The organism is Pseudomonas extremorientalis (assembly GCF_001870465.1).
In the GTDB taxonomy this organism is placed as follows: Bacteria; Pseudomonadota; Gammaproteobacteria; order Pseudomonadales; family Pseudomonadaceae; genus Aquipseudomonas; species Aquipseudomonas extremorientalis.
In genome coordinates this window covers 2,501-388,638 of record NZ_MDGK01000037.1, presented here as the reverse complement: position 1 = coordinate 388,638, position 386,138 = coordinate 2,501, and the positions used below count along the sequence as shown (strand labels likewise).

357 protein-coding genes, 1 tRNA gene, 1 other RNA gene, 2 pseudogenes and 1 riboswitch (1 of these 362 cut by a window edge) are annotated in these 386,138 nt (G+C 61.3%); of the genes and pseudogenes, 190 read left to right on the top strand and 171 right to left on the bottom strand.

The genetic code is table 11. From position 1 onward, the window contains the following. Positions 1-188: 188 nt before the first annotated feature. On the bottom strand, positions 189-656 hold the full coding sequence (locus tag BFN10_RS15970; protein ID WP_071490479.1) for a TIGR02444 family protein: 468 nt from the start codon (positions 654-656) through the stop codon (positions 189-191). Between the two features lie 50 nt (positions 657-706). Here BFN10_RS15970 and BFN10_RS15965 point away from each other — a divergent pair, with 50 nt between their 5' ends. From BFN10_RS15965 to BFN10_RS15945, 5 genes are all read left to right on the top strand, one after another. Further along, on the top strand, positions 707-2,617 hold the full coding sequence (locus tag BFN10_RS15965) for an ATP-binding cassette domain-containing protein (protein ID WP_071490478.1): 1,911 nt from the start codon (positions 707-709) through the stop codon (positions 2,615-2,617). Next, positions 2,617-3,189: a mechanosensitive ion channel family protein gene (locus tag BFN10_RS15960; protein WP_028618427.1), complete on the top strand. Its 573-nt coding sequence runs from the start codon at positions 2,617-2,619 to the stop codon at positions 3,187-3,189. Before BFN10_RS15965 ends, BFN10_RS15960 begins: the two co-directional genes overlap by 1 nt. Before the next feature lie 88 nt (positions 3,190-3,277). Beyond that, on the top strand, positions 3,278-3,910 hold the full coding sequence (locus BFN10_RS15955) for a LysE family transporter (protein WP_028618426.1): 633 nt from the start codon (positions 3,278-3,280) through the stop codon (positions 3,908-3,910). A 183-nt stretch (positions 3,911-4,093) separates the two neighbouring features. Further along, entirely contained in the window at positions 4,094-5,989 is a 1,896-nt protein-coding gene (locus BFN10_RS15950; RefSeq protein ID WP_071490477.1) for an FTR1 family protein, read from the top strand. A gap of 2 nt (positions 5,990-5,991) precedes the next feature. Further along, the gene (locus tag BFN10_RS15945) at positions 5,992-6,447 is read left to right on the top strand and encodes a YaiI/YqxD family protein (protein ID WP_071490476.1); all 456 of its coding nucleotides are present in this window, start codon (positions 5,992-5,994) and stop codon (positions 6,445-6,447) included. 180 nt (positions 6,448-6,627) lie between these two features. On the opposite strand, the gene elbB is transcribed toward BFN10_RS15945, so the two are convergent. Next, a complete protein-coding gene (gene elbB / locus BFN10_RS15940; RefSeq protein ID WP_071490475.1) occupies positions 6,628-7,293 on the bottom strand; it encodes an isoprenoid biosynthesis glyoxalase ElbB in 666 nt (221 codons plus the stop codon). Between the two features lie 116 nt (positions 7,294-7,409). On the opposite strand from elbB, the gene BFN10_RS15935 reads away from it, so the two are divergent. Next, positions 7,410-8,645, top strand: a complete 1,236-nt coding sequence (locus BFN10_RS15935) for a sterol desaturase family protein (RefSeq protein ID WP_071490474.1) — start codon at positions 7,410-7,412, stop codon at positions 8,643-8,645. On the opposite strand, the gene BFN10_RS15930 is transcribed toward BFN10_RS15935, so the two are convergent. After that, positions 8,626-9,261, bottom strand: a complete 636-nt coding sequence (locus tag BFN10_RS15930) for a DedA family protein (RefSeq protein WP_071490485.1) — start codon at positions 9,259-9,261, stop codon at positions 8,626-8,628. The genes BFN10_RS15935 and BFN10_RS15930 overlap by 20 nt on opposite strands. A gap of 208 nt (positions 9,262-9,469) precedes the next feature. Between BFN10_RS15930 and hemB the strand changes: the two genes are divergently transcribed. Further along, positions 9,470-10,483, top strand: coding sequence for a porphobilinogen synthase (gene hemB / locus BFN10_RS15925; RefSeq protein ID WP_071490473.1), 1,014 nt, complete (start codon positions 9,470-9,472; stop codon positions 10,481-10,483). Between the two features lie 18 nt (positions 10,484-10,501). Then, positions 10,502-12,724: a polyphosphate kinase 1 gene (gene ppk1 / locus BFN10_RS15920; protein ID WP_071490472.1), complete on the top strand. Its 2,223-nt coding sequence runs from the start codon at positions 10,502-10,504 to the stop codon at positions 12,722-12,724. A gap of 134 nt (positions 12,725-12,858) precedes the next feature. Here the strand turns inward: ppk1 and ppx are convergent, their stop codons facing one another. Then, positions 12,859-14,361, bottom strand: a complete 1,503-nt coding sequence (gene ppx / locus BFN10_RS15915) for an exopolyphosphatase (protein ID WP_071490471.1) — start codon at positions 14,359-14,361, stop codon at positions 12,859-12,861. 444 nt (positions 14,362-14,805) lie between these two features. Between ppx and BFN10_RS15910 the strand changes: the two genes are divergently transcribed. The 4 genes from BFN10_RS15910 to BFN10_RS15895 all read left to right on the top strand — a co-directional run bounded on the left by BFN10_RS15910 (position 14,806) and on the right by BFN10_RS15895 (position 19,313). Further along, positions 14,806-15,465, top strand: a complete 660-nt coding sequence (locus tag BFN10_RS15910) for a DUF1120 domain-containing protein (protein WP_071490470.1) — start codon at positions 14,806-14,808, stop codon at positions 15,463-15,465. Positions 15,466-15,549: 84 nt separating this feature from the next. Next, positions 15,550-16,287, top strand: a complete 738-nt coding sequence (locus BFN10_RS15905; RefSeq protein WP_083351511.1) for a fimbria/pilus chaperone family protein — start codon at positions 15,550-15,552, stop codon at positions 16,285-16,287. Between the two features lie 7 nt (positions 16,288-16,294). Then, on the top strand, positions 16,295-18,796 hold the full coding sequence (locus BFN10_RS15900) for a fimbria/pilus outer membrane usher protein (RefSeq protein ID WP_083351510.1): 2,502 nt from the start codon (positions 16,295-16,297) through the stop codon (positions 18,794-18,796). Continuing rightward, positions 18,786-19,313 carry a DUF1120 domain-containing protein gene (locus tag BFN10_RS15895; protein WP_071490468.1) on the top strand — a complete coding sequence of 176 codons (528 nt, stop codon included), beginning with the start codon at positions 18,786-18,788 and terminating at the stop codon, positions 19,311-19,313. The genes BFN10_RS15900 and BFN10_RS15895 overlap by 11 nt, the downstream gene beginning before the upstream one ends. On the opposite strand, the gene BFN10_RS15890 is transcribed toward BFN10_RS15895, so the two are convergent. Genes BFN10_RS15890 through BFN10_RS15875 form a run of 4 tightly spaced genes read right to left on the bottom strand, consistent with a single transcriptional unit; the run spans position 19,285 to position 22,125 of the window. Then, complete coding sequence (locus BFN10_RS15890; RefSeq protein ID WP_071490467.1) at positions 19,285-20,022, bottom strand: amino acid ABC transporter ATP-binding protein; 738 nt, start codon at positions 20,020-20,022, stop codon at positions 19,285-19,287. The genes BFN10_RS15895 and BFN10_RS15890 overlap by 29 nt on opposite strands. After that, the gene (locus BFN10_RS15885; protein WP_071490466.1) at positions 20,009-20,659 is read right to left on the bottom strand and encodes an amino acid ABC transporter permease; all 651 of its coding nucleotides are present in this window, start codon (positions 20,657-20,659) and stop codon (positions 20,009-20,011) included. The genes BFN10_RS15890 and BFN10_RS15885 overlap by 14 nt, the downstream gene beginning before the upstream one ends. Then, positions 20,656-21,324, bottom strand: coding sequence for an amino acid ABC transporter permease (locus BFN10_RS15880; protein WP_017736949.1), 669 nt, complete (start codon positions 21,322-21,324; stop codon positions 20,656-20,658). The genes BFN10_RS15885 and BFN10_RS15880 overlap by 4 nt, the downstream gene beginning before the upstream one ends. A 15-nt stretch (positions 21,325-21,339) precedes the next feature. Then, positions 21,340-22,125, bottom strand: coding sequence for a transporter substrate-binding domain-containing protein (locus tag BFN10_RS15875; RefSeq protein ID WP_071490465.1), 786 nt, complete (start codon positions 22,123-22,125; stop codon positions 21,340-21,342). A 255-nt stretch (positions 22,126-22,380) separates the two neighbouring features. On the opposite strand from BFN10_RS15875, the gene BFN10_RS15870 reads away from it, so the two are divergent. The 5 genes from BFN10_RS15870 to BFN10_RS15850 all read left to right on the top strand — a co-directional run bounded on the left by BFN10_RS15870 (position 22,381) and on the right by BFN10_RS15850 (position 27,592). Further along, the gene (locus BFN10_RS15870; RefSeq protein WP_071490464.1) at positions 22,381-23,076 is read left to right on the top strand and encodes a FadR/GntR family transcriptional regulator; all 696 of its coding nucleotides are present in this window, start codon (positions 22,381-22,383) and stop codon (positions 23,074-23,076) included. Between the two features lie 121 nt (positions 23,077-23,197). Beyond that, on the top strand, positions 23,198-23,527 hold the full coding sequence (gene trxA / locus BFN10_RS15865) for a thioredoxin TrxA (protein ID WP_003213989.1): 330 nt from the start codon (positions 23,198-23,200) through the stop codon (positions 23,525-23,527). 235 nt (positions 23,528-23,762) lie between these two features. Continuing rightward, entirely contained in the window at positions 23,763-25,022 is a 1,260-nt protein-coding gene (gene rho, locus BFN10_RS15860) for a transcription termination factor Rho (RefSeq protein ID WP_016973082.1), read from the top strand. 135 nt (positions 25,023-25,157) lie between these two features. After that, the gene (gene ubiD / locus BFN10_RS15855) at positions 25,158-26,624 is read left to right on the top strand and encodes a 4-hydroxy-3-polyprenylbenzoate decarboxylase (RefSeq protein ID WP_071490463.1); all 1,467 of its coding nucleotides are present in this window, start codon (positions 25,158-25,160) and stop codon (positions 26,622-26,624) included. Then, positions 26,624-27,592 carry a CDP-6-deoxy-delta-3,4-glucoseen reductase gene (locus tag BFN10_RS15850; protein WP_071490462.1) on the top strand — a complete coding sequence of 323 codons (969 nt, stop codon included), beginning with the start codon at positions 26,624-26,626 and terminating at the stop codon, positions 27,590-27,592. The genes ubiD and BFN10_RS15850 overlap by 1 nt, the downstream gene beginning before the upstream one ends. Here the strand turns inward: BFN10_RS15850 and BFN10_RS15845 are convergent. Then, the gene (locus BFN10_RS15845) at positions 27,589-28,071 is read right to left on the bottom strand and encodes a sn-glycerol-3-phosphate transporter (RefSeq protein WP_071490461.1); all 483 of its coding nucleotides are present in this window, start codon (positions 28,069-28,071) and stop codon (positions 27,589-27,591) included. The genes BFN10_RS15850 and BFN10_RS15845 overlap by 4 nt on opposite strands. Positions 28,072-28,400: 329 nt before the next feature. On the opposite strand from BFN10_RS15845, the gene BFN10_RS15840 reads away from it, so the two are divergent. Then, positions 28,401-30,788 (top strand): TonB-dependent receptor plug domain-containing protein, encoded by a 2,388-nt coding sequence (locus BFN10_RS15840; protein WP_071490460.1) that lies wholly within the window; start codon positions 28,401-28,403, stop codon positions 30,786-30,788. A 26-nt stretch (positions 30,789-30,814) separates the two neighbouring features. Beyond that, a complete protein-coding gene (locus tag BFN10_RS15835) occupies positions 30,815-31,468 on the top strand; it encodes a gamma-glutamylcyclotransferase (protein WP_071490459.1) in 654 nt (217 codons plus the stop codon). Here BFN10_RS15835 and glpT read toward each other — a convergent pair. Then, positions 31,465-32,802: a glycerol-3-phosphate transporter gene (gene glpT, locus BFN10_RS15830; protein WP_025857408.1), complete on the bottom strand. Its 1,338-nt coding sequence runs from the start codon at positions 32,800-32,802 to the stop codon at positions 31,465-31,467. The genes BFN10_RS15835 and glpT overlap by 4 nt on opposite strands. Before the next feature lie 187 nt (positions 32,803-32,989). After that, positions 32,990-33,967 carry an NADPH:quinone oxidoreductase family protein gene (locus tag BFN10_RS15825; RefSeq protein ID WP_071490458.1) on the bottom strand — a complete coding sequence of 326 codons (978 nt, stop codon included), beginning with the start codon at positions 33,965-33,967 and terminating at the stop codon, positions 32,990-32,992. Positions 33,968-34,117: 150 nt separating this feature from the next. On the opposite strand from BFN10_RS15825, the gene BFN10_RS15820 reads away from it, so the two are divergent. Next, positions 34,118-34,525 (top strand): flagellar basal body-associated protein FliL, encoded by a 408-nt coding sequence (locus tag BFN10_RS15820; protein WP_032884296.1) that lies wholly within the window; start codon positions 34,118-34,120, stop codon positions 34,523-34,525. Between the two features lie 96 nt (positions 34,526-34,621). Here BFN10_RS15820 and BFN10_RS15815 read toward each other — a convergent pair whose 3' ends face one another. The 4 genes from BFN10_RS15815 to BFN10_RS15800 all read right to left on the bottom strand — a co-directional run bounded on the left by BFN10_RS15815 (position 34,622) and on the right by BFN10_RS15800 (position 39,938). Beyond that, positions 34,622-35,740 carry an ABC transporter permease gene (locus BFN10_RS15815; RefSeq protein ID WP_071490457.1) on the bottom strand — a complete coding sequence of 373 codons (1,119 nt, stop codon included), beginning with the start codon at positions 35,738-35,740 and terminating at the stop codon, positions 34,622-34,624. Beyond that, positions 35,740-38,457 carry a ribosome-associated ATPase/putative transporter RbbA gene (gene rbbA / locus BFN10_RS15810; protein WP_071490456.1) on the bottom strand — a complete coding sequence of 906 codons (2,718 nt, stop codon included), beginning with the start codon at positions 38,455-38,457 and terminating at the stop codon, positions 35,740-35,742. Before rbbA ends, BFN10_RS15815 begins: the two co-directional genes overlap by 1 nt. Continuing rightward, positions 38,454-39,419 carry an HlyD family secretion protein gene (locus tag BFN10_RS15805; RefSeq protein WP_071490455.1) on the bottom strand — a complete coding sequence of 322 codons (966 nt, stop codon included), beginning with the start codon at positions 39,417-39,419 and terminating at the stop codon, positions 38,454-38,456. The genes rbbA and BFN10_RS15805 overlap by 4 nt, the downstream gene beginning before the upstream one ends. A 69-nt stretch (positions 39,420-39,488) precedes the next feature. After that, positions 39,489-39,938, bottom strand: coding sequence for an EVE domain-containing protein (locus BFN10_RS15800; protein ID WP_071490454.1), 450 nt, complete (start codon positions 39,936-39,938; stop codon positions 39,489-39,491). Positions 39,939-40,133: 195 nt separating this feature from the next. Here BFN10_RS15800 and BFN10_RS29460 point away from each other — a divergent pair, with 195 nt between their 5' ends. Then, positions 40,134-40,283: a hypothetical protein gene (locus BFN10_RS29460; RefSeq protein WP_010207387.1), complete on the top strand. Its 150-nt coding sequence runs from the start codon at positions 40,134-40,136 to the stop codon at positions 40,281-40,283. Between the two features lie 7 nt (positions 40,284-40,290). On the opposite strand, the gene BFN10_RS15795 is transcribed toward BFN10_RS29460, so the two are convergent. From BFN10_RS15795 to BFN10_RS15780, 4 genes are all read right to left on the bottom strand, one after another. Next, positions 40,291-40,920 (bottom strand): 5-formyltetrahydrofolate cyclo-ligase, encoded by a 630-nt coding sequence (locus BFN10_RS15795; protein WP_071490453.1) that lies wholly within the window; start codon positions 40,918-40,920, stop codon positions 40,291-40,293. A gap of 56 nt (positions 40,921-40,976) precedes the next feature. Further along, positions 40,977-41,155, bottom strand: a non-coding RNA gene (ssrS, locus tag BFN10_RS15790) — 6S RNA. Positions 41,156-41,185: 30 nt separating this feature from the next. Then, a complete protein-coding gene (locus BFN10_RS15785) occupies positions 41,186-41,503 on the bottom strand; it encodes a cell division protein ZapA (RefSeq protein ID WP_058426457.1) in 318 nt (105 codons plus the stop codon). After that, entirely contained in the window at positions 41,500-41,709 is a 210-nt protein-coding gene (locus tag BFN10_RS15780; protein ID WP_007982902.1) for a TIGR02449 family protein, read from the bottom strand. The genes BFN10_RS15785 and BFN10_RS15780 overlap by 4 nt, the downstream gene beginning before the upstream one ends. 138 nt (positions 41,710-41,847) lie before the next feature. Here BFN10_RS15780 and BFN10_RS15775 point away from each other — a divergent pair, with 138 nt between their 5' ends. The 9 genes from BFN10_RS15775 (at position 41,848) to gcvH (ending at position 51,244) form a co-directional block, all read left to right on the top strand. Next, a complete protein-coding gene (locus tag BFN10_RS15775; protein ID WP_058426458.1) occupies positions 41,848-42,405 on the top strand; it encodes a YecA/YgfB family protein in 558 nt (185 codons plus the stop codon). A gap of 20 nt (positions 42,406-42,425) precedes the next feature. After that, positions 42,426-43,748: a Xaa-Pro aminopeptidase gene (pepP, locus tag BFN10_RS15770; protein WP_071490452.1), complete on the top strand. Its 1,323-nt coding sequence runs from the start codon at positions 42,426-42,428 to the stop codon at positions 43,746-43,748. Further along, positions 43,745-44,932, top strand: a complete 1,188-nt coding sequence (ubiH, locus tag BFN10_RS15765; RefSeq protein ID WP_071490451.1) for a 2-octaprenyl-6-methoxyphenyl hydroxylase — start codon at positions 43,745-43,747, stop codon at positions 44,930-44,932. Before pepP ends, ubiH begins: the two co-directional genes overlap by 4 nt. After that, positions 44,925-45,410: a DUF4442 domain-containing protein gene (locus BFN10_RS15760; protein ID WP_071490450.1), complete on the top strand. Its 486-nt coding sequence runs from the start codon at positions 44,925-44,927 to the stop codon at positions 45,408-45,410. Before ubiH ends, BFN10_RS15760 begins: the two co-directional genes overlap by 8 nt. A gap of 9 nt (positions 45,411-45,419) precedes the next feature. Beyond that, entirely contained in the window at positions 45,420-46,637 is a 1,218-nt protein-coding gene (locus BFN10_RS15755) for a 2-octaprenyl-3-methyl-6-methoxy-1,4-benzoquinol hydroxylase (RefSeq protein WP_165447917.1), read from the top strand. Positions 46,638-46,797: 160 nt separating this feature from the next. Continuing rightward, the gene (locus BFN10_RS15750) at positions 46,798-47,802 is read left to right on the top strand and encodes an extracellular solute-binding protein (protein WP_071490448.1); all 1,005 of its coding nucleotides are present in this window, start codon (positions 46,798-46,800) and stop codon (positions 47,800-47,802) included. A gap of 149 nt (positions 47,803-47,951) precedes the next feature. Beyond that, entirely contained in the window at positions 47,952-49,568 is a 1,617-nt protein-coding gene (locus BFN10_RS15745) for an ABC transporter permease (RefSeq protein WP_071490447.1), read from the top strand. A gap of 156 nt (positions 49,569-49,724) precedes the next feature. Continuing rightward, positions 49,725-50,807: a glycine cleavage system aminomethyltransferase GcvT gene (gcvT, locus tag BFN10_RS15740; protein ID WP_071490446.1), complete on the top strand. Its 1,083-nt coding sequence runs from the start codon at positions 49,725-49,727 to the stop codon at positions 50,805-50,807. Between the two features lie 53 nt (positions 50,808-50,860). After that, positions 50,861-51,244, top strand: coding sequence for a glycine cleavage system protein GcvH (gene gcvH, locus BFN10_RS15735; protein ID WP_071490445.1), 384 nt, complete (start codon positions 50,861-50,863; stop codon positions 51,242-51,244). 42 nt (positions 51,245-51,286) lie between these two features. Here gcvH and BFN10_RS15730 read toward each other — a convergent pair whose 3' ends face one another. The 6 genes from BFN10_RS15730 to BFN10_RS15705 all read right to left on the bottom strand — a co-directional run bounded on the left by BFN10_RS15730 (position 51,287) and on the right by BFN10_RS15705 (position 56,541). Then, positions 51,287-52,426, bottom strand: a complete 1,140-nt coding sequence (locus BFN10_RS15730) for a DegT/DnrJ/EryC1/StrS family aminotransferase (RefSeq protein WP_071490444.1) — start codon at positions 52,424-52,426, stop codon at positions 51,287-51,289. Positions 52,427-52,600: 174 nt separating this feature from the next. Further along, a complete protein-coding gene (locus tag BFN10_RS15725) occupies positions 52,601-52,915 on the bottom strand; it encodes a DUF2388 domain-containing protein (protein ID WP_003176799.1) in 315 nt (104 codons plus the stop codon). 69 nt (positions 52,916-52,984) lie between these two features. Next, complete coding sequence (locus BFN10_RS15720; RefSeq protein ID WP_071490443.1) at positions 52,985-53,431, bottom strand: NfeD family protein; 447 nt, start codon at positions 53,429-53,431, stop codon at positions 52,985-52,987. Between the two features lie 10 nt (positions 53,432-53,441). Next, positions 53,442-54,362 (bottom strand): SPFH domain-containing protein, encoded by a 921-nt coding sequence (locus BFN10_RS15715; RefSeq protein WP_010207363.1) that lies wholly within the window; start codon positions 54,360-54,362, stop codon positions 53,442-53,444. Between the two features lie 77 nt (positions 54,363-54,439). After that, positions 54,440-56,119, bottom strand: coding sequence for a GspE/PulE family protein (locus tag BFN10_RS15710; protein ID WP_071490442.1), 1,680 nt, complete (start codon positions 56,117-56,119; stop codon positions 54,440-54,442). Positions 56,120-56,202: 83 nt separating this feature from the next. After that, positions 56,203-56,541: a hypothetical protein gene (locus tag BFN10_RS15705; protein WP_071490441.1), complete on the bottom strand. Its 339-nt coding sequence runs from the start codon at positions 56,539-56,541 to the stop codon at positions 56,203-56,205. Between the two features lie 127 nt (positions 56,542-56,668). Here BFN10_RS15705 and BFN10_RS15700 point away from each other — a divergent pair, with 127 nt between their 5' ends. Beyond that, complete coding sequence (locus tag BFN10_RS15700; RefSeq protein ID WP_071490440.1) at positions 56,669-57,139, top strand: Lrp/AsnC family transcriptional regulator; 471 nt, start codon at positions 56,669-56,671, stop codon at positions 57,137-57,139. 19 nt (positions 57,140-57,158) lie between these two features. On the opposite strand, the gene BFN10_RS15695 is transcribed toward BFN10_RS15700, so the two are convergent. Continuing rightward, the gene (locus BFN10_RS15695; protein ID WP_071490439.1) at positions 57,159-58,526 is read right to left on the bottom strand and encodes a CYTH domain-containing protein; all 1,368 of its coding nucleotides are present in this window, start codon (positions 58,524-58,526) and stop codon (positions 57,159-57,161) included. Positions 58,527-58,684: 158 nt separating this feature from the next. On the opposite strand from BFN10_RS15695, the gene argE reads away from it, so the two are divergent. Both argE and argA read left to right on the top strand, forming a co-directional pair. Then, positions 58,685-59,833 carry an acetylornithine deacetylase gene (gene argE, locus BFN10_RS15690; protein WP_071490438.1) on the top strand — a complete coding sequence of 383 codons (1,149 nt, stop codon included), beginning with the start codon at positions 58,685-58,687 and terminating at the stop codon, positions 59,831-59,833. 135 nt (positions 59,834-59,968) lie between these two features. Beyond that, the gene (gene argA / locus BFN10_RS15685; RefSeq protein ID WP_071490437.1) at positions 59,969-61,270 is read left to right on the top strand and encodes an amino-acid N-acetyltransferase; all 1,302 of its coding nucleotides are present in this window, start codon (positions 59,969-59,971) and stop codon (positions 61,268-61,270) included. A gap of 32 nt (positions 61,271-61,302) precedes the next feature. Here argA and BFN10_RS15680 read toward each other — a convergent pair. Continuing rightward, positions 61,303-61,906 (bottom strand): annotated as a pseudogene (locus BFN10_RS15680) (ABC transporter substrate-binding protein). Positions 61,907-62,276: 370 nt separating this feature from the next. Here BFN10_RS15680 and BFN10_RS15675 point away from each other — a divergent pair. From BFN10_RS15675 to BFN10_RS15640, 8 genes are all read left to right on the top strand, one after another. Beyond that, on the top strand, positions 62,277-63,647 hold the full coding sequence (locus BFN10_RS15675; protein ID WP_071490436.1) for an OprD family porin: 1,371 nt from the start codon (positions 62,277-62,279) through the stop codon (positions 63,645-63,647). Positions 63,648-63,937: 290 nt separating this feature from the next. Further along, positions 63,938-64,576 carry a peroxiredoxin gene (locus BFN10_RS15670; RefSeq protein WP_071490435.1) on the top strand — a complete coding sequence of 213 codons (639 nt, stop codon included), beginning with the start codon at positions 63,938-63,940 and terminating at the stop codon, positions 64,574-64,576. A gap of 196 nt (positions 64,577-64,772) precedes the next feature. Further along, on the top strand, positions 64,773-65,366 hold the full coding sequence (gene ssuE / locus BFN10_RS15665) for an NADPH-dependent FMN reductase (protein WP_058426479.1): 594 nt from the start codon (positions 64,773-64,775) through the stop codon (positions 65,364-65,366). 95 nt (positions 65,367-65,461) lie between these two features. Continuing rightward, entirely contained in the window at positions 65,462-66,430 is a 969-nt protein-coding gene (locus tag BFN10_RS15660; protein ID WP_071490434.1) for a sulfonate ABC transporter substrate-binding protein, read from the top strand. 25 nt (positions 66,431-66,455) lie between these two features. Beyond that, positions 66,456-67,604 (top strand): FMNH2-dependent alkanesulfonate monooxygenase, encoded by a 1,149-nt coding sequence (ssuD, locus tag BFN10_RS15655; protein ID WP_071490433.1) that lies wholly within the window; start codon positions 66,456-66,458, stop codon positions 67,602-67,604. Between the two features lie 9 nt (positions 67,605-67,613). After that, positions 67,614-68,402: an aliphatic sulfonate ABC transporter permease SsuC gene (ssuC, locus tag BFN10_RS15650; RefSeq protein WP_071490432.1), complete on the top strand. Its 789-nt coding sequence runs from the start codon at positions 67,614-67,616 to the stop codon at positions 68,400-68,402. Next, positions 68,399-69,205, top strand: a complete 807-nt coding sequence (gene ssuB / locus BFN10_RS15645) for an aliphatic sulfonates ABC transporter ATP-binding protein (protein WP_071490431.1) — start codon at positions 68,399-68,401, stop codon at positions 69,203-69,205. Before ssuC ends, ssuB begins: the two co-directional genes overlap by 4 nt. A gap of 28 nt (positions 69,206-69,233) precedes the next feature. Beyond that, entirely contained in the window at positions 69,234-69,449 is a 216-nt protein-coding gene (locus BFN10_RS15640; protein WP_003213899.1) for a TOBE domain-containing protein, read from the top strand. 114 nt (positions 69,450-69,563) lie between these two features. Here the strand turns inward: BFN10_RS15640 and BFN10_RS15635 are convergent, their stop codons facing one another. Beyond that, the gene (locus BFN10_RS15635) at positions 69,564-70,193 is read right to left on the bottom strand and encodes a TetR/AcrR family transcriptional regulator (RefSeq protein ID WP_071490430.1); all 630 of its coding nucleotides are present in this window, start codon (positions 70,191-70,193) and stop codon (positions 69,564-69,566) included. 165 nt (positions 70,194-70,358) lie between these two features. Further along, the gene (locus BFN10_RS15630; RefSeq protein ID WP_003213894.1) at positions 70,359-71,735 is read right to left on the bottom strand and encodes a glutamine synthetase family protein; all 1,377 of its coding nucleotides are present in this window, start codon (positions 71,733-71,735) and stop codon (positions 70,359-70,361) included. A 598-nt stretch (positions 71,736-72,333) separates the two neighbouring features. Between BFN10_RS15630 and BFN10_RS15625 the strand changes: the two genes are divergently transcribed. The 7 genes from BFN10_RS15625 (at position 72,334) to BFN10_RS15595 (ending at position 80,657) form a co-directional block, all read left to right on the top strand. Then, complete coding sequence (locus BFN10_RS15625) at positions 72,334-73,692, top strand: glutamine synthetase family protein (RefSeq protein ID WP_003176780.1); 1,359 nt, start codon at positions 72,334-72,336, stop codon at positions 73,690-73,692. A 58-nt stretch (positions 73,693-73,750) separates the two neighbouring features. Then, positions 73,751-75,115, top strand: a complete 1,365-nt coding sequence (locus BFN10_RS15620; protein ID WP_071490429.1) for an aspartate aminotransferase family protein — start codon at positions 73,751-73,753, stop codon at positions 75,113-75,115. Positions 75,116-75,311: 196 nt separating this feature from the next. Further along, positions 75,312-76,406 carry a polyamine ABC transporter substrate-binding protein gene (locus BFN10_RS15615; protein ID WP_071490483.1) on the top strand — a complete coding sequence of 365 codons (1,095 nt, stop codon included), beginning with the start codon at positions 75,312-75,314 and terminating at the stop codon, positions 76,404-76,406. A gap of 151 nt (positions 76,407-76,557) precedes the next feature. Next, the gene (locus BFN10_RS15610; protein WP_071490428.1) at positions 76,558-77,652 is read left to right on the top strand and encodes a polyamine ABC transporter substrate-binding protein; all 1,095 of its coding nucleotides are present in this window, start codon (positions 76,558-76,560) and stop codon (positions 77,650-77,652) included. A 64-nt stretch (positions 77,653-77,716) separates the two neighbouring features. Then, positions 77,717-78,859 carry an ABC transporter ATP-binding protein gene (locus BFN10_RS15605; RefSeq protein ID WP_071490427.1) on the top strand — a complete coding sequence of 381 codons (1,143 nt, stop codon included), beginning with the start codon at positions 77,717-77,719 and terminating at the stop codon, positions 78,857-78,859. Then, positions 78,856-79,776, top strand: a complete 921-nt coding sequence (locus tag BFN10_RS15600) for an ABC transporter permease subunit (protein WP_058426489.1) — start codon at positions 78,856-78,858, stop codon at positions 79,774-79,776. The genes BFN10_RS15605 and BFN10_RS15600 overlap by 4 nt, the downstream gene beginning before the upstream one ends. Continuing rightward, positions 79,773-80,657, top strand: coding sequence for an ABC transporter permease subunit (locus tag BFN10_RS15595; RefSeq protein WP_058426490.1), 885 nt, complete (start codon positions 79,773-79,775; stop codon positions 80,655-80,657). The genes BFN10_RS15600 and BFN10_RS15595 overlap by 4 nt, the downstream gene beginning before the upstream one ends. Before the next feature lie 102 nt (positions 80,658-80,759). Here BFN10_RS15595 and BFN10_RS15590 read toward each other — a convergent pair whose 3' ends face one another. Beyond that, positions 80,760-81,398 carry an HD domain-containing protein gene (locus tag BFN10_RS15590; protein ID WP_071490426.1) on the bottom strand — a complete coding sequence of 213 codons (639 nt, stop codon included), beginning with the start codon at positions 81,396-81,398 and terminating at the stop codon, positions 80,760-80,762. A gap of 276 nt (positions 81,399-81,674) precedes the next feature. Between BFN10_RS15590 and BFN10_RS15585 the strand changes: the two genes are divergently transcribed. Further along, the gene (locus BFN10_RS15585) at positions 81,675-82,640 is read left to right on the top strand and encodes a GlxA family transcriptional regulator (RefSeq protein ID WP_071490425.1); all 966 of its coding nucleotides are present in this window, start codon (positions 81,675-81,677) and stop codon (positions 82,638-82,640) included. A 7-nt stretch (positions 82,641-82,647) separates the two neighbouring features. On the opposite strand, the gene BFN10_RS15580 is transcribed toward BFN10_RS15585, so the two are convergent. Further along, the gene (locus tag BFN10_RS15580) at positions 82,648-85,011 is read right to left on the bottom strand and encodes a penicillin acylase family protein (RefSeq protein WP_071490424.1); all 2,364 of its coding nucleotides are present in this window, start codon (positions 85,009-85,011) and stop codon (positions 82,648-82,650) included. 28 nt (positions 85,012-85,039) lie between these two features. Next, positions 85,040-85,615 (bottom strand): DUF6436 domain-containing protein, encoded by a 576-nt coding sequence (locus BFN10_RS15575; protein ID WP_071490423.1) that lies wholly within the window; start codon positions 85,613-85,615, stop codon positions 85,040-85,042. A 99-nt stretch (positions 85,616-85,714) separates the two neighbouring features. Here BFN10_RS15575 and bipL point away from each other — a divergent pair, with 99 nt between their 5' ends. After that, positions 85,715-86,638: a phospholipase BipL gene (gene bipL / locus BFN10_RS15570; RefSeq protein WP_071490482.1), complete on the top strand. Its 924-nt coding sequence runs from the start codon at positions 85,715-85,717 to the stop codon at positions 86,636-86,638. 42 nt (positions 86,639-86,680) lie between these two features. Here bipL and BFN10_RS15565 read toward each other — a convergent pair whose 3' ends face one another. Beyond that, positions 86,681-87,433 carry a DUF2059 domain-containing protein gene (locus BFN10_RS15565; protein ID WP_071490422.1) on the bottom strand — a complete coding sequence of 251 codons (753 nt, stop codon included), beginning with the start codon at positions 87,431-87,433 and terminating at the stop codon, positions 86,681-86,683. Between the two features lie 131 nt (positions 87,434-87,564). Here BFN10_RS15565 and BFN10_RS15560 point away from each other — a divergent pair, with 131 nt between their 5' ends. Beyond that, the gene (locus BFN10_RS15560) at positions 87,565-88,197 is read left to right on the top strand and encodes a 2OG-Fe(II) oxygenase (RefSeq protein ID WP_071490421.1); all 633 of its coding nucleotides are present in this window, start codon (positions 87,565-87,567) and stop codon (positions 88,195-88,197) included. A 2-nt stretch (positions 88,198-88,199) separates the two neighbouring features. Then, the gene (locus BFN10_RS15555) at positions 88,200-88,682 is read left to right on the top strand and encodes a 2-thiouracil desulfurase family protein (protein WP_071490420.1); all 483 of its coding nucleotides are present in this window, start codon (positions 88,200-88,202) and stop codon (positions 88,680-88,682) included. Here BFN10_RS15555 and BFN10_RS15550 read toward each other — a convergent pair. Continuing rightward, on the bottom strand, positions 88,633-89,160 hold the full coding sequence (locus tag BFN10_RS15550; RefSeq protein WP_071490419.1) for a transporter substrate-binding domain-containing protein: 528 nt from the start codon (positions 89,158-89,160) through the stop codon (positions 88,633-88,635). The two genes, BFN10_RS15555 and BFN10_RS15550, sit on opposite strands and share 50 nt — an antisense overlap. Before the next feature lie 134 nt (positions 89,161-89,294). On the opposite strand from BFN10_RS15550, the gene BFN10_RS15545 reads away from it, so the two are divergent. Continuing rightward, positions 89,295-89,735 (top strand): DUF4399 domain-containing protein, encoded by a 441-nt coding sequence (locus BFN10_RS15545; protein WP_058426501.1) that lies wholly within the window; start codon positions 89,295-89,297, stop codon positions 89,733-89,735. Positions 89,736-89,799: 64 nt separating this feature from the next. On the opposite strand, the gene serA is transcribed toward BFN10_RS15545, so the two are convergent. Beyond that, positions 89,800-91,029, bottom strand: a complete 1,230-nt coding sequence (serA, locus tag BFN10_RS15540; protein WP_071490418.1) for a phosphoglycerate dehydrogenase — start codon at positions 91,027-91,029, stop codon at positions 89,800-89,802. A gap of 205 nt (positions 91,030-91,234) precedes the next feature. Between serA and BFN10_RS15535 the strand changes: the two genes are divergently transcribed. The 4 genes from BFN10_RS15535 (at position 91,235) to BFN10_RS15520 (ending at position 95,501) form a co-directional block, all read left to right on the top strand. After that, positions 91,235-92,629 (top strand): FAD-binding oxidoreductase, encoded by a 1,395-nt coding sequence (locus BFN10_RS15535; protein WP_016979015.1) that lies wholly within the window; start codon positions 91,235-91,237, stop codon positions 92,627-92,629. Positions 92,630-92,650: 21 nt separating this feature from the next. Beyond that, positions 92,651-93,316 carry a fumarylacetoacetate hydrolase family protein gene (locus BFN10_RS15530; protein ID WP_071490417.1) on the top strand — a complete coding sequence of 222 codons (666 nt, stop codon included), beginning with the start codon at positions 92,651-92,653 and terminating at the stop codon, positions 93,314-93,316. A 227-nt stretch (positions 93,317-93,543) separates the two neighbouring features. After that, positions 93,544-94,470 (top strand): SdiA-regulated domain-containing protein, encoded by a 927-nt coding sequence (locus BFN10_RS15525; protein WP_071490416.1) that lies wholly within the window; start codon positions 93,544-93,546, stop codon positions 94,468-94,470. A 122-nt stretch (positions 94,471-94,592) separates the two neighbouring features. Next, positions 94,593-95,501 carry an SdiA-regulated domain-containing protein gene (locus BFN10_RS15520; RefSeq protein ID WP_071490415.1) on the top strand — a complete coding sequence of 303 codons (909 nt, stop codon included), beginning with the start codon at positions 94,593-94,595 and terminating at the stop codon, positions 95,499-95,501. Here BFN10_RS15520 and rpiA read toward each other — a convergent pair. Further along, positions 95,488-96,162, bottom strand: coding sequence for a ribose-5-phosphate isomerase RpiA (gene rpiA / locus BFN10_RS15515; RefSeq protein ID WP_016979019.1), 675 nt, complete (start codon positions 96,160-96,162; stop codon positions 95,488-95,490). The genes BFN10_RS15520 and rpiA overlap by 14 nt on opposite strands. Before the next feature lie 137 nt (positions 96,163-96,299). Between rpiA and ilvA the strand changes: the two genes are divergently transcribed. Together ilvA and BFN10_RS15505 are read left to right on the top strand one after the other, a co-directional pair. After that, the gene (ilvA, locus tag BFN10_RS15510; protein WP_071490414.1) at positions 96,300-97,814 is read left to right on the top strand and encodes a threonine ammonia-lyase, biosynthetic; all 1,515 of its coding nucleotides are present in this window, start codon (positions 96,300-96,302) and stop codon (positions 97,812-97,814) included. 40 nt (positions 97,815-97,854) lie between these two features. Then, entirely contained in the window at positions 97,855-98,268 is a 414-nt protein-coding gene (locus BFN10_RS15505; protein ID WP_071490413.1) for a DUF2269 family protein, read from the top strand. Positions 98,269-98,370: 102 nt separating this feature from the next. Here BFN10_RS15505 and BFN10_RS15500 read toward each other — a convergent pair whose 3' ends face one another. Next, complete coding sequence (locus BFN10_RS15500; protein ID WP_071490412.1) at positions 98,371-99,027, bottom strand: histidinol-phosphatase; 657 nt, start codon at positions 99,025-99,027, stop codon at positions 98,371-98,373. Positions 99,028-99,170: 143 nt separating this feature from the next. Between BFN10_RS15500 and BFN10_RS15495 the strand changes: the two genes are divergently transcribed. Continuing rightward, complete coding sequence (locus tag BFN10_RS15495; RefSeq protein WP_003176750.1) at positions 99,171-99,650, top strand: RNA pyrophosphohydrolase; 480 nt, start codon at positions 99,171-99,173, stop codon at positions 99,648-99,650. Positions 99,651-99,672: 22 nt separating this feature from the next. Beyond that, positions 99,673-101,952, top strand: coding sequence for a phosphoenolpyruvate--protein phosphotransferase (gene ptsP / locus BFN10_RS15490; protein WP_071490411.1), 2,280 nt, complete (start codon positions 99,673-99,675; stop codon positions 101,950-101,952). 18 nt (positions 101,953-101,970) lie between these two features. Here the strand turns inward: ptsP and BFN10_RS15485 are convergent, their stop codons facing one another. After that, on the bottom strand, positions 101,971-102,717 hold the full coding sequence (locus BFN10_RS15485; RefSeq protein ID WP_071490410.1) for an NRDE family protein: 747 nt from the start codon (positions 102,715-102,717) through the stop codon (positions 101,971-101,973). Positions 102,718-102,837: 120 nt separating this feature from the next. On the opposite strand from BFN10_RS15485, the gene BFN10_RS15480 reads away from it, so the two are divergent. From BFN10_RS15480 to BFN10_RS15470, 3 genes are all read left to right on the top strand, one after another. Further along, positions 102,838-103,620, top strand: coding sequence for a sulfite exporter TauE/SafE family protein (locus BFN10_RS15480; RefSeq protein ID WP_071490409.1), 783 nt, complete (start codon positions 102,838-102,840; stop codon positions 103,618-103,620). 78 nt (positions 103,621-103,698) lie between these two features. After that, complete coding sequence (gene lgt, locus BFN10_RS15475) at positions 103,699-104,511, top strand: prolipoprotein diacylglyceryl transferase (RefSeq protein WP_071490408.1); 813 nt, start codon at positions 103,699-103,701, stop codon at positions 104,509-104,511. Positions 104,512-104,565: 54 nt separating this feature from the next. Further along, the gene (locus BFN10_RS15470; RefSeq protein WP_071490407.1) at positions 104,566-105,399 is read left to right on the top strand and encodes a thymidylate synthase; all 834 of its coding nucleotides are present in this window, start codon (positions 104,566-104,568) and stop codon (positions 105,397-105,399) included. Here the strand turns inward: BFN10_RS15470 and cadR are convergent, their stop codons facing one another. After that, entirely contained in the window at positions 105,400-105,840 is a 441-nt protein-coding gene (cadR, locus tag BFN10_RS15465) for a Cd(II)/Pb(II)-responsive transcriptional regulator (protein WP_071490406.1), read from the bottom strand. It abuts the gene before it with no gap. An 85-nt stretch (positions 105,841-105,925) separates the two neighbouring features. Here cadR and BFN10_RS15460 point away from each other — a divergent pair, with 85 nt between their 5' ends. The 7 genes from BFN10_RS15460 (at position 105,926) to BFN10_RS15430 (ending at position 114,933) form a co-directional block, all read left to right on the top strand. Next, positions 105,926-108,178, top strand: coding sequence for a heavy metal translocating P-type ATPase (locus BFN10_RS15460; protein WP_071490405.1), 2,253 nt, complete (start codon positions 105,926-105,928; stop codon positions 108,176-108,178). Positions 108,179-108,194: 16 nt separating this feature from the next. Beyond that, the gene (locus BFN10_RS15455; RefSeq protein WP_071490404.1) at positions 108,195-109,058 is read left to right on the top strand and encodes a LysR family transcriptional regulator; all 864 of its coding nucleotides are present in this window, start codon (positions 108,195-108,197) and stop codon (positions 109,056-109,058) included. Between the two features lie 246 nt (positions 109,059-109,304). Beyond that, the gene (locus tag BFN10_RS15450) at positions 109,305-110,369 is read left to right on the top strand and encodes a putative 2-aminoethylphosphonate ABC transporter ATP-binding protein (RefSeq protein WP_071490403.1); all 1,065 of its coding nucleotides are present in this window, start codon (positions 109,305-109,307) and stop codon (positions 110,367-110,369) included. Between the two features lies 1 nt (position 110,370). Then, positions 110,371-112,077: a putative 2-aminoethylphosphonate ABC transporter permease subunit gene (locus BFN10_RS15445; protein WP_071490402.1), complete on the top strand. Its 1,707-nt coding sequence runs from the start codon at positions 110,371-110,373 to the stop codon at positions 112,075-112,077. An 18-nt stretch (positions 112,078-112,095) separates the two neighbouring features. Then, positions 112,096-113,121 carry a putative 2-aminoethylphosphonate ABC transporter substrate-binding protein gene (locus tag BFN10_RS15440; RefSeq protein WP_071490401.1) on the top strand — a complete coding sequence of 342 codons (1,026 nt, stop codon included), beginning with the start codon at positions 112,096-112,098 and terminating at the stop codon, positions 113,119-113,121. Between the two features lie 124 nt (positions 113,122-113,245). Then, on the top strand, positions 113,246-114,379 hold the full coding sequence (locus tag BFN10_RS15435; RefSeq protein WP_071490400.1) for a TIGR03364 family FAD-dependent oxidoreductase: 1,134 nt from the start codon (positions 113,246-113,248) through the stop codon (positions 114,377-114,379). After that, entirely contained in the window at positions 114,379-114,933 is a 555-nt protein-coding gene (locus BFN10_RS15430) for a phosphonate degradation HD-domain oxygenase (protein ID WP_071490481.1), read from the top strand. Before BFN10_RS15435 ends, BFN10_RS15430 begins: the two co-directional genes overlap by 1 nt. On the opposite strand, the gene BFN10_RS15425 is transcribed toward BFN10_RS15430, so the two are convergent. Then, a complete protein-coding gene (locus BFN10_RS15425; RefSeq protein WP_071490399.1) occupies positions 114,930-116,297 on the bottom strand; it encodes a DUF3482 domain-containing protein in 1,368 nt (455 codons plus the stop codon). The two genes, BFN10_RS15430 and BFN10_RS15425, sit on opposite strands and share 4 nt — an antisense overlap. After that, positions 116,290-117,660, bottom strand: coding sequence for a DUF2868 domain-containing protein (locus BFN10_RS15420; protein ID WP_071490398.1), 1,371 nt, complete (start codon positions 117,658-117,660; stop codon positions 116,290-116,292). The genes BFN10_RS15425 and BFN10_RS15420 overlap by 8 nt, the downstream gene beginning before the upstream one ends. Before the next feature lie 69 nt (positions 117,661-117,729). Here BFN10_RS15420 and BFN10_RS15415 point away from each other — a divergent pair, with 69 nt between their 5' ends. Continuing rightward, positions 117,730-118,242: a dihydrofolate reductase gene (locus BFN10_RS15415; protein ID WP_071490397.1), complete on the top strand. Its 513-nt coding sequence runs from the start codon at positions 117,730-117,732 to the stop codon at positions 118,240-118,242. Between the two features lie 75 nt (positions 118,243-118,317). Here the strand turns inward: BFN10_RS15415 and BFN10_RS15410 are convergent, their stop codons facing one another. Continuing rightward, positions 118,318-119,709, bottom strand: a complete 1,392-nt coding sequence (locus tag BFN10_RS15410) for an L-cystine transporter (RefSeq protein WP_071490396.1) — start codon at positions 119,707-119,709, stop codon at positions 118,318-118,320. A 240-nt stretch (positions 119,710-119,949) separates the two neighbouring features. Between BFN10_RS15410 and BFN10_RS15405 the strand changes: the two genes are divergently transcribed. After that, positions 119,950-121,008 carry a phosphorylcholine phosphatase gene (locus BFN10_RS15405; RefSeq protein WP_071490395.1) on the top strand — a complete coding sequence of 353 codons (1,059 nt, stop codon included), beginning with the start codon at positions 119,950-119,952 and terminating at the stop codon, positions 121,006-121,008. A 118-nt stretch (positions 121,009-121,126) separates the two neighbouring features. Here the strand turns inward: BFN10_RS15405 and ilvD are convergent, their stop codons facing one another. The 3 genes from ilvD to BFN10_RS15390 all read right to left on the bottom strand — a co-directional run bounded on the left by ilvD (position 121,127) and on the right by BFN10_RS15390 (position 125,820). Continuing rightward, positions 121,127-122,968 (bottom strand): dihydroxy-acid dehydratase, encoded by a 1,842-nt coding sequence (gene ilvD / locus BFN10_RS15400; protein WP_071490394.1) that lies wholly within the window; start codon positions 122,966-122,968, stop codon positions 121,127-121,129. 245 nt (positions 122,969-123,213) lie between these two features. Further along, positions 123,214-124,374 carry an MFS transporter gene (locus BFN10_RS15395; protein WP_071490393.1) on the bottom strand — a complete coding sequence of 387 codons (1,161 nt, stop codon included), beginning with the start codon at positions 124,372-124,374 and terminating at the stop codon, positions 123,214-123,216. 249 nt (positions 124,375-124,623) lie between these two features. After that, positions 124,624-125,820, bottom strand: a complete 1,197-nt coding sequence (locus BFN10_RS15390) for a class I SAM-dependent rRNA methyltransferase (protein ID WP_071490392.1) — start codon at positions 125,818-125,820, stop codon at positions 124,624-124,626. Positions 125,821-126,097: 277 nt separating this feature from the next. Here BFN10_RS15390 and BFN10_RS15385 point away from each other — a divergent pair, with 277 nt between their 5' ends. Continuing rightward, entirely contained in the window at positions 126,098-126,910 is an 813-nt protein-coding gene (locus tag BFN10_RS15385; RefSeq protein WP_173668613.1) for an HDOD domain-containing protein, read from the top strand. A 21-nt stretch (positions 126,911-126,931) separates the two neighbouring features. Further along, positions 126,932-127,744 (top strand): bifunctional DNA-formamidopyrimidine glycosylase/DNA-(apurinic or apyrimidinic site) lyase, encoded by an 813-nt coding sequence (mutM, locus tag BFN10_RS15380; protein ID WP_071490390.1) that lies wholly within the window; start codon positions 126,932-126,934, stop codon positions 127,742-127,744. Positions 127,745-127,866: 122 nt separating this feature from the next. Here mutM and BFN10_RS15375 read toward each other — a convergent pair whose 3' ends face one another. From BFN10_RS15375 to BFN10_RS15355, 5 genes are all read right to left on the bottom strand, one after another. After that, positions 127,867-128,118 carry a YfhL family 4Fe-4S dicluster ferredoxin gene (locus BFN10_RS15375; RefSeq protein ID WP_003176712.1) on the bottom strand — a complete coding sequence of 84 codons (252 nt, stop codon included), beginning with the start codon at positions 128,116-128,118 and terminating at the stop codon, positions 127,867-127,869. 100 nt (positions 128,119-128,218) lie between these two features. Next, a complete protein-coding gene (gene coaD, locus BFN10_RS15370; protein ID WP_003176711.1) occupies positions 128,219-128,698 on the bottom strand; it encodes a pantetheine-phosphate adenylyltransferase in 480 nt (159 codons plus the stop codon). A 114-nt stretch (positions 128,699-128,812) separates the two neighbouring features. Beyond that, a complete protein-coding gene (locus tag BFN10_RS15365) occupies positions 128,813-130,408 on the bottom strand; it encodes a GMC family oxidoreductase (RefSeq protein ID WP_071490389.1) in 1,596 nt (531 codons plus the stop codon). Between the two features lie 36 nt (positions 130,409-130,444). Then, a complete protein-coding gene (locus BFN10_RS15360; RefSeq protein ID WP_071490388.1) occupies positions 130,445-130,990 on the bottom strand; it encodes a twin-arginine translocation pathway signal protein in 546 nt (181 codons plus the stop codon). Positions 130,991-131,016: 26 nt separating this feature from the next. After that, positions 131,017-132,444, bottom strand: coding sequence for a coniferyl aldehyde dehydrogenase (locus BFN10_RS15355; RefSeq protein ID WP_071490387.1), 1,428 nt, complete (start codon positions 132,442-132,444; stop codon positions 131,017-131,019). Between the two features lie 146 nt (positions 132,445-132,590). On the opposite strand from BFN10_RS15355, the gene BFN10_RS15350 reads away from it, so the two are divergent. Together BFN10_RS15350 and BFN10_RS15345 are read left to right on the top strand one after the other, a co-directional pair. Then, positions 132,591-133,262 carry a TetR/AcrR family transcriptional regulator gene (locus BFN10_RS15350; RefSeq protein WP_071490386.1) on the top strand — a complete coding sequence of 224 codons (672 nt, stop codon included), beginning with the start codon at positions 132,591-132,593 and terminating at the stop codon, positions 133,260-133,262. 33 nt (positions 133,263-133,295) lie between these two features. Next, positions 133,296-134,150, top strand: coding sequence for a sulfurtransferase (locus BFN10_RS15345; RefSeq protein ID WP_071490385.1), 855 nt, complete (start codon positions 133,296-133,298; stop codon positions 134,148-134,150). Here the strand turns inward: BFN10_RS15345 and BFN10_RS15340 are convergent. From BFN10_RS15340 to BFN10_RS15325, 4 genes are all read right to left on the bottom strand, one after another. Next, on the bottom strand, positions 134,137-135,129 hold the full coding sequence (locus tag BFN10_RS15340) for a hydrolase (RefSeq protein ID WP_071490384.1): 993 nt from the start codon (positions 135,127-135,129) through the stop codon (positions 134,137-134,139). The two genes, BFN10_RS15345 and BFN10_RS15340, sit on opposite strands and share 14 nt — an antisense overlap. Positions 135,130-135,335: 206 nt before the next feature. Beyond that, positions 135,336-135,944 carry a 16S rRNA (guanine(966)-N(2))-methyltransferase RsmD gene (gene rsmD, locus BFN10_RS15335; protein ID WP_071490383.1) on the bottom strand — a complete coding sequence of 203 codons (609 nt, stop codon included), beginning with the start codon at positions 135,942-135,944 and terminating at the stop codon, positions 135,336-135,338. Next, entirely contained in the window at positions 135,944-137,434 is a 1,491-nt protein-coding gene (locus BFN10_RS15330; RefSeq protein ID WP_071490382.1) for a M16 family metallopeptidase, read from the bottom strand. The genes rsmD and BFN10_RS15330 overlap by 1 nt, the downstream gene beginning before the upstream one ends. Next, positions 137,427-138,782, bottom strand: coding sequence for a M16 family metallopeptidase (locus BFN10_RS15325; RefSeq protein WP_071490381.1), 1,356 nt, complete (start codon positions 138,780-138,782; stop codon positions 137,427-137,429). The genes BFN10_RS15330 and BFN10_RS15325 overlap by 8 nt, the downstream gene beginning before the upstream one ends. 231 nt (positions 138,783-139,013) lie before the next feature. Between BFN10_RS15325 and ftsY the strand changes: the two genes are divergently transcribed. The 4 genes from ftsY (at position 139,014) to rpoH (ending at position 143,028) form a co-directional block, all read left to right on the top strand. Continuing rightward, the gene (ftsY, locus tag BFN10_RS15320) at positions 139,014-140,354 is read left to right on the top strand and encodes a signal recognition particle-docking protein FtsY (protein WP_071490380.1); all 1,341 of its coding nucleotides are present in this window, start codon (positions 139,014-139,016) and stop codon (positions 140,352-140,354) included. Then, complete coding sequence (gene ftsE, locus BFN10_RS15315; RefSeq protein ID WP_003234627.1) at positions 140,351-141,022, top strand: cell division ATP-binding protein FtsE; 672 nt, start codon at positions 140,351-140,353, stop codon at positions 141,020-141,022. The genes ftsY and ftsE overlap by 4 nt, the downstream gene beginning before the upstream one ends. Further along, positions 141,019-142,044 (top strand): permease-like cell division protein FtsX, encoded by a 1,026-nt coding sequence (gene ftsX / locus BFN10_RS15310; protein WP_016976026.1) that lies wholly within the window; start codon positions 141,019-141,021, stop codon positions 142,042-142,044. Before ftsE ends, ftsX begins: the two co-directional genes overlap by 4 nt. Positions 142,045-142,173: 129 nt before the next feature. Continuing rightward, positions 142,174-143,028 (top strand): RNA polymerase sigma factor RpoH, encoded by an 855-nt coding sequence (gene rpoH / locus BFN10_RS15305; RefSeq protein ID WP_003176698.1) that lies wholly within the window; start codon positions 142,174-142,176, stop codon positions 143,026-143,028. Positions 143,029-143,135: 107 nt separating this feature from the next. Here rpoH and mtgA read toward each other — a convergent pair whose 3' ends face one another. Continuing rightward, positions 143,136-143,858, bottom strand: a complete 723-nt coding sequence (gene mtgA, locus BFN10_RS15300) for a monofunctional biosynthetic peptidoglycan transglycosylase (protein ID WP_071490379.1) — start codon at positions 143,856-143,858, stop codon at positions 143,136-143,138. 74 nt (positions 143,859-143,932) lie between these two features. On the opposite strand from mtgA, the gene BFN10_RS15295 reads away from it, so the two are divergent. The 4 genes from BFN10_RS15295 (at position 143,933) to trmB (ending at position 146,164) form a co-directional block, all read left to right on the top strand. Further along, entirely contained in the window at positions 143,933-144,310 is a 378-nt protein-coding gene (locus BFN10_RS15295; RefSeq protein ID WP_016976028.1) for a DUF423 domain-containing protein, read from the top strand. A 71-nt stretch (positions 144,311-144,381) separates the two neighbouring features. Then, positions 144,382-144,582 (top strand): sulfur carrier protein ThiS, encoded by a 201-nt coding sequence (thiS, locus tag BFN10_RS15290; protein ID WP_058426546.1) that lies wholly within the window; start codon positions 144,382-144,384, stop codon positions 144,580-144,582. A gap of 52 nt (positions 144,583-144,634) precedes the next feature. Beyond that, complete coding sequence (locus tag BFN10_RS15285) at positions 144,635-145,429, top strand: thiazole synthase (RefSeq protein ID WP_058426547.1); 795 nt, start codon at positions 144,635-144,637, stop codon at positions 145,427-145,429. 9 nt (positions 145,430-145,438) lie between these two features. Next, the gene (gene trmB / locus BFN10_RS15280) at positions 145,439-146,164 is read left to right on the top strand and encodes a tRNA (guanosine(46)-N7)-methyltransferase TrmB (RefSeq protein WP_071490378.1); all 726 of its coding nucleotides are present in this window, start codon (positions 145,439-145,441) and stop codon (positions 146,162-146,164) included. A 142-nt stretch (positions 146,165-146,306) separates the two neighbouring features. On the opposite strand, the gene BFN10_RS15275 is transcribed toward trmB, so the two are convergent. From BFN10_RS15275 to BFN10_RS15235, 9 genes are all read right to left on the bottom strand, one after another. Beyond that, positions 146,307-146,630 carry a DUF3392 domain-containing protein gene (locus tag BFN10_RS15275; RefSeq protein WP_058426549.1) on the bottom strand — a complete coding sequence of 108 codons (324 nt, stop codon included), beginning with the start codon at positions 146,628-146,630 and terminating at the stop codon, positions 146,307-146,309. An 18-nt stretch (positions 146,631-146,648) separates the two neighbouring features. After that, positions 146,649-147,851 carry a radical SAM family heme chaperone HemW gene (hemW, locus tag BFN10_RS15270; protein ID WP_071490377.1) on the bottom strand — a complete coding sequence of 401 codons (1,203 nt, stop codon included), beginning with the start codon at positions 147,849-147,851 and terminating at the stop codon, positions 146,649-146,651. Beyond that, positions 147,848-148,441 carry an RdgB/HAM1 family non-canonical purine NTP pyrophosphatase gene (rdgB, locus tag BFN10_RS15265; RefSeq protein WP_071490376.1) on the bottom strand — a complete coding sequence of 198 codons (594 nt, stop codon included), beginning with the start codon at positions 148,439-148,441 and terminating at the stop codon, positions 147,848-147,850. Before rdgB ends, hemW begins: the two co-directional genes overlap by 4 nt. Then, complete coding sequence (locus BFN10_RS15260; RefSeq protein WP_071490375.1) at positions 148,438-148,875, bottom strand: DUF4426 domain-containing protein; 438 nt, start codon at positions 148,873-148,875, stop codon at positions 148,438-148,440. The genes rdgB and BFN10_RS15260 overlap by 4 nt, the downstream gene beginning before the upstream one ends. A 21-nt stretch (positions 148,876-148,896) precedes the next feature. Beyond that, the gene (gene metW / locus BFN10_RS15255; RefSeq protein WP_034109956.1) at positions 148,897-149,517 is read right to left on the bottom strand and encodes a methionine biosynthesis protein MetW; all 621 of its coding nucleotides are present in this window, start codon (positions 149,515-149,517) and stop codon (positions 148,897-148,899) included. A gap of 7 nt (positions 149,518-149,524) precedes the next feature. Further along, the gene (gene metX, locus BFN10_RS15250; protein ID WP_071490374.1) at positions 149,525-150,664 is read right to left on the bottom strand and encodes a homoserine O-succinyltransferase MetX; all 1,140 of its coding nucleotides are present in this window, start codon (positions 150,662-150,664) and stop codon (positions 149,525-149,527) included. Between the two features lie 119 nt (positions 150,665-150,783). Further along, a complete protein-coding gene (locus BFN10_RS15245) occupies positions 150,784-151,374 on the bottom strand; it encodes a YggT family protein (protein WP_025859579.1) in 591 nt (196 codons plus the stop codon). A gap of 9 nt (positions 151,375-151,383) precedes the next feature. Next, positions 151,384-152,202 (bottom strand): pyrroline-5-carboxylate reductase, encoded by an 819-nt coding sequence (gene proC / locus BFN10_RS15240; RefSeq protein WP_071490373.1) that lies wholly within the window; start codon positions 152,200-152,202, stop codon positions 151,384-151,386. 33 nt (positions 152,203-152,235) lie between these two features. Beyond that, positions 152,236-152,922, bottom strand: a complete 687-nt coding sequence (locus tag BFN10_RS15235) for a YggS family pyridoxal phosphate-dependent enzyme (protein WP_071490372.1) — start codon at positions 152,920-152,922, stop codon at positions 152,236-152,238. A 57-nt stretch (positions 152,923-152,979) separates the two neighbouring features. On the opposite strand from BFN10_RS15235, the gene BFN10_RS15230 reads away from it, so the two are divergent. Then, complete coding sequence (locus BFN10_RS15230; protein ID WP_071490371.1) at positions 152,980-154,014, top strand: type IV pilus twitching motility protein PilT; 1,035 nt, start codon at positions 152,980-152,982, stop codon at positions 154,012-154,014. Positions 154,015-154,140: 126 nt separating this feature from the next. On the opposite strand, the gene BFN10_RS15225 is transcribed toward BFN10_RS15230, so the two are convergent. Further along, complete coding sequence (locus BFN10_RS15225; protein WP_071490370.1) at positions 154,141-154,776, bottom strand: C40 family peptidase; 636 nt, start codon at positions 154,774-154,776, stop codon at positions 154,141-154,143. A 268-nt stretch (positions 154,777-155,044) separates the two neighbouring features. On the opposite strand from BFN10_RS15225, the gene BFN10_RS15220 reads away from it, so the two are divergent. Next, positions 155,045-155,455 (top strand): NINE protein, encoded by a 411-nt coding sequence (locus BFN10_RS15220; RefSeq protein WP_162276412.1) that lies wholly within the window; start codon positions 155,045-155,047, stop codon positions 155,453-155,455. A 146-nt stretch (positions 155,456-155,601) separates the two neighbouring features. Here the strand turns inward: BFN10_RS15220 and BFN10_RS15215 are convergent, their stop codons facing one another. The 7 genes from BFN10_RS15215 to gshB all read right to left on the bottom strand — a co-directional run bounded on the left by BFN10_RS15215 (position 155,602) and on the right by gshB (position 161,489). Further along, the gene (locus BFN10_RS15215) at positions 155,602-156,873 is read right to left on the bottom strand and encodes a dihydroorotase (RefSeq protein WP_071490369.1); all 1,272 of its coding nucleotides are present in this window, start codon (positions 156,871-156,873) and stop codon (positions 155,602-155,604) included. Continuing rightward, positions 156,870-157,874 (bottom strand): aspartate carbamoyltransferase catalytic subunit, encoded by a 1,005-nt coding sequence (locus BFN10_RS15210; protein ID WP_058426561.1) that lies wholly within the window; start codon positions 157,872-157,874, stop codon positions 156,870-156,872. Before BFN10_RS15210 ends, BFN10_RS15215 begins: the two co-directional genes overlap by 4 nt. Before the next feature lie 24 nt (positions 157,875-157,898). Then, a complete protein-coding gene (pyrR, locus tag BFN10_RS15205) occupies positions 157,899-158,405 on the bottom strand; it encodes a bifunctional pyr operon transcriptional regulator/uracil phosphoribosyltransferase PyrR (protein ID WP_058426562.1) in 507 nt (168 codons plus the stop codon). 73 nt (positions 158,406-158,478) lie between these two features. After that, positions 158,479-158,916 carry a Holliday junction resolvase RuvX gene (gene ruvX / locus BFN10_RS15200; protein WP_003195067.1) on the bottom strand — a complete coding sequence of 146 codons (438 nt, stop codon included), beginning with the start codon at positions 158,914-158,916 and terminating at the stop codon, positions 158,479-158,481. Further along, positions 158,916-159,485: a YqgE/AlgH family protein gene (locus tag BFN10_RS15195; protein ID WP_071490368.1), complete on the bottom strand. Its 570-nt coding sequence runs from the start codon at positions 159,483-159,485 to the stop codon at positions 158,916-158,918. The genes ruvX and BFN10_RS15195 overlap by 1 nt, the downstream gene beginning before the upstream one ends. Positions 159,486-159,552: 67 nt before the next feature. Beyond that, positions 159,553-160,458, bottom strand: coding sequence for an energy transducer TonB (locus tag BFN10_RS15190; RefSeq protein ID WP_071490367.1), 906 nt, complete (start codon positions 160,456-160,458; stop codon positions 159,553-159,555). A gap of 77 nt (positions 160,459-160,535) precedes the next feature. Next, the gene (gene gshB / locus BFN10_RS15185; protein WP_071490366.1) at positions 160,536-161,489 is read right to left on the bottom strand and encodes a glutathione synthase; all 954 of its coding nucleotides are present in this window, start codon (positions 161,487-161,489) and stop codon (positions 160,536-160,538) included. Between the two features lie 239 nt (positions 161,490-161,728). Between gshB and pilG the strand changes: the two genes are divergently transcribed. From pilG to madM, 19 genes are all read left to right on the top strand, one after another. Then, a complete protein-coding gene (gene pilG, locus BFN10_RS15180) occupies positions 161,729-162,136 on the top strand; it encodes a twitching motility response regulator PilG (RefSeq protein WP_071490365.1) in 408 nt (135 codons plus the stop codon). A gap of 46 nt (positions 162,137-162,182) precedes the next feature. Further along, the gene (pilH, locus tag BFN10_RS15175; RefSeq protein ID WP_014720320.1) at positions 162,183-162,548 is read left to right on the top strand and encodes a twitching motility response regulator PilH; all 366 of its coding nucleotides are present in this window, start codon (positions 162,183-162,185) and stop codon (positions 162,546-162,548) included. A 12-nt stretch (positions 162,549-162,560) separates the two neighbouring features. After that, on the top strand, positions 162,561-163,085 hold the full coding sequence (locus BFN10_RS15170) for a chemotaxis protein CheW (protein WP_071490364.1): 525 nt from the start codon (positions 162,561-162,563) through the stop codon (positions 163,083-163,085). Then, a complete protein-coding gene (locus tag BFN10_RS15165; RefSeq protein ID WP_071490363.1) occupies positions 163,082-165,133 on the top strand; it encodes a methyl-accepting chemotaxis protein in 2,052 nt (683 codons plus the stop codon). Before BFN10_RS15170 ends, BFN10_RS15165 begins: the two co-directional genes overlap by 4 nt. Before the next feature lie 167 nt (positions 165,134-165,300). After that, on the top strand, positions 165,301-171,105 hold the full coding sequence (locus tag BFN10_RS15160) for an Hpt domain-containing protein (RefSeq protein ID WP_071490362.1): 5,805 nt from the start codon (positions 165,301-165,303) through the stop codon (positions 171,103-171,105). Continuing rightward, on the top strand, positions 171,098-171,553 hold the full coding sequence (locus BFN10_RS15155; RefSeq protein ID WP_058426570.1) for a chemotaxis protein CheW: 456 nt from the start codon (positions 171,098-171,100) through the stop codon (positions 171,551-171,553). The genes BFN10_RS15160 and BFN10_RS15155 overlap by 8 nt, the downstream gene beginning before the upstream one ends. Positions 171,554-171,837: 284 nt before the next feature. Continuing rightward, positions 171,838-172,221 carry a polymorphic toxin type 44 domain-containing protein gene (locus BFN10_RS28840; protein WP_081049329.1) on the top strand — a complete coding sequence of 128 codons (384 nt, stop codon included), beginning with the start codon at positions 171,838-171,840 and terminating at the stop codon, positions 172,219-172,221. Next, positions 172,199-172,618 (top strand): hypothetical protein, encoded by a 420-nt coding sequence (locus BFN10_RS15150; RefSeq protein WP_058426571.1) that lies wholly within the window; start codon positions 172,199-172,201, stop codon positions 172,616-172,618. The genes BFN10_RS28840 and BFN10_RS15150 overlap by 23 nt, the downstream gene beginning before the upstream one ends. A gap of 330 nt (positions 172,619-172,948) precedes the next feature. Beyond that, positions 172,949-173,188 (top strand): DUF6124 family protein, encoded by a 240-nt coding sequence (locus tag BFN10_RS15145; RefSeq protein ID WP_071490361.1) that lies wholly within the window; start codon positions 172,949-172,951, stop codon positions 173,186-173,188. Between the two features lie 196 nt (positions 173,189-173,384). After that, positions 173,385-174,107: a hypothetical protein gene (locus BFN10_RS15140; protein ID WP_071490360.1), complete on the top strand. Its 723-nt coding sequence runs from the start codon at positions 173,385-173,387 to the stop codon at positions 174,105-174,107. Positions 174,108-174,227: 120 nt separating this feature from the next. Further along, a complete protein-coding gene (gene mdcA, locus BFN10_RS15135; protein ID WP_071490359.1) occupies positions 174,228-175,898 on the top strand; it encodes a malonate decarboxylase subunit alpha in 1,671 nt (556 codons plus the stop codon). Next, on the top strand, positions 175,899-176,732 hold the full coding sequence (locus tag BFN10_RS15130) for a triphosphoribosyl-dephospho-CoA synthase (protein ID WP_071490358.1): 834 nt from the start codon (positions 175,899-175,901) through the stop codon (positions 176,730-176,732). It abuts the gene before it with no gap. Next, on the top strand, positions 176,732-177,031 hold the full coding sequence (locus BFN10_RS15125; RefSeq protein ID WP_071490357.1) for a malonate decarboxylase subunit delta: 300 nt from the start codon (positions 176,732-176,734) through the stop codon (positions 177,029-177,031). The genes BFN10_RS15130 and BFN10_RS15125 overlap by 1 nt, the downstream gene beginning before the upstream one ends. Continuing rightward, positions 177,024-177,866, top strand: a complete 843-nt coding sequence (locus BFN10_RS15120; protein WP_071490356.1) for a biotin-independent malonate decarboxylase subunit beta — start codon at positions 177,024-177,026, stop codon at positions 177,864-177,866. Before BFN10_RS15125 ends, BFN10_RS15120 begins: the two co-directional genes overlap by 8 nt. Then, complete coding sequence (gene mdcE / locus BFN10_RS15115; RefSeq protein WP_071490355.1) at positions 177,863-178,633, top strand: biotin-independent malonate decarboxylase subunit gamma; 771 nt, start codon at positions 177,863-177,865, stop codon at positions 178,631-178,633. Before BFN10_RS15120 ends, mdcE begins: the two co-directional genes overlap by 4 nt. Continuing rightward, entirely contained in the window at positions 178,627-179,214 is a 588-nt protein-coding gene (locus tag BFN10_RS15110) for a malonate decarboxylase holo-ACP synthase (RefSeq protein WP_071490354.1), read from the top strand. Before mdcE ends, BFN10_RS15110 begins: the two co-directional genes overlap by 7 nt. Continuing rightward, positions 179,211-180,110, top strand: coding sequence for a malonate decarboxylase subunit epsilon (gene mdcH / locus BFN10_RS15105; RefSeq protein WP_071490353.1), 900 nt, complete (start codon positions 179,211-179,213; stop codon positions 180,108-180,110). Before BFN10_RS15110 ends, mdcH begins: the two co-directional genes overlap by 4 nt. Before the next feature lie 67 nt (positions 180,111-180,177). Further along, a complete protein-coding gene (madL, locus tag BFN10_RS15100; RefSeq protein ID WP_015886323.1) occupies positions 180,178-180,582 on the top strand; it encodes a malonate transporter subunit MadL in 405 nt (134 codons plus the stop codon). Position 180,583: 1 nt separating this feature from the next. Next, positions 180,584-181,348 carry a malonate transporter subunit MadM gene (gene madM, locus BFN10_RS15095; protein ID WP_071490352.1) on the top strand — a complete coding sequence of 255 codons (765 nt, stop codon included), beginning with the start codon at positions 180,584-180,586 and terminating at the stop codon, positions 181,346-181,348. Positions 181,349-181,446: 98 nt separating this feature from the next. Here the strand turns inward: madM and BFN10_RS15090 are convergent, their stop codons facing one another. Continuing rightward, positions 181,447-182,367, bottom strand: coding sequence for a LysR family transcriptional regulator (locus BFN10_RS15090; RefSeq protein WP_071490351.1), 921 nt, complete (start codon positions 182,365-182,367; stop codon positions 181,447-181,449). Positions 182,368-182,510: 143 nt separating this feature from the next. Between BFN10_RS15090 and trhA the strand changes: the two genes are divergently transcribed. Further along, complete coding sequence (gene trhA, locus BFN10_RS15085; protein WP_058426584.1) at positions 182,511-183,128, top strand: PAQR family membrane homeostasis protein TrhA; 618 nt, start codon at positions 182,511-182,513, stop codon at positions 183,126-183,128. Here trhA and BFN10_RS15080 read toward each other — a convergent pair. Beyond that, on the bottom strand, positions 183,123-184,025 hold the full coding sequence (locus BFN10_RS15080; protein ID WP_071490350.1) for a LysR family transcriptional regulator: 903 nt from the start codon (positions 184,023-184,025) through the stop codon (positions 183,123-183,125). The genes trhA and BFN10_RS15080 overlap by 6 nt on opposite strands. Positions 184,026-184,109: 84 nt before the next feature. On the opposite strand from BFN10_RS15080, the gene BFN10_RS15075 reads away from it, so the two are divergent. Further along, positions 184,110-185,357: a D-amino acid dehydrogenase gene (locus tag BFN10_RS15075; RefSeq protein WP_269458749.1), complete on the top strand. Its 1,248-nt coding sequence runs from the start codon at positions 184,110-184,112 to the stop codon at positions 185,355-185,357. Positions 185,358-185,391: 34 nt separating this feature from the next. Continuing rightward, positions 185,392-186,294, top strand: a complete 903-nt coding sequence (locus BFN10_RS15070; protein ID WP_071490348.1) for a transporter substrate-binding domain-containing protein — start codon at positions 185,392-185,394, stop codon at positions 186,292-186,294. Positions 186,295-186,296: 2 nt separating this feature from the next. Here BFN10_RS15070 and BFN10_RS15065 read toward each other — a convergent pair whose 3' ends face one another. Beyond that, positions 186,297-187,016, bottom strand: a complete 720-nt coding sequence (locus BFN10_RS15065; protein ID WP_071490347.1) for a 16S rRNA (uracil(1498)-N(3))-methyltransferase — start codon at positions 187,014-187,016, stop codon at positions 186,297-186,299. Positions 187,017-187,046: 30 nt separating this feature from the next. Continuing rightward, a complete protein-coding gene (locus tag BFN10_RS15060) occupies positions 187,047-188,453 on the bottom strand; it encodes an adenosylmethionine--8-amino-7-oxononanoate transaminase (RefSeq protein ID WP_071490346.1) in 1,407 nt (468 codons plus the stop codon). Positions 188,454-188,726: 273 nt separating this feature from the next. Between BFN10_RS15060 and BFN10_RS15055 the strand changes: the two genes are divergently transcribed. Next, on the top strand, positions 188,727-189,278 hold the full coding sequence (locus BFN10_RS15055) for a cytochrome b (RefSeq protein WP_071490345.1): 552 nt from the start codon (positions 188,727-188,729) through the stop codon (positions 189,276-189,278). A 32-nt stretch (positions 189,279-189,310) separates the two neighbouring features. Further along, complete coding sequence (locus BFN10_RS15050; RefSeq protein ID WP_071490344.1) at positions 189,311-189,889, top strand: YceI family protein; 579 nt, start codon at positions 189,311-189,313, stop codon at positions 189,887-189,889. 64 nt (positions 189,890-189,953) lie between these two features. On the opposite strand, the gene rhlE2 is transcribed toward BFN10_RS15050, so the two are convergent. From rhlE2 to ahcY, 5 genes are all read right to left on the bottom strand, one after another. Continuing rightward, positions 189,954-191,837: an RNA helicase RhlE2 gene (gene rhlE2, locus BFN10_RS15045; RefSeq protein WP_071490343.1), complete on the bottom strand. Its 1,884-nt coding sequence runs from the start codon at positions 191,835-191,837 to the stop codon at positions 189,954-189,956. A 221-nt stretch (positions 191,838-192,058) separates the two neighbouring features. Next, entirely contained in the window at positions 192,059-192,850 is a 792-nt protein-coding gene (locus BFN10_RS15040) for a substrate-binding periplasmic protein (RefSeq protein ID WP_071490342.1), read from the bottom strand. A 63-nt stretch (positions 192,851-192,913) separates the two neighbouring features. Then, complete coding sequence (locus BFN10_RS15035) at positions 192,914-193,996, bottom strand: hypothetical protein (RefSeq protein WP_071490341.1); 1,083 nt, start codon at positions 193,994-193,996, stop codon at positions 192,914-192,916. An 82-nt stretch (positions 193,997-194,078) separates the two neighbouring features. Further along, positions 194,079-194,924 carry a methylenetetrahydrofolate reductase [NAD(P)H] gene (gene metF, locus BFN10_RS15030; protein ID WP_071490340.1) on the bottom strand — a complete coding sequence of 282 codons (846 nt, stop codon included), beginning with the start codon at positions 194,922-194,924 and terminating at the stop codon, positions 194,079-194,081. Between the two features lie 195 nt (positions 194,925-195,119). Beyond that, complete coding sequence (ahcY, locus tag BFN10_RS15025; protein ID WP_071490339.1) at positions 195,120-196,529, bottom strand: adenosylhomocysteinase; 1,410 nt, start codon at positions 196,527-196,529, stop codon at positions 195,120-195,122. Positions 196,530-196,550: 21 nt separating this feature from the next. Next, positions 196,551-196,657: riboswitch (S-adenosyl-L-homocysteine riboswitch) on the bottom strand. Positions 196,658-196,855: 198 nt separating this feature from the next. Between ahcY and BFN10_RS15020 the strand changes: the two genes are divergently transcribed. The 3 genes and pseudogenes from BFN10_RS15020 to BFN10_RS15010 all read left to right on the top strand — a co-directional run bounded on the left by BFN10_RS15020 (position 196,856) and on the right by BFN10_RS15010 (position 200,220). Beyond that, positions 196,856-197,260 carry an acyl-CoA thioesterase gene (locus BFN10_RS15020; RefSeq protein ID WP_071490338.1) on the top strand — a complete coding sequence of 135 codons (405 nt, stop codon included), beginning with the start codon at positions 196,856-196,858 and terminating at the stop codon, positions 197,258-197,260. Positions 197,261-197,363: 103 nt separating this feature from the next. Continuing rightward, positions 197,364-199,276: pseudogene (locus BFN10_RS15015) on the top strand (patatin-like phospholipase family protein). Positions 199,277-199,332: 56 nt separating this feature from the next. Further along, a complete protein-coding gene (locus tag BFN10_RS15010; protein ID WP_071490337.1) occupies positions 199,333-200,220 on the top strand; it encodes a formate/nitrite transporter family protein in 888 nt (295 codons plus the stop codon). Here the strand turns inward: BFN10_RS15010 and BFN10_RS15005 are convergent. Next, positions 200,214-201,473 carry a cation:proton antiporter gene (locus BFN10_RS15005; RefSeq protein WP_071490336.1) on the bottom strand — a complete coding sequence of 420 codons (1,260 nt, stop codon included), beginning with the start codon at positions 201,471-201,473 and terminating at the stop codon, positions 200,214-200,216. The genes BFN10_RS15010 and BFN10_RS15005 overlap by 7 nt on opposite strands. A gap of 201 nt (positions 201,474-201,674) precedes the next feature. Between BFN10_RS15005 and BFN10_RS15000 the strand changes: the two genes are divergently transcribed. Continuing rightward, positions 201,675-202,061: an MAPEG family protein gene (locus tag BFN10_RS15000; protein WP_010207167.1), complete on the top strand. Its 387-nt coding sequence runs from the start codon at positions 201,675-201,677 to the stop codon at positions 202,059-202,061. 86 nt (positions 202,062-202,147) lie between these two features. Here the strand turns inward: BFN10_RS15000 and mltA are convergent, their stop codons facing one another. Then, the gene (gene mltA, locus BFN10_RS14995; protein ID WP_071490335.1) at positions 202,148-203,332 is read right to left on the bottom strand and encodes a murein transglycosylase A; all 1,185 of its coding nucleotides are present in this window, start codon (positions 203,330-203,332) and stop codon (positions 202,148-202,150) included. Positions 203,333-203,461: 129 nt separating this feature from the next. Between mltA and BFN10_RS14990 the strand changes: the two genes are divergently transcribed. Continuing rightward, positions 203,462-203,911 carry a c-type cytochrome gene (locus tag BFN10_RS14990; RefSeq protein WP_071490334.1) on the top strand — a complete coding sequence of 150 codons (450 nt, stop codon included), beginning with the start codon at positions 203,462-203,464 and terminating at the stop codon, positions 203,909-203,911. Positions 203,912-203,917: 6 nt separating this feature from the next. On the opposite strand, the gene BFN10_RS14985 is transcribed toward BFN10_RS14990, so the two are convergent. From BFN10_RS14985 to BFN10_RS14965, 5 genes are all read right to left on the bottom strand, one after another. After that, on the bottom strand, positions 203,918-204,313 hold the full coding sequence (locus BFN10_RS14985) for a DUF1090 domain-containing protein (protein ID WP_071490333.1): 396 nt from the start codon (positions 204,311-204,313) through the stop codon (positions 203,918-203,920). 44 nt (positions 204,314-204,357) lie between these two features. Continuing rightward, positions 204,358-206,022 (bottom strand): NAD-dependent DNA ligase LigB, encoded by a 1,665-nt coding sequence (gene ligB / locus BFN10_RS14980; RefSeq protein WP_071490332.1) that lies wholly within the window; start codon positions 206,020-206,022, stop codon positions 204,358-204,360. A 95-nt stretch (positions 206,023-206,117) separates the two neighbouring features. Then, a complete protein-coding gene (locus tag BFN10_RS14975) occupies positions 206,118-206,468 on the bottom strand; it encodes a DUF1090 family protein (protein ID WP_071490331.1) in 351 nt (116 codons plus the stop codon). Between the two features lie 219 nt (positions 206,469-206,687). Continuing rightward, a complete protein-coding gene (metK, locus tag BFN10_RS14970; RefSeq protein ID WP_071490330.1) occupies positions 206,688-207,878 on the bottom strand; it encodes a methionine adenosyltransferase in 1,191 nt (396 codons plus the stop codon). A 19-nt stretch (positions 207,879-207,897) separates the two neighbouring features. After that, on the bottom strand, positions 207,898-208,893 hold the full coding sequence (locus tag BFN10_RS14965; RefSeq protein ID WP_071490329.1) for an ArsR/SmtB family transcription factor: 996 nt from the start codon (positions 208,891-208,893) through the stop codon (positions 207,898-207,900). Positions 208,894-209,154: 261 nt separating this feature from the next. Here BFN10_RS14965 and tkt point away from each other — a divergent pair, with 261 nt between their 5' ends. The 6 genes from tkt to fba all read left to right on the top strand — a co-directional run bounded on the left by tkt (position 209,155) and on the right by fba (position 215,371). After that, positions 209,155-211,152: a transketolase gene (gene tkt / locus BFN10_RS14960; protein ID WP_071490328.1), complete on the top strand. Its 1,998-nt coding sequence runs from the start codon at positions 209,155-209,157 to the stop codon at positions 211,150-211,152. A 138-nt stretch (positions 211,153-211,290) separates the two neighbouring features. Further along, a complete protein-coding gene (gene epd, locus BFN10_RS14955) occupies positions 211,291-212,349 on the top strand; it encodes an erythrose-4-phosphate dehydrogenase (protein WP_071490327.1) in 1,059 nt (352 codons plus the stop codon). 17 nt (positions 212,350-212,366) lie between these two features. Further along, on the top strand, positions 212,367-213,530 hold the full coding sequence (locus tag BFN10_RS14950; RefSeq protein WP_071490326.1) for a phosphoglycerate kinase: 1,164 nt from the start codon (positions 212,367-212,369) through the stop codon (positions 213,528-213,530). A gap of 29 nt (positions 213,531-213,559) precedes the next feature. Next, positions 213,560-213,787 (top strand): hypothetical protein, encoded by a 228-nt coding sequence (locus tag BFN10_RS14945; RefSeq protein WP_071490325.1) that lies wholly within the window; start codon positions 213,560-213,562, stop codon positions 213,785-213,787. A gap of 59 nt (positions 213,788-213,846) precedes the next feature. Beyond that, positions 213,847-214,182 carry an MliC family protein gene (locus tag BFN10_RS14940; protein ID WP_071490324.1) on the top strand — a complete coding sequence of 112 codons (336 nt, stop codon included), beginning with the start codon at positions 213,847-213,849 and terminating at the stop codon, positions 214,180-214,182. Positions 214,183-214,306: 124 nt separating this feature from the next. After that, positions 214,307-215,371, top strand: a complete 1,065-nt coding sequence (gene fba / locus BFN10_RS14935) for a class II fructose-bisphosphate aldolase (protein WP_003177554.1) — start codon at positions 214,307-214,309, stop codon at positions 215,369-215,371. A 753-nt stretch (positions 215,372-216,124) separates the two neighbouring features. Here the strand turns inward: fba and BFN10_RS14930 are convergent. Beyond that, on the bottom strand, positions 216,125-216,790 hold the full coding sequence (locus BFN10_RS14930; protein ID WP_071490323.1) for a polysaccharide lyase family 7 protein: 666 nt from the start codon (positions 216,788-216,790) through the stop codon (positions 216,125-216,127). A 310-nt stretch (positions 216,791-217,100) separates the two neighbouring features. Here BFN10_RS14930 and BFN10_RS14925 point away from each other — a divergent pair, with 310 nt between their 5' ends. Genes BFN10_RS14925 through BFN10_RS14915 form a run of 3 tightly spaced genes read left to right on the top strand, consistent with a single transcriptional unit; the run spans position 217,101 to position 220,064 of the window. After that, complete coding sequence (locus BFN10_RS14925; protein ID WP_071490322.1) at positions 217,101-219,206, top strand: putative bifunctional diguanylate cyclase/phosphodiesterase; 2,106 nt, start codon at positions 217,101-217,103, stop codon at positions 219,204-219,206. A gap of 41 nt (positions 219,207-219,247) precedes the next feature. Beyond that, complete coding sequence (locus BFN10_RS14920; protein ID WP_058426613.1) at positions 219,248-219,748, top strand: M48 metallopeptidase family protein; 501 nt, start codon at positions 219,248-219,250, stop codon at positions 219,746-219,748. 19 nt (positions 219,749-219,767) lie between these two features. Then, complete coding sequence (locus tag BFN10_RS14915) at positions 219,768-220,064, top strand: winged helix-turn-helix domain-containing protein (RefSeq protein ID WP_033898013.1); 297 nt, start codon at positions 219,768-219,770, stop codon at positions 220,062-220,064. On the opposite strand, the gene BFN10_RS14910 is transcribed toward BFN10_RS14915, so the two are convergent. Further along, positions 220,061-220,513, bottom strand: coding sequence for a GNAT family N-acetyltransferase (locus BFN10_RS14910; RefSeq protein ID WP_071490321.1), 453 nt, complete (start codon positions 220,511-220,513; stop codon positions 220,061-220,063). The two genes, BFN10_RS14915 and BFN10_RS14910, sit on opposite strands and share 4 nt — an antisense overlap. Positions 220,514-220,714: 201 nt before the next feature. Here BFN10_RS14910 and BFN10_RS14905 point away from each other — a divergent pair, with 201 nt between their 5' ends. Continuing rightward, entirely contained in the window at positions 220,715-221,452 is a 738-nt protein-coding gene (locus BFN10_RS14905) for a substrate-binding periplasmic protein (RefSeq protein WP_071490320.1), read from the top strand. A gap of 35 nt (positions 221,453-221,487) precedes the next feature. Here BFN10_RS14905 and yccS read toward each other — a convergent pair whose 3' ends face one another. The 10 genes from yccS to betI all read right to left on the bottom strand — a co-directional run bounded on the left by yccS (position 221,488) and on the right by betI (position 236,137). Then, on the bottom strand, positions 221,488-223,671 hold the full coding sequence (yccS, locus tag BFN10_RS14900; protein WP_071490319.1) for a YccS family putative transporter: 2,184 nt from the start codon (positions 223,669-223,671) through the stop codon (positions 221,488-221,490). A gap of 203 nt (positions 223,672-223,874) precedes the next feature. Then, positions 223,875-225,053: a BaiN/RdsA family NAD(P)/FAD-dependent oxidoreductase gene (locus tag BFN10_RS14895; RefSeq protein ID WP_071490318.1), complete on the bottom strand. Its 1,179-nt coding sequence runs from the start codon at positions 225,051-225,053 to the stop codon at positions 223,875-223,877. 159 nt (positions 225,054-225,212) lie between these two features. Further along, positions 225,213-226,550 (bottom strand): ATP-dependent RNA helicase DbpA, encoded by a 1,338-nt coding sequence (dbpA, locus tag BFN10_RS14890; protein ID WP_231501119.1) that lies wholly within the window; start codon positions 226,548-226,550, stop codon positions 225,213-225,215. 130 nt (positions 226,551-226,680) lie between these two features. After that, positions 226,681-228,108: a multidrug transporter subunit MdtD gene (gene mdtD, locus BFN10_RS14885; protein WP_071490317.1), complete on the bottom strand. Its 1,428-nt coding sequence runs from the start codon at positions 228,106-228,108 to the stop codon at positions 226,681-226,683. 36 nt (positions 228,109-228,144) lie between these two features. Beyond that, positions 228,145-228,993, bottom strand: a complete 849-nt coding sequence (locus BFN10_RS14880; RefSeq protein ID WP_071490316.1) for an alpha/beta fold hydrolase — start codon at positions 228,991-228,993, stop codon at positions 228,145-228,147. 199 nt (positions 228,994-229,192) lie between these two features. Further along, positions 229,193-230,509: a TldD/PmbA family protein gene (locus BFN10_RS14875; protein ID WP_071490315.1), complete on the bottom strand. Its 1,317-nt coding sequence runs from the start codon at positions 230,507-230,509 to the stop codon at positions 229,193-229,195. After that, entirely contained in the window at positions 230,509-231,951 is a 1,443-nt protein-coding gene (locus tag BFN10_RS14870; protein ID WP_071490314.1) for a TldD/PmbA family protein, read from the bottom strand. The genes BFN10_RS14875 and BFN10_RS14870 overlap by 1 nt, the downstream gene beginning before the upstream one ends. Positions 231,952-232,132: 181 nt before the next feature. Further along, positions 232,133-233,836, bottom strand: a complete 1,704-nt coding sequence (gene betA / locus BFN10_RS14865; RefSeq protein ID WP_071490313.1) for a choline dehydrogenase — start codon at positions 233,834-233,836, stop codon at positions 232,133-232,135. A gap of 143 nt (positions 233,837-233,979) precedes the next feature. Beyond that, positions 233,980-235,452: a betaine-aldehyde dehydrogenase gene (gene betB, locus BFN10_RS14860; protein ID WP_071490312.1), complete on the bottom strand. Its 1,473-nt coding sequence runs from the start codon at positions 235,450-235,452 to the stop codon at positions 233,980-233,982. Positions 235,453-235,543: 91 nt separating this feature from the next. Next, entirely contained in the window at positions 235,544-236,137 is a 594-nt protein-coding gene (gene betI / locus BFN10_RS14855) for a transcriptional regulator BetI (RefSeq protein WP_017735982.1), read from the bottom strand. 378 nt (positions 236,138-236,515) lie between these two features. On the opposite strand from betI, the gene BFN10_RS14850 reads away from it, so the two are divergent. Then, positions 236,516-238,450, top strand: coding sequence for a BCCT family transporter (locus BFN10_RS14850; RefSeq protein ID WP_231999537.1), 1,935 nt, complete (start codon positions 236,516-236,518; stop codon positions 238,448-238,450). A 61-nt stretch (positions 238,451-238,511) separates the two neighbouring features. On the opposite strand, the gene choV is transcribed toward BFN10_RS14850, so the two are convergent. From choV to BFN10_RS14835, 3 genes are all read right to left on the bottom strand, one after another. Next, entirely contained in the window at positions 238,512-239,690 is a 1,179-nt protein-coding gene (choV, locus tag BFN10_RS14845; protein ID WP_058426626.1) for a choline ABC transporter ATP-binding protein, read from the bottom strand. Continuing rightward, positions 239,687-240,532: a choline ABC transporter permease subunit gene (choW, locus tag BFN10_RS14840; RefSeq protein ID WP_016972877.1), complete on the bottom strand. Its 846-nt coding sequence runs from the start codon at positions 240,530-240,532 to the stop codon at positions 239,687-239,689. Before choW ends, choV begins: the two co-directional genes overlap by 4 nt. A 69-nt stretch (positions 240,533-240,601) precedes the next feature. Next, positions 240,602-241,549, bottom strand: a complete 948-nt coding sequence (locus BFN10_RS14835; protein ID WP_071490310.1) for a choline ABC transporter substrate-binding protein — start codon at positions 241,547-241,549, stop codon at positions 240,602-240,604. 415 nt (positions 241,550-241,964) lie between these two features. Between BFN10_RS14835 and BFN10_RS14830 the strand changes: the two genes are divergently transcribed. Further along, complete coding sequence (locus BFN10_RS14830; protein ID WP_071490309.1) at positions 241,965-243,341, top strand: L-serine ammonia-lyase; 1,377 nt, start codon at positions 241,965-241,967, stop codon at positions 243,339-243,341. A gap of 507 nt (positions 243,342-243,848) precedes the next feature. Next, entirely contained in the window at positions 243,849-244,952 is a 1,104-nt protein-coding gene (gene gbdR, locus BFN10_RS14825; protein ID WP_005792167.1) for a choline metabolism transcriptional regulator GbdR, read from the top strand. Between the two features lie 95 nt (positions 244,953-245,047). Here the strand turns inward: gbdR and BFN10_RS14820 are convergent, their stop codons facing one another. From BFN10_RS14820 to BFN10_RS14795, 6 genes are all read right to left on the bottom strand, one after another. Then, the gene (locus BFN10_RS14820; RefSeq protein ID WP_010207120.1) at positions 245,048-245,311 is read right to left on the bottom strand and encodes a hypothetical protein; all 264 of its coding nucleotides are present in this window, start codon (positions 245,309-245,311) and stop codon (positions 245,048-245,050) included. 285 nt (positions 245,312-245,596) lie between these two features. Next, positions 245,597-246,757, bottom strand: coding sequence for a gamma-butyrobetaine dioxygenase (locus BFN10_RS14815; protein ID WP_071490308.1), 1,161 nt, complete (start codon positions 246,755-246,757; stop codon positions 245,597-245,599). A 9-nt stretch (positions 246,758-246,766) separates the two neighbouring features. Continuing rightward, positions 246,767-247,246: a thioesterase family protein gene (locus tag BFN10_RS14810; RefSeq protein ID WP_071490307.1), complete on the bottom strand. Its 480-nt coding sequence runs from the start codon at positions 247,244-247,246 to the stop codon at positions 246,767-246,769. A gap of 13 nt (positions 247,247-247,259) precedes the next feature. Then, positions 247,260-248,225, bottom strand: coding sequence for an L-carnitine dehydrogenase (locus BFN10_RS14805; protein WP_071490306.1), 966 nt, complete (start codon positions 248,223-248,225; stop codon positions 247,260-247,262). 125 nt (positions 248,226-248,350) lie between these two features. Then, positions 248,351-249,238: a 3-dehydrocarnitine:acetyl-CoA trimethylamine transferase CdhC gene (cdhC, locus tag BFN10_RS14800; RefSeq protein WP_071490305.1), complete on the bottom strand. Its 888-nt coding sequence runs from the start codon at positions 249,236-249,238 to the stop codon at positions 248,351-248,353. Positions 249,239-249,316: 78 nt separating this feature from the next. Further along, positions 249,317-250,261 (bottom strand): choline ABC transporter substrate-binding protein, encoded by a 945-nt coding sequence (locus tag BFN10_RS14795; RefSeq protein WP_071490304.1) that lies wholly within the window; start codon positions 250,259-250,261, stop codon positions 249,317-249,319. Positions 250,262-250,454: 193 nt separating this feature from the next. Between BFN10_RS14795 and BFN10_RS14790 the strand changes: the two genes are divergently transcribed. Then, entirely contained in the window at positions 250,455-251,399 is a 945-nt protein-coding gene (locus BFN10_RS14790) for a GlxA family transcriptional regulator (RefSeq protein WP_071490303.1), read from the top strand. A 68-nt stretch (positions 251,400-251,467) separates the two neighbouring features. Beyond that, positions 251,468-252,634: an AAA family ATPase gene (locus BFN10_RS14785; RefSeq protein WP_071490302.1), complete on the top strand. Its 1,167-nt coding sequence runs from the start codon at positions 251,468-251,470 to the stop codon at positions 252,632-252,634. A gap of 109 nt (positions 252,635-252,743) precedes the next feature. Here the strand turns inward: BFN10_RS14785 and BFN10_RS14780 are convergent, their stop codons facing one another. Both BFN10_RS14780 and BFN10_RS14775 read right to left on the bottom strand, forming a co-directional pair. Continuing rightward, positions 252,744-253,160 carry a DUF3010 family protein gene (locus tag BFN10_RS14780; protein ID WP_058426637.1) on the bottom strand — a complete coding sequence of 139 codons (417 nt, stop codon included), beginning with the start codon at positions 253,158-253,160 and terminating at the stop codon, positions 252,744-252,746. 41 nt (positions 253,161-253,201) lie between these two features. After that, a complete protein-coding gene (locus BFN10_RS14775; protein ID WP_071490301.1) occupies positions 253,202-253,603 on the bottom strand; it encodes a lysozyme inhibitor LprI family protein in 402 nt (133 codons plus the stop codon). A gap of 219 nt (positions 253,604-253,822) precedes the next feature. On the opposite strand from BFN10_RS14775, the gene BFN10_RS14770 reads away from it, so the two are divergent. The 6 genes from BFN10_RS14770 (at position 253,823) to etfB (ending at position 261,598) form a co-directional block, all read left to right on the top strand. Continuing rightward, positions 253,823-254,800, top strand: coding sequence for a dipeptidase (locus BFN10_RS14770; RefSeq protein WP_010207105.1), 978 nt, complete (start codon positions 253,823-253,825; stop codon positions 254,798-254,800). 75 nt (positions 254,801-254,875) lie between these two features. Beyond that, on the top strand, positions 254,876-255,406 hold the full coding sequence (locus BFN10_RS14765; RefSeq protein WP_071490300.1) for a DUF5943 domain-containing protein: 531 nt from the start codon (positions 254,876-254,878) through the stop codon (positions 255,404-255,406). Between the two features lie 15 nt (positions 255,407-255,421). Further along, positions 255,422-257,482 carry a dimethylglycine demethylation protein DgcA gene (gene dgcA / locus BFN10_RS14760; protein ID WP_071490299.1) on the top strand — a complete coding sequence of 687 codons (2,061 nt, stop codon included), beginning with the start codon at positions 255,422-255,424 and terminating at the stop codon, positions 257,480-257,482. A gap of 171 nt (positions 257,483-257,653) precedes the next feature. Further along, positions 257,654-259,597, top strand: coding sequence for a dimethylglycine demethylation protein DgcB (dgcB, locus tag BFN10_RS14755; protein ID WP_071490298.1), 1,944 nt, complete (start codon positions 257,654-257,656; stop codon positions 259,595-259,597). Then, positions 259,597-260,817 carry an electron transfer flavoprotein subunit alpha gene (gene etfA, locus BFN10_RS14750; RefSeq protein WP_071490297.1) on the top strand — a complete coding sequence of 407 codons (1,221 nt, stop codon included), beginning with the start codon at positions 259,597-259,599 and terminating at the stop codon, positions 260,815-260,817. The genes dgcB and etfA overlap by 1 nt, the downstream gene beginning before the upstream one ends. Before the next feature lie 10 nt (positions 260,818-260,827). Continuing rightward, positions 260,828-261,598: an electron transfer flavoprotein subunit beta gene (gene etfB, locus BFN10_RS14745; RefSeq protein WP_071490296.1), complete on the top strand. Its 771-nt coding sequence runs from the start codon at positions 260,828-260,830 to the stop codon at positions 261,596-261,598. A gap of 660 nt (positions 261,599-262,258) precedes the next feature. On the opposite strand, the gene gbcA is transcribed toward etfB, so the two are convergent. After that, positions 262,259-263,554: a glycine-betaine demethylase subunit GbcA gene (gene gbcA, locus BFN10_RS14740; protein ID WP_071490295.1), complete on the bottom strand. Its 1,296-nt coding sequence runs from the start codon at positions 263,552-263,554 to the stop codon at positions 262,259-262,261. A 281-nt stretch (positions 263,555-263,835) separates the two neighbouring features. Here gbcA and gbcB point away from each other — a divergent pair, with 281 nt between their 5' ends. Next, positions 263,836-264,936 (top strand): glycine-betaine demethylase subunit GbcB, encoded by a 1,101-nt coding sequence (gbcB, locus tag BFN10_RS14735; RefSeq protein WP_071490294.1) that lies wholly within the window; start codon positions 263,836-263,838, stop codon positions 264,934-264,936. A gap of 55 nt (positions 264,937-264,991) precedes the next feature. Here gbcB and BFN10_RS14730 read toward each other — a convergent pair whose 3' ends face one another. Continuing rightward, complete coding sequence (locus tag BFN10_RS14730; RefSeq protein ID WP_071490293.1) at positions 264,992-265,189, bottom strand: hypothetical protein; 198 nt, start codon at positions 265,187-265,189, stop codon at positions 264,992-264,994. A 175-nt stretch (positions 265,190-265,364) separates the two neighbouring features. Next, positions 265,365-266,405 carry a threonine aldolase family protein gene (locus BFN10_RS14725; protein ID WP_058426659.1) on the bottom strand — a complete coding sequence of 347 codons (1,041 nt, stop codon included), beginning with the start codon at positions 266,403-266,405 and terminating at the stop codon, positions 265,365-265,367. A 90-nt stretch (positions 266,406-266,495) separates the two neighbouring features. Here BFN10_RS14725 and BFN10_RS14720 point away from each other — a divergent pair, with 90 nt between their 5' ends. Further along, positions 266,496-267,224 carry a TraX family protein gene (locus BFN10_RS14720; RefSeq protein WP_071490292.1) on the top strand — a complete coding sequence of 243 codons (729 nt, stop codon included), beginning with the start codon at positions 266,496-266,498 and terminating at the stop codon, positions 267,222-267,224. A gap of 20 nt (positions 267,225-267,244) precedes the next feature. Here the strand turns inward: BFN10_RS14720 and BFN10_RS14715 are convergent, their stop codons facing one another. Both BFN10_RS14715 and BFN10_RS14710 read right to left on the bottom strand, forming a co-directional pair. After that, entirely contained in the window at positions 267,245-268,273 is a 1,029-nt protein-coding gene (locus tag BFN10_RS14715; RefSeq protein ID WP_071490291.1) for an NAD(P)/FAD-dependent oxidoreductase, read from the bottom strand. Positions 268,274-268,294: 21 nt separating this feature from the next. Then, the gene (locus tag BFN10_RS14710) at positions 268,295-270,493 is read right to left on the bottom strand and encodes a hypothetical protein (protein ID WP_071490290.1); all 2,199 of its coding nucleotides are present in this window, start codon (positions 270,491-270,493) and stop codon (positions 268,295-268,297) included. A gap of 407 nt (positions 270,494-270,900) precedes the next feature. Here BFN10_RS14710 and glyA point away from each other — a divergent pair, with 407 nt between their 5' ends. The 7 genes from glyA (at position 270,901) to fdhA (ending at position 279,743) form a co-directional block, all read left to right on the top strand. Next, positions 270,901-272,154, top strand: coding sequence for a serine hydroxymethyltransferase (gene glyA, locus BFN10_RS14705; protein WP_071490289.1), 1,254 nt, complete (start codon positions 270,901-270,903; stop codon positions 272,152-272,154). Positions 272,155-272,176: 22 nt separating this feature from the next. Then, a complete protein-coding gene (locus BFN10_RS14700; protein ID WP_010207084.1) occupies positions 272,177-273,427 on the top strand; it encodes a sarcosine oxidase subunit beta in 1,251 nt (416 codons plus the stop codon). 15 nt (positions 273,428-273,442) lie between these two features. Beyond that, positions 273,443-273,745 carry a sarcosine oxidase subunit delta gene (locus BFN10_RS14695; protein ID WP_010207083.1) on the top strand — a complete coding sequence of 101 codons (303 nt, stop codon included), beginning with the start codon at positions 273,443-273,445 and terminating at the stop codon, positions 273,743-273,745. Continuing rightward, positions 273,742-276,759, top strand: a complete 3,018-nt coding sequence (locus BFN10_RS14690; RefSeq protein ID WP_071490288.1) for a sarcosine oxidase subunit alpha — start codon at positions 273,742-273,744, stop codon at positions 276,757-276,759. The genes BFN10_RS14695 and BFN10_RS14690 overlap by 4 nt, the downstream gene beginning before the upstream one ends. Before the next feature lie 103 nt (positions 276,760-276,862). Beyond that, positions 276,863-277,495: a sarcosine oxidase subunit gamma gene (locus BFN10_RS14685; RefSeq protein WP_071490287.1), complete on the top strand. Its 633-nt coding sequence runs from the start codon at positions 276,863-276,865 to the stop codon at positions 277,493-277,495. 10 nt (positions 277,496-277,505) lie between these two features. Then, entirely contained in the window at positions 277,506-278,363 is an 858-nt protein-coding gene (gene purU / locus BFN10_RS14680) for a formyltetrahydrofolate deformylase (RefSeq protein WP_005792124.1), read from the top strand. A gap of 180 nt (positions 278,364-278,543) precedes the next feature. After that, positions 278,544-279,743, top strand: coding sequence for a formaldehyde dehydrogenase, glutathione-independent (fdhA, locus tag BFN10_RS14675; protein WP_025858777.1), 1,200 nt, complete (start codon positions 278,544-278,546; stop codon positions 279,741-279,743). 50 nt (positions 279,744-279,793) lie between these two features. Here the strand turns inward: fdhA and BFN10_RS14670 are convergent, their stop codons facing one another. Both BFN10_RS14670 and BFN10_RS14665 read right to left on the bottom strand, forming a co-directional pair. Beyond that, positions 279,794-280,180 carry a hypothetical protein gene (locus BFN10_RS14670; protein WP_071490286.1) on the bottom strand — a complete coding sequence of 129 codons (387 nt, stop codon included), beginning with the start codon at positions 280,178-280,180 and terminating at the stop codon, positions 279,794-279,796. 136 nt (positions 280,181-280,316) lie between these two features. Beyond that, a complete protein-coding gene (locus tag BFN10_RS14665; RefSeq protein WP_071490285.1) occupies positions 280,317-280,775 on the bottom strand; it encodes an anti-sigma factor in 459 nt (152 codons plus the stop codon). A gap of 135 nt (positions 280,776-280,910) precedes the next feature. Here BFN10_RS14665 and BFN10_RS14660 point away from each other — a divergent pair, with 135 nt between their 5' ends. Continuing rightward, entirely contained in the window at positions 280,911-281,483 is a 573-nt protein-coding gene (locus BFN10_RS14660) for a DUF2780 domain-containing protein (RefSeq protein WP_071490284.1), read from the top strand. On the opposite strand, the gene BFN10_RS14655 is transcribed toward BFN10_RS14660, so the two are convergent. Then, a complete protein-coding gene (locus tag BFN10_RS14655) occupies positions 281,480-282,367 on the bottom strand; it encodes an acyltransferase (protein WP_071490283.1) in 888 nt (295 codons plus the stop codon). The two genes, BFN10_RS14660 and BFN10_RS14655, sit on opposite strands and share 4 nt — an antisense overlap. 173 nt (positions 282,368-282,540) lie before the next feature. On the opposite strand from BFN10_RS14655, the gene rloA2 reads away from it, so the two are divergent. The 4 genes from rloA2 to creD are packed head-to-tail and all read left to right on the top strand — an operon-like array spanning position 282,541 to position 286,584. Further along, positions 282,541-283,041: a retropepsin-like aspartic peptidase RloA2 gene (rloA2, locus tag BFN10_RS14650; protein ID WP_058426668.1), complete on the top strand. Its 501-nt coding sequence runs from the start codon at positions 282,541-282,543 to the stop codon at positions 283,039-283,041. 9 nt (positions 283,042-283,050) lie between these two features. Further along, positions 283,051-283,719 (top strand): two-component system response regulator CreB, encoded by a 669-nt coding sequence (creB, locus tag BFN10_RS14645; protein ID WP_071490282.1) that lies wholly within the window; start codon positions 283,051-283,053, stop codon positions 283,717-283,719. Continuing rightward, on the top strand, positions 283,719-285,158 hold the full coding sequence (creC, locus tag BFN10_RS14640; protein ID WP_071490281.1) for a two-component system sensor histidine kinase CreC: 1,440 nt from the start codon (positions 283,719-283,721) through the stop codon (positions 285,156-285,158). The genes creB and creC overlap by 1 nt, the downstream gene beginning before the upstream one ends. Positions 285,159-285,210: 52 nt before the next feature. Continuing rightward, positions 285,211-286,584, top strand: coding sequence for a cell envelope integrity protein CreD (gene creD, locus BFN10_RS14635; RefSeq protein WP_071490280.1), 1,374 nt, complete (start codon positions 285,211-285,213; stop codon positions 286,582-286,584). Between the two features lie 186 nt (positions 286,585-286,770). Here creD and BFN10_RS14630 read toward each other — a convergent pair whose 3' ends face one another. The 8 genes from BFN10_RS14630 to BFN10_RS14600 all read right to left on the bottom strand — a co-directional run bounded on the left by BFN10_RS14630 (position 286,771) and on the right by BFN10_RS14600 (position 295,538). Continuing rightward, the gene (locus tag BFN10_RS14630; protein ID WP_071490279.1) at positions 286,771-287,400 is read right to left on the bottom strand and encodes a glutathione S-transferase family protein; all 630 of its coding nucleotides are present in this window, start codon (positions 287,398-287,400) and stop codon (positions 286,771-286,773) included. A 34-nt stretch (positions 287,401-287,434) separates the two neighbouring features. Then, the gene (locus BFN10_RS29265) at positions 287,435-287,611 is read right to left on the bottom strand and encodes a hypothetical protein (protein WP_092242210.1); all 177 of its coding nucleotides are present in this window, start codon (positions 287,609-287,611) and stop codon (positions 287,435-287,437) included. Next, entirely contained in the window at positions 287,608-288,702 is a 1,095-nt protein-coding gene (locus BFN10_RS14625; RefSeq protein WP_071490278.1) for a PepSY-associated TM helix domain-containing protein, read from the bottom strand. The genes BFN10_RS29265 and BFN10_RS14625 overlap by 4 nt, the downstream gene beginning before the upstream one ends. A 65-nt stretch (positions 288,703-288,767) precedes the next feature. Continuing rightward, positions 288,768-291,197, bottom strand: coding sequence for a TonB-dependent siderophore receptor (locus BFN10_RS14620; RefSeq protein ID WP_071490277.1), 2,430 nt, complete (start codon positions 291,195-291,197; stop codon positions 288,768-288,770). A gap of 85 nt (positions 291,198-291,282) precedes the next feature. Next, a complete protein-coding gene (locus BFN10_RS14615) occupies positions 291,283-292,263 on the bottom strand; it encodes a FecR domain-containing protein (RefSeq protein ID WP_071490276.1) in 981 nt (326 codons plus the stop codon). Next, entirely contained in the window at positions 292,260-292,778 is a 519-nt protein-coding gene (locus tag BFN10_RS14610; protein ID WP_071490275.1) for an RNA polymerase sigma factor, read from the bottom strand. Before BFN10_RS14610 ends, BFN10_RS14615 begins: the two co-directional genes overlap by 4 nt. Before the next feature lie 133 nt (positions 292,779-292,911). Continuing rightward, positions 292,912-293,619: a 3'-5' exonuclease gene (locus BFN10_RS14605; protein ID WP_071490274.1), complete on the bottom strand. Its 708-nt coding sequence runs from the start codon at positions 293,617-293,619 to the stop codon at positions 292,912-292,914. Next, positions 293,616-295,538, bottom strand: a complete 1,923-nt coding sequence (locus tag BFN10_RS14600) for a putative nucleotidyltransferase substrate binding domain-containing protein (protein ID WP_170856044.1) — start codon at positions 295,536-295,538, stop codon at positions 293,616-293,618. Before BFN10_RS14600 ends, BFN10_RS14605 begins: the two co-directional genes overlap by 4 nt. Positions 295,539-295,784: 246 nt before the next feature. Here BFN10_RS14600 and BFN10_RS14595 point away from each other — a divergent pair, with 246 nt between their 5' ends. Next, a complete protein-coding gene (locus tag BFN10_RS14595) occupies positions 295,785-296,231 on the top strand; it encodes a response regulator (protein WP_058426679.1) in 447 nt (148 codons plus the stop codon). A gap of 149 nt (positions 296,232-296,380) precedes the next feature. On the opposite strand, the gene BFN10_RS14590 is transcribed toward BFN10_RS14595, so the two are convergent. Further along, a complete protein-coding gene (locus tag BFN10_RS14590; RefSeq protein ID WP_071490272.1) occupies positions 296,381-298,558 on the bottom strand; it encodes a malate synthase G in 2,178 nt (725 codons plus the stop codon). Positions 298,559-298,824: 266 nt separating this feature from the next. On the opposite strand from BFN10_RS14590, the gene BFN10_RS14585 reads away from it, so the two are divergent. Next, positions 298,825-299,337 (top strand): glycine cleavage system transcriptional repressor, encoded by a 513-nt coding sequence (locus tag BFN10_RS14585; protein ID WP_071490271.1) that lies wholly within the window; start codon positions 298,825-298,827, stop codon positions 299,335-299,337. Between the two features lie 223 nt (positions 299,338-299,560). Here BFN10_RS14585 and rarD read toward each other — a convergent pair whose 3' ends face one another. From rarD to BFN10_RS14560, 5 genes are all read right to left on the bottom strand, one after another. Beyond that, positions 299,561-300,445 carry an EamA family transporter RarD gene (gene rarD / locus BFN10_RS14580; RefSeq protein ID WP_071490270.1) on the bottom strand — a complete coding sequence of 295 codons (885 nt, stop codon included), beginning with the start codon at positions 300,443-300,445 and terminating at the stop codon, positions 299,561-299,563. A gap of 182 nt (positions 300,446-300,627) precedes the next feature. After that, positions 300,628-301,602 (bottom strand): serine/threonine protein kinase, encoded by a 975-nt coding sequence (locus BFN10_RS14575; RefSeq protein WP_071490269.1) that lies wholly within the window; start codon positions 301,600-301,602, stop codon positions 300,628-300,630. A gap of 198 nt (positions 301,603-301,800) precedes the next feature. Then, entirely contained in the window at positions 301,801-303,702 is a 1,902-nt protein-coding gene (locus BFN10_RS14570) for a PhoX family protein (RefSeq protein WP_071490268.1), read from the bottom strand. Between the two features lie 79 nt (positions 303,703-303,781). After that, on the bottom strand, positions 303,782-304,546 hold the full coding sequence (locus BFN10_RS14565; RefSeq protein WP_071490267.1) for a TOBE domain-containing protein: 765 nt from the start codon (positions 304,544-304,546) through the stop codon (positions 303,782-303,784). A 57-nt stretch (positions 304,547-304,603) separates the two neighbouring features. After that, positions 304,604-305,341, bottom strand: a complete 738-nt coding sequence (locus BFN10_RS14560) for a ComF family protein (protein ID WP_071490266.1) — start codon at positions 305,339-305,341, stop codon at positions 304,604-304,606. Between the two features lie 92 nt (positions 305,342-305,433). Between BFN10_RS14560 and bioB the strand changes: the two genes are divergently transcribed. From bioB to BFN10_RS14510, 10 genes are all read left to right on the top strand, one after another. After that, positions 305,434-306,489, top strand: a complete 1,056-nt coding sequence (bioB, locus tag BFN10_RS14555; protein WP_058426686.1) for a biotin synthase BioB — start codon at positions 305,434-305,436, stop codon at positions 306,487-306,489. 176 nt (positions 306,490-306,665) lie between these two features. Further along, complete coding sequence (bioF, locus tag BFN10_RS14550; RefSeq protein ID WP_071490265.1) at positions 306,666-307,847, top strand: 8-amino-7-oxononanoate synthase; 1,182 nt, start codon at positions 306,666-306,668, stop codon at positions 307,845-307,847. Beyond that, complete coding sequence (locus BFN10_RS14545) at positions 307,840-308,571, top strand: alpha/beta fold hydrolase (protein WP_071490264.1); 732 nt, start codon at positions 307,840-307,842, stop codon at positions 308,569-308,571. The genes bioF and BFN10_RS14545 overlap by 8 nt, the downstream gene beginning before the upstream one ends. Then, positions 308,564-309,376 (top strand): malonyl-ACP O-methyltransferase BioC, encoded by an 813-nt coding sequence (gene bioC / locus BFN10_RS14540; protein ID WP_071490263.1) that lies wholly within the window; start codon positions 308,564-308,566, stop codon positions 309,374-309,376. The genes BFN10_RS14545 and bioC overlap by 8 nt, the downstream gene beginning before the upstream one ends. Then, positions 309,373-310,053, top strand: coding sequence for a dethiobiotin synthase (gene bioD, locus BFN10_RS14535; RefSeq protein ID WP_071490262.1), 681 nt, complete (start codon positions 309,373-309,375; stop codon positions 310,051-310,053). Before bioC ends, bioD begins: the two co-directional genes overlap by 4 nt. A 106-nt stretch (positions 310,054-310,159) precedes the next feature. Further along, positions 310,160-310,441 carry a hypothetical protein gene (locus tag BFN10_RS14530; protein WP_058426691.1) on the top strand — a complete coding sequence of 94 codons (282 nt, stop codon included), beginning with the start codon at positions 310,160-310,162 and terminating at the stop codon, positions 310,439-310,441. Between the two features lie 327 nt (positions 310,442-310,768). Then, positions 310,769-312,574: a phenylacyl-CoA dehydrogenase gene (locus BFN10_RS14525; protein ID WP_071490261.1), complete on the top strand. Its 1,806-nt coding sequence runs from the start codon at positions 310,769-310,771 to the stop codon at positions 312,572-312,574. A 208-nt stretch (positions 312,575-312,782) separates the two neighbouring features. Beyond that, on the top strand, positions 312,783-314,072 hold the full coding sequence (locus BFN10_RS14520; protein ID WP_071490260.1) for a GGDEF domain-containing protein: 1,290 nt from the start codon (positions 312,783-312,785) through the stop codon (positions 314,070-314,072). Positions 314,073-314,162: 90 nt separating this feature from the next. Next, positions 314,163-315,932 (top strand): acyl-CoA dehydrogenase C-terminal domain-containing protein, encoded by a 1,770-nt coding sequence (locus BFN10_RS14515; protein WP_071490259.1) that lies wholly within the window; start codon positions 314,163-314,165, stop codon positions 315,930-315,932. Positions 315,933-316,055: 123 nt separating this feature from the next. Next, on the top strand, positions 316,056-317,834 hold the full coding sequence (locus BFN10_RS14510) for an acyl-CoA dehydrogenase C-terminal domain-containing protein (RefSeq protein WP_071490258.1): 1,779 nt from the start codon (positions 316,056-316,058) through the stop codon (positions 317,832-317,834). Between the two features lie 226 nt (positions 317,835-318,060). Here the strand turns inward: BFN10_RS14510 and BFN10_RS14505 are convergent, their stop codons facing one another. Further along, positions 318,061-318,960: a LysR family transcriptional regulator gene (locus BFN10_RS14505; RefSeq protein WP_071490257.1), complete on the bottom strand. Its 900-nt coding sequence runs from the start codon at positions 318,958-318,960 to the stop codon at positions 318,061-318,063. A gap of 209 nt (positions 318,961-319,169) precedes the next feature. Between BFN10_RS14505 and BFN10_RS14500 the strand changes: the two genes are divergently transcribed. After that, positions 319,170-320,432 (top strand): aspartate aminotransferase family protein, encoded by a 1,263-nt coding sequence (locus BFN10_RS14500; RefSeq protein WP_071490256.1) that lies wholly within the window; start codon positions 319,170-319,172, stop codon positions 320,430-320,432. Positions 320,433-320,605: 173 nt separating this feature from the next. Next, positions 320,606-320,764, top strand: a complete 159-nt coding sequence (locus tag BFN10_RS14495; RefSeq protein WP_003228885.1) for a YqaE/Pmp3 family membrane protein — start codon at positions 320,606-320,608, stop codon at positions 320,762-320,764. A gap of 5 nt (positions 320,765-320,769) precedes the next feature. Here the strand turns inward: BFN10_RS14495 and pqqE are convergent, their stop codons facing one another. The 10 genes from pqqE to BFN10_RS14450 all read right to left on the bottom strand — a co-directional run bounded on the left by pqqE (position 320,770) and on the right by BFN10_RS14450 (position 330,546). Next, positions 320,770-321,900, bottom strand: coding sequence for a pyrroloquinoline quinone biosynthesis protein PqqE (gene pqqE / locus BFN10_RS14490; RefSeq protein ID WP_071490255.1), 1,131 nt, complete (start codon positions 321,898-321,900; stop codon positions 320,770-320,772). Then, a complete protein-coding gene (gene pqqD / locus BFN10_RS14485) occupies positions 321,893-322,168 on the bottom strand; it encodes a pyrroloquinoline quinone biosynthesis peptide chaperone PqqD (protein ID WP_071490254.1) in 276 nt (91 codons plus the stop codon). The genes pqqE and pqqD overlap by 8 nt, the downstream gene beginning before the upstream one ends. Beyond that, positions 322,165-322,917 (bottom strand): pyrroloquinoline-quinone synthase PqqC, encoded by a 753-nt coding sequence (gene pqqC, locus BFN10_RS14480; protein WP_071490253.1) that lies wholly within the window; start codon positions 322,915-322,917, stop codon positions 322,165-322,167. The genes pqqD and pqqC overlap by 4 nt, the downstream gene beginning before the upstream one ends. A gap of 11 nt (positions 322,918-322,928) precedes the next feature. Continuing rightward, positions 322,929-323,840: a pyrroloquinoline quinone biosynthesis protein PqqB gene (pqqB, locus tag BFN10_RS14475; protein WP_058424746.1), complete on the bottom strand. Its 912-nt coding sequence runs from the start codon at positions 323,838-323,840 to the stop codon at positions 322,929-322,931. 66 nt (positions 323,841-323,906) lie between these two features. Beyond that, positions 323,907-323,981 (bottom strand): pyrroloquinoline quinone precursor peptide PqqA, encoded by a 75-nt coding sequence (gene pqqA, locus BFN10_RS28830; protein ID WP_003194766.1) that lies wholly within the window; start codon positions 323,979-323,981, stop codon positions 323,907-323,909. A 159-nt stretch (positions 323,982-324,140) separates the two neighbouring features. Then, on the bottom strand, positions 324,141-326,489 hold the full coding sequence (gene pqqF, locus BFN10_RS14470; RefSeq protein WP_071490252.1) for a pyrroloquinoline quinone biosynthesis protein PqqF: 2,349 nt from the start codon (positions 326,487-326,489) through the stop codon (positions 324,141-324,143). A gap of 48 nt (positions 326,490-326,537) precedes the next feature. Beyond that, positions 326,538-327,332, bottom strand: a complete 795-nt coding sequence (locus BFN10_RS14465) for a carbon-nitrogen hydrolase family protein (protein WP_071490251.1) — start codon at positions 327,330-327,332, stop codon at positions 326,538-326,540. Positions 327,333-327,342: 10 nt separating this feature from the next. Continuing rightward, positions 327,343-329,025, bottom strand: coding sequence for a flavin monoamine oxidase family protein (locus tag BFN10_RS14460; protein ID WP_071490480.1), 1,683 nt, complete (start codon positions 329,023-329,025; stop codon positions 327,343-327,345). 167 nt (positions 329,026-329,192) lie between these two features. Further along, positions 329,193-329,639 carry an Lrp/AsnC family transcriptional regulator gene (locus tag BFN10_RS14455; protein WP_010206997.1) on the bottom strand — a complete coding sequence of 149 codons (447 nt, stop codon included), beginning with the start codon at positions 329,637-329,639 and terminating at the stop codon, positions 329,193-329,195. Positions 329,640-329,676: 37 nt separating this feature from the next. Next, positions 329,677-330,546 (bottom strand): LysR family transcriptional regulator, encoded by an 870-nt coding sequence (locus tag BFN10_RS14450; RefSeq protein WP_071490249.1) that lies wholly within the window; start codon positions 330,544-330,546, stop codon positions 329,677-329,679. A gap of 112 nt (positions 330,547-330,658) precedes the next feature. Between BFN10_RS14450 and BFN10_RS14445 the strand changes: the two genes are divergently transcribed. Next, on the top strand, positions 330,659-331,084 hold the full coding sequence (locus tag BFN10_RS14445) for a VOC family protein (protein WP_071490248.1): 426 nt from the start codon (positions 330,659-330,661) through the stop codon (positions 331,082-331,084). A 45-nt stretch (positions 331,085-331,129) separates the two neighbouring features. Here BFN10_RS14445 and BFN10_RS14440 read toward each other — a convergent pair. The 5 genes from BFN10_RS14440 to rpsU form a co-directional block, all read right to left on the bottom strand. Then, a tRNA-Ile gene (locus BFN10_RS14440) sits at positions 331,130-331,206 on the bottom strand. 16 nt (positions 331,207-331,222) lie between these two features. Continuing rightward, positions 331,223-334,966: an EAL domain-containing protein gene (locus BFN10_RS14435; protein ID WP_071490247.1), complete on the bottom strand. Its 3,744-nt coding sequence runs from the start codon at positions 334,964-334,966 to the stop codon at positions 331,223-331,225. 121 nt (positions 334,967-335,087) lie between these two features. Next, positions 335,088-336,938, bottom strand: coding sequence for an RNA polymerase sigma factor RpoD (gene rpoD / locus BFN10_RS14430; RefSeq protein ID WP_071490246.1), 1,851 nt, complete (start codon positions 336,936-336,938; stop codon positions 335,088-335,090). 67 nt (positions 336,939-337,005) lie between these two features. After that, positions 337,006-338,979, bottom strand: coding sequence for a DNA primase (gene dnaG / locus BFN10_RS14425; protein ID WP_071490245.1), 1,974 nt, complete (start codon positions 338,977-338,979; stop codon positions 337,006-337,008). A gap of 445 nt (positions 338,980-339,424) precedes the next feature. Further along, the gene (gene rpsU, locus BFN10_RS28825; protein ID WP_002551877.1) at positions 339,425-339,640 is read right to left on the bottom strand and encodes a 30S ribosomal protein S21; all 216 of its coding nucleotides are present in this window, start codon (positions 339,638-339,640) and stop codon (positions 339,425-339,427) included. A gap of 202 nt (positions 339,641-339,842) precedes the next feature. Between rpsU and tsaD the strand changes: the two genes are divergently transcribed. Continuing rightward, the gene (gene tsaD, locus BFN10_RS14415) at positions 339,843-340,868 is read left to right on the top strand and encodes a tRNA (adenosine(37)-N6)-threonylcarbamoyltransferase complex transferase subunit TsaD (RefSeq protein WP_071490244.1); all 1,026 of its coding nucleotides are present in this window, start codon (positions 339,843-339,845) and stop codon (positions 340,866-340,868) included. 24 nt (positions 340,869-340,892) lie between these two features. On the opposite strand, the gene plsY is transcribed toward tsaD, so the two are convergent. Next, complete coding sequence (plsY, locus tag BFN10_RS14410) at positions 340,893-341,462, bottom strand: glycerol-3-phosphate 1-O-acyltransferase PlsY (protein ID WP_038843023.1); 570 nt, start codon at positions 341,460-341,462, stop codon at positions 340,893-340,895. Between the two features lie 74 nt (positions 341,463-341,536). Here plsY and folB point away from each other — a divergent pair, with 74 nt between their 5' ends. Both folB and folK read left to right on the top strand, forming a co-directional pair. Beyond that, on the top strand, positions 341,537-341,890 hold the full coding sequence (gene folB, locus BFN10_RS14405; protein ID WP_071490243.1) for a dihydroneopterin aldolase: 354 nt from the start codon (positions 341,537-341,539) through the stop codon (positions 341,888-341,890). After that, the gene (folK, locus tag BFN10_RS14400) at positions 341,881-342,399 is read left to right on the top strand and encodes a 2-amino-4-hydroxy-6-hydroxymethyldihydropteridine diphosphokinase (protein ID WP_071490242.1); all 519 of its coding nucleotides are present in this window, start codon (positions 341,881-341,883) and stop codon (positions 342,397-342,399) included. The genes folB and folK overlap by 10 nt, the downstream gene beginning before the upstream one ends. Before the next feature lie 72 nt (positions 342,400-342,471). Here folK and BFN10_RS14395 read toward each other — a convergent pair whose 3' ends face one another. The 11 genes from BFN10_RS14395 to BFN10_RS14345 all read right to left on the bottom strand — a co-directional run bounded on the left by BFN10_RS14395 (position 342,472) and on the right by BFN10_RS14345 (position 356,502). Next, entirely contained in the window at positions 342,472-343,704 is a 1,233-nt protein-coding gene (locus tag BFN10_RS14395) for a multifunctional CCA addition/repair protein (protein WP_071490241.1), read from the bottom strand. A 63-nt stretch (positions 343,705-343,767) separates the two neighbouring features. Continuing rightward, positions 343,768-345,333, bottom strand: a complete 1,566-nt coding sequence (locus BFN10_RS14390; protein WP_071490240.1) for a SpoVR family protein — start codon at positions 345,331-345,333, stop codon at positions 343,768-343,770. After that, positions 345,330-346,601: a YeaH/YhbH family protein gene (locus tag BFN10_RS14385; RefSeq protein ID WP_017138057.1), complete on the bottom strand. Its 1,272-nt coding sequence runs from the start codon at positions 346,599-346,601 to the stop codon at positions 345,330-345,332. The genes BFN10_RS14390 and BFN10_RS14385 overlap by 4 nt, the downstream gene beginning before the upstream one ends. Positions 346,602-346,714: 113 nt before the next feature. Next, on the bottom strand, positions 346,715-348,637 hold the full coding sequence (locus BFN10_RS14380; protein ID WP_071490239.1) for a PrkA family serine protein kinase: 1,923 nt from the start codon (positions 348,635-348,637) through the stop codon (positions 346,715-346,717). A gap of 285 nt (positions 348,638-348,922) precedes the next feature. Then, complete coding sequence (gene glpE / locus BFN10_RS14375; RefSeq protein ID WP_071490238.1) at positions 348,923-349,252, bottom strand: thiosulfate sulfurtransferase GlpE; 330 nt, start codon at positions 349,250-349,252, stop codon at positions 348,923-348,925. A 9-nt stretch (positions 349,253-349,261) separates the two neighbouring features. Next, a complete protein-coding gene (locus BFN10_RS14370; RefSeq protein WP_071490237.1) occupies positions 349,262-350,113 on the bottom strand; it encodes a symmetrical bis(5'-nucleosyl)-tetraphosphatase in 852 nt (283 codons plus the stop codon). Then, positions 350,113-350,493, bottom strand: a complete 381-nt coding sequence (gene apaG, locus BFN10_RS14365; RefSeq protein ID WP_010206973.1) for a Co2+/Mg2+ efflux protein ApaG — start codon at positions 350,491-350,493, stop codon at positions 350,113-350,115. Before apaG ends, BFN10_RS14370 begins: the two co-directional genes overlap by 1 nt. 100 nt (positions 350,494-350,593) lie before the next feature. Then, entirely contained in the window at positions 350,594-351,406 is an 813-nt protein-coding gene (rsmA, locus tag BFN10_RS14360) for a 16S rRNA (adenine(1518)-N(6)/adenine(1519)-N(6))-dimethyltransferase RsmA (RefSeq protein WP_071490236.1), read from the bottom strand. Next, on the bottom strand, positions 351,403-352,392 hold the full coding sequence (pdxA, locus tag BFN10_RS14355) for a 4-hydroxythreonine-4-phosphate dehydrogenase PdxA (RefSeq protein ID WP_071490235.1): 990 nt from the start codon (positions 352,390-352,392) through the stop codon (positions 351,403-351,405). Before pdxA ends, rsmA begins: the two co-directional genes overlap by 4 nt. After that, positions 352,389-353,717 (bottom strand): peptidylprolyl isomerase, encoded by a 1,329-nt coding sequence (locus BFN10_RS14350; protein ID WP_071490234.1) that lies wholly within the window; start codon positions 353,715-353,717, stop codon positions 352,389-352,391. Before BFN10_RS14350 ends, pdxA begins: the two co-directional genes overlap by 4 nt. Further along, complete coding sequence (locus BFN10_RS14345) at positions 353,692-356,502, bottom strand: LPS-assembly protein LptD (RefSeq protein ID WP_071490233.1); 2,811 nt, start codon at positions 356,500-356,502, stop codon at positions 353,692-353,694. The genes BFN10_RS14350 and BFN10_RS14345 overlap by 26 nt, the downstream gene beginning before the upstream one ends. Positions 356,503-356,632: 130 nt before the next feature. On the opposite strand from BFN10_RS14345, the gene BFN10_RS14340 reads away from it, so the two are divergent. The 3 genes from BFN10_RS14340 to BFN10_RS14330 are packed head-to-tail and all read left to right on the top strand — an operon-like array spanning position 356,633 to position 359,098. Next, the gene (locus BFN10_RS14340) at positions 356,633-357,658 is read left to right on the top strand and encodes an aminoglycoside phosphotransferase family protein (RefSeq protein WP_071490232.1); all 1,026 of its coding nucleotides are present in this window, start codon (positions 356,633-356,635) and stop codon (positions 357,656-357,658) included. Then, the gene (gene murU / locus BFN10_RS14335; RefSeq protein ID WP_071490231.1) at positions 357,655-358,329 is read left to right on the top strand and encodes an N-acetylmuramate alpha-1-phosphate uridylyltransferase MurU; all 675 of its coding nucleotides are present in this window, start codon (positions 357,655-357,657) and stop codon (positions 358,327-358,329) included. The genes BFN10_RS14340 and murU overlap by 4 nt, the downstream gene beginning before the upstream one ends. A gap of 1 nt (position 358,330) precedes the next feature. Further along, on the top strand, positions 358,331-359,098 hold the full coding sequence (locus BFN10_RS14330; protein ID WP_071490230.1) for a TerB family tellurite resistance protein: 768 nt from the start codon (positions 358,331-358,333) through the stop codon (positions 359,096-359,098). A 3-nt stretch (positions 359,099-359,101) separates the two neighbouring features. On the opposite strand, the gene BFN10_RS14325 is transcribed toward BFN10_RS14330, so the two are convergent. Further along, entirely contained in the window at positions 359,102-360,076 is a 975-nt protein-coding gene (locus BFN10_RS14325; RefSeq protein ID WP_071490229.1) for an alpha/beta hydrolase family protein, read from the bottom strand. A 77-nt stretch (positions 360,077-360,153) separates the two neighbouring features. Between BFN10_RS14325 and BFN10_RS14320 the strand changes: the two genes are divergently transcribed. The 14 genes from BFN10_RS14320 (at position 360,154) to BFN10_RS14255 (ending at position 374,995) form a co-directional block, all read left to right on the top strand. After that, on the top strand, positions 360,154-362,148 hold the full coding sequence (locus BFN10_RS14320; protein ID WP_071490228.1) for a PAS domain-containing sensor histidine kinase: 1,995 nt from the start codon (positions 360,154-360,156) through the stop codon (positions 362,146-362,148). An 18-nt stretch (positions 362,149-362,166) separates the two neighbouring features. Then, positions 362,167-362,796 carry a response regulator gene (locus BFN10_RS14315; protein ID WP_071490227.1) on the top strand — a complete coding sequence of 210 codons (630 nt, stop codon included), beginning with the start codon at positions 362,167-362,169 and terminating at the stop codon, positions 362,794-362,796. 225 nt (positions 362,797-363,021) lie between these two features. After that, a complete protein-coding gene (locus BFN10_RS14310; RefSeq protein WP_058424775.1) occupies positions 363,022-364,134 on the top strand; it encodes an ABC transporter ATP-binding protein in 1,113 nt (370 codons plus the stop codon). 43 nt (positions 364,135-364,177) lie between these two features. Further along, a complete protein-coding gene (locus tag BFN10_RS14305) occupies positions 364,178-365,218 on the top strand; it encodes an ABC transporter substrate-binding protein (protein WP_071490226.1) in 1,041 nt (346 codons plus the stop codon). A 69-nt stretch (positions 365,219-365,287) separates the two neighbouring features. Then, positions 365,288-366,535: an ABC transporter permease gene (locus tag BFN10_RS14300; protein WP_071490225.1), complete on the top strand. Its 1,248-nt coding sequence runs from the start codon at positions 365,288-365,290 to the stop codon at positions 366,533-366,535. A gap of 12 nt (positions 366,536-366,547) precedes the next feature. After that, positions 366,548-367,372 (top strand): ABC transporter permease, encoded by an 825-nt coding sequence (locus tag BFN10_RS14295; protein WP_015886162.1) that lies wholly within the window; start codon positions 366,548-366,550, stop codon positions 367,370-367,372. 155 nt (positions 367,373-367,527) lie between these two features. Further along, on the top strand, positions 367,528-368,676 hold the full coding sequence (locus tag BFN10_RS14290) for an iron-containing alcohol dehydrogenase (RefSeq protein ID WP_071490224.1): 1,149 nt from the start codon (positions 367,528-367,530) through the stop codon (positions 368,674-368,676). Positions 368,677-368,760: 84 nt separating this feature from the next. Then, a complete protein-coding gene (gene rpe, locus BFN10_RS14285) occupies positions 368,761-369,435 on the top strand; it encodes a ribulose-phosphate 3-epimerase (protein ID WP_071490223.1) in 675 nt (224 codons plus the stop codon). Further along, entirely contained in the window at positions 369,432-370,250 is an 819-nt protein-coding gene (locus BFN10_RS14280; protein WP_071490222.1) for a phosphoglycolate phosphatase, read from the top strand. Before rpe ends, BFN10_RS14280 begins: the two co-directional genes overlap by 4 nt. 70 nt (positions 370,251-370,320) lie before the next feature. Then, positions 370,321-371,802: an anthranilate synthase component I gene (gene trpE, locus BFN10_RS14275; protein WP_071490221.1), complete on the top strand. Its 1,482-nt coding sequence runs from the start codon at positions 370,321-370,323 to the stop codon at positions 371,800-371,802. Positions 371,803-371,811: 9 nt separating this feature from the next. Beyond that, the gene (locus BFN10_RS14270; RefSeq protein WP_071490220.1) at positions 371,812-372,405 is read left to right on the top strand and encodes an aminodeoxychorismate/anthranilate synthase component II; all 594 of its coding nucleotides are present in this window, start codon (positions 371,812-371,814) and stop codon (positions 372,403-372,405) included. Between the two features lie 9 nt (positions 372,406-372,414). Further along, entirely contained in the window at positions 372,415-373,464 is a 1,050-nt protein-coding gene (gene trpD / locus BFN10_RS14265) for an anthranilate phosphoribosyltransferase (RefSeq protein ID WP_071490219.1), read from the top strand. Beyond that, positions 373,461-374,297, top strand: a complete 837-nt coding sequence (gene trpC / locus BFN10_RS14260; protein ID WP_071490218.1) for an indole-3-glycerol phosphate synthase TrpC — start codon at positions 373,461-373,463, stop codon at positions 374,295-374,297. The genes trpD and trpC overlap by 4 nt, the downstream gene beginning before the upstream one ends. After that, positions 374,297-374,995 carry a lipoate--protein ligase family protein gene (locus BFN10_RS14255; RefSeq protein ID WP_173668596.1) on the top strand — a complete coding sequence of 233 codons (699 nt, stop codon included), beginning with the start codon at positions 374,297-374,299 and terminating at the stop codon, positions 374,993-374,995. Before trpC ends, BFN10_RS14255 begins: the two co-directional genes overlap by 1 nt. On the opposite strand, the gene crp is transcribed toward BFN10_RS14255, so the two are convergent. Next, positions 374,992-375,636 carry a cAMP-activated global transcriptional regulator CRP gene (gene crp, locus BFN10_RS14250; protein WP_071490216.1) on the bottom strand — a complete coding sequence of 215 codons (645 nt, stop codon included), beginning with the start codon at positions 375,634-375,636 and terminating at the stop codon, positions 374,992-374,994. The genes BFN10_RS14255 and crp overlap by 4 nt on opposite strands. Positions 375,637-375,881: 245 nt before the next feature. On the opposite strand from crp, the gene BFN10_RS14245 reads away from it, so the two are divergent. Next, positions 375,882-376,304: an OsmC family protein gene (locus BFN10_RS14245; RefSeq protein ID WP_071490215.1), complete on the top strand. Its 423-nt coding sequence runs from the start codon at positions 375,882-375,884 to the stop codon at positions 376,302-376,304. 54 nt (positions 376,305-376,358) lie between these two features. Here the strand turns inward: BFN10_RS14245 and coq7 are convergent, their stop codons facing one another. The 6 genes from coq7 to hemJ all read right to left on the bottom strand — a co-directional run bounded on the left by coq7 (position 376,359) and on the right by hemJ (position 380,807). Next, entirely contained in the window at positions 376,359-377,006 is a 648-nt protein-coding gene (gene coq7, locus BFN10_RS14240; RefSeq protein ID WP_015886151.1) for a 2-polyprenyl-3-methyl-6-methoxy-1,4-benzoquinone monooxygenase, read from the bottom strand. Between the two features lie 116 nt (positions 377,007-377,122). Further along, positions 377,123-377,461, bottom strand: coding sequence for a histidine triad nucleotide-binding protein (locus BFN10_RS14235; RefSeq protein ID WP_071490214.1), 339 nt, complete (start codon positions 377,459-377,461; stop codon positions 377,123-377,125). 46 nt (positions 377,462-377,507) lie between these two features. Continuing rightward, complete coding sequence (locus BFN10_RS14230) at positions 377,508-378,296, bottom strand: SDR family NAD(P)-dependent oxidoreductase (RefSeq protein ID WP_071490213.1); 789 nt, start codon at positions 378,294-378,296, stop codon at positions 377,508-377,510. Between the two features lie 63 nt (positions 378,297-378,359). Further along, on the bottom strand, positions 378,360-379,322 hold the full coding sequence (locus tag BFN10_RS14225) for a DUF805 domain-containing protein (protein ID WP_071490212.1): 963 nt from the start codon (positions 379,320-379,322) through the stop codon (positions 378,360-378,362). Positions 379,323-379,391: 69 nt separating this feature from the next. Next, positions 379,392-380,354 carry an NAD(P)H-dependent flavin oxidoreductase gene (locus BFN10_RS14220; protein WP_071490211.1) on the bottom strand — a complete coding sequence of 321 codons (963 nt, stop codon included), beginning with the start codon at positions 380,352-380,354 and terminating at the stop codon, positions 379,392-379,394. 24 nt (positions 380,355-380,378) lie between these two features. Continuing rightward, the gene (gene hemJ / locus BFN10_RS14215; RefSeq protein WP_071490210.1) at positions 380,379-380,807 is read right to left on the bottom strand and encodes a protoporphyrinogen oxidase HemJ; all 429 of its coding nucleotides are present in this window, start codon (positions 380,805-380,807) and stop codon (positions 380,379-380,381) included. A 136-nt stretch (positions 380,808-380,943) separates the two neighbouring features. Between hemJ and argC the strand changes: the two genes are divergently transcribed. Both argC and erpA read left to right on the top strand, forming a co-directional pair. Beyond that, entirely contained in the window at positions 380,944-381,978 is a 1,035-nt protein-coding gene (gene argC / locus BFN10_RS14210; protein WP_071490209.1) for an N-acetyl-gamma-glutamyl-phosphate reductase, read from the top strand. 165 nt (positions 381,979-382,143) lie between these two features. Further along, a complete protein-coding gene (gene erpA / locus BFN10_RS14205) occupies positions 382,144-382,494 on the top strand; it encodes an iron-sulfur cluster insertion protein ErpA (protein WP_003176443.1) in 351 nt (116 codons plus the stop codon). 67 nt (positions 382,495-382,561) lie between these two features. Here the strand turns inward: erpA and BFN10_RS14200 are convergent, their stop codons facing one another. Next, positions 382,562-383,653 (bottom strand): anhydro-N-acetylmuramic acid kinase, encoded by a 1,092-nt coding sequence (locus tag BFN10_RS14200; protein ID WP_071490208.1) that lies wholly within the window; start codon positions 383,651-383,653, stop codon positions 382,562-382,564. A gap of 2 nt (positions 383,654-383,655) precedes the next feature. Continuing rightward, complete coding sequence (locus tag BFN10_RS14195; RefSeq protein WP_071490207.1) at positions 383,656-385,074, bottom strand: peptidoglycan DD-metalloendopeptidase family protein; 1,419 nt, start codon at positions 385,072-385,074, stop codon at positions 383,656-383,658. Positions 385,075-385,283: 209 nt separating this feature from the next. Here BFN10_RS14195 and tyrS point away from each other — a divergent pair, with 209 nt between their 5' ends. Further along, a protein-coding gene (gene tyrS / locus BFN10_RS14190; RefSeq protein WP_071490206.1) for a tyrosine--tRNA ligase crosses the window boundary here: on the top strand, positions 385,284-386,138 show its 5' portion. 345 nt of this gene lie beyond the right edge of the window; 855 of the gene's 1,200 nt are visible here — the first part of the coding sequence; it begins with the start codon at positions 385,284-385,286; its stop codon lies beyond the right edge, outside the window.

Here is a 386,138-nt window from a genome sequence, read left to right as displayed (position 1 = left end):
GCGAAACCAGCCGCCAAGCCAGCTGCTAAAACCGCTGCTGCGAAACCAGCCGCCAAGCCAGCAGCCAAACCTGCTGCTGCCAAGCCAGCAACACCTGCTGCCGCCCCGGCTGCAGCCACCGCTCCAACTGCACCGGCCAGCAGCACGCCTGCCCCGGTAGCGCCAAGCACCACCCCAACCAGCGCTTCCTAAGTGCTGGTGGCCGCGACGCGCAGCTGCTGCAGCGCGTCGCGGTCAAGGTTGGCGGTATCCTCAGCCGCCAGTCCTTCCAACCATCGTTGCTGACCCTGCGCATCGCCTGTCGGCCATGTTTGTGCCAACGCTTCCAGGCGCTCCAGCAACTGCCGTTCGGCGTCCAGCTCCAGGGCCTTGACCCGTTCGCGTAAGCCCGCCAAATCCTGATCCTGCAGCGCCATGGCGCGCCATTGCATGCGCACCTGTCGTAACGGTTTGATTACGTGTGTCTGCCAAGACCCGGCGATCTGTTTCAGCGCCTGCATGCGCTCGGCGGTCGCTATCACCGCACGCTGCTCGAGCCACGCACCACACAGCAACAGGCACACGTCCGCACCTTGCTCCTGCAAACGCAGGCAAGCGGCCTCGCACCCTGAGCGGGCGTAAGTCGAGAGGGCAAAGCTCCACAGGTCAGCGCACATATTCACACCCAAGCCAGCGGCCAACGAAGCTGGTAGACTCCGCCGCCATTATGATCCGACTTCAAAGCCTAACATTACAGCGTGGTCCGCAACGTCTTCTCGAAGACGCCGAGTTGACCCTGCACGCCGGTCACAAAGCCGGCCTGATCGGTGCCAACGGCGCCGGCAAATCCACGTTGTTCGCTCTGTTGCTGGGTGAGCTGACCCCGGATTCCGGGGACTGCCTGCTGCCAGCCGACTGGCGCATCGCCCATATGCGCCAGGAGATCGACACCCTCGACCGTATTGCAATCGACTACGTGCTCGATGGCGATCTGCGCCTGCGTCAGGTGCAACACGACCTGGCCGAGGCCGAGGAAGCCCAGGACGGCGCCGCACAGGCGCGCCTGCACTCGGAACTCGACAGCGCCGACGGCTATACGGCTGACGCCCGTGCGCGCAAAATGCTCGCCGGCCTTGGCTTTACCAACGAACAGATGGACCGCCCCGTCGCCGACTTCTCCGGCGGCTGGCGCATGCGCCTGAACCTGGCGCAGGCGTTGATGTGCCCGTCTGACCTGCTGCTGCTCGACGAACCGACCAACCACTTGGACCTCGATGCGATCCTGTGGCTGGAAGACTTCCTCAAGAATTATCAGGGCACCTTGCTGTTGATCTCCCATGACCGGGATTTCCTCGACGCCGTGGTCGACAACATCGCCCACGTCGAGCAGAAAAAGATCACCCTCTATCGTGGCGGCTACACTGCGTTCGAACGCGCCCGCGCCGAACGCCTGGCCCAGCAGCAACAGGCTTACGAGAAGCAGCAGGCGCAACGTGCGCACATGGAAAGCTACATTGCCCGCTTCAAGGCCCAGGCCACCAAGGCGCGGCAGGCCCAGAGCCGGATCAAGGCCCTGGAGCGAATGGAAGAGCTGTCGGCGGCCCACGTCGACTCACCGTTCGACTTCGTGTTCCGTGAGTCGGTGAAGATCTCCAGCCCGTTGCTGGATCTTTCCGATGCGCGTCTGGGCTACGGCGACAAGACCATCCTGGAAAAAGTGAAGCTGCAGCTTACGCCGGGTGCGCGTATCGGTTTGCTCGGCCCCAACGGCGCGGGCAAGTCGACGCTGATCAAGAACCTGTCAGGCGAGCTGTCGCCATTGGCTGGGCGTCTGACCCGTGGCGAGAACACTGTGGTGGGTTACTTCGCCCAGCATCAGTTGGACTCGCTGGACGCCAAGGCCAGCCCGTTGCTGCACTTGCAGCGCCTGGCGCCGACCGAGCGCGAACAGACCCTGCGCGACTTCCTCGGTGGTTTCGACTTCCGTGGCGCGCGTATCGACGAGCCGGTGCTGAATTTCTCCGGCGGCGAAAAAGCCCGCCTGGCCCTGGCGTTGATCGCCTGGGACCGTCCGAACCTGCTGCTGCTCGACGAACCGACCAACCACCTTGACCTGGAAATGCGCCTGGCGCTGACCATGGCCTTGCAGGAGTTCAGCGGTGCGGTGCTGGTGGTGTCTCACGATCGCCACCTGCTCAAGAGCACCACCGACAACTTCCTACTGGTGGCGGACGGTAAAGTCGAAGAGTTCGACGGCGACCTGGATGACTATGCGCGCTGGCTGACGGATTACCGCCTGCGCAACGCGCCGGTCAGCAACACCCCAGTCAACCCGGACAAGACCGACAAGAAAGCCCAGCGCCAGGCCGCCGCCGCGCTGCGTCAACAGCTGGCGCCGCACAAGCGTGAAGCCGACAAGCTGGAAGCCGAGCTGGGCAAGGTGCATGAGCGCCTGGCCAGGATCGAAACCAGCCTGGGCGACAGTGCCGTCTACGAGGCGGCCCGCAAGGACGAACTGCGCGACCTGCTGGCTGAGCAGGCCAAGCTCAAAGTACGCGAAGGGCAATTGGAGGAAACCTGGATGGAGGCCCTCGAATTGCTGGAAACCCTGCAAGCGGAGCTGGAGGCGCTGTCCTGATGGAAGCGTTGCAACTGCCGATACCGACGCAGTGGGTCGAACCCGTATGGGTCGGCGTGCAAATCCTGCTGATCCTGCTGGCCGGCTACCTCGCACAGCGGTTTGTCGCCAAGGGCCTGACTCGCCTGGGTGAGCGCTATCCGTTCCCGCCGCAATTGCTGATGCCACTGCGCGGTGGCTTGCGCTGGCTGATCATGGGCAGTGCGCTGATCTTTGTGCTGGGTCGCCTGGGCGTGTCCGCCACGGTGTTGTGGACGGCACTCTCCGGGTTTGTCGCGGTTGCCGCCGTGGCGTTCTTCGCCATGTGGTCGGTGTTGTCCAACCTGCTGTGCGCCATTCTGATTTTCACCGTCGGGCCCTTTCGCCTGGGTGACATCGTCGAACTGGTGGATACCGTCGACAAACCGGGCGTGAAGGGTCGGGTCGTGGCGATCAACCTGCTCTATACCACGTTGGTCGAAGTGGCAGAGGCCGGTACCGACAGTGCGATGGTGCAGGTGCCCAACAGCCTGTTCTTCCAGCGCTCGGTGCGCCGTTGGCCAGGTACCCATGTCTTTCCGGGCGACCGCTAGTATTCACATCCTGTAAAAATCTATAGCCATCCTTTGGTCGGCGGAGTTAGCTTAAGGCACAACAGCAAACTCCCTCCTGAGGTGTGTAATGGCACTCGATACGTGGCTGGCCTTTTTCCTGGCCAGTTGGATCATCTCCCTTTCCCCTGGCGCTGGCGCCATCGCCTCGATGTCCAGCGGCCTGCAATACGGCTTCCTGCGTGGTTACTGGAATGCCATCGGCCTGCAACTGGGCCTGGCGATGCAGATTGCCGTGGTCGCGTGCGGCCTGGGTGCCATTCTGGCGACATCCTCCACCGCTTTCTATGCGATCAAATGGTTTGGCGTGGCGTACCTGGTGTACCTGGCCATCAAGCAATGGCGCGCCCTGCCCATGGACATGACCGATGACGCGGCCGTGCGCCCGATCGGTAAACCGATGGCGATGATGTTCCGTGGCTTCCTGGTCAACGCCAGCAACCCCAAGGCCCTGGTGTTCATGCTGGCGGTCCTGCCGCAATTCGTGAACCCACAGGCGCCGCTACTGATCCAGTACCTGATCCTGGGTGCGACGATGATCTGCGTCGATATGGTGGTGATGGCGGGGTATACGGGCTTGGCGTCGAAGGTGTTGCGCCTGTTGCGCACGCCTAAGCAGCAGAAACGGATGAATCGTACGTTTGCGGGGTTGTTTGTGGGGGCTGCGGGTTTCCTGGCCAGCTTGCATCGTGCCACGGCCTGACTGACGAAACGGGATTGAAAATGGGGGAGGGGCACGCCCCTCTTCCACATGGGTGTTGATACCCACCCTCCAACTGTTCTGAAAACTGCCTTGCCTCAACCCACGACAAATCACTTGTGCCTTGAGTCAAACGCTTTAACGTTTGACAATGTGTTACTTCGTATTTCCCTTTGAGATTCATTCATGACTGCCCCTTTTCGCTTTCTCGCCTGGCTGGTTTTGCCGGCGTTGATGTCGTGCAGCTTCAATCTGTTGGCCGCGACGGCCGAGGGTGCCCCACAAGCCCTGCATTTGCTGGATTACATTGGTGCTGACTACCCAGCGACGGTGGAGGCGGGCAAGGTAATCGATGAATCCGAATACCGTGAACAGCTGGAGTTTCTCGGGGTGTTGCAGGGCCTGGTGGCAGAGCTGCCGCAGCGCCCGGAACGCGCGGCGTTGGTCAAAGGCGTCGACGAACTGTCAGCGGCTGTAACCGGCCATCAGGACGGTACGACAGTCGCCCGCCAAGCCCGTCAGTTAGGTGCCCAACTAGCCGTGGCCTATGAAGTCAGCCAGGCCCCGGCGATCACCCCTGATCCAACACGAGGCGCGCCGCTCTATGCCCAGCATTGCTCGGTGTGCCACGGCACCGCAGGTGCGGGTGACGGCCCGGCCAGCGTGGGCATGACGCCACCACCGGCCAATCTGCGTGACGCCGTGCGCTTGGATCGCCTGAGCCTCTACGCGATCTACAACACCCTGGGCCTGGGTGTTGAAGGCACCGACATGCCGTCTTTCGCCGACCAACTGGACGACCGCCAGCGCTGGGACCTGGCTACCTACATCGCCGGCTTTACTGCCGACCCGGCGGCTGCAAAAAGCGAGCAACCGTTCAACCTCGCCGACTTGGCCCGCCAGACCCCCAATGAAGTACTGGCGGCCAACGGCCCAGCCGCCGCCGCTACGTTCCGCGCCCAGCGTGCGCAGCCGCCGCAGGTCAAGCGTGGCCCAGCGCAGTTGCTCGACTACACCGCGGCCACCCTGGACAAGAGTCTGGCGGCGTTCCAGAAGGGCGATCATGAGCAGGCCTACGACCTGTCTGTGGCTGCGTACCTGGAAGGTTTCGAACTGGTAGAAAGCTCGCTGGATAACGTCGACGCCAACGTGCGCAAGGACACCGAAAAGGCGTTGATGGCCTACCGGCAGTCGTTGCAGGACGGTCTGCCGGTTGAACAGGTGCAACAACGCCTGGACGTGGCCAAGGGCAAACTTACCGAATCCGCCGGCCTGCTTGGCGGTGATGGCTTGAGTTGGTCGCTGAGCTACATCTCCGGTTTGCTGATCCTGTTGCGTGAAGGCCTGGAAGCGATCCTGGTGCTGGCGGCGATCCTTGCGTTCCTGCGCAACACCGGCCAGCAATCGGCGGTGCGCAGCGTTAACGTCGGCTGGGGCCTGGCGCTGCTGGCGGGCCTGGCGACCTGGGCATTGGCCGCGTATGTGATCGATGTGAGCGGTGCCCAACGCGAATTGCTTGAAGGCTGCACGGCGCTGTTTGCCAGTGTGATGGTGCTATGGCTCGGCGTGTGGATGCACGACCGCCGCCACGCCGCCGCCTGGCAGGACTACATCAAGAGCAGCCTGGTAGGCGGCGGCGGGCGCTTCGGTTTTGCGGTGCTGGCGTTCTTCTCGGTGTACCGCGAGCTGTTCGAAGTGATCCTGTTCTACGAAACCCTGTGGCTGCAAGCCGGCCCGGCCGGGCATAACGCGGTGCTGGCGGGTGGCGCCACGGCGCTGGTGCTGTTGGTGGGCTTGGCGTGGGTGATCCTGCGGGGTTCGGCGAAGCTGCCGCTGGCGTTGTTCTTCGGCATCAACGCGGCGTTGCTGTGTGCGCTGTCGGTGGTGTTTGCCGGCCATGGGGTGAAGGCGCTGCAGGAGGCCGGCATCTTCGGCACCCGGCCGGTGGCGTTCTTTGATTTCGATTGGCTGGGCATCCACGCCGATGCGTACTCGTTGAGTGCACAGGCGGTGGCGATCCTGGCGATTGTGGTGCTGTACGGTCGCAGCCGTCTGGCCGAAAAGCGCCGGGTGGTTGCCTGAGCATGCGGGTGTGGATCGATGCCGACGCCTGCCCTCGGGCAGCCAAGGACCAGGTGGTGAAGTTCGCCCTCAAGCGCCAGTTCGAAGTGGTGTTGGTGGCCGGTCAGAGCCAGATCAAGCCGAGCTTCTCGTGTGTGAAGCTGATTGTGGTGCCCAGCGGCCCGGATGCGGCGGATGACTACCTGGTGGAGCACGCGGAGCCCGGCGAGCTGGTGATCTGCAGCGATGTGCCGCTGGCTGACCGCCTGGTAAAGAAGGGCGTTACGGCGCTTGATCCACGCGGCAAGGAGTTCAGCCCCGCCAACATGAGTGAACGGTTGGCGGTGCGCAATCTGTTCACTGATCTGCGTGAGCAAGGCCAGATGGGGGGCGGGCCACCGCCCCACGGGGAGAAGGAAAAGCAGGCGTTTGCCAATGCGCTGGACCGCATTCTTACACGCTTGATGCGCCAACCCTGATCCGTGGCGAGCGGGCTTGCCCCGCGTTGGGCGGCGAAGCCGCCCCAATTCAAGCGATGCGGTGAGTCCGTTAGACCATGGCTGCAGGTTTTAGGGCTGCTGCGCAGCCCAACGCGGGGCAAGCCCGCTCGCCACAACAAGCCGAGTCACCTACAAGCCTGCTCACCATAGGTGGGGCTATCAGTCGTTCTCGTGGGTCAGTTCCAGCACCCGATCCACCAGCTTGTTGATCCCTGAAGCGACCTCGCTGATGTTCTTGCCGAGCATATAGGCCGGGGTGCTCACCAGCTTGCGTGCCTTGTCTTCGACGATATCTTCCACCCCGCACTCCTGGTGGGTAGCGCCCATCTTGTCCAGTGCGGCGGCGGTGTCGGCGCAGTTGCCGATGGTGCAGGTCACGCCGGGACCGTAGATTTTCGCCGCCAGGGCCGGGGAGATGCAGATCAGGCCCACGGGCTTGCCCGCTTCGGCAAAGGCTTCGGCCAGTTCCAGCACCTGCGGGTTGACGCTGCAGCCGGCACCCTCCACGGCAAAGTTCGAGAGGTTTTTCGCCGCGCCAAACCCACCGGGCACGATCAGCGCGTCGAAATCGCCGGCGTTGGCTTCGCGGATATCTTTCACGTCACCCCGGGCGATCCGCGCCGACTCCACCAGCACATTGCGCGACTCGGGCATCTCTTCGCCGGTGAGGTGGTTGATCACATGCAGTTGCGCAATATCCGGGGCAAAGCATTGGACCTGAGCGCCACGCTGGTCCAGGCGCAGCAAGGTGATCACGCTTTCGTGGATCTCTGCGCCGTCGTACACGCCGCAGCCGGAAAGGATCACTGCAATCTTTTTGCTCATGGGCATTTCTCCTGGGGTCTTGGCGTTAAATGTCTACTAATTTGTCATCTGTTGCCAATGGGATCTCACGCCGCTGCACCTAATCTTGATGTAACAAAAATAGACCGGACCAGACCATGGACTTCGTGCCTTACGCGGTACCGTTTTTCATTGCCTTGATCGTCGTGGAGTTGCTTGCCGACCGTTGGCGCGGCGAGCGTAACTACCGGGTGGCGGATGCCATCAACAGCCTCAGCACCGGGGTGCTGTCCACCACCACGGGGCTGCTGACCAAGGGCGTGGGGATTCTGACCTACGCGTTCGCCCTCAAGCATCTTGCCGTTATCGATCTGCCAGCCCACAGCGTGTTGACCTGGGGGTTCGCCTTCGTGTTCTACGACTTCTGCTACTACTGGCTGCATCGCATGGGTCACGAACGCAACATCCTGTGGGCCGCACACTCGGTGCATCACCAGAGTGAGGACTACAACCTCAGCACCGCACTGCGCCAGACCAGTACCGGCTTCCTGCTGAGCTGGATTTTCTACCTGCCCTTGGCCGTACTCGGCGTGCCATTGGTGGTGTTTATCAGCGTGGCATCGCTGAATTTGCTCTATCAATTCTGGGTGCACACCCGGCACGTGCCGAAGCTCGGCTGGTACGAGTGGTTTTTCGTTACGCCATCCAATCATCGGGCTCACCATGCACAGAACGCTCTCTACATGGATCGTAACTACGGCGGTGTGTTCATTATTTGGGACCGGCTGTTCGGTACCTTCCAGGAGGAGGACGACAACGAACCGGTGATTTTCGGCGTAACCACGCCGTTGGCCAGTTGGAATCCGCTGTGGGCCAACCTGCAGTTCTATGCCCAGTTGTGGAGTGATGCGCGGCGCGCCGAGTGTTGGTGGGACAAGCTGCGCATCTGGTTCATGCGCACCGGCTGGCGCCCGGCGGACGTGAAGGCCAAGTACCCGATGGCCAGGCACGACCTGAGCCAGTTCCGTAAATTCGACGTGCCGCTGGACGTGCGTCAACAGGTGTACATCGCACTGCAATTTGCGGCCTATGTGGGCTTTGGCAGCTATCTGATGAATTTCGGCGAAGGTTTGCCCACGGCGGCACTGATCCTCGGTTGGAGCGCCATGGCGCTGGGGCTGTTTACCTTGGGGGTGGCGCTGGAGAACCGGCCGTGGGCGTTGAAGGCGGAGCTTTCGCGGCTGGTGCTGAACGTACCGCTGGTGTGGTTGGCACCGTTGGTCGGGTTATGGCCGGCCAGCAACCTGGGCTGGCTGGGCCTGCTGAGCTACAGCTTGCTCAGTGTGATTGGCCTCTACTGCTGCAGAAGCCGGTTTACTCGACTGGTGTCTTAGGCGGCTCGACCGGGTCCGGTTCTGCCGCGAGCCGGGCCTTGGCGTCGGCGCAGGCCTCGCGGGCGATGCGTGCATTCTTGATGCGACGGCGCAGCCACAGGCCGAAGCCCAGTATCAGCAAGGCACCCAATACCCAAAGCTCGTATTTCTTGATGCTGCCCAGCATGCCTTCCAGTACGGCGCCGAAGTGATAGGCCGCAGCGCCCAAGGCCAAAGCCCAGATCGCAGCGCCAATGCCGTTGAGGATCAGATAGCGCAACGGCGGATAGCCGGACAGGCCGATCGCCACTGGCATGACGGTGCGCAACCCGTACACGAAGCGAAAGCTCAGTACCCAGATATCCGGGTGCTTGCGGATATGCTCCAGTGCCTTGTCACCCATCAATTGCCAGCGTGGCTTGCGCGCCAACAGCTTGCGGCCGTGTCTGCGGCCCATGTAATACCAAAGCTGATCGCCGGCGTAGCTGCCGAAAAAGGCAACGACCACCACCAGGTTGATATCCATGTATCCACGGAACGCCAGGAAGCCTGCGAGAACCAGAATGGTCTCGCCTTCAAAGAAAGTGCCCAGGAAGAGCGCAAAGTAGCCGAAGTCATGCAGGAATTGTTGAAGCATGGTCTGGGGTGCTGGCGAAATGAACGCGCAGCCTACGCCTTCATGAAGATTCATGAAAGTATCGAGATGTGTCACGAAGTGAACAATTCCTACGGAAATGCCGAATGCGACTACAGGTCGCATCCTTAAGCACAACTGTCATACCTTCGTCATAATGGCCGCTTATAACTGCAACGCTCGCCCGTAAACCCGGGCTCAGGAGTCTGTCGTGAGCTTTACCCCTGCCAATCGCCTGTTCCCCACCACTCGTCTGCGTCGCAATCGTCGTGATGATTTTTCTCGCCGTCTGGTGCGTGAAAACGTGCTGACGACCGATGATCTGATCCTGCCGGTGTTTGTGCTGGACGGGGAAAATCGTCGGGAAGCGGTGGCTTCGATGCCGGGCGTGGAGCGCTTGACCATTGATCTTCTGCTTGAAGAAGCCGCTGGTTGGGTCGAGTTGGGGATTCCGGCCTTGGCACTGTTTCCGGTCACGCCGTCTGAACTCAAGTCGCTGGATGCTGCCGAAGCCTGGAACCCGGACGGGATCGCCCAGCGCGCCACCCGTGCCCTGCGCGAGCGTTTTCCGCAGCTTGGGGTGATCACCGACGTGGCGTTGGACCCGTTCACCACCCACGGACAGGATGGCATTCTTGACGAAGACGGCTATGTTCAAAACGACATCACCGTCGATGCGCTGGTCAAGCAAGCCTTGTCCCATGCGGCAGCCGGCGCCCAGGTGGTTGCCCCGTCGGACATGATGGACGGCCGCATCCAGGCGATTCGTGAAGCCCTGGAGCTGGCCGGCCACGTCAACGTGCGGATCATGGCCTACTCGGCCAAGTACGCCAGCGCCTATTACGGCCCGTTCCGCGATGCGGTGGGCTCGGCGCTGAACCTGGGCAAGGCCAACAAGGCCTCGTACCAGATGGACCCGGCCAACAGCCATGAAGCCCTGCACGAAGTGGCGGCCGACCTGGCCGAAGGTGCTGACATGGTGATGGTCAAGCCGGGTATGCCGTACCTGGACATCCTTTACCGGGTCAAAGACGAATTCAAAGTGCCGACCTTTGTCTATCAGGTCAGTGGCGAATACGCCATGCACATGGCTGCAATACAGAATGGATGGCTGAGCGAAGGGGTGATCCTTGAATCCCTGACAGCCTTTAAACGCGCCGGGGCTGATGGCATCCTGACCTACTTCGCCGCCCGCGCCGCACAATTGCTTAGAGAGCAACAATAGCCCTCACAGGAACACTCGATGAATACCGAAGGACTCACAGAAGTTGCCGTAAAAGACGCTCACCCGGTGGTTGAACAAGTCACCGAGACCCCGCCGGAGCATGAGCCCGCCGCAGCCGTCGTGGTAGCCGAACCGCCCGTGCCGGCCCCGGTAGCGGCGGTGACCAACCTGGATGACAGCAGCCTGTACATCCACCGCGAGCTGTCACAACTGCAATTCAACATCCGTGTGCTGGAACAGGCGCTGGATGAGTCCTACCCGCTGCTGGAGCGGCTCAAGTTCCTGCTGATCTTCTCCAGCAACCTGGATGAGTTCTTCGAAATCCGCGTGGCCGGCCTCAAGAAGCAGATCACCTTCGCCCGTGAACAGGCCGGCGCCGACGGCCTGCAGCCGCACCAGGCCCTGGCGCGCATCAGCGAGCTGGTGCACGGCCATGTGGACCGTCAGTACGCGATCCTCAACGACATCCTGCTGCCGGAGCTGGAAAAGCATCAGGTCCGTTTCATCCGTCGCCGTCACTGGACCACCAAGATCAAGACCTGGGTGCGTCGCTACTTCCGCGACGAGATCGCGCCGATCATCACCCCGATTGGCCTGGACCCGACTCACCCGTTCCCGTTGCTGGTGAACAAGAGCCTCAACTTCATCGTGGAGCTGGAAGGTATCGACGCCTTCGGTCGCGACTCGGGCCTTGCAATCATCCCGGCACCCCGTTTGCTGCCACGGATCATCAAGGTACCGGAAGAGGTGGGGGGCGCTGGCGATAACTATGTATTCCTGTCGTCGATGATCCATGCGCACGCCGATGACCTGTTCCAGGGCATGAAGGTAAAAGGCTGCTACCAGTTCCGCCTGACCCGTAACGCCGATCTGGCGCTGGACTCCGAAGACGTCGAAGACCTGGCCCGTGCCCTGCGCGGCGAGCTGTTCTCGCGGCGCTACGGCGATGCGGTGCGCCTGGAAGTGGCCGACACGTGCCCGAAACATCTGTCGGACTACCTGCTCAAGCAGTTCAACCTGGGCGAGACCGAGCTGTATCAAGTCAATGGCCCGGTGAACCTGACGCGCCTGTTCAGCATCACCGGCCTGGACAGCCATCCGGAGCTGCAATACACGCCGTTCACCCCGCAGATCCCGAAACTGCTGCAAAACAGCGAGAACATCTTCAGCGTGGTGAGCAAGCAGGACATCCTGCTGCTGCACCCGTTCGAGTCCTTCACCCCGGTGGTCGACCTGCTGCGCCAGGCCGCCAAGGACCCGCATGTGTTGGCCGTACGTCAGACCCTTTACCGTTCCGGCGCCAACTCGGAAATCGTCGATGCCCTGGTCGACGCCGCGCGTAACGGCAAGGAAGTCACCGCGGTGATCGAGTTGCGTGCGCGGTTCGACGAAGAGTCCAACCTGCAACTGGCCAGCCGTCTACAAGCAGCCGGTGCGGTGGTGATCTATGGCGTGGTCGGCTTCAAGACCCACGCCAAGATGATGCTGATCCTGCGCCGTGAAGCCGGCGAGATCGTGCGTTACGCCCACTTGGGCACCGGCAACTACCACGCCGGCAACGCCAAGCTTTACACCGACTACAGCTTGCTGACCTCCGACGACGCCTTGTGTGAAGACGTCGGCAAGCTGTTCAGCCAGTTGATCGGCATGGGCAAGACCTTGCGCATGAAGAAGCTGCTGCACGCGCCGTTCACCCTGAAGAAGGGCATGCTCGACATGATTGCCCGCGAGACTCAGTTCGCCCTCGACGGTAAGCCGGCGCACATCATCGCCAAGTTCAACTCGCTGACCGATCCGAAGATCATCCGCGCGCTGTACAAGGCCAGCCAGTCCGGCGTGCGCATTGACCTGGTGGTGCGCGGCATGTGCTGCCTGCGCCCTGGCATTGTCGGGGTTTCGCACAACATTCATGTGCGCTCGATCATCGGCCGCTTCCTGGAGCACACCCGGGTGTTCTACTTCCTCAACGGCGGCGAAGAGCAGATGTTTCTCTCCAGCGCCGACTGGATGGAGCGCAATCTCGATAAGCGCGTAGAAACGTGCTTCCCGGTGGAAGGCAAGAAGCTGATCATGCGGGTCAAGAAGGAACTGGAAAGCTACCTCACCGACAACACCCACAGCTGGAGCCTGCAGTCGGACGGTCGCTACGTGCGCAACACGCCGACCGGCAACCAGAACCCGCGCAGTGCGCAGGCGACGTTGCTGGAGAAGTTGGGTAGCCCGATTCTGACGGTGAACTAAAACCCTGCGGGGGTCTAAAAATGTGGGAGGGGGCTTGCCCCCGATGGCGGTGTGTCAGTCACCAAATACTTGGACTGATCCACAGCTATCGGGGGCAAGCCCCCTCCCACAATTGTTTTGCAGAGTTCTTCAGATCAGCGCAGGTTCAGGCTGAACCCCACCCGCTTCAGCCACTCCGCTTCCAGGGCAAAGTCCGCCTGGGTCAGCTGGTTCTCATCCAGCCAGCCTTTCGGGAATACCACATCCAGGCTGTCGCCGTCGGCGCGCAGGGTCACCTGGGGCATTGCCTGGGTGCCACGGATGTGGTGGAACAGGATCGCAAAGCGCAGCAGCACGCACAGGCGGATCAGCTTGATGCCTTCGTCGCCGAATTCAGCAAATTTGTCCTTGGGGATGTTACGGCGATGGCCGCGCACCAGCAGGGCCAGCATTTGCTGGTCTTCACGGGAGAAGCCGGCCAGGTCCGAGTGCTCGATCAGGTAGGCGCCGTGCTTGTGGTAATGGTAGTGGGCGATGTCCAGGCCCACTTCATGCACCTTGGCGGCCCAGCCCAGCAACTCGCGCCAGACGCCGTCTTCCAGGTCCCAGTCCTCGGCCACCTGGTCGAAGGCGTGCAGGGCTTTGCGCTCCACGCGGGCGGCTTGTTCCAGGTCGACGTGGTAACGCTCCATCAACGAGGTGAGCGTGCGCTCACGCACGTCTTCATGATGGTGGCGACCCAGCAGGTCATAAAGCACGCCTTCACGCAGGGCGCCGTCGCAGTGGTCCATGCGTTGCAGTTCAAGAGCATCGAAGATCGCTTCGAGAATCGCCAGGCCGGCCGGGAAGATCGCGCGACGATCAGGCTTGATACCGTCGAAGTCGATTTTCTCGGCATCCCCCAGCTTGAACAGCTTGCGCTTGAGCCACGCCAGGCCCTCGGCGTTGACCTCGCCGGTGCCATGGCCGCCCGCTTTCAGTGCCAGGCCGATGGCGCGGATGGTACCGGACGAGCCGATGGCTTCATCCCAGGTGAGGCGGTGCAGGGCGTGCTCGATGCTCATGATTTCCAGCCGCGCCGCGGTGTAGGCCTGGGCGTAGCGTGCCGGGGTGATCTTGCCGTCTTTGAAGTAACGCTGGGTGAAGCTGACGCAGCCCATCTGCAGGCTTTCGCGCAGCAACGGCTCGAAGCGCTGGCCAATGATGAATTCGGTACTGCCGCCGCCGATGTCGGCGACCAGGCGTTTGCCTGGTGTATCGGCCAGGGTGTGGGACACGCCCAGGTAGATAAGACGGGCTTCTTCACGGCCGGAGATGACTTCTACCGGGTGCCCGAGGATCTCCTCGGCGCGGCGGATGAATTCACCACGGTTACGCGCTTCACGCAACGCGTTGGTGCCGACGATTCGAACGGCGCCCAGGGGCATGCCGTTGATCAGTTGCGCAAACCGCTTCAGGCAATCGAGCCCGCGTTGCATGGATTCTTCGTTGAGCTGGCGCTCGTCGTCGATCCCGGCAGCCAGTTGCACTTTCTCTCCGAGCCGCTCAAGGATGCGGATTTCACCGTTCTGGGCCTTGGCCACGACCATGTGAAAGCTGTTGGAGCCCAGGTCGATGGCGGCGATCAGGGACAGATTCTTGGCTTGGGATTGCGGCATGGTTTGGGGTCTCGGTCGATAACCTGACCATCGTGCCACGATCGACCGCTGGAGCCAACGCGTAGTGCTTGGGGAATTTTCCTGAGGTCGTCTGTAGGTAATTCTTTTGGGACAGGTAGGTTGCTGTTTCGCGCTCTGTTAGAGAAGTTTCTGAGCGTTGTAGGAGTTTTTAACTTTGCCCTGTGGGACAGTTAATTGTGATTTTGCCTACAAATTAGTTTCGGTTTTCTTTTTGTGGCCTGATTCGGGACTACTTCTGAGGCGCGCGATACTGACAAATTATTTGTAGGGCTCCGACAGTAATTAAAGTGTTGTCTTATTCTTTAATTGGTTTCCGACGAGACACACTGTCACTTGGCAATTGTGCCGTGGCGTTATTTATTTATGGTTTGTTCTACAAGGCAGAAATAAATACGCCAGCTAACTTTTAGTGATAGGTCGAACATGAAGAAAATTGTTGGATTGGCTCTCGGTATCGCTTGCCTCGCCGCGGCTGTGGGTGCACAGGCAACGACGGTTGCCGAATTGAAGGTCACAGGCACGATCAAACCTGCCTCCTGTAACCTCAGCATGACCGGAGAGGGGATTGTCAGTTACGGTAATATTCTCTCGAGCTCCTTGTCCCAAGGGAGCCCGACGCCGCTTCGGGAGCTGACCACTCCAGTGAAGATCAATTGCGGCACAGGTTACACCCCGTTCGGGCTGACCTTTAACGACCTGCAGTCGACCAGCAGGGTGCCGGGCATCCTGAGTGCGCTCGGCCAAGGTCATAGCGAGATTCATAATTTTGGCTTGGGTACGGTAGCGGGTAAAAAAACCGGCGGTTATGCAATCACGCTCAGAGACCTGCAGTCACCAAGCGCAACGCTTTCTCTTATTACGCGCGGCAGCGATGTCGGTGCCTGGCTGAACAGTGATGGCAAGGTCGCAAGACTGCCAAGTCAGTATTCCTGGCGCAGCGGTACGACCCTCGTTCCGGCTTCGCTCTCCCAGATGAACGGGACTATCGCCGTCAGGGCCGTTATCAATAAAGCTCAAGACTTGACGCTGACCCGCGATGTCCTTCTTGAAGGGCGCGCCTCGCTGACATTGGTTTACCTCTAAGCGGTTTAACTGTAGCCGATCAAAAGGCAGGCGCTTTTTGATCGGCTGTTTTCATATGGGCGATTGGCTGCAATAGCTAACTTCATGCTCTACGGGGAATACTGGGTGCGTAGTCTTTCAGTAATAAATAAGTTGCGGTTGTTAGGTGCAAGTATCTGCCTGTGTTTTGCCCATGTTGCCGCGGCGGACGGCATGCTGCCGGAAACTTCGGTGGTTATTCTTTTTGAAGAACAGGGCGAGGCCACGATAAATATCAGGAATACCGATGCGGGGCCGGCACTTCTTCACTCGGTTGTGGAGAACGTTCCCGAAGATGAGGAGCCCTTATTGATCGTTACGCCCCCTATCACGCGTGTAGAAGCGGGTGAAATCCAATTAGTGCGTTTTATTGCCACTTTGAAAGAACCGTTGAAGACCCAGCGATTGAAACGCGTGTCCTTTGAGGGGATTCCACAGGCGCGCGCCAAAACGGGTGCGACCATTGGTATCACCGTTCGGCAGAACCTGCCGCTGATCCTGCACCCCAAAGACTTGCCTCGGCATGATTCGCCTTGGGAACTGTTGAAGTGGAGCCGTGCAGGGGAGCGTCTCACCGTTCACAACGAAAGCGCTTATGTGGTGCGCCTGCTGCCGGATGTACAGCTTCTTCCCCAAAGGGCCATGGCCACTTTGCCTCGCACCTACATTTTGCCGGGGGAAGTGCTGACGGCACAGGTTGAGGGCACCCTGGGCGGCTTGGCCGAAGTCGAGATCCAACCGGCCACGGTCTACGGCTTTTCGGTAGACCGCTACCGAGCGCCGATCAATGTCGATGGGAGTTGATCGGCTCATGGCTAACTTGTCGAATAGAAGCCTTGCAGCTTCTTGTTGGCCGCGTCGACCCACGTTGCTCATGGGGTTTGCGACGCTGTGGAGTTTGCCCGGCCTCGTCTCTGCGCTTGAGTTGGGAGAGGGTTTCGACGTCGCGGCACTGACTACCTACGGAATCGACCCCAAGGTCTCGGACTATTTTCGCAGTGCGGCGCGTTTTCGCGAAGGTACCCAGGTTGTGGGGCTACGGGTCAATGGCAACCCGCTCGGGCTGGTGGATGCGCGGTTCGACTCGCAAGGCCAATTGTGTTTTACCCCAGGGTTGCTGGAGAAAGCCGGCTTGGTGCAGCCGCGTGAAATCGTTCGTGAAGGCAACACTGCCGATGACGCTTGCCATGATTTCCTCGGTGCCTTCCCGACGACGATGGTGCGGCTGCGACCCGGCATCGATGAAGTGGCACTGGTGGTGCCGACCCAATCGTTTCGTGAGCCGCAATGGGAGGCCGGAAATTTCGCCCATGGCGGCACGGCGGCCCTGTTCAACTATGACGTGCTGGGTTTCGACAGCCGCTCGCGCAGTGGGGCCCGCCGGTTCGTATCGGCTTATACCGAGGCTGGCTTCAATTTGGGCGACTGGATTGTGCGCAGTCGTCAGTTCTATGTCGCTGACAATGGTAATACCCGTACTGAGCACCTTTATGCCTACGCCCAGCGAGACATCGCTGCATTGCGATCGACTTTCCAGGCGGGGCAGATCTCCACCAACAACCCATTGTTCGGTGGTATCCAGCTATCGGGCGTGCAATTTTCTCCTGACGGCCAGTCGCGGGGGCCGGCGGGTAGTAACAATGCCGTCGTAGAAGGCCTGGCCCAGAGCCAATCGCGGATTGAAGTGCGCCAGTCCGGCGTGTTGATTCACAGCACGCTCGTGCCTGAAGGCCCCTTCCGGCTGACGGGGCTGCCTTTGCTCAATGGCACCAGCGACCTGGAAGTCAGTGTCATCGATGTACGAGGTGCCAAGCGCAGTTTCGTGGTTCCGGCGGCTTCGTTTGCGGGCGCCGCACCGGCGGCTCCCGGCTATTACTTTTCCCTTGGCAAGGTGCGGGAAAACGCATCCGAAAGCGGGGCGTCGCCCGTGGTTGCCGTGGGCAGCGGCACATGGGGCCTGGGGCGTGACTCGTCTGCGGGCTTTGGCCTGTTGAGTACCGATGAATACTGGTCGTCTGGCGGCACGCTGAGCAGCGTGTTTTTCCAGCGCGTTTCCGTGGGCGCACGTCACAATCTGTCCCACGACAGCCGTAATGCACTCTCGGGGTCACGCAGCAGCGTGTCCGTGAGCAGCCCGGTTATTGCCGATATCGATGTCAGCCTGAGCGCAACTACCCAGACCCGTGGTTATCGTGAGGTGCTTGAAGCCGGGCGTTCATCCAGGGTCGAGGACGTGGGTTCTCGCTTCAAGAATCAATTTACGGCGGGCATGAACTGGGTAGACCCCACGCTTGGCGGCTTTTCGGTAGGTTACACCCGCAGCGCCCAATTCGACGGGCATATGGCCGAGCATGTGTTCGCGGCGTGGAACAAGTCATACCGCTATGCCGACGTCGCGCTGATCGGCGACTCGCAGGTGGGCAGCACTCGGGCCCGCCGTGATGCCCCGGGTGACCGTCCCCGCCGCGATTCTGCGCAGGAAGATGGGTTGTCCTTGCGGCTGGAGGTTCGTGTGCCATTGGGGGCTGATCGGCGTGTGAGCAGCTATATCAGTCGTCAAGGGGGCCAGTCCCGCGCAGGTAGCTCATTCAGTGAGCGGGTCAATGAGTACGTGAGTTATGACTTGGGCGTCGAACGCGATCTTAGTCGTCAGGAACAATCGATCCGGGCCAATGTGGACGTTCTGCCGCGATATGCCCGAGCCGGGTTGGGTATCAGTCGTGACCCGCAGGGCACCACCTATTCAGGACAAGTTCAGGGTGGTGTGGTGGCCCATCAGGGTGGGCTGACCTTCTCGCCTTATACCGTACAGGACACCTTCGGCATCGTCTCGGTGGGTGACATTGGCGCTGCAAAAATCGATACCCCGCAAGGTCCGGTGTGGACCGACTTCACCGGACAGGCGGTGCTCGCCGATTTACCCGCCTACACCAACAGTCGTATCGAGGTGCAAACCCAGTCCTTGCCAAAACGTGTCGATCTGAAGAACGGCACCCAAGTGCTGGCTGCAGGCCGAGGCTCCGTCAATAACGTTACTTTCGATGTCGTGACTGTTCGCCGCGTGCTGCTGAGTGCTAGCGATCAACAAGGGCGGCCGCTGCCCCAGGGCGCTTCTGTATTCGACAAAAACAATCGGTTCCTGACCACTGTGGTGGGTGACGGCATGATTTTCCTCAACGATGGCAATGACGCCCAAATACTGCGGGTTCTGTTGCCGGACTCTTCCTCTTGCCTGCTCAACCTTGCCCCCCAGTCGAAGGTCGACAATGACAAGTTCTACGAGACCGGTTCGGCGGTGTGCCATGGCCGTTAAGTTGAGAAGCATGGGCTTCGTGCTGATTTGTGTCGCGTTGTTAGCCGAAGGGGCACAGGCGCAAAACTGCCGGCTGTCCTTAAGTCAGCCGCGTGTCGACTACGGTGTTATTCGCAGGGAGGCGCTTGTCGACCCCCCTTCAATCGCGCTCGGCACGCGCATGGTGCAACTGAACGTACTGTGCGAGGAGCCAGCGGCCATCGCGTTGCGATTTACCGGTGCAGCCAATGGGCAAGGTTTTCGGTTTGGCCGTCAGGGGCGTTTCAGCCTGACCCTCAAGCACGCCCAGTTGGATGGGCGTACTGTCGAGTGGACGCAGGCGCCCGGTGAGACCGCCAGCGGGCAGTTATTGCCAGGACAGGCCCTGGTGGCACGAGGGACCGGCCGGCGATTGAGCGCCCAGGTGGCAATCGATACCCACCTGCCCGCTGACGCGTTACATGTTCGCAATCAAACGGTGCTGGAGGGGCAGGGCAGTTTCGAGCTGGTCAGCCCGGCTGCTCCACAGAACCGATGAAATTGGCCAACTCGGCGGTTTGCGGGTTGGCGAACAGCACCTTCGGGTCGCCCACTTCATGCACCTTGCCCTGGTGCATGAACACCAGCTTGTCGCCGACTTCACGGGCGAAGCGCATCTCGTGGGTCACCATGATCAGGGTCATGCCGTCCTTGGCCAATTGGCGCACCACGCTGAGCACTTCATTGACCAGTTCCGGGTCGAGGGCCGAGGTGATTTCGTCGCATAACAGCACCTTGGGCGACATGGCCAAGGCGCGCGCAATCGCCACGCGTTGTTGCTGGCCGCCGGACAAGCGATCAGGGAAAGCGTCGAATTTTTCGCCCAGCCCAACGCGCTCCAGCATTTGCCTGGCCAATTGCGCCGCTTTGGCCTTCGGTACTTTCTGCACCACTTGCGGCGCGAGCATGACGTTCTCGCCTACCGTCAGGTGCGGGAACAGGTTGAACTGCTGGAACACCATGCCGACTTTCTGCCGCAGGCTGCGCAGGTCGGCGCGGGCGGCGTCGAGGTACTCGCCATCGACCTCGATCACGCCGTCGTTGATGGACTCCAGGCCGTTGAGCGTGCGCAGCAACGTGGATTTGCCCGAGCCACTGCGGCCAATGATCGCCACCACCTGGCCTTCATCCACGGTCAGGTCGATGCCCTTGAGCACATGGTGATCGCCGTAATACTTATGCAGGGCGGAAATTCTAAGCAGAGGCATGCAGTCTCCTTTCCAGGTAGCGAGCACTGAGGGACAGGGGGTAGCAGAGTAAAAAGTAACCAAGGGCCACCAGGCCGTAGACCATGAAGGGTTCGAAGGTGGCGTTGGCGAGCATGCCACCGGTCTTGGTCAGTTCGGTGAAGCCGATGATCGAGGTCACGGCGGTGCCCTTGACCACCTGTACCGAGAAGCCCACCGTCGGCGCCACGGCAATGCGCAGTGCCTGGGGCAGGATCACATAGCGCAGTTGCTCCAGCGGATTGAGCGCCAGGCTGGCCGACGCTTCCCATTGCCCGTGGGCGATGGAGTCGACGCAGCCGCGCCAGATCTCGGCGAGGTAGGCGCTGGTGAACAACGTCAGGGCAATCGCCGCCGCTAGCCAGGGCGAGATATCCACACCCAGCAGGGCTATGCCGAAAAACACCAGGAACAGCTGCATCAACAGCGGCGTGCCCTGGAACAGCTCAATGTAGGTGCGGGCGACATTGCGCGGGAAGGCTTTGCGACTGATGCGCATCGTCATCACCAGCAAGCCGATCACGCCGCCCCCGACAAACGCCACCACCGACAGCAGCAGCGTCCATTGCAGGCCGGTGGCCAGGTTGCGCACGATGTCCCAGAACGAGAAATCACTCATCGACTGTTCCTCATCACAAAGCGGCGACCGATCCAGTTGAGCAACTGGCGAATCATCAGCGCCATGCACAGGTACACCAGGGTGGTCAGGGCATAGGTTTCGAACGCACGGAAGTTGCGCGACTGGATAAAGTTGGCGGCAAAGCTCAGTTCCTCAGTGGCGATCTGCGAGCACACCGCCGAGCCGAGCATTACGATGATGATCTGGCTGCTCAGGGCCGGCCACACCTTGCCCAGCGCCGGCAGCAGTACCACGTGGCGGAAGGCTTCGAAGCGCGTCATCGCCAGCGCCGCAGCGGCTTCCAGCTGCCCGCGAGGAATGGCCTGGATACCGGCGCGGATGATTTCCGTGGAGTAGGCCCCCAGGTTGATCACCATCGCCAGCACGGCGGCTTGCCACTCGGTGATCTTCAGCCCCAGGGACGGCAGGCCGAAGAAGATGAAGAACAACTGCACCAGGAACGGCGTGTTGCGGATCAACTCGACATAAACGCCGAAGAACCAGGCGAACGGCTGGATTTTCCACGCCCGCACCACAGCGCCGACGGTGCCCAAGGCCACGCCGAGGATGGCGCCGATGGCCGTGAGCTCGAGGGTGAACAGTGCGCCGCGCAGCAGCAGGTCGGTGTTGGCCAGCACCGGCACAAAGTCAAATTGATACGCCATGAGTCAGCTCCGCTTTCAGAGATCGGCGGGCAGTGGCTCTTTCAGCCATTGCATAGCGTTCTTTTCCAGGCTGCCATCGGCCTTGGCCGCGACCAGGATCTGGTTGACCTTATCCAGCAAGGCCGGCTCGTTCTTGTTCACGCCCACGTACACCGGCGAGTCTTTGAGCTTTACCTTCAGCGCGGGTACGCGTTTTGGGTTGCGTTCGCTGATCGCCACCATTACCACGTTGCCGCTGGCAATCAGGTCGACCTGGCCGGCCAGGTAGGCGGCGATGGTCGAGTTGTTGTCTTCGAAGCGCTTGATCGTGGCTTCCTTGGGGGCGACGGCGGTCAGTTCGATATCTTCGATGGCACCACGGGTCACGCTGATGGTTTTGCCCTTGAGGTCGTCGGTGCTACTGATGGCGGCTTCAGGCGGGCCGAACACGGCCAGGTAGAACGGCGCGTAGGCCTTGGAGAAGTCGATGACCTTTTCCCGCTCAGGGTTCTTGCCCAGGCTGGAGATCACCAGATCGACCTTGCCGGTGGTGAGGAACGGAATACGATTGGTGCTGTTGACCGGGGTCAGTTCCAGCTTGACCTTGAGCTGGTCGGCCAGCAGCTTGGCGGTGTCGATGTCCAGGCCACGTGGCTTCATGTCAGGGCCGACCGAGCCGAAGGGCGGGAAGTCCTGGGGTACGGCGACTTTGAGGGTGCCACGGGCGACGATGTCGTCCAGACCATTGGCCTGGGCGGGTGCCTGGCTCAGCATCAGGCTGGCAAACAGGGCAGTAAGCAGGGCGCTGTAGCGCTTGGTCATGGCAACTCTCCGAGAAGGGCGAAGGGATTTTCTGGGTTTGCCCAGTGCACAGCCCATGCCATCACCCTCAGAATCGTCTGCAGGGCCAGTATTTGTTGAGTTTTGGTGGTCGGACTGGTCTGAACAGTGCCGGGGCTTTGCGCACTGTTTTCGAGCGTCGGCAAAACCCCGCGAGCCCCTTTGGGGCGAGGCTTGCCGCCCGCCACGAATAGCTTTACAACTAGCCACTCAGTTGACTGGAACCTTGAGTTTTTTATGAATTCCATTGCCCAAGCCGTACCGGAAGCGGCCCTGCAGGCCATCCGCAAACTGATCAAGGAGCAAGGCTTCGGGCCGGGCGATGCACTGCCGTCCCAACGTGACCTGGCGGTGCAGTTGGGGGTGAGCCGGGCGTCGTTGCGCGAGGCGTTGTCATCCCTCAGCGCGTTGGGTGTGGTCAGTGTGCAGCCGGGCAAGGGCGTGTTCGTGCAGGCGGTCGAGGAGGCGCCGGGGTTCGCCTGGCCCTTTGCGGCGCAGGCTACGCCGCTGGATATCTTCCAGTTGCGCTATGCCCTGGAAGGTTTTGCGGCGGGACTGGCGGCGGTGACGCTGACCCTCGATGAGTTGGACAGCCTGGAAGACAATGTCGAGGCCATGCGCAAGGTGCTCAAGGCCGGCGACTTCGAAGCCGCCGCCAGGCTCGACTTCGAATTTCACCAGCGCATCCTGCTCGCCAGCGGCAACCAGGCGATGGTGAGCATTCTGAGCGCGAGTGCCGAAGTTTTTCTGGAGAGTCAGAAGCTACCGTTCATCCGACCGGAGCGGGCCATGGAAACCTGGCAGGAGCACCGCCGGATAGTGCGCGCGCTGGCCCGGCGCGCCAGCGCGGCGGCGCAAAAAACCATGCAGGAGCACGTACGCAATGCGGCGTTGCGCACCGGCATAGCCTTCGTGACTCCCATAACGCCCTGAGTTGGGCTATACCCAGACTCATGGGCCATCATAGGAAGACTCAATCAGAGGCGGCTTCCTGAACGGGGGAAGGGCGGCTATGATGGGCCACGTTTTTTTTGCTTACAATCCGGAGACATCCATGAGCAACGATCTTATCAAGCACGTCACCGACGCGACCTTTGAGGCCGAAGTACTCAAGGCTCAAGGCCCGGTGCTGGTTGACTACTGGGCTGAATGGTGCGGCCCTTGCAAAATGATCGCTCCAGTCCTGGACGACATTGCGACCACCTACGAAGGCAAGCTGACCATTGCCAAGTTGAACATCGACGACAACCAGGAAACCCCGGCCAAGCACGGCGTGCGTGGCATCCCGACCCTGATGCTGTTCAAGAACGGCAACGTCGAAGCGACCAAGGTAGGCGCGCTGTCGAAGTCTCAGCTCCAAGCTTTTCTCGACGCGAACATCTAAGCGTCCTCAAAAAAGCCCCGCAAAATAGCGGGGCTTTTTCGTGAAACAGGGCTAGACGCTCCGAAACTCAGGTGGTACATTCGGCCCCGCACTGGTTTCTCCACTGCCCCCTGCAAGCCGTCGCCGACGCATTCCTTTTCGATTAGTACGCGATCCTGTCGCCTTCTCTGCGGCGCGGCCTCATTAAGCCAAAAGCTTAATTTCCCCCCTCCATAAATGATTACGTCATTCCTATATGAATCTGACTGAACTCAAGCAAAAGCCGATTACCGACCTGCTCCAATTGGCCGAAGAAATGGGCATAGAAAATATGGCCCGTTCGCGCAAGCAGGACGTGATTTTCTCCCTGCTCAAGAAGCACGCGAAAAGCGGCGAGGAAATCTCCGGTGATGGCGTGCTGGAGATTCTCCAGGACGGCTTCGGCTTCCTCCGCTCTGCTGACGCGTCCTATCTCGCCGGCCCAGACGATATCTACGTCTCGCCAAGCCAGATCCGTCGCTTCAACTTGCGCACCGGTGACACCATCGTTGGCAAGATCCGCCCACCGAAGGAAGGCGAGCGTTATTTCGCCCTGCTCAAGGTCGACACGATCAACTTCGATCGTCCCGAGAACGCGAAAAACAAGATTCTCTTCGAGAACCTGACCCCGCTGTTCCCGACCGTGCGCATGAAGATGGAAGCCGGTAACGGTTCCACCGAAGACCTGACCGGTCGTGTGATCGACCTGTGCGCCCCGATCGGCAAAGGCCAGCGTGGCCTGATCGTCGCCCCGCCGAAAGCCGGTAAGACCATCATGCTGCAGAACATTGCCGCGAACATCGCGCGTAACAATCCTGAAGTTCACCTGATCGTGCTGCTGATCGATGAACGTCCGGAAGAAGTAACCGAAATGCAGCGCACCGTGCGCGGCGAAGTGGTTGCCTCCACGTTCGATGAGCCGCCAACCCGCCACGTGCAGGTTGCCGAAATGGTGATCGAGAAGGCCAAGCGCCTGGTCGAACACAAGAAGGACGTGGTGATCCTGCTCGACTCCATCACCCGTCTGGCCCGTGCCTACAACACCGTGATCCCGAGCTCCGGCAAGGTATTGACCGGTGGTGTCGATGCCCACGCCCTGGAGAAACCGAAACGTTTCTTCGGTGCCGCGCGGAACATCGAAGAAGGCGGCTCGCTGACCATTATCGCCACCGCACTGGTTGAAACCGGTTCGAAGATGGACGAAGTGATCTACGAAGAGTTCAAGGGTACCGGCAACATGGAACTGCCACTGGATCGTCGCATCGCGGAAAAACGCGTGTTCCCGGCGATCAACATCAACCGTTCCGGCACCCGCCGCGAAGAGTTGCTGACCGCTGACGACGAACTGCAGCGCATGTGGATCCTGCGCAAGCTGCTGCACCCGATGGACGAAGTAGCCGCCATCGAGTTCCTGGTCGACAAGCTGAAAACCACCAAGACCAACGACGAGTTCTTCCTGTCGATGAAGCGTAAGTAATACGACGTTTCAGGTCCTGAAGAATGGCGCCCCCAGGGGCGCCATTTTTTTGTGCCCGTTTTTTAAGCGCTCCTGGCAGGCAAACGCACCCGGGAGCAGGTAGGATGTACGCCTATTTTACGGGTGGCATGGTTAATGAAATTCAAGGATCTTCGGGATTTCGTGCAGCAACTTGAGCAGCGCGGAGAGTTGAAACGTATTCAGATGCCGATTTCCCCGGTGCTGGAAATGACTGAGATTTGCGACCGTACCCTGCGCAACAAGGGCCCGGCGCTGCTGTTCGAGAACCCGACCGGCTTTGATATCCCGGTGCTCGGCAACCTGTTCGGTACGCCGGAGCGCGTGGCCTTTGGCATGGGCGCAGAGTCGGTCAGCGAATTGCGCGAGATCGGCAAGCTGCTGGCCTTCCTCAAGGAGCCCGAGCCGCCCAAGGGCCTCAAGGATGCCTGGTCGAAGCTGCCGATCTTCCGCAAGATCATTGCCATGGCCCCCAAAGTGGTCAAGGACGCGGTGTGCCAAGAGGTGGTCATCGAAGGCGATGACGTCGATCTCGCCATGCTGCCGGTGCAGACCTGCTGGCCCGGCGACGTCGGCCCGCTGATCACCTGGGGCCTGACCGTCACCAAAGGCCCGAACAAGGACCGCCAGAACCTCGGCATCTACCGCCAGCAAGTGATCGGCCGCAACAAGGTCATCATGCGCTGGCTGAGCCACCGTGGCGGCGCGCTGGACTACCGTGAGTGGTGCGAGAAGCATCCCGGCAAACCCTTCCCGGTCTCCGTGGCCCTGGGTGCCGACCCCGCCACCATCCTCGGTGCCGTGACCCCAGTGCCCGACAGCCTGTCCGAATACGCCTTCGCCGGTCTGCTGCGCGGTAACCGCACCGAGCTGGTGAAATGCCGCGGCAACGACCTGCAAGTACCGGCCACTGCCGAAATCATCCTCGAAGGCGTGATCCACCCGGGTGAAATGGCCGATGAAGGCCCTTACGGCGACCACACCGGCTACTACAACGAAGTCGACAGCTTCCCGGTGTTCACCGTCGAGCGCATCACCCATCGGATCAAACCGATCTACCACAGCACCTACACCGGCCGGCCGCCGGACGAGCCGGCGATTCTCGGCGTGGCACTCAACGAAGTGTTCGTGCCGATCCTGCAGAAGCAATTCCCGGAGATCACTGACTTCTACCTGCCGCCGGAAGGCTGCTCGTACCGCATGGCCATCGTGACCATGAAAAAGTCGTACCCAGGTCATGCCAAGCGGGTAATGCTCGGTGTGTGGTCGTTTTTGCGACAGTTCATGTACACCAAGTTCGTTATTGTCACCGACGACGACATCAACGCCCGCGACTGGAACGACGTGATCTGGGCCATCACCACGCGCATGGACCCCAAGCGCGACACGGTGATGATCGACAACACGCCAATCGACTACCTCGACTTCGCTTCGCCGGTGTCGGGCCTGGGTTCGAAGATGGGCCTGGATGCCACCCACAAATGGCCGGGTGAAACCACCCGCGAGTGGGGCCGGGTGATCGTCAAGGATGAAGCCGTCACTGCCCGTGTCGATGCGATCTGGAAAGAATTGGGAATAGATTGATGCGTGTAACCCTGCAACCTTCCGGCGCCGTGCTGGAGCTGGTCCCTGGCGAGCGAATCCTCGAAGGCGCACGCCGCCTGGGCTACGAGTGCCCACAGGCCTGTCGCAACGGTGTGTGCCATGTGTGCGCCGCGCTGTTGGTGGAAGGCCGCGTGCAGCAGGCCGGTGAAGTGCGTGATCACGGTGAGTTCTACACCTGTATTGCCGAGCCGCTGGAAGATTGCATTGTGTTGTGGGATGGCGTGCTGGCGCCGGGAGAGTTGCCGTTGCGCAAGCTGTCGTGCCAATTGAGTGAATGCGTAGAGGTCGGTGGCGATGTGTGGCGGGTGCGCCTGCGTGCGCCGGCTGGCAAGGCGGTGCGTTACCACGCCGGGCAATACCTGATGATCGAGCGGGAGAATGGCGAGAAATCCGCGTTCTCCCTGGCGTCGGCGCCTCATGCCGGGCGTGAGCTGGAGTTACATGTACTGGCCCGCGAGGACAGCGCGCGCACTTTGCTTGCGCAACTGCAGCGCAACCAGATGGCCCGCGTCGAGCTGCCGTTTGGCGACACCCACCTGGCCGAGCTGCCCGATGGGCCGCTGGTGTTGATCGCCGCCGGCACCGGCATGGCGCAGATGCACAGTCTGATCGAACATTGCCGCGCCTCCGGCTTCAAGCACCCGGTGCACCTGTACTGGGGCGTGCGTCGCCCGGAAGATTTCTACGAGATCGAACACTGGGATCAGTGGCTGCAACTGCCCAACCTGTTCCTGCACAAAGTCGTCAGCGATCTGTGCGGTTGGGAAGGGCGCTGCGGGTTGTTGCATGAAGCGGTGTGCGAAGATATTGCCGACCTCAAGTCGGTGCACGTCTACGCCAGCGGCTCACCGGCCATGATCTATGGCACTTTGGATGCGTTGGTCGAAGCCGGCATGGATGCGCACCAGATGCGGGCTGATGTGTTTGCCTATGCGCCGCGTGCTTAAAATCGTACGCCGGTCGTCACCATCGCTGCATTGAACCCCAGCAACACCAATTCCGCCGCCACCGGCCCGTAATGGGCGCCCACCGACGGAATGATCACCGGCGCCACGCCGAAACGGTTCAACGGGATCTTGTCGCGGTACTTGCCGCGATAGCCCTGGATCGCCCCACCGGTCAGCTTCAGGTACACCGGAGAGTCCGCCAGGTCGTAGCGTTTACCCGCGTACGCGTAGAACGAGCGCTGGCTGAACGAGTTGCGAAACGTCGCCCCGCCATACACAAAACCTGAGGCTTCATTGCGCTCCAGGCCGATCAGGTCCTGGTTGTTGTTGTGGTCCGGGTCCGGCGCAAAGTGCCGGGTGTAGACGCTGGTCTGGGCGTACCAGAAACCTTTGTCGTCCTCGGTGGCTGGTGCTTCGCCCGCCAGAGCGGTGGTGGCCTGGGCCAGGAACAGCAGGCCAGGCAGTCGGAATTTTTTCATGGGTGCGACCTCGATAGTCGGTTTGACAGGCGGCTAGGTGGGTCGGGACGTGTGCGCTATTTTGACGGCTTGGCGCGTTCCCAGGCTGAACCGGGGCTGAAACTACCGGGATTGGCACGCGCAATCCTGACGAATGGGCGAGTTTGCATATGCAATCGCTTATGCTTTAAAGGTATTTAATTTGTTACATGAATATCCTTAAGCTATATCGCAACGGACTACCGACTCATTCACAACCACCAATCACTGACCGTCACCGCCCGCCAGCCGGACCGATCGTATGAATTCAGAACGCGACGTTCTGGTTTTTTGATTCAAAGGGGAGCGGTATGGGGAGCTACAAGCAACACGCGCTGTACACGGCGATTTTGTCAGCCAATTTGCTGACCGTCGTGGGGTTCAATCCTGTCTTCGCGGCCGAAACCTCGGCTACCGATGCACCCAGGCTCGACACCGTGATCGTCACCGGCACCCGAGCCCAGGAGCGTACGGCCAGTGCTTCGCTGTCACCCATTGATGTGATTTCCGGCGATACCCTGCGCAGCACCGGCTCCGATGAGCTGGGCGCAGTACTGGCGCGGCTGATTCCGTCGATCAACTTCCCGCGCCCGAGCCTGGTGGACGGTGCTGAGCTGGTGCGTCCTGCGCAGTTGCGTGGCCTGTCGCCAGATCAGGTGCTGGTGCTGGTCAATGGCAAGCGTCGCCATACCAGCGCGTTCGTCAACCTGGGCGGTGCGGTGGGTCGAGGCTCGGCGCCGGCGGACCTGAATGCGATCCCGCTGTCGGCGGTAGACCATATCGAGGTGCTGCGCGATGGCGCTTCCGCGCGCTACGGCTCGGACGCCATTGCCGGGGTGATCAACGTGATCCTCAAGCACGCCGACCATGGTGGCTCGATCTCTACCAAGTTCGGCGAATACAAGAAGGGCGACGGTATCCAGCGTAATGTCGGCGGCAATACTGGCCTGGCGTTGGGCGATAACGGCTTTATCGACCTCTCGGCCGAAGGTGCCGATAACGATTACACCAACCGTGCGGGAGATGATTACCGCCCAGGCAGTGTCGGCTCCACCACCTACGGCCAGCGCGTGTTTCGCCAGGGTGAACCGGCCACGAATGAGGGCAAGTTCCAGTTCAACTCGGAATATTCGTTCAACGATGCCGCCGAGTTCTACACCTTCGGCGGCTACAGCAAGCGGCGCGGTGAGACGGCGGCGTTCTACCGGGCGAGCAACGCGTCCAATAACATCCCGGCGCTCAACCCCAACGGTTATCTGCCGCTGATCAAGGGCAACCTGGAAGACACCTCGCTGGTGGTGGGCCTGCGTGGGCTGTTGGCCTACGACTGGCATTACGACCTGTCGGCCAACTACGGCAAGAACCAATACGAGCTGGGCACGGAAACCATCAACACCTCCCTGGGCCTGGCCACGCCGCGCAAGTTCGACAACGGCACCCTGAGCAACGACCAGAAGCAAGTCAGCCTCGACCTGTCCCGTGAGTTCGACGTGGGCTTGCTGCCATACCCGGTCTCCGTGGCCTTTGGCGGTGAATACCTGCGCCAGGGTTACGAGATTGAAGCGGGTGAACCGGCGTCCTACTACCAGACCGGCAGCTCGGGCCTCGGTGGCTTCCGTGATGCCGACGCCGGCAGCAGTTCGCGCGACAACTGGGCCCAGTACCTGGACCTGGAAACCAACTTCACCGAAAAACTCAGCGCATCGGCCGCCGTGCGGCATGAGGATTACAGTGACTTCGGTTCCAATGTCAGCGGCTCGCTGTCGGCCCGTTACGACTTCACCCCGCAGGTGGCCTTGCGCGGCAGTATCTCCAACGGTTTCCGCGCACCGTCCCTGGCGCAGCAGAACTTTGCGTTTACCTCGTCGCAGTTGATCGGCAGTGACATCCGCGAGGCCGGCACCTTCCCGGCGTCGAGCCAGGTGGCCCGCCTGCTGGGCGCGGAAGACCTCAAGGCCGAGAAGTCGCGCAACTACAGCCTTGGCCTGGTACTGGAACCTGCCGACGACCTGACGGTAACGGTGGACGTGTACCGCATCGATATCCGCGACCGTATCAGTCTGTCGTCCAACCTCAACCTGGACCCGGCCACCCAGGCCTATCTGCGCGCCAATGGTGTCGGCAATATCAACTACACCACTGCCCGCTACTTCACCAACGCCACCGACACCAGCACCGACGGCATCGACCTGGTGGCCAACTATCGCTATCAGTTCGATAACGGCATCCGTTGGAACAGCACCGTAGGCTACAACTACAACCACACCCGGGTGACGGACGTGAAGCCCAACCCGGCCATCCTCGATAGCCTGGGTGCCAACCTGGTGCGGGTGGACCGTCGCGAAAAGAGCGGTTTGTTGGGCGATACCACGCCTGAACACAAGCTGAGCCTGGGTAACGACTTCACATTCGGCAATTGGGCGCTGCACAGTAACCTGGTGCGCTATGGTGAATTCACCAGCTACCAGGCCGACAAGGTCAACGACCAGACCTTCAAGGCGGCCTGGGTCCTGGATTTGTCGGCGGACTACAAGTTGAAGAACTGGACCTTCACCCTGGGCGGCGACAACGTCACCGATAAATATCCGGAGAAGGTCAACGCGTTTGCCAGCAGCGGTGGGAATTTGGCCTATAGCACTTTTTCGCCGTACGGTTACAGCGGTGCGTTCTATTACGGTAAAGTTGCCTACAACTGGTAAAGCACAGGAGACCTAAGCGATTTGCCATGACCGTTATTGAATCCGATCTCTTGCAATTGGCTTACCCTCCGCGGCTCGATCTTGGGCCGCAACTCACTCACGAACAGTTGATGAGCTCGATGCAGGCCACTATGGCGCGGCATAAGGGTGGGCCGGTCTGGTTATTCGCTTATGGTTCGCTGATCTGGCGCCCTGAATGCTCCTCGACCGAGCGGATGCGGGCACGGGTCCACGGTTATCACCGGGGCCTGTACCTGTGGTCCCATGAGCATCGGGGGACACCGGAGTTGCCGGGATTGGTGTTTGGTCTGGATCGCGGCGGCTCCTGCAGCGGATTTGCCTACCGTTTGCCGGACGATCAGTTGGAGGCCTCGCTGTACGCCCTGTGGCAGCGCGAGATGCCTTACCCGTCCTACCGGCCACACTGGCTCAGCTGCCGTCTGGAAGATGGCAATACCGTACAGGCGCTGGGGTTTGTGTTGGAACGGCACTTGCCCAGTTACGCCGGTAACTTGCCCGATATCGTGCTGAACCATGTGCTGCAAAGCGCTTGCGGGCGTTACGGCACCACTCGCGATTATGTCGAGCAGACCGTCAACGCCCTGCGTAGCCACGCCATGCCAGATAAGAACCTGGAGGCGCGGCTCAAGCGCTGTGCAAAGGATTGCCCAGGCGGTTAACGCGCCGAGCTGACGCTGTTGGTGTGCCACAGCGTTGGGATCAGAAAGGCGATTGCCAGCAGGCACGCGCCGATCAGCAGCACGAAACCACCGTCCCAGCCGAAATGGTCCACGGTGTAACCCATGGCCGCACTGGCAGCCACCGAGCCGCCCAGGTAACCGAACAGGCCGGTGAAGCCCGCAGCGGTGCCGGCGGCTTTCTTCGGTGCCAGTTCCAGCGCCTGCAGGCCGATCAGCATCACTGGGCCGTAGATCAGGAAGCCGATGGAGAACAGCGCGATCATGTCGATCATCGGGTTGCCCGGCGGGTTGAGCCAGTACACCAGGGTCGCCACAGTCACCAACGCCATGAACACGATGCCGGTCAGGCCACGGTTGCCACGGAAGATCTTGTCCGACATCCAGCCGCACAACAGCGTGCCCGGGATACCGGCCCACTCATAGAAGAAGTACGCCCACGACGATTTATCCACCGTGAAGTGCTTGGCTTCTTTCAGGTAGGTCGGTGCCCAGTCCAGTACGCCATAGCGCAGCAGGTAGACAAACACGTTGGCGAAGGCGATGTACCACAGCATTTTGTTGCGCAGCACGTACTTGACGAAGATTTCCTTGGCGCTGAATTCGTCTTCGTGGCTGGCGTCGTAGCCTTCCGGGTAATCGTTCTTGTATTGCTCGATTGGCGGCAGGCCTACCGATTGCGGGGTGTCGCGCATGGTGATGAAGGCAAAGGCCGCGACCAGCAACGCGACGGTGGCCGGTACGTAGAACGCCGCGTGCCAGTCGTTGAACCAGGCCATGCCCAGCAGGAACAGCGGGCCGATCAGGCCGCCGCCGACGTTGTGCGCCACGTTCCACACCGACACCACGCCGCCGCGTTCTTTCTGCGACCACCAGTGCACCATGGTCCGTCCACTTGGCGGCCAGCCCATGCCCTGGGCCCAACCGTTGATGAACAGCAAAATGAACATCATGGTCACGCTGGACGTCGCCCAAGGTGCGAAACCGAAAATGAACATCACCCCGGCGGAAACCAGCAGGCCGAAGGGCAGGAAGTAGCGCGGGTTGGAGCGGTCGGACACCAGGCCCATGAGGAACTTGGACAGGCCGTAGGCAATCGCGATAGCCGACATCGCCAGGCCCAGTTCGCCGCGGGTATAGCCCTCGTCGATCAGGTAAGGCATGGCCAGGGAGAAGTTCTTGCGCAGCAGGTAGTACCCGGCGTAACCGAAGAAAATACCGGCGAAGATCTGCCAGCGCAGGCGTCGGTAGGTACTGTCTATTTTTTCTTCAGGCAGGGGCGCCTGATGTGCGGCAGGACGAAAGAAAGCAAACATTCAAGAGCTCCAGATTTCTTGTTTTGACTGCGGATGCGAATGTTACAGTTTCGTTACCGAAAATAGCATCGCCTCTTATCTGTAAACAACAAGAAATGAACCCTAATGAATGTTCCCTTACGAACACCGGAGATCAAAATGTGTGAGGGGAGCTTGCCCCTCCCACATTGACCCTATTTCAAATTTTTTATCGAGTCTGGACGACCACTTTACCAACCGCCTTGCGCTGCCCCAGGTCATTGATTGCCTGGGCGGCCTGTTCCAGCGGATACACCTGCGACACCAACGGCTTCAACTTGCCCTCGCCGTACCAGGTGAACAACTGCTGGAAGTTCGCCGCATTATCCTGCGGCTGGCGCTGAGCGAACGAACCCCAGAACACCCCTACCACCGCCGCGCCCTTGAGCAGCGCCAGGTTCACCGGCAACTCCGGAATGCGCCCGCTGGCAAACCCCACCACCAGCAAGCGGCCGTTCCAGGCGATGGCGCGAATGGCTTGGTCAAACAGGTCGCCCCCCACCGGGTCGTAGATCACATCGGCGCCATTGCCGTCCGTGAGGCGCTTGATCTCGTCTTTCAGGCTGGCTTCGCTGTAGTTGATCAACTCATCGGCGCCGGCGGCCTTGGCCACCGCGAGTTTGTCGGCGCTGCTGGCGGCGGCGATCACACGGGCGCCCATGGCTTTGCCGATTTCCACGGCGGCCAGGCCCACGCCACCGGAAGCGCCGAGTACCAGCAGGGTTTCGCCGGCTTGCAGGTTGGCCCGTTGCTTGAGCGCGTGCATCGACGTGCCGTAGGTCATGCTGAACGCGGCGGCGGTGTTGAAATCCATGCTCGGCGGGATCGGCAGTACGTTATAGCCCGGCACCGCGACCTGTTCGGCAAAGCTGCCCCAGCCGGTCAGCGCCATGACCCGGTCACCGACTTTCAGGTGGCCGACTTTTTCGCCCACTTCACTGACCACGCCTGCCGCCTCGCCACCCGGCGAGAACGGAAAGGGCGGCTTGAACTGGTACTTGCCCTCGATGATCAGCGTATCCGGGAAGTTGACCCCGGCCGCGTGCACGTCCAGCAGGATTTCGTTCTTCTTGATCGCAGGGCTTGCGACATCTTCCAGCACCAGGGTTTCGGCAGGGCCGAAGGCTTTGCACAGCACAGCTTTCATCGGACTATTCCTTTTGGCGTCGTGGCCGATAAGTGTAGGAGGGTACGCCCGTGGGTCAACGAGCATGCCCAGGCCTGATAAGCCGCCATAAGCTTGTGCTCTGCCTTGCTAGCGTTATGCTACCCGGCAACCGAATGTGAGGAATGAACTGTGAAAGCGTGGATCCTGTTGATGCTGGCCCTGACCTTGCCGATGGCGGCCCAGGCCGAAGAAGCCAAAGAAGGCGAGGCGCCGAAGGTCAGCTATATCAGCCTGAGCCCGCCGTTCGTGGGCAACTACGGCCTGGATGGCACGGCGAAACTCAAGGTGTTCAAGGCCGACATCGCCCTGCGCGTGACCGGCACCGAAGCGGCCGCCGCCGTCAAAGCCAACGATGCGTTGATCCGTAACCAGTTGGTGGCGCTGTTCACCCAGCAGACCAACGAGGCGATGAGCACCGTCGAGGGCAAGGAAAAACTGCGCCAGGAAGCCCTGAAGCAGACCCAGCAAGTGATGAACGACGAAACCGGCAAACCGGTGGTGGAAGACCTGTTGTTCAACAACCTGATCATCCAGTAACCGCAGCGCGCCCATCGGGGGCAAGCCCCCTCCCACAGTTGGAATGCGATCAAATGTGGGAGGGGGCTTGCCCCCGATGACGGCGGTACAGGCGCCTCAGGACGCCAGGCTTTTCCTGAACCGCGCCAACGCCACCACAAAAAACACCAACCCAATCCCCGCCAGCGCCAGCAAGTCCGGCCACACCACGCTCACCCCTGCATCACGAAACAGAATCGCCGCACTCAAACTCACAAAATGCGTCGACGGCGACCCCTGCATCACCCACTGCAACCACTCGGGCATGCTGTCCAGCGGCGTACTGCCGCCTGAGAGCAACAGCATCGGGATAATCACCGGAATCGCCAGCAGGCCGAATTGCGGCGTCGAACGGGCAAGCGTGGCGAGGAAAATCCCCAGCGCCGTGCTGGCAAACAGGTACAGCGCTGTCACGAACAGGAACAACCCCAGCGATCCGGCCAGTGGTACACCGAGCAAGCCTTTGACCACCACCTCCAGCGACAGCCAGGTGCACAGCACCACCACCAGCATGTTGCTCCAGATTTTTGCCAGCATGATTTCCAGCGCCGTCAGCGGCAGCACCAGCAGGTGGTCGAGGGTGCCGTGTTCACGCTCACGCAGCAGGGCAGTGCCGGTGAGGATAATGGCGAGGATGGTGATGTTGTTGACGATCTGGATCACCGCCAGGAACCAGCCGCCCTCCAGATTGGTGTTGAACAGCGCCCGGGTAGTGAGCTGCGCGGGTGCCCGGCTGGCGGCATCGGCTTGTCCGCTGTAGGTCAGCAGTTCTCGCTGGAAAATCCGCCCGATATAGCCCGCCCCCATGAACGCCTGGCTCATCGCCGTGGCATCCACATTCACCTGCACCCCCGGCTGGCGCCCCGCCAACAGGTCCGCCTGGAAGTTCGCCGGCACATTGATTACGAAGGTGTACTTGCCGCTGTCCATGACCCTGTCCAATTGGTCATAGACCAACGGTGCAGGCGCCTGGAATTCGGGCGGTTGCAGCGCTTCGGCCATCTGCCGTGAGAGGGCGCTGTGGTCTTCATCGACAAACGCTACGCTGGCATTGTGCACACCGATCACCGAACCGGCGGCGGGCATATAGATGGCGACGGTGAAGGCGTAGAACAGAAACAGCAGCAATACGCTGTCGTGGCGCAGGCTGGTCAGTTCCTTGATTCCCAGCCGCAGAATGTGCGCGAACTTATGCATCAGGCCTCCTGCTTCTTGAGCATGACCAGGCTCAGCCCGGTAAACCCGACGAAGAACCCGAACAGCGCCAGGCACTGGGGCCACAACTGGCGCAGGTCCAGGGCCTTGGTGAAGGTGCCCACGGCAATGTCCAGGAAGTGCCCCGCCGGAAACAGCATACCCATCAAGGCCGCCGCGCCCTCCAGGGACGAGCGCGGCACGATCAGCCCGGAGAACTGGATCGTCGGCAAGCTGGTGATGATCATGGTGCCGAGGATCGCCGCGATCTGCGTGCGGGTGAAGGCCGAAATCAGCAGGCCCATGCTGGTGGTCGCCAGCACGTAGAGCAGGCCGCCGAACGCCAGGGTGAGGGCGCTGCCCTTGAAGGGTACGCCGAACAGCCAGCGGTTCATCGCCACCAATACCGCCAGGTTGACCAGGCTCACGGCCAGGTACGGTGCCTGTTTGCCGAGCAGGAACTCCAGTCGGGTCAGCGGCGTGGCGTAGAAGTTGGTGATCGAGCCCAACTCCTTTTCGCGCACGATGCCGAGCGCGGTGAGCATGGCCGGGATAAATGCCAGGATCAGCGCCATCACGCCGGGGCCTATGGCATTCACGCTAACCACGTCCTGGTTATAGCGAAAGCGCGTTTCCAGCCTGGCGGCGGCCGGGGTGTTGCGCGGCAGGCTGCTCAGTTCGGCCAGTTGCTGCAGGTTCTCCTGATGCACGGCCTCGACATAGTTACGGCTGGTTTCCGCGCGAAACGGCATGCCGCCGTCCAGCCACGCGGCCACTGTAGGCTGGCGGCCGGCATAGAGATCGCGACCAAAACCAGGCGGGATCTCCAGGGCCAGTTTGATTTCTGAACGTTGCAGGCGCCGGTGCAGTTCAGTCGAGTCCTGGATCGGCGCTTGCTCGGCGAAATAGCGCGAACTGCGAAACGCCTCCAGGTAGGCGCGGCTTTGCGGCGTCTGGTCCTGGTCGTAGACGGCGAAGGCGAGGTTTTCCACATCCAGGGAAATGCCATAGCCGAAGATCACCATCATGAACATCGCCCCCAGCAGGGCGAAGGCCATGCGCACTCTGTCGCGCAGCAGTTCCTTGCCTTCCCGGCTGGCCACGGCCGCTAGCCGGGCCAGGCTGAACCCCCGTTTACTCATGGGCGGTGTGCTGGTTCCGCTGACAGTCTTGGCGGGCGCAGTAGGCTCGGCTTCGCCCTGGGCGCGCTCCAGGCAGGTGACGAACGCCGCTTCCAACGTATCGCCGTGGAATTGCTGTTGCAGCGCATCCGGCGTATCGCAGGCCAGCACCTTGCCCGCGTGCATCAAGGAGATGCGGTCGCAGCGCTGGGCTTCGTTCATGAAGTGTGTGGACAGGAAGATGGTCACGCCTTGCTCGCGGGACAGCTCGATCAGCAATCGCCAGAAGTCATCCCTGGCGGCCGGGTCGACGCCCGAGGTGGGCTCGTCGAGAATCAGCACTTCCGGACGATGCAGCACCGCCACCGCCAATGACAAGCGCTGGCGCAGGCCCAAGGGCAGCTCGCCGGACGGTTGCTCGGCGACGTCACCGAGGTCGAAACGCTGGATCAGCTCATCGATGCGCGGGCCGCTGTCCGCCTTGGGCAGGTCGAACAGTTGCGCATGCAGCACCAGGTTCTGGCGCACGCTGAGTTCGCCGTACAGCGAGAAGCTTTGCGACATGAAACCCACGCGCTTGCGGGTGGCTAGGTCCTTGGCGTTCACCGGGTTGCCCAGCAGCGTCGCGCTGCCCTCGGTGGCCGGCATCAGCCCGGTGAGGACTTTCATGGTGGTGGTCTTGCCGCAGCCGTTGGAGCCGAGGAAACCGAAGATCTCGCCGCGACCAATGGCGAAGCTGACCTTGTTCACTGCGGTGAAAACGCCAAAACGCAGGGTCAGGTCATGGGCCTCGATGGCGATATCGGTGTTGTCGCTTTGCCTCGGCGGGATCACCAGCGGCTGGTTGTCGTGAGCGCTGTCACCCTGGAAGTGGGTGAAGGCTTCGTCCAGCTTTCCGCTGGGTGTCGCGGCGGCCAAGTCGCTGCTCAGGCCATCGGCGATCAGCTTGCCGCGATCGAGCATCAGGCAGTGTTCGAACTGCTCGGCCTCTTCCATGTAGGCCGTGGCCACCAGCAGCGTCAGTTGAGGGCGTTCGCTGCGTACGCTGTCGACCAGTTCCCAGAAGCGCCGACGTGACAGCGGGTCGACGCCGGTGGTGGGTTCGTCGAGGATCAGCAGGTCCGGGTCGTGGATCAGCGCGCAGCACAAACCGAGCTTCTGCTTCATGCCGCCGGAGAGCTTGCCCGCCGGGCGTTCGGCGAAACGCGCGAGGTCGGTGGCCAGCAGCAGGTTGTGCATGCGCTGGTCGCAATCGGCTTGGGACAGGCCGAACAGCGTGGCAAAAAAGCGGATGTTTTCGCTGATGGACAGCTCGGGGTACAGGTTGCCGCCCAAACCCTGGGGCATAAAGGCAATGCGCGGGTACAGGCTGTTGCGGTGGCGGCGATCTTCGATGGCGCCGCCGAGCACCTGCAACTGGCCGTCCTGGAGCTTTTTAACCCCGGCGATCAAGCCCAGGAGGCTCGACTTGCCTGCGCCATCCGGGCCGATCAACCCGCAGCGCGTACCAGCCGGCAGGCTGAAAGTGATATCAACCAGGGCCTGTTGCTTGCCGTAGCGATGATTGATCCCCGTGGCCTGCAGCGCCAGGGCGGTCATTGCAGGTTGGCCGGCCAATCAATGTCAGCCGTGCGCACATAACCGGCGCCGGGCATGCCCGGTTTGGCCTGGGGCACGGCGCTGGGTTGGGTCAGGCGCAGTTTGACGCGGAATACCAGTTTCTGGCGTTCGTCGCGGGTTTCCACTTCCTTGGGGGTGAACTGGGATTTGGCGGCGACGAAGCTGATCCTGGCCGGCAGCGGCTGGTCGGGCAGGGCGTCGAGCAGGATGCGTGCGTCGCTGCCGACGGTGAGGCGACCGGTCACGGAAGCGGGCAGGTAGAGGTTCATGTACTGATCATTAGGGTCGATCAGTAGCAGCACGCGGCCACCCGCGCCGAGCACTTCGCCGGGCTCGGCCAGGCGCAGCTGGATGATTCCGTCGATGGGCGCGCGCAGGCTGCTGTCGTCGATCTCGCTGGTGAGCTGGGCGACCTGGGCCTGGGCGGCGCCAATCGCGGCTTTCACCGAATTGACCTGGGCCTGGGCGGCAATCACGGCGGCGTTGCCGGTGTTCTGCCGGGCTTGCTGCTGGTCGATCAACTGGCTGCTGGCGAAGCCGCGCTTGTACAGCTCCTGGGTGCGCTTGAGTTCCTGGTTGGCCAGCAGTTGTTCGCTCTGGCGCAGTTGTACATTGGCCTCGGCAGCGGCGAAGTTTTCCTTGGCGCGCAGCACTTCGGCTTCGGCCTGGGCGCGTTGGGCTTCGAGGGTGCGGGTGTCCATGCGCGCGAGCAGTTGGCCTTTGAGCACCTTATCGCCTTCGTCCACCCGCACTTCGGCCAGGCGCCCGGGGATCTTGGCAGCGATCTGCACTTCGGTGGATTCCAGGCGCCCATTGCCCATGCTCAGGCCTTCGGGCAGGCGGTCCTGGGTGGAGCGCCAATAACCGAAGCCGCCGGCACCCAGCAACAAGGCGATGAGGGCAACGGCGAATAGGCGGGAGGTGTGGTGGTTCGTCGACATGGCTGCTTCCTGCGGCGTTAGCGTCCTAGTGTGAGCGGTTTGCCCCGGTGCGGCGTTGATGCCGGTCAGTCAAATCAACTTGATGACGGCGGCCCATTGCTCGGGCGTGACGGGCATCACCGAAAGCCGGCTGCCTTTTTGCACCAGAGGCAATTCGGCAAGGGCCGTTTGCTGTTTGAGATAGCCCAGGCCGAGCACCTTGGGAAAGGTCTGGACATGGGCGACGTTGATCGCGCTCCACGGATTTTTTTCCGGGCTGGCCTTGGCGTCGAAGTAGTGGCTTTCGGGCTCCAGCGCGGTGGGGTCCGGATAGGCCGCCTTGATGATTTTGCCGATGCCGGCAATACCCGGCTCCGGGCAACTGGAGTGATAGAAGAAAAACTCGTCACCCACCGCCATGGCCCGCAGGAAGTTACGCGCCTGGTAATTGCGCACCCCGTCCCAGCGGGCTTGGCCGAGTTTTTCCAGGCCTTTGATGGAGAGCTCGTCGGGCTCGGATTTCATCAGCCAATAGGCCATTTTTGGGCTCCTGAAATAAGCAGTGGGCAAGTTGTCCTGCAATTTAATGACAAACCGACAGTCGGTTGGCGCCAAGGTTTGCGTGTTGGTTCACGTTACCGCAGAATGCCGGCTTTTAAAGCTTGACGCAGCTGCAACGGACTACTTTGGAACGTTGTTGTCATCGTGTACGAGATGCCTGAAGGGGGGCAATCGATGCAACGTAAACCGGATTTACTATGGATTTTGGTGATTTTGTTTGGTCTGGGCGTCGTGACCACCGGGTATGCCCAAAGCTTGTGGTCGAACAAGACCGATGCGCCCGTTGAACTGGCTCAGCAGCAGCCACAACCGTTCAAGCGCTGACCCTTCTTCAAGGCGCCGCTGACTCCAGTGGCGTCTTCGCACTATACCAATGCTTATCGGTGACGGTGCCCGCCAGCGGCACATCCCAGCTTGCCTGTGCCAACCGTTCGACCTTCTGACATTCATGGGCCAGACCCAGCAGCGTCGGCTTGCGCCAGCTCTGTCGCCGCGCCAGGTAGGCCAGGCTGCGGTCGTAGAACCCGCCGCCCATGCCCAAGCGCCCTCCCGCATCATCGAACCCCACCAACGGCAGCAACACCAGGTCCAGCGCCCAGACGTTGCGTTGGCGGCTGATATTCATCCGGGGCTCCAGGATGCGAAAGCGATTGGGCAGCAGCTTTTCCCCAGGCCTTACGCGCTGGAACACCATCTTGGTCCGAGGCCACGCGCTGAGCACCGGCAGGTAGGTGGCCTTGCCCCGGCGCTGGGCGGCGCGCAGCAGCAAGCGCGGATCGATTTCACCGTCCGTCGGTAGATACAAAGAGATATGTTTGGCCCGGCGAAACAGCGGATGCTGTGCCAGTTGCCGATACAGGCCCCGGGCGGCCTTGCGCTGCTCGCTCGGCGTGAGGGCGCGGCGGGCTTTGCGCAACATGCGTCGAAGTTGCGGACGGGAAAGCGGCGCAGGTTCGGTCATGGTTTCGGCTCATAAAACAATGCCAGTCCGGAGACTGGCATTGAGTTTGGGAATTCAGGCTCCCCGACAGAGCCGCTGTCGACTTAGCCCTTGAACCCGAAAGTTCAAGGTGGAAGATGCAGTAGGCTTTAAGGCTTTCCGTCTAGCGGACATGCACACCAGCCCAACGTGCAACTTCCAGGGTAGTGCGAATCGGCTCAGGGACATCGCCGACTGGCAAACACGCCAGGGAGTGGGGCGAGTATACCTTAAACCGTCGCGGCAATCAGCCCTTGGGTGCTTCCGGGTCGCTGGAAAGCACCAGATCGACACGTTCCAGCAAGTCACGCACCTGCTCACGTGTCGAGCCGCTGGCCTGCACGTCAGGGCGTTCCTGCTTATGCAGCAGATCGTGGGTAATGTTCAGGGCGGCCATCACGGCGATGCGGTCAGCGCCGATGACTTTGCCGCTGCTGCGGATTTCACGCATCTTGCCATCCAGGTAGCGGGCGGCGCTCACCAGGTTGTTGCGCTCTTCCTGGGGGCAGATGATCGAATATTCTTTGTCGAGGATCTGCACGGTGACGCTATTGCTTGAACTCATGAGTCTTGCTCCAGGGCCTTCAGGCGCGAAATCATCGATTCGACCTTACGCCGGGCGATTTCGTTTTTTTCAATGAGGTGAGCGCGTTCCTCGCGCCAGGTCTTTTCCTGAGCTAATAGGAGTCCGTTTTGACTCTTAAGTTGCTCGACCCGAGTAATTAGCAATTCGAGTCTGGCCATCAGCGCTTGCAGGTCGGTGTCTTCCATTGGGTTCCACTGGATTTGTCTGATGAATGGCAACTGCAGGATAAACGATCTGACGCCCTTGATAGTCTTGGTACGTCTGCCGGTGCTAGGATACAGCGCTCCATTCTAGACATTGCGCCGTCTGGCGCCTAGCTCACCATGCCTATTCAGAACTCCCCATACGATGCTTTCTCCAAACTGCTGAGCGCCAGCGGCCACCCCTGCTCGCCAGCCGAACTGCACGGCGTGTTGCTGGGCCGTAGCTGCACCGGCGTCGGCTTTGATGCCGACAACTGGCTGGCCGACGTGGCCGAGCTGCTGGAAACCGAACCGACCGACAACGTGCGCAACGCGCTGATCGGCCTCCAAGAGATGGTCAAGGGCGAGCTGACCGGTGATGACGTCACCGTGGTCCTGCTGCTGCCGACCGACGACGCGCCGCTTACCGAGCGTGCCGCCGCACTGGGCCAATGGTGCCAGGGCTTCCTCCACGGTTTCGGCGTGAACGCCGGCGGCCTGGAACTGAGCACCGACGCCAAGGAAGTGCTGCAGGACCTGGCAGCCATCTCCCAGGTGCAAGACGCCCTGGAAGAGTCCGAAGACGGTGAGGGCGACTACATGGAAGTGATGGAATACCTGCGCGTCGCGCCGCTGCTGCTGTTCACCGAGACCAAAAAATCGGCTGAGCCGGCTGCACCCAAGCCTTCGCTGCACTAAGAAAGGAAACCTATCTGCCCATGATCCATATCCCGAAAGCGGAATACACCCGGCGCCGCAAGGCGCTCATGGCGCAGATGGAACCCAACAGCATCGCGATCCTGCCGGCCGCCGCCGTGGCGATCCGCAACCGTGATGTCGAGCATGTCTACCGCCAGGACAGCGACTTCCAGTACCTGAGCGGCTTCCCCGAGCCGGAAGCGGTGATCGTGCTGATGCCCGGTCGCCAGCACGGCGAGTACGTGCTGTTCTGCCGCGAACGCAACGCCGAACGCGAACTATGGGACGGCCTGCGCGCCGGCACCGAAGGCGCAATCCGTGACTTTGGCGCCGACGATGCCTTCCCCATCACCGATATCGACGACATCCTGCCCGGCCTCATCGAAGGCCGCGACCGGGTGTACTCGGCCATGGGCAGCAATGCGGAGTTCGACCGGCACCTGATGGAATGGATCAACGTGATCCGCTCCAAAGCCCACCTGGGCGCCCAGCCACCGAACGAATTCGTTGCGCTGGATCATCTGTTGCACGACATGCGCCTGTATAAATCGGCGGCGGAAGTGAAGGTGATGCGCGAGGCGGCGCGAATCTCCTGCGCGGCCCACGTGAAGGCGATGCAGGCCAGCCGGGCCGGCCTGTATGAGTTCAGCCTGGAAGCCGAGCTGGATTATGAATTTCGCAAAGGCGGCGCGAAAATGCCGGCCTACGGTTCCATCGTCGCCGCCGGGCGCAACAGCTGCATCCTGCATTACCAGCAGAATGACGCGGTGCTCAAGGACGGCGACCTGGTGCTGATCGACGCCGGTTGCGAGATCGACTGCTATGCCAGCGACATCACCCGCACCTGGCCGGTCAATGGCAAGTTCTCGCCGGAACAAAAGGCGATCTACGAGATTGTGCTGGCCTCCCAGGAAGCGGCCTTCGCCGAGATCGCCCCGGACAAGCATTGGAACCAGGCCCATGAGGCGACCGTGCACGTCATCACCGCCGGGTTGGTCAAGCTGGGATTGTTGCAGGGTGACGTCGACGAACTGATCGCCAGCGAAGCCTATAAGGCGTTTTACATGCACCGCGCCGGCCATTGGCTGGGCATGGATGTGCATGATGTGGGCGAATACAAAGTGGGCGGTGAATGGCGTGTGCTGGAAGTCGGCATGGCGTTGACCGTGGAGCCGGGGATCTACATTTCGCCGGACAACCAGAACGTGGCAAAGAAATGGCGTGGCATTGGCGTACGCATCGAGGACGACGTGGTAGTGACCAAGCAAGGCTGTGAAATCCTGACCGGCGGCGTGCCCAAGACCGTCGCCGACATCGAAGCGCTGATGGCGGCTGCCCGATGAGCCGGGTCAACCTGGCGATCATCGGCGGCGGCCTGGTGGGTGCCAGCCTGGCACTGGCGTTGCAGGCCGGGGCCAGGGCCCGTGGCTGGAAGATCGTGCTGATCGAACCCTTCGCGCCGGGCGACAGCTACCAGCCGAGCTACGATGCACGTTCGTCGGCGCTGTCCTTCGGCGCCCGGCAAATCTATCAGCGCCTGGGCCTGTGGCAGGACATTTCCCGCCGCGCCGAGCCGATCAAGCAGATCCATGTGTCCGACCGTGGGCGTTTCTCCACTGCACGTCTGTCCGCGATGGAGGAGGGCGTGCCGGCCCTCGGCTACGTGGTGGAAAACGCCTGGCTGGGCCAATGCCTGTGGCAAGGCCTGGACAAAGACGTGGTCAGCTGGCGTTGCCCGGCCGAGGTCACACGCATGGAGCCGCTGCCCGATGGCTACCGCCTGACCCTCAATGATGAAACCGTGCTGGAGTGTGATCTTGCCGTACTGGCCGACGGCGGCCGCTCCGGCCTGCGCGAGCAATTGGGCATTGGCGTGAAAACCCGCCCGTACAATCAGAGCGCGCTGATCGCCAACATCACCCCTAGCGAAGCCCACAACGGCGAGGCGTTCGAGCGCTTCACCGATGAAGGCCCGATGGCCTTGCTGCCGCTGCCAGACAACCGCTGCGCGCTGGTCTGGACCCGCATCGGCATGGATGCGCAGCGCCTGGCCGGTCTCGATGAGCGCAGTTTCCTGAGTGAATTGCAGGGTGTGTTCGGCTATCGCCTGGGCACCCTCAAGCAGGTCGGTGCCCGCCACCTGTATCCGCTGACGCTGGTGGAAGCCGAGGAGCAGGTGCGTTCGCACCTGGCGATCCTTGGCAATGCCGCCCACAGCCTGCACCCGATTGCCGGGCAAGGCTTCAACCTGTCCCTGCGTGACGCGAATGCCCTGGCCGAGGCCTTGCTGGCCGGGCCGCAGGTGCCGGGTGATTTAGCCACCTTGCAGGGCTATCGCGAGCGCCAGCGACTGGACCAGAGCCTCACCGTGGGCTTCTCCGACCAGGTCACCCGCCTGTTTGGCAGCGCCCAACCGTTGGTCGCGGTGGGGCGCAACCTGGGTTTGCTGGGCCTGGACCTGTTGCCGCCGGCCAAGCGCTGGTTCGCCCGGCAGGCCATGGGCCTGGGCACGCGCCCCGATGCGTAAGTGGTTGATCGCGCGTCTGGGCAAGGCGCGGTTGTTGCGTTGGATCATGACCCTGTACCCGCCGTATCTGGGCGCGGGGGTCAGCGTGCAGCACATGAGCGCCGATTTTCGTCACGTCAAAGTGCGCATGGGCCTGGGCTGGTACAACCGCAACTATGTCGGCACGCAATTCGGCGGCAGCCTGTACTCGATGGTTGACCCGTTCTACATGTTGATGCTGATGGAGAACCTGGGCCGCGACTACATCGTGTGGGACAAGGCGGCGAGTATCGATTTCATTTCGCCCGGCAAAGGTCCGGTGTATACCGAATTCTCCATCGACGAGACCTTGTTGGACGAGATCCGTCGACACACCGAAGGTGGCGAGAAGTACCTGCCCCACCTCGAGGTGCAGATTCATGACGGCTCCGGCACCCTGGTGGCGCGGGTCGACAAAACCCTTTACGTGCGGCGCAAGCCGCCAGTGAGACAGGCTTAAAGCATGGATATGCGCGCAGATGTGCTGATTGTCGGGGCCGGAATGGTCGGAAGCGCCCTGGCGCTGGCGTTGCAGGGCAGCGGCCTGCAGGTGCTGCTGCTCGACGGCAGCCCGCTGAGCGTCAAGCCGTTCGACCGTGACGCGGCGTTTGAACCCCGCGTGAGCGCCTTGTCGGCTGCCAGCCAACGCATCCTCGAACGCCTGGGCGTGTGGGACGGCATCCTGTCGCGCCGCGCCAGCCCTTATGGCGAGATGCAGGTGTGGGACGGCAGCGGCACCGGGCAGATCCACTTCTCGGCGGCCAGCGTACATGCCGAGGTGCTCGGGCATATCGTCGAGAACCGCGTTGTGCAGGATGCCTTGCTCGACCGTCTGCACGACTGCGACCTGGGCCTGCTGGCCAATGCGCGCCTGGAACAGATGCGCCGCTCCGGCGATGACTGGCTGCTGACCCTGGCCGACGGGCGCAAATTGCGCGCGCCGCTGGTGGTGGCCGCCGATGGTGCCAACTCCGCCGTACGCCGCCTGACCGGCACCGCCACCCGCGAATGGGATTATCTGCATAACGCAATCGTTACCAGCGTGCGCAGCAGCCAGCCGCATCAGCGTACGGCGTGGCAACGCTTTACCGATTCCGGCCCGCTGGCGTTTTTGCCGCTGGTGCGGGATGGGCATGAGGATTGGTGTTCGATCGTCTGGTCGACCACGCCGGCCGAGTCCGAGCGCTTGATGGCGCTGGATGATGAACGTTTCTGCCGTGAACTGGAACGCGCCTTTGAAGGGCGCCTTGGTACGGTGCTGAGCGCCGACCCGCGCGTGTGCGTCCCGTTGCGTCAGCGCCACGCCAAACGCTACGTGGCCGAAGGCCTGGCATTGATCGGCGACGCGGCCCACGTCATCCACCCATTGGCGGGACAGGGCGTGAACCTGGGCTTCCTTGATGCGGCGACATTGGCTGAAGTCTTGTTGGCGGCGACCGAGCGCGGCGAGCGCCTGGCGGACGTGAAGGTGCTGAGCCGATACGAGCGTCGACGCATGCCGCATAACCTGGCGCTGATGGCGGCGATGGAGGGCTTTGAGCGGTTGTTCCAGGCCGATCAACTACCGCTGCGCTGGCTGCGCAACGCCGGGCTGAAGATGGTCGACCAGATGCCCGAGGCCAAGGCCGTGTTCGTACGCCAGGCTCTCGGCCTGACTGGCGATCTCCCGAACCTTGCCAAACCCTGATATTGAAATGCGACCCCTTGTGGGAGGGGGCTTGCCCCCGATGAGGCCATCAGCCTACAAGCAATATCCGTCATGCAACATCTGGTAACGCCTCCACCGAGCGCTACCAAATGTGAGTCCTTATCATTTGCCCTCTTTTTGCAAATGAGAGACCGCACCCATGTTGGCACCCAAGCGCCTCCTGACTGCCCTGGCACTCACCCTGATCGGCAGCACCACCGTGCAGGCCGCCGACGAAGTGGTGGTCTACTCCTCGCGTATCGATGAGCTGATCAAGCCGGTCTTCGACGCCTACACCCAAAAAACCGGCGTGCAGGTCAAGTTCATCACCGACAAGGAAGCGCCGCTGATGCAGCGCATCAAGGCCGAGGGCGCAAACGCAACCGCCGACCTGTTGCTCACCGTCGATGCCGGCAACCTCTGGCAGGCCGAGCAGATGGGTATCCTGCAACCGTTCACCTCTCCGGTGATCGACAAGAACATTCCCCTGCAATATCGCTCGTCAAAACACACCTGGACCGGCTTGAGCCTGCGCGCACGCACCATCGCCTATTCCACCGACCGGGTAAAACCGGGTGACCTCACCACCTACGAAGCCCTGGCCGACAAACAATGGGAAGGCCGCCTGTGCCTGCGTACGGCGAAAAAGGTCTACAACCAGTCGCTGACCGCCACCCTGATCGAAACCCACGGCGCGGCCAAGACCGAAGAGATCGTCAAGGGTTGGGTCAACAACCTGTCCACCGACGTGTTCTCCGATGACATCGCCGTGCTCGAAGCCATCAACGCCGGGCAGTGCGACGTGGGTATCGTCAACACCTACTACTATGGCCGCCTGCACAAGCAGAAGCCGGACCTGGCCGTGAAGCTGTTCTGGCCGAACCAGGGTGACCGTGGCGTGCACGTGAACCTGTCGGGTATCGGCCTGACCCAGCACGCGCCGCATCCGGAAGCCGCCAAGGCGCTGGTGGAGTGGATGACCACGCCTGAGGCGCAGAAGATCTTTGCCGACGTGAACCAGGAGTTCCCGGCCAACCCGGCGGTGCCGCCGTCAGCCGAAGTGGCGACGTGGGGCAAGTTCGTCGCGGATACCTTGCCGGTGGAAGTCGCGGGCAAGCGACAGGCTGAGGCTATTCGGTTGATGGATCGCGCCGGCTGGAACTGACACACTACGGGTCAAAATGTGGGAGGGGGCTTGTCCCCGATAGCGGGATATATCAGTTCACTCATCATGGACAGATCCACCGCCATCGGGGGCAAGCCCCCTCCCACATTGGATTGAGTTGAATTTAAGACATTCATTGAGAGCTGACTTTGGCCCACCCCGCCCAACGCCGCTGGTACCTGCCGGTCTTTACCGTCGCCGCCCTGGTGCTGTTGCCGCTGAGCGTGCTGTTGCTGTCCTGGCAAAGTATCGATGCACAGGTCTGGTCGCACCTGTGGGAAACCCAGATGCCGCGCCTGCTGGGCAACACGCTCACCCTGGTGCTGGGCGTCGGCATTGGCGTGACCCTATTGGGCGTCAGCCTGGCCTGGCTGACCAGCCTCTGCGAATTCCCCGGACGACGCTGGCTCGATTGGGCACTGATGTTGCCGTTCGCCATTCCTGCCTATGTGCTGGCCTTTGTATTTGTCGGCCTGCTGGACTTCTCCGGCCCCGTGCAAACCCTGTTGCGTGAATGGTTCGGCACCGGGCTGCGCCTGCCACGGGTGCGCTCCACCGGCGGTGTGATCATCGTTCTGGTCCTGGTGTTCTATCCCTATGTTTATCTATTGGCGCGCACCGCATTCCTGGCCCAGGGCAAAGGCCTGATGGAGGCCGCGCGGGTGCTCGGGCAATCGCCATGGCGAGCGTTCTGGCACGTGGCTCTGCCCATGGCGCGCCCGGCGATTGGGGCTGGAGTCGCCTTGGCGTTGATGGAAACGCTGGCGGATTTCGGCGCGGTCTCGGTGTTCAACTTCGATACGTTCACCACCGCCATCTACAAGACGTGGTACGGCTTCTTCAGTCTTTCCAGCGCCGCCCAACTGGCCAGCCTGTTGCTGCTGGTGGTGATGTTGGTGCTGTACGGCGAGCGGCGCGCCAGGGGCGCCAGCCGGCCAGGCAATGAGCGGCCACGGGGCAAGGCGTTGTACCACCTGCGCGGGGTCAAGGCGGCCGCAGCCAGCAGTTGGTGCGCGTTGGTGTTCGCCTGCGCGTTTGTCATCCCGATGCTGCAACTGGTGGCCTGGTTCTGGCAGCGCGGCCGCTTCGATCTGGATGAGCGCTATTCGGGCCTGATCCTCCATACGCTTTACCTGGGCGGCATCGCGGCCTTGATCACGGTCAGCGTGGCGCTGGTACTGGCGTTCGCCAACCGCCTGGCGCCGACACGGGCGATCCGTTCCGGTATCAGCCTGGCCAACGTTGGCTATGCCTTGCCGGGCTCGGTGCTGGCGGTATCGATCATGTTGGCGTTCAGCTATCTGGACCGTGAACTGGTGGTGCCGCTGTCCGGCTGGCTCGGCGGGGCGGGCAAGCCGTTGTTGCTGGGCAGCCTGTCGGCGCTGGTGCTGGCGTATCTGGTGCGTTTCCTGGCGGTGGCCTATGGGCCGTTGGAAAACAGCCTGGCGCGTATCCGTCCGTCCCTGCCGGAAGCTGCACGCAGTCTTGGCGTCAGTGGTCCACGACTGTTTTGCAAAGTGTATCTCCCGTTGCTGTTGCCGGGCACGTTGAGCGCAGCACTCCTGGTGTTTGTCGATGTGCTCAAGGAAATGCCTGCCACCTTGCTGATGCGCCCGTTCGGCTGGGACACGCTGGCGGTGCGGATCTTTGAAATGACCAGCGAAGGCGAGTGGGCACGGGCCTCTTTGCCGGCGTTGACCCTGGTGCTGGTGGGCCTGTTGCCGGTGATCGGGCTCATCCGACGCTCTGCACGGCAAATCGGTTAGGTGCCAGTCCTACGGCTTGCGGCTACAATGCGCGGCATTCGGTGCGCTTCGTCTTTTGGAGCGGGTCGCTGGACGTGGCTGCAGGCCTTGTGAATCAAGGTGTTCAGCGCGGACAGTAGCTCCGCGCACCTTCGCCAAGCCCGGAAGGAGAAACCCATGGGACAGCGTACGCCTCTGTATGACCTGCATCTCGCCCTCGGCGCGAAAATGGTCGATTTTGGCGGTTGGGATATGCCTCTGCACTACGGCTCGCAAGTTGAGGAGCACCATCAGGTGCGACGCGACTGCGGGGTGTTCGATGTATCTCATATGACCGTGATCGATGTCAGCGGCCCCCAGGCCAAGGAATGGCTGCAGCACCTGCTGGCCAATGATGTCGAACGCCTGCACGACTGCGGCCGTGCGTTGTACAGCGCCATGCTCAACGAGCAGGGCGGCGTGGTGGACGACATGATTGTCTACCGCACCGAGGCCGCCTATCGGCTGGTGGTCAACGCCGCCACCCGCGACCAGGATATGGCCTGGATGCACGCGCAACTGGGCGACTATCAGGTGCAACTGCATGAGCGCGCCGAGTTGGCGATGCTGGCCATCCAAGGCCCCCACGCCCGGCAGAAGATCGCTGAGCTGGTCACTCAATCGCGCAGCACCCTGATTCACCAGCTCAAGCCCTTCGAAGGCCGCGCCGATGGTGACTGGTTTATCGCACGTACCGGGTACACCGGCGAAGACGGCCTGGAAATTGTCCTGCCTGCCGATCAGGCACCGGGCTTTTTCAATGACCTGGTGGGCGCTGGTATTTCACCCATCGGCCTCGGCGCCCGCGATACCTTGCGCCTGGAAGCGGGCATGAACCTGTACGGCCAGGACATCCACCAGGAGGTTTCGCCCCTGGCGTCGAATATGGCCTGGAGCATCGCCTGGGAACCGGCCGAGCGTAATTTCATTGGCCGCACCGCACTGGAAGCGGAAAAAGCAGCTGGTGTGCAGTTCAAACTGGTCGGGCTGGTACTGGAAGAACGCGGGGTTTTGCGTGCTCACCAGGTGGTTCGTATCGCCAATATTGGCGAAGGGGAGATCACCAGTGGTAGTTTCTCTCCTACGCTGAGCAAATCCATTGCGCTGGCGCGTGTACCGACGGCAACCGCTGATCGGGCCGAAGTGGAAATCCGCGGCAAGTGGTACCCGGTTCGAGTGGTCAAACCGACCTTCGTGCGCCATGGCAAAACCTTGATCTAACCTATTTCCGGCAGGCCGAAGGCCGCTGACATTACTTCTTGAGGACACAGACTATGAGCGATATCCCTGCCGACCTGCGTTTTGCCGAAAGCCACGAATGGGCACGCCTGGAAGCTGACGGCACCGTGACCGTCGGTATTTCCGACCATGCCCAGGAAGCGTTGGGTGATGTGGTGTTTGTTGAGTTGGCCGAAGTGGGCGCCCAGTTTGACGCGACTGGCCAGGCGGGTGTGGTTGAGTCGGTCAAGGCCGCCTCGGATATCTACGCCCCGGTTGCAGGCGAAGTGATTGCCGTCAACGAAGAACTGAGTGGTAGCCCGGAGCTGCTGAACTCAGATCCCTACGGCGCTTGGATCTTCAAGCTCAAGCCAAGCAACCCGGCTGACCTGGACAAATTGCTGGATGCTGCCGGCTACAAAGCCGCCATCGGCGAGTGATCCTGTTGCGGGAGCCGGTCAAACGGCTCCCGCAATGTGTTTTCAGGGCTGTAGCACCGCCTTCACGGCTGCCACCGACCGCTCCACATCCGCCTCTGTCATCGCTGTAAACATCGGCAACGACACGATCAAACGCCCCACTCTCTCCGCCACCGGGAACATGCCTTCCTTGAACCCCTGTGCCCGATAAAGGCTCAGCAGATGGATCGGCGGGTAGTGATAGCCAATGCCGACGCCATGAGCCTGCATCTGCTCCATGAAGGCGGCGCGGGCTGGCAGACCGTCTTGACGTTCCGGCAGCACCAGTTGAAACAGGTGCCAGTTGCTGTTCTCGAAGTCTGCCGGCGGCAGTTGTGCGCCGTACTGCTCTTCAAAGTCACTGCCAAAGCATTTGAAGTAGTGCCGCGCCAGGTTCTGGCGGTGAGCAGTGATCTGCTCGATATGGGCAAATTGCCCCAGGCCAATGGCGGCGGCGATGTCGGTCATGTTGAACTTGCCGCCCAATACATCCACGTCGAGGCCGTCGAAGCCGGTGCGGGTAACGCCCTGCAGGCGGTATTTTTCCGCCAGCCGTGCCTCTTCGGCGTTGTTCAACACCAGGCAGCCGCCTTCGGAAGAGGTGATGTTCTTGTTGGCCTGGAAACTGAACGACACAAAATCCCCGGTGGCGCCAATACGCTCGCCATCCCAGCTGGAACCCAGCGCCTGCGCCGCATCTTCGATAATGCGCAGGTTGTACTTGTTCGCCAGTGCATACAGCATCGGCATATCCAGGGGCAGGCCGGCCAGGTAGACCGGGATGATCGCCTTGGTGCGCGGGGTAATCGCCGCTTCCACCTGGGACAGATCGATATTGCGGGTCACCGGGTCAATATCGGCAAACACCGGCGTAGCGCCCACTTCCAGGATCACGTTGGCCGTGGCCACCCAAGAGATTGGCGTGGTGATGACTTCATCGCCCGGACCGATGCCGGCAATGCGCAAGGCAATCTCCATGGTGCAGGTGCCCGAGTTGAAGGTGCGCACCGGCCGACCGCCAAGGTACTCCGACAACTGCGCCTCGAATGCCTGGACCTTCGGCCCGCTGGTGATCCAGCCCGAGCGCAGTACATCGCCGACCGCTGCAATGGTGGCTTCATCAATGGTGGGTTTGGAAAACGGCAGGAAGGGCAGTTGGCTCATGACGACGAAGGCATCCGTTTCAGGTTGGCGATGAGTAAGCGAGGTATCAGTACCGGCATGGTTGCACGGGTTGACTGAATATAGCCTGTCGCCCGTGAATGAATTGTCATGCGCGGGGAAAAACGTGGACAAAAAAATGCCGCTTCAACAGCGGCATTTTTCAGAGCGATGGAATCACTCGGTGACAGCATTTTTCGCAAGGATGGCGTTGGCCAACTCCATGTCCGTGGCCTGCAGACCAGGGTTATCAGCGCGAACTTTCTGCATTGCTGCTTCCAGGTATGGACCACGGATGCCGCCGTCGCTGGCAACGAAGCTGCCTGCGTCGTCTTGTGCAGCGACCACCAGCTTGTGGTCCTTGAAGGTCAGGTACGTCGAGCCGGTAGTGGCGCCGGACGAGATGACATTGCGCCAGAAACTGTCGGCCATGGCTGATCCGACAGGGAGGGAAAGCACAGCAAGGGTTGCGACAGCATATTTGAGACGCATGATGGGTGACTCCGGGTGGGTTATCTGTACTTTATGATTGTAGTTAGCCCAATCGAGTTCCATCACTGACTAAACAGTTTCAACCCTTAACACCACGCCTTCCTGGCCAACCACCCGTACTTGGGCGCCTACGGGGCTGTCCGGGCCGGTCACCATCCACACGCCATCACCGACTTTCACCTTGCCCCGGCCATCCACAATCGCCTGGTGCACCACGAAGGTGCGGCCGATCAGCTCGGAGCCGCGTTCGTTGAGCCCCGGCTGGTCGCTGGCCTTGGCGCTGCTGCGCTGACGTTTCCACCAGTACACCGCCGTCATTATCGACAACACGGCAAACAGCAGGAGTTGCCATTCCAGCCCCAGGGGTGGCACCAGGAACTTGATCACGCCCACGGCCGCCGCGGCGATACCCATCCACAACAGGTAACCGCCAGCGCCGAATACCTCAAGAATCAGCAGTACCGTACCCAGTGCCAGCCAATCCCAGAACGACAGATGCTGCAGGAAATCCCACATGGCGCTGGCCTCAGCCTTTCTTGTTGTCGAACGTTGCCTTGACGATCTCGCCGATACCGCCAACTGCGCCGATCACCTGGCTGGCTTCCAGCGGCATCAGGATGACCTTGCTGTTGTTGGCCGAAGCCAGCTTGCCCAGGGCGTCGATGTATTTCTGTGCGACGAAGTAATTGACCGCCTGCACGTTGCCCGACGCGATTGCTTCCGATACCACCTGTGTGGCGCGGGCTTCGGCTTCGGCCTGACGCTCACGGGCTTCGGATTCAAGGAACGCCGCCTGGCGGCTACCTTCGGCCTCGAGAATCTGTGCCTGCTTCTTGCCTTCGGCCGTCAGGATCGCCGAGGCGCGCAGGCCCTCGGCTTCGAGGATCTGCGCACGCTTGATCCGTTCGGCTTTCATCTGGCCCGACATCGCGGCCATCAGGTCGGCGGGCGGGCTGATGTCCTTGATTTCGATACGGGTGATCTTGATCCCCCACGGCGCGGTGGCTTCGTCCACGGTCTTCAACAGTTTTTCGTTGATGCCGTCACGCTGGCTGAGCATGGCATCCAGTTCCATGGAGCCGAGCACGGTACGGATGTTGGTTTGCAGCAGGTTGCGGATGGCGTGTTCGAGGTTGTTCACCTCGTAGGCGGCCTGGGCGGTGTTGACCACCTGGAAAAAGCACACGGCGTCGATCTGCACGGTGGCGTTGTCGGCGGTGATGACTTCCTGGGGCGGGATATCCAGTACGCTTTCCATCACGTTGATCTTGCGACCGATGCGGTCCATGACCGGGATGATGATGTTCAAGCCAGGCTTGAGGGTATTGGTGTAACGGCCGAAACGCTCGACCGTCCATTGGTAGCCCTGGGGGACCACCTTGAAGCCCATGAACAGGATGGCGATGGCCAGCCCCACGAAAAGAAGCAGTACGGTTCCGATCTGCATAGCGATTCCCTATCTGATGGTGTCAGTGAAACGACGTTGGGCCGATTGTAACGGTGTTGTCACCGATAAGAACGGTTTCACTGCTTAACAAACAAAGGATTTGTTACCGAATCCCCGGGAGTCACCCGCAAGACTTCCGCCATCGTGGTGAGCCCCGCCGCGACCTTCTGCATGGCGGCCATACGCAAGCTGCGCATGCCGTGAGTCACTGCTGCCTGGCGCAGGGCCTGCACATCGGCCCCAGGCGTGATCAAAGTCCTGAGCGCTTCGTTCAAAACCATGATTTCGTAAACGCCGGCCCGCCCCTGATAACCGCTGTGTCGACATTCAACGCAACCGACCGCTTCATGGGCGTCACCCAACGCACGCTTGCAGTGGGGGCACAGAACCCGCACCAAACGCTGCGCCATTACGCCGAGCAAGGTGGCTTTGATCAAATAATGCGCAATGCCCAGCTCCTGCAGGCGGCTGATGGCGCTGGGCGCATCGTTGGTATGCAGGGTCGACAGCACCAGGTGCCCGGTCAATGCAGCCTGGATCGCCATTTCGGCGGTCTCCTGGTCGCGGATCTCGCCGATCATGATGATGTCCGGGTCCTGGCGGAGCAGGGCGCGGATGCCGCTGGCGAAGGTCAGGTCGATATTGTGCTGCACCTGCATCTGGTTGAACGCCGGCTCGACCATTTCGATCGGGTCTTCCACCGTGCACAGGTTGACTTCCCGCGTGGCCAATTGCTTGAGCGTGGTGTAGAGGGTGCTGGTCTTGCCTGAACCGGTAGGGCCGGTGACCAGGATGATGCCGTTGGTCTGGCTCGTCATGGCTTGCCAGCGTTGCTGGTCCTCAACCGATAAACCAAGCTGGTCAAAGCCCTTGAGCAGCACCTGTGGGTCGAAGATCCGCATCACCAGCTTTTCGCCAAACGCCGTGGGCAAGGTGGACAGGCGCAACTCCACTTCCGCTCCGGTCGGGCTCTTGGTCTTGACCCTGCCGTCCTGGGGCCTGCGCTTTTCTGCCACGTTCATGCGGCCCAGGCTTTTGAGGCGGCTGACGACTGCCATCGTGACCTGGGGCGGGAACTGATAGACGTCGTGCAGCAACCCGTCGATGCGAAAGCGCACACGGCCCTGTTCACGGCACGGTTCAATGTGGATATCGCTGGCCCGCTGGCCGAAAGCGTACTGCAACAGCCAGTCGACGATGTTGACGATATGCGCGTCGTTGGCATCGGGCTCCTGGTCGCTGGCGCCGAGGTTGAGCAGTTCGTTGTTGCCCGGTGCCGCAACTTTTTGATCGGCGCCGCTGACGGACTTCGCCAGCCGGTAGAACTCGCCGATACAGCGCGTTATGTCATGGGGGTTGGCAACCACACGCTTGATCGAGCGCTTGAGCACCTGCGCCAGCCCGGCTTCCCAACTGGTGACGTGGGGCTGGGCGCTGGCGACGGTGACCGTCTGCGCGTCCACCGCCACTGCAAGGATGGCGTGGCGTTGGGCGAACGCATGGGACATCAGCGGCACGACCGTCGCCACATCGATCTTCAACGGGTCGATGCGCAGGTACGGTTGTCCGGCATGCTGGGCCAGCCATTCGGTCAGGGTTTCCAGACTGGGGCCAAGGGCTGCGATGCTTTCCAGGGGATGCAAGGTGTTGCTGGCCGGCAGCGCCGACAACTGCTGTGCAACTTCCGGGGTGATCACTCGCCCTTCGAGCAAAGCCGGCAGCAGCTGACGCAGTTCCAATCGTTGATCAACCGGCATGGAGATTTTCCTGAGGGCAGTGGGCGTAAATCCCAGGCTAGCCAGCCCCTGAATATCTTCCTCCCGGCGTGTATTGCAGGGTCTTACTGAGCAACCGTCATCACTGCCTGAGGCGCCACGGAATCAGCCGACCATACGTCCAGTGTGCACACGCTGATCAGGTTTCGAATCTTTTCACCGATCACCTGGGCGCGGTGCCAGCTCAGGCCGTCCATCACGATGCCGATGTTTAACAGGTCTTCTTCGCGGTTGACCGTAACCTGCTGTGGCGTGAGGAATTGCAGAGCGAAATAGTTGAGTACCCGGCACACCACGTCGGGCTCCGCCTCGGCGACGATCTGGTAATGGGCCTGGCAATGGTCGCTGTTGACGGCCCACGCATCGACGCGGGTGGCGGGGTGGTTGGTTTCGACGGCATGCATGGGAAAGCTCCGGATTCGACTGGAGAAATTTTTACATTCGCCACGGGAGATTTCTTATCTAAGATGGGCCTTATTTGTCGAAAATCGAATCAATCAATTCAGAATAAGTGCGATGGAGGGTATTTATATGCACAGCGAGTTGGACGCCTACGACCGCCGTATCCTGGCCCTGTTGCAAAAAGACGCTTCTCTCTCCAGCGCGCAGATCGCCGAACAGGTCGGCCTGTCCCAGTCGCCTTGCTGGCGACGTATCCAACGGCTCAAGGAAGAGGGTGTGATTCGTGGCCAGGTGACCTTGCTGGATCGCAAGAAGATCGGCCTCAACACGCAGATATTCGCCGAGGTGAAACTCAACGCCCACGGCCGCTCCAACTTCACCGAGTTCACCGATGCGATTCGCGGGTTCCCGGAAGTGCTGGAGTGTTATGTGCTGATGGGGGCGGTGGACTTTCTGCTGCGTATCGTCACCTCGGACATCGAGGCGTATGAGCGGTTTTTCTTCGAGAAACTGTCGATGGTGCCTGGGATTCAGGAGGTTAATTCGATTGTGGCTTTATCCGAGATCAAATCCACCACCAGCCTGCCAGTATTGCGCTGACAGGCTGGTGATAGCGGCCTTACAGACGCAGCAGAGTCTTCCACGCCCGGTTTTGATACACCGCAATCGCCTGATGCATCCGCGCATCCAGCGACTCATCGGTAATCGGCTGGTTGGCCAGTTGCACCAACTTGTTCAGCTCGCCGTACAGACGGTCCAGTTCCGGAATGTCGACCACCTGGCGCGCATGGTGCAGCCAGGCCTGGATGCGTTCGATACGCGGCAGTTGCTCGGCCAGGTCTTCCGGCTGTTGCTGGTAGCGCGGCAGTTGCAGGGCGACAGCGTCGTCGGCCAGCAGGCGCGGCAGCCAGTTGGTGATTTGCGCGGCGCCCTGGCGGTTGCCACGCACGGTGCGGTCGGTGGTCCAGGTGCGGGCGAGCAGCCAGCGTGAAGCGTTCAGTGAGAACAGGCCCCAGCGCACGTCGTCCAGTTCTTCGGCGAACTGTTCCGGTGCGGCTTTGCGGATGTCCTCGTCGTCATCACCGGCCTGTACCAGTGGACGCCAGTCTTCCAGCAGGGCATCGAGTGCGCTGCGCAGTTCGCTGGTGGACTGACGCGGTGCCGCCTGGCCAAGGCTGCCGACCAGGGCACGCAGTTCGCCGAGGTTGTCGACCCAGTCTTGCAGCAGGCGCCAGTGGCCATTGAAACGGTATTGCTCGGCCAGGCGTTGGCTGCTGCCCAGCAGGTGCCACATGATCGCAGCGAAGGCATCGTCCAGCGGCATTTCAGCGTGGATCTGCGGCGCCGGCAGGCTCAGGGAGTAGCTACTGGCGTCGTACAAGCGGTAGCCGCGCTCGGCCTTGCTGATATCGCACGGCATCAACGCCAGGGTCGCGGCCAGCTCGGCGGCCAACTCCAGCAGGGCGGCCGGTTCGCCTTCGCGCAGTTCCAGTTCCAGCTCGCAGATTTCTTCTTTCTGCTTGCCGACCACCACGTGGCCCAGATCCAGGGCGGCTTCGATCACCACCTTGGCCTTGCCGCGACCCCAGGCGATTTCGGCGCGCTCACGCACGAAGTCGGTGGTGAAGATCGGCTTGAGGGTCTTTTTGTCCAGCTCGGCCAGTTGCTCGGGCCAGCATTCGCCGTCGAGCTTCTTCACGTCGAGCTTGGCTTTAGGCAGTTCCCAGTTGTATTCGTTACGTTCCGACAAGCCGGCGACGCTCTGGCCGCGGGTCTTGAGGGTCTGGATGATGTCGTCACCGTCCTTGCGCAGGCGCAGGGCGACTTTGGCCTGGGCCAGGTCGCGCTCGGGGGTGTCGAAGTACTGGTTCATCAACTCACGGCGTTCCCAGCCACTTTTGTTGCGTTTTTTCAGGAGCGGGTGCTCACGCAGCGCGGCGAGGGTCTCGCGGCTGACGCGGAGCTTGATTTCAGTTTCTTTTTGCATGGCCGGAACATCCAGGATCGGGAGCGCAGCCGGGGAAATGAGTGGCTGCCAAGGTCGTGCAGTGTACAGGACTGAGCCCGGCAACGCGCCGCAACGGTTTATTGTGTCGTGCAGATGGCTCTATAGTGAGGCTCATCCGGGAAGTCGAGAGGCCGAGCATGCCGTTACCGTCCATGAAAGAGCAGTTTGCCGCGTTGATTGCCGCGCCATCCGTGAGCTGCACCCAGGCCTCTCTCGACCAGACCAACCGCCCGGTGATCGACTTGCTCGCCGCTTGGCTGGGGGATCTGGGTTTCGCCATCGACATCCAGCCAGTCAGCCCCGGCAAGTTCAACCTGTTGGCCAGTTACGGCAGTGGGCCAGGAGGCCTGGTGCTGGCGGGTCATAGCGATACCGTCCCTTATGACGCAGCGCTGTGGAAGACCGACCCGCTCAAGCTGACTGAAGTTGACGGCCGTTGGGTAGGATTGGGCAGCTGCGACATGAAGGGCTTTTTCGCGCTGGCCATCGAAGCGGTGTTGCCGCTGCTGGATCAGCCGTTCAAACAGCCTCTGCTGATTCTCGCCACCTGTGATGAAGAAAGCTCCATGTCCGGCGCTCGCGCACTGGCCGAAGCGGGCCGCCCGCTGGGTCGCGCAGCGGTGATCGGCGAGCCGACCGGCCTCAAGCCGATCCGCCTGCACAAAGGCGTGATGATGGAACGCATCGATATTCTTGGCCAAAGCGGCCACTCGTCGGACCCCAGCCTGGGCCACAGCGCGCTTGAAGCCATGCACGACGCCATCGGCGAACTGCGCGGCCTGCGCCTGGCCTGGCAGCGCGAGTACCGCAACCCTCAGTTCAGCGTGCCGCAACCGACCATGAACTTCGGTTGCATCCACGGCGGCGACAACCCCAACCGCATCTGCGGCCAGTGTTCCCTGGAGTTCGACCTGCGCCCACTGCCGGGCATGGACCCCCAGGTGCTGCGCGATGCGATTCGCCAGAAGCTCCAGCCGGTGGCCGAGCGCCATCAGGTCAAGATTGACTATGCGCCCCTGTTCCCCGAAGTACCGCCGTTCGAGCAACCGGAAGATGCCGAACTGGTACGGGTGGCGGAACGATTGACCGGCCATCGTGCCGAAGCAGTAGCGTTCGGCACCGAAGCGCCTTATCTTCAGCGCCTTGGTTGTGAAACCCTGGTGCTCGGCCCCGGCGACATCGCCTGCGCACACCAGCCGGGCGAATACCTCGAAATGTCACGCTTGACGCCTACAGTGCGTCTATTGCGGGAACTGATCGAACATTACTGCCTGAAACCTGCATAAATTAACCCCTGCCTGTTCGTACATAGAAGGAGAGTGAGCGTGTCGCCAAGCCTGTTCCGACGATAACCATCAGCCCGCCGTGCGCTTTCACGATTCATCCTTTTTCGGCTGCTTTTTATTACAGGCCCAGGTTCTATGCCCGACTACGTTAACTGGCTTCGCCATGCGTCCCCCTACATCAATGCCCACCGCGACTGTACCTTTGTGGTCATGCTGCCTGGCGATGGTGTGGAACATCCCAACTTCGGCAATATCGTCCACGACCTGGTGCTGCTGCACAGCCTGGGTGTGCGATTGGTACTGGTCCACGGTTCGCGCCCACAGATCGAAGCGCGCCTTGAAGCGCGGGGCCTGACCCCGGCTTACCACGAAGGCTTGCGCATCACCGATGCCGCAACCCTGGAGTGCGTGATCGACGCGGTCGGCCATCTGCGTATCGCCATCGAAGCGCGCCTGTCGATGGACATGGCCTCGTCACCGATGCAGGGCTCGCGCCTGCGCGTTGCCAGCGGCAACCTGGTGACGGCACGTCCGATCGGTGTACTCGAAGGGGTGGACTACCATCACACTGGCGAAGTGCGCCGCGTCGACCGCAAGGGTATCAATCGCTTGCTGGATGAGCGCTCCATCGTGTTGCTGTCGCCGCTGGGGTATTCGCCAACCGGTGAGATCTTCAACCTGGCCTGCGAAGACGTTGCGACCCGCGCCGCCATCGACCTGGGCGCCGACAAGCTGCTGCTGTTTGGCGCCGATATGGGCTTGATCGATGAAAACGGCCGCCTGGTACGCGAGCTGCGCCCGCAACAGGTGCCGGCTCACCTGCAGCGCCTGGGCAAAACCAACTACCAGGCCGAATTGCTCGATGCCGCCGCCGAAGCGTGCCGGGGTGGAGTAGGGCGCAGCCATATTGTCAGCTACGCCGAAGACGGCGCCTTGCTCACCGAGCTGTTTACCCGGGACGGCGGCGGTACGCTGGTGGCCCAAGAGCAATTCGAGCAGGTGCGCGAAGCGGCGATTGAGGATGTCGGCGGTTTGCTCGACCTGATCAGCCCGCTGGAAGAGCAGGGCATCCTGGTACGCCGTTCGCGGGAAGTGCTGGAACGTGAGATCGAGCAGTTCAGCGTGGTGGAGCGCGAAGGCATGATCATCGCCTGTGCAGCGCTGTATCAGATCGCCGATTCGGACGCGGGAGAGCTGGCTTGCCTGGCAGTGAACCCGGAATATCGCCATGGCGCTCGTGGCGATGTGTTGCTGGAGCGCATCCAGGCCCGTGCCCGGGCGCAGGGGTTGAAGACCTTGTTTGTCCTCACCACCCGCACCGCGCACTGGTTCCGTGAGCGGGGGTTTGTGCCGAGCAGTGTCGACCGCCTGCCGTCGGCGCGGGCGTCGCTGTACAACTATCAGCGTAATTCGAAGATCTTCGAGAAGGCCCTGTAATCCACACCCTGTAGGAGCCGGTTAACCGGCTCCTACAGGGTGCAGGGCTTGACGAATTTGTCGGTCACGAAGGCCGAGTCATCCGGCAGCACTACCTCAACCTTCCCCTGTTACTCCAAGAGCTTCGCCGTCTCCCCGATCGCCTTCACCGTGCCGTCTTTTGGCAGCGCATCGTTTTGTTGTGCCTGGGCATCCGGGAATGTCGTGCCGGCTAGCAGCTCATGAATGTCTGCGGCGTCGGCGCCTGTCATTTTCGCGATTTTCAGCACCGGTTTCGAATCTACTAATGAGAGGTTGAGACAAGCGGCGTGGCGATGGTTTTACCGATCAAATCCTTGGGTACGTCAATGTGGCTGTCCTTACGTACCACCGATGCTTCAGAAGTATTGATCTGGGCCGATACGATGAACGCGACGATGGATAGATTCCGTGATGCCGCTGCGGCAGCGGCGCTGGAACCGAGGTTGCCGATTTGCACGTCGCCCGAGGCCATGGCGGTTACGACTTCCGGCCCACTGTTGAATGGTGCCAGGCAATTTTCTAGCCGATGGGCAAATCGGCCGCTTTGACACCAAAAGAAACTATTAGTGACACAAAAACTGTAACAAATTGACGGGAGGATATGCGTTTGGCCATGATGGCGTCGCCTTTTTGATCGTGGGTGACGTATGCAACCTTACGGCCACACTAATCGATCTAAAAAAGTGCTAAAAAATACCCTTTAGGAATTAGCTTGTGGAGCGGTTCGTCTACGCTGACGGGTTCGCGTCATGCAAAGGCTTATTCCCGAATCGTATGAAAAAGAATGAAATAATTCTTTTTGGGTGTATGAAAAACTCATTACCCTGCAGGGACCAAATCAACTGCGATTAGACGAAGGTAGTAGACACACAAGGTTACGATTGACTTGGTGGTCACTATCTGGCGCTAATCGCGCATCTGTGGATCGAGGGCGTCAGACCCGAGACCAAAGAAATACAAAAATTAGAAATGAGAGGAGCGGTACATGAAGAAGTCAACATTGGCGTTGGCCGTAGCTTTGGCTGCGATTGCCCAGCAGGCAAACTCCGCCGGTTTCATCGAAGACAGTAAGGCAACTCTGGGGCTGCGTAACTTCTACATCAACACCGATAACCGTGACGGTCACCCTAACGCCACGTCCAACACGCGTAGCAAAAACGCTGAATGGGGCCAAGGCTTCGATCTACGTTTCATCTCGGGTTACACCCAAGGTACTGTGCAGTTCGGTGTTGACGCGATTGGTCTGTACGGCGTGCGTCTGGATTCGAGCCGTGCTGATCACGGTAACTACACCGGCACTGCTTCGGGCGGTACCGTCTTCCCAAGCGACGGCAACAAAGCCGTCCACGATTACGCCAGCCTGGGCGTGACCGGTAAGGTGAAGATCTCCCAGACCGAACTGAAGCTGGGCACCCTGCAGCCAAAACTGCCGGTTATCGTGACCAACGATGGTCGTCTGCTGCCGCAAACCTTCCAAGGCGGCCAGATCACCACCAACGACATCAAGGATTTGACCTTGGTGGCCGGTCAGGTGGAAAAGGCCAAGGGCCGTAACTCCAGCAACAACGAAAACCTGTCGATTGGCGGCGCTAACGGTAGTTCCAACTACAATGCCGGCAAGTTCAGCAACAAGTTCTACTACGCCGGTGGTGACTACAAGCTGACCAAAGACCTGACTGCCCAGTACTACTACGGCAATCTGGAGGACTTCTACAAGCAGCACTTCCTTGGTCTGACCCACAACTGGGCAATCGGTCCAGGCGTTCTGAAGTCTGACCTGCGTTATTTCAACAGCTCGGACGATGGCAAGAACGGCGACACCGCCGCTTACTACTCCAGCGGTAACTACAACAACTTCAACGCGGGTAAAGGCAAGGTCGACAACAACCTGTACAGCGGCCTGTTCCTGTACACCGTTGCCGGTCACACCTTCGGTGGTGGTTACCAGGTCAGCAATGGTAGCAGCGACTTCCCTTGGTTGAACCAGGGCGACGGCTCGTCGGCTTACATCACTACCGACATGCAGATCCAGAAGTTCGCCCGCGCTGGCGAGCGTACCTGGCAAGCTCGCTACGCTTATGACTTCGCAAAAGTCGGTGTACCTGGCCTGACCGCTGGTGTTGTTTACCTGAAAGGTAGCGACATCGACACCATCGCCAACAACAACGGTCGTGCCGAAACCACTGGTCAATCCGAGTGGGAGCGCGACATCACTGTTGCCTATGTGATTCCGGAAGGCCCGCTGAAAAACCTTGGTGTTGCCTGGAAAAACGCTATGTGGCGTACCGACCTGGCGAACACCCGTTCCCAGGACGAAAACCGCCTGATCGTCAGCTACTCGCTGCCACTGTTCTAGTAGCGTGACGCTGTTGTAAGCCTGTAAAGCCCTGCCCGGTGCAACACCGGGCAGGGTGTCTTGCTTTCAAGTCGGGCCAAACCCCCGCAGGCCCTTCCTGACCCCTCTTTGTACAGCGTCTCAAGGCCTTCTCTAACCTTGAAAGCGATGTTGCTCCTCGTCTGCCCCCGCGTCCAATGAACAGATTTTTAATATTCCTTTATCGTCTAGATAAATTGATATTTATTCTTTTTAAATAATCCACAATCCATGCACAGTGGGCTCCATAAGCACTCACCAGGAGCCACACCATGAGCCTAAGACTGGGCGATATCGCCCCCGACTTCGAACAGGATTCCAGCGCCGGCACGATTCGTTTCCACGAATGGCTGGGCGATAGCTGGGGTGTGCTGTTTTCCCACCCGGCGGATTTCACCCCGGTGTGCACCACCGAGCTGGGTTTCACCGCCAAGCTCAAGGACGAATTCGCCAAGCGCGGCGTCAAGGCCATCGCCCTGTCGGTCGACCCGGTGGATTCGCACCACAAGTGGATCGAAGACATCAACGAAACCCAGAACACTGTTGTCAACTTCCCGATCCTGGCCGACGCCGATCGCAAAGTGTCCGACCTCTACGACCTGATCCACCCCAACGCCAGTGACACCCTCACCGTGCGTTCCTTGTTCGTGATCGACCCGAACAAGAAGATCCGCCTGACCATTACCTACCCGGCCAGCACCGGGCGCAACTTCCACGAGATCCTGCGGGTCATCGACTCGTTGCAGCTCACCGACAGCCACAAGGTCGCCACGCCCGCCAACTGGCAGGACGGTGATGAGGTGGTGATCGTGCCTTCGCTCAAGGATGAGGAAGAGATCAAGAGACGCTTTCCGAAGGGCTATCGCGCGGTGAAGCCGTACCTGCGCCTGACACCACAACCGAATCGCTGATCACATAGCAGGGGTTTTGAGGCCGTTTCGACGGCCTTTTTTTTCGGCTGCGATTTCATATCTGATATATGCATTTTAAGAATAAACAAATGAAAAAATAAGATTTATAGATATATGAATCTGCTGATAAGGTCTGTTCCATCTTGGCGCCATCGCCACACAGCGAACCGCCGACACCTGCTCAAGGAATTCCTGCATGTTGGTCGTAACACTTGGAGGCAGCCCCAGCCAGCGCTCCCGCTCCGGGGTATTGCTGGATAAAACCCGTCAGTGGTTGCAAGACAAAGGCGTAGAAGTGGTGAGTTACCAGATACGGGACTTCCCGGCTGAGGACCTGCTGCATGCGCGCTTCGACAGCCCCAAGGTCATCGACCTGTTGCAACAAGTGGCTAACGCTGACGGCCTGGTGATCGCTACGCCGGTGTACAAGGCCTCGTTCTCCGGCGCGCTGAAGACCGTGCTGGACCTGCTGCCCGAACGCGCCCTGGCCCACAAGATCGTGTTGCCGATGGCCACCGGCGGCAGCATCGCCCACATGCTGGCGGTGGACTATGCCTTGAAGCCGGTGCTGTCGGCGCTGAAGGCCCAGGAATTGCTCCACGGCATCTTTGCCGAAGACAGCCAGATCGCGTATGGCGAAGGCAGTGCCCAGGCGCAGTTGGTGCCAGTACTCGAACAGCGTTTGCACGAAGCCCTGGAAACACTGTACGGCGCCATGGCCCGTCGCCCGAAACCGCTGGACCCCCACGTGTTGAACGAACGTTTGTTGAGTGCTCGCTGGAGCATCTGAACCTCACTGATATACCGAAACACTCACCTTACTCAGCCGCCAACGGCCAAGCAGGTGCAGCCAAAACCCCTAATCGCATTTTTGGAGAGAGCGCCATGCGCACTGTCATCTTGCGTCGTGGTCTGGTCGCACTGTTTGCTGCGGCTGTGTCCTTCGGCGCCATTGTTCAAGCTCAAGCGGCCGAGACCCTGCGGATCGGCTATCAGAAATACGGCACGTTGGTGCTGCTCAAGGCCAAGGGCACCCTGGAAAAACGCCTGGCGGCCCAGGGCGTTAATGTCCAGTGGACCGAGTTCCCTGGCGGCCCCCAGCTGCTTGAAGGCCTGAATGTCGGCTCCATCGACTTTGGCGTGACCGGCGAAACCCCGCCGGTGTTCGCCCAGGCTGCCGGTGCCGACCTGCTCTACGTGGCCTACGAACCACCGGCGCCGACCAGCGAAGCGATCCTGGTGCCGAAAGACTCACCGATCAAATCCGTGGCCGAGCTCAAGGGCAAGAAAATCGTGCTCAACAAAGGCTCCAACGTGCACTACCTGCTGGTGCGGGCCCTGGAAGATGCCGGCCTGAAATACACCGATGTGCAAACCGTATTCCTGCCGCCCGCCGATGCCCGTGCCGCTTTCGAGCGTGGCAGTGTGGACGCCTGGGTGATCTGGGACCCGTACCAGGCCGCCGCCGAGAAACAACTGCAGGCCCGCACCCTGCGTGACGGCACCGGCATCGCCGACAACCATCAGTTCTACCTGGCGACCAAACCGTATGCCGAACAACATCCGCAAGTGATCAAGGCGCTGGTGGAAGAAGTGCGCGCCGTGGGCGAATGGTCCAAGGCCAACCCCCAGGAAGTCACCGAACAAGTCGCACCGCTGCTCGGTCTGCCGGCTGACATCACCCTGACCTCGGTAAAACGCCAGGGCTACGGCGCGCTGTTCCTGACCCCGGAAGTGGTCGCCGCCCAGCAGAAAATCGCCGACAGCTTCTACCAACTCAAATTGATCCCCAAACCCTTGAGCATCAAGGACGTGATCTGGACGCCACCCGCCGCCGTTGCCAACGCGCCGTAATCCGACTTCTTCAGGAGACAACTCCATGAGCCTCAATATTTTCTGGTTCCTGCCTACCCACGGCGACGGCCATTACCTTGGCACCGCCGAAGGCGCTCGCGCCGTTGACCACGGTTATCTGCAGCAAGTTGCCCAGGCCGCCGATCGCCTGGGATTCGGTGGGGTGCTGATCCCGACCGGGCGCTCCTGCGAAGACTCGTGGCTGGTGGCCGCTTCGCTGATCCCGGTGACCCAGCGCTTGAAATTCCTTGTCGCGCTGCGCCCCGGGATCATTTCCCCGACGGTGGCTGCGCGTCAGGCCGCGACCCTGGATCGTCTGTCCGGTGGCCGTGCATTGTTCAACCTGGTGACCGGCGGCGATCCGGAAGAATTGGCCGGCGACGGCTTGTTCCTCAGCCATGAAGAGCGCTACCAGGCCTCGGTGGAATTCACCCGCATCTGGCGCCGTGTGCTGGAAGGCGAGACCGTGGATTACGACGGCGAACACATCAGCGTCAAAGGCGCCAAGCTGCTTTACCCGCCGATCCAGCAACCGCGTCCGCCACTGTACTTCGGCGGCTCCTCCGAAGCGGCCCAGGACCTGGCAGCCGAGCAGGTGGAAATGGTGTTGACCTGGGGTGAACCACCGGCCGCTGTCGCGGAAAAAATCGAACAGGTACGCGCCAAGGCCGCCAAGCTCGGGCGTACCGTGCGCTTTGGTATCCGCCTGCATGTGATCGTGCGTGAAACCAACGAAGAAGCATGGAAGGCCGCCGACAAACTGATCTCCCACCTGGATGACGACACCATCGCCCGTGCCCAGGCCTCTTTGGCACGCTTTGATTCTGTCGGCCAGCAACGCATGGCGGCGTTGCATGGCGGCAACCGCGACAACCTCGAAGTCAGTCCCAACCTGTGGGCCGGCGTCGGCCTGGTGCGTGGCGGTGCGGGGACGGCGCTGGTGGGCGATGGCCCGACCGTGGCGGCACGCGTCAAGGAGTACGCCGCGCTGGGTATCGACACGTTTATTTTCTCCGGTTATCCACACCTGGAAGAGTCGTATCGCGTTGCCGAATTGCTGTTCCCTCACTTGGATATCGAGCGACCCGAGCTGCCGAAAAGCGCCGGCTACGTCAGCCCGTTCGGCGAGATGGTCGCCAACGATATCCTTCCCAAAGCTGCGTCACAGAGCTGAGGCCGCCCCATGAGCTATGAAAAACTAAGCCACCGCGTGGCGCCCTGGGTACTGCCGGTGCTATTGCTCGCGGTGTGGCAGTTGTCGGTATCGGCGGGGTGGTTGTCGACCCGTATCCTGCCGGCGCCCAGTGCCGTGATTGCTGCCGGCGTGCATCTGGTCGCCAGCGGTGAGATCTGGACGCACCTGGCGATCAGTGGCTGGCGTGCCGGCCTGGGGTTTGTGATCGGCGGCAGCATCGGCCTGGTCCTGGGCTTTATCACTGGCTTGTCGAAGTGGGGCGAACGCCTGCTGGACAGTTCGGTGCAGATGATCCGCAACGTGCCGCACCTGGCGCTGATTCCGCTGGTGATCCTGTGGTTCGGCATTGATGAGACGGCGAAGATTTTCCTGGTTGCCCTCGGCACGCTGTTCCCGATCTACCTGAATACCTACCACGGCATCCGCAATGTCGACCCGGCGTTGGTGGAGATGTCGCGCAGCTACGGCTTGTCCGGGTTCAGCCTGTTCCGCCAGGTGATCCTGCCGGGTGCGCTGCCGTCGATTCTGGTCGGCGTGCGCTTTGCCCTGGGCTTCATGTGGCTGACGCTGATCGTGGCGGAAACCATCTCGGCCAGCTCCGGCATCGGCTACCTGGCGATGAACGCCCGTGAATTCCTGCAAACCGACGTGGTGGTGTTGGCCATCGTGATGTACGCCATCCTCGGCAAACTCGCCGATCTGGCTGCTCGTGGCCTGGAGCGTGTGTGGCTGCGCTGGCACCCGGCCTATCAAGTGAATAAAGGAGGTGCGGCATGACAGCTCAACAACCTCCGCGCCTGCTCAAGGGCATCCCCCTGGCGGTACGCAAGTTGCGCAAGGCCTTTGGCGCACGGGAAGTGCTCCAGGAGATCGACCTGCACATACCTGCCGGCCAATTCGTGGCGGTGGTCGGCCGCAGTGGCTGCGGCAAAAGTACCTTGCTGCGCCTGCTGGCCGGGCTGGATAAAGCCAGCGGCGGCGAGCTGCTGGCCGGTTCCGCACCGCTGAGCGAAGCGCTTGAAGACACGCGGTTGATGTTCCAGGAAGCGCGCCTGTTGCCATGGAAAAAGATCATCGACAACGTCGGCCTTGGCCTTAAAGGCGATTGGCGCCCCAAAGCGTTGGAAGCCCTGGAGGCGGTCGGCCTGGCTGAACGTGCCAACGAGTGGCCGGCGGCGCTGTCCGGTGGGCAGAAGCAACGCGTGGCCCTGGCGCGTGCGCTGATCCACCAACCGCGCCTGCTGTTGCTGGATGAGCCGCTGGGGGCGCTGGATGCCCTGACCCGCATCGAGATGCAGCAACTGATCGAAAACCTGTGGCAGAAGCATGGCTTCACCGTGTTGCTGGTAACCCACGATGTCAGCGAAGCCGTGGCAATTGCCGACCGCGTCATCCTGATCGAAGACGGCGAAATCGGCCTCGACCTGATCGTCGACCTGCCACGCCCGCGTGCACGGGGCTCACATCGCCTGGCCGCGTTGGAAGCTGAAGTGCTCAACCGTGTGCTGTCGTTGCCCGGCTCGCCACCGGAACCCGAACCTGTTTCACCGCTGCCTACGCAATTGCGTTGGGCTCAATAACTCACTCGTCCCCTGAAGGAAGAACACCATGACTATTAAAGCCATCAACGTGCGTAACCAGTTCAAAGGCACCATCAAGGAAATCGTCGAAGGCGACGTGCTGTCGGAAATCGACGTGCAGACCGCGTCCGGCATTGTCACTTCCGTGATCACCACCCGCTCGGTCAAAGAGCTGGAGCTGGTGATTGGCAGCGAAGTGATTGCCTTCGTGAAATCCACCGAGGTGTCGATCGCCAAGTTGTGATCGCGCTTGAGACCGCCATCGGGAGCAAGCCCCCTCCCACATTTTGAATGTATTCACAAATCAAAGTGTGGGAGGGGGCTTGCCCCCGATGAGGCCGGCCCAGCCTCCACAAAATTAACGCTTGGGCAGGTAGGGCGGCAGGTACAGCCCTACATACGCATCAAACACCCGCATCCCTTCCTCCGCCATGCGCGGTGTGATCAGCCCATGCTGATGCACCGAGCGTGCATACACGCGGTCGCTCAATTCCAGCGCCAGCGCGAACACATCCACGTCTTTCGGCAAGGTCGGCACTTCGAAGTGCCGGTTGAACACCGCGAGCATCAAATCTCCCAGCTCCAGATCATGCTGACGATCCGCCTGGGTCACTTCGGTCAGCCCATGCTGGGCCAGGATCAACTGGCGGGCGGCGGCGTCGTGCGCGTAGATGCTGAGCATGCGCTGTTCGACGATGCAGGACAGGTCGCGCCAATGCTTGAGTGAGTCGTGGTCGATGGGCGCCTGAATCGCCGCCCGGAAAGCGGCATGCACATCGGCGGTCAGAGCTTCCAACAGCGCCGGCACACTGGCGAAGAAGTGATACACCGACGACGGCGGAATCTGCGCCCGCTCGGCCACGCCGTAGATCGACAAACCCGCCACGCCTTCGGCAGCCAGCAAGGTGCGGGCGGCGTCGAGGATCGCGTCGATCCGGGCCTGACTGCGGGCGCGGGGTTTGCGAAGGGCGGCGGGGCGGGTGGTCATGGAAGTCTCCTACAAGGCAGCGGGCATTGTACGCAGAGCCTGAAGATGATCCATACCTGGGGCGAGGGCTTTTGTGGTGAGCGAGTTTGTTGTGGCGAGCAGGCTTGTTGTGGCGAGCGGGCGTGCCACAACAAGCCTGCTCACCACATTTACAGTCGCAACCGCTTACACGGTATGCAGGTACCAGTTGTACTCAAGGTCGGAGATGGAGTGTTCGAACTCTTCCAGCTCACTTTCCTTACAGGCGACGAAGATATCGATGTATTTAGGATCGATGTACTTGGCCATCACCTCGCTGTCGTCCAACTCGCGCAATGCATCGCGCAGGTTGTTCGGCAGGCTTTGCTCGTTTTGCTCGTAGCTGTTGCCTTCCACCGGTGCGCCAGGCTCGATCTTGTTGGTCAGGCCGTGGTGCACGCCTGCCAGGACCGAAGCCATCAGCAGGTAAGGGTTGGCGTCGGCGCCGGCCACGCGGTGTTCGATACGTACGGCATCGGACGAGCCGGTCGGTACGCGAATCGCCACGGTACGGTTGTCCAGGCCCCAGCACGGCGAGTTCGGCACGTAGAACTGTGCGCCGAAACGACGGTAGGAGTTGACGTTGGGGCACAGGAACGCCATCTGGGCGGGCAGGGTCTCGAGCACACCGCCGATCGCGTGACGCAATGCGGCGTTCTGCTCGGGATCCTCGCTGGCAAAAATGTTCTTGCCGTCTTTGTCCAGGATCGAGATGTGTACGTGCAAACCGTTGCCTGCCTGGCCCGGATACGGCTTGGCCATGAAGGTGGTGTCCATCTCATGGTCGTAGGCGATGTTCTTGATCAGGCGCTTGAGCAGTACCGCGTAGTCGCAAGCCTTGATCGGGTCGGCCACGTGGTGCAGGTTCACTTCGAACTGCGCCGGGGCACTTTCCTTGACGATGGCGTCGGCCGGGATGCCTTGTTCTTTCGCACCTTCCAGGATGTCCTGGAGGCAGTCGACATATTCGTCGAGGTCGTCGATCAGGTAGACCTGTGTCGAGTGCGGGCGTTTGCCGGAGATAGGCGAGCGGGGCGGTTGTGGGCGGCCGTTCACGTTCTCCTGGTCGATCAGGTAGAACTCAAGCTCGAAGGCGGCGCAGATGGTCAGACCGAGGTCGTCGAATTTGCTTACAACTTGGCGGAGCACTTCGCGCGGATCGGCGAAGAAAGGTTCACCTTCAAGTTCGTGCATGGTCATCAGCAGTTGCGCGGTGGGGCGCTTTTGCCAGGGTTCATTGCACAGGGTGTCGGGGATCGGATAACAGATTCGGTCAGCATCACCGATGTCCAGGCCCAGGCCGGTGCTTTCCACCGTAGAGCCGTTGATATCCAGGGCAAATAAAGAGGCAGGCAGGTTAATGCCCTTCTCGTAAACCTTGTGGAGGCTGGTGCGTTCGATGCGCTTGCCGCGCACCACACCATTCATATCCGCAATTAGAAGGTCTACGTACAGAACCTCAGGATGATCCTTAAGGAACGCGTTCGCTTCGTTAAGCTGAACGGCACGCGGGGGTACCGACATGATGCAACACCTTTGTTGTTAAAAATATCAATCATTGATCTTTTCTGGTTTCAGTCAACCCGAACGGCATGCCGAAGTCAAGCGAGGCCTTTTTTGCCCTAAAAAAGCGCCGTGAAGGCTTTTTTGGGGCTTTTTGGGGCGGTTTTTTGGGTTTGAGAGGCTTGGGACTCGCAGGCTTGAGCGGGCCGTGTTGTATTTTTTACGGGGGTGTTGTGTAAAAAAATGAACAAGGCTAAGCTCGATTCAAACCCATAACAGCAATAATACCGGGGTGCTTCATGTTTCACCTGCCGCCCAACGGCGTCTTGGTCTGCTTCAGCCAGGCTGTGTCATCCGTATTTTCCTCCCGCGTGATAGCGCGCCCCCCGGCCAATATTCTTGACGCCCGGTCTACCCTCTTTTTTGCTTCCTCATTTGTCAGAGAGCGGCGCGCGCCCTGCGTGCTGCTCAAGATTGCGCACAACTTTGGCGTGAGGAATGCAACGCAGCAGCAAATGGCAGGTAAGCTCCTACCCTGAACGAAAAAAACGACGCGGATGCTGCGTCAAACAACGCCTGGCCTTTAATGGATGCCAGGAAACCCAGCCCAGAGGCATTTATGAGTAACAACCTCGACCAGCTCACCGATTGGTTGAAAGACCACAAGATCACAGAAGTCGAATGCATGATTGGCGACCTCACTGGCATCACCCGGGGCAAGATCTCGCCGACCAACAAGTTCATTGCCGAAAAGGGCATGCGCCTGCCCGAAAGCGTTCTGCTGCAGACCGTGACCGGCGACTATGTCGAAGACGACATCTATTACGAATTGCTCGACCCGGCCGACATCGACATGATCTGCCGCCCCGACCAGAACGCCGTGTTCCTGGTGCCTTGGGCCATCGAGCCGACCGCCCAGGTGATCCACGACACCTACGACAAGCAAGGCAACCCGATCGAGCTGTCGCCGCGCAACGTGCTCAAGAAGGTCCTCAAGCTCTACGCCGACAAAGGCTGGCAGCCCATCGTGGCGCCGGAGATGGAGTTCTACCTGACCAAGCGCTGCGAAGACCCTGACTTCCCGCTGCAACCGCCGATTGGCCGTTCCGGCCGCCCGGAAACCGGTCGCCAGTCTTTCTCTATAGAAGCCGCCAACGAATTCGACCCGCTGTTCGAAGACGTCTACGACTGGTGTGAACTGCAGGAGCTGGACCTCGATACCCTGATCCACGAAGACGGCACGGCGCAGATGGAGATCAATTTCCGTCACGGCGATGCCCTGTCCCTGGCCGACCAGATCCTGGTGTTCAAGCGCACCATGCGCGAAGCCGCGCTCAAGCACGACGTGGCCGCCACCTTCATGGCCAAGCCGATGACCGGCGAGCCCGGTAGTGCGATGCACCTGCACCAGAGCATCATCGACATCGCCACCGGCAAGAACGTCTTCTCCAATGAAGACGGGACCATGAGCCAGCTGTTCCTCAACCATATTGGCGGCCTGCAGAAATTCATCCCTGAACTGCTGCCGCTGTTTGCCCCCAACGTGAACTCGTTCCGCCGCTTCCTGCCCGACACCTCGGCGCCGGTCAACGTCGAGTGGGGCGAAGAAAACCGCACCGTCGGCCTGCGCGTACCGGATGCCGGTCCGCAGAACCGCCGTGTGGAAAACCGCCTGCCGGGCGCCGACGCCAACCCGTACCTGGCGATTGCCGCCAGCCTGTTGTGCGGCTACATCGGCATGGTCGAAGGCCATAACCCGAGCGCGCCGGTGGTGGGCCGTGGTTACGAGCGGCGCAACCTGCGCCTGCCGTTGACCATCGAAGACGCCCTGGAGCGCATGGAAAACAGCAAGACCATCGAGAAATACCTGGGTCAGAAATTCATCACAGGCTACGTCGCGGTCAAGCGGGCCGAGCATGAAAACTTCAAGCGCGTGATCAGTTCGTGGGAGCGGGAATTCCTGCTCTTTGCCGTCTGATACGCCGGGCGCGCCCTTTGAACGGCGCGCCCTTTACTGAAAAGTCTAGGAGATTGGTATGTCCAGCAACAACCCGCAAACCCGTGAATGGCAAGCCTTGAGCAGCGATCACCACTTGGCGCCGTTCAGCGACTTCAAGCAATTGAAAGAGAAAGGCCCACGGATCATCACCAAAGCCCACGGCGTTTACCTGTGGGACAGCGAAGGCAACAAGATCCTCGACGGCATGGCCGGTCTGTGGTGCGTGGCGATCGGTTATGGCCGCGATGAACTGGCTGACGCCGCCGCCAGGCAAATGAAAGAACTGCCGTACTACAACCTGTTCTTCCAGACCGCTCACCCGCCAGTGCTGGAACTGGCCAAGGCCATTTCCGACATCGCACCGGCCGGCATGAACCACGTGTTCTTCACCGGTTCCGGCTCCGAAGGCAACGACACCATGTTGCGCATGGTCCGCCACTACTGGGCGATCAAGGGCCAGCCGAACAAGAAAACCATCATCAGCCGCAAGAACGGCTACCACGGTTCCACCGTGGCCGGCGCCAGCCTGGGCGGCATGACGTATATGCATGAGCAGGGCGACTTGCCGATCCCGGGCATCACCCACATCGCCCAGCCGTACTGGTTTGGCGAAGGCGGCGACATGAGCCCGGAACAATTCGGCGTGTGGGCCGCCAACCAGTTGGAAGAAAAGATCCTGGAACTGGGCGTGGACAACGTCGGTGCCTTTATTGCCGAGCCGATCCAGGGTGCCGGTGGCGTGATCGTGCCGCCGGACACCTACTGGCCGCGCATCAAGGAAATCCTCGCCAAATACGACATCCTGTTCATTGCCGACGAAGTCATCTGCGGTTTCGGTCGCACCGGTGAGTGGTTCGGTAGCGACTTCTACGACCTCAAGCCCCACATGATGACCATCGCCAAGGGCCTGACCTCGGGCTACATCCCCATGGGCGGCCTGATCGTGCGCGATGACGTGGTGGCGGTGCTCAACGAAGGTGGTGATTTCAACCACGGCTTCACCTACTCCGGTCACCCGGTGGCCGCTGCAGTGGCCCTGGAAAACATCCGCATCATGCGCGATGAAAAAATCGTTAACCGTGTGCATGATGAAACGGCACCGTATTTGCAGAAACGCCTGAGGGAGTTGGCGGATCATCCGCTGGTGGGCGAAGTGCGCGGCGTGGGTATGCTCGGTGCCATTGAACTGGTGCAGGACAAGGCCACCCGCAAGCGCTACGAAGGCAAGGGTGTCGGCATGATCTGCCGCACGTTCTGCTTCGAAAATGGCCTGATCATGCGCGCCGTGGGCGACACCATGATCATTTCGCCGCCGCTGGTGATCAGTAAGGCAGAAATCGACGAGCTGGTGACCAAGGCTCGGCAGTGCCTGGACCTGACTTTGGCGGCATTGCAGGGCTAAGTGCTAGGCTCAGAACGCAGTGGCTTTCGGGTGCTGCGTTCAGGGCAGTTATAAATGAGGCTTTGGTTGAAAGCCGGCCTCGGAACTTGCCAGACTGTCGCCCTGTTTTGTTGCCCTTTGGCTGGGCTACTCAACATTGAAAGCTTGTGGCCCAAAAAAGAAAAAATCGGAGCATCACCAAATGAAGGCATTAGGTTTGAAGAACGCTGGCAAGACCCTCCTCGCCTTGTCCCTGATGGGCGCAATGGCGGGCGCGGCCCAGGCAGACGATAAAGTGCTGCACGTCTACAACTGGTCCGACTACATTGCACCGGACACCATCGCCAACTTTGAAAAAGAGTCGGGCATCAAGGTGGTGTACGACGTTTTTGACAGCAACGAAACCCTGGAAGCCAAGTTGCTGGCAGGCAAGTCCGGTTACGACATCGTCGTGCCGTCGAACAACTTCCTCGCCAAGCAGATCAAGGCCGGTGTCTACCAGGAGCTGGACAAGTCCAAGCTGTCCAACTACGACAACCTGAACAAATCCCTGCTCAAGGCCGTATCGGTCAGCGACCCGGACAACAAGCACGCCTTCCCGTACATGTGGGGCTCGATCGGCATCGGCTACAACCCGGAGAAGGTCAAGGCCGCGCTGGGCGTGGACAAGATCGACTCGTGGGACGTGCTGCTCAAGCCTGAAAACATCGCCAAGCTCAAAAGCTGCGGCGTGAGCTTCCTCGATTCGCCAACCGAAATGCTGCCGATCGCGCTGCACTACCTGGGCCTGCCGACCGACAGCCAGAAGAAAGACGACCTCAAGCAAGCCGAAGCGCTGTTCCTGAAGATCCGTCCTTCGATCGGCTACTTCCACTCTTCCAAGTACATTTCCGACCTGGCCAACGGCAACATCTGCGTGGCCGTGGGTTACTCGGGTGACATCCAGCAGGCCAAGTCCCGCGCGGCCGAAGCCGGTGGCAAGGTCAAGGTTGCCTATGACATTCCGAAAGAAGGCGCTGGCAGCTTCTTCGACATGGTCGCCATCCCTAAAGATGCCGAGAACGTCGACGCGGCCTACAAGTTCATGAACTACCTGCTCAAGCCGGAAGTCATGGCATCGATCACCAACAGCGTGCGTTTCCCGAACGGTAACGAGAAGGCCACCGCGCTGGTCGACAAAGACATCACCAGCGACCCGGGCATCTACCCGCCAGCGGATGTGCAGGCCAAGCTCTACGCCATTGCCGACCTGCCGGCTGCGACCCAGCGTGAAATGACACGCAGCTGGACCAAGATCAAGTCCGGTAAGTAAGCGCTGAAACCGGTGGAGGGGCAGTTTGACTGCCCCTCTCACAAATTAAATAACAGAAAGTTTTGCCGGATCGGTTTATCGAGGGTAAGTTGCGCGCCGGTTTTGTTGCCGGGCAACAACTTTGGGCCCAACTATTTAAGAGGACCTCCACTTGCCAATTTCTTTATTTCGCAAAGCCATGCTGGTGGGTGCAGGTATCACGCTGACGTTGAGCGTACAGGCCGCACCGACCGTGCATATTTATAACTGGTCGGATTACATCGGCGACGACACCCTGGCCAACTTCGAAAAGGCCAGCGGCATCAAGCCCGTGTATGACGTGTTTGACTCCAACGAAACCCTGGAAGGCAAGCTGCTGGCCGGGCGTACCGGCTACGACGTGGTGGTGCCGTCCAACCACTTCCTGGGCAAGCAGATCAAGGCCGGGGCATTCCAGAAGCTCGACAAGTCGTTGCTGACAAATTACGCCAACCTTGACCCGGCGCTGCTCAAGCGCCTGGAAAAGAACGACCCGGGCAACCAGTACGCCGTACCGTACCTGTGGGGCACCAATGGCATCGGCTACAACGTCGATAAAGTGAAGGAAGTGCTGGGCGTCGACCATATCGATTCCTGGGCCGTGCTGTTCGAGCCGGAAAACATGAAGAAACTGGCGACGTGCGGCGTGTCGTTCATGGACTCGGCGGACGAAATGCTGCCGGCAGTGCTCAACTACATGGGCCTGAACCCCAACAGCGAGAACCCTGAAGACTACAAGAAGGCCGAAGCCAAGCTGCTCAAAGTGCGACCCTACGTGACCTACTTCCATTCTTCCAAATACATCTCGGACCTGGCCAACGGCAACATCTGCGTGGCGGCCGGGTTCTCCGGCGATGTGTTCCAGGCCAAGGCTCGCGCAAGCGAAGCGGGCAAGGGCGTGAACATCGCCTACGCGATTCCGAAGGAAGGCGGCAACCTGTGGTTCGACGTGCTGGCCATCCCCAAGGATGCCACCAACGTCAAAGAAGCCCACGCCTTCATCAACTATTTGCTGCAACCTGAGGTGATCGCCCAGGTCAGTGATTACGTCGGTTACGCCAACCCTAACCCAGGGGCGGACAAACTGATGAAGCAATCGATACGCACGGACGAAGCGGTTTACCCACCGCAGGCGGTACTCGACAGGACCTTCGTCAACTTCGAGCTACCCCCGAAAGTGCAACGTTTGATGACCCGTAGCTGGACCAAGGTCAAGACGGGCAAGTAAGGCTCAAACTATCCAAGGTTCGCCCGCCTCGGGCGCACAGAAATTTTTGTTGGGAGTTTCGTAAATGGCAGTTGCCTCCGGCGCCTATAAGAAAGCCCTCGAAGGGGACCAGACACCGAAGAAGGTGCTGGTCAAAATCGACCGGGTCACGAAGAAGTTCGACGAGACGATTGCCGTGGACGATGTGTCCCTGGAAATCAAGAAGGGCGAGATCTTCGCCCTGCTCGGCGGTTCGGGTTCGGGCAAGTCCACCTTGCTGCGCATGCTCGCAGGTTTCGAGCGCCCGACCGAGGGCCGCATCTACCTCGACGGCGAGGACATCACCGACATGCCGCCCTACGACCGGCCGATCAACATGATGTTCCAGTCCTACGCCCTGTTCCCGCACATGACCGTGGCGCAGAACATCGCCTTCGGCCTGCAACAGGACAAGATCCCCAAGGCCGAGATCGACGCCCGCGTGGCCGAGATGCTCAAACTGGTGCAGATGAGCCAGTACGCCAAGCGCAAGCCGCACCAGTTGTCCGGTGGCCAGCGCCAGCGTGTGGCCCTGGCCCGTTCCCTGGCCAAGCGTCCGAAACTGCTGTTGCTCGATGAGCCCATGGGCGCCCTCGACAAGAAGCTGCGTTCGCAGATGCAACTGGAGTTGGTGGAGATCATCGAGCGCGTGGGCGTGACCTGCGTGATGGTGACCCACGACCAGGAAGAGGCCATGACCATGGCCGAGCGCATCGCGATCATGCACCTGGGCTGGATCGCCCAGATCGGCAGCCCGATCGACATCTACGAAACGCCTACCAGCCGCCTGGTGTGCGAGTTCATCGGCAACGTCAACATCTTCGACACCCAAGTGGTCGATGACGCCGAAGGCCACGCGGTGCTCAAGTGCCCGGACCTGGACCGCGACATCTATGTGGGCTACGGCATCGCCACCTCGGTGGAAGACAAGTCGGTAACCTACGCCATCCGCCCGGAAAAACTGTTGGTCACCACCGAAATGCCGACCTGCGAGCACAACTGGTCCAGCGGCAAGGTGCACGACATCGCCTACCTGGGCGGCCACTCGGTGTTCTACGTGGAGCTGCCGAGCGGCAAGCTGGTGCAGTCCTTCGTGGCCAACGCCGAACGCCGTGGCCAGCGGCCGACCTGGGGTGACCAGGTCTACGTATGGTGGGAAGACGACAGCGGCGTGGTACTGCGCTCATGAACATGAAGAAGCTCAAGCGCCGCCTGCAACGAATAACGCCCAGTGGCCGTCATGCGGTCATTGGCATTCCCTTCCTGTGGCTGTTCCTGTTCTTCATGCTGCCGTTCTTCATCGTCCTGAAGATCAGTTTTGCCGAAGCCGACGTGGCGATCCCGCCGTATACCGAGATCTACACCTTCGTTGAGCAGAAACTGCAGTTGGTGCTCAACCTGGGCAACTACGCGATGCTCGGCGACGACGAGTTGTACATCGCTGCGTACCTGGGCTCGCTGAAAATGGCGTTCTTCAGCACGCTGCTGTGCCTGTTGATCGGCTACCCGATGGCCTATGCCATTGCCAGTGCGCGCAAAGAGATGCAGACCGTGCTGGTGCTGCTGATCATGATGCCGACCTGGACCGCGATCCTGATCCGCGTGTATGCGTGGATGGGCATCCTCAGCAACAACGGTTTGCTCAATGGCTTCCTGCTGTCCATCGGCTTGATCAACGAGCCGCTGCAGATCCTCAACACCAACATCGCGGTGTATATCGGCGTGGTCTATTCGTACCTGCCGTTCATGATCCTGCCGCTGTACGCCAACCTGGTGAAACACGACCAGAGCCTGCTGGAAGCCGCTTCGGACCTGGGTTCGAGCACCTTCAACAGCTTCTGGAAGATCACCGTGCCGCTGTCCAAGAACGGCATCATCGCCGGTTGCATGCTGGTGTTCATCCCCGTCGTGGGCGAGTTCGTGATCCCGGAACTGCTGGGCGGCCCGGAAACCCTGATGATCGGTAAAGTGTTGTGGCAAGAGTTCTTCAACAACCGTGACTGGCCGGTGGCCTCCGCCCTGGCGGTGGTGATGCTGGCGATCCTGATCGTGCCGATCATCCTGTTCAACCGCAGCCAAGCCAAAGAGATGGAGGGCAAGATATGAAGCGCTTCAGTTTCTCGAGTTTCATGCTGGTGGCGGGGCTGCTGTTCATCTACCTGCCGATGCTGATCCTGGTGATCTACTCGTTCAACGAATCCAAGCTGGTGACAGTGTGGGGCGGTTGGTCGATCAAGTGGTACGTGGGCCTTCTGGACAACACCCAGTTGATGGGCTCTGTGGCGCGTTCCCTGGAAATCGCCTGCTACACGGCAGTGGCCGCGGTAGCGCTGGGCACCCTGGCGGCCTTCGTGCTGACGCGCATCAGCCAGTTCAAGGGCCGCACGCTGTTTGGCGGCCTGGTGACCGCGCCGTTGGTGATGCCCGAGGTGATCACCGGTCTGTCGCTGTTGCTGCTGTTCGTGGCCATGGCGCAGATGATCGGCTGGCCCCAGGAGCGTGGCATCGTCACCATCTGGATCGCCCACACCACATTCTGCGCGGCGTATGTGGCGGTGGTGGTGTCGGCGCGCTTGCGTGAGCTGGACCTGTCGATCGAAGAAGCGGCGATGGACCTGGGGGCGCGGCCGTGGAAGGTGTTCTTCCTGATCACCATCCCGATGATTGCGCCGTCGCTGGCGGCGGGCGGCATGATGTCGTTCGCGTTGTCCCTGGATGACCTCGTGCTTGCCAGCTTCGTATCGGGCCCGGGCTCGACGACCTTGCCGATGGAGGTGTTCTCGGCGGTGCGCCTTGGGGTCAAACCCGAAATCAACGCCGTGGCCAGTCTGATCCTGCTGGCGGTGTCGCTGGTGACCTTCCTGGTGTGGTTCTTCAGCCGGCGTGCCGAAGAGATGCGCAAGAAGGCCATTCAGCAAGCGATTGAAGAAGCCGCTGCCGATGGCTGGCAGCAGCCGGACAAGCGCCGGGCAGCTGCACCGGTCTAAATGTGGGAGGGGGCTTGCCCCCGATGACAGTGTGTCAGCCAATGGATATGTGGCTGATGCTCCGCTATCGGGGGCAAGCCCCCTCCTACGTTTGATTGCATTTCAAGTCCAGGGCGACTTGCGGATCACCTCCACAAAATTCATCGGCTTGAACCCCGGCTCCTGATCCACCAGCACATCCGTCTTCACGTTGCCGAACGTGGTCTGCGGACGATGGCGCAAGCCGTCGGCAAACGCGCAGATGATGCACTCCTTGAACCCCTCGCCGCGTGGGTGCGCATGCACCACGGCTTCGCGCTGCAAGCTGGAAAACGCGGCGTAGTCCATGCCCAGCACGTCCATTTCAACGCCGGCCGTCACCAGTGCCACAGTCGGGCGCAAATGTTGCGGCACGCCTGGGGTGGTGTGCAGGGCGATGGACAGCCACACCTGTTCAATATCGTCATCGCTCAGCCCATATGGCTTGAGGAACGCGGCCGCGGCGTTGGCACCGTCGACTTCGAAGCGCTCGTTGTCACTGCGATGGCCCTCCACCAGGCCCAGGTCATGGAACATCGCGCCGACATAGAGCAGCTCCGGGTTGTAGGCCAGTTGCTTGCGTTCACCGCTCAAGGCGCCGAACAGGAATACCCGGCGCGAGTGGTGGTAGAGCAGGTCGGATTCGACGTCGCGGATGTATTCGGTGGTGGCCTTGGCCAGGGCGCTGTCCGGAATCGGGATGCCGGCGATGGTGGTGGTCATGGTGGTTCTCCTCAACAAAGCGCCGGGGGTGGCGCCGATGAGTCCAGTCTGTTCGCGTGGCCGCCAAGGGGCCATCGCGGCGGGGGAGCGATCCCGGCCAATGTGCTGGCATATCACGCCAAGGGTGTACTCGGTCAAATGTAGGCGCTGGCTTGTCGGATCGCCGCACCGCTGCGATATCATCACCGCGGTATACCTGATGGACCGAGTCGCTTGCATCGCAGGCAAGCCAGCTCCCGCAGGGTTTTGCGTTCGCCCGGACATAAAGGTCTACCCATGCAAAAAACCGTCGCCATCCTGATCTTCCCCGGCGTCCAGTCACTGGACGTGAGCGGTCCCATGGACGTGTTCTGCGAAGCCAACCGTTTTCTGCCGCTGCAGGATCATTACCGGTTGGACGTCATCGGCTTCGGTCACGGCAACATGGTTGCTTCCAACGGCCTGTCATTGCAGGCCCACCGGCACTACAGCGACGCGTTGCAAGCGTATGACCTGCTGCTGGTGGCGGGTGGTCCGCAGTTGCCCTTCGAAGACTTCGGCGCCGAGTTCGATGCTTGGTTGCGTGGCGCCACGGCGCGTGCGCAGCGCTTCGGCTCGATCTGCAACGGCGCTTTCCTGCTGGCCCGCGCCGGGCTGCTGGACGGGAAAACCGTGACCACCCACTGGAACGATGCGGCGGATCTGGCGCGCTTGTGCCCCACGGCTCAGGTCGAAGCCGACCGTCTCTACGTGCAGGACGGCAGTCTCTACACCTCGGCCGGGGTCACGGCGGGCATCGATCTGTCGTTGTATCTGTTGGCCCAGGATCATGGCCCGGAAGTCGCGCTGAGCGTGGCCAAGCGGCTGGTGGTGTTCACCCAGCGGTCGGGCGGGCAGTCGCAGTTCAGCCCGTTTCTGACGCCCCACGCCGAAACCACCTCGGCGGTAGCGCTGGTGCAGTTGTATGTGTTGGCGAACCTGACCGGGGACCTGACCATTGCCGATCTGGCCAAGGCCGCGAACATGAGCGCACGCAATTTCTCCCGGGTGTTTGCCCGTGAGGCGCGGATCACGCCGGCGGAGTTTGTCGAGCGGGCGCGGGTGGACGCGGCGCGGGTCATGCTGGAAAGCAGCCCCGCACCGCTCAAGACCGTGGCCTACCAATGCGGCTTTCGCGACGCCCAGCACATGCGCAGTGTGTTCAACCGCCGCCTGGGCGTGACGCCGCAACAGTTCCGGCTTAACTTTGCGGCGCCGGTATAGGCGCCGGTTACTGCGGCGCGCGCGCGGGCAACAGCTTCAGTGTCCCGCGCGTATTGGCCGTCACTTCCTCATCGGTGAAATGCGCCTGTTCGTAGCCACCTTCGATGTAGGTTTCGGCCTGGTCGCTGTAGTGTCGGTCAAACGGCACGCCACTTTGCCCGACCGGGTTGATGGTCAGTGCGTGAGCCGCATCGGCGAAGTCGATCAAGCGGCGGGTCGAGGAGCCGTAGGTGACCGGCCACGGCGCCGGGCCGATCATGGCCGACTGGTTGTTCGGCACTTCATGGGTGCCCGGCGCAGGGAACGGGCCGACGTTGAATACCTTGTCCAAAGGCTTCTGCATGCCCAATGGATGGCCGTGGGTCAGGGTATGCGCGGTGCCCCACTGCCATTGGCCCGGGTCATCGCCGAGGGTGGCCTTGAGGTGCGCGAGGCTGTTGTCCCAGGCGAGCTTGACGGTGTCGGCGCGCTTGCCATCCCACCACGGTGAGTCCGGCGTGGCGGCCAGGCGTGGCAGGGCGGCGTCGATCACGCGGGTGGTGAGCAGAGTCTTGAACATGCCGTCGCCGAGTTTCGGGTGGAAGGCCGCGTCGGTCAGGTTGAACAGGAACTGGTTGAACAGCGTGGCGCTGGTGGAGTCCAGCGGGTAGTCACCTTTCCAACGTGCAAGCTGCTCCACCAGTTTCAACTGTGCCGGGTCCTTGACCACCTCACGCAGTACCGGCAACAGCGGCGCCAGCAGGCGCGGGCCGAAAGCGGTGGTGGTGCCCAGTTGCAAGGCCTGGCTGTTGTTCACGTCCCATTTCACGCTCTTGTCGCTCAACTGCGCATTCAACTGCTGGCCACGGTCGGCCAGGTTGTAATAGCCGGGGATCTCCATACCGGTGGGCGACGCGGGCTGAGCATTGGCCGACACCACATAGCCGCGTGCCGGGTTTTCTTCCTGCGGGTTGGCGCTGAAGGGGTAGAAACCCGGTTTATCGGCCTGTTCGGTACTGCCATCGAGGATGAAACCGGGGTTGACCCCGGCCGGGCGAATCGGCAATTGCGCCGCCGCCCACCAGCCGATATCGCCCTTGGCGTTGGCCCACACGATATTCAGGCCCGGCGCGGACACCTTGGCTGCAGCGGCTCGGGCCTTGGCCAGGGTGTCGGCGCGGTTGAGCTGGTAGAAGCCTTCGAGGATCGGATTCTGGGTGTCGAGGAACGCCCACCACATGGCAATCGGGGTCTTGCCGGCGTTCTCGCCGAGCACGTCATTGATGATCGGGCCGTGGGGCGATTGGCGCAGGGTCAACGTCACCGGCGCCTGGCCCTTCACCGCGATCTGTTGCTCGGTGCGGGTCATGTCGACCCACTGGCCGTGGTACCAGACCTGGTTGGCATTGTCCGGGTTGACCTTCTCGGCGATCAGGTCGAGGTCGTCGTTCTGGAACATGGTCAGGCTCCAGCCGAAATCCAGGTTGTGTCCCAAGAATGCCATCGGCACCAGTGCGTTGTGATAGCCATACAGCTCGAAACCCGGCGCCGACAGCTGCGCTTCGTACCACACCGACGGCACCGAGAAACGAATATGCGGGTCACCCGCCAGCAACGGCTTGCCGCTCTTGGTACGGTTACCGCTGATGGCCCAGGCGTTACTGCCTTCGAACTGCGGCAGGCCGTTGTCGGCCAGGGCCTGTTCGCTCAGTGACGCGAGGGCGCCGAGGGTCTGCCAGTCGCTGGCGGCGAGGTTGAGGGCGCCCTTGGGCTGCCAGTCGAGGTCAAAGATTTTCAGGTAGTCGCTGCCCAACTGGTCGCGTACGTAAGTCAGCAAAGGCTCGGTGCGAAACGCGGCGGCAAAGCTGTAGGCCATATACCCGGCGACGCTGATGGTGTCTTCGGCGGTGAACGGCCGCTTGGGGATGCCCAGCACGTCGAACTCCATCGGACGGGCGTGGCTGTCCTGATACTGGTTGATCCCGTCCAGATAGGCTTGCAGGGCCTTCCAGTGCGCCGACTCATGATCCAGTTGCGCCACATAGGTCGCGGCGCGGTCGCGAATGCGCAGGCTGCGGAACAGTTTGTCGGTCTCCAGCACCTTCGGCCCGAGCACTTCGGCCAATTCGCCACGCGCCAGGCGCCGCATGATTTCCATCTGGAACAGACGGTCCTGGGCATGCACATAGCCCAGGGCGCGATACAGGTCGGTTTCGTTCTCGGCGCGGATATGCGGCACGCCACGGTCGTCGTAGCGCACCGTGACCGAGCCTTGCAGGTTGGCCAGCGTCACCGTGCCCTGGCGGGTGGGCTGCTTGCTATAGACGTATGCGCCTGCGCCAAGGGCAGCCAGCACGACCAGAACCGCGAACACCTGCAAGACGCGCTTCATGAACATTCCTTACCAAGAGAGAGGCGGGTTACGAGCCTTTTGGCCACGAACAATAGCAGCCCACCGCCAGGGTGTGAGTAGCATTTATCTCGCGCCCCACTTCAAGGGCCTTCAGGATCGGCTCAATAAAGCTGTTGCTGGAATTGCACGTGAGGCCCTCGCTGTAGGGCCCGAAATACGCGAGCTTGCCTGTGCGATCCCAGATCCCCACGGCCGGGCTGGCCGGCACCTGGTCGGCGCCGGGCAGGGCGGCGAGGGTTTTCATCGTGCGCAGGTTGTCGGGCAGTTGGCCGTGGCTGCCGGGCTTTTGCAGGGCGTAGAACTCGACGCCTTGGGGCGCGTACTGCTCGATCAACTCGCCCAGGTGCTGCTGGTTGCCGACGTTGCACGGGCAGGCTGGGTCCCAGAAGTGCACCAGGCGGATCGGGCCGGGGCCGGCGAGGTCGGCGGGCAGCTTCAATGGGTCACCGGAAAACACCGCCGTGTGTTCGCTGAAGGCGCGCAGGTAGCGGCCCTGGAACCAGTCATACGCCGCCCACAGCACGCCCGCGCAGATAACCAGGATCAGGCTGGCGAATAGAGCGGTGCGGTAGGGCTGTCGCATTCAGATGTATCCTCGAAGGTCGCGTAGCTTGCCATGCTTGTCCTGACAGATGAATATCGCAGCTCGATATTCATCTTCGCCGCCAGTCTGGAAGCCTTTATGCCCGTCACCTTTGACCCCGATCATCTGCGCGAAAGCTTGCAGCCCCTGGTGGATGCGCAACCGCTTTCAGCCGAGGCACGGGTCTACCAGCGTTTCTATGGGCTGGACCAGGCGGTGAGTCGCCTGGGGCGCTTCGAGGTGGATGGATTCGAGGTGGTCGCGCAAGTGTGGTGGCCGCCCACACCGGTGGCCACGATGTTCATGTTCCACGGCTTCTACGACCACATGGGGCTGTACCGTCATGTGGTGAAGTGGGCGCTGGACCAGGGCTTCGTGTTGATCGCCTGCGATCTGCCCGGGCATGGGCTGTCCAGCGGCGCGCGTGCCAGCATCGACGATTTTGCGGTGTACCAGCACGTGGTGCAGGCCCTGTTTAGCCAGGCCGAAGCCCTGCAATTACCACAACCCTGGCACCTGTTCGGGCAAAGCACCGGCGGCGCGGTGGTGGTGGACCACCTGCTCAACCACGGCGCCGACAGCCCCGCCCAGGGCAAGACCTTCCTGCTGTCCCCCCTGGTGCGGCCGCGTGCGTGGGGCTGGTCGCAGGTCAGCTATTACCTGCTGCGCCCCTTCGTCAAAGGCATTGCGCGGCGGTTCAGCGAAAACACCAACGACCCCGCGTTCAAACCGTTCCTTGAAGCCGACCCGCTGCAGCCGCGCCAGTTGCCGACCGCCTGGGTGGGCGCCTTGGCGCGCTGGATCAAACACATCGAAGCCGCACCGCGCAGCCCTCGGCGGCCGGTGATCGTGCAGGGTGAAGAAGACATGACGGTGGACTGGCAGCACAACCTGCAGGTGTTGCGGAGCAAGTTCGACCAGCCGGAGGTGTTGATGCTGCCGCGTGGCAGGCATCACTTGGCCAATGAGATTCCGGAGATTCGCGAGCAGTACTTCAGGTATCTCACCCAGCACCTGAACTAAGACGATCCAAATGTGGGAGGGTGCTTGCCCCTCCCACATTTTTTACTGCGCAAGGCTTGAGGTGCTTTGGCCGACCGCCAGGCCCGCGCGAATAGCGGCAAGGGCTGCCTGGTAATACGCCTTACCTTCCGGCGACTCCGCAAACGTCGCGAATTCTTCCAACTCCGGGTCGGACAGATCCCGATAGACGTACAGCAGCGTGTTGTTCAGATCCTTGTCGATCTGCTGCATCAACCGTTCACGTTGACCATTCAACATGCCTTGGGCCTGGCCGCCGCCCAGCAGGCCGGGGATCATCTGGCTCAGGCTGTCGGCCGCCACGCCGGCAATCGCCAGGCTGACTTCCGCGCCGGCTTCACGGGCCGGCAGGGCCTGGGCCAGGTGGCCGATGATCAGGCTGCGTGTGGCGCCGGCTTCGATTTTCGGCAAACCCTGGGCGTTTTTCGCCAGTTGGTCACGGCGGGTGGCGAGCAATTCGGCGGCGACAATCTTGCGGCCCAGGGGCGATTGGAAAAACGCCAAGGCAGGCGCAGGGTCCGCCAGGTGTTTGCGCAATTGCGCTTCGGCACGCTGGTCCATGGCCTGGGCGGCAAAGCGTTTATTGCTGTTGTCCACCAGCGCCTGGTACACCGCCGGCGGCAGGCTATTGCGATAGCGTTGCTGGGCGGCACTGAGGGCGTCATTGAAATGCGCACGTTGTTCGGCCCAGCCGGCGACCTTGTACAACTGGTCATGGCCGTCTGCCCAGGCGGGCAAAACGCAGAACATCAGCAAGGAAAAAAACAAACGACGCATAGGGACTCCTGTCAGTCGGCCACTATTGTCCGTGTCGGGCGTAGGATTTGTCGAGAAGTCCTATCAGTCACCTGACTAAAGTGTATTCAGACGCTCGGCGGCTCTGTCGGATTCACAGGCGTATGGATACTATGCGCGCCATGCAAATGCCCTTCGATCACCCCTTGCTGCAACGTATTGTCGACGACCTGGCCGAAAAGGGCTGGTCCCGACAGGACGGCTTCCTGCCCCAGGCTCTGACCCTGGAACTGGCGGCTGAGTGCCGTAAACGCAAGGCCGAAGGTGAGCTGGCCCCGGCAGCGGTAGGGCGCGGCCCGAGCCAGGAGATCCGTGAAGGCATTCGCGGTGACCACATCCAGTGGCTGGAAGAGGGCGATGCGGCGGTTTGCGACACCTATATGGCGGTGATGGACAGCCTGCGCCTGGCCATGAACCGTGGCCTGTTCCTGGGCCTGGAAGACTTCGAAAGCCATTTCGCGATGTACCCGCCGGGGGCGTTTTACCTCAAGCACCTGGATCGTTTCCGTGACGATGACCGGCGCATGGTCTCGGCGGTGATCTACTTGAACGATGCCTGGCTGCCCGAACATGGCGGCCAGTTGCGCATGTACCTCAAAAACGGCGTCGAATATGACGTGGTGCCCACCGGCGGTAGCCTGGTGGTGTTCCTGTCGGGCGAGGTGCCCCACGAAGTGATGCCCGCCACGCGCGAACGCCTGTCCCTCACCGGCTGGTTTCGCCGGCGGGGCAACGAGCCGTTCTGAGCATGCAAAAGATTCTGATCAGCCGCTGCCTGCTCGGGCACAAGGTGCGTTATGACGGTGGCGCCAGCGGGCCGTTCGACCAGTTAGCCGCGTGGCAGGCCGAGGGGCGTGTGGTTGCGATCTGCCCGGAAGTGTCGGGTGGTTTGCCAACGCCACGACCTGCTGCCGAGATCCCAGGCGGGCAGGGTGTGGATGTGTGGGAGGGGCGTGCCCAGGTGCTGACGGCCGAGGGCGAAGATTTCAGCGCAGCGTTCCTTGATGGTGCCCGCCAGGCACTGGCTCTGGTTCAACGCCACGCTATCCGCATCGCCGTGCTCAAGGCCAATAGCCCGTCCTGTGGCAACCTGCTCACCTATGACGGCACTTTTACCGGCGTGAAAGTGAGTGGCGAGGGCGTAACCGCGGCACTGCTCAAGCGCCACGGCGTGCAGGTGTTCAGTGAGCTGGAGCTGCCTGAGGCTGCGCGGGCACTGGCGCGGCTGTAGTCGGGGTTTCTCCTTCAAACCACTTCTGCGACAGCGCCTTTAACCGGCCATCCTCCTTCACCCGCTTCAGCGCGCCGTCCAGGCTCGTCTTGAACGCCGGGTTACCCTTCTGGAACGGGATCACCAAATCAGGCTTCTCGCGATAAACCTCGCTGAAATCGAACTGATCCTCAAGGTCGGCAGTCTTAGCGATATGGTTGATGGCCACGTCGTACTTGCCGGTTGCCACGCCGGGCAGCAAGTCGACGTCATCGGTGGTGATGAACGAGGAGCGCACATCCATTTCCTTTGCCAGCAGCTCACCCAGTTCCACTTCGAAACCGGTGAGTTTGTCGCCTTCCTTGAAGTTGAACGGAGGTGTATTGGCTTCAAGGGCGATGCGCAGTTCGCCACGATCGAACACATCATCGACCAGTTCGGCGTGAGCCAGGGGGCTCAGAAGGGGAAGCAGCAGTAACAGGCCAGGCGAAAAGCGCATGGTCACTCCTAGAGAATTTTTATGTGCGAGGCGCCGGTCAGCATCGCTTTGCTATGGTGTTGAGTGCCTTGGACAGCAATTTGTCGCGAAGTTGTCTTAACCCTACAGATTTCACAGAAAAACTGGAGAAGCGAATGAAAGCCCTTTTGTCCCGTGCCACCCTGGCCTCCCTGATGCTGGGTGCTTCGATGTTGGCAAACGCTGCTGATGTTCCCCGCACCCCCGCACCCAAGGGCGCCGAGGTGTTTATCGTCTCGCCCAAAGATGGCGCCACCGTCGACAAGACCTTCACCGTCAAGTTTGGCGTGAAGGGGTTGGACCTGGAACCGATCGACAAGCAGGTGCCCGGTGCCGGTCACCATCACCTGCTGGTCGACCAGGACGTGACGTCGCTCAAAGCAGACGAGGCGATCCCGGCCACCGCCACCTCTATCCATTTCGGCAAGGCGCAAACCGAAACCGAACTGACACTGGCCCCAGGCAAGCACACCTTGCAGCTGGTGGCGGGCGATAACGTGCACCGCCAGTTCGAGCCCACTGTAGCCTCGAAAGTGATCACGGTTAACGTCAAGTAAGATTTGTTCAGATGCAAAAAAGGGAGCCCCGAGGGGCTCCCTTTTTCGTGGTGCGGTCGAAACCTTAGAACAACACGCGGCTACGGATAGTGCCGTTGATGTGCTGCAGCTTCTCTTGCGCCAGGTCCGAGTACTCGGCGTCGACGTCGATCACCACGTAGCCGACCTTCTCGTTGGTCTGCAGGAACTGACCGGAGATGTTGATGCCGTTTTCCGCGAAGACCTTGTTGATCTCCATCATCACGCCAGGGATGTTCTGGTGGATGTGCAGCAGACGGTGTTTGCCAGGGTGAGCCGGCAGGGCCACTTCCGGGAAGTTCACGGACGATACCGAGGTACCGTTGTCGCTGTACTTGACCAGCTTCTCGGCCACTTCCAGGCCAATGTTGGCTTGGGCTTCAGCGGTGGAACCGCCGATGTGCGGGGTCAGGATCACGTTGTCCAGGCCACGCAGCGGGCTTTCGAAGATGTCGTCGTTGGAGCGAGGCTCAACCGGGAACACGTCGATGGCGGCGCCGATCAGGTGCTTGTCCTTGATCGCATCGGCCAGGGCGTCCAGCTCGACCACGGTGCCGCGTGCGGCGTTGATCAGGATGCCGCCCTTCTTGATGGCGCGGATTTCCTTCTCGCCGATCATCCACTGGGTCTCGGCGGTTTCCGGAACGTGCAGGGTCACGATGTCGGACATGCCCAGCAGCTCGGTCAGGCTGGCCACTTGGGTGGCGTTGCCCAATGGCAGCTTGGTCAGGGTGTCGTAGAAGAACACCTGCATACCGAGGCCTTCAGCCAGGACCGACAACTGAGTGCCGATCGAGCCGTAACCGACGATGCCCAGCTTCTTGCCGCGGATCTCGAAGGAGTTGGCCGCGCTCTTGATCCAGCCGCCACGGTGGCAGGAAGCGTTCTTCTCGGGAATGCCGCGCAACAACAGGATGGCCTCGGCCAGCACCAGCTCCGCCACGGAACGGGTGTTGGAGTACGGTGCGTTGAACACCGCGATGCCGCGCTCGCGCGCAGCAGAGAGGTCGACCTGGTTGGTGCCGATGCAGAAACAGCCGACCGCCACGAGTTTCTTGGCGTGATCGAAGATTTCTTCGGTCAGCTGAGTGCGGGAGCGAATGCCGATAAAGTGCGCGTCGGCGATCTTTTCCTTGAGCTGGGCTTCCGGCAGAGAACTGGTGATGTACTCAATGCTGGAGTACCCGGCGGCCTTCAGTACTTCGACGGCCGATGGGTGGACGCCTTCCAGAAGAAGGAACTTGATCTTGCTCTTATCGAGAGAAGTCTTGCTCATCTGCGTAAACCTGTATCCCGGAGAAAAATGGCAGGGAATCGGATCGCTTAAGCTGACCCGGACGGCAGGAAAGCCGTCACCGCAGAAACGCCCTTGGGCTCTGTCCTGCGGGGGCGGTATGCTAGCATACGCGCCCCGCTAAACACTCATTCCTGCGACGTGAAGCGTTCTCAGGATGACCATGAATTGTTCGAGAGTTCTGTCGATGACCCATCCTGCCCTGATTGATGAGCTAAAGACCCTGGTTGAGCCCGGCAAAGTGCTGACCGATGCAGACTCCCTGGAGGCTTACGGCAAGGATTGGACCAAGCACTTCGCACCCGCCCCGACCGCCATCGTCTTCCCCAAGACCACCGAGCAGGTCCAGGCCATCGTGCGTTGGGCCAATACCCACAAGGTGGCGCTGGTGCCATCCGGTGGGCGTACTGGCCTGTCGGCCGCTGCCGTGGCGGCCAATGGCGAAGTGGTGGTGTCGTTCGACTACATGAACCAGATCCTCGACGTGAACCTCACCGACCGCACCGCCGTGTGCCAGCCGGGCGTGGTCACCAAGCAATTGCAGAACGTTGCCGAAGAAAAAGGCCTGTACTACCCGGTGGACTTCGCGTCGTCGGGTTCCAGCCAGATTGGCGGCAACATCGGCACCAATGCCGGCGGAATCAAGGTCATTCGCTACGGCATGACCCGCAACTGGGTGGCCGGCATGAAGGTCGTCACCGGCAAGGGCGATGTACTGGAGCTGAACCGCGACCTGATCAAGAACGCTACCGGCTACGACATGCGCCAACTGTTCATCGGCGCCGAAGGCACCCTGGGCTTTGTGGTCGAAGCCACCATGCGCCTGGATCGTGCGCCGAAAAACCTCACCGCCATGGTGCTCGGCACTACTGACTTTGATTCGATCATGCCGGTATTGCACGCGTTCCAGAGCAAGCTGGACCTGACCGCCTTCGAGTTCTTCTCCGACAAGGCCCTGGCCAAGGTCATGGGCCGTGGCGACGTGCCGGCGCCGTTCGAAACCGAGTGCCCGTTCTATGCGCTGCTGGAATTCGAAGCCACCACCGAAGAAGTCGCCAACCACGCACTGGAAACCTTCGAGCACTGCGTGGAACAAGGCTGGGTGCTGGACGGTGTGATGAGCCAGAGTGAAACCCAGCTGCACAACCTGTGGAAACTGCGCGAGTACATCTCCGAGACCATTTCCCACTGGACCCCATACAAGAACGATATTTCGGTGACTGTCTCCAAAGTACCGGCGTTCTTGAAGGAAATTGACGCGATCGTCGGCGAGCACTATCCGGACTTCGAAATCGTCTGGTTCGGCCACATCGGCGACGGCAACCTGCACCTGAACATCCTCAAGCCGGAAAACCTGAGCAAGGACGAGTTCTTTGCCAAATGCGCCACTGTGAACAAGTGGGTGTTCGAAACCGTCGAGAAATACAACGGCTCGATCTCCGCTGAACACGGCGTTGGCATGACCAAGCGCGATTACCTGACCTACAGTCGCTCGCCGGTTGAAATCGAATACATGAAGGCTGTCAAAGCAGTGTTCGACCCGAACGGGATCATGAACCCTGGCAAGATCTTCGCTGTTTAATCGCCCTGAAGGAGTCGTTCCATGAGCTACCAGCACAAGTATGTCGACGGCACCAACATCCACTTTCCGGTGGGGAAAGTGGTGTGTATCGGGCGTAACTACGCCGAACATGCCAAGGAACTGGACAACCCGGTACCGACCGAACCGTTGCTGTTCATCAAGCCGGGCAGCTGTGTGGTGCCGTTGGGCGACAGTTTCACTATCCCCACCGAGCGCGGTTCGGTGCATTACGAAGCGGAGATCGCGGTGTTGATCGGCAAACCATTGTCGAACAAGCCCAGCCGTGAAGAAGTGCTGGATGCCATCTCCGGCTTCGCCCCGGCCCTGGACCTGACCCTGCGCGACAAGCAGGCCGAGTTGAAAGCCAAGGGCCTGCCGTGGGAAATCGCCAAATCCTTCGACGGCGCGGCGGTGATTGCGCCGTTCGTGGTGGGCAGTACCTTTGCGGACGTGACCGACATCGGCATCCGCCTGACCATCAATGGCGAGGTGCGCCAGGACGGCAACAGCGCGCAGATGCTCAACCCGATCATCCCGATGATCCAGCACATGGCCGGCTGCTTCTCGCTGCAGGCGGGCGACGTGATCCTCACCGGCACCCCGGCCGGTGTAGGCCCGCTGAATGTGGGGGATGAGTTGGTGCTGGAACTGGCGGGCCAGCATCGTTTTGAAAGCGTTGTTCGTTAAGCACAGACAAAACGCGGTCAAAATTGTGGGAGGTGGCTTGCCCCCGATGGCGGTTTATCAGTCAAACATCTGTTGCCTGACACTCAGCAATCGGGGGCAAGCCCCCTCCCACATCCCAGGCTTTTGCATTTTTTTCACACGCCATCCGGATAATCCTCAGCCTCGTTCGCGCAGGCCCGTTGTTCCTGTGCTATCACCTAACGCTGACTTTCCGGAAAAAGCGCCCAATGGCCGTGTCCCTGCCCTCCGCTTCACCCAAGCCGCGTTCTCGTTTTGCCATGCGCTGGTATTCCTGGCTGTTGCTGACAGGGGTGATCCTGTATGGCGTGGCCTGGGCCCTGCACTGGGATGATCGCGGTGTGTTGTGGGTGCTGGAGCGCTTTGAGACGCCGGCTGAACGCCAGCAGAGTGTATGGCTGCCGGACTACCATGCGGTCATTGATGGCAAGCTCTTGCCGGGGATGGAGAAGGACGAAGCGTCAGACGTTGCCTACAACCCACAGACCAAAACCCTGTTTTCCGTGATGGGCAAAAACCCGTTCCTGGCCGAGTTGAGCCTGCAAGGCGATGTATTGCGCAAGATGCCGCTCAACGGCTGGGACAACCCGGAAGGCGTGACCGTGATGGAGAATGGCCTGTTGGCAGTGGTCGACGAGCGCCAGCACACCCTGACCATCGTCAAGGTCGATGCGAGCACCACCCAACTGAACAAGGCCGACTTCACCAGCTATGACCTCGGCCCGTCCAAGGACCAGAACAAGGCCTTCGAAGCCATCACCTGGGACAAGCGTAACCAGCAGTTGATCCTTGGCGAAGAGCGCCCGCCCGCGCTGTTTACCTGGAAAAGCGACGGCGGCCCGACCCTGGCGGGCGATAAACACACGCTGGCGAGCAAAGAACTGGACATGCGCAACCTCTCGGCCCTGTCCGTCGACCCGCGTACCGGGCATTTGCTGGTGCTGTCGGCCGACTCCCATCTGTTGCTGGAGCTGGACGAGAAGGGCCAGCAAGTCAGCTTCATGACCCTGCTCGGCGGTTTCAACGGCCTCAAGCACACCATTCCCCGTGCCGAAGGGGTGACCATGGACGAGGAGGGCACGCTGTACATCGTCAGTGAGCCAAACCTGTTCTACCGATTCGAAAAGCAGAAATAGCACACCGATTACGTCAGATATGTCTCTGTGAGCGGCATCTGCCAGACATCCGGGCGTGTTTAAGTTTAAATTCAGACGGGCGTGATATTCATTCGCCACTTTTGAATTTGAGCCCCCCCCCGATGCAACGACTAGCCCGCCCCAAACCCCTGTTCATCATGCTTGCGCTGATCGCCCTGGTCAGCGCCGGGGCCGTTGCGCAGCATTTTCGCCTGTTCGAACGTGCCTGGTTCAATTGGCAGGTATGGCGCCAGCCAGCGGACGAACACTCCATCGGGCTGGCGGACTACCGCGTCACGCTGGAAGCCCAGGCCATTGAGGGGCTCGACGACGATGTCTCGGCCCTGACCTACGACCCGGTGCGCAAAAGCCTGTTCACCGTCACCAATAAAAACGCCGAGCTGATCGAGTTGTCCCTGGAAGGCAAGATCTTGCGGCGCATCCCCTTGATCGGGTTCGGCGATGCCGAAGCCGTGGAGTTCATCAGCGACAACATCTATGTCATCAGCGATGAGCGCCAGCAGCGGCTGATCAAGGTGCATGTGGACGATGACACCCAATTCCTCGACGCCGCTGACGCGGAGCAGATGACCCTGGGCCTGCACGTCGGTGGCAACAAGGGCTTTGAAGGCCTGGCCTACGACTCGGTGGGCAAGCGCCTGTTCGTGGCCAAGGAGCGCGACCCGATGCTGATCTATGAGGTGCATGGCTTCCCGCATTTCAAACCGGAAAAAACCTACTCGGTACACGTGATCAATAACCCCAAGCGCGATGCCGGGTTGTTTGTGCGTGACCTGTCGAGCCTGCAATACGATGAGCGCAGCGGCCATCTGCTGGCGCTGTCGGATGAGTCGTTTCTGGTGCTGGAACTGGATATCGACGGTCGCCCGTTGAGCAGTCTGTCACTGCTCAACGGACGTCATGGCCTGACGAAGCGAGTGCCGCAGGCCGAAGGCATCGCCATGGATGACGAGGGCGCGCTGTACCTCGTCAGCGAGCCGAACCTGTTCTACGTCTTCAAGAAGCCTTGAGGGTTTTGACGCCTTCGGCGGTGCCCAGCAGCAGCACATCGGCCGGACGCGCCGCGAACAGGCCGTTGGTGACCACGCCGACAATCGCGTTGATCTGCGTTTCAAGCTCCACCGGATTGGTGATCTGCATGTTGAACACGTCGAGGATAATGTTGCCGTTGTCGGTCAGCACGCCCTCACGGTACACCGGGTCGCCGCCCAGCTTCACCAGCTCGCGGGCCACGTGGCTGCGGGCCATCGGGATCACTTCCACTGGTAACGGGAAGGCACCGAGCACCGGCACCAGCTTGCTGGCGTCGGCGATGCAGATGAAGGTCTTGGCCACGGCCGCGACGATCTTCTCGCGGGTCAGGGCTGCGCCGCCGCCCTTGATCAGGTTCAGGTGTTCGTCGCTTTCATCGGCGCCGTCGATGTAGAACTCCAGGTCGCTCACGGTGTTGAGCTCGTACACCGGAATGCCGTGGCCCTTGAGGCGTGCGGCGGTGGCTTCGGAGCTGGCCACGGCGCCATCGAATGCGCCCTTGTGCTGGGCCAGTGCATCGATAAAGCAGTTGGCGGTGGAGCCGGTGCCGACACCGACGATGCTCTTGTCGTCGAGTTTAGGAAGGATTAAATCGACGGCGGCCTGGGCCACTGCCTGTTTGAGTTGATCCTGGGTCATGCGGGCTCCGGAACGGGCGGGGAGTTATCGAGGGGCGCGAGTATAACCCAACAAAACCTCTGGATTCGTGTGGTCGCCCGCCCAAACGCTGGGTTAGACTCCTTGGCCCTGCCCAACCCGCCCAGTGATATCCGCCGATGCTTGAACAGTACGTCAAAAAGATCCTCACCTCGCGCGTTTACGACGTTGCCGTAGAAACCCCGTTGCAGACCGCCCGTCAGCTCTCCGAGCGGCTGGGCAACCAGGTCTGGCTCAAGCGTGAAGACTTGCAACCGGTGTTCTCGTTCAAGATTCGCGGCGCCTATAACAAGCTGACCCAACTGAGCGCCGAAGAACGTGCGCGCGGCGTGGTCACCGCGTCGGCCGGCAACCATGCCCAGGGCCTGGCCCTGGCGGCGAAGGTGCTGGGGGTCAAGGCCACCATCGTGATGCCCAAGACCACGCCTGAAATCAAGGTCGAAGGCGTGCGCTCCCGTGGCGGCAAAGTGGTGCTGCATGGCGATTCGTTCCCGGAAGCCCTGGCCTACTCGCTCAAACTGGTCGACGAAAAAGGCTACGTGTATATCCACCCCTACGATGATCCGCACACCATTGCCGGGCAGGGCACCGTGGCGATGGAGATCCTGCGCCAGCATCCAGGGCCGCTGGACGCGATTTTCGTACCGGTGGGCGGCGGCGGGCTGATCGCCGGTATTGCGGCGTACGTGAAATACCTGCGCCCCGAGATCAAGATCATCGGCGTCGAGCCGGACGACTCCAACTGCCTGCAAGCCGCCATGGCTGCTGGCGAGCGCGTTGTGCTGCCGACCGTGGGCATCTTTGCCGATGGCGTGGCGGTGGCGCAGATCGGCCAGCACACCTTCGACATCTGCAAGGACTATGTGGATGAAGTGATCACCGTGAACACCGACGAGATCTGTGCGGCGATCAAGGACATCTACGACGATACCCGTTCCATCACCGAGCCGGCAGGGGCTTTGGGCGTGGCCGGGATCAAGAAGTACGTCGAGACCCGTGGCGTCACCGGACAGACTCTGGTCGCCATCGACTCCGGCGCCAACGTCAACTTCGACCGCCTGCGCCACGTGGCCGAACGCGCCGAGCTGGGTGAAGGCCGCGAAGCCATCATCGCCGTGACCATCCCTGAGAAGCCCGGCAGCTTCAAGGCGTTCTGCGAGGCCGTGGGTAAACGCCAGATCACCGAATTCAACTACCGCTACCACTCCGGCAGCGAGGCGCACATCTTTGTCGGCGTGCAGACCCATCCGGAAAATGATCCGCGCAGTGCCCTGATCGCCAGCCTGACCCACCAGGGGTTCCCGGTGCTGGACCTGACCGAGAACGAACTGGCCAAGTTGCACATTCGTCACATGGTGGGCGGGCACGCGGCCAAGGTCAGCGATGAAGTGGTGTTGCGCTTCGAGTTTCCGGAGCGTCCGGGGGCGTTGTTCAACTTTCTTAACAAATTGGGCGGGCGCTGGAACATCTCAATGTTCCACTATCGCAACCACGGCGCAGCAGACGGCCGTGTGGTCGCCGGCCTGCAAGTGCCGGCGGATGAACGTCACCTGGTACCGGCCGCCCTGGAAGCCATCGGCTACCCGTACTGGGATGAAAGCGATAACCCGGCCTACAAACTGTTCCTCGGTTGAGCGACTACGCTGAAGGGGCGGCCTTCAAGGAAAACGACACATGGAAACCCTGACCACCCTGAAAGTTATCCACATGGCAGCCACCGTGGTGTTGCTGCTCAGTGGCCTTGGCCTGGCGCTGCTGGCCTGGCGCAAACGCAGCGCCGGCCCGGCGGTGACCGTGCAGCGCCCGTGGGCGTTCGTCTGGTTGCTGATGGGCGTGTGCGTGGTCAGCATGCCGTTTACCGGCTGGTGGCTGGTGCACCTGGTTGGCTGGCCGCTGGGCCAGACCTGGATCCTGGGTTCCAGCATCCTCTATACCGTGGCGGCGCTGGCCTGGTTCTGGCTGGTGGCGCGGCTCAATCGCCTGCGCAAAGGTGAGGGCGGTAGCCTGAACTTCACGCTGGTGCTGGCGGTGGTCAGTCTGGTGGGGTTTGTGGCGATTGCCGGTCTGATGGGCGCCAAGCCGGTTTAAGGCTTTGGACCGAGTCGTCTGCATCGGGGGCAAGCCCCCTCCCACATTTTGGCCGTGTGAACCCGATCAAGTGTGGGAGGGGGCTTGCCCCCGATGGCTTCATCAGCTGCGCAGCGTGATCACCGGCCAGCCGCGCTTCTCGGCCTCGGCCCGCAGGTTCGGATCCGGATCCACCGCCACCGGGTGAGTCACTTTCTCCAGCAGCGGCAAGTCGTTCATCGAGTCGCTATAGAAATAGCTGTCTTCCAGGCTGTACCCGGTTTCTTCCAGCCAGCGGTTCAAGCGCGTCACCTTTCCTTCACGGAAGCACGGCACATCGGTGCTGCGCCCGGTGTAGCGGCCGTTTTCCATCTCGCACTCGGTGGCGATCAAGGTTTCAACGCCCAGGCGTGCGGCAATCGGCGCGGTGACGAAACGGTTGGTGGCGGTGATGATGACCAACTTGTCACCGGCGGCGCGGTGTTTGGCCAGCAGCTCAATGGCCAGCGGCAGCATGATCGGCTCGATGCAGTCGCGCATATAGTCGTTGTGCCATTCGTTCAACTGGGTGATCTCGGTGCGGCCGAGGATCTCCAGGCAGAAGTTCAGGTAGGCGGCGTTGTCCAGCTTGCCGGCCAGGTAATCCTGGTAGAACTCGTCGTTGCGGGCCTTGTAGGCCACCGGGTCGAGAATCCCGCGTTCACAGAGGTAATCGCCCCAGGCGTGATCGCTGTCACCGCCGAGAAGGGTGTTGTCCAAGTCGAATAAAGCCAGGCGCATTGCAGTTACTCGCTGAAAAGTCTGTAAAAAGGCGTCCAGAATACGGTCTTTTCACAAGAGTGCACATAAGGTACGAAGCCTCGTTGCCGCTTCATCAACCTTTGTGGAACAATGCGGCGACATGCGTTTGCGAGGTTGTTGCCGTGATCGACCCCGATGGTTTCCGTCCTAATGTCGGGATTATTCTTACGAATGATGCCGGACAGGTGCTATGGGCTCGCCGAATCAACCAAGATGCCTGGCAGTTTCCTCAAGGTGGAATCAACCCCGACGAGACCCCTGAAGACGCCTTGTACCGCGAGTTGAACGAAGAAGTCGGCCTTGAGCGCGAAGATGTGCAGATTCTGGCCTGTACCCGTGGCTGGTTGCGCTATCGTTTGCCGCAACGCCTGGTGCGTACCCACAGCCAACCGCTGTGTATCGGCCAGAAGCAGAAATGGTTTCTCCTGCGCCTGATCTCCAACGAGCAGCGGGTGCGGATGGATTTGACCGGTAAACCGGAGTTCGATGGCTGGCGCTGGGTCAGCTATTGGTATCCGTTGGGCCAGGTGGTGACATTCAAGCGCGAGGTTTATCGTCGCGCGCTCAAAGAGCTTGCCCCGCGCCTTTTAGCGCGCGACTGACGACGGAGTTCGACCCCGAGCCATGCTCAATACGCTGCGCAAGATCGTCCAGGAAGTTAACTCCGCCAAGGATCTCAAGGCGGCGTTGGGGATTATTGTGTTGCGCGTCAAGGAAGCCATGGGCAGCCAGGTCTGCTCGGTTTACCTGCTGGACCCCGAGACCAACCGTTTTGTGCTGATGGCCACGGAGGGCTTGAACAAGCGCTCCATCGGCAAGGTCAGCATGGCGCCCAATGAAGGTCTGGTGGGCCTGGTGGGGACGCGTGAAGAACCCCTGAACCTTGAAAACGCGGCCGATCACCCGCGTTATCGCTACTTTGCCGAAACCGGTGAAGAGCGTTACGCCTCGTTCCTTGGGGCACCGATCATTCACCACCGCCGCGTCGTCGGCGTGTTGGTCATCCAGCAGAAAGAGCGCCGTCAGTTCGACGAAGGTGAAGAAGCCTTCCTCGTGACCATGAGCGCGCAGCTCGCCGGGGTTATCGCTCACGCCGAGGCCACTGGCTCGATTCGCGGCCTGGGGCGCGAAGGCAAGGGTATCCAGGAAGCCAAGTTCGTTGGTGTACCCGGTTCGCCAGGCGCTGCGGTTGGTACGGCGGTGGTCATGCTGCCGCCGGCGGATCTGGACGTGGTGCCGGACAAGGTCGTCACCGACATCGACGCTGAAATCAAACTGTTCAAGACCGCCCTGGAAGGCGTTCGCGCCGACATGCGCAACCTGTCGACCAAGCTGGCCACCCAACTGCGCCCCGAAGAGCGCGCGCTGTTCGACGTGTACCAGATGATGCTTGACGACGCGTCGCTGGGTAATGAAGTCAAGACCGTGATCAAGACCGGCCAGTGGGCCCAGGGTGCGCTGCGCCAGGTGGTCACCGATCACGTCAACCGTTTCGAACTGATGGACGACGCCTACCTGCGCGAACGGGCCTCGGATGTGCGCGACCTCGGTCGCCGTCTGCTGGCGTACCTGCAGGAAGATCGCACCACCAACCTGGTCTACCCCGACAACACCATCCTGATCAGCGAAGAGCTGACCGCGACGATGCTTGGCGAAGTGCCGGAAGGCAAACTGGTCGGCCTGGTGTCGGTACTCGGCTCGGGTAACTCCCACGTCGCGATCCTGGCTCGGGCCATGGGCATCCCGACGGTGATGGGCCTGGTGGACCTGCCGTATTCCAAGGTGGATGGTATCGACATGATTGTCGATGGCCATCGCGGCGAAGTCTTCACCAACCCCAGCGAAGTGCTGCGCAAGCAATACGCCGAAGTGGTCGAGGAAGAGAAGCAACTGGCGCTGGGCCTCGATTCATTGCGCGAGTTGCCATGCGTGACCACCGATGGTCACCGTGTGCCGCTGCTGGTGAATACCGGCCTGCTCGCCGACGTGGCCCGTGCGCAACAGCGTGGCGCCGAAGGGGTGGGGCTTTACCGCACCGAAGTGCCGTTCATGATCAACCAGCGTTTCCCGAGTGAGAAGGAGCAACTGGCGATCTATCGCGAGCAACTGCAGGCCTTCCATCCGTTGCCGGTGACCATGCGCAGCCTGGACATCGGCGGCGACAAGTCACTGTCGTATTTCCCGATCAAAGAGGACAACCCGTTCCTCGGCTGGCGCGGCATTCGCGTCACCCTCGATCACCCGGAAATCTTCCTGGTTCAGACCCGCGCCATGCTCAAGGCCAGCGAAGGCCTGAACAACCTGCGCATCTTGCTGCCCATGATCTCCGGCACCCATGAGCTGGAAGAGGCGCTGCACCTGATCCACCGCGCCTGGGGCGAAGTACGCGACGAAGGCGCCGACGTACCGATGCCGCCGATTGGCGTGATGATCGAGATTCCGGCGGCGGTGTACCAGGCCAAGGAACTGGCGCGGCAGGTGGACTTCCTGTCAGTGGGGTCCAACGACCTGACTCAATACCTGCTGGCTGTGGACCGTAACAACCCACGGGTGGCCGACCTCTACGACTACCTGCACCCGGCGGTGCTGCAAGCCCTGCAACATGTGGTACGCGACGCCCATGCCGAAGGCAAGCCGGTGAGCATCTGCGGCGAAATGGCTGGTGACCCGGCGGCGGCGGTGCTGTTGATGGCGATGGGCTTTGACAGCCTGTCGATGAACGCCACCAACTTGCCGAAGGTGAAGTGGATGCTGCGCCAGGTGGAGCTGAGCATGGCCAAGGAGCTGCTGGCGAAGTTGATGACCATCGACAACCCGCAAGTTATCCACAGCTCGTTGCAGTTAGCCCTGAAAAACCTGGGACTGACGCGGATGATCAACCCGGCCTCTGCCAAAAACCTTTGAAAATGTGGGAGGGTGGGGTCATAGGTTGATTTCGACTTCGCCCAACCGCCCACCGTGCGGCCCGAAACTGCGTTCCACCATCCGCCGCGTCCCGTCGGCATTCACGATCAATGCCGTGCTCGCCCGCGTCCCGTAACTCGGGCTGGCAATAAACACGCTGGATAAAAGGCTTTCCGTCGCCAACCCCACCCCAGTGTCCGGCAAGTCCGCAAACGGCGCGGTCCGTGGGTCACTCAAAATATCCAGCAACGCCTCTGGTTGCGGATCATCCAGAACCGCGCTCAACGCCGCCCTGGCCTTGAGCAACTTGGGCCACGGCGTATCCAGCCCCGCGTTGGATAGCCCATACACCCCGGCCTTCAGGCGCGTGGGCTCGGTATGGTTGGCGTTGTAATGCCACAGCTCATCCCGCGTGCCCACCAGCAGATTGAATCCGGCATATTCAATCGAACGGCCGTTAACATCGGCTAAATATTCGTCAATCGGCAGCGAACCGTTGAGAAACCGCGCCACTAATTCCCCCCGTGACTTACGGGCCGGCGGTTGGTGCGGATCACGGATATTGGTCAGGGCAGCGAAGCGCCCGTCGGCATTCACGCCCAGCCAAGTGCCACCGGCTTCCTGGTCACGGCCGGCGTACACCTGTGGCGCATCCGGCCACTGGGCCAGCGGCAGGCTGGGGCGGGCGTAGAACTCATCGCGGTTGGCCGCGACGATCAGCGGCTGGGCGTGGCCCGGCCGCCAGGCAAAAACAATCAGGCACATCAGGCGATCCCTTTTGTGTTTTCAGCCACTCTACCCACTCAAGCAGAGGCGTTCCATCGTATCCAGTTGGGTCGCATGCCTTCCATCCGTTAACATGCCGGACTTGGTTCGGGGGCTCCCATGGAATTTCTGCTGTATTTGCTGCTCGGCGCCTGTGCGGGCGTGCTCGCCGGGCTGTTCGGCGTGGGCGGCGGGATCATCATCGTGCCGGTGCTGGTGTTCAGCTTCACCTTGCAGGGGTTTGACCCGCAGGTGCTGACCCACTTGGCGGTGGGTACTTCCCTGGCGACGATCATCTTTACCTCGGTGAATGCCGTGCGTGAACACCACCGGCGGGGCGCGGTGCGTTGGCCGATCTTTGTGTGGATGACCGTGGGCATCCTGATTGGCGCCGGCTTTGGCGCGCTGACTGCCGAGGCGATTTCCGGCCCGCACCTGCAAAAGATCATTGGCGTGTTTGCCTTGCTGGTGGCCGTGCAACTGGCCCTGGAGGTCAAGCCCAAGGCCAGCCGTACGGTGCCGGGCAAGGTTGGCCTGACCGTGGCGGGGACGTTTATCGGCTGGGCCTCGGCGATTTTCGGAATTGGCGGCGGTTCGCTGACCGTGCCGTTCCTGACCTGGCGCAGCGTGCCGATGCAGCAGGCGGTGGCCACTTCATCGGCCTGTGGCTTGCCGATTGCGGTGGCCAGTGCATTAAGTTTCATGATTCTGGGCTGGCATGACCCGCTGTTGCCCGCTCATAGTCTAGGGTTCGTGTATTTGCCAGCGCTGTTGGGCATTGCCCTGACCAGCATGGTGTTCGCCCGTTTCGGCGCACGCTTGGCGCATCGCTTGTCGCCGCGGTTGCTCAAGCGGTTGTTCGCCGGGTTGCTGTTCTGTGTCGGTTTGAACTTTTTGCTTTGAAAAAACTTGAGTAATGCAGGCTTAATCGCGGCCCGGCATGGTCCGCACGCCTAACGAATGATTTAACGAGGAGTCGCAATGCTGCCTTACCCGCAGATCGACCCGGTGGCCCTGGCCATCGGTCCGCTGAAAATCCACTGGTACGGGTTGATGTACCTGATCGGCATCGGCGGTGCCTGGTTTCTGGCCTCCCGACGCCTGAACCGGTTCGACCCGACCTGGACCAAGGAGAAACTCTCCGACATGGTCTTCTGGCTGTCGATGGGGGTGATTGTCGGCGGGCGACTCGGCTACGTGCTGTTCTATGATCTGTCCGCGTACATCGCCAACCCGACATTGATCTTCGAAGTATGGAAAGGCGGCATGGCGTTCCACGGCGGCTTTATCGGTGTGATGATCGCTGCCTGGTGGTTCGGTCGCCGCAACGGCAAGTCGTTCTTCCAACTGATGGACTTCGTCGCGCCGATGGTGCCGATCGGCCTGGGCGCCGGGCGTATCGGCAACTTCATCAACGCCGAGTTGTGGGGCAAGCCGACCGACGTGCCGTGGGCCATGGTGTTCCCGCCGTTCAGCGATCCGGCGCAACTGCCGCGCCACCCGTCGCAGCTCTACCAGTTTGCGTTGGAAGGCGTGGCGCTGTTCCTTATCCTGTACATCTTTTCGCGCAAACCGCGCCCGACCATGGCGGTTTCCGGCATGTTCGCGCTGTTCTATGGGATCTTCCGCTTTATCGTCGAGTTCGTGCGTGTGCCGGATGCGCAACTGGGCTACCTGGCGTTCGGTTGGGTGACCATGGGCCAGATCCTCAGCCTGCCGATGATCATCGGTGGCCTGGGCCTGCTGTGGTGGGCGTACAACCGCCCGCAACCTCTGAAGAACACCGCGCTTTAAATTCGAATGCCCAGGTCTTTATCTGGCCTGGGCTTCAACGATACGGGTACCAACATGAAGCAATATCTCGAGCTACTGAACGACGTCGTGACCAATGGACTGACCAAGGGCGATCGCACCGGTACCGGCACCAAAGCCGTGTTTGCCCGTCAGTATCGGCATAACCTGGCCGACGGCTTCCCGCTGCTGACCACCAAGAAGCTTCACTTCAAAAGCATTGCCAATGAACTGATCTGGATGTTGAGCGGCAACACCAACATCAAGTGGCTGAACGAAAACGGCGTGCGCATCTGGGACGAATGGGCCACCGAAGATGGCGATCTGGGCCCGGTGTACGGCGAACAGTGGACCGCCTGGCCAACCAAGGACGGCGGCAAGATCAACCAGATCGACTACATGGTCCACACCCTCAAGACCAACCCCAACAGCCGCCGCATCCTGTTCCACGGCTGGAACGTCGAGTACCTGCCGGACGAAACCAAGAGCCCCCAGGAAAACGCCCGCAACGGCAAACAAGCCCTGCCACCGTGCCACCTGCTGTACCAGGCGTTCGTGCATGACGGTCACCTGTCGATGCAGTTGTATATCCGCAGCTCCGACGTCTTCCTCGGCCTGCCGTACAACACCGCCGCGCTGGCCTTGCTCACCCATATGCTGGCCCAGCAGTGCGACCTGATCCCCCATGAGATCATCGTCACCACCGGCGACACCCACGCCTACAGCAACCACATGGACCAGATCCGCACCCAGCTGGCGCGCACGCCGAAGAAGCTGCCGGAACTGGTGATCAAGCGCAAACCTGCGTCGATCTACGACTATAAGTTCGAAGACTTCGAGATCGTGGGCTACGACGCCGACCCAAGCATCAAGGCCGACGTGGCTATCTGATCAATGCCCATGGCTGCGCCCTACATGTGAGGGCTCAGCCTCACTGGCCAGCACACTCCCGCTGACTTCCAGCCGCTGCAGAATCCCGCACTGATTCCCGCCGCCACAGCGCTGGCGCAGGTCCAGCAATTGCTCCTGCAACGCCAACAGCCCATCGATCCGCGCTTTCACGTGGTGGATATGCTCGTCGATCAGCGCATTCACGCTTTCGCACTGGTCCTGGGGGCTGTCCCGTAGCCCCAGCAGGCTGCGGATTTCTTCCAGAGTCATGTCCAGGCTGCGGCAATTGCGGATAAACACCAACCGCTCGGTGTGTGCCTGGGTGTATACGCGGTAGTTGGCGTCGGTGCGCGCCGGCGGAGGCAGCAGGCCTTCCTTCTCGTAGTAACGGATGGTTTCCACCGGGCAGTCGGTCAGTTTGGCCAGTTCGCCGATCTTCATCGCAACAATCTCCAAATGGGTGCTTGACCCTATAGTGGCTACAGGGTCTTTACTTGGCAACAGGCACCTTTACGGACGCGACAGAATGAGCGATTCCATCCACACCCCGCATAAACACGAGCATGATCACGATCATGGCCCGAAAAAACTCACGCCTGTGCATGACCATGGCCACGGCGGCGCCTGCTGTTCCGGCACCCCGGCCCCGGCGTTGGTGCAATTGAGCGAAGCGCCCACCGCCGGCTCGCGGCTGAGCACCTTTCGCATCGAAGCCATGGACTGCCCCACCGAGCAGACGCTGATCCAGAACAAACTGGGCAAGCTTGCGGGTGTGCAGCAACTGGAATTCAACCTGATCAACCGCATCCTCGGTGTCACCCACGATCTGCCGACGACCGCGCCGATCATCGACGCCATCAAGTCCCTGGGCATGCAGGCCGATCCCGTCGAAGAAGGCACACCCGCCGCCGAACCGCCCGCCAAGAAACACTGGTGGCCGCTGGCGTTGTCCGGCATCGGCGCACTGGGCGCCGAAGTGCTGCACTTCACCAGCGCCGCGCCGACCTGGGTGATTGCCATCGTGGCGCTGGTGTCGATCCTCAGTGGCGGGCTCACCACCTATAAGAAGGGCTGGATTGCCCTGAAAAACCTCAACCTGAACATCAATGCCCTGATGAGCATCGCGGTAACCGGTGCGATCCTGATCGGCCAGTGGCCGGAAGCGGCGATGGTGATGTTCCTGTTCACCGTGGCCGAGTTGATCGAAGCCAAATCCCTGGACCGTGCGCGCAATGCCATCAGCGGCTTGATGCAGATGACGCCCGAGCAGGCCACCGTGCAGCAGGCTGATGGGTCTTGGGCTGAACAAGAGGTCAAGAGTATCGATCTTGGCGCCATCGTGCGGGTAAAGCCTGGCGAGCGCATCGGCCTGGACGGCGAAGTCACCGCTGGCCAATCCACCATCGACCAGGCGCCGATCACCGGTGAAAGCCTGCCGATTGAAAAGACCGTGGGCGACAAAGTCTTCGCCGGCACTATCAACCAGGCTGGCTCCCTGGAATATAAAGTCACTGCCGCCGCCAACAACTCCACCCTGGCGCGCATCATTCACGCGGTGGAGCAGGCCCAGGGCGCACGGGCACCGACCCAGCGCTTCGTCGACAGCTTCTCGAAAATCTACACCCCGGCGGTGTTCCTGTTTGCCCTGGGCGTGGCGGTGATCCCGCCGTTGTTCATGGCCGGTGCCTGGTTCGACTGGATCTACCGCGCCCTGGTGCTGCTGGTGGTCGCCTGCCCGTGTGCACTGGTGATTTCCACCCCGGTGACTATCGTCAGCGGCCTCGCGGCGGCAGCGCGCAAAGGCATCCTGATCAAGGGCGGCGTGTACCTGGAGGGCGGTTACAAGCTCGACTACCTGGCCCTCGACAAGACCGGCACCATTACCCACGGCAAACCGGTGCAAACCGATTACCTGGCGCTGTTCCCCAACGTCGAAGACAGCGCACCGGCATTGGCCGCCAGCCTGGCTGGGCGTTCCGATCACCCGGTGTCGCTGGCGATCGCCAATGCGGCTGTGGATAAAAATCTGCCTACCCACATTGTGGATAACTTCGCCGCCCTGGCCGGTCGCGGCGTGCGCGGCGAGATCAACGGCGAAACCTACCATTTGGGCAACCACCGCCTGGTGGAAGACCTGGGCCTGTGCTCGCCGGCGCTGGAAGAAAAACTCTTCGCCCTGGAGAAGCAAGGTAAGTCCGTGGTGCTGCTGCTCGACAAGTCCGGCCCACTGGCGCTGTTCGCCGTGGCCGACACGGTCAAGGACAGCAGCCGCGAAGCCATCCAGCAGTTGCACGAACTGGGCATCAAGACTCTGATGCTTACCGGTGACAACACCCATACCGCCCAGGCGATTGCCGCCCAGGTTGGCATCGACCAGGCCCAGGGCGACCTGTTGCCGACCGACAAGCTGCAAGCCATCGAAACCCTCTACGGCCAAGGCCACCGCGTGGGCATGGTCGGCGACGGCATCAACGACGCCCCGGCCCTGGCCCGCGCCGAGATCGGCTTTGCCATGGCTGCAGCGGGTACCGACACGGCCATCGAGACCGCTGATGTGGCCTTGATGGACGATGACCTGCGCAAGATTCCGGCTTTCATTCGTCTGTCGCGGCAAACGTCGAGTATCCTCAAGCAGAACATCGCCCTGGCGCTGGTGATCAAGGCGATCTTCCTCGCGGTCACCTTCCTGGGCATGGCCACGATGTGGATGGCGGTGTTCGCCGACATGGGCGTGAGCTTGCTAGTGGTGTTCAATGGCCTGCGCCTATTGCGCAAATAGACGATGAGAGGGTGGTGTGCTGAGTGCCGAGTTGAAGGCGTTTTATATGGTCGCCCGCCTGGGCAGCATTACCCAGGCGGCGAAAAAACTCGGCCTGAGCCAACCCACGGTCACCACCCAGATCCGCAATCTGGAAAGCCAATACGGCATTGAATTGTTCTACCGTGGCGGGCGTCGCCTCACCGTCAGCGACGAGGGCGCGCGGCTGCTGCCGATGGTCAAGGCGCTGTTGCAGCAGGAAGCGGATATCGAGTTTTTCCTGCGCAACAACGGCCAGGTCCAAGGCGCACTGAGGATTGCCGCGACGGCGCCGTACTACATCCTCGACCTGGTCAAAGCCTTTCGCGAACGCCTGCCGCAGGTGGAAGTGTCGGTGGAAATCGGCAACTCCCAGCAGGTACTCGAAGCGCTGGACGATTACCGCGTCGACGTTGCCGCCTCCTCGCAACTGCTCGAAGACCCACGCCTGATTCGCCGCGTACTGGGCACCGACCCGTTGGTGCTGGCGGTGCACCGCAACCATCCGTTGGCCAAGCTCGACCATGTACCGCTCAACGCATTGGCCGGGCACACGCTGTTGATGCGTGAAGCGGGCTCTACCACGCGGCGTTTGACCGAAGAACTGTTGCAGAGTGCAGGTGTGAGCTTTGGACCGCTGCTGGAAATCGGCAGCCGCGAGTCGATTCGTGAAGCGGTGCTGCGCAACATCGGCATCAGCATCATTGCCCGTCAGGAAGTGCCCCATGACCCGCAATTGCGCGTGCTGACCATCGAGAATGCGCCGCAGATTCCGGAGTATCTGTACTGCCTCAAAGAACGGAAAAGTGCTCGCCTGCCGGCGGCTTTTCTGGGGTTGGCGCAGGAAATGTCGCCGCTCTGAAGCGTGGTGATCGCCTTGAGGGCCAATCGGGGGCAAGCCCCCTCCCACACTTGACCGAGTTCCAACATGAGAACGGGGTCTAATGTGGGAGGGGGCTTGCCCCCGATAGCGATAGACCAGGCACTCAGCACTGAGAGCCCTACCCAAATCCACCAATACCACTATCGCCGCGTTTTGCCTTTCTGCCACATCAGGGACGCATTGCCACCCTAGCATGGCCCTCATCCGTTCGATGAGGTGCCTTGCATGAACACAGCCCTGACCCAACCCGGCGCGCCCATGAAGGTGCGGGGTATCCAGAAACGCTTCGGCGCCTTTACCGCGCTGGACAACGTGTCCCTGGACGTCGCCGCTGGCGAGCTGGTGTGCCTGCTGGGCCCGTCCGGTTGCGGCAAGACCACCTTGCTGCGCTGTATCGCCGGCCTGGAACGCCAGGACAGCGGCGAGCTTTACCTGGGCGACCGCGATGTTTCCCTGCTGCCGCCCCAGGCGCGGGACTACGGCATCCTGTTCCAGTCCTACGCGTTGTTTCCCAACCTCACCGTTGAAGCGAACATCGGCTACGGCCTCACCGGCAGTGGTCGCGATGAAGTGCGCCAGCGTGTTGGCCAGATGCTCGAACTGGTCGGCCTGGTCGGTAGCGAAAAGAAATACCCCGGCCAGCTGTCCGGTGGCCAGCAGCAACGCGTCGCTTTGGCGCGTGCCTTGGCGCCCGCGCCTTCGTTGTTGTTGCTGGACGAACCGATGTCGGCCCTCGACGCCCGCGTGCGTGAGCATCTGTGTACCGAGCTGCGCCAACTGCAACGGTGCCTGGGCATCACTACGTTGATGGTCACCCACAACCAGGATGAAGCGATGCTGATGGCCGACCGTATCGCCGTGATGAACAACGGCAAGGTCGAGCAATACGCCACGCCCCAGGAGATCTACGACCGTCCGGCCACGCCGTTCGTGGCGGAGTTTGTCGGCCAGGGCAATTGGCTGCCGTTCAGCCGCAACAGTGCCAGTCACGCCCAGGTCGGCGGGATGAACATGCGCCTGGCCGACGATGCCGGCATGGCCAAGTCCGGGCGCCTGTTCTGTCGCCCGGAGGCGATCAGCGTCAACCCGCCGGTGCATGAAGAAAACCTGTTCCCGGCCAAGGTGCGCGAGATCACCTTCCTTGGCAACCGCTGCCGCATGAGCTTTGAGCTGGAGCAATTGCCCGGCCACCCGCTGCTCGCCGAACTGGCCCCGGAAGCCATGCCGCGCCTGGGGGCACAGCACATCTGGGTGGCCTTGCCGCCGCGCAGCCTGCAGGTGTTTGCCTGAGATGGCTGCTGTGATGACACTGCCACGCCAGGTTTCGCGCGCCGAAACCGGCGACAGAGTTTTCGTCGTCGGCGGCAAACTGCTGTGGCTGTTGCTGTTGGGTATCGCTGTATTGATGCCGTTGCTGGCGATCTTCTGGCGCGGTTTCAGCAGCGAGGCCGGGCAGGGCGGTGGCCTGGTGGCGGCGCGGGAGCTGGTGACCAGCGCCAACTTCCATTGGCTGCTGGGCAATAGCCTGAAAGTGTCCCTGAGCGTGGCGGCCATCGTCGTACCGCTGGCTTACCTGTTTGCCTACGCCCTGCAACGCACCTTGATTCCCGGCAAGGCGATCTGGCGCGGTATGTCACTGCTGCCGCTGATGGCGCCGTCGATGCTGCCGGGCATTGCGCTGGTCTATCTGTTTGGCAACCAGGGCATGCTGCGCGGGCTGCTTTCGGAGAACATCTACGGCTTCTGGGGCATTGTGCTGGGGGAGGTGATCTACACCTTCCCACATGCCTTGATGATTCTGCTGTCGGCGCTGTCCCTGGCGGATGCACGCTTGTTCGATGCCGCCTCCAGCATGGGCGCCAGCCCGGCCCGGGCGTTTCGCAGCATCACCTGGCCGGCCACGCGCCAGGCGGTGTTCGCCGCGTTTTGCCTGGTGTTCACCCTGACCATCACCGACTTCGGTGTGCCCGTGGTGGTGGGTGGCGATTATCAGGTGCTGGCCCTGGAGGCGTACAAGGCGGTGGTCGGCCAGCAGCAGTTCGGGCGCGGTGCGCTGATCGGCATGGTGTTGCTGTTGCCGGCGTTGTTCAGCTTTGGGGTGGATGCCTGGCTGCGCCGCCGTCACGGCGACTCGATGAGCGGCCGTGCGCAAGTGTTTCAACCGGTGCCATCGGCCTTGCGAGACGCCTGCTACCTGACCATCGTGCTGCTGATCTGCGCGGTATTGCTGTTGGTGTTCGGCATGGCGGTGTATTCCTCGCTGGTGAAATTCTGGCCGTACAACCTGTCGCTGTCCCTCAACCATTACCAGTTCGAGGACACAGCCGGCGGCGGTTGGCTGGCTTACCGCAACAGCCTGACCCTGGCCCTGTGCACCGCGTTGATCGGCAGCGTGCTGATCTTCACCGGCGCCTACCTGATGGAAAAAACCAAGGGCCAGAAGGGCCTCAACCTGGCCCTGCGCATGCTCAGCTTCGTGCCGATGGCCGTGCCGGGCCTCGTGCTGGGCCTGGGCTACGTGTTCTTTTTCAACCTCAACGGCAATCCGCTGCATGTGTTCTACGGAACCATGACCCTGCTGGTGGTGTGCACCATTGCGCATTATTTGACCACTGCACAGATGACCGCGACCACCGCACTGCGCCAGCTCGACGCCGAGTTCGAAGCCGCCGCGCTGTCCCTCAAGGCGCCGCTGTACCGGCATTACTTGAAGGTGACGGTGCCGATCTGCCTGCCGGCGCTGCTGGACATCGTGCGCTATCTGTTTGTGTCGGCGATGACCACCGTGTCCGCCGCGATCTTCCTCTACAGCCCCGACACCATCCTCGCCGCCGTCGCCGTGCTGAACATGGATGACGCCGGCAACGTGGGCGGTGCGGCGGCCATGTCGACCCTGATCCTGTTCACTTCGGCCGGCGTTTCGCTGCTGCTGGCGTGGGCTTCACGTGGCGCGTTGCGCCGCTCCCAAGCCTGGCGCCAGACCGCGCCCGGGCAATAATCCTGAAGGAGGTGTTCCATGTTCAAGCCCCTGGCGCTGGTCGCGGCGGTACTCACGGCATTCAGCGTGAATGCCTTTGCCGCAAAAACCGAGTTGACCGTGTACACGGCCCTCGAAGCCGAGCAATTGAAGACCTACAAAAAGGCCTTCGAACAGGCTAACCCCGACGTCGAGATCAAATGGGTGCGTGATTCCACCGGCATCATCACCGCCAAGCTGCTGGCCGAGAAAGACCGCCCGCAAGCCGACGCAGTGTGGGGCCTGGCCGCCTCCAGCCTGGCGATCCTCGACCAGCAAGGCATGCTGGACAATTACGCGCCCAAAGACCTGGACAAGATCGGCAAGAACTATCGCGATGCCGCCAACCCACCGGCGTGGGTCGGCATGGACGTGTGGGCGGCGACCATCTGCTTCAACACCGTTGAAGCCGAGAAACAGGGCCTGACCAAGCCGGTGAGCTGGCAGGACCTGACCAAGCCTGAGTACAAGGGCAAGATCGTCATGCCCAACCCGGCCTCGTCCGGCACCGGTTTCCTTGACGTCAGCGCCTGGCTGCAGACCTTCGGCGACAAGCAAGGCTGGCAGTACATGGACGACCTGCACCAGAACATCGGCCAGTACGTTCACTCCGGGTCCAAGCCGTGCAAGCTGGCGGCTTCCGGTGAATTCCCGATCGGCATTTCGTTTGAATACCCGGCGGTACAGCTGAAACGCCAGGGCGCGCCGTTGGACATCATCCTGCCGAAGGAAGGCCTGGGCTGGGACATCGAAGCCACCGCGGTGATCAAAGGCACCGCGCACAAGGACGCCGCGCAGAAACTCGCCGACTTCTCCGCCAGCCCGGCGGCCATGGAGCTGTACAAGGACAACTTTGCCGTGCTCGCCCAGCCGGGTATCGCCAAGCCGCAGACCGAATTGCCGGCCGACTACGAGCAGCGTTTGATCAAGAACGACTTTGCCTGGGCGTCGAAGAACCGCGACAGCATCTTGACCGAGTGGCGCAAGCGCTATGACGGCAAGTCGGAGAAAGTGGCAGGGCAGTAAGGTTTTTCGTTGGGGCTACTGGCCTCATCGGGGGCAAGCCCCCTCCCACACTGATGGCATTCACAAATCGAACTGTGGGAGGGGCTTTCCCCCGATGGAGGTCTGCAAAACAGGACATCACGATATGACACACCACAGCGACCTGCTGATCATCGGCGCCGGCATCCTCGGCCTGTCCCACGCCTACGCCGCCGCCAAACGCGGCCTCAAGGTCAAGGTGTTCGAACGCAGCGCCACGCCCTTGGGCGCTTCGGTGCGCAACTTCGGCCAGGCGCTGGTGACCGGCCAACCACCGGGGCCGATGCTCGACCTGGCACGCGAAAGCCGTGAGATCTGGGGCCATTGGGCGCAGGTCGCCGGGCTGCAACTCAAGCGCAACGGCGCCTACCTGTTCGCCCGCACCGAAGCCGAAGAGCATCTGCTGGAAGCGTTCTGCGCTGGCCGTGCGCAGGAACACGGCTACAACGTCGACCTGCTGCAAGGCGCAGCGATGAGAGACCTGTACGGCGGCCAGTTCCGCCATCACCGCGCTGCGCTGCATGGCAAGGACGATCAGCAACTGTATTCGCGCGAAGCGATCCCGGCGCTGATCAACTACCTGGCGCAAGAGCTGAAGGTGCAGTTCTACTTCTCTACGCTGGTGCGCGACGTCGAACCGGGCCAGTTGCACAGCACGGCAGGCAGCTTTCGCGCTGAACAGATCATCGTGTGCTCCGGCCACGACTACCAGACCCTGCTGGCCGAAGCGATGGCCGAACTCAACCCGAGCATCTGCCGCCTGCAAATGCTGCGCGCGCGGCCAGCGGTGAACCTGAACCTGCAACACGCGTTGCTCACCGGCTTGAGCTGCGTGCATTACGGCGCCTTTGCCGACCTGCCGGAAGCCGCGCCGGTGCAGGCGCAAATCCTGCGGGAGGCACCGCACCTGCATGAGCACGGTATCCATTTGCTGATCAGCCCGACGCCCCATGGCGAACTGATCATCGGTGACTCCCATGACTACGGCAGCGATGCATCGCCGTTCAATGCCGAGCAGGTCGATGACTGGATGATCGCGCTGGCCGAGCAGACCCTGGGCTGCAAGATCCAGGTCGTGGAGCGCTGGCAGGGCGTGTACGGCTCACGCGGGCCGGCGCCGTTTTCGTTCCTGCGGGCGGCGCCGGGTGTGAGCGCGGCGTTGATGCACACCGGTGTGGGCATGAGCGTGGGGCCGGCAATGGCTGAGCGAAATATCACAACCTTGTGGGGGGCGGCGTGATCAACCCGGAACAGACCATCGCCGAAGTCTTCGGCTTGTACGAACAGCACGGCACGGCGGATTACATCGGCGAGCCGGTGTCGCAGATCGAGCACATGTCCCAGGCCGCACAGTTGGCCATGGCCGAAGGCTTCGATGATGAAGTGGTGCTGGCGGCGTTTTTCCACGATATCGGGCACTTGTGCGGTGAGGGCGGCGAAAACATGGGCGGCTATGGCGTGGTCAGTCATGAGCGGCTCGGCGCCGATTACTTGCGTCGTGCAGGCTTCAGCGAGCGCATGGCCAAACTGGTGGAGTATCACGTGCAAGCCAAGCGCTACCTGACCTTCAGCCAGCCGGGCTATTACGCCCGCCTGAGCGAAGCCAGTCTTCGTACGCTCGGGTATCAAGGCGGTGTGATGACGCAAGAAGAAGCCCAGGCGTTTGAGCAAGACCCGCTCTGCGAGATCAGCCTGCGCATGCGCCATTGGGACGAACAGGCCAAGGCAATGCACGTGCCGGTGCTCGACCTTGAAGTGCTCAAGGCAAAGGCGCGGCAGGTGCTGGCGGCTTAGGTTTCGTCGAGGCGCCGGGCCAGTGCTTCGATCTGTTCCTGGCGCTCGGCCTGGCTGAGCCTGGGGTGAGGGTTGAGCGACGACCACTGCGGGTGGGCGCGGGCTTTGTGCAATGCATCCGGCAACTTGCCCTCGCGCCAGGTCTTGTCCTGGGGCGTGTCGACCTTGATGCTGTGCATCGCCGCATGGCCGCGCAGGTCCAGGGCCTTGAGCAACTGGCGTTGGCGCAGGGCGAGCAGGCGCAATACGCTGTCGTCCACGGTCAGCTCGCGCTGGCCTTTGATCTTGCCCAGCAGCCGGCTGCCATAGCTGCGTGCGGTTTGCAGCGCGCCACCGGCAATGGCGCCGGCCAGAGCGGCGGCGCCCAAGGTCAGGCCGCCGACCAACAGATCCACACCGGCACCCGCCGCTGCGCCTGCGGCGATCCCGCCACCGACGCGCACGCCGAGTTGCTTGAGAGTTTCCGGGTTGAACAGGTCGTCGCCCCAGCGCCCGTCCAGCAGCGGCAGGTCACTGGCGGCGGCATCCTGCGGGCGGAAGCCGAACAGCTTGAGCAGCGCTTCCACACACTTTTGTTCGCGTTGGCGCACGGCTTTGCGCAGGTCGCCGATGGCGTGTTGTTCATCTTCGGTGACCACGCTACGGCGGCAGGCGGCGCAGTCGATCAGCAGTTCGGCGATCAGCCGGGCGGCGCTTTGCTGGCGGGCCTGGCGCTGCGCCTCTTGATCCAGGATCAGCCGTTCCAATTGCGGCCGTGCGTTTTCCAGCAGCAGGGCGAGGCTTTCATACAGGCGCCGCTCGCCGTCTTCCGGCGGTGCCACGCTGTCGAAGCGCACCAGCGCGTGCAGGCCAAGCCGGGCCAGGGCTTCGCGCCAGTCCGGCTCGCGGTGGTCGCTGCTGCTGACAAAGTTGAGCACCGGCAGCAACGGCTTGCCGCAACTGGCCAGCACTTGCAGCTCGTCGCGGTACTTGGCCAGTACCGGCTCGCGGGCGTCGATCACATACAGGCCGGCGTCGGAGGCCAGCAGTTGGCGCAGCACCTTGGCTTCCTGTTCGAAACGCTGGCGCGCTTCGCTGCCTTCCAGGAACCGCGCCAGGCGGGCCGGGCCGTCGAGGCGTTCGCCGGGGCGATCCAGGCGCTCCAGGTAATCGAGCAGGGCGATGGCGTCTTCCAGGCCGGGGGTGTCGTACAGCTCCAGCAGGGCTTCGCCGTCGACCGACAAGCTTGCGCCTTCCACATGCCGTGTGGTACTGGGACGATGGGACACTTCGCCGAAGCCCACATCTCGCGTAAGGGTGCGCAGCAGCGACGTCTTGCCGACATTGGTGTGGCCAACCACGGCGAGTTTCAGGGGCTTAGTCATGACCGGTCTCCAGCCAGTTCAGCGGTGCGCAGTCGGCAAAGGGCAATTCAAGCTGTTGCAGCGCGGTGTGCCAGTCGCCCAGGCGCTCGGCGTCGAGGGCCTGGCCGGGCGGCGCTTGCAGCAGCCACACGCGGGTGGCGGTGGCGCTGCGGGCGAGTTCGGCGATCAGCGCCAGGCTGCCGCGATCCGGCGAGCGGCGCGGGTCGCAGGCGATGGCCAGGCGTGCGGGCGGGAAGCGCGTGAGTTGTTCCAGCAGTTTGTTGCGCGATTCGCGGCTGTCGAGGATCCCGGCGTTCTTCACGTTGTGCGGCAGTTTGGGCGGCCAGGGGCGCTGGTCGTCCAGCTCGATGGCCACCAGCAGCGCGCCGTCGCTTTGCAGTTCGCTGACGCCGCCGCTGACGTGATGCAGTTGTTCGGGGGCGGCATCGTTGACCCCGAGGCGCTCACTGCTCGGCATCAGGCGCTCGCGCAATTGGCTGTAGCCGGGCAGGTTGAGGTCCAGGCGCAGGGCGGCGCGTCCACGTTTCCAGCGCCACAGGCAAAGCAGGGCAAGGATCAACCGGGGCAGCAGGCCATAGACCAGCAGCACGCCCACCAGCCACGCGGCCCAGGCCTGGCGGGCGCTTTCGATATTCAGCGCGGAATCGCCGCTGGCGCGGATCATCTCGACGGTCGGCACATTGAAGCCCAGCAGGGCGGGCAGGGTGCCGAGGGCCTGGGTGACGGCGACGAAGGTGTCGGCGCCGAGAATGGTGGTTTCCCACACGAAGCCGTAGCGGCGGGTGGCGAGCAGTGTCAGCAGAATCACCAGGGCGCTGAGCAACGCCAGCAACCACAGGCTATTGACCAGCACACCTACGGCCCAGCGATTGAGTTTCTGCCGTTGCAGCAATAGCAGCAGTGCGGGCGCCAACTGCGCAGCCTTCGCGTCACGGGCGAGTTTTTCGCTGAGCCATAACCACAGTCGCCCCAGGCTGGCGCTGTGTTCACCGGCAAACAGCAGGCCCAAGGCCCAACTGATCAGCAGGATCAGGTTCAAGCCGAGCAAGCTGCCCAAGGCCCAGAACACATTCACCGGGACCAGGCCGTTGCCCAGCGCGGCAAAGGCCAGGCCCGCGCCGCTGATCACCGCGACGACCGCCAGCAGCACCAGCGCCAGACGTGCGCCTTGCAACCAGCGGGTGAGGGCGGTCGTGAGCCCATCGCGCTCGGCCAGGTGCAGGGCGCGGTGCTGGATGCGCGTCGGCAGGTCGCCACCGGCGGTCCGGGCCAGGCGGTTGGCTTCCAGGTCTTCCAGAGGGCCGGCGTGTTCTTCGCGCAGGCGCACGGTTTCTGTCAGCCAGAGTGTGTGCAAAGGAGTCACGCGTTGTCCTGTCGTGTTTGTGAGCCTGGAGCATAACCCCTGGCTCGGGGCTCTGGTATTCTCGTCGCCATGAAAAAAACTCTCCCTTTAAGCCTGATCGCAGCCCTCGGTGAAAACCGTGTGATCGGCGTCGACAACAGCATGCCCTGGCATTTGCCGGGGGATTTCAAATATTTCAAGGCCACCACGCTCGGCAAGCCGATCATCATGGGGCGCAAGACCTGGGACTCCCTGGGCCGACCGCTGCCGGGGCGCTTGAACATCGTGGTCAGCCGTCAGACCGATCTGGCGCTGGAAGGTGCGGAAGTTTTTCCGTCTCTGGAGGCCGCGGTGGAACGCGCTGAGGAATGGGCAAAGGCGCAAGGCGTTGACGAGCTGATGCTGATCGGCGGCGCGCAGTTGTATGCGCAGGGGCTGGAGCAGGCGGATCGCCTGTATTTGACGCGGGTGGCGTTGAGCCCGGAGGGGGATGCGTGGTTTCCGGAGTTTGATCGGGGCCAGTGGCAGTTGGTTTCCAATCTGGAGAATCCAGCTGAAGGTGATAAGCCTGCTTACAACTTTGAAGTCTGGGAAAAAGCCTAAAAGCATCGGGGGCAAGCCCCCTCCCACATCTTGACCGTCAAGTGTGGGAGGGGGCTTGCCCCCGATTGCTATCTATCAGGCTTGCGCTAATTCCGCATGCTCATCCGCATTCAACAACGCCTTGTCCGTCTGCCCCATGACCTGGCTGGTAATCGCCCCCGCCGTCATCGAGCCATTCACGTTCAACGCCGTACGGCCCATGTCGATCAGCGGCTCCACGGAAATCAGCAGCGCCACCAGTGACACCGGCAAGCCCATGGCCGGCAGCACGATCAGCGCGGCGAAGGTCGCACCGCCGCCCACGCCGGCCACACCGGCCGAACTCAAGGTCACAATCGCCACCAGGGTCGCGATCCACAGCGGGTCCAGCGGGTTGATGCCCACGGTCGGCGCGACCATCACCGCCAACATCGCCGGGTAGAGGCCGGCGCAACCGTTCTGGCCGATGGTCGCGCCGAACGAGGCGGCAAACCCAGCGATGGATTGCGGGATGCCCAGGCGACGGGTCTGCGCTTCAATGCTCAGCGGGATCGCCGCCGCGCTGGAGCGGCTGGTGAAGGCAAAGGTCAGCACCGGCCACACCTTGCGGAAGAAGCGCAGCGGGTTGATCCCGGCCAGGGACAGCAGCAGGCCGTGCACCACGAACATCAGGCCCAGGGCCAGGTACGACACCACCACGAAACTGCCGAGCTTGATGATGTCTTGCAGGTTGGAGCCGGCGACCACTTTGGTCATCAGCGCCAATACGCCATACGGCGTCAGCTTCATCACCAGGCGCACCAGGCGCATCACCCAGGCTTGCAGGGTGTCGATGGCGTTGAGGACTTTCTGGCCCTTTTCCACGTCATCCTTGAGCAGTTGCAGCGCGGCAACCCCCAGGAATGCGGCGAAAATCACCACGCTGATGATCGAGGTCGGCTTAGCCCGGGCCAGGTCGGCGAACGGGTTGGCCGGCACGAACGACAGCAGCAGTTGCGGGATATTCAGATCGGCGACCTTGCCCGCGTAATCGCTCTGGATCACTTGCAGGCGCGCCATTTCCTGGGTGCCGGCCACCAGGCCTTCGGCGGTGAGGCCGAACAGGTTGGTCAGGGCGATGCCGATCAGCGCCGCAATCGCGGTGGTGAACAGCAGCGTGCCGATGGTCAGGAAGCTGATCTTGCCCAGGGACGAGGCGTTGTGCAGGCGTGCCACGGCGCTGAGGATCGACGCGAATACCAGCGGGATCACGATCATTTGCAGCAGTTGCACATAACCGTTGCCGACCAGGTCGAACCAGCCGATGGAGGCCTTGAGTACCGGGTTGCCGTCACCGTAGACCGTGTGCAGCACGGTGCCGAACACCACGCCGAGTACAAGGGCAAACAGCACCTTCTTGGCGAGGCTCCAGTTTGTGCGACGGGTTTGTGCCAGGCCCAGCAACAGGGCCACGAACACCAGTAAGTTGAGAATCAGGGGCAGATTCATTGAAGCTCCGTTGAGAAGGCAGCCAATCGCGCGAGCCTGCGATTGCGAACCGGAAAGCCTAACAGCTTGAAATATATTGATTTAATACCGATATGGAATGGTGACTGTCGTTTTTGGAATAAGCCCTTGACGCTCAGGCACATGTCCTTGGCGCGTTCACGACGCAAGCGGTCGTGCTCGGGCGATAACTGTCACAGGGATTTGTTAGCGTCGATGTTTTTCACTCAGGGAGAAACGCATATGAAGCTCGCTTCGAGATTGTTTGCCGCCGCACTGTGCTTGGGCCTTGCCGGGCCAACCATGGCCGCTACCGAGTTGAAACACTGGCCGGCCCCGGCCGCCGAGCAACTGAACAAAATGATCGCCGCCAACGCCAACAAGGGCAATTTCGCGGTGTTCGACATGGACAACACCAGCTACCGCTACGACCTCGAAGAGTCCCTGCTGCCCTACATGGAAAACAAGGGCCTGATTACCCGCGACAGCCTTGATCCGTCGCTCAAGCTTATGCCGTTCAAAGACACCGCCGACCATAAGGAAAGTCTGTTCAGCTACTACTATCGCCTCTGCGAAGTGGACGACATGGTCTGCTACCCGTGGGTTGCCCAGGTGTTCTCGGGGTTCACCCTCAAGGAGCTCAAAGTGCAGGTCGATGAGCTGATGGCCTCCGGCAAGCCCGTGCCCGTCACTTATTTCGAAGGCGACGCCATTAAGAAGTCCGAGGTGCAACCGCCGAAAGTCTTCACCGGCCAGGCCGAGCTATACAACAAACTGATGGAAAACGGCATCGAGGTGTATGTGATGACCGCCGCTTCCGAAGAGCTGGTGCGCATGGTCGCCGCCGATCCGAAGTACGGCTACAACGTCAAGCCCGAGAACGTCATCGGCGTGACCACCTTGCTCAAGGACCGCAAGACCGGCGAGCTGACCACCGCGCGCAAACAGATCACCGCCGGCAAGTATGACGAAAAGGCCAACCTGGGCCTGGAACTCACGCCCTACCTGTGGACCCCGGCGACCTGGATGGCCGGCAAGCACGCGGCGATCCTCACCTACATCGACGAATGGAAAAAGCCGGTACTGGTGGGTGGCGACACCCCGACCAGCGATGGCTACATGCTGTTTCACGACGTGGACGTGGCCAAGGGTGGTATCCACCTGTGGATCAACCGCAAGGACAAATACATGACCCAGTTGAACGGCATGATCGCCAAGCACGCGGCGGCGCAGGCCAAGGAAGGGTTGCCGGTGACGGCGGACAAGAACTGGGTGATCGTCAAGCCTGACGAAATCCAGTAACACCGCGGCGCTTGTTATCGGGGGCAAGCCCCCTCCAACATTTTTATCTATTGTTATTGGGGTTTGGGCCAGGCAAAAAAATGCCCCGCACTTGGCGGGGCATTTTCATGGGCGAGGCTTACAGGCCGTCGAGCATCGCCTTGTTACGCACCGCGCCCTTGTCGGCACTGGTGGCCAGCAGGGCATAGGCTTTCAATGCGGTGGTGACTTTGCGCGGACGCTTCTCCACCGGTTTCCAGCCTTTCTTGTCCTGCTCGACCCGGCGTGCCGCCAGTTCTTCGTCGCTGATCAACAGGTTGATCGAGCGGTTCGGAATGTCGATCAGCACCTTGTCGCCGTCCTGCACCAGGCCAATTGCGCCACCGGCAGCGGCTTCCGGCGAAGCGTGGCCGATGGACAGGCCCGAAGTACCGCCGGAGAAGCGGCCGTCGGTCAGCAAGGCGCAGGCTTTACCCAGGCCCTTGGACTTCAGGTAGGACGTCGGGTACAGCATTTCCTGCATGCCCGGGCCGCCTTTCGGGCCTTCGTAGCGGATGATCACGATGTCGCCTTCCTTCACTTCGTCGGCGAGGATGCCCCGCACGGCGCTGTCCTGGCTTTCGAAGATCTTCGCGTTGCCTTCGAACACATGGATCGACTCATCCACACCGGCGGTTTTCACCACGCAGCCATCCAGGGCGATGTTGCCGTACAACACGGCCAGGCCGCCTTCTTTCGAGTAGGCGTGCTCGACACTGCGGATGCAGCCGTTTTCACGGTCGTCGTCGAGGGTGTCCCAACGGGTCGACTGGCTGAACGCGGTTTGCGTCGGGATACCGGCCGGGCCAGCCTTGAAGAAGGTGTGCACGGCTTCATCGTCAGTCAGGGTGATGTCCCACTTGGCGATGCCTTCGGCCAGGGATTTGCTGTGCACGGTCGGCAGGTCGGTGTGCAGCAGGCCGCCACGGGCCAGGGAGCCCAGGATCGAGAAGATCCCGCCGGCGCGGTGCACGTCTTCCATGTGGTACTTCTGGATGTTCGGCGCGACCTTGCACAGTTGCGGCACGTGACGGGACAGGCGGTCGATGTCGCGCAGGTCGAAATCGATCTCGGCTTCCTGGGCCGCGGCCAGCAAGTGCAGGATGGTATTGGTGGAACCGCCCATGGCGATGTCCAGGGTCATGGCGTTCTCGAACGCCTTGAAGTTGGCGATGTTGCGCGGCAACACCGACTCATCGTTCTCGCCGTAGTAACGCTTGCACAGCTCGACGATGGTGCGGCCGGCCTGCAGGAACAGTTGCTCGCGGTCGCTGTGGGTGGCCAGCGTCGAGCCGTTGCCCGGCAAGGCCAGGCCCAGGGCTTCCACCAGGCAGTTCATCGAGTTGGCGGTGAACATGCCGGAGCACGAGCCGCAGGTTGGGCAAGCGCTGCGCTCGTATTCCGCGACCTTCTCGTCAGAAGCGCTGGAATCGGCGGCGATGACCATGGCGTCGACCAGGTCGAGGCCGTGGGAGGCGAGCTTGGTCTTGCCGGCTTCCATCGGGCCGCCGGAGACGAAGATCACCGGGATGTTCAGGCGCAGGGCGGCCATCAGCATGCCAGGGGTGATCTTGTCGCAGTTCGAGATGCACACGATGGCGTCGGCGCAGTGAGCGTTGACCATGTATTCCACGGAGTCGGCGATGATCTCGCGGCTCGGCAGGGAATACAGCATGCCGTCATGGCCCATGGCGATGCCGTCATCCACGGCGATGGTGTTGAATTCCTTGGCGACGCCACCGGCGCGTTCGATCTCGCGGGCGACCAGTTGGCCCAGGTCCTTGAGATGGACGTGGCCGGGTACGAACTGGGTGAACGAGTTGGCAATCGCGATGATCGGCTTCTTGAAGTCGTCATCTTTCATCCCCGTGGCACGCCACAGTGCGCGCGCGCCGGCCATGTTGCGGCCGTGGGTGGATGTTTTCGAGCGGTAATCTGGCATGGAGCACTCCGGGCGGCTAATCGGTATCAAAAGGGAGTGAGCTTCTATTGACGTCTGGAACACCCGAAAAATGGCCGTGTGTCCGGAAGTTGCCACTCGCGTCGCGGGATCGCCGCTTGCTTGGGCCTCGAGCTCATAAACCCGCCGGGGGATGACTGGCGATGAATAGGCCGATTCTACACCGCTGGCGGCGGGAGGGAATGACCGAAACCGTGAAGATAGCGGCTACGGGACGTGCGGGCGGGTCAGCGTCCGGTTCTGGCATTGGTCAGCCAGCCCCACAGGCTGAAGACGATGAAGCTCAGGGCGATGCTCATCAATAGGTTGGATCCGGTCTGCGCCAGGGCGGCACTGCTGATGGCGGCGGTCAGGAACATGATGCTGTTCCCCGCCGAGGCAGCAGTGCCCGCGCTGCTTGAGAACAGCAGCATCGCCGCAGAAATCGCCGCCGGGCGAACCAGCGTCACGGCCAGGGCGCTGATTAACATTGGGATGAGCAACGTCACAGTGGTGATGGCGTCCAGGCTGACGATCAGCGTCAACAGCACGCCAGCGACGAGTAGCAGCCCCAGGCCGATATTGATTTGCCGGGACAGCGCAATGCGCTTTTGCAGGTACGAGGCTGCAACGCCGCCCAGCAGATAGGCCACGCCGTACACCATCAGCACCAGCGCGTACTGGTATTCGGAGAGCTTCAGCGCATCCATGAAAATCAGCGGTGTCACGCTGATCAAGGCGAAATAACACGCGAATACCAATGCGGCGATCCACCAGTAGCGCAGGAAGTCGCGATTGCGGGCGACGGCTTTCAGCGTGCCGATGATCGACACCGGCGTGCGGCGCGGGCTGGCGGACTTGGACGGCAGGATGCAGAGGGCATGGATCAACATGCCCAGTGCCATCACGGCGAACCCATAAAAGCTGCCTTGCCAGTCGAAGGTGGTTTGCAGCCAGGAGCCGATCAACGGCGACAGCGCGACGAATGAACCGCTCAGAGTCATGTAGTAAAGGCGCACTCGAGCGCGGTCCTGCTCCTCGAACAGGTCTTCCACCAGTGCGTGGCCTAATACAAAAAAGCCGCAGCCCAGGGCCTGGACAGAGCGAAACAGCAGGAAGGTCAGGTAGTCCGTTGCCATCGCGCAACCGATCGCACCCAGGATCGACAACGTGATGCAGCCCAGCAGGACTTCCTTGCGGCCCCATTTGTCCGACAGTGGGCCGGCGATCAGTTGGGAGATGGAAAAGACCAGGGTGAACAGGCTGATGGACAGCGCAACCTCTGCGCTTGGCGTGTCGAATCGGGCCGCCAGGGCAGGGAATGAGGGCAGGAGAATATTGATCGGAAAGAAGCTGATCAATGAAATGCAGGTAATGAGGATGAAGCGGGAGAGGTAGGGCCCAGACATTGTTTTTGTTTTCCGGAATAAAACCAGAAACGAATACTAGTCTGCGAAAAGTGGAATTCAATCAAAAGCGTTGAGAGAAACTTCCTGAATTGACGTGGCTTGCTTGGGTAGGAAAAGCGTTTACGGCAACCACAAAACAAATGTGGGAGGGGGCTTGCCCCCGATTGCGTAGTGTCAGCCCCATATTAGCTGGCTGACACACGGCTATCGGGGGCAAGCCCCCTCCCACATTTTTATCTGTGCTTGGCTTTAGCTATTCGGCAACAACCGGCACGTAATGCTCTTGATATACCGCGTCTCGGCAATCGCCGGATGCACCGGATGATCCGGACCCTGGCCACCACGCTCCAGCATCTGGATATTGCGGTCCAGGTGGCGGGCGCTGGTCAGCAGGATGTTTTGCAGGTCGTCTTCCGGCAGGTGCATGGAGCACGACGCGCTGACCAGGATGCCGTCCTTGCTGAGCAGGCGCATGGCTTGCTCGTTGAGGCGGCGGTAGGCGCCTTCGCCGTTCTTCATGTCTTTTTTGCGTTTGATGAAGGCCGGTGGGTCGGCGACGATCACATCGAAGCGTTCTTCGCTGGCTTTCAGCTCTTTGAGGGCTTCGAACACGTCGCCTTCGATGCAGGTCATCTTCTCGGCAACGCCGTTCAGCGCGGCGTTGCGCTCCACGCCGTCGAGGGCGAAGGCGGAGGCGTCGACGCAGAACACTTCACTGGCGCCGAAGGCCGCAGCCTGCACGCCCCAGCCACCGATGTAGCTGTACAGGTCGAGTACGCGCTTGCCCTTGGCATACGGGGCCAGGCGAGCGCGGTTCATGCGGTGGTCGTAGAACCAGCCGGTTTTCTGGCCCTGGATTACCGGGGCTTCGAATTTCACGCCGTTTTCTTCCAGCGCCACCCACTCCGGCACCAGGCCGAACACGGTTTCGACGTAGCGGTTAAGGCCTTCGGCATCGCGCGCGGCGGAGTCGTTCTTGAACAGGATGCCGCTTGGCTTGAGCACTTGGGTCAAGGCAGCGATCACGTCTTCTTTATGGGCTTCCATGGTCGCCGAGGCGATCTGCACCACCAGGATGTCGCCGAAACGGTCGACCACCAGGCCCGGCAACAGGTCGGAGTCGCCGTAGACCAGGCGGTAGAACGGCTTGTCGAACAGGCGGTCGCGCAGGGACAGGGCGACGTTGAGGCGATGCACCAGCAGCGACTTGTCCAGCGGCAACTTGATGTCGCGCGACAGCAGGCGGGCGCAGATCAGGTTGTTCGGGCTCATGGCCACGATGCCCAGGGTCTTGCCGCCGGCCGCTTCGAGGATGGCCTGGTCACCCGCCTGGAAGCCGTGGAGTGGGGTGGCGGCCACGTCGATTTCGTTGCTGTAGACCCACAGGTGGCCGTTGCGCAAACGACGATCGGCGTTGGCTTTGAGACGCAGGCTTGGCAGGGACATGACGTCGCTCCGGAAAAAAGAGCGGGAGTATACCTGTTGCGGCGCGGTTCATGTGGGCATGGGCTTGCCCGCGATGCAGGCGGCGCGGTGTATCTGACGTACGGCGGTGATGCCATCGGCAGCAAGCCCACTCCCACATTTAGTCCGGTTTCAATCGGGCATTTGGGTGTCGGTCAGGTTTGCTTAGAGGTTAGAATCCCCGTCTAGCCCAGAGTATGTACTTATGTCCCAAGAGCTTTCCGCCGAACAGATCCAACAGGCCCTGCAGGGCATCAGCGTGCCGCCCCAGCCGCAAATCATGGTGGATTTGCAGATGGAGCAATACATGCCCGATCCGGACCTGGAAGTGATCGCGCGGCTGATCTCCCAGGACCCGGGCCTGTCGGGCGCACTGCTGAAGATCGTCAACTCGTCTTATTACGGCCTGAGCAACAAGATCGCGTCGATCCAGCGCGCAGTGAACCTGTTGGGCAGCCGTTCGATCATCAATCTGATCAACGCGTTGTCGATCAAGGGCGAGATGAGCGACGACACCATCGTCACCCTCAACCGCTTCTGGGACACCGCCCAGGATGTGGCCATGACCTGCCTCACCCTGGCCAAGCGCACCGGCGCCCAGGCGGTGGACGAGGCCTATGCCCTGGGCCTGTTCCATGACTGTGGCGTGCCGCTGATGCTCAAGCGCTTCCCCAACTACATGGCGGTGCTGGAGCAGGCGTATGCCAATGCCGGCCCCGATTGCCGCGTGGTCGACACCGAGAACAACGCGTTCAACACCAACCATGCGGTGGTCGGCTACTACACCGCCAAATCCTGGCGCCTGCCGCAGCATGTGACCGACGCCATCGCCAACCACCACAACGCCTTGGCGATCTTCAGCGATGAGTCGTCGCGCACTCCGCAGCTCAAGAACCTGCTGGCGATCCTGAAAATGGCCGAGCATATCTGCTCGTCCTACCGTGTACTGGGCAGCCAGACGGTGGACCATGAATGGAATGCCATCGGCCACCTGGTGCTGGACTACGTGGGGCTGTCGGACTACGACTTCGAGAGTATGAAATTGTCGATCCGCGAACTGGGCGCCCACTGATCCTTCCTTAAAGAGGCACCTATGCCCGAGTTACCAGAAGTCGAAACCACCCGGCGCGGGATTGCGCCCCACCTGGAAGGCCAGCGGGTCAGCCGCGTGGTGGTGCGTGAACGGCGCCTGCGCTGGCCGATCCCGGAAGACCTCGATGTGCGCCTGTCCGGGCAGCGCATCGTGCTGGTGGAGCGGCGGGCCAAGTACCTGTTGATCAATGCCGAAGTGGGCACCTTGATCAGCCACCTCGGCATGTCGGGCAACCTGCGTCTGGTAGAGGCTGGCATGCCGGCGGCCAAGCATGAACATGTGGATATCGAGCTCGAATCCGGCCTGGCCCTGCGTTACACCGATCCTCGGCGTTTTGGCGCGATGCTCTGGAGCCAGGACCCGCACAACCATGAACTGCTGATCCGACTGGGGCCGGAGCCGCTGACCGACCTGTTTGACGGCGAGCGTCTGTTCCAGCTGTCCCGTGGGCGGTCGATGGCGGTGAAGCCGTTCATCATGGACAACGCGGTGGTGGTGGGTGTGGGCAATATCTACGCGACGGAAGCGCTGTTTGCGGCGGGGATCGATCCGCGTCGTGAGGCGGGTGGTATTTCGCGAGCGCGTTATTTGAAGCTGGCGATCGAGATCAAGCGCGTGCTGGCGGCGGCCATCGAGCGTGGCGGCACCACGTTGCGCGACTTTATCGGCGGCGACGGGCAGCCGGGGTATTTCCAGCAGGAACTGTTCGTCTATGGCCGGGGCGGCGAGGCGTGCAAGGTCTGCGGCAGCGAATTGCGCAATGTGGTGCTGGGACAGCGCGCGAGTGTGTTTTGCCCTAAGTGCCAGAGCTGATTGATGGGTGATTGCTGATATTGCCATCGGGGGCAAGCCCCCTCCCACAGTGAAAGTGTTCGCAATCCAAATGTGGGAGGGGGCTTGCCCCCGATGAGGTCATGACAGGCGCTAAAGGTGGGTCAGGCCTTACCGGTAATCTTGCGGTACTTCTCCATCAGTTGCTCTTGCGTCTCTGGATGGGCTTCATCCAGCGGGATGCAATCCACCGGGCACACTTGCTGGCACTGAGGCTCGTCGTAGTGGCCGACGCACTGGGTGCACAGGTTGGGGTCGATCACGTAGATCTCTTCGCCCTGGGAAATTGCGGCGTTCGGGCACTCGGGTTCGCAGACGTCGCAGTTGATGCAATCGTCGGTGATGATCAGGGACATGGAAACTCCTGCCAGGGCCGTCCGCCAAGGCATCTGAAAACTAATGCGCGCAATTGTGCCGCATTGGCGCCCGCAGTGCGAGCAGGCGCCGATTGGGGGCTTATTTCTTGAAGCGCAGGGTCAGTGCATCCGCCACGGCCGGGTGCACGAACTTGGTGATATCTCCGCCCAAAGCGGCAATTTCACGGACCAACGTCGAGGAAATGAACGAATAGCGTTCCGACGGTGTGAGGAACAGGCTTTCCACGTCCGGCGCCAGTTGGCGGTTCATGTTGGCCAACTGGAACTCGTACTCGAAGTCCGACACCGCACGCAGGCCGCGCAGGAACACATTGGCGTTCTGCTCTTTGGCGAAATGCGCCAACAGTGTGGAAAAGCCCACGACTTCCACATTGGGCAGGTGTTTGGTGACCTCACGCGCCAACTCCACGCGCTGTTCCAGGGGAAACAGCGGGTTTTTCTTGGGGCTGGCCGCGACCGCGATGATCACATGGTCGAACAAGCGTGAGGCACGTTCGACCAGATCGCCATGGCCTTTGGTAATCGGGTCGAAGGTACCTGGGTACAACACTCGGTTCATCGCGTCGTCCTGGCGGAGTCCGTTGGGGAACCGGATGGTATCGCAGCCGTCCCGGTCGGGAAAGTCAACTTATGCAGAAGAAAGCACTATAGACACGGCGAATACCGTGTTTTTTCACGCTGTTTTCAGACGTTCGGCCAAGGCTGTCGCCAGTTGGGCGGTCAAACCGTACACCGATAATTGTGGGTTGGCCCCAATGCTGGTGGGGAATAGAGAGCCATCGTGGATCGACAGGTTGCGCAACTGATGATGGCGACCCAGGCTGTCGGCCACTGCATTTTTCGGGTCTTCGCCCATGGCGCAACCGCCCATCACATGGGCGCTGCCCAGGCAGGTGCGATGCAGTTCCAGATTGAGGCCTTCAATCAGCGTGCGCGCTTCGCCCAGGGTTTTTACGTAGCGGGCATCGTGATGCAGCGGCTTGACCGACTTGGCGCCCGCCGCGAACTGGATCTCGGCCATGCTGTGGAAGGCACGACGCAAGCCATTCCAGGCGTAGTCCGACACCTGGTAGTCGAGCACCGGCGTGCCATCGCCACGTAGCTCCACGCTGCCGCCCGGGCTGTCGGGGTGGAAGCCGTCGCGCAGCAGCGCCAGCATCGCGTGGGTGTTGGGCAATTGGCTCATGTCCAGGGCGTTCTGGGTGCCGTAACCGCCGAGCAGGGTGCTGGCCAGCGCCGGGTGCAAGGGCGGCGCCTCCAGCTTGTACGACATTTTCCCCGTGGTGCCGTCCTGCCACTGGAAATGGTCGGAATAGATCGACTGCGGCGCGCCGTAGAACGGGTTGATCACCTCGTCGAACAGCCCGGCGGAGAAGTTCACCAAGTGCAGGAACGTGCGTTTGCCCAGCCGCGAGTGCGGGTCGGGCGCGTCCGAGCGCATCAGCAGCGCGGGGCTGTTGATGCCGCCGCCCGAGAGCACGTAATGTTTGGCCTTCACAGTGATCTTGCGTCCGGTAGGCGCCACGCAACGCTCGTCCATTGCCATACATTCCAGGCTACTGATGGTGTCGCCGCTGTATTTGAGGCGCTTGGCGCGGGCCAGGTACAACAGCTCGCCGCCTTTTTCCAGGGTGGACGGGATGGTGGTCACCAGCATCGATTGCTTGGCGTTGACCGGGCAGCCCATCCCGCAATAGCCCAGGTTGAAGCAGCCGCGCACATTGCGCGGGATCACATGCCAGCTGTAACCGAGCTTTTCGCAGCCTTTGCGGATCACATCGTTGTTGGGGTTGGGGGGCAGGGCCCAGGGCGCGATGCCCAGGCGTTGTTCCATTTTTTCGAACCAGGGCGCCATTTCGGCGCTGCTGTGGCCCTTTACGGCGTACTCGCTGGCCCAGTGAGCGAGGGTGGCGTCCGGGGTGCGGAAGCTGGACGTCCAGTTGATCAGCGTAGTGCCGCCCACGGCTCGGCCCTGCAGGATGGTGATAGCGCCGTCCTTGCTCATGCGACCGATGCCCTCCTGGTACAGGCTGGTGTAGGCCTCGTCCTCCAGTAGCTTGAAGTCGCTGCTGGTCTTGAGCGGGCCTTCTTCGATCAGCAGCACCTTGTAGCCGGCGGCACTGAGGATTTCGGCAGTGGTGCCGCCGCCGGCACCGCTGCCGATGATCACCACATCGGCTTCCAGGGTCAGGTCGTTATCGAGGGTGGCGCCATTGTGGGTTTTCCAGCCACGGGCCATGCCGTCGCGGAACAGGTCGGGTACGGGCATCAGGGTCGTCTCTTGTTTTTATGGGAGGGCGGCGAATCAAATCTTCGGCGGGCCGGGGTAACCGCAATGCGCCCAGGACGCCGGCTGGAAATACCAGGCCATGATCACCAGCTTGAGCAGCGAGCCCTGGCCCATGCGCAGCAGGTTCAGGTAGCTGTTTTCCCAACGGTGCAGGAAGTTGCGGATCTGCTCGCCGCTGGCGTTTTCCCAACTGCCCCAGATTCCGGTCAACGGTCCACGGGTGACGCCCATGCCCAATACGTCGAACAGTTGCTGGGTAAGCTTGAACATCTCCGGCGACAGGTGTTGCAGGCTGAAGTCGAGCTTCTTGAGGGTGTCTTCAATCCCGCTGGCAACTTCCTGGGCGCTGGCCACGCCTTCGAGCAGCACCGGGATGACCGCGCGCAGGAACGGCAAGTCACTGCTGCGCAGCATGGCAAAACCGCTGGCCGGCGTGCTGCTGGAGCAACCGCTGAGGCTGGCGCCCAACCCGGCGGTAGCCAGGAAGGCGCTGGCGCACAGGCCAATCTTCAAGACGCCGCGCCGCGACAGCGCGGGTGAATCAGTCAGGCTAGGGTTCATTGTTATTGTTATCCCGGGTGGCGGTTTCAGCGAACGAACAGCTTCTGGATCAACGTCTGGATGGCTTTGCCGTAGGGCGGGTAGATCAGCTTCGCCGCGTTAAGGCGCTGTTTCACCAGCACCCCCTTGGCTTTGCTGAACGTCAGGAAGCCTTCATGCCCGTGATAGTGGCCCATACCCGACGGGCCGATGCCGCCAAAGGGCATGTCGTCCTGGGCCACATGCAGCAGCGTGTCGTTCAGGCATACGCCGCCGGAATGGGTTTCGTGGAGCACGCGGTCCTGTTCGCGCTTGTTGTAACCGAAGTAGTACAGGGCAAGTGGGCGAGGACGTTGGTTGATGTAGGCAAAGGCCTGGTCGATACCGCGATACGGCACGATCGGCAGCACCGGGCCGAAGATCTCGTCCTGCATCACGGTCATGTCATCGCTGACATTCAGCAACAGGCTGTGGGCCATGCGCCGCGCCTGGCCCTGGTCATACAGCGGGATCAGGGTGGCGCCCTTGTCGGTGGCGTCCTTGACGTAGGCATTCAGCCGGGCCAGCTGTCGTTCGTTGATGATGGCGGTGTAGTCCGGGTTGTCGGCCAGGGTCGGATAAAATCCGCGAACGGCCTGGGTGTAGGCCTCGACGAAGCCGTCGACGCGGTCTTCCGGCACCAATACATAGTCGGGCGCGACACAGGTTTGGCCGGCGTTCAACGCCTTGCCGAAGGCGATGCGTTCGGCGGCGTCCTTGAGTGGTACATCCGCAGACACGATGGCCGGCGACTTGCCGCCCAACTCCAGGGTGACCGGTGTGAGGTGTTCGGCCGCCGCACGCATCACATGCTTGCCGATGCTGGTGGCGCCGGTGAACAGCAGGTGGTCGAAGGGCAGCTTGGAAAACGCCATGCCCACCTCGGCTTCGCCCAGCACTACGCACACTAGGTCTTCGGGGAAGATTTTCGTCAGCAGCACCTTGAGCAACTCGCCAGTGGCGGGGGTGGACTCACTGAGCTTGAGCATCACCCGGTTGCCCGCCGCCAACGCGCCGACCAGCGGACCAATGGCCAGGTACAGCGGGTAATTCCAGGGCACGATCACGCCAACTACGCCCAACGGTTGATAGATGACTTTGGCCGAGGCCGGTTGGAAGGCAATGCCTACAGCGCGCCGGGATGGTTTCATCCAACCCTTGAGGTGTTTGCTGGCATAGTGAATGCCATGCAGGCTGGGCATCAGTTCGGCGAACAGGGTTTCGTCGGCACTGCGGTGGCTGAAGTCCTGGCTGATCGCGTTGATCAGTGCCTGGCGCTCGTCGCTGAGCAGGTCGCGCAGGGCCTTGAGCCATTGCTGGCGCTGCGCGGCCGATGGCATCGGGTTGGCGGCGTAGGCACGACGCTGGGTGTCGAACAGGCGCTGGAGTGAGTCCAGTGCCTGGGAATCTTGCAGGTAGGCAACGTTGGCAGACATGGCGGCGTTCCCGATTGTTATAGGTCTGCCTGGATTTTTAGAGTCATTACTCTAAATTGTCAAATAACATTGCAGCAACATCCGGTTTTATCCGTGCAAGGATAGGCCGTAAGATGCCTTATCACGTGTACAGAAGCTGATCCCCTATGGCACCACGAGTAAAGACCAGCGAGCGCATTGTGCAAACCAGCCTGGAGCTTTTTAACCAGCAGGGCGAGCGCAGTGTGAGCACCAACCACATTGCCGCCCACATGGAAATTTCGCCGGGCAACCTGTACTACCACTTCCCCAACAAGCAGGCGATCATCGCCGTGCTGTTTCGTGAATACGAAGCCCTGGTGGACAGTTTCCTGCGCCCACCCCAAGGCCGCGCCGTCACCGTCGAAGACAAGCGCTTCTACCTGCAGGCCGTGCTGGCCGGTATGTGGCGCTACCGTTTCCTGCACCGCGACCTCGAACATCTGCTGGAAAGCGACCCGGAACTGGCCACCGGCTACCGGCGCTTTTCCCAGCGCTGCCTGACCCAGGGCGGCGCCATTTACCAAGGGTTTGTCGACGCTGGCATCCTCAATATGGACCCGGTGCAAACCGAAGCCCTGACCCTCAATGCCTGGATCATCCTCACCTCCTGGGTGCGCTTTCTGTGCACCACCAATGAAAACTCCGCCCACCTGAGCGCCGAGGCGATCAAGCGCGGGGTGTATCAGGTGCTGGTGCTGGAGGCGGGGTTTGTCACGCCCCAGGCGAAGGAGGCCGTGGATGGGTTGTTCAAAGAATTTTACGTGCCGTTGAATCAGGCATTGGAAGAAGTGAAGTAGGACCTTTCCCGAATCTGTTCATAGGAGTCCGTCATGCCGCTTGCCCAACTGATCAGCCCCCAGCAATTGGCCGAGCGCCAGAAGGCCGGCGGGTTGGTGATCCTCGATTGCCGTTTTGCCCTGGAAGACCCTGACTACGGGCTCTGCAGCTATGCCGAAGGGCATATCGAGGGCGCGCAGTACGCTGACCTGGAACGCCACCTCAGTGGGCCGGTGATCAAGGGCGTGACCGGTCGCCATCCGTTGCCGGCCGCAGATACCTTCGCCGAGCAATTGCGTGCCTGGGGGATCAACGCCGACACCGATATCGTGCTGTATGACGACGGCCCCGGTGCCTATGCCGCACGGGCCTGGTGGTTGTTGGCGTGGCTGGGCAAGCGCGATGGCGTGTTTATTCTGGATGGTGGCCTCAAGGCCTGGCATGCGGCGGGTTTCCCGCTGAGCCTGGACGCGCCGGTGGTTGAGCCGGGCGCCTTCGTTGGTACGCCAGATAATCGCCTAGTGCTGGATGCCGAACACCTGCAAAAACGCCTGGGCCAACCCGGCCTGACCTTGCTCGACGCCCGTGCACAGCCGCGCTTTCGCGGTGAAGTCGAGCCGATCGACCCGGTGGCCGGGCACATCCCTGGGGCGCAGTGCGCGGCGTTCAACGAAAACCTGGGTGCTGATGGCCGCTTCCTGCCGGCAGACCAACTCAAGCAACGCTTCGCCGCCCAACTGCAAGGTCGCTCGCCGGATGAACTGGTGGCGTACTGCGGTTCAGGGGTGACGGCGTGCCACAATCTGTTTGCCCTGAGCCTGGCCGGTTACCCGTTGGGCAAGTTGTATGCAGGGTCGTGGAGCGAGTGGATCACCGATCCGGCGCGGGCCATCGCTACCGGCGACTGAGCAACCAGGCCGGAATACGGCGCTCCAGGTAATAACCGGGGCGCTTCAGTGTTCCATCGACAAAACCGACATGCCCGCCCTTGGCCAGCAATTCGAATTCGGTGCAGTCCGACAGCTCACTGGCCTCGGGCAGGCTGTGGGCAAACACAAACGGGTCATCGGCGGCCTGGATGATCAGGGTCGGCGTGCGGATATCGCCCAGATAATAGCGACTGGAGGCGCGGCGGTAATAGTCCTCGGCGTTCAGGAAACCGTGCAGCGGCGCGGTGACCCGGCCGTCGAAGTCCCAGAACGTGCGCATCTTTTCCAATGAACCCAGGGCCTCAAGCGTCTTCAACCCCTCCGCACGACCATCCTCTAGAAAGCGCCGTTGCTTGACGCGGATATAGGCCAGCATTTCCCGCATGAAATGCTTCTGATAAACCCGCGAGAATCCCAGGCCGATGCGATCCGCGCACTGGTCCAGGCGAAACGGCACCGATACCGCCGCCGCGCCTTGCAGCCCTGATGCTTCGCCGGTTTCGCCCAAATGCTTGAGCAGCACATTGCCGCCCAGTGAATAACCCACCGCATACAGCGGCGCCAGCGGTCGCTTGGCGCGCAGATGGGCAATCGCCACGGCCAGGTCTTCGCTGGCGCCGGAGTGATAGCTGCGCGCCAACAGGTTTGGTTCGCCCGAGCAGCCACGCCAATTCAGCGCCGCGCTGGCCCAGCCTTGCGCAGCCAGGGCTTTTTGCAGACCGGCCACGTAGGGCGAATTGGAGGAACCGGTCAACCCATGCAGTACCAGCACCAACGGTGCTTGCGCGTCATGGGGGCCATGCCAATCGAGGTCGAGGAAGTCGCCGTCTTCCAGCCACAGGCGTTCGCGTTGGCGTTCGATGTGGGTGGTAGGGCGCCACAGCGGCCCCCACAGTGTTTGCAGGTGGGGGTTGCCGAGGCCGAAGGCGGGGGTGAACAGGTCGGAAGAAGGGGTCATGACACGCTCTGCTGCGGATGCATTTAACTGTGGCGAGCGGGCTTGCCCCGCGTTGGGCTGCGAAGCGGCCCCAAAACCAGTAATGATGTTCTAACTGAGCAATCGCGGTGTTCTTGGTGGGGCTGCTGCGCAGCCCAACGCGGGGCAAGCCCGCTCGCCACAACAAGCCCGCTCACTACAGAAAGCCCGCTCGCCACAAACAGAGGTCAGGCGGCGCTGCGTTGCCACAACGCGTAATACACCCGTCCGGACTTCTGTTCCCGGTGCAGGCGCCAGGTGGCCGGCAAGCCCAGGGTAGAAGGGGCGGTCTCGCTTTCAGTGTAGATCCACGAATCCGCTGCCAGCCATTGGCGATCTTCCAGCAATGCGCACACGGTTGGCAGCAAGTTCTGGTTGAACGGCGGGTCGAGGAACACCACGTCGAACTCGCTGGCCGGCTGGGTTTCCAGGTAGCGCAGGGCGTCGGCGGTTTGCACCTGGCCGGTGGTGCAGCGCAGGGTGCCCAGGTGTTCCTTGAGGCTGGACACCGCCACATTGCTGGCGTCCAGCGCCTGGCCCAGGGCGGCGCCACGGGACAGCGCCTCCAGGAACAGCGCGCCACTGCCAGCGAACGGGTCCAATACTTTGGCGCCTGCAATGTATGGAGCCAGCCAGTTGAACAGGGTTTCACGCACGCGGTCAGGCGTCGGGCGCAGGCCTACGACGTCGGGGAAGCTCAGCTTGCGGCTGCGCCATTCGCCGCCAATGATGCGCAGCTGGCCCACACCGTTATGCACGTTGTGGACAGGTTTTTTCGGGCGAGATGAACTGGCCATTAATGCTCCGGAACCCCGAGCGGCTGCTCGGCGGGTTTATCAGTGGGGGGCGGTAGTGGCTTTTGCGCAATCGTCGGGCCGGCGGTCACGATGACCATCTTGTCGGCGCTCAAGTGTTTATTCATTGCAGCCTTGACCTGCTCTACGGTCAGGGCCTGGGATTGTTTCATGAAATCTGCCAGATAGGTCAGCGGCAGGTTGTAGAAACCCATCGCGCCCAACTGCCCGACGATATCGGCGTTGCTGGCGGTCGACAGCGGGAAACTGCCGGCCAGCTCGCGCTTGGCGTCATCCAGTTCTTTTTGCGTCGGGCCGGTCTTGAGGTAGTCGGCCACCACGTCCTCGACCAGGCGCAGGGTGCCGCCGCTCATTTCGGCGCGGGTCTGCAGATTGATCATGAACGGGCCACGCACCTGCATCGGCGAGAAACCGGAGTACACGCCGTAGGTCAAACCACGTTTTTCACGCACTTCGCTCATCAAGCGAGTGCCGAAACCGCCACCGCCGAGGATCTGGTTACCCAGGGACAAGGCTGCGTAGTCCGGGTCGGCACGGTCGATGCCCAGTTGCGCGAACAGCAAGTGCGTCTGTTTGGACGGGAACTCGATACGAGTCAGGCCCGGTTTGGGTTCGGTCGGCTGAGCAATTTTTGGCAGCGCCGGGCCCTTGGGCAGCGATGCAGAAACCTTGGCCGTCATGGCTTCGGCTTCGGCGCGGGTCAGATCGCCCACTACCGCAATCACCGCGTTGCCTGCTGCGTAAGCCTTGGCGTGGAACGCCTGCAACTGCGCGATGGTGATCTTTGGCACGCTCTCGGGCGTGCCTTCGCTCGGGTGCGCGTAAGGGTGGTCGCCGTACAGGCGCTTGAACAGTTCAAGGCTGGCCAGCTTGCCGGGGTTCTGCTTCTGGTACTCGAAGCCGGCGAGGATCTGGTTCTTGATCCGGGCCAGGGAGTCGGCCGGGAAGGTCGGTTTGCCGATCACCTGGTCAAACAGGCTCAGAGCGGCGTCGCGTTTGCTACTGTCGCTGAGGCTGCGCAGGGACACCAGCGCCATGTCGCGGTATGCACCATTGCCAAAGTCCGCGCCCAGACCTTCGAAATCACGGGCGATCTGGCTCACATCCTTGCCCGGTACGCCTTCGTTGAGCATGGCGTTGGTCATCAGCGCCAGGCCGGGTACGTTGCCGTCCTGGCTGCTGCCGGCGGCGAACAGGATGCGCATGTCAAACATCGGCAGTTCATGGGCTTCGACGAACAGCACCTTGGTGCCTTCGGCGGTGGTCCAGGTCTGTACGTCGAGCTTGCGGTTGGTCGGCGCCTTGTCGTCCAGTTCCGCCAGGGATTGCAGCTTGCTGCTCGATTGGGCTTTTTCCAGTGCCTGGCTGGCGACGGACTCGCTCGGACGCAGGAAATACACGGCGCTCGCCGCAATCAGGGTGACGACGATCAGGCCGGGGAAGATCAGGCGGCTGCTTTTGCGATCACTCATGAGCGGTCTCCTCAGGCAAAACATGGGCGACGCTCAGACGTTCGCGAGTGAAGTAGGTGCGCGCGGCTTTCTGGATATCTTCCGGGGTCACGCTTTGCAGGTCGGCGAGCTCCGTGTCCATCAGTTTCCAGGACAGGCCGACAGTCTCCAGGGAGCCGATGGCTGTGGCCTGGCTGGTGATGGAGTCACGCTGGTAGACCAGGCCGGCAATGACCTGGGCGCGGATGCGTTCCAGTTCTTCGGCGGTCGGCGGCTTGGCCTTCAACTCTTCCAGCAGGCGCCACAGGCCGGCTTCTGCCTGGGCGACGGTTTTCTTCTTCTGCTGATTCGGCGTGGCGCTCAGCATGAACAGGGTATCGCCACGGGTGTAGGCGTCGTAGTTGGTGGACGCAGCGGAAACCAGCTCTTCACCACGCTCCAACTGTTCGGAGATGCGGGCGCTGTAGCCGCCGTCCAGCAAGGCCGAGATCAGGCGCAGGGCCTGCACCGAACGCTTGTCTTCGGCGGTGGCCAGGCCTGGCACGTTGAAGCCCAGCATTACGCTCGGTAGTTGGGTTTTCACATGCAGCGTCAGCAGGCGCTCGCCGGGCTCGGCCAGTTCCATCGGGATCTTGGCCGGTGGTACGTCGCGCTTGGGGATCGGGCCGAAGTAGCGCTGGGCCAGGTTTTTGACCTCGTCCGGGGTGACGTCGCCGACCACCACCAATGTGGCATTGTTCGGCACGTACCAGGATTGGTACCAGTGGCGCAGCTCTTCGACTTTCATGCGGTCCAGGTCGGCCATCCAGCCGATGGTCGGCGTGTGGTAGCCGCTGGCCGGGAATGCCATGGCCTTGAAGCGCTCGTAGGCCTTGGACATCGGGTTGTCGTCGGTGCGCAGGCGGCGCTCTTCCTTGATCACCTCGATCTCGCGGCTGAACTCGTCGGCCGGCAGGCGCAGGCTGGCCATGCGGTCGGCTTCCAGCTCGAAGGCGACGCCCAGGCGGTCGCGGGCCAGCACCTGGTAATAAGCGGTGTAGTCATCGCTGGTGAAGGCGTTCTCTTCGGCGCCCAGGTCGCGCAGGATCAGCGAGGCTTCGCCGGGGCCGACCTTGGCGCTGCCCTTGAACATCATGTGTTCCAGGGCGTGGGACAAACCGGTCTGGCCCGGGGTTTCGTAGCTCGAACCGACCTTGTACCAGACCTGGGAAACCACCACCGGGGCGCGATGATCTTCGCGCACGACCACCTTGAGGCCGTTGTCCAGGGTGAATTCATGGGTGGGTTGTGGGTCGGCAGCCAAGGCTGAAAGAGGCAGACAAACTGTGCTGAACAGCAGGCCTGCGGCGCGGCGGGCTAGAGCATTCATTCGTTTTTAAACCTGTTGGGCTGCCCGCTTGGTCTTAGCGTCGGCGGGCGAGGAGGTGCTAGGATACTGATCCGACTGAGGGACGGCCACTGCGGCCGTCTTGTTGAGGCCCTATTTTGGCCTTCAAAATGTTGCGCATGAACGAGCTGGCTAAAAAACAGTCTGTTACGCATCGAATTTTATTTACCGGCGCGCCCCTTGGCGCGTCGCTACCTTGAGATAGCCGTCTCCATGTTTGGTTCCAACGACGACAAGAAGACCCCAGCCGCGGCTGGCGAGAAGAAAGGCCTGTTCGGATGGCTGCGCAAAAAACCGCAGGAAACCGTCGACGAACACCCGCCGGTTCAACCTGAACCTATCCCTGAGCCAACAGTAGAAGCCGAACCGGTTGCCGAAACCCCGGCGCCGGTGGTATTGCCGATGGCCGAGCCGGTGTTGCAGCCGGTCGTCGAGGCTGTCCCGGAACCCGAGCCGGAACCCGAGCACAAACCGTGGCTGGAACTGCCGGTGGCTGAAGAGCCCGTGGCGCTGGTCGAAGATGTGCAGGCTGAGCACATCGCCCCGCCGATTCCGGCTGTGGCCGAGGTGGCAGTGCCTGCTGTTGTCGAGCCGGAGCCCGTCGTCGCACCTGTCGAAACCAGCAAGACCGGCTTCTTCGCCCGTCTCAAGCAAGGCCTGAGCAAGACCAGCGCCAGCATTGGCGAAGGCATGGCCAGCCTGTTCCTGGGCAAGAAGGTCATCGATGACGAACTGCTGGAAGACATCGAAACCCGCCTGCTCACCGCCGACGTGGGCGTCGAAGCCACTGCCGTGATCATCCAGAGCCTCACCCAGAAGGTCGCGCGCAAACAGCTGACCGACGCGGACGCGTTGTACAAATCCCTGCAGGCCGAGCTGGCCGCGATGCTCAAGCCGGTGGAAGCGCCGCTGGTGATCACCCCGAAAAAACCTTTCGTGATCCTGGTGGTGGGCGTCAACGGCGCCGGCAAGACCACCACTATCGGCAAGCTGGCCAAGAAGCTGCAGTCCGAAGGCAAGAAAGTCATGCTGGCAGCCGGCGATACCTTCCGTGCCGCCGCGGTTGAACAACTGCAGGTGTGGGGCGAGCGCAACAAGATCCCGGTCATCGCCCAGCACACCGGCGCCGATTCCGCCTCGGTGATCTTCGATGCCGTGCAAGCCGCCAAGGCCCGTAACATCGACGTGCTGATCGCCGATACCGCCGGTCGCCTGCACACCAAAGACAATTTGATGGAAGAGCTGAAAAAGGTTCGCCGTGTGATCGGCAAGCTCGACGCAGACGCGCCGCACGAGGTTCTGCTGGTACTGGACGCTGGCACCGGCCAGAACGCCATCAGCCAGGCCAAGCAATTCAACCAGACGGTACAACTGACCGGCCTGGCATTGACTAAGCTCGACGGCACGGCCAAGGGCGGCGTGATCTTCGCCCTGGCCAAACAGTTCGGGTTGCCGATTCGTTATATCGGCGTCGGTGAAGGCATCGACGACCTGCGCACCTTTGAAGCCGAACCCTTTGTACAGGCACTGTTTGCCGAGCGGGAGCGTTCATGATTCGATTCGAACAGGTCGGTAAACGCTATGCGAACGGGCATGTCGGCTTGCATGAGCTGAGCTTTCGAGTGCGGCGCGGCGAGTTTCTATTTGTAACCGGTCACTCCGGCGCAGGCAAAAGTACGTTGTTGCGCCTGCTGCTGGCCATGGAGCGTCCGACCACCGGTAAGTTGCTGTTGGCGGGCCAGGACCTGGCCACCATCAGTAATGCGCAGATTCCGTTCCTGCGCCGCCAGATCGGCGTGGTGTTCCAGAATCACCAGTTGCTGTTCGATCGCACCGTGTTCAACAACGTGGCGCTGCCGTTGCAGATCCTCGGGCTGTCCAAGGCCGAGATCGTCAAGCGCGTGGACTCGGCCCTGGAGCGCGTGGCGCTGTCGGACAAGACCGATCTCTACCCTGGCGACCTGTCCACCGGCCAGCAACAGCGCGTCGGTATCGCCCGCGCTATCGTCCACCGCCCGGCCTTGCTGCTGGCGGACGAACCCACCGGCAACCTCGACCCGCGCCTGGCGGCCGAGATCATGGGCGTATTCGAAGACATCAACCGCCTGGGCACCAGCGTGCTGATCGCCAGTCACGACCTGGCACTGATCGCGCGCATGCGTCATCGCATGCTCACTCTGCAACGTGGCCGCCTGATCGGTGACGGGGAGGCCGGCGTATGAGTGCAACACGCAGCCCTAAAGTCTCCGAACGCGTGGCGCCGAAACCGGCCGACCCGCAACCGCCGAAGAAAAAACACGACCACGATGACGATGGTCCGGACTTCAGCACCTTGCTGCGCGCCTGGATCGAAAGCCATCGCGCCAGCCTGGTCGACAGCCTGCGCCGCCTGGGCAAGCAGCCGATCGGCAGCTTTTTCACCTGCCTGGTGATGGCAGTGGCCCTGAGCCTGCCGATGGGCCTGTCGCTCCTGCTTAATAATGTGGAGCGCCTGGGCGGTTCCTGGCAGCGCGCAGCGCAGATTTCGCTGTACCTGAATATCGACGCCAGTGCCAAAGATGGCGAAGCGTTACGCGACGACATCAAGAACATCCCCGGCGTGGCGGATGCCGAGTACATCAGTCGCGATCAGGCACTGGAAGAGTTCCAGCAACAATCCGGCCTGGGCGAGGCGCTCAAGGAGCTGCCACAGAACCCGCTGCCGGGCGTGGTCCTGGTGACGCCGAACGAGGTGGACAAGCCGGCGCTGGAAGCCCTGCGACAAAAACTCGCAGAGATGCCCAAGGTGCAACAGGCGCAACTTGATCTAGTCTGGGTAGAGCGCCTGGCCGCGATCCTCAAGCTGGGCGACCGCTTTGTGTTCGGTCTGACAGTGCTGTTGGTGTCTGCATTACTTTTGGTGATAGGTAATACCATTCGTCTTCATATTGAAAACCGTCGCACCGAGATAGAAGTGATTAAACTGGTCGGCGGCACGGACAGCTATGTGCGTCGGCCTTTTCTGTACATGGGCGCGCTTTATGGCTTTGGTGCCGGGATTTTGTCCTGGGGCGTGCTGGCTTTTGGCCTGGACTGGCTGAACGACGCGGTTGTCGGGCTTGCCGGACTCTACGGCAGTGATTTCGCCCTGGCTGGCGTGCCGGTAGCCGATGGTCTGAGTCTCTTGCTTGGCGCGGTATTGTTGGGGTATATCGGTGCTTGGATTGCGGTCGCTCGTCATTTACGTGAGCTGGCACCGAAGTAGTTAATGTCAGATTAATGTGGTTTCGTTTGTATTGACCGTATTGGTGGTTTAGGGAACTTGTCCTACGGTTCCCGGTCAATTTTCGCAGTGCTTCACTGCACGAGTTATGTGAGTCGGAGGTTTTTTCGTATGACCACTTCTTTGCAACCTGCTTATGCCTTGGTCCCGGGTGCGAACCTGGAAGCCTATGTGCACACGGTCAACAGCATTCCGCTGCTGACGCCCGAGCAGGAGCGTGAACTGGCCGAGAGTCTCTACTATGAGCAGGATTTGGGGGCGGCTCGGCAGATGGTGCTCGCCCACCTGCGTTTTGTCGTACATATCGCCCGTAGCTATAGCGGCTACGGCCTGGCTCAGGCTGACCTGATCCAGGAAGGCAACGTCGGCCTGATGAAGGCTGTAAAGCGCTTCAACCCCGAGATGGGTGTGCGCCTGGTATCGTTTGCCGTGCACTGGATCAAGGCGGAAATCCACGAGTTCATCCTGCGCAACTGGCGCATCGTGAAAGTCGCGACCACCAAGGCCCAGCGCAAACTGTTCTTCAACCTGCGCAGCCAGAAAAAACGCCTGGCGTGGCTGAACAACGAGGAAGTCCACCGCGTGGCCGAAAGCCTTGGTGTGGAACCGCGTGAAGTGCGCGAGATGGAAAGCCGCCTGACCGGCCACGACATGGCCTTCGACCCCGCTGCTGAAGCGGACGACGACAGTGCCTTCCAATCGCCGGCCAACTACCTGGAAGACCACCGTTACGACCCGGCGCGTCAGTTGGAGGATGCGGATTGGAGCGACAACTCCAACCACAACCTGCACGAAGCGCTGGAAGTGCTGGACGACCGCAGCCGTGACATCCTCTACCAGCGCTGGCTGGCAGAAGAAAAAGCCACGCTGCACGACCTGGCGCAGAAGTACAACGTGTCGGCCGAGCGGATTCGTCAGCTTGAGAAAAGCGCGATGAACAAGCTGAAACTGTCCATCGCAGCCTAAAAATATGGGAGGGGGCTTGCCCCCGATAGCAGAGTGTCAGTCAACATCAAGGTGACTGGTCCATCGCTATCGGGGGCAAGCCCCCTCCCACATTTGTTTTTGTTGTGTCAGTCGGACCAGGGCGCCTTGCGGGAGTTGTTCAGTTCGACCAGGTAACCGTCTCCACCCAACTGACTCATCTGCTGACGAATCCAAGCCGCGCGCCTTGCCACATACGCCGTCGGATGGCTGGCACTCCACACCCGTGGATTGGGCAAAACAGCCGCCAGATAGCTGGCCTGCTGCCGCGATAACCCCTTGGCACTCACCCCAAAGTGATGCCGCGCCGCCGCTTCCGCGCCAAACACGCCTTCGTCCCACTCCACGCTATTGAGGTACACCTCAAGAATCCGCTGCTTGGGCCACAACACCTCGATCAACCCGGTAAACCAGGCTTCCAGGCCTTTGCGCAAATAGCTGCGGCCGGCCCACAGGAACAGGTTCTTCGACACCTGCTGGCTCAACGTACTGGCACCGCGAATCGAGCCGCCGCGCTCGTTGTGCAGGATCGCCGCCTGGATCGCACCGAAATCAAAGCCCCAATGCTGCGGGAAGCGCTGGTCTTCACCGGCCATCACCGCCACTTTGAGGTCATCGGAGATCTCGTCCCACGGTACCCAGGTGCGCTGCAGGTCAATGGGTTCGCCGTCGAACCAGGATTCGACCTTGCGCTCCACCATCAGCGCGGTGAAGGGCGGCGGGACGACACGAAACAGCAGCACCAGCAGCACACTGCCGATGGCAAACCATTTGACGACGTTGAGAAAGCGTTTGAAGAGGAGACGCAGCATAGAGATGGCTTGGCCGAACCCGTTGAGCGGGCCATTATACAGACCCGGCCCTTTGAGTCTGACTGGAGTTCCTCATGCTGCGTGGCTTTCTGATGTTGGCTGCCTTTTTCGGCTTCACCGGTGTCGCCCTTGGGGCCTTCGCCGCCCACGGCCTGAAAAACCGCCTGAGCGCCGAGTACCTCGCAATTTTCCACACCGGCGTGACCTACCAACTGGTGCACACCCTGGCGCTGTTCGGCGTGGCGCTGCTGGCGGCGCATATCCCTGGCCGGTTGGTCAGCTGGGCGGGCATCTCGTTTACCGTTGGCATCCTGCTGTTCTCCGGCAGCCTGTATGTGCTGACCCTGACCGGCATCAGCAAGCTTGGGATCATCACGCCGTTTGGCGGCCTGGCCTTCCTGCTTGGCTGGTTCTTCCTGGGCCTGGCGGCGTGGCGCTTGCAGGCAGCCTGACCAAGGGACTTGGGCCGGCAACCTCAATCGGGCTAGAATGCCGACCCCTAAAAACGATGGCGGCCCGTGGCATGCGCATTCAGTTGAACGGCGAATCCTTTGAACTGCCCGACGGTGAAACCGTTGCGGCCCTGCTGACCCGCCTGGACCTGACCGGGCGGCGCGTCGCAGTGGAACTCAACCTGGATATCGTCCCGCGTAGCCTGCACGCCGAGACCGCACTCGCCGAAGGCGACCAGGTCGAAGTGGTCCACGCCATCGGCGGCGGCTGATCGCGCAGTTTCCTGAATTCTGCAGAACCTCACCCCATTCCGAGGATTTCCCATGAGCATCGTTCGTAGCGACAAGCCTTTCGTCCTGGCCGGGCGTACCTACCAGTCCCGCCTGCTGGTCGGCACCGGCAAGTACCGCGACATGGAAGAAACCCGCCTGGCCATCGAAGCCTCGGGTGCCGAGATCGTCACCTTCGCCGTGCGCCGCACCAACCTCGGCCAGATCGAAGGCGAGCCGAACCTGCTTGAAGTGCTGTCGCCGGACCGCTACACCTTCCTGCCGAACACCGCCGGTTGCTACGATGCCATCGAGGCCGTGCGCACCTGCCGCCTGGCCCGTGAGCTGCTCGACGGCCACAACCTGGTGAAGCTGGAAGTGCTGGCCGACCAGAAAACCCTGTTCCCCAACGTGATCGAAACCCTCAAGGCCGCCGAAACCCTGGTCAAGGAAGGTTTCGACGTGATGGTCTACACCAGCGATGACCCGATCATTGCGCGCCAACTGGCGGAAATCGGCTGCATCGCGGTGATGCCACTGGCCGGCCTGATCGGTTCCGGCTTGGGGATCTGCAATCCGTACAACCTGCAGATCATCCTCGAAGAAGCCAAGATCCCGGTGTTGGTGGATGCAGGCGTGGGCACGGCCTCCGACGCAACCATCGCCATGGAACTGGGTTGTGACGCGGTGCTGATGAACTCGGCCATCGCTCACGCCCAGCAACCGATCCTGATGGCCGAAGCCATGAACCACGCCATCGTCGCGGGCCGCCTGGCCTACCTCGCCGGCCGCATGCCGAAAAAACTCTACGCCAGCGCCTCCTCGCCGCTGGATGGTCTGATCAAGTAAGAGCCATTGATGACTGAATCAAACGAAACGCCGAACACCCTGGAAGCAGGCGACGAGTCCAAGCACCGCCGCATCAAGAGTTTTGTGATGCGCGCCGGTCGCATGACCGAAGGCCAGCAAAAGGGCCTGGAGCAAGGCACGCCGCTGTTCGTGTTGCCATTGGCCGACGCGCCGGTGGACTACGACCCGGTGTTCGGCCGTTCGGCCCCGCGTTCCCTGGAAATCGGCTTCGGCATGGGCCACTCCCTGCTGGAAATGGCCGCCGCTGCGCCGGACCAGGACTTCATTGGCGTGGAAGTCCACCGCCCAGGTGTCGGCGCGCTGCTCAACGGCGTGTTGACCCAAGGCCTGACGAACCTGCGGGTCTATGACTGCGACGCGATCGAAGTGCTCAACCGCTGCATCGCCGACAACAGCCTCGATCGCCTGATGCTGTTCTTCCCGGACCCATGGCACAAAGCCCGTCACCACAAGCGCCGCATCGTCCAGGCCTCCTTTGCGGAGCTGGTGCGCAGCAAGCTGAAAGTGGGCGGCATCCTGCACATGGCCACCGACTGGGAACCCTACGCGGAATACATGCTGGAAGTGATGAACGTCGCCCCCGGCTACCGCAACCTGGCTGAAGACGGCAAATGCGTGCCACGCCCGGCCGAGCGGCCGATCACCAAGTTCGAGCGTCGTGGTGAGCGGCTGGGGCACGGGGTGTGGGATCTGAAGTTCGAGAAGTTGGCGTAACTCCCCATTAGCTTGAAATGCAATTCTATGTGGGAGGGGGCTTGCCCCCGATAGCAGAGTGTCAGTCACCCCATAGAGTGACTGGTCCACCGCCATCGGGGGCAAGCCCCCTCCCACATTTGTTTTTGCAGTGTGCTATGAATCAGCGGCGGTCTGCGACTACGCCGATCAGTACCAGTACCACGATCAACACCGGCGCCAGGCTGTAGTTATTGAACTGGCTCAACCCCCGCACAATCCACGGCGTGGCATAGATCAGCGCCGCGCCGCTGCCGATCATGCACACCAGCGCCATCAACGGCACGCGCAACGCACCCGCGATGCTGCCCAGGCGTGCTTCGATCCAGCCCTTGATATCGGCGCCGAACAGCACCAGCAGGCAGCCCACGAGGGCCAGGGAGATTTCCGACAGGTTGCTGCGGCTCCAGCGGGATACGGTGGCGAGCAGGTCGAGTACCAAATCCATTCGATTTCCTTAAGAGCGTCAGCTCAAAAACTTCTGCAACAGATCATTGAGAAAGAGTTGCCCGCGGTCGGTCGCCGCCAGGCGTGACGGTTCGACCTGCATTAAGCCACTTTGTTCTGCCTCGCGGCGGCCTTCATCGAGGCTCGCCAGATCCAGACCGGTACGCTCGGCGTAGAGCCTGGCATCGACCCCTTCGGTGAGGCGCAGGGCGTTCATCAGGAACTCGAATGGCAACTCTTCGTTGGTCAGCTCCTTCGCGCCGGCCTGGAAGCTTTTGGCCGGGTTTAGGTAGTCCTTCGGTGCACGGGTCTTCCAGGTGCGTACGATGCGCCCGTCCGGATGGCTGAGCTTGCCGTGTGCGCCGGCACCGATGCCGATGAAGTCACCGAAGCTCCAGTAATTGAGGTTATGCCGCGCCGGGCGACCTGGTTGGGCATAGGCCGATACTTCATATTGCGCGTAGCCGTGTTCGGCAAGCAACGCCTGGCCGGCTTCCTGGATGTCCCACAGGGTGTCGTCTTCCGGCAGTGCAGGCGGCTGGTTCCAGAACACAGTGTTGGGTTCCAGGGTCAGCTGGTACCAGGACAAGTGCGTCGGCTTCAGCGCGATGGCCTGGCGCAAGTCGCTCAAGGCATCGTCCAGGGACTGATCGGGCAGCCCGTGCATCAAGTCCAGATTGAAGTTATCGAACCCGGCCTGGCGCGCCATGCCAGCGGCACGTACGGCTTCGTCGCCATTGTGGATGCGGCCCAGGGCCTCAAGCTTTTCCTGCTGGAAGCTCTGGATACCGATGGACAGGCGATTGATCCCCAGCTTGCGATAGGCCACGAACTTTTCTTGCTCGAACGTCCCGGGGTTGGCTTCCAGGGTGATCTCGATATCGCCGGCAAACGGGATGCGGGCTTCCACGCCCTTGAGCAACCGCCCCAACGCTGCGGCGCTGAACAGGCTGGGCGTGCCGCCGCCGAAGAAGATCGAACTGAGTTCGCGGCCATGCACTGCGTGCAGGTCCTGATCGAGGTCGGCCAACAGGGCGTCCACATACTCCTCTTCCGGCAGCACTTTACTGGCGGTGTGGGAGTTGAAGTCGCAATAAGGGCATTTGCGCACGCACCACGGGATATGGATGTACAGCGCCAGGGGCGGCAGCACAGGCAAGGCCGCCCGAGGTGTTTGCGCGCCGCCGTGGATCAGCGGCTGCGCAGAGGTGTTCAGGGTCATTTCAGGCTCAGGCGTTGGCGCAGCAAATCCATTGCGCGGGCACGGTGGCTGATCTGGTTCTTGTCGGCCGGGCTCAGTTCGGCACTGGAAACGTTACGTTCCGGCACCCAGAACAAAGGGTCATAGCCAAACCCATGCTCGCCGCTGGCCGCATGCAGGATGCGCCCGTGCCACAGGCCTTCGCACAGGATCGGCAGCGGGTCATCGGCATGCCGTACCAGGGCCAGCACGCAGACGAACTGTGCGCCGCGCTCGGCGTCCGGTACGTCCTTGAGCGCGTCCAGCAGCTTGGCGTTGTTGGCGGCATCGCCCTTGCCGTCGGCGTAGCGCGCCGAATAAATGCCCGGTGCGCCGCCGAGGAAATCGACGGCCAGCCCCGAGTCATCCGCCAGCGCCGGCAGGCCGGAGATGCGTGCGGCGTTGCGTGCCTTGAGGATAGCGTTCTCGACGAACGACAGGCCGGTCTCTTCCGGTTCCACCTGGCTGAACTCGCCAATCGAGCGCAACTGCACGGAGTCGCCGAGCATGGCTTGCAGTTCTTTGAGTTTGCCGGCGTTATGGCTGGCCAGTACGAGTTGGGTGAGGTTCATTTTCCCGCCGGAAACAGTTCCTGGTTGAACTGGAAGCTATGGGCTTTGCCGCCGGTTTCAACGTTGATGGTAAACGTCTTGTATTCGCGCTGCGTCACGGAGTAGGGCGCCAGGTAATTGATGCCGCCTTTCTCGTTGATCTGCTTGAACGTCAGGACTTCGCTCTTGCCGCCCAAGTCCTTGATGGTGCCGGTCACTTGCGCGGCCACCGGGGTCACGCCCTTGATCACCGTCACGTTGATCAAGCCCTTTTCCTTGCTGCGCACCACGCCGATGGCCTGGGCGGTTTCCGGTTGCAGGAAGCTGGAGGTGAACGTGTTGTAGTGGACGGTGATATCGCCGAAGTCTTTCTTGCGATTGGCATCGATAGCGTCGGCGGCCAGGGCGCTGGCGCCCAGGCACGCGGTCAATAGAAATACAGCCAGGCGTTTCATGAGCGTCCCTCTTGAAAATGATTAGACGGCAATCTTGTGGTCCGTCAGGCCAGGACTGCTGACCCGGTAAATACCGATTTCGCCCAACAGATTGGGCCATAGTTTACTTGCCCAGCCGTGACGATGCTGTTGATCGACGGCAAGGCGGTTGATCACCTTGGCTTCACGCTCACTGCACAGGGCTTCGAAGTCTTCGAAGGTGCAGAAGTGGATGTTCGGCGTGTTGTACCAGGTGTACGGCAGGAAGTCCGACACCGGCATGCGGCCCTTGGTGGCCAGGTACCAGCGGCAGCGCCAGTGCCCGAAGTTGGGGAAGGTGATGATGCACTGGCGGCCTACGCGCAGCATTTCGTCGAGGATGCGGTCCGGGTAGTGCACCGCCTGGAGGGCTTGGGTCATCACCACGATGTCGAAGCTGTTGCTGGCAAAGTTGCCCAGGCCCTTGTCCAGGTCCTGCTCGATCACGTTGATGCCTTTGGCCACGCACTGGGCGATGTTGTCCGGGTCGTTTTCCAGGCCGTAGCCAGTGACTTGCTTGTTGTCGCGCAGCCAGCTCAGCAGTTCGCCATCGCCGCAGCCCAGGTCGAGCACGCGGCTGCCGGCGGGGATCCAGTCTTGGATGATTTCCAGGTCGGCTCTCATGGCGTTCTCACACAGTAATCCGGTTCATGTAATTGCCGAACGCCTGCAAGTAACGCGGGATCGGGATCAGGAAGGCGTCGTGGCCTTGCGGTGCATCGATCTCCAGGTAGCAGACGTCCTTGCGTGCAGCCATCAGCGCGTCCACCAGCTCGCGGGAGCGGGCCGGCGAGAAGCGCCAGTCGGTGGTGAAGGACATCACGCAGAACTTGGCCGTGGCGCCTTCGAAGGTTTTCGCCAGGTCGTCGTCGTGGTTGGCGGCCGGGTCGAAGTAGTCCAGCGCCTTGGTCATCAGCAGGTAGGTGTTGGCGTCGAAACGCCCCGAGAACTCCTCGCCCTGGTAGCGCAGGTAGCTTTCCACCTGGAACTCGACGCTGTGGAAGTCGTAGTTGAGCTTCTCGCTCTTGAGGCCACGGCCGAATTTCTCGCCCATGGAGTCATCGGACAGGTAGGTGATATGCCCGACCATCCGCGCCAGCATCAGGCCGCGCTTGGGAATCACGCCGGCTTCCTGGAACGAACCACCGTGGAACTCCGGGTCGGTAAGGATGGCCTGGCGTGCCACTTCGTTGAAGGCGATGTTCTGCGCCGACAGCTTGGGGGCCGAGGCGATTGCCAGGCAATGGCGCACGCGGTCCGGGTAGGTGATGGTCCATTGCAGCGCCTGCATGCCGCCCAGGCTGCCGCCGATTACTGCCGCCCACTGGTTGATACCCAGCAGGTCGGCGAGGCGCGCTTGGCTGTGCACCCAGTCTTCCACGGTGAGCACCGGGAAGTCGGCGCCGAACGGTTTGCCGGTTTCCGGATTGAGGCTGCTGGGACCGGTGGAACCGTTGCAGCCGCCCAGGTTGTTCAGGCTGACCACAAAGAACTTGTTGGTGTCGATGGGCTTGCCGGGGCCGATGCAACTGTCCCACCAGCCGGGCTTGCGATCCTCGGCAGAGTGGAAACCGGCCGCGTGATGATGGCCGGACAAGGCGTGGCAGATCAGCACGGCGTTGCTCGCCGTGGCGTTCAGTTGGCCATAGGTTTCATAGATCAGGTCGTAGGCGGGCAGCGAACGGCCGCAGGCCAGGGCCAGCGGTTCGCTGAAGTGCGCCACTTGGGGCACGACCAGTCCAACAGAATCGGGGGGAAAGGCAGCTGGCATCGACCCTGCTCTCGTTTAAATGAGGCGTAAGTCTAAAGACCGCTGCACCTAGCGGCAAGCAATGGCCTGAGCGGTTTGAAATGTGGGAGGGGGCTTGCCCCTCTCACATTTGCTTTGCGTCAGATCAGCAGACGCAAAATCTCCGGCATCCCGGTCATGGCCGCCAGGTTGTTGATCACCAGCATGTCCAGCAACTTGAGCACCATGAACGCCAGGATCGGCGAGATATCCAGGCCGCCGAGGTTCGGCAGCAAGCGGCGGAATGGCGCCAGGGCCGGCTCGCAGATCTGGTTCACCAGCTCGGCGCCAGGGTTGTGGCTACCGGGGGCGACCCAGGACAGGATCACGCTGATGATCAGGGCGAAGAAGAAGATCTTCAGGAACAGCGCGGTCACGCCGATGATGGCCCAGATCAGCAACTGTACGAAATTGCCGGTGGTGCCGTAGGTCAGCAGCAGGGTCAGCGCCATCAAGGCCAACTGCACCAGGATTGCCAGCACCAGCGACGACATGTCCAGGCCGAACAGGCTCGGGATGATCCGGCGCAATGGCTTGAGCAGCGGTTGGGTGGCCTTGACGATGAACTGGCAGAGCGGGTTGTAGAAATTCGCACGTACCAGTTGCAGCACGAAGCGCATCAGGACGATCAGCAGGTACAGGCTGCCGAGGGTTTGCAGCACGTAGACGGCTGCGGTGTTCAAACCAATCATGTTGGCTCCTTATTTGCCCAGTTGTTCGGCGAGTTCCGCCGAGCGGTGCGCAGCGGCACCCAGTGCTTTTTCCACCAGGGCTTCAAAGCCCCCGGCCTGGAACGACTCGATGGCCGCCTGTGTGGTGCCGCCCGGCGAGGTCACGCGGCGGCGCAGCTCGGCGGCGTCCACATCGCTGGACACCGCCATGCGCGCAGCCCCCAGGGCGGTCTGCGCGGCCAGTTGTTCGGCGACGTCCTTGGACAGGCCCAGCTTCACGCCGGCGGCGGTCATGGCTTCGATCAGCAGGAAGAAATACGCCGGGCCGCTGCCGGATACGGCGGTGACCGCGTCCAGTTGCTGCTCCTGTTCCAGCCACAGCGCGAGGCCCACGGCGGACAGCAGTTCTTGCGCCTGGTCGCGTTGTTCGGCGCTCACTTCGGTGGTGGCGTACAAGCCGCTCACGCCTTGGCTGACCAGGGCTGGCGTGTTGGGCATGCAGCGCACGATCGGCTGGGCGCCGAGCCAGGTGTTCATGCTGGCGCAGGTGATGCCGGCGGCGATGGACACCACCAGTTGGTTCGGCTGCAGGCTTGGGCGCAGGCTTTCGCACACCGCCTTCATGGCCTGCGGCTTCACTGCCAGCACGATCACGTCGACGCCCTGGATGGCCTCGGCGTTGTCGGCAAAGGTTTCAATACCGTGCTCGGCGCTGACGCGGGCACGGGTGTCTGCGCCCGGGTCGCTGGCGCGGATCTGCGCGGCATCCAGGCCCTTGGCCCGCAGGCCACCGATCAGGCTGGCCGCCATGTTACCGGCGCCGATAAAGGCTATACGCGTGTCTTTCATGACAGGTCCTTAGCTAAATGGAAGTCAGCCATTTCATGGCTGGCCGTAGTCGCGGGCGCCAAACAGGGCGGTACCGATCCGCACCCAGGTGGCGCCTTGGGCAATGGCCGACTCAAGGTCGTGGCTCATGCCCATGGAAAGTGTGTCCAGCGGCAGGTTCAAACTGGCTTGCAGCTCGCGCACGGTGGCGAAGGCTGCATCTTGCGCGGCGCGCTCTTCGGTCGGCTCGGGGATTGCCATCAGGCCACGCAGCTTCAGGCGCGGCAGGGCGCTGATAGCGTTGGCCAGGGCTGGCAGGTCGGCGGGTGTACAGCCGGACTTGCTGGCTTCGCCGCTGACGTTGACCTGGATGCAGATGTTCAGCGGTGGCAGGTCGGCCGGGCGTTGTTCGGACAAGCGTTGAGCGATTTTCAAGCGGTCCACGGAATGCACCCAAGCGAAGTTCTCGGCGATAGCGCGCGTCTTGTTCGATTGAATGGGGCCGATGAAGTGCCAACTCAAGGGCAGGTCGGTTAATTCGGCCTGTTTGCCCAGGGCTTCCTGCAGATAGTTCTCGCCAAAATCTTGCATCCCGGCGGCATAGGCTTCGCGCACGGCTTGCGCGGGTTTGGTCTTGCTCACGGCCAGCAGGTGGATGCTGCTTGCGTCACGTTGCACGGCGTCGGCTGCGGCGCGGATGCGCTGGCTAACCTGGCCGATGTTGTCTGCTATCGTCGACATTCAAGATGCGCCCGTGGATATGGAGTCCGCGGCATTCTACTGGAAATGGAAAGCCCTATGGATATCACTGAATTACTCACGGCCAGCGTGCGCCGTGGCGCCTCCGACCTGCATTTGTCCGCCGGACTGGCGCCGATGCTGCGGGTGGATGGTGAGGTCTGGCCGCTGGATGGGCCGGTGCTTTCACCCCCGCAAGTGGCCGACTTGTTGAGCCCATTGCTCAATCAGCACCAACAAAAGGATTTCGAAACATCTCTTGAAACGGATTTTGCCTTCGAACTGCCCGGTGTGGCGCGGTTCCGCGCCAATGTGTTCCGGCAGGAGCGGGGCGTGGGCGCGGTGTTTCGCGCTGTACCGTCCGAGGTCCAGAGCCTGGAGCGCCTCGGCCTGGGGGAAGTGTTCCAGCGTATCGCCCAGCTGCCGCGCGGCCTGGTGCTGGTGACCGGCCCTACCGGCTCGGGCAAGTCCACTACCCTGGCGGCGATGATCGACTTTCTCAATCAGCATCGGCGCCAGCACATCCTCACCCTTGAAGACCCCATCGAGTTTATCCACACGCCGAAAATGGCGTTGATCAATCAGCGCCAGGTGCACCGCGACACCCATAGTTTTTCGGTTGCCCTGCGCTCGGCGCTCAGGGAAGACCCGGACGTGATCCTGGTGGGTGAACTGCGCGACCTGGAAACCATGCGCCTGGCCCTGACGGCGGCTGAGACCGGGCACCTGGTATTCGGCACCTTGCATACCTCGTCGGCGGCAAAGACCGTGGATCGGCTGGTGGATGTGTTTCCGGCGGGGGAAAAGGCCATGGTCCGCTCGATGCTGTCGGAGTCGTTGCAGGCAGTGGTGTCCCAGGTGCTGGTGAAGAGGATCGGCGGGGGGCGGGTGGCGGCCCATGAAATCATGTTGGGTACGCCGGCTATTCGCAATCTGATCCGTGAGGACAAGGTGGCGCAGATGGTCTCGGCGATCCAGACGGGTGGGGCGCTGGGGATGAAGACGCTGGATATGAGCTTGAAGGCGTTGGTCGGGCAGGGGGTGATCAGTCGAGAAGAGGCGCAGCAGAAGGCGAGGGTGCCTGGGGAAATATGAAGGTCCAAATGTGGCAGGGGCTTGCCCCCGATAGCAGTGGATCAGTTAGCTTATTTGTAGCTGATCCACGGTAATCGGGGGCAAGCCCCCTCCCACATTGTTCATCCACCGCACTCCAGCCTGGAATCAGCGCTGGACCACCCGCAGGTTGTTCTGCTCTTTGGGCAATACCCGCTTGGCAATCACGTAGTTCTTGTCCCAGAACGGTTTCTTCAGCGTGTCGATGCTGACCGCTTTGCCACGGCGTGGTGCGTGGATGAAACGGTCGTTGCCCAGGTAGATGGCAACGTGGTTCACCTGGCGGCTCTTCAATTTGAAGAACAGCAGGTCACCCGGTTTCAAGTCCTTGCGATCAACCTTCTGCCCGTGGCCGGCGGCCATGGCGTTGGAGGTGCGTGGCAAATCCACGGCGGCTACGTCGTTAAACGCATATTTCACCAAGCCGCTGCAGTCGAACCCTTTACTTGGGCTGCTGCCGCCCCAACGATAAGGAGTACCGAGCACGTTGACGGCACGGCTGAGCACGGTGCTGCTCTGCCTGGTGTTGACGCCTACCAGGCCGGCCGTTGCCTTGCCGTGGGCCTTGCTCAGTTGAGTCGGGCGGTTGACGGTCAGCTTGACCGACTTGGCGGTGCTTGGCGTGCTGTGGACTTTAGGGGTGAACCCGTTAACGTTGGGAAGTCGTTGCTCACGATTGGTGGCGTGGGCGGCCAGTGGCATTAATAGGCAAATGGTTAGCCATGTCTTGAAAAATGGTCGCATTAGGCGTGGCTCTTATGGGTTTGCGCGCAACTTTATAACAGCTTTTTGTGTCGTTCTCAGGCCGTTTGTCGACTGAACCTTGACGTCAAAATCAGGAAAAACGCGACGATTCGCCGCAATTGTCCTACACAAGTCAGGTGGCATAAGGCTTTCAGGGCAGGGAAGATACCATTTGCCGTACGTCGGGCGCCCGTAAAAAAGTCACAAAGAAAATGAAAAAATTTATCTATCGAGGCAAAAGAGGTACGCGATGAACACCTATCAGCAGATTGGCGAGCAGCAAGACACCCACAGCAAGGTCATCGGTTACCTGCTGTGGATTTTCGGTTTTACCGGGGCGCATCGCTTCTACTACGGCAAGCCGGTGACAGGAACGATCTGGTTTTTCACCTTTGGCTTGCTGGGTATCGGCTGGCTGATCGACCTGTTCCTGATCCCAGCCATGGATCGTGAAGCGGACCTGAGGTTTACCGCCGGGCCCATCGAATACAACGTGGCCTGGATCCTGTTGGCGTTTCTCGGGGTATTTGGCGTGCACCGCATGTACCAGGGCAAATGGATCACCGGCCTGATCTACCTGCTGACCGGCGGTTTGTTCCTGGTTGGGGTGCTGTATGACTTCTGGACGTTGAATACGCAGATATCGATCCGCAATGCCGAGCGCAACAGCGGCCGCTGATCTTTAACTTCTGGTGGAGATCAACATGTGGGAGGGGGCTTGCCCCCGATAGCGGTGGATCAGTCAGCTTATCTGTAGCTGACCCACTGCAATCGGGGGCAAGCCCCCTCCCACATTGATCATGCCCACATTAGAGGTGGGATTTTTCAGGCCGGGTAGCTGATGCGGCCATCCACCAGGGTGTAACGCACCGTCGCCGGCAGGCTATGGCCGATGAACGGGCAGTTTTCACCTTTGGATAGCCATTGCTCCCCCGCAATCGTGGAACTGGCCGGATCAAAAAGCACCAGGTCCGCCGCCGAACCCACCGCCAACTTGCCCGCTGGCAGGCGCAAGGCCTCGGCCGGGCCGCTGCTCAGGCGTGCCAACAATGTCGGCAAGTCCAGCAACCCATCCTCTACCAACGTCATCGCCAGAGGCAGCAACAGTTCGACACTGCTGATGCCCGGCTCTGTCGCGCCAAACGGTGCCAGCTTGGCATCCCTCTCATGGGGCTGGTGATGGCTGGAAATCGCCGAGACCACACCGGACTTCACTGCTGCGCGCAAACCGTCGCGGTCAGCCAGGGTACGCAGTGGCGGTTGCACGTGGTACAGGCTGGAGAAGTCGATCAGCGCTTCGTCCGTCAGGATCAGCTGATAAAGCGCCACATCCGCTGTCACCGGCAAGCCACGGGCCTGGGCCTGGGCGATCAGGGCCACGCCCCGCGCACTGGTCAACTGGCTGAAGTGCGCACGCACGCCGCTTTGTTCCACCAGCAGCAGGTCACGGGCCAGGGCCACGGTCTCGGCGGTTTCCGGGATGCCCGGCAGGCCGAGGAAGCTGGCCACGGCGCCTTCATGGGCCAGGCCGCCTTCGGCCAGGTCACGGTCCTGGGAATGGAAGATCACGGTAAGGTCGAAAGTCGCCGCGTATTCCAGGGCACGTAACAGCGTGCGGGTACTGCGAAAGCTATCCAGGCCGTTGCCGAAGGCCACGCAACCGGCGTCGCGCAGTGCGATCAGTTCGGCGAGTTGTTCGCCTTCCAGGCCTTTGCTCAAGGCGCCGATGGGGAACACTTTGCAGTTGCCGGCTTCACGGGCGCGGTCGAGGATCAGCTCGGTCACGGCCGAGGTGTCCAGCACCGGCCTGGTGTGCGGTGGGCAGCACAGGCTGGTTACCCCACCGGCTGCGGCAGCGCGGGTTTCGCTGGTGATATTGCCCTTGCGGCTGTAGCCCGGCTCGCGCAGGGCGACGTTCAGGTCAACCAGGCCAGGCGCGGCCACGAGGCCTTTGGCGTCGATCGTCTCGCTGGCGCTGAAGCCTGCGGGCGCGGCGCCAATGGCGACGAACTTGCCGGCGTCCAGATGCAGATCGGTAACTTGATCCAGGCCACTGGCCGGATCGACGACGCGGGCGCCGAGGATGCTGAGCTTCACTGGGCGTTCTCCTGCTCGAATTGACGTTGCGCGGTTTGCCCGCTCATGGCCATGGACAGCACGGCCATGCGTACGGCGATGCCGTAGGTCACCTGGTTGAGGATCACCGACTGCGGACCGTCGGCCACCGCCGACTCAATCTCCACGCCACGGTTGATCGGGCCCGGGTGCATCACGATGGCATCCGGCTTGGCGCCGGCCAGGCGTGCGGTGGTCAGGCCGAACAAGCGGTAGAACTCGCCTTCGCTCGGTAGCAGGCCACCGGCCATGCGCTCGCGTTGCAGGCGCAGCATGATCACCACGTCCACGTCCTTGAGGCCTGCGGCCATGTCGGTGTAGACCTTCACGCCGTACTGTTCGATACCGATGGGCAACAGGGTTTTCGGCGCAATCACGCGGATATCCGGGCAACCCAGGGCTTTGAGGGCCAGCATGTTCGAGCGCGCGACCCGCGAATGCAGGATGTCGCCGACGATGGCCACCGAGAGATTCTCAAAGCTGCCTTTGTGCCGACGAATGGTGAGCATGTCGAGCATACCCTGGGTCGGGTGGGCGTGGCGGCCGTCACCGCCGTTGATGATCGCCACCTGCGGGCACACGTGTTCGGCGATGAAGTGCGCGGCGCCGGAGTCGCCGTGGCGTACCACGAACATGTCGGCGGCCATCGCTTCCAGGTTGCGCAGGGTGTCGAGCAGGGTCTCGCCCTTGCTTGCCGACGAGGTGGACACGTTCAGGGTGATCACATCGGCCGACAGCCGCTGGGCGGCCAGTTCAAAGGTGGTGCGGGTGCGGGTGGAGTTCTCGAAGAACACGTTGCAGATGGTTTTGCCACGCAACAGCGGGACCTTCTTCACCGCCCGGCCACCGACTTCGAGGAACGAGTCGGCGGTGTCGAGGATTTCGGTGAGCAGTTCGCGGGGCAAACCGTCGAGCGACAAGAAGTGTCGCAACTGGCCCTGAGCATTGAGCTGCAGCGGGCGCTTGGCATCTAGAGGCGTCATCGCGGGGACTCTTTACAAGGCGGTTTAAAGGGCGAGGTCTTGCAGTTCGAGTACGAGCGGCGTGGGACCGAGCAATTTTACCCGTTGATGGGCTTCTAGCGACAGGGTGGCGCCGACCACATCCGGGCTGATCGGCAATTCGCCGGCGTCCAGGTCCAGCAGGCACACCAGGGTCACGCTGGCCGGGCGGCCATAATCGAACAGTTCGTTCATGGCGGCACGGATGGTGCGACCGCTCATCAGCACGTCGTCGATCAGCACCAGGTGCTGGCCTTCGATCTCGAAAGGCAGGGCCGACGGACGCACTTGTGGGTGCAGGCCGTTCTGGCTGAAATCGTCGCGGTAAAAGGAGACGTCCAGGGTGCCCAGGGGCGAATCGCTGCCCAGTGCTTCCAACAACGCCTGGGCCACCCACACACCGCCGGTGCGAATACCGATGAAGCGCGGCTCGCTGATGTTGCGGTGTTGCAGATGGGCCGTGAGGCTGGTGGCCATCTGGCTGATCAGTTCGGCGGGGTTCGGCAGGCTCATGCAGGCTCCTTCAGGACCTTGGCGCAGGCAAGGTCCGGGCTCAAACGTAAAAAGACGCGGCAAGCCGCGTCTGTCAGGATTCAAATAAAGCGGTGTTTTCATCCAGCCAACCCTGCAACAGCAGGGCGGCGGCGATGGCGTCTACCGGGTTGTCGCGGTAGCTGCCTTTCTGCCCGCCACGGTCGCGTCGCTCGCCTTTGGCTTCAAAGGTGGTGAGGCGTTCGTCGTGGGTATAGAAGGGCAGGTTGTAGCGGCCATTGAGGCGGCGGGCGAATTTTTCGGCACGCAGGCACATGTCGCTGGGGGTGCCGTCCATGTTCAGGGGCAGGCCGACCACGACCGCGTCGGGCTTCCACTCTTTGATGAGGGCTTCAACCTGGTTCCAGTCCGGCACGCCGTTCTGGGCTTTCAAGGTGCACAGCTCACGGGCCTGGCCGGTGATCACCTGGCCTACGGCTACGCCGATCTGTTTGGTGCCGTAGTCAAACCCGAGGATCAGACGCAAAGCCATCAGGCGTGTCCCGCCTGGCTGGTCAGCAGGTTGAGGTTGATCCCCAGCGTCGCCGCAGCTGCGTCCAGGCGCAGTTCACTGGCGGTGTTGAACAGGATGTCGGCGTCGAACGGGCAGGTCAGCCAGGCATTGCTGGCCAGTTCGGCTTCCAATTGGCCGGCTTCCCACCCCGCGTAACCGAGGGTGATCACGCTTTGCTCAGGGCCCACGCCGTCGGCGATGGCGAACAACACGTCCTGGGAAGTGGACAGCGATACGCCGTCCAGATCGACCGTGGCCTGGAACTTCGGCCCGCTCGGGTGCAGCACAAACCCACGATCAGTCTGCACCGGCCCGCCGATGTAAATCGGCACGCCCTGGCACCGGGCCGGCGGGTCAAGCTCGGGGCGCAGTTGCTCAAGGATATCCGCCAGGTTCAGCTCTTGCGGGCGGTTGACCACCAACCCCATGGCACCATTGGCCGTGTGCTCGACGATGTAGGTCAAGGTCTGCGCAAAGTTCGGGTCGGCCATATGGGGCATGGCGATCAGGAATTGATGCTTGAGGTAGGTCGGGCTGACGTTTTTCATGTTCGATAGTGTGGCGGTGGAGGGGCGAACTGACAAGCTGGTGATGTGCCACAGCTGGTAATTGTCATCAATTGCTCGACAGCCGATCGCCCTTGGCAAACTTCCAGGTGCGGATGATTTCCAGGCGGTCGACGTCGTTCAAATCGCCGCTGAACGGCGCAAAGGGCGCGGCCAGGCGCACGATGCGCTGGGCGGCCTGGTCCAGCAACGGCTGGCCGGACGACTCGAGCACCTGCACTTCATAGAGCGTGCCGTCGCGGTTGATTGACACCAATAGTCGCAAATTTCCGTAAATCTGCTGGCGTCGGGCTTCCTCCGGGTAATTGAGGTTACCGATACGCTCGACCTTCTTGCGCCACTCGTCTTTGTACCAGGCGCCTTTGTCGCGCATGGTCGATGCGGCGTTCAGCCGATAGATGCGCGGGCGCTTGGCGTACAGCTGCTGTTCGTTGGCCAGTTCGGCTTCGAGGCTGGAAATTTCGTCGGACAGGGTCGAACTGTCGAAAGTCGGCGCCGGTTTTACAGGCTCGGGCGTGGGTTCGGTCTTGGTTTTTTCGCGCTGGGTCGGGGCTTTCTGCGGTTTGGGTGCGATGGTGGTCACGGCGGGCTTGGGCGCTGCCTGCTTGACCTCCGGCTTGGGCGCCGGTGGTGGGGTGACTTTGTTGACCTTGTTGTCCTGGAACGGCGCCACTTCGGTGGTCTTCGGCACGGCTTTCTTGTCGAGGGTGCCGCTGCCTTGCTGGTTGTCCTGGGCGAGAAAGTCAGCCTTCTCGGGCTTCTTTTCGCTCTTGAACGTGGCGAGGGTGATTTCCAGGGTCTGGGTGATTTGCTTGGGTTCGACCATGGTGAAACCCACGCCGAGGATCAGGGCCAAGTGAATCAACGCTGCCAGGAACAGGGTAAATCCGAGCCGATCAGCCGGGCGCACGCCGCTGTGGGAGAGTTCGGGGGGTAGCTCGGACGGGAGTGTCATGACAAAAAAACCAACATCGCGCGTTTCACAGGTGGGGCATGATAGCGCAATGTTGGTGCGTGTCCGGCTGTTCTATATCACTTGGTTTGCAGCTTGCGCTCAATGGCGGCCATCAACATTTCGCCGATGTTCGTGCCAAATGCGTTGTCGATCTCGCGAATGCAGGTGGGGCTGGTGACGTTGATTTCGGTGAGGTTCTCGCCGATGACGTCCAGTCCCACGAACAGCAGGCCTTTTTCGCGCAGGGTCGGGCCAACCTGGGAGGCAATCCAGCGGTCCTTGTCCGATAGAGGGCGGGCTTCGCCACGACCACCGGCCGCCAGGTTGCCACGGGTCTCGCCGGCGGCCGGGATGCGCGCCAGGCAGTAGTCCACCGGCTCGCCGTCAATCATCAGGATGCGCTTGTCGCCGTCCTTGATCGCCGGCAGGTAGGCCTGGCCCATGATCTGCTGGGTGCCCAGGGCGGTCAGGGTTTCCAGGATCACCGACAGGTTCGGGTCGCCGGCGCGGTGGCGGAAGATCGAGGTGCCACCCATGCCGTCCAGCGGCTTGAGGATCACATCGCCATGCTTGGCAGCGAACTCGCGCAGCACATCGGTGCGGCGGCTGACCACGGTCGGTGGTGTGCACTGTGGGAACAGGGTGGCGAACAGCTTTTCGTTGCAGTCGCGCAGGCTCTGCGGCTTGTTGACGATCAGCACGCCGGCGCGCTCGGCCTGCTCCAGCAGGTAGGTGGAGTAGACGAATTCCATGTCGAACGGCGGGTCCTTGCGCATCAGGATCACGTCCAGGTCGCTCAGCGGGCTGTCGATTTCGTCTTGCAGCTCGAACCACTTCTCAGGGTTGGCAAACACCTGCAGCGGGCGCATGCGTGCGCGGGCCTCGCCGTCACCCTGGTAAAGATCGCGCTGCTCCATATAGAACAAGGTCCAGCCGCGGGCCTGGGCGGCCAGGAGCATGGCCAGCGAGCTGTCCTTTTTATAGGAAATGCTGGCGATAGGGTCCATGACAATGCCGACGCGAACGCTCATGGGGGATTTCCTCTAGCAAATTAGGGCGCATAAAAGTGGCGTCAGAGTGGCGCTGCGGCTGTTGTGGGTCAAGGAAAAACCACCTGGCCGGTTGCTCGATAGATTGCGCCCGGAGACTGTGCTAAAAAGACTGCCACGGCGCAGCAGCCCTTGAATTCCAAGGCTTGCGGCGCTCATCCTGTGCAACATCAGGCAGTACACACCGAAAACCGATTCGCTGTGGCGATGGCAGAGCAGATATGGAACAGCATTCCAACGCCTTGAGAGTGATGGTGATCGACGATTCGAAGACGATCCGCCGCACCGCCGAGACCTTGTTGAAGAACACGGGGTGCGATGTCATCACGGCCATCGACGGTTTCGATGCCCTGGCCCGGATTGTGGATCATCACCCGCACATTATTTTTGTCGACATCATGATGCCGCGCCTGGATGGCTATCAGACCTGCGCGCTGGTGAAGAACAACCCGGCGTTCAAGTCGATCCCGGTGATCATGCTGTCGTCCAAGGACGGCTTGTTCGACAAGGCCAAGGGGCGCATCGTGGGTGTCGATCAGTTTTTGACCAAGCCTTTCAGCAAGGAAGAACTGCTGGGCGCGATCAAGGCCTACGTGCCAGGGTTCGCCGTAGTAGAACAAGCACACTGACGCCGCCTCACAAGGGCCGGCGTCCACCTATGTAGTGGGGAAAACCATGGCACGTGTTCTGATCGTCGACGATTCGCCGACCGAAATGTACAAACTGACCGGCATGCTGGAAAAGCACGGCCACCAGGTCCTCAAGGCTGAAAACGGTGCGGATGGCGTGGCCCTGGCCCGCCAGGAAAAACCCGACGCCGTCCTGATGGACATCGTGATGCCGGGCCTCAATGGCTTCCAGGCCACCCGCCAGCTGTCCAAGGAGCCGGAAACCAACGGCATCCCGATCATCATCATCACCACCAAGGACCAGGAAACCGACAAGATCTGGGGCGCACGCCAGGGCGCCAAGGACTATCTGACCAAGCCGGTGGATGAAGAAACCCTGATCGCCACCCTGAACAAGGTGCTGGCCGGCTGACGGTTCGCCATCATGACCGAGTCGCAAACCGCCTTTGAGCTGCTGCTGGACATCGACCGCCGCTGTCGCCTGTTGGCCGCCGACCTGCCGTCCCAGGAAACCCGCCTGCAACGCTGGAGCGGGATCGGCTTTCGCCTGGGGCAGCACTGGTACGTGGCGCCCATGGGCGAAGTTGCCGAAGTCCTGCATGAACCGCGCTGCACGCTGATGCCCGGGGTCAAGGCCTGGGTCAAGGGTGTGGCTAACCTGCGTGGGCGCTTGTTGCCGGTGATGGATCTGGGCGGGTTCCTCGGCCTTGAGCTGTCCAAGGCACGCAAACAGCGGCGCGTACTGGTGGTGGAATTCAACGATTTGTTTGTCGGGCTGCTGGTGGACGAGGTGGTGGGAATGCAGCATTTCGCACAAGACGCACTGCTGGCGAGTGCCGCCCCCGGCGCGCCGTTTATCCAGGGACGTTTCGAGGGCACCCCGCAGTGGCAGGTTTTCAGCCCCTTCGCCCTGGCCCAGGCCCCAGGCTTCATGGATGTTGCCGCATGACCACCGTTACCCCGCCAAAACCCCAGGCCGCGTCGCGCAGTCGTTCCCAGATCATTGTGCTGTTCATTGCACTGATCGTGTTCATCATGTTGCTGTTTGCCAACTTTGCGTACCTCAACACCCAGTCCACCTATGACAAGCAGTACATTGGCCACGCCGGTGAGTTGCGCGTGCTGTCCCAGCGCATTGCCAAGAACGCCACCGAAGCCGCCGCCGGCAAGGCTGCTGCGTTCAAGTTGCTGGGCGATGCGCGCAACGACTTCGCCCAGCGCTGGGGCTACCTGAAAAAAGGTGATCCGGAAACCGGCCTGCCGGCTGCGCCCAGTGCGGTACGCGCCGAAATGCGTGCGGTGCAGACCGACTGGGAAGCGCTGCTGAAAAACACCGACGCGATTCTCGCCAGTGAGCAGACCGTGCTGTCCTTGCACCAGGTCGCGGCGACCCTGGCGGAAACCGTTCCGCAGTTGCAGGTGGAGTCGGAAAAGGTCGTCGACATCCTCCTGCAACGCGGTGCCCCGGCCAGCCAGGTCGCCCTGGCCCAGCGCCAGTCGTTGCTGGCCGAGCGGATCCTGGGGGCGGTGAACACCGTACTGGCCGGCGACGAAACCGCCGTGCAGGCCGCCGACGCCTTTGGCCGCGATGCCAACCGTTTCGGCCAGGTGCTCAACGGCATGCTCCAGGGCAACCCCGGCCTGCGCATCACCCAGGTCGAAGACCGCGATGCCCGCGCGCGGCTAGCGGAAATCGCCGAGCTGTTCGAGTTTGTCTCCGGCTCGGTGGATGAAATTCTCGAAACCTCGCCGCAACTGTTCCAGGTGCGCGCTTCGGCGAGCAACATCTTCAACCTGTCACAAACCCTGCTAGATGAAGCCTCGCACCTGGCCACCGGTTTCGAAAACCTGGCCAGTGGCCGCAGTTTCGACACCATCGGCGGCTATGTACTGGGCCTGCTGGCGCTGACCTCGATCATCCTGATCGGCCTGGTGATGGTGCGCGAGACCAACCGCCAACTGCATGAAACCGCCGAGAAGAACGAGCGCAACCAGAACGCGATCATGCGCCTGCTGGATGAAATCGAAGACCTGGCCGACGGCGACCTCACCGTGACGGCCTCGGTGACCGAAGACTTCACCGGCACCATCGCCGACTCCATCAACTATTCCGTCGACCAGCTGCGCGACCTGGTTGCCACCATTAACCTCACCGCCGGGCAAGTCGCCGGTGCGGTGCAGGACACCCAGGCCACTGCCATGCACCTGGCCCAGGCCTCGGAGCACCAGGCCCAGCAGATCGCCGAAGCGTCCACGGCGATCAACCAGATGGCCCAGTCCATCGACCAGGTGTCAGCCAACGCCGCCGAATCGTCGGCGGTGGCGGAGCGCTCGGTGGAAATTGCCAACAAGGGCAACGAGGTGGTGCACAACACCATCCACGGCATGGACAACATTCGCGAACAGATCCAGGACACCGCCAAGCGCATCAAGCGCCTGGGCGAGTCGTCCCAGGAAATTGGCGATATCGTCAGCCTGATCGACGATATTGCCGAGCAGACCAACATCCTCGCCCTCAACGCGGCGATCCAGGCGAGCATGGCCGGGGACGCCGGGCGCGGCTTTGCAGTGGTGGCCGATGAAGTGCAACGCCTGGCCGAGCGTTCGTCGGCGGCGACGCGGCAGATTGAAACCCTGGTGCGGGCGATCCAGGCCGACACCAACGAAGCGGTCATTTCCATGGAGCAGACCACCACCGAAGTGGTGCGCGGCGCACGGTTGGCCCAGGATGCCGGGGTGGCGCTGGAAGAGATCGAAGGCGTGTCGAAAACCCTCGCAGCGTTGATCCAGAGCATCTCCAACGCGGCGCAGCAGCAGACGAGTTCGGCGGGGCAGATCTCCCTGACCATGAACGTGATCCAGCAGATCACCACCCAGACCTCTTCGGGCTCCACGGCCACCGCGGAAAGCATCGGCAACCTGGCGAAAATGGCCAGCCAGCTGCGCCGGTCGGTGTCGGGGTTCACCTTGCCAGCGGCTAAACAGGCTGATGATTGAAATGCAGTACACATGTGGGAGGGGGCTTGCCCCCGATAGCAGTGGGTCAGTCACCCAATCTTTGACTGATGCACCGCCATCGGAGGCAAGCCCCCTCCCACATGTGATCTCTATCTGTCTTGATATCTCGCACCACCAGCAACCCATGAATTCCAAGCGGAGCAGTTATGGTTGATCGGCACGACTACGTGGCCCTCGAATGGGTCAAGGGCGACATTGCCGAAACCCTGAAACAGGCCCGTTCGGCGCTCGATGCGTACGTCGAAACCTCAGACGGCGATGCCATCGGCGAGTGCCTGGCGTGTGTCCATCAAGTGCATGGCGCGCTGCAAATGGTCGAGTTCTATGGCGCAGCCCTGCTGGCCGAGGAAATCGAAGAGCTGGCGCAGGCCCTGCAAGCCGACCGCGTGAGCCCGCGCGACGAAAGCATCCGCCTGCTGCAACAGGCCCTCAACCAATTGCCGCTGTACCTGGACCGTGTGCACAGCGCCCGCCGCGACTTGCCGCTGGTGGTGTTGCCATTGCTCAATGACCTGCGCAGCGCGCGTGGTGAAAGCCTGCTGTCGGAGACCAGCCTGTTCAGTCCGCAACTGCTGAGCATCGCGCCGCTGCCTGATGAGGCCCTGGCCCAACGTGCCGTGCCCGACCTGAAAGAACAACTGCGCCAGTGGCACCAACTGCTGCAACAGGCCTTGGCCGGGTTGCTGCGCGAAGACCATGGCCCCAGCAACCTGGAAGACATGGCGCGGGTGTTCGCGCGCCTCGAAGCCTTGTGCCAGGGCGCGCCGTTGTTGCCATTGTGGCAAGTCACCTCGGCGCTGGTCGAAGGCATGCTCACCGGCGTGATCGCCAACAGTCCGGCGCTGCGCAGCCTGCTCAAGGCCAGCGACAGACAGCTCAAGCGCCTGCTGGCCCAGGGCATCGTCGGGATCAATCAGGCAGCGCCGGATGAACTGCTCAAAAGCCTGTTGTTTTACGTCGCCAAGGTCACTCGGCCGACGCCGCGCATGCAAAGCCTCAAGGAACGCTACGGCCTGGATGAGGCCTTGCCCGACAGCGCGGTGGTCGACGCCGAGCGCGCGCGCCTGGCCGGGCCGGACCGCAACGCCATGGGCTCGGTGCTGGGCGCGTTGTGCGAAGAGCTGGTGCGGGTCAAGGAGCGCCTCGACTTGTTCGTACGCAGCGACCGCCAGCACACCAGCGACCTGGATGCGCTGCTCGCACCACTGCGGCAGATCGCCGACACCCTGGCGGTGCTGGGTTTCGGCCAGCCGCGCAAGGTCATCATCGATCAACTCGCCGTGGTACTGAGCCTGGCCCAAGGCCAGCGCGAGCCTAACGACGCCGTGCTGATGGACGTCGCCGGCGCCTTGCTCTACGTCGAAGCCACACTGGCCGGCATGGTCGGCACCGTCGAGCCGGAAAGCCGCGAAGAAAGCCGCCTGCCCACCACCGATCTGACCCAGATCCACCAATTGGTGATCCGCGAATCCTGCCAGTGCCTCAAGCAAGCCAAGGAACTGGTGATCGACTGCATTGAAGCCGACTGGGACCGCCAGCGCCTGGAGTCCCTGCCCGAGCTGCTGAGCCAGGTGCGTGGCGCCCTGGCGATGATCCCTTTGCCCCGTGCGGCGAGCCTGATGCGCGGGTGCACGGATTACGTCGACGAACAGTTGATGGGCAGCGATGCGCCACCGTCCGAGATGCAATTGGCGCATTTCGCCGACGTGATCAGCAGCCTGGAGTATTACCTCGAGCGCATGCTCCAGGACCCCGATGCCGCAGGTGAGCGCGTGCTGGAGTTGGCCACTCAAGGCTTGGCGGCGCTGGGTTACCTGCCCGTCGAGAAACCCTGGCGCCAGGCGTTGGTTGCACCGGATGGCACACTGCCGGCCGAGCTTGCGCCGAGCCAATCGCAGTACGACGCCCTGGCCAGTCCGACGTCGCGCCTCAACCCGCCGGCCCTGCAACGCCCCGGCAGCCTGTTGCCGCCGCCCGCCGACGAGGAGCCCATCGACGACGAACTGCGCGAAGTCTTCCTCGAAGAGACCGACGAAGTCCTCGAGGTGCTGCACCGTCATCTGCCCAACAGCGCGGACAAAACCGCCCAGGGCGAAATGCGCCGCGCTTTCCACACCCTCAAGGGCAGCGGCCGCATGGTGCGCGCCCTGGTCATGGCCGAGCTGGCCTGGGCCGTGGAAAACCTGCTCAACCGTGTGCTGGAGCGCAGCGTGGTGCTCGGCCCCGAGGTGCAACAGGTGCTGGATGAAGTGGTGGACCTGTTGCCGGAATTGATTGCTGACTTTGCGATCGACGACCAGCGCCAACGTGATGAAGTCGACGCCCTGGCCGCCCGCGCGCACGCCTTGGCCAGCGGTACACAAGTAGCGACTGCCGAAGCCCATGACCCGATGTTGCTGGAGATCTTCCGCAACGAGGCCCAGAGCCACCTGGACAGCCTCAACCACTTCCTGCAACAGGCCGCCGAGCATGTGCCGCTGCAAGTCAGCGATGAGCTGCAACGCGCCCTGCACACCCTCAAGGGCAGCGCCTACATGGCCGGCGTGCTGCCTATCGCCGAACTGGCGCGCCCGCTGGACCACCTGACCCGCGAGTACAAGGCCCACCGCCTGCCGCTGGACCTGGATGAAGTGGAGTTGCTGCTGGAAGCCGAAGGCCTGTTCCAGCGTGGGCTGCGCGACCTGGACAGTGATCCCTTGGCGCCGATCAACGGTGCAGAGGGCCTGATCAAGCGCACCCAAAGCCTGTTGGATCAGCAGCTTGAAGCGCTGCTCGACGTGCGCATCAAGCGCGATCCGCAGCTGATCGCCAACTTTCTGGCCCAAGGCATGGACATCCTGCTTGACGCCGAAAGCCTGCTGCGCCGCTGGCAGCAGCACCCCGGCGAGCGCCAGGAGCTGACTGCGCTGCTGGATGAACTGACCACCCTGGGCGAGGGAGCGCATGTTGCGGATCTGCACGCCATCGACGAACTCTGTGAAGCCCTTCTCGACCTCTATGGCGCGGTGGAGGAGAGCAGCCTGGCGGTGAGCGAGCGGTTTTTCCACGAGGCCGAGCAGGCCCATGAAGCGCTGATCAGCATGCTCGACCAACTGGCCGCCGGCCAGGAAATCAGCCCGGCGCCGGCCCGTGTCGAGGCCTTGCGCGAGCTGCTCGATGAAGCCCTCGACCCGTCCGCCACCGGCTTGATCAAACGCGATGGCAGTCAAGTGCTGAGCATTGCCGAACTGGGCGCCGCTACCCAGCAGTTGGATCACGAAATCACGATGGACGACGAGATCGTCGAGATCTTTCTCGAAGAAGCCGTGGACATCCTCGACAGCGCCGGCCAGTCGCTCAAGCGCTGGTTGCTGGAACCTGACAACGCCGCGCCTTTGTCGTCGTTGCAGCGCGACCTGCACACCCTCAAGGGCGGTGCACGCATGGCCGAGATCGGCCCGATTGGCGACCTGGCCCATGAGTTGGAATGCCTGTACGAGGGGTTGGTGGACCGTCGCTACAGTTACTCCACCGAGCTTTCCCAGGTGCTGATGGCCAGCCATGAGCATCTGGCCTTGCAGCTTGAAGAGCTCCAGCATCACCAACCCTTGAGTGACAACGCCGAGTTGATCGCCAAGGTGCGGGCGTTGCGCCAAGGCAACGCGCCTGCCGCATCGGCCGCTGCGCCAGCAGCGTCGGGCGCCGACCCGGAATTGCTGGATATCTTCCTCGAAGAGGCGGCCGACATTCTTGACAGTTCCAGTGCGGCGCTGTCGCGCTGGCAGGCCGCGCCCGGCAACCGCCAGGAAGTGGAAACCCTGTTGCGCGACCTGCACACCCTCAAGGGCGGCGCGCGCATGGTCGAGATCACCCCCATTGGCGACCTGGCTCACGAACTGGAATTCCTCTACGAAGGCCTGTCTGCCGGCTTGCTCGCGCCGTCGCCTGAGCTGTTCGCGTTGCTGCAGGGCTGCCACGACCGCCTGGCGCAGATGATCGATGCCGTGGCGGACGGCTTGCCGGTCGGCTCGGTGGACAAGCTCATCGAGCGCATCAAAAGCCTGGTGCACCCAAACCAGGAGCCGGTGACGCCGGTGGCGTTGCCCGCAGGCAAGGCGGAGGCCGTGGTGGACCCGGCTGCCGACATGGTGAAGATCTCCGCCGAGCTGCTGGATGATCTGGTCAACCTGGCCGGTGAAACGTCGATTTTCCGCGGCCGTATCGAGCAGCAGGTCAACGACGCACGCATTGTCCTCACGGAAGTGGAAACCACTCTCTCACGCATGCGCGACCAACTGCGTCGTCTCGACACCGAAACCCAGGGCCGCATCCTCAGCCGCCAGCAGGCCGAGGCCGAGCGGCTGGGCTACGAAGAATTCGACCCGCTGGAGATGGACCGCCATTCGCAGTTGCAGCAACTGTCCCGTGCGCTGTCCGAATCGGCCTCCGACCTGCTCGACCTCAAGGACACCCTTGAACGCCGCAACGAGGACGCCCATGGCCTGTTGCAACAACAGGCACGCATCAATACCGAGTTGCAGGAAGGCCTGATGCGCACGCGCATGGTGCCGTTCGAACGCATGCTGCCACGCCTCAAGCGCATCGTTCGGCAGGTGGCGGGCGAGTTGGGCAAGGACGTGGAATTCATCGTCGGCAACGCCGAAGGCGAGATGGACCGCAATGTGCTGGAACGCATGGCGGCGCCCCTGGAACATATGTTGCGCAATGCCGTCGACCACGGCCTGGAGTCCCGCGATGCGCGACTGCTGGCCGGCAAGCCGGAGAAAGGCCGCATCACCCTGGACCTGACCCACGAAGGCGGCGATATCGTCTTCGACATGCGCGACGACGGCGCCGGCGTGCCGCTGGAAGCCGTGCGGCGCAAGGCGATCAAGCGTGGCCTGCTCGGGGCGCATCAAGAGATGAGCGACCGCGACGTGTTGCAGTTCATCCTGCAGCCGGGGTTCTCCACGGCCGAAAAGATCACGCAGATTTCCGGGCGCGGCGTGGGCATGGACGTGGTGCATGAAGAGGTTCGCCAGCTCGGCGGCTCGATGGTCATTGACTCGACCCCGGGCGAGGGTGTGCATTTCCGCATTCGTTTGCCGTTCACCGTGTCGGTCAACCGTGCACTCATGGTGCAGTGCGCGGACGATCAATACGCGATCCCGCTCAACACCATCGAGGGCCTGGTGCGGGTGCTGCCCCATGAACTGGCCGGGCATTACCAGCAAGACCCGCCGTATTATGAATACGCCGGCCAGCGTTACGAACTGTTCTACCTGGGCGATCTGCTGCACACCGTCAGCCGCCCCAAACTGCTGGGCCAGTATCAACCGGTGCCGGTACTGCTGGTGCAGTGCAATGAACGGCACGTGGCCATCCATGTGGACGCCATGGCCGGCACGCGGGAGATTGTGGTCAAGGGCCTGGGGCCGCAGTTTGCCGGTGTGCAGGGCTTGTCCGGGGCGACAATCCTGGGCGATGGTCGCGTGGTGCTGATCATTGACCTGCTGGCGCATATCCGTGCGCGGCAACCCGCGCTGCCGGCCCAGCCGGTCGACGCGCCACTGATCCTCAACGACCCGCTGAAAAAGCGCCCGTTGCTGGTGCTGGTGGTGGACGACTCGGTTACCGTGCGCAAAGTCACCAGCCGCCTGCTGGAGCGCAACGGCATGAACGTGCTCACCGCGAAAGACGGCATCGACGCGCTGGCAGTGCTGGAAGAACATACACCGGACCTGATGCTGCTCGACATCGAAATGCCGCGCATGGACGGCTTCGAAGTCGCCACCCAAGTGCGCAACGACCCCCGGCTGATGCGCCTGCCGATCATCATGATCACCTCGCGCACCGGCCAGAAACACCGCGACCGCGCCATGGCCATCGGCGTCAACGACTACCTGGGCAAGCCGTACCAGGAATCGGTGCTGCTCGAAAGCATCGCCTACTGGAGCAAGTCCCATGCTTGACCACCGCACCAGCCAACTCACTGGCCTGCTGCTGCCCCTGGCCGATCGCCACCTGGTGCTGCCCAACGTCGCCATCGCCGAGCTGATCGACTTCCAGCGCGGCGAACCGGCCAGCGACGCGCCGCCGTGGTACTTGCGACAAGTGACCTGGCGCGACCGGCAGATCCCGCTGATCAGCTTCGAAGCGGTGTGCGGTGAAGCCAGTGTGACCGGCGAACGCTCGCGGATTGTGGTGCTGAATGCGCTGGGTGGGCGGCCGACGTTGAAGTTTATTGCGCTGGTGATCCAGGGGATTCCACGGTCGTACAAGCTCGACAGTGAGTTGAGTTATGTGGACGTGCCGCTGTGCCCGCTGGAACTGGCGGCGGTGCAGGTGGGCGAACATGTGGCTAAGGTGCCGGATTTGCTTGGGCTGGAGGCACTGCTGGTAGAGTCCGGCCTGGCCTGAGCCCTCATTCTCAATCCCAGTGAATATCAAAATGTGGGAGGGGGCTTGCCCCCGATGGCTGACTGTCAGTTGATACTTCTATGCCTGACCCACCGCAATCGGGGGCAAGCTCTGTCTTACATTTGATCCTCTGTGTTTGACAGGCCGTCGCGACCCAAACCGCCCAAAAATGTCGGAACTGAATGTTATTTGTGTAAGTAATTTCTTTAACTGGATTGGGCCGGTTTTCTGGCCTGAGTGGGATGCTAGGTTCGGCGCTTCCCTTTGCCAGTAAGGACACGCAAATGGCTGTGCCGTTAATGCCTCCCGGTGTTTCAATGTTTGAAAATATGGCGATTGCCAAGTGCAAGCGCATCCATCTCAGGCCGGGTTCGGCGTTTGCCTATTCTTGGTTTTATTCGCAGGTCAGAGCTGCAGGGCCGTGGAACTACAAGAAGCAAGGGCGTCAATACGAGGCTTTTGGTAATTTCAATTACGGTGCCACGGGCACGGTGTTAGGCATTCCCGATCATGTGTTACTGCGGGCTGCAGGAGTTGCTCAAACCATCGCCAAAACCACCCTGCCGGATTTTGGCTCATGGTGGGGAGATGATCCTTTTGGTGATGACCCGCGAGATCAATATTGGATAAGGAGAGGTATCGAGTATGCGATTTCACAAGGCTACTGAAGGCCTCATACCGATCCTGCGTAACTGCCTGCTGGTGGGCTGCCTGATTTATATCGCAGGCAGTTGGTTACTATCACCCGGAACACCGGATTTGGACGAAGTGGTGTTGAAGCATTCCTTGGGCAACGGCTCCTCGATCTATGGCGCGCGGGATGGCCAAGGCGGTGCAACGGTGGGCTTTTCATACCGCTACTACGTGCATAGGAACTTGAGTAACGATCGGGAAATACTCACCACATTGGTGTCGGCGCATCCTTTTCTGAAAACCAAGGAACCCAATGTTCAAGTGAGTGAGCATGAGGGCGTGCTTACATTGGATATTCAGGGGCGAGTGTACGAGTACAACAGCTATGCCCTCGAAGGTCTTGGCCCGATCAAGGTGGTGATGGGGCTGTGATGGACTGGGCTTCGGATTTTTCCTGCAAGATGTTGGGCTGTGCATGAACTTGTCGGGCGCGGACAGCGCGCCTAGTCTTCGTCCCGTCATCGCAAAAAACGGTGACACGGACGTGCAAGTCCGGTTACATGTCGGCGCACAAACGCCCATAGCCATTCAACGGGCGTTTTTTATGCCTGCTGTACTCGTTATGGCGGCTGTGCGTGGGAGATCCCTCGGGGTCTGCCGGGGTCCGATATGCCCGGTCTTGCACACCTGCGCACAGCTGCCACCTTAATTCGCGTGCAAGCGGAAGAGGGCAGTCTCCATCACATATCGGAGTTGTAGATCATGATCAAACCCACCCCCAATCCGCCCCTCTTCACCGTAAACCCTCACCAAGACACCGAAACCCTGCTGGTCAACGCCAGCGAAACCCTGTCTTCCCTCAACGCACTCACTTGCAACCTCGCCTTCGACCTGGACACCTCCCAGCGCGCGATCATGCTCGGCATCCAGCAAATGGCGGAGTTGGGGCAATTGCTGGTAGATCGGGCCTTGGAGCAAGTCAGCCCGGCGCCGGCCTCTTGAAACGGTCCCAAATAGGGACTGATCGTTCCCTATTTGGGACCGCTACTTAAGGCACCTCTGAACACGTGTGGCGAGCGGGGCAAGCCCGCTCGCCACAGAGGCATACCTTGCCGCGCTGCAATTGCTCGCTCCATCGTAAAGATCCCCACCCCACTGCCGATAGCCAGGGGAGTTTTTCGACAGAAGTATCGACGCAATGTGGCTTTTGGATGGGTTTGCCTGGCTGTACGACCTCAACCGTTTTACCGGCACGCTTCTGATGTGGTTTGGCGTGCTGGTGCTCACGGCGGCGGTGACCATGAACGTGCAGTCCAATCGTGGGAAGCTGTGGGGGTTCATGATTACCACCGCAGGCGCGGTGTTTATCCTGGTGTACCTCGAAAGCCTAAAGCTGGTCGGTGCCGATAAGGCAATCAGGGGCGTCGTGAGTAATTTTGTGGTCATGACCCTGGGCGGTCTTGGCTCGGGTCTGCTGGCGGTGGCGATATCCAAGGGGCCGACCCCGGAAGAAGACAAACAGGCTCGAGGGTTTATCCGTGATCGTCTGCTGAACGCGCTTGAATACGCCTTTGTGTATGTGGCGATTTGCGCGTTCACCGTGTTCGCGGTGTGCTTGCCGCTCAACCTGCTGGGCTGGCCTCCCGTCGACGAGCACGACTTGCTGAGCCTGCTGATGGTGTGCCTGGGTGCCCTGCTGGGTTACGCGATAACCTCCCGTCCCAATCGCTTGAGAAACTGGGAGCAACTGGGCGGCTGCGCGCTGGTGGCGCTGCTCTTGCTGCTGTCGCCGGTTTACGCCCAGGCGCTGTCGAGCCTGTGGGAGTGGAGTTGGGCGGCTGTGTTGGGGCTGCACGGTTTTGCCGCGTTGGCATTGTTAAGAACCATATGGTTCCACCGCAGCGAATGGCACAGCACCTGAACGCCCGTGTTCATTGAGCCATCATTAATCCAGGCGTAACAGTCCAGCGCTCAGCTTGATTGATGGCCCCCTCAATCACTCCTAAGGTAAGCCCCACGACAGCAAACCCGTGGAGCGACCATGACAACAACAATCACCCCCGACTCACGCTGGACGCGGCGGCGCGACGAGAAGCAGCGGCGGCTCGGGCTGGTCAGGCAATACGCAGACGGTGCGGTGCTGCCCAGCGACAGGATCGTCGAGGCGCTTGAGGCGCTGATCCTCCCCGGCGACCGCGTGGTGCTGGAAGGCAACAACCAGAAACAGGCTGATTTCCTCTCGCGCTCCCTGGCCAAGGCCGACCCGGCCAAGCTCCACGATTTGCACATGATCATGCCCAGTGTCGGCCGCTCCGAGCACCTGGACCTGTTTGAAAAAGGCATCGCCCGCAAGCTGGACTTTTCCTTCGCCGGCACCCAATCCCTGCGCATCAGCCAGTTGCTCGAAGACGGCTTGCTGGAAATCGGCGCGATCCACACCTACATCGAACTCTATGCGCGGCTGGTGGTGGACCTGATCCCCAACGTGGTGCTTTCCGCCGGCTTCATGGCCGACCGCGCCGGCAATATCTACACCGGCGCCAGCACCGAAGACACTCCGGCGCTGATCGAGCCAGCCGCGTTCAGCGATGGCATCGTCATCGTGCAAGTCAACCAGTTGGTGGACGACGTCACCGACTTGCCCCGCGTCGACATCCCCGCGAGCTGGGTGGACTTTGTGGTGGTGGCCGACAAGCCGTTCTATATCGAGCCACTGTTTACCCGCGATCCCCGCCACATCAAGCCGGTGCATGTGTTGATGGCGATGATGGCGATCCGTGGCATCTACGAAAAACACAACGTGCAATCCCTCAACCACGGCATCGGTTTCAACACCGCCGCCATCGAGCTGATCCTGCCGACCTACGGCGAATCCCTCGGCCTCAAGGGCAAGATCTGCCGCAACTGGACACTCAACCCGCACCCCACGCTGATCCCCGCCATCGAAAGCGGCTGGGTGGAAAGCGTGCATTGCTTTGGCACCGAACTGGGCATGGAAAACTACATCGCCGCCCGCCCGGATGTGTTCTTCACCGGTCGCGACGGCTCGATGCGTTCCAACCGCATGTTCTGCCAGCTCGCCGGCCAATACGCGGTGGACCTGTTTATCGGCGCCACCCTGCAAGTCGACGGCGACGGCCATTCCTCCACCGTGACCCGTGGCCGACTCGCCGGTTTTGGTGGCGCGCCGAACATGGGCCATGACCCACGCGGTCGCCGCCATGGCACACCCGCATGGCTGGACATGCGCCACGACGATGCGCCCGAAGCCTTGCTGGAGCGCGGCAAAAAACTCGTGGTGCAAATGGTCGAGACCTTCCAGGAAGGCGGCAAACCCACCTTCGTCGACACCCTCGACGCCGTGGAAGTCGCACGCAAAAGCGGCATGCCCCTGGCGCCGATCATGATCTACGGCGATGACGTCACCCACCTGCTCACCGAAGAAGGCATCGCGTACCTGTACAAGGCGCGCTCCCTCGAAGAGCGCCAGGCGATGATCGCCGCTGTCGCGGGCGTCACGGCCATCGGCATGCGCCACAACCCAAAGGACAGCGCACGCATGCGCCGCGAAGGCCTGATCGCCTTGCCCGAAGACCTGGGGATTCGCCGCACCGACGCCACCCGCGAGTTGTTGGCCGCCAAGAGCGTAGCCGACCTGGTGGACTGGTCTGGCGGCCTGTACAACCCGCCCGCCAAATTCAGGAGCTGGTAAATGCGCGCCCTCAAACTGCGTGAACTCAGCCTTGCGGATCGCCTGGCTGACATGGCCGTCGATGCGCTGATCGATGAAGCCGACCTGTCGCCCAAACCCGCCCTGGTGGATAGGCGTGGCAACGGCGCCCATAGCGATTTGCACTTGGGCCTGATGCACGCTTCGGCGTTGTCGCTGTGGCCGATGTTCAAGGAAATGGCCGAGGCCGCGATTGAGATCGGTGAAGTCGGTTTGCCCCTGCGTGAAGCCCTCGGGCGTCTTGGCCGTGACGGTGAGCAGGCAATGCTGACCACCACCAACGGCGTGAACACCCATCGTGGCGCGATCTGGGCACTCGGGCTGCTCACCGCCGCCGCCGCGCTGCAACCACGCGCCGTGACGCTGACTGCCGCCAGACTGGCCCTGCTCCACGACCGCTTCGCCCCACAACCCATGAGCCATGGCGCCCAGGTTGCCCAACGCTACGGCGCACGCGGTGCCCGTGAAGAAGCGCAGCTCGGCTTCCCGTCCGTGGTGCAACGTGGCCTGCCGCAACTGCGTAAAAGCCGCCTGCACCATGCCGGCGAACAGAACGCTCGCCTGGACGCCTTGCTCGCGATCATGACCGAGCTGGCCGACACTTGCGTGCTCTACCGCGCCGGCACCGAAGGCCTTCAAGCCATGCAGCACGGTGCCCAAGCCGTGCTGGACGCTGGCGGCAGCGCAACCCTGGCCGGTCGGCGCCAACTGCATGAGCTGGACCAGCAACTCCTGGCCCTGAATGCCTCCCCCGGCGGCGCCGCCGACCTGTTGGCCGCCTGCCTGTTTATCGACCGCCTCGACGGAGCGTTGTGATGGAAACCTTATCCTTTGAATTCCCCGCCGGGCAGCCGCCAAAAGGCCGTGCGCTGGTGGGTTGCGTCGGCTCGGGCGACCTGGAAGTGCTGCTGGAACCGGGCACGCCGGGCACCCTGACCATCCAGGTGCAGACTTCGGTGAACGGCGCCGAACAACGCTGGCAACATCTGTTCGAGAGGATGTTCCAGGAGCAGACGCCACCGGCCTTGAACATCGATATTCACGACTTCGGTGCCACCCCTGGCGTGGTGCGCTTGCGCCTGGAGCAGGGTTTCGAGGAGGTCGGCCATGACTGACTTGCTCGCCAGACACAGCTTCGTCGAGCTGGGCGCTCGGCAGCGCGCCAAGGCTTTGCTGGACGTTGGCTCTTACCGCGAATTGATCGACCCGTTCCAGCGTGTCATGTCGCCGTGGCTCAGCCGCCAGGGTGTGGTGCCCCAGGCCGATGACGGTGTGGTGATCGCCAAGGGCAGCCTCGGCGGGAAACCGGTGGTGATTGCCGCCATCGAAGGCAACTTCCAGGGCGGCAGCCTCGGCGAAGTGGGCGGTGCGAAAATCGCCGGCGCATTGGAACTGGCGGCCGAAGACAATCGCAAGGGCATCCCGACCCGCGCTGTGTTGTTGCTGGAGACTGGTGGCGTGCGCTTGCAGGAGGCCAACCTGGGCCTGGCGGCGATTGCGGATATCCATGCGGCGATTGTCGACCTGCGTCAGTACCAGCCGGTGATCGGCGTGGTGGCGGGCAGTGTCGGTTGCTTTGGCGGCATGTCTATCGCGGCCGGGTTGTGCAGTTACCTGGTGGTCACTCGCGAAGCACGCCTTGGCTTGAATGGCCCGCAAGTGATCGAACAGGAAGCGGGGCTTGAAGAGTACGACTCCCGCGACCGGCCCTTCATCTGGAGCCTTACCGGCGGCGAGCAACGCCTCAACAGTGGCTTGGTCGACCGTTACGTGGCGGACGATGTGGCCGAGATTCAACAGACTGTGAGTGCGCTGCTGCAACAAGGCCTGCCCGCCCGACAACGCAGCCGCCAGTCCGAATATTACCTGGCGCGCCTGGCCGAACTGGACGCTACGCCGCAGATCGACCCGGCGACGGTGCGCGCGCTGTATCAAGGAGAACGCTCATGAGAGGTTTGCAGTGGTTCAACGCATTGAGCGCCGGCGCCACGCCTGTCGAGGGTTTGCCAAACTCCGTGAAAGTGGCCGACGGCCTGCTGGACGAACGAGCCGTACGCTTTATCGCCGTGGTCACCGACCCCCAAAACCGTTTCCCCCGCGCACGCAATGGCGAAGTCGGTTTGCTGGAAGGTTGGGGGTTGGCGAAGGCTGTCGATGAAGCCATCGCCCGTGGCGACAAGCGCCCCATCATCGCCATCGTCGACGTGCCCAGCCAAGCCTATGGCCGTCGCGAAGAAGCCCTCGGCATCCACCAGGCGCTGGCGGCCGCCGCCGACAGCTACGCTCGCGCACGGCTGGCCGGGCACCCGGTGATCGCGCTGCTGGTGGGCAAGGCCATGTCCGGCGCGTTCCTCGCCCACGGCTACCAGGCCAACCGCCTGATCGCCCTGCGCGACCCCGGCGTGATGGTGCACGCCATGGGCAAGGCTTCGGCGGCGCGGGTGACCCTGCGCAGCGTCGAAGAGCTGGAAGCCCTGGCCGCCAACGTGCCGCCGATGGCCTATGACATCGATAGCTATGCCAGCCTCGGTCTGCTCTGGGAGACGCTCTCGGTCAGCCAGATCGAACAGCCCACTGCGGACGACGTGGCGCGGGTCGGCGATTGCCTGGTGCATGCGATCAAGGATATCGGCAACACCGACTTGAGCAGCCGCCTCGGCGCTACCAACCGCGCCGCCTCCAGCCACGTGCGCCAACTGCTGCGGGAGCAATGGTGAACGCCCACGACCTGCTCTGGGGCATGACCCCGGCGCACCTGCCCGCTGGCGCGCCGGCGTGGGCGAAGGATGCGGTTGGCACGGTAGTCGTGCGTCGCGCCATCGTCGCGCCGGGCTTTGTCGCGGTGGGCGTGCGTGGGCGTTTGCGCGAGCAGCGGTTTGCCGCGTTGATGCCGATGGCAGCCGTACAGCGGCGGGTCGCGCCGGAAGCGTTGCGCGATGTGGTGTCGACAAGGGATCTACCGGCATTGCAGGCCCTCGATCAACTGCGGCCCGTGCTGGCGCCATTGAGTTGGGGCGTCACGGGCAGCGCAGGTTTTGAGTTGGCGACGGGCATTGAAGCCCTGCATGCCCAGAGCGACCTGGACCTGATTCTGCGCACGCCCGAGCCGCTGGATCGCAACGATGCACGCGACCTGCTGGCCACTTTGGATGAAGTTACGTGTGCCGTGGACCTGCAACTGCAGACACCTTTCGGCGCCGTCGCCTTGCGCGAATGGGCCGGTCCATCACGGCGGGTGCTGTTGAAAACCGCCAACGGTGCGCATTTGGTCATTGATCCCTGGCAGGCCGTGGCATGAGCAGCCTTCTGGTGTTCCCAGGGCAGGGCGCCCAGCGCCCGGGCATGCTCCAGGTGGTGCCGGCCGACGTGCTGGAGCAGGCCAGCGATGCCTTGGGTGAAGACGTTCGCACCTTGGATTCGGCCGAGGCCCTGGCCAATACCCGCGCTGTACAACTCTGCCTGCTGATCGCCGGCGTGGCCAACGCCCGCCTGCTGCAACACACGCCGGACTACGTCGCAGGCCTGTCCATTGGTGCCTATGCGGCGGCGGTGATTGCCGGCGCGATGGACTTCAACGAGGCAATCAAGCTGGTCAGCCTGCGCGGTGAGCTGATGCAAAACGCTTACCCACAGGGCTACGGCATGACCGCGATCATCGGCCCCGAGTTATCCACCGTCGAAAACCTGCTGGCCGAAATCCACAGCCCTGAAACCCCGGTGTATCTGGCCAATATCAATGCCGATAATCAGACCGTCATCGCCGGCAGCGACCAGGCCATGAAATGCGTCGCCGACCGCGTCAAGGGCAATGGCATCGCCAAGCGCCTGGCTGTCAGCGTGCCCTCCCATTGCGCATTGTTGGACCAACCGGCACAGGCCCTGGCCCAAGCCTTCGGTACGCTCAAGACGCCGCGCATCACCTACCTGAGCAGCACCCGCGCACGGCCCATTCACACCCCCGAGCAACTGCGCGACGACCTGGCCTTCAACATGTGCCGCGTCGTCGACTGGCGCGGCACCGTGCAAAGCGCCTACGAGCGCGGCGTGCGCCTGCAAATCGAACTGCCACCGGGCGCCGTGCTCACCGGCCTGTCACGCCGGGTGTTTGAACAAGGCACGGTGATCGCCTTTGAGGGCGCACGCCTGGACACCTTGCAGGCCCTGCTGCAAGAGGAGGAGCGCCGCCACCGATAGAGCACTACCCAAGGCTTTCGAAGCACAACAACAACAATTTCGATCGAGCACTTTGAGGACAACAACAATGATTATCTACGGTGTGGCATTACTGGCGATCTGCACGCTCGCGGGCGTGATCATGGGCGACATGCTCGGCGTGTTGCTGGGTGTCAAATCCAACGTCGGCGGGGTGGGGATCGCGATGATCCTGTTGATCTGCGCCCGCCTGTGGATGCAAAAGCGTGGCGGCATGACCAAGGACTGCGAAATGGGCGTGGGATTCTGGGGTGCCATGTACATCCCGGTGGTCGTGGCGATGGCTGCGCAACAGAACGTCGTCACCGCCTTGCACGGCGGCCCGGTAGCGGTGCTGGCGGCGATCGGTTCGGTGGTGGTGTGTGGTTGCACGATTGCCCTGATCAGCCGCACGCACAAGGGCGAGCCGTTGCCCGATGAAGAGCCGCTGATTGCTCCAGTGGGAGGTCGCTGATATGTGGGATCTCATCGAAAAAGGCCTGGAACACAACGGCCTGATCACCGCGTTTGCCTTCGTGGGTGTGGTCATGTGGCTCTCCGTGGTGCTGTCCAGGCGCCTGACCTTCGGGCGCATTCATGGCTCGGCGATTGCCATCGTTATCGGCCTGGTATTGGCCTGGGTCGGTGGCACGATTACCGGCGGTCAGAAAGGCCTGGCGGACCTGGCGCTGTTCTCCGGCATCGGCCTGATGGGCGGCGCGATGCTGCGCGACTTTGCCATCGTCGCCACGGCTTTCGAGGTGCAAGCCACCGAGGCGCGCAAGGCCGGGATGATTGGCGTGATCGCGCTGCTGCTGGGGACGATCCTGCCGTTCATCGTAGGCGCGAGCATGGCTTGGGCGTTTGGTTATCGCGATGCGATCAGCATGACCACCATTGGCGCAGGGGCTGTGACCTACATCGTCGGCCCGGTGACCGGCGCGGCGATTGGCGCGACCTCGGATGTGATGGCGCTGTCGATTGCCACCGGCTTGATCAAGGCGATCCTGGTCATGGTCGGTACGCCGGTCGCGGCGCGCTGGATGGGCTTGGACAACCCGCGTTCGGCGATGGTGTTTGGTGGGTTGGCCGGCACCGTCAGCGGTGTGACGGCGGGGCTGGCGGCGACGGATCGGCGGTTGGTGCCGTATGGCGCGTTGACGGCGACGTTCCACACCGGGCTGGGCTGCCTGCTTGGGCCTTCGTTGCTGTATTTCATTGTGCGCGGCCTGGTTGGGTAAGGGGTCTATCAGGGCCTCATCGGGGGCAAGCCCCCTCCCACATTTGAACTGCGAACACATTCAAGTGTGGGAGGGGGCTTGCCCCCGATAGCGGTGTGTCAGGCCGGCACCTGGCGGTTGGCATACATCCGACACTCTGCCAGCAACGCCAGCAGGTTCGGGTCCCTTTCCTTGGCCTTCAGGAACACCACCCCGATATGCTGCTGCAACCGATACCTGGGTTGCAGCGGTATCAGCTTCACGCGGTTCTCATACACCGCCGCAATCCGCCCCGGCAGCAGCGCATAACCCACGCCCGAGCTGACCATGCTCAGCAGCGTGAAGATATCATTGACCTGCATCGCCACCTTCGGCTCGAACCCCGCCTGCTTGAACACACGGTTGCCATCCTGGTGCGTGGCGAAGCCTTGGGTGAGGGTGATGAAGGTCGCGTCGCGCACGTCGGCGAGGTCGATTTCCCGCTCGCGGTCGAAGGGTGAGTCGGCCGGGGTGGCGAGGAAGATATCGTCGGAAAACAGCGCGATCTGTTCGCAGTCGGGGTCGTTGGCGTGCTCATCCAGGGAGATGAGGATCGCGTCTACTTCCATGTTCTTGAGCTTGTAGAGCAGGTCGAAGTTTGAACCCAGGATCAGGTCGATATTGAGCTCGCTGCGGCGGATCTTCAGGCCCATGATCAATTGCGGCACGGTCTTCACCGTCAGCGAATACAGCGAGCCCAATTTGAAGCGTTCGGCGGAGAACCCGGCGGCTTCGCGGGTCAGGCGTACGCTGTCGACCACGTCGGCCACCAGTTTCTGCGCACGTTCTTCGAGGACGTACGCGCTTTCCAACGGGGTGAGGTTGCGCCCTTCATGCTTGAACAGCGGGCAGCGCAGGGCGTTTTCCAGGGAGTGGATGGCGCGGTGTACGCTCACATTGCTGGTTTGCAGCTCGGCGGCGGCGCGGGTCAGGTTGCCGGTGCGCATGAACGCCAGGAAGATTTCCAGTTTCTTGAGGGTGAATTCTTCGTCGATCAGCATGGCCGTGGCTCTTGTTCGAATGCCGTCGATTGTGCCCGCAAAACCGTTCGGCGTCGCCGGAACGTCATAAGCCGCTTGCACTCTTATGCGCAAGGCTGGACGCTTGCCAGCCAGTCCTAACGGTTACAGGAGGCCAGTGACAGATGTACCACGGGGAACGATTCAACGCCTGGAGCCATTTGCTCGGTGCAGTCGCGGCGTGTATTGGCGCCGTGTGGATGTTGGTGGTGGCGAGCCTGGACGGCAGCCCCTGGAAGATCGTCAGCGTGGCGATCTATGGCTTTACCTTGATGGTGCTGTACAGCGCGTCCACCGTGTACCACAGCGTGCAGGGGCGGCGAAAAGAGATCATGCAGAAGGTCGATCACTTTTCGATCTATCTGTTGATCGCCGGCAGCTACACGCCATTTTGCCTGGTGACCCTGCGCGGGCCGTGGGGCTGGACGCTGTTCGGGATTGTGTGGGGGTTGGCGGTGATCGGGATTTTGCAGGAGATCAAGCCGCGCTCGGAGGCGCGCATCCTGTCGATCGTGATCTATGCGGTGATGGGCTGGATCGTGCTGGTGGCGGTCAAGCCGTTGCTGGCAGCATTGGGGACGGCCGGGTTTATCTGGCTGGCCTCGGGCGGGGTGTTGTACACCGTCGGCATTATCTTTTTTGCCTTGGAGGATCGCCTGCGGCATTCCCATGGCATCTGGCATTTGTTTGTGATCGGCGGCAGCCTCCTGCATTTTGTGGCGATCATGCATTACGTCTTATAGCCGCTCCAGAAGCTCCCTGGCACGGTGGCCAAAAATCTCCAGCAGATTGGCCAACATATGCGGCGGCGCCTCGTCGGCGCGGGTCAGGGCGTACAGGTTGATTGGCAGCGGCGGGGTCAGGGGGCGGATGCAGGTCGTGGTTGTCGACGCGCCCAGCGCGGTGAAGGGGTCGATCACCGTCAGACCCGCGCCGGATTCCACCATGGCGCGGGCCAGGGAATAGGTTTGCACCGAGATCGTCACCCTGGGCGGTGGGTCGACGTTTTCGAGGTAGCTGTCGAGCTTCGCCGCCAATGGGTCGGCGCTGGAGAGGCCGATCAGCGGTGCGCCTGCCAGGTCAGCCAACGGCAAGGGCTGGCTCAGTTCGGCTGGCGGCCAATAGCCTTTGGACGCCAATGCCACCAGCACACCGCCCGCCAGCACCTGCGTGGTCAACCCCGGATGGCCGGAAAAGTTGAGCGTCAGCGCCAGGTCAATCTCACGCATCAGCAGCTTCTGCACCAGCTCGCGGCTATGGTCGCTGGACAGCTCGCAGGTCATGTCCGGGTAATCGTTTTTCCACTGCAGAATCGCCGGCGGCAGCAGCGACAGCGCCAGCGCCGGGATCGCGCCGATGCGCACACTCTGGCCCGGTTCTCGGCGCAAGGCCTTGGCCAGGCGCCGCACACCTTGCAGGCTATCGGTGACTTTCTCCACTTCGCTTTCCAGCGCCAGGGCTTCCGGGGTGGGCAGCAACTTGCCGCGTACCCGCAGGAACAGGGGGAAACCCAACTGCAATTCGGCGTGTTGCAACACTTTGGTCACCGCCGGTTGCGAGACATGCAGCAACTGCGCGGCGGCGCTGACCGAACCGGTCTGGCGAATGGCCTGGAAGATTTCGATATGACGCAAGCGCATGGCAAGTCCATAACCTTTGTTTATAGGTGACCCATCTTTATTCATTGTCGGTGGCCTGTCACCTGCTCTTAGGCTTGAGGCCTCTTGACTCAACGGTGGGCGGCAAAGATGGTGTGCATCATTGGCGGTGGGGTGATTGGTCTGGCCAGCGCATACGCGTTGGTGCGTGCAGGTCATGAGGTGACGGTGATCGATGCACGCGAGACCCTGGGCAGTGAGACCAGCTTCGCCAACGGCGGGCAATTATCCTATCGCTACGTGGCGCCCCTGGCCGATGCTGGCGTGCCGCTGCAAGCCATTGGCTGGTTACTGCGCGGTGACTCGCCGCTGAAACTGCGCCCGCGCCTTGACCCCCGGCAATGGCGTTGGATGGCGGCGTTCCTCGGCGCCTGCCGTGGTTCGGTGAACAAGCGCAATGCCGCGCACCTGTTGCGCCTGGCCTGCCTGAGCCAGGACACCTTGCAGCAGTGGCGCGAGCACGACCACCTGGACGGTTTCGACTGGCGGCGCAACGGCAAGCTGGTGACCTTTCGCAACGCCAGCTCCTTTGAGCATGCCCGCGGCAAGGTCACCGATATCCTGCAACAGCAGGTGCTGTCGGCCGCTGATTGCGCTCGCCTGGAGCCGGCGCTGGCGGGCGGTGGATTTGTCGGCGGGATTTATACACCCAATGAAGAGGTCGCCGATTGTCATGCCTTCTGCCAGCGATTGGCGGCGCGGCTGGAGGCATCGGGGCGTTGCACCTTCTTGTTGGGGCGCAAGGTCACCGGGATCCGCCATGCCGAGGGCGCGGTGCAGGCCATCGAGATCGATGATGAAGTGATGCCGGTCGAACACCTGGTGCTGGCGGCGGGGTATCGCAGCGCCGAGTTGGGCGTGTCGCTGCCGCTGTACCCGCTCAAGGGCTACAGCCTCAGCGTGCCGATTGGCGCTCGGCACCAGGCGCCGAACGTGAGCATCACCGACTATGACCGCAAGATGGTCTACGCACGTATCGGCGAACAACTGCGGGTCGCCGCCATGGTCGATATCGTCGGTTTCGACGCCCGCCTCGAACCCAAGCGCCTGGCGCTGATGAAACGCCAGGCCGTGCAGACGTTTCCGCTGGCGGGGGATTACGCCCACGCAGTGGAATGGGCCGGCATGCGCCCGGCCACCCCGACCGGTGTGCCGCTGATTGGCGCGGGTGTCTACCGCAACCTGTGGCTGAACCTGGGTCACGGCGCACTCGGCTTCACCCTGGCCTGTGGCAGCGGCCAGTTACTGGCCGACTTGATCGGCCGGCGAACGCCTTCCATTGATATGCAGGGCCTTACGCCCCGCGCTGCGTAAAGACTCACAAACCGAAAACCAACGGAGAATAACAATGAAAAAGATCCTGTTGACCGGCTGCACCCTGGGGCTTTTGCTGGGCGCGCAGGCCCATGCCAATCAAACGCCGCTGGACGGTACGCTGGGCAAGATTGCCGACGCCAAGTCCATCACCTTGGGCTATCGCGATGCGTCGGTACCGTTTTCCTACGTGGGGGATAACAGTGGCAAACCCATGGGCTATTCGGTGGAGTTGGCGAACAAGATCGTCGAGCGCATCCAACAGAAAACCGGGGTGGCCAAGCTCACTGTGAAGTACAACCTGGTGACGTCTCAGACTCGTATTCCGCTGGTGCAGAACGGTACCGTCGACCTGGAGTGTGGCTCCACCGGGGTGACCGCCGAGCGCCAGAAGCAAGTAGCGTTCTCCTACGGGTTTATCTATGTGAAGGGGCAGTTGCTCACGGCAAAAGACAGTGGCATCCAAGGCTTTGCGGACCTTGCAGGCAAGAACGTGGTGACCACGGCCGGCACCACCAACGAGCGTTTCCTCAAAAGCTACAACGCCGAGCACAAGGCCAATATGTTCGTGATCAGCGCCAAGGACCATGGCGAAGCCTTCAAGATGCTTGAGACTGGCCGCGCGGCGGCGTTCTACATGGACGACGCGTTGCTCTACGGCGAACGCGCCAAGGCAAAGGACCCGCACAACTGGGTGGTGGTGGGCGAGGAGCAATCCCGGGAAATCTACAGCTGCATGGTGCGCAAGGACGACCCGCAGTTCCTGGCGGTGGTCAACGAGACGCTCGCAGACCTGTACCGCAGCGGCGAGATCAATGGGATTTACCAGCGCTGGTTCGAACAGCCGATTCCACCCAAGGGCCTGAACCTGGAATTCCCGATGACCAGCGAGTTGAAGGCGATCATTGCCCAGCCGATCAGCGATCCGGTGGAGTAACCCTAGAAGTCGCCCCACAACTGCTGGGCGACGGCCAGCGCCACTACCGGCGCCGTCTCGGTACGCAACACCCGCGGGCCGAGGCGGGCGGCGTGGTAGCCGGCGCCTTGGGCGGTTTCGACTTCATGGTCGGTCAAGCCGCCCTCGGGGCCGATCAGAAAGGCCAGGCTGGCAGGCTTGGCATGGCTGATCATCGGCTCGGCCACCGGGTGCAGCACCAGCTTCAACTGCGCCTCGGTCTGCTTCAACCAGTCTGCCAGCAGCAGCGGCGGGTGGATCGCCGGCACCGTCGAACGCCCGCATTGTTCACAGGCGCTGATCGCCACCTGGCGCCAGTGCAGCAGGCGTTTGTCGGCACGCTCGTCCTTGAGGCGCACTTCGCAGCGCTCGCTGAAAATCGGCGTAATCGCATTGACGCCCAGTTCGGTGGCTTTCTGGATCGCCCAGTCCATACGCTCGCCCCGGGACAAGCCCTGGCCGAGGTGGATATGCAGCGGTGATTCGGCCTGGCCTGCGAAGCACTCTGTCAGTTGCACAGTGACGCGTTTCTTGCCGACTTCCAGCAGCGTGCCCAGGAACTCCTGGCCGGAGCCGTCGAACAATTGCACGGCATCGCCTTCGCCCATGCGCAGCACGCGGCTGATGTAGTGCGCCTGGGCTTCGGGCAGTTCGTGGTCGCCGATGCTCAGCGGGGTGTCGGTGAAAAAGCGGGACAGTCTCATTTCTGTTCTCTGGAAAAGGAGTGCGGGCAATCAGCCCGGATCACGGAAGCCTGGGTGGAAGTCTTTTGGCACCGCCACACTGACTGTGCTGTTGGTGGCGATATCGATGCCTTCGCTGGCGACCTCGGCGAGGAAGTCGATCTGCTCCGGGGTAATCACATAGGGCGGCAGGAAGTACACCACACTGCCCAGCGGCCGCAACAGCGCACCGCGCTCCAGGGCATGCTCGAATACCTTCAAGCCACGGCGTTCCTGCCACGGGTAGGCGGTCTTGGTGGCTTTGTCCTGGACCATCTCGATGGCCAGCACCATGCCGGTCTGGCGTACTTCCGAGACGTGAGGGTGGTCCACCAGGTGCTCAGTGGCAGTGGCCATGCGCTGGGCCAGGGCCTTGTTGTTCTCGATGACGTTGTCTTCTTCAAAGATATCCAGGGTCGCCAGTGCTGCCGCACACGCCAGCGGGTTGCCGGTGTAGCTGTGAGAGTGCAGGAAGGCGCGCAGGGTGGGGTAGTCGTCGTAGAACGCGCTGTACACGTCTTCGGTGGTGACCACGGCTGCCAGCGGCAGGTAGCCGCCGGTGAGCGCCTTGGACAGGCACAGGAAGTCCGGGCGGATACCGGCTTGCTCGCAGGCGAACATACTGCCGGTACGGCCGAAGCCAACAGCGATTTCGTCGTGGATCAAGTGCACGCCGTAACGGTCGCAGGCTTCGCGCAATAGTTTGAGGTAAACCGGGTGGTACATGCGCATGCCGCCAGCGCCCTGGATCAACGGTTCGATAATCACAGCGGCCACGGTGTCGTGGTGCTCGGCGAGGGTCTGTTCCATCACCCGGGCCATCGTGCGCGAGTGGTCTTCCCAGCTCACGCCTTCGGGGCGCAGGTAACAGTCCGGGCTCGGCACCTTGATGGTGTCGAGCAACAGCGCCTTGTAGGTCTCGGTAAACAGCGGCACATCGCCCACCGACATCGCGGCGATGGTTTCGCCGTGGTAGCTGTTGGTCAGGGTGACGAAGCGCTTCTTGTTCGGCAGGCCGCGGTTGAGCCAATAGTGGAAGCTCATTTTCAGCGCGACTTCGATGCACGACGAGCCGTTGTCGGCATAGAAGCACCGGGTCAGGCCTTCGGGCGTCATCGCCACCAGACGCTCGGACAGCTCGATCACCGGCTGGTGGCTGAAACCGGCGAGGATCACGTGTTCCAGTTGATCGACCTGGTCCTTGATGCGCTGGTTGATGCGCGGGTTGGCGTGGCCGAACACGTTGACCCACCAGGAGCTGACGGCGTCGAGGTAACGCTTGCCTTCGAAGTCTTCCAGCCATACGCCTTCACCGCGCTTGATCGGGATCAGCGGCAGTTGCTGGTGGTCTTTCATCTGGGTGCAGGGATGCCACAGCACGGCAAGGTCGCGTTGCATCCACTGGTTGTTCAAGCCCATCGGTGATCTCCTCGAAGCGGTCCTGCGGCCGGCGCAGGTGAAACAATCGCGCAAGCCTATGCAATGGGCGGCTGTGTCACAAGCCATTACCGGTGAATTCGCAGTAAACGCGAGACGGTCTGTCACGTTTCTTAGGAATAGTCCTTAATCCATTGTTAACGTACTGTGCATAACCTCTTGATCGTATTTCTCGATATTTCAAAGCGAAATTTTCCGCTTTAATTCGATAGGTAAATCGCTAGTCTTGGGCACAGTTCTTACGGGATTAAGTACATGCAGCTACGCAATTCACCGGCCCGCTATGGTTGGGTCAGCATGGTTTTGCACTGGGGCGTGGCCCTGGTGGTGTTTGGCTTGTTCGCCCTGGGCCTGTGGATGGTCGGTCTCGACTACTACAGCTCCTGGCGCAAAGAAGCGCCGGACCTGCACAAGAGCATTGGCATCACGCTGTTCGCCATCATGCTGGTGCGTATCGTCTGGCGCCTGGTGAGCCCGCCGCCGCCACCGCTGGCCAGTTACAGCCGCATGACCCGTATCGGCGCGGCCTTTGGTCACGCCTTCCTTTATCTCGGGCTGTTTGCCGTGATGATCGCCGGTTACCTGATTTCCACCGCAGACGGTGTCGGTATCCCGGTGTTTGGTCTGTTTGAGATTCCTGCCGTGGTTTCCGGGCTACCGGACCAGGCAGATACCGCCGGCCTTGTGCACCTGTACCTGGCCTGGGTGTTGGTGGTCTTCGCTGGCTTGCACGGCGTGGCTGCATTGAAACACCACTTTATCGATCGTGATGCGACCCTCACGCGAATGCTGGGGCGCAAAGCCTGATGTTCAACCTCGACTCACAAGGAATAGAAAGCATGTTGAAAAAGACCCTCGCTGCTCTGGCAATCGGTACTGCCCTGCTGTCCGCAGGCCAGGTGATGGCTGCTGACTACAAGATCGACAAAGAAGGCCAGCACGCCTTCATCGACTGGAAAATCAGCCACCTGGGCTACAGCTACATTCACGGTACCTTCAAGGACTGGGACGGCACCTTCAGCTGGGATGCCGCCAAGCCAGAGGCCAGCAAAATCGCGGTCGATGTGAAGACCGCCAGCCTGTGGTCCAACCACGCAGAGCGTGACAAGCACATCGCCAGCAAAGACTTCCTGGACGTTGCCAAGTTTGCCGACGCCAAGTTTGTGTCCACCGCAGTCAAGCCCACTGGCGAAAAAACCGCTGACGTAACCGGCGACCTGACCTTCCACGGCGTGACCAAGCCTGTGACCTTCAAGGCCACTTTCAACGGTGAAGGCAAGGATCCATGGGGCGGCGAACGTGCCGGCTTCAATGCCAAGACCACCGTCAACCTGAACGACTTCGGTATCAAAGGCCCAGGCCCGTCCTCGCAGACAGTGGACCTGGACATCTCGCTGGAAGGTGTTAAGCAGAAGTAATTTCTGCCCGCACAAAAAAGCCCCGCATCGAAAGATGCGGGGCTTTTTTAGGGGGCTATAAAACTCAGCGATTGCGTGTCAGCAGCGCTGGCTTCTCACCACGAGGACGGCCTGGCAACTGATCCAGTTGCTCCGGTGTCGGGAAGCGATCTACTTTCGACTCCTTGTGGATGATCTTCGGCGCCGGGCCACCGCGCGGGTTCTGCACAGCCGGTTCGGACAAGCGAGGCTGGTCGTCACGGGCCGGGCGGCGGTTGTTGTTGCGCGAGTCTTCGCGACGGGCCTGGCCGTCACGGGGTGCGCCATTGCGCGGGCCATTGCGCTTGGCAGGCGGCGTACCGGTGGTACCGCCGCTGCTGTTGCGAGGGCCATTCTGACGGCCGCCCTGTGGCTGGCCGCCACGTGGAGCGCCTGCACCCGCGCCTTGCGCCGGAGCACCAGGGCGACGGCCACGGCCTTGGGCCGGTTTGGCCTGGGGCACGTAGTCAACGCGGTTACCGAAGTTATCCACATCGTCGTCGAGGAACTCGTCCGGAGCACGGTCGGCAGCAGCGCGTGGCGGCTGGCTCGGCTGGCGCTGTTCGCGGGCCGGGGTGCCTTCGCGGGGCTTCTGCTCACGGGCCGGGCGTTCGCCACGGCCGCTGGTGGCGGATTTTTCCTTGCCCTTGTCCTTGCCCTTGTCGCGACGACCACCGCCACCCCCGCCGCCGTTCGGGCCATCGCCCTTCGGACCGCGTGGGTTGCGTGGGTTGCGCACGTCCGGGCGCTCGCGCGCTTCTGGCTTTTCGGCCTCCACGGCGCTGGCATCGAAGCCCATCAGGTCGCCATCGGCGATTTTCTGCTTGGTCATGCGCTCGATGCTTTTCAGCAGTTTTTCTTCGTCCGGCGCGACCAGGGAGATGGCCTCGCCCGAACGACCGGCACGGCCGGTACGGCCGATACGGTGTACGTAGTCTTCATCGACGTTCGGCAGCTCGAAGTTGACCACGTGCGGCAGTTGGTCGATATCCAGGCCGCGAGCGGCGATATCGGTGGCCACCAGGATGCGCACCGAGCCGGCCTTGAAATCAGCCAGGGCCTTGGTGCGCGCGTTCTGGCTCTTGTTGCCGTGGATGGCGACGGCGGTGAGGCCGTGCTTGTCCAGGTACTCGGCCAGGCGGTTGGCGCCGTGCTTGGTGCGGGTGAACACCAGCACCTGTTCCCAGGCGCCTGCGGTGATCAGGTGCGCCAGCAGCGCACGCTTGTGGCTGGCGGCCAGGCGGAAGACGCGTTGCTCGATACGCTCGACCGTGGTGTTCGGCGGCGTGACTTCGATGCGCTCCGGGTTGTGCAACAGCTTGCCGGCCAGGGCGGTGATGTCCTGGGAGAACGTGGCCGAGAACAGCAGGTTCTGGCGTTTGGCCGGCAGGCGGGCGAGGACCTTTTTCACGTCATGGACAAAGCCCATGTCGAGCATGCGATCGGCTTCGTCCAGCACGAGGATTTCCACGTGGGACAAGTCGACGCTGCCTTGGCCGCACAGGTCGAGCAAACGACCGGGGCAGGCCACCAGCACGTCGACGCCACGGGACATGGCCTGAACCTGTGGGTTCATGCCGACGCCGCCGAAGATGCAGGCGCTGACGAACTTCAGGTCGCGGGCATACAGCTTGAAGCTGTCATGCACCTGGGCGGCGAGTTCGCGGGTTGGGGTCAGGACCAGTACACGCGGTTGGCGTGGGCCGTGACGCTGGGATTTGTCCGGATGACCGTTGGGGAACAACCGCTCCAGAATCGGGAGGGCGAAACCGCCGGTTTTACCCGTACCTGTCTGAGCCGCAACCATCAGGTCGCGGCCTTGCAACACGGCGGGAATGGCCCGCTGTTGCACCGGAGTAGGCTCGGTATAGCCCGCTGCCTCGATGGCGCGGACTAAAGCCTCGGAGAGACCGAGGGAAGCAAAGGACATGAGTAATCCTGTTTTAGTTAGGGCTTGGCCCAAAGGGATAATCTTGCCGGGCGTGAATGGCGCTTAGAGGAGCGCAACCCCGTCCGGTCCTGCTGCGTCTGGCGTGCACTCCACCGGCTCGCGCGGGCTGAAAGCTGCGCTGTAGCGGGGTTGGCTGCCTTTTTCAAGACCTCAGCGGCCGGGCGTGAGCCTGGCGGAAAGGCAGGAGTATAACAGAGCAATCACGGCGCGCTGCTTTCCTGCTGCTCAACGGTGTGTTCAGAGGCCGTAATGGCCTGGATTCCACCATATTTGGCACTCAAGGCGCTATAGGCCGGCTCCTGCTTGAAACGTTTGAGCTCGGCGGCAAAGCGCTGTACCAGGAGGTCCATGCCTGCACCACGGCGTACCGCGAGGAATTGCTGCTGGCGGCTGACCACGGCCGGTGCCTGGCTGACCTTGCCTTCCAGGCCCAGCGCCTTGATCACATGCTGGCCCACTCGACGGTCGGTGATCACCAGGTCGATGCGTCCCAGCATCAATTTGCCAAAGTTGGCCTCATGGCTCGGTGCCGGTTCGCGGTTGAACAGACTGGAGTCGCTGAACGCCGCGCCGTACAGGTAGCCCGGCGACGTGCCGACGGTCAGGCCGCTCAGGTCTTCGAGGCTTTGCACTGGGTGGGGTCGCTCATTGGCGTAGAACAGCGTGAACTCCACTTCGGACAACGGCTCACTGGGGTATAGCAGCAAGGCGTCGCGCTCATGGCTGTGGAAAATATCCAAAGCGCCATCGGCATGGCCTTGGTCCAGCATGGCCAGGCAGCGCTTCCAGGGCAGGAACTGCCATTCCACATCTACGCCCAGGCGCTGGAACACAATCACTGTGGTTTCATAATCCAGCCCCCGCATGCTGCCCTGGTCCTCATACACGTAGGGCGCCCAGGGCTCGGTGACAATGCGCAGTTTCTCGCCATAAGCGGCGAGGCTCAAGCAAGTGAAGAGGGCAGCAGTCAACAACTTCAGAATGACGGGCATGCCCTGAGGTTACGACGCTCCCGCACTAAAGAGAAGCTCTGGCACGCGCATCTGCGGGCAGTGCTATTTTCCCTCTGAGGTCATGAGGTGTTCGTAGATGGCTGCGCGCCGTTCGCCCAGAATCAGGCGCACCAGGGGGTTGGCGAACCAGTGTTCCAGTTGATGGGCGTCGACGGGGCATTTCTGGCGCTCTTCCTGGTTCTGCCGCGCCTTGTCCCACCAAACCTGGCCACAGGCCTGGTCGAATTCGTTTTCGTGCTCGTAGCAACCGTAGAGAATCTCGCGGATGAACTGCTGCTTGCGTTTGGGCAGCGCGAGGGTGATCAGCTTGTACATGAGGCGTTGCAGGCGCGGCGGGCGCGGTAGGTGCGCGGAAACCTTGCGGGTATCGGCCAGTGCCTGCGGGCTGATCGGGGCGGTAGCATGTTTGCTGATCCACGCCCTGACCTTGGCGCGAAACAGCTGCTTGCGGCTCCAATAGTGGTGGATCAGGTCGGGACACTGGCGCACGTTGACCTTGCGGTACGCGGCAACCGACAGGCAGAACTCTTCCAGGGTGTAGGCACCGTGAGCCATTGGGAACAGCTCGTCCATCAGTTCTATCGAATGATCCAGCAGGTGCGCATCCTGCCGTGCCAGGCCCATGACGCCGGAGTTGAGCAGGTACATATCGTTGTCGGCCAGGCCTTTTTGCTCCAAGTGCGGGGCCAGGGCTTCATACAGCACGCTCTCACGGTTATCGCCGTATTTGGCGTGGAAGGCATTGCACAGCAAGGTGCCGGGGGCAACGCGCTCGAACAGCGCCATGGGCGAGTCGTGGAAAAACGTGTCGGTGTCGATGAGCAGCGCCCGTTCTGCGGTTTCCAGCACTTGGCGCAACAGCACATGCTTGGTGCGGAAATGGTAGCCGTGGGGTTCGCTCCAGTGCTTGCGGGTGGCTTCGTCAAGTGTGTGGACCTGCACCGGCAGGTCAACGTAGGGCGTCGGGTTGTCGCTGAACACCTGGATGTCCAGGGGCATGTCCTGCGTGCCGCCCAGATGCGCGAGTGCGCTGGCGATACTGAATACGGCTTCCTGATGGTAGGTCTCGGCGCCGAAGACCAGGTAGACCAGTTGCGGGCGAGGTGTCGGGGACGCTGTATTCATGTACTGCTGGCTTCCATTCCGGGAATGTATGGACAAAAAAAGCCCTCGTGTAAACGAGGGCCTGGATGCTGCTTGAACGACCTCAGCGCGGCAGCTTGAGGTTGTTCCAGATGGCCAGGCTCGGCTCAGCCTGGTTAAGGGTATAGAAGTGCAGCCCGGGTGCGCCACCTTGCAACAATTCTTCACACATATTGCTGATTACCTGTTCGCCGAACGCCTGGATGCTCTTGACGTCGTCGCCATAGGCTTCCAGCTGTTTGCGCACCCAGCGTGGGATCTCGGCACCGCAAGCATCGGAGAAACGCGCCAGCTTGCTGTAGTTGGTGATCGGCATGATGCCCGGCACGATCGGGATGTTCACGCCCATGGCCCGTACACGCTCGACGAAGTAGAAGTAGCTGTCGGCGTTAAAGAAGTACTGGGTGATCGCACTGTCGGCGCCAGCGTTGGCCTTGCGCACGAAGTTCTGCAGGTCGTCTTCGAAATTGCGTGCTTGTGGATGCATCTCCGGGTAAGCCGCGACTTCGATATGAAAGTGGTCGCCGGTTTCTTCACGAATGAAACTCACCAGGTCATTGGCGTAGCGCAGCTCGCCGCTGGCCATGCCCATGCCGGACGGCAGGTCGCCACGCAGGGCGACGATGCGCTTGATACCAGCAGCTTTGTACTGGGTCAGCAGGCCGCGCAGGTCGGCCTTGCTGTCGCCCACGCATGACAAATGCGGAGCGGCGGGAACTTTGACTTGGCTTTCCAGCTGCAACACGGTGTTGATCGTGCGGTCACGGGTCGAGCCGCCAGCGCCGTAGGTGCAGGAGAAGAAGTCCGGGTTGTAGCTGGCCAACTGCGTGGCAGTCGCCATCAGTTTTTCATGCCCAGCATCGGTCTTGGTCGGGAAGAACTCGAAGCTGTAGCGACGGTCTTGGGACATGGTAATAACCCTTTGAAACTCAGATACCGGAAGTCATGCACCGATTTAATGTGGGAGGGGACTTGCCCCCGATGAGGGTGTGTCAGTCGACATATCTGTTAACTGGCATTTCGTTATCGGGGGCAAGTCGAATCGTCGCACCGCCCCTCCCACATTAAAGGCCCGCCCTCACAAGGAGAGCGGGTGGTAAGCAAATCAGTAGCGGTAAGCGTGCGGCTTGAACGGACCTTCAACGGTCACGCCGATGTAGTCGGCCTGGGTCTTGGTCAGTCGAGTTACCACGCCGCCGAAGCCGCGGACCATTTCCAGGGCCACTTCTTCGTCGAGTTTCTTCGGCAGTACTTCCACGGTCAGGCGCTCGGCTTTCTGGGCAGGCGACAGGTCGGCGTACTTCTGGCCGAACAGGAAGATCTGGGCCAGTACCTGGTTGGCGAACGAGCCATCCATGATGCGGCTTGGGTGGCCGGTAGCGTTGCCCAGGTTAACCAGGCGGCCTTCAGCCAGCAGGATCAGGTAGTCGTCGTTCTGTGGGTCGAAATCACCCGGGCCGGTACGGTGAACCTTGTGCACCTGAGGCTTCACTTCTTCCCATGCCCAGTTCTTGCGCATGAAAGCGGTGTCGATCTCATTGTCGAAGTGACCGATGTTGCAGACCACGGCACGCTTCTTCAGGGCTTTGAGCATGTTCGCGTCGCACACATTCACGTTGCCGGTGGTGGTCACGATCAGGTCGATCTTGCCCAGCAGGGCTTTGTCGATGCTCGCTTCGGTACCGTCGTTCTGACCGTTGATGAACGGCGAAACCACTTCGAAACCGTCCATGCAGGCTTGCATGGCGCAGATCGGGTCGACTTCGGAAACCTTGACGATCATGCCTTCCTGACGCAGGGACTGGGACGAACCCTTGCCCACGTCGCCGTAGCCGATCACCAGGGCTTGCTTGCCCGACAGCAGGTGGTCGGTGCCGCGCTTGATGGCATCGTTCAGGCTGTGACGGCAGCCGTACTTGTTATCGTTCTTGCTCTTGGTCACCGAATCGTTGACGTTGATGGCCGGGATTTTCAGCTCGCCCTTGGCCAGCATGTCCAGCAGGCGGTGTACGCCGGTGGTGGTTTCTTCGGTCACACCGTGGACGCGGTCGAGGACCTGCGGATACTTCTTGTGCAGCAGCTCGGTCAGGTCGCCGCCGTCGTCGAGGATCATGTTGGCATCCCAAGGCGCGCCATCTTTGAGGATGGTTTGCTCCAGGCACCACTCGTACTCTTCTTCGGTCTCGCCTTTCCAGGCGAACACCGGGATACCGGCGGCAGCAATTGCGGCAGCGGCCTGGTCTTGAGTCGAGAAGATGTTGCAGGACGACCAGCGCACTTCGGCACCCAGGGCAACCAGGGTTTCGATCAGCACGGCAGTCTGGATAGTCATGTGGATGCAGCCGAGGATCTTCGCGCCCTTGAGCGGCTGCTCAGCGGCGTACTTGCGACGCAGGCCCATCAGGGCAGGCATTTCGGATTCGGCGATAAAGGTTTCGCGACGGCCCCAGGCAGCGAGGGACATGTCGGCGACTTTGTAGTCGTTGAAATCTGCAGGCGTGTTGACAGCGCTCATGAAGAGCCTCCATTCGTAGTGTGCGAATGGGCGCCGTTGTGCGTTTAGTATCAGGCCAGGTAGACCAGGCCGGACAACGCCCCATCCGAGCCTGACAGGTTGAACCTGCTGCAGCGCCCCTCGGACAGGTGGCGGGAGAACGGTATCAACCGAAGATAACCGTTTTGAAGCGGGGGCGATTATAGCCGTGTGCGCCAGACTTCCCAAGCCTTTCTGTCGGCCATATGAAGATCGCTCATGGGGTTGATAGGCAATGGCGCGTAGAGCTTGGGGCGGGCGTCTGCCATGATGTTGCCCATCATTGGGCAACACGCTTTGGAGTGAACATGAACTTCCACACCCGCAAATGGGTAAAACCCGAAGACCTCAACCCCAACGGCACCCTGTTCGGCGGCAGCCTGCTGCGCTGGATCGACGAAGAAGCGGCCATCTACGCCATTGTTCAACTGGGCAACCAACGCGTCGTCACCAAGTACATCTCCGAAATCAACTTCGTCAGCGCCTCGCGCCAGGGCGACATCATCGAACTGGGCATCACCGCCACTGCGTTCGGTCGCACCTCCATCACCCTGACCTGTGAAGTGCGCAACAAGATCACCCGCAGTAGCATTCTCACCGTGGAAAAAATGGTCTTCGTCAACCTTGGTGAAGATGGCCTGCCAGCGCCTCATGGCCGCACTGAGATCAGGTATGTGAAGGACCAGTTCAAGGACGACATGCCTCCACAGTAATCGCGGACCGGGTCGATTTGCTTTACCAAATCATTCCGGATGGACCTGTCCAGGCTCTCGCGTCACTCAGGATGACATCCTGTAGAGAATGGCGCGTATGAATATGAAAGTGTCCAGCTCGCATTCCACTGCTCAGTCTCAGCCGCCGGAGAATGTAGAAAAGAATATAAAGGCATCGCTGGTCAAAGACGTGGGCGAGCGCAAAGTGAGCCTTGAGCGATTCAGCGATGGCCAGGTGGAAGTGGTTTTGTCACCGCCGCCGCTTACGCATCTTGTATTGAGTGGGGGTGGGGCCAAGGGCATTGCTTTCCCGGGCATGGCCCAGGCACTTGAAAACCACAAGGCACTGGTGGGCGTCAAAGTGATCTCCGCGTCCTCCGCGGGCGCGATTTCTGCTGCGTTGCTGGCCAGTGGCCTGGATGCCAAGACCTTTGAAAACCTGTCGAACAGACTCAACCTGGCTGAATTGCTGAACAGCAAGAATCCTTTTATTGCAAAGCTACAGAATGCCAGTACTGAAATTGGAAAATTGGCAGGGCGCTTGTCAGGTACGGCGGGAAATATCGCGCAGTTATTGTTCACCCTGATACCGCGCCTGCAAACCGAAGCGCAGCCCCTGAAAGACCTGATCGGCAATGAGGCGCGCAAGTCGCTGCTGGCGAAGATCGCCGGGACCCGGCGGGTAGACCGGCCCGCCGGCGTCATGAAGATTGCAGACCGGCTCAGTGCCGGGAAAGGACCGACTTTTCGCGACATTGAGGTGTTGAGTCGTCACATTCCTGCAGTCAAGCAGCTCAACATCACGGGAACCGGCCTGTTCGATGGCCGACCGCAGTTGGTGGTGTTCAATGCGAGCACCACACCGGACATGGACATTGCCCGGGCGGCTCTTATATCTGGCTCATTACCTGGGTTGTTCAAAAGCCCGATAGAGCAGGGCCATGCCTTTCAGGAGCACGCTGAGCAAACGGCATTTCTGGATGGTGGACTGCTGGTCAACACGCCGTCTTCTGCGGTGATTGATCCGCCTTTTCCAGAAAGCCCTCTGAGCAAGACCGAGTCACTGGTCGTCAGGTTCGAGTCCGAAAACCCGGAGCCTGCCAAGGCAGGCAGCGTTGTGAGCGGCTTGCTCGATAGGATCATTGGTGTCCCGCATGCGGCTGCCTGGAGGTATCAGGAAGACAAGCTCAAGGCACAAGCGGATCAGACTGTCGTGTTACCGCTGAAATCAGAAAAGGGCGACTTCCGTGGCGTGTTCGGTGGCACGGTCAATTTCACCATGACCGACGATCAGAAGAAGCATCTGCAAGCATCGGCGCGTACGGCGGTAAGCGCGCACCTGGAAAAGCGTGCCGCGTTGCGTGAGCGTTACCAATTCCAGTCATTGGACGACGCTGTGTTGGCCATGGACGACAAAATGCTGGCGAGCGTTGAGAGTTATCTGGAGAAGGATCCCGCCGCCAAGGATGTGCTGATGTTTCGCAAGAGCGCACAGCAAGCAATGCAGGAACTGGATGCCGCCATTACCGAAGCCAATCAGGCCAGTGACAAGCTGACGCTGACTCCCAGGTTGGCGGCGGCGTTGCGTAACCTGGATGCGCTCGCACGTCGTCCCGAGCGGGTCGAGTGGTTGGGACGGCGTCTCAACGCAGCCGGCAGGCCTAATTTTCAGCAGCTTCTGCAAGTGATGAACGGGCAGCCTTCTGGTAACGAAGTGGCGATGTCGAAGGTCATGACGAACGCGGTTGTGCAGATGAACAGGCGTGATGTGGCGGTAAAGGCCGAAAATTTCACGCGGGAAGTCATTTACCCGTCGCTCTATCGGCCTGGCCAGCCGCAGGCCAATATCGAACTGTTGCGGCGTGCCGCCCGTGACTTGGCGGATGCCACCAAGTGATCGACGATATCGTCAAGCACTACAAGTGCGCGCAATAACCCTGGAGTACTCCGATCCGCTCTACCACTGTGGAAGCTGCCAAAGCCTGGCGCATACCAGTTAAATCGTCAGGCCACTGAACAGCCATCGTCGGGGCATGTCGTAGCTACAGGCACCCCTCGGACTCTGGTAAATCATGGCCACCCAAACAGACGGCAAGACCCCCAATCTCTCGCAGGAAGAGCAGCAGGACGTGGACAAGAACCAGCCGCCCCGTGCGGCGGTGCTGCACGAAATCATCCGCACCCAGGGCGACCAGGAGCTCGAGCGCAGCGTCGCCGCCCTGTGGTGGTCGGCGCTGGCGGCCGGCCTGACCATGGGCCTGTCGCTGATGGCCATGGGGCTGCTCAACTCGCGTCTGCCGGAGGGCGAAGCCTTCAAGGTGATCGCCAGCTTCGGTTACTGCGCGGGCTTCCTGGCGGTGATCCTCGCTCGCCAGCAGTTGTTCACCGAAAACACGCTGACTGCCGTGTTGCCGGTGATGAGCAAGCCCACCCTGAGCAACGCCGGGCGCCTGCTGCGGTTATGGTCGGTGGTGCTGGTGGGTAACCTGTGCGGCACCTTGCTAGTGGCGTACGTGATGCTGCACCTGCCGATCTTCGATACCAAGACCGACATGGCCTTCCTTGAGATCGGGCGCAAGATCATGGAGAACGACCCCGGCCAGATGTTCGCCAAGGGCATCGTTTCCGGCTGGATGATCGCCACCATGGTATGGATGATCCCGTCCATGGAGAGTGCCAAGATGTGGATCATTATCTTGATCACCTACCTCATGGCATTGGGCGACTTCACTCATATCGTTGTCGGCTCGGCGGAGGTGTCGTACCTGGTGTTTGCCGGCGAGTTGCCGTGGAAGGACTTCTGGCTGGTGTTCGCCGGGCCGACCCTGGCGGGCAATATCATTGGCGGCAGCTTTATCTTTGCACTGATCAGTCATGCACAGATTCGCAGCGAAAGCAGCCTGCCGGGCAAAAAAGCTGCGGACCCGAGGCATCCGCAGCGGATCAACAAGGATCAGTGAGTGTCAGGCGCGGCCTGGGGCTCGTCCCGGGTTACGCGCTTGACCAGCTTGCCGATGCTCAACCCCTGCAACAGGATCGACGACAGCACCACGATGTAGGTGATGCTCAGCAGCAAATCGCGCTCCGGGCTCAGTGGCAAGGCCAATGCCAGCGCCACTGAAACCCCGCCGCGCAAACCACCCCAGGTCAGGATGCGGATGGTCCCGCGTGGCACCGTGCGCCAGCGGCGCAACAACAGAATGGCCGGAGCAACCGTCAGCAGGCGCGACAGCAGAATCGCCACGGCCAGGAGGCTGGCGGCGAACACGTGCAGCCAGTTGAACGGCAACAGCAACAGTTCCATGCCGATCAGTGCAAACAGCAGGGCGTTGAGCATGTCATCGAGCAGTTCCCAGAAGCCGTCCAGGTAGCGACGGGTCATATCGTTCATGGCCAGCTTGCGCCCCAGGTTGCCGATGATCAGGCCGGCGACCACCATCGCGATCGGTGCCGAGACGTGCAGTTCGGTGGCCATTGCCGAGCCGCCGATGACCAGAGCCAGAGTCAGCATCACTTCGATCTGGTGCTGCTCGATACTCTTGATCATCAGGTAAACGAGGTAGCCGATCAGGCCACCGAACACCACGCCGCCGATGGCCTCATGGGCAAACAGCATGGCGGTAGCGCCCACGGTGGGCGTCTCGCCCAGCTGTGCGATCCCCAGCAGTACGGTAAACACCACGACTGCCGTGCCGTCATTGAACAGCGACTCGCCGACGATGGTGGTTTTCAGGGGTTTGGAGGCATTGGCGGTACGCAGTACGCCCAGCACCGCAATCGGGTCGGTGGGGGAAATCAGTGCACCGAACAGCAGGCAGTAGAGGAAACTCACATGCCAGCCAAACAAGGCAAAGATGTAATACGCCAGGCTGCCAATCACCACGGTGGCGATCAGCACGCCGAAGGTCGCCAGCAGGCCGATGGGCCAGCGGTAGCTGCGCAGGTCGTTCAGGTTGACGTGCAAGGCGCCGGCGAACAGCAGGAACGAGAGCATCCAGTTCATCAACAAATCGCCGAAGTCGATCTGGCCGATCAGTTGCTGGATGCGTTCCTCAAGACCGGGGTAGCCGAGAAAACTCAAGCCTTGCAGGATCAGTGAAAACACCAGCGCCGTGACCATCACGCCGATGGTAGGTGGCAGGCCGATAAAGCGAAAGTTCACGTAGGTGAGCAGGGTGGTGAGGCAAATGAAGGCGGCGACAAGTTCAAGCATCCGGGGTCCTTGGAAGGTGGGGGAGAGCGTTGATGGGGGATGGACCGCAACAGCGGCACGATGTTGCAGGGGGGGGACAAATCACCGATAGAACCTTTCCGGACGTGGCGGTTCATAGCGGTGGGTGCGGTTTTACAGGTTTAGTGCTAAAACTCTAATTTCTGTTTAAAACTTAAAACAAAATTAAAAAAGGAATCAGTGATGACGGTGGCCTTCTGGTGTGTGTTGATCGCAATTTTCCTGCCTTATCTGTGTACAGGTGTGGCCAAGTTCAGTGGTGGCAAGTTCGGGCCACGGCAGAACCACGACCCCCGGGCGTTCCTGGACACCCTCGAAGGGTTTGCCAAGCGTGCGCATAGTGCGCAGCTCAATAGCTTTGAAGTCACGCCGGCGTTTGCGGCTGCAGTGATCATCGCGCACCTGGCCGGTACGGCCGAATTGGTGACCATCAATGTGCTGGCTGTGCTGTTTATCACCAGCCGCCTGCTGTACATCATCTGTTACCTGGCGGACTGGGCGATGCTGCGTTCGCTGGTGTGGTTTGTGGGGATGGCGTTGATTGCGAGTTTCTTCTTTGTCTCGATCTGACGGTTAAATATGGGCTTTTTGGTGAGCGCGCGTCTTGTGGTGAGCGCGCTTGTCCATCCCAATGAACCGATTTTGGCAAAGCGTTTTCAGGTCCCGCTAGGTGCATCCGGTACATGCGGCAGTGCTGCGCCCTTGGGCCACAGCATCCAGATCTGCCCCTGCTGTTTCATGTTGCCCGCCAATTCTCCCGCTGCGTCGCCGGTGCCCCAGAACAGGTCAGCGCGCACTTCGCCCGTGATCGCACCGCCGGTGTCCTGGGCGGCGACGGGCCTTGTGATGGGTGAACCGTCCGGTTTGGAAGTCGATAGCCACAGCAGGCTGCCCAGTGGAATCACCTTGCGATCCACCGCCACACTGTAGCCTGCGGTCAACGGCACGTTCAACGAACCGCGCGGGCCTTCGTTACTGTCGGGGCGGGCGCTGAAGAAGACGTAGCTGGGGTTGCTCGCCAGCAGTTCCGGGATGCGCTGCGGGTTGGCCTTGGCCCAGGCGCTGATGGCGCTCATGGTCACATCTTCTTTCTTCAACTGCCCTTGCTCCACCAACCAGCGGCCGATGGGGCGATAGGGGTAGCCATTCTGGTCACCATAACCGACGCGCAGTTGGCGCCCTCCGGCCAGTTGGATCCGGCCTGAGCCCTGGATTTGCAGGAATTGCAGGTCCATCGGGTCAGTCAGCCAGGCAATCGGTTTGGCCGTGGAACCTTGGCCATTGATGGCACTGGCGTCGTCGTAGGGCTTGAGTACGCGACCTTCCAGGCGACCGCGCAGGCGTTTGCCCTTGAGTTCGGGGTAGATGCTTTCCAGGTTAACGATGATCAGGTCGTCCGGTACGCCATACACCGGCACGTTGGCTTTGGCGGTTTTGGTCAGGCTGCCGGGGTAGACCGGTTCGTAGTAACCGGTGATCAAGCCGTTCGGGGTGTTGTCGGCCGAACGCAGGCCGAACACATCCAGGCGCTCCTTGAGAAACCCGCGCACGGCCACGGCATTGGCGGGCACCGTAGCGGCGGCTGCGCAGGTCGCGCCCCAGACCGGGTCGGCCTTGAGGCGTTGGCAGGCGCTGCGCCAGGATTCAAAACCGGCCAGCAAATCGTTGTCGGATACTGCGGGTAGCGCTTCCCACGGCGCGCTGACATAGGTCGCGACGGCGTGAGGCTTGGAAGTTTCATCTTTGGCTGCTTCTTTACCCGCATCGCAGCCGGCCAGCAGCACGATCATCGGCAGAGCCCACGCCAGGCGGTGGCTCCAGCGTTTCGACATGACATACATACAAACACTTCCTGAAGCGATTGCCCGCGCTGTAACACCTTCGGGCAACCCTTATTATTAATAGGGCTATTGGTCTTTGTGGGTGGGGCGAGGATACTGGCCGCCGTTTCCCGTGACCTCGAAGCCACCATGACTTTTAAACGACTGACTGTTGTACTGCTGGCCTGCCTGGCCCTGTCCGCCTGCGGCGGTGTTGATCCGAATTCGCCGCTGGGCCAGCGCAAGGCAATCTTCAAACAGATGCTCAAGACCGGCGAAGACCTGGGCGGCATGTTGCGCGGGCGCATCCCGTTTGACGGCGCCAAGTTTGCCGAGGGTGCGGTCAAGCTCGACGCCTTGTCCCATGAGCCTTGGAAACATTTCCCAAGCGTGCGCGAAGAAGATAACACCAGCGCCAAGGACGATGTCTGGCAGAAACAGGCGCAATTCCAGCAACTGGCCCGCAACCTTGAAGCGGCCACCGGCGAATTGGTGACCGCCAGCCAGGTGCAGCCCTACAAGGCCAGTAACCTGGGGCCGGCCGTGCAGAAAGTCGAAGATGCCTGCAGCGCCTGCCATAAACAGTTCCGGGACCACTGACCGGTTTTACTGGTCGAGTTCTTCCACCGCGTCCTGCAGTTCCTTGCGGGACTCGGCGAGCTTGTCCTTACGCTTGTTGATCTTGTCCGCGTCGCCTTTTTTCATGGCCTTGTCGAGGTCGGCCTGACGGCGGCTGACTTCGTGCTTGGCGTCGAGTACCTTGTTTTCACGCTCTTTCTTCAGGGATGCGTCGGTGCAGTTGGCGGTGACTTCACTCAGGGCTTTTTCCAGGCCGGCTTGTTGCGCGCTGTTGCCGTGGGCCTTGGCTTGTTCGATCTGGGTGCTGATGGCTTGGCGTTTGGCGGCGCAGCCGGTGAGGGGGGCGGCTTGTTCAGCGGCCAGCAACGGTGTGGTCATGAAGCTTGCGACGGTCAGCAAGGCAAAAGGGGCTAGAAATTTCATGTGGGGCTCCAAAGTCGCAATCTGATGGCGGGGGGCAGCGGGGTTCAAAACCCGTCTATCCCCGCCATGCGTAATGTTTTAGCCAAGGCCTGTACATGCGGGTCGCGAAAAAAAGCGCTCAGTTGCGCTGCGCGGCCCGGGCCGATGCCATCAATGTTCAGCCAGGCCTGGGTGTCTCTGGCGACCAGCGTCTGCCAGTCGCCCTCCAGGTTGTTACGTGCCGCAGGCGGTACACCCAGGGCCTTGAGCCATTGTGCAAAGGGCCGCTGCCGAGCGCTGTGAAGGCTTTCGAGTAGGCGTTCGCGGCTGCGATCACCGAAGCCATCAATGTTAGCAAGCTCTGCCGCGTCCAGGGTTAACCAATCGAGAAAGCCTGCGATTAGACCGGCCTGGATCAATACGTTCCAGGTTTCGCGACCTACGTGTGGCAACGCGAGGCCCTGGTTGCCGCTGAGCCAGGTAAGGCGTGCCAGTAATTGTTCCTCGCAATCGGGGTCCAGTTGCCAGCAGCTCAGCGCATGGAATTTGGCAGGGTTGGGCACTGGCAGGTCCACCCTGGTGGTATTGCGCAAAATGACCGCGTCCAACCGAGGAATAACCTGGCCCGCCAGGCTGACCGCGACCTGGTCGCCAGGTCGGATATCCAACGCTTGCCAGCGTACCAATGAGCCGACACTTACCCGGCTGATTTTCCGGTCGTCCAAGCGTACCGGCTCCAGTTCCAGCATGGGGGTGATGCGTCCGGTGCGTCCGACCTTGAACTCAACGTTGCGCACCAGTGCCAACGCCTTGGCCGCTGGGTACTTCCAGGCGACTGCCCAATACGGCGCATTAACCTGCCAGCGTTCGGCGGGTGCGTGCTGCGCCTGGTGCAGCACCACGCCATCGCTGGCGAACGGCAATGGATGGTTATACCAATAGGTGCGCCAATGCGAGGCTTCGGTGATGTTTCGAATGGGATGGCTGTAGCGTCGGCTATCGGTGAAGCCCCAGCGTGCCAGTGTGGCGAGGCGTTCGGTAAATGTCGCCGGCCCTTTCGGCCAAGCCCAGACGAACAAGCCAATGCCTGCGGCGTCGGTGTCGCTCAATTGCTTGCGGTTCATCAACCCGGCCACCTTGCTGCGGGCATTGAGCCCGCCATTTGCCGACTGCACATGGTCGCCGAGGCGCCAATAGAGTTCGCCTTGCAATACGAGATCAATGGGCTCGGGCAACTGCTGGACTATGCCGGGGATTTTGCGCGCCGAGGCAGACCAGTCGTGACCCCTTGCTCCATCGCCGCGGCTGATGACTTGGCTCAGGCGCCCCTTGCGATACACCAGGGTCACCGCCACACCGTCCACCTTCGGTTGAATCCAGACATCCTCGCGGTTGACCAGCCAGGCAGCGACTGCCTGTTCATCCAGCAGTTTCTCCAGGCCGGTATGGGCAACGGGATGCGGCCGGGTACCGCGTGCGCTCGCCAGTGGGTTGTCGGGCGTCAAAGGGGTGTCGGGGAAGCACTGGCGCCAGTGGGCCAGTCGCTGGCGGGCCTGGTCGTAGAGCTCATCGCTCACAGGGGATTGGCCAAGCCGGTGGTAGCTGTCATCCCACTGGCGGAGTTGTCCGGCCAGGGTGCTGACCTGTGCCCGAGCATCGTCGGGGCAATCTTCGGCCCACAGGCTGAACGGTAAAATACTGAGTAAAAGGGCTATCGGTAGACGCATCATGAGCATCCTTGCTCGAAAAGGGTGCCCAGCCTAATGGAACCCAGCGGCCACAAAAAAGCCCCGACAGCGCGGGGCTTTTTACCGGGTGTTTCTGTTTACTTGAACAGGCCGCCCAGGGCTTTCACCGCGTCAGGTTTATCAGCCTTGGCTTCCTGTGTTTGTTGCTTGGCATCGGCTTTGGCCTGCGCTTGGGAAAGTTTGTCACAGCCTTTGTTGATCTGGTCTTGAGCGGCTTTGAAAGCCTTCACTTTCAAGGTGTCCTTCTGGGCTTCGGCTGCATCGATCTTGGTTTGCAGGTCTGCGGCTTGCTTCTGGCAGTCGCCGGAATTGCCGCCACCGAGCTGCGAGCTCAGGGCACCGCTCAGTGCGCTCAGGTCGGCGGCGTGGGCCGGCAGGGCGAACAGGCTGAGCAGAAGGGCGGCAGGGGCGAGCGTGGAGATGCGCATGAAAAACCTCAATGTTCGATTGCCTGCGCGCTTGGGAATCCCGGGCTGGCGCAGGGCAATATCCAAATAAGGTGAGAGGCCCGAGAGGGCGCGGATTCTAGAGGGCCATCATTGGGCCTGCAAGCTTTGGATCCAAAAGTGTGAGGGGGCGCGCAAAGTGCGATGCAATAAAAAGCCCCGCCAGGCGAACCTGGCGGGGCTTTTGTGCACCTTGAGCGTTTACAGGCCGGCGGCGGTACGCAGGTCGTTGGCGCGGTCGGTTTTTTCCCAGGTGAAGGTGGTGAAGGTGTCGTCGCCGACAGTCTTCTGCGCAGGGGTACGGCCGAAGTGACCGTACGCTGCGGTTTCCTGGTACATCGGGTGCAGCAGGTCGAGCATGGTGGTGATCGCGTAAGGGCGCAGGTCGAAGACCTCACGCACCAGCTTGACGATCTTGTCGTCGCTGATCTTGCCGGTGCCGAAGGTATTCAGCGAGATCGACGTAGGCTGGGCCACGCCGATAGCGTAGGAAACCTGGATCTCGCAGCGCTCGGCCAGGCCGGCCGCGACGATATTCTTTGCCACGTAACGACCCGCGTAGGCTGCCGAGCGGTCAACCTTGGACGGGTCTTTACCCGAGAACGCGCCGCCGCCGTGACGGGCCATGCCGCCGTAGCTGTCGACGATGATCTTGCGACCGGTCAGGCCGCAGTCGCCTACCGGGCCACCGATGATGAACTGGCCTGTCGGGTTGATGTGGAACTGGGTGTCCTTGCTCAGCAGTTCGGCCGGCAGCACGTGCTTGACGATCAGCTCCATCACGCCTTCGCGCAGGTCGGCGTAGGACACGTCTGGGTTGTGCTGGGTCGACAGTACAACCGCGTCGATACCCACGACCTTGCCGCCTTCGTAACGGCAGGTCACCTGGGACTTGGCGTCAGGGCGCAGCCACGGCAGCAGACCGGATTTGCGGGCTTCTGCCTGACGCTGCACAAGCTGGTGCGAGAAGGTGATCGGTGCTGGCATCAACACGTCGGTTTCGTTGCTGGCGTAGCCGAACATCAGGCCCTGGTCGCCGGCGCCCTGGTCTTCCGGCTTGGCGCGGTCTACACCCTGGTTGATGTCCGGGGACTGCTTGCCGATGATGTTCATCACGCCGCAGGTCGCACCGTCGAAGCCGACGTCGGAACTGTTGTAGCCGATGTCGGTGATCACATCACGAACCAGCTGCTCCAGATCAACCCAGGCGGTGGTGGTCACTTCGCCAGCGATGATCGCTACACCGGTTTTCACCAGGGTCTCGCACGCCACACGGGCGAACTTGTCTTCAGCAATGATGGCGTCCAGCACCGCATCAGAAATCTGGTCGGCGATTTTGTCCGGATGCCCTTCAGACACGGACTCGGAGGTGAAAAGGGAGTATTCGCTCATCTCGATGTTTTCCTGATATTTACCGATGGTGAGTGTCGCCAGCCGGCCGCTGAAAATGGCGGACCTGGATCTGGAAACCATTGCGTAAACCTACATAGAGGCTATCCCCGGGAACGAGTCCCGCAGCGGTGGCCCAACGGGCCAGGTCATCCTGTTCAAAACCCAACCAGAGATCACCGCAGGCCTCCCTGGCCCAATTCTGGTTGTGGCTGCATAAATCCGTAACCAACAGGCTACCGCCGGGGTGCAGCAGCCCGGCCATTTGCTTGAGGGCCTCGGCGGGGGCGGCGAAATGGTGCAAGACCATATTCAGCACCACGCAGTCCGCCTTGATTGTCGTGCTGCTCAGTGCGTCGGCCAGTTGCAGGCGGACATTGCCCAGCGACTCGCGCTCGCAGAGCTGGCGTGCCAGGTCGAGCATCGCCGGGCTGTTGTCCAGTGCCGTGACCTGGTGAAAGCGCCGCGCCAGTTCCGGCAGGAAACCGCCGTCACCCGGGCCGACTTCCAGGGCCGTGGCCTCATCACTGAAGCTCAGCTTGTCCAGCAGCGCCAGTACGCTGTCGCGGTATTGAGCCAGACCTGCGATCAGGTCCTGCTGGGCGCGAAACTTCTCTGCTACCCGCGCGAAAAAGTCCTGGCTGGCGGCGGCGCGCTGCCCGTGGACCTGGCCGATGCGCGATTGCACGTCGACCGGCAGGTTCAGGCTGTCCACTTCTTCGAGCAGCGCGGCGTGCAGCTTGCCGCCCAGCAGCTCGGTGTGGGGCAGGGCGCGCCGATAGAAAATCGCATTGCCTTCACGGCGGGTCGCCACCAGCTCGGCCTGGGCCAATACCTTCAGGTGGTGGCTCATGCCGGACTGACCGATGGCGAAGATCTGCGCCAGCTCCAGCACGCCAAAGGAATCGTTGGCCAGTGCGCGCAACACGTTCAAACGCAACGGGTCGCCAGCGGCCTTGCACAAGGCTGCCAGTTCATCGCCGTCGTCGGGGCGCAGTGAGGGCATGGGTATATTCATAAGGCCAGCAGTCTAGTGACGGGTGGGCGTCCCCGCAAGGCCAATATCAAAAAGTTTTGATATTGGTCGATAAGTGGCGGTTATAAGCAGTCGCTATAACCTTTAGACGAACCGCTTAAAGGGTTCTGCAAGGTATTGACGCCCAAAGCACAGGAAAAACCTCCTCAAGTGACTATCTGTCATTGCCCGCAGGCGGTGGCTGAGGGAAAATGCCGGTCCTTTTTTCCGTTTCTTTTATATTCAAACCTCAGGAGATCAGCGATGCCCAGCCGTCGTGAGCGTGCCAACGCCATTCGTGCCCTCAGCATGGATGCCGTGCAAAAAGCCAACAGCGGCCATCCCGGTGCCCCGATGGGCATGGCGGATATCGCCGAAGTACTTTGGCGTGACTACCTGAAACACAACCCGAGCAACCCGTCGTTCGCCGACCGTGACCGCTTCGTGCTGTCCAACGGTCATGGCTCGATGCTGATCTACTCGCTGCTGCACCTGACCGGCTACGACGTCACCATCGACGACCTCAAGAGCTTCCGCCAGCTGCACAGTCGCACCCCGGGCCACCCGGAATTCGGCTACACCCCAGGCGTCGAGACCACCACCGGTCCCCTGGGCCAAGGCCTGGCCAACGCCGTAGGCTTCGCGCTGGCTGAAAAAGTCCTGGGCGCGCAGTTCAACCGTCCTGGCCACGACATCGTCGACCACCACACCTACGTATTCCTGGGTGATGGCTGCATGATGGAAGGCATTTCCCATGAAGTCGCGTCCCTGGCCGGCACCCTGGGCCTGGGCAAGTTGATTGCCTTCTACGACGACAACGGCATCTCCATCGACGGCGAAGTCGAAGGCTGGTTCACCGACGACACCCCGAAGCGTTTCGAAGCCTATAACTGGCAGGTGATCCGCAACGTCGACGGTCACGATCCGGAAGAGATCAAGACCGCCATCGACACCGCCCGCAAGAGCGCGCAGCCGACCCTGATCTGCTGCAAGACCACCATTGGCTTCGGTTCGCCGAACAAGCAGGGTAAAGAAGACTGCCACGGCGCCCCACTGGGTGACGCGGAAATCGCCCTGACCCGTGAGGCCCTGAAGTGGAACCACGGCCCGTTCGAAATCCCGGCTGACATCTACGCTGAGTGGAGCGCCAAGGAAAAAGGCCTGGCCACCGAAGCCGAGTGGGACCAGCGCTTCGCGGCCTACTCCGCCGAATTCCCTGAGCTGGCCAACGAGCTGGTGCGTCGCCTGGCCGGCGACCTGCCTGCCGACTTCTCGGAAAAAGCCTCGGCCTACATCGCCGAAGTCGCGGCCAAGGGCGAGACCATCGCCAGCCGTAAAGCCAGCCAGAACACCCTGAACGCCTTCGGTCCGTTGCTGCCAGAGATCCTCGGCGGTTCGGCTGACCTGGCCGGTTCCAACCTGACCCTGTGGAAAGGCTGCAAAGGTGTCTCGGCGGAAGACGCCAGCGGCAACTACATGTACTACGGCGTGCGTGAGTTCGGCATGAGCGCCATCATGAACGGCGTGTCACTGCACGGCGGCCTGGTGCCTTACGGCGCGACCTTCCTGATGTTCATGGAATACGCCCGCAACGCCGTACGCATGGCTGCGCTGATGAAGAAACGCGTGATCCACGTGTACACCCACGACTCCATCGGCCTGGGCGAAGACGGCCCGACGCACCAGCCGGTCGAGCAACTGACCAGCCTGCGCACCACGCCGAACCTGGATTGCTGGCGCCCAGCCGACGCGGTGGAATCCGCCGTGGCCTGGAAGCACGCCATCGAGCGCAAGGACGGCCCATCGGCGCTGATCTTCTCGCGTCAGAACCTGCAGCACCAGGTGCGTACCGACGCGCAGATCGCCGACATCAGCCGTGGCGGCTACGTGCTCAAGGATTGCATCGGCGAGCCGGAACTGATCCTGATCTCCACCGGTTCCGAAGTGGGCCTGACCGTGCAGGCGTACGACAAGCTGACCGCCCAGGGCCGCAACGTGCGCGTGGTGTCGATGCCGTGCACCAGCGTGTTCGAAGCCCAGGACGCCGGCTACAAGCAGTCGGTATTGCCGTTGCAGGTCAGCGCGCGTATCGCCATCGAAGCGGCTCACGCCGACTACTGGTACAAGTACGTGGGCCTGGAAGGCCGCGTGATCGGCATGACCACCTACGGTGAGTCGGCGCCGGCGCCAGCGTTGTTCGAAGAGTTCGGCTTCACCCTGGAAAACATCCTGGGCCAGGCTGAAGAGCTGCTGGAAGACTAAGTCAGTCTGCGTTGTCTGTACTGGCGCCATCGCGGGCAAGCCCGCTCCCACATTTGGATCGCGGTCTAATGTGGGAGCGGGCTTGCCCGCGATGGCGATGGTGCTTTCAACACCGAACTCACCTTGATCGAGAACCCCATGCCTCAACCGCGTCCCTACAAAGTTGCACTCAACGGCTACGGCCGCATTGGTCGTTGCGTCTTGCGTGCTCTGTTCGAGCGAGGGACGACGGCCGGGTTTGAAATTGTTGCAATCAACGACCTGGCTGACATGGCCAGCATCGAATACCTGACACGCTTTGACTCCACCCACGGCCGCTTCCCCGGCGAAGTGCGGGTCGAGGGCGATTGTCTGCATATTAATGGCACTTGCGTGCAGGTCTTGCGCAGTGCCACCCCCGAAGCCATCGACTGGAAAGCACTGGGCGTCGACCTGGTGCTGGAATGTTCCGGTGTCTACCACACCCGTGCCGATGGCCAGCGTTTCCTCGACGCCGGCGCACCGCGTGTGCTGTTTTCCCAGCCGATGGCCAGCGAGGCAGATGTCGACGCCACCATCGTCTACGGCATCAACCAGGATTGCCTGACCGGCGATGAGCGGCTGGTGTCCAACGCCTCCTGTACCACCAACTGCAGCGTGCCGCTGTTGCGCTTGCTGGATCAGGCGATCGGCCTGGACTATGTGTCGATCACCACGATTCACTCGGCGATGAACGATCAGCCGGTAATCGACGCCTATCACCACGAGGACCTACGCCGTACGCGCTCTGCGTTTCAGTCTGTGATTCCGGTGTCTACCGGCCTGGCCCGGGGTATCGAGCGACTGCTGCCGGAACTTGCCGGGCGAATCCAGGCCAAAGCCGTACGGGTGCCGACGGTGAACGTGTCCTGCCTGGACATCACCATGCAGACCGTCAGCGATACTGACGCGACGGAGGTCAACCGGATCCTGCGCGATGCCGCCACCAGCGGCCCGCTCAAAGGCTTGCTGGCCTACACCGAGTTGCCCCACGCCAGCTGTGATTTCAACCATGACCCGCATTCGGCGATTGTCGATGCCAGCCAGACCCGCGTTTCCGGCCCGAGGCTGGTGAACATCCTGGCCTGGTTCGACAACGAATGGGGGTTTGCCAACCGAATGCTGGATGTTGCGGAACATTATCTGCACATCGCCTCTAAACAACCTCATCAACAGTAATTCAGGAACTGCGACCCATGACCGTGTTGAAGATGACCGACCTCGATCTGCAAGGTAAGCGCGTACTGATCCGCGAAGACCTCAACGTCCCAGTCAAGGACGGTGTAGTCACCAGCGATGCGCGAATCCTGGCTTCGCTGCCGACCATCAAGCTGGCCCTGGAAAAAGGCGCGGCCGTGATGGTCTGCTCCCACCTGGGTCGCCCGACCGAAGGTGAGTTCTCCGCCGAAAACAGCCTCAAGCCTGTGGCCGACTACCTGAGCAAAGCCCTGGGCCGCGACGTGCCGCTGGTGGCTGACTACCTGGGTGGTGTGGACGTGAAGGCCGGCGACATCGTGCTGTTCGAAAACGTGCGCTTCAACAAGGGCGAGAAAAAGAACAGCGATGAACTGGCCCAGCAATATGCGGCACTGTGCGACGTGTTCGTGATGGACGCCTTCGGCACCGCCCACCGCGCCGAAGGTTCCACCCACGGCGTAGCCAAATACGCCAAGGTCGCTGCGGCTGGCCCACTGTTGGCCGCTGAGCTGGAGGCACTGGGCAAGGCCCTGGGCGCGCCGGCCCAACCGATGGCGGCCATCGTCGCTGGTTCCAAGGTGTCGACCAAGCTGGACGTGCTCAACAGCCTGAGCCAGATCTGCAACCAGCTGATCGTCGGCGGCGGCATTGCCAACACCTTCCTGGCGGCCGCCGGTCACCCGGTAGGCAAGTCCCTCTACGAGCCAGACCTGCTCGACACGGCCCGTGCCATCGCCGCCAAAGTCAGCGTACCGCTGCCGGTGGACGTGGTAGTGGCCAAGGAATTCGCCGAAAGCGCCGAAGCCACCGTCAAGCTGATCGCTGACGTGGCCGCCGATGACATGATCCTGGATATCGGCCCGCAAACAGCGGCCAACTTCGCTCAATTGCTGAAAGCTTCGCAGACCATCCTGTGGAACGGCCCGGTCGGTGTGTTTGAATTCGACCAGTTCGGCAACGGCACCAAAGTGCTGGCCAACGCCATTGCCGAAAGCTCGGCCTTCTCCATCGCTGGTGGCGGCGACACGTTGGCGGCGATCGATAAATATGGCGTTGCTGAGCAGATCTCCTACATTTCTACCGGTGGCGGTGCGTTCCTCGAATTCGTCGAGGGCAAGGTACTGCCGGCCGTTGAAGTGCTGGAAACCCGAGCCAAAGGCTGAGGCTCGTGATCCGGAAAAGGAGTATTCCCATGATCAAATCGTTGGCATTGGTGATCGCAGCGGGCCTGTTGGCCGGCTGCGGCAGCACGTCGAACGCGAAGTCTGCGGCAGATGAACCTGCCCCCGGGCAGAAAAAGAGCTGCTACCAGGCCGACTGGCAAGCCGAAACCATGCCGGTGATCAACAAGCGAATCGGCAACGAACGGCTGGAGAAATACGACTCCGTGCCCAACGGTCAGGAACAGGGTTGCCCTTGACGGGTCTGATCAACTAACCGACAGCAGCGGCGGCCATGGTCGCCCTGTGAGGATTGGCAATGAAAGGCGTTTTCGCCCTGGCAGCCCTGGCCTTGTTGGCCGGCTGCAGCAGCATGAACATGTTCAACGGCAAGGCCGAAACGGCTGACAAGTGGACCACCTGGACCTGCGACAGCAAGGCCGAGGTCAACTGGCGCTTTGCCAACCCGGCTAAATCCGAGGTGGATGTACGCCTCGGCGGTTCCGACCAGGTCTACCGCCTCAAACAGGACGTTGCTGCCTCGGGCGTACTGTATGCCAACGACCAATTGGCGTTTCACACAAAAGGTGAGGAAGGCCTGGTTTACTGGGTCGCCACCGATGATTTGATTGGGCGCGGCTGCAAAGCGCAGTAAGCGTGACAGCAATAACGATTCAGCAGGCCAGGCATGCAAACCCTGACCTGCAATAACTTGAATAGCAGCCGCCGCTACGGCAGGCTTGCACGATTAACGACCCTCGACCGGGAGAGACAACACAATGGCACTTATCAGCATGCGTCAAATGCTGGACCACGCAGCCGAGTTCGGCTACGGCGTCCCAGCCTTTAACGTCAACAACCTTGAGCAGATGCGCGCCATCATGGAAGCCGCTGACAAGACCGACTCCCCCGTGATCGTCCAGGCTTCGGCCGGTGCCCGCAAATACGCCGGCGCGCCGTTCCTGCGTCACCTGATCCTCGCCGCAATCGAAGAATTCCCGCATATCCCGGTGTGCATGCACCAGGACCACGGTACCAGCCCTGACGTGTGCCAGCGCTCCATCCAACTGGGCTTCAGCTCGGTGATGATGGACGGTTCCCTCGGCGAAGACGGCAAGACCCCGACCGACTACGAATACAACGTGCGCGTCACCCAGCAAACCGTAGCCATGGCCCACGCCTGCGGCGTGTCTGTTGAAGGCGAGCTGGGCTGCCTGGGTTCCCTGGAAACCGGCATGGCCGGCGAAGAAGACGGCATCGGTGCCGAAGGCGTGCTGGATCACAGCCAAATGCTGACCGATCCGGAAGAAGCCGCCGACTTCGTGAAAAAGACCCAAGTCGACGCCCTGGCCATCGCCATCGGCACCAGCCACGGCGCCTACAAGTTCACCAAGCCACCTACTGGCGACGTGCTTGCCATCGACCGAATCAAGGAAATCCACAAGCGCATCCCCAACACTCACCTGGTGATGCACGGTTCTTCCTCGGTGCCGCAAGAGTGGCTGGCGATCATCAACCAGTACGGCGGCGACATCAAAGAAACCTACGGCGTGCCGGTTGAAGAAATCGTCGAAGGCATCAAGTACGGCGTGCGCAAGGTCAACATCGATACCGACCTGCGTCTGGCGTCCACCGGTGCGATGCGTCGCCTGATGGCCACCAACCCGAGCGAGTTCGACCCACGTAAGTTCTTCGGTGCGACCGTGACCGCCATGCGTGATGTGTGTATCGCTCGCTACGAGGCCTTCGGTACTGCCGGCAATGCTTCGAAGATCAAGCCGATCTCGTTGGAAGCGATGTATCAGCGGTATTTGAAAGGTGAGTTGAACGCTAAGGTGAACTAAGCCAATAGCGCCAAAAAAACCCGCAGAAATGCGGGTTTCTTATAGGTATGAAGTATTTTTCTAAGGACAGTGAACAGTTTTTCATCGTGGGTAACGCAATAGTTTTTCAGGTGTTGGATAAGCCATCTTAGTAATTACTATAGTTATACAACTGTAAATCTCAGGTTCTGTCCTATCTCCGTATATGTTTGAGATGCATTTTCAAGCTCCCAGTAAACGTCATAGACTCCTGGGTTTGGAAGGTAGCAGGGTATTTCCTTCTCAAAATATTCGCGTTTATTGTTGATGTAAATTTGTAGCAGCGCGGCAGTAAGAGTTATTTGTTCCAGAAACATCGTAGGAAGACCTGCGGACGGCACAGGGTAGCAATAATAAGTCAGCACATCGCCTATCCTGGTGTTGTTGCTCAATAAGTGTGACAAGACGAGATACCTGAAAGGCCTGGTGACAACTGGCATGTTTTGGGGCGGCGTCGCAAAAGAACCAGGTGGGGTGGCATTGTATATTTTTGGTTGCGACCCGGCGCCAAACCCCGACGGCAGGTTGGTTAAAGGTGGCTATCGTTGGCATGTGTTTAACTCCTGAATGGGTACATGAGTCGGACGCACATGATTTTATAAGATGTGCCCTAGGGTGCGCACTGCAAGAAATACTATTTTTATGCTGTTTTGCTATAGGGGTAAGACGATCGTCGGAGTTCGTTATATCCAAGTAATCATTCCCCCGCCGTAGCGGGGGATGATTGAAATAATCTTACTCGTGATCAATATCCAACTTGGCGAACGTCACCCGCGCCCCTTCCTTGCTGTCGCCACTGTTGTCCTGCACATACGCTCCCGCCTTGAAGTACAACGGCTTGGCGCCCCACGCCGCGCCGATGCGTTCGTTCCACTCGCCGTCCGCGGCATACACACTGAGAAGCCCCGCCTTGTTGAGGTTGATCACATAGGTGAAGGTTTTTTCCAGCGGCACATTCGATGCCACGGTGATCACCCGGCCTTCATCCTCATCCGGGCGCATGCGCACCTTGGCGACGATGTTGCCGGTCTGGGTTTTCTCCTTGAATTGATACTCCAGCTTGATCAGTGGTTTCTGGCTGTCATAGGCGTGAATCTGCCCGATCACGATTTTGCCGGAGGACGGCACTTGATTGACGGCCAGAGTGGCACGCAGGAAGTTGTCCGCATCCGGATAGGTCCAGTTGCGCAGGCGGCCATCGGCGTAGGTCTCGCGCAATTCACTGCGCGGGTAAATGGCGTTTTCGGTACGGGTGCCGGTGACCGGGGTCCAGAATTGGACGTTGCTGCCTTCGGCCTGGAAATATTGGTCGTTGAAGCCGCTCATCAATCTGGGGGTTTCGATGGTCGCGGGTGGAGAGCCGACAGGGATGCTGAGGTTCCAGGTGGATAGGTCGATCATGGCGTAGGCCTTTTTACAGAGGGGTGTAGGCTATGGCCCTTGGGCCAGACAGGTTCTTTATAGGTGGTGTTAACCGTCTTGTTAAATCATTGCTGGCAACTTATTGGCGCCAACGGAATGCCAAAAAGCCATGTTTCCCGTGGTTCGTGGCTTGTAGCGGTTGACCGTTAGTCGGCTTCCTGAACTTTGGCGCAATGATGGCACTGAGGTTACTTCTGCTTTTTCTGAACCGGGGCTAGAGTGAGGCCTCAGTGTTTGTCCGGGTTTTCTGTCAGAAATGACCGGAGTAGTCCTAAGGAAGAGACGTAGCATGGAATGCGCTCCACACCACGGCGATGGTCATTCGGTTCTTCTTGTGGTCGATGACTACCCAGAGAACCTGCTTAGCATGCGAGCGCTGTTAAAGCGTGAAGACTGGCATGTGGTGACCGCTGCGTCCGGTGTGGAAGCCCTCGAGAAGTTGCTCAAGCACGAAGTCGACCTGGTGCTGCTGGATGTGAAGATGCCCGGCATGGACGGCTTCGAGGTGGCGCGCCTGATGCGTGGCAGCCAGCGCACGCGCATGACCCCGATCATTTTCCTCACCGCCAATGCCCAGTCGCCCGCCGCAGTACTCGAAGGCTATGCCAGTGGCGCCATCGATTACCTGTTCAAACCGTTCGACCCGCATATCCTCAAACCCAAGGTCCAGGCGTTGCTGGAGCATCAGCGCAATCGCCGGGCCTTGCAGCGTCTGACTCATGAGCTGGAGTCCGCACGGGCGTTCAATGCCTCGGTGTTGGACAACGCCGCCGAAGGCATTCTGGTGGTGGGCGAGGGCAGTGTGATCGAGTATGCCAACCCGGCCATTTCGCGACTGCTGAACGCTACCATGGCCGAGTTGCGAGGCGAGAGTTTCCTGAGCTTCCTGCAAAAACCCCATGTGCCGGCCTGGCTGGGGTTCGAGATGTACCTCGCTTATCGCCAGGGCCAGACCTGGCGCTTGCACGATGCGATCCTGCGTACCGGCCGCGGCCAGCAGGTGCCGGTGGCGTTGTCGTGTGCGCCGCTGCCGGCTGAACAGAAGGCCATGGTGGTGACCGTGCTGGACATGTCCGAAGTGCGTCACCTGCATCAACAATTGGAGTTCCAGGCAGTCACCGACCCGCTGACCGGGCTGTTGAACCGGCGCGGGTTTTACCAGGCGGCGGAGAACATTTTGCTGCGCAGCGAGCGCAACGAGCAGTCTCTGGTGCTGCTGTACCTGGACCTTGATGGCTTCAAGCGGGTCAATGATTCTCTCGGTCATGACGCCGGCGACCGGGTGCTGCGCTGGGTGTCGGAGCAGTTGCAGGGTTGCCTGCGTTCCTACGACATTCTCGGGCGCATGGGCGGCGATGAGTTCACCGCGCTGCTGGAGCTGGAGTTCCCCGAGCAGGCGGCGAAGATTGCGGAAAAACTGATCGAACGGGTGTCTATCTGCCAGCAGGTTGACGGTTTGGATGTGATGCTCGGTGTCAGTATCGGTATCGCCACGTTCCCGGATTGCGGCTCGGACGTTAACGGCCTGTTGCGCGCGGCGGACATCGCCATGTACGAAGCCAAGCGCGCAGGTCGTCAGCAATATCGCTATTACGACCAGGAAATGAACGGCCGCGCCCGTTCGCGCCTGATGCTGGAAGACGGCGTGCGCACGGCGATTCAAAACAAGGAGTTCACCCTGGTGTACCAGCCCCAGGTGGCGTTGGCGGACGGACGTGTGCGCGGCGTGGAAGCGCTACTGCGCTGGCAGCACCCCAGTGTCGGTGATGTACCACCCGGTCTGTTTTTGCCGTTGCTGGAAGAGGCCCGGCTGATCAGCCAACTCAGCACCTGGATTTACCAGCAGGTCGGCGGCCAGCTCCAGGCCTGGCACGCCGGCTTGGATGATGAACTGGTGTTGAGCGTGAGCCTGAGCAGCAGTCAGTTCAACATGCCCAACCTGGCGAGCCAACTGCAGCAGGTGCTTGAGCGACATGAGCTGCAGGGGCGCCAACTGGAGGTGGAAATCAGTGAAGACTGCCTGATGAGCAACCTTGAAGAGTCGATCAAGCAGCTCAAGTTGCTGCGCCAGATCGGCGTGCGCACCGCCCTGGATGACTTTGGCCTGGGCAACTGTTCCCTGGCGCATCTGCGCGACCTGGCCTTCGACACCCTCAAGCTCGACCCGCAATTGGTCGCTCGCCTGCCAGGCTCAGCGCGGGATGAGGTGATGGCGCGCAGCATTATCGAGCTGTGCGGGCATTTTGATGTAGTGGTGGTGGCTGAGGGGGTGGAAACCCAGGAGCAGGCCCAATGGCTGAAGGCTAATGGCTGCCCTTTCATTCAGGGGCCGATGGCGGCACAGCCGTTGGTGGCTGAGGAAGTGGCACACTGGTGCCACGCTCGCCTGCGCTGAATTCGTTACACTGGCGCCTATCCGAATCTGTTGCAGACCCCATGACCGCGCTGAAATACCTCCAGGCCTATCCCGCCGCCCTTCAGGAACAAGTGCGCCAACTGATCGCCAAGGACCAGTTGGGTGCCTACCTGGAGCAACGTTACCCCGAACGCCACGCGGTGCAGAGCGACAAGGCCCTGTACGCCTACGCCCTGGCCTTGAAGCAGGAACATCTGCGCAATGCGCCGGCCATTGACAAGGTGCTGTTCGATAATCGCCTGGACCTGACTCATCGCGCCCTCGGCCTGCACACCACCATCTCGCGGGTACAGGGCGGCAATCTGAAATCGAAGAAAGAGATCCGCATTGCTGCGCTGTTCAAGGAGGCCGCGCCGCAGTTCCTGCGCATGATCGTGGTGCACGAACTGGCACACTTCAAGGAGTCGGACCACAACAAGGCGTTCTATAAACTCTGCGAGTACATGATGCCGGGCTACCATCAGGTGGAATTCGACCTGCGGGTGTACCTCACGTACCGCGACCTGCTGGGCAAACCCTGACCGCACAAGGCAACCGACCATGGATGTGAGCAAGACCAAGAGCAGCTTCTACCGTCGCCTGTACGTGGCCTACCTGATCGACAGCGGCCAGGCCAGCAGCGTCCCGGCCCTGACCGACGCCACCGGCATGCCTCGGCGTACGGCGCAGGACACCATTGCGGCGTTGGCCGACCTGGATATTGTGTGTGAGTTCGAGCAGGAAGACGGTGCCCGCAACCATGCCGGGCACTATCGGATTCGCAGCTGGGGCGCGATTGATCGGCGCTGGATCGAGGCGAACCTCGGCCAGATCAAGCAGGTGCTGGGTTATCCCTAGTCCTTTCGCATGCCGATGTGTGGAATATCATCCTCAAGGTACTCCTCACCTGCCACGACAAAACCATACCGCCCGTAGTACCCCTGCAAATGCGCCTGGGCTGACAGGAATATCGGTGTCTCGGGCCACGTATCGGCAATCTGCTTGAGCGTCTCTTCCATCATCCGATGGCCCAGCCCGGTGCCGCGCGCCACTGGCGCTACGAGCACGCGGCCGATCACCACGTCGCCGCCCTGGGATTCCGGGTCCAGCAGGCGCAGGTACGCCACCAGTTGGTCGTCTTGCCACGCCATCAGGTGGTGGGTGTCGCCCGATAAATCCTGCCCATCGAGATCCTGGTACACACATTTCTGCTCGACAACAAACACCTCGTTGCGCAAGCGCAGGATCGCGTAAAGCTGCTCCTTGCCCAGGTCATCGTGGTGTTTGCACACCCATTCAACGGTCATGGCCAGTTCTCTTATCAATGTCTGATGCGGATAGTAAGCGCAGCGGGCAATGCTGTCTAAATCAACTATTTTTGTGAGTGAAATCAATTTGCCATCATTGAGTGCGTTCGGTGCCGGTTTCTTTGTGTAATCTGAGCTACTGTTAGAACCTCGGGCCGCGCCTGAGCCAAGGCCACCGCCTGCCTGCCAAGGACTTTGAGCATGCCGCGATTCTCTCGTGCCGTTGCTTTGATTGGAGTGTTGCTGCTGGCCCAGCCGGCATTCGCGCAGCGTCTGCGTCTGGTGGCAGATGCCTGGCCGCCTTTTACCGATTCCACCTTGATCAACGGCGGGCTGGCCACCGATATCGTCAGTACCGCCCTGGCCCGTGCGGGTTATGCCAGTGACTTCGAGCAAGTGCCCTGGGCCCGTGCGCTGATGGGGGTGGGCGACGGCCGTTATGACGTGCTGATCAACGCCTGGTACGACGATGCCCGTACGAAACTGGGCCAGTTCTCAGGTGAATACCTGCTCAACCGTGTGCGCTTTATCAAGCGCCGCGACGATCCCATCGAATTCCAGAACCTTGCGCAATTGCACGACTATCCCATCGCCGTGGTGCGTGGCTATGCCTATTCGGCGGCGTTCGATGGGGATGCGCAGTTGCAGAAAGTCCCGGTGCACAACTTCGCCATGGCGGTGCGCATGCTCGCGGCGCAGCGGGTGCGGCTGACGCTGGAGGATGAGTATGTGGCGCGCTATTACCTGTCGCGCGAGTCGGCGCGGGTGCGCAACGCAGTGGAGTTTTTGCCCCAGCCGCTGAGTGAAAACAGCCTGCATATCCTGGTCAGCCTGAAGAACCCGGAGCATGAGCAGATCGTGGCCGGGTTTGATCGGGAGATTGCCAAGATGAAGGCTGACGGTAGCTATGAGCGGTTGATGAAGCAGCACGGTATGTAGCGGGTGCCTTTTGTGGCAAGCCCGCTCGCCACAGGTCAGGCCGCGCTGGTGTCCTTGATCAAATGCGCCGCCAAGGTGCGCAACGGCCCCAGTTGCCGGCAAATCAACGCCAACTGCGTCTGTACCAACCGCTGCCCTTCATCGATCTCATCCGGCATCTGCTCCAGGTCCGCCGCCAGCGCTTCCTCGGCATCGCTCTGGATCGCGATCGGCTGCTTGTTGGCCAACCCCGTGGCGATCTCATCGATGCTCGCCGCCAGGGTCTTGCCGGCGCCATCGATCAGATGCTCACGCACCTCGGCCGGCAATTGGGTTTCACGGTGCGCGCCCAGCCCTGACAAATAACTGAGCAAAGTGTGCGACAACACCAGGAACCGAAAGCCCACGTCCGCTTCCTTACGGAAGTGCCCCGGTTCCATCAGCATGTTCGCCAGGGTGGTGGACAGCGCGGCATCGGCGTTGTGCGCGTTGCGTCGGGCCAGGCGGTAGGCCAGGTCGTCGCTCTTGCCGGCGGCGTACTGCTGCATGATCTGGCGCAGGTAGATGCTGTTGCAGGTCAGGGTATTGGCCAGCACTTTGTTCAAGCGGCGACCTTGCCAGTCCGGCAGGAACAGGAACACCGCGAGGCCGGCGATCAGGCTGCCGAGCAAGGTATCGAACAGGCGTGGCAGGAATAGTCCGTAGCCATCGCCGACCTGGTTGAAGCAGAACAACACCATCAAGGTGATGGCGGCGGTGGCCAGGGTGTAGCGGGTGGTGCGGTTGATAAAGAACACCAGGCCGGCGGCGATGGCAAACATCGATTGCACCAGGGGGCTCGGAAACAGGTCGAACAGTGCCCAGGCCACGGTCAGGCCGATGGCCGTGCCGATGATCCGCTGGCCGAGCTTGCGGCGCGTGGCGCCATAGTTCGGCTGGCACACAAACAGCGTGGTGAGGATGATCCAGTAGCCCTGGGACGCGTGGATCGCATGCAGCATGCCGTAGCCGACGGTCAGCGCCAACGACAGGCGCAACGCGTGACGGAACAGCAGTGACGTCGGCGTCATCTGCGTGCGCAGGCGCGTCCACATTTCCTTGAGGTTGCGCGGGGCGCGGTCCAGCAGGTTGCTGTCGGTGGCGTCCGCCAGGCTGTCGGGGTTGCTGGCGTCGCCGAGCAGGCGGTCCAGGGTCGACAGGTTGGCCGCCAGGGCGCGCAACGAACGCAGCAGGCCGCGCCAGGCTGGGTTGCTCTGGATGCGCAGGTGTTCCAGGGACGCGTTGAGGTCGCCCAGGGCTTCGGCGAAGCTGTCGTCATAGATGAACGGTTGGCGCATCTGGATCGATTCGGCCAGGGTCTGGCAGGCCTTGCCTTGCTGGCGTAGCAGGCGCTGGCAACGGAAGAGTACGTCGCTGTGGAAGAAGGCCTCGGCCAGGGCGTTGTACGGGTAGTGCGACGAGCTGGCGCGTTCGTGGATGTCCTGGGCCAGGAAGTACAGCTTCAGGTAACGGCTGACTTTCGAACCGGGTCGACCATTGCCCACGCGATGCAGGATGATTTCCTTCGCCGCATTCAACGCCGCCACCACGCGACCGTTCTGCTGGGCCAGTTCCAGGCGCCGCGCTTCCACGTCCAACTGGCGGATTGGCTCGAACAACGATGACTTGAGCTTGAGGTACCGTCCAAGCTCACGGAACAACCGCGCCAGGCTCTGTTGCACCGGCTGGTTGGAAAACAGCGCCTGCCACAGCACCGACAGCGCGCCATACCAGGCTGCACCGGCCACCAACAACAGCGGCTCATGCCAGAAATCGCTGACGGCGCCGCCGCGCTGGTCCACGCCGATCATGGTGTATACCGACAGAATCAACGTTGCCGAAGCAATCGCCCCATAGCGCTCGCCCAAGGCGCCGAGCATGGTCAGGCAGAAGGTGGCCAGGGCCAGTGAGACCGCGAAGATCAAGGGATAAGGGAACAGCAACTCTACCGACAGCGCGGCGATGCTGAAACACACCAGCGTCACCGCCAGGGCGTTGAGGCGGCCCTGCCAACTGTCATCGGTCTCGGCCAGTGCGCTGGCGATGATCCCCAGGAACAACGGGATCAGCAGTGCCATTTCATCCTGATACCAGCACAGCGCCATGCTGCCGGTGAGGGCAATGAATACCCGAATGCTGTAGCTGAATTTATCCAGTGCCCACAGGCGCCGCAGGGACTGCTTGAACGAGGTCGATGACATGAAGTCTGGAGTCTTCCGGGACGATGCCGCTAAATTGAGCTATCAAGGACGCCACGGCAAGCGTGGCGATCACATCCAACAGCAAAATTTATTCCATGTGGGAGGGGGCTTGCCCCCGATAGCGGTAGATCAGTCACAGTCGTACTGATTGACACACTGCCATCGGGGGCAAGCCCCCTCCCACATTTGACCGATTACACTCTTCAGGCGTACTGCGCCGCCGCGTAACCCGAAGCCCAGGCCCACTGGAAGTTGAAGCCGCCCAGGTGACCGGTCACATCCAGCACTTCACCGATAAAGTACAGGCCGGGGCTTTTCAGCGATTCCATGGTCTTGGACGACACTTCCCGTGTGTCCACGCCACCCAATGTGACTTCCGCCGTGCGATAACCCTCGGTGCCCGCCGGCACCCATTGCCAGTTGCCGAGTTTTTGCGCGATGTCGGCAATTTCGGCATGGGTGTACTGCTTCATCGGCTTGGACACGAACCATGTCTCGGCCAACAGGTTGGCCATCTTCTTGGTGAAGATCTCGCCCAGCAGGGTTTTCAACTCGCTGTTGGGGCGCTCGACTTGTTGCTGTTGCAGCCAGGTGTGAGCGTCGTGGTCGGGCAGCAGGTTGATTTCAACCGTGTCGCCGGATTCCCAGTAAGAAGAAATCTGCAGAATCGCCGGCCCGCTGAGGCCACGGTGGGTAAACAGGATGTTCTCGCGAAAGCTCTGGCCGTTGCAGCTGACCAGGCAATCCACCGACGTCCCCGACAACTCGCCACACAAATCCTTGAGCTGGTCGGTGATGGTGAACGGCACCAGCCCGGCGCGGGTCGGCAGCAATTCGTGGCCGAACTGTCTGGCCACCTGGTAACCAAAACCGGTCGCGCCCAGGGTCGGGATCGACAGGCCGCCGGTGGCGATCACCAGGGATTCACAGCGCAACTCGCCCAAGGTGGTCTGCAACTGGTAGCCGCTGTCCAGCTTGGCAATCTCCTGGACCGACGTGTCCAGGTGCAGGCTCACGCCGACCTGGATGCACTCATCGAGCAGCATGCCGAGGATGTCGCTGGATTTGTTATCGCAGAACAACTGGCCGAGTTTTTTCTCGTGGTACGGCACGCCGTGTTTGGCCACCAGCCCGATGAAGTCCCACTGGGTGTAGCGGGCCAGGGCGGACTTGCAGAAGTGTTCGTTGTGCGACAGGAAGTTGGCCGGCTCGGTGTACAGGTTGGTGAAGTTGCAGCGGCCACCACCGGACATCAGGATCTTCTTGCCGGCCTTGTTCGCATGGTCGATCAACATCACCTTGCGCCCACGCCCGGCGGCGGTCAGCGCGCACATCAAGCCTGCGGCGCCGGCGCCAATGATCACAACTTCGGTCGAGCGCAAAACGGTGTCCTCATACAGGTTCTGATTTGGAATACAGTCAAATGTGGGAGGGGGCTTGCCCCCGATAGCAGTGTGTCAGCCAGTGCATCGGTAACTGATAGATTGCTATCGGGGGCAAGCCCCCTCCCACATTGGATCTCCATTGAAGCGGAGATCGTGTTACAGGATACGCACGCGCAACGAACGGCCTTTGATCTTGCCGTCATTCAAGCGCTGCAAGGCCTGCTTGGCGATCCCGCGTTCCACGGCCACGAAGGCCTGGAAGTCAAAGATCGCGATCTTGCCGACCTGGGCACCCGGGATGCCAGCTTCACCGGTCAACGCGCCGAGGATGTCGCCTGGGCGAACCTTGTCTTTACGGCCTGCAGCGATGCACAAGGTGCTCATCTGCGGCAGCAACGGACCACCGCTTTGCGGCTTGAGGTTGTCCAGTTGGTCCCAGTTCAGCGGCGATTTCTGCAACTGCTCGATGGCCTGGGCGCGGTGCGCTTCGGACGGAGCGACCAGGCTGATGGCGATGCCGGTCTCACCGGCACGACCGGTACGGCCGACGCGGTGGATGTGGATTTCCGAATCGCGGGCCAGTTCGACGTTGATCACCATATCCAGCGAGTCAATGTCCAGGCCACGGGCTGCAACGTCAGTGGCAACCAGCACCGAGGTGCTGCGGTTGGCGAACATCGCCAGCACCTGGTCGCGGTCGCGCTGTTCCAGGTCGCCATGCAGGCCAACGGCGGAAATGCCCTTGGAGGTCAGGTGATCCACGGTTTCCTGTACTTGCTGCTTGGTGAAGCAGAAGGCCACGCAGGAGGCAGGGCGGAAATGCGCCAGCACCTTGGTCACGGCGTCCATGCGCTCTTCCGGCGAGATCTCGTAGAAACGCTGCTCGATCTGGTCATCGGAGTGGAACGCTTCGGCTTTGACTTGCTGCGGCGCGCGCATGAACTTTGAGGCCAGCTGCTTGATGCTCACCGGGTAGGTGGCGGAGAACAGCAGGGTCTGGCGGCGCGGCGGGGTCTTGCTGATGATGTCTTCGATGGCGTCGTAGAAGCCCATGTCGAGCATGCGGTCGGCTTCATCGAGGATCAGCGTGTTGAGGCCGTCCAGTACCAGCGAACCTTTGCGCAAGTGCTGCTGGATGCGACCCGGTGTGCCGACGATGACGTGGGCGCCGTGCTCCAGGGAAGCGATCTGCGGGCCGAGGGACACGCCGCCGCACAGGGTCAGCACCTTGATGTTGTCTTCGGCACGGGCCAGGCGGCGGATTTCCTTGGCGACCTGGTCGGCCAGCTCACGGGTCGGGCACATGACCAGGGCCTGGCAGCCGAAGTAGCGCGGGTTGATCGGGTTCAACAGGCCGATGCCGAAGGCGGCGGTCTTGCCGCTGCCGGTCTTGGCCTGGGCAATCAGGTCCAGCCCCTTGAGGATCACCGGCAAGCTTTGCGCCTGGATCTGCGTCATCTCGACATAACCCAGCGAGTCGAGGTTAGCCAGCATGGCGGCGGACAGGGGCAAAGTATTAAAAGCGGTGGCGATGGTAGTCACGGGACTGGCTCTGCAAAACAAAATGTCGCGCAGTGTACCAGTCCCGTGGGAATTTCCCTGCAAGTTCTAGACGAGAAGCCTGTTAATGCTCGATGTCGTGCTCGCGGCTGACTACTCGTTTGCCATCGGTTGGCGACAATTGCAGGAAGATCGCCGCCGCCAGCATCGCCATGATGCCCACTGTCAGAAAGGTCAGTTGGAACGCGCCGAGTACGCTTTCCACCCCATCATTACCGGTTTCGGCGGTGAACCCGCCGAGCAGCGCACCCGCGCAGGCCACGCCGAGGCTGAGGGACAACTGCGCCACCACTGACAGCAAACTGTTGCCGCTGCTGGCCTGGGCGTCGTCGAGGTCGATCAGGGTGACGGTGTTCATCGCGGTAAATTGCAGGGAATTGATCGCCCCGAGTACCGCCAGCATGCACAACAGCAGCGGGTAGGGCGTGTGCTCGCTGACCAGGCCCATGCTCGCCAGCATGATGCCCAGCGCCAGCGTGTTGCCGGTGAGCACGATGCGGTAGCCGAGGCGTTCGATCAGGGTGCGGGCGATGGATTTGGCAAACATCGCCGCCGCCGCCAGGGGCAGCATGCTCATACCGGCTTCGGACGGTGAGTAACCCAGCGCGACCTGCAACAGCAACGGCACCAGAAACGGCAACGCACCGCTGCCCAGCCGCGCAAACAGGTTGCCGAGGATGCCGATAGCAAAGGTGCGGGTCTTGAACAGCACCGGCGAAAACAGTGGGTTGTCGATATGCCCGGCGCGCAGCCAATACGCCGCCAGGCACGCCAGCCCGCCGAACAGCAGCAACATCACCCGCAGGTGCGGCAGGTGCAGTTCGCCCAGGCCTTCCATGGCGATGGTGATCAACACCATCGCCGCGCCAAACAAGAGAAACCCGACGCCATCAAAGCGCGTGCGTTCGCTGCCGCGCAGATCGGGGATGAGTTTCCACACGGCGTAACAGCCGACCATACCCACCGGCAGGTTGATCAGGAAGATCCAGTGCCAGGTCAGGTATTGCACCATCCAGCCACCCATGGTCGGGCCGAGTAGCGGGCCGAGCAGGCCGGGAATGGTAATGAAGCCCATGATGCGCACCAGTTCGGAGCGGGGGTAAGCGCGCAGCACCACCAAGCGGCCGACCGGCAACATCAGCGCGCCGCCCAGGCCCTGGATCACCCGGGCGCCCACCAGCATGGTCAGGCTGCTGGACAAGGCGCACAGCAGCGAACCGATGCTGAACAGCATGATCGCGCCAAAGAAGATTTTCTTGGTGCCGAAGCGGTCGGCGATCCAGCCCGAAGCCGGGATCAGCAAGGCAACGGTGAGCATGTAGGCGATCACCACCCCTTGCATGCGCAGCGGGTTTTCAGCGAGGTCCCGGGCCATGGCCGGCAACGCCGTGTTGAGGATCGTCCCGTCCAGCGACTGCATGAAGAAGGCAATCGCGACCACCCAGGGGAGCCAGCGGGCGGTCTTGGCATCGAGCGGGACGCGATTGGGCATAGAGAACCTTTTTGTTAGCTGGCTATGTGTCGGCGATTATGCGCCAACCGGGGTGCTTTTTCCCACCAGGAAATCCAGCAGTTCACGGTGTACCGCTGCGGCGGCTTCGTTGGATTCGAGGTCGAGCAAGTGGCCAGTGTGTTCGGCCACGGCAAAGCTGCTGCGCCCTACGTACTGCTTGAACAATTGCGCTTCGGCGGCGGGGGTGTATTCGTCGAGCGCGCCGTTGAGGAAGTGCACCGGTGTTTCAATCTGCTTGAGTGTCGGCAAGTAGTTGCCGTCGCCCAAGGCCAATACCTGATGGATGTGAAAACGCGCCTGGCGGTATTCGGTGGTGGCCATGCTCGACAAGTGCCGGTGGTTGTTGCGCTTGAGTCGGGGCGACAGGTACTTGCCCACGGTCTCGTTGAGCAAGTGGCCGACCGCGGACTTGTCATCGGCCTCGATCAGCACGCGCACGCGCTCCACATAATCGAGCATGGCCTGGTTGAGGCTGGGCGCCAGGGCCATCACCACCGAGCTTTCGATGGACGGCGGGTTATGGGCCAGGGTCAGCAACGTCGAGATGCCGCCCCAGGAGGCCGACACCAGGTGGTTGACCTGGAAGCGCTCGACCAGGGCGCGCAGCATCTGCACCTCGTCGTCCTTGGTGACCAGGTCCAGTTCGGCGTTGTGTTCCCGGGAATAGCCGGAGAACGGCAGGTCGAACAGCAGCACATTGAAATGCCCGGCCAGGCATTTGCTGGTGCGGGCGAAGGAACGCGTGGTGGACAGCGCGCCGTTGACCATCAGGACGGTCTTTTTTTCCGAATCGTTTCCTAGCTGCTCAACATGAACGTTGTAGTGCTTGAACAGCTTCTCTATGACAAAACTTCCATGGTTCATGTCAACGCTCCAGCTTGCCCTTCCCGGGCAAGGCCATGCTCTCGTGGGTGGGGTGGCGGGGTGCCACTAACCCTTATAACGAGGAATCTGGAGGTGAACAACAGGCCGAATGGCCAAAGTGTGGAGAAGGGAAGCTTCGCTACGGCGCAGGTAAATCCCCTGTAGGAGCCGGCAAGCCGGCGCCCACGAAGGATGGGGTTTACAGGGTGAGGGTCAGGCGTTTGACCAGGGCTCCCGGCAACAGGTTGGAAGCGGTGTTGCGCTGGCTGTAGGTGCTGGCCGAGAGCAGCAATTCCCGCTCAGCGGTCAGGGCTTCCAGCTGCGAGCCGAGCAGGTTGTACACGCTGTCATCAAAGCGCATGGTGCTGACCGGTGCCTTGATCTCGCCGTCTTCCACCCAGAACGTGGCGAAGCGTGTCATGCCGGTCAGGCGCGCCGCCGGCAGGTCCGAGTAGTTCAAATACCACAGGTTGCTGATGTACAGCCCGGTGCCCAATTGCTTGAGGATGTCGGCCTGGGCCAGGTTGCCGGCGGCCATCTGCAAGGCGCTGGGGGATTCGTCGCTGCTGGCGCCGTTGGTGCTCAGGCCGTATTCGGCGGCGCTGCGCGAGTTGATCAACTGGCCTTCGCCTTTGCCCGCGCTGATCAGTGTCACGTCACTGCGCGGATAGCCCTCGGTGGAAAACGCCTGGCTCAGGGAGCCGCTGATCTGTTCGTCCACGGTCACCAGCGGGCTCAGGGATTGTTCACCGGCATACAGCTTTTGCAGCGAACTGCCTTTGCTGGCAATGGCCTGGGCGGAAAAACCACCCCAGGTGATGAGGCTGATGATTTCTTCCAGCGCCGCCGGGGCGAGGTAGGCGCGGTACTGCCCGGGCGCCAGCGTGTGCAGCGGGCGGCCAAGGAATTCCAGTTGCTCGCGGGCTTGCTGGAAGCGCGCGGCGAACTCGGCGCTGTTCCAGGTGTGCCCGGCATAGCTGGCCTTGACCGCTTCACCATTGGCGTGGAACAGGCTGAAGTCGAAGTTGAAGCTGTTGGCGCGGTGCCAGCCGAACGCGCCGTCCGAGCTGGCAAAGCCACGGCTGATCGGGCCGGCAGCGTAGAAACCGACCAGATCAACACCTTCAGCAGCCTGGCTGATGTCTTCCAACACCCGGGCCAGGTCCGGCAGCGGTCGCGTTTGTTCGTTGCTGCTTTGCCAGGCATTGTGGTTGAGCAGCAGGTACGGGTCCTTGGGTAGCAACGGCAAGGTGTCGCGCAGTTGTTGCAGGCCGTCGGCCAGGCGTTGGCGGTCCAGCCCCGCTTCGCCGGACAAGGTGATGCCCAGGTCGGCATGGCGGCCATCGTTGATCAGTTTCAGGGTGAGGCTGGCTTGTTGCACCTGGCCGGCCTGGCGCACCTTCGCGTGGTTGAAGCGTACGAATTCGGAGGCTTCATCCGCATAGCCGAGGTGGAATTGTTCGTTGTCGGTGATGGCCTGCTTGAGCCACTCCACCAGTGCCTTGAAATTGTTCATCAGGCATCTCCCCCAAATACGTCGACATCACTGAATACGCAGGCCGGCGACGCATGGCCGACGCGAATCACCTGGTTGGGTTCGCCTTTGCCGCAGTTCGGTGTACCCAGCACCTTGAACGTACTGGCATCGCCGACGGCGCTGAGATTGCGCCAGAAGTTCGCGGAAATAGCCCGGTAGTTGGGGTTTTTCACCACGCCTTTCAACTCGCCATTTTCGATCAGTTGGCCCCATTCGCAGCCGAACTGGAATTTATTGCGCGCATCGTCGATGGACCACGAGCGGTTGGTCGACATCAGGATGCCGTTTTCGATGCCGCCGATCAGTTGCGCGAGGCTCTTGTCGCCTGCTTCGATATTCAAGTTGGCCATGCGATCGATGGGCGCGCGGTTCCAACTGCTGGCCCGGCTGTTGGCCACGCCTTGCATACCCGCGCGAAATTGCGACAGCGCTCCACCGAGGGGTTTGAGCAGCAGCCCCTCACGGATCAGGAATTGCTTGCTGGCTTTGGCGCCTTCGTCATCGTGGCCGTAGCTGGCCAGTTGCTCGGGAATGTCCGGGTCGAAGGTCACGTTCAGCAGCGGGGAGCCGTATTGCAGGTGGCCGAAGTCGCTGGCCTTCACAAAGCTGGTGCCGGCGTAATTGCGCTCGTCGCCGAGGATGCGGTCCAGTTCCAGGGGGTGGCCGATGGATTCGTGGATCTGCAGGATCATCTGGTCGGGCATCAACAGCAGGTCACGCGGACCGTTGGGCGTGTTCGGCGCGGCCAGCAGTTGCAGGGCCTCATCGGCGATGCGCGGCGCGGCGCCGACCAGGCCGAAGCGGCTGATCACGTCGAACCCGCCTTGCTGGCCGAAGTTGCTGCCGCCGAGGGTGCGGGTCTGGCTGTCATCACCGTCGTAGGCGGTGACATTGACGCCGGGGAATACAAAGCGCTGGGCCTGGCGCAACTGGGCACCGGCATTGTTCAGGTAGATCTGCTCGACGTGGGTCAGGCCCAGGCTGACTTCCCAGCTCACCAGGCGCTCGTCCTTGGGCACGGAGGCCGATTCGCTGCCGAGCAACTGGTAGCAATCGCTCAGGGACGGGAAGGGCTGTTGAAGCTCGGGCGACAGGTAATCGGCGACGTCACTGGAGACGTGTTGCTCGCGCAGGTCGAGCAAGGCGTGGGGGCTGATCAGGCGGGCTTGTTGTTCGGCACGCTCAAGGGCGGCTTGCAGGCCGGCGAGGGAAATGTCGTTGGTCGCGGCGTAGGCTTCCACACCGTTGAGACGCACGGTGAGCATGGCGCCCTCGTCGTGGCTCAGGTGGGGCGGTTCGGCGACGTTCTTGCGTACGGCCAGGTATTGGCCGGATTCGCGTACGTAGCGCAGCGAGAAGAATTCGGCGCGGGTGCGCAGGGCACTGAAATGCTGTTTGAGTGTGGCGTGGTGGTCGAACATGGGGCCTTCCTTGTGGGCGGCTCGTCGCGGGCAGGCAGACAGAGTAGCTGATCAAGGAGGGGTTTTGCAGTGACTGGTCGGGCCTCTTCGGGGGCAAGCCCCCTCCCACACTTGATCGGGTTCACACGGTCAAAAATGTGGGAGGGGGCTTGCCCCCGATGGGAACACCGCGGTGTATCCGTTACTGCGCGGTAGGGCCCACTTCACGCAGCGGCTTGCCACGTACCGGCGCGTCGCCTGCCACGTAGTAGTCGGCGGTGCTGCGTGGCAATGGCTTGCGGCCACGGATCTTGTCGGCGATTTTCTCGGCGATCATGATCGTTGGCGCGTTCAGGTTGCCGGTGGTGATGATCGGCATGATCGACGCATCGACTACACGCAGACCCTGCATGCCATGCACGCGGCCTTCGCCATCGACTACTGCCATTTCGTCGGTGCCCATCTTGCACGAGCAGGACGGGTGGAACGCCGTTTCGGCGTGCTCACGGATGAACTTGTCCAGTTGCTCATCGGTTTGCACATCGATACCCGGGCTGATTTCGCGGCCACGATAGGGGTCCAGCGCCGGCTGCTGCATGATTTCACGGGTCAGGCGGATGCCGTCGCGAAATTCCTGCCAGTCCTGCTCGGTGGCCATGTAGTTGAAGAGGATGCTCGGGTAGTCCCGTGGGTTCTTCGACTTCAACTGGATGCGGCCACGGCTCGGCGAGCGCATGGAGCCCATGTGCGCCTGGAAGCCGTGCTCTTTCACACCGTTGCTGCCGTTGTAGTTAATCGCCACCGGCAGGAAGTGGTACTGGATGTTCGGCCATTCGAATTCTTCACGGGTGCGGATGAACCCGCCCGCTTCGAACTGGTTGCTGGCGCCGATGCCGGTACCGTTGAACAGCCACTCGGCACCAATGGCCGGCTGGTTGTACCAGAGCAGCGACGGGTACAGCGACACGGGCTGGGTGCAGGCGTATTGCAGGTACAGCTCAAGGTGGTCCTGCAGGTTTTCACCGACGCCTGGCAGGTCGTGGACCACCGGGATGTCGAGGCTTTCCAGCAGTTTGGCCGGGCCGACACCGGAGCGTTGCAGCAATTGCGGCGAAGCGATGGCGCCGCTGCACACCAGCACTTCCTTACGGGCGCGGGCTTCGACGCGCTCTTCGGCGGCGCCGATCAGGTAACGCACGCCAACCGCACGTTTGCCTTCGAACAACACTTTGTCGGTGAGGGCGTGGGTGACGATGGTCAGGGTGGAACGCTTCTTGGCGGTGTCCAGGTAACCGCGTGCGGTGCTGGCGCGACGGCCTTTAGGCGTGACGGTACGGTCCATCGGGCCGAAGCCTTCCTGCTGGTAGCCGTTCAAGTCTTCGGTACGTGGGTAACCGGCCTGCACGCCGGCTTCGACCATCGCGTGGAACAGTGGGTTGTTGCCAGGCTTGGGCGTGGTCACGCTGACCGGGCCATCGCCGCCGTGCCAGTCGTTGGGGCCGATATCGCGGGTTTCGGCCTTGCGGAAGTACGGCAGGCAGTCGAGGTAGGTCCAGTCTTCCAGGCCCGGCAGCTTCGCCCAGTTGTCGTAGTCCATGGCGTTGCCACGGATGTAGCACATGCCGTTGATCAGCGAGGAACCACCCAGGCCCTTGCCGCGCCCGCATTCCATCCGGCGGCCGTCCATGTGCGGCTCTGGATCGGTTTCGTAGGCCCAGTTGTAGCGGCGGCCTTGCAGTGGGAACGCCAGGGCGGCTGGCATTTGCGTGCGGAAGTCGAAACGGTAGTCGGGGCCACCGGCTTCCAGCAGCAGGACGGTGACGCCTTCGTCTTCGGTCAGACGGGTCGCCAGGGTGTTACCGGCGGAGCCGGCACCCACAATGATGTAGTCGTATTCTTGGGACATTGGATGCACCCTCTTTGATGTGTGGTCAGGTCGGGCCTCATCGGGGGCAAGCCCCCTCCCACATTTTTGAATGTATTCGCAAATCAAAGTGTGGGAGGAGGCTTGCCTCCGATGGCGGCCTCAGGCAATACATGGCCCGGGTCTTAGAACACCGAGGCGTAGTCGCCCAGCTCAACCTGTACCGATTTGATGCGGGTGAAGTTGTTCAGCGAGCTGATGCCGTTCTCACGGCCCACACCCGATTGCTTGTAGCCACCGACCGGCATCTTCGCGTCGGATTCGCCCCAGGCGTTGATCCAGCAGATACCCGCTTCCAATTGGTGAATCGCGCGGTGAGCGCGGTTCAGGTCTTTGGTCACCAGGCCAGCGGCCAGGCCGAAGTCGGTGTCGTTGGCGCGGCGGATCACTTCTTCTTCGGTCTCGTAGGTGAGGATGCTCATCACTGGGCCGAAGATTTCTTCACGGACGATGGTCATTTCGTCGGTGCAGTCGGTGAACACGGTCGGGGCCACGTAGGCGCCTTTGGCGAAGTCGCCGTCGGTCAGGCGGTCGCCACCGCACAGTACGCGTGCGCCTTCTTCCTTGCCTTTGGCGATGTAGCCCAGCACGCTTTCCATGTGGGCGAAGCTGACCAGCGGGCCGAAGTTGGTGTTGTCGTCCTGCGGGTCGCCGACGCGGATGCGCGCAACACGCTCGACGATCTTGGCTTCGAATGCCGCTTGCAGGTGCTTGGGTACGAACACGCGAGTGCCGTTGGTGCAGACCTGGCCGGAGCTGTAGAAGTTGGCCATCATCGCGATGTCGGCGGCGCGATCCAGGTCGGCGTCTTCGAACACGATCAACGGCGACTTGCCGCCCAGTTCCATGGTCACTTCCTTGAGCGAGGAGCTCGACGCGCTCGCCATGACTTTCTTGCCGGTGTCGGTGCCGCCGGTGAACGAGACTTTCTCGATGCGAGGGTGCTCGGTCAGCCAGGTGCCGACTTCACGCCCGCTGCCGGTCAGCACGTTGAACACGCCCGCCGGAACGCCGGCTTCGGTGTAGATCTCGGCCAGTTTCAGCGTGGTCAGCGAGGTGACTTCGCTTGGCTTGAAGATCATCGCGTTGCCGGCGGCCAGGGCCGGTGCGGATTTCCACAGGGCGATCTGGATCGGGTAGTTCCACGCGCCGATACCGGCGACCACGCCCAGCGGCTCGCGGCGGGTGTAGACGAACGAGGTGTCGCGCAGCGGGATCTGCTCGCCTTCGATGGCCGGCACCAGGCCTGCGTAGTATTCCAGCACGTCGGCGCCGGTAACGATGTCGACGTATTTGGTTTCGGAGAAGGCTTTACCGGTGTCCAGGGTTTCCAGGGCGGCCAGCTCGTCGTTGCGCTCGCGCAGGATGTCGACGGCACGACGCAGGATGCGCGAGCGCTCCATGGCGGTCATCGCAGCCCAGATTTTCTGGCCTTTCTCGGCGCTGACCACGGCACGTTCAACGTCTTCTTTCGTCGCGCGTTGCACTTGGGCGAGAACTTCACCGTTAGCCGGGTTGATGGCTTCGAAGGTGGCATCGCTGCCAGCGTCGCTGTAGCCGCCGTCAATGTAGAGTTTTTGCAGTTCGAAACGGGCCATAAAGTCCTCGCAAGTGCATAAGTGGTTGGCGTTGACTGCCGTACCGTAAGCCGGTGCGGCAGCGTTCAGGGGTTGAGCGTTTATGTGTGCTCTAACTCACCTGCTTGGCCAATTGGAAATCCATGTATTCGTAAGCGATCCGTTGCGCCTGCGCCGTGTCGAAAGCGTCTCCCGACAGGGCGCCGCGCAACCACAAACCGTCGATCAGGGCCGCCAGGCCGCGGGCTGCTTTGCGTGCGTGCGGCAGCGGCAGCACTCGGCGGAACTGGCAGCACAGGTTGGAATACAGACGTTGATCGTTGATCCGCTGCAACCTGTGCAATGACGGGTGGTGCATGCTGGTGGCCCAGAAGGCCAGCCAGGTTTTCATTGCCGGTCCGTTGACCTGGCTGGCGTCGAAGTTGCCCTCGATGATCACCTGAAGGTGCGCCCGTGGGCTGTCGTCCGTCAGCGCCTGCCGGCGTTCATGGACGTTGTCGATCAGTGCGTTCATCAAGTAGCGCATCGTCGCTGCAATAAGGCCGTTCTTGTCCTTGAAGTAGTGACTGATGATGCCATTCGAGACACCGGCCAAACGGGCGATCAGCGCAATGCTGGCATCTCCCATTCCGACCTGATCGATGGCCGTCAACGTGGCTTCGATCAACTGCTGGCGGCGTATGGGTTGCATACCGACCTTGGGCATGTAGCACCTCTCCTTAGGCCTGCGGCGGGCGATAAACGTCCGTCGGCTTGATGGCCAGTCTATTTTGTTTTGATTGAACGTTCAATCAACAAAGAATAAGATCTGCGACAAATGGTCGCGTCCTACAGGTATTTCCCACCTGCAGGCGCGACATCCGGCACCTGGTTAAACCCCTGAAACGTCCCTGGGCACTGCGCCCGTGGGGGACAGGGATTTAAGGGGTGTCTTTATAACACCCGTCCGTCGACTGCCGAAAAATCGATGTCCCGGGATAACCGTTGCCTTGTGTTTCTCTCTCGCACTGCCCGGAGCATCTGCGCCATGAGTTCTGCCTCTCTTATAAAAACCCCACCGGAAAAGGTGCGGGTCAACGGTTGGGTGTTCTACACCTCCACCGCGCTGATTCTGTTGTTGACTGCCATTCTGATCATCGCCCCGCAGGAGGCCGGGCGCATGCTCGGTGTTGCCCAGGCGTGGCTTTCGAAAAGCTTCGGCTGGTACTACATGGTGGTCATCGCCGCCTACCTGGTGTTTGTGGTGGGCCTGGCGTTTTCGTCCTACGGCAAGTTGAAACTGGGCAGCAAGGACGACACCCCGGACTTCAGCTACGGCGCCTGGGCCGGCATGTTGTTCTCCTCGGGCATCGGCATCTCGCTGCTGTACTTTGGCGCCTCGGAGCCGCTGGACCATTACTTCAACCCGCCCGAAGGCGCAGCCGCCAGCAATGGCGCCGCACGCCAGGCGCTGCAACTGACCTTCCTGCATTGGGGTCTGCATGGCTGGGCGATCTATGCCCTGGTCGGCCTGGCCGTGGCGTACTTCGCGTATCGCCATAACCAGCCGCTGGCCCTGCGTTCGGCGCTGTACCCGCTGGTGGGCGAACGTTGGGTGAAAGGCGCGGCCGGCCACGCGGTGGACGGTTTCGGCATGTTCGTGACCCTGCTGGGCCTGGTGACGAACCTGGGGATTGGTTCGATGCAGGTGTCGTCCGGGTTGGAAAACCTGTTCGGCATGCAGCACAGCAACACCAACCTGTTGATCGTGATCATCGTGATGAGCACCGTGGCGACCATTGCTGCCGTGTCGGGCGTGGAGAACGGCATCCGCCGCCTGTCCAACCTCAACATCGTGCTGTTCAGCGGCCTGTTGATCTTTGTGCTGTTGTTCGGCCCGACCCTGCATTTGCTCAACGGCCTGGTGCAGAACACCGGGGACTACCTCAACGGCATCATCCTGAAAACCTTCGACCTCTACGTGTACGAAGGCGACGCCGACAAGACCGAACGCTGGATGGGCCTGTGGACCCTGTTCTATTGGGCGTGGTGGATTTCCTGGGCGCCCTTCGTGGGCATGTTCATCGCGCGGATTTCCCGTGGTCGCACGGTGCGTGAACTGGTGGCCGGCGTGCTGCTGATTCCGCTGGGCTTTACCCTGGCGTGGCTGTCGATCTTCGGTAACTCGGCCCTGGACCTGGTGCTGAACCATGGTGCGGTGGAGTTGGGCAAGACGGCGCTGGAGCAGCCTTCCATGGCCATCTACCAGTTGCTGGAGCATTACCCTGCGTCGAAAATTGTTATCGGCGTGTCGATCTTCGTAGGCTTCGTGCTGTTCCTGACCCCGGCGGATTCCGGCGCGGTGATGATGGCCAACCTGTCGTGCAAAGGTGGCAACGTGGATGAAGATGCGCCGCACTGGCTGCGGATCTTCTGGTCGGCGGTGATCACCCTGGTGACTATCGGCCTGCTGTTTGCCGGCAACTTCGAAGCCATGCAAACCATGGTGGTGCTGGCGGGGCTGCCGTTCTCGGTGGTGCTGATCTTCTTTATGTTCGGCTTGCACAAGGCGATGCGCCAGGACGTGGCCATCGAACAGGAGCAGGCGCAATTGGCCGAGCGTGGTCGCCGTGGTTTCAGCGAGCGTCTGACGGCGCTGGACCTGCAACCGAGCCAAGGCACCGTGCAGCGTTTCATGGACAAGCATGTGACGCCGGCGTTGGAAGAGGCGGCGACGGCGTTGCGTAATCAGGGCTTGGAAGTGCAGACCCTGCTCGGTAAGTCCAAGCGTTGCATCGGTGTGCGCATCGAGATGGAAGAGGGCAACCCGTTTGTCTATGAAGTGAGCCTGGATGCCTACTCGTCGGCGCCGAGCGACCTGCCCGAGGAAGAGCGCACTCGCTACTACCGTGCCGAGGTATACCTGCACAACGGACCTCAGGAATACGACCTGATGGGCTTCACCCAGGAACAGATCACCCGGGATGTGCTCGATCAGTTTGAAAGCCATCGGCAACTCCTTGGCCGGGTCTATAGCTGATAGTTGAAGACGGGTGGTGTCTTCACTGACACCACCTGTTTGCACAGTGAGATGTGCAGTGTTAGCCCAGGTTCTTGCCCAAGAGGGCGTGGTACAGCTCACTGTCTCCCAGAATCCCCACCACCTGGTTGTTGTCATGCAACACCAGCTTGTTGCCGGTGTGATAACGAATCTGCAACGCATCGCGCATGCCGATGTTCGAGTCCACCAGTGTCGGCAACCGACCCAAACCTTCCACCGCTTGCCCCGGCGCCCAGTTCTGCAGGTTCATCACCGCGCCGTTCTGGCGGGCGCCCTTGATGGTGTTGCCTTCGGCCAGGTCCAGCCACGAGTCGCCGCCCGGATCCAGGCATACCGAACCGTTCACGCGCTTGCAGTTGTCCAGGGTGCGCATCAGGCTGCGACCGCACAGCACGTTCAGCGGGTTGGTGTGGGCGACGAAGGTACGCACATAGTCGTCCGCCGGGTTCAGCACGATCTCTTCCGGCACGCTGTACTGGATGATCTTGCCGTCTTTCATGATTGCGATACGGCTGCCCAGCTTGAGCGCTTCGTCGAGGTCGTGGCTCACGAACACGATGGTTTTGCTCAGCTTGCGTTGCAGTTCCAGCAACTCGTCCTGCAGGCCTTGCCGGATCAGCGGGTCGAGGGCGGAGAAGGGTTCGTCCATCAGCAGGATATCGGCGTCCATCGCCAACGCTCGAGCCAGGCCGACGCGCTGCTGCATGCCGCCGGAGAGTTCGTCCGGCTTCTTGTTGCGCCACTGGGTCAGGCCCACCAGTTCAAGCTTTTCATCCACCAGCTTGCGCCGGTCTTTCTCTGGGCGGCCCTGCATCTCCAGGCCGAAGCTGATGTTTTCGCGCACCGTCAGCCAAGGCATCAGGGCGAACTTCTGGAACACCATGGCGATGCGCTTGGTGCGCATCATTTTCAGCTCGGCGGGCGTGCAGGACGCGATGTCGATCTGGCGACCTTCATGCTCCACGAACAGCTGGCCACGGCTCACGGTGTTGAGACCGTTGATGCAGCGCAGCAGGCTCGATTTGCCGGAGCCCGACAGGCCCATCAGCACGCAGATCTCACCTTTCTCGATATCCAGGCTGGCTTTTTCCACGCCGACAATCTGCCCGGTCTTTTTCAGGATCTCGTTACGGCTCATGCCCTGGTCCAGCAGCTTGAGCGCTTCGCGTGGGTCTTTGGAGAAGATCACGTCGACTTTGTCGAATCGGATAATGCTCATGCATCACCCCCTACTTTGGCGTCGGGTTGTTTGCAGATGCGGTCGAGCATGATGGCCAGCAGGACGATCGCCAGGCCCGCTTCAAAGCCCAGGGCGATGTCAGCGGTGTTGAGCGCGTTGACCACCGGCTTGCCGAGGCCGTCGGCGCCCACCAGGGCCGCGATCACTACCATCGACAACGACAGCATGATGCATTGGGTAATGCCGGCGGCAATGCTCGGCATGGCGTGGGGCAGTTCAATGCGCGAGAGCAACTGACGGCGCGAGCAGCCAAAGGCCTTGCCGGCGTCCATCAACTCTTGCGGTACATCACGGATACCCAGGTAGGTCAGGCGGATCGGCGCGGCAATCGCGAACACCACCGTGGAAATCAGCCCGGGCACCACACCCAGCCCGAAGAGGGTCAGGGTAGGGATGAGGTAGACGAAGGTCGGTACGGTCTGCATCAGATCGAGCACCGGCCGCATCATGGTGTAGAACAACGGTTTGTGCGCGGCAACAATGCCCAGCGGCACACCGATGACCACGCAGACCAGGGTGGCGAACAGCACCTGCGCCAGGGTCTCCATGGTTTCCTGCCAGTAACCCAGGTTGAGGATCAGCAGGAAGGAGGCGATGACAAAAACAGTCAGTCCCCATTTACGTTGGATAAAGTGAGCCAGCAGCGCAATCAGACCGATCAATGCCAGCGGATTGAACCAGGTCAGCGCAAACGTCACGCCGTGGATCATCGTTTCCAGTGTCGATGCGATCGCGTCGAAATAGTTGGCGCCGTGTTGGGTCAACCATTCGACGAAGGCAGCGATGTACTGGCCTAGTGGGATTTTCTGTTCAGTCAGCATGGTAGTGAATGTCCACATGCGAAGAGGGAAAACATCCCGGGGCAGCGCACCGCCCCGGGGTCAGCGGCATTACTTGGAGAGGTAAGCTTTCACGGCCTCCAGGCCAGGTTTGCCATCAACGGTGGTGACACCGGCGAGCCAGGTGTCGAGTACTTGAGGGTTCTTCTTCAGCCAGGCTTTCGCCGCGGCGTCGGGTTTCATCTTGTCGTCCAGGACATTACCCATCAGGGTGCTTTCCATGTTGAGGGTGAACACCAGGTTCTTCAGCAACTGACCCACGTTGCTGCATTCCTGGGTGTAGCCCTTGCGGGTGTTGGTGTAGATGGTGGCCTGGCCGTAGTTGGGGCCGAAGGAATCATCACCCCCCGTCAGGTACTTCATCTTGAAGCGGGTGTTCATCGGGTGCGGTTCCCAGCCGAGGAACACGATGGCCTGGTCGCGCTTGGTGGCGCGTTCGACCTGGGAGAGCATGCCGGCTTCGCTGGACTCGACGACTTTGAAACCGGCGGTTTTCAGGCCGAAGGCGTCTTTGTCGATCAGCGTCTGGATGGTGCGGTTGCCGTCGTTGCCCGGCTCGATGCCGTAGATCTTGCCGCCCAGCTCATCCTTGAATTTGGCGATATCGGCGAAGTCCTTCAGGCCTTTGTTGTACAGCGCTTCTGGGACCGCCAGGGTGTACTTGGCGTTCTCCAGGTTGGCGCGCACGGTTTCCACGGTGCCGGCATCGCGGTACTGCTTGATGTCGTTTTCCATGGTCGGCATCCAGTTGCCGAGGAAGATGTCCATGTTCTTGCCGTCGGCCAGGGACTTGTAGGTCACGGGTACCGAAATCATCGTGGTGCGTGGCTTGTAGCCCAAGCCCTTGAGGATTTCGCTGGTGGTGGCGGTGGTGACGGTGATATCGGTCCAGCCGACATCGGAGAAGTTGACGGTCTGGCATTGTGCCGGTTCTGCAGCGTGCGCCACGACTGGCAGACTCAGCATGGCGGCCAACAACAACGAGGGTGAAGCTTTCATGGGGCTAGACTCCTGTGTTTTTTCTGGCGGCGTTCGCCGCGCTTTATAAGTGTTGCGGTTGGAGCGTGCGACAACAGCTCTGGCACGGTGCCTTGCAAACGAGTCGAGACTGATCATGTACCAGTGAAAATCTGACGCCTACAGGGGGCGTCGTATCCAGTACAGGGAGGGTCGTATCCAGTGTCGGTGACGTCGCTTACAGGTTTTTCCCAAGGCAAAACTGCAGTTTTTGCCCATCTGCACCGCTAAAAACGGCCAAAACCGGTGATCGCACAGGCGCGACGCTGGTGAGCATGGGTGCGTCGGTGTGAGACGCCGTGACGGCAAGTAAAAGCTTGATGATGCCGCCATCTGGGCGATCTGAGCGTAGCAGCTCGTTGGTGTCCGGCCTGTTCACCTGCGGAGTTCCACGTTAATGGCTATCAGTGTTTTCGACCTGTTCAAGATCGGCATCGGGCCTTCGAGTTCTCATACCGTCGGCCCCATGCGCGCCGCGGCGTTGTTCGTTCAAGGGTTGCGTGAACGTGATCTGTTGGAACAAGTGCGGCGCGTCGAAGTTCAGCTGTATGGCTCGCTGTCGGCCACCGGCATCGGCCATGGCAGCGACACCGCGACCATCATGGGCCTGATGGGCGAATGGCCGGACGCCATCGACCCTTCGCAGATCGGCCAACGCATCCACACCCTGCGCGAGACCGACACCCTGCTGCTCGACGGGCGCTTGCCGGTGCCCTTTGTCTGGGCCCGGGACATGCGCCTGCTCGACGAAAACCTGCCGTTCCATCCCAACGCCATGACCCTGGTGGTGTCGGGTGACAATGGCGAGCTGCACCGCGACACCTACTATTCGGTGGGTGGCGGTTTTGTGGTGGATGAAGCCCAGGCGCAAAGCGGCGTGGCCGATATGGACCGCACCGAATTGCCTTACGACTTTTCCAGCGCGGTGGAGCTGTTGCAGCTGTGCAAGACCCACAACCTGCGCGTGGCCGAGTTGATGATGGCCAACGAGAAGGTCTGGCGCTCTGAAGATGAAATCCGCAGCGGCCTGATGAAACTCTGGCGCGCCATGCAGGATTGCGTGGAACAGGGTCTCAAGCACGAAGGCATCCTGCCCGGCGGCCTCAACGTGCGCCGGCGTGCCGCCAAGTTGCACCGCAGCCTGCAGGAGTTGAACAAGCCAAATGTGATTGGTTCGACCCTGAGTGCCATGGAATGGGTCAACCTGTTCGCCCTGGCGGTGAACGAAGAAAACGCCGCCGGTGGACGCATGGTCACGGCGCCCACCAACGGCGCTGCCGGGATCATCCCGGCGGTGCTGCATTACTTCATGAAATTCAGCGAAGAAGTCACCGAGGCCAATGTGGTCGACTACCTGCTCGGTGCGGCGGCGGTGGGCATTCTGTGCAAGAAGAACGCCTCGATCTCCGGCGCCGAAGTCGGCTGCCAGGGCGAAGTGGGCTCTGCCTGCGCCATGGCCGCCGCCGGGCTGGCCGAGATCCTCGGCGCCACGCCGGAGCAACTGTGCAATGCTGCCGAAATCGGCCTGGAACACAACCTGGGGCTGACCTGCGACCCGGTGGGCGGCTTGGTGCAGGTGCCGTGCATCGAGCGCAACGCAATCGCGGCGGTGAAGGCGATCAACGCGGCGCAAATGGCGCTGCGCGGCGACGGCCAGCACTTTATCTCTCTGGACCGGGTGATCCGCACCATGCGCGATACCGGGGCGGACATGCATGACAAGTACAAAGAGACATCGCGCGGTGGGTTGGCGGTCAGCGCGGTGGAGTGCTGAGACCGCGTTGCCTGCATCGGGGCAAGCCCCCTCCCACATTTGGATTGGTGAACACAGTCAAAGGTGGGAGGGGGCTCGCCCCCGATAGCAATCATCCAGGCGCCGCTGCGCAAAAAGTGAACACCCCAACCAAAAGCGCCACCTTTTAGCGCGTCGCAAATAGATAAGTAGCTTGCGAACGATTTTCGACCTGACCACTGACCTCCCGCGCTTTGGGTGACAGACTTCTCCCACACCCGCAAAGCGCCTTCCCACAAGTGCTACCGATCTGCTCACACACCTTGCCCGGGCGTGTTCCTACGGCCAATTCCAGCCATAACCGTACGTGCGGCGCGGGCTTATTTAGACGCGTCATGAGGTCGTTTTTAGGAGTTATTGGACGGCCATTCAAATTTAGGCATGGCATTTGCTCTATCAATTCAAAGCCTCTCTCCTCGCCGGATGAAGAGCGCAATAACAAGAGCCTCGCCTGAGGCCATCACCCGCTTTGTGTGAGGAGATACCGCGATGACGTCGTTCAACTCCGGGGCCCAACCCCAGAACCGTGCGCCTCAATCCATCGGCTTTTTGCTGCTGGACAATTTCACGCTGATTTCCCTGGCCTCCGCAGTCGAACCGCTGCGCATGGCCAACCAGCTCTCCGGCCGCGAGCTGTATCGCTGGACGACCTTGAGCGTCGATGGAAACCAGGTGTGGGCCAGCGACGGTCTGCAAATCACTCCCGATGCTTCCATGCACAAAGCGCCCGCCCTGGACACCGTGATCGTGTGCGGGGGGGTGGGTATCCAGCGTACCGTGACCCGTGAACATGTGTCGTGGCTGCAAAGCCAGGCACGCCAATCGCGCCGCTTGGGCGCGGTATGCACCGGCAGTTGGGCCTTGGCTTGCGCCGGTCTGCTCGATGGTTTTGATTGCAGTGTGCATTGGGAATGCCTGGCTTCGATGCAGGAAGCCTTCCCCCGCGTGGCCATGAGCACACGCCTGTTTACCCTCGACCGCAACCGCTTCACCAGCTCGGGCGGCACTGCGCCGCTGGACATGATGCTGCACCTGATCAGCCGAGATCACGGTCGCGAACTGTCGGCCGCCATCTCCGAGATGTTTGTGTACGAACGCATCCGCAACGAGCAAGACCACCAGCGCGTGCCGCTCAAGCACATGCTCGGCACCAACCAGCCGAAGCTTCAGGAAATCGTCGCGCTGATGGAAGCCAATCTGGAAGAACCGATCGACCTGGATGAACTGGCGGTATACGTCGCCGTCTCACGTCGCCAGTTGGAGCGGTTGTTCCAGAAGTACCTGCATTGCTCGCCGTCGCGTTACTACCTCAAGCTGCGCCTGATCCGTGCACGGCAGTTGCTCAAGCAAACGCCGATGTCGATCATCGAAGTGGCGTCGGTGTGCGGGTTTGTGTCCACGCCACACTTCTCCAAGTGCTACCGCGAATATTTCGGCATTCCGCCACGGGATGAGCGCGTCGGCTCCAACACCACCCAACAGGTGGCGATGATGCCAATTCCACAGGCGCTGGTGTTGTCGCCGTTGTCGGGGCCGATGTCGGCGTTGAGTCAGGCGCGCAATGAGTCGACGTTTGCCAGTGTAAGGCTCTAGACCGAGGTGTCTGCATCGGGGGCAAGCCCCCTCCCATATTTGGATGGGTGAACACAGTCAAAGGTGGAAGGGGGCTTGCCCCCGATAGCAATCTATCAGGCGCCAGAGTTCTGCTTGAACTGCACCAGTGCCGGCAACAACTGCTTGTCGATTGCCTGACGCACGGCCGGCAGAATCGTCGCACTGCCGGTGTACATCTGCTCCACCATGCCCTTGAGCGCCTTGGCCCGTGCCTCGCTCAAGCCGCGTACCGCGCACTCGCAGGCCTGCTCGGCAGTGGCGCCGCTGGACACTTCGAAACCCAGCGAGCGCAGTTGGCCCAGCAGGTCATCCTGGTCAATCAAATCCGCGTGCATCATGACGTTTATCCTGGTGAGGTGAACGGGGTCTGACTGGGATTCTGGTAGCCACCCAAGGGGGCGGCAAGCGCAGATTGCACGAATGCCTCAGATGGCTATGAGCATGTCGTTTTCGGGCCATTTAACGAAGGCGGTAATGGGCACACTGACTATCAGCAAACAGCTTGAAGGTTTGGTCACCCTCGAGATGTCACGCTCACACAAGGCCCTCTGCCTCGATCCAGTCACGGCTGGATCGGGGTTTTTTTGTGGGGGCGGGCTTGCTCGCGAAAGGCGCGCCACGGTCTACCGTTGCAACACCAAAATGCGCGAGAGCAACTCATCCCTATCGATATAACACCCTTGAAAATGCCGAGCCCCGGAAGCCGGGTCAAAAGCGTGACGCGCATGCAACGTGCGGCGGTTATCGAAGCACCACAGCTCACCGGGGTTCAGGCGCTGCACCACACGAAAGCGATCTTCCCGCGTCATCGCGATAAAGCGCCGATAGGCGCGATACAGCAACGGCATCTGGTCCTCACTGGTATCAAATGGCCCGCGTAGAAAGTTGGCCATGCGGATCTCCGCGATATCGCCCAAGGCATCCAGCGCAATGATCGGCGCCAACTGGCGGTAGTCGCTGTGACGGTCCTTGTTGCGAAACTCCACCGGGATTTCGCACAGCGCCAGGAACGCTTCGGGGTCTTCGGTACGCAGGGCGCAGGCGATGGCAAACCCATCGACAAAAATACTTTCGCCACCGTCGGCATCGTTCACCAGGCAATGCAAAAACTGCAGGCCCGGTTGCAGCTCCCGCGTGGGCAAATCACTGTGCAACGGCAGGTTGAAGGCGGTGTAGGCATTGCTGTCGGCATCGGCCTTGGATTGCACGTTGAACAGCACGCCGAAGTTGCTCTCGCGGATGAATGAAATGCGCTTGGCGACCAGCGCCAGGGCGCCGGGCTCGGTGGGCACGCCGCGGATTTGCGTGAGGCCGCAGTCACGTAGCGCCAGCAGCCACTGCAACAATGCGTGGGGGTCTTGCATGACCGCTGAATAGTCGAACACCGGCAGTTGGAAGCGGCTGTCCCACAGCTGGGGTTTGGGCTTCGCCGCCCAGCGTTCGGCGCGGGACTCATCGTCGTAGGCATGCGCCCGCAGCCAGCCGGGGTCGTACTGGCTGCGGTGGCCGCCGCTCCATTGCACGCTCAACAAGCCTTGATCGATGCGTGCGTCGACAGCGCTGAGGTGCTCGTCCACATCGACAATCTCCAGCACCTGCTCGCGGGTCACGCTGTACACGCATTCCGCGCAGGGGCAGTTGTCCCGCAGCCACTGATGATGAAACGGGCTGACCCGCCCATCGGCCCATTGCACACGAATCTGATCATTTAGCACCCGCACCTGCGCAAGGTCGCAGATCTTCGGGTAGGTACGGAAATCGGCAACAGCGGCAGCGGTTTGCATGGTGTCTCCTTATGGTTTTTTGGGTGGCAGTCCAATTACTCGGCCGAGCAGGGCGGGGCGAGGCAGGTCAGCCTGCTGGGCGCTGATGGCAGTGAGTCTTTCCAACGTGGCATCGGTGAACGGCGCGGCATGCGGGCCGGCTAGGTCAACGTGCAACAGCATCTGTTCGTTGCCCGCCAGTTCCTTCTCATCCCCCACCAAGTGTAGGCTGTGATAGAGGTGCAGGCGCTTGGCGTCATGGGCGATCAGTTGGGTATGCACCTCCACGTCGGCGCCGAGTTTCACTTCGTGCAGGTAGTTCAGGTGCAGCTCCAGGGTGAATAGCGAATGGCCGCTGGCTTCGCGGTTTTCACTGTCCAGCCCGAGGATGTCCATCAGCGCGTCGGTGGCGTAGCTGAAGATCAGCAGGTAGAACGCGTCGCGCAGATGGCCGTTGTAGTCCACCCAGTCGGGGTGGACCTGGGTGGTGTAAGTGGTGAGTGCGGGCATGTCAGGGGTTCCGTTATTCTGCGAAGGTCATGCCGTGCCTGGCCTTGGTGGTTTTCACCGCTTCCAGCACCGCCAGCAGGCAATCATCACGATAGCGCTCCAGCGCTGAAATGCTGTGCTTGCCCAACTGGTCGCTGGTGCCGTCGACCACGTCGTCGATCAGCTTGTCGGTCAGTTCCGGCGCCGGCAGGTAGGTCCACGGCAATTGCAGTGCCGGGCCGAACTGCGCCATGAAGTGCCGCATGCCGGCATCGCCGCCCGCCAGGGTGTAGGTGAGGAACGTGCCCATGAACGACCAGCGCAGGCCGGCGCCAAAACGGATTGCGTCATCGATCTCGCCGGTGGTCGCCACGCCATCATTGACCAGGTGCAGTGCTTCACGCCACAACGCTTCGAGCAGGCGATCGGCGATGAACCCCGGGACTTCCTTGCGCACATGCAGCGGGCGCATGCCGAGGGATTCATACACCTTGATCGCGGCCTGGATGGCTTCTGGCGCGGTGTTCTTGCCGCCAACGACTTCCACCAGCGGCAACAGGTAAACCGGGTTGAACGGGTGGCCGACCACACAGCGTTCCGGGTGGGTCGAACCTTCGTAGAACTCACTCGGCAACAGGCCCGAGGTGCTTGAACCGATCAACGCATTCGGCTTGGCTGCCGCACTGATCTTGCTGTGCAGGTCCAGCTTCAGCTCCAGGCGTTCCGGGGCGCTTTCCTGGATGAAGTCGGCGTCTTTCACGCACTCTTCGATGGTCGCGACGAAGCGCAGGCGCTCTTGCGACGCACCCGGCGCCAGCCCTTGTTTCTCCAGGGCGCCCCAGGCGTTGGCGACGCGCTTGCGCAGCGCAGCTTCGGCACCGGGTGCCGGGTCCCAGGCGACCACATCCAGGCCATGGGCCAGGGCGCGGGACACCCAGCCGCTGCCGATGACACCGCTGCCGAGGGCGGCGAAGGTTTTGATTTCGGTGATAAAGCTCATGGCAAATTCCTAAAGAGGTTGGTAATCCCCTGTGGGAGGGGGCTTGCCCCCGATAGCGGTGTGTCAGTCGATACAGCTGGTGCTGATCCTCCGCCATCGGGGGCAAGCCCCCTCCCACGTTTTGATCAGCGGCGTTTGGTGAGGCCCATCTTCACGCGGCCTTCGGCCGGGGTCATGACCCGTGCACCCAGGCGGCTGAGGATTTCGCTCGCCCGTTCCACCAACTGGCCGTTGGTCGCAAGCACACCCTTGTCCAGCCACAGGTTGTCTTCCAGACCGACCCGCACGTTGCCGCCCAGCAGCACCGCTTGCGCCGCCATCGGCATTTGCATGCGGCCAATCCCAAAGCCGGCCCACACGGCGTCGGCGGGCAGGTTGTCGACCATGGCTTTCATGGTGGTAGTGTCGGCCGGTGCGCCCCACGGGATGCCCAGGCACAGCTGGAACAGCGGGTTGTCGAGCAGGCCTTCCTTGATCATCTGTTTGGCGAACCACAGGTGACCGGTGTCGAAGATCTCCAGCTCGGCCTTTACGCCCAGCTCCTGGATGCGTTTGGCACCCGCCCGCAGTTGGGCCGGGGTGGACACGTAAATGGTGTCGCCATCGCCGAAGTTCAGGGTGCCGCAGTCCAGGGTGCAGATTTCCGGCAGCAGTTCTTCGACGTGGGCCAGGCGGGTCAGCGGGCCGACCAGGTCGGTGTTGGGGCCGAATTCCATCGGGTTCTCGCCGCCACCGATCTCCAGGTCGCCGCCCATGCCGGCAGTGAGGTTGACGATGATGTCGATGTCGGCCTCGCGGATGCGCTCCATCACTTCGCGATACAGCGCCACGTCACGGCTGAACTTGCCGGTGTGCGGGTCGCGCACGTGGCAGTGCACAACGGTCGCGCCCGCTTTGGCGGCTTCCACGGCGGCGGCGGCGATTTGTTTGGGGGTGACCGGCACGTGTGGGCTTTTGCTGGTCGTGTCGCCAGCACCGGTGAGTGCGCAGGTGATGATGACGTCGTGGTTCATGAGGCAGGTTCCTTACAAGCGGGCGTAGGGGGGCCGTGCGCAGCCGGGAGTGGCTGCGACACGGTGATTCGAATCAGGTTATTTGCTGGTCAATTGCAGGTTGGCCGCCGCCGGTTTGCCGTCGAAGGTGGTCACACCTTCCAGCCAGCGGGCCTGGTCTTGCGGGTGATCCTTGAGCCATTGCTTGGCGGACTCGATAGGGTCTTTGTGATCCAGCAGCGGCTGCATCATCCGGCTCTCGTCGGCGGCGGTGAAGGTCAGGTTGGTCAGCAGTTTGTGCACGTTGGGGCATTGTTCGGCGTAGTTCGGTGCGGTGACGCTCCACACGGTGGCCATGCCTTCGTTCGGCCCCAGGGCGTCGTCGCTGCCGGTGAGGTAGGTCATGGCGACGTTGACGTTCATCGGGTGCGGCGCCCAGCCGAAGAACACTACGGCTTCCTTGCGGCGCACGGCGCGGTCGACGGCGGCGAGCATGCCGGCTTCACTGGACTCGACCAGCTGGAATTTGCCCAGGCCGAACTGGTTCTTGGCGATCATCGCCTTGATCTGGGTGTTGGCGCCCGAGCCTGGCTCGATGCCGTAGATCTTGCCGCCCAGTTCTTTCTCGAACCTGGCGATGTCGGCAAAGGTTTTCAGGCCTTTGTCTGCCAGGTAGGTAGGCACGGCGAGGGTGGCACGGGCGTCTTCCAGGCTGGGCTTGTCGAGCACCTTGACTTGCTTGGCGTCGACGAACGGCGTGATGGTCTGGGTCATCAGTGGGTTCCAGTAGCCCAGGAACAGGTCCAGGCGCTGGTCGCGGATACCGGCGAAGATGATTTGCTGGGAGGCGCTGGTCTGTTTGGTCTTGTAGCCGAGGCCGTCGAGCAACACTTGGGTCATGGCGCTGGTGGCGATTACGTCGGTCCAGTTCACCACGCCCATGCGCACGTTCTGGCAGGATGCCGCGTCGGCAGCCAGTACGTTCGTGCTCAAGATGGCGCTGGCGCTGAGTGCGAGCACGCAGCGGCTGATCAGTCGGTTCATGGTGGATCCCTCGGCAGGTCGTTATTGTGGGGTCCGGCGTCTTTGTGCGCCGTGGGATCAAATTACGCAGCTTGAGGGCCGACAAAACGCACGGCGGCGACCAGCTCTTGCACTGCAGCGACCTGTGCTCTTGAATGGCTCGTTGAACTGGCGTATCACAGTGAGCACGCTGTCCGTCCTACGAGAGCGCACCATGTCCCAGGATTTCTACTTTCTGCTGATGCCGGGCTTCTCGGCCATCGGCTTTATCTCTGCGCTGGAACCGCTGCGGGTGGCCAACCGCTTTCGTGGCGAGCTGTACCGCTGGCATGTATTGAGTGCCGATGGCGGCGCGGTATTGGCGAGCAATGGCATGTCGGTCAACGCTGACGCCGCGCTGGAACCGTTGAAAAAGGGCGCGACGTTATTGGTGGTGGCGGGCTTCGAGCCGCTGCAGTTCGCCACGCCTGCGCTGGAGCACTGGCTACGGCGCCTTGACCACGATGGCGTGACCCTCGGCGCCATCGACACCGGCGCTTGCGTGCTCGCCGAAGCCGGGCTGCTCGACGGCCACCGCCTCACCCTGCACTGGGAAGCCATCGACGCGTTCAAGGAATCCTATCCGCACCTGACGGTCACCCAGGAACTGTTCGAAATCGACCGCCGCCGCATCACCTGCGCTGGCGGCACCGCTTCCATCGACCTGATGCTCGACTTGATTGCCCAGGCCCACGGCCCCGAACTGGCGATCCAGGTCTCCGAACAATTCGTGCTCGGCCGCATCCGCCCACGCAAAGACCACCAGCGCATGCAGATCGCCACGCGCTACGGCATCAACAACAAGAAACTGGTGCAGGTGATCGGCGAAATGGAGCAACACACCGAGCCGCCGCTGAGCACCTTGGCCCTGGCCGAGGCGATCAAAGTCACCCGGCGCCAGTTGGAGCGGCTGTTCCGCCTGCACCTGAACGACACCCCGAGCAATTTCTACTTAGGCCTGCGCCTGGAAAAAGCCCGACAGCTCTTACGCCAAAGCGGTATGAGCGTGTTGGAGGTAGGTATTGCGTGCGGGTTCGAGTCGCCGTCGTACTTCACCCGCAGTTATCGGGCGCGGTTTGCGAAGTGTCCGAGGGAGGATCGGCGACGGGAGGTGGTGTAATGGCCAATTATAGTCAATTATACTCGCGACTATAATTTATAGTCCTTTCCATAATTGAGTATAAAACCATGTCCAAGCACAGCGGCTTTGTATTCCGCCGCCCCACCCTGGCCAGCAGTATTGCTGACGGCCTAGTGGGCGCCGGCATTCAGGATTTCACCTCTGGCCTGTTTCTCGCGGCGCCGCGTCGTACGGGCAAAAGTACTTTTTTGCGTGAGGATCTGATCCCGGAGTGCCAGCTTCGGGGTTGGCTTACCGTGTATGTCGATCTGTGGGCCGACAAAGAGAAAGATCCCGCGGAGTTGATTGCCAGTGCTATTGCTGCCGCGCTGGTGCCCTATGAAAAGGGCATTCGCAAGCTGGCCAAGCACATTGGAATCGAGAAACTGAGCTTTCTGCGTACCCTGTCCTGGGACTTCAGCAAGCCTCAATTGCCGGTTGGCGCGACGTTGACCCAGGCCTTGGAGTTGCTCCACCGCGCAGCGGAAAAACCTGTCGTCCTGGTGATTGACGAGGCTCAGCACGCTTTGACCAGCGATTCAGGCATCAATGCGATGTTCGCGCTCAAGGCTGCCCGGGATCAGCTCAACCAAGGCCGTGACGAGGACGGCAGCGGTTTGCATCTGGTATTCACCGGCTCCAATCGCGACAAGCTGGCTCACTTGGTACTGGGTAAAAGCCAGCCGTTCTTCGGCTCCAGCATCACGCCGTTCCCGCTGCTGGGTAAAGAGTTCACCCAGGCCTACACCGCGCACCTCAACGCGCACCTGGCCAAGACCAACCAATTCAACGCCGCCGATATTGATGAAGCCTTTGAGCTGGTAGGCCGGCGCCCCGAGATGTTGCGCACGATCATCGGTGAAGTGGCGCTGGAGTTGGGCGAAGCCAGCAACCTCGGCCAGTTGCTGCACAGTCGTGCCGAACTGCTGCGTGCCGGTGTGTGGACCGAATTCGAAAGCGCCTGGAACAACCTCACCATCCCCCAGCGCGCCGTACTGCAAGTGATGGTGGAGCGCTCGCAAAACAACGAACCCTTCGCGCCGTTCACCGACAGCACCGTAACGGCGGTCAGCAAGGCGCTGGAGGACATGGGCAGCGACGTGGTGCCGGGCACCCAGACGATTCAGGCCTGTATCGATGCCCTGCGCGACAAGGAACTGGTGTGGAAGTCGAGCCGGGGAGGGTATGCCCTGGAGGACAAAACCTTCGGCGACTGGCTGCGCAACAAGCGCTGACATGTGGGAGGGGGCTTGCCCCCGATGACAGGCTGTCAGTTGATACAACTTCGGCTGACCCACCGCTATCGGGGGCAAGCCCCCTCCCACAGTAGATTAATGATGTAGCCTATTTCTTCAGCAGCGCCGAACACGCTGCTTTGTACGCTTCATGCTGGTATTTGTTCAGCGTCGCCGGCAGTTCGAAGTTGTGCTTCTTGTTCTGCGCATTAAGGGTCTGCGGCGACAGCAAGGTCACCTCAACCCCGTCCAGCAGCTGGAACACCCCTTCAATCTTGAACGTGGTCGGGCCACCGGCGAACTCGCCTTTCTTGCTGCGCTTCTTGATCGCGATACGCTCGATGGCGTTTTCCTGCACAAATGCCTTTACCTGTGCGGCGAAGGCTTTGACGTTGGCGGCCTCGTCATCGTCTTCCAGGGCAATTTTCTTGGTCGCCAGGGTGACGTGGGCAAGTGCCTGATTGTCCAGGGAGGCGACGGCGATGATGGCTTCGCTGCCTTTGATTTCGATGCCGCAAGTCTTCATGAATAGCCTTGGTTCAGAGTAAAAGTGGCGGAGATTTTCGCTTATTCCTGCCCAATCGACTCCAAAAACTCCGACCGCTCATCACTCATCCGCGCCAGGCAGTCGTTCTGTGCGATCGCGTAGGCCTTGGTGCCGGTCAACGCCGGAAAGGTGTCCACCGCGCAATCAGCGTCACGCAATTTTTCCCACTTTTGCTGGGCATCCTTCAGACGAGCGGTAATGTCCGCCAGCTTGGTTTTGTCGCTGCCGTAGGTCGACGCCATGCGTTCGAGCAGGCCCTGGTAGTTATCCTTGAGCAGCTGTTCAGCAGTGGTTTTGTTATAGGTGGCGCATTCCAGGGTTTGCTTGTCGTTTTCGATGCCGTCGCACGGCGTGCTGTCGGTGTCTTCAGCCGCGTGAACGCCGGTTGCGATGAGTGCCAAAGCCAGGAAAATCGATTTCATTGCGCCGTCTCATATCAGTTGATGCCCGAATTCTGGCTCAAGCGTAAGACAAAGAACAGCCGCGAGTCAGACCTCTCTTGGTAGCCTTTGTCGCGGATTGACGCTTTCGGCAATTCCCCTGTCGTTTTTGCACCCGGCTCTGTCGGCCCCTGGGCATATGCTGGCCCCAAAGCGCCGGCAGACGATTCGGCGCATGAATCGCCAATAAGGGGACGCCTGATGAGCCCAGCCGAATTGCACGCCGACAGCATCGTTATCGACGGGCTGATTATTGCCAAGTGGAACCGCGACCTGTTCGAGGACATGCGCAAAGGGGGGCTCACCGCCGCCAACTGCACGGTGTCGGTGTGGGAAGGGTTCCAGGCCACCATCAACAATATCGTGGCCAGCCAGACCCTGATCCGTGAGAACAGCGACCTAGTGATCCCGGTGAAAACCACTGCGGACATCCGCAAAGCCAAGGAACAGGGCAAGACCGGCATCATCTTCGGCTTCCAGAACGCCCATGCCTTCGAAGACCAACTCGGCTACGTCGAGATCTTCAAGCAGCTCGGCGTCGGTGTGGTGCAGATGTGCTACAACACCCAGAACCTGGTCGGCACCGGTTGCTACGAGCGCGACGGCGGCCTGTCGGGCTTCGGTCGCGAGATCGTCGCCGAGATGAACCGTGTCGGCATCATGTGCGACCTGTCCCACGTGGGCTCCAAGACGTCCGAAGAAGTCATCCTCGAATCGAAAAAGCCGGTGTGCTACTCCCACTGCCTGCCGTCGGGCCTTAAAGAACACCCGCGCAACAAGTCTGATGAAGAGCTGAAGTTCATCGCCGACCACGGGGGGTTTGTCGGTGTGACCATGTTCGCGCCGTTCCTGGCGAAGGGCATCGATTCGACCATCGACGACTACGCCGAAGCCATCGAATACACCATGAACATCGTCGGTGAAGACGCCATCGGCATTGGTACCGACTTCACCCAGGGCCATGGCCAGGATTTCTTCGAAATGCTGACCCATGACAAGGGCTACGCCCGCCGCCTGACCAGCTTCGGCAAGATCATCAACCCGCTGGGCATCCGCACCGTGGGCGAGTTCCCCAACCTCACCGAGACCCTGCTCAAGCGCGGCCACCCTGAGCGCGTGGTACGCAAGATCATGGGCGAGAACTGGGTCAACGTCCTCAAGGACGTCTGGGGCGAATAAGCCACCGCTAACGCATTCTCTCCCCGGCCATCCGCGCCGGGGCACTACACAAGAATTTTCTGGAGTTAAGTTTCCATGGCCAAGATCGCCCCGCAATTGCCTATCGAAGTCGACAGCGAAACCGGTGTCTGGACCTCCGACGCCCTGCCGATGCTGTACGTGCCACGCCATTTTTTCGTCAACAACCACATGGGCATCGAAGAAGTGCTGGGCGCCGAGGCCTATGCCGAGATCCTCTACAAGGCCGGCTACAAATCCGCCTGGCACTGGTGCGAGAAAGAAGCCGAATGCCACGGCCTGGAAGGCGTCGCGGTGTTCGAGCATTACATGAAGCGCCTGTCGCAACGCGGCTGGGGCCTGTTCAAGATCCAGGACATCGACCTCGACAAAGGCACCGCCAGCGTCAAGCTCGAACACTCGGCGTTTGTCTACGTGTACGGCAAGGTCGGGCGCAAGGTCGACTACATGTTCACCGGCTGGTTTGCCGGTGCCATGGACCAGATTCTTGAGGCCCGAGGCAGCAAGGTTCGCACTGTGGCCGAACAAGTCTACGGAGGCTCCGAAGAGGGCCACGATGACGGCCTGTTCACCGTCAAGCCGTTGTAAGCCGAGGACCGTGCCATGGCTTTCGAAGCAATGTTCCAGCCGATCCAGATCGGCAAGCTGACCATCCGCAACCGCGTGCTCAGTACCGCCCACGCCGAGGTGTATGCCACCGATGGCGGGATGACCACTGACCGCTATGTGAAGTATTACGAAGAAAAAGCCAAGGGCGGTATCGGCCTGGCAATCTGCGGCGGTTCCTCGGTGGTGGCCATCGACAGCCCGCAGGAATGGTGGAGCTCGGTGAACCTGTCCACCGACCGCATCATCCCGCACTTCCAGAACCTGGCCGACGCCATGCACAAGCATGGCGCCAAGATCATGATCCAGATTACCCACATGGGCCGCCGCTCGCGTTGGGACGGCTTCAACTGGCCGACGCTGATGTCGCCGTCTGGCGTGCGTGAGCCGGTGCACCGCGCCACCTGCAAGACTATCGAGCCGGAAGAAATCTGGCGCGTGATCGGCAACTACGCCCAGGCCGCGCGCCGGGCCAAGGCCGGTGGCCTGGACGGCGTGGAACTGTCCGCTGTGCACCAGCACATGATCGACCAGTTCTGGAGCCCGCGGGTCAACAAGCGGACCGACGAGTGGGGCGGCACGTTTGAAGGGCGCATGAAGTTCGGCCTGGAAGTGCTGAAGGCCGTGCGTGCCGAGGTGGGTGATGACTTCTGCGTGGGCATGCGCCTGTGCGGTGACGAGTTCCACCCGGATGGTTTGTCTCACGAGGACATGAAGCAAATCGCCAAGTATTACGACGACACCGGCATGCTCGATTTCATCGGCGTGGTGGGTTCGGGTTGCGATACCCACAACACCCTGGCCAACGTTATCCCCAATATGAGTTATCCACCGGAGCCGTTTTTGCACCTGGCCGCCGGTATCAAGGAAGTGGTCAAGGTCCCGGTGCTGCACGCGCAGAACATAAAGGACCCGAACCAGGCCACGCGCATCCTGGAAGGCGGTTATGTGGACATGGTCGGCATGACCCGCGCGCACATTGCCGACCCGCACCTGATCGCCAAGATCAAGATGGGCCAGATCGACCAGATCAAGCAGTGCGTCGGCGCCAACTATTGCATCGACCGCCAGTACCAGGGCCTGGATGTGTTGTGCATCCAGAACGCCGCGACGTCCCGTGAATACATGGGCGTGCCGCATATCATCGAGAAGTCCACCGGGCCGAAACGCAAAGTGGTGGTGGTGGGTGCCGGCCCGGCCGGGATGGAAGCTGCACGCGTGGCCGCCGAACGTGGCCATGATGTGACGCTGCTGGAGAAGAAAGAATTTATCGGTGGGCAGATCACCACCGCTTCGAAAGCTCCGCAGCGTGACCAGATTGCGGGTATCACCCGCTGGTTCCAACTGGAGCTGGCACGTTTGAAAGTCGACCTGCGCCTTGGCGTGGCGGCGGATGCCGACACCATCCTGGACCTGCGTCCGGACGTGGTGGTGCTGGCGGTGGGCGGGCATCCGAATGTGGAGCAGAACGAACACTGGGGCGCCGCCGAAGGTTTGGTGGTGAGCAGTTGGGATGTGCTCGACGGCAAGGTAGCACCGGGCAAGAACGTGCTGGTGTACGACACCATCTGCGAATTCACCGGCATGTCGGTGGCGGATTTCCTCGCGGACAAAGGCAGCCAGGTCGAGATCGTCACCGACGACATCAAGCCGGGCGTGGCCATCGGCGGTACGTCGTTCCCGACCTACTACCGCAGCATGTACCCCAAGGAAGTGATCATGACCGGCGACATGATGCTGGAAAAGGTCTACCGCGAGGGCGACAAGCTGGTGGCGGTGCTGGAGAACGAATACACCGGCGCCAAAGAGGAGCGGGTGGTCGACCAGGTAGTGGTAGAGAACGGCGTGCGGCCGGACGAAGCCATCTACTACGCGCTCAAGGAAGGCTCGCGCAACAAGGGCCAGATCGACGTCGAAGCCTTGTTCGCGATCAAGCCGCAGCCGTGCCTGAGCGAGACGGGTGATGGGTACTTGCTGTTCCGCATCGGTGACTGTGTAGCGCAGCGTAATACCCACGCTGCGATCTATGACGCTCTGCGCCTGTGCAAGGATTTCTGAGCCAGCCTTGAACCAATGTGTACTCGGTCCAAATGTGGGAGGGGGCTTGCCCCCGATGGCGGAGTGTCAGTTGATACAGCTGTAGCTGACCCACTGCTATCGGGGGCAAGCCCCCTCCCACATTCAGCGCCAGTTTCACAGTAGACCTGTGCGGTCTGTGGGAGCTTCACCATGTTGAACACCTTGCTGCCTATTCTCTTGTTTACCGCCCTGGGCCTCGCCGTCCTCGGCGCCCTGCGCCGGGTGAACATGTGGCGCCGTGGCCGCGCGTCCAAAGTCGACCTGCTGGGCGGCCTGCTGGCCATGCCCAAGCGCTACATGGTCGACCTGCACCACGTGGTCGCCCGCGATAAATACATCGCCAATACCCACGTCGCCACCGCGTTGGGCTTCGTGCTGTCGGCCTTGCTGGCGATCCTGGTCCACGGTTTCGGCCTGCAAAGCCGTATCCTCGGCTACGCCTTACTGTTGGCCTCGGTGCTGATGTTTGTCGGGGCCACCTTCGTCTATCTGCGTCGGCGCAACCCGCCGTCGCGCCTGTCGAAAGGCCCGTGGATGCGCCTGCCGAAAAGCCTGATGGCGTTCTCGGTGAGCTTCTTCCTGGTGACGCTGCCGGTGGCCGGGATCCTGCCGGCGGACTTCGGCGGCTGGCTGCTCGCCGCATTGCTCAGCGTCGGTGTGTTGTGGGGCGTGTCCGAGATGTTCTTCGGCATGACCTGGGGCGGCCCGATGAAACACGCCTTCGCCGGTGCCCTGCACCTGGCCTGGCACCGCCGCGCCGAGCGTTTTGGCGGTGGCCGTTCCACCGGTTTGAAACCGCTGGACCTCAGTGACAAGACTGCGCCCCTGGGTGTGGAGAAACCCAAGGATTTCACCTGGAACCAACTGCTCGGTTTCGACGCCTGCGTGCAGTGCGGCAAGTGTGAAGCCGCGTGCCCGGCGTTCGCCGCCGGCCAGCCGCTGAACCCGAAAAAGCTGATCCAGGACATGGTCGTCGGCCTGGCCGGCGGCACCGATGCCAAGTTCGCCGGCAGCCCGTATCCGGGCAAAGCGGTGGGCGAGCACAGCGGCAACCCGCACCAGCCGATCGTCAACGGCCTGGTCGACGCCGAGACCCTGTGGTCGTGCACCACCTGCCGTGCCTGCGTGGAAGAGTGCCCGATGATGATCGAGCACGTGGACGCCATCGTCGACATGCGTCGCCACCTCACGTTGGAAAAAGGCGCCACGCCGAACAAGGGTGCCGAAGTACTGGAAAACCTGATCGCCACCGACAACCCCGGTGGTTTCGCACCGGGCGGTCGCCTGAACTGGGCGGCGGACCTGAACCTGCCGCTGCTCAGCGAAAAAGGCAGTGCCGAGGTGCTGTTCTGGGTCGGCGACGGTGCCTTCGACATGCGTAACCAACGGACTTTGCGTGCCTTCGTCAAAGTGCTGAAAGCGGCCAAGGTCGACTTCGCCGTGCTCGGCCTGGAAGAACGCGACAGCGGTGATGTCGCCCGGCGCCTGGGTGATGAAGCGACCTTCCAGCTGCTGGCTTCGCGCAATATCCAGACCCTGGCCAAGTACAGCTTCAAGCGGATCGTCACCTGCGACCCCCACAGTTTCCATGTGCTGAAAAATGAATACGGCGCTTTCAACGGCAACTACCGGGTACAGCATCACAGCACCTTCATGGCCGAGTTGATCGGTGAGGGAGCGCTGAACCTGGGCCAGCACAAAGGCAACAGCGTGACCTATCACGACCCTTGTTATCTCGGCCGCTACAACGGCGAGTACGAGGCGCCGCGCCAAGTGCTGCGTGCATTGGGGATTGAGGTCAAGGAAATGCAACGCTCGGGGTTCCGTTCACGCTGCTGCGGTGGCGGCGGCGGTGCGCCAATCACTGACATCCCCGGTAAGCAACGTATCCCGGACATGCGCATGGAAGACATCCGCGAAACCGGTGCCGAGCTGGTGGCGGTGGGTTGTCCACAGTGCACGGCGATGCTTGAGGGCGTTGTAGAACCAAGACCCTTGATCAAGGACATCGCCGAGCTGGTGGCCGACGCGCTGCTCGAAGACGCCGCGCCTGCCAAAGCCCCATTGAAGCGTGAACCTGCGGAGGTGCACTGATGAGCGACATTATCCGCCGCGACCCACGGGCCGAGTGGATCGCCCGCAACCGCCTGCACCCGCTGCATGCGGCGATGCAACCGGTGCAGCACAGTTGGATGGGGCCCAATGGCGTCATCCGCAAGAACGTGCACGGCGTCGGTTTTATCGGCCCCAATGGCATCAAGCGTATTGACCGCAGCGGCGCGCAGCAGGGCGGCTCGGCCAAGCGTACGGCGGCGGTAGAAGTGCAATTGCCGCTGCATCAGATTGCCGCCCCCGCGTTCTACATCAACGTGGTACCGGACATGGTTGGCGGCCGCTTGAGCAGCCACGATCGCGACCTGCTTGGCCTGGCGCGACAACTGGCCGGCAGCGACGGCGCGGTGCTGGCGGTGGTGTTTGGTGATCACAAGGAAAGTGCGTTTGCCACGGCGGGTGTCGACCGTTTGCTGGTGCTGGAAGGCCACGCATTCGACGGTTATTCACCGGAGCAACGCGTCCAGGGCCTGCGGGCTGTGGATAACCAGTTCAACCCGCGACACTGGCTGCTGCCGGACAGCCGCAGCGGCGGTGGCGAGTTGGGTCGGCGCTTTGCCGCCAGCCTCAAGGAGCGCCCGGCCACGCGGGTGTGGCAGATCAAGGGCGACGAGTGCATCGGCCGCGCCGGTGCCGGCCAGGAAGACTTGGCCCGACCACTGCCGCGCCTGGTCCTGGCGGCTGCCGAATGTGCCGATCCGGTCAGCGAAACCCGTCACGAAGTGCTGCCAGTGGAGTTATCCACAGCCCTGGCGCGCAGCCTGCCACGCATCGAAGACCTCGGCGCGGTGGCGGTGGACCCGGCGGCGATTCCCATGGCCGAAGCGGAATTCATTTTCTCCGGCGGCAACGGCGTGAAGGATTGGGCGCTGTTCCACCAGACCGCCGCCGCCCTGGGCGCCACCGAAGGCGCCTCGCGGGTGGCGGTGGACGATGGCTTCATGGCGCGTGATCGCCAGGTCGGTGCCAGCGGCACCTGGGTCACGGCGCGGGTCTACGTGGCCGTGGGTATTTCCGGGGCGATCCAGCACCTGCAAGGTATCGGCGCCTGCGACAAAGTGGTGGCGATCAACCTCGACCCGGGCTGCGACATGATCAAGCGGGCCGACCTGTCGGTGATCGGCGAAAGCGCCGCAATACTGCAAGCCTTGATCGCGGCGGTCGAGGCCTACCGCAACGGCGCCAAGCGCGATGCAGCATGAGGATACGACCATGACGACGAATGTAATCAGCCTGGTGTCCATCGGCGCCCACCCGACTTCCGGGCGCCCGCGCCGTGCCGAGCAGGATGCCCGCGCTGTGGAACTGGGCCTGCAAATGGCTGGGGATAAGTTGCAGGTGCTGCACGCCGGCAACATCGCCGAACCGACCCTGCGCAGCTACCTGGGCATGGGCCTGCCGCAATTGCATGTGCTGGAGCAACCGGCGGGTAGCGATGCGTTGCCGGTGCTCAGTGAGTACCTGCGCGATGCGGGTGCCCAAGTGGTGCTCGCCGGCAGCCAGGCCGAAACCGGTGAAGGCTCGGGCATGCTGCCGTTCCTGCTGGCCGAGCAACTGGGTTGGCCGCTGATCGTGGGGCTGGCGCAGGTGGAGTCCATCGACGGCGGTGTGGCCCATGTGCTGCAAGCCTTGCCCCGTGGTCAGCGGCGGCGCTTGAAGGTGCGCCTGCCGTTCCTGGCGACGGTGGATAACGCTGCGCCCAAGCCACGGCAAAGCGCCTACGGCCCGGCGCAACGCGGTGAGTTGGCGGCCCATGAAGTCCGGATTGAAGAGGATGAGCTGTTCCATGCGGCGGTGTTGCAGCCGGCCAAGCCACGGCCCAAGCGTCTCAAGGTGATCAAGGCCAAGAGCGGCGCTGATCGGATGAAAGCCGCCACGGCCAAGGCCAGTGGTGGCGGTGGGCAAGTGCTCAAGGGTGTGAGCCCGGAAGAGGGCGCCCAGGCGATCCTCAAGCTATTGGTTGAGGAAGGTGTGGTTCGCTGAACATGAACAGGGACTGTGGTTTACCCACAATCCCTGTTGACCTGTCTGTGGATAACCTGTTCGCGGTTGTCCACACCCCTGATGAATCAAGCGCTAGAGTCCCATGTACGAAAAATAACCAAGCTAACTGAAGGTTTTTGATGGGGTTTTTCGCTGCATCGGTGTATTTCTCTGAACCGACTTGCCCCCATAGTCTGTTGGTGCTTCTGTGGATAACGTGTTTGCTCTCGGCTGAGGGCCTTATTAATAAAGGCCTGCATGGAGTTGATCAAAATCTGATCGATGTAAGCGGTTTCTCAGCTGAGACGCCTGAAAGCCTAGATTCATGAAGCTTTGAGGTGGTTTTCCACAGCGTGATCGGAGTTGCCCCCAAAGTCTGTTGGTGCATCTGTGGATAAGGTGTTCGTGTACTGCTACAAGCCACGTCAATCATGGCTTTCATTAGGTTGTTCAAAAAACGAACAAAGCCGGCCCAGACTCACTGGTTTGAATAAGTCACGGATTTTATTCACTTAATTTCAGGCTGGTGCGGCGCTTGTCCACAATTGCTGTGGGTGGCTCTGTGGATAAGTTGTTGGGCAAAGGCTGGAGGGCAGGGGAAACAAGGGGAAGCAGGGGGTTGAATGTTTTTTGTACAATTCAGCCCCCCGGACCAACGTGTCATTCGTGAGCGGCAACACCCTTGAGGTAGGGCGCCGGAGCGGCCCCAAGGTTGTGCAGCATGCGCTCGCTATACCAGTCCACGAAGTTCACCACGCCGAACTCATAGGTCTTGGAGTACGGGCCAGGCTGGTAAGCGGTGGAGTTGATCCCGCGCTGGTTCTCTTCGGCCAGGCGACGATCCTGGTCGTTGGTGGCGTCCCACACTTCGCGCATGCGTGCCACATCGTAGTCCACACCTTCCACGGCGTCCTTGTGCACCAGCCACTTGGTGGTGACCATGGTTTCCTGGGCGCTGATCGGCCACACAGTGAACACGATGATGTGGTCGCCCATGCAGTGGTTCCAGGAGTGGGGCAGGTGCAGGATGCGCATCGAGCCCAGGTCCGGGTTCTTGATGCGGCCCATGAGTTTGGCGCAGCCCTGTTTACCGTCCATGGTCATCGACACGGTGCCTTTGAGCAGCGGCATGCGCACGATACGGTTACGCAGGCCGAAGCTGGCGTGGGCGTAAGGGATCTTCTCGGCATCCCAGGCGGCGGCAGAGGCGGCTACATGGTCCTTGAACGCCTGGTCGGCGCGCGGATCGGTGACGTCGTCCCATTCCAGCAGGGTTTTCAGCAGTTCCGGGTGCGACGCGTTGCAGTGGTAGCACTCGCGGTTGTTTTCCAGCACCAGCTTCCAGTTGGCTTTTTCCATCAAGGTGGTTTGCACCGCCACCTTGGTGTTCTCCATGTCGTAGGGTTCCATGTAGTGGTTCAGCGTCGACAGGAAGTCGTCGATGGCCGGCGGGTTCTCCGCCAGGCTGATGAAGATGTAGCCGCCGGCGGTCTTCACGTTCACTGGCTTGAGGCCGTACTGCTTCATGTCAAAGTCGGCGCCCATCTCGGTGCCGGCGAACAGCAGGCGGCCGTCTAGCTCGTAGGTCCACTGGTGGTAGTGGCACACGAGTTTGGCGACCTTGCCCTTGTCGCTGGTGCACAAGCGCGAGCCACGGTGGCGGCACACGTTGTGGAACGCGTGCACCACGCCTTCGGCGCCACGGATCACGATGATCGGGTTCTTGCCCACTTGCAGGGTCAGGTAGTTGCCCTTGGTGGGGATCTCGCAGGTCATGCCGGCGATCAACCACTCTTTCTGGAAGATCTCCTGCATGTCGATATCAAACAGCCGCTCATCAGAGTAGAACGGCTGTGGCAGCGAGAAAGTGCGCTCGCGCTCTTGCAGCATCTGCGCGGTGGCCTTGCGTGCGGGTTCCAGCGGATCGCCCAAGCTTAAGGTTGCGGTGACGTCCATCGTGTGTGTCCTCATGGCCATTCTGTGTGGCCGGCGAATAGTGGCTACGGTTGTACTACGCAAGGCATAAAGAAAGCGTCGTTGTTGGGAGCGAGTGTGGGGCCGCGCAACGTCAGAACCTTATCCGTGGGCGACATGGCCCAATCTGTTCCCGACGCGCAACCCTAGGTCGTTGGGGGCTGGTCGCGATAAGTATGTGAATGTCGCAGATAGGTAAATGGGCGGTTCCGGCGTTACGCAGAATCGCCACCATAAGGCCGACGTCGGCGGTGGAGAACAACATGTCCAATAATTTCCTGAATCCGGTAACCACCCAGACCTGGGCCAATGGTCGGCACATTGTCCGGTGCGTCAAAGTCATCCAGGAAACCTGGGACGTACGCACCTTCTGCTTCATGGCTGATCAGCCGATCCTGTTCTTCTTCAAGCCAGGGCAATTCGTCACCCTGGAGCTGGAGATCGAAGGCCAGCCGATCATGCGTTCCTACACCATTTCCAGCTCGCCGTCGGTGCCTTACAGCTTCTCGGTGACCATCAAGCGTGTACCGGGCGGCAAGGTTTCCAACTGGCTGCACGACACCCTGCACGAAGGCCAGGAGCTGGCGGTGCACGGGCCGGTGGGCCTGTTCAATGCCATCGACTATCCGAGCCCGAAGGTGCTGTACCTCAGCGGCGGCGTCGGCATCACGCCGGTGATGTCCATGGCCCGTTGGTTCTACGATACCAACGCCAATGTCGACATGACCTTTATTCACAGCGCCCGCTCGCCCAAGGACATCATCTACCACCGCGAGCTGGAGCACATGGCGTCGCGAATCGACAACTTCAGCCTGCACCTGATTTGCGAGAAGCACGGGTTGGGCGAGCCATGGGCCGGTTATCGCGGTTACCTGAACCACAAGATGCTCGAACTGATGGTGCCGGACTTCCTCGAGCGCGAAGTGTTCTGTTGCGGGCCTACGCCTTACATGAACGCAGTGAAGCGCTTGCTGGAAGTGGCCGGTTTCGACATGACGCGGTATCACGAGGAGTCCTTCGGCGCCACGCCGCCGGAAGCCCGTGCCGATGCGGTGGAACAAGCCGAACAGGCCGCCGAAGCGCCGGAAATCGACTTGGCGGATCTGCATCAGGTGGAGTTCATTGCGTCGGGCAAAAGTATTCGCGTGGCCCCTGGCGAAACTGTCCACGCCGCTGCTGCGAAGCTTGGATTGCTGATCCCGAAAGCCTGCGGCATGGGCATCTGTGGTACGTGCAAGGTGATGAAGCTGGGTGGCGAGGTCGAGATGGACCACAACGGCGGGATTACCGAGGAAGATGAAGCCGAGGGTTACATCCTGTCGTGCTGCAGCGTGCCGAAGGGTGATGTGCGTATCGAGTTCTGACTAACGAAGCCGTTCTAAATGTGGGAGGGGGCAAGCCTCCTCCCACAGTCAGTGCTTAACGCACAAACAGGTTGATGATGTACGAGCCCGATGCTGTCATTTCGAACTCTTTTCCGGTGACGGTAAAGGTGCGGGATGGCTCGACGATGGTGTCGCCGACGTTCGCCAGCTTCCTCAGGTCATCCAGGCTGACGAGCGTGGCATTGACGTCGCCGCGCAGTTGAGAGTCAGTGGTGTAGCATTGAATTTCCATGATGTTGCCCTCGATAGGATTTCCATTTCCAGCCGATTATTCGGCAGGCAGTCAGCCCGAAAAAACGCGTCCGTTGTTTCGGGGTGACGGGATCTTATCCAGGGCAGGGGCTAGATAGATACTGTCGGAAACACGTACAAACAGTCTCTGAGAATGGGCTGAGAGGCCCGTCTTTTCAGGCTTCCATCACTTTCCGAATGTCCGCAGCCAATTCTCTTACACGCTCTTCCTCGGTATCCCACGCACACATAAAGCGCGCGCCGCCCTTGCCGATGAAGGTGTAGAAACGCCAGCCCTTGGCCGTCAACGCTGCGATGGCCGGCTCCGAGAGTTGCAGGAACACGCCGTTGGCCTGCACCGGGAACATCAACTCCACGCCGGGAATATCCGCCACCAGGCTGCTCAGCAGCTGCGCGCAGTGGTTGGCATGGCGTGCGTGTTTGAGCCAGGCGTCGTTTTCCAACAGACCTACCCACGGGGCCGAAAGAAAGCGCATTTTCGATGCCAGCTGCCCGGCCTGTTTGCAGCGGTAGTCGAAGTCTTCGGCCAGCTTGTGGTTGAAGAACAGGATCGCTTCACCCACGGCCATGCCGTTCTTCGTGCCGCCAAAGCACAGCACGTCCACACCGGCTTTCCAGGTCAGGTCGGCGGGCGAGCAGCCGAGGAACGCGCAGGCGTTGGAGAAGCGTGCGCCGTCCATGTGCAGGTTCAGGCCCAGCTCTTTGCAGGTGGCGCTGATGGCGCGGATTTCTTCCGGGGTGTACACGCTGCCGACTTCCGTGGCTTGGGTCAGGGTGACCACGCGTGGCTTGGGGTAGTGGATGTCCTGGCGCTTGAGGGCGATCTCGCGGATCGACTCCGGGGTCAGCTTGCCGTTTTCGGTGCGGGCGGTGAGCAGCTTGGAGCCGTTGGAGAAAAACTCCGGCGCGCCGCATTCGTCGGTTTCGACGTGGGCGGTTTCCGAGCAAATCACGCTATGGTAGCTCTGGCACAGCGAAGACAGCGCCAGTGAGTTGGCGGCGGTACCGTTGAAGGCGAAGAACACTTCGCAGTCGGTTTCGAACAAGTTGCGGAAACCGTCGGCGGCGCGGTGGGTCCATTCATCATCGCCGTAGGCGCGTTGATGGCCCTGGTTGGCTTGTTCCATGGCGGCCCAGGCTTCCGGGCAGATGCCGGAATAGTTGTCACTGGCGAATTGTTGGCTCTTGTCGGTCATGGCCCATTCCTGTGGTCGATGTTGGTGCGCACTGTAACCAAGATTGTCGCGGGTGCGCACGCACTGTAAATGCAAAGTCACTGGGGAATTATGCACGGTACTGGAACGATGCCTGTCGGACGTGTCCGCGATGGGGCTCTGGATCTGCTCAAGTGGCTGGCGCTGTTGAGTATGGTACTGGACCACCTGCGCTATGTCGGTTTAAGCCTGGATGGCCTGTATGTGCCGGGGCGCCTGGCGTTTCCGTGGTTTTGCCTGGCGATTGCGGCCAACCTGCATCGAGTCGCAGGCACGCCAGTGACGCGCCAATGGCATTACGTGGGGTGGCTGTTGCTGTTCAGTGTGATCAGCGAAGTGCCATACCGGATGTTTATCGAGGATGCCGATACGCTGAACGTATTGCCGACGTTGGCGCTGGGTTTGCTGGTTGCCAGAGGATGGCATCAGAAGGCGCTTCTTGATCGAGGATTGGCGCTGATTGCTGTCATGATCGCAGCCGTGTTTTCCACGCAACTGATGTTTGGCTTTTTTGGCGTATTACTGCCACTGGCGATGGTTCTGGTGTTTTGTCGTCCCTGGTATTTCAGCATATTACCGGGCGCGGTCTGCGTCGTAGCCAATCAATGGCAGGCCCTGCTCAACAGCGGTACGTTTTTGGCGCTGTCGGGACTGACGGTGTGCATGGTCGCGCCACTGCTCGGCTTGGTCCTGCTGCGACATGCCAAAAACGCCGCGCCACCCGCCATGCGGCGCTGGGCGTATAGCCTTTACCCCGCGCATTTTATGGTGTTGCTTGCCGTTCGACAGGTGATTGCTTGACCGCGCAAGGGCCGTATTGGCTATGGCTTTTCAAGCCAGGGAGGAGGGAACGGATGGGCACGATACAGTTCACGCATTCTTTTTACATCGCTCTCGAACCAGTCCCGTATCCATCGTCGGTACTGCAGGGAAATAACCTGTTGATTCGTTGGGTTGTCACATCCTTCGATGACAGCCTGGGCGGCCATCATTCCTGACATTAGTGCTTTAAGAACCCCATGAGAGGCGCCCGGATCTATCACCGTGCTGGCGTCTCCCGCGATGAAGTAGCCATTGCCTGCCGATTGCTCGCAGATTCTCCAAGTAACATCGGCACCCTGCATTTTCCCCACGTGGGTCAGGTGTTCGAAGGAGGATGGAACAGCAGATGCCTTGCAGATCTGAGCGTGCTCAAAATAGAGGCGTGTCCAGTGATACAGCTTTCGTCCTACCTGTGCGGTCCAATACCACCCCAGCCGATCGGCGAAAATACCCAGTGCACTTTCGTCGACCGTTCCGCTCGTATAACCATACAGGGCCGTAAGTGGCGGTGAGTAGCAACGTGATCCCAGCCCGAGCTGACGTGTGAGCCAGCCATGAGCGCCGCTGGCATCCACAAGCTGGCGGCAAGACAGAGCCCCGGTAAGGGTTTGCACGCCCATGACACGACCGTTTTCCAGGAGTACCTTTTTTGCATGGCAAGGCTGCAGGGCCTGGACCCCCAGCGCGATTGCCTTCGCCAATAAAAAACCATCCAATGTGGACCTGGGTATTTGAAACCCTGACCAAGCGCCATCGGCATCATTTCCGAAGGGAGTAAAGTTTCGTTCCTTATCCCACGTTACCCAGTTTCCAAAAGGCCTGATGAATTTGCCCGCCTGCACTTGGTTCATCACACCTAGCTGTTTAAGAAGAGGCTCTATGCCAGGATGCAGTGTTTCGCCAGGACGTTCGCGAGGAAATGAAAGGCGCTCAACAATGGCCACCCTCAAGCCATGTTGAGCGCAAGCAATAGCCGTCGCGCATCCTGCTGGGCCGGCGCCTATTATGACGACATCGTAGTCAGTCATCGTGTCGGACTTTAGTTGTGGTTAAACGGGTTGCCATGGACGCGTGCCTGATTGGTGAAAAATGACATGTGGCCAGACGAGATAATTTGAAGTTTCTATGACTTTGATTAAGGTTTTATTGAAGTGTGGAGAGGCGCTTGGTTCATAGCGATAGAGTTCGAATCGATAAGCGGCGGCATCAAGTTTGACGTTTGAATTTAGAGGGGCGTCGAGCTCTCTTAAATCGTCGGACGTTATAGTTTTGAACGAGCGTATAAACCATTTTTCATGCAGGGAGCCGAGTGCAAGTTTGACACGTCGGAATGCATCAATACGTCTTTGGTATTCCAAGGTATCAATCTTGCCGGTCAAGGCGAGTGAGAACTTACCTTCCAGAGCGCTTTCCGTATAATCACCATAGCGATAACTGTGATAAGCAATTTGTGTCACGTTGTTGGAAATAATACTGTGTGGTGCGGGGATGCCGTCCCAAGAAAAACCGGCGGTGATGCCTATTTCCTGATCGAGCATCGGTTTAATCGTCGGGCCCGCTCCGGCGTCGGGTTCAAAGGATTGAGCGGCGTCAGGAGCGACTGCCGGCCAAAATGAACTCAGCGCGGCACACAGTTTTGCGTCCTCTGGAAAAGGGCTGCCTAGCCTGTACGCTGCGAGGTGCGGCACGGCGCCCGAGCTACTCTCGTATTCGACAGCACCGACATCCCAGCCAGGAGCAAAGACTCCCGCTGCGGCATCTGGAAGGCATGAGGCACGTTTTGCCGACGCTGTATCAGGTTTGGCCGCAGTCGACTGTCCAACAGTTGACCCATGGTGACCCACAATCGCAGTTATGCTGACATCAGTGCTGGAAAAGAGGGTGGGAAAAGACTGGATATTGGCCGCATAGCGAGAATCGGACAGGCATTCAGGGGCTGTCCGAAACACGGTTTTTTGAATGTCCGGACTCAGGGTCTCCAGCCACTCGCTCAGATGCCGCTGATTACACAGAGGGTAGAAGTCGGGAGCGCACAGCAAAGAGTAGGCGGGTATGCGATTTGGAAAAGCGGTGTCCAGCGCTGGGCACTGAGCTTGAATCCAGCCGTCTGCGGTAAAGTCCAGGTAATGCAGGGCTTGGAAGTCGCCTTTTTCCAGCTCACTGAGGATGCCTGGCTGTTGGTTGAAGTTAACAAGGTTGCCGGCGTCGTCAACTTTATGGCGAATGTGCACATATTCCGGAGCGTTTTCGGGCCCGATCAGGGTGGATGCTAACAGCCTTGGCGATTTTGGTACGTTGAAGGTCAACGGCTTACCTTTGTATTGCGCCGCTTCAACCAGAAATCTGCGTGGCGAGGCTGCCATGAGCCCCGCGCCGAATTCCAGTTCGCAAAGCCAGTTGCCGAGCCCTTCGGTTATGACAAAAGGTGGTTGACTGATGTCTGGCTCTTCCCAGCCCGACCCGGCGCCCAACATCAAGTGTAGGCGGCGTATTTTCTCGTTTTTGTGCATCGCTGTCAGTTGGACGTCAAGGTTCAGACCCTCAATGCACTCGGTGCCGTGGAACAGTTTGTGCAGGGGTACCCAAAAATCGTGGGTTTCGTCCTTTTCGCGCACGCGCATAGGACCGAAAGTTGTGGCGTCTCCTTTGCGTTGGATGGCGATGTAGGCGGCGTATCGAGCAGGCAAGACACGAATGGCGTGGTTGTCATCTGCAACAAAAGGTAGGAACCCTCTACTTTGTGCATCGTACAAAGGTTCAGCGGTGCCAACGCGTGATATGCCGGTTCGTGAAAAACACATATCGGCCTGTTCTTTGTGAACTGTATCAGGTGCCGGTCGGTACTCATTAGCAAAGACGACCACTGCCATGGGCGCACCATTGGCGAGTTCTTTTAATTGCTGGAGGCTGGGTGGTTGGCTGCCGTAAACATAGTTCATGACTGTTTCCAGCTCGGCAGCCGTGGGGTAAATCTGAAGTGGATTACCTTTCGCATCCATTGTTACGTTAGCGTTGGCCAGTGCGTGAAACAGCAAACTGAGTGCGGGCTTGCCGGGTTCAATGCCGCGTACACCGCTTGACGCGAAGTCTTCAAAGCCGGCGAGTGTTCGATCCACCTTTAAGACGTTACGCAGTTCATCTTGCAAGGAAGGTGCAAGGATGTTGAGGCCGTGATGAAGCAGTAAGTTATGCCAGCCACCAGGGGCCAGTCGGGTGCAAATATCTTTGACTTGATCAATTAAAGCCATGTTTGTTCTCCTGCGGTTTAAAAGTCAGTTTCAAGATAGCGTTGCCGGATTGTTGCGCGAGTCGAGGTATTGCTCGGGGAGCAATTAAGTTCTGATGTAGGGTGAAATGCAAAAGACGTTTTGTAAGTGGTTATTTGGTTGGGTGTTTTCAAAGTTTATTTTAATGTTTGCCTATTAGTGGTTTTTGTAAGAAGCCTCTTTCAGTAGGGTTGTTTGTATATAAAACTTTCTGCCGGGCAGGTGCCTGCCTCTTCGTGTACGTTGAAAACGAGGTCGACCAGCAACCCATGTCGTAAACGCACCTTTGCATGGCGTGCGCAGGCATTTGACCTGTCTGCGCCAGCCCTACCATCGCATCAAAGGGCCCTGCACGGGCCTCAACAATACGAAAGGCTGGGAGAGACGCGATGTTCAGCAAACAAGACCAGATCCAGGGATATGACGACGCACTGCTGGCGGCCATGAATGCCGAGGAGCAGCGCCAGGAAGATCATATCGAGTTGATCGCGTCAGAGAACTACACCAGCAAACGCGTGATGCAAGCCCAAGGCAGCGGCCTCACCAACAAATACGCCGAAGGCTACCCAGGCAAGCGCTACTACGGTGGCTGCGAGCATGTGGACAAAGTTGAAGCCCTGGCCATCGAGCGCGCCAAGCAGCTGTTCGGCGCCGATTACGCCAATGTGCAGCCACACTCCGGCTCGTCCGCCAACAGCGCTGTGTACCTGGCCCTGCTGAACGCCGGCGACACCATCCTGGGCATGAGCCTGGCCCACGGCGGTCACCTGACCCACGGCGCCAAGGTGTCGTCCTCGGGCAAGCTGTACAACGCGGTGCAATACGGGATCAACACCGACACCGGCCTGATCGATTACGACGAAGTCGAGCGCCTGGCGGTGGAGCACAAGCCGAAAATGGTCGTGGCCGGTTTCTCCGCCTACTCCAAGACCCTGGATTTCCCACGCTTCCGTCAGATCGCGGACAAAGTGGGGGCGCTGCTGTTCGTCGACATGGCCCACGTCGCCGGCCTGGTTGCCGCCGGCCTGTACCCGAACCCGCTGCCCTACGCCGATGTGGTCACCACCACCACCCACAAGACCCTGCGCGGTCCTCGTGGCGGCCTGATCCTGGCCAGGTCCAATGAAGAGATCGAAAAGAAACTCAACGCCGCCGTATTCCCCGGCGCCCAGGGCGGCCCGCTGATGCACGTCATCGCCGGCAAGGCCGTGTGCTTCAAGGAAGCGCTGGAGCCAGGCTTCAAGGCTTACCAGCAGCAAGTGATCGACAACGCCCAGGCGATGGCCAGCGTATTTATCAAACGCGGCTACGATGTAGTGTCCGGCGGCACCGATAACCACCTGTTCCTGGTCAGCCTGATCCGTCAGGGCCTTACCGGCAAAGAGGCGGACGCCGCCCTCGGTCGCGCCCACATCACCGTCAACAAGAACGCCGTGCCGAATGACCCGCAGTCGCCGTTCGTGACCTCGGGCCTGCGCATCGGCACCCCGGCGGTGACCACGCGTGGTTTCAAAGTGCCGCAGTGCATCGAACTGGCCGGCTGGATCTGCGACATCCTCGACAACCTCGGCGATGCCGACGTCGAGGCCAACGTGGCCAAGCACGTGTCTGCCCTGTGCGCTGATTTCCCGGTTTATCGCTGAGCGCGGTTTTGGAGTAATGACTATGCAACGCTACTCGGGCTTCGGCCTCTTCAAGCACTCCCTCAGCCACCATGAAAACTGGCAGAAGATGTGGCGCACGCCGACCCCCAAGAAAGTCTACGACGTGGTCATCGTCGGCGGCGGCGGGCATGGTCTGGCGACCGCCTACTACCTGGCCAAAGAGCACGGCATCACCAACGTGGCCGTGGTCGAGAAAGGCTGGCTGGGCGGCGGTAACACCGCGCGCAACACCACCATCGTGCGTTCCAACTACCTGTGGGACGAGTCGGCGCACCTGTACGAACACGCGATGAAGCTGTGGGAAGGCCTGTCCCAGGACCTCAACTACAACGTGATGTTCTCCCAGCGTGGCGTGTACAACCTGTGCCACACCTTGCAGGACATCCGTGATTCCGAGCGCCGTGTGAGCGCCAACCGCCTCAATGGCGTGGACGGCGAATTGCTCAATGCCAAGCAAGTGGCCGACGAGATCCCATACCTCGACTGCTCGAAAAACACCCGCTACCCGGTGCTCGGCGCCACCGTGCAACGGCGCGGCGGCGTGGCCCGTCACGATGCCGTGGCCTGGGGCTTTGCCCGTGCCGCCGACGCCCTTGGCGTGGACCTGATCCAGCAGACCGAAGTGATCGGCTTTCGCAAGGAAAACGGCGTGTGCATCGGCGTGGAAACCAACAAGGGCTTCATCGGCGCCAAGCGCGTCGGTGTAGTCACTGCCGGTAATTCCGGGCACATGGCTTCGCTCGCCGGGTTCCGCCTGCCCATCGAATCCCACCCGCTGCAAGCGCTGGTGTCGGAGCCGATCAAGCCGATTATCGACAGCGTGATCATGTCCAACGCCGTACACGGCTACATCAGCCAGTCCGACAAGGGCGACCTGGTGATCGGCGCCGGTATCGACGGCTACAACGGCTACGGCCAGCGCGGCTCGTACCCGGTGATCGAACACACCATCCAGGCCATCGTCGAGATGTTCCCGGTGCTGTCCCGCGTGCGCATGAACCGTCAGTGGGGCGGCATCGTCGACACCACGCCGGATGCGTGCCCGATCATCTCCAAGACTCCGGTGCCGAACATGTTCTTCAACTGCGGTTGGGGCACCGGGGGCTTCAAGGCCACGCCGGGCTCAGGCAACGTGTTTGCCGCCAGCCTGGCCAAGGGTGAAATGCACCCATTGGCGGCACCTTTCTCCATCGACCGTTTCCACAACGGTGCGTTGATCGACGAACACGGCGCTGCGGCCGTCGCCCACTAACAGGAGAAATTCCCTATGTTGCATATCTTCTGTCCTCACTGTGGCGAACTGCGCTCCGAAGAGGAATTCCACGCATCCGGCCAAGCGCATATTCCGCGCCCGCTGGACCCGAATGCCTGCACCGATGAAGAGTGGGGCGACTATATGTTCTTCCGCGACAACCCGCGCGGCCTGCACCACGAACTGTGGATCCACGCTGCCGGTTGCCGCCAGTACTTCAACGCGACCCGCGACACCCTGACCTACGAAATTCTTGAAACCTACAAGATCGGTGAGAAGCCACAATTCACCGCCAAGGCCTCTGGAGAGAAGGTATGAGCCAGACCAATCGCCTGTCCAACGGTGGCCGGATCGACCGTAATAAAGTCCTGACGTTTACTTTCAACGGCCAGACCTACAAAGGCTTTGAAGGCGACACATTGGCCGCCGCCCTGCTGGCCAACGGCGTCGACATCATCGGCCGCAGCTTCAAGTACTCGCGCCCTCGCGGCATCTTTGCCGCCGGCGCCGAAGAGCCGAACGCGGTGCTGCAGATCGGCGCCACCGAAGCCACCCAGATTCCCAACGTGCGCGCCACGCAACAGGCGCTGTACCAAGGCCTGGTCGCCACCAGCACCAACGGCTGGCCGAACGTCAACAATGACGTGATGGGCATCCTCGGCAAGGTCGGCGGCAAGCTGATGCCGCCGGGGTTCTACTACAAAACCTTCATGTACCCGCAATCGTTCTGGATGACCTACGAGAAGTACATTCGTAAGGCCGCCGGCCTCGGCCGCTCGCCGACCGAGAACGATCCGGACACCTACGACAACTTCAACCGTCACTGTGACGTGCTGGTCGTCGGCGCCGGTCCTGCGGGCCTGGCTGCCGCACTGGCCGCCGCCCGCAGCGGTGCCCGCGTGATCCTCGCCGACGAGCAGGAAGAGTTCGGTGGTTCGCTGCTGGACTCGCGTGAAAGCCTCGACGGCAAGCCGGCTGTGGAATGGGTTGCCAGCGTCATCGCTGAACTCAAGGCCCTGCCGGACGTGGTGCTGTTGCCCCGCGCCACCGTCAACGGCTACCACGACCATAACTTCCTGACCATTCACGAGCGCCTCACCGATCACCTCGGTGACCGTGCGCCGATTGGCGTGGTGCGTCAGCGTATCCACCGTGTGCGTGCCAAGCGCGTGGTGCTGGCGACCGGCGCGTGCGAGCGTCCGCTGGTGTACGGCAACAACGACGTGCCGGGCAACATGCTGGCCGGTGCGGTCTCCACCTACGTGCGTCGCTACGGCGTGGCACCGGGCAAGAAGCTGGTGCTGTCGACCAACAACGACCACGCCTACCGCGTTGCCCTGGACTGGCTCGATGCCGGCCTGCACGTGGTGGCCGTGGCCGATGTACGCCACAACCCACGCGGCGCGCTGGTGGAAGAAGCCCGCGCCAAAGGCATTCGTATCCTCACCGGCAGCGCCGTGATCGAAGCCCGTGGCAGCAAGCACGTGACCGCCGCCCGCGTGGCTGCGATCGATGTGAAAGCGCATAAAGTCACCAGCCCAGGCGAATGGCTGGAGTGCGACCTGGTAGCCAGCTCCGGCGGCTATAGCCCGGTAGTTCACCTGGCTTCGCACCTGGGCGGCAAGCCGACCTGGCGTGAAGATATCCTCGGTTTTGTACCGGGCGAAGCGCCGCAGAAACGCGTGTGTGTCGGTGGGATCAACGGGGTCTACGGCCTTGGCGACTCCCTGGCGGATGGTTTTGAAGGCGGCGTGCGCGCGGCCAGCGAAGCCGGTTTCGCGCCGGTGGAAGGCACCTTGCCCAAAGCGCTGAGCCGCCTGGAAGAGCCGACTTTGGCGGTTTACCAAGTACCGCACGACAAGCCGACTGCACGGGCGCCGAAGCAATTCGTCGACCTGCAGAACGACGTGACCGCCGCCGCCATCGAACTCGCCACTCGCGAAGGTTTCGAGTCGGTCGAGCACGTCAAGCGCTACACCGCGCTGGGCTTCGGCACCGACCAGGGCAAACTGGGCAACGTCAACGGCCTGGCCATTGCCGCCCGCTCGCTGAACGTGACCATCCCGCAGATGGGCACCACCATGTTCCGTCCCAACTACACGCCGGTGACTTTCGGCGCCGTAGCGGGCCGTCACTGTGGGCACATCTTCGAACCGGTGCGCTACACCGCGTTGCACGCCTGGCACGTGAAGAACGGTGCCGAGTTTGAAGACGTCGGCCAGTGGAAGCGCCCTTGGTACTTCCCGCGCAACGGTGAAGACCTGCACGCCGCCGTCAAACGCGAATGCCTGGCCGTGCGTGACAGCGTCGGCCTGCTGGATGCGTCCACCCTCGGCAAGATCGACATCCAGGGCCCCGACGCGCGGGAGTTCCTCAACCGCATCTACACCAACGCTTGGACCAAGCTCGACGTGGGCAAGGCGCGCTATGGCCTGATGTGCAAGGAAGATGGCATGGTCTTCGACGACGGCGTGACTGCCTGCCTCGCCGACAACCACTTCCTGATGACCACCACCACCGGCGGCGCTGCCCGTGTGCTGCAATGGCTGGAAATCTACCAACAGACCGAATGGCCAGACCTCAAGGTGTATTTCACCTCGGTCACCGACCACTGGGCGACCATGACCCTGTCCGGCCCCAACAGCCGCAAGCTGCTGGCGGAAGTCACCGACATCGACCTGGACAAGGACGGGTTCCCGTTCATGACCTGGAAAGAAGGCCTGGTCGGCGGCGTACCGGCGCGGGTGTTCCGCATTTCGTTTACCGGTGAGCTGTCATACGAAGTCAACGTGCAGGCCGACTACGCCATGGGTGTGTTGGAAAAAATCGTCGACGCCGGCAAAAAGTACAACCTGACCCCGTACGGCACCGAGACCATGCACGTATTGCGGGCCGAGAAGGGCTTCATCATTGTCGGCCAGGACACTGACGGCTCGATGACCCCGGATGACCTCAACATGGGGTGGTGCGTGGGCCGTACCAAGCCGTTCTCGTGGATCGGCTGGCGTGGCATGAACCGTGAAGACTGTGTGCGTGAAGAACGCAAGCAACTGGTGGGCTTGAAGCCGGTCGATCCGAAGGTGTGGCTGCCGGAAGGCGCGCAACTGGTGTTTGATCCGAAGCAATCGATCCCGATGAAGATGGTCGGTCACGTCACCTCCAGCTACGCCCACAACTCCCTCGGCTATTCGTTTGCGCTGGGTGTGGTCAAGGGCGGCTTGAAGCGTATCGGCGAGCGGGTGTTCTCACCGCAGGCCGATGGCAGCGTGATCGAGGCGGAGATTGTTTCTTCGGTGTTCTTCGACCCCAAAGGCGATCGCCAGAACATCTGACAGGCCAAGCCCCTCCCTCAAGTTGAAATGCATTCCCCTGTGGGAGGGGGCTTGCCCCCGATGAGGTCAGCAGCCTCACAACAGAATTCAGAACAGGTGCTTTATGACAGCAGCCAATGTTTACCAACAACGCCCCACCTCCGGCGCCAAGGCCGAGTCGTCGCTGCATCACGCCGACCTCGCCAGCCAGGTCGGCAAGGGCCGCAAGAACGCCGGCGTGACCGTGCGTGAAAAGAAACTCCTGGGCCATCTGACGATTCGTGGCGACGGCCATGACGCAGCTTTCGCCGCCGGCGTGCACAAAGCCATCGGCATCGAGTTGCCCGGCGCGCTGCAAGTGATCGTCAAGGGTGAAACCAGCCTGCAATGGCTCGGCCCGGATGAGTGGTTGCTGATCGTGCCGAGCGGTGAAGAATTCGCCGCCGAGCAAAACCTGCGCGCCGCCCTGGGCGACCTGCATATCCAGGTCGTCAATGTCAGCGGCGGCCAGCAGATCCTCGAACTCAGCGGCCCGAACGTGCGCGATGTGCTGATGAAGTCCACCAGCTACGACGTGCACCCCAACAACTTCCCGGTGGGCAAGGCAGTGGGCACGGTGTTCGCCAAGTCGCAACTGGTGATCCGCCACACGGCTGAAGACACCTGGGAGCTGGTGATCCGTCGCAGCTTCTCGGATTACTGGTGGTTGTGGTTGCAGGATGCATCGGCCGAGTTCGGCCTGAGCGTCCAAGCCTGAGGAATGAGCCATGAGCCGCGCACCCGATACATGGATTTTGACCGCCGACTGCCCCAGCGTGCTCGGCACGGTGGACGCGGTCACCCGCTACCTGTTCGAACAGGGTTGCTACGTCACCGAGCACCACTCGTTCGATGACCGGCTTTCGGGCCGGTTCTTTATCCGCGTGGAATTCCGCCAGCCCGATGGTTTTGACGAACAGGCGTTCCGCGATGGCCTGGCCACCCGCGGTGAAGCCTTCGGCATGATCTTCGAGCTGACGGCGCCGAACTACCGGCCAAAAGTGGTGATCATGGTCTCCAAGGCCGATCACTGCCTCAACGACCTGCTGTATCGCCAGCGCATCGGCCAACTGTCGATGGACGTGGTCGCGGTGGTGTCCAACCACCCCGATCTGAAACCCTTGGCCGACTGGCACCAGATTCCCTACTACCATTTCCCCCTCGACCCCAACGACAAACCGTCCCAGGAGCGTCAGGTGTGGCAGGTGGTGGAAGACACCGGCGCCGAATTGGTGATCCTTGCGCGCTACATGCAAGTGCTGTCGCCGGAGCTGTGCCGCAAGCTCGATGGCAAGGCCATCAACATTCACCACTCGTTGCTGCCGGGGTTCAAGGGCGCCAAGCCGTATCACCAGGCGTACAACAAGGGCGTGAAGCTGGTAGGCGCCACGGCGCATTACATCAACAACGACCTGGACGAAGGCCCGATCATCGCCCAGGGCGTGGAGGTGGTGGATCATAGCCACTATCCCGAGGACTTGATTGCCAAGGGGCGTGATATCGAAGGGCTGACGTTGGCCCGGGCGGTGGGGTATCACATTGAGCGGCGGGTGTTTTTAAACGCCAATCGGACGGTGGTGCTCTGACTGACGCCATCGGGGGCAAGCCCCCTCCCACCTTTGGAATGCGGTCGAATGTGGGAGGGGGCTTGCCCCCGATGAGGCCCTCACTAACAACGCAAGAACAGCATCTGTACCCGAGCACTTAAACGCGCTGCCCATCCCAAGGGCAACGCAGTTCCATAAAAACAACAGCGAGGTGAAAGCATGTCTGGTAATCGTGGTGTCGTGTATCTCGGCAACGGCAAGGTCGAAGTACAGAAAATCGACTATCCCAAAATGCAGGACCCCCGTGGCAGGAAGATCGAGCACGGCGTCATCCTGCGCGTGGTCTCCACCAACATCTGCGGCTCCGACCAACACATGGTGCGTGGCCGCACCACTGCCCAGACCGGCCTGGTGCTCGGTCATGAAATTACCGGTGAAGTGATCGAGAAGGGCAGCGACGTCGAGAACCTGAAAATCGGCGACCTGGTTTCCGTGCCCTTCAACGTAGCCTGTGGCCGCTGCCGCTCGTGCAAAGAGCAACACACCGGTGTGTGCCTGACCGTCAACCCGGCCCGTGCCGGCGGCGCCTATGGCTATGTTGACATGGGCGACTGGACCGGCGGCCAGGCCGAATATGTGCTGGTGCCTTACGCCGACTTCAACCTGCTCAAATTGCCGGACCGCGACAAGGCCATGGAGAAGATCCGCGACCTGACATGTCTATCCGACATCCTGCCCACCGGCTACCACGGTGCAGTCACCGCCGGCGTTGGCCCAGGCAGTACCGTGTACATCGCCGGTGCCGGCCCTGTGGGCTTGGCGGCGGCGGCATCGGCGCGCCTGTTGGGTGCGGCAGTGGTGATCATCGGTGACGTCAACCCGATCCGCCTGGCCCACGCCAAGGCCCAGGGCTTCGAGATTGCCGACCTGTCCCAGGACACCCCGCTGCACGAACAGATCGCCGCACTGCTGGGCGAGCCGGAAGTGGACTGCGCCGTCGATGCCGTGGGCTTCGAAGCCCGTGGTCATGGTCATGAAGGCGTCAAGGCGGAAGCCCCGGCCACCGTGCTCAACTCCCTGATGGGCGTGGTGCGCGTGGCGGGCAAGATCGGTATCCCTGGCCTCTACGTCACCGAAGACCCGGGTGCTGTGGACGCTGCGGCAAAAATGGGCAGCCTGAGCATCCGCTTCGGCCTGGGCTGGGCCAAGTCCCACAGCTTCCACACCGGCCAGACGCCTGTGATGAAGTACAACCGCCAACTGATGCAGGCGATCATGTGGGACCGCATTAACATTGCCGAAATCGTGGGCGTGCAGGTGATCAGCCTGGATGACGCACCGCGCGGCTATGGTGAGTTCGATGCGGGCGTGCCGAAGAAGTTTGTGATTGATCCGCATAAGTTGTTCAGTGCGGCGTAAGGCAAACAGCTGAAAAAATGGCGACCCTGGAGGTCGCCATTTTTTATAGGTTATTTGAGGGTTGAGAGTCGCAGGTAGGGATCGGCGACCTCACCGTTCTTGATCAGCCGCTGGCCGCCGTAGTCGCAATGAAACTTGCCGTCTCGTTCATTGATCTCCTCGGCTTTGAGTTCATACTCCGGGCCCAGATAGTCGTCTTTGGTTGCGGCCGTTTGTCCTGTCCACGTCTTGCCTTTGGCCGTGGCGGTGTATTGATAGCCCTCGCCATAGGGTGGTGGGAGGTCGGGGTCTGTGTAGGGCTTTGATTGAATATCACCGACGGCGGGGCATTGGTCGATCCCGGTGGCCTCGGGCCGTGAAGCCTGGTCTTGCCCGCGTGCTTGCAAATGGTTGATTGCGCTGAAGGCAGCATAAAAATTGGGTATCAATCCGATCATGATCGTTACAGCTCCTTGTTCAATTGGGCTGTCTTCCCAGTGTGTATTACCGAGAGGACTGCCCTGAGTGGCTGTCACGGTGTTTGAGTTCCGGAAAATCCTATACTGCCGTTTGCGCTCATCGCGGTCATCAGCTTCAACGTGTTGCAAGGGCACCCTGATAGACAGTTGGCCCCGTCGGCTGCTTGCTCAGCGACCCACCCTTGGTCTCCGAACTCACCATCAACTCCACCGGCTTGCGGATGCTTTTCTGCTGGCGTGGGTTGAGTCCGATAATGCCTTTGCCATCTTCCGGCAACAGCCCCAGGGAAACCGGCGCGCTGCCTTCTGGAATGGCCCAGAGTTCCAGGCTGCGGTCCGGCTCCGGGGCCGCCGTGGCGATCGGTTCAACTTCGAGGTAATCCTTGTGCGCAATGATTTGAGCGGCCGGCTGCTGGGCCGTGGTCACCAGGGTGGCGGCGGACTTGACGTTATCCTGGGTGTAGAGCGCGCCGCCGAGGCCGGCGACGATGGCCATGCAGGCGCCGATAAACACACGTGGGCGGCTCCAGAATGGGGACGTTGGCTCAATCACTTGGGGGCGTGTGGCGCTCATAAGGCTAATCCTGGCTGTGTTGAAGTCATTTCATGGACTCTGGTATTCCCATTGGGTTCCTCGGCCCGGCCGGAACAATGCGTCGGATACCCAGTCAAACGCCTGCTTTCACCCCTACACCCAGAGGTTGTTTCGATGAAGATTTCACGCGGTTTCGCCCTTTCCTGCCTGATGACCCTGGCAGCCGGCCCGGTGCTTGCCGCAGGGTTCAGCCTTGGCGACGCGGCCAATGCCATTTCCGGCATGCAGGGTGGTAACAACAAGGCAGCGGCCGCAGCGCCGTCGTCCGAGACGGCCGGGTTGCTGAGCGCCCTGACCTCGCAACTGAACATCACCCCCGAACAAGCGGTGGGCGGCACGGGCGCCATGCTGGGCCTGGCCAAGAACAAATTGAGCGGCAACGACTATTCGCAACTGGGTAATAGCGTGCCTGGCCTCGACCAACTGTCGGGCAATAATGCGTTGGGCAGCCTCGGGGCCTTGAGCGGGATGCTCGGCCAGGCTGGCGGTAGCAAGACCAGCGGCCTGGATGGCCTGCTGGGTAATGTGAAGAACACCAACGACCTGAACACCGCGTTCAGCGCCTTGGGCATGGACAGTGGCATGGTCGGCCAGTTTGCCCCGGTGATCCTGCAATACCTGGGTGGCCAGGGTGCCAGCAGCTCGGTGCTGGGCAAGCTGGCCCAGGCCTGGGGCACCGGCAGTTAAAGGCGCTCCGCGCGCAGTTGTTCGATGCGTGCGTCCTTCTCCGTCCAGAGCTGGTTCACCCAGTCCTGGACGGTCTGGCGAAATGCCGGATCATTCTCGTAATCTCCTTGCCACAGCGCCGGGTCCAGCTCACGGGTGCGGATATCGATGATCACCTTCGGTACCGATCCGCAAATCAAATCCCAGAACCCTGGAATCCTGTCTTGCGGGTAGACCACCGTCACATCGAGCACAGCATCCAGTTGTTCACCCATCGCCGCCAGCACGAATGCCACACCGCCCGCCTTGGGCTTGAGCAAGCGGGTGAAAGGTGAGCCCTGCTGTTTGCGCTTGGCCTCGCTGAACCGCGTACCTTCCAGATAATTGACCACCGTCACCGGCTGGCGCTTGAACAGCTCGCAGGCCTCTTTGGTGATCTTCAAATCCTGCCCCGCCAGTTCGGGATGCTTGGCCAGGAACGCCTTGGTGTAGCGCTTCATGAACGGGTAATCCAGCGCCCACCAGGCCAGGCCCAGGAAGGGCACCCAGATCAGCTCTTTTTTCAGGAAGAATTTGAAGAACGGCGTACGCCGGTTGAGGGCCTGGATCAAGGCCGGGATATCAACCCAGGATTGGTGGTTGCTGATTACCAGGTAACTGGTGTCACCCCGCAGATCGTCGCCGCCGCGAATGTCCCACTGGGTCGGGATGCACAGCGAGAAAATCAGCTTGTCGATCTCGGCCCAGGTCTCGGCGATCCACATCACCGCCCATGACATGTAGTCACGCAAGCGCCCCGGGGCTACCAGCTTGAGCAGGGCAAACACCATCAACGGACCGAACAGCACGAGGGTGTTGAGCAAGAGCAGCAGGGTGACGAAACAGCCGGTGAGCAGGCGGCGCATAAGTAACTCTTGGAATCTTGTGGGCGGGCCATCATAAGCAAGGTGAGTCTAGAGGCCAAATCGCAAATCACCGTACGAATGTTTCACAATGTGCCGGGTATGGTGGGGTTAGCTAACTAACCGGCGCTTTTGCGGTCTAGAATCCGCCTACTTCTTTCCGAGGACATCACTTCGTGAAACTGCTTCTTGCCTCCCTCGCCCTGGTTGCCGTGCCGGTCATGGCCGCCGAACCGACCCTCTACGGTCGCTACGAATATATCCAGTTGCCGGAGATCGGCGAAACCTTCAAGGCCAAGATGGACACTGGCGCGCTGACCGCCTCGCTGTCGGCCCGCGACATCCAGACCTTCACCCGTGACGGTGACGATTGGGTGCGTTTCCGCCTCGGCGGCAAGGACGCGTCCGATAAGGTCTACGAGCACAAAGTCTCGCGCATCAGCAAGATCAAGAGCCGCGCCGACGAAGATGAGGACAAGGACGAAGCCACCGTGGCCAAGCGCCCGGTGATCGACCTGGAAATGTGCCTGGGCGACGTCAAGCGCACCGTTGAGGTCAACCTCACCGACCGCAGCAGCTTCAACTACCCGCTGCTGATCGGCGCCAAGGCTCTGCGCGAGTTCGGCGCTGCGGTCAACCCGGCGCGTCGCTACACTGCTGACAAACCGGACTGCTGACGGACCACCATGCCCCACATCCTGATTGTCGAAGACGAAGCGGCGATAGCCGACACGCTGATATTCGCCCTGCAAGGCGAGGGCTTCACCACCACCTGGCTGACACTCGGCCAGGCGGCGTTGGAGCATCAACGCCAGACGCCGGCCGACCTGATCATCCTCGACATCGGCCTGCCGGACATCACCGGGTTTGAAACCTGCAAGCAACTGCGCCGGTTCAGCGAAGTGCCGGTGATGTTCCTCAGCGCACGGGATGGCGAGATCGACCGGGTGGTGGGGCTGGAAATCGGCGCCGACGATTATGTGGTCAAGCCCTTCAGCCCTCGGGAAGTGACGGCGCGGGTCAGGGCGATCCTCAAGCGCATTGGCCCAGGAGCTGCGCCGGTGGTGTTCCAGGTAGACCTGGAGCGCATGCAGATCATGTATCGCGGCCAGCCGTTGAGCCTCACGCGTCACGAATTCCGCCTGCTGCAAAGCCTGCTGGAACAGCCTGAACGTGTATTCAGCCGCGAGCAGCTGTTGGACGCGGTCGGCGTGGCGGCGGATGCCGGTTACGAACGCAACATCGACAGCCATATCAAAAGCCTGCGCAGCAAGTTACGCAACGTGGCTGCCGACGCCGAGCCGATCCAGACCCATCGCGGCCTCGGCTACAGCTACAGCCCGGGCAACAGCTGATGCGCCTGGGGCTGCGGATCTTCCTGGTGTACGCGCTGTTTATCGGCCTGACCGGCTACTTCGTGCTCAGCACCGTGATGAAGGAAATCCGCCCTGGCGTGCGCCAGTCCACCGAAGAAACCCTGGTGGACACCGCCAACCTGCTGGCCGAAATCCTGCGCGACGACGTGAAGAACGGCACCCTCGGCCAAAGCCACTGGCCCGAACTGCTCAAGGCCTATGGCAATCGCCAGCCGGGCGCGACCATCTGGGGATTGCCGAAGAACCAGGTCAACCACCGCATCTACGTGACCGACGCCAAGGGCATTGTGTTGCTCGACTCCACGGGCGAAGCGGTGGGGCAGGACTATTCCAAATGGAACGACGTGTACCTGACCCTGCGCGGCGAGTACGGTGCGCGCTCCACCCGCAGCGAGCTGGATGACCCCACTTCCTCGGTGATGCACGTGGGCGCGCCGATCCGTGACAACGGCCAGATCATCGGCGTGGTCACCGTGGCCAAGCCGAACAGCTCGTTGCAGCCCTACGTCGACCGCACCGAGCGGCGCCTGCTGTGGTACGGCGCGGGCCTGGTGATTCTCGGCCTGTTGCTCGGCGCGCTGCTGTCGTGGTGGCTGAGCGTTGCGCTGCGTCGCTTGACGGCTTACGCCGAGGCGGTCAGCGAGGGCCGGCGCGCCGAGTTGCCGCACTACCGTGGCGGTGAACTCAAGCAGTTGTCCACCGCCGTCGAGCACATGCGCACGCAGTTGGAAGGCAAGGCCTACGTCGAACACTATGTGCACACCCTGACCCACGAGTTGAAGAGCCCGCTGGCCGCGATACGCGGCGCGGCAGAGCTGTTGCAGGGCGACATGACCCGTGAGCAACAGCAGCGTTTCGTCGGCAATATCGACAGTGAAAGCGCGCGCCTGCAGCAGTTGATCGAACGCCTGCTGAACCTGGCGCAGGTCGAGCAACGCCAGGGCCTGGAAGAGCAGGTGAGCATCCCGCTGGCAGCCATGGTCGATGATGTGCTCAAGGCGCAATGTGCGCGGATCGAAGGCGCCGGGTTGCACGTTGAACAGACGATTGCGGCGGATGTGAAGGTGTACGGCGAACCCTTTCTGCTGCGCCAGGCCCTGGGCAACCTGTTGGAGAATGCGCTGGATTTCACACCGCCTGGCGGCACCTTGAGATTCAGCGCGCAGACCCGGCACAACGACGTACAGGTGAGCCTGTTCAACCAGGCTGCGCCGATTCCCGACTACGCCCTGCCGCGCCTGAGCGAACGGTTCTACTCGCTGCCACGCCCGGCCAGTGGCCGCAAAAGCACCGGCCTGGGCCTCAACTTTGTCGAGGAAGTGATGAAGCTGCACGGCGGCGCGTTGCAGATCGGCAACGTGCAAGGCGGCGTGCAAGTGGTGCTGCATCTCCACACAGTCTCCACATTGCCCACATAAATCTCCCACACAGGCTGCCCAGACTCTCCTCCATCCAAACAGGGAGAGACCCATGAACCGCAGCCTGCTTTTCAAACTTGGCGCGATTGCGCTGCTGATCCTGCTGTTGCTGATTCCGTTGCTGATGATCAACGGGATCATCAGCGACCGCCAGCAACTGCGCGACGGCGTCCTGATGGACATCGCCCGCAGCTCCAGCTACGCCCAGCGCCTCACCGGCCCGGTGATGGTGGTGCCGTATCGCAAGACCGTCCGCGAGTGGAAGCTCAACGAAAAACTCAACAAGCGCTACGAAGTCACCCGTGAAGAGCGCGGCCGGCTGTATTTCCTGCCGGACCGTTTTGAACTCGACGGCAAGGTGCAGACCGAACTGCGCGCACGCGGCATCTACCAGGCGCGACTGTTCCATGCTGACAACCGCATCAGCGGGCGTTTCGAATTGCCCGCGCAGTTGGGTATCACCGAAGACTTCGCCGATTACCGCTTTGAACCGGCGTTTCTCGCGGTGGGTATCAGCGATATTCGCGGCATCGAAAATGCGTTGAAGTTGGAGCTGGGCAGCCAGCAGCTGGAGTTCGAACCGGGCTCCCAGGTGGACTGGCTGGGTGAAGGCGTGCACGTGACGCTGCCGGAGCAGGACAGCAAAAAGCCCAGTGTCGTGGACTTTGCCTTCGACCTGCGCCTGCAAGGCACCGAGCAATTGCAAGTGGTGCCGGTGGGCAAGACCAGCCAGGTCTCACTCGCCTCCAACTGGCCGCACCCCAGCTTTATCGGCAATTTCCTGCCGGCGCAACGTGAGGTCACCGATAAGGGGTTTGCCGCCAGCTGGCAGACCTCATTCTTCTCCACCAACCTCGAACAGGCTCTGCAAACCTGCCTGGACGGGCAGGGCTGCAATGACTTCAACAACCGCAGCTTCGGCGTGAACTTCATCGATCCGGTGGACCAGTACCTCAAGAGCGACCGTGCGATCAAATATGCGCTGCTGTTCATCGCCCTGACCTTTGCCGGTTTCTTCCTGTTCGAAGTGCTCAAGAGCCTGGCAGTGCACCCGGTGCAGTACGCGTTGGTGGGCTTTGCGCTGGCGTTCTTCTACCTGCTGTTGTTGTCGTTGTCCGAGCACATCGGATTTGCCCTGGCCTACCTGATCTCGGCCAGTGCCTGTGTGCTGTTGATCGGCTTCTATGTGTGCCATGTGCTGCGCAGCGTGGCGCACGGGCTGGGCTTCTCGGCGGGGGTGGCGGCGTTGTATGGCTTGCTGTACGGGTTATTGAGTGCCGAGGACTACGCGTTGCTGATGGGCTCGTTGCTGCTGTTCGGCCTGCTGGGCACGGTGATGGTGTTGACGCGCAAGTTGGACTGGTATGGCGTGGGCAAGCGCAAGGCGGCCGAGCCGTTGATGTTTGACCTGGAGGCGGTGCAATGATCGGGTTACGCGAGGATCAGCAAGTGGGGGCGCAATTAGCCGCAAGGATCGCTACATTCCTCAATACCACCGCCGTTCAATGTGGGAGTGGGCTTGCCCGCGATAGCGGTGGTTCAGAAACAGCTGTGCTGAATGACATACCGCGATCGCGGGCAAGCCCGCTCCCACATGGGGTCGGTGTGAACATCAGGTCGGTGGCTGGGTTTCCAGCATCGAAGGCCGCTGGCTGACCTCGGCGTACCAGGCGGCAAGCTGCGGGTTGTCCAGGCGCCATTGCATATCCGGGTGACGGAAATCGAGGTAACCCAGGGCACAAGCCACGCTGATGGCGGCGATATCGAAATGGCTGGCCAGTTCGGCAATCGCATCGGCTTCCAGCTCGGCGAGGGTGCGACGGATCTTGTTGCGCTGTTCGTCGAGCCACTGGTCCCAGTGTTTTTCCGCCGGGCGCAGGGCGGTTTCGTAGCGCACCAGCACGGCGGCATCCATGATGCCATCGGCCATTGAGGCCATGGTCAGGCGGCGCCAGCGGGCCGAGCCGTCGCGGGGGATCAGCGGGGTGCCGGCGTGCTGGTGGTCGACGTAATCGAGGATCACCCGGCTGTCGTGCAGTACTGAACCGTCGGCCAGGCGCAGGGCCGGGATCTTGCCCACGGGGTTGCCTTCTACCACCTGCGCATCCGGGTTGACCGGGGTCGGCATGCAGCCGTACAGGGCGACGCGATCCTGCTGGCCGGTTTCAGCCAGCAGCACGCGAACCTTACGAACGAACGGTGACGCGGGGTTGTGGAACAAGGTCATGCTGGGAGCGGACATGGGCATTCCTCTGAATGGGCTGCGCTAATCTATCTCACCGTTTGATCAAGGCCCAAGTACCAATTGCAGCGGGGATGCCCAGCCCGAGCCAACTGAGCGAATCCCACAGCCCATCCCCGAGCAGCGCCGCAAACAACCCGGCGGCGCTGAGCAGGCCGATCCCCAGAGGGATCCCGAAGACCTTCCAGAAACTCGACTGACGTGGCTTCATGTTCGGCGCCTTACGATCCACAGGTAGATCCCGCTCACCAGCACGATGATGGTCAGCCCATCCAACACCGCCCACAGGATCTTCATCGGCATGCCGCCGTAATCGCCAAAGTGCAGCGGCTGGGACATGCCCATGGCGTCCATGTACCACGGCCGTTCGGCGACGGCGGTGACAGCCAGGGTGCTGGCGTCGATCAGTACCGGCGTGAGCAAATGCGAGGTGAGGTGGGTGCTGCCTTTCATGAACACCGCGTAATGGTGTTCGCTGGAAAAGCGTGTGCCGGGGAAGGCGATGAAGTCCGGCTCCATGCCGGGGGCGGCCTTGGCGGCAATCGCCAGCAGTTCGGTGGCCGGGGCGCGTTGAGTCAGGGGCGGGGCGTTTTTGTAAGGCTCGATCATGGCGCTGAGGCTGTCCTGGCGCCAGGCGGCGATGATCAGGTCGGCGCAGGCGCTGATCACGCCGGTCACGCCCACCACCAGCGCCCAGGTCAGGGTGACCACGCCGATCAGGTTGTGCAGGTCGAGCCAGCGCAGGCGGGTGGATTTGTCCTGACGCACGGTGGCGAATTTCAGGCGGCGCATGAACGGCAGGTACAGCACCGTGCCGGAGATGATCGCCAGCACAAACAGAACCCCCATGAACGCCAGCAGCAACTTGCCCGGCAGGCCAGCGAACATATCCACATGCAAGCGCAGCAGGAACATCGTGAACCCGCCGTTGGCCGCCGGGGTTTCCATGGCTTGGCCGGTGCGCGCGTCGAGCAGGAAGGTGTGCGACGAGTTGGGCTCGGTGCCGGCGGTGGCGGCCATGATCGCGATCACGCCGTTCTTGTTGTCTTCGTCCCAGGCCAGGTACTGCATGGCGTCGCCGGGGCGATGGGCCTGCGCGGCGCTGACCAGTTGCTCCAGGTTGAGCTGCGGCGTGTCGACGGGCATCTGCGCCAGCTCGGGCTCGTTGCCCAGCAGGTGGTCGATCTCGTGGTGAAACACCAGCGGCAGGCCGGTGAGGGCGAGCAGCAGCAGGAATACCGTGCAGATCAGGCTGGTCCAGGTGTGGATGAAGGACCAGCGGCGGATGGTTTTGCTTTTCATGTTTTTTCAACCTTCAGACACACCAAAGCCGCCCATTGGGGCGGCCCGGTGGTTAACTCAGCCGATTACCACTGGTAGGTGGCACTGGCGACGACGCTGCGTTGGTCGCCGAAGTAGCAGTAGGAACCGTCACAGGTGGAGATGTAGTCCTTGTTGAACAGGTTGGTGGCATTGAGTTTGACCGAGGCGCCTTTGAGGCTGTTGTCCAGGCGACCCAAGTCGTAATGCACCGCACCGTCGAAAACGGTGTAGGCGTTGGCTTTGCCGAGCCAGGTGTTGCCCTGGTCGCCGTAGGTGTTGCCGGTGTAGCGCGCGCCGAAGCCGATACCGAAGCCGTCCAGTACACCGGTGTGCCAGGTGTAGTCGGTCCAGAGCGACGCTTGCTGATTTGGCATCAGTTGCAGGCGGTTACCTTTGAAGTCGCCTTTTTGGACTTCGGATTTGGCCAGTGTGTAGGCGGCGATCACCTTGAGGTTTTCGGTCACGTCAGACACGGCTTCCAACTCCAGGCCTTTGACTTTCACTTCGCCGGTCTGGTCGGTGACCGCCTGGCCGCCTGCACCTGTGCTGGTGACCAGTACGTTTTTCTGGGTCAGGTCATACACCGCCGCACTCAAGAGGGTGTTGGAACCGGGTGGCTGGTACTTGATCCCGAGTTCCCACTGCTTGCCTTCGGTTGGCTTGTACGATTTGAGTGGGTCTACGCTGGCGTTGCTCGCTGGCTGGAAAGATTCAGCGTAGGACAAGTACGGCACAAAGCCCGAGTCGAACACATAGCTCAACGCTGCGTTGCCACTGAAGTTCTTGCTGCGGTCGGTGTTGGTGACGTCGTTCTTATTGAAGTAGGTCGTGCCCTGATGGACCCAGTCTTCACGACCGCCCAGGGTCAGGCGCCAATTGTCCAAGGCCATCTGGTCTTGTACGTAGAGGCCGGTCTGGATGGTTTTTTGGTTGTAATCGTAAAACGCATCGGAGCGTGGAGGACGTACGACCGGCGTGGTGTTTACAGGATTGAAGATGTTGACGGTGCCTGCTCCGCCGTAGATCGACAGGTATGACGTATCGGTACGCTGGTGATCCAGGCCCAGCAGCAGGGTATGCGTGACATCGCCGGTGGCGAAGTCTGCCTGGAAGTTGTTGTCGACTGCGAACTGGCCGATGTTCTCGTCGACGTTGGTCGAGGTGCGGCCGATGTTACCGGCAGCGTCAACCGGGTAATAGGCATAAGCGCCCACGGTCAGTTGCTGGAACGACAGCTCCGACTTGGTGTAGCGCAGGTTCTGTTTGAACTGCCAGGTGTCGTTGAAGCGGTGCTCGAACGCATAGCCCAACGCGTAATAGGTGCGGTCGTAAAACTCGTAGTCCGGGTCGCCCAGGTTCTTGTGGTGGGACACATCGCCCAATGGCGATTTGATCTTGGTGCCCACGATAGGCAGGAACTGACTGGTGGCGCCCGTATCGTCGCGAGTGAACTGCGACAGGAAGGTCAGCTTGGTGTCCGGGTCGATGTTCCAGGTCAGGCTGGGCGCAATGTTGTAGCGCTTGTTATCGATGTGGTCGACCTGGGTGCCGGCATCCCGCACCACGCCGCTGAGGCCATAGAGGAACTGGCCTTCGTCATCGATCTTGCCGGTGCTGGCGAAGTTGATCTGGCGGTAGTTGTCGCTGCCGTATTGCACCTGTACGGCATTGCTCGATTCAGCACTGGGGCGGCGGCTGACCATGTCCAGCAAACCGCCCGGCGGGGTCTGGCCGTAGATCGACGAGGCCGGGCCGCGCAGCAGGGCGAGGCGGTCGAGGTTCCAGGTTTCGGCTTTCGGGTTGGCGTACACCCCGCGTGGCAGCGGCAGGCCGTCGAGGAACTGGGTTGGTTCGAAGCCGCGCACGCGCATCCAGTCGTAGCGGGTGTCGCTGCCGTAGCTGGCGGACACGATGCCGGGCATGTATTTGACCGCATCGTCCAGGTTCTGCACGTTGCGGTCCTGCATCTGCTGGCGCGTGGCAACCGAGATCGAGCGCGGCGCCTCGACCAACGCCGTGTCGGTCTTGGTGCCGGCGGCGGTGCGCTTGGCCAGGTAGCCGTCGACCGGGCCCCAGGCGCTTTCATAGCTGTCCTGGCCGGTGATATTGGTGGTCGGCAACGCTACGATGCCTTCCGGAATTGCCACCAGGGTGTAGGTTCCCGCACTGCTTTGTTCCAACTGCAGTCCCGTCCCTCGCAACGCCTCACGCAGCGCGCCGGGTGCGTCGAACTGGCCCTGGACCGGCGCCGAGGTCTTGCCCGATGCCAGTGCCGGGCTGAGAGTCAGTGCCAGGCCGCCCTGGCTGGCAATCTGGTTCAGGGTGCTGGCCAGTGGCGCCGCCGGCAGGTTGTAGGCGCGCACGCTGGACGCCTGTTCGGCGGCGATCAGCGACGTGCTGGCCAGCGGGGCGCCGAGGGCAATGGCCACGGCTAACAGGCTGGGGCGCAACAAGGTGTCTAGCGTGCGGGACATAGGGCGGCTCCTGAATGGAAGTAATTCGCAATTGCCTATGTGCCGAACGAGAATCAGAAAGTGATAGGGCGGGGGGAAATATTTTTTATTTGGCGGCAGGTGCCTTGCCAGTCACCGTCACCCACCACGGCGTGTGCTGCTCGATCTGCACCGGCAGGGTCGGCAGCAGCGCATTAAGCGCCAGCGTGGTGTCGCGCAATGGGAAGCTGCCAGTGATGCGCAGGTCGGCCACGTTTTTATCCACACCCAGGTAACCGGTGCGGTAGCGGCTCAATTCCTCGATCACATCGCCCAGGCGGGCGTTGTCCACCACCAGCATGCCGCGGGTCCAGGCGTCGGTGGCGGGGGTAACGGCCAGCAGTGGGCCGAGGCCGTCGCTGCGCATCAGCACTTGCTGGCCGGCCTTGAAGATTTGCTCCTGATGCAGCGCCTCGGGCTGGGCGGCCACCGCCGATTGCAGCACGCTCAAGCGCGTGGCGTCGTCTTCGCGCTTGACGATGAACCGCGTGCCCAACGCCCGCAGGCTGCCGTCGCGGGTTTGCACATAGAACGGGCGGGCATCGTTATGGCCGGTCTCGACCAGGATCTCGCCTTCCTGCAATACGATCAGGCGACGTTTTTCATCAAAACGCACGTCGATGGCGCTGTGGGTATTGAGGTTGATCAGCGTACCGTCCGCCAGCTTCAGCGTGCGCTGTTCACCCGTGGCGGTACGTTGGTCGGCCAGCCAATAGTGGATCGGCACATAGCGCTCGCCTGCAAACAACGCCAGGCCGATCACCAGTGCAATGCTCGCCAGCCCACTGCCCAGCTTGCGCACGCGTTGGCGGATGCCTTCGCGCGATTGCAACAACGCCACCCGCGCCGGGCCCGAGGCCATGCTGAAACGCTGGTCGAGCATGCCCAGTTGGCGCCAGGCGCGGGCGTGCTCTTCATCGCTGGCCAGCCATTTATCGAACTCTTCGCGCTCAATGGCGCTGCCGTCGCCTGAATCAAGGGACAGCTGCCAGGCAATCGCCGCATCCAGCACGCGGGCCGACACGGGTTTGGAGCTGATCACCGTCACAGCGGCTCGCCATACAGCGCGATGTAGCATTGGCGAATACCCTGGGCCAGGTACTGGCGCACCCGGGGTACGGATACGCCCAGGCGATGGGCGATTTCCGCGTGGCCCAGGCCGTCGAGGCGGTTATAGAGGAAGGCGGCGCGGGCCTTGCTCGACAGCTTGCCGAGCAGACGGTCGATGGCCTTGAGGTCTTCGAGGATCAGTTGCTGTTCTTCCGGCGAGGGATGTTCGCTTTCCGGGATCAGCATCAGTTCGGTGAGATACGCCTGCTCCAGGGCGGCGCGGCGGAAGTAGTCGAACAACAGGCCCTTGGCGATCGCCACCAGAAAGGCCCGTGGCTCGCGGGGTTCGCGCAGCTCATCACGGCCGAGCAGACGTGTGAAGGTGTCCTGGCTCAAATCCTCGGCACGGCTCGGGCAGGCGACGTTGCGTCGAAGCCAGGCCAACAGCCAGCCACGATGGTCGCGATACAACGCACCAACAAGCTCACTGCGTGGGTTCTGGATCGACGACAAGGCATCACCTGGTAAACGCGATGTTTAAACTAACGAGAATTATTCGCGATTGTGTCAGAGCCGTGGGGTGGGCGCAATTGGCGTCTGTCGGTTTGTACCGGGGCAAGCCTGCTCACCACAAGGATCGGCGGCCTTAGAAAGAGGGCGCGTGTTTACGCCGTTTCCATTGGCTCAAACGCTCTAGCAGCGCCTGTGGCGTGTCGATGTGCTGCGCCCGTGCGCGGCTGAACAGGATCAGCATCAGCTCTGCCGTGGCCAGGGCATCGGCGCTGGCGTGATGGCGCTCGCCCACGTGCAGGTTGAAATGGTTGATCCAGTCGTCCAGCCCGGCCTCGCGGATATGCGCGTCGGGGCACAGCAAAGGGGCGATGTCGGCCACGTCCAGGAACGGGTGGGCCAGGCGGTAACCCAGGCTGTCCTTGAGCGCCCGGCACAGCATGTGTTGATCGAATGGCGCATGGAAGGCCAGTAAAGGGCTGTCGCCGACGAACTCCATGAAATCCAGCAGTGCCTCGGCCGGGTCGCTGCCGGCGGCAATGGCACTGGGGCCGAGGCCGTGGATCAGTACGCTGGGGCTGAGTCTGGTCTCGGCGCGTTGCAGGGTGCGTTCGAACATCTGGGAGAAGTCCACCGCACCGTCCTCGATCACCACCGCGCCGATGGACAGCACCTGATCGCGATTGAGGTTCAGGCCACTGGTTTCCAGGTCCACCACCACCCAGCGCTGGCTGCGCAAAGGTTCGTTGCCTAGAGGCGAAGGCTTGCACAGTTGCTCCAGGCGCTGTTGTTGCGTGCTGTCGAGCCCCGGTTTTTTCGTACGCAGCCAGTTGAACAAGCTCACAGCTGATACCGCAACGTCAGGCTGCTTTGCAGGCGTTGGGCCTGGCGCAGGGATTCCCGCAGGATGCGCCGGTCCAGATGGTTGAGGCTGTCGGGGTCGACGCGGTTGGAATACGGCTGGTTCTCGCGGGTCTGCAACTGGTGCTGCTGCATGCGGGTTTGCTGGATAAAGTGGTAGGCCTCTTCGTAGGCGGCGCCGTCCAGGGGCTCGATCACTTCCTTGACCACCAGTTGGCGCAGGCGCTCCAAGGTGTTGTTGGCGTGGATGCCATTGGCCAGGGCCAGCAGGCGCGCGCCGTCCACAAATGGCGTAAGGCCCTGCACCTTGAGGTCGAGGGTGGCTTTCTCGCCCCCTTTACGGGTCAGCACAAACTCGCGGAAGCGTCCTACAGGTGGGCGCTGGCGCAACGCGTTCTCGGCCAGCATGCGTTGGAACAATCGGTTGTCCGCGACCTGATCCAGAATGCCCTGGCGCAGTTGCTCGCAGCCACGCTCGTCGCCCCACACCACCCGCAGATCGAAATAGATACTGGAACCCAGCAGATTCTCCGGCGTGGCCTCGCGGATAAACGCTGCGAAACGGCGCGCCCACTCAGCCCGCGACAGGCACAACTCCGGGTTGCCGGCCATGATATTGCCCTTGCACAAGCTGAACCCGCAGAGCGCCAGGCTCTGGTTGATCTGCTGCGCCAGCGGCAGCAGCCGGCCACGCATCTCGGCCGCTTCGGCGGCGTCCTTGGCATCGAACAGGATGCCATTGTCCTGGTCGGTATACAGCGTCTGCTCGCGGCGGCCTTCGCTGCCAAAGCACAGCCAGCTGAACGGCACGCCGGGGTCGCCTTTCTCGGCCAGGGTCAGTTCGATCACCCGGCACACGGTGTGGTCGTTGAGCAGCGTAATGATGTGGGTGATCTGGGTGGACGACGCACCATGTGCCAGCATGCGCTCCACCAATTGGCCGATTTCGCCGCGAATCGCTACCAGGTTGTCTACCCGCGGTGCGTTGCGGATGGTGCGCGCCAGGTGCACCAGGTCCACCCGTTGCAGGGAAAACAGGTCGCGTTCGGACACCACGCCGCACAGGCGCTGCTCCTTGACCAGGCACACATGGGCGATATGCCGCTCGGTCATGGCGATGGCCGCGTCGAAGGCGCTGTGGTCCGGGGTCAGGAAAAACGGTGCCTGGGTCATATGGCCTTCAATGGCCCGGCTGAAATCGCTGGTGCCATCGGCCACCACCTGGCGCAGGTCGCGCAGGGTGAAAATCCCCAGGGGCGCTTTGTGTTCATCGACGATCACGATACTGCCCACCTGCTGCTCATGCATCAGCGTAACGGCCTCGCGCAGCGGTGTGGTGGGGCTGCACGTTACCGGGTGGCGCATGGCCAATTCACCCAGGCGAGTGTTCAGGGAGTATTGAGTGCCGAGGGTTTCCACCGCCTTTTGCTGCACTTGCTGGTTGACCTGGTCCAACAGGCTGCTGACGCCGCGCAGGGCAAAGTCGCGAAACGGGCTGGACAGCGCGAACAGCTTGATAAACGCCGGTTTGTTCAGTTGCAGGCAGAAGGTGTCTTCGGCGGCCTTGTGCTCGGTGCGGGTGGCCCGTTCGCCGAGCAGGGCTGCCAGGGGGAAGCATTCGCCCGTGGTGATTTCAAAAGTGGTTTCGGCGCTGTCCGGCCGCTCGCCCACGACGCGACCCTGCTTGACGATATAAAAATGCTCTACCGGGCCGCCCGACGGTTTGAGGATGCTGTCGCCGGGGCTGTAGAAGCGTAACTGGCACTGTTCCACCAAAAACGCCAGGTGCGCGTTTTCCATCTGGTTGAACGGCGGGAAACGTTGCAGGAATTGCAGGGTGCCGTGGATATTTTGCAGTACAGCAGTTTTCCCCGCCTGGGCGTAGGCATCAGCTTTACTCATAACAGTGACCGCAGTTTTTTTGTCGTTATCGTCCCTCATGGTCGACTCCTGCGCAGCGGGTGCCCATTGGACGTAAGTCTAGGTCGCTGAAAACACCATAGAACTAGGGAAAAACCTTACATGACTATCGTCCAAACCCCGTAGAACACCCACTAGTCAAACTTTCCGACGAAGTGCACATTGATCGCCCTTCCGCAGATGTCTGACGAGTGTGCTGGGAGCTAGATGAGAATTGCTGAGAACCGTATGTCCGACCACGATATTTTGAGCGATGCCGAGCGTGAGGCGCTGAGCGCCGTGATGCTGGAGCCTGATTTACCGCCACAACGCGTGTTGATTGTTGACGATGACAAGGACGCGCGTGAACTGCTGGCGGAAATCCTGGGGCTGGACGGTATTCGCTGCATGACCGCCGACAGTGGTGAGGCAGCGTGGGATTTGTTGAAGTCCAGCAGCTCTATCGGTTTGTTGATCACCGACCTGCGCATGGCGCCCAGCAATGGCCTGGAACTGATCCGACAAGTGCGTGAATCCACCCGGGCGGCGTTGCCGATCATCATCATGTCGGGGGACGCCGAAGCGCCGGACGTGATCGATGCGATGCACTTGAGCGTAGTGGACTTTTTGCTCAAGCCGATTGATAGCGTGAAATTGGCAAAGATGGTGAAGCGGGAGTTGGGGATGGCGTCCTGATTCTGCGGTGGCTATAACGGCCTCATCGGGGGCAAGCCCCCTCCCACATGTTCTATTAGTTGTGGGAGGGGGCTTGCCCCCGATAGCGCCAGTTCAGCCACCACAACCCCAAAGAAAAAGCCCCGATCTCTCGATCAGGGCTTTTTCATTTACAGGCCGTTTTTAGCCTTGAACTCCCGACGCCGACGGTGCAACACCGGCTCGGTGTACCCGTTCGGCTGCTTGGTCCCTTCAATCACCAACTCCACCGCTGCCTGGAACGCGATGTTGCTGTCGAAATCCGGCGCCAGCGGACGATACAACTTGTCCCCGGCATTCTGACGGTCCACCACCGGCGCCATGCGCTTGAGGCTTTCCATCACCTGGGCTTCGTCGACGATGCCGTGGCGCAGCCAGTTGGCGATGTGCTGGCTGGAGATACGCAGGGTGGCGCGGTCTTCCATCAGGCCCACATCGTTGATGTCCGGCACTTTCGAGCAGCCGACGCCCTGGTCGATCCAGCGGACGACATAACCCAGGATGCCCTGGGCGTTGTTGTCCAGCTCGTTGCGGATCTCTTCGTCAGACCAATCGGTGTTGCTGGCCAGGGGAATGGTCAGGATGTCGTCCACCGACGCGCGCTCGCGCTTGGCCAACTCGGCCTGGCGGGCGAACACGTCGACCTTGTGGTAGTGCAACACGTGCAGCGCCGCCGCCGTAGGCGATGGCACCCACGCGGTATTGGCACCGGCCAGTGGGTGGGCGATTTTCTGTTCGAGCATCGCCGCCATCAGGTCGGGCATCGCCCACATGCCTTTACCGATCTGCGCACGGCCTTGCAGCCCGGTGCTCAAACCGATATCGACGTTCCAGTTTTCGTAGGCGCCGATCCATTTTTCCGCCTTCATCGCCGCCTTGCGCACCATCGCGCCGGCTTCCATGGAGGTGTGGATCTCGTCGCCCGTACGGTCGAGGAAGCCGGTGTTGATAAACACCACGCGCTCGCTGGCGGCCTTGATGCAGGCCTTGAGGTTGACCGTGGTGCGGCGTTCCTCGTCCATGATCCCGACTTTCAGCGTATTGCGTGGCAGCTTCAGCACGTCTTCGATACGGCCGAACAGCTCGTTGGTGAACGCGGCTTCTTCCGGGCCGTGCATCTTTGGTTTCACGATGTACACGGAACCGGTGCGGCTGTTCTTGCGGCTGCTGTTGCCGTTGAGGCTATGGATCGCGGCCAGGCTGGTGATCAGCCCGTCGAGAATGCCTTCCGGCACTTCGTTGCCGTCTTTGTCGAGGATCGCGTCGATAGTCATCAGATGACCCACGTTGCGTACGAACAGCAGCGAACGGCCATGCAGCGTCACGTCCTGGCCATTTACGCCGGTGTACACGCGGTCGGCGTTCATGGTCCGGGTGAAGGTCTTGCCGCCCTTGGACACTTCTTCGGCCAGGTCGCCCTTCATCAGGCCGAGCCAGTTGCGGTAGATCACCACTTTATCGTCGGCATCCACGGCGGCGACGGAGTCTTCGCAGTCCATGATGGTGGTCAGCGCGGCTTCCACCAGCACGTCTTTGACGCCGGCGGCGTCGGTCTGGCCGACCGGGGTGTTGGCGTCGATCTGGATTTCGAAGTGCAGGCCGTTGTGTTTCAACAGGATCGCAATCGGCTGGGCGCTGTCACCCTGGAAGCCGATCAGTTGTGAGTCGTCGCGCAGGCCGCTGTTGCTGCCGCCCTTGAGGCTGACGATCAGCGTGCCATCGACGATCTTGTAGCCGGTCGAATCCACATGGCTGCCGGCGCTGAGCGGTGCGGCTTCATCGAGGAAGGCGCGGGCGAAGGCGATCACCTTGTCGCCACGGACTTTGTTGTAGCCCTGGCCCTTCTCGGCGCCGTCGGCTTCGCTGATGGCGTCGGTGCCGTACAGGGCGTCATACAACGAGCCCCAACGCGCATTCGAGGCGTTGAGGGCAAAGCGCGCGTTCATCACGGGCACCACCAGCTGCGGGCCGGCCATGCGGGCGATCTCGTCATCGACGTTTTGGGTCGTGGCCTGGAAATCCGCGGCTTCTGGCAGCAGGTATCCAATGTCTTGCAGGAAGGCTTTGTAAGCCACGGGGTTGTGCGCTTTACCTGCGTGAGTCTGGTGCCAGGTATCGATCCGCGCTTGGAAATCGTCGCGTTTGGCGAGTAGGGCTTTGTTCTTCGGTGCCAGGTCGTGGATGACCTTGTCGGCACCGGCCCAGAACTGGTCGGCAGTGATGCCGGTACCGGGAATGGCTTCGTTGTTCACGAAGTCGAACAGGACTTTGGCGACCTGCAGGCCACCGACTTGAACGTGTTCAGTCATTGCTTGCCTCACTCTGCGGAGCTTATGCGCTTTTTCAGATTTTCATTATGTAGTGCACGGTTGGGCATACTACATGATGACTTGCGGTTGTGAAAATTAGACTAAATACGTCGTTTAGCGACCCACTTTGGTCGTACGGTCACAGCGGAGAACCGGATGTTCTCAAAAAACTATTGGATTGTTCCAGATAAATATAAAAATGGTACACGATTTGTTTTCGAGGGCTTCCGAGTCCACCTTGTAGATTGAATTCAGAGGGCTTCGCCATGGACCATCTTGTACTCACAATTATCGCCGCCGACAAACCCGGCCTGGTTGAACGCATCGCGCAGAATATTGCCACCCACGGTGGCAATTGGCTGGAAAGCCGCATGGCGCACATGGCCGGGCAATTTGCCGGGATCCTGCGGGTCAGCGTTCCAACAGAGAACCGTCAGGCGCTGGTCGGCGCGCTGGAGGACTTATCCACACACGGCATTCGCGTGCTGGTGGGCGAAGGCAGCAGCGGGCAGGCCTCGGCCTCCAAGTCGATCATGATGACGCTGGTGGGCAATGACCGTGCGGGCATTGTGCGCGAGATTACGGCGCTGCTGAGCAAGCAGGGCGTGAACCTGGAGAGCCTGAGCACGGACGTGCGCCCGGCGCCCATGAGCGGTGATCCGTTGTTTACTGCTGAAGCGCTGCTGCAGGTGCCGGCAGCGTTATCCCTGGATACCTTGCAGTTGTCCCTGGAAACCCTGGCGGACGACCTGATGGTGGAACTGCATCACGAGGAATAATCGGCCCACAGGGTTATGCATGGAAATCTTGCATGGGCCTGTGGATAACCTGTAGAGACCCGGCGCCAGGCCACGCCGTGCGGGGTTCTTCGCTACTTGAGCAAAAAACGAGCAGCTTCAAGGGCTTGTGCACAAATGGCGGGGATCAGGTTGTGGATAACCTTGGGGTGGATGTCTGCAAGCCACGTAGATTATGGCTTGCAGAGGTTTGTACGTTATTTGATCAGCGTTTGCGTGCGCTGAGCCAGATATCCACGCTGTACACCACCAGGCCCGCCCAGATGAACGCGAAGGCGGTCAAGGTGCTTGGTGCCAGATGCTCGCCGAACAGCAGCACGGCTTCCAGCAATACCAGGGTCGGCGCGACGTACTGCAAAAAGCCCAGGGCGGTATAGGGCAAATGCCGTGCGGCGGCGTTGAAACACACCAGCGGGATCAGTGTCACCGGGCCGGCGGCTACCAGCCACCAGGCTTCGGAGGTGCCCCAGAATTCCATCTGCGCACTGTGGGCGGTCGGGTTGAACAGCAGCCATGCAACCGCAATCGGCACCAGCATCCAGGTTTCCACCACCAGCCCCGGCAGGGCTTTCACCGGTGCCTGCTTGCGAATCAGCCCGTAGAAACCAAAGGTCAACGCCAGTACCAGCGATACCCACGGCAGGCTGCCCACTTGCCACACCTGCTGCGCCACACCCACCGCAGCCAGCCCAACGGCGACCCACTGCAAACGGCGCAGGCGTTCACCCAGGATCAACATGCCCAGTACCACATTCACCAACGGGTTGATGTAGTAACCCAGGCTCGCCTCCAGCATGCGCCCGGTGTTGACCGACCACACGTATGTCAGCCAGTTACCCGCGATCAACGAACCACTGAGTGCCAGGATCGCCAGGCGCTTGGGGTTGTCGCGCAGTTCGCGGAACCAGCCGGGATGTTTCCACACCATCAACAGCAAACCGCCGAACAGCGCCGACCACAGCACGCGGTGCACGATGATCTCTGCGGCGGGCACGCTGGCGATGGCTTTGAAGTAGAGCGGGAACAGGCCCCAGATGACATAGGCGCTCAGGCCCAGGATGTACCCCTTGCGGGGGTTGGCGGCGTGCATTGCAGAATCCTTGCTTAGGCAGCTAACAAAGGCGTGATTGTAAGTACATTTGGCGGGCAATGTGATCTGCTTTGCTTTGGGTGGGAGGGGGCTTGCCCCCGATTGCTGTGTGTCAGTCACAGATGCATCAACTGGCAGACTGCAATCGGGGGCAAGCCCCCTCCCACATTTAACTCGACAGGTCAGAAGAGTTTCAGGGGTTCTTCGTTGAGGGCCGCCAATTGCTCGCGCAGCGCCAGCACCTGATCGCCCCAATACCGCTCGCTGCCAAACCACGGAAAGCTATGGGGGAACGCCGGGTCATCCCAGCGGCGTGCCAGCCAGGCGCTGTAATGCATCAGGCGCAGGGCACGCAGGGGTTCGATCAGCGCCAGTTCACGCGGGTCGAAGTCGTGGAACTCCTGATAGCCGTCCATCAATTCCGACAGCTGCCCCAGACATTCCTGGCGATCGCCGGCGAGCATCATCCACAGGTCCTGCACCGCCGGGCCCATGCGGCAGTCATCCAGGTCGACGATGTGGAACATCTCGTCGCGGCACATCATGTTGCCGGGATGGCAATCGCCGTGCATGCGGATGTTCTTGTGCGGCGTGGCCCTGTACACCTCTTCCACACGCTTGAGCAGGTCGCGGGCCACGGACTCGTAGGCCGGCAACAGGCTCTTGGGGATGAAATTGCCTTCGAGCAGGGTGGTGAGGGAGTCGTGCCCGAAATTCTTCACGCCCAGGGCTTCACGGTGTTCGAACGGGCGGGTAGAGCCCACCGCATGCAAACGGCCGAGCAGTTGCCCGAGGCGATAGAGTTGGTCGAGGTTGCCTGGTTCCGGCGCGCGGCCGCCACGGCGCGGGAACAGGGTGAAGCGGAATCCGGCATGTTCGAACAGGCTTTCGCCGTTGTGGATCAGTGGCGCGACCACCGGCACTTCGCATTCGGCCAGTTCGAAGGTGAAGCGGTGTTCTTCGAGGATAGCCTCGTTGGTCCAGCGCTGCGGGCGGTAGAACTTGGCGATCAGTGGCTCGGCGTCTTCGATGCCGACTTGGTAGACGCGGTTTTCGTAGCTGTTGAGTGCCAGGACGCGAGCGTCGCTGAGGAAACCGATGCTTTCGACGGCGTCGAGGACCAGGTCGGGGGTGAGTGTTTCAAACGGGTGGGCCATGCGAACTCCTGCGCGCAGCAGGGCGCCGCGTCCGGCCGGGTATGGTAACGCACCGGGGCTGAGATAGGGGGTGGCTGTGCCATTGCTATCGGGGGCAAGTCGAATCGTCGCACCGCCCCTCCCACATTGACTGCATTCACATATTTTGACTGTGAACACAGTCAGTGTGGGAGGGGGCTTGCCCCCGATGAGGCTTTGTCAGGCGCCGACGATACCGCCGTCATCCCGCCGAATTGCCATCACTGACGAGCGCGGCTTGCCATTTGGCAGATGTTCCGGCCAGGTCGAACCGCCGGTTTCGCCTGGGTGCTGAATCCCCACAAACAACGTCTTCTGATCCGGCGAGAAGCTGATGCCCGTCACTTCACACGCTACCGGGCCGACCATGAAACGGCGGATTTCCCCGGTGGAGGGGTCGGCGCAGAGCATCTGGTTGTTGCCCATGCCCGCGAAGTCACCCGCGTTGCTGTAGTCGCCATCGGTGAGAATCCACAGGCGTCCAGCCTTGTCGAAACCCAGGCCGTCCGGGCTGTTGAACATGTTCTGCGGGTTGATATTCGACGAGCCACCCTTTGGCGTGCCAGCGTGCACGCCCGGGTTGCCGGCCACCACAAACAGGTCCCAGCTGAATTCGGTGGAACCGTGGTTATCCGCGTCGGCCTTCCAGCGCAGGATCTGGCCGTAGACGTTTTTTTCACGCGGGTTGGGGCCGCCCACCGGCTGGCCGTCTTCACCGCGCTTGGCGTTGTTGGTGAGGGTGCAATAGACCTGGCCATCGGTGGGGCTGACCACGATCCATTCCGGGCGGTCCATGCGCGTGGCCTTCACCACGCTGGCGGCCAGGCGCGCGTGGATCAGCACTTCGGCCTGGCTGGCGAAACCGGTGCTGGCGTCGATGCCGTTCTTGCCGTGGGTGAGTTCGACCCATTGGCCCTTGCCCTTGGGGTGATCGGCGTTGCCGTCGCCCGCGTCGAAGATCGCCACGTACAAGGTGCCGTGGTCGAGCAGGTCCTTGTTGGCCTTGGGGTTGTGGTGGTTGATCGGGTCGCGGCTGACGAACTTGTAGATGAACTCGCCGCGTTCGTCGTCGCCCATGTACACCACGGCGCGGCCGTCACGGGTTTCGGCCAGGGCGGCGTTTTCGTGCTTGAAGCGGCCCAGGGCCGTGCGCTTGACCGGCGTGGACTTGGGGTCGAACGGGTCGATTTCCACCACCCAACCGTGGCGGTTGAGTTCGTTGGGGTTCTTGGCGATGTCGAAGCGCGGGTCGTGCGGGTGCCAGTTGATGTCTTTGCTGGCGGCCACCACACCGTAGCGTTTCTGCCCGGCGTCGAAGGTTTGTTGCGGGTTGCTGCTGCCAAAGCAGTCGGTAAAGTTCTCTTCGCACGTCAGGTAAGTACCCCACGGCGTCTTGCCGTTGGCGCAGTTCTGGAAGGTGCCGAGGGCTTTCTTGCCGGTTTTGTCGGCGCTGGTTTTCAGCCAGGCGTGGCCAGCGGCGGGGCCGCTGAGGTTGATCGGCGAGTTGCCGTGGATGCGCCGGTTGTAGCGCGAGTCCTGCACGAACTGCCAGGTGTCGCCCTTGCGCCGCACTTCGATCACCGACACGCCTTCGCTGGCCTGGGCCTTGCGCACGTCTTCGGCCGATTGCGGCGCGCCGCCGTGGGCGAAGAGGTAGCGGTAATTGGTGTATTCGTTGTTGATCGCCATCAGCGCACGGTTGTCGTCGCCCGGGAAGGCGAACAGGCTCATGCCGTCGTTGTTGTCCCCGAACTGCTGCTCCTGGGCCTTGGCCGTGCCGTTGCCGGACGGGTCGAAGGCGGGTGCGTTCTTGCTCAGCGGTTGGCCCCAACTGATCAGCACCGAGGCGCTGTAGCCTGGCGGCAAGGTGATGGCGTCACTGGTGGCGGCGGCGATGCTGGTAAAGCCCAGCAGCGGGCTGCTGGCGCTGGCGGCGTTGACGGCCAGGGCGCTGCGGCTCAGCAGGTTGCCACCGAGGAACATTGCGGCACCGCACAGGGCGCCAGCGCCGATAAAGCGGCGGCGGGTGAGGCCGACCATCTGTTCAAGGTCGGTGGCTTGGTTTTCTTCTAATAGGCTCATCTCAGGCTCCCTGCGGTTTTTGCAGACACCATAAGGAGCGGGCGTGACGAAATGGTTGCAGTTTGAAGGCGGGCTGCGGCTACACCGGCGTACCGAGCAGCACATTGCTCGGCGCGAACTGCACGGTGATGGTTTTACCTACGACGGCGCCCACGTCCTTGAGTGCGTCGGGCCGCGCCAGGGCGCATAAAACCTGGCCATTGGGCAGGGCGATGCGCACTTCGCCGGGGCCGTCGTCGGCGTCGAGAATGGCGTCGACGGTGCCGCTCATGCAATTGTGTCCAGGTGTTGCAGATTGCTTGGATGGGAGCAATTCCAGCCATCCGGCCTTGATCAATGCGACCACTTCCACACCGGTTTCCAGCTCCAGGCGCTGCGTGCTGTCGTGGGTGATCTGCGCGTCCAGGCTCAGGCCGCCGGCCAGTTGCAGGCGGATCAGATCGTTACGGCCCTGCTGCTCGATGGCGATGACCTGGCCATGCAATTGGTTGCGCGCGCTGGTGCGCAGCATCAAGCGGCCGAGCAGGTTGAAGTCGCTGGCGGCTTCATCGGAGCCCAGCACCTCGGCTTGCAGCGCTTGCAGACGCTGGTACAGACGCAACACGCGCTCACCTTCGGTCGTCAACTTGGCGCCGCCGCCGCCCTTGCCGCCCACGCTGCGTTCTACCAACGGCTTTTGTGCGAGGTTGTTCAACTCGTCGATGGCATCCCACGCCGCCTTGTAACTCAAGCCTGCGCTTTTGGCCGCGCGGGTGATGGAACCCTGCTCGGCGATATGCGCCAGCAAGGCAATGCGCTGGGGGCGGCGAATGATGTGTTGGCTGAGGGAGGCTGGCAGAGACATGGGATACGCTTCGATGGGATTGGCCGAACGTTGCGGGCACGGTGGGCTGGAGTCAAGTCAACTGCCCGGTTTGGGCGTGCGGGCCAGGCAATACACATCGACCTGCTTCGCACCGGCGTTCATCAATAACCGCGCCAGGCTGTGGGCCGTGGCGCCGGTCGTCAGCACGTCGTCGACCAGGGCGAAATGCCGGCCCTGCACCTGGGCGTCGGGCGCCAGGGCGAAGGCGCCGAGCAGGTTGCGTTTACGGTTCTTGGCGTCAAGGGCCTGTTGGGCCACGGTTTCATGGGGGCGTAACAACAGCTGTTCATCGTGGGGGATGTTCAAGTCGCTGCCGAGCCAGCGCGCCAGCATCAACGCCTGGTTGTAGCCGCGTTCGCGCAGACGCTTGCGCGCCATGGGCACCGGTAGCAGGCACTCGGGGCGTACGAGTTCGGTATTGTCAAAGCGATGTTGCAGGTGTTGCGCCAGGAGCCACGCCAGCATCTGCCCGAGGGGCCAGCGTGCCTGATGCTTGAAGCGGCTGATCAGGCTGTCGATGGGAAAGCTGTAGGACCAGGGGGCGATGACCTGTTTAAACGCGGGGGGATTTTTTTGGCATTGCCCGCAGATCAAACCCTCCATCGGCAAGGGCAGGGCACACACATCGCAGTGCTCCATGAGCCAGGGCAGCTCGGTTTCGCAGACGTTGCACACACAATGGGCGGAAGATGTCGCTTCATCACAGATTAAACAGGTTTGTATGTTATTTAACCAGATGTAAACCTGGTGTTTGTATCTCGGTTGACAGTACATGAATCTTCCTTAAATATGCCGAGCATCCGTGTCGTGCCTGTGGGTATTGCCCTTCCCGCAGCGCTTGCCAAAGCATAATCAAGGAATCGCCCATGAGCGCCAGCACCACCGCCACCTTGCGTCACGATTGGTCCCTCGCCGAAGTCAAAGCGCTGTTCGTGCAGCCGTTCAATGACCTGCTGTTCCAGGCGCAGACCGTGCACCGCGCGCATTTCGACGCCAACCGTGTGCAAGTGTCGACGCTGCTCTCGATCAAGACCGGCGCCTGCCCGGAAGATTGCAAATATTGTCCGCAGTCGGGCCACTACAACACCGGGCTGGAAAAAGAGAAGCTGATGGAAGTGCAGAAGGTCCTCGAAGAGGCTGCCCGCGCCAAAGCCATCGGCTCGACGCGCTTCTGCATGGGTGCCGCCTGGAAACACCCGTCGGCCAAAGATATGCCCTATGTGTTGCAGATGGTCAAAGGCGTAAAGGCCATGGGCCTGGAAACCTGCATGACCCTCGGCCGCCTCGACCAGGACCAGACCGAAGCCCTGGCCCAGGCCGGCCTGGACTATTACAACCACAACCTCGACACCTCGCCGGAGTTCTACGGCAGCATCATCACCACCCGCACCTACAGCGAGCGTCTGCAAACCCTGGCCTATGTACGTGATTCGGGGATGAAGATCTGCTCCGGCGGCATCCTCGGCATGGGCGAGTCCCTCGACGACCGCGCCAATTTGCTGATCCAGCTGGCCAACCTGCCGGAGCATCCGGAGTCGGTGCCGATCAACATGCTGGTGAAGGTGGCGGGGACACCGCTGGAAAACGCCGAAGACATCGACCCATTCGACTTCATCCGCATGCTCGCCGTGGCGCGCATCCTGATGCCGAAGTCCCACGTGCGCCTGTCGGCCGGCCGTGAGGCGATGAACGAGCAGATGCAGGCGTTGGCGTTCTTTGCCGGTGCCAACTCCATCTTCTACGGCGACAAGTTGCTGACCACCGCCAACCCGCAGGCTGACAAGGACATGCAACTGTTCGCGCGCCTGGGCATCCTGCCGGAAGCCCGTGAAGAACATGCCGATGAAGTGCATCAGGCGGCAATCGAGCAGGCGTTGGTGGAGCAGAAGAGCAGCGAGCAGTTCTACAACGCTGTTGTTTGATTGAAATGCCAGCCAACTGTGGGAAAGGACTGGTGTGGGAGGGGGCTTGCCCCCGATTGCAATCTGTCAGTTGATGTAGGTGTCGACTGACCCATCGCCATCGGGGGCAAGCCCCCTCCCTCACTGGATCCCCTTCACATTCTTTAGCGCGTACATCCTGTTTAATCGAGGCCAGCATGTCTTTCGATCTCGCCGCGCGCCTCGCTGCCCGTCGTGCCGAACACCTTTACCGCCAACGCCCGCTACTCGACAGCCCCCAAGGCCCGGAAGTGGTGGTGGACGGCCAGCCGCTGCTGGCGTTCTGCAATAACGATTACCTGGGCCTGGCCAATCACCCGCAAGTGATCGAGGCCTGGCGCGCCGGTGCCTCCCGTTGGGGGGTGGGCGGCGGCGCTTCGCACCTGGTGGTCGGGCATGCCACGCCGCACCATGAACTGGAAGAGGCCCTGGCCGACCTCACCGGTCGCCCGCGTGCGCTGCTGTTTACCACCGGTTACATGGCCAACCTCGGCGCGGTCACGGCGTTGGTGGGGCAGGGCGATACGGTGCTGGAAGACCGTCTCAACCATGCGTCGCTGCTGGACGCGGGCTTGCTCTCGGGGGCGCGTTTCAAGCGTTACCTGCATAACGATGCGCAGAGCCTGGCCAAGCGCCTGGAGAAAGCTACCGGCAATACCCTGGTGGTCACCGATGGTGTGTTCAGCATGGACGGCGACCTGGCCGACCTGCCCGCGCTGGCCCGCGAAACCAAGGCCAAAGGCGCCTGGTTGATGGTGGATGACGCCCATGGTTTTGGCCCCCTGGGCGCCAACGGCGGCGGGATCGTCGAGCATTTCGGCCTGAGCCAGGAGGACGTGCCGGTGCTGGTCGGCACCCTCGGCAAGGCGTTCGGCACGGCCGGGGCGTTTGTGGCCGGCAGTGAAGAGCTGATCGAAAGCCTGATCCAGTTCGCCCGCCCGTACATCTACACCACCAGCCAACCGCCCGCCCTGGCCTGCGCCACCTTGAAAAGCCTGGAACTGTTGCGCACTGAGCATTGGCGGCGCGAGCACCTCAACCGCCTGATCAGCCAGTTCCGCCAGGGCGCCGAGCAGCTTGGGCTGGACCTGATGGACAGCTTCACGCCGATCCAACCCATCCTGATCGGCGACAGCGCCAAGGCCATGCGGCTGTCGCAGATGCTGCGCGAACGCGGCCTGATGGTCACAGCTATTCGCCCACCGACCGTGCCCGCCGGCAGTGCGCGTCTGCGCGTGACATTGACGGCGGCCCACAGCGCGGCGCAGGTGCAGCTATTGTTAAACGCACTGGAAGCGTGTTTCCGCTTGTTAGGCAGTTCGGAGCCCAACCATGCGTGATCGACTGATATTGCTGCCCGGCTGGGGCCTCGGTGTATCGCCGCTGGAGCCGTTGGCCGCCGCCTTGCAAGGTTTGGACGAGCACCTGCAGGTGCAGATCGAACCGTTGCCCGCACTGGATTCCAGCGACCTGAATGAGTGGCTCGACGAACTCGACGCCACGCTGCCGGACAACGCCTGGCTGGGCGGCTGGTCCCTGGGCGGCATGCTGGCTTCGGAGCTGGCGGCGCGGCGTGGCGAACGTTGCTGTGGCCTGCTGACCCTGGCGAGTAACCCGTGTTTCGTCGCCCGCGCTGGCTGGCCAAGCGCGATGCCCGCCGAGACCTTCGACGCGTTCCTCGCTGGCTGCCATGCCGACTCCCAGGTCACCCTCAAGCGCTTCGGCCTGTTGTGCGCCAAGGGCGCCGAAGACCCGCGCGGACTGTCGCGCCTGCTGGTCAGTGGTGCGCCGAACACGCCCTCCAGTGTGTTGATGCCCGGCCTTGAGCTACTCGCCCAGTTGGATACCCGTGAAGCCTTATTGGCCTATCGCGGCCCGCAGTTGCACCTGTTCGCCGGCTTGGACGGGTTGGTACCCGCCGAAGCCGCCAGCGACCTGCTGGCCCTGCTGCCGGATGTTGAAATCGGCCTGATTGAACAGGCCGGCCACGCTTTTCTTCTGGAAGACCCTCACGGTGTAGCGGGGGCCATCCAGGCTTTTTTGCATGAGTGCGTCGATGACTGATTTATCCCACGCCCCGCTGCCGGGCGCGTTGCCGGACAAGCGCCAGGTGGCGGCGTCCTTTTCCCGTGCCGCCGCCAGTTACGACAGTGTTGCCGAATTGCAGCGGGCGGTGGGCAGCCAATTGCTGGCGCGCCTGCCGGCCAATACCGCGCCGCAACGCTGGTTGGACATGGGCTGCGGCACCGGGTATTTCAGTCGCGTGCTGGGTGAACAGTGGCCCGCCAGCGAAGGCATCGCGCTGGATATCGCCGAAGGCATGCTCAACCACGCACGCCCCCTGGGTGGCGCCGAGCACTTCATCGCCGGCGACGCCGAACGCTTGCCGCTCAAAGCTGAGAGCGTGCAGCTGCTGTTTTCCTCCCTCGCGGTGCAGTGGTGTGCGAATTTCGAGGCGGTGCTCAGCGAAGCCTATCGGGTGTTGCAACCGGGCGGAGTGCTGGCCTTCGCCAGTCTCTGCGTGGGCACCCTGGAAGAACTGCGCGAAAGCTGGCGTGCGGCGGATGGCCTGGTGCACGTCAATCGCTTCCGCACCTTCGAGGCGTATCAACACTTGTGTGCGGCCAGCGGCCTGCGGGTGGTGAGCCTGGAGCGCCGTCCTCATGTGTTGCATTACCCGGATGTACGCAGCCTGACCCACGAATTGAAGGCCCTGGGCGCGCATAACCTCAACCCCGGTCGCCCCGGTGGGTTGACGGGGCGCGCGCGGATTGTTGCACTGGTGCACGCGTATGAGCGGTTCCGCCAGGCCCAAGGCCTGCCGGCGACTTACCAAGTGGTGTATGCCGTACTGGAGAAACCTCTATGAGCGCCGCCTACTTCATCACCGGTACCGACACCGATGTCGGCAAGACCACCATCGCCGCCGGCCTGTTGCACGCGGCGCGGCAAGCCGGTAGAAGCACCGCGGCTGGCAAGCCGGTGGCCTCCGGTTGCCAGGTCACGCCCAAGGGCTTGCGCAACGCCGATGCACTGGCGTTGCTGGCTGAATGCTCGTTGCCGTTGAGTTATGCCGAGGTCAACCCGGTGGCCTTCGAACCGGCCATCGCTCCCCACCTGGCGGCGCGGGAGGCAGGTTTCTCGCTCACCGTGCAATCGTTGTTGAAGCCCATGCAGCAGATTCTGGCACGGCAAGCGGATTTCACCCTGATCGAAGGCGCCGGCGGCTGGCGGGTGCCATTGGCCGATCAGGCGAACCTGTCGGACCTGGCCATGGCGCTGAAGTTGCCGGTGATCCTGGTGGTGGGCGTGCGCCTGGGTTGCATCAGCCATGCCTTGCTGACCGCCGAAGCCATCGCCCGGGACGGCCTGCAGTTGGCCGGGTGGGTGGCCAATATCATCGAGCCCAAGACCTCCCGTCTGGAAGAAAACCTCGCCACCCTGGCCGAGCGCCTGCCTGCGCCATGCCTGGGGCGTGTGCCGAAACTCAAGCACGCCGGGGCTGAAACGGTTGCCGAGTACTTACAGTTGGACCTGCTTGACTGATTTTGGCTATCGACAAGGCATTATGCCATTAGTGTTTTTGACGAGCCCTTTGACGGGATATCTGCTTCAATTCAACTTCACGATTCTCTAAAGGCAGGCTTACGCCATGGAAATCTCTGGAAGCAGCGCGTTTTATTCGGGCCTGAGCAGTATTCAGTCTGGACAGAACCGTGTCGATCAGGCCGCCGGCAGAATTGCCAGCGCCGCGACTACCCAGCCATCGGATGCGCAAAGCGACCGTCTGCAAGCCAACGACCGCGCCCAGCCGTCCAACTCCGCCAGCAATATGGTTGAAATGGCCCAGGGCAAATTCCAAGTGGAGCTCGGCGCCAAAGTCGCCAAGGCTTCGGATGAAATGCTCGGCACCTTGATCGACACCTACGCCTGATCTGCTGGCGCTAAAAATGTGGGAGGGGGCTTGCCCCCGATAGTGATGGATCAGCCAATGTGTGTATGGCTGACATGGCGCTATCGGGGGCAAGCCCCCTCCCACATTTTTACTGTGCCGTCCTTCTGAACTTCTACACTCCCGCAGTCATGTGGCGTCTTGCCGCAAGCGTTGCCGTGCGCGCCATTGATTCGCGTCATGACAAACGGCATCGGGACGACGCTTGACATCCCCAAGTGGTAAACGTATGTTTCAAACACCTGTTTGACCGCCCCAACACTTCCACGCGGTTGTTCATTCCAGATACATCAGCAGAGGTTTATCGCTATGCCTGACTACAAGGCCCCCTTGCGTGATATTCGCTTCGTTCGTGACGAACTGCTTGGCTATGAAGCGCACTATCAGAGCCTGCCGGCTTGCCAGGACGCTACCCCGGACATGGTTGACGCCATCCTTGAAGAAGGCGCCAAGTTCTGTGAGCAAGTGCTGGCACCGCTGAACCGCGTGGGCGACATCGAAGGCTGCACCTGGAGTGAGTCGGGCGTCAAAACCCCTACCGGTTTCAAAGAAGCCTACAAACAGTTCGTCGAAGGCGGCTGGCCAAGCCTGGCCCACGACGTGGCGCACGGCGGCCAAGGCCTGCCGGAATCCCTGGGCCTGGCCGTGAGCGAAATGGTCGGCACCGCCAACTGGTCGTGGGGCATGTACCCGGGCCTGTCCCACGGTGCGATGAACACCATCTCCGAGCACGGCACCCCCGAGCAGCAAGAGGCCTACCTGACCAAACTGGTGTCGGGCGAATGGACCGGCACCATGTGCCTGACCGAGCCACACTGCGGCACCGACCTGGGCATGCTGCGCACCAAGGCCGAGCCTCAGGCTGATGGTTCCTATAAGGTCTCCGGCACCAAGATCTTCATCTCGGCCGGTGAACACGACATGGCTGACAACATCGTCCATATCGTACTGGCCCGCCTGCCGGACGCACCGGCCGGCACCAAAGGCATCTCGCTGTTTATCGTGCCGAAGTTCCTGCCCAACGCCGATGGCTCGATTGGCGCGCGCAACGCCGTGAGCTGTGGTTCCCTGGAACACAAGATGGGCATCCACGGCAACGCCACCTGCGTGATGAACTTCGACGCGGCCACCGGTTTCCTGATCGGCCCGGCGAACAAAGGCCTGAACTGCATGTTCACCTTCATGAACACTGCTCGCCTGGGTACCGCGCTGCAAGGCCTGTCCCATGCCGAGATCGGTTTCCAGGGCGGCCTGAAATATGCCCGCGACCGTCTGCAAATGCGCTCCCTGACCGGCCCGAAAGCACCGGACAAAGCCGCCGACCCGATCATCGTGCACCCTGATGTGCGCCGCATGTTGCTGACCATGAAGGCCTTCGCCGAAGGCAACCGTGCGATGGTGTACTTCACTGCCAAGCAAGTGGACATCGTCAAATACGGCACCGACGACGAAGCCAAGAAACAGGCGGACGGCCTGCTGGCCTTCATGACCCCGATCGCCAAGGCCTTCATGACCGAAGTCGGCTTTGAATCGGCCAACCACGGTGTGCAGATCTACGGCGGCCACGGTTTCATCGCCGAGTGGGGCATGGAGCAGAACGTTCGCGACAGCCGCATTTCGATGCTGTACGAAGGCACCACCGGCATCCAGGCCCTCGACCTGCTGGGCCGTAAAGTGCTGATGACCCAAGGCGAAGCGCTCAAGGGCTTCACCAAGATCGTGCACAAGTTCTGCCAGGCCAACGAAGGCAACGAAGCGGTCAAAGAATTCGTTGCACCGCTGGCTGCGCTGAACAAAGAGTGGGGCGAGTTGACCATGAAGGTCGGGATGGCCGCGATGAAAGACCGTGAAGAAGTGGGTGCCGCCTCGGTGGACTACCTGATGTACTCCGGTTACGCCTGCCTGGCTTACTTCTGGGCCGATATGGCGCGCCTGGCGGCCGAGAAACTGGCTGCCGGCACCACCGAAGAAGCGTTCTACACCGCCAAGCTGCAGACCGCGCGCTTCTACTTCCAGCGCATCCTGCCGCGTACCCGTACGCACGTGGCCACCATGCTGTCGGGCGCCAACAACCTCATGGACATGAAAGAAGAAGACTTCGGCCTGGCTTACTAAGCCTTACCGGGGTTCACTTGCAGAGCCGCCGCTCCCTTGCGGGAGCGGCGGCTTTTTTGTACCCGATAAAAAACCACAGCGCAGCACTCAGGGATTACTGTCGGCTGCCGTTACAGTGATGGCAATGTGATACATGTTCGACGGGTTGTGTTTAACTGTCTGCATAAAGGCACAGTGCCATCATTTTTTGCGGGTCGGAGTTTTACCCTTGTCACGCGTGTCCGCTGTACGTTTCAGTCACTTTCTCCCTTCGTTGCTGCTCTTGCTGGCCGGGCTCTCGGCTGCGTACGTCAAGGACCTCAACGTCTTCTTCACCTCGCTGTTCAATGTATTGCCGACCCTGGTGCTGTTGCTCGGTGGTTCGTACTGCGCGGTGTACCGCCGCCAGCGTGAACTGTTCCTGATGATCACGGTGTACATCGTCTACTTCCTGCTCGATACCCAGACCGACTTCTACCGCGACAATGGCCGCGTGCGCGAAGACGCCGCAGTGGTGTTTCACCTGTGCTGCCTGCTGCTGCCGTTGTTGTTCAGCATCTACGCTCTGTGGCAGGAGAAGACCCACCTGTTTCGTGACTTCGTTGCCCGTGGCGCGGTGTTGCTGGCGGTCGGCAGCGTAGCGCTGGCGCTGGAGCAGAGTTATCCCCAGGCGGTGCTGAACTGGCTGGCGGAGATCCGCTGGCCGGCGCTACATGGTACTTGGATGAGCCTGATCCAGTTGTCTTACCCGATGTTCCTGATAGGCTTCCTGACCCTGGCAGCGCAATACTGGTACCAGCCGCGCCCGCTGCATGCGGCGCAACTGGTGGGGTTGCTCGGCCTGTTCTGGATGTTGCCGCAGACGTTCATCCTGCCCTTCACCCTGAATATCATGTGCAGCCAGGTGATGCTGATGATCGCCGCCGGTGTGGCCCACGAGGCTTATCAAATGGCCTTCCGCGATGAGCTGACCGGCCTGCCGGGGCGTCGTGCGCTGAACGAGCGCATGCAGCGGCTGGGGCGCAACTATGTGCTGGCGATGAGCGACGTCGACCACTTCAAGCGCTTCAACGATACCCATGGTCATGACGTGGGCGACCAGGTATTGCGGCTGGTGGCGAGCAAGCTGTCCAAGGTCAACGGCGGCGGGCGCGCGTACCGCTACGGCGGTGAAGAATTCGCCGTGGTGTTCGCCGGCAAGACCCTGGATGAATGCATGCCGCACCTGGAGGAGATCCGCGAGATCATCGCCGACTACGACATCAAGCTGCGTCATTCGGACCGCCCCCAGGACGATCAGCAGGGTCGCCAGCGCCGTTCAGGCAGCGGCGCCTCCAGTGTCTCAGTGACCATCAGCATCGGCGTGGCCGAACGCCAGGCCGAGCAGCGCACGCCCGAGGAAGTGCTCAAGTCCGCCGACCAGGCGCTGTACGCCGCCAAGGGCGCGGGGCGCAACTGCGTGGTGGCGTCCGGGCAGACCCGGCGTGGCGCGGTGCGCATGGAGAGCGCTGCCGGTTGAGTGATGGCGCTGTATTCAGCGGTTCTACAGTGATTGTTCCGGGCGTTGGCCGGCGGTAGGTTGAAACCATCTGCTGACGGAGACATTGCCATGCCTGAGTACAAAGCTCCCCTTCGCGACATGCGCTTTCTGATCGACAACGTGTTTGATTTCCACGGCCACTACGCCGCATTGGGCGCCACCGATGCCAGCCCGGACATGGTCGCTGCGATCCTCGAAGAAGGCGCAAAATTCTGCGAGAACGTGCTCGCGCCGCTCAACCGCAGTGGCGACGAAGAAGGCTGCCATTTCGACAATGGCGTGGTCACCACGCCCAAGGGCTTCAAGGAAGCCTTCGCCCAGTACGTTGAGGGCGGCTGGCACGGCGTGGCAGCGGACCCGGCCTACGGTGGCCAGGGCTTGCCGCAGTCGCTCGGCCTGGTGCTGAGCGAGATGATCGGCTCCAGCAACACCTCCTGGGGCATGTACCCGGGGCTGACCCACGGCGCGATGTCGGCGATCCACGCCCACGGCACCGCCGAGCAGAAAGACACGTTCCTGACCAAACTCACTGCGGGCGAATGGACTGGCACCATGTGCCTCACCGAAGCCCACTGCGGCACCGACCTGGGCCTGATCAAGACCCGTGCCGTGCCCCAGGCGGACGGCAGCTATGCGGTCACCGGCAGCAAGATCTTCATCTCGGCCGGCGAGCACGACATGAGCGCCAATATCATTCACCTGGTGCTGGCCAAGCTGCCGGATGCGCCGGCGGGCACCAAGGGCATCTCGCTGTTCATCGTGCCCAAGTTCCATGCCGACACAGGCGAGCGCAATGCGGTGCACTGCGGTTCCATCGAACACAAGATGGGCATCAAGGCGTCCGCTACCTGTGTGTTGAACTTCGATGGCGCCAAGGGTTTCCTGATCGGTGAGCCGAACAAGGGCCTCAACTGTATGTTCACCATGATGAACCATGCGCGCCTGGGCACCGGCATGCAGGGCCTGTGCAATGGCGAGGCGAGCTTCCAGGGCGCGATCACCTACGCCAACGACCGTCTGCAAATGCGCTCGCTGACTGGCGCCAAGGCCCCGGACAAAGCCGCCGACCCGATCATCGTGCACCCTGATGTGCGCCGCATGCTGCTGACCATGAAGGCCTTCAACGAAGGCAACCGTGCGCTGACCTACTTCACCGCACAATTGCTCGACACCGCGCACCTGAGCAAGGACGCGGCGCAGCGTCAGGAGGCCGAAGACCTGCTGGCGTTCCTCACGCCCATCTGCAAAGCCTTTATGACCGACACTGGCCTTGAGGTGACCAACCACGGCATGCAGATCTTCGGTGGCCACGGTTACATCCGCGAATGGGGCATGGAGCAACTGGCCCGCGATGCGCGGATTGCGCCGATCTATGAAGGCACCAACGGCATCCAGGCCCTCGACCTGCTGGGGCGCAAGGTGCTGGGCAGCCAGGGCAAGTTGCTGCGTGGGTTTACCAAAATCGTGCATAAGTTCTGTACCGCGAATGCCGAGCATCCGCAGCTCAAGGGCTATGTGGCGCAACTCAATCAGTTGAACGGGGAATGGGGTGAGCTGACCACGAAGGTCGGCATGGCCGCGATGAAGAACCCCGATGAAGTGGGCGCGGCGGCGGTGGATTACTTGATGTACAGCGGTTACGTGGTGCTCGCGTACCTGTGGCTGCGCATGGCGATCGCTGCCCTTGAACAGCCAGATGGCGATTTTGCCAAGGCCAAGTTGGCCACGTGCGAGTTCTACTTCAAGCGTCTACTGCCGCGTACGGCTACCCATCGCGCGGCCGTGGAAGCGGGCAGCGAATGCCTGATGAGTCTGCCTGCGGAGGCGTTTGCGTGGTGATGACTTAAAAATACCAATCAGTCACAAGTGGACCCTATGTGTCTGAAAAGTTGTTCGGGTACACTCTGAGCCTGTAAAACCGACTCTTACCGAATTACTTTTCACGTTCTCACGAGGTTTGCCATGGCTGATTACAAAGCGCCGCTGCGTGATATGCGCTTCGTCCTCAACGAAGTCTTTGAGGTCGCCACCACTTGGGCCCAGTTGCCGGCATTGGCAGACACCGTTGACGCCGAAACCGTAGAGGCCATCCTCGAAGAAGCCGGCAAGGTCACCGCCAAATCCATCGCCCCGCTCAGCCGTGGTGGCGATGAACAAGGTTGCCGTTGGGATAACACAGCGGTATTTACGCCGGACGGTTTCCCGCAAGCCTACAAAACCTACGCTGAAGGCGGTTGGGTGGGTGTAGGCGGCGACCCTGCGTTCGGCGGCATGGGCATGCCCAAGGCCGTGTCGGCCCAGGTCGAAGAGATGATCAACTCGTCGAGCCTGGCGTTCGGCCTGTACCCGATGCTGACCTCCGGCGCCTGCGTGTCGATCAACACCCACGCCAGCGAATCGCTCAAGGCCGCTTACCTGCCGAAGATGTATTCCGGTGAGTGGGCTGGTTCCATGTGCCTGACCGAGGCCCACGCCGGGACCGACCTGGGGATGATCCGCACCAAAGCTGAGCCGCAGGCGGACGGCTCCTACACAGTCAGCGGCACCAAGATCTTCATCACCGGCGGTGAACACGACCTCACCGATAACATCATCCACCTGGTACTGGCCAAGCTGCCGGACGCGCCGGCGGGGCCCAAGGGGATTTCGCTGTTCCTGGTGCCGAAGTTCATGGTGAACACCGACGGCAGCCTGGGCGCACGCAATGCCGTGAGCTGTGGTTCCATCGAGCACAAGATGGGGATCCAGGCGTCGGCGACCTGCGTGATGAACTTCGACGAGGCCGTGGGTTACCTGGTCGGCGAGCCGAACCGTGGTCTGGCGGCGATGTTCACCATGATGAACTACGAGCGCCTGGGTGTCGGTATCCAGGGCCTGGCGTCCGGCGAGCGTTCCTACCAGAACGCTATCGAGTACGCCCGCGACCGCCTGCAAAGCCGTGCACCGACCGGCGCCCAGGCCAAAGACAAAATGGCCGACCCGATCATCGTGCACCCGGACGTAAGGCGCATGCTGCTCACCATGAAGGCCGCCAACGAAGGTGGCCGTGCGTTCTCCACCTACGTGGCGACGCAACTGGACATCGCCAAGTTCAGCGACGACGCCGCTGCCCGCGAGCGTGCGGATAACCTGGTGGCACTGCTGACGCCGGTGGCCAAGGCGTTCCTGAGCGACCTGGGCCTGGAAACCACTGTGCTGGGCCAACAGGTATTTGGCGGCCACGGTTACATTCGTGAGTGGGGCCAGGAGCAACTGGTGCGCGATGTGCGCATCACCCAGATCTACGAAGGCACCAACGGCATCCAGGCCCTGGACCTGATGGGGCGCAAGATCGTCGGCAGTGGCGGGGCGTTCTACACCCTGTTTGCCGATGAGATCCGCGCGTTCATTGCCTCGGCGGGTGCCGAGCTGGCCGAATTCACCAAGCCGTTGGGCGCGGCGGTGGACAACCTGGATGAGCTGACCGCCTGGGTGCTGGACCGCGCCAAGGCCAACCCCAATGAAATCGGCGCGGCGTCGGTGGAGTACCTGCATGCCTTTGGCTACATGGCGTATGCCTATATGTGGGCTCGCATGGCCAAGGCCGCGTTGGGCAAGGAGTCGCAAGAAGACTTCTACGCCAGCAAACTGGGGACTGCGCGTTTCTACTTTGCGCGCCTGTTGCCACGCATCCACTCGCTGAGTGCGTCGGTAAAGGCCGGTAGCGAATCACTGTTTTTGCTGGATGAAGCCTTGTTCTAAGGGCTTGAAGGGCGTGTAAGCATTCTCTTACATGACGTGCTGCTATTCGTCCTCTATCGCCATATTGGATCCACGGATAATCTACTTCACATGGACGTCGCGCAGGAAGCGCAAAGCAACAACACGGACACGTAGGATTCTGCCAGGACGGCGGAGTGAAATGGATGTCAGGGAAACAGTCTGCAAAGCCCCGCTTCGGCGGGGTTTTCTTTTGCCCGCGAAAAAGTCAGGCAGGCGCCTGCGGGGCATTCATCACGTCTTCCAGCAAGGTGCGCAGCAACGCCACCGTCGCCTGCTGGCGCTGCACATCGCGGCACACCAGACCGACTTTCAGCGGCACCCTGGGTTCACTCAAGGGCTTCCAAAGCAGCGCCTGGCTGTTGTGTTCATCCTGGGAGCGCCCCGGCAGCACCGTCGCCAGTTTTGTGTGAGGCAGGCTGTCGAGGATCCCCACCATGGTGTTGAGTTCCGCCTGGACTTGCGGGCGTCGCCCGAGGTTGGACAGCTGGCCCTGCCAGATCTGCCGCACCTGAAACTCTTCCCCCAACAGCAACATCGGCAACTCCGCCGCCTGCTTCAGTGAGACTTTCTTGAATTCCCGCAAGGGATGGTCTTCGGGGATGACCACCTTCAACTCGTCTTCGTACAGCAACACGCCGTGCAACCCCGGCTGGCGTGGCGGCAGGTAACTGATGCCGATATCCAGCGAGCCGTTGAGTAGCCGCCGCTCAATTTCGAGCCCGGTCAATTCGTAGATCTGCACCACCAAATGCGGCTGGGCCTTGCGCACGCGCTCGAGCATCTGCGGGACCAGGCTGGTGTGCACGGTTTGCAGCACGCCGATGGCCAGCGTGCGCATCGCCTGGCCCTTGAAGTTGCGCAGGGCCTCAACTGCCTGTTGCATGCCATCAATCAGCGGCAAGGCGTGGTTGTACAGCGTATGCGCCGCCAGTGTCGGTAGCAGGCGCTTGCTGCTGCGTTCGAACAGGCTCACATCCAGGTTCTGCTCCAACTGGCGAATCTGCTGGGACAGCGCCGGCTGGGAGATCGACAGACGCTCCGCAGCACGGCCTACATGGCCCTCCTCATACACCGCGACGAAATAACGCAGTTGCTTGAAATCCATAAGGCTTACTTATCGAAAAAGCTGGAAAATCGAAATGGCCGCTGGCCCCCGAGATGCCTAGTCTAGCGCCTATTCGCAGGGCTTACAGGGCCGGATCGGGCAATGAACAGCGTTTATATTGATGGCGTTTACATAGGCAAGACAAAAAACCTCAAGGCAATGTTGGCACCTCGCACCGACCAAGGCCCAGTTGCTATTGGGGGCGAGCCATGAATCTATTCCGTCGCCCCGCGCCGAGCCTGGACGATTTAGTTCTGGAGACACCCAGCGATAATCCTCCCAACGAATCCCTGATGCCCTCCGTCGCACGGCCGCCGCAAGTATTCGTGCGCGGCCAGGGTTCCTGGCTCTGGGACAGTGACGACCGGGCCTACCTGGATTTCAGCCAGGGCAACGCAGCCAACAGCCTCGGCCACAGCCCACAGGTGTTGATCAAGGCGCTGGCCGACCAGACTCAGGCGCTGATCAACCCAGGCAACGGCTTGCATAACCGCGCTCAACTCAACCTTGCCGAGCGCCTGTGCCATCGCACCGGCAGTGACCAGGCCTACCTGCTCAACAGCGGCGCGGAAGCCGTTGAAGCCGCGATCAAGTTGGCGCGCAAATGGGGTCAACTGCATCGTGGTGGCGCTTACCGCATCATCAGCGCGAGCGGTGGTTGCCATGGTCGCAGTTTTGCGGCGATGTCGGCGTCGGCGGGCGAGAGTACCAATCGCTTCGAGCCGCAACTGCCGGGCTTCAGCCATGTGCCCTTCAACGACCTGCCGGCCCTGCATGCCGCGGTCGACGCGCAAACCGTCGCCATCCTGCTGGAGCCGATCCAGGGCGAGGCCGGAGTGATCCCCGCGACGGAGCACTATCTCAAAGGGGTCGAGCGGCTGTGCCGTGAACTGGGGATCCTGCTGATACTCGACGAGGTGCAAACCGGCATAGGCCGCTGCGGCACCTTGCTCGCCGAACAGCAATACGGCGTACGTGCGGACATCATCACCCTGGGCAAAGGCCTGGGCGGCGGTGTGCCCCTTGCGGCGCTGCTGGCGCGTGGTAAAGCCTGCTGTTTTGAAGTGGGCGAGCTGGAAGGCACCCATCACGGCAATGCGCTGATGGCATCGGCCGGGCGGGCGGTATTCGATACGGTGCTGGAGCACGGCTTTCTGGAACAGGTGCGTGAGTCCGGCCTTTACCTCGGCGAAGGCCTTGCCCGCCTGGCCTATCGCTACGACCACGGCCCGCTGCGCGGCCACGGCCTGATGTGGGGCCTGGCGCTGTCGGATGATTCTGCGGATGCGGTGGTAAAAGCGGCCCTGCACGAAGGCCTGATCCTCAACGCCCCACAGCCCGGCTGCCTGCGCTTCACCCCGGCACTCACGGTGAGCAAAAGCAACATCGACGAAATGCTCCTGCGCCTGGCCCGTGCCTTCTCCCGCGTGCGCACCGCACAACTGCAATGCCGCAAGGGCATTGCTGTTTAACCCCTATTCCTGAACCGTCTCGCGGTCTACGCGACGCCTCCGGCCTGATTCTTTTGGCTGGGGGCGTTTTTTTTGCCCGGATGGCCCAACGCCAGATCCCACTGAACCCTCACGAACGCCCAAGGTCGATTAGCTACACGGCTCACACGAGCCGATTTTCTGGAGCTGATCCCATGGATTTCATTCGTATCATCATCGCCATTCTGTTGCCGCCACTGGGTGTGTTCCTGCAAGTGGGTTTCGGCGGCGCGTTCTGGCTGAATATCCTGCTGACCCTGTGCGGCTACATCCCGGGCATCGTCCACGCGGTGTACATCATCGCCAAGCGCTGAGGCCGTCAGCCTTTTGCGATAAGCCGTGAGTTGCGCTCATTGCGAAAGGCCAACTGCTCGATGGTCTGGGTGGCGTGTTCGGCTTCTTCCCGCGCTTGCAGAATGATGCCGTGCTGCTCGGACTTGCTGCACACCGGGTCGGCATTGCTCGCGTCCCCGGTGAGCATGAAGGCCTGGCAACGGCAGCCGCCGAAGTCCTTTTCTTTTTCATCGCACGAACGGCACGGCTCGGGCATCCAGTCGTAGCCACGAAAGCGGTTGAAGCCGAACGAGTCGTACCAGATGTGCTGCATGCTGTGGTCGCGCACATTGGGAAATTGCACCGGCATTTGTCGGGCGCCGTGACACGGCAGGGCGGTGCCGTCTGGCGTCACAGTCAGAAAGATACTGCCCCAGCCGTTCATGCAGGCCTTCGGGCGTTCTTCGTAGTAGTCCGGTGTGACGAAGATCAGCTTGCACGGGTGACCTTCCGCTTCCAGCCGGGCGCGATATTCGTTGGTGACGCGTTCGGCGCGCACCAGCTGCTGCCGGGTCGGCAACAACCCCACCCGATTGAGCTGTGCCCAGCCGTAGAACTGGCAGGTGGCGAGCTCCACGAAGTCGGCCTCCAGCGCAATGCACAGTTCGATGATGCGGTCGATCTTGTCGATATTGTGCCGATGGGTCACGAAGTTCAGCACCATCGGGTAGCCGTGGGCCTTCACGGCCCTGGCCATTTCCAGTTTCTGTGCGAAGGCTTTTTTCGAGCCGGCCAGCAGGTTGTTCACCTGTTCGTCGCTGGCCTGGAAGCTGATCTGGATATGGTCCAGGCCGGCTTTCTTGAAGTCGCTGATCTTCTGCTCGGTAAGGCCGATGCCCGAGGTGATCAGGTTGGTGTAGAACCCCAGTTTGCGCGCTTCAGCGATCAGCTCGGCCAGGTCCTGGCGCACCAGCGGTTCACCGCCGGAAAACCCCAGCTGCGCGGCCCCCATCTCGCGGGCTTCGCGGAACACCTTGAACCACTGCTCGGTCGTCAGCTCCTTGCCCTGCTCGGCAAAGTCCAACGGGTTGGAGCAGTACGGGCACTGCAACGGGCAGCGGTAGGTCAGCTCGGCCAGCAACCACAGCGGCAGGCCGATGGCCGGCTTTTCAGGCAAGGGTGATCCAGTGCTCAGCACGGGCGACCTCCATGAACTGCTCGATGTCTTCACCGAGCTCAGGCACACCAGGAAATTGTTTCTCCAGCTCGGCGATGATGGCCGCCACGTTGCGCTCGCCGTCGATCAAGCCACCAATCAATGCGGCGCTGTCGTTGAGCTTGATCATGCCTTCGGGGTAGAGCAACACGTGGCCTTTTTGCGCCGGCTCGTACTGGTAACGGTAGCCTGGGCGCCAGGTCGGTTTCTTGCTGCGGTCAAAGCTCATAGGGTAACCCCTTTATGCCACACCCGCTGCTCGGTCACGCTGTGATATGGCGGGCGCTTGAGTTCATAGGCCATGCTCATGGCATCGAGCATGCTCCACAGGATGTCGAGTTTGAACTGGAGAATCTCCAGCATGCGCTCCTGGCCTTCACGAGTGGTGTAGTGCTGCAGGGTAATTGCCAACCCGTGTTCCACATCGCGGCGGGCCTGGCCCAGGCGGGTGCGGAAATATTCATAGCCGGCCGGGTCGATCCAGGGGTAATGCTGCGGCCAGCTATCGAGGCGCGACTGGTGGATCTGCGGCGCGAACAGCTCGGTCAGCGAGCTGCTCGCGGCTTCCTGCCAACTGGCGCGACGGGCGAAGTTGACGTAGGCGTCTACCGCGAATCGTACGCCAGGCAGTACCAACTCCTGCGAGCGTAGTTGGTCGGGGTCGAGGCCCACCGCCTGGCCCAGGCGCAGCCAGGCTTCGATGCCGCCGTCCTCACCGGGGGCGCCATCGTGGTCGAGCAGGCGCTGGATCCACTCGCGACGGATCTCACGGTCCGGGCAGTTGGCCAGGATCGCGGCGTCTTTGAGCGGGATATTCACCTGATAATAGAAACGGTTGGCGACCCAGCCCTGGATCTGCTCGCGGGTGGCGCGGCCTTCGTACATCGCCACGTGATACGGGTGATGGATATGGTAGAAGGCGCCCTTGGCCCGCAGGGCGGCTTCGAATTCGGCGGTGGTCAATGGCGTGTCAGTCATCTCGTCAGCTCCTACAATTCAATGCTCATGCCGTCGTAAGCCACTTCGACATTGCGCCGCACCAGCTCCGCTCGCTCGGGGGAGTCTTCATCGAGGATCGGGTTGGTGTTGTTGATGTGGATAAGCACCTTGCGCTGCTCGGGCAACTGTTCCAGCACTTCAAGCATGCCGCCGGGGCCGTTTTGCGCCAGGTGGCCCATCTCGCGGCCGGTGCGGGTGCCAACGCCACGGCGCTGCATTTCATCGTCATCCCACATGGTGCCGTCCACCAGAAGACAGTCGCTGCCGGCCATGATCTCCAGCAATGGCGCGTCGACCTTGCCCAGGCCCGGGGCGTAGAACAGCTTGCCGCCGGTGCGCAGGTCTTCGACGATCAGGCCGATGTTGTCGCCGGGGTGCGGGTCGAAGCGGTGTGGCGAGTAGGGTGGGGCTGCGCTGCGCAGGGGCAGCGGGGTGAAGCGCAGATTGGGGCAGGCCGGGATGGTGAAGCTGGCGTCCAGCTCGATGCGGTTCCAGGCCAGGCCGCCGTTCCAGTGGGTGAGCATGCTGAACAGCGGGAAACCGGTGCTGAGGTCTTCATGGACCATGTCGGTGCACCACACCTGGTGCGGGCAGCCTTCGCGCAGGCTCAGCAGGCCGGTGGTGTGGTCGATCTGGCTGTCCATCAGGATGATCGCGCTGATGCCGGTATCGCGCAGGGCGCGGCCGGGTTGCATCGGTGCAAAGCCCTGGAGTTGCGCGCGGATATCCGGCGAGGCATTGCACAGCACCCAATTCACGCCATCGTCGGAGATCGCGATGGACGACTGGGTACGCGCCTGGGCCCGCAGGCTGCCATCACGAAAACCCGCGCAGTTCACGCAGTTGCAGTTCCACTGCGGGAAACCACCGCCGGCGGCGGAACCTAGAATCTGGACAAACATGGTCGCTCCATCAAGCTCAAAACAAAAACGCCCCGGGCGAACCGAGGCGTTGTAGTACCCAGCGGATTAACGGCTGGCGAAGTACATGGTGACTTCGAAACCGATGCGCAGATCAGTGTAAGCAGGTTTGGACCAGGTCATATTCTTACTCCTACGAAGGGATGGGACGTTTACTACCAAGTAATACATATAGTCCACCTCCAGTCGGAGATGTTCAGATGTGTGCGTGGGAATATTACTCAATTCTTTTCAAGTTAGCGCTGTCTTGAGGGAGAAAGCCTTTTGCAGGGGCGGCAATGATCACCCTGCCGCTTGCCACGCAGTCGAGATGCGCGGGCCGTTGGCGATGCAGCGCCAGCCGCCTGCGGCGTCGTTTAATTGTTGCGCGGCATGCTGCAATGTTTCGCGGGTACAGGTTTGGATCCGGGCTTGAAGTTGAACCAGGTAGTCCGACGGATGGCCCGCCAGATGGGCATGCCACAGCAGTTCGGCGGCTTGGTCGTTGGGCAGCGTCCGTGCGCAGAACTGCTCGGCCAACGCCAGGTTGCCCAGGTCGTCGCTGCGGTCGATCAGCGCCGGCAGTTGCTTGAGGAAGGTGTTCAGGTGATCGGCGATGCCCGACAGGGACAGGCCAGGGGATTGCACACCGAACAGCAGGCCGGTCTGGCCGTTTATCTGTCGGATGCTGCTGAACACGGCGTAGCCGATTTGCAGCTCTACCCGCAGGCGTTGGTAGAACGGCGCCTGGAGCAGATGGCCGAGTAGTCGCCATGCGGCTTCGTCCGCCAAGGATTGGCTTGGCGTTGGACAAAACAGCAGCAACGCGGCTTCGTTTGAGTCGGTTTGCACCTCATGCCAGATACGTTGGCCGCTCAGGGATGGCGCGACGTGATTGAGGCTCGCGGGTTGCCCCGGCAGGCGGGCCGCAGCAGTTTTGATCAAGGCTTCATGGGAGGTAGAGAAACCCAGCCCCAGGCCGTGCCAACGTGCGGAGTCCCACGAGGCTGGTTCGGACGTGGTCGAGGTGCAGCAAGCGGGCAGCGTCTTGAGCAATTCGCGGATGGCGATCATGGGCGGCGCGGCGGCTTGTGCCTCTTGCGGATCGCCCAGGCGTTGCGCCAGCACTTCCAGAACTGCTGGGATCGGCTCCTGTAGCCCGACCATTTTCACCCGCCAGTGACTGCCCAGGTTTTCGAACGACACTTCGACACCCGCCTGGCGGGCATTGTCGCGCAACGACTGCAACGCGTTTTCCGGGTGTGGCGGAGCTGATTGCCATTGCAGATACAATGCTCCTTCGTTGCTGTCGTCCGCCAATGCCTGGCTGAAGGTCAACGCCGATGCATCACGACGCCCTCTGGAGCGATCCTGGGCAAACGTGCGCAAGCCTCGGTGGGCGCTGGTCTGGCCGCGGATCAGGCCGGCGCGTTCTTCCTTGACCGGCGGACGCAGGAAGGGGTTGTTCGGCGGCAACTGCCAAGTGAGTGTAGAGGGCGGCAGGTGCAGCGAATCCAGCATGGCCTTGAGGGCGGCGACATCCAGTTCCGACAGGCCTTGGTTGTCGTTTCGGGCCAAGGCCAGAGCGCCTTGGGTCTGTTGTTGGCGAACGGCCAGCAGTGCGAATTCTTCGCGCAACGCCGTCCAGTCGCTATGTGCGAAAAAGGCCAGCCAGTCGTACAGCAACGCCTCGACGTGTGTCGCCGATTCAGCGGGACCACTGAGTGTAAAGTCGATAGCCAGCACCGCTTGCCCAGCGAAGTGATACAGCACCGACGCCTGCAGTGCGCTCGCCAGTTGCTGCGCTTTCAGCTCCGCCAGCAAGCCACCGGGTGCCGAAGCGTTAAGCCAGGTGCAGAGGAATGCCAGTGCTTCCCGGGGTGCATTGCACGTGATGACCTGATGCAGGTGATCATTGGCGATGTGCCGATAGCGCTGGGCTTGCCCCTGCATCAAGGCCGGTGGCGCGGATTGCACACGCGGAAGTCCTGAGATCAGGTGCTCACTGAACCGCTGTGCCAAGCCTTCCAGTGCCTCCAGCGATTGTGGGCCGGCCAGGCTCAAGGTCATCTGCCCACTCTGATAGAACTGCGTATGAAATTCCCGCAGGGCTTGCTGAAATGTCTCACGCTCTACTGGCAGGCTGTCGCGGTTGCCCGCATGGAAACCCCGCAGCGGATGATCCGACGCCAGACCTTCCAGTAGTGCCACTTGCTCTTGTGCCGTTGCATCCTGGGACCAGGCGATAAACTCCGCGTGCAGCACCTCGCGCTCGCGCAGTTGGTCCTCCAGCGCCAGGCGCGGATGGGTCAGCATGTCGGCCAAGCGCTCCAGGCCCCCGGCAAACGTGGCAGCCGGCAGTTCAAAGAAAAAGTCCGTAGTGCGCTCACGGGTGCTGGCATTGACCTGGCCTCCATGGCGTTGCACGTAGGCCATCAACCCTTCGCTTGTGGGAAAACGCTCGGTCCCGAGGAACAGCAAATGCTCCAGGAAATGCGCCAGTCCCGGCCATGCCAGTGGCACGTCGTGGCTGCCGGCCGCCACCCTCAGCACGGCGGCGCAACGCTTTAACCGTGGGGCGTGACGCAAGGAAACCCGCAAGCCGTTGGCCAGGGTCAGGTGAAGGTAATGAGGGTGGGCCGGCGCAGGCATGGGCACTTCCGAAACAGAGAATGCGCCTATGCTAGCAAACCGGCTGGATCAGGGCTTGTGCAGCGCGCCGTACAACTCGGGGCGGCGATCTTGCAGGTAGTGATTGGCACTGCGGGCGTCGAGGAGCGATTGGCGCTCCAACTTCCCGACGATCAGCGCTTCGTCCAGGCCGGCCTGGGCAATACGCTGGCCATTCGGTGCAGCAATGCTGCTCTGCCCGCAGTACTGGATCTCGCCTTCATGCCCGCAGTAATTGGCGTAGGCCACATAACACTGGTTTTCAAAGGCCCGCGCCCGCACGGTGACATCGGCGACAAAATCGAACGGCACCATGTTGGCAGTGGGCACCAGGATCAGCTCAGCGCCAGCCAGGGCCAGGCGCCGGGTGTTTTCCGGGAACTCCAGGTCATAGCAGATCAGGAAACCGAGCTTCCAGCCGTTGAGTTCTACCAGTGGGAAATCATCCTCACCGGCGCTGAACATCGAATGGTCCAGATCACCAAACAGATGGGTCTTGCGGTAGTTGCACAGGCGCTGGCCGTGGGCGTCGATCAACTGCACGGCGTTGTAGATCTGGCCATCTGCGGCCCGCTCAGGGTAGCCGTACAAAATCGCCAGCCCGGCGCTTTTGGCCAGTTCGGCAATGGCCTGCGCCGACGGCCCGTCCTGCGTCTCGGCCAAGGCGCCAACGGCCTCGGCACCGATGTTGTAGCCGCTCAGGAACATCTCCGGCAGCACCAGTACATCGGCATCGGATGCCTCGTGCGCCAGTTGGTGCAGGCGCTTGAGGTTGCCGGCCACATCCAGCGGCAGCGGCGGGCATTGGTACAGGGCGACGCGCATGTTCAACTCCTTAATCCGCCAGGGCAATCGGCCCGATTTCATCGAACACATCACCCGGCCCCGGGTTCTCGGGGTGAGTGCTGCCGCCGAAGTGGGTCATGATGCCCCACACCGCGTTCAGTGAGGTTTGCACCGCGCCCTCCACCCAGGCCGGCGTCCAGGACACATCATCACCAGCGATAAAAATCCCACGTTGTTCGGCGGGCATGTCCTTCTGCATGAAGTGTGCATACATGCGCTGGTTATAGCGATAGTGACCCGGCAACGCGCCCTTGAAAGCCCCGAGGAAGTGCGGGTCGGCTTCCCAGGACACGGTGATTGGATCGCCGATAATGCGTGCCTTGATATCGACTTTCGGGTAGATCTTTTTCAGCGCGTCGAGGGCAAGTTTCACCCGCTTGTCGATGGGCTGCGGCAGCATTTTCAGGGCGTCGCTCATCCACGAGTACGACAGGCAGATCACCCCCGGCTTGTCGTCGCCGTTATCGAACAGGTAGGTGCCACGGGTCAGGCGGTCGGTGAGGGTCATGCTCATCAGGTCACGGCCGGTTTCCGGGTCTTTGTCCTTCCAGAACGGGCGGTCGACCATCACAAAGGTTTTCGATGATTGCATGTAGCGTGTGCGGTCCAGGGCCATCCACATTTTTTGCGAGAACAGGCTTTCGTCGCATTCGATCTGGGTGGTCAGCAGCCAGCTCTGGCAGGTGGTCAGCACGGCGGCGTATTCGCGGGTGTCGCCATAGTTGTCGGTGACGGCAAAACGGCCATCGGCGGCATGGGCGATACGTTTGACGCCCGCGCGTGGCGCGCCGCGATGCAGTGAACTCAGGCTGGTGCCGGCCGGCCAATGGGCGCAGCGCTCCGGTACATGGCGCCAGATGCCCATCGGCACCTGGGCTACGCCGCCGACCACCAGGTGTTGGTGGTCGTCGCAGTTGGTCATCACCACGCGGAAGATTTCCAGCATCGAATTGGGGAAGTCAGAGTCCCAGCCGCCGGTGCCGAAACCCACCTGGCCGAAGACTTCACGGTGCAGGAACGACAACTTGGCGAACGCCTTGGAGGTGGCGACGAAGTCGTAGAAGGTGCGGTCGTCCCACAGCGGCACCAGCTTGTTCCACAGCTCCTTGAGGCGCGGCACGTCGCGGTCGCGGATGGCCTGCTGGATATCACCGAACTGCGAACCGGCTTCCAGCGCATCGGCCCAGGCGTCCGCGACTTCCTGGAACAGTACCGGCAAGTCGGAGAGCTTTTGCGCGTAGTGGGTCTGGCCTTCAAGGTCGATGACCGTGCTGCCGGAGGCCGGGGTCAGCGGATTGGGGAAAGGTTTGGTTTCCAGGCCGAGCTTGTCCACATAGTGGTAGAACGCCGTCGACGACACCGGAAAGCGCATGCCGCCCAACTCGGCGATGATACCTTCGGCGCCTTCAAAGGCCTGAGAGCGCAGGCGGCCGCCCATTTTCGAGGCTTCGTACACCACCGGCTTGAGGCCCAGCTTCATCAGTTCGTAGGCGGCCACCAGACCCGCGATGCCGGCGCCGACGATCGCCACTTCGGCGCCGTGGTGGGCGGCGGGGATGCTGCCCAGGCCCGCGGGATGTTCGATCCAGTCATCGAAGGCGAACGGAAAGTCCGGGCCAAAGATGGTGATGGGTTTCTTGCCGTCGGCGGGGTGGCGATTGGTCTTGCTGATGGTGCTGGACGGAATGCTCATGGCTGACCCTTACTGGCGACCTGGCGGGCGTGACCCGCTGAGTATAGGAAAAGATGGCAGCCAGTTTAGGGAGCGTAGCGTGCGTTAATAAGACGCAATGTGTCGTCGGATTGATCTGTTTTTAGTCGAAATGACGAACCTGTTGATCAGATTGGTTGACCGCGATCCAATTTGTTACTCAGGATGATCGACGTAGTGGTTTTCTCCACCCCGTCCACACTGCCGATCTGGTCCAGCAATTGGTCCAACTGTTCGGGCGAATCCGTGCGCAGCCAAGCCACGTAATCGAACTCTCCACTCACCGCGCACAACTGCTGCACCTGGGCCATGGCACTCAACCGGCGCAACACTTCCTTGCCCGAGCGCGCTTGTACGGTGATCCCGACGTAAGCCTGCAAACCACCATCAACCACGCGTTGCCCAAGGCGCACGCCATAACCGGTGATCACCTGGGTTTTCTCCAGGCGTGCCAGGCGCGACGTCACCGTGGTGCGCGCGATGCCCAACTGCCGGGCTAGCATGGCCACGCTTTCGCGGGCGTTGATCTGCAGGGCGGCGATCAGTTGGCGGTCGATTTCATCTAGGGCGGGCAAGGCGAGGGCTCCGATAGGCGGGCAATGGGTTGGCATCTTACAGGTTGGCGTCGGCGAGCAGGCAGCGCGTGAACAGTTGCGGTACGGGCAGGTGGCGTTGACTGTAGCGGCTCAGCAGGATGATTTCGCGGTAAAAGGTCCGGCTGCCCAATGGGATGATTCGCACGTTGGGCGAGCGTTCCAGCCACAACCCGGCCTGAGGAATCAGCGATACGCCCAGGCCGCATTCGACCATCTTGACGATGGCTTCCAGCTCATCCAACTCCAATGCTACCTGCACATCGAGTTTGTGCGCCTTCAGGAACCGGCTGACCAGGCGCCCACCAAACGAAGCACGGTCATAGCGCACATGGGGCTGTGTCGCGAGCAACTGCAACGGGTCATCACCCGCCAACGTGTGAGGCACGATCAGCGCGAACGGCTCCTTGCGCAGCACCTGCACGTGCAGCTCCTTGGGCAGGTCGAAGGGCGGGCGGATGATGATCGCCGAGTCCAGCTCACCGGCGTCCACCTGGCTCAACAACTCCAGGGACACGCCCGGTATCAACTTGCACTCCACCGTCGGTGCCGCCTGACGCAAACGCACCAGTGCCTGGGGCAGCAGGCCCGTCTGCGCGGTGGTGATGGCGCCCACTTTCAACTCACCCCGGTACTCGTTGGCGTCCACCGGCACCGTCATGCGGTTGAAGGTCTCCAGGATCTCTCTCGCCAGTGGCAAGGCGCGCAATCCCGCCGCATTCAACGTAGCCTGGCGCCCGGTACGGTCGAACAGCGGCACACCGAGCGCCTGCTCCAACTGACGAATCTGCGCACTCACCGCCGACTGCGTCAGCCCGATATGCATACCGGCCGCCGCGAATGTGCCGTGACGGGTTACTGCGATAAAGGTCTTCAGTTCACGCAGCATGGGCGTCTCGATTGATCGAAATAATTTGAGCTCGGCGCAAAAACTATCGTCTTTTCATCGTTGGCAGCAAGGCTAAAATCGAGGCACTTAACGCCCATAGAGGTTTGACCTGATGACACTTGCACCTTTCCACCTGGCAATCCCGGTATACGACCTCGCCGCTGCGCGGAGCTTCTATGGTGACGTGTTTGGCCTCGAGGAAGGACGCTCAAGCGATCATTGGGTCGACTTCAACTTCTTCGGCCACCAACTGGTGATCCACGAACACCCCAAGACCGCCTCCCAGGAATCAGCCCACACCAACGCAGTCGACGGCCACAACGTACCCGTGCCGCATTTTGGCGTGGTACTGGGATGGGAAGACTGGCATGCCTTGGCGGAACGCTTGCAGGCGCGGCAAACCCGCTTCGTGCTGGAGCCACATATTCGGTTCAAGGGGCAGGTGGGGGAGCAGGCGACGTTGTTTCTGTTTGATCCGTGTGGGAACGCGCTGGAGTTCAAGGCGTTCAAGGATATTGGGCAGTTGTTTGCGAAGTGAGGCGGCCAGACACACGAAAGCCGCGCATCGCGCGGCTTTCTTGTTTGGTGGGCCCACACGGACTTGAACCGTGGACCAAAGGATTATGAGTCCTCTGCTCTGACCAACTGAGCTATAGGCCCTGTAACAGGTCGCGGATTATAACGATGGTTTCCCCGCTGTGCCATCCGAAAAATCCTCAATGCTTATACGAAGAAACGTAGCAGCAAAAAGCTCCGGCGGTAGCGGCAGGCTGACGATGTAGCCTTGCATCTGTTCGCAGCCTTCGGCAGCGAGGAAGGCCTGCTGTGCGGGGTTCTCCACGCCTTCGGCGATGATGGTGAATTGCATGCTGTGGCCCAGGGCGATGATGGCGCGTACGATGGCGGCGTCGTGGGGGTCGTCGGGCAGGCCGCGGACGAAGGATTGGTCGATCTTCAGGTAATCCAGGGGCAGGCGCTTGAGGTAGCTGAGGGAGGAGTAGCCGGTGCCGAAGTCATCGATTGCCAGTTGTACGCCGAGGTCTTTGAGTTGGTGCAGCACCTCCAGCGCTTCTTCGGCCTGGCTCATGATGAAGTTTTCGGTGATCTCCAGTTGCAGGCAGCCCGGGTCGAGTCGGTAGTCGCGCAATAGCTGTTCGATGCGCGCCAGCAAGCCGGGGTGACGCAGTTGGGCGCCAGCCAGGTTCACCGACAGTGGGCCGAACTCGTCGAAGGTGCCTTGCCAGGCGTGCAGTTGTCGGCAGGCCTGTTCCAGCACCCAATCACCGATCTGCAGGATCATGCCGTTCTCTTCGGCGAGGGCGATGAAGTGTTCGGGCGGTACGTCGCCAAACGTGGGGTGATGCCAGCGGATCAATGCTTCGGCACCGATCAGTTCCTGGGTGATCAGGCTCCGTTTCGGCTGGTAGTACAGGGTCAGTTCGTTGCGCTCGATGGCGCGGCGCAGTTCATGTTCCAGCGCCACGCGCTCGTTGGCCTGGGCGGTGAGGTCGCGGGTGTAGCTTTCGACCCGGTTGCGCCCCTTGGCCTTGGAGCGATACATCGCGGCGTCGGCATTCTTGACCAGGGTGGCGACGTCGGTGCCGTCCTGCGGGTACAGGCTGGTGCCGATGCTGGCGCTGATAAAGAACTCGTGCTCGCCGGCCTGGAACGGCGGTGTAAAGCAGGCCAACAGCTTATTCGCCAGGTATTCGGCGTCACTCGCGTGTTGCAGGCCTGGGAGCAGGATGATGAATTCGTCGCCGCCCAAGCGTGCCACGGTGTCGATGTCGCGCAGTTGTTCCTTGAGGCGGACGGCGATGTCTTTGAGCAGCAGGTCGCCGATCGGATGGCCGAGGCTGTCGTTGATGTGTTTGAAGCGGTCCAGGTCAAGAAACAGCACGGCGCCCTGTTTGCCGGTTTCCTGGTGACCGTTGAGGGCGGCCTGCAGTCGGCTTTCGAACAGCGTGCGGTTGGGCAGGCCGGTCAATGGGTCGTGATGCGCCTGGTAGTCGAGGCGGGCCTGGGCCAGTTTGAGGCTGGAGATGTCGGCGAACACCGCGACGAAGTGCGTGATCAACTGGTCGCGGTTGCGCACGGCACTGATGGTCAGCCAACTGGGGTACAACTCGCCGTTCTTGCGACGGTTGGAAATCTCGCCTTGCCAATGTCCGTGGGCGGTCAATTGATGCCACATCGCCGCATAAAACGCGCTGTCATGCAGCCCGGAAGCGAGTAGGCGCGGGGTATTGCCGAGGGCTTCGGCCTCGCTGTAGCCGGTGATTTCACTGAAGGCACGGTTGACGGCGCTGATGTTCTGCCGGGTGTCGGTGATCAACACACCTTCGGCTGTGCTCTCGAACACGGTGGCAGCTTGTTGCAGTTTTTCCTGCATCAGTTGGCGTTCGGTGATGTCTCGGGCGATGGTCAGCATGCAGTCGTCATCGCCAATCGGCAGTGGGCGGCTGGATAGCTCGCACAGGCGAATCTGACCATCGCTGCGGCGTATGTGGCAGATGAAGTCGCGCACAAAGCCATCGCGCTGCATCAGTTCGAGCATGTGTTTGCGTTCGTTGAGGTCGACCCAGATGCCCAGGTCCAAGGTGGACTGATCGACGGAGGCGGCGCTGTTGAAACCTGTGATCCGGCTGAAACCATCGTTCACTTCTATCAGCAGGCCATCGCGCTGGCGGCTCAACAGCAAGCCGTCGGGGGAGGCGTGGAAGGCCTTGGCGAATTTCTCCTCGGAGGTTTGCAGCTGTTGCTGGGTTTCCTTGAGTTGGGTGATGTCGCGCACCACCACCACGATGGCCTCTGTAGTGTCGAGTTGAAACGGTTCGGCGGAAATCAGACCGGTGAAGGCCTGGCCATTGCTGCGCAGGAAGGGCATTTCCAGGTTGCGGATGCTGGTGGTCTGCAACCGCTGCAGCAGATCGGGGCCTGCGCCCTGGATGCCCCAGATGTTCAGCTCGGTAGCGGTTTTACCCACGACATGTTCGGCTGTTAGCCCGACCTGGTCCTCGAACGCTTTGTTCACCTCCAGCAGGCAGCCGTCGGACAGCCGTGCAATCACCAGGATGTCCGGGCATTGCTGGAACACCGAGGCGAACTTCTGCTCAGACAGTTGCAGGGCCTCTTCGGTGCGCTTTGCCTCACTGATGTCGATCATCAAGCCGCGCAGCACGGGCTCATGGCCGTGCTCGATGAGGCTGACGATGTCACGCACCCACAAGCAACGGTTGTCAGCGGTGATGACCCGGTAATCAACGCTGTGGTCACGGTTGGCGCGGGTTTCGCGTTGGCAGTAGGATTCGGTGCGAATCAGGTCGGCGGGGTGAATGATGTTGCGCCAGAAGCCCGGAATCAGCCAGTGGGCCCGTGGGTAACCCAACAGTTCCTCAGCGTGGGGTGATACATAGCTGTAGGTGAAGTCGGTGACGCTGGCTTCCCAGGCAATCGCGGACAAGCTCTCCACCAGGCCGCGATAGTGGTACTCGCTGCTGCGCAGTTCCTGTTCGAGGGCTACGCGGCGGGAGATTTCCGAACTGAGCCGGCGATTGATCCGGATTACCACGGCCAGTACGGTGCTCAGCAGCAACACGGCGGGCAGGCCGTAAGTCAGCAAGTCGGTCCAGAAGGTGCGATGGTCGGTAAAGCTGCCGACCCAATGTTGCTGGATCGCGTCGGTTTCCTGCGGGCCAAGGTCGGCCAGTACCTTGTCGAGGATGCCCACCAGTATTTTGTTGTCGCGTGGTACGCCCATCGCCAACTGATAGCGGTAGGGCGTTTCGCCGCTGACGTACAAACCGTCGAGCTTGAGTTGGCGCAGGCTCCAGACGCTTGAGGCGAGGTCGCCGACAACCGCATCCACTTCGTCCGTGGCCAAGGCTTGCAGCGTCGAACTCACATTCGGCATGGCCACCAGGTTGAGGTCGGGATGGTGCGTGCGCAACAGTTCATGGGGCGCGTAGTTTTCCACCACGGCAATCTTCAGCCCATAGAGATCCTTCAGGTTGCGCGGTCTGGCCCCGCCTTCGTGGGCCAGGATGACGATGGGGAAGTCCAGGTACGGGCGAGTGAACGCCATGTAGCCTTGGCGTTCGGGTGTGGACATGATGCCGGGCAGCAGGTCGAGCTGGTTGTTGCGGGCCAGCTCCAGCACCGCGCTCCAGTTCACCGGTTCGATCAGCTTGACCCGTATGCCCAGGCGATCCTGGATCAGGCGCACGTAATCCGCCGCCAAACCTTGGTAGCGACCTTCTTCGTCACGGTACTCAAAGGGTGGCCATGACGCGTCCACCCCCAGGCGCAGCTCCTGATGGTCCGCCAACCAGCCACGCTCATCATCAGTGAGAGTCAACGCGCCAGCCGTTGCGGTCCAGGTCAGCAGCGACAGCAGTAACACAGTCGGCAATCTGGGCATAACGGTCTCGTTATGGCACGGGGAATGTTTCGAGTGTAGACGGGCATTGCGGGGGAGGGGCGTTGCGAGGGATTTTATCTATACAAAACAAAACCCCCGGCCTGGGCCGGGGGTTCTGGTGTCACTCGTCGAGGAAGGAGCGCAGATGCTCGCTTCGCGTCGGGTGGCGCAACTTGCGCAGCGCCTTGGCTTCGATCTGACGGATCCGCTCGCGGGTCACGTCAAACTGCTTACCGACTTCCTCAAGGGTGTGGTCGGTATTCATGTCGATGCCGAAACGCATGCGCAGTACCTTGGCTTCACGGGCAGTGAGGCCGGACAGTACGTCGCGAGTCGCTTCTTTAAGACTCTCAACGGTGGCGACATCGATTGGCGACTGCATGGTCGAGTCTTCGATGAAGTCACCCAAGTGGGAGTCTTCGTCATCACCGATCGGGGTTTCCATGGAGATCGGCTCTTTAGCGATCTTCAATACCTTACGGATTTTATCCTCAGGCATTTCCATGCGTTCGCCCAGCTCTTCCGGGGTCGGTTCGCGACCCATTTCCTGCAACATCTGCCGGGAAATACGGTTGAGCTTGTTGATCGTCTCGATCATGTGCACCGGAATACGGATGGTGCGGGCCTGGTCGGCGATCGAGCGAGTGATCGCCTGACGGATCCACCAGGTGGCATAAGTCGAGAACTTGTAGCCGCGACGGTATTCGAACTTGTCCACAGCCTTCATCAAGCCGATGTTGCCTTCCTGGATCAGGTCGAGGAATTGCAGGCCACGGTTGGTGTACTTCTTCGCGATGGAGATCACCAGACGCAGGTTGGCTTCAACCATCTCTTTCTTCGCGCGGCGGGCCTTGGCCTCGCCGATCGACATGCGACGGTTGATGTCCTTGATCTCGGCTATCGTCAGACCGGTTTCGGTCTCAAGCGCAGTCAGCTTCTGCTGGCAACGGATGATGTCCGGCTGCAGGCGACCGATGGCTTCAGCGTATTTCGCCTTGCCTTTGGCCAGTGCGTCGGTCCAGCTTTCGTCTACTTCGTTGCCCGGGAACTGGCGCAGGAAGTCGGCACGCGGCATGCGGGCATCACGCACGCACAGTTGCATGATTGCGCGCTCTTGGGCACGCAGACGCTCCAGGGCACTTCGAACACGCTCAACCAGGCCTTCGAATTGCTTCGGCACCAGCTTGATCGGCATGAACAGCTCTGCCAGGGCCACCAGCTCGGCAATTGCCTGCTTGTTGGCGCGACCGTGCTTTTTCAGGGCCTTGCGGGTGATTTCCATTTGATCGGAAACCGCACCGAAACGCTGGGCAGCGATGATCGGGTCCGGACCGCTTTCGACTTCGTCTTCATCGTCGCCGCTGGCTTCAGCGTCGTCGTCTTCGGAATCGTCGTCCGCTTTCGCAGCCTTGGCATCGACAGGCGGCGGTACTTCGGCGGCAGGCGGCGCAATGCCGTCATCCGGGTCGATATAACCGCTCAGGACGTCGGACAGGCGACCACCTTCGGTGGTGACGCGGGTGTACTCGGAGAGAATGTGGTCAACCGTGCCTGGGAAGTGCGCGATTGCGCCCATCACTTCACGGATACCCTCTTCGATACGCTTGGCGATTTCGATTTCGCCTTCGCGTGTCAGCAGCTCGACGGTACCCATTTCACGCATATACATGCGCACAGGGTCGGTGGTACGACCGATATCGGTCTCCACAGCAGCCAGCGCGGCAGCCGCTTCTTCTGCGGCAGCCTCGTCGGTATCGGCGTCCGCCAGCATAAGGGAATCCTTATCTGGCGCAGCTTCGAATACGTTGATCCCCATGTCGTTAATCATGCGGATGATGTCTTCCACCTGCTCTGGATCTGAAATATCCTCAGGCAGGTGGTCGTTGACCTCCGCGTAAGTCAGGTAACCCTGCTCACGACCGAGAACGATCAACTCTTTGATACGTGACTGCTGTTGCGCTTTTCCGGACATAACACCCTATCCACTGAAGGTCTTGGCGGGCAAAAAACAAGCCGAGGATTATACCCGAGCTATGACCTCACACGCCAGCTGAGGTCGGGTTTGATGCGGAAACATTCTGTTTTAAGAGGTCGCGCATCTGTTTTGCTATCTGAATTTGCTCTTCAGCCGACAATCCCGGCTGCCTTGCTCTCTTGATGAGTTCATCGAGGGTCTGCGTGTGCTGACCCGCAGATAACCTAGTAATGGTGTCTAAAAACTGTTGTTCAAGGTTGTCACCGTCAATTAGCCACTCCTTTTCCGCGAGCGCTTTGAGCAAGCGGCCTTGTTCGGTGCCATGCCAGCGAGCCATCAATTGAATTGAGTTTAGCTTAGGATTTTTCTGTACCGCCTCGATCAGGGCGATCAGTACCTGGGCGTAGGTGTTGCTCTCGTTGGCAAAGTGATCGGCGCTCTCGACCTTCTCCGCCAGATGCGGGTGGTGGATGAGCGTGCGCAGGGCAATCAACGTCGGCGCTTCCACGGCAACCGGGGTGCGCGGGGCGTAGGCCTCATCGCCGTCACCGCGCTTGCCGTTCTTGCTCCAGGGTTTCTTGTCCCATTTCTTGCCGCCGGCACCGGGTTTCTTCGGCGTCCACTCCTGTTGGGGCGCGTAGGCCTCCTGGGGTTGGTGGAAGTCGGAGTAGTCCGGCATGGCGTCGTAATCCATGCCTGGGTCGTAGGCCGGTGGCGCTGCGTCATGCGGTGCGTTATGCACCAGCTGGCTGACGGCTTCGCCACTGAGCCCAGTGATTTCCAGCAGGCGCATGCGCATCAGGGACTTCAGGTTGGCGCCTGGGACCTTATCAATCAACGGTGCCGCGAGGGTAGCCATGTGGGCCTTGCCTTCGAGTGAGCGTGGATCTGCTTCTTCGGTCAGTTGCTGGAAGAAGTAGTCGGCCAACGGCTGCGCATGTTGATTGATGCGCGCGCGAAATGCGTCGGTGCCTTCGGAGCGCACCAGGGTGTCCGGGTCTTCGCCTTCGGGCAGGAACAGGAAGCGCGCACGGCGTCCATCCTGCAGGCTCGACAGCGTGGCTTCGAGCGCGCGCCATGCGGCATTGCGGCCAGCCTGGTCGCCGTCGAAGCAGAACAGCACGCTGGGCACCACGCGAAACAGGCGTTTCATGTGTTCTTCGCTGGTGGCGGTGCCCAGGGTGGCGACCGCGTTGCGCAAGCCTTGTTGGGCGAGCGCAATCACGTCCATATAGCCTTCAACCACGATGATCTCGTCGAGGTTGCGGTTGTTCTTGCGCGCCTCGAACAGGCCGTAGAGTTCCTGGCCTTTGTGGAACACCGGGGTTTCCGGGGAGTTCAGGTACTTGGGCTTGTCGTCTCCCAGCACCCGGCCACCAAAGGCGATGATGCGGCCGCGGCTGTCGCGGATCGGGAACATCACGCGGTCGCGGAAGCGGTCATAGCGTTTGCCGGTCTCGGCGTTCTCCACCAGCAGGCCGGCGTCGATCATGGCTTTTTGCTGGAGGGTGTCACTGCTCAGGTGCTTGTACAGGTTGTCCCAGCCGGGCGGGGCGAACCCCAGGCCGAAGTCGCGGGCGATTTCGCCGGTGAGGCCGCGTCCCTTGAGGTAGTCGACGGCGGCCTTGCGCTGCGGATGGCTTTTAAGCGCCTGACGGTAGAAGTCGGCAGCGGCGGTCAGCAGCGGGTACAGCGGCGAATCGGTGGGTTGCCGCGGTTTGTGCGGGCGGCCGCTTTCTTCGCGAGGGATTTCCATGCCGGCGGCTTTTGCCAGTTCCTCGACGGCCTGGGGGAAGTCCAGGTTGTCGTGGTCCATGATGAAGCCGAGGGCATTGCCGCCCGCGCCGCAGCCAAAGCAGTAGTAGAACTGCTTGTCCGGGCTGACGCTGAACGACGGAGTCTTTTCCTTATGGAACGGGCAGCAAGCGGTGTAGTTCTTGCCGGCCTTCTTCATTTGCACGCGCGAGCTGACCACATCGACGATGTCGGTGCGGTTCAGAAGGTCGTCAATAAAGCTCTGGGGAATCAGCCCGGCCATGGCGTTCTCGTCATCACTGCGTGTAAATGAGGGCCCGTGAGGTGTTCAAGCGCACGTATCGAGTGCTCGAGCATCCAGCGACTGCATGGGGTGTACGGAAGTGTATCTGCCGAATATTCACTGACGTTAGTTTCTGATCAGTCTTCGGTGTGGAAATGTTGCCCCGGCGCCCGGTCTTGGCCGGTGACGGGCCTCGGAAACGCCTCGTTGGGCGCAGTCGACACGGTTGGTCGGCTGTTTACAGAATGAGTGTGCTCGTCAGTAGCCTTGATAGGCTCGTCAGAAGAGACGTGCACCGCTGGCAAAAGAGCCAGTCCTGACGTGTGAAGCAGTTGTCTCGGTCGCATGTGCGGCGTCAACGGTGAAGCATCAAGCGATATCCGCAAATGCCATTAGCCCGGCTGAGGGCCGGGCTTGGCAGAAGCTTGCTACGAACGTCTGTGTATTAGTACAGACGAACGGCGCGGCGCTGTTCGCGCTGAACTTTCTTGGCGTGACGCTTAACAGCGGCTGCTGCTTTACGCTTACGCTCAGAAGTTGGCTTCTCGTAAAATTCGCGGCTACGAACTTCAGCCAGTACACCGGCTTTTTCGCAGGAGCGCTTGAAACGACGCAGAGCTACGTCGAAGGGTTCGTTCTCTTTAACTTTGACGGCTGGCATCCAGAGCTACCTTCTTTCATTACCGGGATCAACGTTCTCGTCGCAAAAAATTCGCGGCTGAGGTCGTCGGTTTTTAAGGGTTGCGGATGTTAACCCCTCATTGCCCGGAATGCAAAGCCTCTGATCGAAAACCGCTAGTCGGGAGGGGGAGTGGCGACTATTATGCGCGCCTTCGAATTCAGCCTCTACAAGGCGCAAACCCATGCTAGTACTGGGACTTGAAACCTCCTGCGACGAAACCGGTGTCGCACTTTACGACAGTGAACGCGGGCTCCTGGCCGATGCGCTGTTCAGCCAGATCGACCTGCACCGTGCCTATGGCGGCGTGGTGCCGGAGCTGGCCAGCCGTGATCACGTCAAGCGCATGCTGCCCCTGATCCGCCAGGTGCTGGACGAGGCCGGCTGCGTGCCGACCGAGATCGACGCTATCGCCTACACGGCCGGCCCCGGATTGGTCGGGGCCCTGCTGGTTGGGGCCTCTTGCGCCCAGGCGCTGGCGTTTGCCTGGGGCATTCCGGCGCTCGGCGTGCACCATATGGAAGGCCATTTGTTGGCTCCGATGCTGGAGAAAACCCCGCCACAGTTCCCGTTCGTCGCTTTGTTGGTTTCGGGCGGCCATACGCAGTTGGTTCAGGTGGATGGCATTGGCCAATACACCCTTTTGGGTGAATCCCTGGATGACGCCGCCGGTGAGGCGTTCGACAAGACCGCGAAGATGATGGGCCTCAATTATCCGGGTGGCCCGGAAATCGCACGCCTCGCCGAAAAGGGTGTTGCAGGTCGCTACACCTTCCCGCGCCCGATGTGTGATCGCCCAGGCCTGATGTTCAGCTTCAGCGGCTTGAAAACCTCCGCGCTGAACACCTGGCAGCAGAGCGTCAGCGCCGGGGACGACAGTGAGCAAGCCCGTTGCGACATCGCGCTGGCGTTCCAGCAGGCCGTGGTGGAGACTTTGACCATCAAGTGCAAGCGCGCCCTGAAACAGGCGGGCATGAAGCGCCTGGTGATCGCCGGCGGCGTCAGTGCCAACAAGGCTTTGCGCACTTCGCTGGAAAAAATGCTCAGCGATATGAAGGGCGATGTGTTCTACGCACGTCCGGAGTTCTGCACCGACAACGGCGCGATGATCGCCTACGCCGGTTGCCAGCGCCTGCAGGCCGGGCAGCATGAAAACCTGGCGATCAGCGTGCAGGCGCGCTGGCCGATGGAGCAGTTGTCGCCGCTGTAACACCGCAACCTGAATTGACGGTATTTAAAAATGCCGTTCGCGCCCGGCAAACAGGTCGCGTAAATTGCCACGGTGGCGCCAGACGATCAGCAGTGTCAGCACGCTCATCGGCAGCAGCGCCGCCGGCTCTTGCCAGGCCAGTAGCGGCAGGGTGAGCGGGGTGGCGATCAGTGCGGCGAGCGAGCTGGTGCGGGTCAGGTAGAACGTCAACAGCCAGGCAAGTACAGCCAGTAATGCTGCCGGTGGGTAGATCCCCAGCAACATGCCGGCCGCCGTGGCGACGCCTTTGCCGCCACGAAAGCGGAAGTACAGGGGAAACAGATGGCCCAGGACCGCGCAGACGCCGATCCAGGCCTGTTGTTGCAGGGGCAGGCCGGCGAGGCTGGCGATCAGCACGGGCAACAAGCCCTTGCACAGGTCGCCCAGTAGCGTCAGTACGGCGAGTTTCTTGCCGGCCAGGCGCAACATATTGGTGGCGCCGGCATTGCCTGAGCCACTCATTCGCGGATCGGGATTTCCCGTCAGGCGGCTGAGCAAAATGGCGAAGGACAGCGAGCCGAGCAGGTAGGCGAAGATCGCCAGTGACCAAAACATGCTAACTATTCCGGGCGAGGACGCCCTGATTCTAACGGGGCATCGCGCCCTTGTCGTGCTGCGGAGAAGAGTGCTTGGACAGAGTGTTTATCGAAGGCCTGGAAGTCGACACCGTCATCGGGGCCTACGACTGGGAGCGCGGAATCCGCCAATGCCTGCGCCTGGACCTGAGCTTTGCCTGGGACAACCGCCCGGCTGCGGCCGGTGACGACCTGACCCTTGCGCTGGATTACGCCAGCGTGTCCGCGCGCATCCAGGCCTTTGCCGAGCAATCTCAGTACCAACTGGTGGAAACCTTTGCCGAACGCCTCGCGCAAGTGTTGATGAATGAATTCCAGATTCCCTGGCTGCACCTCAAGCTGACCAAGCCTGGTGCCGTGCCGGCTGCCAAAGGCGTGGGCGTGGAGATCGAGCGCGGATGTCGCTAACTCAGGTTTACCTTGGCCTAGGCAGCAATATCGAGCGCGAGTCTCACCTGTGCGCCGGCTTGGATGCGCTGGCGAGTTTCTTGACCGATATGCGTTGCTCGGCGGTGTTCGAAAGCCAGCCGGTGGGCATCAAGAGTGGGCCGTTCTTCAATCTGGTGGTGTCGGCGTATACCGATCTGCCGTTGATGGAACTGGATCGCCGGTTGAAATTCATCGAGGCCGACAACGGTCGTTATGCGCCGGACCGCAAAGGGCTGCCGTTGGATATCGACGTGTTGTTGTATGGCGATCTGGTGGGCAATTTCGATGGTTTGGTTTTGCCGCGTGCGGAAATCCTGAAAAACGCCTTTGTGTTGTGGCCGCTGTCGCTGATGGCGCCGGAACGCGTGCATCCTGAGGTGGGCAAGACGCTGGCCGATTTGTGGCGCGATACGCAGATCGACCAAGTGCTGGCGCCTGTCGCGTTTGAATGGCAGGGCCGACAACTGACGCCGGGCGCTCTCCTGTAGGAGCCGGGCTTGCTCGCGAAAAACCGGAGAGCGCTGCGTTATCGTTGACGTTCTTCGCGAGCAAGCTCGCTCCTAAATGAGTGCGTGTTGTTCCTTGTAGGTTTTTAGTGCCTTGAGCCGTTCGCGCTTGAGCGCCTCACCCAGCTCCGGGCCTTTGAAGCCTTTCTCCAGCAGGGGGGCCACCGCAACCTCGCGAGCTGCTTTTGCCGCTCCGCGCAAATAATCCGCCTGTGGATAACTTCTTTGCTCCAGGCCCTTGCGGCCTCGGGCGTCCATCTCGCAGGCGACCACGAACTCTTCAAAGCGCTGTGGCCGCCGGTACACGTCGAAGCTTTGCAGCAACTCCAGCAATGTCGAGGCCTTCAGCTCCAGAGCGCGATGGCCGTGGGTGTGATATTGGCCCACCAGCAGTGCTAATTCCTGGCAATCCCTCGGCACCTTGAAGCGTTCGTTGACCGCCTTGATCAGCTTCAAGCCCCGGTGTTCGTGGGCGATGTGCTGCGGCAACTTATCCACAGGCGTCGTACCCTTGCCCAAGTCGTGGAGCAGGCAGGCCCAGCGCACAGTCAGTGGCTGTTGATGCAAGGCGGCTTGTTCTAGCACGCTGAGGGTGTGCACGCCGGTGTCGATTTCCGGGTGATGGGCTTCGGGTTGTGGCACGCCGAACAGTGCATCGACTTCGGGCATCAAGGTTTTCAGGGCCTGGCAGTCACGCAGTACCTGAATAAACACCTGAGGTTGATCTTCCATCAGCGCCCGGCAGATTTCTTTCCAGCTGCGCTCCGGCGTCAGGGCTTCCAGTTCGCCGGATTCGCTGAGTTGGCGCATCAGCTCCAGTGTTTCCGGCGCGACGGTGAACCCCAGGGGCGCATAACGTGCAGCAAATCGTGCCACTCGCAGTACGCGCAGGGGATCTTCGGCGAACGCCGGGGAAACGTGGCGCAGAATGCGCGCTTGAAGATCGCGTTGGCCGTGATAAGGGTCGATCAAGTTACCGTCATCGTCTTGCGCCATGGCGTTGATGGTCAGGTCGCGACGGATCAGGTCTTCTTCCAGCGTCACTTCGGGGCTCGCGTGAAACACAAAGCCGCCGTAACCCCGGCCACTCTTGCGTTCGGTGCGGGCGAGGGCGTACTCGTCGCCGTTCGTTGGATCGAGGAACACTGGGAAGTCTGCGCCCACCGGCTTATAGCCCTTGGCGAGCATCTCTTCGGCAGTCGCGCCCACCACGACGCGGTCAATATCGGTGACCGGGATGCCCAAGAGGCGATCCCGTACCGCACCGCCGACTTTATAGGTTTTCATGAAAAAGCCTCCGTTAGCGGCACAGGATACCGCCTGTGCCTGACCAATGGAGGCTTTGCTGTTTCAGAGATGAACGACAGCCAGGTCCAGGCGCCCGTAGTCGTTGTCGTTGTGATCGCTGCGCGGTGGCACATGGTGGGTCTTCATCACCTGATCGCCTTGCAGGGTTTCCAGGTGAATATCGAAGCCCCACAGCCGATGCAGGTGCTTGAGTACTTCCTCGGTGGATTCTCCCAAAGGTTTGCGATCGTGCTGCTGGTGCCGCAGGGTCAGCGAGCGGTCGCCGCGCACGTCGATACTGTAGATCTGCACGTTGGGCTCGCGGTTGCCCAGGTTGTACTGCGCCGCCAGGGTTTCACGGATGGTGCGATAGCCAGGCTCGTCGTGGATGGCCGGCACCACCAGGTCATCCTTGAGGTCGTCGTCGAGGATGCTGAACAGCTTGAGGTCGCGGATCACCTGAGGTGACAGGTACTGCAGGATAAAACTCTCGTCCTTGAAGCTGCTCATGGCGAACTTGATGGTGGAGAGCCAGTCGCTGCCGGCGATTTCCGGGAACCAGCGGCGGTCTTCTTCGGTGGGGTGCTCGCACATGCGGCGGATATCGCGGTACATCGCAAAGCCCAGCGCATAAGGGTTGATGCCATTGTAGTAAGGGCTGTCGAAGCCGGGTTGGAAGACCACGCTGGTGTGGGAGGTGAGGAATTCCATCATGAAGCCGTCGGTGACCAGGCCTTCGTCGTACAGGTCATTCATCAGTGTGTAGTGCCAGAACGTGGCCCAGCCTTCGTTCATCACCTGGGTCTGGCGCTGTGGATAAAAATACTGCGCGATCTTGCGCACGATCCGCACGATTTCCCGCTGCCAGGGCTCCAGCAACGGTGCGTGTTTTTCCAGGAAATAGAGGATGTTTTCCTGAGGTTCGGCGGGGAAGCGTGCGTTGTCCTTGTCGCTGTTCTTGCCTGTTTTTTTAGGAATGGTGCGCCACAGGTCATTGATCTGCTTCTGCAGGTGTTCTTCGCGCTCCTTCTGGCGCAGGCGTTCTTCCTCGGCGGAAATCGGGTAGGGACGCTTGTAGCGGTCGACACCGTAGTTCATCAGCGCGTGGCAGGAGTCGAGCAGGTCCTCTACCGCATCGATGCCGTGGCGCTCCTCGCACTGCATGATGTACTGCTTGGCAAACACCAGATAATCGATGATCGAACTGGCGTCGGTCCAGGTGCGGAACAGGTAGTTGCCCTTGAAGAAGCTGTTATGCCCGTAGCAGGCGTGGGCCACCACCAGTGCCTGCATGCAGATGGTGTTTTCTTCCATCAGGTAGGCGATGCACGGGTCAGAGTTGATCACGATCTCGTAGGCCAGGCCCATCTGGCCGCGGGTGTAGGACTTTTCGGTGCTGAGGAAGTGCTTGCCGTAGGACCAGTGGTGATAGCCCAGCGGCATGCCCACCGAGGCGTAGGCATCCATCATCTGTTCGGCGGTAATCACTTCGATCTGGTTGGGGTAGGTGTCCAGGGCATACCCCGCGGCGATGCGGCTGATTTCCCGGTCATAAGCCTGGATCAGTTCAAAGGTCCACTCTGACCCCGTGGAGATGGGTTGGCGTTTTTGCTCTTTTTTGGCGGTCATGTCACTAACCTGCGCTGGAAGAGTTCACGGAAGACCGGGTAGATATCGCCGGCCGAGACCAGTTGCTGCTGGGCGAACGTGTCGGCGAAGGCTTCGCCGATGCGCTCGTATTCGAACCACAGCGCCTGGTGCTCACGGGGGGTAATTTCGACATACGTGTAGTACTGCACGAACGGCATGATCTGGTTGATCAGGATGTCGCGGCAGATGGGTGAGTCGTCGTTCCAGTTGTCACCGTCCGAGGCTTGCGCGGCGTAGATGTTCCACTCATTGGCCGGGTAGCGCTCGGCCATGATCTCCTGCATCAGCTTCAAGGCGCTGGAGACGATGGTGCCGCCGGTTTCCCGTGAATAAAAGAACTCCTCTTCGTCGACTTCCCGGGCGCTGGTGTGATGGCGGATAAATACCACGTCGATCTTGTCGTAGTTCCGCTTGAGGAACAGATACAGCAGGATGAAGAAGCGCTTGGCGATGTCCTTGGTGGCCTGGGTCATGGAGCCGGACACGTCCATCAGGCAGAACATCACGGCCTTGGAGCTGGGGTTGGGTTGCTTGACCAGCAGGTTGTATTTCAAGTCAAAGGTATCGAGGAACGGCACGCGGTGAATGCGCGCGCTGAGCTTCTCGATTTCTGCCTCTATTTGCTGGATATCGCCGAAGTTGTCCGGTTCTTCACGCTTCAAGCGCGCCAACTCTTCCTTGGCCTCCTTCAGTTTGGCGCGGCTGCTGCCCGACAGTGCGATACGCCGGGCATGGGCCGAGCGCAGGGTACGGATGATGTTGATGCGCGAGGGGTTGCCCTCGTTGCTGATACCCGCGCGTACGGTCTTGAAGGTGTCGGTGCCGGTCAGGTTGCGCTTGACCAGGTTGGGCAGTTCCAGGTCCTCGAACATGAATTCGAGGAATTCTTCCTGGGTGATCTGGAACACGAACTCGTCCATGCCTTCGCCGGAGTTGCCCGCCTTGCCCGGACCTTTGCCGCCGCCACCCCCTTGGGGACGCTGGATATGCTCGCCGGTGGTGAACTCCTTGTTGCCGGGGTGCACGACGGTCTGTTTACCGCCCCGGCCGTGGTGCAGTACCGGTTCGTCAATGTCCCGTCCGGGAATGCTGATTTGTTCGCCATGCTCCATGTCCGTGATGGAGCGGCGACTGACGGCCTCTTCTACGGCCTTTTTGATGTGGTCACGGTAACGCCGCAGGAAACGCTGGCGGTTTACCGTGCTCTTGTTCTTGCCATTGAGGCGTCGGTCGATCACATAGCTCATGGGGAGCCCTCCGGGCAGCTTCACGTTACAAGCTTCAAGCGGCGAGCTGGAAGCTTAGAGACAAGCGGTCGGCTGCCAGGCCAGAAGCCCGGCAGCGCACGCCTGTCGCTGCCTTACTGCGATTTGCGCACCCGCAGGTACCACTCGGACAGCAGCCGTACCTGTTTGTCGGTGTAGCCGCGCTCGACCATTCGTGTGACGAAGTCGTTGTGTTTTTGCTGATCCTCCTTGCTGGCCTTGGCGTTGAAGCTGATGACCGGCAGCAAGTCCTCGGTGTTGGAGAACATTTTCTTCTCGATGACCACCCGCAGCTTCTCGTAGCTGAGCCAGGTCGGGTTCTTGCCATTGTTGTTGGCGCGGGCGCGCAGCACGAAGTTGACGATTTCGTTGCGGAAATCCTTCGGATTGCTGATGCCGGCGGGTTTTTCGATCTTTTCCAGTTCCTCGTTGAGGGCGACGCGGTTGAGGATCTCGCCGGTTTCCGGGTCGCGGTATTCCTGGTCCTGGATCCAGAAGTCGGCGTACAGCACGTAGCGGTCGAAGATGTTCTGGCCGTACTCGCTGTAGGACTCCAGGTACGCAGTCTGGATTTCCTTACCGATGAACTCGATGTAGCGCGGCGCCAGGTATTCCTTGAGGAAGCGCAGGTAGCGTTCGCGGGTTTCCGCCTGGAATTGCTCCTGTTCGATCTGCTGTTCCAGCACATAGAGCAAGTGCACCGGGTTGGCGGCAATTTCGTGAGGGTCGAAGTTGAAGACCTTGGACAGGATCTTGAACGCAAAGCGCGTCGACAGGCCGTTCATGCCCTCATCCACACCGGCCGTGTCGCGATACTCCTGTATCGACTTGGCCTTGGGGTCGGTGTCCTTGAGGTTTTCGCCGTCGTACACGCGCATCTTCGAGTAAATATTCGAGTTTTCCGGCTCCTTGAGGCGTGACAGCACGGTGAACTGGGCAAGCATCTTCAAGGTGTCGGGTGCGCAATGCGCCTTGGACAGGGAACTGTTGAACAGCAGCTTGTCGTAGATCTTGATTTCATCGCTGACCCGCAGGCAGTAAGGCACCTTGACGATATAGATCCGGTCGATGAAGGCTTCGTTGTTCTTGTTGTTGCGGAAGGTGTGCCACTCCGATTCGTTGGAGTGGGCCAGCAGGATCCCGGTAAACGGAATCGCACCGAGGCCTTCGGTACTGTTGTAGTTGCCTTCCTGGGTGGCGGTAAGCAGTGGGTGCAGCACCTTGATCGGTGCCTTGAACATCTCCACGAACTCCATCAGGCCCTGGTTGGCCCGGCACAGTGCGCCGGAATAGCTGTAGGCGTCGGCGTCGTTCTGCGGGAATTCCTCGAGTTTGCGGATATCGACCTTACCCACGAGGGCCGAGATGTCCTGGTTGTTCTCATCGCCCGGTTCGGTCTTGGCCACGCCGATCTGATTGAGGATGGACGGGTAGAGCTTGACCACGCGGAACTGGCTGATGTCACCGCCGAACTCGGCCAGGCGCTTGGTGGCCCAGGGCGACATGATGGTGTTGAGGTAGCGGCGCGGGATGCCGAAGTCTTCTTCGAGGATCGCGCCATCTTCCGTGGCGTTGAACAGGCCCAGGGGCGACTCGAAGACCGGCGAGCCCTTGATGGCGTAGAAGGGCACCTTCTCGATCAGTTGTTTGAGCTTCTCGGCCAGGGACGACTTGCCGCCGCCGACGGGGCCGAGCAAGTAGAGGATCTGTTTCTTCTCTTCCAGGCCTTGGGCGGCATGGCGGAAGTAGGAGACGATCTGGTCGATGCATTCTTCCATCCCATGGAAGTCTTCAAAGGCCGGGTAGCGACGTATCACCTTGTTGGAGAATATTCGCGACAGCCGCGAATTGTTCGAGGTGTCTATCAGTTGCGGCTCGCCTATCGCCAGCAGCAAACGTTCGGCGGCAGACGCATAGGTGCTGCGATCCTGTTTGCACAGCTCGAGATACTCTTGCAGCGTGAGTTCTTCCTGCTGTGTGGATTCGAAGCGGTTTTTGAAGTGGCTAAAAATACTCATGACGTCGTCACCTCGCTCGATACGTGGAGCCGACGCCGGATCAATCAGTCGATGCTGGCAGACATTGGCAGACGCCAATGGCTGTTTTCCCCCCAGAACACCCTGAAACGCTACCGATGACCCGCACGCCGGTGTACCGGCTCTCCCCTGATTCGGATGGCCTGCGCTTAAGGATAGTTCGGAATCGGAGAGGTCAAGGCGCGATGCGCAATTAGTTTGGCTGCGCCGTTCGTCAGAAACGGCGCAAGCCCAAGCGTCACGCGGGGTAGCGGGGTGTGAAAAAAATTATTGCGAATCGCCCGAGGAAATTTCCGCAGGATAGGTCGTACGCCACAGCTCAAAGCCGCCGTCCAGGCTGTAGACGTCGGAGAAGCCCTGGCTGATCAGGTAGGCCGCCGCGCTCTGGCTGGAGTTGCCGTGGTAGCAGGCCACGATTACCGGTGCGTCAAGGTCTGCGGCGCGGATGAAGTCGGCGATGTTGACGTTGTCCAGATGCCTGGCACCGGTGATGTGCGCGGCGTTGTAGGTCGGCTGGTCGCGGATATCGACCACCACGGCACCTTTCTCGCGCAGGGCCTGGGCTTGTTCGGGAGGGATACGTTTGAATTCGCTCATGGATGGCTCCTAGGGCCTGGCGGTAGCCGGCAATGTAACGGGCGGGGGGGATTGGCACTGGCAGCTATAACGCTCGCCGGTGTCGACGTTCATCAGCGTCATGGCGCCGCCCCACACGCAACCGGTGTCGAGGGCGAATACGCCAGGCTCATCGCACTTGCCTTCAAGTGCAGCCCAGTGACCGAAAATGATCCTGGTGTCACGGGTCTTGCGTTCTTTGTGGGCGAACCAAGGCTTATAGCCGGGAAGCGCGGTGTCGGCGCCTTCCTTGCTCTTGAGGTCCAGCTTGCCCTCGGCGGTGCAGAAGCGCATGCGCGTGAAGTAGTTGGTGATAACTCGCAGGCGTGCGACGCCGGTCAGGTCGTTGTCCCACTTCACCGGCTCGTTGCCGTACATCCCGTCGAGGTAGGCGGTGTACAGATTGTCATCGGCCAGGGCGCTCTCGACTTCAGCGGCGCACTTGAGTGCTTTCTTCAATGACCATTGGGGCGGGATGCCTGCATGGACCAGGGCCACGTTACGGCCTTCGTCGTAATGCATGATTTTCTGGCGGCGCAACCAGTCGAGCAACGCGGCGCGATCGGGCGCTTCGAGGATTTCCCGCAAGGTATCGCCCTTTTTCAGGCGCTCGATGTTGTTGCCGGCCGCCAGCAGGTGCAGGTCGTGGTTGCCCAATACGCACACCAGGGAATCGCGCAGGCTATATAAGTAGCGCAGCGTCTCCAGGGACTGCGGGCCGCGATTGACCAGGTCACCGACCAACCACAGGCGGTCACTTGCCGGATCGAAGGCTACGCGCTCAAGCAGGCACTTGAGCGGCTCCAGGCAACCTTGCAGGTCGCCGACCGCATACGTCGTCATCAGTGCAGGGCTCCCGGCACGGCAAGACGGAACGGTGCGATGATGGCGTCGAACAGTTGGCCGTCGGTGGCCTTCATTTGATACGAGCCTTGCATGGTGCCGACCTTGGAGGTCATCACCGTGCCGCTGCTGTAGGTGTGGCTGGCGCCGCTGTCGATCAGTGGCTGCTGGCCGACCACGCCTGCGCCGCGCACTTCTTCGACCTGGCCGTCACCGTCGGTGATCACCCAGTGGCGTGAGAGCAACTTGGCCGGTACCAGCCCGTTGTTTTTCACCGTGATGGTGTAGGCAAAGGCGAAGCGGTTCTGTTCAGGTTGCGATTGGTCCGCCAGGAAGCGGGTGACGACGCTGACGTCGATCTGGTAGCGAGGATCGGACATGCAAGAGGCCTTAAAAGCAGAGGACAGCAGATGCGGGTCAGTCTAGGCCAAGAGGTGGGCACTAGGCCAGACATGCTGTCTGGCCTATCCTCGGGATGCTCTATTGCGCTGCGGGCGCAGGCTGGATGGCCAACTGGTCGGCCAGGCGTACGAACGCGGCCAGGTCCAGTTGCTCGGGACGCAGGCTGCCATCGACGCCGGCAGCTTCGATCTCGGCATTGCTCAGCAAGGCCTTGAGCGTGTTGCGCAGGGTCTTGCGGCGCTGGTTGAAGGCTTCGCGTACGACGCGTTCCAGCAGGCGATGGTCCTTGGCCGGGTGCGGCAGTACCGCGTGGGGCACCAGGCGCACAATCGCCGAATCGACCTTCGGCGGCGGGTTGAAGGCCCCCGGACCGACGTTGAACAGGTGTTCGACGCGGCAGTGGTACTGAACCATGATCGACAGGCGACCCCAATCACCACCGCCAGGGCCTGCCGCGAGTCGTTCGACCACTTCCTTTTGCAGCATGAAGTGCATGTCGCGGATGATCCCGGCGTTGTTCAGCAGGTGGAAAATCAGCGGCGTGGAGATGTTGTACGGCAGGTTACCCACCACGCGCAGGCTGTTGGGCGCGGCATTGAGGGTGTTGAAGTCGAACTTCAGCGCATCACCCTGATGCAGGTTGAAGTTGGGCTTGCCAGCGAACTGTTGGTTGAGAATCGGGATCAGGTCCTTGTCCAGCTCCACCACATCCAGTTGGCCGCCGCTGGCCAGCAGGCCTTGGGTCAGCGCGCCCTGGCCCGGGCCGATTTCCAGCAGACGGTCTTCGGGCTTGGCATGGATGGAGCGCAGGATGCGGTCGATCACGCCAGCGTCGTGCAGGAAGTTTTGCCCGAAGCGCTTGCGCGCCCGGTGTTGGTAATGCTCAGTCATATACGGGTCTCGGCCATCTGATAGGCGGTTTCCAGGGCCACGTGCAGGCTACCGGTATCGATCCTGCCGCTGCCCGCCAGGTCCAGGGCGGTGCCATGGTCGACGGAGGTGCGGATGATCGGCAAGCCCAATGTCACGTTGACGGCGGCGCCGAAGCCTTTGTATTTAAGCACCGGCAGTCCCTGGTCGTGGTACATCGCCAGCACTGCATCGCAGTGCTCCAGATATTTGGGGGTAAACAGAGTGTCGGCAGGCAGCGGGCCGTGCAGGTCCATGCCTTCTTGGCGCAGACGCTCCAGAGTGGGTTCGATGATGTCGATTTCTTCGTGGCCCAAGTGGCCGCCTTCACCGGCGTGGGGGTTAAGCCCACAGACCAGGATGCGCGGTTGGGCGATGCCGAACTTCTGTTGCAGGTCGGCGTGCAGGATGCGTGTCACGCGCTCCAGTCGCTCGACGGTGATGGCATCGGCAATGTCGCGCAGTGGCAGGTGCGTGGTCACCAGGGCGACCCGCAGGCCGCGCGTGGCCAGCATCATCACCACTTGCTCAGTGTGGGTCAGTTCGGCAAGGAATTCGGTGTGGCCGGAAAAGGCGATGCCGGATTCGTTGATCACGCCCTTGTGCACGGGGGCGGTGATCATGCCGGCGAAGTCGCCGTCGATGCAGCCTTGCCCGGCGCGGGTCAGGGTTTCGAGTACGAACACCGCGTTGGCCTTGTCCAGTTGCCCGGCGACGACTTTGGCCTGCAGTGGGGTGTCCCACACATACAGGCTGCCGGCGGGGGCGGGCAGGTCCGGCCAGTTGCCCGGTGCCACGTCAAGCAAAGTGACTGCCACACCCAGTTGCGCGGCCCGCTCAAGGAGCAGGTCACGGCTGGTAATGGCGATCAGGGGGTGTGGCTGGGGTTGCGAGGCGAGCAGCAGGCACAGGTCAGGACCAATGCCGGCCGGCTCGCCGGGTGTCACCGCGAAACGCTGGGGTTTCACTGCTCGGTGCCTGCCGGGGCGCCTGGTAGCTTGATTTCAACGTAGGCTTCGTCACGGATCTGACGCAGCCAGGTCTGCAGTTCTTCATCGTATTTGCGGTTACGCAGTACGTTCAGCGCTTGTTGCTCGCGGGCCTGGCTGGTGTTGTCGGTGGCGCGACGGCCAAGGACTTCCAGCACATGCCAGCCATATTGGGTCTTGAACGGCTTGGACAACACGCCCTGCGGCGTATCGGCCATCACCTGCTGGAACTCCGGCACCAGGGCTTTCGGGTCGATCCAGTTCAGGTCGCCGCCGTTGAGGGCTGAGCCCGGGTCTTCCGAGAAACTCTTGGCCAGGGTGGCGAAGTCTTCACCGCTTTCGATGCGGTCGTAGATCTTCTGGGCCAGTTCCTTGGTTTGCGCTTCGGTGCGGATTTCGCTTGGTTTGACCAGGATATGACGAACATGCACTTCGTCTTTAAGCGAGGTCTCGCCACCGCGACGCTCCAGCAACTTCAGGATGATGAAACCACCTGGGGTGCGGGCTGGATTGGTGATATCACCCACGGCCATGGCGCTCAGTTCACGGTCGAACGGAGGTGGCAACTGAGCGGCTTTACGCCAGCCCATGTCGCCGCCCTCGAGGGCGTTGTCGCTACCAGATTGGGCAATGGCCATCTGGGCGAAATCAGCACCGGCCTTGAGGCGATCATAGATAGCCTGGGTCTTGGCGGCGGCGGCATTGAGCTGCTCGGAGTTGGCGCTGTCCGGTGTCGGGATCAGGATATTGGCCAGGTGCAGTTCTTCGGAGAGTTGCATCTTGCCAAGGTCCGATGCCAGGAAGTTCTTCACTTCCTGCTCGGACACCTGGACCCGCTCGGCAACACGGCGCTGACGCACACGGCTGATGATCATTTCACGACGGATCTGGTCACGGGCGTCTTCATACGAAAGGCCATCGTGGGCCAGCGCCGCGCGGAATTGATCGATACTCATGTTGTTGCGCTGGGCAATGGTGCCAACGGCCTGGTTCAGTTCTTCGTCCGAAATACGGATGCCGGAACGATCGCCGATCTGCAGTTGCAGGTTCTCGACGATCAGGCGTTCCAGTACCTGCTGGTCCAGGACACTGGTCGGCGGCACACCACCGCCACGCTTGGCGATGGTTTGCTGGACTTCCTTGACGCGCTGGTCCAGTTGGCTCTGCATGATCACGTCGTTATCGACGATGGCCACGACCTTATCCAGTTCTTGAACCGCAGCGTGCACAGATGCGGCACCCAGGAACAGCGCGCCCAGCACTAGCGGGCGCAGACAATCAGAAAGCTTGGTCTTCACGTTCACGATAACCTTCAATGCCTTTGTCGAGGAAGCTCTCTACCTTGGCGCCGGTCAGGCCGCCGAGTCCTTTGAGGACGATCTGGAAGAAGAGCCCGTGGTCACCCTTTTCGTTAAGCGGGGCGATCTGGCTGTATTCGTCGTTGGAAACCCAGTAACGGTTGATGACGCGCAGTTTCCAGCAGCAGTTGTCGTACTCGAAACCACCGAAGGCTTCCAGGGTACGGTTGCGGGCATAGTCGTACTGCCAGCGAGTGATCAGGTTCCATTGTGGAATGATCGGCCACATCATCGAGAAGTCGTGTTGCTGGATCTTGTAGTAATCCTTCACGAAGTTCGGATCACCCTCTTGCCCGAAGTCGCCACCGAACTGCCATTTACCGGTCAACTGGTTGTAGACCACCTGGTCGTTACGATAGCGGTAGCCGAGGTTGACGACTTTGTTCGGATTGTCTTCTGGCTGGTAGTGGAACATAGCACTGCCAGAGCGTGGGGAATGATTCTCGGTATCCCAGTTGTAATCGGCAGTAGCACGCCAATCGCGGTTGAAGCGAAACTCATATTCCAAGGCGATGGGCGATACGTCGGATTGCGCGTCGGCACGGTCAGCTGCTAGGACGCCAGGCAGTTGAACCTCGCGGTCTTTGAAATACAAGGATTGACCAACGCTGACGCGTTGACGTTCAAAGCCATTTTCTTCGATCCAGCGGCTGGTGAGGCCCAGAGACAGTTTGTTTTCATCGCCGATCCTGTCAGAGCCAACAAAACGGTTATCACGGAAAAGCGAAGCGTAGCTGAAAGAGTATTCGCTAGTGTCGAACACTGGAATGTCGCTCTGGTCCTTATTGGGGACGTAGAGGTAGTAAGCGCGTGGTTCCAGCGTTTGCCGGTATTCTTTTCCGAACCAGTTCGTATTGCGGTCGAAGTACAGGCCGCTATCGATGCTGGCAATAGGGACTGCACGATCCTGTGAGCTTTTGAACGTGCCACCAGCATAAGGATTGCTTGCTGTTGCCGCATTTTGAGCCGCAACAATCTGGTCCCTACCAGTACTATCCAGATCCAGATCATATTTGGTGTAGACGTACTTGAGCTTTGGCGTAATAAAACCATAGGTCCAGTTCATTGGATAGTCGACCGCAGGTGCTGCGTTCAAGCGAGTACCGTTTGCACGGGTCAGGCCTGTAACGTTTGTATCCAAACGAGCCGATACAGTCCCATCCTCGTTTGTAAACGTACCTTTCTCAAGGCTACGTTCAAAGCGAACAGCTTCAGTCTCATAGGTGAAGTTCAAGCCCCCTGGATGATAAGGCAGGGTGCCATTAAACGTAATCTGAGGCAGTCGGTCATACGGCGTGATCTGGGAAATCGTTGCCAACTGGTATGCCTGGACATTCAAGCCAGCTTTGAAGGAGTCGCCCCGATAGCTCACGGACCCTTGCTGGTTCAAGAAGGTACGGCTCTCAACTCCTTCCTGGTAGGACTTGAGGTCCTGGAAATAATAAGGATCGCTGATTTTCGTGTAATCAACCTGAGTCGCTATACGTGAATCTAACCCGCCCTGATGCCGCCAATTCAGCATGTAGCGACTTTTTGAGTAGTCGGTCTGAAGTTTACGCTCGTCGCTGTCATCGTTCAGGTAGGCCCCGCCGAACTGGCCTTCACTGGACTTGGTGAGGTAGCGGAATTCGCCTTCCATCAACAGGCCACGCTTGGTCATGTACTGCGGGTACAACGTGGCGTCATAGTTCGGCGCCAGGTTGAAGTAGTACGGCGTAACTAGGGTAAAGCCAGTCTCGCTGCCAGTGCTGAAGCTTGGCGGCAGGAAGCCGGATTGACGACGATCGTCGATCGGGAAATAGATATAAGGGGTGTACAGGATCGGGATGTTCTTGATCCGCAACGTCGCGTTGGTGGCCGTACCGAAACCGGTGGCCGGGTTCAACGTGATGTTGTTGCCCTTGAGCTGCCAGGCGTTGCTGTCTGGCTCGCAGGTGGTGTACGTACCGTCCTTGAGACGGATGATCGCGTTCTCGGCACGCTTGGCGTACAGCGCGTTACCGCGGATACGCGATTTGTGCATCACATATTCGGCGTTGTCGATCTGGGCGGCGCCAGTGTCCAGCTGGACTTCGGCGTGATCGCCGACGATCAATGCGCCGTTGTCGCGTAAACGAACGTTGCCGTTCAGCTCGCCACGGTTCTCGGCCTGGTACAGACTGGCTTCCTCGGATTCCAGTTGCATGCTGCCCTGGCGCATGACGACGTCACCGGCCAGGGTTGCCACCTGTTGTTCCTGCTCGTAACGAGAGGCCTTGGCACCGATGAAGGTGGGCGCATCGCTCTTGTTCGTCTTGTCGTTCATGCCAGGACGCGTCGGCTCGATGTACGCACCGCCGCAGTAAGGGCCGGTTTCGGCCAACTGTGCTGCGGTCAGCTTGTCGCGGGGCACCCAGTCCAGGTGGCTGTAGTCGGCGCTGCGCGAACGCAGGCCACGGCCCTTGGCTTCGGTGACCAGAGCGGTCTTGGGCTCGGCCTCGGCGTTGCCGCCAGCATCGGCCTGCGCCGTGCTGTTGGCGGAGCTGACGGCTGCACCGTCATGCACCGGGCGTGGTGGTAGTGGGGTTGCGGCGGTTTTTGGCGCGCAATCCCAGGCACCCGAAGCAGAGACTGAGCAGTCATACTGTTCCGCGGCGACCACGAATGAAGTGGCGAAGGGTTGCAGGGCCAGCAGACTGCCGGTTACCAGCAACGGAAATTTTCTACGAAACGCGGGGGATTTCAATGCCATCTTATTAGTCCGGGCTTCCTGCGTGCCATCTGCCCGCGGTTTGGGCCGCACGCCTCTCGATGGTCTGAAAAAGATGCGTGATAATAAAGCATGCCCCGCTTGACGGCTAGCGCCGTCGGAGACCCTTGTAATGCCCGAGCAAGATCTACGTTTACAACAGCTGGAAGCCTGGCTGGAAGAGCAGTTGCCGATCCTTTTCAACACTCAAGGCTGGGGCGCCGTCCCCCCGGCCACATTGACCGCGGCCAGCAGCGACGCGAGTTTCAGGCGCTACTTCCGTTGGGAAGGGGGGGGCCGGACCTTTGTCGTAATGGACGCTCCACCCCCCCAGGAAAACTGCAAACCTTTCGTCGATATCGCTCATTTGCTGGCGAAGTCGGGCATAAATGTTCCAAAAATTTATGCAGAAGATTTGCCGCGAGGCTTTCTTTTGCTCAATGACCTGGGCAAAAAAACCTACCTGGACGTGATTGACGACAAAAATGCCGATCACTTGTTTGCCGATGCCATCGACGCCTTGCTGGCTTTCCAGCAGTTGCCGATGGACGCGCCGCTGCCCAGCTATGACGTCGCCTTGCTGCGCCGCGAGCTGGAATTGTTTCCCGAGTGGTACGTCCGCCGGCACCTGGGTATCGAGTTGGATACACAGCAACAAGCGCTTTGGCAGCGCGTCAGTGACCACCTGATCGACAGCGCCCTGGCGCAGCCGAACGTGCTGGTGCACCGCGACTATATGCCGCGCAACCTGATGATCAGCGAGCCGAACCCGGGCGTGCTGGATTTCCAGGATGCGGTCTACGGGCCGGTCACCTATGACATCACGTGCCTGTTCAAGGACGCGTTCCTCAGTTGGCCCAAGGCCCGCGTGCGGGACTGGCAGCGCGGCTATTGGGAGCGTGCCGCGAAACTGGGCATCCCGGTGCAGGCGGACTTCGAAGACTTCCTGCGTGCCAGCGACCTGATGGGCGTGCAGCGCCACCTCAAGGTCATCGGCATCTTCGCGCGGATCTGCCATCGCGATGGCAAGCCACGTTACCTAGCCGATGTGCCGCGCTTCTTTGCGTATATAGAAGCGGTGCTCGCCGACCGCCCGGAGCTGAGCGAACTGGGTGAATTGCTCGCCAGCCTGCGCCAGCCCGCCGAGGCAAGCGTATGAAGGCGATGATCCTGGCGGCCGGCAAAGGTGAGCGGATGCGGCCGCTCACCTTGCATACGCCCAAGCCGCTGGTGCAGGCCGGTGGCAAGCGCCTGATCGAGTATCACCTGGAGGCTCTGGCCAAGGCGGGCTTCACCGATATCGTGATCAATCACGCCTGGCTCGGCCAACAGATCGAGAGTTACCTGGGGGATGGTGCACAGTTTGGCGTGCGCATCCGTTACTCAGCCGAAGGCGAACCGCTGGAAACCGGCGGCGGGATTTTCCAGGCGCTGCCGTTGCTGGGCGACGAACCGTTCCTGGTGGTCAACGGCGACATCTGGACCGATTACGACTTCACCCGGCTCAAGCAACCGCTCAAGGGCCTGGCCCATCTGGTGATGGTCGATAACCCGGCGCATCACCCTTCGGGTGGCGATTTCTACCTGGATCAGGGTTTGCTTCATGATGCGGCGGCCGGTGCCGATAACCTGACCTTCAGTGGCATTTCCGTGCTCGACCCCAGGCTGTTCGCGGGGTGCAGCGCGGGTGCCTTCAAGCTGGCGCCGCTGTTGCGGGCAGCCATGGCCAAAGGTCTGGTAACGGGGGAACACATGGCGGGACGCTGGATTGATGTCGGCACGCTGGAGCGCCTGGCGCAGGTCGAAACCCTGCTGGCAGCGGGGCAGTAGCATGCTGTGGCCAGGGACGCTGATCGGCGCGGGGGCTGGCTTTGCCATTGCCAGTATTCCGGGGGCCATGTTGGGTGCACTGTTGGGGCAGGCGCTGGACCGCCGCCTGCAACTGCACAGTTGGGCCCAATTGCGCGAGCGCCTGGGCGGGCGCCCGGCGTTGCGCAATGACGAGTTGTTGTTTGTGTTGCTGGGGCGCCTGGCCAAGAGCAATGGGCGCGTGGTGGATGGGCATATCCAGCAGGCGCGCCAGGAGATGCGTTCGCTGGACATGACCGAGTCGGCCCAGCGCCGTGCGATAGCGGCGTTCAATCGCGGCAAGTCCGGCGCTGACCGGATGCGCAGCTACCTGCGTGTGCTCAAGGCCCAGCCCCACGCCGCCGAAGGTGTCTTGCGCGCATGCTGGCGTATGGCGTGGGCCGATGGCAAGGCGGATGACGCCGAACGCGACCTGATCGACCTGTGGGGCAAATGGCTGGGCTGGACGCCACAACAGCTCCAGGCATTGGCCGCTGACTTCAAGCCTGAGTACAGGCCATTGGTCAGTCGCGGCGTCACTTATCAGGAGGCGTTGCGCTTGCTGGGGGTGACGGCCACCACCGAGCCATCGGCAATCAAGCGTGCTTATCGCCGCCTGCTCAGTCGCCATCACCCGGACAAGATTGCCGGCACGGGTGCCAGCCCCGCGCAGGTGCGTGAGGCGACCGAGCGTACCCGTGAATTGCACAACGCCTATACGTTGATTCGCGAGCGCCGGGATTTCCGCTAGGTTTCAGTCGACACTGGCCTGCGGGCTCAACCAGCCGCGAACCCTGCGATACAACTGCTCCTGCCCGGCATCACTGTTGCCGGGCAGGGCTTTCAACGACACCTGTTTATAGCCATCATTCTTCAAACGCTTGGCCGCCTGGGCACGGGCCAGTGCGTTTTTGCGTGATTGAGCGCTGTCTTGATAGAACACATCGGCGGTCGGCAACTTCAGGCCCGGGGCCAGTTGTTGCACATCCGGGTGACGACCGGTGGGCGTCTGCGCTGCGATCATGACGAACTTCTGCACCTGGGACGGCTGCTTCTCGCTCAAATAACGTGCGGCCCACCAGGCGCCGGTGCCATGGCCGAGCAGCACCACGCTGCGTGCGCTCTGGGTCTGGGCGAAGGCCACGGCGGCGTCGATGCGCGCGAAAATGCGCGTAGCGTCGGTCTTGTCCTGTTCATCGGCGCCAGGCACCACGGCCGGGTCGGTGCCTTCGGCTTCGGCGCTGGCGGCTTGTTCGATAGGTTTGTCGGCGGTGCTCGCTTCCTTGCTGCTGGTGTCGACGGTAGCCTTGGGCGCTTCCATCACACGTGGTGGCAGCGTATCCACGCTCACATCCGGCAGCGACAGGCTGAGGGAGCCCCAATTGGCATCCGGCAATTTGTGCCGCAACGGGCTGATTGCTTGCGGCCAGTCAGCACTTTCGCCGGCGCCCGGTACGATAATCACCACACCTTCGGGCTCGGCGCTGTTGGCCGGTTTCCACAGGGCCAGGAATGAATCGCTGCCGGCCTGCAATTGTTGCTGTTCCTGTTGCGGGATTTTGCGCTCCAGTGCACTGGCTTCCTCCTGGCTACGCTCGGGTAAAGGCTGGCGCTCGACCGGTTTTTCGGCGGCAGGTGCGGGGGCGTCAGCGGCCTGCACGGAAAAGGCACTGGTAATAAGTAGCGACAGGCACAATGCTGGCAGTGCCGAACGGTGAACAAAGGGCATCGTAAATTCCCGGCCAGAAGTGATTCCGGCAGCCTAATGGGTTGGTCAGTATTTGTCAGTGATGTGAGACGTCAATCATGGTTTTTCGCTGTCTGCTGGTTATCGGCTGTTGCTGCCTTGCCTTGATCGCAAATGCCGCCCCTGCGCCCGCCACTCCCCAGGCGCAGCTCAATGTGCAGCAACGCGAGTGGCTGGCCCAGCACCCGGAACTGCGGGTGGGCCTGGTATTGCAGGCACCGTACGCGCAATACGACCGGCGTTTGCAGCGATTGTCCGGGGCGAATGTCGACTTGATGCAGTGGTTGGCCAAGGCGCTGAACATCGAGCTGACCTGGCGCAACTTCCCCAACCAGGAGCAACTGGAAGCCGCTGTGCGCGAGGGCGAGGTGGACATCGCCCCCGGCCTGCAACAAACCCCGGCCGGTTTACGCCTGTGGTTGTTCACCGACCCTTACATGCGTGTGCCGCAGCACATTGTCGGCATCCGCGAGGGCGGCGGCGCGGTGGAGTTGGAGAAACTCGATGAGCAATCCCGCGTTGCCGTGCGCATGCCCAGCGCCGTGGCGGATTACCTGCGCAGTACCTACCCCGGCCTCAACCTGCAAGGCGTGCCAATGGAGCGCCAGGCCCTGCAGCTACTGGTGAGCCAGCAGGCACGCTATGCGGTGGTGGACGAGGCGCAATTGAGTCGCTTGTCCGGCGAGGCGGAGTTCGCCGGGCTGGCGGTAGTGGGGGATATTGGCCTGCCACAGTTGTTGCGGGTGGCCACGCGCCGGGAGTGGCCGGAGCTGGCCGGCATCATGGAAAGCGCCTTGCGCGCCATCCCCGCCCGCGACCTGGACCAATTGCATAGCCACTGGCTGCAACCCAAGTATCCACGCCTGACGGAAACCCCAGGCCTGTGGCAAAACCTCAGCCTGTTGCTGGGCCTGTTTTTGCTCGCCAGCCTGGTTGTCGTGTTCTGGCAGCGCCGCCAGCAACGGGTGCTCGAGCAAGGGTTATTGGCCGCCCGCGAAGAAAGCGCCGCCCGCGCTGCGGGGGCCGAAGCCTTGCGGCTGACGCAGTTTTCCATTGATCAGAGCACCGTGGGCATCTTGTGGGTCAACTGGGACAGCCATGTGCGCTACGCCAACCGTGCCGCCGAAAGCATGCTCGGCTATAGCCCCGGTGCACTGATCGAGCGGCCATTGGCTGACCTGGATCCAAGCCTGGATATGGACCGCTGGCTCAACCTGTGGAAACGCGCGCGGGCCAGCGAAGACGGCCCGCAGAACTTTGCCACCGATTGCCGACGTGCCGATGGCAGCATCCTGCCGACCAACGTGTCCTTGAGTTTTCTGCGGTTTGCCGAGGCCGAGTACCTGGTGGTCTACCTCAACGACGTCACCGAGCTGCGCCGGACGTTGGCCGCGTTGCTGCAAAGTGAAGCGCAGTTGCGCGAACTCTCTGCCCACCTGGAAACCGTGCGCGAAGAAGAAAAGGCCCGCATCGCCCGTGAAGTACACGACGAACTTGGGCAGATGCTCACAGTGCTCAAGCTTGAAACCTCGATGTGCGAGCTGGCTTATGCGCAACTCGACCCCGGTTTGCACGAGCGCTTGAACAGTATGAAGCGCCTGATCGCCCAGTTATTCCAATTGGTACGCGATGTGGCGACCGCGCTGCGCCCGCCGATTCTGGATGCCGGCATTGCCTCGGCCATCGAATGGCAGGCGCGGCGTTTTGAGGCGCGCACGCACATCCCTTGCCTGGTCCAGGTGCCGGATAACCTGCCGACCTTGAGCGATGCCAAGGCCATCGGCCTGTTCCGCATCCTGCAGGAGGCGCTGACCAATGTGATGCGCCATGCCCAGGCGCATACTGTCGAACTGACCCTGGCAGTGGAAGGCACGCATCTGCGGCTGACCATCAGTGATGACGGCGTCGGTTTCGTCCAGGCCCAGGGCCGTCCGGTGTCGTTCGGTCTGGTAGGCATGCGCGAGCGAGTGCTGATCATGGGCGGGCAATTGAGTCTGGACAGCGAGTTGGGGGAGGGCACCACCCTGAGCGTCACGGTGCCGTTGGATGCATAACACCAAGAGGAAGCCCCTGTGATCCGTGTACTGGTAGCCGAAGACCACACCATTGTTCGTGAAGGCATCAAGCAGTTGATCGGCCTGGCCAAGGACCTGCTGGTGGTCGGTGAGGCCGGCAATGGCGAGCAGTTGCTGGAGACCTTGCGTCACGTGCCTTGCGAGGTGGTGTTGCTGGACATCTCGATGCCCGGCGTCAATGGCCTGGAAGCGATTGCGCGCATCCGTGCGCTGAACAATCCGCCGGCGATCCTGGTGTTGTCGATGCACGACGAAGCGCAAATGGCCGCCCGCGCCTTGAAGGTTGGCGCCGCCGGGTATGCCACCAAGGACAGTGACCCGGCGCTGTTGCTCACGGCGATCCGCAAGGTGGCGGCCGGTGGGCGCTACATCGACCCGGACCTGGCCGACCGCATGGTCTTCGAAGTCGGCCTCACCGATACCCGGCCGCTGCATTCGTTGCTTTCCGAGCGCGAATTCTCGGTGTTCGAACGCCTGGCCCAGGGTGCCAACGTCAACGACATCGCCCAGCAACTGGCGCTGAGCAGCAAGACCATCAGCACGCACAAGGCGCGGTTGATGCAAAAGCTCAACATCACCTCACTGGCTGAACTGGTGAAGTACGCCATGGAGCACAAGCTCCTCTAGCGACGTATCTAATAACGACACCCCCAAAACACCGTCAAACCCATTCTTGCCGCTTGCAGCTCGCCCCTTGCGGCTGTGCTGTCCCGTACGCGCCATCCCTGTAGGGCAATCCCTACCCCCAACCTTCCATCCGGCCGATGCAATTCTCTCCTGGCCCCCGATTTCCGGGGGCTGGCGCCTGGACTACGCTTGTTCCACAGCAGTCCAAAACAAAAAGGTGCGGGTATGAGCGAGGTGGATTCAAATGATGTGCTGGTCAGCTTTCGTGGCGTGCAGAAGAGCTACGACGGCGAGAACCTGATCGTCAAAGACCTCAACCTGGAGATTCGCAAGGGCGAGTTCCTCACCCTGCTCGGGCCTTCCGGTTCGGGCAAGACCACCAGCCTGATGATGCTCGCCGGCTTCGAGACGCCGACCGCCGGTGAAATCCAGCTGGCCGGGCGGTCCATCAACAACGTGCCACCGCACAAGCGCGATATCGGCATGGTGTTCCAGAACTACGCCTTGTTCCCGCACATGACCGTCGCCGAGAACCTGGCGTTCCCGCTGTCGGTGCGGGGCTTGAGCAAGACCGATATCAGCGAGCGGGTCAAACGCGTGTTGAGCATGGTCCAGCTCGATGCCTTCGCCCAGCGTTACCCGGCACAACTCTCCGGCGGCCAGCAGCAGCGCGTAGCGCTGGCCCGGGCGCTGGTGTTCGAACCGCAATTGGTGCTGATGGACGAACCCCTCGGCGCCCTCGACAAGCAACTGCGCGAACACATGCAGATGGAGATCAAGCACCTGCACCAACGCCTCGGCGTGACTGTGGTGTACGTGACCCATGACCAGGGCGAAGCGCTGACCATGTCTGACCGCGTGGCGGTATTCCACCAGGGCGAGATCCAGCAGATCGCCGCGCCGCGCACCTTGTACGAAGAACCGAAGAACACCTTTGTCGCCAACTTCATCGGTGAGAACAACCGCCTCAATGGTCGCCTGCACAGCCACACCGGCGAGCGCTGCGTGGTGGAGCTGGCACGGGGCGAGAAGGTCGAGGCACTGGCGGTGAATGTCGGCCAGGTCGGTGGCCCGGTGACCCTGTCGGTGCGCCCGGAGCGCGTCAGCCTCAACGGTTCCAGCGAGAGCTGCGTCAACCGTTTCTCGGGGCGGGTGGCGGAATTCATCTACCTGGGCGACCACGTGCGCGTGCGTCTGGAAGTCTGCGGCAAGACCGATTTTTTCGTGAAACAACCGATTGCCGAGCTGGACCCAGCCCTGGCGGTCGGCGACGTGGTACCGATTGGCTGGCAAGTCGAGCACGTTCGCGCACTCGACCCACTTCTAGAGGCGAATTGATCGCCCCCTGGCTTCACCAACCCTGCACGTGGAGAGAACAACAATGTTGAGATCCCTTAAGTATTCGGCGCTGGCCATTGGCTTGATCGGCGCAACCCAGGCCATGGCAGGCCCGGACCTGACGGTCGTGTCCTTCGGTGGCGCGAACAAGGCGGCCCAGGTCAAGGCGTTCTACGCACCTTGGGAAAGCGCGGGCAATGGCAAGATCGTCGCCGGTGAGTACAACGGTGAAATGGCCAAGGTGAAAGCCATGGTCGACACCAAGAGCGTGTCCTGGGACCTGGTGGAAGTGGAATCGCCGGAACTCTCCCGTGGCTGTGACGAAGACATGTTCGAGCCGCTGGACCCGAAACTGTTCGGCAACACCGCCGACTACGTGAAGGGCGCGATCCAGCCATGTGGCGTGGGCTTCTTCGTGTGGTCGACCGTGCTTGCCTACAACGCCGACAAACTCACCTCCGCCCCCACCAGTTGGGCAGATTTCTGGGACACCAAGAAATTCCCGGGCAAGCGCGGCCTGCGTAAAGGCGCCAAGTACACCCTGGAGTTCGCCTTGATGGCCGACGGTGTGGCGCCGAAAGACGTGTACAAAGTGCTGGCCGGCAAAGATGGCCAGGACCGTGCATTCAAGAAACTCGATGAACTCAAGCCGTCGATCCAGTGGTGGGAAGCCGGCGCACAGCCGCCGCAGTACCTCGCTTCCGGTGACGTTGTGATGAGCTCGGCCTACAACGGCCGCATCGCCGCCGTACAGAAAGAAAGCAACCTCAAAGTGGTGTGGAACGGCGGCATCTACGACTTCGACGCCTGGGCCATCCCTAAAGGCCTGGCCAAGGACCGTGCCGAAGCGGCGAAGAAATTCATCGCTTTCTCAGTACAGCCTCAGCAGCAGAAGACCTACTCGGAAAACATCGCCTACGGCCCGGCCAACACCCAAGCTGTGCCATTGCTGGCCAAGGACATCCTCAAGGACATGCCGACCACCCCGGAAAACATCGCCAACCAGGTGCAGATCGATGTGAGCTTCTGGGCGGATAACGGCGAGCAACTGGAGCAACGCTTCAATTCCTGGGCGGCCAAGTAACTCATGTGGGAGAGGGCTTGCCCCCTCCCACAGGGGGTCTGTATTTATCTTTAAGATTCGGAGTCAGCCATGGCCATCGCCGTTCCCTCGAACGAGGTCAACAGCCCCACCCTCAAGCAGCGCCTGGCGCGTGCCGAGCGGCTCAATCGCTGGAAGGCCCAGGCCTTGATTGCGCCGCTGGTGCTGTTCTTGCTGCTGGTGTTCCTGGTACCGATCGTTGCTTTGCTGTTCAAGAGCGTCGGCAATCCGGAAGTGGTGGGCGGCTTGCCGCGTACCGTGGTCGCGGTGACGGCCTGGGACGGCCGTGGCTTGCCGGGTGAACCGGTGTACCAGGCCCTCAGCGAGGACCTGGGCGAAGCGCGCAAAAACCAGACCCTGGGCGATCTGTCCAAACGCTTGAACATGGAACTGGCCGGCTACCGTAGCCTGCTGACCAAAACCGCGCGGGCGCTGCCGTTCAGTGAAGCGCCCGGCTCTTATAAAGAAGCGTTGGAAAACCTCGACGAACGCTGGGGCGACCCGGCGTACTGGCAGGCGATCCGGCGCAATACCAGCAGCCTGACACCGTTCTACCTCCTGGCGGCCGTCGATCATCGCATCGACGACCTCGGCGAAATCGCGCCGGCCACACCTGACCAGGCAATCTACCTGGACATCTTCGCCCGTACCTTCTGGATGGGCCTGGTAATCACTGCCATCTGCTTGCTGCTGGCCTATCCCCTGGCCTATCTGCTGGCCAACCTGCCGGCACGCAAGAGTAACTTGCTGATGATTCTGGTGTTGCTGCCGTTCTGGACCTCGATCCTGGTGCGGGTGGCGGCGTGGATCGTGTTGCTGCAGTCCGGCGGCCTGATCAACAGCGCCTTGATGGGCATGGGCTTGATCGATAAACCCTTGGAGCTGGTGTTCAACCGCACCGGGGTCTACATCTCGATGGTGCACATCCTGCTGCCATTCATGATCCTGCCGATCTACAGCGTGATGAAGGGCATTTCGCCCACCTACATGCGTGCGGCGATTTCCCTGGGTTGCCACCCGTTCACCAGCTTCTGGCGCGTGTACTTCCCGCAGACCTATGCCGGCGTCGGCGCCGGTTGCCTGCTGGTGTTCATCCTGGCGATTGGTTACTACATCACCCCGGCGCTGCTGGGCAGCCCGAACGACCAGATGGTCAGCTACTTCGTGGCGTTCTACACCAACACCAGTATCAACTGGGGCATGGCGACGGCACTGGGTGGCTTGCTGCTGCTGGCCACCGTGGTGCTGTACCTGATCTACAACCGGCTGGTGGGCGCCAGTCGCCTGCGCCTGAGCTGAGGAGACCTTGCGATGCTGAGCCCTTACATGTCGCCCGTTGAACGGGTCTGGTTCTACAGCTTGCGGATCCTCTGCGGCTTGATCCTGTTGTTCTTGATCCTGCCGGTGCTGGTGATCATTCCGCTGTCGTTCAACAGCGGCAGTTTCCTGGTGTACCCGCTGCAAGGCTTTTCGCTGCACTGGTACCAGGACTTCTTTGCCTCGGCCGAGTGGATGCGTGCACTCAAGAACAGCATCATCGTCGCCCCGGCGGCCACGGTGCTGGCGATGGTGTTCGGCACCCTGGCGGCCATCGGCCTGACCCGTGGCAACTTCCCCGGCAAGGCGCTGGTGATGGCACTGGTGATTTCACCGATGGTGGTGCCGGTGGTGATCATCGGTGTGGCCAGCTACCTGTTCTTTGCACCGCTGGGACTGGGTAACAGCTTCTTCTCGTTGATCGTGGTGCATGCGGTGCTGGGCGTGCCGTTTGTGATCATCACGGTGTCGGCCACGTTGCAGGGGTTCAACCACAACCTGGTGCGGGCGGCGGCGAGCCTCGGGGCTTCGCCTTTGACGGCGTTTCGCCGAGTGACCTTGCCGTTGATTGCGCCGGGGGTGATTTCCGGGGCGCTGTTTGCTTTCGCCACGTCGTTCGATGAAGTGGTGGTGACGCTGTTCCTCGCCGGCCCTGAGCAAGCGACGCTGCCGCGTCAGATGTTCAGCGGCATCCGCGAGAACCTCAGCCCGACGATTGCGGCGGCGGCAACCTTGTTGATTGCCTTCTCGGTATTGCTGTTGCTGACTCTGGAATGGCTGCGCGGGCGTAGCGAGAAACTGCGCACCGCGGCAGTCTAACGGCCTGCTGGAGATTCAAGTGTGGGAGGGGGCAAGCCCTCTCCCACATGGTTTTGTGTTGTGTTGGAAATCACCATTCAGCCTCTGAATGCTAGGCAACCCAGGTTTCCGAGCTACTCTTGTGCCAGCCCATCACTTAATAAGAGGCCGCGCACATGAGTACTTCCTCATTCAAGATCGCCCACAAACTGCTGACCGGCGCTGGCGCCATCGAACAACTGGCCTTTGAACTCACGCGCCTGGATGTGGACAACCCGCTGATCGTCACCGACGCCGCGCTGGTCAAGTCCGGCACCGTGGCGCTGGCCCTCGAACACTTGGGCGAGCGCACCTACGAGATTTTCGACCGCGTACTGCCCGACCCGGAAATCGCCATCGTCGAGGACTGCATGCGCGTTTACCGCGAGGGCGGGCATGACGGCCTGATCGGCCTGGGCGGCGGCAGCGCCATCGATATCGCCAAAAGCGTAGCCGCCTATGCCGGTTACCACGGTGCGCTGGCGGACCTCTTTGGCGTCGACCAGGTGCCGCGCAAGGGCCCGCCGTTGATCGCCATCCCGACCACGGCCGGCACCGGTTCGGAGGTGACCAATGTGGCGATCCTCTCCGACAAGGCCGCACAGCTGAAAAAAGGCATCGTCAGCGACTACCTGCTGCCGGATGTGGCCTTGATCAGCCCGCAAATGACCCTCACCTGCCCGCGCAGCGTTACCGCCGCCAGTGGTGTGGATGCGCTGGTGCATGCCATCGAGTCCTACTTGTCGCTGAATGCCTCGCCGATCACTGATGCGCTGGCCATCGGCGCGATCAAGTTGATTGCCAAGGCGCTGCCCAAGGCCTACGCCAACCCGGCCAACCTGCAGGCACGTGACGACATGGCCACCGCCAGCCTGATGGCCGGCATGGCGTTCGGTAACGCCGGGGTCGGCGCGGTGCATGCGTTGGCGTACCCGTTGGGTGGGCGTTTCAACATTGCCCATGGGGTGAGCAACGCGCTGTTGCTGCCCTATGTGATGCACTGGAACAAATTGGCCTGTGTGGAACGCATGCAGGAGATTGCACAGGCCATGGGCGTGAATGTCACCGGCTTGAGCGTCAACGATGCGGCCGATCAGGCAGTGGACGCGATGACGCGACTGTGTGCCGCCGTCGAGATTCCGGCAGGCCTGCGCAGTTTCGGCGTGCCCGAGGACGCGATCCCGGCGATGGCGGTTGAGGCGGCAGGCATTGAGCGGCTGATGCGTAACAATCCGCGCAAGCTCAGCGCCGCCGATATCGAGAAAATCTACCGGGCGGCTTACTAGCCGTTGAGCCAGGTCACGGTGCGCGCGGCAAAGCATGAGGTATACAATGCGCGCCATCGTGATTTAGCTCAAAAAAGGTGCGTCATGCAGCCCTTCGTTATTGCTCCATCGATTCTCTCCGCCGATTTCGCCCGCCTGGGTGAGGAAGTGGACAAGGTGTTGGCCGCCGGTGCCGATTTCGTGCACTTCGACGTCATGGACAACCACTACGTGCCCAACCTGACCATCGGCCCGATGGTGTGTGCGGCGCTGCGCAAGTACGGCATCACCGCGCCGATCGATGCGCACCTGATGGTCAGCCCGGTAGATCGCATCATCGGCGACTTCGTGGAAGCCGGCGCGACCTACATCACCTTCCACCCGGAAGCCTCGCTGCACGTCGACCGCACCCTGCAACTGATCCGTGAAGGCGGCTGCAAGGCGGGCCTGGTGTTCAACCCGGCCACGCCGTTGAGTGTGCTTGAGTACGTGATGGACAAGGTCGACATGGTCCTGCTGATGAGCGTCAACCCAGGCTTCGGCGGCCAGAAGTTCATCCCGGGCACCCTGAACAAGCTGCGTGAAGCTCGCGCGCTGATCGATGCTTCCGGTCGCGACATCCGCCTGGAGATCGACGGCGGGGTCAACGTCAACAACATCCGCGAAATCGCCGCAGCGGGCGCCGACACCTTCGTGGCCGGCTCGGCGATCTTCAACGCGCCGGACTATCAGGAAGTCATCGACAAGATGCGTGCCGAACTGGCGCTGGCACGTCCATGAGCGGCTTTGAGCAGCTGTTCCCCGGCAAACTGCCACGGCTGGTGATGTTCGATCTGGACGGTACCTTGATCGACTCGGTGCCCGACCTGGCGGCGGCGGTGGACGAGATGCTGCTCAAGCTGGGGCGCAAACCGGCCGGGATCGAGTCGGTGCGTGAGTGGGTCGGCAACGGTGCGCAGATGCTGGTGCGCCGCGCCCTGGCTAATAATATCGACGCCGAAGGCGTGGATGACGTCGAGGCTGAACACGCCCTGGAGCTGTTCAACGCTGCCTATGAAGACGGCCATGAACTGACCGTGGTCTACCCCGGCGTACGTGACACCCTCAAATGGCTGAGCAAGCAGGGCGTGGAAATGGCCCTGATCACCAACAAGCCGGAACGCTTCGTCGCGCCGCTGCTGGACCAGATGAAAATCGGTCGGTATTTCCGCTGGATCATCGGTGGCGACACCCTGCCGCAGAAAAAACCCGACCCGGCGGCGCTGTTTTTCGTGATGAAAATGGCCAATATCCCGGCCTCCCAGTCGTTGTTTGTCGGCGATTCACGCAGTGATGTGCAGGCGGCGAAGGCCGCGGGCGTGCAGTGCGTGGCCCTCAGCTACGGCTATAACCATGGTCGGCCGATCGCCGAAGAGTCGCCGTCGATGGTGATTGATGACCTGCGCCTGTTAATCCCCGGTTGCTTGGGAGCGGGCGCTGAGATAACGTTGCCCGACACCGATCCGTCCCCTTCTGGAAATTCCATCGTGGTGGTCACTCGCAAACTCTGGATGAAAGTCATCAAGGCCCTGGCCCGCTGGCGTTGGCGCGCCTGACTGTTCCTGGCCGCGCCCTGCGGCACGTTTGCATACCTGACTGTTAGACCCTCAAGCCACGAGGCATATCATGACCCGCGAAGAATTCCTGCGTTTGGCCGCTGCCGGCTACAACCGCATTCCCCTGGCCTGCGAAACCCTGGCCGACTTCGACACGCCGCTGTCGATCTACCTGAAACTGGCCGATGAGCCTAACTCCTACCTGCTCGAGTCCGTACAGGGCGGCGAGAAGTGGGGGCGTTACTCGATCATCGGCCTGCCGTGCCGCACGGTGCTGCGGGTACATGACCATCATGTGAGCATTACCCATGATGGCGTCGAGATCGAAAACCATGATGTCGAAGACCCGTTGGCGTTCGTCGAAGCCTTCAAGGCGCGCTACAACGTGCCGACCATTGCCGGCCTGCCGCGCTTCAACGGCGGCCTGGTGGGTTACTTCGGTTATGACTGCGTGCGTTATGTGGAAAAACGTTTGGGCCAATGCCCGAACCCGGACCCGTTGGGCGTGCCGGACATTCTGCTGATGGTCTCCGATGCGGTCGTGGTGTTCGACAACCTCGCCGGCAAGATGCACGCGATCGTGCTGGCCGACCCGTCCCAGGCCGATGCGTTCGAGCAAGGCCGGGCCAGCCTCGAAGCCCTGCTGGAAAAACTGCGCCAGCCGATCACCCCGCGTCGCGGCCTGGACCTCAGCCGTCCGCCGGCGGCCGACCCGATCTTTCGTTCAAGCTTTACCCAGGATGACTACGAGCGGGCCGTCGATACCATCAAGGAATACATCCTCGCCGGCGACTGCATGCAGGTGGTGCCGTCGCAGCGTATGTCCATCGACTTCAAGGCCGCGCCGATCGATCTGTACCGGGCGCTGCGTTGCTTCAACCCGACGCCGTACATGTACTTCTTCAACTTTGGTGACTTCCACGTGGTGGGCAGTTCGCCGGAAGTGCTGGTGCGCGTCGAAGACAACCTGATCACCGTGCGCCCGATCGCCGGCACGCGCCCACGGGGTGCAACCGAAGAAGCTGACCTGGCGCTGGAAGAAGACCTGCTGAGCGACGACAAGGAAATCGCCGAGCACTTGATGCTCATCGACCTGGGTCGTAATGACACCGGGCGTGTCTCGGAAATCGGTTCGGTGAAGCTCACCGAGAAGATGGTGATCGAGCGTTATTCCAACGTGATGCATATCGTGTCCAACGTTACCGGCGAGCTGAAGGCTGGCCTGACGGCGATGGATGCGTTGCGCGCGATTCTGCCGGCGGGCACCTTGTCGGGTGCGCCGAAGATCCGCGCGATGGAAATCATCGACGAGCTGGAGCCGGTCAAGCGTGGGGTCTACGGTGGTGCCGTGGGTTATTTCGCCTGGAACGGCAACATGGACACGGCCATTGCGATCCGCACCGCCGTGATCAAGGACGGGGAGCTGCACGTGCAGGCCGGTGGCGGGATTGTCGCCGACTCGGTGCCGGCCCTCGAATGGGAAGAAACCCTGAACAAGCGCCGCGCGATGTTCCGCGCCGTTGCGCTGGCTGAACAGACCCCCAATTCCTGAGGTTCCCCCATGTTGCTGATGATTGATAACTACGATTCCTTTACCTACAACGTTGTGCAGTACCTGGGCGAGTTGGGTGCCGAGGTCAAGGTAGTGCGCAATGACGAACTGACCGTCGCCGAGATCGCCGCCCTGAACCCGGAGCGCATCGTGGTTTCGCCAGGCCCGTGCACGCCGACCGAGGCGGGTATTTCCCTGGAGGCGATCCAGTATTTCGCCGGCAAGCTGCCGATCCTGGGCGTATGCCTGGGCCACCAGTCCATCGGCCAGGCCTTTGGCGGTGACGTGGTGCGTGCACGCCAGGTGATGCACGGCAAGACCAGTCCGGTATTCCATCATGATCAGGGCGTGTTCCATGGGCTTAACTTGCCGGTGACCGTGACCCGCTACCATTCGTTGGTGGTCAAGCGCGAAACCCTTCCGGATTGCCTGGAACTGACCGCCTGGACCCAACTGGAGGACGGCTCGGTCGACGAGATCATGGGCCTGCGCCACAAGACACTGAATATCGAAGGGGTGCAATTTCACCCCGAATCGATCCTGACCGAGCAGGGCTACGAGCTGTTCGCCAATTTTCTCAAGCAGAGCGGCGGCACGCGCTAAGGACTTTCCATGGATATCAAGACTGCCCTGAGCCGTATCGTCGGCCACCTGGACCTGAGCACTGCTGAAATGAGCGATGTGATGCGCGAGATCATGACCGGCCAATGCACCGACGCGCAGATCGGCGCGTTCATGATGGCCATGCGCATGAAGAGCGAGAGCATCGACGAAATCGTCGGCGCCGTGTCGGTCATGCGCGAGCTGGCGGACAAGGTCGAGCTCAAGACCCTCGATGGTGTGGTCGACGTGGTCGGCACCGGCGGTGACGGTGCGAACATCTTCAACGTGTCGACGGCTTCTTCGTTTGTGGTGGCGGCGGCGGGTTGCACCGTGGCCAAGCACGGTAACCGCGCGGTCTCCGGCAAGAGTGGCAGTGCCGACTTGCTGGAAGCGGCGGGGATCTACCTGAACCTGACCCCGATCCAAGTGGCGCGCTGTATCGACAATGTCGGTATTGGGTTCATGTTTGCTCAATCCCACCACGGTGCGATGAAGCATGCCGCCGGCCCGCGCAAGGATCTCGGCCTTCGTACCCTGTTCAACATGCTCGGCCCGCTTACGAATCCGGCCGGTGTGAAACACCAGGTCGTGGGTGTGTTCAGCCAGGCGCTGTGCCGGCCATTGGCCGAAGTACTGCAACGCCTGGGCAGCAAGCATGTGCTGGTGGTGCATTCCAAGGACGGCCTGGACGAATTCAGCCTGGCGGCACCGACCTTCGTGGCGGAGCTGAAAAATGACCAGGTCACTGAGTATTGGGTCGAGCCGGAAGACCTGGGCATGAAGAGCCAGAGCCTGCACGGCCTGGCGGTGGAAAGCCCGGCGGCCTCCCTGGAACTGATTCGTGATGCCTTGGGCCGTCGCAAGACCGAGAACGGTCAGAAAGCCGCCGAGATGATTGTTTTGAATGCTGGCGCGGCACTTTATGCAGCCGACCACGCCTATAGTCTTAAGGAGGGTGTTGCCTTGGCCCACGATGCGCTGCACACCGGTCTGGCTCGTGAGAAGCTCGAAGAGCTGGGAGCATTCACCGCAGTATTCAAGATGGAGAATGAAGGATGAGTGTGCCGACCGTTCTGGAAAAAATCCTGGCCCGCAAGGCTGAAGAAGTTGCCGAGCGGCGCGCCCGCGTGAGCCTGGCCGAGCTGGAAGCCCAGGCAAAGATCGCCGATGCACCGCGCGGTTTCGCCAATGCACTGATCGCCCAGGCCAAGCAGAAGCAACCGGCCGTGATCGCCGAGGTCAAGAAAGCCTCGCCGAGCAAAGGCGTGATCCGCGAACACTTTGTGCCATCGGAAATCGCCGTCAGCTATGAGAAGGGAGGGGCGACTTGCCTGTCCGTGCTGACCGATATCGACTACTTCCAGGGTTCCGACCTGTTCCTGCAGCAGGCCCGCGCCGCGTGCAAGTTGCCGGTGATCCGCAAGGACTTCATGGTCGACCCGTATCAGATCGTCGAAGCCCGTGCCCTGGGCGCCGACTGCGTGCTGCTGATCGTTTCCGCGCTGGATGACGTGAAGATGGCCGAGTTGGCTGCCGTCGCCAAAAGCGTCGGCCTCGACGTGCTGGTGGAAGTGCATGACGGCGATGAGCTGGAACGCGCCTTGAAAACCCTCGACACACCGCTGGTGGGGGTCAACAACCGTAACCTGCACACCTTCGAAGTCAGCCTGGAAAACACCCTCGACCTGTTGCCGCGGATTCCGCGTGACCGTCTGGTGATCACCGAGAGTGGCATCGTCAACCGTGCCGATGTGGAGTTGATGGAGATCAGTGGCGTGTACTCGTTCCTGGTGGGCGAGACCTTCATGCGTGCCGAGAACCCGGGGGCTGAATTGCAGCGCCTGTTCTTCCCGGAGCGGGGCATGGCGGTCAGCGGTTCGACGCTGGATTGATGATGACGCAGCCGGTGGCGATGACCGTCGAAGCAGGACTTGCCGCCGAGCAAGACCTGCTGGCGGCTGTTTGCGCAGGTGAGCGGGAGTATGGGTTGTTGTTCTGGCAACCCAGCGATCAGGCTTTGGTCATGCCGCGTCGGTTGAGCCGCTTGCCGGCCTTTGAAACCGCCAGCCAGGTTTCAGCCGATGCGGGTTGGCCGGTGCTGCTGCGTGAGACCGGCGGTGAGCCGGTGCCGCAGTCGAGTGCCACAGTCAACATCGCCCTGGTCTACGCCCCGCCGCGCAGTGAGGGCGACCAGAATCGTATCGAAACCGGTTACCTGCGTTTATGTCAGCCGATCTGCGACTTGCTGATCGAGTTGGGCGGCGATGCGTCTGTCGGCGAGGTCGACGGCGCATTTTGCGACGGTCGCTACAACGTCAATCTCAATGGCCGGAAAATGGTTGGCACTGCCCAGCGCTGGCGTCAAAGCGGGGGGCGCCCGGTGGGCCTGGTGCACGGTGCACTGTTGCTGGAAAACGATCGCGAAGACCTGATCGCGGCGGTCAACCGCTTCAATGAAGCCTGCGGTCTTGAACAGCGGGTGAGTGCCGACAGCCATATCGCCCTGCACGAAGCCTTCCCGGCGCCCGATGCGATCAGCCGGCTGGACACCTTGTACCGCCAGATGTTGGCCAGCTTCCTGCCGGTTTAACGGGTACCGAACACCACCATCGTCTTGCCTTTGACGTGCACCAGGTTGCGTTCTTCCAGGTCTTTGAGCACGCGTCCGACCATCTCCCGTGAACAGCCGACAATGCGCCCGATTTCCTGGCGCGTGACCTTGATCTGCATGCCATCGGGGTGGGTCATGGCGTCCGGTTGCTTGCACAGGTCAAGCAGGCAGCGCGCAACACGGCCGGTGACGTCGAAGAATGCCAGGTCGCCGACTTTGCGCGTGGTGTCCCGCAGGCGTTGCGCAATCTGGCCGCTGAGGACATAAAGGATGTCGGGATCTTGTTGGGCCAGTTCGCGGAATTTGGCGTAGCTGATCTCGGCCACTTCGCACTCGACCTTGGCACGCACCCAGGCGCTGCGTTCCTGTTCCTTGCCGGCTTGTTCGAACAACCCCAACTCCCCAAAAAAATCCCCGGTGTTCAGGTAGGCGATGATCATTTCGCGGCCGTCTTCATCCTCGATCAGGATGGTGACCGAGCCTTTGATAATGAAGAACAGGGTTTCGGAGCGTTCGCCGGCGCAGATGATGTTGTGCTTGGCCGGGTAGCGGCGGCGCTGGCAATGCATCAACAGTTTGTCGAGATTCTTGATTTTGGGTATGGGAGTAAGGGCAACCATGGTTGTATCCCGAAAAGACTGCGCTAAATAGTTGGAGTTGTTGTATTCATCGGGTATCGGCATTGATACGCGCTGTAAAGGGTGGCATTACGCCATCGATTTGGCGTCAGCTTAACAGACACATTCTGACTCGATTAGCCAATTTTCCGCGCAAAGCCTGCTTTTGATCGCTTTTGTTGCAAACGCTGACGCAGGTGGGCCCTGTGCTAAGCTGGCGACCCTTTTTTAGCAGTGGAGTCTGGGCGATGAAGGCACGCATCCAATGGGCGGGCGAAGCCATGTTCCTCGGTGAGTCGGGCAGTGGCCATGTGGTGGTCATGGATGGCCCGCCGGAAGCCGGTGGCCGTAACCTGGGCGTACGCCCGATGGAAATGCTCCTGCTGGGCGTAGGCGGTTGCAGCAATTTCGACGTGGTCAGCATCCTGAAGAAATCCCGCCAGGCCGTGGAAAGCTGCGAAGCTTTCCTGGAGGCCGAGCGTGCCACTGAAGACCCCAAGGTATTCACCAGGATCCACATGCATTTCGTGGTGAAGGGCCGGGCGCTGAAAGAGGCGCAGGTGAAGCGCGCTATCGAACTGTCGGCGGAGAAGTATTGCTCGGCGTCGATCATGCTGGGCGCGGCCGGGGTGACCATTACCCATGATTACGAGATAATTGAGTTGGGTTGATCGCTCAATCGGCGGGCAAAAAGAAAGGGCGCTGTGATAGCGCCCTTTTTTGGCTCAGATTCGGTACGTGCTTTTAGTCATGACCTTGGCCAATAGGCTCATGCCAAACCGCACTGGCGCCGGGAAGCGAAAACCACCGGCATCCAGCGCGCTTTCTGCGTGATGTTCTTCATCAATGCGCATCTGCTCAAGAATGGCACGGGACTTTTCGTCTTCGGCCGGCAGTTGTTCCAGATGTTCGTCCAGGTGTTTGCACACCTGATGTTCAGTCGCTGCGACAAAACCCAGGCTGACCTTGTCGCTGATCAGGCCGGCCGCGGCGCCGATCCCAAACGATAAACCGTAAAACAGCGGGTTCAACACGCTCGGGTGACTGCCCAACTGGCGGATGCGTTGCTCGCACCAGGCCAAGTGATCGATTTCTTCCTCGGCGGCATGCTCCATGGCTGCGCGCACCTGCGGCAGCTTGGCGGTCAGCGCCTGGCCCTGGTACAGCGCCTGGGCGCAGACTTCGCCGGTATGGTTGATGCGCATCAAGCCGGCGACGTGGCGGGTCTCGGTCTCGCTCATCTGCGCGTCGGGCTGCACGATGGCGGGCGAGGGGCGATACGGCTGGCCGCTGAAGGGCAGCAGCGTACGCATGGCCATGTCGGCTTGCAGCAACAGACGGTCAATCGGCGAGTAGTGACGTTGGGTAGTCATGCTGACCTCCGGGAAGAATCTCGGCGGCCAGTTTACCGCAAGAGAGGGGCAAGCGTTTGCGTTGCGTCAAGGGCATGGGGTCGCAGGCTGGGCTGCGACCTTTGCTGAAAGGCTGATCAGCCCGGCGGCCAGTTCATCTGGCGCTGACCCAGCACGTGCATATGGATGTGATAAACGGTCTGCCCGCCTTTCGGGTTGCAGTTCATCACCACCCGGAAACCTTCTTCACACCCTTGTTCTACAGCCAGGCGCTGGGCGGTGAACAGGATATGACCGGCCAGGGCTTTATCTTCTTCAGTCAGGTCATTGAGCGTGGGGATGTGTTTCTTGGGAATGACCAGGAAATGCACGGGCGCCGCCGGATAGATGTCCTTGAACGCCAGGACTTGATCATCTTCGTAGATGATATCCGCGGGTATTTCTCTGTTGATGATCTTGGTGAACAGAGTATCCACAGCTGTTTCTCCATTATGAAAGTGCAGGATGAGTGTACCCAGCCCGTCAGCGTGGGCAATAGGCCTTGTTGATGGCGCCGGCGATCTTGCGGGTCAGCCAGCGTGGGCTGAAACGCGGGCTGAAGGCGATCCAGCGGTTGCGACGGCCGGGGATGATGATGGCTTTGTTCTTTTCAAGTGCGCGTACGGTGTAGAGCGCCACTTCTTCGGGGCTCATCAGCTGTTGACTGCGGTCGAGCCTGGCGGTGTCCATCTGCGCGGTGCCGAAGAACGCGGTGCGTGTCGGGCCGGGGCAGAGCACCGAGACCTTGATGCCGCAGGTTTTCAGTTCTTCGCGCAAGCCTTCGGAGAAATGCAGCACATAGGCCTTGCTGGCGTAATAAGTGCTCATCCACGGGCCGGGCTGGAACGCCGCGATGGACGCCACATTGAGAATCTGCCCGCCGCCGTGCAGCGCCATGGCATTGCCGAGTGCGTGGCACATTCGGGTCAGGGCCAGGATGTTGACCTCCATCAGGTCCTGTTCGGTCATCCAGTCCTGGGCCAGGAACGGCCCGCTGGTGCCGATGCCGGCGCAGTTCACCAGCAGGTCGATCTGCCGCTCGCCTTCTTCAAGCTCCAGCAGGAACCCGGACAAGCGCAGTGGCTCGCCCAGGTCGCAGGCCCGGAACAGCACTTCGACGCCAAAGCGTTGGGTCAATTCGATTGCAATGCTTTCCAACTGATCACGCTGGCGAGCCACCAGAATCAAGCTGCGGCCGCGACGGGCGAGTGCTTCGGCCAGGGCCAGGCCGATGCCGCTGGAGGCGCCGGTGATCAGAGTGTAACGGGTCATGCCTTTCTCCATCGCAACGCCGCCGCGCCTGTGACAGAGGCATCACAGGCCGGGGGCGTTTCTTCACTGTTCTGGAGAGTCTACAGGTTCGCCCGCTTCGTCAGCACTCTGCGCTTCGTCTTCTTCGACGGTTGCCGCCTGGTCGGCGTCTTCGTCGGAGGTGATGGAGCTGCTTTCGTAGCTGCTTTCCACGTTGGCTTCGAGCTGATCCAGGTAACCGTTCATGCCCAAGGTCACCACGATGGCAAGCATGACTGGAATAAACGCCAACCACAGCGTGGCCAGGACTTTTACCGCGGTGGAGTTACGTGGCGGTGGCGCACCATACTGGTTGGCGCCTGCATTGCCCGGCAGTACCAGCAACAGGATCGGGAATACACTGTTCACCAATGGCACCAGGTTGAGTAGGTACAACCAGCCCGACCAACCCAGGTCATGCAGGCGCTGCACGCCGATTTGTACACTGACCCATACCAGCGCCACAAACAGCGCGATACCCAGCAGTACTCCGATGATGGTGCCCGCAATCGGCGAGGCGGTAGCCACGGCAAAGCTGACGGTGCTGATGATGCCACCCGCAACCAGCATCGCCAGGGTCAACACCAGGGTCCATGCCAGGTAGCGCAGGCGGCCGATCCGCCCATGGATAGTGAAGACTTTGAGGGTGGCGTACTCGGGCAAGTCATCACCCACCGCCGCGCGTGGAGGCGCATAAGGCGAGGCATCCGGACGCGCGAAACCAGAAGGGCCGGAATCCGTCTCGTGAGTTTCAGCCAGGCTGAAGGCCACAGGCTGTTCGGGCTCAATGCGCGCGTCGACACCGGCGTTTTTCAGCGCGGTGAGGTAGGTTTCCGCATCCGGGCGAGACAGGTCGCGCTTGAGCGCAACCGGGCGGCCGGTAAAGAGCTTTTCGATGGCTTCGACTTCACTTTTGAACAGCTCGGCCAGGTTCAGTTTGGCCGTGGTGCTTTCGACACCCGGGAGCAAGGCTCCATCAAACACAATCTTGAAACGGTTGTCGCTCATGCGGGCTTCCTTGTCACTTGTTCAGGGAGGTAGTGCAGGCCCGTCTAATCAGCAGGCCTGGCAGTTGGGTCAACGTGGCCAGCGCAGTTGTGCCGCCTGTTCGCGTGCCTTGCGGTATTCGGCATCCAGGCGCGCAACGAGTTCATCGACGCTGGGCAAATCATCAATCTCACCGACGCCTTGGCCAGCAGACCATACAGTCTTCCAGGCTTTGGCCTCGTCGCTCAACGGCTTGAGCTTGGAGCCGAAGTTGACCTCGCCTTTGCCTTGCAGGGCGGCGAGGTCGAAACCGGCGTTTTCCAGGCTCTGGCGCATAAAGCTGGCGGGCACGCCGGAGACAGCGGGAGTGTGCACGATGTCGGCGGCGCGCGATGTGAGCAGCATCTCTTTATACGCATCCGGTGCCTGGCTTTCGGTAGTGCCGATAAAGCGCGTGCCGAAATAGGCCAGGTCTGCACCGAGCAGTTGGGCAGCGAGAATCTCGTGCCCGTGATTGAGGCAGCCGGCTAGCAGCAGGGTTTTGTCGAAGAACTGGCGGATCTCGGCAATCAGCGAGAATGGGCTCCAGGTGCCGGCATGGCCACCGGCGCCGGCGGCTACGGCGATCAGGCCGTCCACACCGGCCTCTGCAGCCTTCTCGGCATGGCGGCGGGTGGTGACATCGTGAAACACCAGGCCACCGTAGCTGTGTACCGCGTCCACCAGCTCTTTGACGGCACCCAGGCTGGTAATGACGATGGGCACTTTATGCTCAACGCAAATCGCCAGGTCTGCCTCCAGGCGGGGATTGCTGTTGTGCACGATCAGGTTGACGGCATAGGGCGCGGGGTTGTCCAGCAGCGCCAGGCCCGCTTCGATTTCCTCCAGCCAGGCCTTGAACCCGCTGCTGTCGCGTTGGTTAAGCGCCGGGAAACTCCCGACCACCCCATTGCGGCAGCACGCCAGGACCAGTTGCGGGTTGGAAATCAGGAACATCGGCGCCGCCACGACGGGCAGGCGCAGACGTTGTTCAAGCAGAGCGGGCAGCGACATTGGAGGTACCCCAACTAATTGAAGTTAGAACGGTTTGACCACGACCAAAATTACGATAGCCAGCAATATCAGAACGGGCACTTCATTGAACCAGCGATAAAAGACATGGCTGCGGGTGTTTTCGCCACGGGCAAAGCGTTTTACCTGCGCGCCGCACATATGGTGGTAGCCAATGAGCAGTACGACGAGGGTCAGCTTGGCGTGAATCCACCCGCCCGAATGAAAGATGCCTGGGTTCAGATAGATCAGCCAGCCGCCGAAAATCAACGTGGCGATCATCGCCGGCCCCATGATGCCGCGATACAACTTGCGCTCCATGACGCTGAAACGCTCTTTGCTGACGGTGTCCTCGCTTTGGGCGTGGTAGACGAACAGGCGTGGCAGGTAGAACAGCCCGGCAAACCAGCAGACGACGCTGACGATGTGGAAGGCTTTGATCCATAGATAGAGCATTTCTAGTTATTCCCAGGTTCACGGTAACTGAGGATAGTAGTGGCTCATGCGCCCATACGTCACGTTGGCGGTTGTCGCAGGACGATACGACCCCTATTATCGACGGCTTTCCAGTGGGTTCGTTGAGGGCAGGTTTATGGTCAAGGTCGGTATCGTCGGCGGCACGGGTTACACCGGTGTCGAATTGCTGCGTCTGTTGGCTCAGCATCCGCAAGCTGAGGTGGTGGTCATCACTTCCCGATCCGAGGCCGGGCTGGCCGTGGCCGATATGTACCCGAACCTGCGCGGTCATTACGACGGCCTGGCGTTCAGTGTTCCGGACATCAAGACCCTGGGCGGCTGCGACGTGGTGTTCTTCGCCACCCCGCACGGTGTTGCCCACGCCCTGGCAGGCGAGTTGTTGGCCGCCGGCACCAAGGTGATCGACTTGTCGGCGGACTTCCGTCTGCAGGACGCTGATGAGTGGGCCAAGTGGTATGGCCAGCCGCACGGCGCGCCGCAGCTGTTGGAAGAGGCGGTGTACGGCCTGCCGGAAGTGAATCGTGAACAGATCAAGCAAGCGCGCCTGATTGCTGTACCGGGCTGCTATCCGACGGCTACACAGTTGGGCTTCCTGCCCTTGCTGGAAGCGGGGCTGGCGGACGCTTCGCGCTTGATCGCGGACTGCAAATCGGGCGTCAGCGGTGCCGGTCGTGGTGCGGCGGTTGGTTCGCTGTACTCCGAGACGTCGGAAAGCATGAAGGCCTATTCGGTGAAAGGTCACCGTCACTTGCCAGAAATTCGCCAGGGGCTGCGTCGCGCGGCTGGGAAGGACGTGGGCCTGACCTTCGTCCCACACTTGACCCCAATGATCCGCGGTATTCACTCCACGTTGTACGCCACCGTGGTCGATCGCTCGGTCGACCTGCAGGCGCTGTTCGAAAAGCGCTATGCCAACGAACCGTTCGTCGATGTGATGCCGGCCGGCAGCCACCCGGAAACCCGCAGCGTGCGCGGTGCCAATGTGTGCCGGATTGCTGTGCATCGCCCGCAGGACGGTGACCTGGTCGTGGTGTTGTCGGTGATCGATAACCTGGTCAAGGGCGCGTCCGGCCAGGCGGTGCAGAACATGAACATCCTGTTTGGCCTGGATGAGAAGTTGGGGCTGTCCCACGCGGGCATGCTGCCTTAAGGCGGTTGAGTCGCTAAGCAAAAGGCCCGTTGATCGGGCCTTTTGTGTTTTTAATGGCGACAGCGCAGATTGATATACCGTAACAATAGTTGACCGCTTTTCTAGGAGAAGCGGATAATGCCGACCATTACGCATATGGCGGCGCTACGCCGGGAGATTATCAGCATGAGCGTTGAATCCTTCACCCCCACGGCTTTGCAATTCACCCACGGTGCTGCGCACAAGGTGAAGAGCCTGGTCGATGAAGAGGGTAATGATCGCTTGAAGCTGCGCGTATTCGTTACGGGCGGCGGTTGTTCAGGGTTTCAGTACGGTTTTACCTTCGATGAAGATGTAGCCGATGATGACACCATCGTTGAACGCGAAGGCGTAAGCCTGGTTGTGGACCCGATGAGCTTCCAATACCTGGCCGGTGCCGAGGTGGATTACCAGGAAGGTCTGGAGGGTTCACGCTTTGTGATCAAGAACCCTAACGCTACCACCACCTGTGGTTGCGGGTCTTCGTTCTCGATCTGATCGGCAACGGATGCAAAAACGCCGCTTGGCTGTGATAGGCCAAGCGGCGTTTTGCTGTGCGGAGATTTTAGGTCGGGTAGATGGCGCCCAGTACCCGAAGTCCTCGTGCCCCGGTGACGCTTGGGCGGTTGGCGGCGATACCTTCGAGACAGCAATGGGCCAGCCATGCGAAGGCCATGGCCTCGACCCAGTCGGGGTCTACTCCGTAGGTGGCGGTGCTGCTGACTTGAGTCGATGGTAGCAGGGCGGCCAGGCGGTTCATCAGCGTGGTGTTGCGGGCGCCTCCGCCACACACCAGCAGTGTTTCGGTCTGGGGCTGGGCGGCTTGCAGGGATTCGATGATGGTCAGGGCGGTCAGCTCAAGTAGCGTGGCCTGAACATCCTGAGGCTCGAATGTTGGTAAGCGACCCAGGTGTTGGTGCAGCCATTCCAGATTGAACACTTCGCGGCCGGTGCTCTTGGGGCCCGTGGTCACGAAGAAAGGGTCGCTGAGCAGGGCGTTGAGTAGAGCTGGCTCGACCTTGCCGCTGGCCGCCCACTGGCCATCACGATCAAAGTGTTCACCGCGTTGCTGGTGAATCCACGCATCCAGCAGGACATTGCCTGGGCCGCAGTCGAAGCCGGCTACAGGTTTGCCGGTCTCAATCAGGCTGAGGTTGCTGAAACCTCCCACATTCAATACGGCACGGTTACCGCTGTGCTCGCCAAATAGCGCTTCATGGAACGCAGGGACCAGTGGGGCGCCCTGACCGCCGGCGGCGACGTCGCGGCTACGGAAATCGCTGACCACGGTGATGCCTGTAAGCTCGGTGAGCAAGGCCGGGTTGCCGATCTGTACGGTAAAGCCCCGTGCGGGTTCATGGCGGATGGTCTGGCCATGGCTGCCAATTGCGCGAATGTCCTGGGGCTTGAGGTTTTGTTGGTCGAGTAAAGCGTGAATACCTTGAGCGGCAAGCTTCACCCAGTTCTGCTGGGCGATGGCTGAGCGAGCGATCTCATCCGCCCCGCTGGCGCAAAGAGCAAGCAGCTCAGTGCGCAGGGTATCGGGCATGGGAATGTAGTGTGTAGCCATCAGCTTGATCGCCGGGGATTGCTCGATCAAGGCGATGTCCAGGCCATCAAGGCTGGTCCCGGACATCACACCAATATAGAGCGCCATACTTAACGCTTCGCCGATGCCAGCAGGGTGGAGCGTTCTTGGTCCATGCGCGCCATCAACGGCTGGCTCTGTTGCATGAAACGGGCACGCTCGGCCTTGGCGATCGGGTCGGCCATGGGCAGCTTTTGGCCCAGTGGGTCGACGTGAACGCCATTGACCTGGAACTCATAGTGCAAGTGTGGGCCGGTGGACAGGCCGGTAGTACCGATATAGCCGATCACCTGGCCTTGTTTCACGGTGCCGCCGGTTTGCACGCCCTTGGCAAAGCCTTGCATGTGGCCATACAGGGTGCGGTAGGTATTGCCGTGCTGGATGATCACGGTATTGCCATAGCCGCCACGACGTCCTGCCAGCAGGACTTTACCGTCGCCGGCTGCCTTGATCGGCGTGCCGCGCGGGGCGGCGTAGTCGACGCCTTTATGGGCGCGGATTTTGTTCAGAATTGGATGCTTGCGACCCATGGAGAAACGCGAGCTAATACGAGCGAAGTCCACTGGGGTGCGGATGAAGGCCTTGCGCATGCTATTGCCATCGGCAGTGTAGTAGCTGCTGTTGCCTTGTTTGTTGGTGTAGCGCACGGCGGTGTAGGTCTTGCCGCGGTTGGTGAAGCGTGCGGAGAGAATGTTGCCGGTGCCCACGACTTTGCCGTTGGCGACTTTCTGCTCGTAGATCACGTCGAATTCGTCGCCCTGGCGGATGTCCTGGGCGAAGTCGATGTCGTAGCCGAACACGCTGGCCATGTCCATGGTCATGCTGTGGGACAGGCCTGCCCGGGCCGCCGACTGTGACAGGGAGCTGTTGATCACCCCGTGTACATAGGCCGAGCGCATGACCGGCTTGGTAGTGATCCGATTGAAGGCAAAGCCTTTGGCGCCCTTTGTCAGGGTAATGCTTTCGAGGTCGCTGACATTGCTGTGCAGGTTGGTCAGTTGTCCATCGGGGGTGAACTCGAATTCGAGCTTCTGGCCGTGCTTGAGCTGGGTGAACTGCTTGGCTTGTTTGTCGCTCGCCAGCACTTCGTTAACGGTAGCGGCGGGGAGGCCGACCTTCTCGAATAGAGTCGACAGGGTGTCGCCCTTGGCCACGATCACTTCGCGGTGCTGAGGGTTTTTGGCCGTGTCGGCAGCAGGCGCAGCTGGGCCCTGGTCTGCTTGTTGGGTGTCTTCGGGGCTGTTTTCTATCTGGGCGAACGGCGATTCGGTGGCTGTTTTTGTGGCTTGTTGCGCGTCTGAAGCGTCTTGATCTTGTGTCAGTTGTTCAACTGGACTTTCCAGGTCAAGGCTCAGGGATGTTCGTTTGGCTTCTACGTCACTGGAAGGGAATACCAGGAGTGCCAGGCTGAGAAGGGCGGCGATACCACTTGCGGCGAGCAGGTGGGTCTTCGGGTAAAGCGGCGGCGCTTTAGACGGTTCAGTGGTCATAGGTAATTTTGACTTTGAAGATGAAATGGAAAAGATGAATGACATGATGAAGATGAAATAACTGTATAAAATATAACCAAATCATCTGTGGCGCAAGCTCGCGAACGCTGGGCTTGCTGAACGGTGTCCGTTCGCAGGGCAAAACTTGTAATTAGTCCCTGATCTTGTATGGTTGGTTCCCTTTTGAATCTGAGCCTTGCGGGTCTGTTATGAAGTCGGTTGAAGAGCAGCTAGCGCTGATAAAACGTGGTGCGGAAGAACTGTTGGTCGAAGCTGAGCTGATCGAAAAGCTCAAGCGTGGTCAGCCCCTGCGTATTAAGGCTGGCTTTGATCCGACTGCGCCGGATCTGCACCTGGGGCATACCGTGCTTATTAATAAGCTGCGCCAGTTCCAGGAGTTGGGGCACCAGGTCATCTTCCTTATAGGTGACTTCACCGGAATGATCGGTGATCCGAGCGGCAAGAGCGCCACGCGTCCGCCACTGACCCGTGAACAGGTGCTCGATAATGCCGAGACCTACAAGACTCAGGTATTCAAGATTCTCGATCCAGCCAAGACCGAAGTGGCGTTCAACTCTACTTGGATGGATCAGATGAAGCCGGCGGACTTCATTCGCTTGACCTCTCAGTACACTGTCGCGCGCATGCTTGAGCGTGATGATTTCGACAAGCGCTACTCCACCAATCAGCCGATCGCCATTCACGAGTTCCTCTACCCGTTGGTTCAGGGCTATGACTCGGTAGCGTTGCGTGCGGACGTTGAGCTGGGCGGCACTGATCAGAAGTTCAACCTGTTGATGGGGCGTGAGCTCCAGCGTGCGTATGGTCAGGAAGCCCAGTGCATCCTGACCATGCCGTTGTTGGAAGGGTTGGATGGCGTCAAGAAGATGTCCAAGTCCCTGGGGAACTATGTCGGTATCCAGGAGGCGCCGGGCGTTATGTACGGCAAGCTGGTGTCGATTCCTGATGCTTTGATGTGGCGTTACTTCGAGTTGCTGAGCTTCCGGTCAATGGACGAAATCAATGCGCTGCGTGCTGATGTAGAGGCAGGCGCTAATCCACGT

Excerpts from the sequence above, each read along its gene's own strand:
- BFN10_RS15970 (WP_071490479.1), bottom strand. The coding sequence starts at position 656 with ATGTGCGCTGACCTGTGGAGCTTTGCCCTCTCGACTTACGCCCGCTCA.
- BFN10_RS15965 (WP_071490478.1), top strand. The coding sequence starts at position 707 with ATGATCCGACTTCAAAGCCTAACATTACAGCGTGGTCCGCAACGTCTT.
- BFN10_RS15960 (WP_028618427.1), top strand. The coding sequence starts at position 2,617 with ATGGAAGCGTTGCAACTGCCGATACCGACGCAGTGGGTCGAACCCGTA.
- BFN10_RS15955 (WP_028618426.1), top strand. The coding sequence starts at position 3,278 with ATGGCACTCGATACGTGGCTGGCCTTTTTCCTGGCCAGTTGGATCATC.
- BFN10_RS15950 (WP_071490477.1), top strand. The coding sequence starts at position 4,094 with ATGACTGCCCCTTTTCGCTTTCTCGCCTGGCTGGTTTTGCCGGCGTTG.
- BFN10_RS15945 (WP_071490476.1), top strand. The coding sequence starts at position 5,992 with ATGCGGGTGTGGATCGATGCCGACGCCTGCCCTCGGGCAGCCAAGGAC.
- elbB (WP_071490475.1), bottom strand. The coding sequence starts at position 7,293 with ATGAGCAAAAAGATTGCAGTGATCCTTTCCGGCTGCGGCGTGTACGAC.
- BFN10_RS15935 (WP_071490474.1), top strand. The coding sequence starts at position 7,410 with ATGGACTTCGTGCCTTACGCGGTACCGTTTTTCATTGCCTTGATCGTC.
- BFN10_RS15930 (WP_071490485.1), bottom strand. The coding sequence starts at position 9,261 with ATGCTTCAACAATTCCTGCATGACTTCGGCTACTTTGCGCTCTTCCTG.
- ppk1 (WP_071490472.1), top strand. The coding sequence starts at position 10,502 with ATGAATACCGAAGGACTCACAGAAGTTGCCGTAAAAGACGCTCACCCG.
- ppx (WP_071490471.1), bottom strand. The coding sequence starts at position 14,361 with ATGCCGCAATCCCAAGCCAAGAATCTGTCCCTGATCGCCGCCATCGAC.
- BFN10_RS15910 (WP_071490470.1), top strand. The coding sequence starts at position 14,806 with ATGAAGAAAATTGTTGGATTGGCTCTCGGTATCGCTTGCCTCGCCGCG.
- BFN10_RS15905 (WP_083351511.1), top strand. The coding sequence starts at position 15,550 with ATGCTCTACGGGGAATACTGGGTGCGTAGTCTTTCAGTAATAAATAAG.
- BFN10_RS15900 (WP_083351510.1), top strand. The coding sequence starts at position 16,295 with ATGGCTAACTTGTCGAATAGAAGCCTTGCAGCTTCTTGTTGGCCGCGT.
- BFN10_RS15895 (WP_071490468.1), top strand. The coding sequence starts at position 18,786 with ATGGCCGTTAAGTTGAGAAGCATGGGCTTCGTGCTGATTTGTGTCGCG.
- BFN10_RS15890 (WP_071490467.1), bottom strand. The coding sequence starts at position 20,022 with ATGCCTCTGCTTAGAATTTCCGCCCTGCATAAGTATTACGGCGATCAC.
- BFN10_RS15885 (WP_071490466.1), bottom strand. The coding sequence starts at position 20,659 with ATGAGTGATTTCTCGTTCTGGGACATCGTGCGCAACCTGGCCACCGGC.
- BFN10_RS15880 (WP_017736949.1), bottom strand. The coding sequence starts at position 21,324 with ATGGCGTATCAATTTGACTTTGTGCCGGTGCTGGCCAACACCGACCTG.
- BFN10_RS15875 (WP_071490465.1), bottom strand. The coding sequence starts at position 22,125 with ATGACCAAGCGCTACAGCGCCCTGCTTACTGCCCTGTTTGCCAGCCTG.
- BFN10_RS15870 (WP_071490464.1), top strand. The coding sequence starts at position 22,381 with ATGAATTCCATTGCCCAAGCCGTACCGGAAGCGGCCCTGCAGGCCATC.
- trxA (WP_003213989.1), top strand. The coding sequence starts at position 23,198 with ATGAGCAACGATCTTATCAAGCACGTCACCGACGCGACCTTTGAGGCC.
- rho (WP_016973082.1), top strand. The coding sequence starts at position 23,763 with ATGAATCTGACTGAACTCAAGCAAAAGCCGATTACCGACCTGCTCCAA.
- ubiD (WP_071490463.1), top strand. The coding sequence starts at position 25,158 with ATGAAATTCAAGGATCTTCGGGATTTCGTGCAGCAACTTGAGCAGCGC.
- BFN10_RS15850 (WP_071490462.1), top strand. The coding sequence starts at position 26,624 with ATGCGTGTAACCCTGCAACCTTCCGGCGCCGTGCTGGAGCTGGTCCCT.
- BFN10_RS15845 (WP_071490461.1), bottom strand. The coding sequence starts at position 28,071 with ATGAAAAAATTCCGACTGCCTGGCCTGCTGTTCCTGGCCCAGGCCACC.
- BFN10_RS15840 (WP_071490460.1), top strand. The coding sequence starts at position 28,401 with ATGGGGAGCTACAAGCAACACGCGCTGTACACGGCGATTTTGTCAGCC.
- BFN10_RS15835 (WP_071490459.1), top strand. The coding sequence starts at position 30,815 with ATGACCGTTATTGAATCCGATCTCTTGCAATTGGCTTACCCTCCGCGG.
- glpT (WP_025857408.1), bottom strand. The coding sequence starts at position 32,802 with ATGTTTGCTTTCTTTCGTCCTGCCGCACATCAGGCGCCCCTGCCTGAA.
- BFN10_RS15825 (WP_071490458.1), bottom strand. The coding sequence starts at position 33,967 with ATGAAAGCTGTGCTGTGCAAAGCCTTCGGCCCTGCCGAAACCCTGGTG.
- BFN10_RS15815 (WP_071490457.1), bottom strand. The coding sequence starts at position 35,740 with ATGCATAAGTTCGCGCACATTCTGCGGCTGGGAATCAAGGAACTGACC.
- rbbA (WP_071490456.1), bottom strand. The coding sequence starts at position 38,457 with ATGACCGCCCTGGCGCTGCAGGCCACGGGGATCAATCATCGCTACGGC.
- BFN10_RS15805 (WP_071490455.1), bottom strand. The coding sequence starts at position 39,419 with ATGTCGACGAACCACCACACCTCCCGCCTATTCGCCGTTGCCCTCATC.
- BFN10_RS15800 (WP_071490454.1), bottom strand. The coding sequence starts at position 39,938 with ATGGCCTATTGGCTGATGAAATCCGAGCCCGACGAGCTCTCCATCAAA.
- BFN10_RS29460 (WP_010207387.1), top strand. The coding sequence starts at position 40,134 with ATGCAACGTAAACCGGATTTACTATGGATTTTGGTGATTTTGTTTGGT.
- BFN10_RS15795 (WP_071490453.1), bottom strand. The coding sequence starts at position 40,920 with ATGACCGAACCTGCGCCGCTTTCCCGTCCGCAACTTCGACGCATGTTG.
- BFN10_RS15785 (WP_058426457.1), bottom strand. The coding sequence starts at position 41,503 with ATGAGTTCAAGCAATAGCGTCACCGTGCAGATCCTCGACAAAGAATAT.
- BFN10_RS15780 (WP_007982902.1), bottom strand. The coding sequence starts at position 41,709 with ATGGAAGACACCGACCTGCAAGCGCTGATGGCCAGACTCGAATTGCTA.
- BFN10_RS15775 (WP_058426458.1), top strand. The coding sequence starts at position 41,848 with ATGCCTATTCAGAACTCCCCATACGATGCTTTCTCCAAACTGCTGAGC.
- pepP (WP_071490452.1), top strand. The coding sequence starts at position 42,426 with ATGATCCATATCCCGAAAGCGGAATACACCCGGCGCCGCAAGGCGCTC.
- ubiH (WP_071490451.1), top strand. The coding sequence starts at position 43,745 with ATGAGCCGGGTCAACCTGGCGATCATCGGCGGCGGCCTGGTGGGTGCC.
- BFN10_RS15760 (WP_071490450.1), top strand. The coding sequence starts at position 44,925 with ATGCGTAAGTGGTTGATCGCGCGTCTGGGCAAGGCGCGGTTGTTGCGT.
- BFN10_RS15755 (WP_165447917.1), top strand. The coding sequence starts at position 45,420 with ATGCGCGCAGATGTGCTGATTGTCGGGGCCGGAATGGTCGGAAGCGCC.
- BFN10_RS15750 (WP_071490448.1), top strand. The coding sequence starts at position 46,798 with ATGTTGGCACCCAAGCGCCTCCTGACTGCCCTGGCACTCACCCTGATC.
- gcvT (WP_071490446.1), top strand. The coding sequence starts at position 49,725 with ATGGGACAGCGTACGCCTCTGTATGACCTGCATCTCGCCCTCGGCGCG.
- gcvH (WP_071490445.1), top strand. The coding sequence starts at position 50,861 with ATGAGCGATATCCCTGCCGACCTGCGTTTTGCCGAAAGCCACGAATGG.
- BFN10_RS15730 (WP_071490444.1), bottom strand. The coding sequence starts at position 52,426 with ATGAGCCAACTGCCCTTCCTGCCGTTTTCCAAACCCACCATTGATGAA.
- BFN10_RS15725 (WP_003176799.1), bottom strand. The coding sequence starts at position 52,915 with ATGCGTCTCAAATATGCTGTCGCAACCCTTGCTGTGCTTTCCCTCCCT.
- BFN10_RS15720 (WP_071490443.1), bottom strand. The coding sequence starts at position 53,431 with ATGTGGGATTTCCTGCAGCATCTGTCGTTCTGGGATTGGCTGGCACTG.
- BFN10_RS15715 (WP_010207363.1), bottom strand. The coding sequence starts at position 54,362 with ATGCAGATCGGAACCGTACTGCTTCTTTTCGTGGGGCTGGCCATCGCC.
- BFN10_RS15710 (WP_071490442.1), bottom strand. The coding sequence starts at position 56,119 with ATGCCGGTTGATCAACGATTGGAACTGCGTCAGCTGCTGCCGGCTTTG.
- BFN10_RS15705 (WP_071490441.1), bottom strand. The coding sequence starts at position 56,541 with ATGCATGCCGTCGAAACCAACCACCCCGCCACCCGCGTCGATGCGTGG.
- BFN10_RS15700 (WP_071490440.1), top strand. The coding sequence starts at position 56,669 with ATGCACAGCGAGTTGGACGCCTACGACCGCCGTATCCTGGCCCTGTTG.
- BFN10_RS15695 (WP_071490439.1), bottom strand. The coding sequence starts at position 58,526 with ATGCAAAAAGAAACTGAAATCAAGCTCCGCGTCAGCCGCGAGACCCTC.
- argE (WP_071490438.1), top strand. The coding sequence starts at position 58,685 with ATGCCGTTACCGTCCATGAAAGAGCAGTTTGCCGCGTTGATTGCCGCG.
- argA (WP_071490437.1), top strand. The coding sequence starts at position 59,969 with ATGCCCGACTACGTTAACTGGCTTCGCCATGCGTCCCCCTACATCAAT.
- BFN10_RS15675 (WP_071490436.1), top strand. The coding sequence starts at position 62,277 with ATGAAGAAGTCAACATTGGCGTTGGCCGTAGCTTTGGCTGCGATTGCC.
- BFN10_RS15670 (WP_071490435.1), top strand. The coding sequence starts at position 63,938 with ATGAGCCTAAGACTGGGCGATATCGCCCCCGACTTCGAACAGGATTCC.
- ssuE (WP_058426479.1), top strand. The coding sequence starts at position 64,773 with ATGTTGGTCGTAACACTTGGAGGCAGCCCCAGCCAGCGCTCCCGCTCC.
- BFN10_RS15660 (WP_071490434.1), top strand. The coding sequence starts at position 65,462 with ATGCGCACTGTCATCTTGCGTCGTGGTCTGGTCGCACTGTTTGCTGCG.
- ssuD (WP_071490433.1), top strand. The coding sequence starts at position 66,456 with ATGAGCCTCAATATTTTCTGGTTCCTGCCTACCCACGGCGACGGCCAT.
- ssuC (WP_071490432.1), top strand. The coding sequence starts at position 67,614 with ATGAGCTATGAAAAACTAAGCCACCGCGTGGCGCCCTGGGTACTGCCG.
- ssuB (WP_071490431.1), top strand. The coding sequence starts at position 68,399 with ATGACAGCTCAACAACCTCCGCGCCTGCTCAAGGGCATCCCCCTGGCG.
- BFN10_RS15640 (WP_003213899.1), top strand. The coding sequence starts at position 69,234 with ATGACTATTAAAGCCATCAACGTGCGTAACCAGTTCAAAGGCACCATC.
- BFN10_RS15635 (WP_071490430.1), bottom strand. The coding sequence starts at position 70,193 with ATGACCACCCGCCCCGCCGCCCTTCGCAAACCCCGCGCCCGCAGTCAG.
- BFN10_RS15630 (WP_003213894.1), bottom strand. The coding sequence starts at position 71,735 with ATGTCGGTACCCCCGCGTGCCGTTCAGCTTAACGAAGCGAACGCGTTC.
- BFN10_RS15625 (WP_003176780.1), top strand. The coding sequence starts at position 72,334 with ATGAGTAACAACCTCGACCAGCTCACCGATTGGTTGAAAGACCACAAG.
- BFN10_RS15620 (WP_071490429.1), top strand. The coding sequence starts at position 73,751 with ATGTCCAGCAACAACCCGCAAACCCGTGAATGGCAAGCCTTGAGCAGC.
- BFN10_RS15605 (WP_071490427.1), top strand. The coding sequence starts at position 77,717 with ATGGCAGTTGCCTCCGGCGCCTATAAGAAAGCCCTCGAAGGGGACCAG.
- BFN10_RS15600 (WP_058426489.1), top strand. The coding sequence starts at position 78,856 with ATGAACATGAAGAAGCTCAAGCGCCGCCTGCAACGAATAACGCCCAGT.
- BFN10_RS15595 (WP_058426490.1), top strand. The coding sequence starts at position 79,773 with ATGAAGCGCTTCAGTTTCTCGAGTTTCATGCTGGTGGCGGGGCTGCTG.
- BFN10_RS15590 (WP_071490426.1), bottom strand. The coding sequence starts at position 81,398 with ATGACCACCACCATCGCCGGCATCCCGATTCCGGACAGCGCCCTGGCC.
- BFN10_RS15585 (WP_071490425.1), top strand. The coding sequence starts at position 81,675 with ATGCAAAAAACCGTCGCCATCCTGATCTTCCCCGGCGTCCAGTCACTG.
- BFN10_RS15580 (WP_071490424.1), bottom strand. The coding sequence starts at position 85,011 with ATGAAGCGCGTCTTGCAGGTGTTCGCGGTTCTGGTCGTGCTGGCTGCC.
- BFN10_RS15575 (WP_071490423.1), bottom strand. The coding sequence starts at position 85,615 with ATGCGACAGCCCTACCGCACCGCTCTATTCGCCAGCCTGATCCTGGTT.
- bipL (WP_071490482.1), top strand. The coding sequence starts at position 85,715 with ATGCCCGTCACCTTTGACCCCGATCATCTGCGCGAAAGCTTGCAGCCC.
- BFN10_RS15565 (WP_071490422.1), bottom strand. The coding sequence starts at position 87,433 with ATGCGTCGTTTGTTTTTTTCCTTGCTGATGTTCTGCGTTTTGCCCGCC.
- BFN10_RS15560 (WP_071490421.1), top strand. The coding sequence starts at position 87,565 with ATGCGCGCCATGCAAATGCCCTTCGATCACCCCTTGCTGCAACGTATT.
- BFN10_RS15555 (WP_071490420.1), top strand. The coding sequence starts at position 88,200 with ATGCAAAAGATTCTGATCAGCCGCTGCCTGCTCGGGCACAAGGTGCGT.
- BFN10_RS15550 (WP_071490419.1), bottom strand. The coding sequence starts at position 89,160 with ATGCGCTTTTCGCCTGGCCTGTTACTGCTGCTTCCCCTTCTGAGCCCC.
- BFN10_RS15545 (WP_058426501.1), top strand. The coding sequence starts at position 89,295 with ATGAAAGCCCTTTTGTCCCGTGCCACCCTGGCCTCCCTGATGCTGGGT.
- serA (WP_071490418.1), bottom strand. The coding sequence starts at position 91,029 with ATGAGCAAGACTTCTCTCGATAAGAGCAAGATCAAGTTCCTTCTTCTG.
- BFN10_RS15535 (WP_016979015.1), top strand. The coding sequence starts at position 91,235 with ATGACCCATCCTGCCCTGATTGATGAGCTAAAGACCCTGGTTGAGCCC.
- BFN10_RS15530 (WP_071490417.1), top strand. The coding sequence starts at position 92,651 with ATGAGCTACCAGCACAAGTATGTCGACGGCACCAACATCCACTTTCCG.
- BFN10_RS15525 (WP_071490416.1), top strand. The coding sequence starts at position 93,544 with ATGGCCGTGTCCCTGCCCTCCGCTTCACCCAAGCCGCGTTCTCGTTTT.
- BFN10_RS15520 (WP_071490415.1), top strand. The coding sequence starts at position 94,593 with ATGCAACGACTAGCCCGCCCCAAACCCCTGTTCATCATGCTTGCGCTG.
- rpiA (WP_016979019.1), bottom strand. The coding sequence starts at position 96,162 with ATGACCCAGGATCAACTCAAACAGGCAGTGGCCCAGGCCGCCGTCGAT.
- ilvA (WP_071490414.1), top strand. The coding sequence starts at position 96,300 with ATGCTTGAACAGTACGTCAAAAAGATCCTCACCTCGCGCGTTTACGAC.
- BFN10_RS15505 (WP_071490413.1), top strand. The coding sequence starts at position 97,855 with ATGGAAACCCTGACCACCCTGAAAGTTATCCACATGGCAGCCACCGTG.
- BFN10_RS15500 (WP_071490412.1), bottom strand. The coding sequence starts at position 99,027 with ATGCGCCTGGCTTTATTCGACTTGGACAACACCCTTCTCGGCGGTGAC.
- ptsP (WP_071490411.1), top strand. The coding sequence starts at position 99,673 with ATGCTCAATACGCTGCGCAAGATCGTCCAGGAAGTTAACTCCGCCAAG.
- BFN10_RS15485 (WP_071490410.1), bottom strand. The coding sequence starts at position 102,717 with ATGTGCCTGATTGTTTTTGCCTGGCGGCCGGGCCACGCCCAGCCGCTG.
- BFN10_RS15480 (WP_071490409.1), top strand. The coding sequence starts at position 102,838 with ATGGAATTTCTGCTGTATTTGCTGCTCGGCGCCTGTGCGGGCGTGCTC.
- lgt (WP_071490408.1), top strand. The coding sequence starts at position 103,699 with ATGCTGCCTTACCCGCAGATCGACCCGGTGGCCCTGGCCATCGGTCCG.
- BFN10_RS15470 (WP_071490407.1), top strand. The coding sequence starts at position 104,566 with ATGAAGCAATATCTCGAGCTACTGAACGACGTCGTGACCAATGGACTG.
- cadR (WP_071490406.1), bottom strand. The coding sequence starts at position 105,840 with ATGAAGATCGGCGAACTGGCCAAACTGACCGACTGCCCGGTGGAAACC.
- BFN10_RS15460 (WP_071490405.1), top strand. The coding sequence starts at position 105,926 with ATGAGCGATTCCATCCACACCCCGCATAAACACGAGCATGATCACGAT.
- BFN10_RS15450 (WP_071490403.1), top strand. The coding sequence starts at position 109,305 with ATGAACACAGCCCTGACCCAACCCGGCGCGCCCATGAAGGTGCGGGGT.
- BFN10_RS15445 (WP_071490402.1), top strand. The coding sequence starts at position 110,371 with ATGGCTGCTGTGATGACACTGCCACGCCAGGTTTCGCGCGCCGAAACC.
- BFN10_RS15440 (WP_071490401.1), top strand. The coding sequence starts at position 112,096 with ATGTTCAAGCCCCTGGCGCTGGTCGCGGCGGTACTCACGGCATTCAGC.
- BFN10_RS15435 (WP_071490400.1), top strand. The coding sequence starts at position 113,246 with ATGACACACCACAGCGACCTGCTGATCATCGGCGCCGGCATCCTCGGC.
- BFN10_RS15425 (WP_071490399.1), bottom strand. The coding sequence starts at position 116,297 with ATGACTAAGCCCCTGAAACTCGCCGTGGTTGGCCACACCAATGTCGGC.
- BFN10_RS15415 (WP_071490397.1), top strand. The coding sequence starts at position 117,730 with ATGAAAAAAACTCTCCCTTTAAGCCTGATCGCAGCCCTCGGTGAAAAC.
- BFN10_RS15410 (WP_071490396.1), bottom strand. The coding sequence starts at position 119,709 with ATGAATCTGCCCCTGATTCTCAACTTACTGGTGTTCGTGGCCCTGTTG.
- BFN10_RS15405 (WP_071490395.1), top strand. The coding sequence starts at position 119,950 with ATGAAGCTCGCTTCGAGATTGTTTGCCGCCGCACTGTGCTTGGGCCTT.
- ilvD (WP_071490394.1), bottom strand. The coding sequence starts at position 122,968 with ATGCCAGATTACCGCTCGAAAACATCCACCCACGGCCGCAACATGGCC.
- BFN10_RS15395 (WP_071490393.1), bottom strand. The coding sequence starts at position 124,374 with ATGTCTGGGCCCTACCTCTCCCGCTTCATCCTCATTACCTGCATTTCA.
- BFN10_RS15390 (WP_071490392.1), bottom strand. The coding sequence starts at position 125,820 with ATGTCCCTGCCAAGCCTGCGTCTCAAAGCCAACGCCGATCGTCGTTTG.
- mutM (WP_071490390.1), top strand. The coding sequence starts at position 126,932 with ATGCCCGAGTTACCAGAAGTCGAAACCACCCGGCGCGGGATTGCGCCC.
- BFN10_RS15375 (WP_003176712.1), bottom strand. The coding sequence starts at position 128,118 with ATGTCCCTGATCATCACCGACGATTGCATCAACTGCGACGTCTGCGAA.
- coaD (WP_003176711.1), bottom strand. The coding sequence starts at position 128,698 with ATGAACCGAGTGTTGTACCCAGGTACCTTCGACCCGATTACCAAAGGC.
- BFN10_RS15365 (WP_071490389.1), bottom strand. The coding sequence starts at position 130,408 with ATGCCCGTACCCGACCTGTTCCGCGACGGCATGGCCCGTGGCTGGAAA.
- BFN10_RS15360 (WP_071490388.1), bottom strand. The coding sequence starts at position 130,990 with ATGAACCCTAGCCTGACTGATTCACCCGCGCTGTCGCGGCGCGGCGTC.
- BFN10_RS15355 (WP_071490387.1), bottom strand. The coding sequence starts at position 132,444 with ATGTCTGCCAACGTTGCCTACCTGCAAGATTCCCAGGCACTGGACTCA.
- BFN10_RS15350 (WP_071490386.1), top strand. The coding sequence starts at position 132,591 with ATGGCACCACGAGTAAAGACCAGCGAGCGCATTGTGCAAACCAGCCTG.
- BFN10_RS15345 (WP_071490385.1), top strand. The coding sequence starts at position 133,296 with ATGCCGCTTGCCCAACTGATCAGCCCCCAGCAATTGGCCGAGCGCCAG.
- BFN10_RS15340 (WP_071490384.1), bottom strand. The coding sequence starts at position 135,129 with ATGACCCCTTCTTCCGACCTGTTCACCCCCGCCTTCGGCCTCGGCAAC.
- rsmD (WP_071490383.1), bottom strand. The coding sequence starts at position 135,944 with ATGGCCAGTTCATCTCGCCCGAAAAAACCTGTCCACAACGTGCATAAC.
- BFN10_RS15330 (WP_071490382.1), bottom strand. The coding sequence starts at position 137,434 with ATGAGTGATCGCAAAAGCAGCCGCCTGATCTTCCCCGGCCTGATCGTC.
- BFN10_RS15325 (WP_071490381.1), bottom strand. The coding sequence starts at position 138,782 with ATGAATGCTCTAGCCCGCCGCGCCGCAGGCCTGCTGTTCAGCACAGTT.
- ftsY (WP_071490380.1), top strand. The coding sequence starts at position 139,014 with ATGTTTGGTTCCAACGACGACAAGAAGACCCCAGCCGCGGCTGGCGAG.
- ftsE (WP_003234627.1), top strand. The coding sequence starts at position 140,351 with ATGATTCGATTCGAACAGGTCGGTAAACGCTATGCGAACGGGCATGTC.
- ftsX (WP_016976026.1), top strand. The coding sequence starts at position 141,019 with ATGAGTGCAACACGCAGCCCTAAAGTCTCCGAACGCGTGGCGCCGAAA.
- rpoH (WP_003176698.1), top strand. The coding sequence starts at position 142,174 with ATGACCACTTCTTTGCAACCTGCTTATGCCTTGGTCCCGGGTGCGAAC.
- mtgA (WP_071490379.1), bottom strand. The coding sequence starts at position 143,858 with ATGCTGCGTCTCCTCTTCAAACGCTTTCTCAACGTCGTCAAATGGTTT.
- BFN10_RS15295 (WP_016976028.1), top strand. The coding sequence starts at position 143,933 with ATGCTGCGTGGCTTTCTGATGTTGGCTGCCTTTTTCGGCTTCACCGGT.
- thiS (WP_058426546.1), top strand. The coding sequence starts at position 144,382 with ATGCGCATTCAGTTGAACGGCGAATCCTTTGAACTGCCCGACGGTGAA.
- BFN10_RS15285 (WP_058426547.1), top strand. The coding sequence starts at position 144,635 with ATGAGCATCGTTCGTAGCGACAAGCCTTTCGTCCTGGCCGGGCGTACC.
- trmB (WP_071490378.1), top strand. The coding sequence starts at position 145,439 with ATGACTGAATCAAACGAAACGCCGAACACCCTGGAAGCAGGCGACGAG.
- BFN10_RS15275 (WP_058426549.1), bottom strand. The coding sequence starts at position 146,630 with ATGGATTTGGTACTCGACCTGCTCGCCACCGTATCCCGCTGGAGCCGC.
- hemW (WP_071490377.1), bottom strand. The coding sequence starts at position 147,851 with ATGACCCTGAACACCTCTGCGCAGCCGCTGATCCACGGCGGCGCGCAA.
- rdgB (WP_071490376.1), bottom strand. The coding sequence starts at position 148,441 with ATGAACCTCACCCAACTCGTACTGGCCAGCCATAACGCCGGCAAACTC.
- BFN10_RS15260 (WP_071490375.1), bottom strand. The coding sequence starts at position 148,875 with ATGAAACGCCTGGCTGTATTTCTATTGACCGCGTGCCTGGGCGCCAGC.
- metW (WP_034109956.1), bottom strand. The coding sequence starts at position 149,517 with ATGAGAGCCGACCTGGAAATCATCCAAGACTGGATCCCCGCCGGCAGC.
- metX (WP_071490374.1), bottom strand. The coding sequence starts at position 150,664 with ATGCCAGCTGCCTTTCCCCCCGATTCTGTTGGACTGGTCGTGCCCCAA.
- BFN10_RS15245 (WP_025859579.1), bottom strand. The coding sequence starts at position 151,374 with ATGATTGGTTTGAACACCGCAGCCGTCTACGTGCTGCAAACCCTCGGC.
- proC (WP_071490373.1), bottom strand. The coding sequence starts at position 152,202 with ATGAAAGACACGCGTATAGCCTTTATCGGCGCCGGTAACATGGCGGCC.
- BFN10_RS15235 (WP_071490372.1), bottom strand. The coding sequence starts at position 152,922 with ATGTCGACGATAGCAGACAACATCGGCCAGGTTAGCCAGCGCATCCGC.
- BFN10_RS15230 (WP_071490371.1), top strand. The coding sequence starts at position 152,980 with ATGGATATCACTGAATTACTCACGGCCAGCGTGCGCCGTGGCGCCTCC.
- BFN10_RS15225 (WP_071490370.1), bottom strand. The coding sequence starts at position 154,776 with ATGCGACCATTTTTCAAGACATGGCTAACCATTTGCCTATTAATGCCA.
- BFN10_RS15210 (WP_058426561.1), bottom strand. The coding sequence starts at position 157,874 with ATGACGCCTCTAGATGCCAAGCGCCCGCTGCAGCTCAATGCTCAGGGC.
- pyrR (WP_058426562.1), bottom strand. The coding sequence starts at position 158,405 with ATGAGCCTGCCGAACCCCGCCGAACTGATCAGCCAGATGGCCACCAGC.
- ruvX (WP_003195067.1), bottom strand. The coding sequence starts at position 158,916 with ATGGCTTTGCGTCTGATCCTCGGGTTTGACTACGGCACCAAACAGATC.
- BFN10_RS15195 (WP_071490368.1), bottom strand. The coding sequence starts at position 159,485 with ATGAAAAACGTCAGCCCGACCTACCTCAAGCATCAATTCCTGATCGCC.
- BFN10_RS15190 (WP_071490367.1), bottom strand. The coding sequence starts at position 160,458 with ATGACACTCCCGTCCGAGCTACCCCCCGAACTCTCCCACAGCGGCGTG.
- gshB (WP_071490366.1), bottom strand. The coding sequence starts at position 161,489 with ATGAGCGTTCGCGTCGGCATTGTCATGGACCCTATCGCCAGCATTTCC.
- pilG (WP_071490365.1), top strand. The coding sequence starts at position 161,729 with ATGGAACAGCATTCCAACGCCTTGAGAGTGATGGTGATCGACGATTCG.
- pilH (WP_014720320.1), top strand. The coding sequence starts at position 162,183 with ATGGCACGTGTTCTGATCGTCGACGATTCGCCGACCGAAATGTACAAA.
- BFN10_RS15170 (WP_071490364.1), top strand. The coding sequence starts at position 162,561 with ATGACCGAGTCGCAAACCGCCTTTGAGCTGCTGCTGGACATCGACCGC.
- BFN10_RS15165 (WP_071490363.1), top strand. The coding sequence starts at position 163,082 with ATGACCACCGTTACCCCGCCAAAACCCCAGGCCGCGTCGCGCAGTCGT.
- BFN10_RS15160 (WP_071490362.1), top strand. The coding sequence starts at position 165,301 with ATGGTTGATCGGCACGACTACGTGGCCCTCGAATGGGTCAAGGGCGAC.
- BFN10_RS15155 (WP_058426570.1), top strand. The coding sequence starts at position 171,098 with ATGCTTGACCACCGCACCAGCCAACTCACTGGCCTGCTGCTGCCCCTG.
- BFN10_RS28840 (WP_081049329.1), top strand. The coding sequence starts at position 171,838 with ATGGCTGTGCCGTTAATGCCTCCCGGTGTTTCAATGTTTGAAAATATG.
- BFN10_RS15150 (WP_058426571.1), top strand. The coding sequence starts at position 172,199 with ATGCGATTTCACAAGGCTACTGAAGGCCTCATACCGATCCTGCGTAAC.
- BFN10_RS15145 (WP_071490361.1), top strand. The coding sequence starts at position 172,949 with ATGATCAAACCCACCCCCAATCCGCCCCTCTTCACCGTAAACCCTCAC.
- BFN10_RS15140 (WP_071490360.1), top strand. The coding sequence starts at position 173,385 with ATGTGGCTTTTGGATGGGTTTGCCTGGCTGTACGACCTCAACCGTTTT.
- mdcA (WP_071490359.1), top strand. The coding sequence starts at position 174,228 with ATGACAACAACAATCACCCCCGACTCACGCTGGACGCGGCGGCGCGAC.
- BFN10_RS15130 (WP_071490358.1), top strand. The coding sequence starts at position 175,899 with ATGCGCGCCCTCAAACTGCGTGAACTCAGCCTTGCGGATCGCCTGGCT.
- BFN10_RS15125 (WP_071490357.1), top strand. The coding sequence starts at position 176,732 with ATGGAAACCTTATCCTTTGAATTCCCCGCCGGGCAGCCGCCAAAAGGC.
- BFN10_RS15120 (WP_071490356.1), top strand. The coding sequence starts at position 177,024 with ATGACTGACTTGCTCGCCAGACACAGCTTCGTCGAGCTGGGCGCTCGG.
- mdcE (WP_071490355.1), top strand. The coding sequence starts at position 177,863 with ATGAGAGGTTTGCAGTGGTTCAACGCATTGAGCGCCGGCGCCACGCCT.
- BFN10_RS15110 (WP_071490354.1), top strand. The coding sequence starts at position 178,627 with ATGGTGAACGCCCACGACCTGCTCTGGGGCATGACCCCGGCGCACCTG.
- mdcH (WP_071490353.1), top strand. The coding sequence starts at position 179,211 with ATGAGCAGCCTTCTGGTGTTCCCAGGGCAGGGCGCCCAGCGCCCGGGC.
- madL (WP_015886323.1), top strand. The coding sequence starts at position 180,178 with ATGATTATCTACGGTGTGGCATTACTGGCGATCTGCACGCTCGCGGGC.
- madM (WP_071490352.1), top strand. The coding sequence starts at position 180,584 with ATGTGGGATCTCATCGAAAAAGGCCTGGAACACAACGGCCTGATCACC.
- BFN10_RS15090 (WP_071490351.1), bottom strand. The coding sequence starts at position 182,367 with ATGCTGATCGACGAAGAATTCACCCTCAAGAAACTGGAAATCTTCCTG.
- trhA (WP_058426584.1), top strand. The coding sequence starts at position 182,511 with ATGTACCACGGGGAACGATTCAACGCCTGGAGCCATTTGCTCGGTGCA.
- BFN10_RS15080 (WP_071490350.1), bottom strand. The coding sequence starts at position 184,025 with ATGCGCTTGCGTCATATCGAAATCTTCCAGGCCATTCGCCAGACCGGT.
- BFN10_RS15070 (WP_071490348.1), top strand. The coding sequence starts at position 185,392 with ATGAAAAAGATCCTGTTGACCGGCTGCACCCTGGGGCTTTTGCTGGGC.
- BFN10_RS15065 (WP_071490347.1), bottom strand. The coding sequence starts at position 187,016 with ATGAGACTGTCCCGCTTTTTCACCGACACCCCGCTGAGCATCGGCGAC.
- BFN10_RS15060 (WP_071490346.1), bottom strand. The coding sequence starts at position 188,453 with ATGGGCTTGAACAACCAGTGGATGCAACGCGACCTTGCCGTGCTGTGG.
- BFN10_RS15055 (WP_071490345.1), top strand. The coding sequence starts at position 188,727 with ATGCAGCTACGCAATTCACCGGCCCGCTATGGTTGGGTCAGCATGGTT.
- BFN10_RS15050 (WP_071490344.1), top strand. The coding sequence starts at position 189,311 with ATGTTGAAAAAGACCCTCGCTGCTCTGGCAATCGGTACTGCCCTGCTG.
- rhlE2 (WP_071490343.1), bottom strand. The coding sequence starts at position 191,837 with ATGTCCTTTGCTTCCCTCGGTCTCTCCGAGGCTTTAGTCCGCGCCATC.
- BFN10_RS15040 (WP_071490342.1), bottom strand. The coding sequence starts at position 192,850 with ATGCCCGTCATTCTGAAGTTGTTGACTGCTGCCCTCTTCACTTGCTTG.
- BFN10_RS15035 (WP_071490341.1), bottom strand. The coding sequence starts at position 193,996 with ATGAATACAGCGTCCCCGACACCTCGCCCGCAACTGGTCTACCTGGTC.
- metF (WP_071490340.1), bottom strand. The coding sequence starts at position 194,924 with ATGTCCCAAGACCGTCGCTACAGCTTCGAGTTCTTCCCGACCAAGACC.
- ahcY (WP_071490339.1), bottom strand. The coding sequence starts at position 196,529 with ATGAGCGCTGTCAACACGCCTGCAGATTTCAACGACTACAAAGTCGCC.
- BFN10_RS15020 (WP_071490338.1), top strand. The coding sequence starts at position 196,856 with ATGAACTTCCACACCCGCAAATGGGTAAAACCCGAAGACCTCAACCCC.
- BFN10_RS15010 (WP_071490337.1), top strand. The coding sequence starts at position 199,333 with ATGGCCACCCAAACAGACGGCAAGACCCCCAATCTCTCGCAGGAAGAG.
- BFN10_RS15005 (WP_071490336.1), bottom strand. The coding sequence starts at position 201,473 with ATGCTTGAACTTGTCGCCGCCTTCATTTGCCTCACCACCCTGCTCACC.
- BFN10_RS15000 (WP_010207167.1), top strand. The coding sequence starts at position 201,675 with ATGACGGTGGCCTTCTGGTGTGTGTTGATCGCAATTTTCCTGCCTTAT.
- mltA (WP_071490335.1), bottom strand. The coding sequence starts at position 203,332 with ATGTATGTCATGTCGAAACGCTGGAGCCACCGCCTGGCGTGGGCTCTG.
- BFN10_RS14990 (WP_071490334.1), top strand. The coding sequence starts at position 203,462 with ATGACTTTTAAACGACTGACTGTTGTACTGCTGGCCTGCCTGGCCCTG.
- BFN10_RS14985 (WP_071490333.1), bottom strand. The coding sequence starts at position 204,313 with ATGAAATTTCTAGCCCCTTTTGCCTTGCTGACCGTCGCAAGCTTCATG.
- ligB (WP_071490332.1), bottom strand. The coding sequence starts at position 206,022 with ATGATGCGTCTACCGATAGCCCTTTTACTCAGTATTTTACCGTTCAGC.
- BFN10_RS14975 (WP_071490331.1), bottom strand. The coding sequence starts at position 206,468 with ATGCGCATCTCCACGCTCGCCCCTGCCGCCCTTCTGCTCAGCCTGTTC.
- metK (WP_071490330.1), bottom strand. The coding sequence starts at position 207,878 with ATGAGCGAATACTCCCTTTTCACCTCCGAGTCCGTGTCTGAAGGGCAT.
- BFN10_RS14965 (WP_071490329.1), bottom strand. The coding sequence starts at position 208,893 with ATGAATATACCCATGCCCTCACTGCGCCCCGACGACGGCGATGAACTG.
- tkt (WP_071490328.1), top strand. The coding sequence starts at position 209,155 with ATGCCCAGCCGTCGTGAGCGTGCCAACGCCATTCGTGCCCTCAGCATG.
- epd (WP_071490327.1), top strand. The coding sequence starts at position 211,291 with ATGCCTCAACCGCGTCCCTACAAAGTTGCACTCAACGGCTACGGCCGC.
- BFN10_RS14950 (WP_071490326.1), top strand. The coding sequence starts at position 212,367 with ATGACCGTGTTGAAGATGACCGACCTCGATCTGCAAGGTAAGCGCGTA.
- BFN10_RS14945 (WP_071490325.1), top strand. The coding sequence starts at position 213,560 with ATGATCAAATCGTTGGCATTGGTGATCGCAGCGGGCCTGTTGGCCGGC.
- BFN10_RS14940 (WP_071490324.1), top strand. The coding sequence starts at position 213,847 with ATGAAAGGCGTTTTCGCCCTGGCAGCCCTGGCCTTGTTGGCCGGCTGC.
- fba (WP_003177554.1), top strand. The coding sequence starts at position 214,307 with ATGGCACTTATCAGCATGCGTCAAATGCTGGACCACGCAGCCGAGTTC.
- BFN10_RS14930 (WP_071490323.1), bottom strand. The coding sequence starts at position 216,790 with ATGATCGACCTATCCACCTGGAACCTCAGCATCCCTGTCGGCTCTCCA.
- BFN10_RS14925 (WP_071490322.1), top strand. The coding sequence starts at position 217,101 with ATGGAATGCGCTCCACACCACGGCGATGGTCATTCGGTTCTTCTTGTG.
- BFN10_RS14920 (WP_058426613.1), top strand. The coding sequence starts at position 219,248 with ATGACCGCGCTGAAATACCTCCAGGCCTATCCCGCCGCCCTTCAGGAA.
- BFN10_RS14915 (WP_033898013.1), top strand. The coding sequence starts at position 219,768 with ATGGATGTGAGCAAGACCAAGAGCAGCTTCTACCGTCGCCTGTACGTG.
- BFN10_RS14910 (WP_071490321.1), bottom strand. The coding sequence starts at position 220,513 with ATGACCGTTGAATGGGTGTGCAAACACCACGATGACCTGGGCAAGGAG.
- BFN10_RS14905 (WP_071490320.1), top strand. The coding sequence starts at position 220,715 with ATGCCGCGATTCTCTCGTGCCGTTGCTTTGATTGGAGTGTTGCTGCTG.
- yccS (WP_071490319.1), bottom strand. The coding sequence starts at position 223,671 with ATGTCATCGACCTCGTTCAAGCAGTCCCTGCGGCGCCTGTGGGCACTG.
- dbpA (WP_231501119.1), bottom strand. The coding sequence starts at position 226,550 with ATGCTGGCTAACCTCGACTCGCTGGGTTATGTCGAGATGACGCAGATC.
- mdtD (WP_071490317.1), bottom strand. The coding sequence starts at position 228,108 with ATGCCCAATCGCGTCCCGCTCGATGCCAAGACCGCCCGCTGGCTCCCC.
- BFN10_RS14880 (WP_071490316.1), bottom strand. The coding sequence starts at position 228,993 with ATGAACCATGGAAGTTTTGTCATAGAGAAGCTGTTCAAGCACTACAAC.
- BFN10_RS14875 (WP_071490315.1), bottom strand. The coding sequence starts at position 230,509 with ATGAACAATTTCAAGGCACTGGTGGAGTGGCTCAAGCAGGCCATCACC.
- BFN10_RS14870 (WP_071490314.1), bottom strand. The coding sequence starts at position 231,951 with ATGTTCGACCACCACGCCACACTCAAACAGCATTTCAGTGCCCTGCGC.
- betA (WP_071490313.1), bottom strand. The coding sequence starts at position 233,836 with ATGTCCCAAGAATACGACTACATCATTGTGGGTGCCGGCTCCGCCGGT.
- betB (WP_071490312.1), bottom strand. The coding sequence starts at position 235,452 with ATGGCCCGTTTCGAACTGCAAAAACTCTACATTGACGGCGGCTACAGC.
- betI (WP_017735982.1), bottom strand. The coding sequence starts at position 236,137 with ATGCCCAAGGTCGGTATGCAACCCATACGCCGCCAGCAGTTGATCGAA.
- choV (WP_058426626.1), bottom strand. The coding sequence starts at position 239,690 with ATGAGCATTATCCGATTCGACAAAGTCGACGTGATCTTCTCCAAAGAC.
- choW (WP_016972877.1), bottom strand. The coding sequence starts at position 240,532 with ATGCTGACTGAACAGAAAATCCCACTAGGCCAGTACATCGCTGCCTTC.
- BFN10_RS14835 (WP_071490310.1), bottom strand. The coding sequence starts at position 241,549 with ATGAAAGCTTCACCCTCGTTGTTGTTGGCCGCCATGCTGAGTCTGCCA.
- BFN10_RS14830 (WP_071490309.1), top strand. The coding sequence starts at position 241,965 with ATGGCTATCAGTGTTTTCGACCTGTTCAAGATCGGCATCGGGCCTTCG.
- gbdR (WP_005792167.1), top strand. The coding sequence starts at position 243,849 with ATGACGTCGTTCAACTCCGGGGCCCAACCCCAGAACCGTGCGCCTCAA.
- BFN10_RS14820 (WP_010207120.1), bottom strand. The coding sequence starts at position 245,311 with ATGATGCACGCGGATTTGATTGACCAGGATGACCTGCTGGGCCAACTG.
- BFN10_RS14815 (WP_071490308.1), bottom strand. The coding sequence starts at position 246,757 with ATGCAAACCGCTGCCGCTGTTGCCGATTTCCGTACCTACCCGAAGATC.
- BFN10_RS14810 (WP_071490307.1), bottom strand. The coding sequence starts at position 247,246 with ATGCCCGCACTCACCACTTACACCACCCAGGTCCACCCCGACTGGGTG.
- BFN10_RS14805 (WP_071490306.1), bottom strand. The coding sequence starts at position 248,225 with ATGAGCTTTATCACCGAAATCAAAACCTTCGCCGCCCTCGGCAGCGGT.
- cdhC (WP_071490305.1), bottom strand. The coding sequence starts at position 249,238 with ATGAACCACGACGTCATCATCACCTGCGCACTCACCGGTGCTGGCGAC.
- BFN10_RS14795 (WP_071490304.1), bottom strand. The coding sequence starts at position 250,261 with ATGAACCGACTGATCAGCCGCTGCGTGCTCGCACTCAGCGCCAGCGCC.
- BFN10_RS14790 (WP_071490303.1), top strand. The coding sequence starts at position 250,455 with ATGTCCCAGGATTTCTACTTTCTGCTGATGCCGGGCTTCTCGGCCATC.
- BFN10_RS14785 (WP_071490302.1), top strand. The coding sequence starts at position 251,468 with ATGTCCAAGCACAGCGGCTTTGTATTCCGCCGCCCCACCCTGGCCAGC.
- BFN10_RS14780 (WP_058426637.1), bottom strand. The coding sequence starts at position 253,160 with ATGAAGACTTGCGGCATCGAAATCAAAGGCAGCGAAGCCATCATCGCC.
- BFN10_RS14775 (WP_071490301.1), bottom strand. The coding sequence starts at position 253,603 with ATGAAATCGATTTTCCTGGCTTTGGCACTCATCGCAACCGGCGTTCAC.
- BFN10_RS14770 (WP_010207105.1), top strand. The coding sequence starts at position 253,823 with ATGAGCCCAGCCGAATTGCACGCCGACAGCATCGTTATCGACGGGCTG.
- BFN10_RS14765 (WP_071490300.1), top strand. The coding sequence starts at position 254,876 with ATGGCCAAGATCGCCCCGCAATTGCCTATCGAAGTCGACAGCGAAACC.
- dgcA (WP_071490299.1), top strand. The coding sequence starts at position 255,422 with ATGGCTTTCGAAGCAATGTTCCAGCCGATCCAGATCGGCAAGCTGACC.
- dgcB (WP_071490298.1), top strand. The coding sequence starts at position 257,654 with ATGTTGAACACCTTGCTGCCTATTCTCTTGTTTACCGCCCTGGGCCTC.
- etfA (WP_071490297.1), top strand. The coding sequence starts at position 259,597 with ATGAGCGACATTATCCGCCGCGACCCACGGGCCGAGTGGATCGCCCGC.
- etfB (WP_071490296.1), top strand. The coding sequence starts at position 260,828 with ATGACGACGAATGTAATCAGCCTGGTGTCCATCGGCGCCCACCCGACT.
- gbcA (WP_071490295.1), bottom strand. The coding sequence starts at position 263,554 with ATGGACGTCACCGCAACCTTAAGCTTGGGCGATCCGCTGGAACCCGCA.
- gbcB (WP_071490294.1), top strand. The coding sequence starts at position 263,836 with ATGTCCAATAATTTCCTGAATCCGGTAACCACCCAGACCTGGGCCAAT.
- BFN10_RS14730 (WP_071490293.1), bottom strand. The coding sequence starts at position 265,189 with ATGGAAATTCAATGCTACACCACTGACTCTCAACTGCGCGGCGACGTC.
- BFN10_RS14725 (WP_058426659.1), bottom strand. The coding sequence starts at position 266,405 with ATGACCGACAAGAGCCAACAATTCGCCAGTGACAACTATTCCGGCATC.
- BFN10_RS14720 (WP_071490292.1), top strand. The coding sequence starts at position 266,496 with ATGCACGGTACTGGAACGATGCCTGTCGGACGTGTCCGCGATGGGGCT.
- BFN10_RS14715 (WP_071490291.1), bottom strand. The coding sequence starts at position 268,273 with ATGACTGACTACGATGTCGTCATAATAGGCGCCGGCCCAGCAGGATGC.
- BFN10_RS14710 (WP_071490290.1), bottom strand. The coding sequence starts at position 270,493 with ATGGCTTTAATTGATCAAGTCAAAGATATTTGCACCCGACTGGCCCCT.
- glyA (WP_071490289.1), top strand. The coding sequence starts at position 270,901 with ATGTTCAGCAAACAAGACCAGATCCAGGGATATGACGACGCACTGCTG.
- BFN10_RS14700 (WP_010207084.1), top strand. The coding sequence starts at position 272,177 with ATGCAACGCTACTCGGGCTTCGGCCTCTTCAAGCACTCCCTCAGCCAC.
- BFN10_RS14695 (WP_010207083.1), top strand. The coding sequence starts at position 273,443 with ATGTTGCATATCTTCTGTCCTCACTGTGGCGAACTGCGCTCCGAAGAG.
- BFN10_RS14690 (WP_071490288.1), top strand. The coding sequence starts at position 273,742 with ATGAGCCAGACCAATCGCCTGTCCAACGGTGGCCGGATCGACCGTAAT.
- BFN10_RS14685 (WP_071490287.1), top strand. The coding sequence starts at position 276,863 with ATGACAGCAGCCAATGTTTACCAACAACGCCCCACCTCCGGCGCCAAG.
- purU (WP_005792124.1), top strand. The coding sequence starts at position 277,506 with ATGAGCCGCGCACCCGATACATGGATTTTGACCGCCGACTGCCCCAGC.
- fdhA (WP_025858777.1), top strand. The coding sequence starts at position 278,544 with ATGTCTGGTAATCGTGGTGTCGTGTATCTCGGCAACGGCAAGGTCGAA.
- BFN10_RS14670 (WP_071490286.1), bottom strand. The coding sequence starts at position 280,180 with ATGATCGGATTGATACCCAATTTTTATGCTGCCTTCAGCGCAATCAAC.
- BFN10_RS14665 (WP_071490285.1), bottom strand. The coding sequence starts at position 280,775 with ATGAGCGCCACACGCCCCCAAGTGATTGAGCCAACGTCCCCATTCTGG.
- BFN10_RS14660 (WP_071490284.1), top strand. The coding sequence starts at position 280,911 with ATGAAGATTTCACGCGGTTTCGCCCTTTCCTGCCTGATGACCCTGGCA.
- BFN10_RS14655 (WP_071490283.1), bottom strand. The coding sequence starts at position 282,367 with ATGCGCCGCCTGCTCACCGGCTGTTTCGTCACCCTGCTGCTCTTGCTC.
- creB (WP_071490282.1), top strand. The coding sequence starts at position 283,051 with ATGCCCCACATCCTGATTGTCGAAGACGAAGCGGCGATAGCCGACACG.
- creC (WP_071490281.1), top strand. The coding sequence starts at position 283,719 with ATGCGCCTGGGGCTGCGGATCTTCCTGGTGTACGCGCTGTTTATCGGC.
- creD (WP_071490280.1), top strand. The coding sequence starts at position 285,211 with ATGAACCGCAGCCTGCTTTTCAAACTTGGCGCGATTGCGCTGCTGATC.
- BFN10_RS14630 (WP_071490279.1), bottom strand. The coding sequence starts at position 287,400 with ATGTCCGCTCCCAGCATGACCTTGTTCCACAACCCCGCGTCACCGTTC.
- BFN10_RS29265 (WP_092242210.1), bottom strand. The coding sequence starts at position 287,611 with ATGAAGCCACGTCAGTCGAGTTTCTGGAAGGTCTTCGGGATCCCTCTG.
- BFN10_RS14625 (WP_071490278.1), bottom strand. The coding sequence starts at position 288,702 with ATGAAAAGCAAAACCATCCGCCGCTGGTCCTTCATCCACACCTGGACC.
- BFN10_RS14620 (WP_071490277.1), bottom strand. The coding sequence starts at position 291,197 with ATGTCCCGCACGCTAGACACCTTGTTGCGCCCCAGCCTGTTAGCCGTG.
- BFN10_RS14600 (WP_170856044.1), bottom strand. The coding sequence starts at position 295,538 with ATGAGTAAAGCTGATGCCTACGCCCAGGCGGGGAAAACTGCTGTACTG.
- BFN10_RS14595 (WP_058426679.1), top strand. The coding sequence starts at position 295,785 with ATGTCCGACCACGATATTTTGAGCGATGCCGAGCGTGAGGCGCTGAGC.
- BFN10_RS14590 (WP_071490272.1), bottom strand. The coding sequence starts at position 298,558 with ATGACTGAACACGTTCAAGTCGGTGGCCTGCAGGTCGCCAAAGTCCTG.
- BFN10_RS14585 (WP_071490271.1), top strand. The coding sequence starts at position 298,825 with ATGGACCATCTTGTACTCACAATTATCGCCGCCGACAAACCCGGCCTG.
- rarD (WP_071490270.1), bottom strand. The coding sequence starts at position 300,445 with ATGCACGCCGCCAACCCCCGCAAGGGGTACATCCTGGGCCTGAGCGCC.
- BFN10_RS14575 (WP_071490269.1), bottom strand. The coding sequence starts at position 301,602 with ATGGCCCACCCGTTTGAAACACTCACCCCCGACCTGGTCCTCGACGCC.
- BFN10_RS14570 (WP_071490268.1), bottom strand. The coding sequence starts at position 303,702 with ATGAGCCTATTAGAAGAAAACCAAGCCACCGACCTTGAACAGATGGTC.
- BFN10_RS14565 (WP_071490267.1), bottom strand. The coding sequence starts at position 304,546 with ATGTCTCTGCCAGCCTCCCTCAGCCAACACATCATTCGCCGCCCCCAG.
- BFN10_RS14560 (WP_071490266.1), bottom strand. The coding sequence starts at position 305,341 with ATGTACTGTCAACCGAGATACAAACACCAGGTTTACATCTGGTTAAAT.
- bioB (WP_058426686.1), top strand. The coding sequence starts at position 305,434 with ATGAGCGCCAGCACCACCGCCACCTTGCGTCACGATTGGTCCCTCGCC.
- bioF (WP_071490265.1), top strand. The coding sequence starts at position 306,666 with ATGTCTTTCGATCTCGCCGCGCGCCTCGCTGCCCGTCGTGCCGAACAC.
- BFN10_RS14545 (WP_071490264.1), top strand. The coding sequence starts at position 307,840 with ATGCGTGATCGACTGATATTGCTGCCCGGCTGGGGCCTCGGTGTATCG.
- bioC (WP_071490263.1), top strand. The coding sequence starts at position 308,564 with ATGACTGATTTATCCCACGCCCCGCTGCCGGGCGCGTTGCCGGACAAG.
- bioD (WP_071490262.1), top strand. The coding sequence starts at position 309,373 with ATGAGCGCCGCCTACTTCATCACCGGTACCGACACCGATGTCGGCAAG.
- BFN10_RS14530 (WP_058426691.1), top strand. The coding sequence starts at position 310,160 with ATGGAAATCTCTGGAAGCAGCGCGTTTTATTCGGGCCTGAGCAGTATT.
- BFN10_RS14525 (WP_071490261.1), top strand. The coding sequence starts at position 310,769 with ATGCCTGACTACAAGGCCCCCTTGCGTGATATTCGCTTCGTTCGTGAC.
- BFN10_RS14515 (WP_071490259.1), top strand. The coding sequence starts at position 314,163 with ATGCCTGAGTACAAAGCTCCCCTTCGCGACATGCGCTTTCTGATCGAC.
- BFN10_RS14510 (WP_071490258.1), top strand. The coding sequence starts at position 316,056 with ATGGCTGATTACAAAGCGCCGCTGCGTGATATGCGCTTCGTCCTCAAC.
- BFN10_RS14505 (WP_071490257.1), bottom strand. The coding sequence starts at position 318,960 with ATGGATTTCAAGCAACTGCGTTATTTCGTCGCGGTGTATGAGGAGGGC.
- BFN10_RS14500 (WP_071490256.1), top strand. The coding sequence starts at position 319,170 with ATGAATCTATTCCGTCGCCCCGCGCCGAGCCTGGACGATTTAGTTCTG.
- BFN10_RS14495 (WP_003228885.1), top strand. The coding sequence starts at position 320,606 with ATGGATTTCATTCGTATCATCATCGCCATTCTGTTGCCGCCACTGGGT.
- pqqD (WP_071490254.1), bottom strand. The coding sequence starts at position 322,168 with ATGAGCTTTGACCGCAGCAAGAAACCGACCTGGCGCCCAGGCTACCGT.
- pqqC (WP_071490253.1), bottom strand. The coding sequence starts at position 322,917 with ATGACTGACACGCCATTGACCACCGCCGAATTCGAAGCCGCCCTGCGG.
- pqqB (WP_058424746.1), bottom strand. The coding sequence starts at position 323,840 with ATGTTTGTCCAGATTCTAGGTTCCGCCGCCGGCGGTGGTTTCCCGCAG.
- pqqF (WP_071490252.1), bottom strand. The coding sequence starts at position 326,489 with ATGCCTGCGCCGGCCCACCCTCATTACCTTCACCTGACCCTGGCCAAC.
- BFN10_RS14465 (WP_071490251.1), bottom strand. The coding sequence starts at position 327,332 with ATGCGCGTCGCCCTGTACCAATGCCCGCCGCTGCCGCTGGATGTGGCC.
- BFN10_RS14450 (WP_071490249.1), bottom strand. The coding sequence starts at position 330,546 with ATGCTGCGTGAACTGAAGACCTTTATCGCAGTAACCCGTCACGGCACA.
- BFN10_RS14445 (WP_071490248.1), top strand. The coding sequence starts at position 330,659 with ATGACACTTGCACCTTTCCACCTGGCAATCCCGGTATACGACCTCGCC.
- BFN10_RS14435 (WP_071490247.1), bottom strand. The coding sequence starts at position 334,966 with ATGCCCAGATTGCCGACTGTGTTACTGCTGTCGCTGCTGACCTGGACC.
- rpoD (WP_071490246.1), bottom strand. The coding sequence starts at position 336,938 with ATGTCCGGAAAAGCGCAACAGCAGTCACGTATCAAAGAGTTGATCGTT.
- dnaG (WP_071490245.1), bottom strand. The coding sequence starts at position 338,979 with ATGGCCGGGCTGATTCCCCAGAGCTTTATTGACGACCTTCTGAACCGC.
- rpsU (WP_002551877.1), bottom strand. The coding sequence starts at position 339,640 with ATGCCAGCCGTCAAAGTTAAAGAGAACGAACCCTTCGACGTAGCTCTG.
- tsaD (WP_071490244.1), top strand. The coding sequence starts at position 339,843 with ATGCTAGTACTGGGACTTGAAACCTCCTGCGACGAAACCGGTGTCGCA.
- plsY (WP_038843023.1), bottom strand. The coding sequence starts at position 341,462 with ATGTTTTGGTCACTGGCGATCTTCGCCTACCTGCTCGGCTCGCTGTCC.
- folK (WP_071490242.1), top strand. The coding sequence starts at position 341,881 with ATGTCGCTAACTCAGGTTTACCTTGGCCTAGGCAGCAATATCGAGCGC.
- BFN10_RS14395 (WP_071490241.1), bottom strand. The coding sequence starts at position 343,704 with ATGAAAACCTATAAAGTCGGCGGTGCGGTACGGGATCGCCTCTTGGGC.
- BFN10_RS14390 (WP_071490240.1), bottom strand. The coding sequence starts at position 345,333 with ATGACCGCCAAAAAAGAGCAAAAACGCCAACCCATCTCCACGGGGTCA.
- BFN10_RS14385 (WP_017138057.1), bottom strand. The coding sequence starts at position 346,601 with ATGAGCTATGTGATCGACCGACGCCTCAATGGCAAGAACAAGAGCACG.
- BFN10_RS14380 (WP_071490239.1), bottom strand. The coding sequence starts at position 348,637 with ATGAGTATTTTTAGCCACTTCAAAAACCGCTTCGAATCCACACAGCAG.
- glpE (WP_071490238.1), bottom strand. The coding sequence starts at position 349,252 with ATGAGCGAATTCAAACGTATCCCTCCCGAACAAGCCCAGGCCCTGCGC.
- BFN10_RS14370 (WP_071490237.1), bottom strand. The coding sequence starts at position 350,113 with ATGACGACGTATGCGGTCGGCGACCTGCAAGGTTGCCTGGAGCCGCTC.
- apaG (WP_010206973.1), bottom strand. The coding sequence starts at position 350,493 with ATGTCCGATCCTCGCTACCAGATCGACGTCAGCGTCGTCACCCGCTTC.
- rsmA (WP_071490236.1), bottom strand. The coding sequence starts at position 351,406 with ATGACTGAGCATTACCAACACCGGGCGCGCAAGCGCTTCGGGCAAAAC.
- BFN10_RS14345 (WP_071490233.1), bottom strand. The coding sequence starts at position 356,502 with ATGGCATTGAAATCCCCCGCGTTTCGTAGAAAATTTCCGTTGCTGGTA.
- BFN10_RS14340 (WP_071490232.1), top strand. The coding sequence starts at position 356,633 with ATGCCCGAGCAAGATCTACGTTTACAACAGCTGGAAGCCTGGCTGGAA.
- murU (WP_071490231.1), top strand. The coding sequence starts at position 357,655 with ATGAAGGCGATGATCCTGGCGGCCGGCAAAGGTGAGCGGATGCGGCCG.
- BFN10_RS14330 (WP_071490230.1), top strand. The coding sequence starts at position 358,331 with ATGCTGTGGCCAGGGACGCTGATCGGCGCGGGGGCTGGCTTTGCCATT.
- BFN10_RS14325 (WP_071490229.1), bottom strand. The coding sequence starts at position 360,076 with ATGCCCTTTGTTCACCGTTCGGCACTGCCAGCATTGTGCCTGTCGCTA.
- BFN10_RS14320 (WP_071490228.1), top strand. The coding sequence starts at position 360,154 with ATGGTTTTTCGCTGTCTGCTGGTTATCGGCTGTTGCTGCCTTGCCTTG.
- BFN10_RS14310 (WP_058424775.1), top strand. The coding sequence starts at position 363,022 with ATGAGCGAGGTGGATTCAAATGATGTGCTGGTCAGCTTTCGTGGCGTG.
- BFN10_RS14305 (WP_071490226.1), top strand. The coding sequence starts at position 364,178 with ATGTTGAGATCCCTTAAGTATTCGGCGCTGGCCATTGGCTTGATCGGC.
- BFN10_RS14300 (WP_071490225.1), top strand. The coding sequence starts at position 365,288 with ATGGCCATCGCCGTTCCCTCGAACGAGGTCAACAGCCCCACCCTCAAG.
- BFN10_RS14295 (WP_015886162.1), top strand. The coding sequence starts at position 366,548 with ATGCTGAGCCCTTACATGTCGCCCGTTGAACGGGTCTGGTTCTACAGC.
- BFN10_RS14290 (WP_071490224.1), top strand. The coding sequence starts at position 367,528 with ATGAGTACTTCCTCATTCAAGATCGCCCACAAACTGCTGACCGGCGCT.
- rpe (WP_071490223.1), top strand. The coding sequence starts at position 368,761 with ATGCAGCCCTTCGTTATTGCTCCATCGATTCTCTCCGCCGATTTCGCC.
- BFN10_RS14280 (WP_071490222.1), top strand. The coding sequence starts at position 369,432 with ATGAGCGGCTTTGAGCAGCTGTTCCCCGGCAAACTGCCACGGCTGGTG.
- trpE (WP_071490221.1), top strand. The coding sequence starts at position 370,321 with ATGACCCGCGAAGAATTCCTGCGTTTGGCCGCTGCCGGCTACAACCGC.
- BFN10_RS14270 (WP_071490220.1), top strand. The coding sequence starts at position 371,812 with ATGTTGCTGATGATTGATAACTACGATTCCTTTACCTACAACGTTGTG.
- trpD (WP_071490219.1), top strand. The coding sequence starts at position 372,415 with ATGGATATCAAGACTGCCCTGAGCCGTATCGTCGGCCACCTGGACCTG.
- trpC (WP_071490218.1), top strand. The coding sequence starts at position 373,461 with ATGAGTGTGCCGACCGTTCTGGAAAAAATCCTGGCCCGCAAGGCTGAA.
- BFN10_RS14255 (WP_173668596.1), top strand. The coding sequence starts at position 374,297 with ATGATGACGCAGCCGGTGGCGATGACCGTCGAAGCAGGACTTGCCGCC.
- crp (WP_071490216.1), bottom strand. The coding sequence starts at position 375,636 with ATGGTTGCCCTTACTCCCATACCCAAAATCAAGAATCTCGACAAACTG.
- BFN10_RS14245 (WP_071490215.1), top strand. The coding sequence starts at position 375,882 with ATGAAGGCACGCATCCAATGGGCGGGCGAAGCCATGTTCCTCGGTGAG.
- coq7 (WP_015886151.1), bottom strand. The coding sequence starts at position 377,006 with ATGACTACCCAACGTCACTACTCGCCGATTGACCGTCTGTTGCTGCAA.
- BFN10_RS14230 (WP_071490213.1), bottom strand. The coding sequence starts at position 378,296 with ATGACCCGTTACACTCTGATCACCGGCGCCTCCAGCGGCATCGGCCTG.
- BFN10_RS14225 (WP_071490212.1), bottom strand. The coding sequence starts at position 379,322 with ATGAGCGACAACCGTTTCAAGATTGTGTTTGATGGAGCCTTGCTCCCG.
- BFN10_RS14220 (WP_071490211.1), bottom strand. The coding sequence starts at position 380,354 with ATGTCGCTGCCCGCTCTGCTTGAACAACGTCTGCGCCTGCCCGTCGTG.
- hemJ (WP_071490210.1), bottom strand. The coding sequence starts at position 380,807 with ATGCTCTATCTATGGATCAAAGCCTTCCACATCGTCAGCGTCGTCTGC.
- argC (WP_071490209.1), top strand. The coding sequence starts at position 380,944 with ATGGTCAAGGTCGGTATCGTCGGCGGCACGGGTTACACCGGTGTCGAA.
- erpA (WP_003176443.1), top strand. The coding sequence starts at position 382,144 with ATGAGCGTTGAATCCTTCACCCCCACGGCTTTGCAATTCACCCACGGT.
- BFN10_RS14200 (WP_071490208.1), bottom strand. The coding sequence starts at position 383,653 with ATGGCGCTCTATATTGGTGTGATGTCCGGGACCAGCCTTGATGGCCTG.
- BFN10_RS14195 (WP_071490207.1), bottom strand. The coding sequence starts at position 385,074 with ATGACCACTGAACCGTCTAAAGCGCCGCCGCTTTACCCGAAGACCCAC.